This is a genomic window from Chitinophaga sp. LS1 (assembly GCF_034274695.1).
Taxonomy (GTDB): Bacteria; Bacteroidota; Bacteroidia; order Chitinophagales; family Chitinophagaceae; genus Chitinophaga.
The window spans coordinates 2018502-2479874 of sequence record NZ_CP128362.1; the positions used below are offsets into that span (position 1 = coordinate 2018502).

Consider the following 461373-nt stretch of genomic DNA (forward strand, 5'->3'; position numbering starts at 1 on the left):
GCAAAAAGAAGAAAGCCAAGATGGCGGCTACTCCTTCCGAAGAAGATTAGCCCCATACTTTGGTACCTTCGCTACAGTTTGCACAGATATCGATATTGGCCCGGCCCTTCATCAACTGGGTGCGGAAACCAACATACTTTTCATTGTGCCACAGTTCCTTCATGGACTGTTGTTTTAAATCGCCCAGTTTATGCTGGGCGTCCTTGTCAAAACAACAAGGTACTACCAGACCATCCCAGGTGATGACAGGTGCATGCCACAGGCGCCAGCAATGATTCCCCATTTTGTTCTTGATCTTATAGGTCCCATCTTCGTTGCGCTTGTAACGGCTAAATTTATCAATAGTAGGAATCAATCGGTTTCCTTCCTCATAATCATACACTTGCGCTGTCTTGAAGCGAACCTGGTCCACACCGATTTCCTTTGCCAGCAATTTGATATCCTCAATCTGGTGCTCGTTAGGCTTTACAACGAGGAACTGGAAGAAAACAAACGGCTTTTTGGAATTTAGTTCTTTTTTCCACTTCACGATATTTTTAGCCCCCTGAATTACCTTTTCCAGGTTACCGCCCACGCGGTATTGGGTATACACATCCTGTGTGGTACCATCTATAGATATAATCAGGCGGTCCAGACCACTTTCTACCGTTTTGCGGGCGTTTTCGTCCGTAAGGTAGTGAGCGTTCGTAGAGGTAGCTGTATACAAACCTTTGCTGGTGGCATATTTTACCATGTCCAGAAACCCTGTATTCAGGTATGGTTCTCCCTGAAAATAAAATATAAGGTAGAAGAGATCTTTAGAGATCTCATCAATAGTCTTTTTGAAAAAATCCTGATTCAGCATCCCCGTAGGGCGGGTAAAAGCACGTAAGCCACTGGGACATTCCGGGCAACGAAGGTTACAGGAAGTAGTTGGTTCGAAAGATACGGAGATTGGTAAGCCCCATTGTACTGGTTTCCGAGACCATTTACTCACAAAATAACTGCTCAGTACTTTTCCGGCATTCCAACCACGACGCAGGGTAAACTTAGAAAGCAGGTTCAACGAATCATTCCAATTAAAATCCGGCATAACACAAACACTTTGGATATTGTAAAAATAAGATAACTATATCGGTTATGGATAATAATATTATACTTGCTATAAATTTGACATAGTCAAAACGTAGCGGATACTCCAAAAGCAAAGGCTATGCTAAAAGCAGAATTATTATTATCGTGACAAAGTCCAGAGAAAAAAAAGGGTGGCGCCTGGTTGTCTTCATCTTTCAATTAATGGTGATTATCACCGCCGGTCTGGTATATTACCAGTTAAAAACAGGGAGACTCAACTTTGTAAGATATGAGGAGTTTGGTATTGATATGCCTGTAGACTATGAAATACATGGGATTGATGTCTCCAAGTTTCAAAAGAATATAAACTGGGAAGCAGTTCAGCAGATGCAGGTGGAAAAGATCCACATTTCATTTGCGTTTATCAAAGCTACGGAGGGTATTACCCGCCAGGATGGCAATTTCAGGCAGAACTGGTCCCGGGCCAGGCGGGCAGGGGTGGTGCGGGGTGCCTATCACTTTTTTTATGCTACCCGTGATCCGCTCAAGCAGGCCATCAATTTTCAGAATGTAGTACAGCTGGAGCCGGGCGACCTGCCACCCGTATTGGATATTGAAGTGAGCAACGGCCAGCCACCAGCGGTGATCAGAAGCACGGCCCGGGTATGGCTGGAAGAAATGAAAAAAGCATATGGCGTAAAACCCATCATTTATACTAACGTGCATTTTTACGAAACCTACCTGGGCGATGAATTTGATGACTATCCACTGTGGGTAGCCCATTATTACCAGAAAAAGAAACCGGCATCAGCAAGGAACTGGCTCTTCTGGCAACACAATGATGGGGGCAGGGTGAATGGTATATCAACTACGGTAGACTTCAATGTATTCAGAGGAGATAGCCTGGCATTCAGTAAGTTATTAATTCGCGCAAAAAAGCACTAATGGAAAATCAGGAAACTCCCCAACGGGAAGATGAGAAGGCGCCAATGGATATGCGGATCGTATATTATTTTGTACGCATCATCCGCACCGTCTTTTTGTTTTTATTCTGGGGCATTATCAATGTTTTTCTGGGATTATATCTTGGATTTGCTGTGCCTGAGGAATCTACCCCTGGCCGCATGATCTTCTTTTATAGCTTCGCTTTCATTACACTTGTGGCATACCTCTTCATTGTGTGGAAAACGTGGAGGAAACAAAACCACACTACAGACAATTATTAATAATAAAAATGGCGAACAACGTTTTCCGTCATTCGCCATTTATTGATGGTAAGATTAAGTGAATTAGAGGAGGGCTTGTTGCAGATACGCCTGCTGCATCCCTTTGATAATGCGTGCTACGTCTTCCTGAGGTTTGCCTATTTTACGCTCCAACCGTACATACAGCTCTTTCTCTTTGCCAGATTCAAATACCAGATCCTCATCTGACAACTCTGTGAAACGTTGTTTTAGCAATTTCTTCAGTACCGACCACTGGTAACTACGGATGTTCATAGTAAGCTTAATTTTATTAGTTATAAATATGTGACGTGTTTATCCATCGTTCCAGGGTAACAGGGGTCCCTCCACTGAGGTCTAAATCAAATAGTTATCTTCAGAACGTAATACTAGAATATTCAACTTTTGTGCCATTTGGTAGCATTCTGGGGTGAAAAAGTAAGCCGCATTGATCAATTCTATCCCTTTATAACAAATAGTTTGCGGGGTACCTATTACTGAATATAGGAATTAAAATTATGCTAAAATATTGAGATTATCATTTTAGCATATGAAATGCAATCTATTGCACCAGACTTTTCCTGGTTCGATTTGTGGAGACTTGGGAGACACCTGTGTTGTCGCATTACGCAATGTGTGGAGGCATTTACTCATCCAGGCATTACGAAATGCCCTATTGGCAAGTATTGCGGGATGGTACATACTTTGCAAAGGTATAATCGTATCGATTGATAATAGGAACTGTTCACAAGTAAAACGGAAATCCATGCTACATGATGATAAACAGCTTCCCAGTGAAGAGCATAAACAACCTTTACAGCACAAGGCTGAAATTTTAAAAACCGATAAAGCCGATACTAAGACCAATCCGCTTCATGGTGAGCTTTCCGGGAAACCGGAAGACGAAAACCTGGCGGCAAGGGATCAGGATCGTTCAAATAATAAAAGCTAATTCGTTTGCCATAGTTTATTGATTAACCTATTATGGACATCAAACGATTAGTAACATTCTTCTTTAATGTTGTGGTGTATAGCAGGCCGTCCCATTCATGGGATGGTTTTCTTTTTAATGCCATTCCTAACTACTATGATCGGCAATAATCTTCCACTGACCTTTGATTTTCTTTATCAATAGGGTATAAGCCCCTTGCATATCTCCCGCGCTTCTCTGTAAATGCCATTTTCCCACTACAAAGTATAGCTCCTTTGCCAATGGTCTGATTTCCAGGATCTTAAAATCCAGCTTGCCCATAGCGGCGGTATCCGGGTAAGATTTCTTGTATCTGTCCAGAGTTGCCTGCCAGCCATATGTGGGGCCATGGCTGCCGACGAACAATAATGAATCTGATTGCCAGTACGTTTGCATAAAGCCTTCTATATTCCCCTGGTTCCAGGTGCTGGTTTGTACCGCCAGTAGCTGCCGGATCTCACTGTCCGGATGTTGCGCCAGTGCTGCTATAGACGGGGGTGTCAACAGGATAAGATACAGGATAAAACGCATGGCAATTTTTAGTAAAAGATAAACAGTTTTTCCGAGCGCTGAGTACTTGATTATACTACCTTTGCAAAAAATCAACAACTTATGCCCGGATATGAATTTTTTGGACCGGAAGAACGCAAGGAAGTAAATGACGTGCTGGAAACCGGCATCTTTATGCGCTATGGGTTTGATGGCCCACGCAAAGGCATCTGGAAAGCAAAGGAGCTGGAACAAGCCATCTCTGAAAAACTGAATGTTGGGTACACACAGATCGTATCCAGCGGTACGGCAGCCCTCACCGTAGCAATGCAGGCGTTGGGCATAGGTGCAGGAGACGAAGTGATCATGCCGACCTTCACATTTGTGGCAAGTTTTGAGTGTATCTTCTCGGTAGGCGCCACCCCGGTGCTGGTAGACGTAGATGATACCCTGACCCTGGACCCTAAAGCGGTTGAGGCTGCAATCACTCCACGTACCAAGGCGGTTATGCCTGTACATATGTGTGGTTCGATGGCTGACCTGGATGCACTGAAGGCCATCTGCGACAAACACAATCTGATCTTACTTGAAGACGCCTGTCAATCATTTGGCGCAACTTATAAAGGTAAAGCTGTTGGTTCTATCGGCCATGCTGGCGCCTTCTCCTTCGACTTTGTAAAAACCATCACCTGTGCTGAAGGTGGTGCCATCGTTACCAACGACAAGGATATTTATGTAAAAGCGGACGGTTACTCTGACCATGGCCACGACCACCTGGGCGTAGACCGTGGGGCAGATCTGCACCCATTCATCGGGTACAACTTCCGCATTTCTGAACTGCATGCGGCTGTAGGTCTCGCGCAGGTTAGAAAACTGGATACTTTCCTGAGCATCCAGCGCAAAACCAAAAAGATATTTAAAGATGCTCTGTCTGCCATTCCTCAGGTCAGCTTTCGTCGCCTGCCGGATGCAGAAGGGGATAGTGCTACTTTCCTCGCCTTCTTCCTGCCAGAAGAATCTCAGGCCAGAGCTGCTGCCGCTGCTATGAAAGCTGCCGGTCTGCCTGCTTTCTACTGGTTTGATAACAACTGGCATTATATCCGTAACTGGGAACACTTCAAACAAAGCACGGTGCTGAGCCGTTTTGCACCAGGCCTGCAACAGGCAATGGAGCTGTACAAAGTGAAACAATTCCCAGCTTCTGATGCGATCATGAGCCGTTGCATCTGCACTCCTATCAACCTGGGCTGGAGCGATGCTGAGGTTGCTGAACGTGCTGAGAAACTGGTAAATGCAGTAAAAAGCGCCCTGTAATGAAAAAAGTAGCCTTAATACCTGCCCGCTATGGCGCTACCCGTTTCCCGGGCAAGCTGATGGCTAAACTGGGTGGTAAGTCAGTGATCCTGCGCACGTATGAAAGTACTGTGAAAACAGGCGTGTTCGACGAAGTTATGGTCGTAACTGACTCCGATGTTATCTACCAGGAGATCATTAGCAATGGTGGTAAAGCGGTCATGAGCCAAAAGGAACATGAGTGTGGTACCGATCGTATTGCCGAAGCGATCGCTGACAGGGAAGATGTAGAGATCATCGTAAATGTTCAGGGAGACGAACCTTTCACCCAGAAAGAGCCGCTGGAAAAACTACTTCAGGTGTTCGAAGGCGAAGCTGGTCAGAAAGTACAGGTAGCCTCCCTGATGCAGGAGCTGAAAGACTGGTCATCCATCGAAGATCCTAATTATGTAAAGGTGGCCGTGGATAAACAGTTCAACGCACTTTTCTTCTCCCGCTCCGTCATTCCTTATCCCCGCGATAAACAGGTGAAATCCGTTTATTATGAGCACATTGGTATCTATGCATTCCGCCGCAAAACCCTGCTGGATTTTACCCAAATGCCGGTAAGCCCACTGGAAGCCGCTGAGAAAATAGAATGCCTGCGCTACCTGGAAAATGGCATCTCCATGAAAATGGTGGTGACTGAGTACATGGGTGTGGAAATCGATACACCGGAAGACCTGGTGAAAGCAGAAAAATTATTATAATAATATTAATAGACCGAGATGAAATTCAGGAACTTTAAGATGGTTGACTACGTGGTATATGGCCGCGGATGTTTTGACCAACTGGATGAAATATTGGCTCCCCAACGTAAAGGAGATGCACCCATGATATTTTTCGTGGACCATTTCTTCCAGGGAAATGACGCTTTTGCTAAGCGTATTCCAGTGAGAGGCAAGGACAAGATTATATTTATTGATGTAACAGACGAACCTAAAACCAAATACGTTGACAAAGTCAGAGATGACCTGAAAACTGAATTTGGTGAGGTGAGCGGTATCATCGGTATCGGTGGCGGGTCTGTAATGGACATGGCCAAAGCAGTATCCCTGATGATGACCAACCCAGGTTCTTCTGCTGACTATCAGGGCTGGGACCTGGTAAAATATCCTGGCGTATACAAGGCGGGTATTCCTACCATCTCCGGTACCGGGGCCGAAGTAAGCCGTACCTGTGTACTGACAGGCCCTACCCGTAAGCTGGGTATGAACTCTGACTTTACACCGTTCGACCAGATCGTACTGGATCCTGAATTGATCAGAGGCGTACCTAAGAACCAGATGTTCTATACTGCGATGGATTGTTATATCCACTGTATCGAATCTCTGACGGGTACTTACCTGAACGCTTTCAGCCGTTCTTACGGTGAAGAATCATTACGCCTGTGCCAGGAGATCTTCCTGCATAAGCCTGAATGGGATGACGATGCTGATGAGAAACTGATGATGGCATCTTATGCCGGTGGTATGAGTATCGCCTATTCTCAGGTGGGTGTAGCACACGCTGTGAGCTACGGTCTGGCTTACCTGCTGGGCACCAAGCACGGTATTGGTAATTGTATCGTGTTCGACAAGCTGGAAGAATTCTATCCTGAAGGCGTAGCTGAATTCAAAGAAATGGTGAAGAAACACAACATCGATATTCCACAGGGCATCACCAAAGGACTGACTGATGAGCAATTCAACATCATGATCGATGTATCCCTGGGTATGGCCCCACTGTGGGAAAATGCACTGGGTAAGGATTGGAAAGAGCAAATGACAAGAGAAAGACTGAGAGCGCTGTACGAACGGCTGTAATCAGACCCGATATTAAAAAGACAAATCCCGGTCGCCTTGCAGCGCCGGGATTTTTTATTTTTCTAAGCATGAATTATCGTTGAAACCACTTGCCGGGTGAAAATACAAATTGTTTTACAGTTTGCATACGGCGATTTTGATAAATAAAGATCAAATAGACCGTAGCCGCAAGGGTCACTATAGCGGTAGAATAGAAGGTGAGGGGGAAGAACCTGGAATCGTTGTGATATACAAAGGCTGACAGGTAGGCGCCAATACCAATACCCGCTTCCTGTGCGATGTACATGGAAGCCAGTGCCCGCCCTTTGTGTTCTGGTCTGCCCAGATCAATGGTCCAGGCTGTCACGGCTGGAGAATTCAATCCTACTGATACACCATAGATCACAGCGGCAGTGAGCATCATGGCAGGAGAGTGGGCCACGCCTAAAGTAAATACCCCAACCGCCATAATCAATGTCGCAATCTTCAACACCGGCAATCTGCCATATCGGTCAGAGACCTTACCAGCTAACAACCGGATACTGATAGAGCTGGCGGTAAAGAATGTATAAAACAGGCCTTTGCTCGCTGGCGGCAGACCTACATAAGCGCTGAAATCAGGAATAATAGTGAACAGTACCCCATAGCTGTAATAAGTGATGAAAGTAACGATCACCGGCGCCAGTACCAATGGCTCAAAGATCTCTGATTTAGAGATCCTGAGTGTGGAGAGCCGGAAGCCTTGTTTATTCGGCAGCGTTTCTTTCATACCACCTACCAGTATCACTACTGATAATAAGGCGAACACTGCCGATAACTGGAACATCACGTGTATATCCCAGATAGAAGTAACATATCCTCCTATGGCTGGGCCCAGTGCCATACCAATGGTGCTGAAGAGTCCAACCATGCCCATCGCTTCTGCTCTGCGGGTATTGGGTACGATATCGGCCACATAAGCAGCAGTACCGGTAGGCTTAAAGCCTGTAGAAAAACCATGAAAGAAGCGGAGTAATAAGAAGGCGGCTACAGTGCTGACCAGGGGATAGAGCAGGCTACAGATCACACAGATCACGGAGCCGAAAATCATTACCGGAACGCGGCCAACGGTGTCTGTGAGTTTACCGCTAAAGGGCCGTGATAGCCCTGCCATGAGTGTAAACAAAGCAAGAATGTAGCCTTTGTATTGTTCGCCGCCCATGCTGCTGAGGTAAGCAGGCAAGTCTGGTAGCATCATGTTGTAGCTGGCGGAAAACAGTGCATTGCTAAGGCATAGCATGATAAAGTGGAAGGTATAGATCCTCCCGTGCGACTGATCCATGATGCAAAGTTAGTAAAGGGCAATAAAAAAAGCCGTCTTAATTATTTAAGACAGCTCTTTAATATCATGAAGAAGTTGATTATTAGCGTTTTACGTACTTAAACGCAGCAACCAGGAACATTGCAGTGAATAAACCGATTACTACGAATGTAGCATAATGTGCAAATGCATCTCCAGCTCTGAAAAAATCTGTGGTTTCTACGTTATTAACTACGGCAAGCAACATAAAAAAAGTGTTTAATGATCCGGGGTGCAAGTTAGCACATTCATTTTAGAAAAAAGAGGAAAATTTCCGAAGCTTAATATTGCAATAATGTTTGTACACATTCATGCAGGCGTGCCTTCGCAAGGAAATTTGCTTCCAGCTCTGCTGCAAAAGGGACAGGGGTATCCAGAGATGCACAGCGCATAACGGGGGCATCCAATTGCCGGAAGCAGTGCTCGCCAATCCAGGCCGCAATCTCGCCACCGATGCCTCCGGTTAAGGTCGCTTCGTGCAATATCAACACTTTTCCTGTGGTAAAAACGGCTTGTTGAATGGCTGTATAATCCAGTGGTTGCAGTGACCTCAGATCCAGGATATGGATTGATAGTTCAGCATGCAGCCGCACATATTCCAGCGCCCAATGTACGCCTGCTCCATAAGTAATGATACTAACATCATCTCCATCCTGTACCACCTTTGCTTTTCCTATTTCAATAGTATAAGGTGCATCCGGCACAGGGCCACTGATACTCCTGTACAAGGCTTTGTGCTCAAAGTACAATACCGGGTTAGGATCTGCCAGCGCTGCCAGCAATAACCCTTTCGCATCTTCAGGGGTTGCCGGGTACACCACTTTCAAGCCCGGTGTATGTGTAAACCAGGCCTCATTACTCTGTGAATGAAAGGGACCTGCCCCTACGCCCGCCCCTGCCGGGAGCCGTATAACCACATTGGCATTTTGCCCCCAGCGGTAATGAATCTTGGCGAGGTTGTTTACAATCTGGTTAAACCCACAGGAAACAAAGTCGGCAAACTGCATCTCTACCATACTTCTGTAGCCCATCACTGATAAGCCCAATCCTGCACCGAGTATGGCACTCTCGCACAAGGGCGTATTGCGTACCCGCTCTTTACCATACAGGCCTGCCAATCCTTCTGTGATCTTAAATGCACCACCATATTCGGCTATATCCTGACCCATCAAAATAAGGTCAGGGTGCAGTTCCATTGCCTGATGCAGGGCATCGGCTATTGCATTGATAAACCGTTTTTCAGAAACAGCGCCTGTGGGAGCTACTGGTACCGGAGCTGGCGCATAGATATCGTGCAGCTCCTCATCTAAATTGAAAACGTGCACCGTTTCGTGCAATGCCGCTTGTATATCGTGATCGATTTCCTGTTTCAGTGATTCCCGGATGGAATCATCTGCCAGGTTCAAAAACTGTAAGAACTTTTCGAAATGTAATATCGGGTCCTGCTTTGCCCATTCTTCCAGCAGGGCAGCGGGTACGTATTTTGTGCCACTGGCTTCTTCATGTCCCCGCATTCTAAAGGTCATGGCCTCTATCAATACCGGTTGTCGTTCCTCCAGGGCATGGCGTTTTGCCTCCTTCACTGCATGGTATACCTCTAAGATATTATTGCCATTGATGCGCATGCCCCGCATACCGTAGCCGGCTGCCCGATCTGCCAGCTGTTCACAGCGATATTGTTCTGCCACCGGGGTACTTAACCCATAGCCATTATTCTCTATCAGGAAGATCACTGGTAAACCCCATACAGCAGCTACATTCAGGGCTTCATGGAATTCCCCTTCGCTGGTACCGCCTTCGCCTGTAAAGGTCAGCGTTACTTTACCGGAGAATTCCAGCTGCTGCGCCAATGCGATACCATCTGCTACTGACAACTGTGGACCAAGATGAGAGATCATCCCAAATATATGATGGGCTGCGCTCCCAAAATGAAAAGATCGTTCTCTGCCTTTACTATATCCCAGCGGACTTCCCTGCCACTGATGAAACAACTGTTGCAAAGGCATCTGCCTTGTTGTAAATACACCGAGGTTACGATGCAGTGGCAATATCCATTCATCTTCATCCAGGGCTAAAGTGGCGCCTACGGCAATCGCTTCCTGCCCTATACCTGAAAACCATTTACTTACTTTTCCCTGCCTCAGTAGCAATAACATTTTCTCCTCTACCAGCCGGGGGTAAAGTAAGGCTTTGTAAAAGCCCAGCAACTGGTCGTCACTGATATGTGTGCGGTCGAAGTACATCAGTCATCGCGCCTGGTACCAGCCAGGCTATTCATAATGCCAGAAACCACTGTCAGCACAAGGCTGAACAGCAATGCCCATATAAATCCATCTACCTTGAATCCAGACACCAGCGAACTGGCCATCATAATAATGATAGCATTGATAACCAATAGGAATAGCCCTAATGTAATGATGGTAACAGGTAATGTCAGCAATATTAAAATAGGTTTTACCAGCAGGTTCAGTATCGCCAATACAAAAGCCAATACCAGGGCGGTAATGAAGCTGTTAATATATACACCGGGCAATACATAAGCAGTAACCATGGCTGCGATGGCGCTAATTAACAGGCGGATCAGGAAATTCATACAGATAAATTTGAATGAAAGGTAACGAAATTACAGAAATGCATCGCTTTCCCTATAAGCCTTTATCAGTGCTACCTCACCTTCTTTTCCGGGGTTGGCATTGCCGTGTTCCATACCGAGTACGCCCTTATATCCTTTTGTGTGTAAATGTTTGAAGATGTTCTTGTAATTGATCTCGCCGGTAGTGGGCTCTTTTCTACCTGGGTTGTCTCCGATCTGAATATAGGCGATTTCGTCCCAGCACAGGTCCATGGTAGGTATCAGGTTGCCGGTATTGCGCTGCATGTGGTAGATATCGTAGAGTATTTTACAACTGGGGCTATTTACTGCTTTGCACACCATATAGCTTTGTTCTGCTGTACGGAGAAAGAGGTCTGCATTGTCGCTCAGGGGCTCCAGCACCATCACGAGACCATGTGGTTCAAGAATGGCGGTACCTGGGCGCAGTGCTTCGATGACATTGCCTGTTTGTACGCCCATAGGAAGGTTGCGTTCAAAGTAGCCGGGTACAAAGGTGGCCCATTTGGCATTTACACGTTTGGCTGTTTCAAGTGCCTTGCGACATATTTTTACAAAGGTGTCCTTGAATTCCTGTTTGCCGGTGGTGAGGGAGGTTTTCCAGTTGTCTCCACCGTCTATCACAAAAACACCCATTTGCATACCCAGTTTCGCCAGCAGATTTCCGATCTTTTCCTGTTCGGCTACATCGCGGTTCATGAGACCATTGTCTTCAAAGGAACGGAAGCCCTGGTCGTACATAAATTGAATCTGGTCCAGTACATTGTTGCCCGCGCTGTTTTTAAACATGCCATCATGGGGCGCATAGTTCAGGTTAAAGGGTTTGCCTGCCTCCGGAGCCAGGGGCTCCGAGGAAATCGCAGCGGCGGTAGCAGCATTGAAAGCAAGGGTTGACAGACCTGCCAGGGTGCCCTGCTGCAAGAATTTTCTTCTTTCCATAACGTAATATTTATTGCATGAGATTACTAAATGTATAAAAAACATTGCTTTACCGCAATCGATTTAATAAATTCACTATTGATTCTTTAAACCGGTGTTATGAAAAACAAATTGCTTGTACTGTCGCTAGGCTGTATGATCACCCAAAGTGTATCCGGCCAGGACAATAGTCCTCCCAACCAGCCCTATACGGCTACCCTTCCTGGTACGACTGTTTCTTTCAGGATGGTGCCCATTCCTGCTGGTTCGTTCAATTGGGGGAGTCCTGTCTCGGAAAAAGGCAGGAAGGATGATGAAGGTCCCCGCCAGCAGGTACAGATCGGGGCATTCTGGATGAGCGCACATGAAGTGACCTTCGATGAATACGATGTGTACTCTGATGCAGAAAAGGACAAAACCCCCATTCCTGATGGTATGACCCGCCCCAGTCCGCCATATATTGACCTGACCTTGGGTATGGGTAAGCAGGGTGGCTTTCCGGCAAACAGTATGAGCCAATACGGCGCATTGAGCTACTGTCGCTGGTTGTATGCAAAAACCGGTATCTTCTACCGCCTGCCTACAGAAGCAGAATGGGAATATGCCTGTCGTGCAGGAGCTGCTACAACTTATCCTTTTGGTAAGGACAGCAGCAGCTTAAAACAGTACGCCTGGTATGCTGGCAACAGCGGTGGCAAGTACCACAAAGTAGGAGAGTTGCAACCCAATGCCTGGGGATTGTACGACATGCTGGGCAATGTAGCAGAATGGACGCTGGACCAGTATGATGTACATTACCTGGAACAGGCGCCAGACAAAGATCCATGGAAGCAACCTACTTCCAGAACACCCCGTAGCATCAAAGGGGGCAATTACCAGGATGATGCGGCTCAACTGCGCAGTGCGGCCCGCCTGAAATCTGATCCGGATTGGAACAGACGTGATCCTCAGATACCCAAAAGCAAGTGGTGGAATGCCGATGCGCCTTTTATCGGATTTCGCATTATCCGCCCTGTAAAGCAACCTACGAAAGAAGAAGCCGGGCAGTTCTTTGCTGACGTGCTGGATAAATATATTGGTTCCAGATAACATGCTAAAACACTCACTATCATGCAAAAAAAAGAATTCCACTCAGGTCGTCGTGACTTTGTCAAACAATCCTCGCTTTTGGCAGGAGGACTGTTAACCCTGCCTTTAATCAGTCAGGCCAATTTTTTCTCAGGCGCCAATGACGTCATTAAGATCGCTATGATCGGTTGCGGAGGCCGTGGCACAGGTGCCGCTGTGCAGGCACTGAGCACAAAACAGAATGTACAACTGGTGGCAATGGCCGATGCTTTTGCTGACCGGTTGAACGAAAGCTATGAAAATATAAAAGGAGAGGTAGGTGATAAACCTGGCCGATTGAATGTAAAAGAGGAACATAAGTTCGTCGGCTTCGATGCTTACCTGAAAGCGATTCCACTGGCCGATGTGGTGATACTCGCTACCCCTCCGGGTTTCAGACCTATTCACTTTGAAGAAGCAGTAAAGCAGGGCAAGCATATTTTCATGGAAAAGCCCGTAGCTACTGATCCCGCAGGTATCAGGAGAGTATTGGCCGCTGCTGAAATAGCGAAGGCAAAGAAACTGAATGTGGTAGTTGGGTTACAACGCCGCTATCAGAACTCTTACAGAGAGTTGTATAAACGTGCGCAGGACGGTATCATCGGGGATATTACTTCGATGAATGTATGGTGGAACCAGGGTGCGCTGTGGGTAAAACCCCGCAAACCGGAATATACAGAGATGGAGTACCAGATGCGTAACTGGTATTATTTCAATTGGCTCTGTGGCGATCATATTGTAGAGCAACATATTCACAATATTGATGTGGGCAACTGGTTTATGAATGATTACCCGGTTACCGCAGTAGGTATGGGTGGGCGCCAGGTACGCACAGGCAAAGAGTATGGTGAAATATACGATCACCATGCAGTAGAGTATCGCTTTGCAAATGGCGTGGCAATGAATAGTCAGTGCCGTCACTGGAAAGATAGCGCCAGTCGAGTAGATGAAGAGATCACAGGTACCAAAGGCCGCATCATCTGCGATAGGGCGGTGATACAGGATCACAAAGGAAAGGTGCTGTACCGGTTCGATAAGAAACAGGAGAACCAGCCATACCAGTCAGAGCATGATGAACTCTTTGATGCAGTAGCACGCGGTGTGTACAAATACCAGGATGCAGAGCGGGCTGCAAAGACAACGCTCACGGCTATCATTGGTAGACTGGCTACTTACTCCGGGCAGATCATTCCTTTTGATCAGGCATTGAAGCTGGACCTGAACTTACAACCAGCCGCCTACGCATTTGATGCAAAGCCGCAATTACTGCCGGATGCAGACGGGAATTATCCTGTAGCAAAACCAGGTGCTACCAGGTACGTTTAACTTTTTCGCATAGTCCGGGCCTTTAAAAAGCCCGGACTATTTATTATATTGAAGCATGAGGAATTGCAGAATCTTATTTGTTGTCATGTTGCTGTTCTATTTGCAACAACCCGTGTTTTCACAGTACACTAAAATTCAAACCTGGTCAGAAAAAGAATTGCTTGTCAGCAAGGCGTTGAGACAGGCGAATGTAGGCATCAGCATTTATGAACCGGCTACTAATAAATACTGGTACAACTACCAGGAAGATCACTACTTCACGCCGGCTTCCAACATGAAAATATTTTCCCTGTATACCGGTATGTTACTGCTGGGAGATTCTCTGCCTGCCATCAAATACCTGGATACTGATTCTGTGTTGTATGTACAGGGCACCGGGGATCCTGCCTTTTTGCATCCTGACTACACGTGGCAACCGGTCTTCCATTTGCTGCAGCAAACCAATAAGAAAATAAAAATTGTTCCGGCCATCAACGAGAATGCCCGCTATGGTTATGGCTGGTCATGGAATGATTATGCAGATTATTACCAGTCAGAACTGAATGAATGGCCCATGTATGGCAATGTAGCGAGACTGCGCCATCATGGCGACAGCTTATATATTATTCCAAAAATGTACGAGCTCACAACCAGCAAGGATAATAAACTCACTAAGCTGGAAGTAAAAAGAGATGAACGTAGTAACCGCTTCTCTATGGGTTATAACGGTAATGAATATCAACCGGAAGAAGAGGAAGTGCCTTTCATCACAGGTGGGTTGGAAGACCTGGCGGTCCGTTTGCAGGATACACTGCATAAGCAGGTTTACATTGCTCCCCAGGCGCCAGCAGGATTGCAGCTGCTGTATAGTATTCCGGCAGATTCTCTCTTCCTGCCTATGATGCACAGAAGCGACAATTTCTTTGCAGAGCAAACGCTCATGATGTGTGCGGGTAAACTCTTTGATACGATCAGTACCAGGCACATGATCCGCTATATGCTGGATCACTATTTAAAAGAATTGCCTGATACCCCTAACTGGGCGGATGGTAGTGGTTTATCCCGTTACAACCTGTTCTCTCCGAGAGACTTCGTGTATGTACTTTCCAACATGTACAAAACATATCCTACCGCACGTCTTTACAGCCTGTTTGCAACAGGAGGAAAAGGTACGTTGAAGAACTATTACAAAGAGCAGTTTGTACATGCAAAAACCGGTACACTGACAGGCGTTGTGGCACTGAGTGGATACCTCGTAACTAAGAAAAATAAGACACTGGTATTCAGTGTGCTTGTCAACAATCACAACAACAGCGCCACTGCCGTACGAAGGGAAGTCGAACATTTCCTGACGCGGGTATATGAGAGCTATTGATTTTTTAATGAATAGCTGATCAGGCGAATGGTATCTGTGGCGGCATCTTTTTCAATGAATCCTACACTATCTGCATAGAAGTAATTGCCGACGGTGCCGAGGCTATATGCTTTCCCTTCTATAATCAGGTAGCTGTCCTGCTTTATGCCTATAACTTTTGAGTAGGTATTACCCAGAACAGTTTTAGGTGTGGCTTTTGGGATGATGTGATAATCCAGTAGTCCGGTTTCCGGGTTCCCGGAAAAGGTTGTGGCTTTCACCGTATCAGACCAGTGACCGTTTAGCGGCAGATAGTCATACAATACCGGGCGAACGGCTGCCGGGTGATAGGAGGTGGGGGAAGTGTAAGCTGGTTCATAATAATAGAAAATACCCTGGCTATAACGCATATATTGTTTGTTATAACCATCACTCTGAATGAGATAGGTATTACCCTGGATAAGGGTATCGCCGATGACGGTCAGGGAATAATAAAATGTATCTGTCGCTTTATTGTACATGTAATTGTAAACAGCCCCTTTTGTATAGGGAGCATAATTGACCACTTCCGGCTCGCTTAAAGAATCTACAGGTACTTCAGGCATTCCCTCCAGGCTATATTCTTTTTTACACGCTACAGTTAGGCACAGCACGATAATAACGGGTATAAAAACCCGAATAAAAGATGGCATAGATTATCAATCTTTTTATAGTTGGCAATCGGTTGCAGAGGATAGCTCTCCTAACTAACGTAAATAAAAAGCAGGTAGATTTTTTAAGGAGTACAAATAACCAGATTTCCTGATATTATATCAGCACTGGTATATCCGCTATAGGGGCCAATTTCTTTCTGAAAAACGAGATTACCACAAGGGTCAGTGAGGGTGAGAATTAATGGTTGATTGGCGGCTACTCTGCCCAGGTAACGGCCATCGGAATTGGTATAACTATAAGTAGGATAGAAGTCAATTTTGGTTGAGATGGTCGTGAGCAGCTTACCGGCTGGTGCACCCACCTGTTTCAGGATATTAGCATCCAGCGTCACCAGAGAATAGGTTGTGGCAAAGAGCCAGCGGGTGCCTTTCCGGACATTGCCGGTATAGTCATTTCCTTGTTTATACCCCAGCGTTTCCTGTTGCCAGTATCCGCTGATGGTGTCCAGGTAGAAGAGGCCAATTTGTGCTGGAGCGCTTGCCCGGTAAGGACCAGGAATGGTCATGGTAATATTCACAAGGTGCTCACCATCCGGATGCAGCGCCACATTGTTGGAATCCAGCAGATCGACTGCCGCCTGACCAAAAGAAATCAAGCCAACTTCATTGCCGTTGTTATCAATGCCTCTCAGATCGCCAGCCATGCGGGTAGGCTGGTCCGGGTCCGATGGTGTGATATAATCTACCGCTACAGATACGGTCCCCTTATAGACCTGGTTATTGGAATTTTGGATCTGGTTGGGAGAGAACACGAGGTTCACACCAGTAAAACCAATATTCCCCACCGCACTACCGGAAAACGAAGTTGTGAGAACCTTTGGCATCATTGTCAACTTCAGGTATTGCTGGCCGTTGGCATGCGCCATCAGGGTACGAAATCCGTTGATATAGCCATGTTTTTTGACGGAGATAATAGCCGCATTCGTATCGACCATGACATTGTACAGCGAAAAGAGGCCACTGGAATCAGTTGTTGTGCTTTGATCACCACACAGTACCATTGCATTGGGAATGGGTTGCTGTGCATCATCAACTATCAGCCCCTGAAATGAGGAAGGGGCAGTAGGTGGCACTTCTTGTGGATGGGCTGCTTCGGAAGAAATGGTCTTTTTACATGCAGCTGCGACCAACAGTAACAAAAAGGGGGACAATCTTAGCCAGTACATATTATCAGTGGGAAAAGCGGGATTAGCTCTTCTTATAAAGTTATAGCAAATAATTGATTAACAATACATGAGGCTGACCATGACCCTATAAAACGAAAAAACCACTTTTGCCAAAGGCGAAAGTGGTTTTTTCGTGGAGCGGGTAAACAAAAATTCGTTTTTATACTCCCAGGCTCCATCCCTGACGATAAGTTCTTTTTACGAACTGATTTGCCTCGTCAAAGTTGGTCACCTTCATATTTTTATTATCCCAGAGCAGTTTTACATAGCGGCCGGGATAGGTAGTTTTACCATTTTCTTCCTTGCGGATGTCAAAGCTTCTGATTGCCAGGTTGGCCATCAGCAATGCTTCCGTGAGCGGCCCTGCAATAGAGAAAGGAGAGGAGATCGCCTTGTCCTTATCACTGTTATAACCAGCGATGGCAGCATTTACCCACTGTACATAGTGACCTTCCGGTACGCGTGCATATTTCTGTGGCACCTTCACCTGTTCTGTGCGGCTGGTTGGCAGCAATTTAGGATCGCGGCCATAAGTACCACACATCATTTTACCTTTCGAACCGATGAAGATAGCGCCGTTACCACCGTCGCCCATAATTTCATTAGGTCCCAGTTCTTCCGGCCTTTCAGGCTGGATACCACCGTCCATCCAGTGGAGGGTTACTTCCTTGCCTTTGTGATTTTCAAATTTCAGGATCACGTGAGATGATGGAGGGCAGCTTTCAGGGAAATAGCCTCTCTTGAATTCATCAACATATACGCTACCTACACTACACTCTACTGACTTGGGAGAACCCAGGCCCAGTATACGGAATGGAGGTTCGATGATGTGGCAACCCATATCGCCGAGGGCCCCGGTACCATAATCCCACCAGCCACGCCAGTTGAACGGAACGAGTTTATCAATGTAATCTTTGTAAGGAGCAGTACCTAACCACAGGTCCCAATCCAGTTCTGCCGGAACAGGTGCTTTCATATCTGACCAGGGAATACCTTGTGGCCATACTGGCCTGTCGGTATAGCAATATACGGTATGTACATCGCCAATAGTGCCGGCATCGTACCATTCACGCAGTTGGCGTACGCCATCGCCGCTGGAACCCTGATTTCCCATCTGGGTCACCACTTTGTACTTTTTAGCTGCTTCGGCAAGCATGCGTGCTTCGTAGATGTCGTGGGTGAGGGGCTTTTGCACGTAAACGTGTTTGCCCAGCTGCATGGCAGCCATAGCAGCAACAGCATGCTGGTGATCTGGTGTGGATACCGTCACTGCATCTATGTTCTTATGCTCCTTATCGAGCATCTCTCTGAAGTCTTTGTAAAACTTAGCCTTTGGAAAGCGCTTTACACTATTTGCTGCACGACGGGTGTCTACATCGCAGAGATAGGCAATGTCAGAAGGACCTTTTGCTATTTCCTCCAGATCGCTTTCTCCTTTTCCGCCAACACCAATACCGGCAACACGCAGACGGTCACTGGGTGCAATGAAGCCTTTCCCTCCTAATACATGCCGAGGCACGATCATAAATCCAGCAGCGGCAAGTGCGCCATCTTTCAGGAACGATCGCCGGGAGACCTGACTTCCCGGGGTGTTTTTTTCGTGGACCATATTAACAATGTTTATTTAGTTGAGACTGATTTTAATACCCATATCGTGGATCACTATTTGCGTCTTATACGGATTTAAATTATAAATTTATTTTTAAAGAAAGAAGGTAAAATATAGCAATGGCATACATCATCGGAGTAGATATAGGAACCAGCAGTGCCAAAGTGATTGCAGTAAAGGAAGATGGGAGCGTAATGGCACACTGCCAGCAGGAATACACTATCCTGCAATCCAAACCTGGATATAGTGAACAGGACCCTGCTTTTATTCTGGCTGCTGTGAAAAATGGGATCAGAAGCGTCGCCACTATAATGAGGGCGGCGCCGGCTGCTATATCTTTCAGTAGTGCCATGCACAGCGTGATGATCATGTCGGAACAGGGAGAAGCCCTGACCCCACTAATCATCTGGGCCGACAACAGGAGTGAGCAGGTGGCAGACAAGCTGAGAGGCACCGCGCAGGGAAAGAAAATTTATGAACAGACAGGTACGCCTATCCATGCCATGAGTCCACTCTGCAAGATCATGTGGTGGAAGGAAAATGAACCGGAATTATACAAACAGGCTGCCTGTTTTGTCGGCATCAAAGAGTACATCTTCTATCATTTCTTTGGCAGGTACATCACCGATCATTCCATTGCCTCTGCTACGGGGCTTTTTAATATTCACGAATTGCGCTGGAATACGGATTCGCTCACACTGGCCGGCATCACAGCACAGCAACTGCCGGAAGCGGTGAGCAGCGATACCATCATCACTGGCGTAGACCCAGTCATTGCAGCAGAGTTGAATATCCCAGTAGATACACAGTTCATAGCCGGCGCCAGTGATGGCTGTCTGGCACAGCTGGGCAGCAATGCCCTCGATGCAGGCCATGCCTCACTGACCATCGGCACCAGTGGCGCCGTGAGAATGACCATACCCAATGCCATGACGGATCAGCATAACCGGTTGTTTACTTACATTCTGACCCCGGGGCATTTTGTAATAGGAGGTGCTATTAATAATGGAGGTGTATTGCTTCAATGGTACCTGGATAAATTTCTGCAGACAGGTATACATATAGACGCCGGTTTACAACAGGCTTTTGCAACCCCTGCGGGTGCAGAAGGTGTGATCTGCCTGCCGTATCTGCATGGTGAACGGGCGCCTGTATGGGATGGACATGCAAAGGGAGCTTTTATTGGGATACAACCGCAGCATACCCAATGGCATTTTATGAGAGCGATGCTGGAAGGGATGGCTTATGGTTTACTAAGTATTACCAAAGCTTTGGAAGAAACGACGGGAGAGGTGAAGAAGATCTCTGTGAGCGGAGGGTTTACCGCCTCAAAGGAATGGGTACAACTACTGGCAGATATATTCCAGCAACCTATGTATATGACGAAGGAAAGTGATGCATCTGCGATGGGAGCTGTGATGCTGGCAGCGGGGGCAATAAATTTAAAGATCACCCATACAGCACAGGAGGAAATCGTCTTTGAGCCGGATACGAACAAAGCAGAGCTATATCAAAAAGCGTATGACGTCTATATAAAACTATACGAGGCATTAAAGCCGGTATTCCCTATAATGTAAAACGTCATGCCGGAAGGCATGACGTTTTTAGTTTTCTTCTCAACCGCCGAACATCTTAGCGAGGTCCGTTAGTTTAAATGATATATAAGTGTACTTCCCGCCGGGTGCTGCATTTGGCATTGCACAGGCAAAAAGCTCATCTATAATATTCTGCATTTCTTTTGTGGTCAATGATCTGCCGGAAGGGATCGCATTGTTTCTCGCCATCGATCTCACGAGTTGTTCCCGTTTGTTCACCTTCAGCTCACTGCTATAGTGTTTGAATTGTTCCAGCAGCCCTTCGATACTAGCCTGTTCGTTTCCGCTCTGGATATCGGCAGGGGTACCTCTTACTACAAAGGTATTGTTGCCAAATGGTTCCAGGTCGTAGCCCAGTACCTGCAGGTCAGGGAGCATTTCGCTGATCAGGGCAGCATCGGCAGGTGGCAGTTGCAAGGTCTGTGGGAACAGGCTTTGCTGGGCTGGCATCGGCGTTTCCTGCAATGCACGGAGGTAGCGTTCATAGAGAATGCGCTCATGTGCAGCCTGCTGATCGATCAGGATAAAGCCTGACTTGATCTGCGAGAGGATGAACTGCTGATGTACCTGTACGGGTACTTTCTGATCGATGGTATTGTCCTGCCAGCGTTCGTCAATCACAGAGGCGGTAGATGACCTGCTTTCGAAGCCCACAGCTGGTAAAGGCTGTGTCTGGGTGTCTTCATCACGCTCTTCTCTGCTATAAGAATCGGAGGATTTGCCAATATCGTAGAGGTCTTTCCAGTGCTTCAGGTTACTGCTGCTCTTATCGATCACATGTGCCTGATTGGCCTGGGTAAACGTCTTGTACAGGGAGGAAGTTGCGGACTGTTCCTGGCGCTCAGCGGTAAATGGCTGGCTCACGGCATCCAGTTGCTGTATTTCGGGATCCAGTTCGAAGTTGAGGGTGGGCATCACATTGAATTGTGCCAGTGCGTGCTTGACAGCTGACTGTACAAATGCATACATCACCTTCTCGTCGTCGAATTTGATTTCCTGTTTGGTTGGATGTACGTTGATATCCACATGCCCCGGATCGAGGTCTATAAATACAACGTACAATGGAAAGCTATCTGCCGGGATCATATCGGCAAAGGCCGTCATGATCGCATGGTTCAGATAAGGACTCTTGATAAAGCGGTTGTTGACAAAGAAGAACTGGTCGCCCCTGGTCTTCTTGGCTGCATCCGGTTTACCTACGAACCCGTGAACGTCCATGTAGTCGGTACTTTCCTTTACACTCACCAGCTTTGAATTGTAGTGCTGGCCGAGGATGGCAATGACACGCTGCTTCAGGGATCCTTTTTCAAGGTAGAAGAGCTGTTGTGTATTGTTCAGGAGTGTAAACTGGATTTGTGGAAAAGCCATGGCTACCCGGATGAACTCATCTACGATGTGTCTCATCTCGGCAGCATTGCTTTTCAGGAAGTTACGTCGGGCTGGTACGTTGAAGAACAGGTTCTTCATTGCAATAGAAGTCCCTTCCGCCGTTTGGCAGGCTTCCTGTTTCCTGACGGCACTATTGTCGATCTCGATATAAGTACCTATGTCTGTACCGCGCATACGGGTCTTTAGTTCGACCTGCGATACGGCAGCAATTGAAGCCAATGCTTCACCCCGGAATCCCATCGTCCTGATCTGGAACAAGTCTTCAATGGTCTGGATTTTAGAGGTGGCATGCCTCTCGAAACACATGCGGGCATCTGCTTCACTCATTCCTTTACCATTATCAATTACCTGTACCAGTTCCTTTCCGGCATCCCGGATGATTAGTTGAACTTCCGTTGCACCAGCGTCCACCGCATTTTCCAGCAGTTCTTTCACTGCTGAAGCTGGCCGTTGGATCACCTCACCTGCTGCGATTTGATTGGCTATGTTGTCTGGTAATAGATTGATAATGTTCGCCACGTATAATGTGCCTTTATGCTGTAAAGTTAGGAAAGTTTACTGTTGATTCCGGAGGCGGGGATAAGATGCTGGCAAAATGTGAACTAGCGTTTTGCCATTCCCCCAAGGTGCTGTATTGACGCGAGTTTCAGCGCTTTGTGGATAGTGTGGATATGTTATTAACATTTCCACCTTGTTAACAAGACGTTAATCGCCGTGATTTTCAGCCATCTACTGAGGGAATCTGATAATTTTGATCCTCGCAGTATAAAAACGTATTGATATAAGGGAAAAAACCTGCATATGGAAGACGAAAAAAAGAGTGATGTATATTCCCGGACGGATACCAACAAGGTGAGTCTGACTAACGAAGAATGGCAAAAACGCTTAACTTCCGAAGTGTACCACATCGCAAGAGAGAAAGGCACAGAATGGGCTTTTACAGGAAAATACTGGAATTCAAAAGATAATGGCACTTACTATTGTGCTGCCTGCGGCAACCCTCTGTTCATATCCGATGCCAAGTTTGAGAGCAGCTGCGGCTGGCCCAGCTTTTTTGAGCCGGTTACTAAAGGCAGCGTGATCTATGCACCGGACAACTCTCACGGTATGCACCGGACAGAAGTCATGTGTGGTCGCTGCAAAGCTCACCTCGGACACGTATTTGACGACGGTCCCCCACCAACAGGCTTACGCTATTGCATTAATTCTGTCATCCTCGACTTCGAAGACGACAAGCAGTAAATATTTACATACAGGGAAAGGACTGACTGAAGAAACTTTGGTCAGTCTTTTTTGTTGGCATATTTCAACTACGACAAATAAGGCTGCAACTCGTTGACATAGGATGTAGGCTCGAACTCGATGATTTCATACAGCGCCAGCTGGAATTTATCCAACGGATCTTCGCTCATGATTTCTTCCACTTCTTTGCGGCTCCCGGCTTTACATATGATCAGGCCACCGGATTTAGGTTTCCTGCGACCTGCCAAAATGAATTTACCACTCTTGTAGTATTTGTCTAGAAATGCTCTATGCTGCTCCATATAGTGTTCTATGGCAGCGACAGGTCTGATATATTGTAACAGGATGAGGTACATGATAGCGTGTCAATAATAGGATTTAGTGATCATGATTGGAAACCTTTGTGCAAAGGTATAAAACTATTGCAGCATTTAATTTTATAATACTCAATATAAATGAATGGATTGTGATATCCCTGAAAACAGCCACATATCTCGAAAAGCTGTAACTTAATATTATCTCCTCATAGCTTTACTAACGAAAAACGAAGTATTTTAGCGTCCAGTATATCTATATTATTAATTTCAGATCCCCTTTTTATGACAAAGATGTTTTCCAAAGTTTTGTTAACTGCTGTAACAGCGGCAGTTATGTTGTCTGCATGTTCGAAGGTTCCTGATCAAAGCAAATATATCCCCAAAACCGCAGGCGTAGTGCTGAGCATCAATAGCAAGCAGATCACGAATAAACTGGTGACCAATGGTCTTACTATGGAGAAAATGTTTTCCGCATTGCAGGACCAGGATACCAGCAACCCTGCTATGAAAGCATGGAAAGATGCAGAAAACTCGGGTGTAGACCTGCAGAATAATTTCTTCGTATCGGTTGTATTCAACAATAGCCAACAGTCTTACGTAACCCTCACCGGTGGACTGAAAGACGCTGGCAAGTTCGAAGCTTACCTGAAAAAGAACCTCCCGAACTTCACCATGAAAAAGAAAGATGACTTCCAGTACGTTTGGGAAGCTGATCAGGATGCTGTGATCGGCTGGACCAAAGAAACTGTGATCTATATCCGTGGTGTGGATGCCAACAAACTGAAGAATGGTGGTCTTCCGGGTGGTATGCCAGGTGGCATTCCAGGCGGTGGTTTCGATGAGGATGAGGACGACAGCAGTGCTGTAGACAGCGCTGTAGCGACCCAGGTTCGTTTCCAGACACCTGATGCCGAAGCTACCTGGGTAGCAGAAGCTGATCACCTCTTCCACCTGAAGAAAGATGAATCGGCTGCAGACATCTCTGCATTTCATGACCTGCTCAAGAACAATGCTGACCTGAGCGTATATGTAAATCCAGAACCCATGTATGCTTCACAGGGTGCAGCAATTCCTGCAAACCTGAAGAAACTGCTGGAAGGGAGCTACTATACCGGTGGCGTAAACTTCGAGAAAGGTAAAGTAGTGATGGAAGGTGTATCATATGCAGGCAAAGACCTGTCTGATATCTACAAGAAATATGGTAAAACAGAAGCAGACGTGAAGCTGCTGGAACAATATCCTTCTGACAATATCCTTGGCTTTATGGTATACGGTTTCGACTTCCGTATGCTGGGCGATATCGTAAAGGCAACTGGTCTGGATGGTATGGCGAATATTAGTCTCCGTATGTACTCCGGTAATCAGAACCTGACACTGGATGATATCCTGAACGCCTTCAACGGTCAGATGTTCTTTGCAGCTTCTGACCTGAATGTTAGAAAAGCACCAAGCACCATTGTAACAGGTGACTCTGTAACCAGAACTGATCTGAAATGGGTGTTTGCGATGAAAGTAGGCGATAAGGCTGCTTTTGACAAAGTAATAAGCACACCTGCCCTGCAGACATTCGTGACCAAAAAAGGTGATAAATATGTACTGGCAGACATGATGCAGCAACCAGGTATGCCTGCCCTGTCTATCGACGATAAACTGATTGCTGTAGCTAACGACCAGCCTACACTGGATGCTTACCTGGGTGGTAAAGGCAAAGCCGGTGGTCTGGACAATAGCTTTGTAAGCAAGATCAAAGGCAACCCAATGGGAGCTTATATCAACTTCGAAAAGATTGCAGCTGCGATTCCGGTAAACGATATTCCTGCAAATGGTCAGGCAATCGCCGGTCAGGTAAAAGATCTGCTGAAAGATGCAACTGCTGTTACCCATCCTTTCGATGGTAAGTCACAGCGTTCTGAAGTAGTACTGAACTTCAAAAAGGATGAGAATAGCCTGGTTCAACTGGTGAATCTTGGTACCAATGTAGCCAGGATCGTACATGATGAAAAGAAGGTAGATACATCTGTAGTATACTAAACGGCACAGAAATTTTAAACCAGAAGATCATCCTGTTCCGAAGAAGCAGGATGATCTTTTGGTTTAATAAATATTTAATCGCAACATGCAGTTACAATTAGAAAATCTGGTTCCCATTCCTCTCAGGGATAAAATCCTGCAGCGCAATTCGGACATCTGGAATCAGGCCGTTACATTCACGCCCGGTAGTTTTGTCAAAATCAAGGCACCATCGGGCACAGGCAAGACAACCCTGGTCCACTACCTGTACAACATCCGGAACGACTATACCGGCAGGGTGCTGGTAGATGGCCAATCCTGGGATGCCTACAACAAAGACCAGATAGCCCGTATGCGTCAGCAGCAGGTCAGCGTCGTCTTCCAGGACCTCCGCATCTTCGAACAACTCACCGCACAGGAAAATATAGAGCTCAAAAGAGTGATGCTACCCAATCCATACTGTACCGCCGAAAAGGTGGCAGAAATGGCAGCCCGCCTGAGCGTATCGCACATCCTGAGCCAAAGCGGCAAAACACTCTCTTACGGAGAACGTCAGCGTATCGCCATCATCCGTGCACTGGTACAACCATTCGAATGGCTCATGATGGATGAACCCTTCAGCCACCTGGACGATGAGAATGCACAAAAGGCTGCTGATCTGATCGCAGAAGAATGCCGCGCCCGCAACGCCGGATTTATTTTAACAGACCTGGACAATGACAACAGGTTTGCCTACGACATACATTTCAATCTATGAAGCAATCGTTTTTTGGCTTACTCAAAAAGATCATTCAGACGGGCATAGGCAAAGGCCGCCTGGTTATGGCTACTACCGGTCTGGGTATCGCCATGTTCCTGCTGCTGCTGGCCCTACAGATGCATAAAGACTTTGATCAGTTGCTCTACAACCAGCAAAATCAGAATGAAAGCGTAGACTTCCTCGTCATCAACAAAAAGATCACGAACGATATGATGGGGCAGTCGGAGAAAAGTGAATTCACCCCACAGGAAATAGCCGATATCAAAAAGCAGCCATTCACCACTGCCTTTGGCTTTATTACTTCTAATCAGTACAAGGTTTCCGCCGCTGCTCCCGGAGATCTGCACTTCTATACCGAAATGTTTTTCGAAGCCGTACCAGATACCTTCATCGATGTAAAGAGTGAAGACTGGAAATGGCAACCTGGTGATAATACCATTCCCATTATCCTGCCAAACGACTTCCTCAATCTATACAACTTCGGTTTTGCACTGAGCCAGGGATTACCACAAATTTCCCCTGAAACCATCAAAGCACTCCCGATGAAAATCACGATTTCAAAAGGGCTGCTTACGCAGGAATTTACAGGTAGGATCGTTGGCTTTTCAGATAGAATTTCTTCCTTCCTTGTACCCGGTAGTTTCATGGATTGGGCGAATGGAAAGTTTGGCAACGGACAGACGGCCGCTCCCAGCCGTGTGATCATTAAAACAAAAGATCCTTCCAATCCTGTACTGGTCAAATACCTGGAAGATAAAGGATATAGCACCAACCAGGATAAACTCAAATACAGCAAAACCAAAGTGATCCTGCAAACCATTGTATCTGTAATTGGGTTCTTTGGTTTGATATTACTGCTCTTTGCACTGTTAGTCTTCAGTATGTTTATACAGGTTGTGATCGCGAGCTGCAAGAGAGAGATACAACTGCTGGTGACTTTAGGTACTGCACCGCGACAACTACAGCGATACCTGATGCGACAATTCGTGCCTTTGTATATATTTACAGCGATCATCGCGCTCGTATTGATTACAGTATTGCAATGGAAAGCAGCTGGTATACTTGCGGGTATGAAGCTATTTGTATCTTCATGGATCAGCCCCGGCACCGCCGGTGCTGCAGTACTGGTGATCATACTTGTTTACATTGTGAACCTGTGGAGTGTGAAGCGATATATCAACGAGATCAGTTAATTCAATTTATTCTTCTAACACATAAAATGCAAGTTGAACATGTTTGTACACGTTGTAAATTTTTATCTGAAAGCAGATCTTTCGGCAGCTGATATCAAAACATTTGAAGAAGGTGTAAAATCCCTCAGTGCTGTGGAAACCCTCGTGACGTACAATGTAGGCAAACCTGCAGATACTGACAGACCAGTGATCGTTAAGGATTACAGTTATTGTCTGCTCACCGCGTTCAATGACGAGGCAGGGCACGACACCTATCAGGTACATCCTGTACACCTGGCATTCGTAGAAAACTGCAAACACCTGTGGGAAAAGGTAGTGATCTTCGATTCAGAATCTTTCTAAAAAACAGCGCCTGCTACATCATTAAAAAGGGTATTGATCTTTGTATCAGTACCCTTTTTCTTTGCTGATCACCGAACGGTGTGGCATAATAAAAGTTTCTTTCACCTGCTGTGATTGTAGCAGGTAAGGGGTGAACAATAAGCCTCTTACAAAAATGTATATAATGCCTCCCAGTTCCGCCGTTTCCCAGCTGGTTTTATATAGATAATGTGATAACCCTGTATCTATTACTCTGAAGAGGAGGGTACTCACCATAAAATACACCATCGCAGTCGGGAATGTATCCCTTCTATTGAGGAATAATGCAATCAGCAGTACGCTATATACAAAGAAGAATAATGCTGCTACCATCCGGAGTATAAACCAAAATTCCAGGAAGGAGGTGTTGCTGATGATATTGGTAGCCTTGCTAAGCTGCCCCCATGCTTTAAAACTAAAAAAGTCATTGTTGAAAATGGCCTGCAACATGGCCAGTGGTGTGAAGAATACAAAGAAGGCAATGATAAACAGGAACCCCCTTAGTTCAGCAGGTATCAGCACATCCTGCACCGGATAGATCGTATATTGGTTATACTTCCATGCCATCCGTGCAAAGAAGGCGATGAAGAAAATAGCGAGTGTCAGCGTCACCCAGTTCACCGTATTATCAGTGGGTGTTGTTGTCGATATTGGATCATCCGGAGACCAGAATAGGCTGAAAGAAATAACATCATCCATTTTATTCCTGTCGCTTTCATACTGCGCTAAGTATTCGACGGGAATATTGTCCTGAAAGGTGTTGAATGTATAATGCAATGTCACATGCCTGCCTTCTACTGTAGGTGTAAATGTAAAAGCATAATAAGCATTACTGATCCTGACTGGTTCATTGCTTAAATACCATTCTATCGGCATATCCATGTCAATGGTATAATCCAGTGAATAAGGATAACGCATAGACAATGGTGAATGCGATTTACTATTTTTCTTTTTGCTAAGCTTCGGCAATGCTTCCTGTAGAATGCCGGCCGTTACAGGAATTTCGAGTTGTCCCGGTTCTTCTGTATCATTCTTCCAGGGTTCTTCCAGTTGATACCGTTCTATTACACTAAATTGATTCCTGATAGGGTTATCGATCGTTTTCAGTGCAGAATCAGTGTGTAATTCTCCATAAATATTCTTGTAGTAATCGAGATAGGATTTTTCCTGATCTTTCATACTGTTGTTGGCAAATACATCGCGTTGCTGATCGGCAAATCGCAGGGTGTATACGCTGTGAACAGTGAGGGTGCCTTTTTTGCTTTTGGAATCAGGCAGTATGAAGTGCTCTTTGATCGTCTGCGTGCCTATGTTATACTGAGGTATATTGGTGAGTGTATCACTGCCATCAGTATTGATAATCAGGGCCTGCTGATAATCAGGTATTGAATGCTCACGCAAAGGTCCGCGCTGATAACTAATGGTAGGATCTATCCAATAACTGCTGTCTCCCAATTGTGCATGCACAATTACGTGGTTGAACATAAATGGAGAGGGCAGATAGTCTGATACATGCGCCTTCAGATAGGTATTGGTATAAGCCATGCTGGCGTTGATACCATCCGCCTGCAGAAGAGTGGTAAGCAGTAGGGATTTGTCTTTACAATCACCGAAGCGTTGATCTAAAATCTTGTCGGGGCTGTTGGGCCGATGTGAATATTCACCCATTTCAATACCCATGTATCGAATGTCGTCCTGCACAAAGCGCATGGCGTTTTGGAGATACAATGTTTTGTCGTTGCCGGATTGTTTTTTCAGTTCAGCAATCCTTGCTTGCAGGCGAGTGCCGGGAGCGGGAGGTGTGTTGATCTTTGCGCCCCAGTTGATGATTTCTGACCATGATTTGTATTCACTGGCTTGTACAAAAGGTATGGTAGTATACCATTCTGGTGCGTTGTCATCTTCATCAGCAGGCATCACATCCGCAATCTTCCATTCATACAATTGCATGCCGTTCCAGTTACTTTTTGCCGGCAGGCGTGCACCATTAAAAGCTTTGAAGTGGATGACCCTTGTCGGTGCTGCGATGAGCGCTTTGTAATAATTGACGATTGGATCGTAAGACGTGAAGTAAAATGTGTTGGCGTATTTGTGTTCGAAGATAGGATTCGCACCTTCGAGTGTGTAGGCGTATTCGATCTGATCGCCTTTGCGTACATCTTCAAGAATGTAGTAAGCGGTGAAGGTGCCGCTGTAAATAAACCGGGAGAGGTCCTCTTCCTTTTGGAGGAAGCGGAAGCGGGATGGATCCAGTTTGGTGATCACCTGACCATTCCGGCGGATGACCAGCTGGTGAAAGTGTAATTTTTCATAAGTAGGATCGTATTCCACAGATACCTCTGCACCATTCTGAATGCCTGCTTCCGATACAATCTGTCTGATAATATGCCTGTACACTGCGTTTTTCTCTGCATGGTGTTGTTCTTCCAGCAGGAGTAGAAAGTAGCCGTTACTCACTTCTCTTGCATCTGGTGCCTTGCCGAGGTCCGGCTTGTAAGGAGCCAGCCAGTCGGGCGTAGGTGAAACAGAGAAGTTTTTTTGGGCCAGAAGGCCAGCTGGCAGTGCGAACAGGGATATTATCAGCAGAATGAATCGCATAAAGGAATTAGTTATTCTCGACAGTCAAGGCATACACAGCAAAGGATGCCAGCCAGTGTTCACCGGCGTAATCGCCGCTGGCTACATGTGGAATAGCAGCTTCCAGGTGCTGGTTGGCCAGTGCCTGAATGGCGGCGCTATTCTTTCCTGCATGACGGGCAATACCGTAGAGGCACCATGCACGGCTCAGGTTCAGACCATCCAGGTGTACCAGTTTACCATCGGTACGATCTTTTACCTGTGCTATAGGAAACAGCGTGATATTTTTAGCAAACAGTCCTGGCAGGAATTCCTGTATCCAGGTCTGGTATTGTGCAGCTGGCAGTATTCTCCACATCAGGTCTGCTTCTTCCAGGCAGGGTGAGAGAAAGTCGTAGCCGCCCGGTTCATAGCTGACAGGTCCGTTTTTGTCCGCCAGATAGAAACGGGTAGCAGCTGCTTTAATCGCATCCTGCAATGGCTGATCTTTCGCAGTTTCCGCATAATCCCATGCCAGGCAAAGGCCAAAGGCCAGGTTGGTATGTTCTCCTACACGGATGGGGTACATCAGTTTCCCCAGGAAGTCGATGTAGGCTTTGGAAAACTGGGTAGCCAGTGGTTGTACATTGGCAGCCAGCTCCCGGCCTTCTGGTGAGTTCCAGGTAAGCAGTTCTCTTTGCAGTTGTAGCAGCCAGCTCCAGCCATAGATGCGTTCAAAACCTTTGTTCTCTTTGTTGGTAAACAGTTTTTGTTCCTGCAGAATGTGTTCAGCAGTGAGGTTTTGTTGCAGTTTGGTCAGGATCAGTTCGTGCTGAGGCAGGGCAGGGAAGGATTTGAGTAACCTTACCAGCATCCAGTGACCATGCACGCTGCTATGCCAGTCGTAGCAACCATAAAAGGCAGGATGGTAATTCCGCGGGTTGGTCACCAGTGAGGTATCGGTAAATACCACACCTGTTTTGTACGGAAACTCCAGCTGCATACATTTCAATGGCAGTTTGGATAGATGAGCAGCACCATCGATGGTGAGTGCCAGATGACCCGCACTGTTGTGCGTATAGAGCGGCTGTTGTGCAAAAGCAGTAGACATAAAAGTACTGATTAAGAGTGCACCCAATATGATGGACTTCTTCACGTGTTATCTGTTAAGCAGTAGTTTGAAATAAAAGGATGGTTTGGTGAGTCGCTTGCGCAGGTCTACCTCATAGAACATGCAGGAGAGGAGTTCCTGCAGTTGTTTGTTGCGGCTGCTCACTTTCATGAGCGTGTTGAACAACCATGGGTAGCGGATCAGCTTTTGCAGGCGGTGACTCAGTTTCAACTCAGGTCCCATCACACGGTATACTTCTGAATCGTATTTGGCCAGTTGGGCAGCGGAGAAATTATTCGCCTGCAGTGCTTCGTTTGCCTGTATGGCAGCTAAGCGGCCGGAGTAGAGCGCATTGCCGATACCTTCGCCAGTGAAGGGATCAATCAGGTAAGCAGCGTCGCCAACCAGCATATAGCGCTCACCATGCAGTACGCGTACTTTACTACCCAGCGGCAGACCATAACCTTCGATGCTGCTGATCAGTTCTGCGTCTTTAAAGCGCTCTTTGAATACCGGATCATTTGCGATAATATCCAGCATTTCCTTTTTCAGGTTGATCTTCTTTTTGCGTACCGCTTCGCTGAGAATACCTACGCCTACATTAACTTCGCCATTGGGCAGCGGAAAGACCCAGAAGTAGCCTGGGAGCAGGCTTTTCAGGAAGTGCAGTTCTATGAAGTTGTCAGGATTATTGCCGCTTACGTTTTTGTAATAGGCACGGATCCCTGCTACGTAGTGATTCGGCTCCATGGTGATACCAGCTACTTCTTTAGTAAAAGAAGAGTGGGCGCCATTGGCAATAATGAGCAGCTTAGCTTTTACCTGGAACCCGCCTTTGTTGCCGCTTACGAGGTAGCCATCTTCCAGCAGTTCGTATTTATCAACGTTTACATTTTCGTATAAACTGATTTCTTTGCGACGTTTGATTTCGTCTACGAGGAAGTTGTCAAAGTCCATGCGTTTGCACACATAGCCGATGGGAGTTTCCTTGTGACCATCGTTCTGGCTGTTGTAGTCGGGGCGATAGCCCACATCCAGGCTATGACGGCCGGGCGATACGAAGGTAACACCCCAGCTGTTTACTTTGAATTCAGCCTCTTTGAGGCGGGTTGCAATGGCAGGGTCGATACGGTTAAGCGCCGTGATTACTTTTCCACTCAATCCATCTCCACAAACCTTATCACGGGGAAAAACAGCTTTGTCTACTACTACACATTCAACGCCGAGTTGTGCAAGTTGCAGTGCTGCTGCGGCACCGCCAGGACCGGCACCAATAATACATACTTTGGATTCCAACATGCTGGTGATTTAGGGTGTTAAGATAAAGAAAAGTGAAATATCTTCGCGGGCTAAAAATCATCCTACTATGTTTGATATGTTTGGAAAGCTGCAGGAAGCGCAGCAAAAAATGAAAGAAAGTAAAGAACGCCTGGCCCTGATCACTGTAGATGGTGAAGCTGGTGACGGTGCGGTAAAAGTAACCGTGACTGGCAACCGGGAGGTGAAAAGTCTGGAAATCGCAGAGAGATTGCTGGGAAAAGATCATAAAGAAGAGCTGGAAGACCTGGTGATCACGGCGCTGAACCGTGCGCTGAAGGCAGCAGAGAATACCTGGGAGTCTGAGATGAAAAGTGTGGCAGGTGGTATGCTGGGCCCGCTCGGAGGGTTATTGGGGTAATAGTGAAGCTATAGTGCCATAAGGTCACCAATAGACCACCAAAAGATCACCAAAAGGGCACTTCAATATCCCTGGGATATTGAAGTGCCCTTTTGGTGCCCTTTAAGTACTATGATGATACCGAAGACGTGATATGTTTTGATTGTGGTTTACCCCTTTATTAACCCTCTCGTATTATAAAAATCTTACATTATCTTTAGCTTATAAAGAACTCTCGTATGCGTCAATTGTTATTGTTTGTAACAACAGCCACTTTATTTGCCTGTAACGGGCCCTCGGAAAGCAAAAAGGGATTGTCATCTGATGTTACATTGACAGATCGTAACCTATATTCAGCCGATACTGTAATGATGGTGGCCAATGCAAATGCAGGTAAGAACAAGGAAGCAGACAAACTGTTCCTGCAAGCCATCGATGTTTATCGCAACAAAAAAGACCCGTCTCAGGCGGTAGCTCTCTTCAAAAAATCCATCCAGGCACAGCCACAGGCAAAAGCCTACTATGAAATGGGGAATGCCCTTGGCGATATCGGTGAACTGAAGGAAGGATTACAGTCATATGATATTGCGGATATACTGGACTATAAACCGCTGAATAAACTGCTTTATAACAAAGCCTGTTATTATTCCAGACTGGGTGACCAGGAAAAGGCGAAAACCTATCTCATATCAGCCATCGAATTTGGTTATGGCAATATTAAAAACCTGCAAAAGGATCCGGACCTGAACAATCTCAGAAAGGAAAATGGATATGCATTCAACGACATGATCCTGACGGCCATGTCCGGGGCGACTGATCCGGATAAACTGCAATGGGCGGTATTCAGCCATGAATTTGCGCAGGTAAAATTCCCCTTGTTGCTGGATATGAAATATGCTTCTAATATGACGGAAGATAGAATCATTTCTTATGACAATGAACGTTATGTACCAGAAATGCGTGACTATGCATTTTCAAGGGAAGTAGGTGCTGAATATTACAGGGTAGGGCTGGTCAAAGCCAATGATAGTAATCGCACGCTGATCTATGGCGTAGTTGATGAAATGGGGGGTAATACACTACCTGTGTACTACATTGCGAGCTTTAACAACAAAGGCGTATTGATCGATAAATTGCAAATTGGTGGTCAGAAAATCCTGAAAGATCCTTTCAAAATAGCAACGATCAATGCAAACTATGATATCGAAGTTGCCAGCTTTCAGCTGACGTACGAAAAGGATCCGGATAAGGAAGGTTACGACGATAATAAGATCAGGGAACAAAAGGCATTGGGAAAAGATACTTATGCCATCAAAGAAGACGGTCATTTCGTGAAGAAGGATATGGTGCTAGGCATGCGTTAATTCCTTTTTGATCGGGTAAATTTTAGCCAGCTTTCTGATGATCAGTTCTGCAATGAGCAGGTTCAACGTCCAGCTTAACCAGGCAATGAGAATATAGGAAGCACGTGGGTGGATGTGAATATTGAACACATCTATCAGGTAGGCATACAGGCGTAAGCTGACTGCCGAAAGTGTGAGGGCATAGCTCCGGAGCATCATGGCGCCATGTGACATCCATTTATGTTGTCTGGCATAATACCAGCCCATTGCGGTGGTATACATCCACAGAAGCGCGAGGATGACGAAACTGATACGTGCCGGCATGCCGCCATTCGCATAGAACGCCATTACTAAACCACTGGGGCCACTGAAACACAGTACCACCCCTGCATATATTGTCCCGGACCTGCGATGCAGGCCGGGATATTTTTTTATCACATACCAGCTGAATTGCAGTAGCCCGGTGAGCATGACTACAAAGCTGATGAATACATGTACATAGAAGCTGATCCGCCATGGACGGATATGATATACCCGTTGCTTGGTCATCAGGAAATCGGTGTACCTGTTCATAGCAAGATAGGGGATACTCAGCCTGATGAGCAGCCAGGTCGCAAACAGGATGCCGGCGGCTAATAAGGTGATACCCCCTTTCTTCAATATGTGCCGTGTGTTTATCAAGGTCCGGTCCAATAGCGAATGCTGTCAGTACTTTCTACTCCGGTCAGGAAGCGCTCGTCGCCTTCCCCTTCGAATTGAATAGAATAAATAGTGGCTGGCAGCGTAATGTCATTTCTCTTTTCCCATGTTACCAATACAGAATCACCTTTTTGTTCCCAGTTACCTCTTACAGTGATCATTTGCTGGGCAAAAGTTGAGTCACTATGCATTTCATAGTAGTTCAACGTACAGCTACCATCTTTTGCAAAGAGGATATCCCGGTGATCTCCGGCTAATGGATAATCATATTCGAAGCTAATGCCGTTACCTCCTGTCAATGAAACTTTTGCCAGGTCAAATGTTTTAGCTTTCAGGCTGGAATTATTCAGCGGCGTCCATTTGCCATTTCCTTTGCGATCATTGACAGAAAAGTGGATGGTGAACTTACCATCGTATGGATGATCGCCTGGTTCACTAAGGGTTACATCGAAATCGTTATCTACAATTTTATAACTGCCGCTTACATTACGACGAAGGCCATTGAGCACATTATAACCGGCGAGGTGGTTATTTTTTGCATAGTTGATGGTGATATAAATCTTTTTACCGTCGAAATCACCTTTATATAGTCCGATTAAACTGTCAGCCTGGTTTGAAACGGCTACTACAGTGCTATCCGAGACGGGGGGCGAAGAGGTTGACGACTTACAGGCGCAGAATATTGCGGCGATAAGACAAACTTGGACTAAGTACTTCACAGGGTAATTTTTTGTAAAGTAAGGCAAAAAAATTTAGTGATGAAAGAAGAGGCAATTCGTATATTTAGTTGACGTGATAATCCAAACCCCTACATCCCCATTTTAAATTTATAACAACCAAAATTTCTGTACATGAAACGAATCTTCTGTTCTGTTAATGCAATCCCTTTGTTAATGGCCATCGCCTTTATTGTATCCAGTTGTAGTAAAGAAGGAAAGACTGGTCCCCAGGGAGAAACAGGTACTACCGGCGCTACTGGTGCCACAGGTCCAAAGGGTGATGCCGGTACCGCAAATGTTATTTATTCTGACTGGCTTACAGTCGCTTTTTTGCCAGATACCATTCATAATACCGATGGTACGATTGATACCCTGGGTTTTTATGCTGACCTGGATGTACCTAAGCTGGACGATGCCCTGATCAGTACCGGCGAAATGAAAGTGTACCTGAATTTCGGGTCAGCGGCCACGCCTATCGTGACACCATTGCCCTATCTGAACATCTATTCCAGTTGGAATATTACGGCTACCTTCTTTACGGGAGGCATTGAATTGTATTCGAATGGTGATGCAGGTACCTGGACGGATGGAAGCGGAAATGTCAGGTGGCAATACAGATACGTGCTGATTCCTGGTGGTACGGAAGCGAGGAAGGCAAAGACCGTGGATATGAGTGACTACAAGGCGGTAAAAGCCTGGCTGGGGTTAAAAGATTAAAAGAAAAAAGCGCTTCTGCCAGTGACAGAAGCGCTTTTTTTATTATACAGTTTTTGTATTCAATGCATTCCACAACATATCTTTCAGCTGTGGCAATCCCTGTTGTGTAACCGACGAAATGAACACATGCGGTACATCTTTAGGCAGTTCTGCTGCAATAGCCTCTTTCAGCTCATCGTCCAGCATATCGCTCTTACTGATAGCCAGCAGGAACTGTTTATCCAGCAATTCAGGATTATACATCTCCAGCTCATTCACCAGGATATCAAAATCCTTTCTGTGATCGGAGCTATCTGCCGGAATGAGGAACAACAACACGGGGTTTCTTTCGATATGTCTTAAGAAACGGTGTCCTAATCCTTTCCCTTCATGCGCACCTTCAATGATCCCTGGTAAATCTGCAATACAGAATGAACGATCATTTCTATATGCTACCATCCCCAATTGTGGGGTCAGGGTTGTAAATGCATAATCTGCGATCTTAGGTGTAGCTGCTGTGATAGTAGAGAGCAGTGTAGACTTTCCTGCATTTGGAAATCCTACCAGACCTACATCTGCCAGCATTTTCAATTCCAGCGCTTTCCAGCCTTCTGTGCTTGGCATACCGGGCTGTGAGTACTCTGGTGCCTGGTTAGTAGCTGATTTAAAGTAGGCGTTACCACGACCACCCTGGCCACCTGGTATCCAGATCACTTCTTCCCCGTCGTGGAGTATTTCTACTTCCAGTGCCCCGGTTTCCTCGTCAAAGGCCTGGGTACCTAATGGAACCTCGATGATCACATCTTCACCATTACGGCCGGTGCTGTTATTGTCCCGCCCGTTACCCCCATCTTCTGCGACTACGTTCTTGTACCAGCGCAGGTGTAGCAAGGTCCAAAGCTGGGAATTGCCTCTGAGTATGATATGGCCGCCACGACCACCGTCACCGCCATCAGGGCCGGCTTCAGGGTTGTATTTGGTACGCATAAAGTGGGCGCTACCGGCGCCGCCTTTACCCGATTTGACGGATATCCTGATATAGTCAACGAAATTGCCTCTTTCCAATGTGGAGCGATTTATTTATAAATTTAAAAACGCAAAGATCGTGAAGTTCATCCACTTTACATGGATGGTTACTTACGATCTTTGCGTCTAATATGATAAGATCAGCCTGCTGATTAAACTTTTTCTTCTACCAGCGGGTCGATTTCTTTGCTTAAGCGAGCGAAAATTTCATCAACAGTACCTTCACCATTCACTTTCTTAAACTTGCCGAAACGGGCATAGTGGTCAGCTACAGGAGCGGTCTTGTTGTGATATTCTACGAAACGCTCACGGATGGTTTTTTCATTATCATCCGGACGCTTTCTGGCCAGCAGACGCTGTACCAGGTTATCTTCATGTACCTCCAGAGAGAGTACGTTGGAGATAGCGGTCTTTTTCAGGTCCAGCAGTTTGTCCAGTGCTTCTGCCTGGGCAGTAGTACGTGGAAAGCCGTCAAAAATAAAACCTCTTGCTTCCGGATTGGCTTCGAGTTTCGAACTGATCATACCAATCACAACAGCATCCGGAACCAGTAGTCCCTGGTCCATCAGGCGCTTTGCTTCCATGCCCAGGGGAGTCTGAGCAGCAATCTCTCCACGCAGCAGGTCACCAGTAGACAGGTGAATCAGCCCGTATTTTTCAATCAGGTTCGCACTTTGTGTACCCTTACCGCTACCGGGAGGGCCAAATAGAATAATATTGACCATGTGTTTAAAAAAACTTTAGCAAGATTGCAAATATAGCAAACAATTGAATGTATAGGTAACAAAAATTACCCTTGCTTGAATAACATGAAATATTTAAGAAAATCTGTAGATATGTTTTAATGATTTGCTGGAAATAATGGATTATTTTTAAGCAGATTGTTCCATAACGAAGAAAAAAATGGTTGTTCGAGGGTCATAGTCGAAAGATATTTTATTATGTTTAAGGATTACAGGTCATTTGTTCCTACCTCTTCATGTAAATATAAGTATTTATACTGCCGCTTTACAGCCGTGAATCTGTAGGGTAGCATAATAATTGGGACTCAAAATTTAATTAGGGCGCACCTCCCTGGGTAGGGAGATAATTTCCCGTATGATAACTTTTTTATTGACAAGCAGAAAGACTATGAAGCAGTTACTGATCTTAGGACTCTCCGGATTATTTTTAGCAGGCTCGGCTCATAAACCAGCCACGCCACAAAATGGTCCGGTACCAAAACTATTACAGGCAGACGCTGCCGCTACGCATTGGGTGGACAGTGTATTCAAATCACTCAACAACGATGAGCGTATTGCTCAGCTTATCATGATCAGGGCACACTCTAACCTTGGCGCCGATCATGTCAGGAAAATCGCCAAAGACATCAAAGACAACAAAGTTGGTGGTCTGATTTTCTTTCAGGGTGGCCCGGTACGACAGGCCCTCCTCACCAATTACTACCAATCTATTTCCCAAACTCCACTCATGATCGCCATTGATGGCGAATGGGGCCTTGGTATGCGGCTCGACAGCGTGATCAGCCTGCCCCGCAACCTCATGATCGGTGCGGCACAAGACAGTACCCTCGCTTACAGGGCTGGTAAAGTACTTGGTCAGCAATGCCGCAGACTGGGCATACATGTAGATTATGCCCCGGATATGGATATCAATAATAATCCTAACAATCCTGTTATCAACGACCGTTCTTTCGGGCAAGATAAATATCAGGTAGCCCGCATGGGTGTGCAAATGATCAAAGGCATCCAGGATCAGGGTGTGATGGCGGTGGCCAAACACTTCCCCGGTCATGGTGATACTGATACAGACTCTCACCTGGATATGCCGGTGATCCGCAAATCCAGGGCACAACTGGATTCGCTCGAATTATATCCGTTCAGACAAGCCATAGATGCAGGCGTAGCCAGCATCATGATGGCGCACCTGTACATTCCTGCCATCGACAGTACGCCTAATACGCCGACCTCCATTTCGCACAAAGCGGTAACTGACCTGCTCAAAGGCGAATATGGCTACAAAGGCATCGTCATTACCGATGCACTTGAAATGAAAGGTATCGCCAAGTTTTACTCCGGTGGAGAAGAAGCTGCGAGGTCGCTGGTAGCTGGCAACGATATGCTTATGCTGCCTTCTACGGCGGAAGGAAGTGTAAATGCGATAAAAAGAGCGATTCGTCGTGGTGAAGTTACCTGGGATGATGTGAATGAAAGAGTGAAAAAAGTGCTGCTGGCCAAATATAACCTGGGTCTGAATAAGCCACAGGTGGTAGAAACGGCCAATATTGCTGCAGATCTGAATGCAGTAACCGATACCCTGATCAGGGATATTGGCCGCCAGTCGCTGACGTTGCTGAAAAATGATAATCAGTTGATCCCTTTCAAACCACATACACCTGGCAAAGTTGCTGTGATAGCCGTAGGCGCAGATGTGAACAACACCTTCCTGCAAACTATCAAGGCCACCCGTCCGGATGTAAATTCATTCATCTTCACCTCCCGTCAGTCAGAAGCACAGGTTGCACCGATCGTAGAAAGGCTGAAGAAAGAATTCCAGGCAGTGATCATTGGTGTACACAACTACAGCCGCAGACCTGCTTACAATTTCGGTATCAGTTCTGCAGAGCGCTTGCTGGTACAACGTCTGCAACTGGAAATGCCGTCTGCTACCGTTGTATTTGGTAATCCCTATGCAATCCAATATTTCTGCGATGCACCTACGATCGTAGCCGCTTACGAAGATGATGATTCTACACAGAAAGCGGCAGCACAACTGCTGTTTGGACAACTGATTCCAACAGGTCGTCTGCCTGTGACTGTATGTCCGAACTTTGCGTATGGTACTGGTATTGTACCAGCTACAACGCCACCGGCCATTGCGCTGGAACCACTGGAAGAAGTGGCGCCGGGCAAAGTAGGTATGAATGCTGCGACATTGTCAAAAATTGATAAACTGATTGCAGATATGATCTCCAAAGGTGCTGCGCCGGGCTGTGAAGTACTGGCGATGAGAGATGGCAAAATCGTATATAACAAAGCATTTGGTAACTACAACTATAGCAGCAATGAACCAGTTACACATTCCAGCATCTATGATCTGGCTTCTGTGACCAAGGTCTGTGCAACCACGGTCTCTGTTATGAAATTGTATGATGAGGGAAAACTGAGTCTGGATGCAACATTGGGTGATTATCTGCCAATGGTGAGAGGGAGTAATAAAGCGGGGTTGAAAATCAGGGATGTGCTGTTGCACCAGGCAGGTTTAGTATCATTCATACCATTCTACCAGAGTGTGCTCATGAGTGGTGGTGCACCTGATACAGCGTTGTTCCACAGCTATGCAGACTCTGTGTATTCAAAGCGGGTGGCGGAACACCTGTACATGAAAGATACTTACATAGATACCATGTTCCAGAAAATTCTGGACAGCCCGCTGAAACCACAGCAGGGATATGTGTACAGTGATAATGATTTTATCTTCCTGGGCAAAGTCGTAGAAGCCATCACTGGTCAGAAACTGAACCACTATGTGAGAGAAACTTTTTACGAACCACTGGGCATGACTACAACAGGATTTAAGCCGAGAGAGCGTTTCCCGCTTTCAGAAATTGCACCTACAGAGAATGAGCGTACATTCCGTATGCAATGGATCAGGGGAGATGTACATGATCCTGGTGCTGCAATGTTTGGTGGTGTAGCAGGCCATGCCGGTTTATTTTCCAATGCAGAAGACCTGGCTGTACTGATGCAGATGTTACTGAATGGCGGTAGCTATGGTGGTAAGCGTTTCATCAAAGAAGAAACGATCAGATTATTTACTGCTTACAACAGCAATATCAGCCGTCGTGGTTTAGGCTTCGATAAGCCTGAGAAAAACAACGGCAAACATGGGGAAGCATATCCTGCCAAAAGTGCTTCTGCACTTACCTTCGGCCACACCGGTTTTACAGGTACCTGTATCTGGGTAGATCCGGCATCTAAGCTGGTGTTTATCTTCCTGAGCAACAGGGTATGTCCTGCTGGCGGTGACAACAAAAAGCTGATCACCATGCATGTAAGGGAAAATATAATGGAAGTGCTGTACGAAGCAATGAATGAGAAGTAGTGCCTGGCGTAGAGCCCTCTGAATAGGAAGGCTCTACGTGCACATACATATATACATACGATAGGGATCTCTCATAAGTTAGGCAATAGAGACAACTGAGGTATGCACAATTGCGCCACTCAGGTGTCTCTATTTTTTATTGGACAGAAACAGTTCTGTTGATGCTGGTTTCGGTTCTGATACCGATTACTTTTTCTGCCAGGCGGGTTTTACCTCTTCTGATTTCGAAGGTATAAGAACCATCCTGCAGGTCTGCCAGGTTAAAACGGGCTTTATAAACCAGTGTTACCGGCAGTGATTCCTGATGCAAAGTAGTGTTGTTGGCATCCTTGATGCTCAGGATTATTTTGTCGCTGCCTGGATTTTCTACGGTTACGCGAAATACCAGTTCACTTCCTGTTACCTGTGCCACATCCAGTTTGAAATCACTGGAGGCGGTCGGCTGTTCGGTGTTGCCAGCAGTTGTTTTTACTTTGTTCAACGCAAAGTCCTGGGCTACAGCAATAGATTGGCTAAAAAGGATAGTAGCAATAACTGCTAAAAATTGTATGTGTTTCATACAAAAGTTTGTTTTTATGTTTTGATGTTTTCAGGGTCCCTTTTGTCGCCGCAAAGATCAGGAGGTTTTGTTAAGAGAATATTATGGAGATGTTAAGAAAGCATTACTAATGTCATATCTCAAAGTACTAACTTTGCCATCGATTTTTGATTTATGGAAAGACTGACAACACAACAGCAAAGGCCGGTAGCGATCTGGTTATATATAGGGGTGGGTATGCTTATTATTCAGGTATTACTGGGCGGGTTGACCCGTCTCACAGGTTCCGGCCTGTCTATTACCGAATGGCAACCCATATTGGGCGCATTTCCTCCTATGAATGAAGCGGCCTGGCAAAAAGCCTTTGATCATTATAAAGAAATCGGGCAGGCGAAGTATGTCAATAATCATTTTACATTATCAGATTTCAAAGGAATTTATTTCTGGGAGTGGTTGCATCGTGACTGGGCCCGCCTGATGGGATTAGTGTTCGCTGTAGGGTTTGTCTACTTTTTAATAAAGAAAAAGATAGATCGTTCTATGATACGCCCTATGGTGATCCTGTTTTTATTAGGAGGATTACAGGGGGCTATTGGCTGGATCATGGTGAAGAGTGGACTGAATGAAGAGAACCTATATGTAAACCATATACGATTGGCCATTCACTTTCTGGCAGCATTGTCTCTACTGGTATATGTGTTGTGGTTTGCCCTCAGGTTGAGTACGCCGGTGAAGGAAATACTGGTAGCACCCGGATTGAAAAAACTGAATGCATGGTTGCTGGGTTTATTGACTGTACAGCTGTTCTTTGGTGCATTGATGGCGGGATTGCATGCGGCGCTGGCTGCGAGCACCTGGCCGGATATCAATGGGGTGTGGGTACCGGGTACTATGTTTACACAGGGAAATTTTTTAGAAGATCTGACGCACAATACGCAGACTATTCATTTTGTACATAGAAACCTGGCTTACCTGATTACGATCCTGGTTGTGATCTGGTGGTGGAAGGCTGCATCTGAAACACCAGATCATAGTCTGCTGCAAAGAATTCGTTATCTGCCACTGCTGCTGGTATTGGTACAGGTATTACTGGGGGTGCTCACATTGCTGGGTAGCCAGATCCACATTCCTATTTTGCAGGCGATATTACATCAGTGTGTAGGCATGTTGTTGCTATTGGTATTGGTGTGGACGTATTTTCTGAGTTACGGAAAAAAATAATTTTTAAGATTAGCCGGCCACAGGCCTGTTTCCCATATGACACTCGTTTTTGCAGAAGGCAGAAGCGAGTGTTTTATTTTCTATCGGCACCTAATTTGTAACCATATTACAATTTTTCGTAAGTTTAGTTGTAATTGCGTTACGGATGAAAGTGAAATATCTGCCGGTCAAATTTTTCTATTCTTTCCCGATCCAACTATTGTTGCTCCACTTCCGGAAGTACCAGGTACTGCTCATATTCTGGGCAATCTTGTTCAGTACCATCAATGGTGGCTTCGCAAAGGTTTTTGGCGGCGATGCACTTTATCTCGCACCTGAATATCTGGGACAGGTGAACTTCTATAGCACCACGATACTGGGGCTGGCCACCGGTTTGTTTACAATGAGCTGGAACATCACTACTTTCATTCTGCACACAGGCCGTTTTAAATTTCTGGCTACTACTGCTCAGCCATTCTTTAAATATTGTCTCAACAATTTCGTCGTTCCCGTTGCATTTATCATCAATCTGCTGATACGCTCGTGGGAGTACCAGCGTTATCAACAACTCAGCAGCGTAGCCGATATCATGCTGTTGACAGAAGGCTTCATCTGTGGATATTTGTTCGTCATCTTTTTCTCTTTCTTCTACTTCTTCAACGCCGACAAAAACATTGGCCGCAGGCTGGAAAAGAAATTCGGAACACCCCGCAACTTCCTTAAACTGGTACTGAAACCCACCCAGGAAAAAGACGAAAACGCACTCCCCGTTACCAACTACTTTAATTCCCCCTGGCGAATTCGTCGTGCCAGGAATGTAGATCACTATAATAAGCATTACCTCGACAGCATTCTTAAGCAGCATCACTATGCCGCGATGATCACTGTGGTCTGCGCCCTCTTCTTTCTGGTAATGCTGGCGTACATGATGGAGTATCCATTCTTCCGGATACCCGCGGGTGCGAGTGTGATGATCTTTTTTGCATTCCTCATCGGCATCGCAGGTGCATATGCGTACCTGTTACAGAGTTGGGCAATTCCATTGGCACTGGTACTGATGGTTGGCATGAACTGGATGGTAGAACATGACCTGCTGGATAACCGCAATAAAGCATACGGATTGAACTACAAGCAACATGATCAGCGACCTGAATATAGTACCGTTGCGTTGCAGAAATTCTTTTCTGATCAGCGCATGGCAGATGACAAAAAACAAACCTTACAAATACTAAAAGCGTGGCGTGCACAGTTCCCCGCGAACCAGCGTCCCAAGCTGATCGTACTAAACTTCAGCGGTGGCGGATTGCGCGCTGCTACCTGGAGTATGAATGTATTGCAACGACTGGATTCCATCATGGGGGGGCAGCTCATGAACCAGACGGTATTGATGACAGGCGCTTCAGGCGGCATGATCGGTGCGACTTACTTCAGGGAATTATACCTGGAAAGAGAGAATGGCAGAAGTCTGAATCTATACGACAGCAGCTTTACTGAACGCACCAGTCGCGATCTGCTCAACTCTATATTCACGGCCATGTCCGTGAATGATTTTATTACTCCGTGGCGCAGTTTTAAGATCGGCGATAACCGCTATGCAAAGGATAGGGGATATGCATTTGAAATGCAGCTGAATGTGAATACTGATTATGTGCTTTCCAAAACAATCGGGGAATATAAACAGCCGGAACTGGAAGGGAAAATTCCGATGCTGATCTGGAACTCTACCATCAATGCAGATGGCAGAAGATTGATCATCTCACCACAACCGGTGAGTTACCTCTGTGCACCCGCATACCCAAAAGGAAAACAAGCCTGGCAGGATGTGGATGGGGTAGACTTTGCGCAGTATTTTGTAAAGCAGAACCCCATGCAGTTAAGAGTGACGAGCGCTATCAGGATGTGTGCTACTTTCCCTTATGTACTACCCAATGTATTTCTACCCAGCGACCCAATTGTAGATGTGATGGATGCCGGTATCAGGGATAATTTCGGGCAGGATGTATCGATGCGTTACCTGTATACATTCAGGGAGTGGATCAATGAAAATACCAGTGGGGTTATATTTGTTCAGATCAGAGATACGCGTAAGAACGATATTCGTCCGATCCGGAAAACGAAGGTATTGACGGACCTGATGTTTGATCCATTATTCACCATGCAGCAGCATTGGAGCTCGATGCAGGACTTTGGGCAGGATGATAAACTGAGTTACCTGGAAGGTTATTTCCCTGTAGGGTTTCACAGGATTATACTGCAATATGTACCCCAAAAAGAAGATAAGGCGGCAGCCCTGAGCTTCCACCTTACCTCCCGTGAAAAAATTGATATTGCCGGGGCATTGGATAATCCTACCAATCAGGCTTCATTTGATAGTATCATGAACCTGATAAAAAAGCCAGCACCGGTTGAATAAACTGTGGGAAAGCCTGGATGTGAGGCAGGTGGCCTACATCCGGGATCGTGACCAGTTTACAGTTCGGAATTCTTTTACTGATCTGCGGACCTAATACCGGGTAGTTGCCCAATGTTTTTCTCACTTCTTCAGAGGCATTGGCTTTGCCAAGCGCGGTACGGTCTTTCAAACCAATGATGAGCAGGGTAGGTACCTTGATATTTTCAAACTCATAATATACCGGTTGGGTAAATATCATGTCGTAGGTGAGGGCATTGTTCCACGCTACGCGTTTAGCATCGGGACCTTTGGTCCAGCCAGCCAGTACGATCGCCCATTTATCATAGGCCGGTTTCCACTGACCGCCGTAGTAGCCATCCAGCTGATATTTTTTGATTTTTTCATAGTCCTGGGCCAGTTCTCCCTGATACCATTTATCTATGGACTGGTAGGGTACCTTTATTTTCCAGTCTTCCAGCCCGATGGGGTCTTCGAGGATCAGTCTTTCCACCACATCAGGGTACATTAAAGTAAAGCGGGTCGCCAGCATACCGCCCATGGAGTGGCCGAGTACGGTAACTTTGGAGAGGTGTAGGCTATCCAGCAGGGCTTTGGTGTTCTGTGCCAGCAGCTGGAAGCTGTATTGCAGGTGTGCTGGTTTTGACGATTTACCAAACCCAACCTGGTCAGGCATAATGACCCGATAGCCATTTTCGCCCAGTTTGGCAGCAGTATTATCCCAGTATGCTGCCAGGAAGTTCTTGCCGTGCAGGAGTATTATGGTCTTGCCATTGGGTTTGGCTGGTTGTAGGTCCATATAGGCCATGTGTACCAGCTGGCCCTGAATTTGTAGTTGAATAGTATGTACCGGATAGGGGTACTGAAAAGTGGTGAGTTCCGCGTCCATGGCGGGTATTTCCTGTGCCAGGGCGGGCGCCTGAAAGGCGCCAAATAGAAAGGCCGTTAAAATTGATCTGATGAGCATGGTTTCGTCTATTAATATGAATAATAATAATAGGTTCGGCGCAAAAGTAATGCCGGTGCGGGTGCGGTCAAAGATCACAATTATTTAAAGGGATTTCCCCACATTTTCCACAATTTGTTATAACTTTGCGCCTTCTTTTGGCTGGAAACCAGCTAGCCGAAGTCAACTAATTTGATTTATGAATATCCGTAACATAGCAATTATTGCGCACGTAGACCACGGTAAAACGACCCTGGTTGATAAGATCCTCCATTCAACCAACGTTTTCAGGGCTAACCAGGAAACAGGTGAATTGATCATGGATAACAACGACCTGGAAAGGGAGCGTGGTATCACCATCTTAAGTAAAAACGTTTCCGTTGAGTACAAAGGGGTGAAGATCAACGTGATCGATACTCCAGGCCACGCCGACTTTGGTGGTGAGGTTGAGAGAGTACTGAGAATGGCTGATGGTGTGATCCTGTTGGTGGATGCCTTTGAAGGCCCAATGCCACAGACACGCTTCGTGCTGCAAAAAGCGCTGCAGCTTAACCTGAAGCCTATCGTTGTTATTAACAAGGTAGACAAGGCGAACTGCCGTCCTGATGAAGTACATGACTCTGTATTTGAGTTGTTCTTCAACCTGGATGCAACGGAAGAGCAGCTGAACTTCCCAACCTATTATGGTTCAGGTAAGAATGGCTGGTTCAACGATTCAATCACTCCTAGCGAAGATATCACGCCACTGATGGATGGTATCCTGACCTATGTGCCAGAACCTAACATCGCTGAGGGTACTTTGCAGTTGCAGATCACCTCTCTGGATTACTCTACCTTCCTGGGCCGTATCGCTGTAGGAAGAGTAGCGCGTGGTTCCATCAAAGAAAACCAGCCAATTTCCCTGGTTCAGACAGATGGTACTATCAAGAAGTCCCGTGTTCGCGAACTGTATATCTTCGAAGCACTGGGTAAAAAGAAAGTAACCGAAGTAGCGGCAGGTGATATCTGTGCGGTAGTAGGTCTGGAAGAATTCGGTATTGGTGATACGATCGCTGATTTCGAAAATCCGGAAGCATTGCCAGTTATCAGCGTGGATGAGCCGACTATGAACATGTTGTTCAGCATCAACAACTCTCCATTCTTCGGTAAAGATGGTAAGTTCGTAACTTCCCGTCACCTCCGTGACCGTCTGGTTAAAGAAACTGAAAAGAACCTCGCATTACGCGTAGTAGATACTGACAGTGCTGATAGCTTCCTGGTTTATGGCCGTGGTATCCTGCACTTAGGCGTACTGATCGAAACCATGCGTCGTGAAGGATTTGAGTTGACCGTAGGTCAGCCTCAGGTAATCCTGAAACAAGTAGATGGTAAGAAATGTGAGCCATATGAAAACCTGGTTGTAGACGTACCTCAGGACTTCGCCAGCAAGGTGATTGACCTGGTTACCCGTCGTAAGGGTGAAATGCTGGTCATGGAAACTAAAGGTGACATGCAGCACCTGGAATTCGAAATTCCTTCCCGTGGTCTGATCGGTCTGCGTACGCAAATGCTGACTGCTACTGCTGGTGAAGCTGTAATGGCACACCGTTTCATTGATTATAAACCATGGAAAGGTCCAATCCCTGGACGTAGCAACGGTGTTCTGATTGCTAAAGAAGCGGGTTCTACCACTGGTTATTCTCTTGATAAACTGCAGGACAGAGGTTTCTTCTTCGTAGATCCAGGAGAAGATGTGTACAGAGGTATGATCATTGGTGAAAACAACAAGCCTGGTGACCTGGTAGTGAATCCTAATGAAGGAAAGAAACTGACCAACATGCGTGCAAGTGGTACTGATGGTGCAACCAACATTGCTCCTAAGACGCTGATGACTCTGGAAGAATGTATGGAATACATCCAGCAGGATGAGTGTATCGAGGTAACGCCTAACCACATCCGTATGCGTAAGACCATCCTGGATGAGGAAGAAAGAAAGCGTTTCCAGAAAACCATGAAAGCTGATGGTGTAGCTTAATTTTAATATTAGTTCCAAGTATATTAGTGCCGTCCCGCCATTAGGTGGGACGGCTTTTTTTATGCAGTTACCATTTTTTGATGAGCCATCCGGACATGTGATTCCCTTGCAGGATGGGGAATTGCTGTATTATCCTCACTTTTTTGCCAGTGAGGTAGCGGATAATTATTTCCGGTTATTGATGGACCAGATTGACTGGAAACAGGAGGGAATCATACATTCAGGGTGATAAAATCGATGGTTTGATTTTTGATTTTCTATTAGAAAATTCAAAGTTATGATAAGCAAAATTACCCTGGGGCTGGTCGTTCTCATGGCTTGTACCTCACTCAAAAAGATACCGGATCTGGGTGGCCACCGTTGGGGCCTTGTACAAATGCAAAATGAAAAACCGGATTCATCGCCGGTCTATATACAGTTTGATACCACTGCACACCGTTTTAGTGGTAATGCAGGTTGCAATAAGATGTCGGGTAATTATTCCGCTACGGGCAAGGCATTGACGTTTGAGGAAGTCATCAGTACCCGTATGGCTTGTGTGGATACCAAAGCGAATGAAAGGGAAAGCCAGTTGCTCCGCTTACTGAACAACCACACATATGCATATGATATAAACGGAGCGACCTTGCAACTGAAAGACAGTGGCAAGGTCATTCTGACGTTTAAAAGCTTTTAGGGCAGGATAATATTGTCTTTTTCATCCAGCTCCCAGAAAGGATTATGTGCTACTTCAAAAAGGAACCCGTCCTGGTCCCTGAAATAACCGCTATATCCACCCCAGAATACTTCTTCAGCTGGCTTTACGATCTCTGCTCCGGCATTGGCAGCCTGTTCTAGTACGCTATCAACCTCCGCTCTGTCTTTTGCATTGAGTGCCAGTGAAAATGCAGGAAATCCACTGCCTTCTTCGGGTACATTGGCATCAACAGCCAGTTCTTTTCGGCCAAAGAGCGATAAGACCATTCCATTTAACTGGAAAAAGGCGACACCATCCTGGCTGGCGGAGGAGCGCTTCCAGCCAAGTCCGTCTTCAAAAAAAGAAATAGATTTTTGCAGGTCTCTTACACCCAGGGTTACCAGTGTTAGTTTTTGTCGCATGTATGTGAATATTAGAATATAAAGGTAATCGCTGAAGACCTGCCGCTATTTGTATAAAAACGACAAATATTCGCTGGGGGCTTCACCGGTAATATGCCTGAACTCCCTTGTTAAGTGGGCATGATCGTGATACCCGTAATTGAGTGCAAGTGACAGTAAATTAGGTGAAGATTGGTTTTTCAACGCGTTTATTGCACTTAAACAACGCACGATGCGTGAAAAGGTTTTGGCGGATGTACCAACCTGTTGCAGGAAAGTACGTTCAAAATTGCGGGGGCTCATATTGACCTGCGCTGCGAGTGTAACAGGAGAGATATTGCCATGACTGGATTGTATAGCACTGATGGCTGCCTGCATACGTGTGGGTTGATCAGGCAATGCTTTTAACAGACAATGGGAGATGGCCTGTAACCGATTGTGGCCTTGCATTACAGCTTCCTGCAATTGACGGACTAAAGGAAGCGACAGGTCATCGCCCTGAATATGCTGATCTGTTAGTAACTGCATGGGAAGGCCTGCAAAAGCAGCCATACCGGCTGGTTTGAAGCGAATACCTAACAGTCGCGCCGCTGATAATATATGGGCATCGTGATAAGTGGTCATGGTGCCGACAGCCTTGACACTACCATCATCCAGGTTAAAAATGAAATCAGCACAGAGATCGGGAAGTATGCGGGATACGGCCGGACCGTAAGTAGTGACGATCCAGTATGCGTCTACATAAGGCGCTAAAAGGGCGGGGGGAGAATATTGTGCATACACAGCGCAAATTTATTGAATTCAGGTCTGCCGAAGGCAATTGAACCTACAAAAAAAGCATCTGCCTGGTCTGACAGATGCTTTTTTATATCGTAAGATATTTTATTGCTTTACGAGCTTCAGCTCACTTACTATATTCGGTGCGCCGCCCAGTTTGTCTATACACCAGAGTACATAGCGGATATCAACACAGATCGTACGGTTGTAAACAGGATCAAACTGAATCTTGTGGCTCAGTGCTTCATAGTTACCATCAAATGCTAACCCGATCAGTTCACCATTGCCATTCAGCACAGGAGAACCGGAGTTACCGCCGGTGATGTCATTGGTAGTAATGAAACAGGTCACGATATCATTCTTGCGTGCATCTTTATATTGACCGAAATCTTTCTTGTTGTACAGGTCTACGTAATTAGCCGGCAGGTCAAACTCATAATCTCCTGGTTTGTATTTTTCCAGCACCCCCTTCATGGTACAAACATAATCGTAAGATACTGCATCGCGTGGTGTATATGGTTTTACCTGTCCGTAAGTAAGACGCATTGAGAAGTTTGCATCAGGATACCATTTCTTGTTTGGTTCCATCTGCATCAGGCCTTTCAGGTAAGCCCTGCCGAGGTCATTAATTTTGGTAACAAACTGGTTGTACAATGGCAGGTACTTGCTGCTCCAATTCTTGATGAACGCACTGGAATATGCAAATGCCGGGTCCTGTTGAAGGGTCACTGCATCCGGGTGCTCTATGAAAGCTTTCCAGCGGGTGTCGTTCATGATCATGCTGCTGGACATCAATGCTGCCGCCCAGAGACGGTAGGTATTGTCTTCGTCCAGGCTACCGAATTTCGCTTTTATAGCATCGAAGAACCCGATAGGATGTTGCGCCGCAGGAACGTCGGTATAGAACATGCGGCAGGTGGCTGCCAGTATTTTCTGATCGCTGGTTTTATCTTCATCTTCCAGGAAAGCAGTGCGTGCTTTGTCAGCCGCCTGAATACTTTTGTTAAGTACATCGGCGCTGGTGCCTGATTGTACCATTGCTTTTTCCAGGGCCTGCAGGCTGGCGGCAAAACCGGCCAAAGGAGAACCCATAATACCTTCATTGATGTAGATGCGGTGTTTTGCATATGGAGTCCATTCCTTGTAAGTCTGTGCATAATCGGCAAAGATTTGCTCAAACTCAGGTTTGCCCTGTGCCCATTTTACAAAAGCGCTTTCCTGTGTTTGTTTTTGTTCCTCTACTTTATATTTGAGTAGTTGTTTGGTTTCACCGTCGTAAAACTTCCAGTAGTTGGCCACGCCGGCATAATAAGATGCCAGTTTCAGTTTGATAGCCGGATCTTTTTTCATCTGGTCAAACATGTATTTCAGGCGTACTGCGCGAAGGTTTACGATGGAAGGATTTTCTACGTCGATTTTCAGTTTCACGCCTTCGGAGCTTTCATACCTGTTGGTACCACCAGGGTAACCAAAGATCATGGCATAATCGTTCTCCTTGATACCCTTAATGGATACAGGCAGGAAGTGTTTTGGTTTCAATGGTACGTTGTCAGCAGCGTAATCGGCTGGTTTACCATCTTTGTTTGCATATACACGGAATACGGAGAAGTCGCCTGTATGGCGTGGCCATTCCCAGTTGTCAGTGTCGCCACCAAATTTCCCGATGCTTTCAGGAGGGGCGCCTACGAGGCGGATATCTTTATAGCGTTCGTATACGAAGAGGAGGAATTGATTGCCTTTGAAGAGGGGGAGTACTTTAGCTTCGTAGCCGGTACCGTTGGTAGCTTCGGTCACGATTTCGCCGATGGCGGTCTGCTGTTTCTTCATTCTGTCCTGGCCAGTGAGTCCCTGGAGGGCGTCTTCCATTTTCTTAGTCACATCATCAACACGTACCAGGAATTGTACGGTCAGGCCGTTAGCAGGGATTTCCTGTGTTTTGGTCTGGGCGTAGAATCCATTTTTCAGGTAGTTATGTTCCACAGTGCTGGCTGTAGCAATTGCATCGTATCCGCAGTGGTGGTTGGTGAAAATGAGTCCCTGATTGCTCACGATTTCGCCGGTACAGCCGCCGCCGAAGATGATAATTGCATCTTTTACCGATGCCTTATTGATGCTGTATAACTGTTCTTTGGTAAGTTTCAGTCCTTTCTGGACCATATCATTGTACACTTGCTGCCCTAATAAGTAAGGAAGCCACATACCTTCGTCTGCTTTGGCGAATTTAACTGCCAATAACAGCAAAAGCAGCAGAACTTTTTTCTTCATTGATATCGTATTTTTTTGAAAACAGGGCCAAACCTAGCTAATTTTTAGGTATTGGCCGCTGATATTATGATGGGAGGGGGCTGATTGTCGGCCAGGCATAATTATGGAATGGCATTTGTTAAAGGGGAGATGATTATAGCAATCATGCACACAAACTATATTAAAAGCCTACTTATGAAGAAGCTATTGTATCTATTGGCTGCTGTTGCATTCTTCGCCTGTAACGAGACGCCAAAGCAGGAGGAAAAGAAGGACACGCTGAAAGCAGGTGTGGAAAAAATTGGACAAGATGTTAAGTCCGCTGCCGGCGCTGCTGGGGATTACCTGGATGAAGAGCGGCAGAAGCTGAGAGGAGACCTGGAAGAGCGAAAGAATGATATTGATAAAAAAATGGACCAGCTAAAGAGTGACGGATCCGCCAGAAGTAAGGAGGCCCGCCGTAAACTGGGTGTGCTGAGAGACCAGATCAATGGGAAACTGGATGAACTGAAAAATGGCACTGCTGCCGGTTGGGACAGTACCCGTACCGATATCGATACTGCCTTAAAGCGTTCCGACAGGGAATGGACGAACTTCAAACAGGATTTCAAAGAATTATTCCAGTAAGAATTTAGATGTTTGCCGGGTACCGGAACATGGCTAAAATCCCTAACTTTACCGGGCAACAATCAAAAGAAACGCCTTGTTACGTTCATACCATCAGAAAGAAATAGCATTTGAAGCCGGCTGTGACGAAGCTGGCAGAGGGTGTCTGGCAGGGCCGGTTTTTGCGGCGGCAGTCATACTGCCAGTGAAATTCCGCCACAAACTGCTCAACGATTCCAAACAGCTGAAAGTTGCCGACAGGGAATATCTGCGCGGGGTAATAGAGGAAAAGGCACTCTTCTATGCGGTAGCAAGTGTAGATAATGAGGAGATTGACAAAATCAACATATTACAGGCTTCATTCAGGGCCATGCACTTAGCACTGGAAAAGTTGCAGCAACAACCCGGGTACATCCTGGTAGATGGCAACCGTTTCAAACCCTATGGAAATGTCCCCCATGCCTGCATTATCAAAGGAGATGGTATTTATGCTTCAATAGCCGCAGCATCTATATTGGCCAAGACTTACAGGGATGAATATATGATGAAGCTGCACGAACAGTTTCCACATTTCGGCTGGCTTGAAAACAAAGGTTATCCTACAATTCAGCACCGGAATGCCATCAGAGTACATGGAGATACTCCCTTTCACAGAAAGTCTTTCCGGTTACTGCCGGATGAACAGCTTTCGCTGGACTTTGGAGGGTGAGTGACTATAGACCAGATTAGTAAACACTATTGTTATTATTTTTGCCCTTGGATAGGATCAGACTATGTTAAAGCAGACACAACAGCAGAAGCTATTACAGAAATTGTCGCCTCAGCAGATTCAGCTCATGAAACTGTTGCAGGTCCCTACTGCCGTACTTGAAGAAAGGATCAAGGAGGAGCTGGAGGAGAACCCTGCCCTTGAATATGGGGAAGAGGCACATGAGGAGGAATTTAAAGATCCGCAGGATGAGTTTTCAGGTAATGAAGAAGGAGAGGGTGACGACGAGTTTGAACCAGATGGAAGTGAGAATGAGTATGATAATATTGACATCTCCGAGTATGTAAGCGAAGGCGATGATGATATAGCAGACTATAAACTGCGCGATGATAACTACCCCGATCAGGATGAGAACAAAACCATTCCGGTGCGGGTAGAGACGTCTTTCCACGAGCACCTGCTTGAACAATTGGGCATGCTGGAGCTGGATGAAAGAAAAAACGCCATTGCTGAGCAGATCATTGGAAGTATTGACGACGATGGATACCTGCGCAGGGAAGTGAGTGCCATTGTGGACGACCTTTCCTTTTCACAGAACGTAAGTACAGATGAGGAAGAGATCAGGGATCTGATCAAAAAGATACAGGATTTCGATCCGCCCGGTATCTGTGCCACCGATCTGAAAGAGTGCCTGTTGCTGCAGTTGAAACGCAAGCCACAGGACGATGATGGAGTAGCAGGCGCCTACATGATCCTGGAAAACTACTTTGACGAGTTTACCAAGAAACACTACGAGAAGATCCAGAAGGGTCTTAATATGAGTGACGAAGGTCTGAAAGAAGCCATTGGCCAGATCATCCGTCTTACACCAAAGCCGGGTGGTAACTATGCTACGCTGAACAAGGCAGAAAGCTATGTGGTGCCAGACTTCTTTATCCTGAACAACAATGGTAAACTGGAGCTGACGCTGAATTCAAAGAATGCGCCTGATCTGCGTATTTCAGAAGGCTACCGTGACATGCTGAAAGAGTATGATCGTGGTGATAAAAAGGACAAGCGTCAGAAAGAGGCTGTACTTTTTATCAAGCAGAAGATTGATGCCGCCAAGTGGTTCATAGACGCTATCAAGCAAAGGCAACATACGCTGTTGTCTACCATGGAATCTATCATGGGATACCAGAGAGAGTTTTTCCTGACAGGGGATGAAACTACCATGCGCCCAATGATCCTGAAAGATATTGCGGACATCACCCAGCTGGATATTTCTACAGTGAGCCGTGTGGCCAACAGTAAGTATGTGCAGACGGAGTTTGGTACCTTCAAACTGAAATTTTTCTTTAGCGAATCATTATCGACAGATAGTGGGGAAGAGGTATCTACCCGTGAGGTAAAGAAGATACTGTCTGACCTGATAGAAGGAGAGAACAAGCGGAAACCACTGAGCGACGAAAACCTGACGAAGATGTTGCAGGACAAGGGATATAATATTGCCCGCCGTACAGTAGCAAAGTACCGTGAGCAGCTGAATATTCCGGTAGCAAGGCTAAGGAAGGAATTATAATAGGGCCGCTGTACAGCCCGAAATGTACACATGATTTAAATGGAACAAGCAACTATACACGCAACAGATAACCGGCCTGAACAAGCGTCGGATTTTAGTCCCGTGCTTCGCGGGATCTCAATGTTCATTTCTTATCTGCTGCATCCTCTTTTTATACCGCTGCTGGTGACCTGGCTGGTGGTGCATGCACTGCCTGAGTACTTTGTGACCTTCAAACAGATCAGTTTCCGGTTTGCTTACGATACCCTGTACTTCAGGGTCATCGCGATCAGTATCTTTTTTCCTGCACTGACGGTAGGGCTTTCCAGGGCGCTGAACTTTATAGATAGTTTGCACCTGCGTACCCAAAAGGATCGTATCATACCATATATTGCCTGCACGATTTACTACTTCTGGGCATTTTATGCCTTTAAAAAGCAGGGTGTAGCACCACCTTTCTTCAATGTCTTCTTTTTAGGGGTGTTTCTTGCGGTTAGCCTGGCCATGGTGCTCAATACGAGAATGAAAGTGAGCATGCATACGGTAGGCTGGGGCGGCGTGATCGGGTTTATCCTGATCGTGATGTTCAGTCTGCAGTTGAATGTAAGCGGCGTATTGATACTAGCCTTGTTCCTTTCAGCTATTGTTGCAACTGCACGCCTTATATTGAATGCCCATGAACCAGTGGAGATTTACGCTGGTTTCCTGGTGGGTATACTGGCACAACTGATCGCATATGTCATAGTCGGATAAGAGAAATTTTACCCTTTTTTTTCAGTTATTTTCTGGCTGCGCAAATTCAGTGCGCGAGGGCATCTCATCTTTGTAGTGTTATTTGATAATTGACATCTGCGTCTGTTGTGAGTTAACCCCCTCATTTTATTTTGCTAGCTAATTTAGCAAAGCTCGTAAAATGCTAAAAATTTTAGGAAAATAGAAAATTATATAATAATTTAGCACACCATTAATTTGTAAAAAATCTTACTAATATGTCTACAGCAAATACAGATAAACTGAAGGCCCTGCGCCTTACGATGGACAAGATCGAGAAGGATTTTGGAAAGGGATCCGTGATGATGATGGGAGAGAAGGGAGTTGTTCCTATGGAGGTTATCTCTACTGGTTCGCTGGGACTTGACATTGCGTTAGGTATTGGTGGTCTCCCCAAAGGAAGGATCATAGAAATTTACGGTCCTGAATCATCTGGTAAAACGACAGTAGCTATACATACGATTGCAGAAGCCCAGAAAAAGGGAGGTATCTGTGCAATTATCGATGCGGAACACGCATTTGACAGTTCTTATGCCCAGCGTCTGGGTGTGGATGTCGATTCACTGCTGATCTCTCAGCCAGACCATGGTGAGCAGGCATTGGAAATTGCTGACCGTCTGATCCTCTCCGGAGCGGTAGATGTGGTGGTGATTGACTCCGTAGCAGCCCTGGTACCAAAGGGTGAACTGGAAGGTGAGATGGGTGAAAGCAAGATGGGTTTACAGGCACGTTTGATGTCTCAGGCGCTGCGTAAACTGACTGCTACCATTTCAAAAACTAATTGCTGCTGCATATTTATTAACCAGCTGCGTGAAAAGATCGGGGTGATGTTTGGAAACCCGGAAACCACAACGGGTGGTAATGCGCTCAAGTTCTATGCCTCCGTACGTCTGGATATTCGCCGTATGACCCAGATTAAAGATGGAGATGAGGCTGTAGGTAACCGCGTGAAAGTAAAAGTGGTTAAAAACAAAGTTGCACCTCCCTTCCGCCAGGCTGAGTTCGATATTATCTTCGGAATGGGTATTTCCAAAGTAGGAGAGCTTATCGATATGGGTGTTGAATATGGCATTATCCAGAAAAGCGGCAGCTGGTTCAGTTATGAATCCAACAAGCTGGGCCAGGGCCGCGATGCCGTGAAGCAATTGCTGGCAGATAATCCTGAAGTAGCTGTTGAAATTGAGGGAAAGATCAAGGCGAAGTTAGCTGAGCAGGCCGCACAGGCTTAATTAAGAGTTGTTTTAGTTTTAGATATATTAAAGCTTAGAAATAGGCATTGGGTTAGTTAGTATTAACGTAATGTCCCTGCCTTTTTCAAGGCGGGGATTTTTTTGTGTCATAGCTTAAATATTTGTGTCATAGCGTAAATAAAAAACGCTTCCACCGTGAGGTAGAAGCGTTTTTATAAAAGAGCTGAATCAGATTAGAATTCAAATGGTCGTTTGTAGATCACTTCCAGGAGTGTTTGTCCTACTACCTGCAAGGTTCTCTTGTCAATCACCTGCATGTTATCATTGGTCGTATGCCAGTGTGGAGCGAAGTTACCGCTTGCCTGCATAGCAATGACATCAAATGTAGGGATCATGGCGATGGTATTGATGTACACATGGTCATCTGTGATAGTAGCGCCAGTGTTCTCATAGCGGAAGTAATCAGAATATCCAAGTCCGTTCGCCACATCCCAGAATGCCTTCATCGGGCCATAAGCGTATTGCTGTGACCCACCTTCCATATAGAACTGAGAACCTCGGCCACCCACCATATCCAGCAGGATACCGTAGTTTGCTTTATAACCTTTTACATGTGGGTTTCTGGCCCAATACTGTGTACCCAGGCAATAGCTGTTTTCATCTTCACTTACACCACTGTCTTCCACATCTTCCAGCAGAATATCGATACCCGCAGCTGGATGTTGTGCATGCAATTGACGCGCTACTTCCAGTAGCACACCTACACCACTTGCACCATCGTCTGCACCATCAAACTGTTTGGTTTTATCAAACGCATCCTGGTCAGCATGAGGTCTGGTATCCCAGTGTGTGAGCAACAGGATACGCTGTGCAGCATCGGGATTGAAGGTCGCAATCACATTGATACAGGGAACAGATTTACCACCGGGGATAGTCACGTTGGTCCGCTGAATGTACAGCGTATCGGCCAGTGGTTTGAACTGAGAGATGATCCAGTCCGCACAGGCTGTCTGTGCAGGTGTGGCGGGAATGCGCGGACCAAAGGTGACCTGTTTGGCAGTATAGGCGTATGCACTATCTGCATTGAAAACAGGAACATTCACATTGGACTGTTTTGTAGTGGTCGTCTCAGTAGTATCGGCTGGTTTAGTACCCGAATGACAGGCAGCAGCACAAATAGCTACTCCTGTTAAAATGCCAATCAATTTACGCATATGAAACAAGAACATTTTATGATCGTCTTACTGGATAGTATAGCTAACGCTACCATCCTTTTCATCTTTTAACTGAATACCGGCTGCCAGCAGCTGGTTACGGATCCTGTCTGAAGTAGCATAGTCTTTACGGGTCTTTGCTTCTTTACGCATCTCAATAATCAGTTGCATCACGCCATCCAGTGTATTATTGTCAGAAGCCAGGTTTTCCGGCTCAAGTGCGAGAATGTCTATCAGCCAGGTTTTCCAGGTCTTTTTGATTAGCTGGAAAGTATCTTCACTGATTTCATGCATTTTGATCTGTCCTCCCTTCAGGGAGTTGATCACAGGTGTTATCTCGAACAGGTTGGCCAGTACTTTGGCGGTGTTGATATCATCATTCATGAAGTCCTGGCATTCTTCGCACCAGGTACGTACCTGCTTATCCAGCTCTTCGTTCAGTTCACCACCGGTGTTGGCATACTCGAGTTTCTGCAGTACTTCATAGGCACTCCACAGGCGTTGTAAGCCTTTTTCGGCAGCCTGCAGTGCTTCGTTGGAAAAGTCGAGCGTGCTACGGTAGTGTGTTTGCAATATGAAGAAGCGAACGGTCATTGGGCTGTACGGTTTTTCCAGCTGATAGTTATCGCCGGTAAACAGTTCAGTGAGGCGGATAGTATTATTATACGCCTTACCCATTTTACGACCATCTATGGTGATCATGTTGTTGTGCATCCAGTAGCGGGCCATCATCTCACCGTGTGCAATTTCGCTTTGTGCGATTTCACACTCGTGGTGTGGGAACTGCAGGTCCATACCACCACCGTGGATGTCGAACTGCGTGCCCAGGTACTTGCTGCTCATGGCAGAACACTCAATATGCCAGCCTGGGAAACCTTCTCCCCATGGGCTAGGCCAGCGCATCAGGTGCTCGGGAGGTGCATTCTTCCATAGGGCAAAGTCTACTTTGTTACGCTTTTCATCCTGGTTTTCCAGCTCGCGGGTGGTTTCCAGCATGTCTTCCAGCACACGGCCACTGAGGATACCGTAGTCGTGGGAAGCAGCATATTTTTTTACATCAAAATATACGGAGCCATTCACCTCGTAGGCATAGCCTTTTTCGATGATGGTTTTGATCATTTCAATCTGTTCGATGATATGACCGGTAGCCGTAGGTTCGATACTTGGCTCCAGCGTGTTGAACTCACGGAATGCCCAGTGGAACAGGTTTGTATATTTCTGGACCAGCTCCATTGGCTCCAGCTTTTCCAGCTGCGCTTTTTTGCTGATCTTATCTTCGGCTTCACGGCCTTCTTCCTCAAAGTGACCGGCATCGGTAATATTCCTCACATAACGGACTTTGTAGCCGAGATGTTGCAGGTACCTGTATACCACGTCGAAGGTGATGTAAGGGCGGGCGTGTCCCAGGTGGGACTCCCCTGATACGGTCGGACCACACACATACATACCAACATGACCAGGATACAATGGGGTAAATACTTCCTTTTGTCGCTTCAGCGAGTTGTAAACTTTAAGCTCAGACATATCGTTTAATTCGGATTGCAAAGATAGTTATTGTTTCGTCAGGGAAATGACAGTCCCGGGCACCAGTCATCCAAATTATTTTGCATGGGTCAGGGAAAAGTTGGCAATAACGGGATAATGATCGGAGAGGTCAGAATTTATTTTACGATAAGAGTTGATTGTGAATGATTTATCGCAGAAAATATAGTCAATCCGCAAGGTAGGGGCCAGCCCGGCAAAGGTGCGGCCTATGCCACTGCCTTTTTGGAGGAAGGCGTCCTGTAAGGAGCCACGGATGGTAAAATAGGTATAAGAGGCAGGGGTATCGTTGAAGTCCCCGCATACAATAGTGCGGTAGGGACTGGTTTTGATAAAATCTGCAACGACCCGGGTCTGGCGGGCACGTCCTACATAGGCGTCCTTCATTTTTTCAACGATGTTGCGGGTGGCTACCAGCCCGCTGTCCTGTTGGTTTTTGATCTTCTGGATATTGTGGTAATCCCGCTGATCGAAACGATAGGAGGCCAGGTGCATATTGATAATGCGGATGGTATCGCCATCTCTCACAATATCTGCATAGATCAGGCTCTCGCTGCGTGGCCCTGTGGACATCTTGATCTTGTCCGACTTGATGATCGGGTACCGGGAGTAGATAATGGAGCCCCAGTGCTGCATGCCGGCACGATTAAAGTCGCTGGAAAAATAGCGGTAGGGCAGGTGCATTTCGTGAGAGATATCTTCCCGGTTATTGAAGTCATTTTTCTTTTCTGATGTATAGAAGTCCTGGAAGCATACCACATCCAGCTGCTGCTTTTTGATCAGGGCAAACATGGCCTGTCTGGTATACTTACTATCTTTTTCCCTGTATAATCCAAACTGGGCTACGTTGTAGCTCATCACACTGAGACCGTCTGGTGGGGCAGACAATTGTTTTTCTGCAGAAGGAAAGTTGAAGGCAATGAAAGCAGAGATGGACTTCCAGCCGATTACAATGGCCAGCAGAGAAAGCAGGCAGTATTTATAATCGAAGATTAACCAGCAGATGAAGAAGAGGATTAAAATCAGTAACAGTATTGGAAACAGCAGAGTAAAAAAGCTGATGGGCCACCACTGAACGGGAGATACAAAAGGAGCCAGGCATGCTACCAGAAAGAATAGCATGACAATGATATTGACCGTTAGAAAAAAACCTTTCGTAAATAACCGAAGAAATCTCAACTCCTATCGCTTTTGCGAATAAAGATAATTGAAACGATCTAACTTTGTTATAGTGATAAGCTTGCCATTATTGGAAAATGTTCAAAACCCTTGTGGGGAAAGGAGCTAAAGCCATTCACATGAAAAGGTGATTGTGTAAGTATATAGTCAATGCGCAGGGTAGGTGCGAGAAAAGAGAGCGTTCTGCCAATGCCCCAGCCCTGTTCCAGAAATGCGTCCTGCAGGTTTGGTGAAATCGTGTTGTAAGTATAAGAGACGGGTACATCGTTGAAATCGCCGCAAACGATGGCTGGATAAGGGCTTTCTTTAATTAGTGCTGCCAGTTGTTCTGCCTGTGTGGAACGCTTACCAAAGGTATTTTTCATCCTGGCTGCGAGGCCTTTGGCTTGTGATGTTTCACCTTGTAATGCAGCGTAATCTTTATGCCGGAACATATAGGATTGCAGTTGTGCAGTAAGGATGCGGATAGTATGTTCATTTATCTTTATATCAGCCTGCAGAATACTGCTACCGCTGCCTACATCGCTGTGGCCGCAGGGAATGTGACAGGCTGATACAATAGGGTATTTAGAAAATAATACGATACCGTATTGCCAGGTATTCCAGCGTGTTTTATCGCAGGTGAAGTAGTGATAAGGGTAGTGTAGTTTTTCTTTGATGGCACTCAGGTGATCTGTATGATCAGGGCCATTGTTGGTATAAAATTCCTGCATGCAGAGAATGTCTGGTGTTGCTGATGCAAGGGTGCTATAAATAGATTGTTTGATAGCGGAGTCTTCAGCATATTTTTTCAATCCCATGCTGCTGCTGTTGAAAGTCATGAGGGTGAAGCTGCCACCTTGTGGAGTTGCTGCATGGCCTGCGGGATGATGACCAAAGGTAACCAGCAGTGCTCTGCAGGAGAGGAGGATGCCGGCCAGCGAAAGTCCCCAATAGGGTTTCTTTCGTATCATCCAATAGACCAGGTAGACCACGTTAATGAGGAATACGATGGGAAAGAATAGTCCGGCGAAGCCGCTCAGCCACCATTTACCTGGGTTAAGGTAAGGGAGCCAGCTGGAAAGGATCAGGGATAATGCGACGATACCCGTGGCGATGAAAGCTTTTGACAATGTACAGGGGTTTCTATAAAAATAACAAAATACTCAATAAAGTGAAAACGCTTCTGTCATTGACAGAAGCGTTTTCACTTTATTTGTTTCTTTATTAATTTTCTTTCGGATGGAAGAGGTGTGTGGCTTTGTACACCAGCTTATTGAAGCCGGCTCCCCAGTCATTGCCTTTTTTCCACGCACTCATAAATAAGAAGCCCGTGATTGCTCCGCCGATGAGTGCGGGCAGGGTAGTAAGGTCATGATGTGAAAACAGGTGTTCTGATACTGCCATGAGGATGTACAATACAGTTACTACCCACATTGGGATACCGCCGCCGCCGTTCAGCTTTTGAAAGAAACGAACATCAGGCGCCAGTAAAAGTGTTGCTACGGCCAGTGACATCACGGAGGCAGAAGAGCCAAAATAAGAGGCAAAGAATTGAGTAGGATGCCAGGCAGGTATGAACTGCATGCCCAGCATATAGAGGAGATTGCCTGCCATGCCGCCAAAAAGATATAACGGAAGGATAATACCAGGCCCTGCTTTGCGCTGTAGCACAGAACCAAAAGCCCAGAGCCATACCATATTTCCAAATATCAGCCAAACGCTCTCATTTACAAAGAGGGAGGTGATAAATGTCCATGGTAAACGAGCCAGTCTGCTGAAGCTGGCAGGTAATATCACATTATTCATTACATCCAGGTTGAACCGGATGGTTGAATTACCTTCGATATTATAAACTATTTGTGTAAAAAATAGCAGGATAAATACTGTCAGGTTCACCAGTAATAACTGGGTGACCATATTCTTTCCTTCTCCCAGTGAGAGGATTGGCATTGGTTCTCCTTTTTCGGCTACGTCCATTGACCTAAAACTTTAGGGGCCAAAGGTACGATTCCATTTAGTAAAAATGGCGCCGGTTCTTCCTGTTCCAGTTTCGGAGCAGCAGGTAGCTGAACAGTACACCCCCCAGGTGGGCAAAATGCGCCACATTATCACCGGCGGTATTCCGGACACCGGATACGAGTTCCAGCAGGATCATGAAGGTAACGATGTACTTGGCCTTGATCGGGAAGAGGAAGTAGAGGTACACCAGGCTGTTGGGAAACAGGTATCCGAAGGCGAAGAGCAATCCGAAAACTGCGCCGGAAGCGCCCAGGGTAGCTGCATCGCGGTAGCCGATCTGGAATTCACGCAGGAATAATTTAGACATTTCTACCTTGGCAGGTGTATCCGGGAAGCTTAATTCCTGATTAATGGAATTGACCAGGTCGTAATGTGTGGTAAGGTTATGGAAGTTCGTAAAATTCGGATCAGCAAGGTAAGTATTGATCTCATGAGTGAGCCGCATATTTTCGTAAGTGATCACGCCCATGTGGCAGAGGGCTGCACCCAATCCACAGATGAGATAGAACATCAGGAAGCGCTTAGGCCCCCAGAGGTTTTCGAGTGTAGCGCCAAACATCCACAGGGTGAACATATTGGAGAACAGGTGCTCGATAGAACCATGCATAAAAAGGTGAGTCAGCACCTGGTGAGGCTTGAACAGGGGCGAGCCCCAATAGTGGAGGGCAAAGAGGTCCGTCAGGAAATGATTCGATGATGGATTCTGAATCTCTCCCATTGTATATTGTCCAAGAAATACCAAGCCATTGATGATCAATAGGTTTTTAATCACCAGCGGTAATATGTCGAAACTGCGGGGCCTGAACTCACTCATTATGATTTCCGATTCTGATTATTACTAATACCTTTTTTCTAACAATACCACGTTCTCAATATGATGTGTATGCGGGAACATGTCTACAGGCTGGATTTTCTTCACAGCATACAACTGATCCAGCAGCGCCAGGTCTCTGGCCTGGGTAGCCGGGTTACAGCTTACATACACGATACGGGGTGCTGCAATTTCAAGTAGTTTGTTCACTAGTTTTTCGTGCATACCAGCCCGAGGAGGGTCAGTGATGATCACATCTGGTTGCCCATGTTGGGCAAAGAATGCATCGTTACAAATGTCTACTACGTCGCCAGCGAAGAATGTTGCATTGTTTACGCCATTGCGGGCTGCATTTTCTTTTGCATCGTCTATCGCTTCTTTAATCAGTTCAATTCCCACTACTTTTCCAGCCTGTCTGGATACAAAAATACCAATACTGCCTGTTCCACAATATAAATCATAAACAATTTCTGTTCCTGTTAATCCGGCAAATTCTCTTGTTACCCGGTAAAGGGCTTCTCCCTGGTAAGTATTCGTCTGGAAAAAGGACTTAGGGCCAATTTTGAACGTAAAGTCTTCCAGTTTTTCTTCTGCATATCCTTTTCCGAAGTACACTTTAGGCTCCAGGTCAAAGATGCTGTCGTTCAACTTGGGGTTGATCGTATACAGCAGTGTGGTAATACCGGGTACGGTCGCCAGCAGGTGGTCCAGCAGGGCTTCGCGGTCTTTCTTGTTTTCGTGTTGGATAACAAGGTTGACCATGACTTCGCCTGTGGTTAAGATGCGCACCACCAGGTTGCGCAGCCAGCCTACCTGGGCGCGGATATCGTAGAAAGAGAGATCGTGTTCGAGTGCATAAGCCCTGATGGTATTGCGGATCGCGTTGACAGGTTCTGCTTCGAGGTAGCAGGTATTGATGTCAAGCACCTTGTCGAAGAGCTTGGGTACGTGGAATCCGAGGGCATTCATCCTGGGAATGGTACCGTCTTCGGCAATCGCTTCAGATGGCATCCAGGCTTTGTTGCTGAATGTGAATTCCAGTTTGTTGCGGTAATGTGTAACGTGTTTGGAGCCAAGGATGGGCTGCATTTCAGGAAGTTCCAGTTTTCCGATGCGGGTCAGGTTGTCGGTTACCTGCTGCTGCTTGTAGGAGAGCTGCTTGTCATACGGGAGCATTTGCCACTTACAGCCGCCACAGGTGCCGAAGTGCTCACAAAAAGGAGTCACGCGGTCAGCTGCGTAGCTATGAAAGCGGATGGCGCGGCCTTCGGCCCAGTCTTTCTTGCTTTTGCCCAGGCGAACATCTACAACGTCACCAGGGACTACGCCACCTTCAATGAAGATCACTTTGCCGTCAATGCGGGCCAGTGCTTTCCCTTCTGCTGCATATGCGGTCACGGGAACTTTTTCCAGAATTACGTTTTTTTTCCTCACGGGTGCAAAGGTAGGATTTTCAAAGAGTAATGTGGGCGTGCAAGGGAGTCGTATTTTTCAAATTCCTAATTCTTGGTTACATTTACATCAACCGATGTCCTATGCATAAACTTATGATAATACTGGCGTTTGTATGCTCTGCAATGCAGCTACAGGCCCAGAATGGCTACAAGATCACAGTACAGCTAAAACAGTACAAAGGTGGTATGATGTACCTGGCCCAGTATATGGGTAAAAAGACATATATGGCAGATTCCGCCATGCTGAATGACCAGGGTGTAGCAGTGCTACAGGGAAAAGAGGCCTTACCCGGCGGTATTTATCTTGTAGTGTTCCCCGGTAAAACACGGTATTTTGAAATGTTGCTGGACAGCAAACAGGAAAACTTCTCCGTTTCAGCAGATACTTCAGACCTGATCAATAAAACAATTTATAAGAACTCTCCGGAGAATGAACTCTTCGTGGATTACAATAAATTCCTGTCCAAAGATGTGGCCTCCCTGAACAAGGAAGCACAGGCCCTGCTGGCAAAACATACGGCAGCAGACACTGCCAGTGCCAGACAGGTACAGACAGAATTGGGCAAAAAGCTGCAGGCCTACAGGAACAATGTGATGACCAATCATCCCCAAAGCCTGTTGACCAGCATTTTCAAAATGATGAAAGATCCGGAAGTGCCACCTAAGCCAGCGGATGCCGATTCTACCTTTGGCTACCGCTACTATAGAAGCCACTACTGGGACAATACCAACCTCAGTGACGGACGTCTGGCCCGCACACCTGTACTGGAAGATAAAATGAACAGGTACTTTACCCAATTGGTACCAATGGATCCTGATTCCATCAATGTTGCGGCAGATGAACTGATTGAAAAGACACGCAAGGATAAAGAGAACTTCAAGTTTGTAGTGTGGTGGCTGACCTCTACATATGAGTCATCTCCTTACATGGGAATGGATGCCGTGTTCGTGCACCTGGTAGAAAAGTATTATGTAGCAGGTGATGCTTACTGGCTGAATGATGAACAACTGAATAAGATCATTTCCCGTGCATACTCCATAGCACCTAATCTGATTGGTCAACAGGCGCCGCCACTGGAAGTAAAGGATAGTGCTATGAAACCTCTTTCGCTGTATACCACCAAAGGTAAATTTACAGTGCTTGTATTCTGGGATCCTACCTGTGGACACTGTAAGATAGAAGTCCCCAGGCTGGATTCTGCCTATAATGCGAGCTGGAAAAACAAAGGTGTAACCATGATTGGTTTCAAGACAGAAGGTACCAAAGAGCAGTGGGAACAATTCATTCATGACAACCATCTGAAAGGATGGATCCATGCATGGGATCCTGATGCACAGTCTAACTATAGACGCCTATACGACGTATATAGTACACCGGTAGTGTACCTGCTGGACGAGAAGAAGAAGATTGTTGCAAAGAGACTGGGTGTGGAGCAGTTGAATGAATTTATCGAGCGATCAGATAATAAGGGCAAAACAGCGAAGAAATAATCCACGACTGTGTAATGGAGCGTACAGGTTGTATACACATCAACCACATGAGAAGTTATTATAGATAATTTATCCCGTGTATCACAAATACACGGGATTTTTTTTGAGGACACAAAAATGTAAGTAAATATTAAATGACTATATATTTAATGTTGTAACCCCTTTATTATCAGATGCATCCGTTTGCTGTATTTTGCTTTGGCATAGTCTTTGGCAATGGATAGTCGTAATAAAACTTTCTAGGTTATGACAAAGAAGATGATCCTATCGTTTGCAACCCTTGCAATTTTTTCAACGAGCGCGATGGCGCAGGTACGTGTGGGTGTAAAAGGTGGCTGGAACCTTTCAACCATTACAGTTGATAACAGTGGTAGTGTAGACAAAGACAAATCACTGTCTGGTTTTAATATCGGTGTAATCGCAGATATGCCATTAGTACCAAGAATCTTATCCTTCCAGCCGGGTGTGTTTTACACTACCAAGGGTTCCAAACTGAAATCCGGAGATGAAAATGATGCCGTGCATTACAAGTTTACAACCAACCCATCCTACATCGAAGTTCCGCTGAACTTCATTGGTAAATTACCTGTAGGTCCTGGCGCAAGTCTCTTTGCGGGTGTAGGTCCATACTTTGCATTTGGCGTAGCTGGTAAGAACAAAACTTACACAACTGTGGGCAGTACTACCACGATTACAGAATCAAACATCAAGTGGGATGATGATACCCCATTTAACAATGATGATCCAAACCAGGGTTATAACAAGTTGAAACGTTTTGACTGGGGTGGTAACGTACAGGTAGGTGCAGAGATCAGCAATTTCCTGATTTCAGCACAGTACGGAGTAGGTTTCGCCAAGATCAATTCCGGTGGAAATGACAGTAACAACGACAAAAACAAAAACCGTGTGTTTAGTGTTAGTGTGGGTTACCTGTTCTAATCAACAATCTTAAATAACGGGGCGTAAACAGGCAACGTCTGTAATTAAAACAACAGCTATGAACATGTATAGCATCCAACAACGCCTGTAGGGTGCTATACCGATAAATTTACCTATATGAAGAAAGTCCTTTTAGCGGCCGCCGGGCTTCTGATTGCATGTGTATCTTTTGGGCAGACAAAATGGGGGATCGTTGCAGGGCCTCTGTTCTCCAGTTATACGACCAAGGCTGATAATGTTAGCAAAAAAACCAGTGACCTGTTTACGAATGTCAGGGCTGGTATCACTGTAGATATTCCACTGGCAGAGGAATTTTATGTCGGAACCGGTCTGCTTTACTCTGGCAAGGGTGGTAAGGATGACGGTGTTAAAACCAACTTATCTTATTTACAAGTGCCAGTAAATTTCCTCTTTAAACCTGAAGTAGGTACAGGAAAGCTGAACCTTGGTGTCGGCCCTTACCTCGCATACGGTGTAGCAGGCAAGCATAAAACTACAGTAGGTAATGCTGATGTGTCCGTAAAAGCATTTGATGATGAAGCAGGAGTAGCCAGGCTGAAAAGGTTTGACGCAGGTATGGGTATTGTAGCTGGTTATGAACTGCCGGTAGGCTTGTACCTGGGTCTGAATGCAGACTTAGGTCTCATAAATGCTTATGACAATACAGACAATGGCCGGAGCTGGCATAATACCTCCTTCGGTGTTTCAGTAGGGTATAAATTTTAATGGCAAGCAATATTATATGCAGGGCTGATCTTCTTTTCAGGGGATCAGCCCTGTTACTTTGTTAACGAGCTATTAATACCCCAAATTCCCACTTATTTCCTACCTTAGTTTTCATAAACCCCTATATGTTTGAGCAATCCATTACGCGTACTTTTATATTCTTTTTATTGAGCATTTTTTTATCACCTTTCCAATTGAAGGCACAGGTTAGTTTTGGTCTGAATGTGGGAGTCAATCAATCCAGGATGCAGTTCATGGATCCCGCCGGTCATTCTGCGGAAGAAAATAAACCGCTCACAAGATTAAATGCTGATCTGTTGGTAACTGTACCCCTGATAAACGGGTTGTATGTAGAGCCAGCTATCCGGTATATTACAAAAGGTGCCAACCTGACCGCCGGTGGAGATGGGGAATACACCCGCAGGCTGGAAGTGCATTACCTGGAAATACCCGTCAATTTTACATATAAAGTGCCTGTATCATTTGGCCGGCTCACGATAGGGGCGGGGCCATATACTGCTTATGGTCTGAATGGGAATAACCGGATGCAGGTATATAATGCAGGAAATGTAGTAAGCACCACCGATTATAGTGTTGCATTCAGCGGCAGGGAGAACAAAGGTATTTATCCCGGCACGCGGCTGAATCGTTGGGATGTAGGGGCGCAGGTCTCGGCAGGTGTTGAATTTAATAACCTGCTGATATTCGGGGTTCACTATAGCAGGGGAATCCGTAACCTGGACTTGTCCGGCAACAGTACGATCCGCAATAATAGTGCAGGGGTGAGCCTGGGAATTTTACTGAGCAGGGAAGATTATTAACGGCCATAATAATACGTGCGAATCAATACAAAAGGTGTATCCGGATAGGGTGCACCTTTTTTTTATGGGAAGTAGGGGTATGTCCAGTGACCCGCGTCTTACTTGTAAACTATTTTGACATAGGATAAAACAAAAAGTGTGACAGTTATTCGGACATGCCAGTACGTTTCCACGTAATGGCATTTTTTTCTGAAAATAGTTTTCGTTCCCCGTTGGAGAATTCCCTCTTTCATGAATGTTTTATTTTAAAATAAAAAACCCGCTTTTACCTCAGGCAAAAGCGGGTTGATGATATAAGCGAAAGCCAGGTTATACTACGGCTTCTACTACTTTTCTGATCACTTCTGGTTTACCCAGGGTGTAATAGTGTAATACTGGTGCACCAAATTCCTTCAGTTCTTTAGACTGCTGGATCAGCCACTCTGTACCTACCAGTTCTACATCCTTGTCAGTCTTACATTTCAGGATTTCGTTGGCCAGATCATTCGGAATATCTACATGGAACGCCCTTGGCAGTACTGTTAACTGTTTGCGGGTGGTCATAGGTTTCAATCCTGGAATGATGGGAACAGTGATGCCCATTTCTCTGCATTTTTTGACAAAGTCAAAGTATTTCTGGTTGTCAAAAAACATCTGGGTAATGATATAATCGGCGCCATTTTCTACTTTCCGCTTCAGGTAGGTCATATCAGTAGCCAGGTTGGGTGCTTCGAAGTGTTTTTCCGGATAGCCGGCTACGCCGATACAGAATTTAGTTTTCACGCCTCCCTGCAGATCTTCTTCCAGATACATACCGTTGTTCATGTTCACAACCTGGTGCAGCAGTTCCTCTGCATAGCGGTGTCCATGTGGTTCTGGTTCGAAGGCCGGCTCGTTTTTTGGGGCATCACCACGGAGTACCAGCACATTGTCTACACCGAGGAAATTCAGGTCAATGAGGGCATTTTCCGTTTCTTCACGGCTAAAGCCACCACAAATCAGGTGAGGAACGGCATCTACATTATAATGGTTCATAACGGCAGCACAAATAGCTACTGTGCCGGGTCTTTTGCGGATTTCTACCTTTTCAAAGGAGCCATCCGACCGCTTTTTGAACATGTGTTCACTTCTATGATAGGTAACATTGATAAATGCAGGTTTGAATGCCATCAGGGGGTCCAGATGATCGTAGATAGACTCTATGCTCTTCCCTTTGAGTGGGGGAAGGATCTCGAAAGAGATCAATGTATCCTTTGCCTGTGCGATATGTTCAGTTACTTTCATAGCAAGTGGGCTTATTAAAAATATATAGCCGGACAAAAATAATGCATCTCTTAGAATTATCATCTAATAATTCTCGAATAGTCCGAATATTTATAAACCTTTGTGCTGGATTCGTAGATAAAAGCACAGGCAAGAAATGCCCGGCATTGAAAGCTGAAGTAAATGCTTATTTTTGCTAAGTTTCAACATATGGCATTAAAAATACATACAGATCAGCTGGTAAAGCGCTACGGTCAGAGAACTGTGGTCAACAACGTATCTGTTGAGGTAACTCAGGGAGAGATCGTTGGATTGCTGGGCCCGAATGGTGCCGGTAAGACAACCACGTTTTATATGGTAGTGGGCCTGATCAAGCCGGACGAGGGCCAGGTATTCCTGGACGAAGTCAACATCACCAAGCTGCCCATGTACAAAAGGGCCAAGATGGGGATAGGTTATCTTCCCCAGGAAGCATCCGTATTCCGTAAATTGAGTGTGGAAGACAATATCTCTGCGGTATTGGAAATGACTACCCTCAAGAAGGCAGAACAGAAGGAAAAACTCGAAAGTCTGCTGGAAGAATTTCGTCTCACACACGTGCGTAAAAGCCCCGGCGACGTATTGAGCGGTGGTGAGCGCAGACGTACAGAAATTGCACGTGCACTGGCGGTGGACCCTAAGTTTATCCTGCTGGATGAGCCTTTTGCTGGTATTGACCCCATTGCAGTAGAAGATATTCAATCTATCGTAGCCCGCCTTAAATATAAAAATATCGGTATTCTGATCACCGACCACAATGTACAGGAGACACTGTCCATCACTGACCGTGCCTATCTGCTATTTGAGGGTAAAATATTAAAAGCCGGATCGGCCGAAGAATTAGCTGCAGATGAACAGGTAAGGAAAGTGTATCTTGGACAGAATTTTATTTTACGTCGTAAAAATTACCTGGACGAAGCAGCTAAGCAAAAATAACTACAACTACTCCGTTCCTACCATCCTATTATGAGAATATTAAGTCCTGCAATATCACAACTGGCGCGTTTGCGCATGGGACGCATAGAGTATTTTATGCAGTATCCCCTGCAGGTGCAGCAGCAGGTATTTCAAAACCTACTCAGTGCCGCTCAGTATACTGAGTTTGGTAAGCAATATGGATTCTCGCAGATCTATAAGATTGAAGAGTTCAAGCAAAGGGTACCTATCCATAACTACGATACCCTGAAGCCATATATTCAGCGTTCTATGGAAGGTCAGCAAAACATTTTGTGGAATACACCCATAAAATGGTTTGCCAAATCCAGCGGTACAACTGCCGATAAGAGCAAGTTCATTCCTATTTCTGTAGAAAGCCTGGATGAATGTCACTATCGTGCAGGGAGAGATGTATTATCCCTTTATTATAATAATTATCCTGAGTCCAGGTTACTCACCGGCAAGTCACTGGTAATCGGTGGTAGTCACCAGGTGAACAAACTGGATCAGGAGAGCGATTCTTACTTTGGTGACCTGAGCGCAGTGATGCTCCAGAACATGCCCTTCTATGGCAATATGATCCGTACACCGGATCTGTCTATTGCCCTGATGGATGAATGGGAAGAGAAGATAGAGCGAATGGCCAATGCCGTGATCCATGAAAACGTCACCTCTATAGCAGGGGTACCTACCTGGACCATGGTATTGATCAAAAGGATCTTTGAAATCACCGGTAAGGATAACCTGGCAGACATTTGGCCTAACCTGGAACTTTACGTACACGGTGGAGTCAGTTTCACACCGTACCGTGAGCAGTTCAAAAAACTGATCCGCAAGCCGGATATGTTCTACCAGGAAACCTACAATGCCTCAGAAGGCTTCTTTGCCGCACAGGATGTGATTGGGCAGGAGGGACTGCTGTTATTCCTGAACCATGGTATCTTCTATGAGTTCATGCCGATGGAAGAAGTAGGGAAAGATCAACCACAGACACTGCAACTGAATGAAGTGGAAATGGGGAAAAACTATGCACTGGTGATCAGTACCAATGGTGGCTTATGGCGCTATATGGTGGGCGATACCGTGCAGTTTACCTCTTTGTCTCCATTCCGTGTGAAGGTGAGTGGTCGTACCAAATCATTTATCAATGCATTTGGTGAAGAATTGATTGTCGAGAATTCAGATAAGGCGATAGCCAAAGCATGTGAAGCAACGGGTGCCATTGTAAATGATTACACAGCGGCACCTATCTATTTTAGCGAAGGAGAAGCAGGGGCCCATGAATGGTTACTTGATTTTGAATTGATGCCAGATAGTGTAGATCACTTTATTGATGTACTGGATCAGACGCTGAAATCAATCAATTCTGACTACGAAGCCAAGCGTCACAAAGATATGGCGCTGCGCAGACCAGTGCTGCATGTATTGCCAAAAGGAACTTTCACCGAATGGCTGAAGAGCAAAGGCAAACTGGGTGGTCAGCACAAAGTGCCCCGGTTGAATAACGACCGGCAGCATGTCGAAGAAATTTTAAAATTCACTGGTATCACTGGTGTGATATAATTGGGTAACCATTAACTAATACGTATATATGAAATTACTGGAAAACAAAGTAGCTATCGTCACCGGGGCCAGCCGTGGTATTGGAGAAGCTATCGCAATCAAATTTGCAGAAGAGGGTGCAAATGTAGCTTTCACTTACCTGAGCTCTGATGAAAAAGCCAAAGCGCTTGAACAGAAGCTGCAAGGTATGGGCGTAAAGGCGAAAGCCTATAAATCCAATGCCGGTGTTTACGAGGAATGCGAAACGTTAATTGCCGATGTACTGAAAGAGTTCGGCGCTATCGATATTTGTGTGAACAATGCAGGTATTTCTAAAGATAATCTGCTGCTGCGCATGAGTCCTGATCAGTGGGATGATGTAATGGACATCAACCTGAAGAGCGTGTATAACATGACTAAACATGTGATCCGCCCGATGATGAAGGCTAAGTCTGGTTCCATTATTAACATGAGCTCTATTATCGGTATCAAGGGTAATGCTGGTCAGAGTAGCTATGCTGCTTCCAAGGCTGGTATTATTGGTTTTACCAAGTCTATAGCACAGGAGCTGGGTAGCCGTAACATTCGTGTGAATGCGGTGGCGCCAGGTTTCGTGGAAACTGATATGACGCACTACCTGAAGGAAGGTACCGGTGCGCAGGCTTATATTGAAAAAATTCCTTTAGGTCGCTTTGGTAGCCCTGAGGATATTGCAAATGTGACGCTGTTCCTGGCTTCTAACCTGAGTGCTTATGTAACAGGTCAGACAATCAGCACCTGCGGTGGTTTGAATATCTAATCCGGTTCTATATAATTAAAAAGCGGTTGTGTCTTTGGGCACAACCGCTTTTTGTTTTTAGTATTTTTTACCGGGAGTAGCTACGCGAAAAGTCTCTACACACTTGCGATCCTGCAGGGTTACGAAGACTGTTTTGCCATCCGGACCACCGAAGGTGAGGTTGCTGCATTGCTTGCCTTTCAGGGGGATTTCCCTGATGGTTTTGCCGGCAGGAGATAATACCCAGATCACTCCTTTACCCCAGCGGGCTACGTACAGGTTACCTGCTTTGTCGCACTTCATACCGTCGAAACCAAAGTCGGGTACTTCAGCAAAGAGTTGTTTGTTGCTGATATTGCCGGCTTTGTCTACATCGAATTTCCAGATCTTGCGTTGAACGCTTTCGTTGACATAGAGAGTCTTTTCATCGGGGCTGAGTTCTATACCATTGGTAGTGCCCATGTTGGCATCCAGCAGTACAGCTTTACCGCCTTTGTCGATGCGCCAGATCTGACCGGTGGATTGTTTCCAGTTTGGGTCTGAAGCGTAGATCTGGTCTTTCTTGTTTATGCAGAGATCATTGGGTTGATTGAACTTGTCATTGTGCACGTATACGCTCACTTTCCCCGTTTTGGGATCAACCTGGAGTACGTTGTGATTGATGAAGTCAGGCAGGAACATCAGTCCCTTGCTGTTGTAATGAATGCCATTGCCTACACTGCTATCAGGCAGGTTGACGAATACTTCGCCGCTACCATCTTTGGTATTGATCCTACCAATGGTTCCATCTTTCTGAAAGTTGACTACATAGAGATAGCCAGACTTATCGTAATGAGGGCCTTCGATGTTTACAGAGAACATTTGTTCTTTGGTGAGATCTTTTGTTTGGTATAAATCCTGGCTTTTTAGCTGTGCCGTGGCGGAGAGACCGAGTAATAGACAGATAAGTTGTTTCATGATAGAAAGATTGACGTTGAGAGATTAAGATAGTAAAATTTGTACCGGTGGGCAAGATTGATATAAAAATATAAGAATCAAAACATTATAAACATTATGCACATTTGTGACGTTATAAATCCTATTTATGTTTCGTCCTATGCTTATGGCAAGCGCCCTATGGCTTGCATTTACAATGACGTCCTGTCATTTTTCTTCATCCACTGCTGCTAGCCGGGATAGAACTGGACGGGCGCAAAGGATCTGCACATAGATGCGGATGGCAGGTTTGTGAAATAGGGGATGACCCTCATCCGGCAATGGGTTAATTTTCACTATTTTCGCCGGCATGATACATGTTTCTGAATTTAAAGACCTGGAGCTGCTATCGATCCACAAGGTGGGCAACGCCTCTCAGGAAGAGTCCCTGATCTGCTCCCAGGAGCCTTTGCAATTACAGGATGAGACCATCAGTCAGCTATTGCTGAGTTACTTTATCCAGCCATTTACAAATGCGGCAGAATACTTCCGCTTTTACCATGAGGCTGACCTTCAATTAAATGAGATTTTTCAATATTGCCGTCGTATATTTGAGAATCGGGACAATTTTCATGAGCAATCTGTAAATATAGCCAAACATCTATATAAGCATTCCACGCATCCTAAAATCAAGGGGGGAGAGTTGTATATCGCTTATTTTAGCAAGTGTCAGGTGGATGGAGAGGATGTGGAAGCCATTGGTATTTTTAAATCTGAGACCAGAGATACCTATTTGAAAGTATACTTGTCCAACGAAAGCTACCAGGTAAATTACGACGACGGTATTAATATCAACAAGCTCGATAAAGGATGCCTTGTATTCAATACAGAAGAAGAAGAGGGATATAAAGTCAGTATAATAGATAGTATCAGCAAGCAAAATGAGGCTGTATACTGGAAAGATTCTTTCCTGCAGGTACAAAGGAGGGAAGACAATTATCATCAGACAGAGTTGGCAGTGAATATGTGTAAGCAATTCATCAGTGAAAAACTACCCAGTGAGTATGAAATGAGCAGGATAGATCAGGTAGATCTGCTCAACAAATCAGCAGCATATTTTAAGGAAAAAGAGCAGTTCCAGATGGACGATTTCGCGAAGGAAGTACTAGGACATCAGGATGCCATCGAATCATTCAGAGAATACAGAGAGCAATATCAGCAGGATTACAAACAGGAGATACCTGATGAATTTGATATATCAGCACCAGCATTTAAGAAGCAGCAAAAAGTATTTAAGAGTATTCTGAAACTGGATAAAAACTTTCATATATACATACACGGGAACAGGGAATTGATTGAAAGGGGTTTTGATGAATCTACGAATATGTATTACTATAAACTTTCGTTTGAAAATGAAAGTTAAAATGCCGTAACAAACAGCGGCATCAGTCGTCTAACATTACACCGATCGGTTATAAATTTTTCATAAGCAAAAACCAATTATTAATAAAGGCTGCTCTTTTGGGCGGCCTTTTATTATTAACGGGTAAATCAGCATATTGTTTAAATAAAAAAACGCTTCTGTTTTGGGCAGAAGCGTTTTTTATTATTTCTGTTGTTTTTGCTTAGGTTTCGGCGGCCTGTTTTGAGGCTGCTGCTGGCCACCTCCGCCGCCTTGTTGTTGAGGCTTTGGCTGTGGTTTAGGTCCCTGTGGTTTACCTTGCTGCTGCGGCTGTTGTTGTTGTTTCGGCTGCTGCTGTTGAGGTTTAGGCCCCTGCGGCTTACCTGGTCCTTGTTGTTGCGGCTGTTTAGGTTTTGGCTGCTGTTGCTGCTGCTGCTGTTGCTGTGCCTGTTGTTTAGGCTTTTGCTGTTGAGCAGGTTGTTCCGCAGGTTTACCACCTTGTTGCTGCTGTTTGTGTTTTTGTTTTTCCTTGTCCTTGTGTTTGCGTTTCTGGGCTGTTTTTTCCAGTGAGCGGAGGCTGATCTGGCCTACCACGTCTGCAAATCCGAGGTCAGTTTCTTTAGGTTTACCTGCTACCACTTCTACTGGTTTCAGGTCTTCAGGTCTGATGTTTTGCTTATTCAGTTGACGTATTTCTTTTACGCGACTGATGGTAAGCGGGTATTGCTTGTTGCTGTCGCCATAAGCATACCACATCAGGTTTTTGAAGATATCCCTCTTCTGCAGGGTTGCAACGCCATTGATGGTTTCAATGCTATCTGCATCTTCAGGGAAATCTTTAAGTGCATCGAGGTAAGTATCGAGCTCGTAGTTCAGGCAGCATTTCAAACGTCCGCACTGGCCGGACAGTTTTGCCTGATTGATGGAAAGGTTCTGGTAGCGGGCAGCAGTGGTATTCACACTCTTAAAGTCAGAGAGCCAGGTAGAGCAGCACAATTCGCGGCCGCAGCTACCAATACCGCCTACTTTACCGGCTTCCTGGCGGGCACCGATCTGGCGCATTTCCACCTTGACACGGAATTCTCCGGCGTAGAGCTTAATTAATTCACGGAAGTCAACACGGTCATCGGCAGTGTAGAAGAAGGTAGCTTTACGTCCATCGGCCTGAATTTCTACCTCGGCGAGTTTCATTTCGAGGCCTATACTGCGGGCTATTGCTCTTGCTTTGACGAGGGCATCTTTTTCGCGGGTTTTGTTTTCACCCATTCTGTGCAGATCTTCATTGCTGGCGCGACGCAATACTTTTTTTACTTCAGGGGTATCTTCTATCCTTCTTTTCTTCATCTGGAGCTTTACCAGTTCGCCGGTGAGGCTTACCTGGCCTACATCAAAACCACTCACTCCTTCTACCGTTACCATTTCTCCTTTATCCAGGAACTGTTTGGTAACGTTTCGGAAGAAATCTTTCCTGCTTCCGTTGTTGAAACTTACCTCTATAATATCAAATGGTGCTAAGCTATCACTTAAGGGAATATTGGCCAGCCAGTCAAAAACATTTAGTCGGTTACATCCACCACTACTACAACCTCCATTACTTTTGCATCCTGACGGCTTTCCCTCTGCACCTGTACCACATCCGGCACAAGCCATATTTATATATTTAAAAGAGTTAATTGATATGCATCCGGTATTGTCCCGAACGCTTTAAAATACATATTTCCCTTTATATATACAAAAGGGCGGAAGTAACAAAGGTAACGGAAAAAGTAATGCCCCGTCCTGTCAATATAGGTTTAACAGGCCGGGATGGGCTTATGTTTAAAAATGTACTGTAATTTGATACTGAGGGCGTGAAACAGCAGTTTGGCGTTGGCATTGCGTTCAATGTAGTAGCTGGCGTTGTCCAGTTCCTGCATGATCAGCTCCATTTGCTGGAGGTTGGCCAGTTTTTGCAATTTGAAGGCAAAATCGGTTTCTTCTTCAGAGAATGCCAGCTGGCTTTTGTCTATGTATTTCAATCTGAGGGTATGTTCCAGCAGGTTGATGAAGTAGCGGAGGAACTGTTTCTGGTTTTCGCGACCCATCTTGGCGTTGGATACATTTTCAATCCATTCCTGGAGGGCCAGGCGATTGTTGGTGAAGATATAATTGAGCCAGTTGCGTAGTAGCTCATGGTAGTCATCTTCTGAGTTTTGCAGCAGGGCAAGGGCTTCCCGGTAGTTGCCGGAAGCAATTGTTGCCACCTGACGGGCTCTTGCAGCAGGGGCATTGGCCCTGGTTACGAGTGCATTGACCAGTACGTCTTTGGGGAGAGGGTTCACCTTGATGAGGTGAGTACGCGAAAGGATGGTTGCCAGTATTTGCTCCTGGTTTTCGGCGATCAGGATGAAGATGGTATCATCTGGTGGCTCTTCGATCAGTTTGAGCAGGCGGTTCCCTTCGTTCCCCAGGTATTCGGGCATCCACATGAGGAGGATCTTGTATTTACTCTCGAAGCTTTTCAGGCTCAGTTTGCGGATGATGTCCTGGCATTCGGTAGCGGTGATGTTGCCCTGTTTGTTTTCAGCTCCTATGAATTGCAGCCAGTCGTATGCATTACCGTATGGATGTTCGGCAATAAATTCCCGCCATTCGCTGGCGTAGTCGGCACTCACTGGTTTATCGCCTGTTTTTTTAGGGATGACAGGGTATGAGAAGTGAATGTCGGGGTGGATGTACTTTTGTGCTTTGATACAGGCAGAACATTTACCGCAGGGGCCTTCAGGCTGTTTGTCTTCGCATACCAGATGCTGGGCGAAGGCAAGGCCAAGGGGCAGACCGCCGGCACCTTCCGGGGCCAGGAGGATCATTGCATGGCTGATGCGGTGTTGGGTGACAGCATTGAGCAGTTGTTGCTTGATGTCGTCCTGACCTATGATATTTGAGAAAAGCATGGGTGCAAAGTAAAAGAAAAATCGCTTACACCTTTGGCATAAGCGATTTTTTCATGGGGAGAGAGGCCTGCGGCCGATTAGTATTTTTTCTCTATTGCAGCTATCACTTCTGCAGAATTAGGTTGTGTTTTTGGTGAAAACACAGCAACCAGGTTCCCTTTTTCATCCAGCAGGTACTTCTGGAAATTCCATTGTACTTCGGCTGGTTCAAAATGTTTTTCCTTGCTTTGGTCTAACAGCCATTTATAGATGGGATGTATGTCCGCACCTTTCACAGAAATCTTGGCAGCCATCGGGAATGTTACTGCATATTTTTTAGTACAGAATTCCTGGATCTGTTGGTTGCTGCCTGGTTCCTGAGAACCGAAATTGTTAGCAGGGAAACCAATGATCACCAGGTTCTTTTTGTACTTCTCATACAGTTTTTCCAGCTCTGCATATTGTGGAGTGTTTCCGCAAAGAGAAGCAGTATTCACGATCAGGATCTTTTTGCCTTTGTAATCGGCAAAATTGATTTTACCACCATCTACAGCATCAACTTTAAAATCATAAATGGCGCTGCTTTTCATAAATATCAACAACGAGATGAGCAATGTTTTTAACATACCTACAAAGTTTGAAATGAAATTAATGAATAACTCACACATAAGGAGTTAATGACGTGCATATGCCAGGGAACAAATGCTGAACGGAATATTTGCCTGTTGAAAGAGCTTTCCACAAGCTTCAGTGGTAGCGCCTGTGGTGATCACATCATCGATTAATAATACATGTTCATCTTTCAATAATTCAGGATTTTCCAGGTGGAAAGCGTGTTGTACATTTTGCCACCTGAGGATCCTGCTTTTCCTCGTTTGCGAAGCTGTAAATACTACTCTTTTCAGTGCATGTGATAACACGGGTTTGTTGATCACTGCTGCAATACCAGCAGATAATAAAGCAGACTGATTATAGCCACGAAATTTCTCCCTTTTTTTAGTAATAGGCACTGGCACAATACAGGTGATCTGGTTAATCCAGCTGGTCTGTGCGAGTATCATTCCCATCTGCTTTCCCATGTAGAAGGTTAGTTTCCTTTTGTGCCGGTACTTTATTTTATGCACCAGCTTACGCAACATGGATGCCTGTGAAAAATAGTAAGCAGCCAGTGCATGCTGTACCTGCAATCTGCCATAGAATAATTTTTCTACAGGGTTCTCAGTAAAGTGCTGAAAACCGGTGCGAGGTAACTGTACTGTACATTGATGACACAGGAATGCTTCAGTATGTGTGAGTGTGTTACCACAACTCTCGCATACATGGGGAAAACAAAGATGGAGTAATGCTGTAAACATATATGATCAGAACAATCTGCTGTATACTTCATCGACGCGGCCTACGGGAATTACTTCAATATTGAATTTACTGAAGTCGGAACCTTTCTTATTATACCTGCTGACGAAGATCTTTTCGAAACCCAGTTTTTCTGCTTCTGCTATGCGCTGTTCGATACGGTTCACTGCGCGGATTTCACCACTCAGGCCTACTTCACCTGCAAAGCAGATCTTGCCGGCGATGGCAATGTCTTCGTAAGAAGAAAGCAGTGCACATAGTACTGCCAGATCGATGGCAGGATCTTCTGCACGGATACCACCGGCGATATTGAGGAACACATCTTTGACACCGAAGTGGAAGCCGCCTCTTTTTTCCAATACGGCGAGTAGCAATTGCAGACGACGCAGATCGAAGCCGGTCACAGTACGTTGTGGGGTACCATATACTGATTGTGTAACGAGTGCCTGTACTTCGATGAGCATAGGACGCATACCTTCCATGGTAGAAGCGATAGCTACACCACTCAACAGATCTTCGCGCTGAGAGATGAGTATTTCTGAAGGGTTGGTAACCTGTCGTAATCCGGTGCCGGTCATTTCGTAAATGCCCAGTTCTGCGGTGGAACCAAAACGATTTTTGATAGTACGCAATATGCGGTAAGCATAGTGTTGATCACCTTCAAATTGTAATACGGTATCCACCATATGTTCCAGAATTTTTGGACCTGCGATAGCACCATCTTTGGTGATATGACCGATCAGAAATACGGGTACATGACTTTCTTTGGCGAAGCGTTGCATTTCGGCGGCGGTTTCCCTGATCTGGGATACGCTGCCGGGGGCAGATTCGATAAAAGGAGATTGCAACGTTTGTATAGAATCGATCACCACCAGTTGTGGGCGGAGTTTCTTTATCTCCTGAAAGATAGTCTGGGTATTGGTTTCCGTGAGCAGGTAGAACTGATCGTTGGTGGCCTGCAGGCGGTCTGCGCGCATCTTTATCTGAGAGGCACTTTCTTCACCGCTTACATATAATGTCGTGATATTTTTTAGTTGCAATGCATTTTGCAGGAAGAGTGTGCTCTTACCGATTCCTGGTTCACCACCTACGAGAACGAGTGATCCGGGAACAATACCGCCACCGAGTACACGGTTCAGTTCTACATCAGGAGTGAGTAGTCTTTCTTCTTCAACTGCGCTTACTTCGCTGAGGTTCACAATGTTATTACGACCATTCTCTTTTTCTGTTTGCCAGCTTTGATTACGTAGTGGAACATCTTTCTGAATTTTTTCTTCGACAAATGTATTCCATTGATTACAGGAAGGACATTTACCTGTCCACTTAGCTGATTCATATCCACAATTCTGACAGAAGAATGCTGATTTTATTTTCATGTAGCAAAGGTGATAAAAGCACTAAAAAAATGAGCAGTGCTATCGATAAAAAAAGTTAAAAAAGGGAAAAATTGGGGTGGGGAAAAAATGGCTCAAAAAGAAAAGAGCCAACAGAAGATTCTGCTGACTCTTTCTACTTACTAACCCATTAAATTCAGGTCTAAATTACTAAATGGCTTCAGAATAAAAAAGTTTATTTAATCGATGTGAATAACTTTTGAGGAGTTTTTGTAATGTGACAGAACGGCTCCCATAGCCTATTTCAGGGCTTCCCAGTATTTAATTATACTTTCATTGAATGGGCGTAAAAGGTTGATAAATAGGATTGATAACGCCCAAAAATATATATGAAAAACGGATCATAAGAGGCTTATTCTTATATGTCATATAGTCCGAATTTATGACTTAAAAATCACAATTAAGGACATAATGGCAGTGTTAAATTTGTGGTTGTCAGGTCGCGGAGGAGTTTGTCGGATAGTTTCTTAAGGAAATCATAAATCCTTTAAAAAGGGTTGTTTTGGAGGGGAATTTGATCTTAAAAAGTAAATAATTGTTCTATTTATGACACCTGGAATGTTGATAGTATCGCTGATTTTTGTTGGGATCAGCATGCTGGTGAGTTACCGGTTACAGGGGAAATTCAGGGAATACAGTGGGATACCTACCTCATCCGGGCTAACCGGGAAGCAGATAGCACAGAAGATGTTGAATGATAATGGGATATATGACGTGCAGGTGATATCTGTGGATGGTTTTCTGACTGATCATTATGACCCCACCAACAAAACAGTGAATTTAAGTCCGGAGGTATATTCCGGGGCGAATGTAGCGGCCGCGGCGGTGGCTGCCCATGAGTGCGGGCATGCGATTCAGCACAAAAATGCCTATGCCTGGCTGGGTTTAAGGTCCAGGTTGGTACCGATGGTACAGTTTAGCTCTCAGTGGTTGCAGTTTGTGCTGATGATCGGGGTTTTTGCCCTTTACTGGACGTCTGCGCCGTTGCTGATAGGCATAATATTATTTGGGCTGACCACTTTGTTTGCGTTGGTGACGCTGCCGGTCGAGTTCGATGCTTCGCGGAGGGCTTTGATCTGGCTGGACAATACTAATGTGATGAGGCGGCAGGAGCATGACAAGGCAAAGGATGCTCTTTGGTGGGCGGCTATGACCTATGTAGTGTCGGCGGTTGCTTCGGTGGTGATGCTGGTACAGTATATCTTTTTATTCCTGGGCGCAAGGGACAGGAATTAATAAACAAACACTTTATGTCATAATCGTGTGGGGCCGGAAGTAAGAGACTGCTTCCGGCTTTTCTATTTATATAATTTACGCTATATGTGTTCTAGGTTGAAAAACAGTATGAAAACAGCTCAGGGAATTATTCCACTTACTATGTTAATAATTCTAGGTCAAAATATTTATTGAAAATCAATACATTGTGAAGGTGCTTGTAAAAAATGTCTCAAAAAGTATGGTTATTCAAAGTATGTGATTTAACTTTGCGTTCCCAATTTGTGTGGGATCATATTTCAAGCGTAAATTTTATTTACTATAATGAATACTTTAAGCTTCAAGACTAAATCTGCCAACGACGCAACTGTAGTGCGTGACTGGCATATTGTAGACGCTACCAACCTGACACTGGGTAGGATGAGCGCGAAGATTGCGTCCATTTTAAGAGGTAAGAACAAGCCTTACTATACTCCTCACACTGATTGTGGAGATTTCGTAATCATCATCAATGCAGAAAAGATCCAGTTGACTGGTAATAAATGGAATGACAAGGAATATCTGACTTATTCAGGTTATCCAGGTGGTCAGAAATCAGAGACTGCAAAGGAACTGATCCGTCGTCGTCCAGAAGTAGTGATCGAAAGAGCTGTTAAGGGCATGCTGCCTAAGAATCGTCTGGGTCGTGCTATGTACAAAAAGCTGTTTGTATATGCCGGCGCTGAGCATCCACATGCTGCGCAGAAACCTAAATCCTTAACTTTCTAATTTTTCTCTGATACATGGAAAAGCAAAAAAATACTATTGGTCGTCGTAAGGAAGCCGTAGCTCGCGTGTATATCAGCAAGGGCACTGGTGCAATTACAATCAACGACAAAGACTATAAAGAATATTTCGCGCTGGTTTACCTGCAGAATCAGGTAGAATTGCCGTTGAAAACTATCGACGCTCTGGATAAATTTGATATAAAGGTAAATGCTGCTGGTGGTGGTATCAAGGGTCAGGCTGAGGCAGTGAAACTGGGTATTGCACGTGGTCTGTGTGAGGTGAACATCGAGTTCCGCCCTGCACTGAAAGCGGCTGGATTGCTGAAACGTGATCCTAGAGGCGTTGAACGTAAGAAACCAGGTAAAGCTAAAGCTAGAAGAAGCTTCCAGTTCTCTAAACGCTAATCGTGATGAATGCGTGGTGGTAGTATATACCCATCGCAGATTATTAACATTGACCTTTTATAACAGAGTATAATAACATGGAAAATAATACCTCATTGCAGCAGCAGTTACTGGAGGCTGGTGTACACTTCGGTCACCTGAAGAAGAAATGGAATCCAAAGATGCTGCCTTACATTTTCGCAGAAAAGAAAGGTATTCACATCATAGATCTGAATAAAACCGTTGAAGGTTTACAGGATGCAGCAGCAGCCCTGAAATCTATCGCTAAGAGCGGTAAAAAGATCATGTTCGTTGCAACAAAAAAGCAAGCTAAAGAAATCGTAGCAGAAGCGGCTAAGCGTGTAAACATGCCTTACGTGACTGAAAGATGGTTAGGTGGTATGCTTACCAACTTTTCCACTATCCGTAAGAGCGTGAAGAAAATGCAGAGCATTGAGAAAATGCTGACTGATGGTACTTTCGATAGCATTACTAAGAAAGAGCGTCTTACCTTAACACGTGATAAGGAGAAAATGGAGAAAGTTCTGGGTGGTATCGCTCAGCTGGCTCGTGTTCCTGCAGCGCTGTTCCTGGTTGACATCAGCCATGAGCACATTGCACTGGCAGAAGCTCGTCGTCTGGGTATCTCCACCTTCGGTATGGTAGATACTAACTCCGATCCTACCAAGGTAGACTTCGCAGTACCAGCGAACGATGATGCTACTAAATCTATCGCAATCATCACTAACTATATCGCTGCAGCAATTGCAGAAGGTCTGGCTGAAAGAGCGAATGAGAAAACTGACGACGTAGTAGAAGAGGAAGAAGAAGACAACAAGGCACTGAAGTTCGAACTCGAAGGTGGTGATGATCGTGGTGGTGAGAGAGGTCGTAAGCCAGGTGGTCGTGGTCCAGGTGGTCCAGGTGGCAACAACAACCGCCCAGGTGGTGGTGGTGGTGGCAACCGTCCAGGTGGCAATAACAATCGTCCAGGTGGTGGTGGTAACCGTCCAGGTGGCGGTGGTAACCGTCCAGGCGGCGGTGGCGGCGGACAACGTCGTCCTGCAGGTTCTGGTGGTAGCAGACCAGGTGGTGGCGGAAGATAATTCTGTTCATGACTAAATAGATCAATTGCGAACCGTGGACAGCTTACCTGATCTGTGGTTCGCAATTGGTCATATAAACCGGACAAGTAGCAAAATTCATATAAACTTAATACTCTTAAACTCATTATAAGTTATGGCAGCAACAATTACAGCAGCTGATGTTAACAAACTGCGTCAGCAGACAGGTGCAGGCATGATGGATTGCAGAAAGGCGCTGGTAGAAAGCGATGGTGATTTTGAAAAAGCAGTTGATTATCTGCGTAAGAAAGGCCAGAAAGTAGCCGCTTTACGTTCTGACCGTGAAACTAAAGAAGGTGTTATCATTGCTAAGACTGCTGCTGATGGCCAGACTGGTGTGGTAGTAGCCCTGGGTTGCGAAACTGACTTCGTAGCTAAGAATGAAGATTTCATCAAGTTTGCTCAGTCTCTGGTAGACCTGGCACTGACTTCCGGTGTTAACACCGTAGAAGAACTGGGTGCTGCTAGCCTGGATGGTGCAACTGTAAATGATAAAGTAAACGACCAGGTTGCTAAAATCGGTGAGAAAATCACCCTGGCACGTTTCGAAAAAATCACTGCTGCTTCTGTAACTGCTTATATCCACGGTAACTACCGCATGGGTGTACTGGTAGGTTTCAACGAAGCTGTAGCTGAAGAAGTAGGTAAAGATGTGGCAATGCAGATCGCTGCTATGAACCCAATCGCTGTTGATGCGGCTGGTGTTTCTGAAGATCTGATTGCACGTGAAAAAGCAATCGCTCTTGAGCAGATCGCTGCTGAAGGTAAAACCGGAGACATGGCTGAGAAAATTGCTATGGGTAAGGTGAACAAGTTCTTCAAAGACAACACCCTGTTACAGCAGGCGTTTGTAAAAGATAATAATAAGACTGTTGCTGATTATCTGAAGTCTGTAAGTGCAGGCCTGAAGGTAACAGGATTCAGCAGAATTGCATTGGGATAATATAATCCCGGTCAGAAAAGGAGAGAAGTTTTTCTCTCCTTTTTTTTGTGCCTAACAGAAATCATGTAGTGTCAACGAAGGGTAATCCTGCCCCGAAAATTCCGCGTTCCGCATTTTTTGTATCTTCGGGGCGCAGTAACCGATAACTATCTTCATCTTAATATATCATTTTCAATAGTCATGTTGCCAAAGTACAAGCGTATTTTACTTAAACTAAGCGGTGAGGCCCTGATGGGCGAAGGTAATTACGGGATCGATCACAAGGTGATCTCACAGTATGCATACGATATTAAAGCTGCTACTGATCTGGGCGTGCAGGTTGCGGTCGTGATCGGTGGTGGTAACATCTATCGTGGTATGAACGAAAAAGAGACAGGTATTGAGCGTGCTCAGGGCGACTACATGGGGATGCTGGCAACAGTTATCAATGGTATGGCCATGCAGAGTGGTCTGGAAAAGGTTGGTTTATATACCCGCCTGCAATCTGCTATCAAAATGGAGCAGATCGCAGAGCCTTATATCCGCCGCCGTGCCATTCGCCACCTGGAAAAAGGTCGTGTTGTGATCTTTGGTGCCGGTACCGGTAACCCGTACTTCACTACAGATACTGCTGCTTCCCTGCGTGCGATCGAGATCCAGGCTGATGTGATCCTGAAAGGAACCCGTGTAGATGGTATCTATACCGCTGATCCGGAAAAAGATCCAACCGCTACAAAATTTGAAACCATTACCTTCTCTGAGGTGTATCAGAAATCACTGAATGTGATGGATATGACCGCTTTCACACTGTGCCAGGAGAATAAACTCCCGATTATCGTGTTTGACATGAATCGTCCGGGCAATCTGCTGCAGGTGATTATGGGAAAGAATGTGGGGACACTTGTAAAAGCATAAACTTATTTGGAATTGGGGAATTGCTAAGCAATTCCCCGATTGCTCTTATTTCAGGTATGCTTTGAGCTCCGTAAAGGGTAAGTACAAAGTAATCTGCCCCATTGCATAAGGCCCGATCTCATACGGGGTATAGCAGAACCCAATTCCCTTGTCCGTGATGAAGAAGTTCTCATTCACGGGGATCTGATCGACCAGCAACTGGTCTTTCAATGTGTTTTCCTCACTTACCCAGAAAACTCTTCTGTACGCTTTTTCCAGCAATGCTGGTAATGCCTCTTTATAGCCCGGTTTAAAGAGGTCTTCTGTCGTTAATACTTTCTTCTTCTTCAGATCTAAAACCTTGTAAATAGAGCCGTAATTGCCATGTGCGCCACCTGTATACTCATAGGTAAATGATTCAACGCTCAGGTAAGGATAATGGTTATACACTACTCTCATATCAGCATCGGCTGACCAGCTGGCGGTGGCAGGAATTTCCTCTGTGGTATCGATATCTTTTTCAGTCGTTTTGTAAGTGACGAGGAAGGAGTCAATATCCCTTCGGAGGTAGCGAACCGGATTGTCCAGGGAAGGGTTGCCGGTGACCGTGTTGCGAATGAAAGCCTTTGTCTCCTCATCCAGGGTGGGCGCCGGCCAGATAACTGCGTTAGTAGCTACCGCTACCGGGGAGGCAGGATTGCCAGGCAGCAGCTTTGCAGAATCTTCTCCATAATGTACACTCAGGGGAGTGGTCTCTTTCATATCAGGTGTAAGGGTGTACTCATAGGTAGTCCCTTTTCCTCTCCATTTGCCCTTATATACACCTGCACTGTCCAGTATACCTGTGAAGAAGCGTTCTTCCTTTTCATCCGTACTCTCATACAATACCAGCATTTTGTTCTGGTCCAGGTTTCCCCAGATGGCGATCGGCTCCCCGGTTTCTTCGTAACTATAATATCCACGGTACATGGCCGGATTGGCTTTGGTCAGTTCCATCGTAATGTTCTTACCTGCCAGCGTACCTTTCAATTGTACATAAAAGTAGGGCGTGGTCTTGAAATTGGGGAGGCTTGCAGCAGCCTGTTTGGGATGCCTGTCGCCACAGGATATCAGTAAAATAGCTGAGATAGTAAAAAGGAGTATGGTTCTCATGCGTTAAAATTAATAATTATTCATATTCTTTTATCGCGTTGGATGCTGATGACAATCAAGCATTTTAGCATTTTCATGCAGGGGGCAACCTGTATCTTTGTATCCGTAAAATATTGGCCAATGCTAAATAAAAAAGTTGCTGACCTGCGTAAGGATTATACCCTTGCCGAGCTGGACGAAAAAGAAGTAGCCCAGGATCCCTTTCAACAATTTGAAAAGTGGTGGAATGATGCCATCACCGGAGAGATAGACGAAGCCAATGCGATGACGCTGGCCACCAGTAGCTCCGCAGGTATTCCTACTACCCGCATCGTATTGCTGAAGAGCTTTGATGCAGATGGTTTTGTGTTTTTTACCAATTATGATAGCCGTAAAGGTCATGAAATGGCGGCTAATCCGCATGTATCCCTGTTGTTTTTCTGGAAAGAACTGCAAAGGCAGGTGCGTATAGATGGAATTGTATCCAAAGTGGATGCGGGGATGAGTAATGAATATTACAACAGCCGTCCGCTGGGTAGTCGTATTGGTGCTATTGCTTCTCCACAGAGTAAGGTGATTCCTAACAGGAATTTCCTGGAAGAGCAGGTAAAAACAGTGACTGAAAAATATGAGAAGAATGCGCCTGAGAGACCGGAAAACTGGGGTGGGTATATTGTGAAACCGGTTGCAATTGAGTTTTGGCAGGGCCGCGGTAGCCGGCTTCATGACCGTATCCAGTACAGTCAGGAAGGGAGTAGCTGGAAGATAGAGCGCCTGGCGCCGTGATGATAAAAGAAATTATAAGAGGCTGATCATGATTAAGTGGTCAGCCTCTTTAATAATTTTAGGCTTGTTTTGCAGCAGCCTTTGCAGCTTTAACAGCAGCAGCTTTAGCTGGCTTAGCAGGTCTTGATTTTCCGAAAGAACCACTGAAAATCTTACCTTTTTTGGTTTTGATATCACCTCTACCCATTGTTAGACAGTTTGATTGTTTATTATTAATTGGTGCAAATTACGTAAAAAAGGAAGATACCACAAACTGAGGGATTCGTGGCCATTTTACTGACCTGTGGTCGAAGAAGCGTCGAAGAAGCATCGAAGAAGCATCGAAGAAGCATCGAAGAAGCATCGAAGACGAGGTGGACCTATATAAAATAAAAAAAGCAAGAAACAGTAATGTTCCTTGCTTGAATAAGGTAAGCTAACAGATTAAAGCTTGTCGGACAGAGCCTTACCAGCTTTGAATTTAGCAACTTTCTTAGCTTTGATCTTGATGATCTGGCCAGTCTGTGGGTTTCTACCGTTACGAGCAGCACGTTTAGAAACAGAGAAAGTACCGAAACCTACTAAGGTTACTTTACCACCTTTTTTCAGGGTATCAGCAACAGCCTTAGTGAAAGAATCCAGTGCTTCGTTAGCTTGGGTTTTAGTGATACCGGCATCTTTTGCCAGTTTGTCGATTAATTCGGCTTTGTTCATAGCTAGTAAGATTTAACTAGTGAATTAAAATGTTTGATGTGAGCAAATATAGCGCGTTTTATCAGATTACCAAATTTTTTGCATCTTTTTTAAGCAAAATTTTATCGGCTGAAAAGGGCTACAGGTAACGGTTACAGCTGATTCGCTCATGATATGGATGTATGAGCAAAACAGGAGTTAACGTCTGAAACCCGCTGCTAGTGGCAATTTGCTACTGGTTTTATAATTAACGTAAGAGTGTTCCAAGTATTGTACCAAACTCACAATCCCTGATAAACAGTGGATTTCCTGTGGATAAGTTTAAATGTTAAACTACCTGCATCACTGTTCTAAAGGCTACAAACTGGCTTCCAAACAGGTCATAAGCCCTTTTTTGGAGCACTGGCGCATACTCGTCTATGTAAGTTTGGTAGTTCTCGAGTGTATCTGCAAAGAATTGTACAGAGTAGGTGAGACCATCTTCCTCATCCTGTTCCAGCAGCCTGCACATGCGGTAATCATGGAATAAACCGGTATTCATGATAGCAGGGATCTGGTCTTCTTTCATCCATTGCATCCATCTGTCGTTGATAGGATGCGATACCATTGTGGTAACGTTAAATATGATCATAGTTGGAAATCCTTGTTAGTGGCTTAATTGCAGGTATATAGGGCAGTGATCAGAGTGCTTTACATCGGCATAAATCTTTGCCTCTTTCAGCTTTTCCTGCAGTGGAGTAGTGACACTGATATAATCGATACGCCATCCCTTATTATTATTGCGTGCATTGGCGCGGAAACTCCACCAGCTATATTGGTGCGGATCATTACAGAAATGACGGAAAGTATCTACGAAGCCGTTTTCATATAACTTGTCCAGCCATGCACGTTCTTCAGGCAGAAAGCCACTGCTGTTTTTGTTGCCTACGGGATCATGAATATCGATTGGTTTGTGCACGATATTGTAGTCGCCACACACAATTATATTAGGTCTTGTGGCTTTGAGTGTATGGAGGTAGCCAAAGAACTCATCCAGCCATTGGTATTTATAGGTTTGTCTTTCGTCTCCACTGGTGCCTGAAGGGATATATGTGTTAATGAGTGTAATATCCCCAAAATCGAGGCGTATTACCCTGCCTTCGGCATCACTCTGCATGTAGCCATTTCCATATTGTACATGGTCTGGTTTTATCTTAGTGAGTACAGCTACACCGCTGTATCCTTTTTTCTGGGCAGGATACCAGTAGTGTTCATAGCCAAGCTCGTCAAACTGTTGGAAGTCTACATTGTCTTTGTGTGCTTTGATTTCCTGTAAGCAGATGATATCGGCGGGATCAGTTTTGAGCCATTCAGTGAAGCCTTTTGTCATGGCGGAACGGAGCCCGTTTACATTGTACGATATAATTCTCATACTGTAAATATACGAATGCCGGTGATTGCAGCGCAACCACCGGCATTCAGCTAAAAATTATAACGAAGTTTTTACATGTCGTATTCGAGTACCGGTCTAAGCCATTTCTCTGCTTCTTCTACAGTCCAGCCTTTGCGCTCAGCATAATCTATTACCTGGTCTTTCTCGATCTTTCCTATACCAAAGTATTTGGCAGCAGGGTTGGCAAAATACCAGCCACTTACACTTGAAGCAGGATACATGGCCAGTGATTCTGTGAGTGTGATACCCGTGTTCTCAGTAGCATCGAGCATATCGAACATCTTGTATTTCTCTGTATGTTCAGGACAGGCAGGATAACCAGGTGCAGGACGAATACCTGCGTATTCTTCTTTAATCAGGTCATCTTTGCTCAGGTGTTCTTCTGAAGCATAGCCCCAGAATTCCTTTCTTACACGCTCGTGCATCAGCTCTGCAAAGGCTTCTACCAGTCTGTCTGCAAGGGCTTTCAGCATGATGCTGCTATAATCGTCATGGTCTGTTTTGAACTTTTCCAACCATTCTTCAATGCCACCACCTGTAGTAACGGCAAAGGCTCCCATGTAGTCCTGGATACCTGTATCGGAAGGGGCGATAAAGTCTGCCAGTGATATATTTGGCTGACCAGGCGCTTTCTTGATCTGCTGACGCAGACATTCCAGATTTACGGTACCCTGACCTGGTTTTGGCGACAATACGGTGATGGTATCATCCGCTGTTCTGCTGGCAGGGAAGAGTCCTATTACGGCATTGGCGGTTAACCATTTCTCTTCAATGATGCGTTTTAGCATCACTTTGGCATCTTCATACAGGCGACTTGCTTCCACACCGACTACTTCGTCCGTCAGGATCTGCGGGAATTTGCCGTGCAGTTCCCATGAGATGAAGAAAGGCTGCCAGTCTATATACTTAGCTATATCAGCCAGTTCATAGTTCTTAAATACCTGTACTCCAAGTTGTTTTGGAACTACCGGATTGAATCCTGTCCAGTCGCTGATCGCCTTGTTCTGGCGGGCTTCTGCTATAGGCAGGTATTGTTTTACTGGTTTCTTATTGCGGAAGTTATCATTGAGTTTGGTGTACTCAGTTGTTACATCCTTCAGGAAGTTTTTTCTCAGGGCTTTGTTCAGCAGGTTACCGGTTACGGTTACGCTGCGGGATGCATCCAGTACATGTACCACGCCGTGTTCATACTCAGGTGCAATTTTTACAGCGGTATGGGTACGGGAGGTAGTGGCACCGCCTATTAATAATGGTACTTCAAAGTGCTGGCGTTTCATTTCTCTGGCCACGTGCACCATTTCGTCCAGACTAGGGGTGATCAGGCCACTGAGGCCAATGATGTCCACATCTTCCTGGCGGGCGGTCTGCAGAATTTTTTCCGCCGGGACCATTACCCCCATATCGATGATTTCGTAGCCATTACAGCCCAATACCACACCGACGATGTTTTTACCGATGTCGTGTACGTCGCCTTTTACAGTGGCCAGCAGGATCTTTCCGGCTGATTTGATCACGCCACCATTCTCTGCGACCATCCTGGCTTTTTCTTCTTCAATAAAAGGTGTCAGTACGGCCACGGATTTCTTCATCACACGGGCGCTTTTCACTACCTGTGGCAAGAACATTTTACCACTGCCGAAGAGGTCGCCGACGATGTTCATACCGTCCATGAGCGGACCTTCGATCACATCCAGCGGACGGGGATATTTTTGTCTGGCTTCTTCGGTATCAGCTTCTATATAGTCAGTGATACCATTTACGAGTGCGTGGCTCAGTCTTTCTTCTACGGAGCCGTGGCGCCAGGTTTCGTCTTTTTCGATCACCTTGCCTTTTGCCTTTACGGTTTCAGCATAGGCGATAAGGCGTTCTGTAGCATCTTCACGGCGATTCAGGATGGCATCGTCACAGAGCTCGCGCAGCTTTGGTTCAATTTCATCATAGATCTGCAACATACCGGCATTCACAATACCCATGTTCATGCCCGCTTTGATCGCGTAGAACAGGAATACAGAGTGCATGGCTTCGCGCACCAGGTCATTTCCTCTGAAGGAGAAGGAGATGTTGCTCACACCACCGCTTATGCTGGTCAGCGGCATCAGTTCCTTGATACGGCGGGTGGCGTTGATGAAGTCCACTGCGTAGTTATTGTGTTCTTCGATACCTGTGGCAATCGCAAAGATGTTCGGGTCGAAGATGATATCCTGTGGATCAAACCCTACTACTTCTGTCAGGATCTTGTAGGAGCGATGACAGAACGTTACTTTTTTCTCTTCTGTATCTGCCTGTCCATACTCATCGAAAGCCATTACGACTACAGCTGCACCGAAGCTTTTGCAGATAGTAGCCTGTTCAATGAATTTCGCTTCGCCTTCCTTGAGAGAGATGGAGTTCACGATACATTTACCCTGCAGGCATTTCAGACCAGCTTCAATGATGCTGAACTTACTGGAGTCGATCATCACCGGGATCCTTGATATATCCGGTTCTGCGGCGAGCAGGTTCAGGAAGGTGGTCATTGCCAGTTCACCATCGAGGAGGGCATCATCCATGTTTACGTCCAGTACCTGCGCACCGTTTTCTACCTGCTGGCGGGCTACAGACAGTGCTTCTTCGTACAGTCCTTCCCTGATCAGACGGGCAAATTTTTTAGAACCGGTTACGTTAGTACGTTCACCAATATTGATGAAGTTGGTTTCTGGTCGTACTATCAGTGGCTCCAGGCCGCTCAGGCGCAGAAATGGTTTGATGACAGTTTGTTCCTGTCCGGTGGCAGTTTGCGCGGGATTGAGTGTATCGCTCATGGGTAGCTATAGTAATTAGCGGATAAATTAAAATTAAGCCAGTGTTGTTTCCTTTACTGGTAATGGTCTTGGCGCGATTGTCTTCACGTGCTGAGCAATGTGCCGGATATGATCCGGAGTGGTGCCGCAGCAACCGCCAACGATGTTTACAAAACCTTCTTTAGCAAAGTCTTCGATGATGCAGGCTGTATCGTGCGGCGTTTCATCGTATTCTCCGAATGCATTTGGCAGGCCGGCATTTGGATAGCAACTTACATAACAGCCAGCTATCTGTGCCAGTTCCGCCACGTGTGGACGCATCTGCTCACCGCCCAATGCACAGTTTAAGCCGACAGAGAATGGTTTGGCGTGCATTACGGAAATATAGAATGCTTCCAGGGTCTGACCACTCAGTGTACGTCCGGAGGCATCGGTGATGGTACCGGAGATCATGATAGGTAGTTCTGGTTGTTTGATATCCCTGAAGTATTTCTTGGCAGCGTAGATAGCGGCCTTACTATTGAGGGTATCAAAGATGGTTTCGATCAGCAATATATCTACGCCTCCTTCGTGCAGACCACGAATCTGCTCGTAATAAGCAGTCACCACTTCGTCAAAAGTAACGGAGCGGAAGCCTGGATTGTTCACATCGGGGGAGAGGGAGAGTGTTTTATTCAGCGGACCGATCGCACCAGCTACAAAGCGGGGCTTTTCGGGGTTCTTCGCTGTATAATCGTTTGCTGCTCTTTTTGCAATTTGTGCAGCAGCTATGTTCAGTTCAAAAGCGAGTGCCTGCATATCGTAGTCGGCCATGGCGATGGTAGTGCTACTAAATGTATTGGTTTCGATGATGTCGGCGCCAGCTTCGAGGTATTCCCTGTGAATGGCTTCGATGATCTGTGGCTGAGTCAGGTTGAGCAGGTCATTGTTGCCTTTTACATCCATATGGTAATCCTTGAATCGCTCGCCTCTATAATCTGCTTCTTCCAGCTTGTAGCGCTGGATCATGGTACCCATAGCACCATCTATGATCAGAATACGTTCTGCCGCACACTGGGATAATGATTTCATATCGATAATGTGTTTACTATTTTTTCTGGAAAGACATACAAAGATACTTATTAATTGCCTCATTATATGAAATATCACCAGCGGAAGATGTATTTGCAGAATTTTTTACTTTATTCAGGAAAATGAGAGAAAATTTTGTTTGAAACCAAAAGTCTACTATATTTGTAGGGTAATACAACAATGGATCAGTATACCACCATCTGATTACTACCAGGGAATCCACCACTTTGCCCGCATAGTTAACAACCTGCTTAAACAAAAAATTTAAGACAATGAGCATTGCGAAGCATGTACAGAGCTTACAAAAGCATTTAGCGCAATTTGGTTTATACCCGGTTCCTGAGGATGCTGAGAATGAGGCCTCCACTGTATTTAGAATCTGCTTTCTGAATAAGTATGAGATTGAGCGCTGGCGCGAGCTGCGCAATGAGGAAGAGGGCGGCGGAAAACTTAAAGACAAAGACCAATCATAGCTTTTTCATAACGTGGAATTACAGGTTAAACACACACGGGTGTTGTTGAGCACTCGTATCTTATTTAAAAAACGCTGAAAGGCAGCTGCAGAACGCTGACACCTTCAGCGTTTTTTATTTCTGTACATAACTTTCAAGTGGTAAACGATTAGAGATGGATCTGGCCAGCGTCATTTCATCCGCATATTCCAGTTCGCCGCCGAAGGCGATACCACGGGCGATGGTGGTGATCTTTACAGAGAAATCCTTCAGCTTTTTAGAGAGGTAATAAATGGTTGTGTCTCCTTCGATTGTCGGGCTCAGCGCCATGATGATCTCTTCCACATCTTGCTGCTGTACCCTTTCAACCAGAGAATAAATATTCAGTTGGTCCGGACCAATACCATCGATAGGGGAGATGATGCCTCCAAGTACATGGTATACCCCGTTGAACTGCTGGGTATTTTCAATTGCCATAACATCGCGGATGGTTTCCACGACACATACCAGTGCTTTATTGCGGGAAGGGCTGCTACAGATAGAACAGATTTCATCGTCAGAGACGTTGTGGCAGTATTTGCAGAATTTGATCTGGTCACGCATGCGGGTAACCACCTCGCCGAATAGCTTCACCTGGGCCGGGTCCTGTTTGAGGAGGTGTAATACCAGGCGAAGCGCTGTTTTCTTGCCTATACCGGGCAGCCGCGCAAATTCATTAACAGCATTTTCTATCAGAGCGGAAGAAAAGATCATGGTACAAAAATAATGATTTTTCGTGGGGGCAGTGCGCCCCCGGCCGGTTATAACTGCAATTTGATCGGGACTCCCCAATTGGCTTTGATGTTCTCCTTTTTAGGGAAGTTCACTACTCTTTCGGGTTGTTTTTTTGGTGTACCATAGTATACCCCACGATCCCATTTGCCATTATTGTTATCATCAATCAGGATCCTTACTTCATATTCTGCAGGGATAATGCGCTTTTGGATCCAGGCGCCATTTACAATTTTGCCCGAGTATTTTATGTCTTTTTCTTTCACCAGCAGTGCCACAAAGTGCATGGTATCTCCACCTGCAGCTTTCAGACTATCGCTGAGTGTGAGTGAGAGCATTGCACTGCCGTAATCTGATTCTTTTTTGGCAGTGAAGAGGATCGTATCGGCTTTGGACTTTTCCTGACCAAGGGTATCTAGTACGGCCTCTTTAGGAATGGTGAGGCGGTATAGGGTACCTTCTTTCCAGTTGTAAACCAGGTGCAGCACTTTGCGGGTAGAGTCGAAGAAAGTGGTGAAGGCCACTGGTTTGAATGTAGTATCTTCTGCCAGGAGTATGTGGGTGGTATCCAGTGTTTTTACAGGTGCACTGAAGTTCACGATCAGCGGTTGGCCAAGATCCTGGGAGTTTTTCTCGCCCAGGGTAGCTGCCAGGAAGATCTTTCTTTTCTTTTCTTTCTCTTTTTCTTCTTTGCTCTTGTGGTCTTCTTCTTCAGGAGGGGCATTGTTACCACCTGAAGGAGGGCCACCTGCTTCGCCACCAGGGCCGCCCATCTCGTCCGGACCACCTTTGAGGGTAGAATCTTTTTCCAGGAAGGTGAGCAATGGTACATCGTACAGGTTTGTTTCGCGCAGGTGTATCAGGCTATCATGGAAGGCGATCAGTTCTTTGGGGTCGTTGTATTGTAAGTCTTTGTTCTCTTCTTTGATGGCGAATAATTTATAATCGCCGGGAGCCAGGTTTTTGAACCAGAATGCACCATTGCCTTTGGAACGGGCATAGTATACCGGCTTTTCCTTGGAAACCACGGAGTCTTCCAGGTGGCGGTACATCATAACAGATACGTTACTATCCGGTTTACCAGTTTCGGCATTGATGATGAAGCCTTTTACCTGCAGAGAGTCGAGGTAGTCGCCGGTAGATATTACGTAGGCATAGTCCAGAATGGGGTTATGCTCGTTGATATCGCGGATGGCGTCTGCAAAGTTGAATGTATAAGTGGTGTTCTTATCCAACGTATCCTTGATGACCATGGTGATAGTTCTCAATTTGGCTGTCACGGTCGGGGTACGCTTCAGGGTCGGGGATACGATCAGCTTTTCGAAGATGTTGTCCAGCTCTATGTATTCATTGAAAGACAGGACAACCTTGTGGGAGTTGAAATGCAGACTGGAATCCACAGGACTGGCATTGAGTAATACAGGAGGTAAAGTATCCTTAGGTCCTCCACCGGGCGGAACAATATTCGCACAGCGGGGGAATAAAAGTACACTTGCTATGATTACAATAAGCAGGGAAACCCAGCCACGGAAGTTCTGATTCATTTTTATCATATTATGCCAAAAACCGGGTCCAAAGATCAAATTTGAATCAGTAATATCCAAATATTGCCGGAGCGCAGGAAATGTTAAAATTGTAATTCACTCTCTTCCTCGAGGTCATGCAGTGCGATGTGCAGCTTATGATCCTTCACAAAGTTGCACCATACGCAGTCTTCTTTACCACATCCGGTATAGAAGTCTTTGTTCTGGATTTTGGTCCAGGTGTCCACGATCTGCTGTGTTACAGCTGCGATATCGTCTGCTGTGATAAACACTTTTTCCTTGTGATAAACCTTTTGCTTATTTGGCTCGATGAAGTCAAATTCTGTACTGGATACCTGCCAGCTCTTGGAGCGGTAGTTGTCCAGCATGATCTTATAAAATACAGCCTGGCGCCAGTAGTCGCCGCCGTTTGGATTTTTCTCGTTTGGACGGTCAAACTTTTTGTAGTCTTTGATGGCTTTTTCGTAATCACCGGTTTTGTAGTCCACTACATTCACCTGATTGCCTTCAAATTCCAGTTTATCCACCTTTCCTTTTAGCGGTACGCCACTCACTACGATATTGCGCACATTCCTTTCCACACTTACAATTTTGTTCCAGGTGCCGATGTAGGTATCGTAGTAGTTGGCCAGAATATCCTTTCCATACTCCATCCTTCTTTCAAAAGATTCGCGGGTAAAGCATTCGCGATTACGGCGCATGCTCCATACGAAGTCTTTGATGAATTCTTCGCGGGTAGGGAAGGCGTTGTTGCCCGCTTCCTGCATTTTCTGGAAGAGTTTTTCCAGTGCATAGTGTACGGCAGAACCAAATTCGGTATTCTCTGAGCGTCCTGTGGGGATGCGTACGAGGTTTTTATAGAAGAAGCCCAGTGGGCAGTCCAGGTAATTGTTCAACGCAGTCACGTTCATGGTAAAGCTGGAGAGCAGGTTGTCGATGAACAACTGATCTGCACGGGCAATTTCCGGTGCCAGGTTTTTGCTGTAGTGGAGAGATTCGAAGGCGAAAAGCGCTTCGTCGGAAAGTTCCACTTTTTCGTTTGGCAACTGGTGTTGTTCCAGTATTTCGGTGATGAACATGCTGGGTTCCAGTGGCTTTCCGTCCAGTCTGAATTCCGGGTAACTGATGTACAGGTATTTTTCTGCACGGGTGATTGCCACATAAAAGAGGCGGCGCAGTTCCTGTTCATCTGAACTGATGGATTGTGTAGCAAATACCGTATCGGGGAAGGAGAAACCGCTGTTGTTTTTCTTCTTCTTTTCCCAGAGGTGGGAGTTGGTGCCTGCCAGGAAAATATATTCGAATTCCAGGCCTTTTGAACCGTGTGCTGTGATCAGGTTAATACCCTTTTCATTGCCGGACACCTGTACCAGTGGAATCGGAATTTTATTGGCTTCCATGAGGTCTACCATTTCTACAAATGGTACGAGGCTCAGGTCAGGATTACGGCGGGTTTCTTCTTTGATAAAATCGAAGAGTGCCTGCAATACTTTCATTAGCCACATCTTCTCAGGCGAATCCATAATATGGGAGAGGATACCTCCTTCGCTGATAATGCTGGCAAAGAGTTGTTGCAGGGTGAGATTATGTGCTTCTTTGATCCATCCTTCCAGCATTTTGCTCATCTCCATCATGGCCTGTTCAGGGGCTTCAGTAAAGAGTGTGAGGTTACGGGTGGCCTGCCACTCCTGCAGGTATTGACGCATGGAAGATTTCTCCGCATATCCTTTTTCGGCAACCCGTATACTTACTTTCGCTATTTCGACAGGTGGTATATCGTAGAAATCAAAGTGCATGATTTTAAAGAGCAGATCGTCTCCGCTGTAAGGCGTATCCAGTTCAGCTGCCAGGTAGCGAAGTATGGTGAGTACTTTTCGTGCAAACGGATTTTCAAAAATGTTCACATGCTTTTTGGAATAGAATGGAATGCCTTTGAGCCGGAAGTATTGCGCCAGCTCTTCGCCAAAGCGATTCTCACGGTAAATCACTGCTATCTTGCCGGCGGGAACGCCTTTTTCAAGCAGTGCTACCATGGTGTTTGTCAATCCGGCCATTTCATCGCGGGGCGTGTTATAGCGCTGGATGACGGGTGTGATATTGAGGTGCATCAGCTTCTCGTTGCTGGACGTTAGTTGTTTACTAAGGCCAGGCAGCTGATTTACCAGACGGGAATCGCCGTTATTGTCAATCAGGGTCATGGAGGCATCCAGGATATTCTGGACAGAACGGTAGTTCTGTGTAAGCACGATGGTGAGCAGGGTTTCTGCAAAGCCCCCGGCAAACTGTTCCATATTCTCAATATTTGCACCCTGAAAGCGATAGATGGATTGATCGTCATCGCCTACTACGAATACGTTTGGCAATTCCTCGCCATTGATGAGTTGCTGTATGAGTTTATTCTGGGTACCACTGGTATCCTGGTACTCATCGACGAGTATGTATTGAAAGCGTTCTTTGTAGTCAGCGAGTAGGTTGGGGTTTTGTTCAAAAGCCCTGATCACCCAGTTGATCATATCGTCAAAGTCATACCGGTTAGCGGCATGCATGAGGGAGGTGAACACGAGGAACTGCTCTACAGCAGCTTCCAGGCGGGCCATCTTTTCCGCTTCGGCTTCAATTTTATCAGTGCGGATATCGCCTTTTTTAAAATTTTTGGTCGCTCTTTTGCAGATAAATTCATCACGGTTTGGCAGGTCGTCAATATAAGTTTTAATGGCGCCTTTGATGTAATCAACAGTCCAGCCTTCCCGCTTCATGGTGGAGAAGAGGTTGGAAAGGTTGTTCATATCAAAGTATACATCGCCACGATAGCGTTTCAGAGGATTTTGCTTATCAAATCCGTCGATAAGTTTTTTGAGCAGCTGTATTTTTTCCAGCTCGGATATCGGATCAAGGCTATTCTTTTCAAAAAAGCCAAGGTTGTCCTGTATCACTTCGTTACAGAAGGAGTGGAAGGTATGAATATTGACACGGTAAGAATCGGGGCCGATGAAATCGGTGAGTCGTTTACGCATGGCGACGGTACCCGCATCGGTGTAAGTAAGGCAGAGAATATTTTGTGGTAAAAAGTCTGTATCGCGCAGAATTTTGCCGATACGCGATGCCAGGATCTGCGTTTTGCCGGTACCGGGACCGGCTATCACCATCACAGGGCCTTCGGTATTATCAACGGCTTCCCGCTGTCGTTCGTTCAACCGATTATATACTTCCTCGAAACGTTGTTGATATTGATCTCTGGACATGACTATATTTGAAAATGGATTAGCATCTGGCGACACTAAAATATATATGAAGTTATGGCAAAAATCTATCGGTTGCGGTATGAGCAGGTATTAAATACATCAATATCGGAGGCATGGATGTTTTTTTCCCGGGCAGATAACCTGGGAAAAATCACGCCCTCGTATATGCGATTTGACATTACTTCGCCTGTGACAGATCAACCTATTTACGCAGGGGAAATTATTACTTACACTATTCATCCTGTATTGGGTATACCACTTAGCTGGATGACGGAAATTACACATGTGAAGGACGGTGTGTACTTTGTGGATGAGCAGCGGAAGGGGCCCTATGGTCTGTGGCATCACCAGCATCATTTTGAGGAAGTGAAAGAGGGCGTAAAGATGACTGACATCGTACACTACTCACTGCCATTAGGTCTTTTGGGTAGGGTCGCACATGCTCTTTTTGTACGGCGTCAGCTAGAGGGAATCTTTGCCTACAGGCGAAAGAAGATTCAGGAGTTCTTTGTATGACATTTATATGTTATAACAAGAAAGTTGATGGTTATTGGTAGAATAGCTATCTTAGTTATAGTTAAACCGACAACATTTGGGACAGGCTGCTGTTCATATTGATGAGCATTTACTGATTGAACGCTTGATTGCTGATGACCCCGGGGCCAGGGAGTTATTGTATGACTACTATGGCCCAGCTCTTTTCAGTTTAATTTTACAAGTGGTTCCTGATAATAAAAAGGCTGAGGACATCCTTACTACTGTGTTTGTACGTATATATAGTGAGGTATATACCTACAAGCAGTCCGGCAACGCCACGCTCTTCGGATGGATGATGCGCCTGACAAGGGAAATAGCCCTTTCGGAGGGATGTCATACAGATGGGAAAATAGTGGGTGGAGTCACTATTCAGGGACAACATTCGCTACAGCGATTTACCAACACCCTGCCACAGGAAAAACAAAAAATCTTTTACCTGTGCTACTTCAAAGGCTTGCCTAAAGAAGCAATCGCTAGGATGATGGGGGTGGAAGCAGAAATGATAGCTGGACAGATGAAGGAAATTATGGTGGCTTTCAGAAATTTTTTAAGAAATTAATTGGAACTGGATCACTACATACAAAGCGGTATCATAGAGAGCTATGTACTTGGGCTTGCTACCAACGTAGAGGTAGAAGAGCTTCAATATATGCGCAGGCTCTACCCGGAACTCAACAGTGAAATAGCTGCTGTGGAGAAGCGTATGGAAAGACAGGCGTTTGCAGAGGCTGTATTGCCTCCTGAGCGTCTGAAGGACCGGATCTTCCAGCGGATCAACTGGCGGGAAGAAGATTATCATGACACCACTGATTATCGCAGATCCAATCAAAACCAACAGGCTAATTACAATAACACCTATATCAATATCCAGCCAAAGGATAATCAATACATCACCGTGCACAAGTGGTGGAAAGTGTTTTTCATTGCTGTATTTATTCTCTCAAAGGTTTGTCTGGCTTCTGCAATTTACTTCTACCTGAAGTACCAGATGCAGGACAAAAAGCTGGAACAAGTAGCTCCCCGTGCAGAATTACCTGCCAATTCCAGGTGATTTTTCCTATCAAAAGCACAAAAAAGTAATATAATTCAGATTTTAATTTGACATTTGCGAAGGCATGTGAAGTTGACCTTGGGGGGAACACATGGTTTCACCTTCTTATTTATCACCCTCTGGATTTACAAGATTACATAGATAGTGGCATTATTGAAAGCTATCTGCTGGGGCTTGCCTCAGTAGAGGAGGAAGCATTGCTGGAACGCATGCGTTACATCTACCCTGAGCTGGAAACAGAAATCGCCATGGCCGAGTACCGGCTGCAAAGAATCACCGAAGCGGGAAGTGTGACTCCTCCCGCAAAAGTCTGGAATAAGATTGCTGCTCAAATCAGCTGGGAAAAACCTCCCAGGGATAAAAGGCCGTCGCCTGAAAATCCGACCTATATTTTACAGCCCCGCAACTATACGATGACAGTAAGCATCTGGTGGCGTTGTGCAGTTATTGCGATGGGTATGATTATTATAGCTTTAACAGCTACCACCATTTATTTTTATAACCGTTTTCATCAGATGGAAGACCGATTTCTCCGCACGCTGTCCAACATAGAACAGCAACAGCAAACCCATAGGTAGGTTTGGTACACTTCTTGTCTTTTCTTATCTCTAGCTGGTAACTAATTGCGTTACTGCCTTTTTAACATTTAAATATTTCTTACATGAAGCATCTTACATTAGCAGCATTGTGCTTGCTGGCATCTCTTTTCACCATATCCTGCAAGACCCAGTCAGGGGCAGCTACCAATACGAATGTGAGCGCAAGCAAGGGTAATATAAAAGGAAACTGGGTTATCACTGATATCAGCTTTGAAGGGATTCCACAGCATTCAAAAGTTACTGTTTTTGACCAGGCTTCTTATAGTTGCTTTAAAGGTAGCCAGTGGATATTCCCAAATAATGAGACAAACGGTTCTTTTACACTGACGAATACCGACGATGGTTGTAGCACAGCTTCACAGCCTATTGTATGGTCTATTTACAAAGCAGGGGGTGTAGAAATGTTACAGTTCAAAAAGATTGGTGGTGGTGTAAAAGCGAAGAATGTGGCAGAAGGATACCGTCTCGAGATCAGCTCCCTGGATAAAACTACTATGGTATGGAGAGCTGCGGTGAACTACGAGGACAAAACAGGATATATCATTTACACGCTACAGCGTAGCTAAGGAATAAACAACTGAAACCGGCTGAAAGGGCCGGTTTTTTATTTTATAGTTGTTGTGGTTCGGCATGTTGTCTGGCAAAGCGCATAAACAGTTGCGCTAATTTATCCTGCTGTCCCTGCAGGTATATAAAATGGAACTTTCTCACCAGTTTAAAGTTCTTGACTGGCAGGATCTTGAATTCTCCTGCTTCCAGCTCCCGCTGTACTGCTTTGAGGGAGAGAAATGCAGCGCATGGTGCATGGTGCAGGTAAGATTTTATACTCTCTGTACTACCCATGTACATAGCTATCTGCAGGTCGGTCAGCTTTAGTTTTAATCTTTTCAGTTCATCCGTAATTACTTCCAGTGTACCTGAGCCGTGTTCACGCATGAGCAGGGGAATATTTTTAAGATTTGCTGCATTTAATGGAGTATTGTCACCGTAGTTGTAGTTGACATTTCCAATCAGGACTATTTCGTCTTTTGCAATTTCCACATACTTGAGGACCGGATTTTTTGAACGGCCTTCTATGAGACCCAGTTGAATATTTTTGTCAAAGAGGGCCTGTTCTATCTGTTCGGTATTGCCACTGATCAGGGAAGCTGTGATTTCAGGATAGCGTTGGTTAAACTGTGCCAGTAAGGGTGGTATGAAGTATTGTGCGATAGTGGTACTTGCACCTAAAGCCAGCAGGCCGCCCTGTTCATGTTTGAGCTGGTTGATCTCGTATTCGAGATTGCGGTAGCTGGTAAAGATATCGTCTGCATGTTTGAGCATCACCTGTCCTGCACGGGTAATCTTGATACGGTTGCCTATTCGTTCAAAGAGGGCCATACCCAGCTGTTGTTCCAGTTCGTGAATGTGTTTGGTCACGGCGGGCTGGGAAATAAATAACTCTTCGGCTGCTTTGGTAAAGCTGAGGCGCCGGGCTACTGTATAAAACACTTTTAACCTGAAGTCCAACATGCGATAAATGTACGAAAATAAAAAAGCTGGCCTGTAATAGCCAGCCTTTTACAATAATTAAGCTTTCTTTTTAGTGTTAGTTGCTTTAACGTCTTTGTTCTCCTTGAAACGTTTGTCAGGAGTACCATCTTTCTTTTTAGGTCCACTGGCAGTCTTAGTTTCTTTGTTCTCCTTATAACGTTTATCAGGCGTACCGTCTTTCTTCATCTTTTGAGCATCCTGTTTAGCTTCAGTTTTTGGCTTGTCTTGTTTTTGCTGTGCGGCAGGAGTCTGTGCAAACGCGATAGAAGCACCCATGAGCAGGGCGAATACGCCAGTCAGAAACTTTTTCATAGTGTTGTTCATTTTAAATTAAAAAGTATAGAAAATATTACTTCAATGCTGGTTTAAGCGACTGGTACTTAGAATTTTAAACCGTAGTTCTCACATATAAAATACGTATATATACGCTTGACTCAGGGCCTCTGTCAGGCGTACCTTTGTATCACCTGACAATAAGATAATTAACCCCAAAAACTTATTTGAATGTTAAAGAAAACGATGTATCGATTGTCTGACTATATATTATAACCCCAACTATTGATTTTAGTTCGTCCGTTAACCTCAAGAACACGCATAAAGATGCGAGGGCTGTTGGTTCACAACAGCCCTTATTTATTTTTAGTTATTTGTATCTACCCACATGCCGTTTTCCCTGATCAGGTTGATCAGTTCATCTACAGCTACGTCACTATTCAAACCACGTTTTACCACTTCTTTACCTTTATACAGGGTGATTTTACCAACGCCGCTACCTACATAACCAAAGTCAGCATCAGCCATTTCGCCGGGGCCATTTACGATACAACCCATGATAGCGATCTTAACTCCTTTGAGATGATTGGTTACAGCTCTGATACGTGCAGTTGTTTCCTGCAGATCGAATAGGGTACGACCACAAGAAGGGCAGGAGATATATTCAGTTTTAGAAATTCGGGTACGGGTAGCCTGCAGGATACCAAAGGCTACGTTATTCAGCAATGTACGATCTACTGTGTCATCGGCAGTATTTGTCTTCTCCAGCCATAAGCCATCGCCAAAGCCATCCAGCAGTAAGGCGCCGGTTTCTGTAGCGTAGTGAATCAGGTGTTCATCGTTTGTCTGTTCTGCAGCCAGGCAACGAAGTATTACCGGCAGCTGTACCTTTTGCTGTATCAGTGTCATGAATGCCCTTCGTATTTCAGGCATTGCATGCTGATTGGATGAATGCAGGCAAAGCACTACGGGTTTGCCATTGTTCAATTGCAGGAGCAGTTCTTCTGTCATTGCAACACCGGTATTGATGTCTACAAAGTTTAGAATTGCAGAAGTATTTTTTGCCTGTAAAAACTCTTCGGTAGAGAAGAGGGGCATGTATTTTTCCTTGTCATCAGCAGTTTCCCAGAGGGTGTTGGGAACGATCACTTTCAGTGTGCCAGGCAATGCAAAGGAAAGGACCTCATGGCAGAACAGGTAGTCTGCTGCTGCATCGGCAATATTCCATTTGTCAGTATCTGCATCGTAATTATAGCCGATACTCTTCAGGTCTTCGGGTGTGATGTTATTGACTTCGCTCAGGTCAGCTACTACTACCGGTACCTGTTTGCCACCTACATTGTTAAAGGCGATAGATTCACGGCGTTTGTAATTGAAAGGAGAGTAAGGCACCTGTTCAACCGGAGGGACAGGTGCGTGTTGCTGACGGTTGGTATAGCGCTTTATCAGGTCGCGGCATACAGGCAGTTCGAATTCCGGATCTTCTGTGAGAGAGACACGAATTGTATCGCCGATACCATCTTCCAGCAGGGTGCCGATACCAACGGCCGATTTGATACGACCATCTTCACCATCACCAGCTTCCGTTACACCGAGGTGCAGTGGATAGCAATGACCCAGTTCATCCTGCATGGTTTGAATGAGCAGGCGGTAAGCCTGTACCATTACCTGCGGATTGCTGGCCTTCATACTGAGAATGATGTTGCGGTAGCTCATGTCTTCTGCGATACGGAGAAACTCCATCGCGCTTTCCACCATCCCCATGGGAGTATCGCCGTAGCGGCTCATGATACGATCGCTGAGGGAACCATGGTTGGTACCGATACGCATAGCGGTACCATATTCTTTACAGATGTTCACCAGTGGGGTGAATTGCTTGCGAATACGGTCTGTTTCAGCCATGTATTCACTGTCTGTATAGTTGATGGTCTCAAATTTCTTTTTATCTACGAAGTTGCCGGGGTTGATACGCACTTTTTCCACGATGCGGGCTGCTACTTCAGCAGCATTGGGAGTGAAGTGGATATCGGCCACAAGGGGGGTATGATAGCCTCTTTTACGCAGTTCGTTTTTGATGGGCAGCAGGTTTTCTGCTTCTTTTTTGCTGGGCGCAGTAATACGCACCAGTTCGGAGCCCGCTTCGATACAACGAATGGCCTGCTCTACAGTAGCCAGGGTATTCATTGTATCTGTAGTCGTCATGGTCTGGATACGCACAGGGTTAAAATTCCCTATCAACAAATCTCCTACCTTAACTTCAAGCGTAGCCAACCTTTTATACTCCGTCAGTGAATTACAATATAACTGCATAGTTCGAAAAAATATCCAGGACAAAGGTAACAAAAAGCATCACGTGGGATGTTAAATCACCAATCCTTATCAACTGGCACAATCTGTCCTTTGGCCTTTTTCATTTTGTCCTGCAGTTTCTTCTCCTCCTGACCTAAAGCCTGCAGGTATCGTTCTGCTTCCTGCTTGTCCAGTTTGCTGGGTTGCGGTTGCGGCTTTTCATCCTGCTGATCTTTATTCTGGTCTTTGTTCTGATCTTTTTTGTCTTTATTCTGCTGGTCTTTGTTGTCCTTATTCTGTTGATCTTTGTTCTGGTCCTTATCCTTATTGTCTTTGTTCTGATCTTTCTTGTCCTGTTTCTTATCCTTGTTCTGCTGGTCTTTTTTATCCTTGTTATCCTTATTATCGCCGCCGCCACCCTGGTTTTGTTTTTTCAGCATGGCCTGGGCATAGGCAAGGTTGTAACGTGCCTGTTCATCGGAAGGGTTCATCTTCAGGGCTTCTTTGTAAGCCTTGATGCTTTCTTCCCATTTCTTACCTTCCATAAAGGTATTCCCGATATTGTAGCTGGCATCCGCTTTCTGTGCTTTGTTTGGCGCCATCTTGAAGCTGTTCAGGTATTGAGCGCGGGCATCGTCGTAGCGTTTTTGCTCGTACATGGAGTTACCAAGGTTATACCTGCCTTCTACAGATGCCTGGTTTACATCCAGGGCTTTCTTATAGTTGGCTTCAGCATCAGTATATTGCTTTTTTTCATACAGGTCATTGCCTTTACGGATGTACTTATTACCATTCTGAGCGAAGGAATAGCTACAAATGGAGAGGAACATGCCAGTCAGCAACAGGTGATATGTCAGGTTATTTTTTCTCATGGTTTTTCTGTAGCAGTGACAACATTGGCGCGGGTGCTGCGCTTAATTTCCGGAATAAAAAACTCAGCTACAAGCAGTATTAAGCTAATAACGAGAAAATATTGGAAATAGCTGTTGTAGTCTGTAAAAATATTCTCTCCGAACTCTTTCTGTTCCATGCTATCTATTCTATGGATCAGTGAATTCACTACTTCTTCAGTATTATTATCCAGGTGTTCATAAATGCCTTTACCTGCGGCAGCGATTCGTTTCAGCTCCTCTTCATTCAGTTTGGAGATAACGGTATTGCCATCTTTATCTTTTTTGTACGTTCCTGTTTCAGGATCGGGTAATGGAGATCCGGTTGCAGAGCCAATACCAATAGTATTGATTACCACACCTGCATCGAAGGCTGCATTTGCTTTAGAAATAGCGGCTTCGTCATGATCTTCCCCATCGGAGATAATGATGAGTGATTTGTGTTTACGTTCCTTCTTATTGAAGGCGTCATCACTTACCTGAATAGCCTGACCGATCGCGGTACCCTGTGTAGGGATCATGTCCGGACTTACGGTGCTCAGGTACATTTTGGCGGCTGAGTAATCGATGGTCAGGGGCATTTGAAGGTAAGCATTACCAGCAAATACAACCAGGCCGACGCGGTCGTTATCCAGTTTATCAACCAGTTTAGAAATTAATTGTTTGGCGCGGGTAAGGCGGTCGGGTTTTACATCGCCGGCCAGCATACTCTTACTAACGTCCAGCGCAATGACTACATCCACCCCTTTGCGGGTAATTTTTTCCATTCGGCTTCCTTTCTGGATGTTGGCTAATCCCAAAACGCCGAAGAAGAAGGCCAGGAAAATGAGCAGGAAGCGGAATGCAAAACGCCGGCGGGAGTAGCCGGTAAATAACTTCTCTACCAGTACAGGGTCACCCAGTTTGCGGATTGAGCTGCGCTTCCACCAGGAGATGCTGATGAATGCCAGTTGCAATACCAGCAGCAGTGCTAAGGCCCATAAATATTCGCTATGCTGAAAACGTAACATCATAGGGATCAAATATAATTTTTTTAGTACGTTTTACACTATTAGGAGGTAAGGATTTAGGAGATTTTTAACGTAGACGGGGGGAGAAGGGGGGATGGTTGACGAAGGCAAACAGTTGATTGACAGAGTCAAATGATTTTTTTAGGTATAAAAAAGGCCGTTTTTAGCGGCCTTTTTCTAAATTATTTATTTGTGTCCTTCCATATAACCGGCATCCTGGAGAATGCTTTTTGTGATATTCATTCTCACTTTTTCCATGTCAATGTTCGGATTATCTGTTTCGAGATTGAGTGTAAAGAAGGCAGGATGTCCGTTTTCTTCAATCCAGCCTACCATCCAGCCAATTTGTTTTTTGCCTTCCTGGCCCCAGCCGGTTTTGTAGCTCAGTTCGTACTTAGGCGTTTTTTCCATCAGCATCACAGCACGTGTCCATTGCATGGTCAGCTTATGGAAAGGCAGCTCGTCGAAGTACAGTTTCTTTACAAAGCCCAGTTCTTCATCGGGGGAGATGCGGAGGCTATTGTCCAGCCAGAAGGTATCGATACGGCTTATTTTCATATTGCCATATTTTACGGTATCCAGCCAGTGTTGCATCACTGGTTTGGTAATACGGCGGGCCACTTCCTGGAAGTAGGGAACAGCCGATAAGTGGAAAGCCTGTTGCAGGCTCAGGTCACGGTCCCATAAAGAATCAGCGCCTTCGTGGTGTACGCCATTCCAGGGAATGACAGTAGCAGTATCTTTGATAACACCGGTTTCCAGGCCTACGAGGGTATTGAAGATCTTGAAGGTAGAAGCCGGCAGGAAGTGTTCTTTAGCGCGGTCGATATTGTATACTTTAAAAGAGCCCTGTCCGTTGTCAAACAACATGAAGGTGCCTTCTACCTTATTTTCAGTAAAGTACTTTTCCCATTCTTTCTGAATATGTACGTTGTTCGGTGCGCAGGCATTCACCAGGATCGCCATCAGCAGTAGCAGCCAACCGGTTTGTTTCATCATAGCAAAATTTTGATCCTGCAAAAGTAATATATAAAAGGAAGAAGCCCACCTGAGGGGCGGGCTTCTGAATTATTTAATCACACCTAATTCCTTTCCTACCTTGGTGAAGGCGGCAATGGCCTTGTCCAGGTGGGCTTGTTCGTGCGCAGCACTGAGCTGAACGCGGATACGTGCCTGCCCTTTTGCTACCACCGGGAAGAAGAAACCGATGACATAGATCCCTTCTTTCAGAAGTTTTTCGGCAAATTGTTGGCTGAGTACGGCATCATACAACATCACAGGTACGATCGGGTGATCGCCTGGGCGGATGTCGAAACCGGCCTCTGTCATTTTGGTGCGGAAGTATTTTGTATTGTATTCCAGTTTATCGCGTAGTTCGGTTGTAGAGCTCAGCATATCCAGTACGGCGATGGAAGCGCCTACGATGCTGGGGGCAACGGAGTTGGAGAAGAGGTAAGGACGGCTACGCTGACGGAGCATGTCGACGATCTCTTTTTTACCACTGGTGAAACCTCCGGAGGCACCACCCAATGCTTTACCGAGGGTACCAGTGATGATATCGATACGGCCCATTACATTTCTGTATTCGTGGGTACCGCGGCCGGTTTTGCCCAGGAAGCCGGAAGAGTGGCTTTCGTCGATCATCACGATGGCATCATATTTATCTGCCAGGTCACAGATCTTATCGAGCTGGGCGATGGTGCCGTCCATGCTGAAAGAGCCATCTGTGACAATGATACGGCTTCGAAGGCCGGCCGTTTCCTGCAGTTTAGCTTCGAGGTCAGCCATGTTATTATGTTCATAGCGGTAGCGCTGAGCTTTACACAGGCGAACGCCATCTATAATAGAAGCGTGGTTGAGGGCGTCGGAGATGATAGCATCCTGCTCGTTGAACAGCGGCTCGAATACACCACCGTTAGCATCAAAAGCCGCAACGTAGAGGATCGTGTCTTCAGTACCAAGGAATTGCGCGAGTTTTTGCTCTAATTCTCGGTGAATATCCTGGGTGCCGCATATAAAGCGCACGCTGCTCATTCCATATCCATGTGTATCGATCGCATCTTTTGCAGCCTGCACCACCCTGGGGTTACTGGAAAGGCCGAGGTAGTTGTTGGCGCAAAAGTTGAGGACTGTATTGCCACCTACCTGGATTTCGGCACCTTGTTCGGAGGTGATGATCCTTTCGTTTTTAAAAAGGCCGGCAGTTTGGATCTCATTTAGTTCCTCCTGCAGGCGGGCAATGAATTTTTCGTTCATAGTAGCAGATTTTGTAACCGGGTTCAAAGTTATGGCAATAAATGTATTACGATTCAAGGACCTGGGGCGCGAATTCTGGAAGTTCTATAAAAAGTTTGACTGGGCTGTAACATTTGGTTGAAGCTCTGCGTCATAATAGTGTCTGCACCCTGATCCTGTTAACCCAGGAGTAATGATCCGGACTGTATATTTCCGCGCTGTATGTAGTAAAGATGGCTTAAGCGCCCGCGGGAATTGCTGCCATCCGGAGAAAGCGGGGAAATATAGCAGAAAATTATGGTACGTAGTTGGGCATGACAAGAGGAAGAGATCGCGTTAAAAGTAATTGTCGGACATTAGCACTAAAATCCTGCAACACCTGGATGACGGAAAAGGAGTACAACAAATGCGTGGATCTGTACGCGGATAATCTCTTCCGGTTTATAGTAAAGAATTTAGACCATACAGAGGATGCGAAGGACGTGGTACAGAATGCGTTTGAAATATTGTGGAAACATTGTATAGATGTGCCTTTTGAAAAGGCAAAGTCATATCTCTTTACAGTAGCTTACCACAATATGATCGACCATGTCCGTAAGATAAAGCGGATAACCCTGGTAGATGAGTTCAAGGAAGAGATGAGGATCAGCGAGCAAAAAGTGAACGACGCCAGGAAAGTATTGGAGAAAGCGCTGGATAAGCTGACGGATGTACAGCGGTCCCTCATCCTGTTAAAGGACTATGAGGGATACAGCTACGAAGAGATCGGAGAAATTATGCAGCTAAACCCATCTCAGGTAAAAGTATACCTGCATAGGGCGAGGTTACATCTGAAGCAGTATCTTGGGAAAATTGAAAATGTAATTTGATCTGATTATTAATTATTTATCAGAATTTGGCGATAAATATTGACATATCTAACTATGAGGAGTACCTGCTGAGTGCCGTGGACGGTGAACTAAGTGAGGAAGAGCAGGCTGCGCTGGAGGTTTTCCTTCAGCAGCACCCAAAATACAGGCAGGAATTGCTCCTGCTGCAATCGGCGCGTTTGGTACCGGATAGCGAAGTGCACTTTGATGGGAAAGAAATGTTGTACAGGCAGTCGGATGCCAACACACTTTCTGCCGGAAACTACGAAGGCTTCCTGCTGGAGTATATAGATAATGAACTAAATAAGGATGATCAACAAAAGGTTGAAGTGCTTGCTCAGCAACATCCACACATCAGCCGGGAGCTACGCCTGCTGGAGGCATCCAGGCTGAAACCGGATATGACCGTCAGATTCCCGGATAAGTCAAGGTTATACAGGAATACGACACATGTACGTGCTATCTGGTGGTGGGCTGCCGCAGCTGCGGTAGTGGCAGGAATAGCGTTGGTAACCATTCCTCCGCGTCACACGGATAAACAGGGAACAGAGCTGGCGGTGCAGCAACAGAAAAAGCAGCAGCAACAACTGCCAACTGTTTCAACACCAGTTCCTCAGCCATCAGTGACAGAGAAGCAGCCAGTCAATAATACGCCGCAGATCGCGAATGCCCAGCCTGTGGCAGCTCAGCATGCAACGCCTGTACCAACAGCTCTTCAACAAGCTCATGCCACACCTGTTGCTACAAATCTGGAAGACAGTCATCCGGCTTCTGTAGCTTTGAACAAGCTGCCTCAGCCTGAAAGCACGACCAGTGAGATTGTACAGCAGCTGAAAGAACAGAAGGAACAGCAACAAATTGCGAATGCCGGAATAACCAATGAAACTGATAAGGCGCCAGTTATTGCAAAAACGGAGAACAATAATAAAGAAGATGCTATGAATACCCGGGTTACTGAAGCGGCCAGGCCCGTTCAAGGAGAACTTGTTGTGTCAGTGACAATGAGAGGAGATAGTAAAGTATTAAATGGAGTTGCAAACGTAGCGCGATTCTTTTCCAAAAAGAAGAAATAAGCAGGCAATGCTGTTGTCAGGACGGCAATATCTTGATGTAAGAATTATTAATATGAAGTGTAAAGTATTACGCTGTTTAATTTTATTGCTTTTCATCTGCGCGGGAGTTCATGCCCAGACAGCGGATACCATCCAGGTGAAAGGATTGATTATTGTACAGGGAAAAGATGCCAAAGGCAAGCGCATCTTTAAAGTGTATAATGATACGGCATATGCACGTACTCAACTGAAACGCAATTTACAGACACGTTGGTTCGTTTTGGATCTGGGATATAATAACTATATAGACCGAAGTGATTATAACGGGGCTGCTGCGTATGCTTTATATGGTTCACCCAGCGATATATATTTTGATGAGCTGAATAAGTCATACACCTATTCTGCAGCCGGGTTAAACACCCTGGCACCCAGAACGGGGAGTTCACCACTCACACCATCAGAGTTTAAGTTGATTGCCGGTAAGTCGGTAAATGTCAATATCTGGTTATTCCAGCAGCGGCTGAACATATACAGGCATAAGCTGAACCTGATTTATTCGCTGGGGGTGGAGATGAACAATTACCGTTTTGCCCGTAATATTACTTATGTTCCTGGTTATCCTACTACTATTATGAGGGATACAGTGAGCTTTTCAAAGAATAAGCTGTTTGTAGAGTATTTGAGTGTACCTGTCATGTTGAACTATAACAGCAATCCAGCCCGCCCTTCACGTGCTTTCAAAATGAGCATGGGTATTATGGGAGGCTACCTTATCAAAGCCCGTACAAAGCAGATCAGCAAGGAACGGGGCAAAGTAAAGAAAGTTGACGATTTTAACCTTAATAAATGGAGACTCAGTATTACCGGAGATGTGGGATATGGTCCTGTTAAGCTGTATGGAAACTTTGCATTGACGCCATTACATGATTACGGTCTTGAGCAATACCCATTTTCAGTGGGGTTACGCTTCAATGGTTTTTAAGTACTGAGGATCAAATATGTGTTAGTATGCGCTCATTCATTACGTTTATGGTTTGTACCGGGTTTATAATCTGGGCCCACTCATGTGATAAGAGAATAGTAGGTGTGAAGATTTATGGTCATGGGCCAGATTCGAATCCAGGTCAGGATGGTTTTGCTCAGAAAGAATCACGTTCACCTTTACCAGTCTTTTTTGCAAATGCCGCTAACAGGCATTATGCTGACTCTATTCTGTTGCTAAAAAAGGATCTCTTCATATTGAGATAGGGGCAGGGAGGCCCCCCGTCCGTTGCTCACCTTTATACTCCTTTTAACAATTTTCCCCTTGTAGGAAGTTGAACATTACCGTTATATTTGGTTTTTATTCAAAAACCAACAAATGAACCTCGTTAAAAAAACAATTTTTTTAATGCTGCTAGCCAGTTGCATTATTCAACTGTCTATTGCCCAGCAGAAGTACGAATGGAAGGAGGCCAAATCTGGCGGGTATACCTATAAGTATATCACCAATGACCCCATGCAGGCCCGATTCTATACCTTGAAAAATGGTCTGACTGTAATTCTGAGCGTCAACAAAAAAGATCCTCGTATTCAGACCCTTATCGGCACAAGAGCAGGTAGTAACAATGACCCACATGATCACACTGGTCTTGCTCACTACCTGGAACACCTTCTTTTTAAAGGCACAGAGCAATATGGATCTCTGGACTGGGCTAAGGAAAAACCTTACCTGGACAAGATAGAAGGTCTGTATGATACCTACAATCATACAACCGATGCTATTGCCCGCAAAACTATCTACCATCAGATAGACAGCGTATCAGGTCTGGCCGCTAAATATGCCATTGCCAACGAGTACGATAAAATGATGACCGGTATGGGTGCACAGGGTACAAACGCGCATACCTGGGTTGAAGAGACCATTTATGAGGAAGACATTCCTTCCAATGCCATCGACAAATATCTTGCTGTACAATCAGAACGCTTTAAAGATCCTGTATTCCGTCTCTTCCACACAGAACTGGAAGCTGTATATGAAGAAAAGAACAGAGGTCTGGACAATGATAGCCGTAAGTCTTATGAGCTGATGCTGTCTTCTCTGTTCCCTACCCATAACTATGGTCAGCAGAGCACCATCGGTACGGTGGAGCACCTGAAAAATCCTTCTCTGAAAGCGATCCGTCAGTTCTACAACACTTACTACGTGCCGAACAATATGGCCATCGTAATGGCGGGGGACTTCAATCCTGATTATGTGATCAAGAAGATTGATGAAGACTTCGCTTACATGAAGTCTAAACCAGTTCCAGAATACAAAGCTCCTGTAGAAGCGCCTATAAAAGCGCCGATCGTGAAAGAAGTAGTAGGTCCTGATGCTGAAAATGTAATGATTGCATATCGTATGCCTGGTGCATTGGATACCAAATCCTCTGTACTGCTGGGTGTAATTTCTGAAATCATGAACAATGGTAAAGCGGGTCTGCTGGATCTGAATGTGAATAAGGCACAGAAAGTACTGAGCTCCAGTGCTGGTGTAATGGGCTGGAAGGATTATGCTGTGTTCCAACTGAGTGGTAAACCTAAGCAGGGTCAAACCCTTGATCAGGTAAAAGATCTGTTATTGGGTCAGCTGGAAATTCTGAAAAAAGGTCAGTTCGACGAAACCCTGGTAAAGGCGATTGTGAACAATGCCAAGCTGTCTGAATTACAGGGGCTGGAAAACAATAACAACCGTGCTAGTTCCCTGATGGATGGTTTTATCAAGCACAGGGGCCAGAACTGGCTGGCTGATGTAACCTATGTGGATAACATGGGTAAGGTAACCAAGCAGCAGATCGTTGATTTCGCCAATAAATATTTTAATGATAACTACGTACTGTTGTACAAGCGTAAAGGGGAAGACAAGAATATTGAAAAGGTAGAAAAGCCAACGATCACGCCTGTTGCAATTAACCGCAATGATCAATCTGCTTTCCTGAAAAAAGTAGATGCCATCCCGGCTACACCAGTACAACCACAGTGGCTGGATTTCGACAAGGATATTCAGAAAGGTAAAGCTGGTCAGGCAGACGTACTGTATGTACAGAACAAAGACAATGGTCTGTTCCGTCTGTACTATCGTTTTGACATGGGTAGCTGGAACAATAAACTGTTGTCACTGGCTACACAATACCTGCAATTCCTGAGTACTGATAAATATACTTCTGAGCAGATCAGCAGGGAGTTCTATAACATCGCATGTAGCTTCACCGTAACTTCAGGCAATGAAAACTCTGTGATTGCTATCTCTGGCTTACAGGAGAATTTCGATAAGGCTGTTGCCCTGTTTGAGCATCTGTTAACACATTGCCAGGTGAATGAAGATGCACTTGCTGCACTGAAAGGTCGTATTGGTAAATCACGTACGGATAGCAAACTGAATAAAGGCAATATCTTGAAAGGCCTGGCTAACTATGCAATGTATGGTGCCAAAAATCCTTTCAACAATGCGCTGAGTCAGGCTGACCTGGATGGTGTAACCGCCAGCCAGTTGACAGACATGTTGCACTCTATGGGTAACTTCAAGCACACAGTTATCTATTATGGTCCTCAGTCCATGAATGAAATGATTGCTGCTGTACAGAAAGAGCACGTGATTCCTGCTTCGTGGAAGGAAATACCTCCTCAACAGAAATTTGATAAAATAGATCAGACTAAAAACCAGGTGCTGTTTGTAAACTATGATATGGTACAGACAGAAGTAAACTGGGTAAGGAATGATGAAGTATATAGTCCTGACAAAACAGCGCTGGTAAGCATGTTCAATGGATACTTTGGTGGAGGTATGGGATCTATCGTATTCCAGACTATCCGTGAATCCAAGGCGCTGGCTTATTCTACTTATGCTTTCTATTCTACACCTGATAAGAAAGGCGCACGCTATTCTACCGTTGCTTACGTAGGTAGTCAGGCAGACAAGATGAATGATGCGATCAACGGCATGAATGAATTGCTGAATGATATTCCTCGTTCTGACAAGCTGTTTGAAACTGCAAGACAGAGCCTGAAACAGGATATTGAAACTGAAAGAATCACACAGGATGGTATCATCTTCACTTACCTGGCTGACCAGAAACTGGGTCTGCAGGAAGACAACCGTAAGAAGGTATACGAAAAGATCGATAAGATCACCTTTGATGATGTGAAAAAATTCCATGACGATGAGCTGGCAAATAAGCCATATACTTATTGCGTGGTAGCATCAGACAAACGTGTGAACCTGGACGATCTGAAGAAGTTTGGTGATGTGAAAGTATTGACGCTGGAAGAAGTATTCGGTTACTAATTCCTCCAAAAAATATCAGCCCTCCGGTGCCTTGTGTGGTGCCGGAGGGTTTTTTATTTACCTTTGCGACGTCAATTTTTTTAACCCGTTGCAATAAAGAGTTGACGCTCAACGTTAAGTAACCAGCTAAATACCCTGTGAAAATGAATCGCTATTGCCTGTTACTATTATTGATATTACTGTATGTGCCAGTATCAGGATTTAAAACCACAATTACTACTAACATTAATAATGACAGTTATCTTTATTCAGTGAAAGTGAATCCGGGGAATATAGACCCTGACAAGATCTTTCTGCTGATAGACAAAAGCGACTATAGGCTTTACTTATATGAGGATGTGACACTTCGAAAAATCTACAAGGTAGTATTTGGTAATAATGATCAGTCTGATAAGTGCAAAGAAGGTGACCGGTTGACGCCGGAAGGAACTTTCCATATTCAGAGCAAAAGGCCCGATAAGTTATGGAACCGGTTTATGCTGCTGGACTATCCGAATGAAGCGTCTCTGGAGCGTTTTCATCGTTTGCAAACTGAAGGATATCTGCCTTCGGTGGCAACACCGGGTGGTGGTATTGGCATTCATGGTGTAGAGTGGAATTCCGGCATTCGTGACAACTATGTAGAACAACGCATTAACTGGACGCTGGGTTGCATTAGTATGAAGAATAGTGATGTGAGTGAGTTGTACGAAGTGATCAAAGTAGGTACACCGGTAGTGATTAGAAAATAAGAGCTGCATGTTAGATTGCAGTAAGAGATATTAAATTTGTATTGCTGTACAGCATAATTATTAGAAGATCTTACAAGCTTTAGGTTAGCATCGTAGTGACATCAGCAACGTTCTGTGGCTGGTGGCATGAATTAACATAAAGACGGGTATTGGTCTTGTGAAGGCATGCTTCATTCGGGTGAAGCATGCTTTTTTATTTTGTGGTCAGGAAAGTAGTGATTGCATTTTTCCATTTAGGTCCTTCATGTCTGCAAAAAGATTGATGACCAGATCCGGTAAATACGACCAGTTGTTTTTGTGAACTGCCCAGGTGTTTGAAAACGGAATTCGTTTCCTGCCTGGTCACCCTGATATCATGCTCACCCCAGCAAAGTAATACGGGCATTTTCAACTTTTCTCCCTCTCTTGCAGGTTGATATCCCAGTCCCCAAAATCCCTGTTCTAAGCCGCCCCAAATTGCCAGCAATTGGGAGAGTGGTGTCTCTGGTAAATTCACTGCGCGCATACGACTCTTCACAGCATCAGTAAGGGTTGCGAAGGGGCATTCCAGGATCAGCTTTTGGGGTTGCAGGTGATAAGTGGGTACAGCTCTCATAATGGCTGCGGCTCCCATACTTGCTCCCCATAGGATGATCGGTTTGTCATTCTGTTTGCTGATATAATCATAAGCGGCTTTTACATCATATGCTTCTTTGTAACCTATAGAGCAGGTATTGCCTTCGCTATCACCATGACCTCTGAAGTCAGTGAGGAAAGTACTATATCCTAAATGGCGAAACCATGCTGCTTCTGAAAGGCAGGGGCCTTTGTTGCCACCGTAACCATGAAATAATAATACCGTGCCTTTGGAGTTGGGTACAGGTATATACCAGCAGGAGAGGTGCAGGCCATTGGATGTAGGCAGACTGACAGGAATGTAAGCTGTATCAGGGTGAGTGGTAGCAACGGTTTTAGACATGCGTACACCGAAGAAGATGATCTTTAGTTTTCCGAGAGCATTCATCTGCTCTGGCTTACGGTTGTCTGATGTACCAGGTGCATAGAAATGAGTGAATTTATAAGCATGAAAGGCAGCTACAATATTGAGCGTGATGAAGAGAATAATCAGGGTACGTTTAAGCAGCTTCATGGGGAACAAGGTATAGGAATTTTCTTTTTAAAACAATGCTTCTGCCACTGGCAGAAGCATTGTTGGGTTGTATTATTGCTTTCCTCTTTTGATCTCATCGACTACGTTCGGATCCAGCAGGGTAGAGGTATCGCCCAGGTTCTCCATTTCACCTTCAGCGATTTTGCGGAGAATACGACGCATGATTTTTCCTGATCTGGTTTTAGGCAATCCGCTTACAAACTGGATCTTATCTGGTTTGGCAATAGGGCCAATGATGCGGGATACAGTTTGCAGGATGTCTTTCTTTGTCAGTTCAGGATCATGCACCATTTTTTCTGCAATGACGAAGGCATAGATACCTTGTCCTTTGATATCGTGCGGATATCCTACCACTGCGCTTTCTACTACGCCTGCGTGCATGTTGATCGCATTTTCAACTTCGGCGGTACCTATACGGTGTCCGCTTACATTCAATACATCGTCCACACGGCCGGTGATGCGGTAGTAGCCATCTTCATCGCGGAGACAACCATCGCCGGTGAAGTAGAGGTTGTCGTAGGTAGCGAAGTAAGTGGTACGGCAGCGTTCATGATCACCGTAAGTAGTACGGAGCATGCCTGGCCATGGGAATTTTATACAGAGGTTACCATTCACATTGTTGCCGGTGATTTCCTGGCCTCGTTCATCAACGAGGATAGGTTGAACGCCTGGCAGTGGGAGTGTGGCGTAACCGGGTTTTTCTGCTGTGATGCCTGCGATTGGCGTGATCATAATACCACCGGTTTCAGTCTGCCACCAGGTATCTACTATTGGACAACGTCCTTTACCTATATTGTCTTTGAACCAATGCCATGCTTCTTCATTGATGGGTTCACCTACACTGCCCAGTTTTTTCAGGGAGCTCAGGTCTTTGTGGTTCACTGGTCCCAGGCCATAGCCCATGAGGCTGCGGATGGCAGTAGGCGCGGTGTAAAGGGTATTGACACGGAATTTGTCGGTGATAGACCACAGGCGGCCTGCATCAGGCCATGTAGGCACTCCTTCGAACATAACGGTGGTCGCGCCTGCGCTGAGCGGACCATAGATGATATAGCTATGGCCAGTGATCCAGCCTACGTCTGCAGTACAGAAGTATACTTCACCTGGCTGGTACTGGAATGTATTAACGAATGTGTAGTTGGCGTAAACCATATAGCCGGCGGTGGTATGCACGACACCTTTTGGCTTGCCGGTAGAGCCGGAAGTATAGAGAATGAAGAGCATGTCTTCTGCATCCATTTCTTCGGCAGGGCAGGGAGGGTTGCCCATGGTTTCTACCTGTTTGATTTCATCTTCCCACCAGAGGTCGCGGCCTTTGATCATACTTACAGGCGTACGGGTGCGGGTACATACGATTACTTTCCTGACGGAGGGGCAGGCGATGAGAGCATCGTCGATTACAGATTTCAGGGGAATATCTTTATTACCACGGAAGGCGCCATCGCATGTAATAACGAGGCTGGCCTGGGCATCCTGAATTCTATCGGCGATAGATTGTGCGCTGAATCCACCAAATACCACGGAGTGAATAGCACCGATACGGGCGCATGCCAATACGGCAATAGCCAGTTCCGGAATCATACCCATGTAGATGCAGACACGATCACCTTTCTTAACACCATTATTTTTCAGAACGTTTGCGAACTGGCAAACTTTGTTATACAGGTCTCTGTAAGTAATAACGCGGTGACGTTCTTCCGGATCATTCGGTTCCCAAATGATGGCGGGTTTGTTGCCTAATGTGCCAAGGTGGCGGTCGATGCAATTTTCAGTGATATTGAGTTTGCCACCGACGAACCATTTTACATCTGGCTCTTTGAAGTTCCATTCCAGGACTTTATCCCATTTGCGGCGCCAATAAAAATGATCAGCTACATTCGCCCAAAATCCCTCGGGGTCTATGATGCTCTGCTGATACTGCTGTTGATACTCTTCTAAGCTTCTAATCTGGTAAGGATAAGCCATGGCTGCAATCAGTTTTTGTGTTGGTCAATAAGTAATAACGTGCGCGTAATATGTGCAGCTTAAATTTAATGAAATTGGGGAATACGGTGGTAGTGATTAATCGTTTATAAGCAAATATTAACGTAAAAAAAGGGGAATAACTGATATGCCTTTCACTACGACCTTTTGGTGGAGGTAGTGAATACCCTCCGGACAGGAGGCTAAAACTACAGGTAAAAGAAGGAGCAATTAGTGCTTTCCATTCTTTTTGCGATACTTGTCGCAGTAATCCCAGAATTCCTTGTACACTTCGTCTGATACTGAAATGATCTTTTCCTTTTCTGCATTACTGAGTAAAGGGTTGACCTGTTCTTTCTCTCCATTGACCGTTTTGGTGGACGGGCGCATTTTGCGATAGAAGGTTGGAACGCTCCAGTTACATTCGATGCAAACGCGTTCGCGGAATGTAAGTGGCAAGTTGATCATTTTGGTGTGCAAGTCCTGCATGAGGTTGACTGCTTCAGTGCCTTTTGATTTTGACATTTTGTTTTGGTTTTATACCTTGGGACAATTGGTTGCAACTTGTTGATAGTGATGTTATTAGTATAAAAGCCATGCACGTGTTAACAAATGTATTTATAAAATTATAAATGACGTAAAATATGCACATAAATTTTATAAATTATTAAAAGACTTGTTATTATAAATTTATATAGCTTATAAATGTCAACATTTTACCTCGAATTTGATGGAAGACTGCTTGATTTAGAACGGAGTTTGTCACTTTATTCCCCTAATTATGACGTAACTATATTGTCTATATGAAAGACCAATTAGGAAAATGAAATGGAAATTATTATTATATTGTATGAATTGCACATAAAAGCGATAAACAGTTAGTAAAATCAAGCATACATGTCCAGGTTAATCCATATGGGCCAGCGCCTGAAGCAAATCTTAAAACAGAAAAAGGTTAAGATTGTTGACTTTGCTGATATGGCCGGTTTCACGAACCAAATAGCCCATTACCATTTACGAAAAAGCGATATGAAGCGAAGTACATTAGAGAAGTTCTGTGAGATCATCAGTATCTCGCCGGAAGAATTCTATGAATGGAACAGCGTTTCTGTCATTAACGGCGAAAAGCCTCCTGCTTCCTCAGTATTACATCATGGTCACAGATTGATGGAACTTATCAGCGAACGGGGATTGAATAAAACCAGGTTAGCCAAGCGGCTGGGAATGTCGAGGCGAACCATGTACAATCTCTTTGATAAAGAATTATTCGGAAGTGAAGAACTGGACAAGGTATCCAGGGCACTTGAAATTAGTTCTACCGGTTTCCTTCATCCGGGCTCATTGGATGATACACGGATTGCTGATAATGATGAGATGCTCGCTTTAAGAGAAAAATATTACAAGTTGCTGGAAGAGCACAATTTATTATTGAAAACCCATTCTTCAACCAAAGAAGCACTCGAACAGCTCAAGAAAGAAAATTTACAATTACGTAAACAAGCCCGGTCCAAAAAGGGCTAAAATGAACCAGTGTTTATCAACCTATCAGAAGACCTATTTTGAAAAGCCTATTCTGTATTAAATAGAGAACCATTTTCTTAATTCCATCATCGAGCGTATTTTATTGTACTATTATTTTGCGATAAATTACATTTTGCTAATCCCGATTTCAGGATTTTAAAATAAATGTCACTGATATGAATTATTTGCCTGGTGCATTCGATGTTCCTATGTGGTATATCGTTATGCACTTAAAGGGGGCATCTGGTATTCTCACGCAAAAGAGATATTGCGATGTGCTGGCCCGCAGACTTAACCGTGATCAGGAGAATAGTCTGATCAGGGTTGATGATTACCTGCTATTGCCTGACGCTTTATACCTGATGGTGCAGGAAGAGGCTTTGCAACTTGATGTATGGTGGCCAGCTTTCAGGGATCAGTTGCTGGAAGATCTGAAAGGATTATATATCTCTGAACTGGTAGCCGGAGGGGCGACTTCTCCTGCAGTGGATATGCTGTGGGAACCTCTGTCTCATGAGTTGATCACTGGTCCGGAAGCCTTTGAGCACAGGGTAAATGAAATGTTGTTTTTACCTGTGCGCAAAGGGTTGGCTCCAGATCCGAACTACTATCCTTATAACAGTGTAAATAATAAAGCAGGGATAGATCTATAATAATAACTGACCTACTTCTTCCCAGGTGTTTACACGTTTGTAGCCAGAAATATTGACATTGTGCGGTGCTGTAAACATCAACGGTTCGCCTTTGAAATATTGCAGATTTTTCACATGATCATCGATCATGTAATCGGCATGAACAATGGTCTTGGATCCACAGAAAACGATACGTTCCCACCCAATGAATGGAAAATGCTCCTGTAACCAATCCAGCTTTTCAACGAGTGATTGTGGAAACTCCATGGCTGCAGATACGATGAATACATCATGTTTGTCAAATAATGCTTTGACTACCTCCTGGCAGTCTTTGATGACTGGCTTGTTCCTGAAGAACCCTGGTTCGTAAAGGAATCCTCTGATCACGTCTTTACCGGCAGGGAAGCCTTCTGTTTCCGGTAAGCCCATGAGGGAGTTTTTGTCAATTGTTTCACCGTAGCGTGCTGCGTACCAGTCGATGTATTGCTGGCATGTATCTGCCATAACTCCATCCATGTCTATTGCTATTCTTGCCATATTTTGCAATTTATTGCAAAGTTATGCAAATAGTACAAAGTTCATAGCAAAATATTGCATGTTTTTACTTAATATTGCAGGAAATTGCAAGAACATGCTGAAAGAGGAACGTTTTGAGTACATCCTCAGAAAGTTACAGGCAGATCATAAGGTGTTACATACGGAGTTGAGTAATGACTTAAATGTGTCAGAAGATACCGTGCGTCGTGATCTGGAAGCCTTGGCGCAAAATGGTTTGTTAATCAAAGTAAGGGGAGGGGCCATTCCTCATTCTCCCAATCCGTTTAATTTTACAGAAAGAATCACCATTCACGAAGATGATAAAAGAGCGATAGCCGACAAGGCCCTCTCATTTTTACACAATGGTCAGACTATTATAATGGATGGTGGTACTACCACTTATGCACTCGTCAAGTTATTCCCACCTGCATTACAGCTAACCGTCGTTACTCCCAGTATTCCCATTGCTATGCAATTGATGGAACATCCGGGTGTAGACGTTATTCTTACCGGGGGGCGTATTTTCAAGAGTTCGCAGGTAACGGCGGGTATTGAAACGATTCGTATGCTCGAGAAGCTGCGTGCTGATATTTGTTTTATGGGTGTATGCAGTTTGCATACAGAAGTAGGCGTGACGGGGCCTCACCTGGATGAAGCCAGCGTAAAAAATGTGATGGTACAGTCATCAAGCAAAGTGATTGCCCTGGTGACGAGCGATAAGATGGGAACAGCGGAACCATACAAAGTATGTGATATAAGAGAGATGGATACGATTATAACCGACGAGGCAGGATTAGCCATGGCAGGACCTTACAGAGAGCTGGGTATTAACGTGATCTGATTTTAATTATCTATATGTTTCAGGTATTGACAGCAGGCCTTCCGCAGCGGCGGCAGGCGCGCATAGCAGTGAGCGCACTATTTTTTCTGACGGGATTTTGCTTTTTCAGTTGGGCTACCCGTATTCCGGACATTCAACAAAAGTTACATCTTTCTGAAGGGCAGTTAGGTGGATTATTATTGGCTTTGCCGATAGGTTCCCTTTTGTCTATGCCAGCAGCTGGTGCGCTGGTCGGTAAGTATGGCAGCAGGCAGATCCTGCTGGTGTTTGGATCTTTGTATGGTTTGATTTTGCCGACCCTTGGACTGGCAGGGGAGACCTGGATACTCTTTACATTGTTGGTAGTGTTTGGTTTTTGTGGCAACATTGCCAATATTGCGGTGAACACCCAGGCGGTATTTGTAGAGAAAATGTATGGCAGATCTGTGATGGCTTCCTTTCATGGTTTGTGGAGTTCTGGTGGGTTGGCAGGATCTCTGCTGGCGTGGGGAATGCAGAAGTGGCATGTATTGCCCTATCAGCATTTTCTGGTGAGTATGGTGATTGTATTTATCATCCTTGCGGTGAATATCAATCATGTGGTAAGGCATGATGACAAAGCCGGTGAGCGAGAGGAGAAGCAGCCGCTATTTGTATTGCCTGACAAGTTCCTGATGATCCTTGGCATTATTGCGTTTGCATCTATGATTTGCGAGGGAGCTATGTTTGACTGGAGCGGGGTATATTTCAGAAAAGTGATTCATGTTAATATTGCGGTAGTAGGTACTAACGCCTTTATGAGTACCATGGCGTCTTTTCGCTTCCTGGCAGATTATCTGAAGTTGCGTTTTGGCGTAAAGCGGGTATTACAATTGAGTGGCGGACTCATTGCCGGCGGGCTGTTGCTGGCAGTTGTATTTCCATATTTTACTACTGCTATTATAGGATTTCTGATGGTCGGCGCAGGGGTATCTTCAGTTGTTCCACTGGTATATAGTGCAGCAGGGCGGAGTAATACTATGACTCCGGGAATGGCGCTGGCGGCGGTTTCTACGATTGGTTATCTCGGATTTCTGTTTGGTCCGGTATTGATTGGGTTAGTTGCTCAGATCAGTAGTCTGAGGGCGTCTTTCTTTCTCATTGCTCTGATGGGGTTATCTATTGCAGTGATGAGTAACCGTGTCAAAAATTAAAAAGCATATCCAGGAATGGATATGCGTTAGCTCTTACAAAAAGAAAAAACATTATTATTATCGGGGAAGGCACTTGTCTAAAAGCAGGTGCCTTCCCTGTTTTATAGTTATTATTATTTGCCGGATTGTGAATTTCCTGCCCAAGCCATAGGCCACCTTCATGCAGATGGTTGGCATATCTGGATCTGACTTTGTTTGCTCAGTAAGAAAATAATTTGGGCGTTAAGAAATTATTACGTGTGCAAACATACAATGGACAATGGTGTTATTTTGTGTGTGGATGATAATTGGTTGATGCCCCAAACAGTAATCTGCTGGTATTTAACGGATTATTTAAAAACAATATATATATCCATTGGATAACTGGTATTGCGGCGCTGCAAATTTATATATGTTTAAATATTATTCATCAAGGGAATTGCAGACCATTATTGGGTTTCAGGCGATAGATTCCATCGCGTTTCAAAGTTTATTGCGACAATAAAATTTATAACCCTTAATTTTGCACGATTTTTTTGTCGGGTGAATGAGAAGAAAATCAGCCAGGTTTTAATTTTTTCAATGAAATACGCAAATGCCTAAAGACTCTTCTATCAAATCTGTTCTTATTATTGGTTCTGGTCCTATTATTATTGGTCAGGCATGTGAATTTGACTACTCCGGTTCTCAGGCAGCACGTTCTCTGCGTGAGGAAGGTATCAAAGTGATCCTGATAAATTCCAATCCGGCCACTATCATGACTGACCCTATGATGGCCGATAGGGTATACTTACTACCCCTGACGGTGGAGAGTATAGAACAGATACTGGAAGAGCAGCAGATAGACGCTGTGTTACCTACCATGGGTGGTCAGACCGCCCTGAACCTTTGTAAGGAGGTAGATGAACTGGGTATCTGGGAAAAATACAATGTTCGCCTGATTGGGGTGGATATCAAAGCTATCGACAAAGCAGAAGACCGTGAACAGTTCCGCCAGTGGATGATCCAGCTGGGTGTACCTGTAGCACCTGCAAAAACAGCTAACTCCTTCCTGGAAGGTAAAGAATTCGCACAGGAAATCGGTTTCCCGCTGGTAATCCGTCCTTCCTTCACCCTGGGTGGTACCGGTGGTGGTTTTGTGCACACCAAAGATGATCTGGACGAAGCTTTGCAGCGTGGTCTTCAGGCATCTCCGATCCATGAAGTACTGGTAGAGAAAGCCGTACTGGGTTGGAAGGAGTTCGAACTGGAACTGTTGCGTGATTCCAAAGACAACGTAGTGATCATCTGTACAGTGGAAAACCTGGATCCAATGGGTATCCATACAGGTGATTCCATCACTGTGGCACCTGCCATGACGCTGAGTGACACTGCTTATCAGCTGATGCGTAACAAGGCGATGGAGATGATGCGTGATCTTGGCAACTTTGCTGGTGGTTGTAACGTACAGTTCTCTCTGAATCCTGCTACTGAAGAGATCATCGCCATAGAAATCAATCCTCGTGTGAGCCGCTCTTCTGCACTGGCTTCCAAAGCAACTGGTTATCCAATTGCAAAGATTGCTGCTAAACTGGCAATCGGTTATACACTGGATGAACTGGAGAACCAGATCACCAGAACCACCTCAGCTTTCTTCGAACCAGCACTGGACTACGTAATCGTAAAGATGCCACGCTGGAACTTCGATAAATTTAAAGGTGCTGATCAGACACTGGGGCTGCAGATGAAGTCAGTAGGTGAGGTAATGGCAATTGGCCGTACTTTCCCTGAGGCTTTGCAGAAGGCTTGTCAGAGTCTGGAAAACGATGCACTGGGTCTGGGTTACTATGGTAAATCCCAGATGAAGAGCGAGCAGCTGCTGGAAAGAATGAAGACACCTACCTGGGACAGGATTTTCCGTATCAAGGATGCCCTGATGGAAGGTGTATCTGTAAAGCACCTGCACCAGCTTACTTATATTGACAAATGGTTCCTGCACCAGATCAATGATATCGTGACCCTGGAAAAACAACTGATGGAGCACGATCTGGATACAATACCTGTTGATATGCTGCGCGAAGCAAAACGTATGGGCTTCTCTGATGCACAGCTGGTACACCTGTTGGGTAACTGTGAAGAAGAAGAGGTATACGCAAAACGTAAGGAACTGGGCATCACCCGTACTTACAAAATGGTAGATACCTGCTCTGCGGAATTTGAAGCAAAAACTCCTTATTTCTACTCCACATTTGATTCTGTAAACGAAAGTCAGCCTTCTGAAAATAAGAAAGTAATCGTACTGGGTTCAGGTCCTAACCGTATCGGTCAGGGTATTGAATTCGACTACTGCTGTACGCATGGTCTGCAGGCGATACAGGAATGCGGTTACGATGCTATCATGGTAAACTGTAACCCTGAAACTGTATCTACTGATTTCGATATGGCGAACAAGCTGTACTTCGAACCAGTGTTCTGGGAACATCTGTGGGAGATTATCGAGCTGGAAAAACCTGAAGGGGTGATTGTACAGCTAGGTGGTCAGACTGCGCTGAAACTGGCTAAAAAACTGGAAGAAAAAGGAATCCGCATCATCGGTACATCCTTTGACAACATGGATATTGCCGAAGACCGTGGCCGTTTCTCCGACCTGCTGAAAGAACTGAACATTCCTTATCCTAAGTATGGCACTGCCTACAATACGGACGATGCGATTGAAGTAGCGAAAGAAGTTGGTTATCCGGTACTGGTTCGTCCTTCATATGTATTGGGCGGTCAGCGTATGCGTATCGTAATTAACGAAGAAGAACTGGAAAGCTCTGTACTGAGCCTGCTGAAACACTTACCAGGTAACAAGATCCTGATTGACCACTTCCTGGATCGTTGTCAGGAGGCGGAGATCGACGGTATCTTTGATGGCGAAAACTTCCATGTAATGGGCGTAATGGAGCACATCGAGCCTGCAGGTATTCACAGTGGCGACAGTAATGCGGTACTGCCAGCGTTCAACCTTTCTCCAATGGAAGTAACAACAATGGAGTACTACGCTGAGAAGATTGCAAGGGCACTTGATATCCGTGGATTGATCAACATTCAGTTTGCCATCAAGAATGGTCAGGTGTTTGTGATCGAAGCTAACCCACGTGCATCGCGTACTACACCATTCATCGCAAAAGCTTACCAGGTGCCATACCTGAACATAGCTACCAAAGTGATGCTGGGTAAGAATAAACTGACCGATTTCACCATCGAGAAGAAACTGGACGGTTTTGCAATTAAGGAGCCTGTGTTCTCTTTCAATAAGTTCCCAGGTGTGAACAAGGAATTAGGCCCTGAAATGAAATCAACAGGTGAAGCGATCCGCTTTATTAAAGACCTGCGTGATCCATATTTCAGAACCTTGTACAAGGAGAAGAGCATGTATCTGAGCAAATAACTTGTTACAGCATATTTTTGAAAAGGGGTGTATCTCAATAAGATGCATCCCTTTTTTTATGCTATTACTGCATGTTTAATGCATTGAATAAAGTGAAGTATTAATGCAGTGGGAGTATAAAAAAATCAGAGCCTGATGAAGATCAGGCTCTTTCTTTTCCCTCAAAATAACCATTAAAGACACGACTATTTACTTACATAAATAGCGTGACCGGTAATGCAGTTTACTATAAATATTAAATATTAAAAAGATGTTAACTAATCAATAACAGATGAAAATAGTGATAATTCTTATTTATATGATTAGTAATTATATAATAAATATTTATTAATTTATATGTGTAAAACATCTTTTAAAGGCATGAATATTTTCATCTTATTAACTTATCATGATGACTTTCCGGGTATCAAATTTTTACTCCTGAGATTGGTGAAGTAAATTGCCGTATTCCATTTTGTTAACCAATATAAGGTCATGTTTGTTTACATTCTGAAAACCGCTCCTTTTTTGCGGATTGTGATTCCATTTATGTTGGGAATCATCTGGCCATTACCATTGTTGTTTGTTATTCCGGGTGTGTTATTTCTTTTAATGCTTCATGTAGGAATTGGTTATCTGCCGCTATGGGTAAGGTTTAAACTGGATGTGTACAGGGGAATAATTCTACAATTATTACTTGTATGCATGGGATGTATGCTGGTAGATGCAAAAGAAAAATGTAAACATCATCTAATCAAAGCGGCACCTGATGAGGTGTTGGTGGGTACGATAGCAGCCCCGATACAAAGTAGTCAATATGGATATAGAACAGTAGTTGAACTACAAACGAAAGAACAGTTACTGATTTATTTTCCTCCGGATAGCGCTGTCATGGCTATTCAGGAAGGAGACCGGTTATTGTTCAACGGCGCCGTACAACTCATTTCTTTCAATGGTAATCCTGGTTCATTCAATTATCGTGAATACTGTGCAACACGATATATTTATCAGCAGGTACACCTGCAAACAGGCCACTGGCGGCATATTTCGCTACCTAAAAGTATCTTGCTGCGTTGTCGCAATAGTTGTCTGCAAATCATCAACCAATGTATAGGTGGCCGGGAAGCTGGTCTGGCAGCGGCTTTACTAATAGGGTACCGATATGGTTTAGACAGAGAAATGGTGAATGATTATATGCAAACGGGCATTGTACATATCATCGCTATTTCAGGTATGCATCTGGCATTGATATATGGTTGTCTGATCTGGAGCCTGCAATGGCTGCCGATACCTTCTCTGAAAGGAGTGCTGATCATCGTGGTGGTATGGGGGTTTACTTTGCTTACAGGTGCTTCTGCTTCGGTATTGAGAGCTGCCGTGATGCTGACTGTAGTGACTGTCGGGAAGTTCTTTTTAGACCGTGATTCTTCTACTTATAATCAGCTTGCGCTTTCTGCATTTCTGTTGCTATGTTATGATCCTGCGCTGATAAAAGATGTAGGTTTTCAATTGTCTTACCTGGCGGTGTTGGGCATCCTGTTACTGAATAAGCCCTTCGATAGTAAATCTTATTGGTGGCGGAAACTAAGGGAAGCCATCACAATCGCTATCGCTGCACAAGCTATTACTTTCCCTTTGTGCCTTTACCTCTTTGGACAGTTTCCACTTTATTTTCTGCCAGCGAATCTACTGGCGGTACCCTTGTCTACCTTAATCCTGTATGGTGAAATAATGTTATTGTGTGTGCAGACACACTGGCTGGGCGCATGTCTGCAATGGTTATTGATCATGATGAATACTATTGTTGAATGGATAGGACATTTGCCGGGCGCATTAATTACAGGGTTGCATATATCAGTGTATGGAGTCGTGGCATTGTATGTTTGTATTGTTGCATACTTAGCAGGCAAGAAAGGGATTGTTTACATGATGGGCGCTCTTTGTCTGTGGAGTCTGATTGTACTGCCAGAAAAGTTACAGCGGCAACAACAGCAGGTCATGATTGTGTACAATCAGCCACGGCATACGGGCATTGACTTTATCCAGGGGCATGTAGTTCAGTTCGCAGGTGATGATAGCATATCTGCTGATATGCTGCGGGCAGCAAGGGATTTTTACGACGCTGATACAGGAAGGTTAGCAGGGTTTGAACAGCTGGGGCATTTTATTTGTTGTGGAAACAAGCGCGTGGTAATAGTAGACAGCGCACTGCCTGCTGGCAGACCCACAAAAAAATTCAAGACAGATTATCTTTTACTGTCACATAATCCACGTGTGGCAATCAAAGATTTGCAAGGGTTTTACGATGTGGGCTGCTTTATTTTTGACGCATCCAGTTCCCGCAGCAGGATAGAGGAATGGAAAAGTGAATGTTACGCGCTAACTTTGCGCTTCCTTTCGGTTCCGGACCAGGGAGCCTATGTTGTAAATTTCTAATGTTTCCATACATGCAAAAGCAAATAAAATCAGCATTGATCTCCGTTTTCTATAAAGACAACCTGGAGAACATCGTTAAAAAATTGGGTGAACAGGGTGTAACCATCTATTCTACCGGTGGTACACAAAAGTTTATTGAAGACTTAGGTGTTTCCTGTGTGGCTGTAGAAAACCTGACAGCTTATCCTTCCATCCTGGGAGGCCGTGTAAAAACATTGCATCCTAAAGTATTTGGTGGTATTCTGGCTCGTCGTGATAATCCACAGGATCTGGAACAGCTTGCACAATACGAGATTCCTGAACTGGATCTGGTAATCGTGGATCTGTATCCGTTCGAAGAGACTGTAAAGAGCACGAAGGAAGAACAAACTATCATCGAGAAGATCGATATCGGTGGTGTATCTCTGATCAGAGCTGCCGGTAAGAACTACAAAGATGTTGTGATCGTTGCTTCCAAAGACCAGTATGCTGATCTGGAAAAAGTACTGACTGACAACAATGGCGCTACTTCACTGGAAGATCGTCGTGCTTTTGCTGCCAAGGCATTTGAAGTATGTGCTAACTATGATGTAGCAATTTCACAGTACTTCCTGAACAATGAGCCAAATGCTTATTTCCAGGTATCTGCACCTCAGGGTCAGATCATGCGTTATGGAGAAAATCCTCACCAGAAGGGTGTATTCTATGGTGACCTGTCTGAGATCTTCAACAAGCTGCATGGTAAAGAACTGTCTTACAATAACCTGGTAGACGTAGATGCGGCCTGCCAGCTGATTCAGGAATTTAAAGACATCACTTTCGCTGTCATCAAGCATACCAACGTATGCGGTATCGCTAGTCGCTCTACCCTGAAAGAAGCTTGGGATGCTGCGCTGGCTGGTGATAAGGAAAGTGCATTTGGTGGCGTACTGGTTTGTAATGCTATAGTAGATAAAGCGACTGCTGAGTCTATCAGCGAGATCTTCTTTGAAATCCTGATTGCTCCGGGTTTTGCGCCTGATGCACTGGAAGTGCTGCAGGCTAAAAAGAATCGCATCTTATTGGAGCAGAAAGCACCTGTCGTAGCTCCGTATGTATATAAGAATGTGCTGAACGGCGTACTGTTGCAGGGCAATGATAAGGGTAACTTCCAGGACTGGAACGATGTAGGTGCTAAACCTGCTACACCGGAAGAGAAAGCAGACCTTACCTTTGCTAACATCGTATGTAAACACCTGAAATCTAACGCTATCGCACTGGTGAAAAACCAGCAGCTGATTGGTAAAGGTTGTGGCCAGACTTCCCGTATCGATGCGCTGCGCCATGCTATTGAAAAAGCAAAGCAATTCAATTTCGATCTGAGAGGGGCAGCTATGGCGTCTGACGCATTCTTCCCATTCGATGATTGCGTACGTATCGCTCATGCTGAAGGTATCGTATCTATCATTCAGCCAGGTGGCTCTGTTCGTGACAACGACTCAATTACTTACTGTAAAGAAAATGATATGGTGATGGTTATGACCGGTATGCGTCATTTCAGACACTAAGTCTTTCTAAACAGAAAGAATAATATTTTGTAAGCACCGGTTATGCCGGTGCTTATTTTTTATATTTGTTACGGGCTATGGCATTTATACATCACAATAGTGACAACGGGGCGGACGATGCACAGATGATCCGGATATACAAACAATCCGGCAAGCTTGAAGATCTCGCTACCCTTTACCAGCGTTACATGAACCTGGTATATGGGGTCTGTTTGCGTTATTTTGATGAAGAGGCCAGTAAGGATGTTGTGATGCAGATCTTTGAAGAACTCATCGTGAAAGTGCAACAGTATGAGATACAGAACTTTAAAAGCTGGCTACATGTCCTGACCCGCAATCATTGTCTGATGAAACTGCGGGCGATGAAGAACAAAGAAAGCCGTGAGATCTCCCTTGATGTGCTCCCTGTTATGGAAAACGAGCAATTTACACATCATGATGGCGGTACGGCGCTGGAGACAAATCTCCAGGAGATGGAAAGGTGTATGGAGACCTTGCCGGAAGAACAGAAGCGTAGTGTCGATCTTTTTTACCTGAAGGAAAAGAGCTACAAAGAAGTAGCCGATCTGACAGGATATGAGATGAAAAAGGTGAAAAGTTATATTCAGAATGGGAAGCGCAATCTGAAAAATTGTATGGAAGAACATAATGCAGCAGCAAAGCAATCATATTAAACCTGTGGCAGATCCTGATCTGATACGCCGTTATCTGGCTGGAGAGCTGGATCACAAGGCTATGCACGCCCTGGAGCGGCAGGCTTTGGATGATCCGTTCCTGGCAGAAGCACTGGAGGGCTTTGAAAAGCATGCTCCGGATCAGCGTATGAACCTGGCTGACCTGAGCAAACGAGTGGAGCAAAGGGTACAGGCGCCTGCTAAAAGGAGGGTGATTCCAATGTATCTGCGTTGGGCAGTTGCAGCATCGGTCTGTTTTGTAGTTGGGTCCAGCATTATCTGGTTGTGGCCTGCAGGGAATAAAATTGAAATAGCGAAGGTGGACGTTAAGACGGATACCATTATTCCGGCTGAGGTACCAGCGATGGTACAGGTGCCGGAAAGTGCGACGATGTTTAAGAAGGAACAGAGTACCAATAAAAGTTTTCAGGCACCTGCTGTAACGGCTCCAATAGCAACTCCTCTCAATGAACCCAAGGCAGAACCACAGCCGCAGGCAGAGGTCACATTGGCACCAGCACCCGCTTTGACTCCTTCTATTAATGTAGCTAAAGATACTGTTGATGTATTGGCTAGTCAGAATTACCGTAAAGTTTATGATGAGTATAAATCATCCTCTAATACGGCGATGACAATGAACCAGATATCCAGGTTTTCTACTTATGATCAAAACCTCATTAAAGGAAGGGTCCTTAATTGGAAAGGAGACAGTGGTATTGCCGGTGTAACCGTTACTACCGGAATTTATGGAGCAACTACAGATCAGGAAGGATATTTCTCTCTCCCGGCCGCAAGAATGAGTAAGAAAATGGGAGGTAATCAACTGTTCACTGCCTATGCTCCCGGATATGAAAGTAAGAGCCTGAATTATTCAGGCAGCGAGCCATTTGTAAGAATGCAACTGAAACGAACTACAGATACGACAACCGTAATCGGTAATTCAGGCAATAATGATCCATCTCCTATGGGTGGATTTGAGAAGTACGAAATATACCTCACTAAAAATGTACAATATCCTGCAGGTCTTATCGTAAGTGGTAGAGTCAGGGTACAATTCTATGTACAGCCGGATGGTTCGTTGACTGATTTCAGGGTGCTGAAAAAGCTGCAGGCTGAATGTGATCAGGAAGCTATCCGCTTAATCAAAGTCGGGCCGGCATGGTTACCAGCAGCAAATGGAAAAGCTGTAAAAGTAAAAGTTGATGTGAATTTTACCCCGGAAGCGCATCAATAGCTGGCTTTGTGCTGCTTTATCGCCTTAATCAGTTTCCTGTTTCTTCTATCTGCGCGACTATCATTTAATGATACGACTGCCCAAATTGCAGCCGGAATCCACCCGAGTATTGTGCATTGGAGTATCAGGCATAATATGCCGGAAAGAAGCTTGCCTCTCAGCAAAAATGATAGCCAAGGTAACAATATTGCTATCAGCGTCATGTTGTGGTGTTTTATTGGAATTTACTACTTTTTGCGGTCTTTCCACATCTGGTTGAAGGATTTAGGGGCAAATACAGGCAATTCCCTGTCTTCTCCCCATGCTTGGGTAAAGAACCTTTTCATGAAGAAGTTCTTCATATTTCCACTGGCAAGGTTCATCATGCGCCGGCTTAGACTGGCTTGTTTCCAGCCAAACCAGGATATCTTTTCAGCACCGGAAGTATGGTTTTCTTCTACGGCTTTATGTCGGTTGTGGAGTAGTAATTCATGGAGGTTGATGCGTACCGGGCATACTTCTGTACAGTTTCCGCAAAGGGATGAAGCATAACTCAGGTGCATATAATTTTCAACACCCTTCAGGTGAGGGGTAATAACAGAGCCGATCGGACCGCTATAGGTTGTGCCATAAGTATGACCACCAATGTTTTTATAAACAGGGCAGGCATTCAGGCAGGAACCGCAGCGAATACAATACAGCGCTTCTCTGGCTTCAGTATCCGCAAGTAAATTAGTACGACCATTATCCATCAGGATCACATACATTTCTTCAGGACCATCTATTTCTCCTTCCTGACGTGGACCGCTAAAGATGGAGTTATATACAGTTACCTGCTGACCGGTACCATAGGTCGCCAGCAATGGCCAGAAGAGTGCCAGGTCATTGATAGATGGGATCATCTTTTCGATGCCCACCAGTACGATATGTGTTTTGGGAAAGGCGGTGCTCAGACGTGCGTTTCCTTCATTTTCAGTTACGGCGATACCACCGATATCTGCAATGATGAAGTTTGCCCCCGTAATGCCGATTTCGGCATCCAGGTATTTCTGACGGAGTTTTTCACGGGCTACCATGGTCAGCTCCTGGGGAGTGAGGTTGGGAGGCGTGCCCAGTTTTTCTTCGAACAGACGGGCTACATCTTCCTTGCTTTTGTGCATGGCGGGTGTTACGATGTGGTAAGGCGGCTCACCATCCAGCTGTTGGATGTATTCTCCCAGGTCTGTTTCTACACACTCAATATTATGATCGGCCAGGAAGCTGTTCAAATGAACTTCTTCTGTTGCCATTGATTTGCTCTTTACGATGCTTTTGCAATTCTTGGCTTTGCAAATGTTCAGTATTTCTTCCAGCACCTGCTCCGCATTTTCCGCCCAGATCACTTTGCCACCACGACGGGTCAGGTTGGATTCAAACTCTTCGAGGTGTTTGTCCAGCTGCTCAATAGCTCTCCATTTGATATTCTTGGCGCGTTCGCGAGCAGTCATCAGATCGGAGAACTGATTTTTTCCGGCTTTTACAGCTGTATTATACTTGCCTATATTATAATTGATTGTCTGGCGATGACCGAGGTCTGTCGCTTTCTTCTCGCTCTTGTCCAGGAATGTGGAGGCATTCTGATGCATACTTTGTTAGAATTGCTGATTGCGAATGACAAAAGCCATACCGGAAAACGGTATGGTGGTGTATTTAGACAACTATTTGGTAAAGATAGGGAATTACCAATGGATAATGCCACAGGCCGTCAGCCTTAATCTGCGCGGTATTTTTTGGTCGCTATTTTATCCAGCACGGCGTAAAATTCTTCCCCGTATTTGCGGATGATAGCTTCCTGGAGGAAGCGGTACACCGGTACTTTCAGGCTTTTGCCATTCTTGCATGCTGGTTTACATATGTCCCAACGGTCGTAGTTGACTGCCTCAAAAGATTCGTATTTAGTGACCCGGATGGGGTAGAGGTGACAGGAGATCGGTTTTTTATAATCTACGATGCCGTCTTTGTATGCTTTTTCTATACCGCAACCTACTACGCCATATTCGTCGATGCTGGCATAGGCACAGATACCACCATCCACGATAGGGGTTACATACCCATATTCATCATCAATAGTATTGGTCCCGGTTTTTTCTATTTCGGCGATCCCTTCCGGGCGCAGGTAAGACTTGATTTTTGGATAGACCTTCTTCAGGATCTTTACTTCGTCTTTGTCCAGTGGAGCTCCACAGTCCCCTGCTACGCAGCAGGCTCCTTTGCAGGCCCCCAGGTTGCACACGAACTTTTCTTCCACTATTTCGTCACTGATATATTTATCGTCTATGATGATCATTGGTAGGATAATGACCGCAAAATTACAACAATCTGGTTGCTTTTGCATGGTTCGGTTCGGAGTCTAACGCCATTTCAGTGTTTCCACCAGGTGCAGCATATCTTCCTGCAGGAATTTATGTACTGGTGCAAGGGAGTCTGCATTTGGTGCAGCGTCGAAATAAAGGGCGCCACGCAGGAAGTGTTTTACGGAATCTGTCATATAGAACTGTTTGGCAGAAGCCGCGTTACCTCCTACATCGTAGAAAAGACCATAAATGTGGTTGGCTGGGTTACCGATGTTTTTTTCTTCAATGTATTCTGCCTTATAAGTATGCTTATAAGTCATCTTAAAGGCATCATTAATGAGTTTCTGGAAGTCGTTTTCCCCTTTCCCGATTTCTTTATAGCTCATGTATATTTTCCCATTGAGGGTAGGAAACTCTACATTTATCCAATAGGGATTTTCAGTTTTTTGTCCAAAGAAGAGGCTGTCCTTGACGATATTGGCGTAAACGGGATATTCGAATGTATATGGATATCCGGGTTGGTCAAATACGCGATATTCTCTTTTAGGAAAATTGATCTGGAAGTATCCTCTTGGTTTAGGAGTATATGTTTGGTCACAGGCAGTATACAGCAACGGCAGTAATAACAGCATGAAACAGCCTTTCAGCCGGGCGGTAACAGTTGACAGGCTTCTTTTTCTCTTACAGTTCATTGCTTCTATGTTGTGATATTATTCTTCTTCCACGTTTTGCCTTACGCTTACCTGTACTTTCTGGATGCGCATCTTGCTCTTTTCCAGTACAGTAAAGTCATAATCTCCATAGGTGATCACGCTGTTTTCTTCCGGGAATTTACCAGCCAGTTCAAGGATCAGGCCTCCGATGGAGTCGCTTTCACCCTTTACAGTTTCGAAGGTATCCGGAGGAATGTTCATGATACGGCAAACGTCGTTGAGCATGGTTTTGCCCTCGAACACGTAGGTATAGTTGTCAACTTTGGAATAGTTGAATTCTTCTTCGTCAAATTCATCTTTGATATCTCCGATCACTTCTTCTACAATATCTTCCAGGGTTACGATACCGGAGGTACCACCAAATTCATCTACCACTACGGCAAAGTGCATTCTCCTGGTTTGGAATTCAGATAGCAGGTCTTCGATGAGCTTGTGGCCGTGAACGAAGAATGGCTGGCGCATTACGGTATGCCAGTCAAAAGTATTGCCTTTGTCAAGGTGTGGGAGCAGGTCTTTGGTATGTATAACGCCAACGATATTGTCCAGATTGCCTTTGTAAACAGGCAGGCGGGAATAGTGGAGGTCAGCTACATGTTTGACAACTACATCGAAAGGGGCGTCGTATTCCACACCGTGCACATCCAGACGGGTATGCATGATTTGTTTTACGGTGATATTGCCAAACTTCAGGATGCCTTTCAGGATGTTTTTTTCCTCCTGTGAGGCGGTCGGGTCCACACTCATTTCGATGGCTTCGTCTATTTCCTGGTAGTTGACAGCGCCGCTGCCACGATGGAAGAAGCGGGCTTCGATGCTTTCGCTCATGCTTACATAGAAGTCGCTGACTGGTTCGAGGGTAGCATGAATAATGCTTACAAACCAGGCGAAGTAGGTAGCAAAGCGAATGTTGTTTTGGGCGGCCCATACCCTGGGGAGTACCTGGCCAAAGAAGAGGAGTACAAAGATGATGATGGCTATGCGCACCACGAAGGAAACGACAGGCAGGGTCTGCAGGTCTTCCATTTGGGTGATGAGGTAGCTGGTCACCATGATGAATGCCAGGGAAAGGAGTATACCTGCTATCTGGAGGGATGCCAGCAGGGAGCGGGGCTTTTCCAGGAGTTTGGTAATGAGTTTTCCACTGGTGTTTTGCCTGGTTTTCAGAGCGTTCAGGTCCTTGTAATTCAGGGAGAAGAAGGCTACTTCTGCGCCGGAGACGATGAAAGCCAAGAGTAAGAGTATGAAGATTACAAGCAGGTAAATCACCACGTTTGGCGTGGCAATTGGTGCCGAGGCTTGTAACAGGGTGAGCTTACCAGAAATAATGCTTGCCGGATAGGTGTACAAATTGTTCAACTTTTCGTTAAGGAATTAAAAACCAGCATTACACTGCAAAGCAGGTTCCAAAAAAATGGGAAAGAAATTCAGGTATTAAATTGAATCGCTTTCCCTATATGCAAATATAAGTAATACCCCATTACGGGGTTATCAAGCAAAAAGAATTAATATTTTAATTGGATAGTTTAAAAGGGCAGATCGTCAGCTGCGTCACTAATTTGGGGGGGGATGTCCATATTGGGGAAATTGTCACCGGTAGTGCTGCCTGTATTACTATGATGGATGGCATGCTCTGAATTATTAAGATCCATGCGTTTATCCAGCATAACGAGGTTATCACCTACAACTTCGGTAGCAAATTTTTTATTTCCTTCCTTATCTTCCCAGCTACGTGTGCGCAGACGTCCTTCAATGTAAACCAGGCTGCCTTTGTGCAGGTATTTCTGCGCTAATTCTGCCAGTCCACGCCATAAAACTACCGTGTGCCATTCTGTTTGGGAGATCAGTTTACCGGCCCTGTCCTTAAATGTCTCCGTAGTAGCCAGAGAAAATTTAGCTACTGCGATATTGCCTTCTAAAAACTGTACATCCGGATCTCTACCCAAGTTGCCAATCAGGATTACTTTATTAACACCTCTCATTGTTGCAGGTTTTAATCTATTGATTTTAACGATGGAAATATACTGTTTCTTTAAATAAACAACCTTCTTAAAGTTAACATTTTTTTCAAATCGTTGTGAAAAAAATGCTGACTAGTTTTAGCTTCAAATACCTTGCCGCAGCAAGTTGGGCGCACTTTGTCCTCAGAGAGTTTTTGCATCAGAACAAGCTCAATTCGCCACGTTTCAGGAAGTCTGTAATGGTTTTTGGGAATGCATACCTATCCAGTTGATCCTGAGGAACTGCTGTATAGCCGGGCATCTCAGGCTTTTTAGTCACTGACAGCATAATGAACTGACTATAGATGGTTTGATGGGTCAACTGCTGTTTAGACGAGGCGGACACTGCATCTATGTTATAACGTATATCTCCTACTTTTTCTTTGAATGCGGGGAGTTTTTTTATTTCACTGATATCGGCAGGTGTGCTGGTTTCGATGAGTACGAACTCATGTAGGTTTTGCCAGATATCGTTTTCCGTACGCTTACGGATATAGAAATCGTCTTTATGTCTTACAATCAGGTAGTTGAAGTAGCGTTTTTTGATCACCAGTTTTTTTGCCTTTACTGGTAGCAGGCTAATAAGGCCCAGGTGAAGGGCTTTACACTTTTTAGCCAGGGGGCATGATTTGCAGGCGGGTTGCTGAGGTTTACATACAACAGCGCCAAAGTCCATGATACTCTGGTTATAAGTAGCTGATTCTCCATGGGGGAGAAGTTCGGCAGCCAGGGTAGCGAACTGTTTTTTGCCGGCGGTGCTATCTATAGGTGTATCGATGTCAAAGAAGCGGGAAAGTACACGGAATACGTTGCCATCCAGCACAGCATGTGGAAGGTTGAACGCAAAGGAAGCAATAGCAGCGGAGGTGTAAGGGCCAATACCTTTGAGGGACTGAATGGCCTCGTAGGTATTGGGGAAGTGCCCGTGATACTGGGAAACGATCTGGCGGGCGGCTGCCAGCATATTTTTACAACGGGCATAGTAACCCAATCCTTGCCAGAGGCGGAATACTTCTTCTTCCGGAGCAGCGGCTAACTGCTGTACGGTAGGGTAAGCCAGTATAAATTTCTCGTAATAAGCCCATCCTTGTTCCACGCGGGTTTGTTGAAGGATGATTTCAGACAGCCATATCCGATAGGGGTCCTTTTCGCCTTTCCATGGCATTGAGCGTGAATTATCATCACGATTCCATTCGAGGAGGGCGCTAGTGAAAAATTGTTTCATGAAATGCAAAGATAAGCGAGTCGGGAATGATAAAATGAGTAGATGAAAAGGGAGGTGCGGTGAAAATATATATAATCATCTATCACATATGAAAATAACCGTTCATCTGAATACTTTTTTAACAGAACTAGCTGATAAATAGACTAATGTGTAGATAAATGCGTTATATTTAGGTAGGATCCCGAATTTGATTTTGCTAAAATGAACATAACTTTTTCATTAAGAGCAGAAAAAAAAGACAAAATGAATATTATTTTTTGTATATTCGTTAAGTAGTGGTTTAGTGAAATATTCTGCTTCATACCTATCGATGTGAGCATATACTGATCACAGAATATGACCTTTGCTAAAGTTGTACCCAATGCTATAAAATTCGTTAAAGCTTAGTACACAAAGACTTGTAGAGTGATTATTAAAAAGATATAAGGTATAAGAAAAAAAGATAAAATTTATTTGCTTAAAATTCAGCAATTAAAAAAAATTAAATAATTTTGGGACAAGTAATCCTTCGCTTCAATTATGAGAAAAGCTGACTTAATTAACAATATTGCTGAAAAAACCGGCATACCTAAAGTAGATGTGTTAGTAACACTAGAAGCCATGTTTAAGGAGGTCAAGGAAGCGTTGGCTAATGGCGAGCATATCTATATTAGAGGTTTTGGTAGCTTTATTACAAAGAAGAGAGCGGCCAAGATTGGTCGTAACATCAAGAAGAATGTGGCGGTAGAAATTCCAGAGCACTTTATTCCTGCATTCAAACCTTCGAAAGAATTCGTTGCTGAGGTAAAGAAGCTTAAAAGTTCTTCGTAATTTTGCAGCCTAATATTTAAGGCGTGCAAAAATCACAAGTTCTATTGGTAGGTGCCGCGGTGGCATTACTAGTTGTATTGGTCGCCTTCGGCCGCACCATACCACATTCGGAGAAGAAAGCGATGCCAACTGCCGGCCCTATGATGGGCGGTCAGGAGCAGCAACCTATTGCCTTTAGCGAATTGCTGGCTACTGCCAAGCAAAAAGTCCCTGCTGATAAATTACTTTTGATCAATTCTTTGGAAAATAAAGTAGTGCGGGGTGATGTTAAAACTCAGCAAATAGCCGCTTATAAACAGCTTTATGCCTCCTGGGATAGCCTTAACCAACTACCCATAGCTGCGCATTATCTTGGCGAAGCCGCCAAGTTGGAAAATTCCGAAAAAAGCCTCACCTTTGCAGCCAATTTATTTTTGGAACACCTGGAACATGCTCAGGACCCGGCAATTAGTAAATGGGAAAGCCAACAGGCGCTCTCATTGCTGGATCAGGCTATTAAACTTAGCCCGAACAATGATTCCCTTAAGATTCAACAGGCGCTGTTGTATATGAATACAGGCGAACCTATGGTGGGTGTCCAGAAACTCAGGGAAGTGGTGGCTGCCAATCCCGACAATCTTGAAGCTCAGTTGACACTGGCCAATCTTGCTATCCAATCCGGACAGTATGACAAAGCCATCCAACGTATGGATACACTGTTGCAACGCCATCCGGACGAAGCGAAAGCTATTTTCGTCCAGGCCGAAGCTTACCGCTCTAAGGGTGATGTAAAAAAAGCAGTGGAACTGTTTGAGCAATGCAAAAAACTGCTCAAAGACCCAGCCCTAAAGGCTGAAATTGACAATTATATTAAGAGTATTCAATAATATTCTATTTTTTAAACATTTTAAACTTTTTAGCATGCCTTGCGGTAAGAAAAGAAAGAGACATAAAATTGCCACTCACAAACGTAAAAAAAGACTGAGAAAGAACCGGCATAAGAAAAATAAGAAATAGTTTTCTCCTGTTTCCCGCCATTTATACTAACCAGGTTTTATTTGCGGCGTGTTAATCGGATAAATTTTTTTATATACCCTGCATGATTTTAGCGATTATTCTTAAATTGCTGAAGTCATGCAGGTTTTTCCACAATTCCCGCTTAGCATCCCGGATATTACCTGCTAGATCGCTAAACCCTTAAGCAATCCATCATCATGTATGCTAACGTCATTGTTAGCTATAATCTGGTATGCAGTAAGCTGTTATTAAATAGTCGTGCATAACATAAAGGTGAAGTTATAATGGTTAAAATTTTGGACGCTTGAACAAGGAACTAATTATAAATGCGGCACCTACTGGTGTGGAAATAGCGTTGCTGGAAGATAAAAAATTGGTCGAATTGCATCATGAAAGTGGCAACCCCAATTTTGCTGTAGGAGATTTATACCTGGGGCGGGTTAAAAAACTAATTCCAGGCCTGAATGCGGCGTTTGTCGATGTTGGCTTTGAGAAAGATGCCTTTTTGCATTACACTGATCTTAGCCCTTACATACGCTCAATACTAAAATTTACCCAGCAGGCTATTTCTGATAAAACCCCCGAGGGGTTTGATTTTACAAAGTTTAAGAACGAGCCGGAAATTGTAAAAACCGGTAAAATCACAGACGTACTGGGCGGTAAACCCAATATTCTTGTGCAAATTCTGAAAGAGCCCATTTCTTCAAAAGGCCCCCGTCTGAGCTGCGAGATTTCTTTACCAGGAAGATTTATCGTGTTAACACCCTTTAATGACATTGTAGCTGTATCCAAAAAGATACACTCTTCCGAAGAAAGAAAACGCCTGCAAAAGATCGTCGAAGCTATCAAAACACCCAATTTCGGTGTGATAGTCCGCACAGCCGCTGAAGGAAAGAAAACTGCAGAACTGCACGAAGACCTTACCACCCTGGTCGAAACCTGGAAAAATATTCAGTCAAATCTGAAGGGCGCACAACCTCCACAGAAAATACTGAGCGAACAGGCCAAGACTACCAGTATTCTCCGTGACCTGCTGAACGAAAGTTTTAACAGGATCGTGATTAACGATAAGAACATGTACACTGATACCCGGGCGTATATCCAAAAGATAGCTCCCGAGAAGCAGGATATTGTTACTTATTATCATAATGGCGCACCCATTTTTGATCACTACGGCATTACCCGTCAGGTAAAAGCTTCCTTTGGCAAAACTGTCAACCTGGATAGTGGTGTATACCTTATTATTGAAGCAACTGAAGCCCTCCATGTCATCGACGTGAACAGCGGCTACAAGAGCTCCAGTAATAACCAGGAACAAAATGCCCTGGCATCCAACCTGGAAGCTGCTGCCGAAATTGCCCGACAACTACGTCTGCGCGACCTTGGAGGTATCATCATCATTGACTTCATCGATATGAAGCTGCCTGAAAACAAAAAGGTAGTGTATGAAGCAATGGAGAAATTTATGGCCCAGGATAGAGCTAAACACACCATCCTGCCTATCTCCAAGTTCGGACTCATGCAGATCACCCGCCAAAGGGTGAAACCGGAAGTCACAATTTCTGTAGCAGAAGATTGCCCTACCTGTCATGGTACCGGCAAAATCGGCGCTTCTGTACTGATCATTGATGACATCGAAAAGAACCTGCAATACCTGATTAACCATCAGCATAAGGGACTCTCCATCCATGTGCACCCCATATTTAAAGCTTTCCTTACACAAGGATTCCTTACCTCTCGTCAATGGAAATGGTATTTCCTGTATAAGAAATGGATCAAAATTAAAGCTGACTCTAACTACCACCTGACAGAGTATCGCTTTTTTGATGTCAATGATGAAGAAATAAAACTCTAGAACTGAATCAGCACAATATTGCAAAATGCTTAATGCCGTAACCGCATTAAGCATTTTGCTTTTAAATGGTTATCAACTTTTTCCTTTACTTTTATACAATACCACATTAAATCATGATCATGCGCAATGTTCCCCTATTTATGCTTGCATTGGCAACTGTCTTCGCATCCTGTAACCACGAAGGTAAACGTAAACGACAGCGCGCAAGAGATACCAGTCACTATACCCAGAAGGACTATATTGACCTGACGCTTGATAGTAATGCTGTAAATACTTTTTTACAGCACGATTCCAGCAATGCTTCTTATATCCGTAGCTTCTACAGACAACGTAACTATCACTTTGCATGGGTTGGCAATGATGGACAACTGGCCGAACAGGCAGGTAACTTTATCAACCTGATGAAATCTGATGCCGCCTTTGGTTTGAATGATACTAGTATCATCAGCCGTCCGCTGCGGGACGTGTACGATACCCTCATGATGGAAGGAGGTAAACTGAAACCAGGTGATAAATCTGTTTCCCAGATTGAACTGTCGCTCACTGCCCAGTTTTTTGTTTATGGCAATAAAGTATGGGGTGGTCTGACTTCTGATACTGCCAAAGACCTGGAATGGTTCATTCCTCGCAAACAGATCAATATGGAAGGCCTGCTGGACTCTATGATCACCCGTTCAGCAAATGCATTTGAAGAACCAGTAAACATACAGTATAAACTGTTGCGCAATAAACTCAAACAACTGGCTGCACTGGAAAAAGAGCCATGGGATTCCCTGCGTGCAGCAGAGAAATTATATAAACAAGGAGCCTCTGCACCAGTGGTTGCAAGTGTAAAACATCGCCTTTATCTGTTAGGCGATCTGGTGGCAGATGATACTACTGCTTTGTTTACACCAGCATTGGATTCAGCTATCCGCAACTTCCAGGATAGAACCGGTCTAAAAACGGATGGAACTATTCAGTTACCTTTACTGCGTGCACTGAATGTAACACCTAAACAACGTATTACACAAATCCTGATCAACATGGAGCGTCTGCGTTGGGTACCTGCTTCACCACCATCTACATATTTGTTGGTAAATATTCCTGCATTTAAACTGTATGTATACGATGGCAGTAAACTGGATTGGAGTTGCAATGTAGTAGTAGGAAAACCAGGTGCGAATACCGTTATCTTCAGCAATGAAGTAAAGTATGTAGTGTTTGCCCCATATTGGAATGTACCGCCTGGTATCCTGCAAAAAGAAGTGCTACCTGCTATGCGTCGCAACAGTGGCTATCTGGCCAGAAACCATATGGAAGTGGTGACAGGAAATGGCAAACCAGTAAGTGCAGGATCTATTAATTGGGCTAAAGCTTCTGCTTCTAATTTCCCATATATTATTCGTCAATTACCGGGTGGATCCAATTCTTTGGGTAAGGTGAAATTTCTCTTCCCGAATGAGTATAATATCTATCTGCACGATACGCCATCCAAAGGTTTATTTGGTGAGAACAAACGTACTTTCAGCCATGGCTGTATCAGGGTTTCCGAACCTCAGCACCTGGCAGAATGGTTGCTGCGCAAAGATTCCAGCTGGACGAAGTCAAAGATTGTAGATGCGATGAATGCGAGTAAGGAAAAGTTTGTAATGCTGAAACAACGGGTGCCGGTGTTTATCGGATATTTCACTGCGTTTGTGGACAGTGAGGGCAGATTGAATTTCAGAGATGATGTATATGGCCATGATGCGAAACTGGCTACCACCTTATTTGGAACAAAGGCTGACTTATAAAGTCAGCCTTTGGCTTTCATATTATTTGCTGGCGATCACAGAGATCTCCACGTGTACGTTCTTGGGCAAAGCCGCTACCTGCACCGTTTCGCGGGCAGGGAAATAACCGCTGAAGTAACTACCGTAAGCTTCATTGATCTTGCCGAAATCGTTCATGTCGGTGATGAAGATGGTGCTCTTCAGTACATCGCTGAAATCCATACCTGCAGCATTCAGAATCGCTTTTACATTCTGCATTACCTGGTGTGTTTCTGCAACGATATCTTCAGTTACCAGCTGATTGGTGGCTGGATTGATAGCAATCTGTCCGGAAGCAAAAAGCATATTACCTGTCAGGATTGCCTGGTTATATGGGCCAATTGGAGCAGGCGCATTCGGAGTATTGATGATCTGTTTTTCCATAGTGTAAAAATAATTAGTTATTAATTAATAGGTTTGCGAAAATTTAGCCCATGAATATCCTTATTATCGGAGATGAGCAAAATTTTATATCGTTACAGCGCAAAGGTGGTCTGGTTGCACATACAGTGGAGCGGACTGATAGCCTGAAAGGAGCGGAAGCACTGCAAAACAGGGACCTCGTCATTGACTTACAGTTTGATGCGCATCCGGAAAATGCCGCTGTTTACGCGCAATATCCGGCTATTCCGGTGCTGGCAGGTGTGGTGAAAACCTCTCTGCAGACTGTTAAGAAAACATATGGTTGTACGCTGATCGGTTGCAACTGGTTACCGGGGTTTATTGATATGCCGGTGACAGAAATCTCCCTGCTGGAAGCAATTCAACAACCTGTTTTAGCAGCTATTATGCAGCAACTGGGTTGGGAGTATGAACTGGTGCAGGATGCGGTAGGTATGGTCACTCCCCGGGTGGTATGTATGATCATCAATGAGGCCTACATGGCGGCTGAAACAAACACAGCATCCAGGGAAGACATTGATGTCGCTATGAAACTGGGCACCAATTATCCCATGGGGCCTTTTGAATGGAGTAAAAAAATCGGGATCAAAGAAGTATACGAAGTACTTGCTGCTGTATACACAGCTACTGGCAATGAACGATATGCTATCAGTGAATTATTGGAAAAGGAAGCTAGAAAAAATTAAATAATGGCATTAATACTCAATATCGATACGGCTACGAATATAGGTTCAGTATGTCTTTCTAAAGATGGACAGGTAATACAAACCCTGGTCAATGATCAGCAGCAGGATCATGCTGCGATTATGACTTTGTTTATTCAGCAGTTAATGCAGGAACACCATGTGAAGCCTGTACAACTGGATGCCATCGCTGTGAGTGCCGGACCTGGTTCCTATACCGGATTGAGGGTAGGAGTGGCTACTGCCAAAGGATTATGTTATGCCTGGGAAAAACCGTTGATAGCGATTTCTACGCTACAACAGATGACACAGGGGATCCTAAGTGTCGTTAATGATGAAAATGCCTTGTACGCGCCAATGCTGGATGCACGTCGTATGGAAGTATATACCGCCATATACACTGCACAGCTGGATGAAATCCTTGCTCCACAGGCATTGATTCTAACTCCTGAGGCTTACGCTGCTCAACTGGCTGACAAGAAAGTTTTCTTCTTCGGAAATGGTAGTGACAAGTGGCAGCAATTAATTGGACAGCACGCCCATGCTACATTTTTACCATATACATTGAATGCTGCACATATGGTACAATTAGCAGAAAAAGCTTTTGAAAAGGGTACATTTGAAGATGTGGCATATTTCAGTCCATTCTACCTCAAACCTTTTCACTCAACTATGAAGAAATAAGTCCCATACTGCCACAAATACACCTTTTGCCCCCAAATACTTCTTATTCGCTCTCAAAAAGAAGCGTAATCTTAACATTTATGAAAAATACTGTCATAGAACTGTCAAATTACGTTTAATTGGCAAGTAAACCCCGTCTATATATTAAAAAATAAGGTATAGAAGTTTTTTTTATTACGACTAATATTATATTTTTGTATAAATCGATACCCGGTTATTGTTTTCTAACAAGTTATGGGTTTACTGTCCGTTGATCCCTTTCATTTCATCATTTTTAAAACTATTATGCGATGGAAAAAACATTATTAACGACCTCTTCTAATACTCTTATTATTTCTAGAGGTACCAATGAAAAAGACCAAATTAAATTGGATTACATTGCCGTTAAGAAGGCAGCTATGGTATTGCGTGCAATAAATCATAAGCTGCGCCAGCAAATGATTAAGCTGCTGGAAGATCACAAAAAAATGACAGTGACTGAAATCTACGTTAAGCTGCGTCTTGAGCAGTCAGTAGCTTCACAGCACCTGGCTATTCTTCGTCGTGCCGGCATTGTGATTACCGAAAGAGATGGTAAATTCATTCACTATACGATTAACAAACAACGTATAGCAGAAGTTGCCAAATTCGTAGAAGAGCTGGTAGGCTAATATGGTTTTGGTTATTGCTCAGCTGAGTACAAAAAATATTGGGGCCTAACTAAGAGTGCAATAAGCTGAGAACTTTTAGTTAGGTTCAAATTTTTGCGGGGGAAGCATTTGCTAGTAGTAATAACTCAGTAGCATTGTAAAATCTTTTAACATCATTCCGGTTATGAACAACATAACGGGTTGATGTTTTTTTGCTATACATATCTGTTTAGCATTCTTAATATATTCTCTCCTCATACCCATGGTAGCTTCCTGCTTTAATTATCCGTAAATTTGCAGGAAATCAAAGATCAATGTTTGTAAAGCAACTGTATACTAATTGCTTATCGGAGGCTGCCTACTTTATAGAGTCGGAAGGTGAAGCTGTTGTGATAGATCCCCTGCGGGATATCGATGCATACCTTGACCTCGCTAAAGAGCGCAATGCCACTATAAAGTATATTTTCGAAACACATTTTCATGCTGATTTCGTATCAGGTCACCTGGATCTGGCTGCCGCTACGCAGGCGCCTATCGTATATGGTCCTGAAGCCGTAACCAGCTTTCCTATCTATAAAGCAAAAGACGAAGAAATATTCAATATCGGAAAACTGCGTTTGCAGGTGATCCATACTCCCGGTCATACGCTGGAATCTACCTGTTACCTGCTGCTGAACGAACAGGGTCAACCTGCCAGCCTGTTTACAGGTGATACCCTCTTTGTAGGTGATGTAGGCCGTCCGGACCTCTTCAGTGGTAACCTGACTAAAGAAGAACTGGCGGGTCTGCTGTTCGACTCCCTGAATAATAAGATCAAAACTTTGCCAGATAACGTAATCGTTTATCCTGCTCATGGTCCAGGTTCTTCCTGTGGTAAGAATCTGGGTCCGAATACTTTCAGTACGCTGGGTGAGGAAAAGGCGACTAACTATGCACTGCTGGCTAACGATAAAGCATCTTTCATTGCTGAAGTAACCGATGGTCTGACTACACCTCCATCCTACTTCCCAATCAATGCAAGAATTAACAAGGAAGGTTATGATACGCTGCAGGCGGTAATGGAAAAGAGTAACCAGCCCCTGAGCGTTGAGGAATTCAAAGCCAAATTGAAAGAAGGCATCCTGATCCTGGATACACGTCCTGCTACTGAATTTGCAGAAGGTTTTGTACCTGGATCCCTCAGCATCGGATTGGAAGGCCGTTTTGCAGAGTGGGCGGGCAGTCTCCTGAACTTTGAGCAGGAAATCGTACTGGTTACTACCCCCGGTCAGGAAGCAGAAACGATCGTTCGTCTGGCACGTGTAGGTTTCGACCATGTAGTAGGTTACCTGAAAGGTGGCTATGAAGCATGGGTTGCTGCTGGTCAAAAACTTGATATGATCATTAACGTAGAGCCTGATGAACTGGCAATGGACATTCCTCATGACCCTAACCTGGTGATTGTGGATGTACGCAAACCAGCTGAGTACGCAGACGGTCACATCAAGGATGCCATTAACCTGACCCTGAGTGATATGACAGATCCGGGCACCCTGGGTGATTTCGATGAATTACATAACCTGTATGTTCATTGCCAGGGTGGTTACAGAAGTATCATTGCCTGCTCCATTCTGAAGAGAGAAGGTATTCACAACCTGCGCAATGTGGAAGGTGGTTTCAACAACATGAAAGGCATGCAAGGGCTGGAAGTGGTGAAAGAAAATAACGTATTGAATTAATACACTTATTACCAAATAGTTAAAAAAGGATCGTGCCAGGTGCACGGTCCTTTTTGATTTTGCGGGAGGTATGCTTTTTGACAAACAATGTGGAAAATAGTATTTTCTATGGGCAAACAATTACGAGGACAGATTGCACTGGTCACCGGTAGTAGTACGGGTATCGGAGCCGCTATAGCACTGGCAATGGCCGAAGCAGGCGCTGCCGTGATCATTAACTTTCACAGTGACAAGAGCAGGCCAGATGCGGAGAAAATCCTGGACGATATTAAATCTGCCGGTGGGGATGGTTTCGTACATCAATGTGACATCAGTCAGGAAGCGGAGGTGCTGACCATGTATTCAGCCATCTTATCCCGTTATGGTACGCTTGATATAGCAGTGACCAATGCAGGCATTCAGCAGGATGCGCCATTCCTTGAAATGACCCTGGACCAGTGGAATGCGGTAATTGGGACCAATCTTACAGGACAATTTCTATGTGCCCGTGAAGCCGCAAAGGAATTCAAAAGAAGGGGGGTACAGCCCTCCCGCTCCAAAGCCGCCGGGAAAATAATTTGTATGAGTAGTGTGCACGAAGTAATACCCTGGGCCGGCCATGTGAATTATGCAGCCAGCAAGGGTGGGGTGAAATTACTCATGCAATCTATGGCACAGGAATTGGCTCCATATAAGATAAGAGTAAACAGTCTGGGGCCTGGTGCAATCAAAACACGCATTAACAAAGATGCATGGGATACGCCAGCGGATGAGCAGAAATTATTGGAACTGATACCATATGGCAGGGTCGGGGTTCCTGAAGATATCGCGAAAGCTGCCGTGTGGCTGGCGAGTGATGAGAGTGATTATGTCACAGGTACTACTTTGTTTATTGATGGAGGAATGACCCTTTATCCCGGCTTTGCCGACAATGGATAGAGCATTATAGGATTTTAAAATTTTAACCATGGATTGCAAATCTTTATTGATGGCCGCCAGCACACTGGTGGTTACCAGCCTGTACTCGTGCCAGCCCGGAGATGATACTCTAAAGTTGGCCGTAATTGATAAATTGAATAATTCCCCCGGCATCACTGCCGAGGTGAAAGATGGAATAGTAGACCTAAATGGGGAGGTCCCTAATGACAGTGCGAAAGTAGCAGCAGAAGATGCAGTAAAGAATATAAATGGAGTGAAAGCTGTCAACAATAATATCATGGTGGAACCAGTAATTCCACCGCTACCGCCAATGCCGGAAGATACTGTCAATCAGCAATAAAAAAAGAGGACCATTGGTCCTCTTTTCTTTGAAAATAGTTCGTCCAGGCCATAATTTGATATGACTCTATAGGATTAAAATTTTCTTTTCGTGCTTATAGCAACAATCGTTTGTACTTAGAGTCTTAAATCAGTTTTTTCTACAGGCTGAAAAAGCACCAATAAAAGGTCGATTTTTGTAACTTAGTAATCTTATTGAGATGGGGGTAATGCCTCAAGCTCGCGCAGGCGTCTGAGATAATTATTTATCTGCGCCTGCTTTCTTTTTTTAGCCACTCCTGATTATCAGGTTCCATATATGGCACTCTATTTTTGAGTATAAAATAAGCGGCAATTAGGATTTTGTGTGAAATTGCAATAAGTGCTCGTTTTTTGCCTCTTCGTATACTCAAAGTATAATATTTTCTTTTCAGATAAGTATCTTTCGTATGTGCTGCAGCCCATGCTGCTTCCACGAGTGCGGTTTTAAGGGATCTGTTGCCATGATTGATTCTTTCACTTTTCTTTTTCCGGCACTTTCATTATTACCAGGACATAAACCACACCAACTAGCCAAATGATGCTGATTAGGGAACGCATGCATATCTGTACCTATTTCGGCTAAGATGGCGGTAGCTGTTTGTTTTTGTACTCCGGGAATAGTCTGAAGTAATTTTACTTCTTCCTCCCATTTTTTTAAGTACTGATCTATACGGTTATCCACCTGACCAAGTAGGTCATTTAGCTGTAAAATAACAGTTTTAGACAGGCTGAGCATAAAACGGTGATGCTCATTAAGATGGCCTTCTAATGCAAGAATAAGCTCTTGTTTTTTGATTTTGAGCCTACCTTTTGCCAAATTGGCCAATATCATAGGATCCTGTTCTCCTTCAATAATGGCAGTGATCATTGACCAGCCACTTACACCGAATACATCACTGACTACAGTGCTCAATTTGATATTGGCTGTCTCTAAAATGTTCTGTAACCGGTTATATTCACTGGACCGCTGTCCTATTACTTTACGTTTGTATCGGTACAATTCCCGTAATTCGCGAGTGTATTGCGGTGGAATAAAACTTCCCTTTAGTAGCCCGCTTAGCAATAATTTTGCAATCCAGGCACTGTCATTGCGATCGGTCTTATGCCCCGGCACATATTTAATATGCCGGGCATTGACCAGAATAAGTTCAAAGTGAGGTTCCAGTATATTAAAAACAGGCTTCCAGTAAACCCCGTGCTCTCCATTGCGACATGTGTAATGCCGGATTCTTCAAGCCAAGCTACCAGGTCCCTAAGTGAACTTGTGAAAGTGCTAAAAGTGCGGGTTTGTTCTTCCAACCCATTTCCTCTGATGGTGGCTACTACATTCTCCTGGTGAACATCGAGGCCACAGCCGCGACTCACAACCTGTTCAAAACTGATATGTGATTGTTCCATGGTAGTACTTTTGTCGAAGGTACCACCATTTTCATAGTCGTTTGTGAACCCGGTTCATGAGGGTTTTTTCTGAAAACAGGGTTCATTCCCGTTGGTAAATTTCCTCTTTTCATGAATGGTTTTATTGCTGATTATAGCGATGTTTCCACCTTCTGTGGCTCCATACCCACACATCTGGCTGTTCCAATATATTGTTCTCAAGATATCGTACAAAAGTTTCTGTGACCTTGCCTTCCGGTTCCTGCCGGGGATGTTCAAATGCCAGCTTTAGCTTAGCATCGTAGTAGCCTCTCTTTACTTTTCGTATGTCTACAAATACTACAGGTGTATCATTCCTTCTGGCGCTCATTTCCGGTCCTTTATAGAAAGCAGTCATTCTGTTCAGGAAAGGGAACCAGTAGCTACGCCGTGGATTGCCAGGATTCTGATCTGCCACCAGTGCAATGAGGTGTTGTTTATGCTGCCAGGGTGCCATCGCCTCCCTGATATCATTCGCAGGGATCAGTACTGTGCCTGATTTCTCACGAAAGTGACGGAAGAAGCGATCAGCAGATTTGTTGGTGAGCGGCATGTATACTACCAGGAAAGGGAAGCCGACTCTCTGCATGCAAAATACATTGGCCCATTCCCAGTTGAAATTATGGCCTAAATGCAACTGACAACTTTTGCCCTGTGCATAGAGTTCATGTAATACTGTTAAATCACATTTAAAACGTTTTTCCAACGACTTTTTGCTCATGGTCAGCAGTTTGGCTGTCTCCACGATCATATCCGTCAGATTGCGGTAATAACTCCTTGCCAGCCTGGTGATTTCAGCAGGAGATTTTTCCGGAAATGACTTGCGGAGATTGTCAAATACAATCTTTTTCCGGTAGCCTACCAGGTAGTAAATAATGAGGTATAACCCATCGCTGATGAGGTATAACAGCCACAATGGCAATATTGAAATGGCGTATGTAAAAGCCAGAATTAAATAGTACATCTCTACTTAGCAACAAATTCTATAACACAATGTTTTGTACCAGTTCGCTCTTGTTTGGATAATCGGTATTGAAATGAAGACCTCTGCTTTCCTTGCGGAAGGAAGCGCTTTTTACGATCAAATAACCTACGGTGATCAGGTTGCGCAGCTCACACAATTGCGGAGAGACTTCTGTCTTCTCATAGAGGTTTTCTGTTTCTTCGTGCAGAATGTCCAGTCTGCGTATTGCTCTCTGGATACGTTCATTGGTACGCACGATACCAAGATAATCACTCATAATCTGCTTCAGTTCCTTCAGGCTCTGGGTAATGAGGATCATTTCCTTGGGAGCCGTGGTTCCTGCTGCATTCCAGTCAGGTACGTTTCCTTTGAATGGAATTGCATCGATCCTGTTTACAGCCGTCTGGTAACAACGGTGTGCAAACACCATGGCTTCCAGCAGTGAATTGGACGCAAGGCGGTTGGCGCCGTGTAATCCTGTGCTGGAGCACTCGCCGCATGCATACAGGTTCTGAATGCTGGTACAACCATGTTCATTTACTTTGATACCTCCGCAGCTATAGTGAGCAGCCGGAGCTACCGGAATCATGTCCTTCTTCACATCGATACCAGATGTCAGGCATTTCTCATAGATGTTGGGGAAGTGGTGAATGAACTTCTCCATATCCATATGCCGGCAATCGAGGTATACATGTTCTGTACCGGTGATCTTCATCTCACTGTCTATTGCTCTGGCCACGATATCTCGGGGAGCGAGGGAGAGACGGGGATCGTATTTATGCATGAAGTCTTCGCCGTGTATATTGCGCAGAATACCACCATCGCCACGTACAGCTTCTGTAATCAGGAAGGCGTTGTTCACACCCGGCTGATAGAGCGCGGTAGGGTGAAACTGGATGAATTCCATATTTTCAATTCTACCTTTGGCGCGGTACACCATAGCCACACCATCGCCAGAGGCGATAGAAGGGTTAGTGGTGCTACGATACACCTGCCCATTGCCACCAGTGGCGATGAGGGTGATGCGGCTCAGTATCTTTTCTATCTTGTTTGTGAGAAGGTTCAATACGTATACACCATAACATTCAATGTCAGGCGTGGATTTGGTTACCAGGTAACCCAGGTGGTGCTGGGTGATGAGGTCTACCACAAAGCAGTGAGTGACCAGTTCGATATTTGGATGCTGGCGAACGGCTGCCAGCAAGGCTCTTTCTATTTCATAACCCGTGATGTCTTTGTAGTGGATCACCCTGAATTCCGAATGTCCGCCTTCTCTTCCAAGGGCAAAGTCTCCGTCAGGATTCTTATCAAAGTTGGCGCCCCATTCAATGATCTCATTTACCCGCTCGGGGCCTTCCTTTACCACGATCTCTACTATTTTCTCATTGCATAGGCCATCGCCGGCAATCAGGGTGTCTTCAATGTGCTTGGCAAAGCTGTCGTTCTCAAGATCATTCACTACGGCTACACCACCCTGTGCATACTTCGTATTCGTTTCGTCTTCCTGGGTCTTAGTGATGATGGTGATCTTTTTATCTGGACAGGCACCTGCTACTTTGAGCGCATAGGTTAATCCTGCGATGCCGGAACCAATCACTAAAAAATCTGTCTGTTGCATAATAACTCATCTAGCGAATCAAATGTACGGTATATTACCGGATTGCGTAGGGGATACCCTGCTTTTGCCATATATAACGGGTAGCACCGTAGACGAGGCCGTAATTGGCTAATGCGTAGCAGATCAAGCTGATAGTTGGTGGAAGTGCGCCACCGGCAATGAGGAGGGAGATGCCTGCCAGGCAATACCAGCCAGCTGGCTGATCACTGAGGCGAAAGGCATGCATAACGGATTGGAGGGCTATAGAAGCAGTGAAAAGACAAAGGACCACAGGCCAGACCGTTTCCAGTGTAGGCAGGAAATAGAAGAAGATCGCCAGACCCAGCGCTTCTGTCAGAAAGATAAATGCCCACTTACAGGTAGGTAGTGGATAATTCGTATACCGGATCTTTAAAAAGAAAGCAATATAGACGATGTGAACCAGCGGTATAGAAGCACCGGCGAGAAGGTGGACTAAAGGTGGACTTGTAATAGCTAAGCCTATGATTAACAGCACTCTGATAAGTGTTGGTGTGTAGCGGGTGCCGGATATGAAAAATACGGCCGCATAAACAATTAAAAGAACCATTGACAGCTCCTTCAGCCATGCGGAATTCACAAAACAGCCCCAAAGCAGTATAGGCATTGTGCCCCAATAAAGACTGTTAAAGACAACCGGTTTCATGTTACTAAAATAAGGATTTACACCGTAGCAAGGATCACTTTAAATGTAGTACCATTACTACTGGTACTATCTACTTTCAATTGCCCGCCATGCAGCTGGATGATTTGCTGAGAGAGGCTAAGACCGATACCGCTGCCTTTGCGCTTAGTGGTATAGAAAGGGATAAAGATCTTATTGATTGCATCCGCATCTATACCCGGACCATTGTCGGCAATGGAGATGCAAACCTGGTTAGGCGTGGTTATCGTTGCGGTGAGTTTGATTTCCGGGTGAGCGGTGTGTTCCAGTGCATCCATGGCATTTTTGACCAGGTTGATCAGCACCATCTGCAACTGGGCACTGTCTGCATGAATTTCTGCACCGGCAGAATCTACTTCAAACTGGTAATAGATGCCTGCCTGTTTAAGATCCGATTGCAACAGGTTACTCACTACTGTGATCAGTTCCTTGATATTAACATCCGTGAATTGTGGCTTGGGAAGAGCGGTATAATCCCTGTAGGCGTTGACGAAGTTCATGATGCCTTTACTCCGGCTTTTGATCGTTTCCAGCGCTTCTATCAGGTCGGTAATCGCCTCGGGCTGGTGGCTATCCGGTGCAATGTCCTGCTCTATAATATCCTGCATGGTGCTTATGAGGGATACGATCGGGGTGACAGAGTTCATGATTTCATGACGAAGGATCTTGGTCAGGTTCTGCCAGGCTTCCAGCTCTTTTTGTTGCAGCTCTGCATGAATGTTTTGCAGGGAGATCAATTTGACCAGGCGGCCCTGTAAACGTACAGTTGCTGCCTGAATCGAGAGTTGTTGTTCAGTACGGGTACGATACAGGATCTTATTGCCGGAGTGCACCTGTAGCAATAATTCAGGCAGATCGGGGTGAGCTGATTTTAACTCTGCTATGTTGCGTAGGCGATAGATGCCCAGTAACTTGAAAGCTGCAGGGTTGATGAGTTCTATTCTACCCTCCGCATCAAAAGACAGTACGCCGATGCTGATATGCTGTACGATCGTATCGATGTATTTCAGGTTCGCTTCCTTTTCGGCCCTGGTTTGCCGGAAGGCTTCCAGTACTTCGTTGAACTGGTAATTGAGTGCTTGAAAGCTTTTCCCCATTTTATTATCGGCGCTGAACCGGATGGAAAAGTCTTCGTAACGGATGGACTCCAAAAAAAGTGTGAGCTTTCTGTTAATCCTGTTCATGTAGTAATACATTCCATAGATCTGCAGGCAGATCAGGGCGGCGATAGCTAACCCGGGAATCGGCCCCAGTATCCTCCATACTTCTACGCCGGCAATGGTACTGGCGGTGAGCAGGAGTATGCGCAGGAATATATTGACGCTGAACCGGTTCATTTAGATATTATATTTTTCCAGTCTTCTATAGAGTGCTGCTCTGCTGAGGCCCAGTTCCCTGGCGGCTTCAGTGATGTTGCCATTACATTTCTTCATGGCCTGGGTGATGATGTTGCGCTCCATTTCTTCCAGGTTATAGCCGGTATTCAGCTGGGTTTCCTGTACAGGGTTTTTCACAAATACATCTTTAGCCTGCAATACCTTGCCCTGGGAGAGAATGACCGCTCTCTCCATAGCGTGTTGCAGTTCACGGATATTCCCTGGCCAGTCATATTGTAGCAACTGCTGTACGAGTGATTCGTGCAGACTATTCACCGGGCGTTTATATTTACTGCTATACAATTGGAGGAAATGTTCTGCCAGGGCTATGATGTCTTCCTGTCTTTCTCTGAGAGGAGGAAGGTGTATTTCAATTGTATTGATCCGGTAGAGTAAATCCTGGCGAAACAGGTATTGTGCCGCCATCTGCTGAATGTTGCGGTTAGTGGCGCAGATAAGACGTACATCTACAGGATGGGCTTTGTTACTACCTACTTTGGTCACCGACCTGTTTTGCAATACGGTGAGCAGTTTTGCCTGTAACGGAAGGGAAATGTTTCCCAGTTCATCGAGGAAGATGGTGCCTTTGTTGGCTTCTTCAAACCGACCGATCCTGTCTTCGCGGGCATCTGTAAAGGCGCCTTTCACATGGCCAAACAGTTCACTTTCAAACAGACTTTCACTGATGGCCCCAAGGTCTACGCTCACAAAAGGGTGGGAGGTACGATGGGAGAGCTGGTGAATATGTCTGGCCAGCATATCCTTGCCAGTGCCATTTTCACCTAGAATGAGTACGTTGGCATCTGTGCCGGCTACCCTTTCAGCTGTATCCAATACTGCCATCATGGACGGACTATTGCCAATGATTGAACTATTATTGTTAGTCGCTGGGGTAGGTGGGGCTACCTTGTCCTTGTGTTGGTGTTTTTTGTTGTAAGCTCCCTGCATAGTGGCCAGGAGCTTTTCATTTTCCCAGGGTTTCAGCACAAAATCAGCTGCTCCTGCTTTGATGGCCCTTACTGCCATTTCCACGTCGCCATAGGCCGTGAACATAACTACTGCTGCAGTGGGTTGAATGTCCAGTATCCTGTCCAGCCATTCAAATCCTTCCTTACCACTGCTCAGGTCACGGGTAAAGTTCATGTCCAGCAGGATCACGTCGTATTCAAAATTAGATACCAGGTAAGGGATCTTCTGGGGATTGCGCTCAAAGTCTACCTGGCCAAAATGGCGTTTCAACAGGAGGCGTGCTGCGCGCAATACGTCCATATCATCATCTACTATCAGTATTTTACCAGGCAGTGTAATCGTAGTCATAACCAATTCAAATAAATATATTGTTGATAGAGCACCGCAAACAATGTTCCCGACAATGATTGACCTGGGCAAACGAATGCGGATGTGGCCACTGGCAATATTATAAAAAGATTTCGGTTTTTGGCAGTACTGGCAACGGATTGGGGGAAAGTGTCCGGAATTGGACGTACAGTGTGCGGTACAGGACGTTTTGAAAGGATGCTGTGCTTTGAAATGCTTTACTGGTAAAGGATTCCCGGCTTTGGCATGCCGGTTGTCTTATCCGGTATGCAAGTTTAGCACATTCACCTATGGATAGAAAAATAGAAAAGAAATACTGGTCAAAGAAAAGGATCACCCTGGTAAGTGGAGGCGCAGTCGTAGCACTGTTGCTGATCTATAACCTGATCTTTGCCGATCACCGCTCGAAATTAAATGTAGAGAAGGACAAGATTACTATTTCTAAAGTTACCCGGGGTACTTTCGATACATATATTGCTGTTACAGCAGTCGTATTACCTTTGAAGACCATACGCCTCGATGCAATCGTAGGTGGGTACGTGAGTCAGAAATACCTGGAAGGAGGTAGTATGGTGAAAAGGGGAGATAGTATTCTCCGCCTGCAAAACCAGAATATGGAAATGGAGTTTGTGAACCATGAAACTGAAATATATCGCCTGATCAATGAGCTGCAGAATACCCGGCAGACCCTGAAACAGAACCGGTTTACTATGCAGCAGACACTCAATGAACTGGACTTCCAGATAGATCAGGCCAAGGATCTGTATGACAGAAATAAGCAGCTGGTAGATGAAAAAATCGTGGCCCGCCAGGATTATATTAAGTATAAACTTGATTACGAAAGGCTGGTGAAACAAAAGCAGATTGAAATTGAAAGCCAGAAATTTCAGGAAGAGAATGCCAAAATCCAGATTGAAAGATTGGAATCTACAATCTCCCGCACCCAGCGTAATCTTCAGCTGATGAAAGATAATATGAACAACCTGGTATTGAAAGCACCGATTGACGGACAGTTATCCTCAGTAGATGCTGAAGTAGGGGGTAGCATACAAGCTGGCCAGAACATCGGGCAGATTGACGATCTGAATGGTTTCAAAATGAGAGCCGAGGTCGATGAACACTATATTTCAAGGGTATTCCCTGGTCTGAAAGCCAGCTTTGAATTTAATAGCAAGAACTATGAACTTGTTATCATCAAAGTATATCCTGAGGTAAAAAACGGCCGATTCAATGTAGACATGAAATTTGACAAAGAAACTCCCGATGGCATCCGCAGGGGACAATCCTCTCCTATCCGCCTCGAATTAGGTAAATCTTCTGCAGCCCTGTTGCTGCCTGTAGGTGGTTTCTTCTCTGACACTGGTGGTAACTGGGTGTACGTTGTGGATAAAAGCGGTAAACGTGCTGTAAAGCGCAATATCTCCCTGGGTCAGAAAAATCCGCAGTTCTTTGAAATTCTCGAAGGATTGGAGGAAGGCGAACAGGTGATCACTTCATCCTATGAGAATTTTGGAGACAAAGAAGTATTAGTATTTTAATATAATCAAAATAACATCAATGATACGTACCGTTAATCTGCAAAAAATATTTACCACTGAAGAGATCGAAACTTCTGCGCTCAATGGAATCAACATGGAAGTAAAAGACGGTGAGTTTGTAGCTATTATGGGTCCATCAGGTTGTGGTAAATCTACATTATTGAATATCCTGGGGCTGCTGGATAATCCATCCGGTGGAGAGTACCACTTCTGGGATCATGAAGTAGCAAGAATGAGTGAAAGACAACGTGCCCAGTTGAGAAAAGGGTCTATTGGATTCGTATTTCAGAGCTTTAACCTCATCGACGAGCTGACTGTTTTTGAAAATGTGGAATTGCCACTCCTATACCTGAAAGTACCTGCCAGCGATCGTAAAAAGAAAGTGGAAGAAGTACTGGAACGTATGAACATCATGCACCGCCGTAACCACTTTCCGCAGCAGTTATCAGGTGGTCAGCAACAGCGTGTGGCGATAGCGCGTGCCGTAGTGGCAAAGCCCAAAATGATATTGGCGGATGAGCCTACCGGTAACCTCGATTCTACAAATGGTGAAGAGGTCATGAAACTATTGCAGGAATTGAATGATGGGGGTACTACCATGATCATGGTAACGCACAGCCCTTATGATGCCGGATTTGCACATCGCGTGGTTAACCTGTTTGATGGTAAGGTAGTGACTGAAAACATCAAGGAGCAGTTTCACGTATAATAAACCATAATTGCCATGCTTAAACATTATTTCAGAATAGCACTCCGCCATCTCAGGCGGCAACAGATCATCACTGTGATTAACATACTGGGATTGGCGATTGGGATGGCATGTTGTATGTTGATTGTATTGTTTGTCAGGAACGAATACGGGTTTGATAATTTTCATCCTGATGGGAAGAATATTTATCGGGTGACCAACAGCTTTACAAAAGCAGGGGAAACCGACTATGGGGGTAATACCCAGTGGCCTGTTGGACCATATCTGAAAAATGAAGTAAGCGATATAAAAGAGTCAGTACGTATGATGAACGCTGGCACTGCATTGTATACTTTTCAGGATAAGCAATATGTAGATCCTTTAGCATATGCAGATGCCGGTTTTTTCACTTTGTTTAACTTCCCACTGGTAAAAGGTAATGCCAAAACAGCATTACAGGAGCCATATACTATGGTCGTTACTGAAAAAATTGCAAAGAAGTATTTCGGTAATGATGATCCTATAGGTAAAATACTGAAGGTAGATAACCAGTTTGATTGTAGAATAACTGCTGTGTCAAAAGATCTGCCTCTCAATACAGACATTGGAGGAGATATCATTTTATCTTATAGCACGTTTGAACAGCTGGTGAAAAAGGATGGTGGTTCAATGGAGCAATGGTATAATTTTAATGATAACACCACGTTCGTACAATTGCCTGAAGGCGTAAGCCTGATTAAGATGGAATCTCAACTACTGGCATTTACAGACAGGCATGTCAAAGCGATTGCCAGTTCACTTGGAGAAGTATTTGGATTGCACCTGCAACCATTGGCCAATATACATTTGCATCCACAGGGGGATAAAAACAAGCAGGATAACACCCATTTACTCTATATCTATATTGCTATTGCCATCTTTATCATAATGATCGCCTGCTTCAATTTTATGAACCTTATTACTGCCCGGGCCGATGAAAGAGCGGTTGAAGTAGGTGTAAGAAAAGTAATGGGTAGCGAGCGCCGTCAGCTGATTGTACAATTTATGTCAGAAGCGGTGTTGTTAACCACGATCTCATTTGTACTGGCTATCTTCCTTGCTCTGCTTTTCATGCCATGGTTTAATAAAATCACGGGTAAGGAATTCCAGCTCTTTACATTGAGCAATCTTCCCTTCCTCGGATACCTTTTTACTATGTCAGTAGTAGTAGGATTGTTGTCTGGCAGTTATCCTGCGCTGTACCTTTCCGGTTTTCTGCCGGTGGCTGTACTGAAAGGAGGATTCAATACATCCGGTTCCCGGGTATGGATCAGAAAGGCATTGGTGATCGCACAGTTTTCAATCGCTATTATTTTGATTGTAGCTACGATTGTTGTATACAGTCAGTTGCGCTTCTGGCAGAACAAATACCTGGGGTTTGATAAGGATAGATTAGTGAATATAAATATTGCTTCGGAAAGTGCGAGAAAGAATATCAAAGTGATAAAAGAAGATTTACTAAGACTGCCAGGTGTTCAAAATGTAACTGTTTCCAATACAGCCATGGGCCGGTATGTTGGTGCTGTGAACCCGGTAGTAAAGGATGGAGATAGTGAAGATAAATCAATCGTGACCAGTGTAATTATCGGCGACTTTGATCTGCTGAAAACATTGGATATAAAATTGACAAAGGGACGTGACTTTTCTACAGGTTTTGCAACAGATAGTAATAATGCTTTTATTGTCAATGAATCAATGGTAAAGGCGATGAACCTGCATGACCCCATTGGCCAGCGTATCAAATGGCTTCCCGGGTTTACCGAACGAAAAGGAGAAATTATCGGTGTAGCAAAGGATTTTAATTACTCTAACCTTACGATTCCGGTATCGCCGGCTATTTATATCGTTAGGAAAGAGGGATTTAGTGTGATGAGTATCCGGTTGGCAAAAGGGGGAGATCTCACAAAGCAGGTAGCTGCTGTAGAAAAAGTGTGGAAGAAATATGTGCCTGACTACCCTTTAACTTATTCATTTGTAGCTGATGATCTGGCGCATCAGTATATCAATCAGGACCGCCTGGCATCGCTCTTTGGTACATTCTCTATGCTCGCAATTATTATCGCTTGTATGGGCTTGTTTGGACTTAGCATTTTGATCGCGAGACAGCGTACCAAGGAAATTGGTATCCGAAAAGTACTGGGGGCTTCTACTGCAAATATTACCAGATTGCTCTCACAGGATTTTATGCAGCTTGTACTGATATCCCTACTGGTCGCCGTCCCTATATCCTGGTTCCTGATGAACACATGGTTGCAGGACTTTGCCTATCGCATTCATGTAGAGTGGTGGATGTTTGTATTCGCAGGCGTCATGGCCATGATCATTTCATTGTTCACCATTAGTTTCCAGTCAGTAAGAGCGGCACTGACTAACCCCGTAAAATCATTGAGAACTGAGTAAAGATATTTAAGTTGTTACGTTTTAAAATGACAAGTTCAAAATGAAACCTGGGCCGGTATTGACCAGCCCTTCCTTTTTACAAATTTTAAACCGTTTGTTATGATTAGGAGTTACATCAGGATCGCGTTGCGCAACCTATGGCGTAATAAGTTATTCTCTGCGATCAACATTGGTGGGTTGGCAATTGGTATGGCGATTAGCTTTATGCTGATGCTTTATGTGCTCTTCCAGTTTAGTTTCGACCAATTTCATAAGAATGTAAATAATATATACCAGGTAGTGACTGAGGATGCAGGTGTATGGACTACACCAGTTCCGCTGGCGTCTACGCTGGAGAAAACAATACCCGGAATCAAAACAACCTCCCGTGCAAGTTATTTCTACGCTCACCTACTACAGGCAGGTGAAAACAGTATTAAGTTGACTGGCGGTTATGTTGATCCTCAATACCTGAATATTTTTAGTTTTCCTGTCATCAATGGAAATGTAAAACCATTGAATGATAAGAATGAAATTGTAGTTACCACGAGTACCGCACATAAGTTATTCGGAGACACGAATCCCATTGGCCAGTTAGTAAAGCTGGATGCGCAGGATCCTCTGGTAGTGAGTGCAGTAGTGAATGATCCCCCTGCAAATTCTTCTATTCAGTTTGACTATTTGTGTAGCTGGTCGTTGTATGCTGCAAAAGAACAATGGATTAAAGATAACACCTGGGGCAACTTTGGTATTATGACTTTTGTATTGCTGCAACCAAATGCATCGATCGCGACTGTTCAGGGCAAAGTAAAGCATGTGCTGCAAGATGCAGGTAACAATAATATTAATACGACCCTTATGCTGCATGCGGCAAAGGATTGGAAATTATATAATACGATCAAAGATGGGAAAATCATTGGTGGTAACATTGAAACAGTACGTCTGTTCTTATTGCTCGCACTGGGTATTTTGCTGATTGCCTGTGTGAATTTTATGAACCTGAGTACCGCACAGGCAGAGCGTAGGGCTCGCGAAGTAGGGGTGCGGAAAGCGATTGGTGCTAACAGGAGATTACTGATCTTTCAGTTTTTCGGGGAGTCTTTAATATTGGTGACACTGTCTACTGTATTGGCGTTATTGCTGTTGTGGATACTGCTGCCGGCATTCAATACTTTTGCAAATAGTGCGCTGAAATTAAGTAAAGCACCCCTGGTCTTTTGGAGCTCACTGCCTTGTTTACTGCTGGTAACGGGATTACTGGCTGGTAGCTATCCGGCATTGTATCTTTCTTCCTTCAAACCGATCAAAGTATTGAAAGGTGGTGTTACCAAAATGAAAGGTAATTTCTTATCCAGACAGGCTTTAGTCGTATTCCAGTTTGGATTGGCAGTGGTACTCATTATTACGACAATTGTCATTTATCGTCAGCTCTATTTTATCCAGCACAAACCTATTGGTTACGATCCCAAAGGGCTTGTGGATATAGAACTGGAAGGTAGATTATATGACGGGTATGATGCTTTTAGAAATGCAGTGATTGCTTCAGGTGGTGCTGTAGAGGGCACTATTGTGAGTAACCAGATCACTAATGCAGGCAGTACAACCTGGGGCCTTAAATGGCCGGGACAGGAGGCAGGAGAAGATCAGCAATCATTTGGTGTGATTGCTACTGCTGCAAATTTTGCCAGTACATTTAGTATCCCTGTCTTACAGGGCAGAGACTTTTTATCCACTGCAGATTCTATGTCTATCATGGTGAATGAAACTGCATTGAAAGCAATGCATCTGAAGGACCCAATGGGACAGGTGATCACTTACAATGGACAGCGCCGTACGATTACGGGTGTAGTCAAAGATTTTGTATGGGAGACGTCTTATAAGCCTGCAACACCCATGATCTTCACATATAATCCTGACTGGCGTGGTGTGATGACCTTTAAATTGAATCCAGCGCTTTCCGTAAAGGCATCTATGGACAGACTGGAAAAAGTGTATCATGAGATGAATCCTGACTACCCTTTCAATTATACTTTTGTAGATGACAGTTACCAGAAGAAATATGATAATGAAAGATTCCTGAGCAGGGCGATCAACATCTTTGCTTCGCTGGCTGTCATCATCAGTTGTCTTGGGTTGTTAGGCTTGTCAGTATTTGCGGCGGAACAGCGTAAGAAAGAAATTGGTATTCGCAAGGTAATGGGAGCAGGCGTGCAGCAAGTGATGTTGCTGTTGTCAAAAGAGTTCCTGAAACCTGTATTAATCGCCATTCTCATCGCATCACCAATCTCAGCTTATATCATGAATAACTGGCTACAGCATTACACTTACCGTGTTGACATTGAGTGGTGGATGTTTGGCATAGCTGGATTGCTCGCTGTATTGATTGCATTGGCGACAGTAAGTATACAATCCTTCAGAGCTGCTAATATGAACCCTGTTAAAGCATTGAGAACAGAATGAGTACTTATTTCAAAATAGCATTCCGTAACCTGGTTCGTCATAAAACCTATGCAGGTATCAATATCGCTGGTCTGGCATTAGCTATGGCCGCATGTCTGCTTATTTACAGGATAGTGCATTTTGAAATGAGTTTTGACAAGTTTCATGCTGGTCAGGAGAGAATAAACAGAGTCGTATCTGTGACGCAGCAATCAAATGGAACGGAATATTTCATGGGTGTGCCTTTCCCTGTGCCGGGTGCATTGCGAAAAGATTTTCCGCAGTTGGAAAATATAGGCGCCATCCGTCAGACCGATGGGGTGATCATCGTAAATGATAAGAAATTCAGAGAGCGGGATCGGGTGTATTATACCGAACCGTCTGTATTTGAAATATTAGGTTTCAAATGGCTGTATGGCAACCCTCGCGAGTCATTGTCAGCACCGGGTGCAGGTGTAATAACCAAAAGTATTGCGGTGAAATATTTTGGTAGCTGGGAAGCCGCAATTGGTAAAACCTTCAATCATAATAACGAGAGAATAATAAGAGTAACTGGCATTCTGGATGATATGCCTGCAAATACAGATTTCCCATTTAGTGTGGCGATATCTTATGCCACTTTGCTGCCACAACTGAAACAGGATGATTGGCTGACGGTAAATGAAGCACATAGCGTGTTGGTAAAACTGCCTGCCGGTATGGATATGGCACATGGTAACACCATGTTGTCCGATATGATCAATAGATATAAGCCGAAAGAAAACCGCAATGAACAATTGCAGTTACAGCCATTGTCGACTGTACATACAGACACACGCTTTCGCAATTATAATGCTGTTTTTAGCCTGCGCATGATCAGTGGATTGATGTTGGTGGGTCTGTTTTTATTGATTATAGGTAGTGTCAACTTTATAAATATTGCTACTGCACAGGCAGTGACCCGTTCGAGGGAAGTGGGTGTGCGCAAAGCATTGGGGGGTGGCAGAAAACAATTAATAGGACAATTTCTGGCAGAGACATTTGTCATTACTTTTTTTGCATTGTTGTTAGGATTGTTAATTGGTAAATTATGTCTGCCTGAAGTATGCAGCATTATGCGGTTGCCAATGCTGGAATTATTTGATACAGATTTGTTCTTCTTTATTGTTGGGTTATTAATAGCAGTAACGCTATTAGCAGGTGGTTATCCTGCATTCATCATGTCAGGATTTAATCCTGTCACCGCACTAAAAGGTATTAAAATATCTGGTAGTCTTTCTCTCAGAAGAGTATTAGTGGTGTTGCAGTTTGCAGTAGCACAGATACTGCTCATCTGTATGATGGTCGTGATGAGTCAGATGAGAAAGGTATTGCATGCGCCATTGGGGTTTGATCAGAAAGCAGTGGTAACGGTATCTATACCAAAGGATAGTGCTTCTGTACAGCAATTTGGGTTTATCCGCAATCAACTGTTGCAATCACAGGGAATTAAAAATGTAAGCTTCAGTTTTACACCTGCATCCAGTTATGGTGGTTGGTTTGGCAGATTACGATTCGAGGGGCGTACGATGAATGATTTAAGTGTGGATTTAAAATTTGCTGACCAGTCATACGTCAATACTTATGGTATGCAACTGATAGCAGGTAATAATTATACACCCGCAGATACGGCCAATGGTTTTGTCGTGAACGAAACACTTGCTAAAACATTGGGATATCGTGAGCCTGCTGATATTGTTGGTAAGCGAATGGCATTCTTTGACGACCAGGTATCCGGGCTAATTATAGGAGTAGTAAAGGACTTCAGGGCAAATAGTCTGAAAGAACCAGTCTCCCCGTTAGTATTGATGAATAATACTTCCTGGTATCGAACACTGAGTGTAAAGATCGATCCGGATCAGATGCCGGAAGCGCTGGCAGCAATAGAAAAAACGTGTAAGACGGCATGGCCAACTTACCTGTATGAATATGAATTCATGGATGATCTGTTGAAAGACTTTTACCAGGAAGAGATACAGTTGTCTGCTTTGTATAAATTGTTTGCTTTTGTAGCGATGTTCATTTCATGTTTGGGTTTGTATGGACTGGTATCTTTGATGGTGGTACAGCGTAGAAAGGAAGTAGGCATTCGCAAAGTATTAGGAGCTTCTGTAATGGATGTACTGGTATTATTATCTAAGGAATTCACGCTACTGGTGATCATTGGTTTTATCATTGCTGCACCGCTGGCCGCTTATTTCATGCAGGGGTGGTTAGCTACTTTCAATGTAAGGATCGCTTTACAGGCGAATCTGTTTTTACTCACTATAGGAGGGGCTTTAGTCATTGCATGGATGACTGTGGGGATTCGCACTATCAAAGCAGCACTGGCCAATCCGGCAAAAGCTATCAGAACTGAATAAAATATTGGTATGTTCTATAACTATATAAAAATAGGATGGCGCAACCTGATGCGTCAGAAGGTTTTTTCCGTGATCAATATCACGGGAATGACGGTGGCGTTTTGTGTTGCTTTCCTCCTGGGTATTGCGGCTTATTTTGAATGGTCTTACGATCAGTTTCATACAAATAAAAACAGCGTTTTACAGATCTATACTGCTGAACGGATGGCGGATGGGAGTATACAGAACAACAGTAGCCAGGCCGCTCCATTTGGCCCTGCCATTGAGAAAGAATGTTCTGCTGTACAATCGGCTACCCGTTTTGGATGGGACTATGAAGCAGTTTCTTATAAAGAAAGATCCCTGGACCTGCATGTTACTTTTGTAGATCCTTCTTTCCTGTCTATGTTTAGTTTTCCCCAGCTGGAAGGAGACAAAAATGCATTGCAGAAACCCAGTCAGATCCTTATTACGAAAAAGGCGGCAGACAAGTTGTTCCAGGGTGAATCACCCATCGGTAAGCTGGTGCAGATCAACATGAATAATCATCTGAAGCCATTTACCATTGCCGGTGTGATGGCAGATGTACCACGAAACAGCAGCGTCGGTTTTGAAGTGCTTTGCAGTTTTCAGAATGTAATTGCAGGGCTGGATGATCCTGATACCTGGGACAATCAATCCTACCAGGTATTTGCGCAACTGCGTCCTCATGCTACACCTGCTATGCTGGAACAGCAAATGAAAGCAGTGATACATAAGTACAGGAACAATAAGCTGAGTAGCATGAAAGAGAATGGTGTAACACCTGGTCCTGATGGGGAAATGTTGACGATGCATACCTTTCTATTATCAGATATGCATTTCAGAGAAGAGGGTAATACGGGAGGAGACATTAACCCATTTTATCCCTGGATGTTACTGATCATGGCGCTGTTGATTGTAGCAACTGCCAGCATCAATTTTATCAACCTGAGTATGGGCAGATCCTTTACGAGGGCAGGGGAGATTGGTTTGAGAAAAGCATTGGGCGCTGTACGTACACAACTCATCATGCAGTTTTGGTGTGAAGCTCTGATCGTTTGCTTCATTGCTTTTATGGCCAGTCTTGCATTGGGCTTATTAGTTCTGCCATCTTTCAATCGTCTATTCAGCTATCATCTTGACTTCTCTATTTTACTAAATGTAAGATTGATTAGCTGGACCATTATTACTTTCTTCTTTGTAACTATACTGGCAGGTGGTTATCCTGCCTGGTTAATAGCCCGCACCAACCTGATTGAAGTGCTGAAAGGCAAGATGAGTTTAGGTAAAAGTGGTTTTCTGAGAAATACACTCATCGTGGTTCAATTTGTAGTAGCGGTATTGCTCATTAGTTCTACCGCAGTGCTCTGGCAACAGCTGCATTACCTCCGTACCCGGCCTATGGGTTTTGATACAGAGCAGGTGATCAGTATCCCTATGACGGGCAATGTAGATGCTACGAAGGTGCTTGCGCGCATGCAACAGCAATTAAATGGAGATCCACATGTTATTTCCAGCACGGCATCCTACATGAATCTGGGGGCCGGGTTGGCAGGTGGTGAATCTACATGGAAAGTTGGTTTTAATTTCAAGGGGCATGATGCAAAGACGGTATGGGTACCCGTGGAGTATGATTATTTGCAAACGTTAGGCTTGCAACTGGTATCCGGAAGGGATTTCTCCAGGTCGTTTGGTGCTGACTCCAATACGGTTATTGTAAATGAAAAACTGGCGGCAGCATTGGGAGGAGGGAAAGATGTAGTTGGAGAGCACTTCGAATTTGACGGGCAACAAATACAGATCATCGGAATCATAAAAGATTTTAACTTTAAATCTCTGCGTCAGGGAATAGGACCATTGGCATTGAAACTAACGCCATCATTACAGGCAGCTGCTATATTTGTGAAGGTGAAACCCACAGACCTGCCTGGCGCTATGGCTGCCGTGGAAATGGGCTGGAAGGAGGTTGTGCCGCAAGGGGACTTTAAAGGCTCCTTCCTGAATGACAATGTAAACCGTATGTACGAGGCAGAAGCCAGGTTGGCTACTATCATTGTTTGTAGCGCCATATTGGCTATTCTCATCTCATGTATGGGCCTGTTTGCAGTAGCGGTACTGGTAATAGGGCAGCGGAACAAGGAGATTGGTATCCGCAAAGTAATGGGGGCTTCCGTAGGCAGCATCGTTGCCCTGCTGTCAGGAGGATTTTTAAAACTGGTGGCTATAGCCATCATGATCGCCACACCCATGGCGTGGTATATAATGAGTACCTGGTTACAGCATTTTGCTTACCGCATTCAGATTCAATGGTGGTTATTTGCCCTCGTTGGAATGGCGGCACTCATTATTGCATTTTTTACTATCAGTATACAAACGATCAGAACAGCATTCATGAATCCCGTAAAATCGATCAAAACAGTTTAAAATAATGATACAGCTAAAGCACATTTCAAAATATTATTCCGTAGGATTTGGCAAAAATGAAATATTGAAAGATATTGACCTCACAATATTTGAAGGAGAGTTTGTATCCATTATGGGGCCTTCTGGTTCAGGGAAGTCTACATTACTGCATATCCTGGGACTGTTGGAAGAGCCTTCACAGGGAGAATACCTATTCGAAGGAGAACCGGTACATAAGATGAATGAAAAGAAGCGTACCCAATTGCACCGGGGATCCATCGGGTTTGTGTTCCAGGCATATCACCTGATAGACGAATTGACCGTTTATGAAAACATAGAAACACCACTTTTATATAAAAATATTCCATCGGCAGAAAGGAAGAGCCGTGTAGCAGACGTACTTGACAGGTTTAATATTGTAGCGAAGAAGGATCTTTTCCCAAACCAGTTATCTGGAGGACAGCAACAACTGGTAGGTATTGCCCGCGCCATTGTAGCTGAACCCAGGGTAATACTGGCGGACGAACCAACCGGTAATTTGCATTCTGATCAGGCCAAAGAAATCATGGAACTCTTCAAACAATTAAACCAAAGAGACAAGATCACCATTATACAGGTTACACACTCCGAGTTAAACGCAACCTACGGTCAGCGAATTATACAAATCCGCGACGGGAAAATCGCATAATTGGGAGTTAATAATTTAATAATCCGGTGTTTAAAGTCTCTTTGATTCAGCAGAATAGCCGTTTTGCCAGCTGCAGACTTTGAACGCCGGTTTTTTGTACCGTAACGGGATCGTTTTTCAGGCTTTTATAAAGAAAATGTTTATGTTATCATTACAATTAGTATATTTTTGGAATGTCATGAAATTATCCAAGTACCCGGGATGTATCCTGGCAATTTGTTTATTCTTTGCTAACACTGTAGCAACTAAAGCACAGGATACCTGGAGCCTTCAGCGTTCCGTAGATTATGCCCTGGCTAATAACATAGATATCAGGCAGCAGGTCGTGCAGAAAAGACTGGCAGAACTGACGCTTCATCAAAGCAAGATGGCACAGATTCCTACGCTGAATGGATCGTTGAATGGCAGCTATGCCAACGGTCGTAATATTGACCCAAATACCAACACATTCATCACTTCAGCTGTTACTTCTTATAGCGGAGTTTTATCTGCAGGGGCTAACCTCTTTAATTTCTTCTACCAGCAGAATACAATTGCCGCTAATAAATATCAATATCAGGCACAGGATAAGTTGCTGGAGAAAGCAAGGAACGATGTCGCCTTTAATATTGCCACCTCATTTTTACAGATCCTGCTGAATACAGAGCAGGTACATATAAGTGAAGTACAGGTAAAACTCACCGTAGATCAGTTGGAGAATACCAAGAAACTGGTAATAGCGGGGTCCGTACCTGAAAGTAATCAGGCAGACCTTGAATCGCAGCTGGCTTCGGATAGTGTGACCTTGGTGAATGCCCAGAACCAGGTGATTCAATCTACCTTACAGATGAAGGCCCTGTTGAATCTGAGTTTTGATCAGTCATACGTACCACAGATACCGGATAATATTACTGAAATTCCGCTACCAAGACTGGATGAAGTAGATCCGGAGATGGTGTATAGTGCCGCCACTTCCAATAACCCACAGATAAAGGCCGATCAGCTGCTGGTTAAATCTTATGAAAGATCCTATGCTGCTTACAGAGCACAGATGTATCCGACGTTATCTGCTTCAGGACAAGCTTATAGCAGCTATGCTAACAGTGCAAAGGATGGAGAAATTGTCTCAATTAAATCTGTTGAAGATGTGAATGTCGGTACGGTAGCGGTAAATGGAACAACTTATGACGTAACGACTAAGTCATACACCTATAATACGAAATACACTACAATCCCATTGGGTACCCAGGTTAGCAATAACTTTAAGCAAACGATTGGCTTGTCTCTCAACATTCCTATTTTAAATGGATGGACCTACCGCACTAATGCGCAGAAGGCAAGACTCAATATTGAAACGCAGAAACTGACCATGGAAAAGGATAACCAGAAACTTCGTCAGGATATCTACACTGCTCATGCAAATGCTGTTACCTCTTTGCAGAAGTTCTATGCAGCATCCAGAGGAGTAGACGCATCCCAGAAGGCATTTGATTTTGCCACTAAACGATTTGATCTGGGTTTAATGAATACGATTGATTATATTACTACACAAAGCAAATTGTTCAATGCGCAGATCAACAAGGTATCCGCGCAGTATGACTATATATTTAAAATGAAGCTTCTGGAGTTTTACAGGGACCAAAAAATAACGCTGTAGCAAGTCCAACTCCTTTTGAAATACACCGGCATATGAAGAAAAAAAGAAAGACACTTTACAGAGTGATCATACCTCTTATTGTACTTGTCATTATTATTTGGGTCCTGCTGGCAAGCAGAAGATCTGAAGGTATCAAAGTTGCAACAGAACAAGCTGGTTATAAAGACATTATAGAAGTAGTGTCGGCCAGTGGCAAGATTTATCCAGAAACTGAAGTAAAGGTAAGCTCCGATGTATCCGGTGAAATTGTTGACCTGCCGGTCATAGAAGGAGACTCCGTTAGAAAAGGCCAGGTGCTGGTGAAGATCTATGCAGATGTATACGGCTCTATGAGGGACAAAGCGAATGCTGCCCTGAGTCAGGCGCAGGCGCAACAAGCCAATAGTGCTGCATCACTGGCTGCATACAAAGCCAAACTGGATCAGAACAAACTGGCTTATGATCGTAATAAAGAACTGTTGACACAGAAAGTAGTATCCCGCAGCGAGTTTGAAACTGCCGAAGGTACTTATCGCTCCGCCCTCGCAGATTACAATGCTGCTGTGGAGGCTGTAAATAGTAACCGCTTTGCGGTAGCCAGTGCCCGCGCTAGTTTGACAGAAGCAAATACCAACCTGAACAGAACTACGATCGTTGCTCCCATGAATGGTATCGTATCCCTGCTGCCAATGAAGAAAGGCGAGCGTGTGGTAGGTACCGCGCAGATGACGGGTACTGAAATCATGCGTATTGCAGATCTGAATACCATGGAAGTACAGGTAGATGTGGGAGAGAACGATATTCCCCGTGTAAAATATAATGATACAGCTATCATAGAAGTTGATGCCTATAATAACCGTAAGTTCAAAGGTATCGTAACCCAGATTGCCAGTTCCAGCAAAAATGCTGCGACCAGTACTGCTACCACCACATCCTCTGCTGACCAGGTGACGAATTATGTAGTACATATTCGCATCCTGCAGGAAAGTTACCAGGATCTGATTTCTGGTAAAAAGCCTTATCCTTTCCGCCCGGGTATGAGTGCTTCTGTAGATATTCAGACCCAGCGTAAAAATCATGTATTGTCTGTACCTATCAATGCTGTGACGACAAGAGAAAAGGATAGTACCAGCAGGAATGATAATAGCGAAATTGTCTTCATGCTGAAACCTGATAAGACAGTAAAGCAGGTATCTGTAACAACCGGTGTACAGGATGATAGTTATATTGAAGTGCTGACAGGTATTAAACTGGGAGATACGGTTGTGACTGCCCCTTATTCAGCTATTTCGAAAGATTTGGCAAACGATAAGAAAGTGAAGGTGGTACAGAAGAAAGACCTGTTTGAAACGACAAATAAATAACTACCGATAACTCTTTTTACGTAAAACGCTTCTGCCCTTTGAGCAGAAGCGTTTTTGTTTTATTAACAAATACTGGTCAGATCTTTGCATATTTGTTATAACATATAAATTATCTGAGCTTATCAGCGGAACTGTCAATATCATTGATGGTGGCTCATAGGTTATCTAATTATATTTTAGACGGAAACTACAACATTGGGCATATTCACTTGTTGGATATGCCCATTTACATTGAAGTTGTTTAGTCTTTATTGAATTGTCTTTATACAAACACGAAACCCAGGAATAGTTGATCTTTGTTTTGCGAACCAAAAGATACTACCCTGGGAATCATAAGCGAAGGTATAATAAGAAAATGGATATTGCCGCATTTAAGTATAGGAAAGCGAGGATATAAGTCAAAAGTGGATTTGGTGAAAGTAGTAAGCTTGATATTAAAACGGTTAAAAACGGGCTGTCAGTGGCGAGAATTAAGTATTAAAGAATATTTCCCCAATGGTGAAATTACGTGGCAAGGCGTGTATTACTACTTTAATAAATGGAGCAGCGATGGATCGTGGAAACTTATCTGGATAAATCTTTTAAAGGAAAATCGCCAAATCCTTGATTTGTCTTCGATTCAATTAGATGGAAGTCATACACCATCGAAGCGAGGAGGCTATGCAGTAGGCTATCAGGGTCGAAAATCATGCAAAACGAGTAATAGTTTGTTTTTGAGTGACAATCAAGGCCAGATACTTAGTGTAAGCGAGCCACAATCCGGCAATCACAATGATCTTTATAATATTGTTTCAACTTTTGAAGAAATGCTAACCACCCTCGAAGAGGCTACAATAAATACGAAAGGATTGTTCTTAAATGCAGATGCAGGATTTGATGGAGGAGAATTCAGAGAATACTGTATGGAAAAGGAATTGGAAGCTAATATCGCTACCAATTCCCGTAATAGCAAGCAAACCAGTGAGTCATATCAATACTTTGATGATCAATTATATAAAAGACGCTACAAGATCGAACAAGCAAATGCCTGGATGGATAGCTTCAAAGCATTAATAATTAGATTTGAAACAAAAGCGGCTAACTGGAGAGCATTACAATGGATCGCAATCTTAGTCCTCTTTTGTAAAAAATTAAAAGACTAAACAACTTCATTATTAAGTGATGATATCATGAAAAACTTAACATTGCCCAATGTTAATTTAATATTAATTTTATGTTATCACATTAAGCAAATATTTAAGAGGTTATGTCAAGTACCAAAACACCCAAAGCTGGTAAATCTACCAGCAAAGATGCCCGTCATGATATTGAGAAGAAGTTAGATCTACTGCTCATTGATTTAAAAAAAGACCTGGGAGACACAAAGTTCAAAAGTAGAATCAAGAAGGCTGCAAAGTTGTTGAGTAAAGGTGTTGAGAAAGCAAAGAAAAAGGCTATCACCGCTAAAAAGAAAACCAAGCCAGCAAAAGCTGTTAAGGCCAAAAAAGCGACAGCTGCCCCTGCAACAGCTGAATAAGTAACATTCATTTGTTACGACGCCCACTTATACAGTACGGACTGGTATATGTGGGCGTTCTAGTATATATTTAGGCCTTTTAAGTATGAAAAGGCTTGTCATATATTTCTTAAGCCTCCTGCCGTTGGCGGCAGCAGGTCAGCAAAGCAGTCAGGTGAATGTATTCCTTGGCTCATCCGGAGACCACGGGCAAATGTCCCCCGCAGCATCCTATCCTTTTAGTATGCTTAGCATAGGTCCGGAAACCTATCCATCTACCCACACCGGGTATGAGTATCTCGCAAAAGAATTTCTGGGGTTTACCCACAACCGTATGGAGGGCGTAGGCTGTCAGGGTTGTGGTGGTAACCTGCTGGTGCGCCCTTTCCTGGGTGATGCTCCTGCAAAAGCAGACCTGATTAAGGCTGCGGAAAAAGCATCGCCTGGGTATTATGCTGTGGCATTCAAAAATGGTATCGGTGCCTCATTTACCGTTTATAAAAATGCCGGCTTGCATCAGTACCAGTTTCCGACAGGTAAAAAAGGGTTGTTCATTGATCTCGGTTTTGCCCACGTAGGCCGCTTTGTGGCTGAGCAGCATACCATCAATGGCAATGCTGTAAGTGGATGGATTGAATCCCGTACTACCTGTAGCGCAGGCGTCTATCGCATTTACTACTACCTGGAAACAGAACAGCGAGTAACCTGGGACTCTACCGGCAATCACCAGTTGATCGCACGCGTGGGTAACGACACAAAGTTGCTCAATGTACGTGTGGCGCTTTCGGCCGTAGGCGAATCTTATGCAAAGGCATCGATCAACAATGGAGACTTTGAAACCCTGAAAGCAGCCAGTGACAAAGACTGGAATGCCATGCTGGGACATATCAAAGTGAAAGGTGATGCTGCCCGTGAGAAACTCTTCTATTCTTTATTCTATCGTTCTATTCAATCTCCTTATATAGTATCAGAACCAGATGGCAGTTATGCAGCTACTGATGGTACTTTGCAGAAGACAACCAGCAAGATTTACAATGGCTGGGCAATCTGGGATAACTATCGTGCACAATTACCTTTGTTGTCTATCGCATTTCCAGGTGAGTACCAGGATATGATGACTTCTATTGCAGGCTTGTATGCACATGGTAAAAAAGATATGGCGACCCTGCATGAACCAAGCATCACGGTTCGTACCGAACATGCAGAAGTGGTGCTGCTGGATGCATATCGCAAAGGCTATAAAGTAGACTTTAAAACCATCGCTGATTCACTGGAAAAAGAAGCGGCGAATTTGGATTTTGCACATCCGGATAAAGCGCTGGAATCTTCTTATGATCTCTGGGCGATGTCAGGCATCTTCAATGTGTTGAAGAACTCCCTGAAAGCAACTTCCTATCGTGAGCAGGCTGCTAATTACAAACAATACTGGACGAAAGATTTTCAGGACCTGACCCGTCGCGATGTAGATCAGATGCAGGCGAGAGGTTTGTACCAGGGCACTATCTGGCAGTATCGCTGGTTTGTACCTTTTGATATCAAGGGATTGATTGAGTTATGTGGTGGCGAAGCAAATTACATTGCACAGCTGGATGAATTCTTTGGTCATGATTATTACAACCATACCAATCAGCCGGATCTGCAGGCCCCTTTCCAGTACAATATGACTACACAGCCATGGAAGTCACAGGCACTTGTACATAAGATTGCCGTGGATACTATGATCCAGCATTACTTCAATGATAATAGCAGAGGCATCGGATCTGAAATCGATGTGATTTACAAGAACCAGCCTGCGGCTTATGCAAGAACGATGGACGATGATGCAGGAACAATGTCCAGCTGGTTTGTACTGGTATCTGCAGGTATTTTCCCGGCTTGTATTGGTGAACCAGTGTATTACCTGAATGTGCCTTTGTTCGAATCAGTAGAGTGGGAATGGAATGGTGGAAAGAAATTCCATGTACAGGTAAAGAATTTTGGAGAGAAGAACGTGTACATCCAACAGGTGTTGCTAAATGGAAAGCAGATAGATCGAAACTGGATTACGCAGGAGGAGATCACAAAAGGAGGGGAGCTCACCATTGTAGCCGGTGATAAACCCAATGAGAAACAGGGAATCGCCAATATTTACCTCACGAAATAATGAATAAAAAACGCTTTTGCCACCTGCAAAAGCGTTTTTTTATTGAAGTTCCTTTACTTTGCAGGATATTGGAGTACAGACCAAAAAGATACAGGGATGAAAGCAGGAATTATTGGTAGCGGCAGCTGGGCTACAGCCATGGCCAAAATATTAACGGACAATGGCAGACAGATCAACTGGTGGATCAGAAGTGAAGAGACGATCCGTTACATGCAGCAACGCCACCACAATAAACATTATCTCACATCTGTATACTTTGATACCAATCTGATACAGTTGAGCAATGACCTTGAAGCCGTAGTGGCGGCCAGCGATGTACTTGTACTGGCAGTACCTTCCGCCTTCCTGGAAGAAGTGCTTTTGCAATTACCGACGGATGCCCTGCAAGGGAAAAAGGTGATCAACGCTATCAAAGGTCTGGTGCCTGGCGCTAACCAACTCATCAACGAATACCTGGAAGATATCTTCAATCTTCCTTTAGATCAATACTTTACTATCACGGGTCCCTGCCATGCAGAAGAGGTTGCCAATGAAAAGCTTTCTTATCTTACCTTCTCTGGTCTGGAAGAAGATGCTGCTCAGCAAATGGCGGATCTTTTTACAAATAGTTATTTACAGACCATTGTCAACAAAGACGTGATTGGGGTACAATTGGCGGCTGTATTAAAGAATATCTATGCATTGGGTGCCGGTATTGCCCATGGCCTGGACTATGGAGACAACTTCCTCAGTGTATATATCACCAACTGCTTCAGAGAGATGCAGCAGTTCCTGGAAACTTATAGTCAGGACCATACAGAACCTGTAACAGAGCATAACTACAATGCCAGCGCCTACCTGGGCGATCTGTTGGTGACCTGCTATAGCCTCCATAGCCGTAATCGTACCTTTGGCAATATGATTGGTAAAGGATATAGCGTGAAGTCTGCACAGCTGGAGCTGAACATGATTGCCGAAGGGTACTATGCCAGTAAGTGTCTGAAAGAAATGAATGAGCAGGTGGGGGCCTATATGCCTGTGGCACAGGCGGTATTTTCCATATTATGGCAGCACCAGAATGCTGCGGAAGCATTTCTGGCGCTGGAAAAAGGTTTTATTTAGCGATAGCTATTTTCACTTTCTTATTCTTGATCTTTTGATTTTGTATGAGGTTCAGTACATGACTGGCCTTGCTCTTTCGTACTGCTACAAAAGAATAGTAATCTTTCACTTCAATTAAGCCGATATCTTCTTTCTTCAGTTCACCCCTGTTGCTCAGGAAGCCTACGATATCTATCTTATTCACCTTGTCCTTCTTGCCGGCGCCTATAAAAAAGGTCGTCCATTTTGGCTTTTCAGGAATTTCATAATCACCTTCTACAGAGATCAGTGTCACCTCTTCGGAGATATAATCCGGCAGGTGCTCATCAGGGCCGATGATCAGGATGGCGGTGCCACTGGCATCCATTCTGGCTGTACGACCGTTTCTGTGGGTAAAGATCGCTTCTGTGGTAGGCAGGTGATAATGAATGATGTAACGGATGTTAGGAATATCCAATCCTCTTGCTGCCAGGTCGGTAGTGACGAGGAGGTTGGAGGAGCCATTTCTGAATTTGGCGAGCGCCGCTTCTCTTTCGTGCTGCTCCATGGCGCCATGGTAGAATACGCTTACCAGACCTTTATCCTTGAGCAGGGAGTTGGTACGTTCTACAGCATCACGGTGGTTACAGAAGATGATGGTAGAGCGGTTACCCAGTTTGCAGACAAGCTCGAACAGGGTGTCGAGTTTATCTTTTTCAGGGCTCTCCAGGTACTGAATAGCCAGGGCAGGAGCGGGTTCTCCACTCAGGAAATCCAGCGTTACCGGATTTTCCATGTTTACAAATTCAGGTATTTCTACAGTGTCGGTAGCAGAGGTGAGCAGGCGCTTTTTCAGTCCGGTGAGTCCGGTGAGGATGAATTCCAGTTCATCTACAAAACCCAGTTCCAGCGACTTGTCAAACTCGTCCAGTACCAGCATTTTGATAGTCTCAGGTTTGATATTCTCCCTACGGATGTGGTCTCCCAGTCTGCCAGGGGTACCAACTATGAGGGCAGGTGCTTCCTGGAGGTTATTTTCTTCCGTCTCTCTCTTATGGCCACCATAGCAGCAGGTGATTTTTACACCTGTACGCATATTTTTCCACACATTTTCGATCTGAAGGGCCAGTTCTCTGGAAGGCACGACGATCAGGGCCTGGGTACCGGATACTGTTTTGTCCAGTGATTCCAGTATAGGTATTAAGAAGCCCAGGGTCTTACCAGAGCCGGTGTCTGAGAGCAGGATGACATTGTCTGCTTCCTGATTTGCCTTGATAGATGCCTCTTGCATCTCATTTAGCGCATCGATCTGGAGCGCAGAGAGGATATTTTCGTATACATTTTGCATTGCGGGGCAAAAGTACGGTAAGTTATTCAAACGCTATTGAGCGGAAGGCTCGGGGCCGAAATAGTTCCGGATCATCCATTCAATATGTTCAGAAAGACCGGCCTCAGTAATAGCCGGACCCGCCGACTGAGAAAGTATATTGTCTTTGTCAAAGGTGTATTCCAGCACTTCTCCTTTCATAACTACAAGATATTTTTTCTCTTTGGCTTTTTTACGCAGGGATATTTTCCTGCTGACCCCGTTGACTGTAATACTACAAGCAAGCGTGCGCATGTGAAGATTGAGGTTTTAGATGAATAAAGAATAGCGGTTTTCACAGAATAACTGATAGCGCTAGCCTGGCTATTATTTTAGCCAGGCAGTCGCCTCAAGAACCTGTTAATAAAATGTATAATTAAATGATGATGAGCCTGCTCACAGGCAGCGTCTGAATTAGCTTTTCGTCGTCTGAGTCAAATGTAGCGTCTTGATCTCAGAATATTGTGAACGCCATGTTAATGAAAAAAAATAGTCGATCGCCTAAAAAGCCTGGTTGACTATAACCAAGCTATATCATAAACAGGTCATTATAAGGACACCAAAAGGGCACCTCATTATCGCCGGGATAATGAGGTGCCCTTTTGGTGCCCTGTTAGTACCCTTATCGTACTAATGATATGCTATAGGAATAGGCATAAAAAAGATTGTCCCGGGTTCGCACCCAGGACAATAAACTAAAACAACAGCTATGAATGAAAAAAATGTTATGCTTCATAGATAACGGTTTCAATTACCATACCACGGGGTCCAACCCTTGATTCCACACTTCTGCCCCGGGAATTGGGGTAACAGGGATCATGAATTGTGGAAATAATTCCACACATTTGTATAGAATATCTTGCAGAAGCTGCCACAGGCATAATGGATTGATATTTGGAACTACTATACTGAAAAAGGAGCGGGAAATAGGTGAAGTGCGAGTTGAAGCCAAAGGATCCTCCTATTTTTTTGATAATCAATTTATTAATGGAACAAGTGTAAGCATGGTACAGCATATTAAACCGGATGTGGGACCCACATCCGACACAGTATATACGCACGAGGGGATGAACAAGTCATTTATTCTGATTATTGACGATGAACCGGATATCTGTAAACTATTACAGTTGAGTCTTGTTAAACATGGATATAATGTAAAATATGTGCATTCACTCACAGAGGGAACGCAGTATTTGCAGCAGCAACAACCGGATTTGCTCTTCCTGGATATCCATCTGCCAGATGGGTCGGGATTGGAAGCATTACCTGGTATTAAGAAAAAATGTCCAGCCCTGCCAGTCGTTACCATTAGCGCTTATGATAATGGTATGGAAAAACAGAAAGCACTCAAGGCCGGCGCCAGTTACTTCCTCGCCAAGCCATTCAATGTAAAAAGCCTGGATGAGCTGATGCTTAACGTGTTAAGCAGATAATGCGTAGCAATGAAAGGTATTAATTAGTAAATTTAAAAAAGCTGTTGTTCTAACACCACATATAACTTTTATGAGAAATATTCTGATTATAGACGATGAGATCAATATTTGTACACTGCTTAGTAAGTTTCTGGGCAAACACGGTTTCAAAGTAGATACTACTATGAGCGGTGCCACTGCGCTGAAAATGATGAAGGAGAAAGCATTTGATCTGGTGTTGTGTGACTATCGTTTAAAGGATACAGATGGTGCTCAGTTATTACAGGACATATTGCAAATCAATCCCCGTACAATCGTGATCATCATCACCGGTTATACCGATGTAAGGGTCGCAGTAGATATGGTGAAGAATGGTGCTTATGATTACTTATCAAAACCATTGTATCCGGACGAAATCCTCAACCTTGTACATAAAGCCTTCGCGCACATGGATTCCGAACGCGAAAGGGAAAATTCTATGCCTGCCAGAACTTACAATGGCAGTGTAGGAGAAAGACCTGCCGCTGCTGCGCTTGCAGATGTACAAAATGGCGAGATGCTCGATAAGAGTAATAAATATGTATATGGAGAAAGTGCTGGTGCACGCGAACTAATCCGTCAGATTAAGCTCGTAGCACCTACCGATTATAGTACTATCATATTTGGTGAAACAGGTACGGGTAAAGAATCTGTTGCCCACCTCATTCACCACCATAGTAAACGTCATTCCCAACCTTTTGTAGCACTGGACTGCGGAAGCCTTTCGAAAGAACTGGCTGCAAGTGAATTGTTCGGCCACGAAAAAGGAGCTTTCACCGGTGCGATCAATACCAAGATCGGCGCCTTTGAACAGGCACATGGCGGTACGCTCTTCCTTGATGAAGTGGCAAATCTTTCTTACGATATACAGGTAGCCCTGCTGCGTGTGATCCAGGAAAAAGTGATCCGTCGTGTAGGTAACCTGAAGGAAATTCCGATTGATGTGCGCATCATCGTAGCGAGCAACGAGAAGCTGTCTGAATCTGTACAGAAAGGCCGTTTCCGTGAAGACCTTTTCCATCGCTTCAATGAGTTCACCATTTATATTCCGCCATTGCGTGAGAGAGTAGAAGATCTGTCTTTATTTGTAGATGCTTTCATGCGTCAGGTAGAAAGAGAACTGCAAAAGAACTGTGGTAAGATTACTCATGAAGTATGGGATTGCTTCAACCGTTACAACTGGCCAGGTAATATCCGCGAACTGAAAAACGTGATTCGCCGCGCCTGCCTGTTAACACCGGAACATGAAGATATCACGCTGTCTACATTGCCGCTGGAAATGAAAGAATCATTCTCCCAACAACCATCTTATGAAGAAGATCATCAGGTGAATATGTCAGGTGAACTGATTTCTATTACCAACGAAAATGATCTGAAAACAGTCGCATTGCAGGCTGAATACAATAAGATCATCAATGTACTCAAAGAGGTAAAATACAATAAAACGAAGGCCGCGCAGCTGTTGAATATTGACAGGAAAACCCTGTACAACAAGCTCCGGTTACTGAATATAAATTATTGATCAATATAGTGTTTGTTTATAGTTTATTGTGGGGCGCTTTATAGCGCCCCTTTTTTGTTTTTTCAACAGGTATATTATTTGCCTTACTAAAGTACAAATACAACATCATGAAAGCGCAACAAGGGAATGGAGATTTTTTTGAGAAATTTTCAAGCAAAGTCAGTCATATCACAGGTTCGCCGGGAGCGTTCTTCCTGGCCCTGTTAGCAATAGTTATCTGGGGAATTACGGGACCGGTATTTCATTATTCCGATACATGGCAGCTGGTCATCAATACGGGTACTACTATCATCACATTTCTAATGGTGTTCGTAATACAAAAGTCACAGAATAAAGATTCCAAATCATTACAGTTAAAACTGAATGAATTAATTGCAGCCAATAAAATGGCGAGTAATCGCCTTATTGTGGTCGAAGATTTATCAGAAGAAGAACTGGATACCCTGCATAAATATTATTGTAAGCTGGCGGAGGAAACGAAGAAGAAGATGTCGATGAAAGAGTCACACTCTGTAGAAGAGGCAATCGAAAATGCAGATGAAAAGATAGACGTGGAAGAAAAAAAATAAGGCCGGATCACTATAAAGTCTCCGGCCTTTTTATGTGATTAGTTAGCGGGCAAAACGACCGTAAATACACTGCCTTTATCAATCTCACTTTCTACATGTACGGTTCCTTTATGGTTCATTATAATATTTTGTGTACTTGTTAACCCCAGGCCGGTACCTTTCGGTTTGTTAGTAAAGAAGGGGTCAAACAGCCTCATTTTCGTCTCTTCAGGTATGCCTGGACCATTATCACTGATCATGATAATCGCCTTGTCTTTCAGGCGCTCTGTATTAATTGTGAGTACGCCCTTACCTGGTGTCATCGCCTCAATAGCATTAATGATGATGTTGAGTAATGCAATGATTACTTTTTCTTCATCAGCAGGAACCATGATGTCGGGGTAAATGTATTCCTTATTGACTTTTATTTCATTCAGTTGCAACCTGTCTTTCGCCAGCAGCAATGCTTTTTCTGTTAGTTCATTTGCACCATGTGCATGGATGTTCAGCTCTATCATACGGGTAGAACTGAGCAGTTCGGTAATAAGCTGATTGATGCGGGTACAGTTGCGCTCAATGATATCTACATATACCTGGCTTTCTTCCACACTCACCGGTTCACCTTTGAACTGGCTTACGGCAAGCAGGATATTGGTGAGCGGATTTCTTACCTCATGAGCAATCACGCGGGCAATACGGCCGGTGACGATGAACTTCTGTTGCTGCTGCTTTTCAAGTTCTTCTCTTTTTCGCTCGGTGATATCCTGTGCAATACAGAGGAAGATCTGTTCTGCTTCGTCCAGCATCACTGCGCTGACCATTACATCCAGTTTTTTACCTTCCTTGGTCACGAAGTTATACTCTGTTTGCAGACTACTGTCTTCTCCACAGATTTGGTCGAAGAAGTGGCGGCTTTGTTCTTCCTGGAAAAATAGTTTTTTCAAATTCATCTGCAGGAATTCTTCCTTGCTATACAGCAGGGTCCTGATGGCTGCGGGGTTTGCATCGATGACGTTCTTGTCACAATCTGCGAGTATGATGAGGTCGTGTGCTTTTTCAAACACACTAAAGTATTTTTTTTCTTTTTCCTCGATGGTGCGCAGGTGGCGGGCCTCATCCAGGGCATAGCGGATGGAGCGTTCCAGGAGGTCAGCACTGATTTCTCCTTTTACGAGGTAGTCAGAGGCACCTGCCTGCATCGCCTCCTTATCTATACTGTAATCCCCTTTACCCGTGAGCATAATCACAGGTGCCTTGTATTGCAGCTGTTGGAAGTGATGGAGGATGTCGATACCTGTATATGGTCCCAGGCGATAATCTACGAGGTAGATATCATGCTTTTTCCGCTCTACTTCCTCTACTGCTTTTGAGTAAGTAGGTGCCCAGGCCAGATCGTACTGACCCGGAGAGATGTCCTGCAATAACTGGCTTACCAGATAAAAGTCATCTTCGTCATCATCGATCATCAATATGTGAACAGGTTGATCAGTCATTCTTAAATGTTTGGCAGTTCTGCAATTTCGAACCAATATTTACTTAATATACTGGTAAATTCTACGAGACCTGAAAAAGTTACCGGTTTGATGATATAACTATTTACACCCAGCTCGTAGCTCTTAGCAATATCCTTTTCTTCCATGGAGGTAGTAAGAATGATAACAGGTATACATTTTAATAAGGGATCAGCCTTTACCTCTTTTAATGCCTCACGACCATCCTTCTTGGGCATATTGAGGTCCAGCAGTATGATGTGTGGAAGTGGGTGTAGCGTTTCATCCGCATACCGCCCACTCCGCTTCAGGTAGAGCAACAGCTCTTCCCCGTTTTCCACGAAGCTAATCTGATGATCTGTACTGTTTTCTTCAAAAGCGGCCTTGATCAGTTCCCGGTCGTCTGCATCATCATCAGCAATAAGGATGCTAATTTTTCCGGCAGGCTTAATACTGCTCATCCTGATGGGTTTGGGTAAGTGGTAATATAACTATAAACCTGGCGCCCTTGCCTGCTTCTCCATAAGCTTTGATGTAACCATGATGACTGTCTGTGATTTTTTTACAGATAGCCAGGCCAATACCAGTCCCTGAGTATTCGCTCATGCCATGTAACCGCTGAAAAAGCAAAAAGATGCGCTCGGCATAGGCCGGTTCAAATCCTATACCATTATCTTCAAATGAAAGGCGGCAGAAGGTATCTTCCAGTTGATTTTCTCTTATGGGGACGTCCAGTGCAGCACCTTTTAGGAGCTGATAACGGATATTGATTGCCAGTTGCCGCTCTGGGCTGGCGAACTTAATTGCATTTGTCAGAATGTTCTGAATAAGCTGTTGCAAAGAGGTGGGGTTGCCTTCTATTGCAGGCAGCACTTCTGAATGAATAGTCCCTTTCTTTTCCTGGAGGCTTTCTTCCAGGTCACTGCTTACCTGTTGAAGCAGGGTATTCAGGTCTGTTTTTACAATATTCTCAGGGGTAATGCGGCCTGCTCTTGAAAAAAGCAGCAGGTCATTGATCAATACCCGCATCCGGGCCACAGCGCCTCCCATTCGTTCCAATAGCTCATTGGCTTCAGTGGGGAGTTGAGAGCCGTATTTCATTTGCAACCGGTCGCTGAAGGTAGAGATCTTGCGCAAAGGTTCCTGCAGGTCATGACTGGCTACATAGGCGAATTGTTCCAGTTCTTCGTTGGATTTATTTAACAGACTGATGTTTTGTTGCAGGTCCCGCTGGTAAGATTTTAATCTTGATTCAATGTGTAATTGCAAGCGATATTCCCGTGTAAGGGTCAAATAGGAATAGATACCTATGAAGATGGCAATGAGTGAAGAAATAAATATAGCAGGCACCCATATCATAGAATAGAATCGCTGCATCTCTGATTTTTCGGGCAGGTGTTGTTCTTCGATCTTCATCATATCCTGTACTTTCCGGTCTATCTTATCCATTGATTTTTCACCTTCCTGTACAGAGGAAGTGTCTTTCCGGAAAGAACGCCATTTGGTTTCGCCGGCGGCGAGTTGTTTGTATTTATTATCCAGGAGTTGTTTCAGGGTATCAAGGTGTAGCTGTTGTTGCGGCGAACCTTTTGTCACCTGGCGCAGATGCAGGTATTCTTCTTCAATCTTGATGCTACGTTCCTGCATACTGGGACGCAGGAAGGCAGTGTCCCTGGTGATGCTAAAACCGCGGATTGCAGCTTCCGCATCTTTTACCTGCTTGGTGATTACTTCCAGCCTTTTGGATACTTCAATGGTGTGGTTCATCCATCTAGCATTATCAAGCAGGTTCTTAGTAACAATATAAGAGCAAACAGAAGCAATGATCATTACAGTAGCAGCTATAAAAAATCCTGCTCGTAGCTTTTTCTGAACCGGGATATGCATAGTAGTTTATTCGACAGCATTCGAATGTACTAAAAAGTTCCGGGTTACGAAGCGGAAACAAATTCTACAATATGAAATCACTTGTCTACACCATGTGCAGCCGTGGCTGCTGTATGAAAAAATATAGCTGTGAACGTTGGTGATATGCCTATGAAACTATTTGTGGTGAAGGATTATGGGTAAATCAGTATTGAGTTTTATGCATCAAAATCTGGCACCGGGAATGAACTTTGTTTTTATTTCTGTAAAAACTGATCATCATGATACACGATACAATATTCGCAGGTGATCTGCCTCCTGGAGGCGTACCTGAAAAACAACCCATACAAACACCTCCAACGAACCCAAACCCCGCTCCTGGTCCGGAGATCACACCTCCGCCATCACCCCAGGGGCCAGAAAGAAATCCGGTTCCGAACGAGGTGCCTGATCATGACACACATCGTACTCCACCTAATCCTAAAGCATAAAACTCTAAAAAGTTATGGCAACGACTACCAAAAAAAAGGCAGCATCAAAAAGCGCCATGCCTGAATCAAAATTCCATAAGCTCTTCATGGATGAGCTGAAAGATATTTATTGGGCTGAAAAAAATCTTGTAAAGGCACTGGGCAAAATGGCTAAAGCAGCCACTTCCCAGGAACTGATCAATGCTATTATTGATCACCAGGAGCAAACTAAAGGACATGTCGAAAGACTGGAACAGGTATTCGAAATGCTCGGACAAGCACCAAGAGCCAAGAAATGCGAAGCCATGGAAGGCCTGATCGCAGAAGGTCAGGAAGTAGTAGAAGATACAGAAGAAGATACAGCAGTAAGAGATGCAGGTATCATCATCTGTTCCCAGAAAATTGAACACTACGAAATCTCAGCTTATGGTAGCCTGCGTACACTCGCACATATCATGGGACATGATGATGTAGCATCTGTGCTGGAGCAGACACTGGGCGAAGAAAAAGAAGCAGACAGTCTGCTCACACAAATAGCAGAATCTTCTATCAATGAAGAAGCTGCAGCAGAATAGTTTTTCTTACTAATCATTGAAAACCCTCAGGCTCCTGCATTGTAAAATGTATGGAGCCTTTTTAAAAGGTTAAATTATGGATGTAGTAGCAGAAGCAATGGCTACCGCAAAAGCAGTGAAATTGAGATATGTAAGATCTGGTACCGCCGGTTATTCCCGTGTAAAAACAAGAAGTGGTTTTTACTACCAGGATCAGTATGGTGCGAAAATTACTGATGATGATATATTGCATCGCATCAGGGGATTAGTAATTCCACCCGCCTGGCAGGAAGTATGGATCTCTCCTTATCCGAATGGTCACTTGCAGGCTACTGGCATCGATGCCATGGGCAGAAGACAATACCGCTATCATTCTACCTGGGCTAAGGTGCGCAACGAAACCAAGTACGACCGCCTGCTACATTTTGGGGAGAAACTACCGCAATTGCGCCACCATATGGATGAGGCACTGAAAAAGAAAACACTCGACAAGGGAAAAGTGATCGCCATTGCCCTCAGTGTTATGCAGGAAACACTGATCCGTGTAGGCAATGTAGCTTATGAAAAATTGTATGGCTCCTATGGCCTGACCACATTGCGTGATCAACATGTGAAAATAAGTGGCGGAACGGCTTTCTTCAAGTTTAAAGGCAAAAAAGGTGTAATGCATCAGATCACACTTAAGCATCGCCAACTTGCCAGATTGCTGCAGAAAGTAAGAGATATTCCCGGCCAGGAATTGTTTCAATACTATGAAGCAGGAGAACATAAATCCCTCGACTCCGGCGATATTAACGAATACCTGAAGCTCTGGACAGGAGAAGACTTTACCTGCAAGGATTTTCGTACCTGGTCAGGTACCCTGCATGCATTAAACCTCCTGGCAGATCTGACGCCTTTTGAGTCGCAACATGAGTGCAAACAAAACCTGGTGAGTATTATCGATAGTGTAGCGGGAAAACTGGGGAATACCAGGGCCGTGTGTAAGAAATATTACATCCATCCACGTCTTGCAGAAGCTTATGAACAATGTAAGCTTCGTCCGTATCTGGATGCCTTGAAAGCCGGCCGGGAAAAGGTTCCTAAAGATGGGTTACACAATGATGAGAGAGTGCTGTTGAAATTTATGAAAGACGGACGATCGTAAATAACAATCGTCCGCCAGTCAATAAGTTTTAGTAGTTATTAATTTAAGCAAAGATCATTTGATCTTCTCTGTCCTCTACCGGTATTTTCTGGATAAATTCATCAAACCCTGATTCTTCGTGCGTACTATAAGCCCCATAAGCATCCAGAACATACCCAATTTCTCCTTCCTTGTCTTCTATGAGATACAATACCGACATATCACCGGGATCTGACTCCCCTTCAAATCGGTAGGTTTTTATGATCTTCAACTCATCAGGGTTGTAGATCTTTTGTTTTTCTTTATTCTGCAAGCGGCCATGGTCACTCATTACCAACTCATGATCCAGACCCTTAGTGTGCAATTTTTCTAACACTCTGGTAAGTGTTGTCATTTCACCTGGCTTTTCCATAAACAAAGGTTTTTATAGATTAAAAATCCAAAAGCCGTGCCATGGCATATCCTTTGGATGCCAATACAAGTATAAATCAATTATTATGAGAGCAATATGGTCAGGAACTATCGGCTTCGGGCTGGTCAATATTCCGGTGAAACTGTACAGCGCAGTCAAAGACAGCAGGCTCGACCTTGATATGCTTGACAAGCGTGATCAGGCACACATAAAATTTCACCGGGTAAATGAAGACACAGGTAAAGAAGTACCATGGGACAAAATAGTAAAAGGATACCTGTACAATGATGAATACATTATACTGGAAGATGAAGATTTCGAGGCGGCAAGTCCTGAAAAAACAAAGATGATCACCATTGAATCTTTTGTAGAGGAAACTGAGATTGATGATATTTATTTCGAGACACCCTACTTTATAGAACCGGAAAAATCAGGTACGAAAGCATATGCATTATTGCTGAAAACGCTGGAACAAACAGGAAAAGCCGGTATCGGCAGATTTGTGTTGCGCACCAGTGAGCATATTGTAGTGATCCGCCCACGGGATAATTATTTACTATTGCATCAACTCCGTTTCCAGGAAGAAATTCGCACACCTGAGGAGCTGACATTACCTGCTACCAGGATTCAGAAGAAAGAGCTGGATATGGCTGTAAAGCTGGTTGAAAGTTATACGACAGAATTTGACATCAGTCAGTTCAAAGACGAATACCATGCAGAGCTGCTGAAAATTATCAAACAAAAAGCGAGTGGTAAGAAGCGTGCGGTGAAGAAAATGAAAGTGGTGCATACAAAGAGTACAGACCTGTTTAGTCAGCTGAAAGCCAGTCTGGGTAGTGGAGGTAAGCGGGCATCATGATGATTGATTACAGTAACCAACCCAGTACCAGACAGGCAAGTACGATAAATGGAGAGGGGAGACGTGAGAATGCCAATATTGCCAGTGTGCTCAGGGCGATCGCAATATTGTACCATGTGTGCGGTATGGCCATAAATAACATGAAGGTCGCAGCCCACATGATACCTACCACAGCGGCATTGATACCTTCCAATGCACGATAGATGACTACATATTTCTTCAGATTGGTCCAGATTGGAAAGAAGAATAAAACCAGCAGCAAGCTGGGTAAAAAGATAGCGATTGGCGCCAGCATACATCCCAGCAACTGATACCCCGGTCCCAGGTTGCGCATTACCATTCCCCCCACATAAGCAGTGATAGAGAATGTAGGTCCTGGCAAGGCCCGCATAATACCTGCACCTGTCAGTAACTCCTCAGCACTCATAAATGCCGATTTTGCACGGGTTACATATTGTTCCAGCATCATTGCAATCAATATATCGCCACCACCAAATACAAGGCTGCCGAAACGATAAAAGTTTTCAAACAGGTTGAACGGACGACGGGTAATCCAGTTGTGCGTACGGGCCACTTCAGAGAATAGACCTGCGAGTATAAAGAGAGTGGCAAACAACCAGATATTGGTCCATTGGATTTTTTTAGGCTGGTCAGGAATATCAGGAATACGCTTGTTACTGAAGTTAGAGACAATACCACCAAGGATGATCAGTGCGGGGAATGTCCATGGAGACTTCAGGTAGATGGCCGTGAGTAAGGCTACCACCATGATGATGAAAGTAGCCAGGTTACGGATACTGATACTGAAAGCCCGGAAACTGCCATAAATGAGGAAGCCTACCGCCATGGGTTGTACATACTTAAAAATGTCTGTATGCAGGGCTTTCTGATCAAAGTATTGTAAGAGGAAACTAAGAGATCCCATCAGGAAACAGGCTGGTGCAATCCATATGAGCAGGGTGACGACTGCCAGTGGTACCCCTCCACGTTTGTAGCCGATGAGGGTGAGGGTCTGGGAAGAAGAAGCTCCGGGGAGCAGCTGACAGAACGCATTATATTCCATCAACTCCTGCTCTGTCACATCTTTTCTTTGCTGCACGAATGTCTTCAACATCATAGCCAGGTGACCTTGCGGGCCACCATAGGCTGTTAAACTGTGTAAAAAAACAGCCCGCAGGAACGGAATATGACGAAGAAACACTATGCGGGAAATTACGGCTGCCCGAATTTCATTAAAATATTGAAGATATCAAACATTTATGCGACAAAAGGTTGATTTTGTGGGTTAACTATGATAATTATCATAAATAAAGCCGGCCAGAGGTGGTCGGCTTATTTAAAAAGGGAATTATTTCTTCAATCCTATTTCTCTCAATCGTTCATCCAGGTACTCACCGGCGGTAATTGGTTCATACTCCCTGGGATGCGCTGCATCTATTGTGCTTTCAAGACAATTCAGCGGCATCTCTGACTTAGGATGCAGGAAGAATGGAATAGAGAACCTGCTGGTACCCCACAATTCACGAGGTGGATTTACTACGCGGTGTGTAGTAGACTTTAATTTATTGTTCGTCAATCTTTGCAGCATATCGCCCACATTTACTACGATTTGCTCAGGCAGTGAAGTCACCGGCACCCAGTTATTCTGTTTATCCAGGATCTGCAGACCATCCGCAGAAGCTCCTACCAGCAGGGTGATCAGGTTGATATCCTCATGCTGTTCTGCGCGGATGGCAGACTTAGGTTCATCTTTAATAGGAGGGTAATGGATCGCTCTCAGGATAGAATTACCATTATGAACAAACTGATCGAAGTAATGCTCATCCAGACCCAGGTACAGTGCAATAGCCTGTAATAGAGATATACCTGAAGTTTCAAAAGCTTTATAAGCAGCTGTGCAGGTAGGGGTGAAAGCAGGCAATTCCTTAACTGCTACGTTATCCGGATATTCTTTGCCAATCGGATCACCATCTGTTACAGTTTGTCCAAACTGGAAAAACTCTTTCAGATCAGGCGCGTCAAATCCTTTTGCATGTTCTTTACCAAATGAAGTATAACCACGCTGGCCTGCCAGTTCGGGAATTTCGTAACTGCGCTTTACATCAGCTGGTAGTGCGAAGAACTGTTGTACATACTTATACAGGTCTTCAATCAGCTTGTCGGGAATACCGTGATTTTTTACTGCTACAAATCCTACTTCCTCATAAGCTTTACCCAGCTGCTGCACAAAGGCTGCTTTGCTGGTGTCGTCGCCCTTTGTAAAGGCGGCGAGGTCTACAACAGGGATGGAATGTGTCGTTGCCATAGTTAATGCGATTTACATCACTAAGGTATAGAAAATGACTATTTCAGTAATGCTTTTTCTTCGTCCGTAATGTCTACCATGGCATAACGGTCTACGCGGTTGATGAGCATTTCGTCCATGATATCTACTACATTTTTATAGTTGGCGTCGTTGTTGGCTTTGATCAGTACCATCAGTTTATTGTCCCCGGTTCTCTTCATGATCTCTTCTTTCTTTTTGATGATTGCATCCCTGATATCCGCATAGGTAATGGTTTTTACGTCTTCGGGATGATACATGCCTTCATAATATTTTACAGTATTGTTGGCGCCAAGCAATACGGTCATAGCATTACTTTCGGCCAGTGGCTGTGGTTTACCGTCGTCACGGGGCATGATCAGGTCCATGGTTTTTGGTTGCAGGAGGGTAGTGGTCAACATAAAAAAAGTGATCAACAGGAATCCCAGGTCTACCATAGGGGTCATATCTACCCGGGTACTCAGTTTCTTAGCGCGCTGGCCACCTCTTTGTTTGCCAGGGTGGGATTGGGTGTTCATTTCAGCCATAACAAAAGATTTATAATATAGACGCGGGCGTAACAATATTCCATAAAAAAATGGCTCCGGATTTTCACCCGGAGCCATTTTAAATATTGTGTATATTAAAAATTAAAACTCTGCACTCTTTGGTGTTCTTGGGAAAGGAATCACGTCCCTGATATTTCCCATACCTGTTACAAACAGTACCAGTCTTTCAAAACCTAAGCCGAAACCTGCATGCGGAGCACTACCATAGCGTCTTGTATCCAGGTACCAGCTCATTTCTTCTACTGGCAGTTTCATTTCTTCCATACGTCTTACCAGCTTGTCGTAGTTTTCTTCACGCTGAGAGCCACCTACGATTTCGCCGATACCCGGGAAGAGAATATCCATTGCTCTAACGGTTTTGCCGTCATCGTTCTGCTTCATGTAGAAAGCCTTGATAGCCGCAGGATAATCTGTGAGTATCACAGGTTTCTTAAAGTGTTTTTCTACCAGGTAACGTTCGTGCTCACTCTGCAGATCTGCACCCCATTCTTCGATCAGGTAGTTGAACTTCTTTGATTTATTTGGCTTACTGTTTTTCAGAATGTCAATTGCTTCTGTGTAAGTGAGACGCTGGAATTCATTGTTCAGTACAAACTCCAGTTTTTCGATCAGTCCCATTTCACTTCTTTCCTGCTGTGGTTTCTGTTTTTCTTCCTCAGCAAGGCGTGCAGCCAGGAATTCCAGGTCTTCCCTGTTATTTTCCAGCACATAGCCAATTACGGATTTGATGAAAGCCTCTGCCAGGTTCATGTTGTCTTCCAGGTCATAGAAAGCCATTTCTGGTTCGATCATCCAGAACTCAGCAAGGTGGCGGGCTGTATTGGAATTCTCTGCACGGAAGGTAGGGCCAAAGGTGTAGATATCACCGAATGCCATTGCTCCCAGTTCGCCTTCCAGCTGACCAGATACGGTCAGATTGGTCGCTCTGCCAAAGAAGTCTTCTTTATAATCAATGTTACCATCTTCAGTCAGTGGTGGATTTTTAGGATCCAGGGTACTTACGTGAAACATTTCGCCGGCACCTTCAGCGTCAGATGCAGTGATGATAGGCGTGTGCAGGTATACAAAGCCTTTTTCGTTAAAGAATTTGTGGACAGCAAAAGCCAATGCATGACGCAGGCGGAATACAGACCCGAAAGTGTTGGTGCGGAAACGCAGGTGTGCAATTTCACGCAGGTATTCCAGGCTCGGGCGGTTTTTCAGCTGCAGGGGATATTTCTCACCATCACAGTCACCCAGAATTTCCAGTTCTACAGCTTTGATCTCTACGCGCTGGCCTTTACCCAGAGATGGAATTACAGTACCTGATACGCTGATGGCAGCACCTGTGGTCAGGCGCTTGATTAGTTCAGCAGAAACAGAATTCTGATCCAATACAATCTGGATATTATTATTGGTAGAGCCATCGTTCAAAGCTATAAACTGATTGTTACGGAAAGACCGTATCCAGCCTTTTACCACTACGTTGTAGTCTGTTTTGTCGTCAAGCAGGATTTGCTTAACCTTCGTTCTTTGGCTCATATTAATGTAAATTTTAGGATTGCAAATTTAAGTGATAAGGGTGATTCTGCGCCCTTTTCCAAATAAAATGTTAAATGTGGAAAAATACTGTTATCCCCGATTTGGCAGGAAAGTTGCGGGCAATAAGTGGGACCATATCCGAAGACAGGCTGTGGGCCGGTGTTTTCCTCCCTGAAACTGCTCTCCAAGGGGCCTCAGGGCCGGATTACAGGCATTTTGGAACCTGCTTTTTTTTTGGATAATAGCGAAAGTTGTTTTAATCTTGCGTTACAATCTGTCTGATTAAGTTCAAATTCACATCTTCATCAGCAGTCCTAAACTCAACATTCCCTATCAGATTTAATAACCAGATTAAATTTATTGGACTCAAAAAACAATTATTTTGTAATTGGTGTATGTTGGTATGTAGTGGTACCCACCTTGCAACACTTCTAAAATTTGACAACACACGATGATGTACGACATCTTACAACTGAACGACATGCTCGTTCCTGAGCTGCTTGACATTGCAGAGAAACTGGATGTGCCAAACGCCAAAAAACTGAGCAAACAGGATCTTATCTACAAAATTCTCGACAAGCAGGCAGTAATGGCCTCAGAAAGTAACCCGGCCAATGGAGAAGAAAAGAAGACACGTAAACGGAAATCAACAAAAAAGGAAGACGAACACGAAGAACCAGTAGCAGAAGCCGCATCAGATGAAAAACCAAAACGCGGTAGAAAACCTGGAGCACTCAATAAAGCTAAAGAAGTTGAAGAACCTAAGGCATCCGAAACCAAACCCAAAAAGAAAGACTTCGATATAGACCTGGATAGTATTCCTTCCCTTACATTTGACGACGACGACGATGAAATCATCCCTCAGTTTACTGAAGACGAAGAGGATGAAGAGGAAGAAGTAATTACTAATACCAAGGCGCCTGTTGCTGCTCCTGCAAAAAAGGTAGTAGTAGAAGAGGATGAAGAAGACGACGAGGAAGAAGAGGATGACGACGACGACTTCGTAATGCCGGAAGAGCCTATCGTGCCGCAGAAACAACGTTTCAACAACAAGCAGAAAGAACCTGTTTTCAATATAGAATTTGATGGTATTATCCTCAGCGAAGGTGTACTGGAAATGATGCCTGATGGCTATGGTTTCCTCCGCTCCTCTGATTATAACTATCTCAGCTCTCCTGATGATATTTACGTGTCTCCTTCCCAGATCAAATTATTCGGTCTCAAAACAGGCGATACCGTTAAAGGTTCCGTTAGACCTCCGAAAGAAGGTGAGAAATACTTCGCTCTCCTGAAAGTAGAAACAATCAATGGTAAATCACCTGAAGAAGTACGTGACCGCGTACCATTCGATTACCTGACACCTCTGTTTCCTTTCGAGAAATTAAGATTGACTACTACTTCTAATAACTACTCTACCCGCATCATGGACATGTTTACCCCTATAGGTAAAGGTCAGCGTGGTCTGATCGTAGCACAGCCTAAGGTGGGTAAAACCATGTTGCTGAAAGAAGTAGCAAATGCTATCGCAACTAATCACCCTGAAGTTTACCTGATGGTAGTGCTCATCGATGAGCGTCCGGAAGAGGTAACCGATATGGAACGTAGCGTAAAAGCAGAAGTCATCGCTTCTACTTTCGATGAACCAGCTGAAAAGCACGTGAAAGTTTCTGCCATCGCACTGCAAAAAGCAAAACGCCTGGTAGAATGCGGACATGATGTAGTGATCCTGCTGGATTCCATCACCCGTCTCGCCCGTGCGCACAACACCGTAGCTCCTGCTTCAGGTAAAGTACTGAGTGGTGGTGTGGAAGCAAACGCTATGCAGAAACCAAAACAATTTTTCGGTGCAGCCCGTAAGATCGAAAATGGTGGTTCATTGACCATCCTCGCAACTGCACTGATCGATACTGGTTCTAAAATGGACGAAGTGATCTTCGAAGAATTCAAAGGTACCGGTAACATGGAATTACAACTGGATCGTAAACTGGCGAACAGACGTATCTTCCCTGCTATCGATGTATCAGCTTCCTCTACCCGCCGTGATGATCTGCTCCTTGATAAGGATCATCTGAAACGCCTTCACATTCTCCGCAATCATCTCGCGGATATGAATACAGAAGAATCCATGCACTTCATGTTACAGCACATGAGGGGGACTAAAAATAATGATGAGTTCCTGATCTCTATGAACGGATAAGTAACTCCCAACCATAAATAAAAAAGCATCCCAACCGGGATGCTTTTTTATTTATACTGTTTTAAGTGTAAGAGTAGATCTTTTTTTCGTCGTTCTGCTACTTCCAGTGTCACACCATTTCTCATCATTACATTTCCACCTTCTGTACTTACATGGCTGATCTGACTCATCTGCGCTATCTGTAGATTATTGACCTGGTAAAATCGTAAGGTGCTGAATAGATCTGCATAGTATCGGAATGGCCTGTTGGCCTGCACCTGGTGATGATCATCCAGGTAAAACAATGTCTTATCGCCTAGTGCTTCCAGGTAAGTAATGGCAGATAAAGCGATGGTGGTATCATCTCCTTCCGACTGTGGCAATACCAGTTCCAGACTTGTATTCCGGCCCTTGTTAAAATTAGCCAGCAGTACTTTGTATCTGTCTTTACTTTTGCCAGCTGCCAGTCGTGCACCGATAATAGCGATGGCTGTAGTGAGACTTTCCCGATCTATTGGTTTTAAAATAATTTCCACTTCGCTGAAACGGATCGTATGCAGGAATTTTTTTTCAAATGCAGTGACAAACACCGCTTCAAACAGTGGTACGTTCTGTGTGCCCAGTAATACATCAAACCCGGTTCCATCAGGCATTTCAAGGTCGAGAAAAACCAGCTCGGGCTGGAATTCCCGGATGGTAGCTATACCATCAGCACAGTCAGAAGCAGTAGCAACAATTTCTACCTGAGGACAATACTTTTCCAGCATCAGGGAAATGATGTCCCGGCTATTGCGCTCGTCATCTATAATTACGGCCTTTATCATAAAGTCTAAAGCGTAGTAGTTGGCCTACAATTGGGGAATAAGTATCCGCACAATAGTACCACTTTCCAAAGAATTTTTATCCGATTTATCAATGATGTCTATGTGAATTCCCGTGTTGTACATCTTGTTGAGCAACTCTGCACGGTTAGAGCTGATCTCCATGCCGGAGGACTGATGATGCTTCGGCAATGTACGCATGGACTTAGACCTGTTTATACCAATACCGTTGTCATCAATCAGGCATTCCAGCATGTCCGGCGCTACCTGATTAAACTGTATCAATAAGTGTCCGATATGGTCACGGGAATTTGTCATCCCATATTTTACCGCATTTTCTACATACGGCTGTAGCAGCATAGCCGGTATTTCCAGTTCTGCTGTGGCGATGAGCGGATCTACCTGCAGCTCATATTCCATCTTATTTTCAAACCGCATCTTTTCAAGACCCAGGTAGGTATTCAGATACGCAATTTCATCTGCTAATGATATGAAATTGCGTCTTGAAAAATCTAATGTTTTCCTGATCAGGTAAGAAAAATCAGACAAATACTTCTGTGCATATTCATAATCCCGCTGCATGACAAACAGCTGTATGGAATTGAGACAATTGAAAATAAAGTGTGGATTGATCTGCGCGCGGATGGCCTTCAGTTCTATCTCCGTCAGTTTTTTATCGTACTCAGTTTCCAGGTGTATTTTCCGTTGTTCTTCCAGCTCCTGTTTCTTACGGAGAATTTCTGTCGTCTGTTCTTTTACCAGTTCTTCCAGTTGCTCATTCAGCTTATGCTGAAGTTCTTTGTTTTTATTCAGCTGTTTGATCAGCAGCTCCTGTGTACGGGTTCTTTCATGGTGCACCAGTTTATTGCGATAACTGAGGCCTGCCAGGAAGAACATAGATTGCAGCAATACCCCTACAATGATGAGCAGCGAAGGGGCAGACAGTTCCCCCAGTGCACTGAGCAGTCCCAGAGGACGTATCAGCATGAGGAAGGAGCCAAAGCTGGCCATATAAAAACAGAGGGATCCAAAGAGGAAAAACCGTACCAATGGATGATGGCGGGAGCGCTTGGCCAGTGCTGCGAATACCGCCAGCAAGGGGAGGAGAGTGGCTAGATATATATAGCTGTAGATCATGCCAGGCACCTGGTACAATCTCCTGGCGATACAGTAAAAACAAATGATAATAATACCTCCAATACAGGAGGCAAATATATTGAACAACCTTTCCATAAAGGGATACCGCTCCTGCAGGTTGAGGAAGGATTTTCCAAAGGCCAGGTACATGAGATAAAAACAGAATAATAGCGCCGGCACATCCCAGTAATATTTCAACATGGGCCAGCTGTAAAATACGGATAGCTGATAGGGTTTACTATCCAGCCGCAGGGCAAAAAATAAAATTAACCCCAGCATGTATGCAGCAAAATACAGATACGAGCGATCCGGTAATTGAATATAATTGATGATCGCAATGGTAAGACATACCAGCAACATGCCCAGCAGCATAAAGATCATGGCTGCTTCTTTATGGAAGTGTGCCACAGTAGCGTTCCGGAAGTTATTGTATTGCATAGCGTCGTACAATACAGGCATGAGTGGGTTCTCGTTAAAGAACTGGTTGTTGATATGTAAATAGAAAGTACGTGTTTGCCCGGGGGGCACATTCACAGGAAAAGCATAATGTTCCCAGCGGCGAATGTTGTCTTTGTCCAGCATCATACCGGTCTGAACCAGCAATTTTAGTTGCTGGCCTTCCTGTACGTACCAGTACATATGATCATGCCACCCTGCAAAGAGGGCCAATACAGAATCTTCACTACCGGTATTTTTTACGGATAGCCGAAGCCAGCAATCGTGACCTTTTCCATTGTTCTTTTTTGAGTCGTGGAAAAGAGAAACGTTGTGGTTGAAATGCAAATTAGGTATCTGTTGTGGTGTTACCTGCTCCCCCACATCTTCCATGCTCAGCAACCAGGGCCGCAGATCCAGAGCTGGCGGAAGATTATCAAAATCTGCTGCCAGTGTGTCTTTTGCTGTTAAACTGCCCAGGGCTTTATTGGAGTAACAAAACAACAGTAATAAGAAAAAGATCCGAATCACTGTTTAAGTATAAAATTTATAGGCAACCATCAATAGCTTTTGCCAGCGCATGGTCTTTGTCGGTGACGGTGTCTCCGGCATCATGCGTGCTCAGATAAATCTCCACCTTATTATAGACATTGTTCCAATTGGGGTGATGATCCATTTTTTCAGCTATCAGTGCCACTTTTGTCATAAATGAGAATGCTTCTGTAAAGTCTTTGAATGTAAAGGCACGATATAATTGATTGTTTTTCTCTTGCCACATAACAAAAAGATTTTAATCATGAAACAATTAAAGTGTTCATGCAATAGTGTGATTCGGTGAGGAAACCCGGTAATTTCCGGTTAAAAGATGAGGTTCATCTTATTTTCGAGCTTTCTAATATCCAATAAAGATACTAATTGTACTGGCTCTACATGACGTAATTGTCCGATTAATTTTTTGACATCCTGCAGCTGGTAGTAATCTCCTTTAATCAACCAGAGATAATCTACATTTTTTAGCTCAGGGAGCAGGAATTCAGCCTGGCAGTGATTATTATAAAAATAATGTGCCGCCGATTTGGTCGGTTCTTCAAATTCAAACACACTGAAGTAAAACGACCGCTGATTTTTAGTCAGGTTGATCTCCAGAGAATTGTTAACTCTGAAGTCGTAGTGCAGATCCCGATTTACCTGCCAGCACACCTGATAATCCCGCGCAGAAGACACGATGCCAATCAGATGGGTCGACTCGAAGAAATCTTCCACTAATTGGTCCTGATCCAGTTTTAATTTGAGTACTGACATGCTAGTAGGTTGACTAGTAGAAGGTTGATGTTCAACAGCGTCTCTCATTGTTATAAACCATTTTTCCCGGCGGACGCCAATGTACACCTTTTAAGGTTACGGATTTGTCACACTTATCGGGCACTTTCCGTGCCAATAAAAGAAAAAGACTGTCGAGGTCAGCCTTTTTCTTCATTATTTAACTTCCGGGCAGCGAGCAGATCATTTCTGCGGGGTTCCGGTACTTTTTCGTAATCGTATGGGCAGTGTCTGCATCCATTGCCGCAGCAATATCCTCTTTTTAGGAGGAAAGCGGCTGTAAGTACTACATACCCATCTTCATTATAGTAAAAATCAATTCCCTCCTTCAGCTGGGGTTGCATCAGATGGTAATTTTATAGACTTCCAGTCCATCGGTTGTTCCGGTAGTCTGAATTTGAGATAGCGGATGGTTCTGCCGTTCTCCAGGTGCATTTTTTCGTAATACGTCTGAATTTGTAAAAGGGCAGGTACTTCACCTAAAGAATAAATATCGGGAATGTCTTCTATTAAAGTACAGCCACTATGTTCGATCACTTCCTGGGTAAAGGCGTACAGCTCCGGGGAGTCTGTTTTCAGATTGATGGTGCCACCTGGCGCCAGGAGTGGTTGATATAATTGTAAAAACTTAGGATGGGTCAGTCTTTTCTTTGATTTGGACTGACGAAGAAATGGATCAGGGAAGGTGATCCAGATTTCACTGATTTCTCCCGGCACGAAATAATTGTTGAGCTTATCGATCTGGGTACGGAGGAAGGCGGTGTTATTGATATTCTCATCAATAGCAGTCTTGGCACCTCTCCATATGCGGTTACCTTTCAGGTCTACCCCCAGGAAGTTTCTTTCCGGGAAGCGTCTGGCGAGCCCAATAGTATAATCTCCCTTGCCACAGGCAAGTTCCAGTGTCAGGGGATTGGTATTCTTATAGAATGACTGCCACTGGCCCGGCATGCCTTCCGGATAGATCAGTACATTCGGGAATGTCTCAATTTCGGCGAAACGTTGTAATTTTTTTTGTCCCATTTGGGTGCAAAAATAATAGATTAACTGTATCTGCCTTCGGCAGAAGATATAAAAAGGAGTAGAAAGGCCAGCGGCTGGCTCTAAAGGGCCTAAAAACAAAAAAGCTGTCCCGCGTGAACGGAACAGCTTTAAACCAAGGCTGTAGGGGGAGGGCTCGAACCTCCACTGGGCAGTTAGCCGCAGCACAAATAAGATTAGTGGTCAACCCATTATGCTGTGTTTATCCTGGACTCCCAACCCCCGAGACAAGAGGGCATGTCTGCCAAATTTCATCACCCCACAATATTTAAGAACTTCTCACTCTCTTTTTTTCAATTCCGGCCCCGTTTATTTGACGTCGGCGTTGTTTTGAATGATTATTATGATGCAAATCTAAAGACATAACGGTTTTCTTGCAAATTTTTTAAGAAAAATTTTTGAAAATTCGATATTTTTCAAATATTTGCATGTAATTTTAATGCATTCAAAAACAAATTGTAAAAATGAGCCACAATTTGAATATTGACAAACTCGATTTGCAGATCATCAGTGAAATGATGCATAATGCAGAAATCTCCTACGCTGACCTCGGAAAGAAGCTTTTCGTTTCCGGTGGCACGATCCACGTTAGAATGAAGAAGCTACAAGAACTGGGTATCGTTAAAGGTACAAAATTACACGTAGATTTAAAAATGATCGGCTACGACGTAATTGCTTTTATCGGTATTTACCTTGAAAAAAGCTCCATGTACGACACTGTGGCCAAGGAATTGCGTAAGATACCTGAAATGGTACGCTTGAACTATACAACTGGTAGCTATAGCATGTTTGCAGAGATAATCTGTAAAGACATTACACAACTTCGCCGCATACTCCATGATGAATTACAGAAGATCAAAGGCATTGAACGCACCGAGACATTAATTTCTCTGGAAGAAAGCTTTTATAGAACGATCAACGTTGTGGAATAGGCAGCCCCATGATATTTTCCCCTTCCCGTCAGCTGTAAAAGGCAGGGGAGGGGACTTCTAAATTCATATACATATTTATGGTTACAACAGAAATTACTGACAAGATCAAGCGTCTTGAAGAGAAGTATGCTGCTATGGGCCAGGACCTGTCTTCCTATCTGGATGGGCTGCTCTATGCAGATTACCTCACCTATTGGGATTATATCCAGCTCGACGTTCTACTTAACCTTCAGCATCCCCGTACCCCCATCCCGGATGAGAACATCTTTATCATTTATCACCAGATCACTGAACTGTATTTTAAACTCGCGCTCCAGGCTATTGAGCAAATCAGCTTTGCACCAACGCTGACTGTAGCAGGCTTTCAAACACAACTCAAAAGGATCAACAATTACTTCCGTAACCTGATCAACTCTTTTGAGATCATGGTAGATGGTATGGACAAAGATCAGTTCCTGCAGTTCCGAATGGCCCTGTTACCGGCTTCCGGCTTCCAGAGTGGCCAATTCAGGAAAATTGAGATCTGCTCCACAAACCTGGTCAACCTGGTCTATCAACCACAGCGCGCGGACCTAAAAGAAACTGAGTTGGATCAGGTACTGGAAAAGATCTACTGGCGAAGTGGGGCTACTGAATTGTCTACAGGTAAGAAAACCCTTACCCTCAGGCAGTTTGAGTTGAAATACATGAACGAGTTCCTGCAACTGGCCACTCGTTACAAGGATAATAACATACAGGCACAGTATCGCCGGTTGTCTCCGGAAGACCAGCAGGAGCTCATACCGCTGTTGAAGGAGTATGATACGAATATCAATGTTCGCTGGCCACTCATGCACTATAAATCAGCTGTGCGCTACCTGAACCGCAAGCCGGAAGATATAGCTGCTACTGGTGGAACTAACTGGCAGAAATACCTGCCTCCCCGCAATAAACGTATTGTTTTCTTCCCGGAATTATGGACAGAAGAAGAAATGGACAACTGGGGAAAGGAATTATAAAAAAAGGCCGCAACTTATAATTGCGGCCTTTTTTTATCGTGCGAGATAACCGCCATCCACCGGATAATAAGATCCGGTCACGAATGAAGCGGCCGGGCTGCTCAGGAACAGCACCAGTTCCGCAACTTCTTCAGGTTGACCTAACCGGCCTACAGGGTGTAAAGCTGCCAGCTGATCGATTGCTTCCTGTGTCATGTTTTTGCCTAAAAGCGGCGTATGAATGAAAGCTGGGCCTACAGCATTGACACGAATGTTTTGCTGTGCATACTCGATCGCTGCATTCTGTGTCAGACCTACTACTCCATGTTTAGCGGCTACATAAGCAGACGACTGGGCAAAGCCTACAGCGCCCAGAATAGAAGCTATGTTCACGATTACGCCACCACCATTTTCCAGCATTGCCTGAATTTGCGATCGCATACCATAAAATACCCCATTCAGGTTCACACCAATCACTTTTTCCCATTCTGCAATGTCATACTCGCCTACCGGAGCGGGTTTGCCACCAATTCCGGCATTGTTGCAGGCAATGTCCAGCTTGCCATAATGAGATTTGATCTGTTTAATCAGATCGTTCCACTGTTCCGCATTTCCTGCGTCTGCTTTAATAAAGATGGCATCTCCGCCATTTTTTTTGATGGTATCCACTACTTCATTTCCACCCTTTTCATTTAAATCCGAAACGACGACCTTAGCTCCTTCCCTGGCATAAACGATCGCGATTGCTTCGCCAATGCCTGATCCTGCGCCTGTTACAAGCGCAACTTTGTTGTTCAGTGCTCCCATAAAATATAATTTTTGAAGAATACGTGTTGTAACAACAAATTTAAGGCCCGGATGTTGAAGTAATATTGAAGTTGGGAAAGATTTAACATCGGGATTGGCAGGGCCCGGTGTTTCTATACAAAACGTTAAACTAATTCTCAACGAAACTCTCAGCTATCGTACAATTAAACTATTTTTCATAAGTTTGCATAGAACGGTTTGCTTTCACATGAAAAAAGCCATCCCGGCTTTAGCCAGAGCCCAGGGTACAAAAATTAAAAATGTTCTCCTTTAGCACTTTTGCATTTGTGAATGCGCAAAGCACAAACTTACCTTTCAAGCAAGACTACATTAGTATTTTTTAAATTGTGATATGGAATACAATACCACCCGTAACCATTTGATTATGAAGGAGTATGGACGTAACATCCAAAAGATGATAGAGTACGTTCTGAACATACAAGACCCAGATCACCGCCAGGCCAATGCAATGGCGCTTATCGAGCTTATGGGCACGCTCAACCCCCACCTCCGCAATGTTGAAGACTTCCGGCATAAGTTATGGGATCACCTGTTTCTTATCTCCGATTTCAGATTAGAAGTAGAATCACCTTACCCCATTCCTACGCGCGAAACCCTGAAAGCAAGACCAGAAAGACTGCCTTACCCTAAAAAGTATCCCCGCAATCGTCACTTTGGTAAAAATCTGGAGATGGTCATTGATAAGGCCATCGCCGAAGACAATCAGGAAAAGAAGGATGGGTTTACACAATGTATTGGTAACTACATGAAACTGGCCTATAGCAACTGGCATAAGGAAAGTGTCCATGACGATGCTATCAAAGCGGAGCTCACTGGTATCACTAACGGTCAGCTGGAGTTTCACCCAGGTTTCAATACTGCGGCACATGCGAGTGCAGTCATCGCTGCAACGAGTCCGAACTTTAATACTAATGCTGAATTTGTTCGTACTTCCAGCAATAATGCAGGCAGTAGTAACAAGAAACGCAATTTCTCGCAGCAGAATAACTTCAAAGGCGGAAAAACTAAAAACAACAACAATAAGAACCAAAAATATAAAAACAGGAACAAGTGAGTAGTGCTTTTGAAGTAAGAGGTGGCAACCGACTGAAGGGGGAAATTGTGCCCCAGGGTGCCAAAAACGAAGCTTTACAGATTGTCAGTGCTGTTTTACTAACTCCCGAAAAGGTGACTATCAGCAATATCCCGGACATCCTGGATGTAAACCTTCTGATCGAGTTGTTGGGTGATATGGGGGTGAAAATTAACAGGATTAGCCGTGACACCTGCGAATTTCAGGCTGATCAGATCAACCTTCCTTATCTGGAAAGTGCGGAATTCAAAAAGAAATCAGGACGACTGAGAGGTTCTGTCATGATAGCTGGTCCATTACTGGCCCGCTTTGGCAAAGCCTATATCCCTAAACCCGGAGGTGATAAAATAGGTCGCCGCCGTCTCGATACCCATATTATTGGGTTCGAAAAACTGGGTGCTCAGTTCGTATATGATAATGATGATAATTACTTCAGACTTGAAGCTGGCGATAGTGGCCTGAAAGGTACATACATGCTCCTGGACGAGCCTTCAGTAACAGGTACAGCCAATATCGTAATGGCAGCTGTGATGGCAAATGGTACAACCACCATCTATAATGCTGCCTGCGAACCTTACCTGCAACAGCTATCAAAAATGCTGAACAGCATGGGTGCTAAGATCAGTGGAGTAGGATCTAACCTCCTTACCATCGAAGGGGTCACTTCTCTCAAAGGCTGCAGCCATCGTATGCTGCCTGATATGATTGAGATCGGTTCCTTCATTGGTCTGGCAGCAATGACCCAAAGCGAAATCACGATCAAAGGTGCCGGTGTGCAGCACCTGGGTATTATTCCTGAAAAGTTCCGTCAACTGGGTATTCAGCTGGAGATCCAGGGTGATGATATCTATATTCCTGCACAGGACAAATATGAAATCCAGACTTTCCTGGATGGATCTATCCTCACTATCTCTGACCACCCATGGCCAGGCTTTACGCCAGACCTGCTGAGTATCGTACTCGTGGTTGCCACACAGGCATCAGGGAGTGTGATGATCCATCAGAAGATGTTTGAAAGCCGTTTGTTCTTTGTGGACAAGCTGATCGATATGGGTGCACAGATCGTACTTTGTGATCCTCACCGTGCAGTGGTGATAGGCCTGGGCCGTCAGCATAAACTGAGAGGTATTACCATGTCATCACCTGATATCAGGGCGGGTGTATCTCTGCTTATAGCTGCACTAAGTGCAGAAGGTAAGAGTACTATCCAGAATATTGAGCAGATCGATCGCGGATATCAGTACATCGATGAGCGCCTGCGTAAGCTGGGGGCAGATATCAAGAGAGTATAAGTACAATTAGCTGTACGCAGAATATTTATAAGCCATAAGCTTCAAGAGACCAACTCCTGCTGCTTATGGCTTAATTTTAATCAGGAAACTATATTATGGCTAATAAGATCATTATTATCACCGCCCCTTCCGGAGCAGGAAAAACCACCATCGTTAAGCAACTGTTATCAGAGATGCCGCAGCTGGCATTTTCCATTTCTGCAACTACACGTATAGCGAGAGAGCAGGAAGTGAATGGAAAAGATTATTATTTCCTGACACAGGAAGATTTTCATGATAAGATAGAGGCACATGCATTTGCCGAGTATGAAATGGTGTATGCCGGTAAGTATTACGGCACATTGAAGTCAGAGCTGGAACGCATCTGGCACAATGGGCAGACTCCAATGGTAGACATTGATGTAAAGGGAGCCCTGAGTATCAAGGAACATTACCAGGAAGCAGCGTTGACTATCTTTATTCAACCCCCTACACTCGATGCCCTCCGGGTTCGCCTGAGTGAGCGTGGTACAGAAACCCAGGCTTCGCTGGAGGAAAGATTAGGTAAAGCCCGTTATGAGCTTTCTTTCTCGCATCAGTTTGATGAAATTGTGATCAATGATAAATTGCCGATCGCTTATGCAGAAGTAAAAGCGCTGGTAGAGGCCTTTTTAAAATAATTGTATTGTTGGGGGCCGCAAGGCCCCTTTCCCAAATTATCTGCATACTATTTGCAGTCAGGAATTCTTTATTTTTGTTACATATGGATACTTATACACTCCCGATACTGGCATTCCTGGTATTGCTGGCAGGTTTCTTCGCAGGGCTGGAAACAGCCTTCGCCAATGTGAATAAACTTAGCATTGAGCTCAAGAAGAAACAAGGCCGCGCTACCGGAAAGATCCTTGCCAGTTTTAATGATAACCCCTCCCGTTTCCTGGCTACCAGCCTGCTGGGCCTTACGATTACGATCGTTATCTATGGCATTCTGTTCGCCGGATTCTTTCAGCCCCTTTGGAACAAAGTGCTCTCCCCACAGGAAAGTACCAGCTATCAGCCCTTGTTACTATTAATGGAAGTGCTCCTGGCGACCCTGATATTACTTACATTCGGTTTCTTCCTGCCTCGTGCTATATTCCGCTCCCGGCCGGAAGGACTGCTCAGTTTCTTTGCCCTGCCTATATCAGTGATTTCAAAACCACTGTTTGTAGTAGGTAGTCTGCTCGTATCAGTATCTGAATGGATACTGAAATATCTTTTTAACGTCAGAATTATAGAAACCGCTACCTCTTTCCCTCGTGTAGATGTGGAACATTTTATACGCCAGTCGCAACAACATGTGACCGAAAACCAGGAGCTGAATACCGAGTTGTTCGAAAATGCCCTGTCTCTCGCACATGTCAAGATCCGTGGTTGTCTCATTCCCCGCAAGGAAATAGAGGCCCTGGAAATAAATAGTCCTATTGCACAGGCACAGCGCAAGTTTATGGACACCAAGCTGTCTAAGGTCATCATTTACGAAAACACCATCGATAATATACTCGGTTATATTCACCAGTTGGATATGTTCAAAGGCCCTGCTGATATACAGGCCATCCTGCACCCGATCCTGGCTGTACCTGAGACGATGAGTGCCATCGACCTGTTGGGCAAGTTCAATAAAGAGCGCAAAAGCATTGCCTGGGTAGTAGATGAATTTGGAGGTACCGCTGGTATTGTGACCATCGAAGATGTACTCGAGGAAATATTCGGGGAAATCAAGGATGAACACGATGAGGAAGAGTTTGTAGACAAACAGATTGCAGAAAAAGAATACATTTTCTCCGGTCGTCTGGAACTCGACTATCTCAACGAAAAATATGGATTTGATTTTCCTGAAGATGAAAGTGAGACCCTGTCAGGTTATATCATTAATCATCACGAGACAATTCCGCGTCAAAAAGAACGCATTATTATCAACGATTATGAGTTCGAAATAATTAATGTAACTGAGACACGCATCGAAATGATTAAGATGAAGGTACTCGGTTAAGTATAGAGGATCATATACTTATCCACATTTGGATAAAATGACGGCTTTTTTTGAAAAGAACTTCATTTTTAGTTGCTTATTTGTCAGGTATTTAGGAGAACTTACTAGTTTTTTATAAAAGAAAAGAAATCAGGTATTGATATTGTGATATTTTTTTTAATATATTTGCATAGTCATTAAGCATCTGACCTGCTAAAACGATTTAAAAAAAGTAGTAGGGAATTAACACGAATTTTATACATTTGCTACAGATGATGTAACACAATGATTTGATTTTTGTTAAAAGGATGTAAAAAAAATTGTTACAACATTGATAATAACATAATTCTTTACTATTTTTGTAATAGAAATTTAAAAGTGACCAGAAACACGGACTATTTTGAAAGCTTGCCATCAATCGAATAGGAAGTGACACTGGAAACTAAAGACATTCTCGAATTCAACTTTTTTGGGGTTAACAAACAATGGATGAAAGGCCGGCTCTTGATTCTTCTCGGGCTGGCTCTCTTTTTTTAAGTACTTTTTCCTCTTGTACTGCTAAATCGTTAACCTAATATCAACTTCCCTGCCAGACTATACCTTATTAATTATCACTTATCCACTCCTGCATTTAAATCACATTAAAACCATCTGTATTACTCTGTTTTCTTCCAGGCAACAGCTATATTTGTGCTCCTTAGGAAATAATGTTTAACTCAGCCTGATAACAGATATGTTCAAGAAACTTTTTGCAAATAACAATGAGAAAGCGGAGATGACTTTCTTTGACCACCTGGATGAACTAAGAGGGCATCTGTTCCGCGCTGCTGTAGCAATTGTGGTGTGTGGTATCATCGGTTGGGTATATACAAATGAAATACTGGATAGAATTGTTTTTGGGCCTACCAATAAAGATTTTCCTTCCTATATCGCACTGTGTAAAATTAGCCACGCAACCGGGCTGGGAGATAAGCTCTGTATTACCCCGGTGGATATAGTATTTCAGAACCATATCCTGACGGGGCAGATCATGCTCCAGTTCAAGCTGGCGTTTATTGTCGGCCTGGTATTAGGCTTCCCTTATATCTTCTGGGAATTCTGGCGCTTTGTAAAACCGGCGCTTAAAGAAAGAGAAGTGAAAGGAGCAAAAGGTATTATCTTCTGGGTATCCTTCCAGTTCTTCTTAGGGATCTGCTTCAGTTATTTCCTGATGGCGCCTTTTACGATTAACTTCCTGGCTGGCTATACCGTAACGACCAAAGCTGTCAATCAGTTTTTCATAGATGACTACTTCGATTTGATGACCCAGATCGTAATTGGTATGGGTGTATTATTTGAATTGCCTGTACTCATCTTCTTCCTTACCAAGATCGGGTTGATTACACCTACTTTCCTGCGCACCTACCGTCGTCACGCTATCGTGGTAATACTGGTACTGGCAGCGGTGATCACTCCTCCTGACGTAATTGACCAGCTGATCGTATTTACACCTTTATATTTGCTGTATGAAATCAGTATCTATATATCTGTTAGAGCACTGAAAGGTATGGACGATAAAGAAAAAGAACCGGAAATAGAAGAGTGGTCCTGATAAAGCGTAACGGTTTCACTGTTTAAAAGTTTTTTTATGTCACAACAAACAACATTCAATTTGTCATTGCCAATAGCCATCGGCTCTGATCACGCTGGCTTCGACTACAAGGAAGAAATTATTTCATACCTGGAAGCAAAAGGTTTACAGGTAAAGGATGTCGGTGCATTCTCGAGTGAATCAGCCGATTATCCCGACTTCGCTCATCCCGTAGCGACACTGGTAGAAAGAGAGCAGGCAGCGTTTGGTATACTTGTGTGTGGTAGTGGTAATGGCGTAGCAATTACAGCTAATAAGCACCAGGGTATTCGTGCAGCGATCTGTTGGGGCGAAGAACTGTCCCGCCTGTCCCGCTGTCATAACAATGCAAATGTGTTGTGCGTACCTGCCCGCTTTGTAGATGATGCAGTGGCAAAACAAATGGTAGACGTATTCATTAACACCCCATTTGAAGGTGGCAGACATGAAACCAGAGTTAGAAAAATCGCCTGCTTATAACAGGTGCTTGATGAATAAAAGAAAGGCGCTGTTGCATATGCAACAGCGCCTTTCTTTTATTGCAATCGAAGGCAGAAAGTAATACCCCAAAAACGTAAATAACAACCTCATTCTGAGCATATAATTATTTTGGCAATAATAAATTGTTTTGTTAAATTGTGTTAAGAGTCAGTCACTTGAGTGTCATTTTATATTAGAATCCAATCTGTACATAGCGTGCTTTAGTAAATACCTACGACTACTCCATACTATCGAGAACAAGCATTGTCACGTCCGGTATTTAACATCGCACAAGGAATTATTTTTAGACAAGAGTATTGCAAACCAAAACCCCCATAATTAGTCACCAGTAAAATTTTACCACCATGGAAACACCTGCTACTATTATTGTACGCCGGCGCCTAACCACTATTATTCGTCGTAATAGCGCAACGACATCATTTGTGAATTGCGGGGATACATGATCTGAATAAAATGTGATGCAACCCCATCCGGATTTAGAGTAAGCAGCGATATTCACTTTATCCCATACTGGTAATATGTGTTTTCCTTCAATCCGGTTTATCAGCTGAAACAACATTTTTTTCAGATGCTTAAACTTCACAAATATGTCTTCGACAGAATTTAACGCACTTTTACTCGGAAATGCCGATTTCCTGAGACCGTATGCTGTTACCCTCACTAAGGATTCCGAATCAGCAAAAGACCTTTACCAGGAAACACTTTTCCGCGCACTCGCCAATCGCGATAAATACCTTGCAGGTACCAATATCCGCGCCTGGCTCTACACTATCATGCGCAATATCTTTATCAACAATTATCGTCGTGGCAATAGACAGTTTCGTCTGCTTGACAATTCCGCAGGTGAGTTCCTCATGCATCAGCAGATTCCTACCATTGGTAATGCTGCCGAAACAAACCTGCGTATCAAGGATGTTCACTCAGCAGTGTACAATCTGCCTGTAATATTCAAACAACCATTCATGCTTTACTTCGAAGGTTATAAGTATTATGAAATTGCAGCCATGCTCAATGAACCATTGGGTACCGTGAAAAGCCGCATCCACTTTGCCAGAAAAATGCTGAAGTCAAGGATCGTACGCTTCTAATCTTTTTATTACATGAAATTGGGACAATTCGTTATCGCAGATTTTGCCATCTGCGTGGGCATTATTTCTCTTTACCTTAACAAATTAAAAATACCCTAAAACCTGCATCCCGCACCGCTTTCCACATTCAGCGATGGGTACATGAATTTAATTCGTATTTTTACGGCTTCCCTTTAAATTTTTACCCATCAGTTCCTGATGGTAATGTGGATTTTTAATATACATAATGAAGGCTAATTACTTAGACGAACTGAATGAGCGGCAGCGCGAAGCAGTTGAGCATATCAAAGGCCCGCTGATGATCGTAGCGGGTGCTGGTTCCGGTAAGACGAAAGTACTTACCACCCGTATCGCCCACCTGCTCCACAATGGTGTAGATGCTTTTAATATTCTCTCACTGACCTTTACCAACAAGGCAGCTAAAGAGATGAAGGAACGTGTGGAAAAAATTCTCGGCGGTACCGAAGCCAGGAACCTCTACATCGGTACCTTCCACTCCGTATTTGCCCGTTTGTTAAGGGCCGAAGCACATCGCCTCGGTTACCCCAACGACTTTACTATTTATGATGCTGACGATGCGAAAAGCGTACTGAAAACAATCATAAACGAGCAAAATCTGGACGATAAACATTATAAACCTAATATGGTCTATAACCGCATATCCTCCGCCAAAAATAACCTCGTAGGCCCTGAAGAATACCAGCACGATTACGCCATCCAGCAGGAAGATATGAGGGCCAACCGCCCCATGACCGGCAAGCTGTATGAAATGTATGCCAAACGCTGCTTCAAAAACGGCGCAATGGACTTCGATGACCTGCTCTTCAAAATGTACCAACTCCTGAAGAACTTCCCCGAAGTACTGCACAAATACCAGCACAAATTCAAATATATCATGATCGATGAGTACCAGGATACCAACCCTGCTCAGTACGAAATCATCAAACTGCTGGGCGCTGCACATGAAAATATCTGTGTGGTGGGAGACGATGCACAAAGTATCTACTCCTTCCGTGGTGCTACCATCCAGAACATCCTCCAGTTCGAGAAGGATTACAACGATGCCAGGGTGGTAAAACTGGAACAGAACTATCGTAGTACCAAATCCATTCTCCAGGTTGCCAACGATGTGATCGCTAACAACAAAGGACAGATCGAAAAGAACCTGTGGACAGACAATCCAAATGGTGAAAAGATAAAACTGGTGCGCACCATGACCGACAATGAAGAAGGCAAATTCGTAGCCGAAACCATTGCCGAACAAAAACTGCGCAACCACTACGCAAACAGGGATTTTGCTATCCTGTACCGTACCAATGCACAAAGCCGTGCATTTGAAGAAAACCTGCGCCGCAAAGCTGTACCGTACCGTATCTATGGTGGTATCTCATTCTATCAGCGTAAGGAAATCAAAGACTTCGTGGCTTACCTGCGCATCGTGATGAACCCATCCGATGAAGAAAGCCTGAAACGCATCATCAACTACCCGATCCGCGGAATTGGTAAAACCACTGTCGAAAAAGTAGTGATCTTCGCCAACGACCACAATATCACCTTCTGGAACGTGCTGGAAAGAGCGCAGGAATTCGGATTTAAAGGAGGTACACTGGAAGCTATTGAGAACTTCGTGACTATGATCCGTAGTTTCCAGGCTATGCAGGGTAAACACAATGCTTACGACATCGCCGTACAGGTGGGTAAGTCTACTAACATCGTCAAAGAACTCTTCAACGATAAAACGACCGAAGGTCTCGCCCGCTACGAGAACATCCAGGAGCTCCTGAACTCTGTGAAGGAGTTTACCGAAACACCTACTGAAGATGGTGAGCTGCTGGAAAAATCACTGGGTACCTATCTACAGCAAATCACCCTGCTCACCGATGCTGACAAAGGCAACGACGAAGACAGTGATGTGGTGAAACTCATGACGATCCATGCTGCAAAAGGCCTGGAATTCCCGGTAGTATTCAGCGTAGGTCTGGAAGAAAACCTTTTCCCAAGTTCCCTCTCTATCAATTCAAGAGAAGAGCTGGAAGAAGAACGCCGTCTTTTCTATGTGGTGATCACCCGTGCGAAGGCAAGATTGTTTCTCACTTATGCAAACAGCCGTTACCGCTTCGGTCAGCTGGTCAATAATGAATCCAGCCGTTTCCTCGAGGAAATGCCTGAGCAATACATTGACCGCAGCTATGCAGGTGGTGGTGCTGTAGGTACCAGAAGCCCGATCAACAGTGGTGGTGGCCTATGGGGCAATGGCGGTGGTAGCAACATGTTCGACCGTATGCAGAAGAAAACACCAGGTAGCCAGTCTTCCCAGCCTGTTGCCGGTCCACGCCCTGCACCTAAACCCGTTGCCAACGGTGCTGCCAGCACCCATGTGCCTACTGCCGGTTTTACGCCGGACGATCCGGCTACTATGGAAGCTGGTATGGATGTGGAACACCAGAAATTCGGTTTTGGTACCATCCTCAATATGGAGGGAGCACCTAACAATCGTATTGCAACCGTTGTATTCCCTAAGGGCGGCGGGGAGAAAAAGATTATGCTGAACTATGCACGATTGATGATCGTAAAGAAATAATGCAGACTGCTATTCTCTTAAAATTACGTCATTACTGTGCCTATCAGGAACGCAGCCACAGCGAGGTGAAAACAAAATGCCTTGAGCTGGGGCTGCATGGTGATGAGATAGAGGAAGCTATTGCAGCGCTGATTGCTGACAACTTCCTGAACGAAGAGCGATTTGCCCGTGCCTATGCCGGTGGTAAATTCCGCTCACAGAAGTGGGGACGCAAAAAGATCCTGGCAGGCCTCAGGCAACACCAGGTATCTGCTTACTGCATCAAAAAAGGCATGGAAGAGATTGATGATGAGGATTATATGGATGTGCTGCAATCGCTGGTGGAGAAGAAATATGCGTCTCTGGAAGGAGAACAATACCTGAAAAGACAGTACAAGACGACCCAATACCTGTTACAAAAAGGGTTCGAACCCGAGCTGGTAAGTGAAACCCTTAGACAAATTGCAAAAGATGGGCTATAATTTTAAAAGTTTTTAGCCGAAGTCATCGTAATTTTATGCAATTAGAAACCGATAATTTATGTCAGATCTGAAAGTAACACTTATACAGACCAAATTGCATTGGGAAGACATTGATGCTAACCTGAACATGTTCAATGAAAAAATTGATAGCATCAAGGAAAGAACCGAAGTAGTAATCCTTCCTGAAATGTTCAGCACAGGCTTCAGCATGCAGTCTGAAAAGCTGGCAGAAAAGATGGATGGCAAGGCAGTGCAGTGGATGGCTAAAAAAGCAGCAGAGAAAAACATCATTATCGGCGGAAGCCTGATCATCGAAGAAGATGGAGAATATTACAACCGCTTCATCTGGATGCAGCCAAACGGCGTAGCCGGTGTTTACGACAAACGTCACCGCTTTGCATATGCCGGTGAAGATAAACACTACTCAGCTGGCGATACCCGCCTGATCGCTTCCGTAAAAGGGTGGAAAATATGCCTTAACATCTGTTACGACCTGCGTTTCCCCGTATGGCAGCGTAACCAGATCAATAGTGACACCAATGCGCCTGCATACGACCTCCTCATCAACGTAGCTAACTGGCCTGAGCGCCGTAGCACCGCCTGGAAAACACTGATTCAGGCACGTGCCATCGAAAACCAGGTATATGCAATTGGTGTGAACAGGGTAGGAGACGATGGTAATGGCATCTACCACAGTGGTGACACCAGCCTCATTGACCCACTGGGTGAAATATTATACAGAAAGAGTCACGACGAAGATATTTTTAGTACTACACTTGAGCGTGCCAAACTGGACGACATAAGGGAGAAAATTCCTTTCCTCAGGGATGCTGATAAATTTCAGTTGTTTTAATGTTACAAGCTATTCATCATATTGCAGTGATCTGCTCAGACTATGAGCGGAGTAAGCAATTCTATACGGAAATACTCGGATTGGAAATAATCCGTGAAGTATACCGGCTGGAACGAAAATCGTACAAGCTGGATCTTGCATTGAATGGGCAGTATGTGATCGAACTATTTTCATTTCCTGATCCCCCGCCCCGGCCATCCCAGCCGGAGGCGAACGGTCTGCGTCACCTGGCATTTGCAGTGTCTGATATCGACAAGGCCGTGGCTCACCTGAAGACCCACGATGTAATCACAGAGCCTGTTCGTATTGACCCCCATACCGAAAAGAGGTTTACATTCTTTACCGATCCGGATGGGTTACCACTGGAGCTATATGAACAGTGAGCCCGGCGGATCATAAAACATAACCCATGCTGAATGCGTATAGCAATTGCAGGATATTCACTGGCGACAACTGGCTCGAAGACCATGTAGTACTTTCGGAAAACGGTAGGATCACTGATATTGTATCCCAAAAAGCAATTCCCGCCCACGCTACAATCCATGACCTGAACGGTGCTGACCTGGTACCCGCATTCATTGACTTACAGATTTACGGTGGCAATGGTCGTTATTTCCCTGTCTTACCGGATGTGGAATCTATCAAAGCGACGTATGAATATTGCAAAGCTGGTGGTGCAGCTTACTTTATGATCACCATTCCTACACAATCACCTGAAATTATTCTACAATCTATCGCTGCTGTAAAGGAATATTGGGAACAGGGAGGAGAAGGATGCTTAGGCCTACACCTGGAAGGTCCTTATATCAGCCCCGAGAAGAATGGAGCACACCTACCGAAATACATCAAAGCACCTACTTCAGAAGATATAGACTGGATATTAACACATGGCGCCGGTATCGTAAAAATGATGACAGTGGCGCCTGAGCGTTGGGACCCTGCACTCATCAACCGCCTGCAGGAAGCAGGAGTGCTGGTATCTGCAGGTCATAGCAATGGTACCTACCAACAGCTTTACCAGTCATTTGACAATGGTATTACTACCTGTACACATCTCTTCAATGCCATGTCTCAACTGCAAAGCAGGGCACCCGGTATGGTGGGGGCTATCTATGATCATCCGCATGTACATGCGAGTGTGGTAGCCGATGGTATACATGTAGACTTCAATACTATCCGCATCAGCAAGAAGATCATGGGCAACCGTCTGTTCCTGATCACCGACGCTGTAGCAGGTAGTCATGGAGAGGACTATGGATTTCATTGGAATACCGAAAGTGGTCGTTATGAAGATGCGAATGGCACCTTATCCGGTTCTGCACTCACCATGCTGGAAGCTGTACAGAACTGTATTGCACAGGTAGGTATTGCACCTCAGGAAGCTTTGCGAATGGCGGCAGCTTATCCTGCGGTAGTAGCAGGACTCTCTATGGAGCTGGGCCGCATCGCCCCTGGATTCCGCACAGCCATGCTGGTACTGGATGAAAGGTGGGCCTTACAGCAACTTATCTTATCTTAGCGGCTTTAACCAGTTAATTCATGGGCATTCTACGCTACTTTACCAAGAATCAATATAAGAACCTTTTCCTGTTGGTCTGGTTCCTGCTTTGCTTGATACAGGCAGGTTATACAGAACTGATGGATGATGAAGCTTATTATTGGGTGTATGCCCATCACCTGAGCTGGGGGTACTTCGACCACCCGCCGATGGTCGCAGTGTTGATCAAACTGGGTTATGGCCTTTTTCACAATGAATTTGGTGTACGAATCGGCATGGTGATCCTGAACCTGGGGACCATTATCGTTACTGATAAACTTATTCCCCGCAAGGATAACCGCCTCTTTTACCTTTTGTTGCTGGTAATGGGCGCTATGCAGCTGGGTGGTATGCTGGCTGTGCCTGATGTGCCGTTGATCTTCTTTGCAGCATTATACTTTTACATCTACAGAGCGTTCCTCGAACAGCAAAGCTGGAGAAATACTTTCCTGCTGGCATTGAGTATGGCGCTGATGTTTTATAGCAAATACCATGGGGTATTGCTGGTAGGATTTACTGTGCTCTCTAACCTGAATCTCCTGCGGGTATTCAAGTTTTATATAGCTGTAGCCATCACTACGATCTTATTCTTTCCGCATTTATACTGGCAATACACACATAATTTTCCTTCCCTGCAGTATCACCTGATAGAAAGGAATGCCTCCGTTTATCAGCTGAATTTTACGATAGAATACATCCTTGGGCAGATCCTGTTATTTGGTCCGCTGGCAGGTTGGTTAGTGTTGTATTATGCTTTTGTATGTCCCATCCAGAGTGCTTTTGAAAGAGCGTTGAAGTTCTGTACAATCGGGGTGCTGGTGTTCTTCCTGTTCAGTACATTCAAGGGCAGGGTAGAGGCTAACTGGACAGTAATGTTGTTTACACCAGTGATGGTGTTGGCGCATCAGTCAGTAAGAAGAAAGAGATCTATTCGTCGTTCACTGAAAGTGATTCAATACCTGGCGCCTGTTACATTGGTACTTGTATTCGTTGCCCGTGTATACCTGATATGGGACTTCATGCCTGGTGTAAATATCCGTCCTGAAATACATCATAACAGGGAGTGGGCAAAGGCCTTGCAGGAACATGCCGGTGGCCGTCCGATCGTATTTTTGAATAGTTACCAGCAGCCTTCCAAATACATGTTTTATAGTGACAATGGTTTGGGGTATAGTATCAATAGCCGGTACAACCGCCGTAGTCAGTATAACTATTGGGAAACGGAAAAGCAGCTGTGGGGTAAACAGGTAGAAATTACCTACTCAACGGAGCTTATTCCGGTGACGGATAGTTTCAATACCTCAAAAGGATTGGTGAAATTCCATTTACAGGATCCTTATTATTCCTATTCGCTGATCCAGTTTAAAGCAGCTATGCAACAGGTGAAAGTAAAGCCAGGTGCAACTATGGGATTCCTGTTGCAGGTGGATAATGGGTATCATGAAGCTGTACCTGTAGATACAGCGAATGAAGCGGTAGTAGGGTATGCTTTTACGCAAAAAGATTTAGAAATACCTGCGGTAAAAACAGTGCTGACAATCAGTAAAGCAATAGAACGAAGAATAGTGAGAATAGAGGTACAAATGCCTGATAAACCAGGTACGTACCAGTTGAAATTCTGTGTATTTGCGGGCGTATTACCGCCCACACATAATAGCCAGGCAGTCAAAGTTATCGTCCAATAAAACCCAATGCACTGTCATTAAAATGGCAGTCACCAAAAGGGCGGTCAGCTTCGCTGACCGCCCTTTTGGCTTTCTGAGGCTGACCAAAAAGCAAAATGAAGGTCCTGACAATTGCTTAAACGATGACAGGGCTCCATCAGGTACCCGAATAAAATGAGGCTGACCATTACTTTTTGGTCAGCCTCAGAGTGATTTTAAAAATGATATCACCTGTCCCCGTTCCCCCGCCGTCAACTCAGTAAACTTCCCCTTCACCTTCGCCGCCTCCCCATCATGCCACAACACAGCCTCTTCCAACGTCCTCGCCCTTCCATCATGCAAATAAAACGGCGTCCCATTCGTCTTCTCAAATAACCCCACACCCCACAGCGCCGGCGTTTTCCACTCACTACCACCCGCTCTGAAATCCGGTCTGCCATCCGCCAGTCCATCACCCATATCATGCAATAACAGATCTGTATAAGGATGTATACGCTGATTACTTAAATACGGATACCGCACATCCACCCCAGTTTGAATCGTTGGAATATGACAATTGGAACACCCCACCTGTGCAAACAACTTTTCACCCGCCATGATATCTGTATTGGTTGTATTCCTCCTGGCCGGCACCGCCAGAGACAACAAATAAAACTCCACTGAATTCAGCAACGAATCCGCCAGCTCCGGATCATCATTCAGGTTATCCATCTGTGGTTGTCCAAACGTACTTTCCTGTGGAAAGATCCTGTTCGTAATCCCCATATCCTGCTGATACGCTGCCGCTGCTTGTGTAAGGATCGTAGCGGTATTCGCCTTCATCCCAAACCGACCTAACATCATTTTTTGTTGCGAAGAATCATATACATAATTAGGTCTTCCACTTATACCATCTCCATTTGCATCATTTTCATCTGCAAAAGATAGGATCGTCGATTCAGGAATGTTGACCAGCAATCCCAACCCAAAGAAAGGCGGCGCCATACGTGGCGACACCATCAGGTCCACAGGTAGTGAAGTATAAGGATTGACGAAAGTATAAGTGGGTTTACGTAGCGTAGTAACTGTACCATCGGGATATGTAAACACCTGCTCAGTATAGGTGATCTTCACAGAAGCTTCTGCTGTCTTCCCGAACACTGCCAGATCCTGCAATTGTAAACCAAATCCCGGCACCGCCAGCGGCCCTCCATGTGCATCCGTACCAGGAATACTCAACCGCATCAGCATCGAGGATGTCACTGTACCTGTGGTAGGACTTCCCTTTCCATCGTTATGGTGACAGCTACGACAACTCACATTGTTGAAGATAGGCCCTAAACCACTATTGATAGTAGCCGGTGCTGTTACGAATGTCTGGTCTACGCTGTTATCGCCCAGGTCGTGTACATGCTGGTCATAGCTGCTCAGGCCAGGTATGACGTTGCCAAAAGCTTTGCTGGTCGCATCAAATACGGTAGCAGCGCCTCCGCTCAATCGCGGGTCATATTCCTCATCGCTGAAGGGAGCCGGTTTGGTACACATCATCAGCAATGAAGGGCTGGCTAATAAAGCTGCTGCTAAATAGATCTTCCTTATCCGCATTGAAAAGTATATTAAAAAAGTAGCCGGCCTTCGCAAGAAGTGCCGGCTGGTTCAAATCAATCTTTGATATTAGTGAGGATGAAATTCTCAAGATCGTCTTCAATGGAGCCTTTCAGCGTTACCAGGTTACTCATGGTGGTTGTGCATAAGCCTCTTTGGCTAATGATCGCTTTTTCATAAGGCATGGTGATAGCATCAAAAGAACCGATGGCTGCCTGGAACTGTTGCTGTATCTTATTGTCCAGGCTCAGGTTTTTAGCTGCTACCAGCGCATGGAGACTTTTACCATTGCTACCCAGAAAGGTTCCCATATATACGTCATAAGCACCCACAATATTGTTCTTGAAGTCAGTCGTTGAGTTACCGCTGAATGGTGATTCTACAATATTCGGATCCTGTGCATCATAAGGCTCCTTCATTTTAGACTCACCTACTTCTCCGCAGATGTCTGCCAAAGCCGCTGCCATAGCGGTAAAAAGGCTTTGCTTGGTTGGGAATGGCTGCGCACCTATACCTGCATCCATTACTTTTGCAGAGTAATTACCACCCGAAGTGATCCAGCTGTCACGCAGTTTAGTACAGGTATTTTTCAGGTCTATAGTCAAACTGGTAATGTATTTCTTTTCACGGGCAGTCAGGTCAGTGGCAGCGCGATTACCATCGGTACCCCACAGAATATATTCAATCGGGTGGTAACCTCTCAGAGAGAGTGTAGCCAGCCCTTCGATGTCAGCTATTTCCAGTGCATTGGAGCTATTGAGCAGAGAGTCCATTTGTACATAGTCAACCGGCCATGTATCCATATTTGGATCATAGTTATCATCTTCAACAGGGCCGAACAGGTAGCCTTCGCATTGTTCCCAGGTCTTACGCATATCTTTCCAGGCTGTCTTTGCAGCAGTCAGATTCGCTTCGGTAGGTGAGGAGTTGAGGGCAGTTACTACATTGTTGAAAGTAGTAGCTTTAGCCAGGAGGTCTTCATAGCCTGGAATAGCCGTTTTGTTTACAAAGTTTACAATCACCGAATCTTCCAGGGCAGCAAAATCACTGGTAGAAGTATCGTTGTCGCTGTTTTTGCTACAGGACAGGATAGTAAAGACTCCTACAGTGAATAGTAATACAAGTTTTTTCATGATGTTTGGTTATATATATATGATCAAATTGGTAGCCGTGGTTTCCGTTTGCAGCGTAGGAAGTGGTTTTTCAGCAGGGCCTTTTTTGACCTTACCGGTTTTATCATACTGGCTGCCATGGAGGCTGCACAGGTAGCCGTTGCCGGTAGGTACGAGCGGATTGTGCTGATGTGTACAGCGTAGTAGTAAAGCCTGATATGTATTGTCAGGGCTCTTTTGTACGGCTATTTCGTATTCGTAGTTTTTGGGGCTGATGATTTGTGCATTGCCTGCATCAAAGAGAGTCAGGGGCACAGTGACCTTACGGTCGTCAACAGTAGTTTTAAACCCTTTCTGTGTGGTGCCGCAGGCAGCCAGAAAGTCAGCTATAGAAAAAGATACAGCGCCCAGTACACAGATCTTGCAGGTATCTTTCAGAAAAGTTCTTCTGCCATTGTTTTCCATAAATCACGATTGTCAGAATGAGTAACCGATACCAATATTCAGGAGAGAGTTATTGACCTTGTAAGGAACCCGTGCAGGGCTTGGATTGATGACCAGTGCTGGGTTTTCAGCGCCGGTATGCAACAATCTCACATCTGCCTTGATCGCTATGTTGGGTATGGGCAGGTAGCTGAAACCGGCAATAATATGTTGCTGTTTCAGTTTACCATCGTAGATACCGTTCGACGGGATGGACGAATTGAGGTCAAGCATTTCATACCTGCCAAATACGTTCAGCTGTTGCTCCTTGTACTTCACAGATTTTTCCAGCAGGTTATAGGCCAGTTCGCCATAAGCACCGTACATCACCTTGGCCACGTTGTTGGCGTATGCCCTGTTTACATCAGCTGCATTGGGGAAGGAAATGATTGTACCAATTGCTTTGGCAGAGAATCCATTGCTGCTGTACATAATATCTGCTTCGCCCAGGTAGATGGGGAGGCTGAAGGTACCATGACTAAGTTTCAGACTATCCGACTTACGGGCATTGAGGCCATTGGTACCACCGGCATAACCGGATACCTGGAAGCGGAAGTTCTGCCAGTAGTATTGCAGGCTGGCGGTGACAGCGAGGTTATTGGCATAAGCGCCACTCCCTTCTGCCTTGCCATCTACCACACCCGAACCGTGAGAGAAGGTGGCGTCGTTCAGTCCATTGACCACTGCCAGTGTATAGTTGAGCGGTATACGGCGTGCCCTCCCGTAAAAGCCGATACCCAGTTCCCGCCAGGTAGCGGGGATCACGAGTTGCTCAACCATCGGTCTTTCTACACCATTGAAATTGACAGGGAGGTGGTTTTCGTTCAGGATACCGATGCGCGGCACGAACAAGCCAGCTACGATGTACTGGCGTGGATTGAGGCTAAATTTAAGGTAGGCCTGTTCCATCGAAATTTCACCGGCAAAGCCGTTGTCTACGGCATTGGGTTGAACTTTCGCATTTTCCAGTTCCATTTCGCTAAAGAAGGCGATTCTGGAATTAAACTGGTGTCCTACAAATAATACGACCCTTTCAAGCGTGGCGCGGGCCATTTGTTCATTCATATCACGCTGGTAGAACGCTGAGCCATAGCCGGAAATGACAGTTCTGCTGGAAGATGTACCTGCAGTCAGAGAATCTTCTCCGGTATTAAGGACTAATTTCTGCGCCGGCGTGATTTGTTGAGAGAAAATTGGTTGAAAGGAGATTACGATGCTGCCTAGTGTTAGGATCAGCGCATGCTTCAGTATCATGGAGTTGTTTTACAGAGAGACAAATGTCTACTGAAAAACAACGGGTTACATTACGCAAGACGGAAAATTAATGATCCAAAACGGAAATATTTGTTATCAAAAAAGCGCTTCGGAGAGAAGCGCTTTTTAAAATCAATGCTTTAGTGTTTTATTGCTTGAACGCATTCCATCCCTGCGCTACCAACTTAAACTTATTTCCACCTTTCGTAAGGATGTGTGCTCCTTCGCTGATATCTGCCATATACCCGATCACACTGATTTCTTCGGACAATACGATCTTATCATAGTCTTCCTGCTTCATGGTAAACAGCAGCTCATAGTCTTCGCCACCACTCAATGCACATGCGGTTGGATCCATCCCAAACTTCAGCGCCATTTCCTTACTCTCCTGTGCAATCGGGATCTTCTCTTCGTACAGCACCACGCCCAGGTTAGACTGCTTACAGATATGCAGGATTTCAGAGCTCAGCCCATCACTTACATCCATCATAGCTGTAGGCTTGATGTCGTTCTTCTCCAGCCACTCGACGATATTCTTTCTTGCTTCTGGTTTCAGCTGACGGCCTATGATATAGGTCTGGTCTTCCAGGTCGGGCTGCAACTGCGGACTTTCCAGGTAGATCTTCTTCTCTCTTTCCAGCAGGGTGAGACCCAGGAATGCAGCACCCAGATCGCCGGATACGCATAGCAGGTCGCCTTTTTGGGCAGTGGAGCGCCTCACAAACTGGTCAGGTGCTACCTCACCAATAGCTGTTACGCTGATGATAAACCCTTTCTGAGAGTTGGAAGTATCACCTCCAATCAGGTCCACACCATATTTCTCACAGGCGGCATATACACCTTCGTAAAACTCATTCAGTGCCTCCACCGAAAAACGATTATTGAAGGCAATGCTCACCGTAATATGGGTAGGCGTTGCATTCATGGCATATATGTCGGAGAGGTTCACCGTTACAGACTTGTATCCCAGGTGCTTGAGCGGGGTATACATCAGGTCAAAGTGAATACCTTCCACCAGCATGTCGGTAGATACCACTGTCTGACGGCCAAAGTGATCTATCACGGCAGCATCGTCACCCACACCCAGTACAGTACTGGCCTGCTGGATTTCAATATTTTTAGTCAGGAGATCGATCAGGCCAAATTCGCCTAACGAGTTTATCTCGGTTCTTTCTTCACTCATTGTTTTGTTCAGAATTTTCCATTAACGACATCTACCAGTTGCTGATGAATATTGCCATTGGTGGCAATCAGCGTGCGCTGGTAAGGTGAGTATCTATTGCCTTTAAAATCGGTTACTTTACCACCTGCTTCTTCCACGATAAGGAAGCCGGCAGCAGCATCCCAGGCATTCAGTGTATGCTCATAATAGCCGTCAAAGCGACCGTCAGCTACCCAGCACAGGTCAATCGCGGCAGAGCCGAGGCGGCGCACTGCCTGTCCTCTCTTTACGAAGTAAGCAAAAATATCTACCGGATCATTTTCACCACCTTCCCACTGGTAAGGGAAACCCGTTGCCATGCAGGCACTACCCAGATCTGTCTTCGCAGATACGTGAATAGGCTTGTCGTTCCGCGTAGCCCCTTTCCCTTTTTCTGCAAAGTAGAATTCATTCAGGAAGGGATTGTACACAGCTCCCAGTACCATTTCTCCATCTACCTCCACCCCAATGCTTACGCAGCAGATAGGAATACCATGAGCAAAGTTCACTGTACCATCCAGTGGATCAATAATCCATTTGGTGTTAGAGGTGGTTACCAGTTCACCCGACTCCTCACTGAGGATAAAATGGTCAGGGTAAGTATCCTGGATGACCTTGAAGATGGCAGTTTCTGCCCCTTTATCCGCTTCCGTTACCAGGTCATTGATGGTACTTTTGCTGCTGATCTGAAAAGCCCCGTTGAAATAATGCTGTAAAACTTGTCCGCCAGCCTGTGTTGCCTTGAGAAGGGTTTCTTTTAACATAGGGCAAAGGTACGTTTCAATTTTTTTACTGCCCATATCGTTTTTAGTAATATGTTTGTATAGGATTGCCAAGAGGGGACAAAAATTGGTAGTTGAATGTTCAGGCTGCTAACGGCCGGTCTGATAAAATTGAGTCTCCACCCAATCCGAAATTCGCCGTATTTTTGCAGTTTATAAAGAAGAAGGTAATTAATGGCCATTTTAGGTAATCTTATATCCAGGTCACTGCGCATCAGGAAGAAGTTCACATTCAAGTTAGGTACGCCACGCCAGTATCAGTTACAGGTATTGTACCGGCTACTTACGAAAGCTAAGGATACGCAGTTCGGTCAGCATTACAACTTCCAGGACATACTCAATAGCCCGAATATCATCGCTAATTATCGTTCCACTGTACCCGTACACAACTATAACAAGATGCATGCGGATTGGTGGTATAAGTGTCTGGAAGGAGAGGCTAATGTAAGCTGGCCTGAGAAGATCAAATATTTCGCCCTCAGTTCGGGAACTTCCGAATCTGCGAGCAAGCACATACCTGTTACCCGCGATATGCTGCGTAACGTGAAGAAGGTGGGTGTTAAGCAGCTGTATTCTATGGCTAACTTCGACATTCCTCCTAAATCGTTCTCCAAAGGGATCCTCATGCTGGGTGGTACGACTGCCCTATACGAAAAAGGGGATTACTATGAAGGAGATATGAGTGGTATTCAGGCAAAGAATATCCCCCGTTGGTTCAGACGTTTCTACAAACCAGGCGGGAACATTTCCAAAAAGCCAAACTGGGAACAGCGTATCAAGCTTATTGTGCGCAAGGCGCCACAGTGGGATGTAGGTACGGTATGTGGGGTGCCTGCCTGGGTACAGATTGTACTGGCAGAGATCATCAAGTACCACGGGGTAAAGAACATCCATGAGATCTGGCCAAACCTGGCTGTGTACATCCATGGAGGCGTTAGCTTCGAGCCTTACCGTGACAGTTTCCAGAAACTGCTGGGTAAACCGATCAATTTCATTGAAACATATATGGCTTCGGAAGGCTCCTTCGGCTTCCAGGCCCGTCCGAATGTAAGGGGCATTAAACTGGTCCTGAATGCGGGCATCTTCTACGAATTCATTCCATTTACAGAAGAGAACTTTACCAGCGATGGCGAAGTAAAACCAAATCCTAAGTCTTACATGATCCATGAGGTGGTGGAAGATGTGGAGTATGCGGTGATGCTGTCGACCTGTGCCGGTGCATGGCGCTACCTGATTGGTGACGTTGTGAAGTTTACTTCCGTAAAAGAACATGAAATCATCATTGTAGGTCGTACCAAGCAGTTCCTGAGCCTCTGTGGCGAACACATGAGTATCGATAACATGAACAATGCGATCGATGCCGTGCAGAAGAAGCTGGGTATAACTGTCAATGAATTTACCGTAGCAGGTTTCCCACATGAGAACCTGTTTGCTCACCGCTGGTTTATCGGTACGGACGATGTGAATGTAGACAGTAACCGTGTCCGTGAGATCATTGACCAGACCCTGAGCGAGGTAAATGACGATTATGCAGTAGAACGTACCTCTGCACTGAAGGAGATCTTTGTTGAAATCCTGCCAAAAGATGTGTTCATCGACTACCTGCGCGTAAAGGGTAAGGAAGGTGCAATGAACAAGTTCCCACGTGTGATGAAAGGTGATAAATTGAAAGATTGGGAGAACTTTCTGGCATCCAGGCTGAAGTCAGTGTAAGATAATTAACGAATTATAAAGTTAAAAGAGGGGTAACTTCATCAACAAAGGGAAGAGTTACCCCTTATTTTTAGATAGGAATTTTGTAGCGCATGACATCTGCTTTCTTATCAGCGGTCTTCTCCGGAGTGGCACTTGGACTGGTTTTATCCGTATCTGTCGGCCCCGTCATCTTCGCGATAATAAAATATAGTGTAAATAACGGCTTCAAGGCTGGGATCAGTTTTGCGCTGGGTGTATCATTCAGTGATATATTTTATGTGCTGCTGGGGAATCTGGCCACAGCGTTTTTTCTGGATCTGAAGGAATATAATAAACCTATTGGTATTGTTGGTGGGAGTTTACTGATTTGTATGGGGCTATATGGCCTTCTGTTCAAAAAGGTGAAGATCAGTACCGGCGATGAAAAGCCGGAGATGTTCCGGACCCATGATTATTTAAAGATCTGGCTGGCAGGATTCCTGATGAATTCCCTGAATCCCGGTGTAATACTATTCTGGTTGGGTATCTGTGTTTCGAATAGTCCGCACACGACGGGGCATAAGATTATTACTTACGGAGTATGCCTGGTATGGGTGTTATCTACAGATATATTGAAGGTATTTGTGGCGGATAAGATCAGGCATAAGCTGACCCTGACGAATGTAAAGTGGTTGAATAAGATATCCGGGGCGAGTATGATTGTGTTTGGAGTGCTGTTGTTGTATCAAATGGTATTTAATGTAAGTGCCCTGGGCCATTAATAATCGAATTTAGAGCCTTGCCACAGGCGCTCTGCGAAAAACGCGCTTTTACCGAAGGTAAAAGCACGTTTTTCATTATAAAACAAAAAGCATCCCCTTGCGGAAGATGCTTTTTTTATTTATTGGTGGATTAAAAGCGCTTATTTAATTGTCCATGTTTCCTTACCAGCCAGCAACTTATCCAAATCCCCAGGACCTCTCTTGCTAAATGCATCCTCTACCTGGAAATTTAATTGCTCCTCATAAGTAGGACGGAACCCTTGATAAAACACGCCGAATGGACGTGGGAAATGTCCTTCAATACGCGGATCGTCGAACATACGGGTCAATATCTGTGCCTTATAGAAATCATGCTCATCATGGATCCACAGGTCATCTGCACTATACTCAGCACCCAGCTCAACTACCACAGGTTTCAATCCATCCAGACGGATACCCTTGTTCTTCTGTGCACCAAATACCAACGGCTGTCCCTGCTCTACAAAGATGGCCTGCTCAGCCTTGCTTGACTTCTCCGTAAACACTTCAAAAGCGCCATCATTAAAGATGTTACAGTTCTGATAGATCTCGAGGAAAGAAGCACCTTTATGCGCATGGCTGCGTTTCAGCATTTCCTGCAGGTGTTTAGGATCGCGGTCCATACTTCTGGCAATGAAAGACGCATCAGCACCCAGCGCCAGCGCCATTGGGTTGAACGGATGGTCAATACTGCCATAAGGTGTAGACTTCGTCACCTTGCTGGTTTCAGAAGTAGGGGAGTACTGTCCTTTGGTCAGACCATAGATCTGGTTGTTGAACAGCATTACATTGACATCAAAGTTACGGCGCAGCAGGTGAATCGTGTGGTTACCACCGATGGACAAACCATCACCATCACCAGTCACAATCCACACACTCAGCTCAGGACGCACGGCTTTAAGACCAGATGCGATCGCAGTAGCACGGCCATGGATGGAGTGCATGCCGTAGGTATTCATATAGTATGGAAAACGGGATGAACAGCCAATACCGGAAACGATCACGATGTTCTCTTTCGGTATGCCCAATCCAGGCATAATGGTCTGCACCTGTTTCAATATAGAATAATCTCCGCAACCCGGGCACCAGCGTACTTCCTGGTCCGTTGCAAAATCCTTCGCCGTTAACGCCTGCGGAGCTATAGTTGCTGTTGACATTGTTGTATTGTTAATAGAAAAAGTTATAATTGGTTGGCAAAGTTACGAATTGTATCCCGATAGGGATTGCGCAATCCGGAATACTTATATAGGGAACTGACCACAATCAGCTTTCCTGTGCCAACAAAGCTTCCCAATATTCAGCCGCTCTTCTTGTATGTGGTATTACGATGGTACCCCCAACTATATTAGCTACTGCAAAAATTTCGTACATCTCTTCAGTGGTGATTCCCTGCTCGTGGCATTTGCCCAAATGGTATTTGATGCAGTCGTCGCAACGTAATACCATAGACGAAACCAACCCCAGCATTTCTTTCACTTTTGTACTAAGGGCACCTTCCATATAAGTGTTGGTGTCCAGGTTGAATAACCGGTTGATCACTTTGTTTTGTTTACCCAGAATGACCTCATTCATCTTTTCCCGGTAATCGTTAAATGCTTTTATCTCGTCTGCCATTTTGTTGTATTTGTCACAATAAAGCTATGAAACGATTCCCAAATATAAATCAATCTACTTAACGGGTAGACTATAGGTTTGGGAGTGCAAAAGCATGATTTATTAAGTTGTTGATAATTAGCTAATTGTAAGCTTTGCCATAACTGCGGGTTATAGGTCATAACTATTAGTAATCATTTAGCCCTCAAAGCCTGCCGCAGGCGCCCCGCAAAAACACTTCCGTCGAAGTCGAAACCAATTTTTTCGCCTCCTTAACAGTGGCGTAACATTAGAATATTTCCTTTGCACCACTATTCAACCACATGTTTTGAACTAAATGCTCACCTGCAGGTCTGGGGAACCTGCTTCTATTCAACTATGCGAAAAACCCCCACACATTAATTCAACCTTTATGCGGAAGTTAATTTTCACAATGCTCTTCTCGTGGCTCAGCGTCATTTGTCTGGGTCAGACTACCGGCTTGTTAACCGGTAGTATCGTCGACAAAAATCAGGCTTTGTCCCTCCCGGGAGCCACCCTGAAACTGAAACCAGGTAATCATTACACAGTGTCCAACCAGCAGGGTAAATTCGAATTTCTCGGCGTTCCGGTTGGTACCTACACACTCGAAGTTACTTACATTGGCTACCAATCTTACACACAGGAAGTATCCGTGGCTGCAGGCAAAACCACTGAGTTGAAACTGCAACTCGAAGCCGGTGGAATAGCCGGAAAAGAGGTATTGGTTGTGGGTGACCGTCTGCGCGGTCAGGCAAAAGCCCTGAACCAGCAGAAAAACAATCCAAACGTCACCAATATCGTGTCTGCTGACCAGATTGGCCGTTTCCCGGATGCGAACATCGGCGATGCGATGAAGCGTATTCCAGGTATAACCATGCAGAACGACCAGGGGGAAGCCCGTAACATCATTATCCGGGGTCTGGCTCCTGAGCTGAACTCAGTAACTATGAACGGCGACAGGATCCCTTCTGCCGAAGGTGATAACCGCCGTGTACAGATGGACCTCATTCCTTCTGACATGGTGCAAACTATCGAAGTAAACAAAACCCTCACCCCTGATATGGATGCAGATGCAATCGGTGGTTCTGTGAACCTCGTGACCCGCGCAGCACCCAATGGCTTGCGTGTATCTGCCACCCTCTCCGGTGGTGTGAATCCTATCCGTAACAAACCATTGTACACCGGTGGTCTGGTATTGGGTAACCGCTTCTTCAACAACAAACTGGGTGCAGTTGTAAGTGCTTCTTACAATAACAACGACTACGGCTCCGACGATGTGGAAGCTACCTGGAAAAAAGATGACGCAGGACATGTATACACCGAAGAAATGGAGGTGCGTACTTACAATGTACAGCGCATCCGTCGTAGCTTATCCGCTGCACTTGACTATAAGATCAATCCTAAAAATACCATCTACCTCAATGCGATGTACAACTGGCGCGATGACCGTGAAAACCGTTACCGCCTGAGGTATAGCGATATCGAACCTGAGTATGCCGATGATGGCAGCATCAGTAGTTATACCGGTCAGGTACGTCGTGAAACCAAAGGTGGTATCAACAATGATAGAAATAAAGGTAGAAGACTGGAAGACCAGCGTGTTCAGAACTACTCTGTGCGTGGTGAACACCTGCTGGGTAGTAAGGTCGACCTGGACTGGGCAGTGAGCTATTCATCTGCCAGCGAAGATCGTCCGAACGAACGTTATATGGAGTTCCGTGTGAAAGATGCACCAGTATCTCTGGATCTTTCTAACACCCGTTTTCCATTGGTAACAACGACCGTAACTGATGAAGATCTGAACTTCAATTCCCTGTCGGAGAATCATGATTATACCCGCGAGAATGAGTTGGGCCTGAAATTGAATCTGCGTTTTCCATTCAGCATTCTGCCTGATCAGAAAGGTCGTTTGCGTGTAGGTGGAAGAATGCGCATCAAGGATAAGAAACGTGAGAATAACTACTTCGATTATGAGCCAGTAACAGAGTATGGTTCACTGGCAACTATGCCGCTGGTAAGCTATACAGGTGCAGGTTATCAGCCGGGTTCCAAATATAGCCGTGGTTCATTTGTATCTAAAGAATATTTAGGTAGTCTGAACCTGAATGATGCAAGTAAGTTCACAGGTGAAGATAATCCTGCGGAGTATCTGTCAGCGAACTACAAAGCAAATGAAACCATCACTGCTGGTTATGTTCGCTGGGATCAGGACTTTACATCCAAACTCTCAATGATTGCGGGTGTACGTCTGGAAAATACCGCTATCGACTATGAAGGTAACGTAGTAGAAGATGAAGAAGATCTGACTGGTCAGCGTAATGTAAAGAACAGTTATCTGAATGTATTGCCGGGTGTAACTTTCCGGTATAATGTAAATAATGATTTAGTACTGCGTGCAGCAGCGACTACTTCAATCGCGCGTCCTAACTACTATGATATCGCACCTTATGTCAGCAGTGTGGCAGATGATGCTGCGATCAGTGCGGGCAATCCCGATCTGAAAGCTGCGTATGCATGGAACTTTGATATCATGGCAGAGCAGTATTTTAAATCAGTAGGTATCCTGTCTGGTGGCGTGTTCTATAAGAGTATCAATGACTTCATTTATACATTCAAAGATGCGTCTTATTCTGCTGCAGATTTCACGGCTGATTATGGTAGCACTGCTACAAACCCGATTCCTGATGGTGAGAACTGGACGTACAAACAAGCGCGTAATGGTGATAATGTAAAGGTGTATGGATTTGAAGTAGCGTTACAGCGCCAGCTGGATTTTCTGCCCGGATTTGCAAAAGGTTTTGGTGTGTATGTGAACTATACTTACACAAAATCTACAGCGAGTGGTGTGTATAATTCTGATGGTGAAAAGCGTACTGGTGTTACCTTACCGGGTACAGCACCACATATGTTTAATGCTTCCATTTCATTCGAAAATAAGCGCTTTACCGCAAGAGTTTCTGGTAACTATACAGAGGCTTACCTGGATGCATTGGGTGGTAGTGATTTTGATGATAGCTATTATGACAAGCAGTTCTTTTTAGATGCAAATGCGTCTTACAAATTTGCAAAGAACTGGCGCTTTTTTGCGGAGGCGAATAACCTGACTAATCAGCCATTAAGGTATTATCAGGGAATTTCTTCAAGAACAATGCAGGCGGAGTATTATAGGCCGAGATATAACTTCGGTGTGAAGTTTGACTTATAAAAGAGCAAACGCTCATTTAAATAAAAAGGGGTTATCGTATTACGATAACCCCTTTTTACAATTATGCAAGTGTTATGTTAAAACTTGAATGCAACTGTACCAGTGAAGCTTCTGGACTTCTGAGGATTCATGGAAGAATAACCAATCCAGTAGTGTTTGTCAGTCAGGTTATCCACTTTCGCGCCGAACCTGAATTTAGGTGTATCGTAAGAAAGTGCAGCATTCAGTACTGTATATGCTGGAAGTACAAAAACCCCCGTAGTTCTGCTGTTTACAATCTTCACATCGCTGGCGTAGTTACCACCTGCACCCAAGCTCAGACCTTTCAGTTTACCATTTGAAATACGGTAGTTCAACCACAGGTTAGCAGAGGTTGGAGAAGACGCTGTACCTGGACGAAGACCATTTACATCATCGCTTGTATTAATGTAATAAGAATCGTTATAGCTATAACCCGCTACTACGCTGAAGCCCTGGAATGGATTAGCAATAATGCTTACTTCTACACCTTTGCTCTTCTGGCTACCATTCTGAAGATAGAAATTAGGATGTTCAGCATCAGAACGTAAAACGTCTTTTACTTTGATATCATAGTAGCTAATAGTACCGGTCAGTTTACCATCAAACATATCCATCTTCACACCACCTTCCCATTGATTAGCCTGTTCTGGCTTGGAAATAGTGGTCTCAGTTTCACTTACGTAGATCAGTGAATTCGTGTTGGTGAAGCCATTCTGGTAGTTGCCAAATAAGGACAGACGATCCTTAACAACCTGGTAAACGATACCAAATTTAGGAGACAATGCAGTCTGATTATATCCACCGGATGTAGTACCAGTAGCAGGACTATAATTTCCTTTAAAATCATAGTAATCGATACGTAAACCTGCTTGTACCATCAGTTGATCTGTAATGTTGAACACATCAGATGCATATGCACTGTAAACGTATTTTTTGTAGATGTATGGATATTCTACAGAACTACCCAATGACTTGTAAACATCGTTCATGTTTGTAGCATTGAAATCACGGTAGTTTGATACAGTTCCATAAGTAGGCACCTGATCATATTCAGCACTCTTGAACATCTGGTTGGAGTTCAGGTAGAAGAAGTCGATCCCACCTACAAAGCGGTTTCTGAATTTACCAATTTTGAAATCACCGATGAAGTTGTGTTGAATTTCAGTGATGCTTTGTTTACTGTTTTCAGTAGACTGATCCTGACGGGAGATAGAATCACCTGGCAGCAGGTAGAAGTAAGGACCAAAACCGTCAGAATAACTGTTGGTCATAGATACAACTGTCTGTGTGTTCCACTGGTCAGATACCTTATAATTCATGCTACCAAAAAAGTTTGCATTGCGGCTGGTAGCAGTCAGATCTTCGTTGATGAATGCACGGTTGTAATCTATTTTCAGTTTATCAGCTCTCTGTGCCGTCAGATCAGCGGTAGTTAACCACCATGGCATAAAGAAGAATGTATTACCGTTACCTTCTCCACTCATGAATTCTGCTTCGAGTGATATATTTAATCTGTCGTTGATTTTGTAAGAAAGGCTTGGTGCAAATGCAAATGTTTTGCTATGACCCACATCCATCCAGCTGTCCTGTGTAGTATAAGCGGTATTGATACGTAGCAGTATATTCTTCGCAGAATCCAGTGGCGTATTTACATCCGCCATGATGCGGTTGTAATTATAGCTACCACCTGCTACTGCTACCTCACCACCAAAATGGTCATAAGGTCTTTTAGTAACACGGTTGATCAAACCACCGTAAGAAGTCAGCTGAGCACCGAACAGTGTGGCGTTAGGGCCTTTGATTACCTCGATGCTTTCAATATTGCTCGCGTCGATTACAGAAGAAACGTTACCTGCCACACCATTGCGCAATTGGCTCTGGATGGTAAAACCACGTGAGTTGTAGTACGCTCCACCATCACCACTACGGTTGGTAGCCTCCCACATCTTAGTAATACCAGGTGCATTTCTCATCGCATCATCCACAGTATATACCTGTTGCTGTGCCAGCAGATCCTTGGTGATCACTGAATATACTGTAGGATTCTCAACATTCGCTAATGGTAATTTAGACACATAATTACTTGAACGTCTTACCAATTTAGCCTGATTACCCGTAATTACTATTTCAGAAAGTTGTTTACTGGATACTTCCAGCTGGAACTTCACGGATGCAGTTTTACCAGCTTCTACAGTCACATCTTCTGTCTTATTCGCAAAACCTGTAAAAGAAATCGCCACCTGATAGTTACCAGCAGGCACATTTTTAAACACAAACGTACCTGCACCATCAGAAACCGTCATAAAACTGGTACCCTGTAAGATTACAGACACATCCGCAGCTGGCTTACCATCAGATGTTACGATCTTACCTTTAATTCCTCCATTATTGTCTTCTAAAGTAGTAGCAGTAGCGGTATAGAAGAAGGAAACAATCATGCTCAGAACAAGCATGAAGGACTTAATAGTCATCCTTACCATAAACTTTTTGTTATTTTTTGCGCAGCAAAATTGCAATATAATAACCTGGTTATTGTGTCGATTCGGGAAAATCGTTTACGCAAAAGGGAAAATTTATGACGGAACCATTCTTTTTACCGAAAAAGCATCGCAATTGTACGGAGGAACTTCTTCTTTTGTGCTTGTTTTTACTGATCAGAGCCTGTTTTATTGATCGGAGCCCGGACTTTCTTCATTCGTACCAGACACTGCTGCCTGCTCAGTCACCTTTCTGGTCACCTGATCCTGCTCAGCTTCCCGCAGGAAATCTTTGATCCCCGCTATGATCCTATCCACCATCTTCTGTCTGAAACTCTCGTCCAGCACATTCATTTCATCTTCAGGGTTGCTTAAGAACAAGGTCTCGATCAGGGCATCCGGAAACTCAGTCGGGTTATTAAGAATAAAATTGAAGTCACCATTATTGCCAAAGTCAGACAAGCCTAAACCTAGCAACTGGGCGTGGATCGACCTGTTAAAAGGTTCGCAGAAGGGGTATTTATAATAATTAGCCGTACCATGTACATCCACCGGGTTCACAGATGAGTTCAGGTGAATACTAATGAGTAGATCGGGATTCATTTGCCTGTAATACGATAGTCTGTCTTCATTAGGAACGAACTGGTCTGTAGTACGGGTCATAAGTACTTTTGCTCCTTCCTTTTCCAGTGCTGTTTTCAGCAACATAGATATCATTAGGGTCAGCTGCTTTTCATAATACCCGGCGGCACCCAGTGCTCCTACGTTTGTACCACCATGACCCGGATCCAAACCAAATGTCAGGTTTTTCAGCTGGAAACCGGCCGGTGGGTGCTTTACAGCTATTACGAGGCGGGTACTGTCATAATAGACCTTATAGCCCCATGGTTGTTTATGTTTCAGCGATATATTCACTCTGAGTACATCCGAGCCGATCTGTTCCCATTTGATACCTTTTACTTCCTGCATAGAATCAGATCCCGGCGTAAAGTCTGGTTCCAGGTTCGCCCCATGAATATCCAGTGTTATTTTCCCCGGATCTACCTGCTGGGTGCTGAGGTAGGGGAGTCGTTCAGATAATCCTACAGCGATGTAGTCGTATTTAGCATCACTCCATGTACGGGTTGCCTCCACGATATTGAGCGGTGTTGGCTCACTCAAACTAACAGTATCCAATAATAACTCAGGAATGAACGCGGTTTGCTGATTGCTGAGTTTTACTTTATAATAGTTGCCTTGCTTACCGGTGATGCGGAGCAATACATCCGAATCCAGGTAGCCAATTTTGAGGGGCCCAAGGCGATCTCCTTCCGGTGCAATTGTGAGGTAGGTATTTCTATCAATCGTTCTGCCAGCAAGCAGTTGATCACGTTGGTAAGTGAGTTTGTTACTACTTTGTAAGACAGTGGTATTGCCATCTTTATTCTTCAGGAATACGGCAATCTTGTTATCTAACAGAGAGTCTGCTTCCTGTATCACATAAAAACCTTCGTAGAAGCCTTCAGCTCCGTACCTGGAAGAAGGTAATTCACGCAAGGGTGTTTCATGCATCCAGTAAGCTTTACAACCCGGATAGCCTTTGATCCTTACACGGATGGTATCACCGGGAGAGAGTGTGCTATTCCCTTTTGGAAATACTTTGATATCATCTATTCTGAATACGCTGGTCGCTTTGACCGGCGGTAATGTTGTATAGTAGTAGTTGTAAGTGCGGGATACCTTTTTACCGGTAGTATCCGTAGTGGTTAGTGTAAATGAAGTCCTGCCGGGCTTGATGATCCGCTTTAAAGCAAATACACCGGTGGGATATACGTGTATGGTATCATCATTCAGTGTTACTTTACAACTTACACAGGTGCGACCTGACATATATTGCTTAGAACTACTGGTATTGATTTCAGTCTTTACAGGCTGCACCATTTTAAGGAAGGCTTGTTCCTGCGCTTTTACTCCAGTAAAGGCTATCTGTATCAGTATGATGAATGCTAGTACTCTCATGATTGTCCGGCGCAAATAAACAAAAAAAATGCCATCCGCCTCTTCGCGGGATGGCATTTACTTAATTAAATTCCAAAGGAGCTACCGATAGGCAGCTCCTTTGGGAAGGTTATTTTTACAAGCTATATTTATTCTCCGCCAGCAGTTTATCTGCAATTCTCCTCCTCGCATCTTTCGTATTCACCGGCGCAGCTTTTGTAAACCGCTTAATACCTAACAACATCATACGCTGTTCATCGCCTTCAGCAAAAGAATTAATCGCATCTTTCCCATACTTATTAATACGATCAGCAGTATCATACAGGTATGTCTTCACGATATCAGCCTGCAATGCATTTGCAGCTTCTCCCTCTATCTCAATTCGCTTGAGCAGGCGTAGCAAAGCACTTTCCGCAAGGAACGTTTCTATTGCCATATCTGCAATATTCATGAGTATTTCCTGTTCGCTTTCCAGCTTTGTCATCAGCTTTTGTGCAGCCGCACCAGCTACCAGCAGGATCGCTTTTTTCAGGTTCACGATCTGCTTTTTCTCAGCACTATATGGTGTTTCATCATCACTGCCAAAATCAGGAATACTCATCAGCTCCTTCATCACATTCATCGCGGGGTTCATCAGGTCCAGCCTTCCTTTCATAGCACGCTTCAGTGTCATATCCAGTGTAAGCAGACGATTGATTTCGTTCGTGCCTTCAAAGATGCGGTTGATACGACTATCGCGATATGCTTTGGATATCACATATTCATCACTGAAACCATTCCCACCATGGATCTGTACCCCTTCGTCCACTACATAGTCGAGTGCTTCTGAACCACCTACTTTCAGGATGGCGCATTCCACTGCATATTCTTCCGCGGCACCCAGCAGGGCTTCATTGAATGGCTTACCGGCTGCTATCAGTTCTTTTTCTTTCTCGTCTATGAGCTGTGCAGTCCGATACAGGGCTGATTCATTCACCCATATACGGATTGCCATTTCTGCTAACTTATGTTTGATGGCTCCGAAGTTACCAATGGATTGTTTAAACTGCTCGCGTGTGTTTGCGTATTCAATGGAAATGGAGGCTGTTTTCTTGGCGGCTCCCAATGCTGCTGCACACAGTTTGAGACGGCCGATATTCAGGATATTGAAGGCAATGAGATGTCCTTTGCCAATCTCGCCCAGTACATTTTCCACAGGAACCTGTGCATCCTGGAAGTAGATCTGGCGGGTAGAAGAACCTTTGATACCCATCTTGTGCTCTTCAGCACCCAGCGTGAATCCGGGAGTATCTTTATCCACAATAAAGGCGGTGAATTTATCGCCATCTATTTTAGCAAATACAGTGAATACATCTGCAAAACCGGAGTTGGTGATCCAGCACTTCTGGCCATTCAGTAAATAGAATTTACCATCGGCAGAGAGTTTGGCGGTAGTCTTCGCACTGAGTGCATCGGAACCGGAATTGGGTTCTGTCAGTGCATATGCACCTTTCATCTGGCCGGAGCCAAGAAAAGGAATGTATTTTTGTTTCTGGGCTTCTGTACCGAAGTACAGAATGGGGAGGGAGCCTATACCCGTATGGGCCGCCATGGCTACAGAAAAGGAGTGACCCGCACCCAGGGCTTCATTGATGAGCGTCGCTGTGATGAAGTCTTTGCCTAACCCTCCGTATTCCTCAGGGAAGGCAGCGCCCAGCAATCCCTGCTCGCCTGCTTTTTCCAGTAAGGAAGGCATAAGCCCTTCTTCCAGTTTATCGATCCGGTCCAGCACAGGTGTGACTTCCTTTGCCACAAACTGTTCGGCCATCTCTTTAATCATTTTTTGTTCTTCGTTGAAATCTTCGGGAGTAAACACTTCATGTACAGGGCTTTCTTTGATCAGGAACTCAGCGCCCTTCAACGTGGACTTATCAACAGTTGCTTCCATTGTGATAAAGTTTTGTCAGTTAATTTGAGTTACCATTCAATTTACTTTTTTTACCTCACATAGCAATTTTAAATCGTGAAAATTGAAGGGCAATGGCCTGTAGGCGGCCTGAATAGGAAACGTTAAAATTGAAACTGGTACATTTGCGAAATGCAGTCATTCTACCTTCCATATGAAAACAGTCGCATCCATGGAGTCATCGCCGGCAAAGGCGACGATCTTCTTGTGTGCCTGCACGGTTTCGGCGAAAGTACACTGCCTTTTTCCCGGCTGGTTCCCGCTCTTGGCGATGCCTTCACTATCGTGGCACTCGACCTGCCCCTTCATGGCAAAACCGTGTGGCAGGAAAACCGCCCTTTTGAAAAAGAAGACCTTCATGCGATCATCGACCTGCTCCTGAAAATGCAAAAGAAAACCGTCTTCTCCCTGTTGGGATACAGCATGGGTGGCCGTCTCGCCCTTTGCATCACAGAAAAGATGGCCCCACAGATCAGGGAACTGATCCTGCTGGCAGCCGATGGTCTCAGGGATAATCCCTGGCACCACTTTGTGACGCAAACCCGCATCGGTCACCGGCTCTTTAAACACATCACCTATCACCCGGGATTTTATTTCTGGCTACTCAATACCGGCAACAAGCTGAGACTCATCAACAACAGCCTGCATCGCTTTGCAAACAACAGTATGAATACCCTCGAAAAGCGGGAACTGGTCTTCAATGTATGGACCATCATGGCCCATATGATGCCCAACCGGAAACTTATCAAACAACTGCTGGCCCAATATCGCATCCATACCCTGCTTATATTTGGCAAGTACGACAGGGTGATTCCATCGGTATTGGGTATACGGTTTATGGACGGTACTTTCCCCTGCGAAACACTGGTACTTGACAAAGGTCATCAGCTACTCACAGAAGACCTGGGTGAAATAATATTGGATAAGATTTAAATTCGCGTATGTATTTTTTTCTAACTGTCTTATTCCTGCTGGGAGGATTGTATGGCATATTGATGATACGATATGGACTTGGCTGGAAGGCATTACCACCCTATACACCCACCGCCCCCATCAGCGGTGGTACCAAAGTGACCGTTATTATTCCTGCCCGCGATGAAGAGGATAACCTGCCACCCTTACTGGCAGCACTTCATGCCCAGGATTACCCGGCACACCTGTTTGAAGTCATTGTCATCGACGACTTTTCTACAGACCGTACTCCCAATGTCGTAAAAGAATTTCCCGCAGCCAATATCAAACTGCTGCAACTAAGCCAGTACCTCAGCGCTACGGAAAGACTGAATTCCTATAAAAAGAAGGCTATCGAACTGGCGATAGAACAAGCTACCGGTGACCTGATCATGACCACAGACGCTGATTGCGTGATGGGGCCACTATGGGTTAGTACGATGGTCAGATTCTATGAACAATACCAGCCTAAATTCATCGCCGCCCCGGTGAGCTTCTATAAAGAAACTAACTTCTTCAAGATCCTGCAGTCGCTGGACTTCATGACCATGCAGGGGATTACGGGGGCATTAGCCCGATTGAAAGACGGTACCATGTGTAATGGGGCCAACCTTGCTTATGAAAGAAAGGTATTCTATGAAGTCGATGCTTTCAAAGGGATCGATAACATTGCCTCAGGAGATGATATGTTGCTGATGTTCAAGGTATTTAAGGCTTATCCAGATGGCGTGAAATACCTGAAAAGCCAGGATGCAATCGTGGAGACGTTACCAGTCGATACCTTCCGGGCTTTTATGAATCAGCGTATCCGCTGGTCATCCAAAGCAGATAAGTATGACGATAAGCGGCTCACCTGGGTGCTGGCGCTGGTCTACTTCTGGAATGTGGTATTGTTGTTTGGTGGGTTGTTCTGCATTTTTGCCCCCGGTGCTTTGCCATATTTCCTGATAGCGATGGTGTACAAGGTGGTGCTGGAGTTCTTCTTTCTGATCCCTGTATCTCAATTCTTCCGGAAAAAAGGCTTGCTTGGCTGGTTTATACCCGGACAGTTATTTCATATTCCATATATTGTAGTGGCGGGGTGGCTTGGTAAGTTTGGTTCTTACCAGTGGAAAGGCCGAAAAGTAAAATAAATTATGGCGGAACTCAATATACGATCATCTTTCCGGCAGCAGGCCTGGGCCAGGCTGCGACGGAATAAGGGGGCAGTAGCAGGTATGTTGCTGATCGCCATCGCTGTCATAGTCAGCGTCATTGCCTATTGGGTAGCACCGGATGGCACGCCGATGGCAAACAGGATGATCGTAGAGATAGGAGGGCAGCATCCCGGTTTCAGGATTGACTTACTGGCATTGCCCAAACAGCAACCAGTAGAAAAAGTAGGTTTCCTGGAAAGGTTGATGGATGGACAGGCAGAAGATGTAACCTGGGTGCCTGTGACCAGCTACCGTTCTGCAGGAGATAGCGTCATTGTGCAGCGCTATATAGATGAAGATACGTCTATGAGGGAAAGCTACCCGGCGAAAAGGACTTACATCAGACACTACAAAGCCTGGCTGGGCACGGACAAGTTTGGAAGGGATATCCTGAGCCGCCTGCTGGTAGGTACGAGGGTAAGCCTGAGTGTAGGGTTTATAGCGGTGATAATTTCGCTTACTATTGGAATTCTCTTAGGGGCAGTAGCCGGATATTTCCGTGGAGTAACGGATGAGGTTGTGATGTGGCTGGTGAATGTGATCTGGTCAGTACCTACATTATTACTCGTATTTGCCATTACCCTGGCCCTGGGCAAAGGTTTCTGGCAGGTATTTATTGCGGTAGGCCTCACAATGTGGGTAAATGTAGCCCGCATTATCAGGGGGCAGGTGATGTCGCTGAGAGAACTGACCTTTATCGAGGCTACCCGTGCACTGGGCTTTGGGCATACCCGTACAATTGTAAAGCATATTTTACCTAATATATTAGGACCTGTGATGGTGGTTGCTGCCGGTAATTTTGCCACGGCAATCGTGGTAGAGGCGGGGCTGAGTTTCCTGGGGGTAGGCGTACAGCCGCCACAACCCTCTTGGGGCCTGATGATCAAAGAAAACTACAATTTCATCATTACCCACAATCCTTTGCTGGCCCTGGCACCGGGAGTGGCAATTATGCTGATGGTACTGGCATTTAACCTGTTAGGAAACGGTTTGAGGGATGCGATGGATGTACGGCAGTAATTCCCTTGTTTCGTATTATAAAAACTACTAATTTTACTTTATCCATTATCCGTACTTTTATGCCTTTGAAATCATATCTTTTACCTATTCTGGCCCTGTTTGCACTGACCTTTTCTTCCTGTAAAAAGAAAGACGGCACCACTACGGTGAAGCCTGCTGAAGAAGGACTGAAGGTGACTCTCGCAAATGTAACAGAGGCTTCTTATACCGCAGCAGCCGGTACAACCTATACTTTTCAGGCACAGGTTACTTCCAAATTGCCAGCCAGTGGGGTGACCATTACAGTCACAGCCGTAACTGACCCGGGTGGTATCAACATTCCGCAGAATGCAGTAGCACCGAGTTCCAGTGGCGCCATTGAGATCACACTGATCGGATTAGAGCCATTACGCACCGTACTGGTGACGGTGGTGATTACTTCAGTCGATAATCCCGACAATACAATTTCCAAGACCTTCTGGATTACTAATAAGTCTGAATAGTTTGGCGAAAGCATAGCCATAGTCATAATGTAGCTATACTATAGCTATGGTACAACTTCGTTTCCAATAGATCACTATAAGGTCACCAATAGATCACCAAAAGGGCACCTCATTATCCCTGGGATATTGAAGTGCCCTTTTGGTGCCCTTATAGTGACGTATTTGTAACGGCGTTATGACGGATCTCTACCCTACTTCTACCCTGCTTATTACAAAAGCTGTAGCTTTGCACCCATCAGAACAAGCAGCTTAACTATGCGTATAGGAGTGAATGCCGCCGGCCTGGCTGGAGATAGGCCGGCAGATACAGGAAATATCAGCACAGCACTTTTAAAGGAATTATGCCGTTTGCACCCGGAGCACCAGTTTATCTTCTTCGTAGACGGTCCGGGTTTATCTCTGAGCGAATTCACTGATAATGTGCAACTTGTGGAAGTGCCTCTCAAAGGCCGCAAGGCATTTCAACTGTACTGGTGGAGAGAATGGCAGCTTCCGGCAGCTATCAAAAAGCAGCAGCTGGACCTTTACCTGGGTATAGATGGTCAATTGCCCCTGCGCAGCAAGATACCTGCCCGCTTATTAGTTACAGATACGGGTTTTCTGCATGGTGTAACAGGTATGTCTAAGGATCTGCAGCGATATCTGCGCAGAAATACCGTGAAATATATACAGGCGGCACAGAAAGTACTTGTAGTTTCTCCCGTAGTACAGGAAGATTTATTAACTTATGCCCCTTCTGTAGCAGAAAAGCTGGTTTTACTGCCTCCGGGTATGGATAGCAGCTATCGCCCTGTGGAATGGGAGGAAAGAGAGCAGATTAAAAAGGCATTTTCAGATGGGGTGGAGTATTTTGTAGCAGTAGGCAGTATGCATCCCCGGAATAATATCCTTCCTTTGCTGAAGGCATTTTCCGCGCTGAAACGCCGTTTACGTTCCAATATGAAACTGATCCTCGCCGGCGCTCCCACCAATGCCGGTGCAGAAATCATCGAAAATATGGCCACCTACAAGTTCAGAAACGACGTCATCTGGCTCAAAGATGCCGATCAGGAGACCTTGTCCCGCATAGTAGCCGGCGCTTATACCCTGGTATATACCAGTCGGTTCGAGGGCCTGGCGTTACCTATTTATGCAGCCCTCAGGAGCGAAGTACCTGTGGTGGCCATAGAAGGAGCTGCGGCCAGGGTGGCAGGAGCCGAAGGTGTGCTGTATACAGACCCTGATAGCCTGGACGATCTGGCAGAAAAAATGTCTGTATTATACAAAGACGAGGTGTTGCGCAGCAGGATGCTGGAACGCGGCAAGCAGGTGCCCCTGCCCGGAAGCTGGATAGAAGCGGCTTCCCTGATATTAAAATAATAAAATAAGTATCATAAATCTGGACATCAGCACATTCGCAGGTTATTAGTAAATTTGCGTTTTTAAAATATCGGAACTATTTTTTTATGGCAAAGACATCTACCATACAAATCCAGGTTGAACTGGACAATGACAGGATACCTGAGAAGATTGAATGGAGGGCGACAGATAGCACTCAGGCAGACCGTTTCCAGCAGGCGAAGGCGATGATGATTGCTTTCTGGGATGGGGCTGACAAGACCGCGCTGCGTATAGACTTGTGGACAAAGCAGATGATGGTGGATGAAATGGCTGATTTCTTCTTTCAGACGATGATGACCATGGCAGATACTTATCAGCGTGCTACTCCTTACAAGGATCAGGCAGACGAACTGAGAACTTTTGCCCGTGAATTCTACAAGAAGTTCGAAGAAAAGCAAAAGGCAGAACAGTAATAATCCAAGTTTTCAAAACAACCATATATGTCTCTGGAACTAAACATTAACGCAGCTATCAAGACAGCTATGCTTGCGAAAGCAGAAGCAGATTTGCGTGCGCTGCGTGCTATTAAGGCCGCTATCCTGCATGCCAAGACTGCAGAGGGCTTTAGCGGAGAGCTGAGCGAAACAGACGAAACAAAGCTGTTACAGAAGTTAGCCAAACAAAGAAAAGATTCGCTGGATATATTCCGTCAGCAAAACAGGGAAGACCTCGCCGCAAAGGAAGAGGAAGAACTGGTTGTGATCGAGAAGTACCTGCCAAAGCAGATGGACGAAGCTGAACTGAAAGCAACTATTCAGGCTATTATCACCGAGACAGGGGCGAGTTCTCCTGCTGATATGGGTAAGGTAATGGGCGTGGCTACCAAGCAGTTAGCTGGTAAAGCTGATGGCAAAGCCATTTCCGCATTAGTAAAAGAGTTATTGGCAAAATAACTGGGGACTTTTAATTCTTTTTCCCCGATCTCCTATCTTCCTATAGAAATATATGGGTATAGACATTGTATTCGCCATCATCCTTGTAATTGCTATTTATAAGGGATATAGCCGTGGTCTGATCATAGCGGTATTCTCATTTATAGCAGTCACATTGGGGCTTGCAGCAGCATTGAAGTTGACCACCGTGGCCGTATTGTACGCCCAATCACATTGGGATATGCATACACGTTGGTTACCAGTCATTTGCTTCATCGCCCTGTTCCTGGGAGTGATATTTTTAGTCCGTCTTGGGGCCACTCTGCTGCAAAAGCTGGTAGAAGTGGCTATGATGGGCTGGCTAAACAAATTAGGCGGGATTTTACTATATAGTGCTATCTTTATCATGGTCTACAGTGTCCTTTTATGGATAGCCAATCAGTTATATTGGTTAAGCCCGGAAATCAAAATACAATCTGTTGTATATCCGTACATTGAGCATCTCGGGCCGGCGGTCATGAATGGCGTTGGCAAACTAATACCCATCTTTAAGGATATGTTTGCCAGTCTGCAATCATTTTTTGACAATGCAGCCAGGGAGATACAGAGCAAACAATAGAGGGTCATGGACATAGGTTAAATGATCTATATCCCTCGCTTCAAAGATTATTTGAATTAATAAAAAGAATTATTTTAGCGCAAAATTGACTTTCAAGCTTTGGCAATGGATTACGAAATCAAAACACAGGGAAAGTTTAAGTTTGTTGAAGAAGGGGAGGGTGAACCGCTGGTATTATTGCACGGGCTATTTGGTGCACTGAGTAATTTTGGTGGGCTGATCGAATACTTCCGCCACTACAACAAAGTAGTGGTACCGCTTTTGCCTTTGTTTGATCTGAATATTCTGGATACATCTGTAGCTGGCCTGGCCAAGTACGTTCATAAGTTTATTGAAACGATGGAGTATTCCAATGTACACCTGCTGGGTAACTCCCTGGGTGGACACGTTGGGTTGGTATACCTGCTGAAACATCCTGAAGCTCCGATCAAATCCCTCACACTGACTGGTAGTTCCGGTCTGTTTGAAAACGGGATGGGCGAAACTTATCCTAAAAGAGGAGACTACGAATATATCCGCAAGAAAACAGAACTTACCTTCTACGATCCTGCAATGGCTACCAAAGAGCTGGTGGACGAAGTATTTGACATTACGACCAACCGTCTTAAGGTGATCAAGATCATCACGCTGGCTAAGTCGGCTATACGCCATAACCTGGGTGAAGAACTTCGTGAAATCAAGCTCCCAACCTTGCTGGTATGGGGATTGAACGATACCGTGACTCCGCCAATGGTAGGTGAGGAGTTCCACAAACTCATTCCTAACTCAGAACTGCACTTCGTTGATAAATGCGGTCATGCCCCTATGATGGAGCAGCCGGATGAATTCAATCAGATCCTGCATCCTTTTCTGCAAAAACTGGGAAGTAAATAAAACCTACTACTCACATCATTATATTGAAGCTGATTCAACAGGATCAGCTTCATTTTTTTTATCACTCATCCACTACCATCCCATCGCGCTGTATGTAACAAACCACGCGCATTTAGCGTTACGTATATAAGCATAGCTGCATGCTTTATTCATAAATCCCCTCGTCCGGTACGAGGACGTTAGCGATTCTTTTCCTATTATTGTATCACAATAGCGCAATTAATAATGCTGGCACGTGATCTCATATCGACAGTTATACCAATCCTCCATCCTCTTGACCCAGGGTCCAGAGCGTTGCGTCTGATGAATGAATACCATCTTTCCCAACTGCCCCTGGTATTGGAAAATAAGTACCTGGCGCTGGTGGAAGAAGATGATATCCTTGATCTGGAAGATACTGAGGTATCACTCGAGAATATGGAATATAATGGTCCGAAGCCCGGCGTATTGGAGAGTGCCCACTTTTATGAGGCGCTAAAGGTCTTTTATGACCTGAAATTGTCTGTACTACCTGTCATCAGCCGGGAAAATGAGTACCTTGGCGTACTTACGAAAGATAATCTACTGGCGGTACTGGCACAGTACAACGGTGTAAAGGAACCGGGAGGTATCATTGCACTGGATATTGACCCCCGCGATTACAGCCTTAGTGAGATCGCGAGAATAGCAGAATCGAATGATATCACATTGCTCAGTGTGAATACCATTACCAGTCCGGCTACTGGCAGACTGGAAGTACTGCTAAAGACCAACCGTCAGGAGCTACAGGGGCTGGTGGCTACGTTTGAGCGGTTCAACTACACTATTAAATACACAATCACCGAAGAGCAGGAGGAAGATATGCTCCGAAAAAATTACGATTTGCTGATGAATTATATCAGCATGTAATCGTCCTCCAGATTAGTTATGCAGATTGCAATATATAGCCGTGGATTTGTAAGAGAAGACCTGCCTATCATCCAGTTGTTGCTGAATGAGCTGGCAAGAGAGGAGATTGATGTGATCATTTACGAAGCTTTCTTTAAGGGCTTACAGCCACATATCACTTATACAAAAGAGCCAGCGACTTTTGCCTGTGCAGCAGATCTGCATGGCAGGGCGGATATTCTTGTGAGCCTCGGTGGGGATGGTACCCTGCTGGATACGGTTTGTTATGTACGGGATAAGAATATTCCGGTGCTGGGAATCAATTTTGGAAGGTTAGGTTTTTTGGCGAGTATAGGGAAGGATGCGATTTATGCAGCAGTTCAGGCGTTAAAGCAACGTACATATGTGGTGGATAAGAGAACGCTGATACATCTGGATAGTAATGTACCTTCTCTGTTTGGAGAGGTGCCTTATGGCCTGAATGACTTTACTATACATAAGAAAGATACGTCTGCAATGGTGAAAATCCATACTTACCTGAACGGTGAGTTTTTGAATACTTATTGGGCAGATGGGTTGATAGTAGCTACGCCTACAGGATCTACAGGGTATTCACTTAGTTGTGGTGGGCCAGTAGTGTTTCCGGAGGCAGGGAGTTTTGTGATTACGCCGGTGGCGCCGCATAACCTGAATGTGAGGCCGATTATAGTACCGGATGATAATGTGATCAGTTTTGAAGTGGAGGGGAGGAGTGATCAGTTCCTTTGTACCCTTGATTCGAGAATGGAGACGATTGATAATACGGTACAGCTGGCTATAAAGAAAGAGTCGTTTAAGTTGAGCCTGCTGAGGCTGGATGATAGTAATTTCTTACATACGTTAAGACATAAGTTACTTTGGGGCATTGATGCAAGAAATACCTTAAAATAGTTGAAGGGAATGGGGAGGTTGCTAAAGGTAACCTTCCCATTCCCTTCGGAAAGTCGATTTTTTTGATTTTGCATACGGTAAAATCAAAAAAATCGGGAGCAACAACTGCTTACTGTAGTAATCCGGCTACATATTTGCAAACTACCACATTAGGATTTTTTATTACATTTGTTCACTTGTTATAATACCAAAAGCAGGATAATCGCGTTTAAAGGAATTATCGCGTTTAAGCAAACCGATTTATGGGCAAACCTTTTTTTTACAAACGTATCATCACGTCCACCCTTATAGCAGTAGGATCCCTATTCCTGACGCCTGCTTTTGCGCAGAACGAGCTGTCTTATACCGGTGAACTGGGCTTTTCCATAGGAGCTGCCCATTATTTTGGGGATCTCAATACCAATGGACGTCTCAACGCCCCCAAACCTGCTATCGGTATCTTTTACCGCAAGTACATGAATGACTACGTAGGCGTACGCTTCCACGGTCGTTATATGATGCTGGGTTATTCGGATACTTATAACAACAACGATTTTCAAAAACGCCGTAACCTCAGTTTCAATACCAATGTATTCGAACTGGGTGTGCAGGGCGATTTTAACTTCTTCCGTTTTGAACCTGGGTCCAGCTATTACCGCTTTACGCCATACTTCACGGGAGGAGCCTCTTTATTCTACTTCAATCCATACGCTTTCCTGAATAACAGGAAGTACTACCTCCAGCCACTCCGTACAGAAGGGCAGGGGAGCGCCATGTACCCTGACAGGAAACCATATAGCCTCGTATCTAGCGCCTGGTTGCTGGGAGGTGGTTTTAAATACAACCTGTCGAAAAAGGTGAACCTTGGGTTGGAAGTATTATACCGCTTTACCAACACCGACTACCTGGATGATGTGAGCACCACCTACGCAGGTACCGCTTTATTCCCTGCAGATGCCAACGGTAATTCCACCCCGGCGTACCTCCTTCAGGACCGTAGTTACGCCACCGGAGACAGAATTGGGATAGCTGGCAGGCAGCGTGGTAACAGCCGTGACAAAGATCAGTTCGTTACCGCTGAACTGACTATTAGCATCCTGTTTACGTCTTATAGATGTAAATTCTGATTTCGCAGGCAAAGTTTGTCTATCTGTAGTCCTTTCTGGCCATTTGGCCTATTACTTCTACTTTCAATAAGCGTTTTTTCGAGTCAAACAGCCAACAGCAAAGGATTTCGCTGTTAAAAATCCGTTAAAACCCCACCCCCCCCTTTGCCGGGAAAGGCATATATCTATTTTTGTATCTTTGCACACCTTAATAAAATCTGTATCGATATATATAATACGCCGGAGATACTCATGAGTTTGAAGGACAAATTAGACTTACAACGGTTGCCACGACATATTGCTGTCATTATGGACGGTAATGGCCGTTGGGCTAAGGAGCGCGGTCAGGACAGGTTGTTTGGCCATTATGAGGGAGTGGAAAGTGTGCGTAATATTGCCGAAGCCTGCGCCGAACTGGGAATTGGTTACCTTACCCTTTATGCCTTTTCTACCGAGAATTGGGACCGACCCGTTTATGAAGTAAACGGGATCATGGAGCTATTGGTCAATACGATCCGTAGTGAAGTGAGCACGCTCATCAAAAATAACATCCGGTTACATGTAATCGGAGACATGAACATGTTGCCCGGAAACTGTAAAATGGAGATGGAGGAGGCCATAAGCCTTACCAGTCAATGTACAGGACTCAACCTGATAATGGCCCTCAGTTATAGTGCCCGTTGGGAAATCCTAAATGCTGCCAAAAAAATTGCGCAGGATGTAAAAGATGGAAAACTCGAACCCGAGGCCATCACTCCTGACAAGTGGCAGCAGTACCTCTGTACTGCCGACCTGCCCGATCCGGAACTAATGATCCGGACCAGCGGAGAATGCAGAATCAGTAACTTCCTGCTTTATCAGCTGGCCTACGCGGAACTGTATTTTACAGACACCCGTTGGCCTGACTTCCGCAAAGAACATCTTTACGAAGCTATCTTAAACTTTCAGAACAGAGAACGACGCTTTGGCAAAACAAGCGATCAAATACAGCAGAATGAACAAATTATTTCCTAAGAGCCTACTGGCCATAGTATTATGTTGCAGTGCCGGCATTCGTGTATCCGCCCAGGAGAGAGATACCATCCCTGCAGCAGAACAACCAGTGGGATTGAACTTACCATTGGGAAATTCACAACCTCAGCAATACGAGATAGCTGACATCGTGGTGTCAGGAACCCAGTATCTTGATAAGTCCCTGCTGATCTCCCTCTCCGGATTGAACGTAGGTGACAAAGTCGTTTACCCCGGCGGCGACCAGTTTGCGAAAGCAATCCAGGCCCTGTGGGGACAAAGACTGTTTGCCAACGTCGCTATTTATGTAAACAAAATTCAAGATGGTCAGATCTGGCTGGAAATTGAACTGCAGGAACGACCACGTCTGAACAAGTTTCTCTTCAAAGGAGTTAAAAAATCCGAACAGGAAGAAATCATCAAGAAAACCGGCATGCGTAAAGGCCAGGTGGTAACCGAAAGCATGGAACAAAATGCTGTAGGCATCATCAGGAAATACTATAGTGAAAAAGGTTTCCGCAACGCCGAAGTATCTGTCAATGAACAAACCGATAGCTCACAATCCAATGCTACCAACGTACAGTTTATCGTAGCAAAAGGTAATAAAGCCAAGGTCGACAACATATACATCGTTGGGAACCAGAACATTTCAGATTCGAAACTGAAAAAGAAAATGAAGGGTACCAAAGAAAGGAGCCGCCTCACCATCTATCCGGATTATGAGCCAGTATGGCCTGATTCGGCTGATAACCGTGGCGACTACTGGTCTACCTTCGGATACCTCCAGCCTTCCCGTACACTGGAAGAACTGGATCCTTATTTCCGCTTCAAGCTGTTCTCCTCTGCTAAGTTCAACGAAAACAAGTACACTGAAGATAAAGAGAAAGTGATCTCTTTCTATAACACCCAGGGTTACCGCGATGCGGTGCTGCTGAGGGATACAACTTACAAATCCCTGAACGGTGGTGTGAATGTGAGCATGGAAGTGATGGAAGGTAAGAAGTACTACTTCGGTAAAATCACCTGGAAAGGGAATACCCGCTATACTGACTCTCTGCTGGCAAAAGTATTGGGTATCAAAGAAGGTGACACGTACAACCAGGAAATGCTGCAGAAACGCCTGCTGTCTTCCGAAGGTGGTGACGTAGGTGGTCTGTACATGGACTACGGTTACCTGTTCTTCCACGCTGATCCGGTAGAAGTAGGTATTCATGGTGATACCATCGACTACGAAATCAGGATCTCCGAAGGTCCTCAGGCTACGATCAAGGAAGTACGTATTGCAGGTAATGAAAAAACCAACGAACATGTGATCCGTCGTGAGCTGCGTACACTGCCTGGTGAGAAATTCAGCCGTACCGACCTGATTCGTTCTAACCGTGAAATTGCGAATCTTGGTTTCTTCAACCCTGAAAAGATTGGTATGAACCCGGTGCCTAACATTCAGGACGGAACTGTGGACATTGATTATACAGTAGAAGAAAAAGCAAACGATCAGCTGGAACTGTCAGCAGGTTGGGGTGGTTATATTGGTCTGACCGGTACATTGGGTGTGACCTTCAATAACTTCTCCCTGCGCAATATCTTCAACAAACAAACATGGGATCCATTACCAAGCGGAGACGGTCAGAAATTATCTGTTCGTGTCTCCTCAAACGGTAAAGCATATCGTTCTTACAACTTCTCTTTCACTGAGCCATGGCTGGGCGGTAAAAAGAGAAACCAGTTCTCAGTAAGCTTCTATAATAGCTACCAGAACCCGAACGCATATTCTTCTTATATATATGGTTCTACCCTGTCAAACAATGCTTACTTCAAGGTAATGGGTGCTTCTATCTCCCTCGGTAAGCAGCTGAAATGGCCTGATGACTATTTCACCCTTATCTACGCGGTGAACTATCAGCGCTATAGCCTGAAGAACTATAACTACTTTAATATCGCAGGGTACTCCAACGGTATCTCTAACAATATCAACCTGAAACTGACTTTGGCCCGTTCATCAGTTGACCAGCAGATCTTCCCAAGATCCGGTTCCAACTTTATGTTTAGCGGTCAGTTTACACCTCCTTACTCCATGTTCAGCCCGGATAAGGATTTTAAACTGCAGTCCATCAAAGATCAGTTCAGCTTTATCGAATATCAGAAATACCGATTCAATGCTGAGTGGTACGTTCCATTGAGCAAGCCAATGGGTAGCGACAACAAGATGTTCGTAATGAAGATTGCTGCTAAATTTGGTTATATCAGCCGTTATAACAACAGAACGACCCTGTCTCCATTCGGTCGCTTCGAGTTGGGAGGTGATGGTCTGAGTAACTTTGCGATCTATGACCGTGATATCGTATCCCAGAGAGGTTATCCCGTATACTATTCATCAGATCCAAGAAGCAATTCCGAAAGCAGCCAGCCTTCTGGCTACGAAGGGTTCACGATCTTCAACAAGTATATCATGGAGTTGCGTTATCCTTTCAGCCTGAACCCAAGTTCTACGATCTTTGGTCTGGCATTCCTGGAAGCAGCCAACGGTTACAGGGATGTACAGGAATACAATCCATTCAAACTCCGCCGTTCAGCAGGTCTTGGCATGCGTTTCTACCTGCCTATGTTTGGTCTGCTTGGATTTGACTACGGTGTCGGCTTTGACCGTATCACATCCGGCAATGGTCTGAAAGATGCGACCAAGTTCACCTTCATGCTGGGCTTCGAACCAGAATAATGGGGGAACTGGCAGAATGGAGCTCTCCTGACGGAGGGCTTTCATACTATCAGGGTTAGGTGTGACGTTTGAATAAATTTTAAATTATATATTGCAAATCCGAAATCCCGGGGGTGCCTATAGTTTAAATCAATAAACACTATGAAGAAACTAAGCCTCATGATCGCCCTGGTGCTGGGAACTGCCCTGATGGCAAGTGCACAGCGCTATTGCGTGATCGATACCAAATATATTCTGGACAATATCCCTGAATATAAAGAAGCTCAGAGTAAGCTGGATGCTGTGGCTGAGCAATGGCAAAAGGAGATCGACGCTAAATTCCTGGAAGTAGATAAGATGTACAAATCTTATCAGGCAGAGCAGGTGATGCTTACAGACGAACTAAAGCACAAGCGTGAGGAAGAGATTGTAGCGAGAGAAAAAGAGGCAAAGGATTTGCAGAAGAAACGTTTTGGTTACGAAGGGGACCTATTCAAAAAGAGAGAGGAACTGGTAAAACCTATACAGGACAGAATTTATAATGCCGTACAAAAACTAGCCGCCCAGCGCATGTACGACTTTGTGCTGGATAAGGCCGGAGGTGTAACCGTGATTTTCTCTGATCCTAAGTTGGATAAAAGTGATGACATTCTAAATACCCTTGGTGTAAAGAAGCAGTAACAAGACATCCAACAGAAAGGTGATTTAGGAATTATTAACCTTTTGTACCAATTTTTAACCTTAGTTTAGTATTCAAAATTTTTTTAAACACAGACAACATCATGAAGAAGTATGTAATTATTGCTTTCGTGGCAGTATCCGGATTGTTCAGCGTGAAGACAATGGCACAGTCCAAAGTGGCTCACATTAATGCACAGGCCCTGATTGAGGCAATGCCGGAAGCCCAGACGGCAATGAAATCACTGCAAGCTTATGCAGAAGAACTGGATAAGGATGGTAAAGGACTGATTGATGATTATCAGAAGAAGATGAAAGAGTTTAATGACGGTGTAGATAAAATGAGCGACAACGTTAAAGAAATCAAAGGTAAAGAACTCCAGACTGCTCAGAAAAACATCCAGGACTACCAGGATGCAGCTCAGAACAAAATCGAAGCTAAACGTCAGGAACTGCTGAAACCAATCTATGACAAGGCTCGTAAAGCAATTGAAGACACAGCGAAAGAAAAAGGTTACGGTTATGTAATCGACAACTCTCAGAGCATTCTGCTGGTAGCTCCAGCTGGTGATGACCTGTCTGCAGCTGTAAAAACTAAGCTGGGTATCAAATAATCTGACACTTAGAACTAATTATAATAGCCCCGGGACCAGTTCCCGGGGTATTTTTTTAAAAATCCTTTATTATCTCATAAAATTCTTTACCTTTGCCTTCCGTTTTAAAAACACGGGTTCCGCAAAACGGGAAAGTGTTTAGTATAGTACAGGTAAAAACAAAATATTAAAATGAAACGTACTTTTCAACCGCATAACAGACGCAGAAAGAGCGTTCATGGTTTTAGAAAGAGAATGGAAACTGCTAACGGCCGTAAAGTATTAGCTTCCCGCAGAGCTAAAGGACGTAAGAAATTAACTGTTTCTGACGAGCGTAAGCTGAAATAATATCAGCTTTAACTGCATAAGCCTTTGGGCATAACTGCAGCTTTTAAGGCTGGTTCCTGATCGAACAGAATGTTATTGCTTTTGATAGATAAATCGGACTTGCCATAAAAACTTATTCTTTTACAAAAGAAGAAAGGTTAAAAAGCAGAAAAATCATTGAAACGCTTTTTCGGGAAGGAAAAGCGTTTTCTGTTTTTCCATACCGCGTAGTATATATGCCGGTAGATACTCCCATTGCCCCATACCCCGTTCAGGCCGGTTTTACCGTCTCTACAAAACGTTTTCCGCATGCTGTGGACCGTAACAGAGTAAAACGCCTGACCCGGGAAGCCTATCGCCTGCAAAAAGGTGAACTGTATGAACAGCTACGGGCACAACAGCCCAACGGTCAGCTGGCCGTATTCTTCATCTATACAGATAAGAAAATAGCTCCCTTTACTACCCTCCAACACAAAATTTCCCTAATTTTAAAGAAACTGGCGAAGGAAGCGCTGGCTGTATCATGAAGATCTTCAGCTTGTTGACTTATCCGTTTATTTGGGTAATCAGGATTTACCAATGGGGCATTTCACCGCTGCTGGGCAATAAGTGCAGGTATACACCCACCTGCTCACAATATGGCGTAGAAGCTCTGAAAAAACACGGCCTTATAAAAGGCGGTTACCTTACCGTAAAAAGGATCTTGTCCTGCCATCCATGGGGTGGACACGGCCATGATCCGGTACCCTGAACGGCAGGTGTGGCAGCACCGTTTATAAACCTGAGCATTGTATGCAGGTCATAACAGGAAAATGTCCCCTGCGTATAATCCATATAGCCGCCGGGCAATCGTCTGGCTATCACGTATTTTAACTTTTCAAATACGTAAAGAACTTGTAGCTTACAATTGCTTATAAATTAGCTCACATTAACTTTTACCTATGCGTGCATTTTTTCAAAGAAAGAGGAGGATTGTAGTGATATTGGTATTGCTTATCATAGGTGCTACCGGTATCAAAGCTTACAGTGATAAAGACAAATACTTTGAGATCGCTAAGAATCTGGACATCTTCGCAGCTTTCTACCGGGAGCTGAATACCTATTATGTAGACGACCTGCCCCCGGAAAAACTGATGCATAAAGGTATAGACGCCATCCTGGAAGAAACCGATCCATATACAGACTTCATTCCTGAAGAAAACCTGGATGAACTTAAATTCATGGCCACCGGTAAATACGGTGGTGTAGGTATCTCAGTCATCACCGACAGCATTCGCACCGTAGTGACTGATATCTACGAAGGCAGTCCGATGGACAAAGCCGGTGTGAAAACCGGTGACCTGATCCTGTCCCTGGATGGAAAATCTACCCAGGATATGGACCAGGACGACATCAGCCATATGCTGAAAGGCGTACCCGGCACTACCCTGAAAATGGTGATTAAAAACCCTTCCACAGGCGTAGAAACGGCCAAGATCATCACCCGCGAAGAGATCAATGTAAAGCCTGTAAGCTATTCAGGTATAGTAGGTAATGATATAGGGTATATCCGCATGACACAGTTTACTGAAAATAGCGGCGATGCCGTATCCGACGCCTTTACCCTGCTGAAAAAGGACCATCCGACACTGAAAGGCGTGATCCTGGACCTGCGTGGTAACCCCGGTGGCTTGCTGGACGAAGCTGTACTCGTGGCGAACATCTTTGTAGATAAGAACAAGGTGATTGTAAGCACAAAAGGAAAGGTAAAGAACTGGGACCGCGACTATAAAACAGAAGGCAACGCAATCGACGCCAGGATCCCACTGGCTGTTTTGACAAACCGCTCCTCTGCTTCCGCTTCAGAAATCGTAGCAGGTGCTATGCAGGATCTGGATCGTGGAGTGATCATCGGTCAGCGCTCTTTTGGTAAAGGGTTGGTACAAACTACCCGCCCGCTGCCCTACAATGCAAAACTGAAAGTTACAACTGCCAAATATTATACACCCAGTGGCCGCTGTATTCAGGCGATTGACTACTCCCACCGTAATGATGATGGAGAAGTTGAATCTGTGCCGGACAGCCTGCGTAAATCATTCAATACCGCTGATGGCCGTAAGGTACGTGATGGTGGAGGAATAGAGCCTGATGATGCAGTAGATCCAACGCTGCTCAGCCAGGTAACAGTGACCCTGCTGCGCAGACAGTACATCTTTGACTATGCTACACAGTATTACTATTCACATCCTAAGATTGCAGCAGCAGGTACCTTCACCCTGAATGAAGATGACTTTACCGACTTTATGCATTACCTGGATGGCAGGAATTATAGTTATAAAACCCGTTCGGAAGAAGCACTGGAAAACTTCCAGGCTACTGCCCGTAAAGAGAAATATTACGATGCCGTGTCTAAGGAATTCGACGCCCTGCAGGCTAAGATGAAGCACGACAAAAAGCAGGATCTGCTGAAGAATAAAACAGAGATCAAACACCTGCTGGAAGAAGAGATCTCTAACCGCTATTATATGCAGAAGGGTAGGATCGCACAGTCACTGGTAACGGATAATGAAGTGACTGAGGCGGTGAAAGTGCTGCATGATTCCCAGCGGTATCAGCAATTGCTGCATTGATAATTTAATCGCTTTTGTCTTTAGCAAAAGCGATTTTTCTTTATGCCATATAGCTTTCATTTTATGAAGAAACTCATCCTACCTTTCATTATCATCATTCTGCTGGCATGTAATAATACCAATAGCAGCAGCAAACATGATTCAGTAACTGTGATCAGAAAAGATACCACGACTGAATATTTTGATACAACGGCAATGAATATACTGAGTGAAACAGAACGGGTAGAAGGATGGCAGTTAATGTTCAATGGAAAAGATCTGAGTGGCTGGCATCTTTACCAGCACAAGACAGGAGGTGCATGGTCCGCAGATAGCGGTATGTTGCATTGCAGGGGAGATAAGGATTTCAAAGCGAACCGTGCAGATCTGACTTCTGACAGTACATATGAAAACTTTGAATTGTTTTTGGAATGGAAGATTGCACCGCAGGGTAATAGTGGTATCATCTATTTAGCATCAGAAGAATATCCGGCTCCTTTTATGAGCGGACCAGAATATCAGCTGATCGATGCGAACAACTTTCCTGAGAAGTTGGAAGACTGGCAACTAACGGGGTGTAATTATGCGATGAGTGCGCCATTGGTGAATGCAACGCGGCCGGCAGGTGTGTGGAACCATGCCCGGATTGTGGTGTATCATGGTCATGTGGAGCATTGGCTGAATGGGCAGAAGACAGCAGATTATGTAATCGGGTCAAAGGAGTGGAAAGCAGAAAAGGAGAAAGGAAAGTGGAAGGACGCTAAAGGGTATGGTGCTACGAAAAATGGATTTATCGATTTGCAGGATCACGGAAGTGAGATCTGGTTTAAGAATATTAAAATAAAACGGCTATTATAGAAGGCTGCTTCGCTGCCTTCTATAATAGCCGTTTATCGTTATCGTAGGTTGCGAAGCCGCCTACGATAACGATAGAATCTCAAAAAAGAATGGCCATTGCTTCGCAGTGGCCATTCTTTTTTGACTATTTCAAAATTTCAAAATATTAAAATTTCAAAATTAAAGCGCAGCTTCGTAACGTTTGCTAACTGCATCCCAGTTTACAACATTCCAGAACGCCTTCAGATAATCAGGACGACGGTTCTGATATTTCAGGTAGTAAGCATGTTCCCATACATCCACACCTAAGATTGGTGTACCTTTTACTTCAGCTACATCCATCAGGGGATTATCCTGGTTAGGTGTAGAAGAAATCTCCAGTTTGCCACCATTTATCAGCAACCAGGCCCAACCAGAACCAAAGCGGGTAGTACCGGCAGCATTGAATTTTTCTTTGAATTCTTCGAAAGAACCGAAAGTGCTCTTGATCGCATCAGCCAGTTTGCCAGTAGGCTCACCACCTGCATTAGGACCAAGAATAGTCCAGAAGAAGCTGTGGTTCCAGTGACCACCGCCATTGTTTCTGATCGCTGGGCTCAGTGTACCAGCGATAGCAACCAGTTCTTCCAGGGATTTATTTTCATTTTCAGTACCGGCAATTGCTTTGTTCAGGTTATCAACATATGCCTGATGGTGCTTACCATGGTGAATTTCCATTGTCTGCTTATCAATATTTGGTTCCAGGGCGTCGGTAGCGTACGGTAAGCTCGGAAGTGTAAATGCCATAACTTATGTTTTTTTATTGCGTTAAAAAATAAGAGTGTATCAATTGGTACCAAATTTACTGCCTAATATGGTAAATATCAAAAGGCACAGGCGAATTGGGCACCCTGATGGAAGCGGTCGTTAACTCCTTCCGCTGTAGTTATCAACAAAACATAGGTATTACTGCCCAATTCACGTACCAAAAGGGTTGGATATATGCTTTTTTATTTTATATTTACGTTAAGTGTTATAACAACTTTAGTACGGCATTCCGGTTACGTTTACACGTAGAGGTTACTGTTGTTCGTATAAAACTAAAAGTATGTTGACAGACTCGGACATGGGCCAAAATTACTCCCTCAACGCCTTACAAAAGGAAAATGAACTATTGAAGACACGGATCAAGTGGCTCGAAACCTTATTGGACCATGTACCCGCTATGTTATACACTCATCAGAATGATATTAAGACTGTCAACTGGTGTAACCGCTATATGGAAGATGTGACGGGTTATACACTGGAAGAGATGAGTGGGATGGGGCTTGATTTTTTCAAAGCGATCATGCACCCGGAGGACTTTGATCTGGCGGTTATTGCCCAGCAATCATTTCAGGAAAACAAAAGTGTATTTGGCGGAGTGTTACGATTTCGTAAACGGGATACGGAGCACTGGTGCTGGCTGGTAGGATTGGCGATGCCATTTACAAGGGATGAAAATGGCAAGGTAAAAGATGTGATTTGCGCCTTTCTGGATCTGACACTGGCAATGGATACAAACGATCAGCTGGCCGAAGCGATGAGAGAGGTGCTACGCAGGCATAACGACGATCTGCTGGCCAAACTCACAGCAAGAGAAAAGGAAATCCTCAAACTGGCCGTCGGGGGCCTGAACAATAAAGAAATAGCCGACACCCTCAACCTGAGCCGACATACGGTTGAAACCCACCGGAAAAATATCCGGTTAAAACTTAAAGTTAGGAATACTACTGAATTAGTAGCCCTGGCAAGAAAGGTTGGGTATCAGTAATTTAAGTAAATTTCCTGCAATTTGCCTGCGCTTGTTTTGCAAAAAATACCCAACCTTGGGTATTTGCATAACAATCAAACTCCATTAATTTAGTAACCTATTAACCAAAGGAGAGTTTGATACGTTAGGAAAGACATTTTTTAAAAAAGGAAAAAGATAGTTAGTAATACCCCTATTGCTATGATCACCGAGGAAAGCGCATTAAAAGTTTTGCAGCTGGACGGTTCTGCAACTGCAGAAGAGATAGTTGCCCGCTATGAGTCATTGAAAGATCAATATAAAAAGATCAAAAATGAAACTGACGATCTAAAGACATTGCTGGCGTACCAGCTTAAGCAGATAGAACTAGACGACGTCTATATTTATTTCAGAAAGAAACAAAGGATTTAACCTGAAGCTATTACCCTTTCATTCGTTGTAATTTAGCTCGGCTTTCATCCATTGTTTGTCGCTGTTTTTGATGTGACACACAATCAAGATAACCCACAGCATGCCTTTCTAATCTTTCAGCTCGTATTATTTCCCAAATTAATAGCATCGCGCACACTGATGCCTCTGGCATCGGTATGCGCGTATTTGTATGTCGGCAATGAGCATATTGTCGACTTTTATTATATATTTACTGCTAAATCTCCTATATATGGGTACAATCGCTATTATTTTAATTGTTTTAGCCCTGTTGGTGGTATTCTCAAGTTTTGTGACCATACAGCAAGGTACTATTGGGGTGACCACGATCTTTGGAAAGTATAACCGTATTTTGTTCCCCGGACTTAATTTCAAAGTGCCCCTTGTTGAAAAAGTATTCAAACGTGTTTCCATTCAGAATCGCTCGGTAGAGCTGGAATTCCAGGCCATTACTGTTGACCAGGCAAATGTTTACTTCAAAGCTATGTTGCTGTATTCCGTATGGAATCAGGAGGAAAATACCATCAAAAATGTGGCTTTTAAGTTCCTGGACGAGCGTAGTTTTATGCAGGCGCTGGTACGTACCATTGAGGGTTCTATCCGCGGATTTGTGGCTACTAAAAGGCAATCAGAGGTATTGGGATTGCGTCGTGATATCACAGAACATGTGAAAGAACAGATTGACCTGACACTGGAAGGATGGGGATATCACCTGCAGGATCTGCAGATGAATGATATCACTTTTGATGATGCGATTATGAAATCTATGGCGCAGGTAGTGGCGTCTAATAACCTGAAAGCTGCGGCTGAAAATGAGGGGCAGGCATTGCTGATCACCAAGACGAAAGCTGCGGAAGCTGAGGGTAATGCGATCAAGATTGCAGCGGAAGCTGAACGTCAGGCAGCACAGCTGCGTGGTATGGGTGTGGCGCTGTTCCGTGAAGAGGTGGCAAAAGGTATGTCTATGGCGGCGAAGGAAATGCAGCAGGCGAATTTGGATACGTCTGTGATCTTGTTCTCTATGTGGACGGAGGCGATCAAGCACTTCTCTGAGAATTCGAAGGGTAATGTGATCTTCCTGGATGGGTCTTCTGAAGGGATGGAGCAGACAATGAAGCAGTTGATGGCGTTGAATAAACTCCAGGTAAAATAACCAATAGTCTGGAATGAAGTCTCGCATAGCGAGACTCCATTCCAGAAGCGAAAAGCAAAGGGCGCTCATACATGGGCGCCCTTCGCTTTTCGCCTTTTAATTTTTATCTTCTTTGTGCAAAGAATGTCTTTACTAATTGCAGGCTTTCTGCCTCGCCGGGCCCTTGTTCAACCTTTGTCTTGGGATGAAAAGGATTCGCCTCTCCGGTAGATTTTCTGTAACTGTTCTTTTCATCTTTTGCTGCATATACAATGCGGCCGATCTTACTCCAATACAGCGCCCCCGCGCACATCAGACAGGGTTCCAGCGTTACATAAAGTGTAGCTTCCATCAGGTATTTGCTACCTAAAAAATTGAAAGCCGCAGTCAGCGCCAGCATTTCTGCATGTGCAGTACAGTCATTCAGTTTCTCTACCTGGTTGCTGCCACGCCCAATGATCTTATCATTGAGAACGACAATAGCCCCCACAGGTACTTCTCCTTCATCAAAGGCTTTGCGGGCCTCACGCATAGCCTGCTGCATATAAAACTCATCCGTCATCCCTGCTGCTGATTTATCAGGTTTAAAAATTCATCCTCACTCAGGATGTGTATTGTATTGATCTTTTTCGCTTTTTCCAGTTTACTGCCTGCATCGTCACCTACCACAAGGTAATTCAGCTTGCTGGATACCCCACTCAGGATCTTACCACCCTGCTGTTCTACCATGGCTTCTGCATCACTACGTTTCAGCTTATTGAGCGTACCGGTAAAGAGGAATGTTTGTCCGTCGAATGTACCACCCACCGGATGATCTGAACGGGTGCTTTTCAGGTTCAGCCCTAATTCTTCCAGGTGTTTCAGCATATCCAGGTTTTCCGGCGTAGCGAAGAACTGTTTGATACTGCCAGCTACTTTTGGTCCTATATCTTCCAGCGCAAGCAATTGTTCTTCTGTCCAGTCTTTGAAATCCGGCAGGTAACTGATGGCATTTGCCAGTGTCTTGGCGGTGGTTTCGCCCACATAGCGGATACCCAAACCAAAGATCAGGCGGTGCAAAGGCTGGGTCTTGGAGGCTTCGATCGCTGTTTGCAGGTTAGTGAGTGATTTCTTTCCAAATCCTTCCAGTTGTTCCAGTTTGCTAAAGTCGATGGTATAGATACCCGGAATATCGCGCATCAGCTCCAGCCCGTAAAACTTACGGACATTGCTTTCCCCAAAACTCTTGATGTCCATCGCATCTTTGCTTACGAAGTGGATCATTCTTTCTACCACCTGCGCTTCGCAGTTAATATTGATACAACGCCATACGCTTTCACCTTCCGGTTTGAAAAGTGGCTCTTTACATACCGGGCATTCTTTAGGGAATACAATTTCCTTTTCAGAACCATCCCGCAGGTCAGCGACTGACTTTACGATATAAGGGATCACATCGCCGGCTCTTTCCACCAGGACGGTATCACCAAGTTTCAAATCCTTTTCACGGATTACATCTTCATTAAATAATGAAATGGAACCAACTGTAACACCACCAATGGGTACAGGATCGATCTTGGCCACAGGGGTAATAGAACCGGTACGACCTACCTGGAATTCCACATCCCTCAGTTTGCTGGTGGCCTGGCGGGCTTTGAACTTGTACGCCATGGCCCAGCGGGGGTGGTGGGTAGTCATACCCAGTTTATCCTGCAGTTCGTAATCATTTACTTTTATTACCATTCCATCTATTTCATATGGAAGGTTATCCCTTTCATTTTCGAAAGCCAGCACATAATCGATCACTGCCTGAATGCCTTTTACGACCTTTTTCTCCTTAGCGGGAGAGCGAAAGCCCAGTTGGGTCAGCATATCCAGGGTATTGCTATGGGTTTGGATCTCCTTTGGTTCAGTCTGCCCGTCTTCCATAGTATGATAGCTCATGTGGTAAAGGAAGGCTTCCAGGCCCCGTTTCGCCACTTCCTTCGGGTCTACCATGCGGAGGGAACCTGAGGCGGCATTACGGGGATTGGCCAGTGGCGGCAGGTTTTCGGCAACACGCTGGTCATTAAAGGCTTTGAAAGTGCTCTTATTAATTAATACCTCGCCACGGATTTCGATGGTATGGATACCAAATTTCGAAAAGTTGGCCGTGAGGGGGATAGAGCGGATCTGGCGGATATTGGTGGTAATATCATCGCCTGCCACACCGTCGCCCCGGGTAGCGCCCCGGGTCAGGCGATCGTTTTCATATATTAATGATATACTGGCACCATCGAATTTGGGCTCTATGCAATATTCTATATCGGTGAGGCCGCTGATTTCCCGGGCTTTGCGGTCCCAGTCCAGCAGGTCATCGGCATTGTAAGAGTTTTCCAGGCTCAGCATGGGTACCAGGTGCTGTACCGTCGGAAAGGCTTTGTTAAGCCCCAGGGCTACGCGCTGGGTAGGGGAGTCCGGGCTTATAAGGTCCGGATGAGCCGTTTCCAGCTGTTTCAACCATGCAAAGAGCTGATCATATTCAAAATCGCTCAGCACAGGATCGCTCTGTACATAATAGCGCCAGTCATTGTAGAGTATGACACGACGGAGGTTTTCCAAAGTTTCATCAATGGAGGAGGGGCTTTCTTTTTTTTGCAATTGAGCTAACAGTTGCTTCGCTAATTGCGCTAAAGTGATTTCTATTTCTTTCGTATACATATATTTTTACTATCGGCGTGTAAATTTAAAATACTTTCTGAACTATTTCTAAAATGGCAAATTTCCTTTACTGTATTAGGTTTTAGTGTATTTTGGCACTATCTGCACCTATTAATTTTAAGAAAAAGATGAGCAAAAAGTTTTTTATTAACAAAAAATTAATTAAGATTGTGTAACGAAACGAAAGCAACTGAAAGACGGATACAAAAATTGTAGATTGATAAGGAACAAGTGAAAGGTTGAATGTTTACCAGGCCTATGCGCTCCTTAAAGAAATCTATCAACGAAGTGAAAAACGACCAAAATTAGTTTAAAGCCATTTATAAATTTCACGTAAGCCTTTATAAATTCCAAGAGTTTGTCTTTGTAAATTCCACAAGGCCTTTATAAATTCCAGCCTTTATGAATTCCACGAAAGCTATTAAAGCTATTATGTAGATTCCACGTACAATATTTAATAATTCCACGTCAATGAAATCTGGCAAGTGTGTATTGCTGATTTTGTGTGATACTTCCCCTGCATAAAAGGATTTATGCAGGGGAATTTTTTTAGTGGAAAGGGGCAAAAGGAAAGAGAAATAAAAAAGGAATTTTAAATTGCATATAAAGACGCATCTTTCCTCCTTAAAAAACAACCCCTTGCATCTTTTGCCGAAGGCAAATACAAATAATTACATATTTCTTCTATACTGCCCACCCACTTCATACAAAGCATGCGTGATCTGTCCCAGTGAGCAATACTTCACCGTCTCCATCAACTCAGAAAAAATATTCCCATTCTCAATAACCACCTCTTGTAATTTTTTCAATGCTTCAACACTTTCCGATGCATGCCGCTGATGAAAAGCCTCCAACGTATGTATCTGAAAATCCTTCTCCTCTTTCGTACTCCTGATCACCTCCGAAGGAATGATCGTAGGCGATCCCTTTGCATTCAAAAATGTATTGACCCCAATAATCGGATATGCGCCACTATGCTTCAACGATTCATAATGCAAACTCTCTTCCTGTATCTTATTCCGCTGGTACATCCGCTCCATCGCTCCCAATACCCCGCCTCTCTCTGTAATCCTGTTGAACTCCGCCATCACTGCCTCTTCCACCAGGTCTGTCAACTCTTCAATGAAGAAAGACCCCTGTATGGGATTCTCATTTTTGGCAGTCCCTAATTCTCTGTTGATGATCAGTTGTATCGCCATTGCTCTTCGCACACTCTCTTCAGTAGGCGTAGTAATTGCTTCATCGTATGCATTTGTATGCAGTGAATTACAATTATCATAAATCGCGTATAACGCCTGCAGGGTAGTGCGGATATCATTGAAATCTATTTCCTGCGCATGCAGGCTCCGTCCAGACGTTTGTATATGATACTTCAGTTTTTGTGAACGATCATTTCCCTTATACTTGTATTTAATGGCCTTGGCCCAGATGCGCCTTGCCACACGCCCGATCACCGCATACTCCGGATCCATTCCATTACTAAAGAAGAACGAAAGGTTCGGTGCAAAATCGTTGATCTTCATACCCCTGCTCAGGTAATACTCCACATATGTAAACCCATTCGCGAGCGTAAACGCCAGCTGTGTGATGGGATTCGCACCAGCCTCCGCGATATGATAACCAGATATACTCACAGCATAAAAATTCCTCACCTTTTCCTCTATGAAATACTGCTGTACATCGCCCATCAACTTCAATGCAAACTCAGTAGAGAAGATACAGGTATTCTGTGCCTGGTCTTCTTTGAGTATATCTGCCTGCACGGTGCCTCTCACAGCACTCAGCGCCTTTGCTTTTATATTGGCATATACATCGGCAGGCAATACCTTGTCGCCGGAAATACCCAGTAGTTTTAATCCCAATCCATTATTCCCTTCCGGCAGTTCGCCGGCATACTTTGGTCCGTTCTTCACATCTTCCTGAATGCCTTGTTTCGCCATATACTTTTCACACTCCTGATCAATCGCCGCATTCATAAAAAACGCCAGCAGGATGGGAGCGGGGCCATTTATAGTCATAGATACAGACGTCATGGGGTCGCACAGGTCAAAGCCGCTATAAAGTTTCTTCGCATCATCCACTGTTGCTATGCTCACACCTGAATTTCCCACCTTGCCATAAATATCCGGTCTGAAACCCGGATCTTCCCCATACAATGTGACACTGTCAAATGCGGTACTCAGGCGCCTTGCCGGCTGACCTGCAGATACATAATGGAACCTTTTATTCGTACGTTCCGGTCCTCCTTCTCCTGCAAACATGCGGGTAGGATCTTCACCTTCTCTCTTCATCGGAAATACACCTGCAGCATAAGGGAATGCCCCCGGTATATTTTCAGTGAGTAACCAGCGCAGCTGATCGCCCCAATCCTTGTAAGTAGGCAGACTGATTCTGGGAATGCGTAAACCGGCAAGACTTTCTGTAAAGAGTGGGAGGTTGATTGTCTTCTCTCTTACCGTGAATGAATAGTGATCTCCCTTATATTGTTGTTGTAAAGCAGGCCATTCTTCCAATAACTGACTACAATCAGGATGTAGTTCTTTTTTCAACTGATCTGCGATGTTTTGCAATTGTTGTTGTAAGTGCGGTTGTTTCAGCAAACTGATACTACCATTCAGCTGGTACAGTTTAGTGGCAATCGTACATTGTTCTTTTACCCAGTTGTCATATTCTTCCAACGAAGTCACAATTTCTGCAAGGTAGCGTGCCCGTGAAGGAGGGATGATCTGTGTGCGTGTTGTCGGAGAATGACCGTCATCTTTAGTAGCAGGTAATTTCAATGCCGTCAACAGTTTTTGAAACAACTGGTTGATACCTGCATCATTGAACTGTGACGCGATCGTACCCACGATAGGCAAATCACTATCCGCTGCATTCCACAGCTGGTGTGCTCTTTTGTATTGCCGCTTTACATCCTGCAAAGCATCGAGTGCACCGGCTTTATCGAATTTATTGATCGCAATCACATCCGCATAATCCAGCATGTTAATCTTTTCAAGCTGGCTGGCGGCACCGTATTCAGGTGTCATTACATAGAGCGATACATCGCAGTGATCGATAATAGCCGTATCACTCTGTCCGATACCAGAAGTTTCAAGAATAATGAGGTCAAAACGGGCCAGACGGCAGATGTCTATTGCTTCCTGTATATGCGCACTGATGGCCTTATCGCTATCGCGGGTGGCCAGGGAGCGCATATAGGCCCTGGGGTGATGTATGGCATTCATGCGGATACGATCTCCCAGCAAGGCGCCACCCGTCTTCTTTTTAGAAGGATCTACTGATATAACAGCAATGGTTTTGTCTGTAAATGCGTGTAGAAAACGACGTACCAGTTCGTCGGTCACACTACTTTTGCCTGCACCGCCAGTACCTGTTATACCCAGTACCATACTGCCTTTTACAGGTTTTGGCAGTGACAACTGATCACTTTCGGCAGCAGTGATCGCTGCAGCAATAAGGTGATTGTTTTGCTCCGGTAGTTGAGCTAGTTCGCCATTTAGCTGTTGTAAAGTCGCGAAGTTGCATTGCCTGATTACATCGGCGATCATGCCTTCCAGCCCCATTTGCCGGCCATCGTCGGGAGAGTAGAGGCGTGTGATGCCATAGGCATGCAATTCCTCTATTTCGGAGGGAAGAATGGTACCACCGCCGCCTCCGAATATTTTAATATGTCCGCAGTCTTTTTCGTGCAGCAGGTCATATATGTATTTAAAGAATTCGACATGCCCGCCCTGGTAAGAGGTGATGGCTATGCCCTGGGCATCTTCCTGTATGGCACAGTCCACAATTTCGGCAGCGGAGCGGTTGTGGCCCAGGTGAATTACTTCGGCCCCCTGTGATTGCATGATCCTGCGCATGATATTGATCGCTGCATCATGGCCGTCAAAGAGTGCTGCTGCTGTAACTATTCGAATTTTATGCGCTGGAATATCAGTCATTTTGCTTTGGTGTTTAACAATAGTGTGGTATCGTGGAATTTTGCTATGTAATTTACAAATTACAGATTACTTAATATTCCCGTATTTTTTTATTTTACACCCATTATTCACGTTTATTGACTTGCATTTCCACAAAAAGCGCAAATCGTAATTGAAAACTTATAACAGAAATGGTGGCAAGAAGAGACTTTATCAGGAACAGCGGTTTGCTGGCAGGCGCTATAGCGCTGGGATTTCCTAAGGCTGTATTCGCCCATGCAGGATACGTTTCCAAACGTCCTCCACTGGCAGAACGTAAGTTCACTAGTCAGGCAGTAGAACAAATGATCGCAAGCATCAAGAAAGAAGTTGCCGATCCGAAGCTGGGCTGGCTGTTCGAGAACTGTTTTCCAAATACCCTGGACACCACCGTGGTTCACAAGGTAGAAAACGGTCGTCCCGATACCTTTGTATTGACAGGAGATATCCACGCGATGTGGTTACGTGACTCGACCGCCCAGGTATGGCCTTACCTGGAGCTGGTAAATGAAGATGAAAAGCTGAAACAGCTGATCGCGGGTGTGGTGAACAGGCAGACGAAATGCGTGATCATCGATCCTTATGCAAATGCGTTCAACGAGGGGCCTACCGGTTCGGAGTGGGATAGTGACCTGACTGAAATGAAGCCTGAACTGCATGAAAGAAAATGGGAAATTGACTCTCTGTGCTATACTGTAAGACTGGCATACAACTATTGGAAGAAAACCAATGATGCCAGTGTACTGGACGATACCCACAAAAAAGCGGCTAAACTGATCGTGAAAACTTTCAAGGAGCAGCAGCGTAAAGATGGTCCTGGTCCTTACCATTTCCAGCGTAATACACCGAAGCAGTCTGATACTGTAGCCAACAGTGGTTATGGTAGTCCGATCCTGCCAGTAGGTTTGATTGCATCTATGTTCCGTCCATCTGATGATGCGACTGTGTTCCCTTTCCTGATTCCTTCCAACATGTTTGCAGTAGTATCTCTGCACCAGTTGTCTGAAATCAGTGAAGTGGTGTACAAAGATGCAGCCTTTGCTAAGGAATGTAAAGATCTGGCAGAAGAGGTAGATAGGGCTATCAAGGCGTATGCGATCGTAGAGCATCCTTCTCTGGGCAAGATGTATGGTTTTGAAGTAGATGGTTTTGGTAACCGTTTGTTCCTGGACGATACAAACGTACCAAGTCTGTTGTCTATTCCTTACCTGGGTTATACTACTGCTGATGATCCGTTGTATCAGACAGCGCGCCACTTTGTATGGAGTCCTTTCCATTGCTGGTTCTACAGGGGTAAATACGGTGAGGGTGTAGGTAGCCCGCACACCGGAGTAGACAAGATCTGGCCAATGAGTATTATCATGAAGGCGTTGACCAGCAGCGATAAGGAAGAAATTGCCGGCTGTCTGAAAACCCTGCGTAATACCGATGGTGAAACCGGGTTTATACATGAATCTTATCATAAGGACAATCCTTCAGACTATACCCGTCCATGGTTTGCATGGGTGAATACACTGTTCGGTGAGCTGATTGTGAAAATTCACAATGAGTATCCTGAACTGCTGAAGCGCAATTATGCGTGATAGCCTGTGTTTCCTTAAGTATTTGCAAAAAATCGCTTTTGCCATTGGCGGAAGCGATTTTTTGCTTTTATTACAGCCGTTAAATGATAAAACATGGCCCCTATTGCTATTTATGAAGAACAGATGGATCACTACAAGACGGAACTGGCGAAGTTCAGGCGTCAGTTGAGTCTTCTGGGATATTTGCGTTTACTCAGTTTTCTGATCATGTTGTTCTTTGGCTACCTGTATTTCCGGGATGCTTTTGCACCCATCTGGTTAGTGCCTATTGTGCTCATGCTGGTTGTATTTGCAGGTGCGCTGGTATTCTATACGCGGATACAGGACAGGCAAACGCTGGCAAAGACCTTGCTGCATTTGAATGAGAAGGAGTATCACCTGGTCACTACAGGGGATTCAACGTTTTATGACGGGGCCTTTTTTGTGGATGAAACGCATCCTTATACAGGAGATCTCGATGTGTTCGGACATTCTTCATTATACAGTCATATGAATCGTGCGGGTACATTGACAGGTGCTGCCGTGCTGGCGCAATTTTTAAAAGAGCCATGGCTGGGTGTAGAGAAGACGAAGGAAAGACAGGAGGTTGTGAAGGAACTGGTGCCCAGACTACAATTCAGGCAGTTGCTCACAGCGCAGGGGCAGCTGGCAGGGGAGAAGAGTGATGACCAGCAGGAGCTGAGACTGTGGCTGGATATGCCGATCCGGTTTATCAATAACCAGTTTGTACAGATCATGAGATGGGTAAGCCCTATACTCAGTCTGGCGGCCATCGTGTATTGTAGCATTACTTTAAATATCTACCCATTGCTGGGTGTATTGGCGATTAATGGGTTGATATTAAGACAGTATCTGGTGCACATAAACCGTCAGCATACTCTGATTACCAGCAAGGAGCGCGTGTTTGCTAAATTTGGGCTGCTGGTGCAGATGATCAACGCTGAGAATTTTGGGCAGGCGGCAATGTTGAAAAGAGATCAGAAGAAAACGCAGGAGGCAGGTGTCGCCCTAAAACGACTGGCGAGAATTGTGAATACATGGGACCAGCGTCTGAATATGCTGGTGGGTTTATTGCTGAACGGATTGGCATTGTATGATCTGCATTGTGCGGTAATATTGGAAAAATGGAAGCTGGAATACAAGGACAAGGTAGCTGGTTGGATGGATGTGATTTACCCCCCCCCCCCCCCCCCCCCCCCCCCCCCCCCCCCCCCCCCCCCCCCCCCCCCCCCCCCCCCCCCCCCCCCCCCCCCCCCCCCCCCCCCCCCCCCCCCCCCCCCGGATTTGAGATCTATAACAGTATGGCTACGTTTGCGTATAATCATCCGGAATTCATTTATCCGGAGGTGAATGATACGCAGTCGAAGCTGACAGGAAAAGGGATTGGTCATCCGTTAATTCCTGCGGAAGAAAGCGTGAAGAACGATATTATGATTGGTACGCCGCAGCAGTTTTTAATTATTACAGGTTCGAATATGAGTGGTAAGAGTACATTCCTGCGGAGTGTGGGTAGTAACCTGTTGCTGGCTATGTGCGGGTTGCCGGTGTGTGCGGAGGAGTTTTCCTGTAGCCCTATGAAGATCATGACGAGTATGCGGATCAAGGATTCCATCGCGAAGCATACCTCTTATTTCCAGGCGGAGCTGCTGCGGTTGCAGGAGATTGTGAAGGTGTTAAAATCAGGGGAGAAGGTGTTTATCCTGCTGGATGAGATCCTGAAAGGAACGAACTCAGAAGATAAGTTGTCCGGGTCCCGTAGTCTGATCGCGCATTTCCTGCAATACAATTGCCTGGGCATGATTGCTACGCACGACCTGGAGCTGGGGCATATGGAAGAGGAGTATCCGGGTAGAGTTAGGAACTATTGTTTTGAGAGTACGATCAGGGATGAGCAGTTGTTCTTTGATTACCGGATCAGGGAAGGGGTCGCCAGGAATAAAAATGCAACATTCCTGATGAAGAAGATGGAGATAATTTAATTTGCGCATGCTAATATAATTAGTATTTTAGCTAAAAATATTAGCTATGACCTTGCCTTTTCAAGAGAGCGTACCGGAGAATCTCTATTATAAAGGACGTGGTGCCCAATTAAATCCTAAGAACAAATATCTAAAGAACGAATACGCACAGGAGCATGCTGAGGGCATTGACGAATGGTGGCAGGCAGACGTGCCTACCCAGATCCTGGAAGAACACGCTAAAACACTGGTGAATAAAGTGGATAGTCCTGATGTAGGCATGTGGTATAGCATGAATCCCTACCAGGGCTGCGAACATGGATGTATCTACTGCTATGCCCGCAATGCCCACCAATTCTGGGGCATGAGCGCCGGTCTTGATTTTGAAAGAAAGATCGTAGTCAAAAAGAACGCACCCGAACTACTGCGAAAGTTCCTCGACAATAAAAGTTGGGTACCCAAGCCCATTTCCATGTCAGGCAATACAGATTGTTACCAGCCGCTGGAACGGAAAATGTTCCTGACCCGTTCCTTACTACAGATTGCATGGGAGTACAAACAGCCCATTGGCATCATTACAAAAAACTCCCTTGTATTACGAGACAAGTATATACTGCAGCAGATGGCGCAGCATAACCTGGTATGCGTGTATGTATCCATAACAACGGCAGATGAGGATCTGCGTCAGAAAATGGAGCCCCGTACTACCACGGCAGCGCAGCGATTCAAGATAGTAAAAGAGCTGAGTGAACTGGGGATACCAGTAGGTGTGATGACTGCACCAATGATTCCTGGGTTAAATGATCATGAAATGCCGCAGCTGTTAGAAATGGCCGCAGCGAATGGCGCTAAATTTGCAGGATATACAGTTGTTCGTTTGAACGATGCCGTGAAGGTGATTTTTAATGACTGGTTATACAAAAATTTCCCGGACAGGGCCGACAAAGTGTGGCATCATATCGAAGGGCTGCATGGCGGCCAGGTAAATGACAGCAACTTTGGAAGAAGGATGAGAGGAGAAGGAAATATGGCAGATCTGATTCGTCAGCAATTCAAAGTACATACGAAGAAGAATGGGTTGAACCAGGAGAAGTTTGAATTCAATACAGAATTGTTTCAGCGTCCGCAAGTGCAGCTACGTTTGTTTTAGCACATATCATTGCTACTGATTATATTAGATTGCTCTATAAAAAATTAGAAAAAATTTATTAAAGAATATTGCAGAAATAAAAAAATAAAAAATATCTTTGTGGAGCAATAAAAAAAGATAAATGAAACGCAGTCCAAAACATATTAATTCAGCGATGTCCTGTAAGCAAAAGCAGGCCAGCTGTGGGTTGCGGGATTGTTGCACCAATTGATAACAAAGAAATAACTTATCAAATGATAAAACAAAAGTCCCGCAGATGATGCGGGACTTTTTGCTTTTTAAGCACTGAAATGAAGACGACTGAGTTAGATAAGGAATCGATACAGACAACTGTTATGTGTATATACTATCCAGGAAAGCTGGCAGTATCTGCGCGATGGATCGCATTGGCTTCTACGGGGCCGAATGGGCTAGGTATGTACTGACATAAGTAGACTTATGTATATACACCCGGCCCGGATGCAAGGAGCCGGGTTTTTTATTTTATAAACAATCCGGTGAAACGAAAAAACAAACTATGGACATTAATATTTTTTAATACTGTTATGTACTAACCGTGTACAGAAAGTGGATCGGGATAGGGTGCATAACCCCAAACAGCTAGAAGATGAGAAACGTAATTCAAGTAGTAAGAGAGGCATTGCTCACCAATTTCAGGGAGTTAGACAAGTGGTTTGATAAAGAAGCTGACCTGTTACACTATAAACCTGACGCGGGGCATTGGAATGCCAGAGAAGTGCTGGAACATATCAGCCTTACAAATTATTTCCTGTTACTGATTATTAACAAGAGTACACGTCGTGCCCTGGATCGCAGACATGCGGCCGGAGCGATTACATTGCCTGCAGATTACCATGAAAAGTTTGACCAGATCGATGTAATAGGTAGCCGTTCTTTTGGATGGATCAGACCCGAACACCTGGAGCCTAGCGGCCTGCAGGACATGCACGAAATCAGAACCTTGCTCAAACAACAGTTTGCGCAATGTATGTATAATCTTAGTCTGCTGAAAAATGGAGAAGGCATGTTGGTACTTACCAATATGTCTGTGAATCACCTGGGCAAACTGGATATTTACCAGTACATCTACTTTTTAACTAAGCACATCGAGCGCCACATTCGCCAGATGGAAAGGTTAAAAAGAGAATACAATGGAGAAAAAGAACCGGCTACACGTATTGTGACAGCCATCGTAGATGCGCCAGACGAAGCAGCAGCAGATATGGCAGTGCTATAATGGTCAACTATATTGTTCATCCTTTGTTTTTTAATTCCGCTGTTCTAATACCATTCAATGTACCGGTAACAATCTTGTTGCCGGTATTTTTTGTGAAGCGAACAGCAACCCTAAAATTTGTTAATATGCCCAAATGAAATTGTAAGAAACATCGTACATATACCGCGGGGTAATCCTGCCCTGCCAGTTTTCTTATATAAGAATGTACCTTTGCAATCATTTTTAAAAATCGCATGGAAAATATTTTACAGCAGCGGGTGATCAGTGGGGATACTATTTTTGGCAATGGCCTGCTTGAGAGCAGACCCTTTTACCTGTATTATTTCAATAGAATACCTAATATAAGTATGGTTTACGGCATTAACGGTGAGCGGTCGCTTGCCGCTTTTAAAAATGCCTACAAGGATAAAATATCAGAAGTATACAGAAGGGAAGAGATCGACAAGAAAGATAAAACTTATCAGCATGACCTCTCCATTGTCTTGCTCAACAATGAGTTAATGGTGGAGTTTGGCGATGGTTACTGCGAAATTCTGCACAATGGCCATTCAGACCCCTTTGTCAAAGAAATAACTACCCTGGTAAGAAGATACCGTACCCGCGAAAAGAAAAAGAAATTTGAACTGAACCTGATCACCGTGGAAAATGGCACTCTGACGCTAAAACCCATGGAGTTCAAGCGGACTAAACTGGACCTGCATCTCTATTATGAGGATGACTTCCTGTCCATCGATCAGCTGATATACAAACGTCTGAATACAGACGAAGATAAAGGGATTGTATTACTGCATGGATTGCCTGGTACCGGTAAGACCACTTACCTGCGGTATCTGATCGGCCGATTGAAGAAGAGAGTGTTATTCCTTTCTCCGGCAGTGGCCCGCAATATTATGCAGCCTGAGTTTATCGATCTGCTGATTGATAACCCGAATACCATTCTGGTGATTGAAGATGCGGAGAATATCATCATGGATAGAAAGACTACAGGGAATTCTTCCGTGTCTAACCTCCTGAACCTGTCCGATGGTCTGCTGGCAGACTGTCTGAATGTGCAGGTGATCTGTACTTTCAATAGTGATATTTCACAGATTGACAGCGCATTGCTGAGGAAAGGGCGTTTGATCGCTAAGTATGAGTTTGGTAAGTTGTCAGTAGATAAGGCGCGTCAGCTGTCAGGGAAACAGGGTTTCCAGACGTTGATTGATAAGCCGATGACGATAGCCGAGGTGATGAACCAGCATGAGCCCAGCTTTGAAAAGCAGGAGGTGACTATTGGTTTCAGGGCCGGGTTTAAGATGTAGTATTTCTGTCTTTCAGAATAAAAGGAGGGTCATCAATCTGATGAACCCTCTTTTCCTTTTTATATAGCCGGCCTCTTCTTTACTAGTAGTTATTCAGGAATTTATATATTTTTAAGTGTTATTTATATGATAAATTATTAAAGGGGACGATTTTATTCACTAGTCATAGAGGAGCATTCCATTATTTCTATAACCTAACAGCTTATGCAACACCACAGCCTTTTTCCAATTAGGCCAGCCGTTCTATTAATTATCCTGATGGCCTTTTTTTCCTGTAAGAAAGAAACGATTATCAATCAGTCATTGATTGCCGAAACAGCATCCACGTACAATTTCATAAAGTTTTGGTTTGATACTGCGCAAAACCCACTTTATCTGAATAGTACGATTTCAATGACTATCGATGGCAACTCCATTACAGGTAGAGTTCCTTATTATACGAATATTACTTCGCTGATTCCTTCTTTTGAAATGAACGGTGTTTCAGTGACAGTCAATGATTCAGCGCAAACCAGTGGAGTCAATGCGCAAAACTTCAAGAAAGTCGTTTATTACAATGTAGTCGGTGAGGATGGAACAAAAAGCACTTATACTATAAACCTGACTAATTTTACGGGTTTACCTGTCATAAATATCAAGACGGCTGATGGTATTGCTATTTCCTCCAAAGATGATTATGTAACAGGTACTATTTCTATAGATGGTGCAGGCATATATGATGACCTGAGTGAAACTTCGATGAAAATAAAAGGGCGTGGTAATTCAACCTGGGGACAACCTAAAAACCCTTACAAGATGAAGTTTGATAGCAAGACGGCTATATTAGGAGAGGCGAAGGCGAAGACCTGGGTGCTATTGGCCAATTATTTTGATAATACTATGCTACGTAATGGGACAGCATGGTTTATGGGACAATTAAGTAATCTGGATTGGACTCCTAGTAGTCACTTTGCGGAAGTTTTTCTCAATAATGTATTTATAGGTTGTTACCAGATTACAGATCAGGTAGAAGAAGGTAGCAACAGGGTGAATGTTGGTGATGATGGGTACCTGGTGGAAGTAGACCAGCTATCCAGGCTGGATGCTGATGACATCTATTTTCAGACATCCCGTATTCTCTGTAGTATAAAGGCCCCCGATGTAACGGAGGGGGATGAGCAATATACATACATCAAAGATTATGTAACAGCAGCTGAAAATGCTTTGTATGCAGACAACTTTACAGATCCGGAAGAAGGCTATGCAAAATACCTGGATGTAACCAGCTTTGTAGACTGGTACCTGATCAATGAGATTGCCCGCAATACAGATGCGGCCTTTGTATCCAGCTGTTATATGAACCTTATACCAGGGGGAAAACTGAAAATGGGCCCGATATGGGACTTTGATATTGCATTCGGAAATGTGAATTACAATACGAACTACAGCCCCGAGGGATGGTATATAAATGGTGGTTTATGGCTGGAACGTTTGTGGAAAGATCCTGCCTTTATTGCGAAACTGAAAACCCGCCTGGCTTATTTTAAATCAGAGGAAAACACGATACTTGGTTATATTAATAATACAGCTACAAGTCTGAATTATTCTGTAATTGAAAATAACAATAAATACCAGACGCTTTATACCTATACCTGGCCTAATTACGCCATTTTAGGATCGTATGACAATGAGGTACTGTACCTCAAAACCTGGTTACATTCCCGTCTGGCCTGGATGGAAACTGCGTTGGATACCCTTTGAGCAAGGGATTGCAGGATGTAAAGAAATAGAATAGCTTTTGCCATCTGGTAGAAGCTATTTTTGTCTATTAGATTTGTAGACTATTGGAATTTATTTGTAATATTGTACTGATCAAGCTCCATTGGCCACCAAACAGTGGGCTATTTTTTCCTGTTAGAAAATAATAGTTGTGCATTTAAATCACATGGCCTGGGCGATCCCCCTATTTTTGGGATTAATGGTAATTGAGTACCTGGTAGCTAAGAAAACCGGGAAGAACTATTTTGGATTTGCTGAAAGTGTCAGCAATATTAACGTTGGTATTGCTGAACGTCTGTTTGACACCTTTACTGTTGGTCTTTTTTATTTTGTGTATGATTTCCTTCACAGGCATTTCGGTATTTTCCACATTTCTTCCGGCCCTTTATTATGGTTCAGTCTTTTGTTACTGACAGATTTCATCTGGTATTGGTACCATAGGCTGGCGCATGAAGTGAACATACTCTGGGCGGTACATGTCGTTCATCATCAGAGTGAGGATTTTAATTATACCGTATCAGCGAGGATCACCGTATTACAGGCGGTTGCACGTATGTGTTTCTGGAGCATATTACCTGTGATTGGTTTTCCACCGGCTATGATCGTCAGTGTACAGCTGGTACATGGTATCTATCCATTTTTTATCCATACCCGTACTATTCCTAAACTGGGTATTCTGGAATATATACTGGTTACGCCATCTCATCACCGGGTACATCATGCGGCAAATGAGCAATACCTGGACAGGAACTATGGGGATGTATTCATATTCTGGGACAAGCTGTTTGGCACCTTTACAGAAGAAAATGAGGAACCGGTTTATGGGTTGACCAAACCACTGAATAGTTACAGCTTTTTATGGCAGCATTTTCACTTTATATTAGAAATTATTTACACTGTCCGGCAAACGAAAGGCTGGTTGCCTAAACTGAAAGTGATTTTTGGTAAGCCGGACTATATAGATCCTGCTCTCAGGACCCGGCTGGAAGAAAAGTTCCTTGTTCAGGACAGAAATGGTGTACCTAACCATCGGTTACAATCTTATATCATTGCACAGGTTGGTTGCCTGATGCTGATCTTATTCAGTTTTCTGTTGCTGGAAAATGTGATTCCTGCTATTATACAGGTCGGTATTTCCCTGTTTATCTTATTGACGCTCATTAATATAGGAGCTATTCTGGAACAAAGACGCTGGGTAGTTTACCTTGAATATGCCAGATTACTTACCCTGTCGGCCATTATCTTATACCAATGGTATCACCCGGTATTGCTATTGACCTTTATAGTTTTACAGTTACCTCTGATCTTTTTCAGAAATCCTTTGGAGAAAGGCTATCTCATGGTCTTATATGGTAGGCAGTAGTATAATTGTTAAATTAATTATAAAAAGGCAGGTAGTCCTCCAGGAGGATTACCTGCCTTTTTCTGTTATAAAATTATGAATAACAACTGATTAGGTGTATTTTGGGTAGGAGTATATGGCTTTGGTCCGGATATATTCCGGGGTGATGATATAGCTGTCTGAAGAATAATGTTTCTTATTACCAGTGGTTTAAACTGAGTGAATTATACTAATATTATTTTAATTCTTACTACATCTTTAATCTTCGGGTATAATTTTCAATCTAATAGGAATTAGTTCACTGGTTTCCATTGGGGTAATATTTATATGTTATTTTTAATAGCTTTGCACCTGACTTTTTCCAGATGGCAAAAAATCATTGGGAACTAGTGTATTGAAATTGTTTTAATAATCCGTGAAGATTTTATCTGATATTTCATGTTGAAGAAATTACTTTTGCTACAGCTGTTTATAATGTTAATTGGTAATTGTGCCTTTGCGCAGAATAACACCAATTCCTCATCATCGTCTTCTTCAAGCCAATTAAGTCAGGTAAAAGTTGATAACCTCACAGATGACCAGATCCGTCAGCTGGTTGCAGAAATGAAGAAAAACAATGTTTCCTACTCACAAATAGATGATTATGCAGCTCAGAGAGGGATGTCTGATACAGAAGTGCAGAAATTGAAAGCGCGTATCAAGCAATTAAACCTGGATTCTGAGTTAACATCAAACGGAAAGAATAACAATTCCTTCCGCGATAGTACCAGCAGGCAATATAATAACGATGAACAACAGGAAGATGACAGTATTGCCTACTTCCAGGAACGGTATAAAAAGATCAAGGACAGGCAGGATTTTGAAAAGGAACTGAGAAGGCAAAAGATATTTGGTACTGAGTTGTTTAGTAATAAGAACCTGACCTTTGAGCCCAACCTTCGCATGGCGACCCCTCCCAATTACAAACTGGCAGCCAATGATGAGCTGATCATTGAGGTTTATGGCTATTCAGAAGTACAGCACAAACTCAAAGTGAGTCCTGAAGGCTATGTACGGATTCCATACTTAGGGCCTGTGTATGTAAACGGCCTTACAATGGAAGAGGCAAGGAACCGGATCACAAAGCAATTATCCACTATTTACGGTGGCATCAATAATGGTAATACTTCTGTGCAGGTATCCCTGGGCAATATCCGCAGTATCCGCGTGTTACTAATTGGAGAGATTATGCGTCCGGGAACATATACCCTGCCTTCTCTGGCTACTGTGGCCAACGCGTTGTATGTATCCGGTGGTCCTAACGAAAATGGTTCTTTCCGTTACATTGAAGTGATCAGAAACGGGCAAACAATCTCCACTTTTGACTTGTACGACTTCCTGATTCACGGTGATCTTACTAACAATGTCGTATTGCAGGACCAGGATATTGTAAAGGTAAATGCTTATAAAACCCGTATAGAACTGACTGGTGAAATCAAGCGTCCTGCTATTTTTGAAGCAAAGGAATCCGAGACATTGAAAGATATGATCACTTTTGCCGGAGGGTATACTGACAATGCTTACAAAGACATCATCAGGGCATTCAGGGTAAATAACAAGGCCAAAGAAGTAGTGAATGTGCCAGCTGATAAAGTAAGTAGCTTTCACTTACATACCGGCGACAAATTCTACATTGATTCCGTCCTTGCCCGGTATATAAACAGGATCACTATTTCCGGTGCGGTTTTCCACCCGGGTGATTATGCACTGGATTCGGGTATGACTGTTCAGGACCTGATTCAGAAAGCAGATGGGCTATTGGAAGACGCGGTGTTGACAAGAGGAGTGATCCGCAGGTTGCAGGATGACTATACACCCGCCTTCATCAGTTTCAATATAAATGATGTAATGGCCGGAAAACAGCCATTGTTACTGAAGAGAGAGGATAGTGTGATTGTTTTCTCCAAGATGAAGGTAAGGGAAGAATATAAAGTGAAGATAGAAGGAGAGGTGAACAAACCTGGCTATTATAACTATGGTGACAGTATGCGCCTGGAAGATCTGATCCTGCTGGCAGGTGGTCTGAAAGACGCGGCGAGCTTGAAACATATTGAAATTTCCCGTCGTATTCGCTCCAATGGCGCTTATGATTCTTCTGATCTTCGCAAGGCCATTACTCAACAGTTTGATATTAATAAAGACCTTTCAGATGCGCCTGAAGCACCTGGTTTTAGTTTGCAGCCTTTTGATGAAGTCATCATTCATAAATCTCCTTCTTATACAGAACAGGCCAATGTACTGCTGGAAGGAGAAGTGGTATATCCAGGTTTCTACACCATTTCCGCCCAGAAAGAACGTATCTCCAGCCTGATTAAGCGTGCTGGTGGTTTGCGTCCTGAGTCTTTCACAGAAGGTTCCTTCCTGCTGCGCAGAACTTACAATAGCAAGGGAGACAGCACATTGCTGCTGGATAAACTGGAAGTATTCTACAATAAGCTGAAAGACAGCTCCGATATTGAAAAAGTGCGTAAGGCAGTAGAAAGAAAAGAACAGCTGGTAGGACTTGAAATGGATAAGATCCTTGCCAATCCAGGTTCTAAATATGACATGTACCTGGAAAACGGGGACGTCATTGTAGTACCTAAAAAGACCCAGACTGTACAATTATATGGTGAGGTATATTTCCCTAAAAAGGTAAGATTCGACAAGAACTATAGTTTCAGGGATTATGTACGTGGTGCAGGCGGCTTTACCAACAATGCGCTGAAACGGAGAAGTTATGTTGTCTTTTCCAATGGCTCAGTAAAGAGTACCCGAAAAGCTATTTTCTTCAACAGATATCCCAGAATGGAACCCGGAGCTGAAATATATATTCCGGCCAAAAGAGGTAACCGTGGGTTAAGTAGCGGAGAGGCGGTAGGTTTGGCTAGTGCACTGGCTTCTCTCGCCCTGGTAATTGTAACAATTATTAATGCAACTAAGTAATACCTGTAACTAATCTGCCAAAATTTCGTTAAAGAAAGAGACTATGGAATATACGAAACAGGTAACTGATAATGGAGGTAAGCAGGAAATGACTTTGAAGCAGCTAATCCTGAAATTAAAGGAATGGTTCGGGTATTTGAGGAGCAAATGGCTTGTCATTGGAGGATTAGCACTATTAGGTGCTGTTATTGGCATATTCCTTTCTCTAAAAGGTAAACCAAAGTATGTAGGTGAACTCACCTTCGTCATGGAAGATAATAAGTCAGGGGGTGCAATGGGGTCTTATGCCAGCATTGCCAGCCAGATGGGTGTAGACCTTGGTAGCGGTGGTTCCGGTTTAGGTGTATTTTCCGGAGATAATATTATGGCATTCCTGACCTCCCGCCTCATGGTGGAAAAGGCGCTCCTGTCTGATGTAACTGTGAATGGGAAAACAACCAGCCTGGCTGACCTTTACATTGAAACCTATCAGATGAGAAGAGAATGGAAGGATGAAAAGTTACAGCATCTGAGTTTTTCTTCCCGCATAGATCGTAAAAACTGGACTTTACAGCAGGACAGCGTCATGAATGGTATTTATATGATGCTGACCAAGATGAACCTGAAAGTAGATAAACCTGATAAAAAACTCAGTTTTATCTCTGTAAGATGTACGTCTGAAAATGAATGGTTTTCCAAGTTATTTACAGAAAAGTTAGTGAAAGAAGCCACTGAATTTTATGTAGAAACCAAAACTCAACGTTCCAGGGCAAATGTAGATGTGTTGCAGTCAAAAGCAGATTCACTGGAACGTTTACTGAATAAAATGACTTATTCTGCCGCAATGACCCGTGACCTGAATCAGAACCCGGTTAGGCAGATCGCCACCGTAGGCTCAGAGATGGTCACAAGGGATAAGGTAATGTTGCAAACTGTATATGCTCAGGTGATACAAAACCTTGAAATGAGCAAGATGTCAATGGCCCAGGAAACACCTATCATTCAGATCGTGGATGTACCCATGCTGCCATTAAAAAAAGAACGTCTGGGCAAATTGAAAGGGATTGTAATAGGAGGTTTTTTAGGAGGCTTTCTTTCAATTTTATATTTAATGCTGGTAAGAATCTACAGGGAGATAATGGCATAATCTCCCCTGCAGTTCCAATAATCTAATGATTGAATGAAGCTTTCCATATTCCAACAATATAAGGATAATGTGATCTTAAACCGATTTGCGAAGGTTTTTAGTGTTGACATATTGGTCAAGGCTTCGGGTTTCATATTACTTCCTGTCTATCTGAAATTGATGACACAGCAGGAGTATGGATTGTATAGTTACCTGATCTCTATCATCTCCACATTTTCCGTTTTTCTCAATTTCGGATTATACATTGCGCAAAGCAAGTTATACCAGGATCTGGAACATAAGGAGAAAGGCAAGTTGTTGTTTACTATACATATTACTCTTTCCCTTGCGTTATTACCTTTATTGCTCATCATTTATGGGTTTAAGCTGGATTATGTGCTGCTGAATTTCCTCTTCAAAAATCCTATTAACTATTCTTTATATCGTTTCCCCATACTCATAGCAGTTGTTACTTCTGTGTATTCTTTCATGCTATCAAATTACTTTCTTACAAGTGAAAGGATACGGTATATTCAACGCTTTAATTTTTTGAGGCTGTTACTGGTGAATGGTCTGGTACTCCTGATCCTTTTCTTTTTTAAAGGAGATGCAGTGGGCATAAGGTTGAAGTATAGCTACATGGTAGAATTGAGTATCACCGGGGTGTTTTTTTATTTCTACATAAAGGCGATGTCACCCAGCTTTGACAGGCAGCTGGCATTCAAATCCCTGAAACTGGGATTGCCTATTATGGCATCTGCATTATGTGATATCGTCATCAATTTTGGAGATAAATTTTTCCTGGAAAAGTACGTTGGATTTAAAGAATTGTCGATTTACTACCTGGCTTTCTCAGGGGCAAGTGTTATCCCTTTCTTCTTCAGTACCCTACAAAATGTTTGGTTACCTATATTTCTGAAAGAAAAAAATCTATCCGAAAACCTACGGAAAACTAAAAAAATGATAAAACGGGTGGGCATCCTGTTACTGCTACTTTGCATAGGCATACTGGTATTTGTGAAATTGGTATTGTGGATTAACCTGATTGACAACCAGAAGTATAGTGCTGTATTGCGTTTGTTGCCTATTATGTTGTTATCACAGGCGATCTCTGCACTTACTCATCTGCTCATTAATTACGTTGTGTATTTTGAACAAACATATTTTACTTCTCTTGTTTCAGTTTGCTTTGGATGCATCTCTTTAGTATGTAATCTCCTGTTCATACGCACCTATGGTATGTATGGAGCGGCATTTTCCCTGCTGGGAATTAATGTGCTGCAGTTCGGAGTTTACTACCTTTTACTAAAGTGGAATGTACGTAAGCGGTTGGTAGTATAAGCAGGAGTTTATAAATAATTTTTTATGAAACTATATCTTGGTACCGCATTCTTTTATCTGAGGAGTATATTGAATACCTTAAAGCAGGTAGGCATTATTATTAGTGAACAACCCCGGTTTTTCAGGGATGCAAACAGGATCAGAAAGGGCATGAAGGCCACTGGCGATTTTCCTCACTTTGCTGTGTATCCCTGTTTGCTGGATAGAACGGCAGAAGGTGGTACTACTAAAGGCCATTATTTTCACCAGGACCTCTGGGTATCTCAGCAGATCTTTAAGGAAAACCCGGTAAAGCATGTCGATATCGGCTCAAGGGTAGATGGGTTTGTGGCACATGTGGCTGCATATCGCTTTATAGAGGTGATTGACGTACGGCCTATAAACAGTGAGATTGATAATATGCAGTTTGTGCAGGCGGATATGATGATGGAGAACCCTCACCTGGAAAATTATTGTGATTCCATGTCCTGTCTCCATGCACTGGAGCATTTCGGCCTGGGCAGATATGGTGATCCACTGGATATAAATGGCCATCTGAAAGGATTTGCCAGTATGTCGAAGATGTTGAAGGTGGGTGGTAAAATGTACTTTTCTGTCCCCATAGGCCCGCAGCGTATTGAATTTAATGCACATCGTGTGTTTAGCATCAATTACCTGTTGAAGATGTTCGCCGCCAATAACTACAAGGTAGATACATTTTGTTTTGTAGATGATAAGGGTGACCTGCACAAAAATGTGTCATTGGCAAATGAGCAGGACGTGGCAGGAAACTTTGGTTGCCAGTGGGGGTGTGGGATATTTAAACTGGAAAAGATTTGATCACATTTAGTCATTTAGGAGATCCTACCTGGGGGCGTCTGGGAAATCAGTTATTCCAGATCGCAGCTACGATAGGTATTGCGGAAAAAAACGGGCAGGATTATGTTTTCCCTGAGTGGAAATATGCCGGTTGCTTCCAGCATCAATTACCTTATCTCACATTGCCTGGCGCATCGTCTTATTACCAGCAGAGAAGCCATTATTACCAGGTACTGCTGCCAGAGGGCAACTGGGACTTGTTTGGTTTTTTCCAGAGTGAAAAGTTCTTTTTAAATGTGGAGGCGCAGGTGCGCCGTTACTTTGAACCTTCTGCGGAAATAGAAGCTTATATACAGGAGCGTTATGGAGCAGTGCTGGCAGGCAATACCTGCAGTATACATGTGAGAAGAGGCGACTACCTGAAATTGCGTTATTCATTCCCGCCACAATCCCTGAGGTATTATCAAAAGGCCATGTCTTTATTTGATAAGCAGACAAAGTTCCTGGTGTTCTCTGACGATATTGAATGGTGTAAAACGAACTTTAAAGGAACACAATTTTACTTTGTGGAGGGAGAACGTGATATCACAGACCTGTTCCTCATGAGCCGTTGCCAGCACCATATACTGTCAAACAGTAGCTTTAGCTGGTGGGGCGCCTGGCTGAATAAATCAGCGCAAAAGCGGGTCATTTGTCCTGAGCACTGGTTCGGTCCGGAGACCAGTATCAACCCTGATAAGGTATCCAAAGATATTTATGCCAGCAATTTTGAGCGCCTGAGAATGAGTGAAAGTCCATTGGCTGGTGTGAATTACAGAATATATGCATTTACTATTTTCGTATACAGGGCGGTATATAACTGGACGATGAAATGCCTCCGTGCTGTATGGAAGCCAATTAAGAAGATTATATACCGACCAGACCATTGACTATGTATAAAGTTAAATCACCCATATTATTTCTGGTTTTTAATCGGTTGGATACTACTAGCCGTGTGTTGGATGCTATTGCTGCAGCACAGCCGGCACGCCTCTATGTGGCCTGTGATGGGCCCAGAAGCAACCGGAATGAAGACGAAAAGGTAGCTGCCGTGAGAAACTGGATCACACAGCATGTGAACTGGCCGTGTGAGGTGTTTACCTTATTCAGGGAGCAGAACCTGGGATGTAAGCAGGCAGTAAGTTCCGCTATTACCTGGTTCTTTGAGCAGGAAGAAGAGGGCATCGTATTGGAAGATGATTGTCTGCCCAATGAAAGCTTTTTCCGTTATTGTGACCACAACCTGGAAAAATACCGCGATGATGAAAGAATGATGCATATAGGGGGAACTAACTTCCAGCATGGCCTACAGAGAGGAGATGGATCTTACTATTTCTCCAAAGTATGTCATGTATGGGGATGGGCTTCCTGGCGCAGGGCATGGAAGCATTACGACATTACCATGTCTGCCCTGGATCAGGTACTGGAAAGAAAACTACTGGAAGGTATTGTGCCTAAAAAGCAGCATAGACTTCGCTGGCAGGATGCATTTGTAAGTGTAAAAGAAAACAGGATCAATACCTGGGATTATCAATGGGTTTTTGCTGTTTGGAATGCAAATGGAGTAAGCATTACACCAAATGTGAACATGATCAGTAATATTGGTTTTGATGAACAGGCTACACATACTTTTGATAAAGACAGCATTTTTGCCAACTGCCCCACAGCAGATATTGGCAATATCAAAGATCCGACAAGCATCATGGTAGACAACATCGCAGATGCATTTGTAATGCATGGCATGTTCCCAAAACAAAATAAGGTAAAGGAATTTGCATATAAGATTTATTCAGGGTTAAAAAGGAAACTGAAATAACGAAATAAAAAACGGAACCAAGATGAAAGTACTATATGACTACCAGACATTCACCATGCAGGAATACGGAGGGATATCGAGGTATTTCTACGAGCTGATTGCAAGAGGGGCAAAAGATCGGGATATGAATGTGGATGTATCACTTAGACTTTCGAATAATGCCTACCTGAATGGTTCCTCTTATCCGGGTCTGTACCGGTTTTTCCCGGGCACACAGTTCAAAGGCAAATCACGCATAATGCATGCTGTGAACAGGGGAAAAAGTGAACGCATGATCAGTAAAGGTAACTATGATGTACTGCACCCTACCTATTACGATACTTACTTCCTGAAAAACCTCCCTGCCGGCAAACCTTTTACCGTAACATTTCTGGATATGATTCACGAAAAGTTTGCGGATAAATACGAGGAGCTGCGTGGTGATATAGGCATCTATGAAAATAAAAAAGAACTGCTGCAACATGCATCAAAAGTGATTGCTATTTCAGAATGTACGAAGCGGGATATTATTGATATTTTCGGTGTAGATGGAGATAAAATCGAGGTCATTTACCTGGGTAGTTCATTTAACAGTGGCAGCGCTTCCAGCAATCGCCTGGTGGCAGCACCCTATCTTTTGTTTGTAGGCAACAGGTCCATCTATAAGAACTTCTCTCTCTTTGTGGAATCAGTAAAGCCGATATTAGATGCGAACAAAGAGCTGAAGATCGTATGTGCAGGTGGAGGTAATTTCAGTGTCGCAGAAAAAGAACAGTTCCAGCGTCTGCAGATCACTGACCGCGTGCTCTTTCATCGTATTGATGATAGTACGCTCGCCAGCCTGTACAAATATGCAGAAGTTTTTGTATTCCCCAGTCTTTATGAAGGATTTGGTATTCCGGTGCTGGAGGCTTTTGCCTGTGGATGCCCATGTCTGCTGAGTTCGGGTGGATCACTGCCTGAAGTAGGTGGAGATGCTGCACTCTATTTTGACCCGCTGGATGTAAACGAAATCAGTACCGCAGTAAATAGTATCTTACATGATACAGAAAAACGGGCAGAATTAATTAGCAAAGGACTGAAGAGACTGGAACAATTCTCCTGGAATAACACATATCAAAATACCCTGGCGTTTTATAAATCATTAGCATGAAGACAGCTATCATAACAGGTATAACAGGACAGGATGGCGCATATCTGGCAGAATTACTATTAAAGAAGAACTATAAGGTAATCGGCATCACCAGAAATAACCATGTCTCAAATCTGGAGAAACTGGCTTATCTGGGCATTGGCGACAAAGTGAAAATGGTGGAGTGTGACATGATGGATATGTCCAGCGTGATCAATATCATCAATACCTTCAGACCTGATGAAGTGTACAACCTGGCGGCACAAAGCTCTGTAGGATTGTCATTCAATCAGCCGATCGGGACCATACAATACAATATTATTTCAGTGCTGAACCTGTTGGAAGCACTTCGTCTTATAAAAAATGATACCCGATTTTATCAGGCATCCAGCAGTGAAATGTATGGAACGGTAAAGAGTCTGCCGGTAACGACTGATACACCTATGCATCCGCTCAGCCCTTACGCAATCTCTAAAGCAAGTGCTTACTGGACTGTAGTTAATTACAGGGAATCCTACGGACTTTATGCCTGCAATGGGGTATTATTTAACCATGAATCATTCCTGCGGTCAGAGAGTTTCTTTGTGAAAAAAGTAGTGGGAGAAGCTGTGAAAAACAGGAATAACCCTGACTGGATACTGAAGGTTGGAAATATAGATGTGAAAAGAGACTTTGGATATTCACCAAAGTATGTGGAAGCTATGTGGCTAATGTTGCAGCAAGATCATCCAAAAGATTTCATGATCTGCTCTGGGAAAAGCTATCTGCTCAGAGACCTGATTGACCATGTATTTAAGCAGTTAAATATACCGGCTGAGAAACTGATTGTGAGCCAGGAGCTTTACCGCCCTACCGATATATTGGATATTTACGGCGACAACAGCAGCGCTATTTCAGCGCTTGGATGGAATTATGATTATAACTTTTATGATGTACTGGACATACTTATTTCGGAAGAACTAAAAGCTAATGAAAAAATAAATAAAGGTTAGTGTATGGTTCCTAAATTACTTGAACTGAATGTTGGGTTGTACCTGTTGGTTTTTATCGGAACCTTCCTGCCATTATTATTTATTTTCAGGAAACAATATTGGAATTTATTTGATCCATTAATCCTATTGTTATTTAGTCTTGCTTTTAATGTGAGCATTGCTGCTTATACCTATCTGACCGGTGATATGCAGGGGCGGTTCATGGTCTACATATTAATATGTATGGTGGCTTTTGTAGCCGGATTTTTTAGTTATGTCCGGTACAAAGAGCCAGCTGTTCCCCCGCTACAGAATGACGTGGTATTTACGGGACCAGATCGGTTTATGACTACTGCACTGATTGTTACAAATATTCTGTTTATTACTATCAACAATCTGTTTCTCTTATATAGTGTAGGATTAGGTATCCTGACTGGTGATGTAAACCCTGATCTGGCTAAGGTAACCCTCAGCCAGGGAGGTGCAGGCATCTTCCAGAAGGTAGCATGGATCAGTAAGTTCATTATTGTTCCTCTATGTGCACATGCATTCTATATGTTTAGAATGAAGAAGCTGGTGTTGTTTACCCTGGCATACTTTGTTTTTTCATCCATGGTATTTTCATTCAGTAAGTCTGGACTATTGTTCATGTTATTCGACTTTAGCATAGTGGCATACTATTACAACCGTTACCTGGGTATGAAGCTGATCAATTTTGGAAAAATGTTTGTGTTTGCAGGTATTGGTGGGGGGGCTGCCCTGATCGTGCTGCTGAACGTAACTTCCAAATATGGAGTATCCATTTCAGAGTTATTGGCTGAGCGCTTTATCGCTACCGGTTCCGGTACTTACCAGTTTTTCTCAATGGATGGATACCGGGCATTTGCCAACTTTGATTTTGTGACACGGATACAGAATTACCTGGATGTAATATTGTCTACTTTTAAGCTAAAAGCCTGGGAGCCGCTTGGCTATATGGCTTATATGACAGAGTACCTGACAGGCTTGAATGCACCCGGGTTTGGTGCCAATCCATATTTATTTGTGGATGGGTATTTCCTGTTTGGCTGGGGAGGTATCTTATATTGTTTTGTATTGGGCCTCTTATTGCGTACTGTGCGAAGTATGAAAACAGGTTACCTGCGCTTTTTCATTTTTAATACGATAGTGCCACAACTATTTGCTGACCCGGGAATTGTACAACATAGCATCATTGCATTGCTGCTTTTTGTACCGGTGTATTTGCTTATTAAGGTAGTGGCAGATATTTATCATAAACAAACGACTATTACATTAGCACGGATATGAAGCCTTTGAAAATAGCATATATACGATATCATTTACGAGAGCCAGCGACTGGCATTGGAAATGTATGCAAGAACTTTGAACTGGAGTTATCGAAATACAATGACGTGCAGTTGATAGGACTGACACCACCTCCTATCAGCAATAAGAAAGGGATATTGAAGATAATCAATAAAGCCTGGTTTGTAGGCTGGCTCAAGTTTGCAGTACCATTCCTGAGCATCATAAAAGGAGCGGATGTGTATGTGGAAATGAATATGCTGTATCCATTGTTCAGGTTTGCAAAGTTTTACTTTTTCATCTATGACCTGGCGTTTGTGAAAATGCCGGAAGTCGTGCTGAATACGAATTACAACAAGCGCGTTAGTTTCCTGAAAAGAATAAACGGCCAGAAAGATAAGAACATTGCCATTTCTGAGTCTACCCGTCGTGACTTCCTGGAGTATACAGGAGTACCTCCATCTACAGTAGATGTAGTATACCTGGATAGCTCAATGGCTGTTGATCCTGTTACAGACGGACGGGCTGTACCAACTACTCCTTATTTCCTGTTTGTAGGTACGCTGGAGCCACGTAAAAATGTCACTAACCTGGTACGTGCTTTTTATAGTTTTTCGGAGCAGGTAAGTGAAGAGTATCACCTGTACCTGATTGGTAAAAAGGGATGGTTGTATGAGGAAATCTTCAAAACGATAGACGAAAAACCTCATTTGAAAGATCGTATCAAATGGATAGGATATGCCTCAGATCAGGAATTGTCGTTTTACTATATGAACGCATTTGCTTTGTTATATCCCAGCCTTTATGAAGGTTTTGGACTGCCTATACTGGAAGCAATGCGTCATGGGTTGCCAGTCATCAGTACTAACAATTCTTCGTTGGGAGAAGTTGGAGGAGATGCTGTATTGTATTGTGACAGTATTGAAGCTCCGGGCATATTACGTCCCATGTTACAGCTGCATCGTGAACCAGGATTGAGAGATAAACTTATACGGAAAGGATATGAAAGGGCTGGATTATTTTCCTGGAAACAGTTCGGAGATACTTTACATACAACATTTATTCAAAACAGGTAAAGGTGAAATTCGTTTTTATAAATACAGGAACTATCAGCCAGAATGCAGGCATCGTAAGGTGTTTGGGATTAGGAACGGCACTGGTGCAACTGGGGCATGATGTCAGCATTATGATCAATGACGACGCGCAGAATGTGCAGGCTTATGGTGAAGTATTGAATGGGATTAGATTTATCTATACTAAATCCGGCAGCGGTCGGGAGCAGATCAGCAAGACGCTGCACCTGGCCAAGCTCTCAGAGGTCGATTATGTGCATTGTATGGGAGCCGGGTCGTCTATTTTTTTACCTGCGCTGATAGCAAAAAAGCTGCTGGGAAAAAAATTTAAGCTGGTAGTGGATTTTGAAGACAGACAAAGTCTGTTGGTACCACCAGTGCTGGAAAAAAGAATACTCTATTATGAAAAGCTGGCAGTGAAATATGCAGATAAGGTTATTTGCGCAAGTAATGAGCTAGCTTTATTATATAAAGAATTATATGGAATCAGGGCGGGTTACCTGCCTTTTGCAATAGATGCACGCAGGCAGATCGGCAGGAATGTAGCTACAGCCGACCGCTTTACGATAGGCTATTTAGGAAACCTGATCCAGCCCTATCGTGAGCAGGTAGATTTTTTGCTGGCCACATTACCTGACATGAATGATTTGCAACTAATAATAGCAGGGAAAGGAGAAATGCTGCCAGTATTTCAGCAGGAAGTGAAACGGATGGGGCTGGAAGACAAGGTACAGTTTGCCGGGTTTGTACCTGATGAAAAACTAAACCAGCTCTTCGGAGAGCTGGATGCCTGTGTGTTTTATCTGCCAGATATACCCGTAAATAGGTACCGCTGCCCTAACAAAGCATTCATGTATGCATCTACAGGACTACCAGTGGTAGCTAGTAAGGTAGGAGAGGTGGTAAGGGTACTACAGGATTATCCTAATGCTGCGTTTTTTGATAATGACAATCCTGCTGATTTTATAAACGCAGTAGCAAAAGCAAAGACACAGCATGCAGAAGTACCGGATGCATTTTATGAGAAAAACAGCTGGGTGGCAAGGGCTAAGGTATATGTGGATTTTATCACAGGAAAACAGGCTTAAACATTGAGAATATTTGTAGATGACGGACTTTCTACTGTAAAAAAGAAGATCACAGGTATTGGCTGGTACACAGTAGAACAGATAGAGATCATTCAGGCGCTGGGGCATGAAGTGTCAAAACCTGTCTATCCTGCATTTTTTATGAAGGTACCGGATGCGGTGAAACGGCTTTTGTACATCAAATATTTTGCAGGTAGATATACTGATAGTAGTCGTTACGATGTTATCCATTATACGAATTTCTTTATGCCCGCGAAAAAGCACCGTGCAAAGACGATGGTGACGATCCATGATCTGTCGCCTTATTACCTGCCGGAAACATTCCCGCCGGTATATCGGGTTTATGCTACTCGTACGATCAGTAATTCTATGTTGTATGCTGATCGTGTATGTGTGCCTTCGTTGGCTGTGAAGAATGAACTGATTACACAGTTTCCGGAACAGCAGCACAAAATCGTTGTGATGCCAACCATTATCAGGGACAGTGTTACATCATTCCTCAATAGTAATAAACTTACAGAAGAAGGTCCCTTCTTTTTATATGTTGGTGTACTGGAGAAGCGGAAAAACCTTGAAATGTTATGCCGTGCTTTCAGGGAGTTCAGTGCGCAGCATCGCGATGTGAAACTGGTACTTGTCGGAAAACCCGGATATGGATTTGAAGATATTGAAAAGGAAATAAATAGTTGCAGCGCCATTGAGTATAGGAATTATGTGGAAGAAAGTGAAATGATGCAATTGTACGCCGACGCACTGGCATTTGTATTCCCCTCTCTTTATGAAGGATTTGGGAAACCTGTTGTGGAAGCCATGTATTTCAATATACCGATCATTGCCTCAGATATTCCTACGAACGTGGAACTGCACCAGAAACATGGTGAAAAATTACAGTTGTTCGGTAAGCGGGACGCCGCAGACCTAAAACAAGCAATGGAAAATATATATAGCCATCCTCATAAGATTGAATATCCTTCACTGGATATTTACCGCAAAGAGTTTGTGATGGACCAGATAGAAGCAATATACCGTTTTTAAGAAACAGAGTTATTAAACAATGACAGCTGACAAAAAACCAGGATGCCTGCTGCTGATATCCAAACTACCGTATCCTCCGGTAGGAGGTGATAGAGTAAAAAACTATAATCTCATCAGGATATTGAGCAGATATTACGCCTTAGATCTGGTAGTGATTACCGAAGAGAAGCCTGATGAAGCATCAGTGGAATTTATGCAACGTTATACGAATAGTTGCAAGGTATTTCTTTACCCTAAATGGCGGTTTTACATCAATGCACTGGTAGGCCTGCTGGGTAAGGAACCTATCCAGGTGTCTTACTATTACTTCCGTGAAGTGCAAAAGTACGTCGATGGGTTGCAGGAACAGGCTGCTATTGTGATAGCAAATTTGATCAGAACAGCAAAATATGTAAATACCAGTAAGGCTAAGGTATTGGATATAAATGATTCACTTGCAATAAATTATAAACGGTCTATCGGCAATGTCTCATCCTTGTTCTGGAAAACTATTTACAGGCTGGAAGTAAACCGGCTCTTTGCCTTCGAACAGAAGTGCATAGAGCAATTTGGGTCAACCTTGTTTGTAAATGAATCAGAATATGATTACTGGAAAGATAAGGGCAACGTGCATTACGTACCATTTGGTGTAGACGATAAGTTGTTTTCCTACAACCAGTATGATATGCGATATTCAAATGCCATAACTTTCTTTGGCAAGATGGATTACCAGCCAAATGTTGACACGGTTGTCTGGTTTGCAAAGAATGTATTGGAGAAGCTGGATCCGGGTATAAAATTCATAATCGTAGGGGCAAGACCATCAAATGAAGTATTGAACCTATCTTTGAACTATAAAAACCTGGAGGTGACAGGATTTGTGGAAGACCCCTATCTGATCATCGCTTCATCGTTTTTGTCAGTAGCGCCCATGCAAACGGGGGCCGGATTACAGAACAAGGTGCTGGAGGCAATGGCGCTGGGCCAGGTGGTATTGACTAATCAGCTGGCTGCAAAGCCCATTATGCATGCAGAAGATAACAAACATCTACTACTGGCAGAGACTCCGGATGAAATAGCTGACAGAATCAACGAAATATTCAGGGATCGGAATAAATACGCCCATATCGGACAAAATGCCCGGGAGCTCATGAGCCGGTATTACACCCTGCAATGTTATGAGCAGAAGGTCATGAATGTATTGAATACGGTGGCACATTAAATTGTAATTTTGAAAATCAAGTATATAAAAACCTAATAATGAAAAAAGCACTTATTACAGGTATTACTGGTCAAGATGGTGCATATCTGACTGAATTACTATTGAAGAAAGGGTATGAAGTGCACGGTATCAAGCGCCGTAGTTCACTTTTTAATACTGATCGTATAGACCATCTTTACCAGGATCCACATGAAAATAAAGTTAGCTTGCAGCTTCATTATGGGGATCTGACAGATTCTACCAACCTGATTCGTATTGTTCAGCAGGTCCAACCTGACGAAATCTTTAACCTCGGTGCCATGAGCCATGTACAGGTGAGTTTTGAAACCCCTGAATATACTGCCAATGCCGACGGTATTGGTACACTGAGGATACTGGAAGCAGTTCGTTTGTTAGGACTGACTCAGAAAACAAAAATATACCAGGCGTCTACTTCCGAGTTGTATGGTCTGGTACAGGAGGTGCCTCAGTCTGAAAGAACCCCCTTCTATCCCCGTTCTCCCTATGCAGTAGCCAAGATGTATGCTTACTGGATCACAGTGAACTACAGAGAAGCTTACAATATGTATGCTTGTAATGGTATCCTGTTTAACCATGAAAGCCCACTGAGAGGTGAGACCTTTGTAACCCGCAAGATTACAAGAGGAGTCGCTAAGATCGCGTTGGGTATGCAGGATGAACTGTTTATGGGTAATCTGGATGCAAAACGTGACTGGGGTCATGCAAAAGATTATGTAGAAGCCATGTGGCTGATCCTCCAGCAGGATAAACCTGAGGATTATGTAATAGCAACGGGTATTACTACCCCAGTTAGAGAGTTTATTAGAATGGCTTTTGCAGAAGCAGGTATAGAACTTGAATTCAAAGGTACTGGTGTCGATGAAAAAGCATTTGTGAAAAGCAAGGCGGCAGATGTGGCAGGGGTAGAGATAGGTCAGGAAGTAGTTGCGATCGATCCCCGTTATTTCCGTCCTACAGAAGTAGACCTGCTGATAGGTGATCCTACCAAATCACAACAGCAATTGGGCTGGAAGCCGAAATACGATCTGGCTGCACTGGTAAAGGAAATGGTGGCAGCTGATCTCGAGCTGTTCAGACGTGAAAAGTTGTTGAAAGATGCAGGATACAAAGTTCTAAATCAATTTGAATAGACCTCATGCAAAAGACTGATAAAATATATGTGGCAGGCCACCGTGGAATGGTTGGCTCTGCCATAGTGAGAAGACTTGAGAATAGTGGGTTCCACAATATCATTGTCAGAACCTCCAAAGAGCTGGATTTGCGTGATCAACAGGCTACAGCCAGATTTTTTGCTGAAGAAAAGCCTGATGTGGTATTCCTGGCTGCAGCTAAAGTGGGAGGTATTATTGCAAATAATACTTACAGAGGCGAATTTATTTATGAAAATCTGATGATCCAGAACAACATTATTCATAATGCTTATCTCGTAGGTGTTAAGAAACTGATGTTCCTGGGATCTTCATGCATATACCCAAGGTTGGCCCCACAGCCGTTGAAGGAGGATTACCTGCTTACCGGCCTGCTGGAACCTACTAATGAACCATATGCTATTGCCAAGATAGCAGGTATCAAAATGTGTGATGCCTACAGGGCGCAATACGGTTGTAACTTTATTTCTGTAATGCCAACTAACCTGTATGGACCAAACGATAACTATGATCTGAATACCTCGCATGTACTGCCAGCGTTGCTGCGCAAGTTCCATGAGGCCAGAATCAACAATACACCGGAAGTAGTGATATGGGGTACGGGAACACCACTGCGTGAGTTCCTGCATGCAGATGATATGGCTGATGCATGTTTTTATTTAATTCAGCATTATAATGAGGAAGGACTGGTGAATATCGGAACCGGTGTAGATATTAGTATTGGTGATCTGGCGTTGATGATTAAGAAAATTGTAGGCTATGAAGGCAAGCTGACATTTGATTCCAGCAAGCCGGATGGTACTCCTCGTAAACTGATGGATGTAAGTAAACTGACTGGATTGGGATGGAAGGCCAGCATACAATTGGAAGAGGGGATCCGTTCAGTATACGAACAGGTAAAAAATACTCATTGGAAAAATTAGTTATGAAAAACCACAATCACGTTTTTATTATGGCAGGTGGCGTTGGAAGTCGCTTCTGGCCTAAAAGTAGGAATAACTATCCCAAACAGTTCATTGATATCCTTGGCATAGGCAAATCATTGTTACAATTGACTTATGAGCGGTTTAATAAAATTATACCTGCTGAGAATATCTATGTAGTAACCAATACTGCCTATAAAGGACTCATCCAGGAACAGTTGCCCGAAGTGTTAGCTGACAATATCCTTTGCGAACCTTCCCGGAATAACACTGCACCAGGTATTGCATATGCTGCATTTAAAATATTGGCAAAAGATGCGAATGCCTCTATGGTTATTGCTCCTTCTGATCATTTTATTCTCAGGGAAGAAACTTTCCTTGGAAAAATTCAGCAGGCATTAAATATCGTAGCTGAAAAGGATATATTATTAACCCTTGGTATTACACCTACCAGACCTGATACTGGTTACGGTTATATCAAGTTTGCAGAGAAGGGAGTAGAGGATATTCATAAGGTGATAAAGTTCACTGAAAAACCAGTTTTGTCCAAGGCGCTTGAATTTTTAAACAGCGGCGACTATGTATGGAATGCAGGCATTTTCATCTGGAAGGCACAATCTATACTCAATGCAGTAAAGCAGCTGACCCCTGAATTATATGACCTTTTCAGTAAAGGTGAGGGGCTCTATAATACCGCTCAGGAACAGGTATTCATAGATCAGCATTATCCACAGTCACCCAATATTTCCATAGATTATGCAGTAATGGAAAAGGCGGAAAATGTATATACTATGCCTGTTGAGTTTGGCTGGAGTGATCTTGGTACCTGGGCATCCCTGTTCATGGTAGCTGAAAAGCAGGATGACAGTAACAACGTTTTTTCTGGTGGCGATGGGAAGCTGGAAGATACCTCTGATTGTATCATTCATATACCCAAAGATAAACTGGCAGTGATTCGTGGACTGAAAGATTTCATTGTTGTAGATGATGGAAATGTATTGCTGATCTATCCTAAAACAGCAGAACAGGAAATTAAACGAGTGACGGAACAGCTTCGGATACAGAATAAGATCAGCCATTTATAATGGTCTTTTAATTCACGTTAGTCCGATATTCCTGTAAAAGGAAATATATTTGTGGCTGGCAAGCTAATTCTTTTCTATGTTCAAATCATGTTTTACCTCATCAATACTCCTGCTAGGCTGTAGCATAGTGGCATCAGTGTCTGTGAATGCACAAAGTATAGGCCGACAATATTCACTTGGCTTTTATCAAAACTCAACGGATAGTCTGGGTTACCATTCTTCCCAGCGGGACTACAGCCTGGAACCATCGTTTGATCTTCCAAAAGGAGATACAACCCGTAAGCAGAGCTGGTTGTATCGTAAATTGTTTAGAGAACATCTGTTGGAGGTAAAAGATGATGATTTTACTTTTTATGCAAGTATACTTCCGGATTTTCAGATTGGGCATAGCAATGTAAATGGTAGAACATGGCTGAATACCCGGGGCGTAATAGCTGGTGGTACTATTGGACATAATCTCACATTTAGAACAGAGTTCTACGAGAATCAGGGAAAATTTGCATCCTATATCGATGAATATAGCCGGAAAAATGACATTGTGCCCGGACAGGGACAATGGAAGGCATTTAATACAAATGCATTTGACTTCGCATATTCATCAGCACTCATAAATTATAAAGCGGGACGTCATTTTGATTTTCAGCTGGGTTATGACAAGAACTTTATAGGCGATGGCTATCGCTCTATGTTGTTGTCGGATGCTTCGTTCAACTATCCTTTCCTGAAAATTATAGCTAATCTGGGGCGTGTACAGTATACCACTATGTGGGCGCAGTTCGTAGATATGCAATATCCTAAATCTTCTTATGATAATGGTTATCGAAAGAAATGGGGCGTATTTAATTACCTGGACTGGAATGTCAGCAAGAAGTTTTCCATCGGATTGTTTGAAGCTGTAATATGGCAGGACTCTGATTCTACAGGCAAAAGAGGATTTGATGTGAGTTATCTGAACCCCATCGTTTTCCTTCGTCCGGTCGAATTCTCAGTAGGTTCTCCTGATAATGCACTATTGGGGCTTAACCTAAAGTATGCTCCTTCAGTGAACAGTACTATTTATGGTCAGTTTATTCTGGATGAATTCGTGCTGAAGGAAATGACCAGTGGTAGCGGTTGGTGGGCCAATAAATTTGGCGGTCAGTTGGGTTTCCGTTCCAACAGCCTTTTTAAGGTGCCTAACCTGAATGCATTGACAGAAGTGAATGCTGCCCGTCCATATACTTACTCTCAGCGTACTACGCTCAATAACTATGGTCACTACAATCAGCCATTGGCACATCCGCTGGGAGCAAACTTTGTGGAGTGGGTCAATATTGCAGATTACCGGTACAAACGCTTTTTCCTCCGTGGACAGATTACCTATGCAAAGTATGGTTTGGATTCTGCCGGAATCAATTATGGGAGTAACATTTTCGAGTCTTATAATACACGTGCAGAAGACTTTGGTAACCACATCGGACAAGGTCTGAAAACCACCCTGACGAATATTCAGGGGTCAGTTGCTTATCTGCTGAATCCAAAGTATAACCTGCGATTGGAAGCATCTGTGACCGCACGTCAGGAAAAGAATGACCAATGGAAGAAAAATGAGCTGATATTTAATCTGGGACTAAGAGCCAGCTTCAGACAACTTTACTATGATTTTTAAGTTATAACAGTAATATCTTTTATGAACCCCGGGCCGCTCGCCCGGGGTTTTTTTATAACTTCGCCTCATGCATTATGTTACAGTAGAAGGGCTTACAAAGTCCTACGGCGCAGGCCCCTTGTTTAAAGATATTTCTTTCCATATCGAAGAAGGTGACAAAATCGCCCTGGTGGCGCTGAATGGTACCGGTAAGTCCACCCTGCTCCGCATTCTTTGCGGTCAGGAAACCCCCGATGCCGGCACGGTATGGATACACAAAGATGTAACAGTAGTAATGCTGGAACAGCAAAATGCTTTCAATCCCGGAGAAACCATCTCCCGCCATATATTCTCACAGGGGCACCCTGTACTGTCCGCTATCAGAGATTATGAAATGCTGACAGAAGAAGGCGAGGAGCCGGATCTGGATAAGCTCACCAAAGCCATCGAACGTATGGATGAGCTGAACGCATGGCACTTTGATTCCAAGGTAAAACAGATCCTGGGCAAACTGAATATTCACCACATGGAACAGCTGATGGGCAGTCTGTCCGGTGGTCAGGTAAAAAGAGTGGCGCTGGCCAAGGTGCTGATCGATATCGGCTTTGAACACAGACATACCCTGCTCATCATGGATGAACCGACCAACCACCTGGACGTAAGCATGATCGAGTGGCTGGAAAACTACCTGGATCAGGAAAGAGTGACCCTGCTGCTCGTAACGCATGACCGTTACTTCCTCGATAGCGTGTGTAATGAGATTATGGAAATCGATCAGCAACAGCTGTATATCTATAAAGGTGATTACGAGAACTATCTCGAAAAGAAAGCGACCCGTGAAGAAATGAATAAATCCAGTGTGGAAAAGGCCCGCAACGTATTCCGTAAAGAGCTGGAATGGATGCGCAAACAGCCCAAGGCACGTACCACAAAGTCTAAATCACGAATAGATGCATTTACCGATGTAAAGGAAAAAGCCAGTGTAAGACTGGAAAAACAGCAGCTGGAGCTGAATGTGAAGATGACCCGACTGGGAGGCAAGATCATCGAAATGAAAAAAGTATACAAGGCGTACGGCGATTTACAGATTCTGAAAGGCTTTGACTATACATTTAAGAGAGGAGAACGCGTAGGCGTGGTGGGTAAGAACGGTGTGGGGAAATCCACATTCCTCAACATGTTGCTGGGATTGGAACAGCCTGATTCCGGAAAGATCAATACAGGGGAAACCATTGTATTCGGTAACTACGATCAGCGTGGCCTGATTATAAAGGAAGATATGCGGGTGATCGAATTCGTAAAGAATATCGCCGAAAACTTCCCGCTGGCAGATGGTACCAAAGTGAGTGCCGCCCAGTTCTTACAGTTATTCCTGTTCCCGCCTGAGAAGCAGTATACCTACATCTCCAAACTGAGTGGTGGTGAAAAGAGAAGATTACACTTATTGAGCATACTCTTCCGTAACCCGAACTTCCTGGTACTGGATGAGCCTACGAACGACCTGGATCTGCCTACCCTGAGTATTCTGGAAGACTTCCTGCTGGATTTCCAGGGATGTCTGATCATCGTGAGCCACGATCGTTATTTCATGGATAAACTGGTAGATCACCTGTTTGTATTTGAAGGACAGGGAGAGGTACGAGACTTTCCGGGCAACTATACCCAGTACCGTGATTGGGAAAAGGATAAACCTGAAAGAGAAAAAGAAGCTGCTGAGCAGAAAGCTGCACCAACACCAGTGGCAGAACCTGTAGCTGCTGCGGTAGCAGCACCGGCTGCACCCGCCCGTAAAATGTCTTTCAAAGAAAAGCGTGAATTGGAACTGCTGGAAAAGGAAATTGCGGACCTGGAAAAAGAGAAAGCAACCCTGGATGCAAAAATGGCGGCAGGCGATATACCCTATGCAGAATTGGAACCGATGGCGCGACGTGTGGGAGAAGTGATCGGCCTGCTGGATGAAAAAGGACTGCGGTGGCTGGAATTGAGTGAACTAGGCTGATAAATAATTGAGTGAATTAAGTTAAAATAAAAAGGGCTGACCATCAAAGGTCAGCCTTTTTGTATATGTACGAATTAATCTTTCTTGTCCCTGATTTGAGATGGCTTCAGGTATACTTTTTTACCCTTTTCATCTACATAGTATTTCTTGTCTTTTTTATTAATATACACAGTTTGGCCGCCTGGACCTTCTTTGCCTTTATATGTTTTGTCAGTTACCTTGCTGGCGCCTTTTACAGCGATGGAAGCAGTTTTATTCCCCACTTTTTTTGCAGTACTGTCTATACCCTGGGCCATCGTTACATGGCTACCAAGCAATGCTGCGGCAGTGATGGTCATAGCCACTACACCTGCACGTATTGTTTTCAGTTTCATAATATCAGATTTTTATACAGCTTATAATCCAATTTTGGTGCCAGTACATGAACGGATGAGTTGGGCTATAATGGATTAGGTTGGTAGTGACGGAAGCCTTTTCGTTGAATGATATATTTACAATACATTTGTTTTACAACATCAAAAATAAAATCACTATGGCTAAGTTACCCAAGTTTATGATCGCTGATGATCCAGTGACGGATCCTGATAACGAATATATCTTTCATACTGAGCAGCCTCGTTTCTTCGCTAAACGTGTGGAAGAAGATGAAGAAAGTGCATATATTGATATCGTTCATGAAATAGACAATGTAGAAGACTTCTTCAAGAACGATCCGGCTAAAAAAGAAGAATTACTGGATGAACTGGAAAGCTGGTATTATGCATACCTGGAATGGCTGGATGAAGATGAATTGGGTGATGAAGATGAAGACGACGAAGAATAGTCTGCAATAATTATTCAGGATAAAAGAGCGTGTATCAAAAGTAAGATACACGCTCTTTTCATTCTGATACCTAATGGTGCAGGATTTCCATTTATGAGATGCTTAGGAATTTCATTTCTTTATGATACTATTTAACTAGATAGTAAACAGGTTTTTCTATGCAAGGGAGTTACTTTTATATACAGATAAAAGTTTTGAAACTATGGAATACAGACAATTAGGAGGATCAGGATTAAGAGTACCCGTATTGAGTTTTGGGACAGCGACCTTCGGTGGTGGCAACGAGTTTTTTAAAGCATGGGGTAGCACGCAGGTAGAAGAAGCGCGTCGCCTGATAGATATCTGTTTAGAAGCTGGTGTCAATTTTTTTGACACTGCCAATGTATATTCAGCAGGAACTTCTGAAGAGATCCTGGGCAAGGCCCTGAAAGGCCTGCGCGATCAGGTCCTGATTTCTACAAAATCCACTTTCCCGTTGGGTGAAGGGGTGAATGATTATGGTTCTTCCCGTTTTAATCTTATCAAGAGCGCTGAAGCGAGTTTGAAGAGACTGGGTACAGATTATATCGATGTGTATCACCTGCATGGCTTTGATGCCAATACGCCTGTAGAGGAAACGCTGAATGCCCTGAATACGCTGGTACAGAGTGGTAAAGTGCGTTACATAGCCTGCTCTAACTTCTCCGGCTGGCACCTGATGAAGTCACTGTCAATATCTGAAAGATATGGCTGGTCTAAGTACATCGCACACCAGGCCTACTATTCACTGGTAAACAGGGATTTTGAGTGGGAGTTGATGCCACTGGGTATCGATCAGAACGTGGGTACCATCGTATGGAGCCCGCTGGCAGCAGGCAGATTAAGTGGTAAATACCGCCGTAACCAGCCTGCACCTGCTGATTCAAGGGTAGCGCAGGGTGGTAGCCCCATTCCGGCATCTGCCATCACTGACGAGGTGTTTTACAACATCATCGACGAACTGGAAGCTATTGCCAAAGAAGTAGAGAGAACAGTGGCGCAGGTAGCCATCAACTGGTTGCTGCAAAGACCGACTGTTTCCAATATCATCATTGGAGCCAGGAATGAAGAACAGCTGAAACAGAATTTTGGAGCAGTAGGCTGGAACCTGACCGTAGATCAGGTAAAGCGACTGGATAAGGTAAGCGAGGTACCACCGGTGTATCCTTACTGGCACCAGCGTGAGTTCCCAATGCTGAATGCAGCGCCGAAATTGTACTAAGGCCGTTTTCTTATAACAGAAGATTGCAAAGCCCTTAGAAAAATGCTTCAACATTTTTCTAAGGGCTTTGCTCGTTTTATAATAATGACGAATGGTATTTCTTTGATGCTAACCGGATTTTTGTATTTTTATTCGGTTACTAACATTATTTAATCGCATGGGTGGGGCAGATACCAGTTTCAACCAAGATATGACGAGGACACATTTGGATACTGTCTTCTTCCAGCGCATCGCAGCAGGTGATCAGACTGCATTTGCAGTTTTGGTATCCCAATACTCTAAAGTTGTGTATAGCGTCGCATACAGGCTCACAAGGTCTGTTCCCCTTTCGGAAGAGATTGTGCAGGATGTATTTCTGAAGATCTGGCTGAAAAGGGCAATGCTTGTTGATATCGTGAACTTTCCAGCTTTTCTGCATACTGTTTCAACAAATATCATCTATAGTACACTCCGGCAACAACAGAGGGATGTTTTGAGTATCAATGCGACAGACATAGAAGCGCATCAACCTGCGGTGAATGCAACAGAAGACATAGTTCAGGACCGGGAATATGCCGGCTTATTGGAGAAGGCGATCCGCCGGTTACCAGAGCGCCAGCAACAAACCTATATACTTATTAAAAAAGAAGGGATGAAAAGAGATGCAGCCGCTGCGGCTATGAACATCTCTCCGGAAACAGTGAAATCTAATCTGGAACAGGCAATGAAGAACATCCGGGCATTTTGCCTGGCTAATCTGGACATACTGATGATTATTATCTGGTTGATCCTGTAATTTTTTTTTATAAGTCATACCCCCAAACCTATTTTTTAAGCGTCATTATTAATAATGGATTCATTTAACCGTCTGGAAGAATTATTTCAAAGATGCATGAGTGAGCAAGCTACTAAAGAAGAAGTAGCGGAACTGACCGACCTGTTGCGACTACCTGAAAATGAGGAGAAAGCCAGGCAGTTAATAGAACATGCTCACCTGACAGTGCCAGAAATGGAGTTGCCAATGAGTACTATTGCATCCATTACAACCGCCATATTCCAGGCTGAAGAAAAGCAACAGCTGGTAGTGGTAAAGAAAAGTAATTTGCGCTGGGTACGGCATGCGGCTGCAATTATTCTGCTACTGGCAGTAGGTGGAGGGTATGTATGGCGGTCATACCACAAGTCTAAACCGGAGGTCCTGACGCAACAGGTATATGATATCATGCCCGGCGGAGATAAAGCAATCCTGACACTGGCAGATGGCTCTACTATCGCCTTGGATAGTATGGGAAATCAGCAGATTGCAAAACAAGGCGGGACTTCTATTTTAAAATTAGCAGGCGGCACATTAGCCTATAATCCTGAGGGCAATAGCAATGAAGTTTTATACAATAAAATCAGCACACCACGCGGAGGCCAGTTCCAGATAACATTGCCGGATGGGTCACAGGTATGGCTCAATGCCCTATCGTCACTCCGCTTTCCGACAGCGTTTACCGAGAGTAACAGAACAGTGGAACTAACCGGTGAAGCCTATTTTGATGTACAGCAAAATGCAGCTAAACCATTCATAGTAAAGGTTGCAGGCATGAAAATAGAAGTACTGGGCACAAGTTTCAATGTTATGGCCTATCCAGATGAAAAGAGCGTTCAGACAACTTTAATGACAGGCGCAGTTAAAGTCTCAGCCACAGGACAAACCAGGCTGTTACTGCCTGGACAACAAACACAATTACAAAAAGATGGCAAGCTTGATGTGATATCCACCACAGACACAGAGAGCGTAATTGCATGGAAAAACGGTTATTTTAAATTCAACCAGGCAGATTTGCCAGATGTTATGAGACAATTGGCCCGTTGGTATGATATCGACGTCAATTTTGAAGGTCCTATACCTGATTTTCGATTCGTAGGTGAACTTAAGAAGGGAGCTAGTTTATCGACCAATTTAAAAATCCTGAGTTATAGTCAGGTAAATTTTAAGATTGAAGGAAATACGCTAACAATTACTCCGTAGCGGTCTATATCTATTAAATATCAAACCAAAAACTAACATCATTATGAGCAGTAATCAAATGAAAAATTAACTTATTATCTAAACTGTTGTAAGCTTACTACTTAGTAAGCCGGGATTGCTACAACAACCCCGGCTGGTAGTCCTGGTTTGGCTATATGCATATAGCCTTAATGTATCGTCATTTTTCTTAACCAAAACCGACTCAAGGTATGAATTTATCCATGCACGGCAAAGCCTGGCCTGGCAGCCGTTTTATGTCTTCCGAAATCTTAAAAATTATGCGCCTTGCTATTTATCTGATATTGGCCAGCTGCCTGCAGATTCATGCAAAAGGGTTTTCTCAGAAGGTCACTTTCTCCGGCAGGAATGTATCATTAACACATGTGTTGAACACTATTAAAGAGCAAACAGGGTACCTCTTCTGGTACGATGCCCGTTTAATTGAAAACGCACATCTTGTGAATGTCTCCTTGAAGGATGCCTCAATTGATGAGGCAATGTATGTCTGTTTGAAAGATCAGCCGATTACTTACAAAATTGAGGACAATACAATTGTATTAAGTCCTAAAAAAATAATTGATCCCGTGATACTATTCCGGCAGGTCATCACAGGTATCGTAAAGGATGAAAAAGGTACGCCGTTACCAGGCGTATCTGTGCGTGTAAAAGGTGCACAAAAAGGAACTTCAACCAAACCTGATGGTAGCTTTGAGCTGGATGCCCCGGCTGGAGCTACCCTCGTATTTTCTTTTGTTGGTATGGAGCAGAAGGAGGTGGTTGCAAATTCAGGCGAACCGCTCAAGATAGTGCTGGTGTCCAAAACAGGTGCCCTGAATGAAGTAGTTGTAACCGGGTTTGGTGACCGTAACAAAGGAGAACTGGGTTATAGTGCGGTAACCGTATCTGGTTTGGATGTGCAGAAAGCAACTCCAATCAACCCGATCGCAGCACTGCAGGGTATGGTGCCCGGGTTGCAGGTACAATCAGGTACCGGGGGACCTCAGGGTACCACACGTTTCCTGATCAGAGGGAGCGCTTCTCTTGACCCTTATGGCAACCAGCCACTGGTAGTAGTGGATGACATCATCATGGACCAGGATGTAATTATGCCTAACAAAGGCAGTGATCAGGATATGGGTAACATGCTGAAAGACATCAACCCGGATGATATTGAATCTATCACTGTATTGAAAGGTGGCGCTGTAACCGCACTGTATGGTAGCCGTGCTTCCAATGGCGTGATTCTCATCAAAACAAAAAAAGGATTTAAGCAAAAAGGTCTGGGTGTGAATGTGAGTGCTGATATCTATGCGAGCACGCCTTATAAAACAGTGGATTTCCAGGATCAATTCGGGTCAGGTTATGGTCTGAGTGACTTTGTGACTGACGCTGATGGCAACCTGAATGTGAATCCTAATACTTATGGTTACAATTTTGGTCCTGAAATGACAGGCCAGACTGTAATTGATATCACCGGTAAAACAATTAAAAATAATCCACGTCCTCATAATATCCTGGATGCATTTCGCACCGGTATTACCAGAAACTTTAACGTAGGATTATCCAATGGTAGTGACCTCGGTACCTATAGAGTGTCTTATTCTAATCTGTATTCAGAAGGTGTGACACCCAACAATGATTTGAAAAGAAATAACCTCACCTTCCGGGGTACTACTAAGATTGCCAATGTACTGACAGTAGATGCAAACATGACTTATGTACAGAGCACTGCCCTGAACCCTGCTAATACTGGTAGCACCTATGGTACTATGAAGAACTTTGTGTATGGTGGTACACGTAACTACGATACCAAATACTGGATGAATAACTACATTGATAAAACAAACGGTGGTGTAAATAACAATGACGTAAGTGGATTGACATGGTATGTATGGTATCCTATCTATCAGAACAGAATGACGCAGGTAGAAAATAACTTCAGGGGAAGCCTGAATCTGAAAGCAGATTTAGCCAGCCATCTCAGATGGGAGGCCCTTGCAAATGTGAACTACATTGGTACTGAATATGATAATAAAGTAAGAGGTAAAGATGAAGGCTTCGGCAATCCAGGATATTCTACCAGCAGTACTAACAAGAGAGTAGAGCGTTATATGTCTAATCTGACTTATACCAATGACCTGACATCCTCCCTGAGTCTGGTCGCACAGGCTGGTGGTGAAATAGATAGAGGTACTCAGAAATATATGTATGCTGAAATGAATGGTTATATCCTGCCTGATATCTATCGTCTTTCCAACTCTTCAGGCACACCAACTGTAACGGAAGGTGCACCTAACCAATATCAGACCAGCTCCGCATTTGCACAGGCTACACTCGGCTATAAACAATATCTTTACTTAAACCTCTACGGCAGGAATGACTGGAATTCGACACTGGTTTACAATGATGGCCATGGTAACTATTCCTACTTCTATCCAGGTGCTGATGTCTCCTGGATCTTCACAGATATGTTCAAACTGCCTGCCGCATTCGATTATGGAAAGTTTCGTGTGTCTTATGCAAGCGTAGGTGGAGGTACATCTAACTATAAAGCGAATACCGGTGCTTATTCTGCTAATACACCCTATGTAAATGCAGTAGGTGATAACGTGGCTAACTATAGTTATTCTTCCAATACATTGCCTAACCAGACATTATTACCTACCCGCTCTAACAAGTTTGAAACAGGCCTTGAACTGAAACTTTTCAAAAACAGACTGGGCGCAGATATTACTTTTTACAATCAGGACAGCAAAGCACAGATCATCAGTTTCTCTGCCCCTGTTGAATCAGGTGTAAACGCTACCCTGATCAATGGTGGAAAGGTACGTAACCGTGGATGGGAAATACGAATTAATGCTACACCTGTTAAGACAAAGAACTTCTCATGGGATACCTACTTTAACTATACCCGCAACAGAAATAAAGTATTGACCTTGCCATATGGATTAGACTATGTAACACTGGGTAGCGGAGATGGATTCTCTGTGATTGCTAAAAAAGGTGGAGACTATGGTACTATCATCGCTAACTATGGATATGCACTATACAACAGCCCTGATGGAAAACATAGTGAAAACAATGGAAAACATGTAATTACTACTTCCGGTGCGAAGAGTTCTTCTTATTATGTAAGAGCACAAAACTATGCTGATGGCACCTCCAAAAGCCCGGCAGTAGGTAATATCACCCCTGATTTCCTGGGTAACTGGCGCAATAACTTTAACTACAAAAACTGGCAGTTAGGTTTTGTACTTGACAGCAAGTTCGGTGGTAAGGTGTATTCCTTTACACATGATCTGGGTAGCTGGCTCGGTAGTATGAAGAGCACTATTCCCAACAGAAACGCTAAACTGGGTGGTTTAAAATATACCAACTCGTCAGGTGTGGATCAGGAGAATGGTATGATCATCGATGGTGTGTACAAAGATGGTACTGTGATCACCGGTCTGGATGGTAACTCACATGACATCTCCGGAATGACGATGAAGGATGTATATGCCAATGGATGGATCAATCCAACAAGTGCTTTCGCCTATTATCAGAACACTCATAGCTGGGGAAATGGTATCCGTGAATCTTCAATGTTTACTTCTTCCTGGGTATCTCTGCAGCAGGTAAGTCTTACTTACGATATGCCGGCTAAGGTAGCCAGTAAGTTTAAAATGAATGGAATGCGTCTTTCCATTATTGGCAACAACCTGATGTACCTGTATAACAGTGCCAAAGACCATATCAATCCGGACAACCTGAACAGCAGCGGATCTGATGCATTCCAGGAGGTATCTGCTATGCCTTATATCCGCAATATAGGTTTTCAGATCTGGGGTAGCTTCTAATTTTAAAAGTAAACTTGTTAAAGATGAACATTACGAATAAATTAAAATATATAATCTTGTTGCTGTTTGTACCGGCTTTGTTTATCGGATGCAGCCGCGAAAAGTTTGCAGAAATGAATACTGATCCGGATGATCTGTTAAGTATAAATCCAGAGACAGAATTTACTTCTGCTTTATTAGCCATTAATAGTAGTAGTTTCGAGTATTATTACGATCATAACAGAGCAATGTACTACTGGACACAGTCCTTTGTAACATTAAATGGTGCCTCTTCCACAGTGTATGATGGTTCTGGTAACCTGAATCAGCGGTATAGCAATTTTTATAATAATGTAGGAAATCAGCTGGTGGATGTACAAAAACTGATCGAAAAAATGACAGGTGAGCAGCGTGAGAAGTATACTTATCTGTATGCTATATCATACATTCCGCTGGCTTATTATGCGGCTTATGTATCTGATGTACAGGGTAGCATTGCATACTCTCAGGCATTCCAGGCAAGGTATACCGGGTTGCTCACACCTGCTTATGATACACAGGAGGAATTGTTTTCCAACCTGCAGGTGAAACTGGATAGTGTTGTGCAGGTATTAAAATCCACTCCATCTGTTGAGCAGGTAAATCTGAGTACAGCTGATGTAGTATATGGTGGCGATGAAAAGAAATGGATCAGAGCGGCAAACAGTTTGCGCTTAAGATTAGCAATGCGTCTTATAAACAGGGATGCTGATGAAATGAAGACCCTGGTAGCCGATATACTGTCAGATGATGGTGGATTAATCAGCTCTAATGAAGAGAACTGGCAGTTTGTAGGCGGTGTGAACTTCGCATCTGGTGGCAACTATAATCCTCAAAGTAATGGAGATGTATCTGGTTCTAAAAACCTGATTGATTATATGTCTGCTACATCAGATCCTCGTACCAGAATTTTCTTTCAGAAATCTGATTTTACAAAAGATAAATTTGATTCTGCAAAGGCCCAGGGTAAACTGCCTGCTACATTGACATGGGATGGACAGTTGTATAGAGGGCAGTTTGCGAATCCAGCTGCGTCTTCAGTATCTTCTAACAGCTATTATTTTTCAGACATTTCTTATAGTTATAAAGGCGTAACCACCGCAGATAGATGGGTGTCTAATATCCAGGATAGATTATTTTACAATCCTGAAACCAAGGCGCATATTACATTCCCTGTTATTACTTATGCTGATGTTTGCTTTATGCGCGCAGAGCTGGCGGTAAGAGGGATCACCAGTGAAGATGCTTCAGGTCTGTATACTGCCGGTATAGAAGCTTCTATCAAGGCGTATGATGAAATGGGTAGTAATGCGTCCCTGAGTGACTATACTGCCCTGGGTGCTACTGAGATTGCAACGTACCTTTCTCAAACTGGCGTGGCATATGATGCTGCCAATGCATTGGAACAAATCTGCATTCAGGAGTATCTAAACTGTTTCAAAAATCAGAACGAAGCATGGGCAACCATCAAACGTACGGGTTATCCTTCTATGACAAGCAGTATACTTAAGAGAGAGACTGTAGTAGTAGATGGTGATACGAAGACAATGCCAAGACGCTTTATCGTTAGTTATCCTTCAATTTCTGATCTGAACTATACCAACAGATTAAATGCGATCGAAGAGATGACGAAAGATGCTGGTTTCAGTACACCAGATGACATTACCGGTCGGGTATGGTGGGATACTGCTAATTAATAATTCTACCGGTGGCTACATTCATAGCCACCGGTTTTTTTTAAATTAAGTGATGTATGAGGGTGTCAGTTTTACTTTTATTGATCTGTAATTTTGCAGTAGCGCAAAATGTACAGCAATTTCTAAAGCAGGTACATACACCTATGGTGGCCATTGTATGGCTATCGCCAGAATGCCCGTTGTGCAGGAATTATACTAAACCATTGAATGAACTGAGCCGGAAATATGCCAACACAGTTACTGTGGTCGGCGTCTTTCCAGGGCATTGGTATACCCAAAAGGATTACACTGCATTTCAAAAGAAATATAAGGTCTTTTTCCCATTGTTAACTGATAGAAAGAACAAATTGGGTAAGCAGCTGCATGCATCTGTAACACCGGAAGTATGTCTCCTGAATAAAAAGGGGAAAGTGTTGTATCAGGGAGCAATTGACAACTGGGCAACTGGTTTGGGACAAACAAAAACCGGCACTGCAACAGAACATTACCTTGAAGATGCAATTACAAATACTATTGCCGGGAAAACTATATATCCAACGGTTACCAAACCAGTGGGATGTTTTATTAATGATTAATGATGAGAGCACTAATTTTATTGATGGTGATATTATTGCCTGCACGCCTGTTGCTTGCACAGACATATACAGATGTACAACCTGTTTTTGCAACAAGGTGTGTGGGTTGTCACCATACAGGTGGATCAGCACCATTTTCATTAGCCACTTATGATGAGGTAAAAAGAAGAATTTCGTTTATCAAAGAAGTGATCAATACCGGTTACATGCCCCCATTCAAAGCAGATGTGCACTATCGGGATTATGCCAATAACCGTATCCTGACCCCCGACGAAAAGAATGCTATTCTGAACTGGATAAGTAAAAATGCGCCAAAAGGGAAAACGGTGGCGCCGGCAAATGTTGTAGATGTGAATACCACAGCTCCTGATCTCATTCTGAAAGCAGATAAACCCTATATCGTAAAAGGCGATAACCAGGAGCGGTTTGTTATATTCAAAGTGCCTTTTGAACTGAAAGATGCTGCTAATATTGAGCGACTCGAATTATACACAGATAACAAGAAAGTCATTCACCATATCAATTATGGGTTTTATGCCGTGGCAGATGCCGGCAAAGACATCTCCATTGCTCCTTCCTTTGTAGAAGCAGATATTGATACCGCTGGCCTGGAAGTAAAAAGGTTCGGACCATTAAAGCAAAATATGGTGTACTATTCCGGATGGATACCCGGCACGACCGAAGAATTTTACCCTAAGCAGTTCGGATGGGTACTGCCTAAGCGCGGTGTCGTATTATTAACTGTACATTATGCCGCAGTAGCAGCAGACGAAGTATCTACAGTAGGGGTAAAGTTATTTTATAAGAAAGGACCTATACAGCGAAAGGTGCAGATCATCAGCCTTGGATCCGGAGGTATAGCCGAAAGAGATATTCAACCCAGGTTTGTAATCTTTCCGAACCAGGTTAGCACTTATACACTGAAGGTAAAAACACAGGAGACGCAGTCTGTTATGTATGTATGGCCGCATATGCATTTGTTGGGTAAGGAGTTTGTGGCTTACGCCGTGACGCCGGATCGTGATACCATCCCATTGGTACATATCCCTGCCTGGGATTTCCGCTGGCAGGAATTGTATCGTATGCAGCACCTGGTGAAAATACCTGCAGGTTCTGTCATTCATATGATTGGAATTTATGATAATACGACGGGCAACCCAGTGAACCCAAATAATCCGCCAAAGCTGGTGATGTCAAGTGGAGATATGCGGGCCAATGAGGAAATGTTTACCCTTATGATGATCTATGTGCCATATGAGTTGGGGGATGAAAAGATTACATTGTGATCAGTGATCAATCCCCTGACTGACCAGAAAAGATTCCTTTTCCAGCCAGTCAACAGGGGTTGGGATGGGGCTAATAGCGTTATCTAATTCATCACGCTTTGATAGAAATTTAAAAGAGGGCTTATCCCGAAGTATTGTTGGGGCTACAAATATGAATGCGCTTACGAACAATTCTTTCTTCGCAGTGAAGAAAGGGGATTAATTTCACTACAGGACTAATAGGCCGTTATGCTGATATGCTATTGCGAAGTAAAGAAAGGATAAAACACTCAAATCTGTATAAAATGAGCGTCTACAAAGTGTATACAAGGTATTGATTTGTAGTTGTGTAGTATGTTTTATTCGTTGGTTTTCAATTTTTTATTCAATCTTGCCTTTGCCTGCCGCACACTCGCTGCCTCAATATTAAGGAGGGCAGCAATCTCTTTTGTTGACAAATTGATGTGGAAATAAGCATATAATCTCAATTCATTATTGGTGAGATTTGGATGTTTGGACTTCAGTTTTTCGAAAAAACCAGGATGTACCTGTTCAAAATGTAACCTGAATTTATCCCATTCGGCATCCAGAAATTTATGTTCTCTCAATGAAGATTTGATTGATTTTATGCCCGGGTATAATTCGTCAATGTCGTGGATCTGTTTCTTCAGGTCATCCAGCAGTTTATTTTTCTGATAGATGTAGAGACTATTACTCACCAGCTCCCGGTTGTTGGTATCCAGCTTTTGCTGCAATAGATCGTTTCTGTCTTTTTCTGCCTGCATGGCCAGGGAGATCTGCTCATTTTCCTTTTCTATGAGCCATTGATGGTGTTTACTTTGGGCAATGTCCATTTCCAGTTTCGCTATTTCATATCCTTTTGCATCCAGTTCCTCATGGATGCTCTTGATCCGGCTCACCAGTACCATGGTGAAGGTAATGATCTGGGAAATGATGGCGATCTCCGGCAGCAGAGTGCTATTGTTACTATAATCAGGAGTAGAATTAATAATGAAAAACACGGCCAGTCCGGTGGCAAATATAATCGGCAGCATATTCGCCAGCATGAACACACTGGCCCCCCGTATGTGTTTCTTGTGAGCTACTACGCTGGTAATCAATAGACTTAAAGAAAGTACACAGATGAAGATGTCATCATATACCAGAGTATAATTGTCCATGTAAAACCAGCCTGAAATCGTGATGATACACGGAACTACCTCAAAAATTATATACCCGATCAGCAGATAACGAAGCATCCTGTCGTATGATGGCAACAACTCTTTGGTTCGCAGGTAGGAGCGGGTTAACTGAATGAGCCCTGTAAAGATGATGGTACAACCAACATGTAAAAAGAACGAGTTCAGATCGTACATATACACCGTACCATCCGGCATGGCCCTGAGCTGATAGTAGGAGAGGGGAAGTAACTGGGTGGTGAAATGCTTAAAGGAGGTAACAAATATCATGGCCCCCAGCTGTACCAGCAGGTACCAGATATTAACACGGTCGTGCAGTTGGAACCAGATATATAAATTATAAGCTGCAAAACAGGCCAACAGGGAAATGGTGACGATCCAGGAATTATGCATTAGGTGATCCCGGCTGGCGGCGGCGATCTCTTTTTCAAGCCGGATCATGGGATGGCCCTTATATCCATAGCGCTGTATTTCGGCTAAATCTGGTTGTAGGTACAGGGTAGTGGTCGCATTGCCATTGAAAGTAAGATGTATTTCCCCTCTTTCCCGCTGGCGCGAGGGAATGGCCGGGCCTGCTTTGTACACCTTCCCGTCTATATATAATGTATAGTTTAGGGGCTCGGAAAGCGAGAACCGGTATTTTTCTTTGTTGGGATAGGGGTTCCCCACTATAACCTGAGCAGAATCAGTGCTGATTTCCAGTACCGGTTCATTGTTCAGATAGTGTATTTTAGATTGTGCGCGTACCCCCAACGTAGCGAACAGTAATAGTATAGGAATGAAATGATTGGCGACTCCCGATGGCATAATTATCGAATAGCGGGGAAGGTAGATGATAATCAGCGAAAAAGCAAAATGATAGAAGTTGTATATTGTGGGTATAAAATGGTTCGTATTTCTCTTTATACCTGTATCTTTCTCGTGCCATCAGTATCCTAAACAGCCAAAACAACCAACGACACAACAAGAACGATAACAGATACAACAAAAGAAGAGGAAGAAGAGATAAGTAATGCAGAAATTGGGCAATACGAAATAGATTCTCTGTTTGCACTAAAGAAAGATTGAGTTTAAGAATGGGGATTGTTGTGAAATTAGAATACAAGGCAAACAACCTTTTAAAGTGCCTAATAATACTGCCTATAAGTATGTACCGGAATTGTATCAGGATGCTGTAAAATACAAACTGGAAATGTAACCAACACTTAACACACATCTCATAATAAGTAGCTTGTAATTCATATAATTTAACAACCAAAATCAAAATCAGGCACATCATGTCGATCCGAAATTGTCTATTAACACTCGTGTTAATACTTTGTTTACCTATGTTCCTCCTGGCGCAGGAAACAACCTCAGAAATTCACGGTATCATTACCGACGGCCAGACTGGTGTACCAGGCGCCGTTATCACAGCTGTACACTCCCCAACCGGCACCCGCTATGTAACCACCAGCCGTGCGGATGGTCGCTACAATTTTGCCAACGTACGTGTAGGCGGTCCTTACACCATTTCCGTGACCTATATCGGGTATGGCGATCAGCACCTGGACAACATCAATCTGTCGCTGGGACAGGAATTTACCGGCAACTTCACCCTCGCCCCGAGTACCAAACAACTGGGCGAAGTAGTGGTGAAAGGCAAGCAGGATAAAACCTTTAACAACAGCCGCACCGGTTCCCAGGAGATCATCAGCAGAGATCAGTTGGAAAAACTGCCAACCATCAGCCGTTCTGCACAGGATTTTACCCGTCTTGAGCCTACCAGCAGTACTGTAGCCGCTGGCCAGAGCTTTGGTGGCAGAAGCCCCCAGTACAACAACTTTACGGTAGATGGTGCAAACTTCAACAACTCCTTCGGTCTGTCTGGTACCCTGGGTGGTCAAACCAGTGCACAACCTATCAGCCTGGATGCGATTGAGCAGGTACAGGTGAGCGTATCGCCTTACGATATACGTCAGGGTGGTTTCTCCGGTGCCGGTGTAAATGCCGTAACCAGGAGTGGTACCAATACCCTGAAAGCATCTGTATACACCTACATCAAAGGTGCAGGTACACAAGGGTATAAAGTAGGCAACAGCCAGGTGAACAAAACACCGCTGTCCTTCAATATCCGTGGCCTCTCTATCGGTGGGCCGATCATTAAGAACAAAGTGTTCTTCTTCCTGAGCTTAGAGTCTTCCCGCCAGACCGCGCCTGCTACCAGCTGGGTACCTTCTGATGCTAATCATCCTGCTAATGCCAGCGCTGGTGTATCACAAGCCAATGCCGATACGCTGACTGCACTCGCAGCTTTCCTGAAGTCTAACTTCGGCTATGACCCAGGTGCTTTCACCGGTTATTCTTTCAGAACAAACAGTGATAAGGCTACGCTTAAATTCGACTGGAACATCAATGAAAAACATTCATTGACAGTGAAGTACAACTACCTGAAATCATTCACTGATCAGTTCGCGAGCAACAGCCGCCCTGCCGGCGTTACTACCGGTCAGCCGGGCACGAACGCCATGCCTTTCTTTGGTAGCGGTTATGTGATCAATAACAACTTCAACATCTTTATCGCTGAGTTGAATTCCCGCTTCAGCAATAAAGTGTCCAATAAGTTCCAGGTGGGCTATACCGCACTGCGCGACTATCGTACACCTAACTCTACTTCAAATACCTTCCCACTGGTGGATATCCTGAACAACGGTAATATTTATACCACCTTCGGATACGAACCATATACTTACAACAACGTACTGAATACAGACGTATTCCAGATCTCAGACATCTTCACGTACTATGCCAGTGCACACGAGATTACCGTGGGTACACAGGACTATTACAGGAAGTACCAGAACGCATTTGCTCCCGGCTACCAGGGCGCTTATCAGTTCAATAGTCTGACAGATTTCTACAACAGTGTAACCAATGGCACTGCCAATGCAAAAAGTTATTACCTGCAATACTCTGCACTGAAAGATGGTTCCTTCCCATGGGCATATGCAGGTTCTACAGAACTGGGTGTATTTGCACAGGATAAATGGAGAGTCTCCGATCGTTTCACTTTCACCTATGGTGTAAGGTTTGACATGACGATCTACAAGCAATCCTTTACTGACAACCCTAATTTCGACAAACTGATTTTCAAAGATGGTCAGTCTTACAACATCGGTAAAGCGCCGGGCAATGCAGTGCTGATCTCTCCACGCATCGGTTTCAACTATGATGTAATGGGCGACAGAACCCTGCAATTAAGAGGTGGTTTCGGTATCTTCTCAGGTCCTCCTCCGTTTGTATGGTTGAGCAACCAGGCTAGTAACAACGGTATTCAGTGGGGGTCCTTCACGAATACTTCCGGTGTGGCCTTTAGCGCAGATCCAAATGCATACCGTCCTGCGGGTGCATCAGCTAACACTTCGTACAGTGTAGCACTGACTGACAAGAATTTCAAATACCCTTCCGTATTGAAATCAAGTCTGGCTGTTGATAAAAAGATCAATGACTGGGTATTCACAGTAGAAGGTACGTATACCAAAGATATCAATGCAGTCTACTTCTCTAACATCAACCTGAATGAGACGAATGGTTATGCATTGAATAATGGCGGTGATAACCGTATGCGATATAATACATCGCTGACTACTTCTCTGAATACAAGCAATAAGTATTATTCAGGTACCACACTGGAAAACCCTAATATCGGCAATGCTATTCTGATGAAGAATACCAACAAAGGGTATACATACAATATCACAGCAAGAGTAGAGCGTACTTTTGGTAACCTGTACACCAGCGTAGCTTATGCACATGGCGACGCAAGAAATACTTCTGAAACAGGTAGTACCGCATCTTCTATGTGGAGTGCACGCGCAGTAAGTGGTGATCCAAATGGCGCTAATCTTGCATATGCTTCTTACAGACTGCCTAACCGTGTCATTGCGATGGCATCTTACAAAGTGTCTTATGCAAAGTATTTCTCTACTTCATTCGGTGCTATATTCGAAGCGGCACCTGCTGGTACCGTTTCTTATATTTACAATGGTGACCTGAATGGCGATGGCTTTAACAATGACCTGATCTATATTCCAAAGAGTGCTACCGATATCAACCTGATCAATGTGGGTTCTTACAATGCTACCACACATACAGGGTCTACTACAGGTACTACTGCTGATCCAAGAACTGCTTCACAGATCTATACACAGCTGGACAACTTCATTGGTCAGAACAAATACCTCAATTTCCACCGTGGTGAAACAGCAAAAGCAAATGCGGCTGTATTACCTTACTACAAAAAGCTGGATGTAAATATCACAGAAGATATCTCAGTAAAAACAGGAAAAGACAGACATACATTGAGACTGTCTCTCGATATTATCAATGTAGGTAACTTCCTGAACAGGAACTGGGGTATCGTGCAAGCCGCTACAGTCAATAACTTCCTGAAGTTTGAAGGGTTGGCTGCTGATGGTAAGACGCCTTTATTCTCATTCCCTTATGCTGATGCAAAAAATCAGGTATCTTATGTGAATAGCTATGCAAATAACACAGCTCTTACTTCAAGATGGCAGATGCAGTTTGGTGTCAGATATTTATTTAACTAAGAAAAACACTATCATAAAGAGCGTGTATCAAAAATAAATAAACCTCCTCAGAAGTGCTTAAAGGACTACCTATCTCCATTAGGTATCCGGATAAAACGAGGCTGTATCTTACTTAAGATACGGCCTCGTTCTTTGAAAATAGTTTTCATTCCCCGTTGGAAAATTCTCCTCTTTCGTGACTGTTTTATTCAGATACCTAATGGATCCAGGTTTTTATTTATTCGATTCTCAGGTTTTTTATTTATTTTATAATACAACCTCTTTTCTGAAAATGGTTTCATTCCCCGTTGGTGAATTCCCTTTTTCATGAATGTTTTATTTCGTTAATGCCAATGCAGACCCTTTTATCTTCGAATTCCAGTAAGTAATATAGAAAGTCCCTATAATCGAAGGCATTATCCACGTAACCAGCGTTTGTATATGTAAACCCGCCACCATAAAGGCTGTAATAGAAGCGATCAGCGCCGCCACCATCCTGCCTATATGACTACTCAACCATGCATTTTTCTTCTCTTTAAAAACCCTGAAAGTGTAAAAATCCTTCAATGTCATATACAACCCAAATCCACCAAAGAAAGCAAACAATACGGCATTTCCACCTTTGTGTGTAGTGATCTGGTAAATGCCGATCAGCAACATGATGACAGAAGCACCCAGCATAGTACCCGATATCGTTTTATCAATCGTATCAGCACTGCTTTTAGTATCATATCTGAATGTAAGCGCGCGATTGCCTGCCAGTACCAGATAAATGGTAAATACCCCGATCAGGAATAAGAACAGGTTCTCATGGCCAGGCATTCGCGCGATCACCAACGATAACAGTGAACTGATGACCATTGAATAAGAAAAAGTTTTGCCACTGTTTTTATGCAGCTTGCTGCCCTTTTTTACACCTATGCTGGCAATGCCGCTGACAAGGCCCAGGCCACCACATAAGGCATGTATATAAATAAGAACTTTTACGAGCGTTTCCATGGTAATAACAATTGATGGTTAATTACATTTGGCCAGGTATCTTTCTGTCTCTGCCAGTCCCCAGTGTGGATATAACTCTGCTGGTTTCTCTGCTTTAAAGAGTTGTTCTGCTTTTACAAACAGTGGTTTTGCTTTCTCTTTTCCTCCACCTATGTATTCAGGTTTACCAAAGGTAGAAGCACCATCCAGGAAGTACAGGCGAGGGTTGTTCGGATCCAGTTTGTATCCTTCCTGCAGGTAAGTATACGCTTTGATGCCAAAGGTTTTAAAGCGTTCCATGGGATTCACCAGCATCTGTATAGTCGCTGCCATATTGCGGATGGTGCAGAACTCTGCATTTTTCTGAATTGCTTCTCCTTTTGCTGCCAGGTCATTGGCTTTCTGACCGATGGCGTCTTTATCTGCTTTAGGATCGCCAAACCCAATGCGGGTCTGTGCCAGCGCTGCATAGTAGTAAGGCAGCCACTGTGTTTTTTCAGCATCACCAATACGTTCAAATGCCTGTGATACGGTAGCGAGTTGTTCGATGGTTTTGGCAGAATCAAGCAATTCGAGGTTATGCTGCATAGCTGCCACATACTTTGTGCTCTGTGCATGGGCACCAATGGTGACCAGTAAAGTAAGGGCGAAGATGATTTTTTTCATGGTTATATTTTAAAGGTTATCAATAGTGCTTTGTCTTCTATCTATGCCCCAGTTCAGTATCAGACCTACAAAGAAGGTGCGTTGTGCCGGGGGGAGAATGGGTTGTTTTACCAGGGCATTATAAGAGTAGTTGTATCCTGAGATGTTCGTACGCCCAAGCAGATTGGTAGCAGAAGCATATAGAATAGCCGATGCTTTGCCGATCGTGGTCAGGTGATAAACGCTCATGTCCAGTGTTTGATAGCCGTTTGTTTTGCCCTGATCTTTGATGTAGTAAGCTTTGCCTGTACTATCAGGGATGATGGCATAATAAGGCCTTCCTGTAGCAAAGGTGTACGTCAGACTGGCACCGGTTCCTATTTGAGTAAAGAAGCGTTTTACAGAAGCGGTAGCGGTGTGATTGGCTGCAATATTAGGCATGAGTGCCCTTGGATAATTCAGGTAATCACGTTTGGTATCCAGGTAGGAATAGCTGATGCTGTAATCCAGGTGTTTGAACGATGTCTTGTCACGGAAGTACAGTTCAATTCCTTTGGCATAGCCACTGCCGCTGTTGTTGTACGTAGGCACTGTTTTAATCAGGTCTTCGTATTGCTTGTAGAATGCTTCCACTCTCAGGAAGGTACCGCGTACCTGTCGCTGATAGTTGATGATATAGTGAGTGGCTTTGGTATAACCGAGCGATGAGGTCACTTGCAGATAGGTGTTTTCTGGTTTTTGCCAGAACTGTCCGTATGCTGCAGAGATGGTAGATCCATTGCCCATCCTATAGGCCAATGAGGCACGGGGTGCCACTTTGGCCTTTTGTAGGATGGAAGAATATTCTGCCCTGATGCCGAAAGTAGCCACGAGCGAATTCGTAAAGTATAGTTCTGTTTCAGCAAAGCCGGCGGTCAGTTGATCCGGAAGCTCCTTACTGATTTTATTATAATGGAAATTATAGGAAGAGTACCAGTATTCACTACCAAAGCGAATGGTATTCAGGTTGCTGAATTTTTTCTCTATCACAGCTTTGCCTTGTATCAGGCTTTCTTTTCTGTCTAATCTAAAATTCACCGTATCCAGCCAGTATTTTTCAGAGATGTATTTAGGTACGTTGTTCGCATCCTGCAGCTGACTGCTGATGCTGTCGTGGGTAATGCTATAGCTGGCGGAGAGGGTCATTTTCCAGCCGTCTCCCAGGTTTTCTTTCCAGTTGAGGGCATTGAACCAGTTATAATTACTAAGGGTGATCGCGGTTTTCATATCAACCGTGTCGATATTGGGATTGCGTACACCCAGTTTATTATAACTAAAGGTGGTGTAGTATTTTATCATTCCGTTCTTAGTCCTGATGCGGAAGTTAGCATCCGCATTATGAAACCGTGGACGGATATAGTAATCAGGTGTTTGTTTCACCAGTGCATAATACAGGCTGGTGTTGGTATATTGATAGTTAAAGCCAAAAGAAGATCTTTGGTTCTTCGCAAGCTTTTGTACACCCAGGCTATTCTGGATAGGAGAGATGAAGGCATTGGCTTCTGATTGCTGTGGCAGATCGATGGTCTCCATGATCAATACAGAGCTGAGGGCCTGTCCATACAGTGCGGAATAGCCACCGGTACTAAAGGCAAAGCCTTTGAACAGGGTAGCCGGGTATCTGCCACGGCTGGGGATATTAGAGGCACTCAGGTAGTAAGGTCTGCTCACGAGCGATCCGTCTATGAACTGTTTGGCCTCATAGCTATCACCCCCTCTTACAAAGAGGCCTTCCTGGTTGCTGATCTGTTGTGCACCGGGTAGGGTATTGACAGCCCGGGAAATGTCTGCGTTGGCGCCGGCCGTGGTTTGTACGTCCAGCGAACTTAATACGGTAAGGCCTTTTTTGCCCAAACCTCCTCCAAATGCGCCTGCGGTGATCGTGACGGCATTGAGTTCACTTATCTTTTCCTTGAGGGCAAAGTCTATTTGTATAGGTTCACTACCCAGGGTGATGGTTTGTACTTTGGTCTCATACCCTGTGGCGGAGGCGATCAGTGTGAAAGTACCTTTTTCTGTGGTACTGATACGGAAGCGCCCGGTAGAGTCAGTGGTGGCACCATCGTAGGTGTCTTTTAAAGCGACAGATACACCAGGTATTGCCTGCTTTTTGTTGTCAGTAACCGAACCGGTTATTTGTGCCTGCCCAAGGGCCACGGTGGTTACAAGCAGGAACAATATGATGGTAAGTATCTTTTTAGGCATACAATGAAGGGTTAATTTAATTTGGATGCGTGCAGGTCCTTTATTCTCCCTATTTCTTTTTTAAAGAGCAGGAAACTCACGGGTTTGTTTAAATATCCTACGTTGGCTAATTGTCTGGGCAATATATCCAGCACATAGTCATATGGATATTTGGTGACGAAAACATAGACAATGTCCTTCTGGAATATGTCGTCAAACACCAGGTTTTCAATACCTGAAATACTGACGTCTATAAAAACTATATCCGGAGCGGACTTACTGATGGTGGTCAATATATCGGAGGCTTTGGTCGATTTGGCAATGAGCCTTATTCCATCCGTCTGACTGATATAGTATTCCAGCATATCAACACTGAGCGGGTCTTCGTCTATTATAATACAAGTCAAATACATTGCTGGTAGATAATTAATGAAAAAAGGGATTAAGCGGTTACAGTCGCTAAGCTGGATACACCGGTAGGCAGGGTGTTGATAGAAGAATAGTTGTTGCCCTGGCCATTCGCACCTTTGCCGCAACCGCAGGCGTTGAGCTTGCTGATAATTTCTTTGTTCAGGCTCAGATTTGATTGTTTGCCGGTAGTGTTTTTTACTTGTTTCATAGTGGTAGTTTTTTGTTGTTGATTACGATACAAACTTTCATCTTTTCCCGCCGGGCAAAAATTCTTTTAGACCAAAGTGATGTCTTACCCAACGAAATGATCACACCGTAGGCATCAAGGATTTTGAAAAACAGGAAAAATGGGGGAAGAAGGGGTGTTTTTGGGAGATTACTCACCAAAATTTGAGCTGGAAAACCCCCTTAGATAAGGAAATACGCCAAAAAAAACATATCTTCATTAAGTATTGTAGAAAATGACCCAAAGAGAAGGCACTGATTTATAATTGTTTAGAGGCGGACATGAAAAAACCCTTTGATTTTACCCGACTACTTATCCCGGAGAATGTAAAGTATGTGCACATCGTATTCTGGTGTATTATGTTGATCCTGTATACCCTGAATATTATGTTCCTTTACTCGACGAACGGACTTATTTCCCTCATGTTTGGTTTAAGGAACTTACTGGGGGCCATGTTTTTCTTTTATTTCATCTTTTATGTACTGGTACCGGTTTTCCTGAACAGGAAGGAACGGATACTGTTCTTTGCAGGCCTCCTGGTTCCCTTCTGGATCTGGGCAGTGATCAACTATTCCTTTATGTCACTGCTTATTAACTATTTTACGATAGCAGACAGGGATCTACTGGCCTCGGTAAAGGTGATTGCTGACAAATCTATCTGGCAGATCATGGCGCCACACACCATTTTGCAGACCTCCATCGGGGTGCTCATGATCGTAACGCCGCCTATTACCATAAAACTCGTCGAGGAAATCTCCCGATCAGTCAACAGGGCCCTCCGGTTGGAAAGAGATAACCTGAACCTGGAAGTGAGTTTTCTACGATCCCAGCTAAATCCACACTTTTTATTCAACACGCTCAATAATATCTATTCGCTGTCTGTCAGAAATAATCCCAGGGCACCTGAATTAATTATGCAGCTCTCCGATATGCTGCGTTATACCCTGTACGAATCAAACCGCGAAGAAGTAGAATTGTCAAAAGAAGCCGATTTTTTATATAACTATGTTCAACTGGAAAAAGCCAGGTATGGAAAGGATGTAGATATTCAGTTTGTATACGATGCTGAATCCCTGGAGGGATATAAGATCGTACCGTTGCTGACATTCCCGTTTATCGAGAATTCATTTAAACACGGGCTGGATACATCAACCCAAAATCCATGGCTGAAGATTTCATTTGAGGTGGCGGACAATACCCTCTTTTTTGAAATCGCAAATAGTAAAGGGGACGAATCATTATTTAAACATCATAAAGAATCCGGAACGGGGGGGATAGGGATTGCAAATACGAAAAAACGCCTATCCTTGTTATATCAGAATAAGTACTCATTATCCATCAACAATAGTCCGGATTCCCATAGCATCAACCTTAATATAACTCTTATCTAGCCATGAAGAAAATCAAATGTATCATCGTAGATGATGAGCCGTTATCCCGGGAATTGTTAGAAAGTCATATCGAGCGCATACCCTTCTTAGAACTTGTCAAATCCTGCGCAGATGCTTTCGATGCGATAGACATATTGCAGACAGATACCATTGAGCTCCTGATCACAGATATCCAGATGCCGAGAATCAATGGTCTGGAACTGATCAAATCATTGTCTAATCCGCCCTTCCTGATTTTTGCCACTGCCTATTCCAACTATGCGATCGAGGGGTACGACCTGAATGCGGTAGACTTTTTACTAAAGCCTATTTCGTTCGAAAGATTTTTAAAAGCGATCAATAAAGCAAAGAAAGATATTGATCAGAAAGCAGGAGAAGCAGCAGCAGTCGCTCCTGCACCAGTGAGCGCCACACAGCTGCCACAGCACCTGTTTGTAAAAGACGGACACAAGTTGTCAAAGATCCTGTTCGAAGATATTCTGTACATCGAAGGCATGAAAGATTACATTAAAATAGTCACGAAACAAAAGAATGTAGTGACTTACATGCGTATGAAGAGTATTGAAGAAGTACTGCCTGAAACACAATTTGTACGTATACATAAGTCTTATATTATTCACCTGCCTGCTATTAAATCAGTAGTAGGGAATTCAATTGAATTGATAAATAATGAATCAATCATCATTTCAAAACAACATAAACAAATGTTGATCGATCGATTGAATGTAGCTGGTAAAGTATAGCTAAACCCCCGCCAGTATTGCGGAAAGCCCGCTTCAACATAGTGTTGGAGCGGGCTTTCCGCATTTAAGCGCATTTTACACGATATCTAAACCAAGGTCTATTTGGTGTGGTAAACTCTCAATTTCGTCTAAAAGAGTTTTTGTGCGAAGCGTTTTGTTAGACATTTGAATCATCGAAGCAAACATGATCAAAACGAAAACGAAAATGTTCGCCACCAGATACAAGATTTGAAGAGAATGAACTTTGGTTGTGTAGAAACATCATCTTGTCTAAAAAAATTTTCTAAGTGTACGTTTCGAAGCAATTTTAAACCATCAATCAAAACTGAAAATAAAAACATGGAACTTAAAAATTACAGCACAGTATCGAATGCCTTCTACAAGGTGGTGCAGGCTGGAGCAAAAATAGATGAACTGATCACAGCCATCAAAACCACCAGCCTGCCTGCATCTGAGAAGTATGCGTACCAGGCGTTCTGTTATGCGATGATGGCGAGAGAAGCTTCCGGAATGTTGCAGAAAGGAAAATATATTCAGCAGTACGGTGAGTTCATTGGCAAATCGATCGTGATCAACAATGATTGTTTCGAAGCAAGACTGATGCGCTTCATTGTAGAAAAGAAATTGTCTGACGTCGGTTTTGTAAGTCACAAAGAAACAGACATTGCATTCCTCTCGACCAATGTCGAATCCATACAGGACGATTGTTTAAAGCATGTAACCTTAAAAGCCCTTTCAAATGTATAAGGACTCATTTTTCATCCCTTTCAAAGAACATCACGACTCGATCATAATAGATGCTACACAGTCGAAGAGTTATACCTATGAAGAAGTGTATAGCCAGATTGAAGGTATAGCTGCGGGCATCGAAGCGTTGCAACTGGCAAAACATTCTATCGTAGTGATCTATGGCTACAAGAATGCATTCAAATCATTGCTGTTGTTTTTCTCCTGTCTGAAATGCGATCTGATCCCATTCCTGGTAGAAACAGGCGGATTGAGTAAAATCACAGATCTCAAGTTCAACGCACTCATTGCAGAAGCAGCTGTAACAGATAGTATCGTAGAAAACGCCACTGCACAAAAAGTAAATGATGCATACGTTTATTACAACCTGCACGATGATATTTATATAGGCGATGAAAATGATCTGCTGGTAGTATCCAGTTCCGGCACTACCGCAGGCACTCCTAAGAAGATACTGCTGGGCAAACAGCAAACCATTGCAAACATTGCCTCCAACAGAGAAGCGATGGCTATCACAAAGGATGATGTGACGCTTGTATTACTACCTGTATCATACTCCTACGGCCTCATCGCACAGTTCCTTACACACTTCTTTACAGGTGCAAAGATCGTACTGGGCGAAAGATTGCTGGGCATCTTACAACTACCACAGCTCTTTCAGAAACACCAGATCACGAATGTGTTTATGACGCCCCTGTTGGCAAGACTCATCTTATACTACTATCAGAAGATACCTAAGATCAAAAATAATCTGCGGTTCATGACCATGGGAGGAGATAAGCCACACCTGCCTACATTCCAGAATGTATTCAGACTGTTCAGCTGCTCTATCTATAGCACCTATGGCCTGGCTGAAGCGGGACCCAGAGTCGCAACCTGCAAATATACAGACGTACCCGAACAGGATAGTGAAGCCTGCATTGGCCTTGTCAATCCAGGTATCACCCTCCGGGTTGCACACACAGAAAAATACCAGGACAAGTACAACGATACGCCCATTGGCTATCTGCAAATAGAAAGTCCTTCCATCTACCTCGGTTATATCAGGGGCAATGTGCTGGACAAACCAGCTTCCAATGCGGTACTCACGACAAAAGATATTGTGGTGAAGAAAGATAACCGCTACTTTATACTGGGTAGGGAAGGAGATTTCATCGAGTACAAAGACAGGATCATCTGGTTCAATAGTCTCTCCGATGAACTCTATCATGCGCCCGAAGTACTGAAAGTAAGTATCCGGAAAGATAGTGAAGACAGAATGGAAATAGGCGTCTTTCACAGAAATAAGATCAACGTGCCCGAAGTGGAACAGGCGCTGAAAGATAAGTACGACCTGCACGCAGGGGATCACTATGACCTGAAATTAATAGAATTTAATAATACCTATTACAAATGACCCGGCTATTCATTGCTGAAATAAAACCAGCTGCTGATGACAGCTGTATGGATACGATCAGACATCATTTCAGCGATGAATTAGTAAACAGACTAACGAAATCTCCGGGTACGGGACACTGGTTAAAAAGGGTGACTTCCAGGTTAATGCTTGTAAGGATCTTCAAGGAACTGGGGCTGGACACAACGCTGCTCAGGGAACTGCATTACAACCCGCATGGAAAGTTAGTGATGGATAAGGGGATCCTCAATATATCTATCTCCTATAGCAACAGTATCGTAGCATGTGTAGTGAGTGAAAACAAAATAGGGGTGGACATAGAAGACGTAAGTGCGCCTCCCACCAGCAAAACAATGACCCTGCTGGAAAAGTGGACAGGCAGAAAGGTAAAGGATCAGATGGATTTCTTTATGCTATGGACCCAAATAGAATCGATCGCCAAGCTATACGACGACAAGGGACTTGCTGATATATTCTACGGCAATCTGCTATCAGAAAAACATTATACCAGACAATATCTTTTAAATCACAATTACCTCGTATCCATGTCTGCATTGACATGCCTGGATACTGTTGACCAAATAAAAACATTGACTATATGACAACGGCAGAATTTGATACCCTGAAGCCTTCCGCGCTACTACCCCACAGAGAGCCAATGTTGCTGGTGGACAAGGTACTGCACACAGATTTTAAAAATACCATTACCACCGAAACCGAAATAGGGGAAGACATGATATTCCTGAAAGGACACTTTCCCGGTTATCCCTTACTACCAGGTGTAATCATTATCGAAGCCATGTTCCAGGCATCTGGTGTACTCAACAGAGTCGCTACGCTGGATAGAGATGGTGAAGCACAACAGAAGAAGAAATTGGGCAAGGCAGTGAAAGTTAAATCTGCCGTGTTCTACAAAGAAGTGTTACCCGGAGATAAACTCGTGATCACATCTGAACGCATCAAGAATATATTAAACTTCAGCGAATACAAGGCGACAGCCACAGTGAACGGTGAAGTAGTATGTAAAGCAGAAATCACTTTATCTATTAGCATATGAAAAATAATAACAAAATTCTGATCACTGGCCTTGGCAGCATTTCCCCACTGGGATATGGATCTGCCGCCGCATGGGAGAAAATACTCGCAGGTGAGAATGGCATCAAAATAAAAACCAACTGGGCCAATGCAAGTATTCAACCCCAGTATTACGGTGAAGCACCTGTTGTAGAATTTGCAGGCGAAGTAAAATGGGATGATCGGTTCCCTCCCCAGCAATACTCCAAACTCGGTCTGCTGGCCTGTAAGAAGGCCCTCGACGATGCAGGCATTGTACTCGAAGCCTCTGACAACGAAATCGGCCTGGTCATAGAAACCAGCCTCGGTGCTACGGCTAGTGTAGAAGATTACCTGTATGATCTGTACCGGTTCGGGTTACAAAAAATAAGCCCGGTGAAGTTTACGAAGACTGTTGCCAATACCGTATTGGGTGACATATCAAGAGTCTTCAAACTGAATGGTCCCAGCTCTTTGATCTATAATTCCAACAGTATCACCTACGGGTTTGACCTGATTAAAAAAGGTCTTGCAGATATAGTGATCTGTGGTGGAGTGGATCACTACACAGAGTTCAGGGTGCTTAGTGAACAGGAAAGCAATCACCTGGTCAATGTAAATGAAGAGACGGATGCATACAGTGCTGCTACAAAAGAGCCGGATGACCGCCGCAATATACTGGGAGATGGCGCCGCCTTCCTGGTGCTGGAAAGTGAAGACAGCGCAGCACGCAGAGGAGCCAAACGATATGCAGAACTGGTAGAATACCACAGCTGCTTCGACTACCAGAATGTGGAAGATACCACCCGTCGCTCACCAGCAGTCGTAAAGTCTGCGATCGATGCACTCAAACCCATCGTAACCGCCAGCGGTAAGTTAGTCTACCTGAGTGCTTACACCACTGCCGAACAACTGGAACACAGCGAACGGCACCTGTTAGAAGACCTGAATAAACAACACGAAACTTACAGCCTGCGGCACAAAGCCTACACTGGTGATATGAAATCGGCCAGCAGCATTATGGGGGCAAGCATTGCCAGCCAGATCCTGTACAGTGACCGGTTCCCTGAACCAGATGCAGCGGGAGAATATCCTTCCGGATTCGGTTATGCCCTGGTCAATACAAGCCACGAAGGTGGCGGTAGTTCTCATCTCTTACTTAGAAAAACACATTAATCATGAAGAATATTTTCATCACAGGCGGTTCCAAAGGAATCGGCAAAGAACTGGTAAAAACCTTCGCCAGACTGGGTCATCAGGTTGTATTCACCTACCAGTATTCAGCAGAAAGCGCACAGAAAATAGTGGAAGAACTCCACGCAGAAGGTTTCCCAAATGTATACACCTTCAAGTGCGACATGGGCAATGAAGCAGAAGTAAAAGCCCTGTTCAAATCCAACAAAGAGATCCTGAGAGATGTGGATGTACTGATCAACAACGCAGGTATCCGCGACAGCAAGCTCAATGCAAACCCCAAGCCTTTCCTCATGACGTCGGGTGCAGAGTGGTGGGAAGTGATGCACAACAACGTGAATGGTGTAATGAATACCAGTCGTGCAGTACTGCCATCTATGATCAAAAGAAAGAACGGCAGGATCATCAATGTGACTTCGCTGGCAGGTATCAAAGGCAACCCCGGACAATCGGCTTATGCCGCTTCCAAAGCCGCCATCAATTGCTTCTCCAAGTCCTTGAGCAAGGAAGTAAAGGGCATGGGTATCATCATCAACTGTGTGGCGCCTGGCTTTATCGAAACAGATATGGTAGACAATCTTCCTGATCAATATGTAAGCAACAGGGTGGGTAATAGTCTGCTAAAGCGGATGGGTACCACCGATGAAATTTCGAACTTCATCTCTTACCTGGCACTGGAATGTCCCGAATTTTTAATCAACCAGGAAATCGTGATCGATGGTGGTATGAACTAAAAAAACTATGTAACATGAAAAAGAGAGTCGTTGTTACCGGTATCGGTGCCATATCAGCACTAGGCAATAATATAGCTGAAATGACAGAAAGCCTCGAAAATGGCAGCATCAAATACAATGCAATTCCATCAGACAGGTTTAGCACCGCCCACAAACTATTTGCCAACAACAGGGGATTTATGATGGATTATGAACTCTATCAGAGCTCCTGGGACAAAGATGTATCCATCATGAGCGAAGTAGCCGTAAAGTGTATACAGGAGGCGATAGATAGCGCAAACCTGTCAGAAGAAATACTGCACGAGCACAATGCAGGTCTCATCATCGGTACATCAGTAGGGGCCAGTTTTCCCATCCTGCAGCGAATCAAGAAATCAGTGCAGGAAAATGAGGATGACTATGAGCTGGCGCTGTATTCGACCCCCAAGATCTTAGGCAAGATCGCCCGCGCTTTCAAACTACAGGGATACGTTTCTGCCATCTCCACAGCCTGTGCTTCCGGCACAAACTCGATAGGCAGGGCCTTTGACCTGATCGAAAACGGAAAGGCCGATATCATGATCAGTGGTGGAATGGACATCTTTACGGAGCTCACTTATACAGGGTTCAATAGCCTGATGGCTATCTCCAAAACCAAGTGTAAACCCTTTACCAAATCAAGAGATGGTATGTCGCTGGGTGATGGGTGTGCCATCCTGATCCTTGAAAGCCTGGAATCGGCTGTCGAAAGGGGAGCGCCCATCTATGCAGAGATCAAAGGGTATCACATATTAAACGAAGCCTATCACGCTACAGCACCTCATCCGGATGGCATCTATGCACTGAAGTGTATGAAGAGTGCCCTTGCATATGGTGGTATGAGTACAGATGATGTGGATTACATCAATGCACACGGTACGGGTACCGGCAAGAATGATAGTGCGGAACTAAAAGGGTGTGAAGCCTTGCTACAGGAAAAGACCAGTAAAACATATGTAGGGTCTACCAAGTGCCTCACCGGTCATACCCTGGGTGCAGCAGGCAGCATAGAAGCGATCATCAGCATCCTGAGTATGCAGCACAATGCCCTCTATGCAAACTACGAGGCGGACGACCTGCCTGAATCTGAAAAGATCGAATTCGTCACACAAAACAAAAATAACATTCCGCTGGATACAGTATTGTCCAACTCCTTTGGATTCGGCGGAAACATGGCCAGCATTTTATTAACAAAATATAAAAACTAAAAATTTAAAAACCTTTAAAAACTTATAATTATGGAACACAAAGTAATCGAACAAAAAACTAAAGAAGTTCTCATCAGCGTACTGAACCTGAACAAATCAGTTGATGAATTATCTAACGATCAGGCCTTGTTTGGCAATGACGAAAACCCCGGATTGTTTGACGACAGCCTGGCAGTACTGGAAGTGACTTCTGTACTGATGGCAGAATTCGAACTGGAAGCATCTGACTTCGGCGAAGAAAGCTTCAAGACAGTGGGTACCCTTGCGCAGCGCATCTATGATGTATTGCACCTGGCAGTTGTATAACCGTAATTCAAGCCCCATGCAAAAAGAACTAGTCAAAAACGGTCTTTCTAACATTGTGTCACCGGAGGGTGTGCGTAGCATCAGAAGGCCTTTCAGGCAGGTTTGCATCAATAAGTAAGCTACCCCCGGTTTAACCCACTCATCAACCAAAATTTATATCAACATGTCCATGCTCGAACTCAACGTAGTAGAACTGGAAACCCGTCTTGAACTGGCTGGTGCTACTGTGATCGATTCAATCGAAGTAAACTGTTAATCATTTTCATAAACAATTTAAAACTTACACACATGCAGGAAACAACTATCGTAGAACTGGAAAGCCGCATAGAGCAGGCAGCAGCAGCAATCGACATCACAATCAATTGCGACTAATTAACATTCATAAACAATTTAAAACCTACACACATGCAGGAAACAACTATCGTAGAACTGGAAAGCCGCATAGAGCAGGCAGCAGCAGCAATCGATATCACAATCAATTGCGACTAATTAACATTCTTAACCCTTTTAAAACTTAACAAAATGCAGGAATTAAACATCGTAGAACTGGAAAACCGCGTAGAACTGGCGGCAGCCGCAGCAGCAATCGACATCACAATCAATTGCTAATTGCTCAGAAGCTATTCATGCAATAGCTCATTGAACATCTTTTTTCAAACCTTTTAAGACTTAACAAAATGCAGGAATTAAACATCGTAGAACTGGAAAGCCGCGTAGAACTGGCGGCAGCTGCAGCAGCAATCGACATCACAATCAATTGCTAATTGCACAGAAGCTATTCATGCAATAGCTCATTGAACATCTTTTTCAACCCTTTTAAAACTTAACAAAATGCAGGAATTAAACATCGTAGAACTGGAAAACCGCGTAGAACTGGCGGCAGCCGCAGCAGCAATCGACATCACAATCAATTGCTAATTGCACAGAAGCTATTCATGCAATAGCTCATTGAACATCTTTTTCAACCCTTTTAAAACTTAACAAAATGCAGGAATTAAACATCGTAGAACTGGAAAACCGCGTAGAACTGGCGGCAGCCGCAGCAGCAATCGACATCACAATCAATTGCTAATTGCACAGAAGCTATTCATACAATAGCTCATTGAACAACCTTTTTTCAACCCTTTTAAAACTTAACAAAATGCAGGAATTAAACATCGTAGAACTGGAAAACCGCGTAGAACTGGCGGCAGCCGCAGCAGCAATCGACATCACAATCAATTGCTAATTGCACAGAAGCTATTCATGCAATAGCTCATTGAACATCTTTTTCAAACCTTTTAAAACTTAACAAAATGCAGGAATTAAACATCGTAGAACTGGAAAACCGCGTAGAACTGGCGGCAGCCGCAGCAGCAATCGACATCACAATCAATTGCTAATTGCACAGAAGCTATTCATATAATAGCTCATTGAACAACCTTTTTCAAACCTTTTAAAACTTAACAAAATGCAGGAATTAAATATCGTAGAACTGGAATCTCGCGTTGAACTGGCAGCAGCTTCTGTGATCGATTCTATCACAATCAATTGCTAATCACAGCAGCCTGTAACCACCGGCAGGAGAATGCGAACCCCCAATTTATAACAGTCTAAAATCGATTCCCATGAAAAGAATAGATCCTTGTTATAAGTCATTACCCAAAGTTGGTGTTGGTGTATGTTACCCGGCAATATATGATCACTAATGATGGGCATTTGATAAAAATGCCCATCATTTAAAAACCCTTCAAATCATTTTATATGAATCCTCTACAAACAGAAAATTCCTTGTTAAACTATGATTACTCAATCACCAGTGCTTCTAACAATGAATTTGTACTTTCCTACGAGGGCAAGTACTTCAAGATAGGCGAGTTCATGTATCAGATCTTAAGGGAAGGCCAGCAAGCCAAATACCTGGAAGACTTACAAGCCCGACTTGATAACGTCAGCCTGGCCGGCCTGAAAGAAATAATAGACACAAAGATTTTGCCCATCTTCAAAACCACAGAAAGCAAAGCCAGTGAAGCGTCCGACGATGGATTCTGGTATAAGAAGCAAGTTCTTTCCAGCAGGCAATCCACCACACTGGCCAAACCATTGTCCTTTCTGTTTGGCAAATCATTCTACTTCCTGTTCCTGTTACTAACAGGTGTAAACTTTGCGCTCTATTCCCGTACACACAGTATCGTAGCCAACGATGACCTGCCACTGGGAACAGAGATACTGACCTGGGTCGCCTCTTACTTTTCCCTCTTCTTCATCATGTTTGTGCATGAACTGGGTCACACAGCCGCTGCCTATAAATCAGGTATCAATGCCAGGAGTATAGGCCTTGGATTCTACACCATCATGCCAGCCATGTATACCGACCTGACGGATGTATGGACAGTGTCCAAAAGCAACAGAATAAAAATCAACCTGGCAGGAATTTATATTCAATTGATCATCAACCTGGGCCTTGTAGCAGCATTGCATACCACTAGCAACGATTTTGCACAAAGCTTTGTCTGGAAGATCTATGTGTTCAACAGTGTGCTCATGGTGGCGAACCTTGTACCACTCTTAAAGCTCGACGGCTATTGGGTATTATCAGACTTCCTCGGTGTACCGAACCTGATAAAGACATCCAATGAACTACTCCTGAATGCGGTCACTAAGAAAGACCCGTTCGCAGAAGAGCAACCCCGCGACTATAGCTTTAAAAAGATCTTACTGGTTGTATATACCATCATTCGCGTATCGTTTATCATATTCGTCACCTTTATGGCATTTGCCTTTATATATGCCTCCATATTGAAGACAATTGCACTGATCAGGTATATACCTTACCTGAGTTTTAATTTCGAGACGGCCATTGAAGTGCTCAAGCGCATAGTGACCATAGTGATCATATCACTGTTTACCCGGAAGTACAGGAAGCTATTTTCAAACGTCATTTTAAAACGTGTAAAATGGTACAGAGCATAAATAAAAATGCGGATGAATGCCTGATATTCTTTAACCCCATGAGTTCAGACAGCCGCTTCTGGACAACCAATATTCCCAAGGATCTATTGGAGCGCTTTGAGGTCATCTTTTACGAATATCCAGGCTACAACAGGCCATTTATCAAGCTGGAAAATTTTAAGGAACTGGCCCAATATATCGACAAAGAAGTACTGGATCATATACATAAACCCATACACCTGGTCGGTTATAGTTACGGAGGTCTCCTGGTACAGCACTTATTGAATCTGAACCGTCACAATATCAAGTCTGCCGTACTGATAGCATGTGCCAACAGAATTCTGGCAAGAGATAAAGAGCTGCTGTCTGTACTGAAAAAAGTGAGTGATGTAGATATGTACCTTTTCTGTAGGGTACTGAGTCTCTTCTCTCATGGTTACGAAGACTTCAACAAGAATCCATTGATCGGGTTACAGAAGTTTTCAAATCTGAAACTTTCTATACCTGATAAGGTTCCTATTATCCAGCAGATGAATCACATTATCCGTACCTCGCGGATCGAGATTCGGCCACAGTCTACGAGGGCGATGCTGCTGTATGGATCGGAAGACAAGATGATCGACATGGATACGTTGGATAGTCTACATGAATATTTAGAAAATCTGAGTTTTAAAAAATTGATTGGTGAAGCACACATCATTGATCCAACGAAAATGTTTCATCACATTCATCAATTCCTAAAAACAGAGGAATATGCAATCTAAAAATTTAAGGCTCGAAATATTCGAGGAAAGCAAGCAGGAACTGAAAGTATCATTTGAAAAGAAGTGGGAAAGCCACAGTCTGCAGACGTTTCAGTTCCTGTCTGCCAACCTTTCGAGGTGTCTGCCAGCAATGCCGGAATCCCAGCATAAAAGCGCCTATTTCGATATCCTGTCTTACAAGGTGCTACAAGGGATCGATACACAGTTCAGTTCAAAGTTCAGTGGTATAGACGACTTTAATGAATTTAATTATGATGAAATTAAAAAGCATTTGCCAGCGCTGTTTGTTTCTTATCATACAGGTTCATACAGATCAGCCATTGCTTTTTTGGTGAAGTACAATATTAATGTAGTGCTGATAGCAGATCCGCTTGCTTACAAGTTTAACCTGGAGAAAATGATGTACCAGTTCCAGCTGGTGAAAGATGCATTCAATTCTACTTCAGAATTCATCGTATTTCCTGCTGATAGAGCAGACCTCGCTTTGCAGATTATGGGTAAAATGAAACAGGGCTATTCAGTACTGGCTTATTTAGATGGCAATTCCGGATCCAATGGTTATCTGAACCGGGATAACAGCCAGCAGATCCCATTCTTCGGTCAGGAAATGTTTGTGAGAACAGGTTTGCCTACATTGTCATTCTATCTGAAAGTGCCTATCATACCGATGTTGTCATATTATGATGAGCGCTTACAGCCCAGGTGGAATGTGTATGATCCTATTGCACCGCCTAAGGGAGAACGGAATCCTGCAGCTTATGTAGATCAGAGCATTCGCTATTTGTATAGCATATTGGAAAATGCATTGCAGACATATACTATGCAGTGGGAGGGGTGGATGTTTATACACCGGTATCTGACTATAGTAGCTCCTGATGCGGGTATACCATCCAGTCTTACAAATATAGCGATCAATGATAAAGCTGGGTTGTTCATGCTCGATGGCAGGTACTATATATTGAATAGAGAGAATTACAAATTGATGGAACTTGATAAAGATGTCTTCCATTTGTTTAACAATAAAAACCGGGACGCAATTATAGACCGTCCATTGGCAGATGTTCACCTACTTTATAAAAATAGATTCTTAATTCATAACTAACTATCATGAAAATATTATTTACATCCTTGTTGCTGTTGTCAGCGTTCGCGGGCTTTGCACAGAGAAATTGTTCTATAAAGGTCAATGTTAGAAATATACTGATCAATAAAGGGGATTTCTATTTCGCGCTTTACAACAAAGAAGGTGACTTTATGAAAGTACCTTTTTCAAAAATCAAAGTGCCTGCCAGCCGTGTGAAAAACGGAGTGCTGTTTACCAAACTGCCGGCAGGGGAGTATGCGGTTACTATATTTCAGGATCTGAATAGTAACAAGACGCTGGATAAGGTGATGTCAGTGCCTGTAGAGCCGTATGGGCTTTCTAATAATGTACCGGCTTATCCGACGTATGCGAGTACAAAGTTTACGGTGACGGACCAGTCATCGATAACGGTAAGTTTAAGGAATTAGGCGAGAGCTAGCGGTATCGCTAACTCTCGCTTTTTTAATAAGCGTATTTGTAATTCCTTTTGATGGCATATTTTTTTTGTGACACCAACCGTACATATATGACAATAGGCCGGTGTGGCAGATGTGCAATCTGCCAGATCTGAAATAAAAGGATATTAATTGGAGGTGAAAGAGTCGTTATTATCCGCCTATCGATAGCTCTTTTACCGTTTCATTGCCCGGCAAATCGACCGCGACTATTATCACCTTACCACCTGGGGGTAAACTGGTAGCCTTATAATGCCAATCCACGCCGTTTCTGCTTAATACTGCATTTCCTCTTTCCTGTATGTTACCTACTTTATTTACCACCCGTATTTCCACTGCAGCTACTCTGAATTCGTCTTTCGCGGTTACGATTACAGTCTCCTCTTCAAAACGAATGTTCTGCACTTCTGGTGACTTGTAAGCATCCTTTACTGCCATATTATAGGCATTCTGGCCGGGTCCTGCGAGGGATTTATAATAAGCTTTCAGCTCAGGATCTTCCAGGATCGCCAGTGCATAAGCTGCTGCTATTTTCATCTTATACCTTGCTTCCAGCTGTTTTATTGTGGGCTTATTCTTAGATGGGCCGCGTTTCTTGGCGATAATAATTTGTCCGTTCCTTTCGTAAATCGTGAGTTGATCGCCCAGGGAGCCGCGGATGCATTGTAGGAGGATATTGTCTTTGACAAGGGCCATAAAAATTTATTTTGGGGTTATAAAGTCAATATTAAGGATTAGTTCGGTTACATAGTGCGACTATATTGCTAATTGAGTATTAATACGTCATTAAAAGGGCACTTCAATATCGAATGGATATTGAAGTGCCCTTTTAATGACCTTGTGGTGACCTTGTGGTGACCTTATGGAAGTATGGTCGTGTAATAGCTGGGAAAGCTATTTTTTCGGATTTCATAACCTGCTGTAAGCTTTTGTGGTTATTCGCGGTCAATTTGTACAATCAAACCGCTATCTCTCATCTTTCTCAAGTCATGGGCCAGGAAAATATATTCAACATTGTCTGCAAAAGCCGCTTCTTCCAGCCGAAATCTGATTGAGTCATTTTTGATGGCGGTGATCTTCATATTGAAGTAGACAATTCGCCCATTTCCCGGGTTTTTCATTTCATACAGATCTCCTACCTGTGGTTTGGCAAAGTATTCTCTTGTATGTTGTGCATTCTGCTCACAGATATATGCAATCAAACCTATAAACAATGGAATCAGCAGCATCCATGTGTACAAATAAAAAGGCGTCCGGGTCGATGCCTCATATTTCTTCATGATAAAATCATTCCATTTGGGAGAATTACATTTGGCACATTTGATCTCTGCATCCTTAGAACCAACAGGGAAAAATGGAATCCAAAATATGTGAATGTAAGTCTGATATACTTTAACACGCATATCATTAGATTTACAATATTCACATGTGTGTTCATAACTGCTGATAGCTGTTTTAATGCGGGCACGCCTCTTGCCGTAGAAGAATATAAACATAGGGTAGGGATTATTCTCGAAATAAAAAAAGCCAGCATCGCTGCTGACTTCATTTTGTAGCCCGGACAAGAATCGAACTTGTATCTAAAGTTTAGGAAACTTCTATTCTATCCATTGAACTACCGGGCCGTCACTTTAGGAAAAATCCTCCTTTAGCGGAGTGCAAAAGTAAAGGATTTTTCCAAAATTCCTCACACATTTAATTAATTATAGATTTTCTCAATCTGTTCAGCATATTTCTGGGCAATCACTTTCCGCTTTACTTTCAGCGTCCCCGACAGCTCCCCATTCGCGATCGTCCACTCATTTGGCAGCAACTCAAACTTCTTCACCTGCTCTATATGGCTGAAGTACGCATTGTACTTCTCCACGATCTGCTGAAACAGGATCTGTATCTCTGGTAGCCGGCACAATGCCGCATGATCGCTGACCTGTATCCCTTTTTTATGCGCCCAGCGTTCCAGCTGAGGGAAAGACGGTACAATCAACGCCCCGGTGAATTTGCGGTCTTCGCCCACCACCATCATCTGCTCTATAAATATGGATTCCTTAAACTTGTTTTCGATAGGCTGAGGGGCCACAAACTTACCCCCCGAGGTCTTGAACAGTTCCTTCTTCCGATCCGTGATCTTTAGGAATTTATTGTTCACCAGCACCCCGATATCCCCGGTATGAAACCATCCATCTTTGATGGCTTCTGCCGTGAGATCGGGACGTTTATAATAGCCGATAGTGATGTTGGGCCCTTTTACAAGGATCTCTCCATCTTCTGCAATCTTCACTTCCACATTATTGATCAGGGGCCCTACAGTACCAAACATGCGATCTTTTTCTTCCGTACGGTTTACGCTGATCACAGGCGAGGTTTCTGTCAATCCATAGCCTTCCAGGATGGGTATTTTTGCCGCTGTAAAGATCTTCAGCAATCTTACCTGGCAGGCGGCGGAGCCTGTTACAATCACATCGATGTTGCCACCCAGTGCTTCCCGCCATTTGCTGAACACGAGTTTATTGGCAATGGCCAGTTGTAATTTGTACCACCAGCCCTGGTCCTGATTGATATCGAACTTTTTGCCCAGGTCTACTGCCCAGAAGAAAAGCCCTTTTTTGATGCCTTTTAGTTCCAGTCCTTTACCCATGATCCGCTCATACACTTTTTCCAGCAACCGTGGTACGGTCGTGAAGATGGAGGGTTTTACCTCCCGCAGGTTATCGGCAATCGTATCCAGGCTTTCCGCGTAGTAAATAGGTACGCCGGCAGTGAGATAGATATACGATACGGTGCGTTCGAAAATATGATTCAGTGGGAGGAAACTAAGTGCTTTGGCAGTAGGATTCACTGGCAGGCAGGGGATACAGGCGTGTACATTGCTCATGATATTCTGGTGGGTGAGCATCACACCTTTGGGTGTACCCGTTGTTCCTGAGGTATAAATGATGGTGGCTAATTGTTCCGGATCAATGCTGTCTTTGATGGCGGCAATCTTTGGAAAGTCCCCTTCATCGGCCATGGCTGGAACTTCCAGCCAGTGTTTGGCACCGGGGACCTTGTTAAAGGTAAACACTTCCCGGAGGTGTGGCAGCTTGCTCCGGAAGGCCGAGACCTTGTCGTACAGGTCTTTGTCGCTTACAAAGAGAATACTGGCCGCAGCATCATTCAGAATGTATTCCAGGTCGTGCTCGCTCAGTGTAGGGTAAATGGGGGCAAGTACGGCGCCCGCCTGCTGGCAGGCCAGATCCGTAATGAGCCACTCCGGGCGGTTGGGCGATAAGATCGCAATCTTATCTACTCCTTCTGGTGTGCGGTCCCCGTTGCCAATACCTAATTTAAGCAAGCCTGCACTGAAGCGTATTGTCAGATCGGCTACATCCTGTGTGCTATATTGTTTCCAGACGTTGTTTTCTTTTCCTACCAGCATGTCAGCTTTTGGAAAATGGGCCAGCTGGTATGCGATAATGTCGAATAATCTCCGTGGCTGATCAGTCATGTTGCTTTTGGTTTATTACAGGCCTCTTTGTTCCTTCTCGGCTTGTAACCGCTCATATTCTCTTAGTGTATCCCCAAATGGGTCGCGATGGAAAGCGTTGAAGTACTGGAATGCGATGGCTAATCCCCATCCCAAACCCGGCCATACCGGCCATGGTGTGCCTCCATAATAACGACCAGTGGTGATATACCAGATCGCCCAGAAGAAGAGGTTCATAACGAGGTAAACAATCAGGGAATTCTTAAAAGCTGCTCTTGATTTTGCAATCTTCCACAGCCTTTCATCCCGTTGTTGTATAGTTTCCATATGTTTAGTGGTTTAAATAGATAGGCGCGTATCTAAATATAGATAATTTTCCTGAATTATCCGGAGGGGAGACTAACTGCAATATAATTTCAGCAGAACAGATTAATTTTGATTTAAGAACCTAACAGACAGACTACGAACAATATTTAACTACCAGATCAGCGCATTACGACATTCCACGGCATTCACCCAAACTTATTGACGATTCATCACACGCAACGATATTCAAAGATTGTGTCTTAATGGTTATTTAATTGATGAAACCCAGAGCGTTTTGTTTAATAATGCACTCACCAGTCCCTGGTGATAAATTTATCTTTTATCAACAAGGACCGGTGAGCTGGTTTTTACACAAACTACTTTCGGGATTTCTCAACATCCGGCAATAGTCCTGTTAATAAACCTATCAATGGCAGATAGGCGCATAACTGGAACACATAGTCTATACCCTTACTATCCGCAATATTGCCCAATACTGCGGAACCTATACCACCCATACCAAATGCCAGTCCAAAGAAAAGGCCGGCTATTAAACCTACCTTGCCCGGTACTAACTCCTGTGCATATACTAATATTGCTGAGAAGGCTGAAGAGAGTATAACACCAATGAATATACTCAGTATGCATGTCCACATCAGGTTTGCATGTGGCAGTAACAATGAGAAAGGGGCCACACCAAGAATAGAAATCCAGATCACATACTTACGGCCTATGCGGTCGCCCAGTGGGCCGCCAAAGAAGGTACCTGCTGCAACAGCAAAGAGAAATACAAACAGGTAGATCTGCGAAGCCTGTACACTTACATTGAACTTGTGCATGAGGTAGAACGTATAGTAACTGGTCATGCCTGCCATGTAAAAATACTTAGAAAATACCAGTACCAACAGGATGCTCAGTGCAAAAATCACTTTTCCCTTAGACAGACGATTGTCTGTATGCACCTGTACCTTTTTAGGTTTCAGGCGATGGGTATTTTGCTTATACCAGGAGCCGATATTGATCATCACCACGATGGCCAGAATAGCCAGTACGGAGAACCAGCTCAAACTGGATTGTCCATGAGGTACAATGATCATTGCTGCCAGCAAAGGGCCCAGTGAACTACCTGCATTGCCACCCAATTGGAAGAGTGACTGTGCCAATCCATGTTGTCCGCCGGAAGCCATGTGAGCCAGCCGGCTGGATTCCGGGTGGAATACGGAGGAACCTACACCTACCAGACCTACAGAGACAAGAACGAAGTAAAAGTGATGTGCCTGTGATAAACATACGAGTCCGAGCAATGTAAAGCCCATGCCTATAATCAGGGAATAAGGCTGTGGCTTTTTGTCCGTATACAAACCTACCAGGGGTTGTAACAGGGAGGCGGTGAGCTGATAGGTCAATGTAATGTAGCCTACCTGGCTGAAATTGAGATTCAATGAATCCTTTACAATCGGATAAATGGCGGGGATCAGTGACTGGATAGCATCATTGATCAGATGAGAGAAGCTGAGGGCCAATAATACAGAGAATACGGTCCTCTCAGCGGCCTGTTGTACAGGCGCTTTGGCAGTGGCGATCTTTTCCATAAAATGTATCAGTGAAAAAATAGGCAATACAATCCCTGTAGCGCTTCCCTTCAGTGGAGGCGGTTTCAGCAGAAATTGGTATTACTGGTTGAAAATTAAAAATGTGGTCGATGATTTGGGAGACATGTTGCTATGGCTTTTGATCATCCTTTGCCACTTACTGGTTGAAAATTTAAAGGTCCTTGCTATCGTTGTGGTCGATGATCAGCTGCACACATTTCCATGCTTTCTGATCATCCTGCGCCACAATACTATTCAAAAGATTTTTGTGCAGGTGCTGCGTATTTGTAAAAGTATCAGTTGTTTTAAACCGTTCTATAAACTTCGCTTTCAGGTGCATGGCTACAGTTCTGTACAGATCTGTAAGAATGCTGTTGCCCGAAGCCTGTGCAATGGCCAGGTGAAAATCGATATCCGCCTGTATACAGGCTGTTACGTCATTGGCCACCCCATATTCTTTTCGCTTATTCAGCGCCTCTGCCATCCGCTCTATATCCTGTTCCGTTCTATTGAGGGCCGCTTTTTGTGCTATTTTCAATTCCAACAGTTGTCTTACCTCGTCCAGATCTTCGAACTGTGCGCGTTTCAGCCGTTGGGGGAAGGGTTCTACGATACCTGTCTGCTCTTCTACAAAAGTGCCAAGGCCCTGTTGTACCCTGAGTACCCCACTGTTCGCCAGTATGCGTACGGCTTCTCTGATAGTAGACCGACCTACCCCGAATGACCCCATTAAGGCCGGTTCGGTAGGTAATTTTTCCCCGGTTTTGTAGGTTCCCAGGGAGATCTGCTCCTGTAGCCGCTGCGCAACCTCGTCTGCAAGGCTGTTTCGCTTAATTGGTAAGGTCTGTTTATTCATCATATCATCTGATGATTCAAAGGTAGTAATTCCTTTTAAATCGTCACATCTTTTTTTATTTATCTTTGCGCCTCTTGTAATAGATTTGACAGATGAAAGCATTAAACTTATTTATTCGTTATAGGTTACCACTGGGTATCATTCTTTTGTTAGGCGGGATCGCGCTGGGTGCTTCAGTGGGTTGGTGGGAAGCTACCATCTTACTGGTACTGGCTATCATCTGCCTGGTTACCCATTTCATGTTTGGCCCTATGCGCCTGGTACAGGAAGCTGTTGAAGCTGGTGATATTGAGACTGCTATGGCGATGATGAATACTATTAAATTCCCTAAGTTGTTATATAAACCTATTCAGTCTGTTTATTATTTCATGCAGAGTAATCTGGCCATGTATAATAAGGACCTGGATAAGGCAGAGGCTTCTATCCGCCAGAGTATCAAGTCTGGTAGTCCGATGAAGGAGTATGAGGGAATGCAGTACTTCCAGCTGGGTACCATTGCTTATCAGAAGAATGACCTGAAGGAAGCGGATAGCAACCTGAAAAAGGCGGTAAGAATGGGATTGCCTGATAAAGAGAATACAGCTGCTGCGCTGCTGACGCTGGCTTCGATTGCGATGAGCCGCCGCGATTTCAAAACTGCAAAAGACTTTTTCCGCAGGGCGAAGGCACAAAAGCCGACTACTGCTCAGATCGTAGGTCAGATCAAGGAAATGGATAAATATATTTCCCGTATGCCAGGTTGATGCTGGCTACAAGCTTCAAAAAAGGGTGCTCCTGATCGGAGCACCCTTTCCCTTTTTATGAAATTAAATGCAGGTTTTTCCCCTTCCCGCCGGCCGCAGGCTATTTGAAAATCATGCTTTTGCCAAAGGCAAAAGCATGATTTTCGGCTTGTTCTCTCCTTTATTAAGGATGTATTACGGAACCAATTAAATATTACATTTGCAGGAAATACGAACCCTGCATGTTTCATTTTGACCAGATCTTAGCCATAACCTTTACACTCTTTGCTGTAATTGATATTGTTGGTTCAATACCCGTTCTCATTTCCATGAAAGAAAAACTCGGTCACATCGATTCGGGCAAGGCGACCCTTGCTTCTGGTGTACTGATGATCCTTTTCTTACTGGTAGGTGAACCTTTCCTGAAATTATTGAGCGTCGACGTACACTCATTTGCCGTAGCTGGTTCGATCGTGATCTTTGTAATTGGTCTTGAAATGATCCTTGGGGTAGAGTTCTTCAAGAGCGAGAAGGATACGAAAACAGGCAGCCTCATTCCCATCGCATTTCCGTTGATTGCGGGTTCCGGTACCCTGACCACCATTATGTCACTGAAGGCAAACTTCGACCAGTGGAACATCTTAGCAGGTATCCTCATCAACCTGATTATCATCTATGTGGTGCTTCGTTCCCTTAGTTTTATTGAAAGAATACTGGGTAAAGCAGGGTTGATGGTGGTGCGTAAGTTCTTCGGTGTCATCCTCCTTGCGATAGCTGTGAAGATATTTAAGAGCAATCTTAACCTGTAGTTTTTGTAATTGAGATCAAAAAGATTAGTTTTGCCTTCCTTGCTCGAAACAGAGAAGGTGTTTTGGCCTCGTAGTACAATGGATAGTATAAGAGTTTCCGAAGCTCCAGATACAGGTTCGATTCCTGTCGAGGCTACATATTAAATAAAAAGGGGTAGTATCATTGATACTACCCCTTTTTATTTTACCCGAAGGCCAATTACTTGAAACCTGCTATATAACTCTTTATAGAGTCGTCAAGCATTTTTGAAAACCGGTCAGCTGCACCTTCATTTAAGTGGGTAATATCCGTATAATCCTTTGTTGTAAAGCTACTATCTTCACTAAAATTCCAGTAAACAGCCGTTTTATGATCAATGGATCTATTGATAAAAGCATTGAACTCGTTTATCTCATCCTTTGTATAGGATTTTAATTCATTCTGCCGAACAGGTGGCATCACCAGAAAAACCTTTATCCCGTTTTCCCGGCAAAGTGAAATTATCTTATGAAAGTACTCCTCCTGAATTTTCAACCTCTTTATATCCCTGTGGATGGTATCGCTTTCCTGTGCTGTTCCATACCTGATATACTGGCCATTTTCCCGCTGAAAGGGAAGTTTTACGCTGGACTTCTTCAACAGACTTAGCTGCTTTGGATTCAGATTTTCCAATAAATGCTTCAGCTTCAGCTCCCAAACCTTATCCTTGTAATCTCTTTCATAATCTTTTCCTAAATAATCTGCATAAGCATAATTCCGTGAATTTGACAATACATTAAACTCAAAATAATCAACACCCAATACCAGACATGCTATCTTCTTTCTTTTATTGAGTAAGTATTGCAACTTATAATACTGCTGATTGTAAGAATCATTATCATGAGAGAAATTATATGCCTTGACTGATAATATAGCAGGATTTATACCCCTGTAACACCTGCTGTTTCCCAGTATCAGCAGCTCATAATCTTCCTTTACTACATCCTCAAAAGAACGATCAATCTGTTGTTGTGTATTAGGGCCATTACTGATAACAAGCCGGTGTGGCAATATAAATACCCCAAAAACACAATACAGCAAAGCGGGGATCAGGAATATAAATAGTGTTTGTAGAAATTGCTTCATCATTTAAAATTGGAAATAAATAAACGCCTGCTCTTGTGGGGCAAATACTAAAATGACAATTATTAATGTATAATAAAATGCGTATCGTACCGGCTTTTTCCACCTCAGTCCCAGGCTTTCAATTGCATATTTATTCTCTCGCCCTAACCATTCAATCATCATGAAAATAAAGACCAGACCAATGATCTTCCATGGCAATATCTCAGGCATGGAAAATAATGAAGGAGAAAGTATGCCTGACAAATAGGACATTGCGTGCCCAATATCCGCAGATCGGAAAAAGACCCATGCCAGCACCGTTAATGCGAAGGTCAATGCAATATTGAATATATCTTTCAATGAAGGCAATAATTTGCCCTGCGCTACTATGCCCAGGTTATTCCTGTTTTTACTTGTCACAAGCAATGGCAGAAAATATAATCCATTTAAGGCTCCCCAAACGAGGAACGTCCAATTTGCTCCATGCCAGAACCCGCTCACGATAAAAATGATCATGGTATTACGAATCCTCATCCAGGTTCCCCCTTTACTACCACCTAATGGGATATATAAATAATCCCTGAACCAGGTGGATAAGGAGATATGCCACCTCCTCCAGAACTCAGCAATGTCCCTTGAGAAATAAGGGAAGGCAAAATTCTGTAAAAGCTCAAATCCAAAGAGTCTGGCAGTACCCAATGCTATGTCTGAGTACCCGGAAAAGTCTCCATAAATCTGGAAAGCAAACATGATTGCTCCCAGTACCAGCGTACTTCCCGATTGATGTGCCGAATTATTAAATATATCGTTCGCATAAATAGCACAATTATCAGCAATCACCATTTTCTTAAATAGCCCCCAAAGTATCTGCCTTAAGCCATCTGCAGCCTTTTTATAATCAAAAGTCCGCTCCTGTTTAACCTGCGGTAACAGATGGGTCGCTCTTTCAATAGGACCGGCCACCAAAAGTGGGAAAAAGCTTACAAAAAGAGAGTAATCCACCCAGTTCCTCTCCGCTTTAATTCTTCCTTTATAAATATCTATCACATAAGACAGCCCGTGGAATGTGTAAAAAGAGATCCCTACAGGAAGAAGAATATTCAATGTTCCGGGATTGACCCGTACTCCCAGGTGTGAAAGCGCATCAGCAAAAGAAGCTGCGAAAAAATTATAGTATTTGAATACGCCCAAAAAGCCGAGATTGATAATTATGCTTAGCCAGAACCATCCCTTTTTAGCATTTTGGTTATCCTGATCCTGCATCTTTAATCCAGTGAAATAATCTAAAAATGTAGAAAACATGAGCAGGAACATAAAACGCCAATCCCAACAGGCATAGAAGAAATAACTGGAGATTAACAGTAAAATGTTTTGGGATTTTAGATTTTTGTTCGTTACAAACCAATATAAAATAAACACTATTGGTAAGAATATAGCAAATTCGATGGAATTAAATAACATTAGCTTTTACTAATTTATGCAAACAAAATTTACCTCGAAGCATTCGGGACATTTATTGATGACAATTTGAATATGATCATCCATTAACTTCATGAGCATGTCCCACCTTATGTATTCGCTGTATTTCCGGAATGGGGTTTACCTTTAGCCTCATAAGATACAACTTTATAGGGGGAAAAAAAACAAGCGGCAGGCCCCTAAAAATATCACTCCTGACTATTTTCCCCCTACATTTGTACCGTATGTTGAAGCGACTTATTTGTACTGCCATCTTCATATTATCAGTACAATTACTTTGGGGCCAGAACTATCAATACCATACATTCAGGAATATTGCTATCGGGCCTGAAGCTACCACTATTAACGCTTTCGCCCAGGATAGTCTCGGCCTCATGTGGCTGGGTACCAACAATGGCCTCTATAGCTATGACGGCTTTTCTGTACAATCTCACCTTGGTAAGGATACCTCCCATAAAACATTCGTCTACGACATCATCGTCGTCAATAAGGAATTGATGTGCCTGGCCATGGAAAATGGCATCTTCTTTTATAACTACCAAAAAGATGAATATGAACCAGTGCCCGTACAATTCCCAACCGATGTACGCACCCTGCTGCTTGAAAATGATAATCTGTGGATCGGCTCTTTCAAAGGACTGTTTAAATACAACTTCACCCATAAAAAACTGGAAAGCGTCGGCTATAAAGGGTTATCCAACCACACCATTTATTCACTGACCCGTACCAGTGACGGAGACATTTTGATCGGCACTTATAATGGCCTGTATTGCCTTTCGGCAGATAAATCACAGGTCCGCCAGATCCCCTTAGCCGACCTTCATAAACGCAGCAACCTTTTTGTCAACGCTTTATTTGAAGACACGGTGCGTAACCTGATCTGGGTAGGTACAGAAGGGGGCATCTATTATTACGATCTGATTAAAAACCTCGCCGTCAAACTACCCATCCTCCAGGACCATTCTGTAAAGTCATTGATGACTGACAACAGGAATAACCTGCTGATAGGTACCGACGCCGGGTTTTACATATACGACCCCGCCTCTGAGCAATTGGAGCATATTGTACATGACGCCCGCAACAAAGGCTCTATCGTCAATAATATTATCTGGAGCCTGTTTGCCGACAAAGAAGCCAACATTTGGCTGGGTACCGACTACGGCATCTCCCTGTTACAAAACCACAACAGCCTGCAGGTTATCCCCATCTTTGATATCACTCATGAAAAGGATGGGAACCGGTTTTATAATATCTATAAAGATCACTACGGCGATTACTGGCTGGGGGGTACAAATGGTATTATCCGTAGCACCTCTCCGGGAGGCCATGAGATATCATCTGCATGGTATAAGATGGGAGATAAGTCCCTGCCTATTTCGCACAACCGCATCAGGGATATCTTTGAAGATACAAACAACAACGTGTGGGTAGCTACAGATGGTGGTATCAATCGATACGATCGGCACACAAAAGCATTCGTCAATTATAATATTATCGATAGCTCCCAGTCACGTAATGCTAACTGGGCCTATAATATTCAGGAAGACGACCAGCAAAGGTTATGGATCGCTACCTACCTGGGAGGGATTTTTGTGGTGGATAGGTCCCGGCTCACTGCAGCTCCTGATGTATCACGGCAAACGACTACTACCAATTTTGTAGCGAACAAATCACGGCAAACTGCGGCTCCTGATTTTGTTGTAGACAGATCCAGACTCACTACAGCTCCTATTATAGCCGTGCACAACTTCGCTGCTCACAATGGACTGGCCGGCAACTCCGTGAACCAGCTTACAAAAGATCCGCAGGGAAATATCTGGGCATTAATTTATAACAGGGCCGTGCATAAGATCAACCCACACAACTATCAGGTAGAAACCCTGATGGATGGATCAAAGCATCCCTCTTATATGTTCGCAGATGATGCGGGTGTAATCTGGATCGGTTGCCCCGGCAATATCGTCAGAATAAAAGATGGCCAGCAAAAGATTATCCCATTTAAAGCTGACCAGATATTAAGCATGGAACAGGTAGATGCCAATATCTGGATCTCCACCAGTGAAGGTATCTGGATGATGGACAGAAATACCACCACGGTACAGCGATTCAACAGTGGACAATCTGCCTTTACCTCCATGTATTATGATAAGGACCAGCATGCCGTCTACCTGGGAGGAGCTGATGAATTAGGGATCGCGGCATCGGTTATACAACCTGCCACTGGTGCCGGCAATCAGCTGTATCTCACCGCCATGTATATCAATGGTAAACTATCCGGATCTATAAGATATAAGAACAATATCCGCCTGAGTCATGAGCAGAACAACCTTGCTTTCGCCGTTTCTGACCTCAGTTATTCAGATCCTGAAGGCACCCGGTATGTATACAGGATCACGCAAATAGATGATGACTGGAATACATTGCCACTCAATAATAACCTGATTACCTACACAAATCTCAGTTACGGGCATTATACCCTGTTGGTGAGTAAACTCGATGCATATGGAAAACCATTTGCCAATCCATTAAAGCTATCGATCACCATTATTCCACCATGGTATTATACCAATCTGGCGAAAGCGATTTATTTTTTGATCGTGGTCGGACTCGTGCTCTGGGCAATCAACTTCTTCAGGGTAAGGCATAATCTCAAGATCGAGCGTATAGAAAAACAAAAGACGGTAGAGCTGACCAATCTGAAACTCAACTTTTTCACCGATATCTCGCATGAGCTAAAAACGCCCCTCAGTCTGATCCTTGCACCTGTAAGCCAGATGCTGGCAGAAAGCAGAAGTCCGCTGAAAAAGAAGCAACTCGAAGGGATACAGCAAAATGCGCTGAAACTGAATGCTTTAATTCACAGAGTACTGAACTTCAACAGGGCTGATAGCAGTGCGCTTTCCGCCTTGGTATTGTCAAAGCTGGAACTAGTGACTTTCGCCCGAAAGCTGTATGACTCTTTTAGCAACCAGCAGATATCTTTTACTTTCACCTGCAACAGGGAAGAGATTTATATGGATACTGATGTGATCAGAACAGAAGCGATCATCACTAACCTGCTATCTAATGCCTGCCGGTATACGCCTGAAGGAGGGGCTATCCATCTGGATATCACCCAGCAAAACAATATAGTGGCAATAAAAGTAACCGATACTGGTATCGGTATTCCTGTTGCTGATGTGCCATATGTATTTGAGCGATTTTTCAAATCTTCCATTACGGCGAGGAACAAGGAAGGTTCTGGTATAGGGCTTTACCTGGTGAGGAACTATGCGGAACAACTAGGCGGGTATGTCACGATAGCCTCTGTAGAAGGAGAGGGGACTACGGTGACTGTCAGTTTGCCTATTCCTGAAAGAGTGGCCGTTCCCATTATGGGGGAACATAAGAACCAGCACACCCCTTCAGGAGAACAGGGCAACCATTCAGGGGAATATAACATTCATTCAAAAAACCAGAACACCCTTTCAGAAGAACAGAGCGATCTTTCAGGAGAACATACCATCCATTCAAAAAACCAGCACACCCCTTCAGGAGAACAGAGCGATCTTTCAGGGGAATATACCATCCATTCAAAAAACCAGCACACCCCTTCAGGAGAACAGAGCGATCTTTCAGGGGAACATACCATCCATTCAAAAAACCAGAATGCCCTGCCTGAACAACCCGGAAAGCATCCCTCCCCCAAAAAAAAGATCCTCATCGTAGACGACAACCATGAAATAACAGATTTCCTACACCATGCCCTCGCCCCCCAATACCAAATCAAAATCGCCCACGACGGCAAAAAAGGAGAATCCCTCAGCCTCGAATGGCAGCCAGACCTCATCATCGTAGATGTCATGATGCCTGTAATGGACGGCCTTGAAATGAGCAGACGACTCAAAAAACAAGTCATGACCGCCACCATACCTATTATATTATTAACTGCAAAAGACGACCGGCAAACCGAACTAAACAGCATCGACCTTGGCGCCGATGCCTTTATGTCCAAACCTTTTGATATATCTATCCTGCTCTCAAGAATCGAACAACTACTCAAACGCCGGGAAGATATGGAGCACCAACTCCGTATTTCCTCCCTCACTGACCCAAAAGAAAACAAGACCCTATCCAAAGATGAGCAGTTCCTCTCCGATATCACCCAGATCATAGAGGAAAAAATGGACGATCCCCAGTTCAATGTTCAGGTACTCAGTGAACTGAGCTTTACCAGTTCTAAACAACTGTACCGCAAAATAAAGCAACTTACCAGCCTCACCCCGGTTGAATACATCCGCTCCATCAGGATGAAAAAAGCCGCCGTTCTCTTACAACAGAACAAATTTACCGTGGCAGAGGTCATGTATATGGTCGGATTCTCTGAAGCCTCCTATTTCTCCAAATGTTTCCAGTCAGAATTCGGAGTTACACCTTCTCAGTATATTAAAAATAACACATAATCAATATATGTGTCCGTTGTCTAAATTTTATCCTATTATGTCCGATATCAGCCGCACTTAAAAACGAATCTTGAATAGTTTCGAACCGTACGAAAAACTGATACGGTTATTTATGTCCCTAAAGGCAATTCCACTCCTTTGCATGTGCTTGTATTTTACGGCCACGTTCGCTCAACAGACTATCTACGTTGATAAATCTGGTGTGATGCGCTGGTCGGATAGTAAAAAAGAGGCCTCCTTTTATGGAGTGAACTATACCCTCCCTTTTGCACATGCCTATCGCCAGGTCAAAGATCACAAAGCAGCTATTGACAAAGACGTATACCATTTTTCCCGCCTTGGATTCAATGCTTACAGAATACATATATGGGATGTAGAAATTACCGATTCCATCGGGAGGTTACAACAAAATGAACACCTTGATCTCCTCGATTACCTGATTTCCAGCGTACAAAAACGGGGAATCAGGGTGTTAATCACCTGTATGACCAATTTTGGGAATGGCTACCCGGAGAGGAATGAGCCAACAGGTGGTTTTTCCTATTTATATGACAAATGTGATGTGCATAAGAATCCCAAAGCTATTGCTGCCCAGGAAACCTATATCAAACAATTGCTCACACACGTCAATCCTTATACAGGAAAGGCTTACAAAGAGGATCCTGCCATCGTAGGCTTTGAGATCAATAATGAGCCTTGCCATGCTGGAGACCCTTTAGATACTAAAAAGTACATCGGCACCATGGTCGCCGCCATCAGATCGACAGGGAATAAGAAACCAATATTCTATAATGTAAGCCATAACCGGGAGCATGTACCTGCTTACTATAATTCTGATATTCAAGGCACTACCTACCAGTGGTATCCTATTGGCCTGGTAGCCGGACATACGCGAAAGGGGAATTTTCTGCCTTATGTAGATCAGTACAACATCCCTTTCTCCAACGAAAAAGGATTTGCCACAAAGGCTAAAGCTATCTATGAATTCGATCCGGCAGATATCACCTATAGTTATATGTACCCGGCTATGACACGGACATTCCGTTCACAGGGTTTTCAGTGGATCACCCAGTTTGCATATGATCCCATCGATATCGCTGCTTATAATACAGAATACCAGACACATTATTTAAACCTGGCCTATACACCCCGGAAAGCGCTGAGTATGAAAATAGCGGCAGCAGTGGCGAAAGAGGTAAACCGGGGAGAACAATTTCCTGCCTATCCGGCAGATACTGTTTTCGGTAATTTCCGGGTCAGTTATCAGGAAGACCTTAGTCTGCTCAATAATCCACAACAATATTTTTATTCTAACAATACCGCCGTTCAACCAATAGCTCCTTCACAACTCACCACCATTGCAGGTTATGGCAACTCACCTGTAGTAAAGTATGAAGGCACGGGAGCTTATTTCCTGGATAAACTGGAAAACGGAGTATGGAGATTAGAATTGATGCCTGATGCGATACAGGTGGCAGATCCCTTTGCACGCCCTGCTCCCAATAAGGAGGTCGTAACCATTGCATGGAACAAATGGCCTATGCAATTGCAATTGCCTGATCTGGGTACCCATTTTATTGTCAGGAACCTCCAATCAGAAAGAGATACAATCGCCGAAAAAGGTGCTTTTTACATCACTCCTGGTGTTTATTTGCTGATGAAGGAAGATACCCGGCGATGGTCTGCTGCCACTGAATGGGAGCATATTAAATTGGGTGAATTTGTAGCGCCGCCAGCGCAGTTAAAACAGTTCGAAGTTGTCCATATACCTTTGGCTGCGGCGGATAGTGGGCAAAATATATCTATAACAGCAGATATAGCTGGACCTTCATTTCCCGACTCTGTGATATTGCAAACAGATCATGTTTCTTTCTGGTCTGATCACAATCCTTATATCCGTTTAGAAAGAAGACATGGATATACCTATCAGGGAACTATTCCTGCCACCATGGTAAGAAGTAAAAATTTAAAATACACCATCACTGTATATAGTAACGGTAATAGCTATACATTTCCTCAAAAAGAAGCGGGTGCTCCGCTTGACTGGGATTTCACTGTGACGCGGTATTTTGAAACAGCCATTACAGATGCGAACATCCTTGATGGAGAAATGGAAATTTATTCCCTGTCTGAAAGATCCTTCATACAGTCTGCACCTTACAAAGAACAACCGTACGCGGCTACTGTACAGCGATATACTATGCATGTGAAAGACGACAATGCGCGCTTCTTTTGGAGAAAGAATATTAATAGCAACCAACAATTACAAGCTACAAAATTCTTGTGTTTATACATTCCTGCAACTACATTAACAGCATTAAATATTGGCTTTATTACTACAGACGGGTACACCTATTCACAACAAATTTCATTAAACAATGACCAGCATATTTATAAGATACCTATTGCAGCTTTAGCACAGGATAGTACAGCTTTATTGCCTCGTCCATACCCGGCATTCATGAATCAGTATTTCATACCAAAAACCAACATTGACTTTAACATTTATAAAATTGAAACACTAAACATTTCCACATCAGACAAGGTGCCAGACAACGCTTCCATAGACATTGGAGCCATCTGGCTTGAATAAACAGATCGTATAAAATTTTTAATTCCACAATATGAAGAAATCAATTTTCCGCAAATTTCTATTCTGCCTATGCATGGCGGTTAGCTTTCTGGGAGTGCATGCCCAGGGGCAAAGTCGTATCGTAAAAGGTACTGTGACCGATGAAGGCGGGAAAGCACTTGAAAGAGTGTCCGTACTTGTAAGCGGTACAACCACCAGCACCCTGACCGATGCTTCCGGAGCGTTTACCGTGCAACTGCCTTCAGGAAAAGATGTACTGGAATTTACCTACGTAGGCGCGGCTAAAAAAGTCGTAAAAGTGGCAGGTGACACCCTGCAGGTTGTAATGTCTTTCGAAGACAAAAAACTGGAAGAAATAGTCGTGATCGGCTATGGTACCAAAACTAAAAAAGATATGACAGGTTCCGCTGTCAGCATCAGTACCAAAGACTTTAACCCGGGATTAGTCGGTTCTTCTGAACAGCTGATCAGTGGTAAAGCTTCAGGTGTGCAGATCATGACAAATAGTGGTTCTCCCACCGCTGGTAGTACCATCCGCATACGTGGTGGCGCCTCTTTAAGTGCCAGCAATGCACCGCTGATCGTATTGGATGGTGTGCCACTGGAAACAGGTGGTATCAGCGGGAATTCTGACAACTTTTTAAGTATGATCAACCCCAATGATATTGAAAGCATTACCGTACTAAAAGATGCTGCATCTACAGCCATCTACGGTTCCAGGGCTTCAAACGGGGTATTGATGATCACTACTAAAAAAGGCAAAGGCGATCAGCTGAAGCTCAACTTCTCTTCTGTAGTTACCCTACAGCAAAGAAAGAATGTAGCTGATATGATGTCGCCATCACAGTTCAGAGATGTGATCAATACACAAGGTACCGATGCTCAAAAAGCCCTCTTAGGCAGTAGTAATACCGACTGGCAGAAAGAGGTGTTTAAGAATGCAATGGGTACGGACAATAACCTGGGTGTAACCGGAAAGATAGCGAAAACAGTGCCTTTCCGTGCTTCTGTTGGCTACTACAACCAGAACGGTAACCTGCAGACGGATAATACACAACGTTTCACAGGTTCACTGGTCATCACACCCAGCCTCTTCGACAAACATTTAAACCTGACCTTCAACCTGAAAGGTGCTGCGAACAATAACAGGTTTGCCAATACAGATGCCATCTGGTCTTCTGTCGCATTCAATCCTACACAACCTGTATATTCCGGTAATTCTACTTTTGGTGGTTTTTATGAAAGCCTTGATAACAGCGGCGTACCTGCTACCGGTGCCAACAGGAACCCTGTAGGATTATTGGAACAGGAAAAACGCAAAAGTGATGTGTACAGAAGTATCGGCAACTTTGATGCGGATTATAGATTCCATTTCCTGCCTGATCTGAAAGCGCACGTCACCTTAGGTTACGACTATAGTAAGGGTGAAGGTTCTGTATATATACCAGCTGCTTCTGCAGATGGCTATAGCGTGGGGGGATCTAATAACACGTATTCCCAGACAATGAAGAACAAATTGTTCACAGGGTATCTGAACTACGCGAAGAACATTAATAACACGCACCGCTTTGATGCAACTGCCGGTTATGATTACCAGCATTGGAGCGCCAAAAGCCCTGCTATCACTTATTATAATGAAAAAGGTGAATTGCAGTCTACCGCCAAAGCATCCGATGAGCGACATGTACTGCTGTCTTATTATGGAAGAGTGAACTACACGTTATTATCCAAATATATGATCACAGGAACCGTCAGAAGAGATGGTACCTCCCGCTTCAGCCCTGAAAACAGATGGGGTACTTTCCCTTCTGTAGCAGTGGCCTGGAATGTAACAGACGAGAATTTTCTGAAATACAATAAGGTACTTAATAACTTAAAATTAAGGGCCAGTTATGGTGTAACAGGACAACAGGATGGCATCGGCAACTATAGCTACCTATCCGTGTATCAAAAGGGGAACAGTTACGCAAACTATCGCTTTGGGGATGAATATTTGTATGTATACAGACCATCTGTCTATGTATACGATCTGAAATGGGAAACAACAAAGGCATTCAACTATGGCCTGGACTTTGGTTTTTTAAATAACAGGATCTCCGGTTCAATTGAATATTATAACCGCAAAACCTACGATCTGTTGGCCGATGTATCTGTGGCAGCTGGTACCAACTTTGACCAGACAGCTACTACCAACGTGGGTAATATTGAAAGCCATGGTTTTGAATTTCAGCTGAATACTACGCCGATCAGTAAGCGTGATTTCAAACTGGATGTGAATTTCAATGCCACCAACCAGTACACAAAAGTGACCAATATTTCCCTGGTAAAGGGTTCAAATACAGTGGGCACTTATACTGGTACTTCTGTGGGGGGAAGAGGGATTCAGATACTTACAGCCGGTTACCAACCCAATATGTTCTATGTATACAAACAGGTATACGATGCATCAGGCAAACCGCTGGAAGGTGTATATGCTGATCTGAACAAAGATGGTGTGATCAACGAAAGTGACCTGTACCGCTATCATTCTCCTGCAGCCACCTGGTTGCTCGGCTTCAACACACAAGCTACTTATAAGAAATGGTCCGGTGGCTTTACCCTGCGCGCAAACATCGGCAACTATGTATACAACAATACGAAGATGAGTCTGAGCGCCTGGGAAACCGTACAGTATGTAGATGCGGCGCTGAACAACCTGCATAAAGATTATCTGAAAACAGGTTTCAAGACCCGCCAATATTACTCAGACTATTATGTAGAGAATGCCTCTTTCCTGAGAATGGATAATCTATCTGTCGCTTATAACTTTGGAAAAGTAGCAAAGCACGTGAATATGCGTATCGGCGCTATTGCGCAGAATGTATTCACCATCACCAAATACACCGGACAGGATCCTGAGGTGACCAATGGATTTGAAAGCGCATTCTATCCCCGTCCACGTACTTATTCCATCAACATTAACCTTGAGTTCTAAGTTTATGAAAAAGATATTATCCTGCATATTAATGATCACCATGCTGGCCGCCTGTACAAAGGATTTGAACCAGGTACCCAGTGTGGAAGAGACATCTGAATCCGTATACACTTCTCTTGCTAATTATAAATCCGTACTGGCCAAACTTTACTCCGCCTTTGCTGTAGCGGGTATTGAAAAAGGGGATGGCAATGCGGATATGGCAAGTAGCACTGCATCATGGGGATACCTGAGGGTATATTTCAACCTGCAGGAAGTACCCACTGACGAAGTGGTGTATACCTGGGCCGGTGGCGATAACCTCACGAATATACAATACATGACATGGGGCGCTTCTGACACCTGGGTGAGTGCGATGTATTATCGCATCTATTATACCGTTGCCCTCTGCAATGAGTTCCTGAGAAATGCGACAGATGCAAAGATCGCTTCCTTCTCAGAATCCGATCAGACCACGCTGAAAGTGTTCAGGGCCGAAGCCCGTTTTCTGCGTGCACTGGCCTATACTCATGCCATGGACCTGTACGGCAATGTGCCCTTTGTAACTGAAAATGATGAAGTAGGCGCCTTCACCCCGCCACGTATCAAAAGAGCAGACCTGTTTGATTATATCCAGTCTGAGTTGAAAGATATAGAAGAAGTATTGCCTGCTCCTTTGCAAAATGAATATGGCAGAGTAAGCAGAGCTGCTGCATGGACATTGCTGGCAAAGAACTACCTGAATGCCGCTGTATACACAGGTACAGCTGATTATACCAACTGTGTGACTTATTGTAACAAGGTGATCACCGGTGGTTATTCTTTGGAGTCAACCTATAAAAAACTGTTCAATGGCGATAATGACAAACGTACAGCGAATGAGATCATCTTCCCTATAGAAGCAGATGCAACCAATACTACTACCTGGGGTTCCACTACCTACCTGGTGAATGGTCCTATCGTAGGCACCATGAAAGCCGCTGACTATGGCGTAGTGTCAGGATGGGCCAGCATTCGCACGCTCAGGGAGTTTGTAAACTCTTTCCCTGATACAACAGGCCAGACAGATATCCGGGGTGATTTCTGGACAGATGGACAAACCCTGAATGTAGATGATCCATCTTCTTCCAGCCAGGGACTCTCTATCGTTAAATTCACGAACCTGAATGATGATGGTAGTTATACCACCGATGGCGGATTGGTAAATACTGATTTCCCTATGTTCCGTTTGGCAGATGTATACCTGATGTATGCAGAAGCTGTACTGAGGGGAGGCACCGGTGGCTCTGTTGGCGAAGCAGTGAATTATGTGAACCAGATCCGCGAACGTGCTTACCTGAATACGTCAGGTGATATTAACTCGTCTACCTTAACGCTCGATTTCATTCTGGCAGAACGTGGCCGTGAACTTTTCTGGGAATGTAGCCGTCGTACAGACCTGATCCGCTATGGTAAGTTTACAGGTGGCGATTATTTATGGCAATGGAAAGGTGGTTCTGTGAACGGACAATCCGTAGATACAAAATATAACCTGTATCCGATTCCATCAACTGATCTGGCTTCAAATCCTAATCTGATCCAAAATTCAGGTTACTAATCTCAAATACACGTTCCATGAAAAAAATAATTTGCTATATACTAAGCATATTCCTTTTTGCCAGTTGTAAAAAGGAAGGAGCAGAGGCTGTATTAACGGGTTTTGAAGATGCGACCCTGACTGCTACGGCTACACAATTAACATTGTCACAGTCTGCAAAAGATAGTGTCGTGTTACAGCTGATGTGGGATGCCGGCACCTTAAGCGTCTCTAATGGCTATGCAGTAGAAGAATCATTGATCACAACGACTGTGCAGTATGCACTGGATGCCAATTTTAGCAGCATCAAAAAAGAGGTAGCAGTGACCAGCTCTTCTCTCTCTTACACTACAGCTACTTTGAATACTTTAGTACTTGGATTTGGCCTGACGGCTGGTGAAAGTGGTACAGTATACGTGCGTGTAAAATCTACCCTCACTGCAAATACATCCTCCAATTACAGCAATGTATTAACGCTCAGCATTACGCCTTACGAATCAGGGAACGATGCCGCTTATTTATACATGGCGAGCACCGATCTCACCTCTTTCCCCTGGAAACTCTGTGCCCGGAATAAAGACGGAAAATATGACGGCTTTGTAAAAGTAGACCAGTGGTACAATTTCCTGCTCACGAATGAAGAAAGCAATAGTGCTTCCGTAATATACGGTGGTTATCCTGCAAATGATAACCAGTATGTATTATATGCCGGCAGCGATCGTTGGAACTGCTGGACGGCAAATGGCGGATACCTTTATATCACAGCCAATACAAATGCACTTACGTGGAGTGAAACAGTGATCAACTCTCTCAGTGTAGTAGGCGACTTTAATAGTTGGAGTACCACTGCTACACCCATGACGTACGATGCTACCAACAAGATATGGTCAGCCAGCATCACCACCACTGCTGCAGAACAATGGGGTATCAAAGTGCTGATCAATCAAAGCTGGAGCTGGTTCTTTGGTACCAGTGAGGAAGCAGGTGTATGTACATTATATACCGCAGATGCAAATGGATTTCCGTATACAAAAGTAGGTACCTACACATTGAAACTGGATCTGAGCGATCCAAAAAACTTTAAATATTCTGTAGAATGAGGAACTTCAAGATACTGGTAGCAATGTTGTTATTGTTCGCATGTGGTAAGGACAATGGTGCTACAACAACGACCACAGATACTTCGGGATTTGCCAAAGGCGCAGATATAAGCTGGCTTACAGAAATGGAAGCATCCGGCAAGAAATTCTACAATGCCGGGGGGACAGAAATGGATGGTATCAGATTATTGCAAACGCTGGGTGTAAATGCAGTACGGCTACGGGTGTGGGTCAATCCTACAGATGGCTGGTGTAATAAGAATGATCTGCTGGTAAAAGCATATCGTGCACATAGCCTGGGTCTGCGTATCCTGATCGATTTTCACTATAGTGACAGCTGGGCGGACCCCAGTCAGCAAACCAAACCTGCAGCATGGTCCGGCATGAGTGTTGATGAACTGAAAACAGCCGTGGCTGATCATACTACAGAAGTGCTGACCCTGTTAAAAGAAAAAGGGATCACACCTGAATGGGTACAGGTCGGCAATGAAACAGGCAATGGCATGCTGTGGGAAGAGGGAAAAGCATCCACGAATATGGCCAATTATGCTGCCTTGACCAATGCCGGATATGATGCTGTCAAAGCAGTGTTTCCTGCTGCCAAAGTAATTGTACATCTGCAAAATGGCAATGATAATTCTTTGTTCAGATGGCTGTTTGACGGATTGAAATCGAACGGTGCAAAATGGGATGTGATTGGTATGTCATTGTATCCCACCAAAGATAATTGGGAGGCATTGAACACCGCTTGTTATGCGAACATGCAGGATATGATATCCCGGTATGGTTCTGATGTAATGATTTGCGAAGTGGGCATGGATCAGGAACAGGCAGCCACCGCCAAAAGTTTCCTGACTGATCTGATTGCAAAATCAAAGTCTATTTCCAATAACAAAGTTTTGGGTGTATTTTACTGGGAACCCGAGGCGTATGGCGCCTGGAAGAACTATACAATGGGCGCATTCGACGACTCAGGGAAACCCACTGAAGCACTGGATGCATTTAAATAAACAAACGATATGATGATGATAAGATGGTGCCTGCTATTTGTGCTGATCTCAAATTGCTTACAGGCACAGAACCGGCAGGAATATTTGCTGCAAAAGAACTGGCAGTTTATCCAAAGCGATCCATCGGGCGCAATGGAACCAAACTTCAATGATAAAGACTGGAAAACTGTTTTCGTACCACATGACTGGGCAATATATGGTCCTTTTGATCGCAATAATGACCTGCAGAAGGTAGCGGTGAAACAGAATGGAGAAACCGTTGCCAGCACGAAAACTGGTAGAACAGGGGGCCTGCCTTATACAGGTATTGGTTGGTATCGTAACCATTTTGATGTACCTGCAGGAACGACCGTATCGCTGTTATTTGATGGTGCGATGAGCGAAGCAAAAGTATACGTGAACGGTAAAGAAGCTTGTTTCTGGCCCAATGGATACAACTCATTTTCAGTAGATGTGACCCCTTATTTAACGGCTGATGGTCAGCATAACCTGTTAGCCGTTCGTTTAGAAAATAAGCCACAATCTTCCAGATGGTATCCTGGTGCAGGGTTGTATAGGAATGTACATGTGATAGTTACGCAAAAAGCACATGTACCTGTATGGGGTACGTATGTGACTACACCTTATGTATCCGATGCATATGCTGCTGTGAATCTGAAAACAACCATCGATAATACAGGAGATGCAGATATCAAAGTTATCACAGAAATACTGAATGCAAAAGGAGAGAAGGTTGCAGTAAAAGAGAACATACAAAAGGTAACGCATGGCAAACCGTTTGAACAGAATTTCATCGTGAATCAGCCGGCATTATGGTCTCCCGAAGCCCCTAATTTGTATACGGCAAAGTCTGTGATCTATATGAACGGCGTGCAGATAGATACTTACACCACCCGCTTTGGTATACGTGATATCCGCTTTGTAGCAGATAAAGGATTCTATTTAAACGGCAAGCTGCGCAAGTTTCAGGGAGTATGTAATCACCATGATCTTGGGCCGCTGGGTGCTGCAATCAATGTAGCTGCATTGCGGTATCAACTAACGCTTTTAAAAGAGATGGGTTGTGATGCTATCCGGACTTCGCACAATATGCCTGCACCTGAACTGGTTGACTTGTGTAATGAAATGGGTTTTATGATGATGATAGAACCATTTGACGAATGGGATATTGCTAAATGTGAAAACGGGTATCATCGCTTCTTTGCAGAATGGGCAGAGAAAGACATGGTGAATATGTTACGCCATTATCGCAATGATCCTTGTGTGGTCATGTGGAGTATCGGTAACGAAGTACCTACACAATGTAGCCCTGATGGATACAAAGTAGCTTCTTTCCTGCAGGACATCTGTCATCGTGAAGACCCTACCAGACCGGTTACCTGTGGTATGGATCAGGTAAGCTGTGTGTTAAGCAATGGTTTTGCATCTATGATCGATATTCCGGGATTCAATTACAGGGTGAACAGGTATAAAGAAGCTTATGGTAAGCTGCCACAAAATCTGGTGTTAGGTACAGAGACTTCTTCTACGGTAAGTTCGAGAGGAGTATACCAGTTCCCTGTAGTAAGAAAGGGCGATGCGGTGTATAAAGATCACCAGTCATCATCTTACGACTTTGAGTATTGCTCCTGGTCCAATCTGCCAGATGAGGATCTGGCGATGGCGGAAGATAATGAGTGGTCTATTGGCCAGTTTGTATGGACGGGTTTTGACTATTTAGGGGAGCCTTCACCTTACGATGTGGATGGCTGGCCAAATCATAGTTCCATGTTCGGCATCATCGATCTGGCAAGTATTCCCAAAGATCGTTATTACCTGTACAGGAGTGTCTGGAATAAAAAAGCGGCTACATTACATGTACTTCCGCATTGGACCTGGCCGGGTCGGGAAGGGCAGGTAACGCCTGTATTTGCTTATACTAATTACCCTTCAGCCGAGTTATTCATCAATGGTACCAGCTATGGCAAACGGTTCAAAAATGATTCTACTACACAAAACCGTTACCGCTTAATGTGGATGAATGCAGTGTATGAAAAGGGTGAAATAAAGGTAGTGGCCTATGATGAAAATGGAAAAGCTGCGGAAGAAAAGATCGTCCGTACTGCGGGTAAGCCACATCATATAGTACTGGAAGCCAATAGAGATACAATAGCTGCCGATGGGAACGACCTGGCTTATATACGTGTAAAAATAGTAGATAAGGATGGAAACCTTTGTCCGGCAGATCAGCGGTTGATCACCTTCACCGTTTCTGGTGCAGGTAGTTATAAAGCGGCTGCTAATGGAGATCCTACTTCGCTTGACTTATTTCATCTTCCTCAGATGCATGCATTTAACGGAGAGTTGACCACCATTGTCCAGTCAAAAGAACAGGCAGGAGAGATCATTGTGGAAGCAAAAGCTAAAGGGCTAAGTCCAGGAAAGATATTGCTCAAAAGTGGTTTTTGATCATTAAAAAACGCAGGCGCCGGTCAAACCGGCGCCTTTCTGTATTTATTTTAATATGTAAATCGTTTGTTTTAATCCCATTTATCCCCCGTTTGCTCCTTGTATAAAAACTTCATCAAATATTTAACCTCCAAATTGACGGAACCCGGAAAATCTCGTTATTTTTAAAATATTGACCGAGGGACAAAAGCTTTATAGACCCAAAACCAGGCATTGATTGAATAGTAATCAACTTATGGAACTTTAAAAGTTTGTTAAACGAATGACATTCACCTATTCATTACATAAAATACACCATCCGGACAGCTTCGGTTTTTCACCGGATGCCTATAGCCGCTTTAAATTTGGAGATGATGTAGTAGCAAGGGATTTTGGTATAGCCCTCGCCGAAGGGTATATCAGGAATCATCTGCATTATGTGCCGCCGGAAAAACAACTGGTTGTTATTTCCAGTCCATATGCATTCATTCCTACGGCTACATTTGCGATGAAGAACCACTTCGTATTCCGCCTGAACCGGTGGCTGGCCGAAGAAGGTTATCCCGTAGTGCAGGAGGCCAAGGTGCACCGCACCATCACCTACAAGGAAGATTACGGAGAGCTGAATGCCTCAGAAAGGCTTAAACTGATTGGCAACGATTCTTTTCATGTCGATAAGGCGTTCCTGGAAGGAAAAACCGTAATTTTCCTGGATGATATCCGTATTACAGGCAGTCATGAAAGGATGATCCTGCGTATGGTGGACGAATATGAATTGAAGAACGATATTTGCATGCTATACTTTGCAGAGCTGGCCAATCATTCAATTCATCCGAATATCGAAAATTATTTAAATTATCACTGTGTGAAGTCTATCTTCGATCTTGAAAAGATTATACAAGGGGATAGTTTCCAGATCAATACGAGGATTGTAAAGTATATCCTGAATTACGATTACGATTCATTTTGTATCTTTTTACAGAATCAAACGGAAAACTTTGTCAATTTGCTATATAACATGGCCCTGGGCAACGGGTATCACACCATCGACGCTTACGCCCGTAACCTCGGCTTCATCAATACATACATATATCCGACAAATAATATAAAAGCTTAGAAAAATGGCAATTAACCTTCAAAAAGGACAGAGAGAGGCAATCAATGCGCCTAAGTTCACAATCGGACTTGGTTGGGACACCAATAGCTCTTCCACGGGCTCCGGTTTCGACCTGGATGCATCAGTTTTCATTCTCGGAGATAATAAAAAAATCTTATCAGATGCGCATTTTGTATTCTATAACAACAAAAAATCACCAGATAGTGCTGTAGAACATTCCGGCGATAACCTGACGGGTGAAGGTGCTGGCGATGATGAGCAGATCCATGTAGACCTGTCTAAAATCGATCCGAATGTATCCGAACTTTGTGTGGTAGTGACCATTCATGAAGCAGAGCAAAGGCGCCAGAACTTTGGCCAGGTAAGAAACAGCTATGTTCGCATCGTTGATTCTTCCTCCAATCAGGTACTGCTCAAGTACGAGCTGGAAGAAGACTTCTCTATCGAAACTGCCGTTGAGTTTGGCCGTATCTACAAGAGAAACAACGAATGGAAATTTGAAGCTGTAGGTGCCGGTATGAAAGGCGGTTTACAGGATTATCTGAATAAATACAACTAATCGACATGGCTATCAATTTACAGAAGGGACAACGCATCTCCCTCGAAAAGAGCAATGGCACCAAACTGGAAAGAGTATGTGTGGGTATCAACTGGGGCGCTATTGAAAAGAAAGGATTATTCGGACTCGGCAAAACCAAAGAGGCCGTGGATCTGGATGGTAGCTGCGTATTATATAACGAAAACAAGCAAGCCCTGGAAGTTGTCTATTTTGGTAACTTGCAATCCAAGGATAGGGCGGTAAGACATAGCGGTGATGACCTCACCGGGGATGTAAATGGTGACGACGGACTGGATAACGAAGTGATCACACTGGATTTCTCCATCCTCAGTCCTAACGTCACCTATGTAGCTTTTGTACTCAACAGCTTCAGAGGGCAGGATTTCGGTAGCATTCCATTTGCATCTATCCGCATTTACGAAGGTACTCCAAGCAGAGTCACTGAAGTATTTGCCAGGTACGACATCGCACACGATGCCGCCTTTGCCGGACACGTATCCATGGTCATGGGAGTATTCTACAAGAAGAATGGTGAATGGAAATTCAATGCCATCGGAGAAGCTACCAAAGACAGAAAACTGCAGGAAACTGTTGATACAGTAACCCGCCAATACTTATAAGACTAAAAAATTTGCTAATGGATATCAACGCAAATACAACAACTGATGTAGTCATTGCCAGCCCTCACATTGACAGGGAAGGCAATGTAGACCTCACCGTCGTTTCTTCAGACGAAAGTAAGAAGTACGATGAAGTCAGCAAATCCCTTGTACCCGGTGATGTAAACGCCATCCTGAACTATGGTGCCGAAGTGGAGAAATCCATGGACAAGTATAGCAACGACTTCCTGACCTCCGTACGTACTTTCAACTCCGGAGAAGTAGGTGGTCACATCAACGACCTGCTGACAGAACTGAACTATATAGATGTAGATGAACTGGAACAGGGCGGATTCAAATCATTCATGTCCAAAATACCTTTCTTCAAGAAGCTGGTAGTGGATGTGAAAGCAATGTTCCAGAAGTACGATACCGTGATCGCGAATGTAGACAAGATCACCAACAAGATCAAAGCGGGTCGTATCAACTCTCTGAAGGACAATACTGCCCTGCAGACGATGTTCGACAACAATGTGAACTACATCAAGCAGATGGAAGAACTGATCATCTCCGGTCAGTACAAATACAATCAGCTGAGCATAAAGCTGGCAGAAATGGAAGGCAACCCGACTGCATACCAGGATTACGAGATCTCTGATATGCGCGAGTTCCTGCACCGTCTGGACAAGCGCCTGGCCGATATGAAGATCGTACGCTTCATCATGATGCAGTCCCTGGCACAGATCAGAGTGGTGCAGAACAACAATACTGCTATCGCCGAAAAAGCGCAATCCATCGTATCTACCACCATTCCGGTGTGGAAGAACCAGCTGACCATCGCCGTTGCCCTGCAAAGACAAAAGGCGAATGTGGAAATGCAGAAGAAAGTAGCAGATACGACCAATACCATCCTGCAGAAGAATGCTGACATGCTGAAACAAAACAGTATTGAAGTAGCGAAGCAGAATGAAAGTACAGTCGTATCTATCGAAACACTGAAACGTACTACTTCTTCCCTGATCGAAACACTTGCCGAAGTGAAACGTATTCATGATCAGGGTACTGAAAACAGGAAACAACTGAATACAGAATTGCAGTCACTTGAAACAGAGCTGAGAAAGAATGTAACCAACGTATAAGGAACGCTAGAAAATGGAGGAGAACCGGGCTATCATATTAAGTGAGTCACAAAGAACGATCAGCAAACTACAACTGCTGTCAGTCTTTTTTGAAGATGAAATAATCTATAAGATCTACCTACGTACACAGGTGATCCATAAATTATTTGAGAACAATACAGACCTGGATGTGAATAAACTGGAACTCTTTCATGTTCAATATTCGTTGACCATTATCGAACTGCTCAGGAAAATCAAAATTGCCAACGAGCGGAATGTACTCATTCTCCATGATGAGATACAGCTGAACACAGACCTTATTGACAAGCTGAATAGCAACGTATACACAGAACAAAGTTATAACCTGGAAAAGCAGCGGCAGGCACTGAAAGTAAACCAGTCCCTGCGTCGGCTTTTCCAGTTATTATCAGAAGAGAAAGATGAGTCGCCTTTCTCGAAAAATATCAATGCCTTTAGCGCCCGCTTCGCGGCAGATTTCTTCTTCGATGTTCCATTCAGTCTCGTAGAAAAACTCACCGACTATAATCCTGCAGAAGTATACCGGAATGCTTACGCCACTGTACACAGAAGGCTCCTGGGCATTCTGAACAAGGTCGAATTCAGGAGTGAATTCTATTGTGGATTGACAGCAGGTAGCCTGATACTGGAAGTATATAGTATTACAGGTCTGGACAGGTATTTTGTGTTTGTGCCCTCCCGCAATTTATTTCTCTTCCTTGATATGGCAGAGCTGTCAGGCATAGACCTGCATAACAATATCTCCAAAAAAGCGAAGATCGTACAGGAAATAGCAGATAAGAACGATCAGTTGCAAAGCACTGCCAGCGTGGTAAAGACGCAGATACCACCTGATATAAAAAGGTTAATATCGGATTATCATAATAAGATAGATGATGTGAATTTCCTGCAGAACCTCAGTGATGTGGATATAGAAGCCAATATTCTGAAAGCCATGTTGAATACAGATAGTCTTTAATCATGCAGTTATCCCAAGCCATCCAGTTTATACAATGTGATGTATTGCAGCATGCTCCCGTTAGCAAATGGGCAGATCTGGGTTGCGGTAGTGGTTTGTTTTCTATGGCACTGGCGCATTAATTTATTAGTATCTTTAGGGTCTATGACCATAGACGAAAAACTACGCCTCGCCAGCACTTCTCTATTCGGTCTCTCAATCGGAGACGCCTTTGGAGAAACCTTCTTTGGCAATGAGGATCTCATCACCCAAAGACTAATTTACAAGGAATTAAAACCAGGCGACTGGAATGTCACTGACGATACCGTCATGGCAATAGGTATTCACAACATCCTCGCACAGGAGGGAAAGATTGACCAGCAAAAGCTCGCCACTGAATTTGCCAGAAACTACAAATTAGACGATTACCGTGGTTACGGTGGCACTGCTCACGCTATTCTGCGTGCAATAGGTGAGGGCGAAGACTGGAAAACAGTGAGTAGCTGTGTGTTTGATGGCATGGGCTCAATGGGCAATGGCGCCGCTATGCGTGCCGCCCCGCTCGGAGCTTACTTTCATGATGATGTGGAAACACTTGTGGCACAGGCCCGCCTTTCAGCCGAAGTGACCCACTATAACGAAGAAGCCATTGCCGGCGCTATCGCTGTAGCCCTGGCCGCCAGTATCGTGATCCGGCAACCAGCTCTTACTGCTAAGGAATTCTTTGATTTTATCATACAGCATACACCTGACAGCGATACCCGATCCAAAATTCAAAAAGCAGCCACATTACCAGCCCATTACGACATCCGCACCATCGTTTCGATACTTGGTAGCGGGGTGAAAATGCTGGCGCAGGATACGGTGCCTTTTGCCCTCTGGTGTGCAGCCCACCATCTGGATAGTTTTGAGGATGCTATCTGGACTACCGTAAATGGCCTTGGCGACCGGGACACCACCTGTGCCATAGTAGGGAGCATCGTTGTCTTATCTGCTGGTACTGAACATATTCCACAGGAATGGATCGACCAGACAGAGGATTACAGGTCCACTCTTTTTTTCAACATCTAATGGGGGAAACTCCTTCTTTGTTCGAACCTTTTTTTTCTACAATTTGCACCCTCTATGAACAAAGACGATTTATTCTGGCTCATTTCCTCTTCACCTGCTATCCAGATGCTGCGCCTGCGCAACACTCATTGGATACTTCCATTCCTGTACAGCGTGTTCAAGGAAGAGAACCGTTTCTCTATTCCTGAGTCACAGCTGGTACAAATGCTGGCCGAAGCGCTCAGCCTACAGGAAGACGGCGTGGAAGACCTGGAAGAAGCAAGGATCAACTTTGGTGAAGACGAAGAAACACGTAGCAGAAAATATATACTTAACTGGGTACAAAAACGCATTCTGCAGGATCTGCCGGATGCCGAAGGCAATACCCGCTATCAGCTCAGCGCCTATACTGAAAAGGTATTCCAGTGGATGCAGACCCTGCAGTTGCGGCAACACGTAGGTACAGAAAGCCGCTTCAAACTCCTCTTCAACTCCCTCCGCGATATCGTAGAGAACACAGAAGATGACAGAGGTAAGAAACTGGAAATTCTCAGGAATAAGCGCGCCGAAATAGATAAAGAGATCAAAGCACTGGAACTGGGTATCACCCCAGACAGGTATAACAATGCCCAGGTAGAGGAACGACTGGAACTCTTTACCCGTCTCTGCTACGAACTGATCAGCGATTTCCGTGAGGTAGAAGATAATTTCAAACAGATACACCGTACGATCGTGGAACAGCATACCCGCGCTGAACAAAGCAAAGGCGCCATCATCGGTTTTGCATTCGAAGCCTACGACTCCCTGCGCAACAGTAACCAGGGTAAGAGCTTCTATGCTTTCTGGGACTTCCTTATCTCCCGTGCCGGTCAGGAAGAATGGCGGGAACTCACCGAACAGCTCATGCACCTGGTAGACGAAAGAGGGATACAGGCAGATGAGTTTTTCCTTACAAACATCAAATCCCTGCTGCTGGAGCAGGGGAAAAACGTATACGATGCCAACGATAAGATGGCGGAAAAACTAAGCCGTATTATCTCCGAAAAAGAGATTGCACGTCACCGCCGCCTGCGCAAGCAGATCAACAGCATCAAAGAACTGGTATTCGGTTTCAAGGAAGAAGAAGACGATGTGGAAGCCGGTATCAGCATTGACGACAGTGCTGAAATCAGGATGATCCTGGAACGTAAGCTTACCCTGGAACAGAAAAAAACTATCACAGAGGTAAAACAACCGGGTACTGCCACTGAAAAAATAGAGGATATGACACGCTTCAGCCGCCTGCTCAATACCTCTCACATCAACAAAAAATACCTGTGGACAAAAGTAGAAGGAGTGCTGAAAGACAAGCAGACCGCTACGCTCAAAGAAGTATTGGAAGCTTCGCCGCTGGAATATGGCCTTGCTGAAATTATCAGCTATTACGACTTCGTAAGGGAAAAAGGTGGCAAAGCATACACTGTACAGAATACCACAGAACTGATACCTCTCAATGCGGAGCAAACCCGCTTTTTGGAAGTACCTTATCTTTTATTCGGAAAATAAACAAGTATGAGTACACCTGTCAAAATATTACCCTACGCATCCTTAGTGGTCAAGTTGCTCAAAGGACCCGTAGAATATGTAGAAAAAAGTGCCTGGGAGAAACTGTTGCAATACAAGGTGGAACTGATCATCTTTCTTCAGCAACTGGGCCTCACACTGGTACTGGATGAACAGGATGGCTATGCATTTGTAAAGCATGCCATGTCAGAAGACGAAGAAGCCTATGTAAGCTGGGTACAACGCCGCTCTTTCTCTTACGAGGAAAGTATCATGCTGGTGTTGCTGCGCGAGATGATGGCAGAATTCGAAATCAGTGATTCTTCTTCCCGTGAGCTGATCAAGAAGAGAAGAGAGATCAAGGAATATGCAGAACTGTTCTTCAAGGAAGGCGCCAGCCGTATCCGCTTCCTGAAAGATATAGACAGGCTGATCGACAAAGTGGAAGAAAACGGCTTCCTGCAAAAAACAGAAAACAACGACCTGATCGATGAACAGAAGTTCCGCATCAGGAAGATCATCAAAGCTAAAGTAGACGGCGAAGCGCTGGAACAATTCCAGCAACAACTGCTCGCTCACCAGGAAACCCCTGTGGAGGCAGAGTAAGCAAAACCAACTCATCCAATGCAATTAAACGTATTCAGTACAGATAGTCAAAAGACCGGCTTCCGCCTGCAATATATGGAAGTGTTCAACTGGGGAACCTTTGATGAACACATTCATGCAATTAAGCCAGAAGGGGAGACCAGTCTGCTCACCGGCGCTAATGGCAGTGGCAAGACCACCTTTATCGATGCCCTGCTCACCCTGATGGTGCCGGAAAAGAAATATCGCTTTTATAACCAGAGTAGTGGTAGTGAAAAGAAAGGTGACCGTACCGAAGATTCCTATGTAATGGGAGGTTATGGTATGGTGAACAACGATGCCACCGGTGTGACCAAAACCCTGTACCTGCGCGAGAACAAAGAAGAAGCCTACAGCATTCTGCTGGCCAGCTTTGCCAACGAAGCAGAACAGTTTGTGACCATCTTCCAGGTGCGTTACTTCGTAAATGGCGACATGCGCAAGATCTTCGGTGTCGCACACAGAGCCATGCACATTGCTGACGATTTCCGTCCGTTCGATCTGGGTGGTCAGTGGAAAAAACGTATCGATCAGCTCTTTAACAAAGGTGCGCGTAAACAGGTAGAATGGTTTGACGCCGCCAGCAAATATGCACAGCGACTGGTAGATGCCCTGGGCATGCAGAGTATACAGGCATTACAGCTCTTTAACCAGACCGTAGGTATCAAGGTGTTGGGTAACCTGGATGATTTTATCCGTACCAACATGTTGGAACCCCGCAATATGGAAGAGCAGTTTCAGGAATTGAAAAAACACCTGACCACTTTGCTGGATGCGCAACGCAATATCGAAAAGGCAGAAGAACAGATCCGCATGCTGGAACCTATCAGGGAGCACCATGCAAACTTTGCCAACCTTTCTGCAAAGATCTCCGGTTACAAGCAGGACCTGAATACGGCTACCATCTGGAATAGCTTTACCCGTAGCCAGTTGCTGGGACAGGCTTTGCTGGAGAAACGTCTGGAAGTGACAACCCTGCTTCGCAAGATAGAAGAGTCTAAAACGCAGATGAATGAACTGCTGGAACAGGAGCGTACTACCCGCAATATGCTGGAACAGAACAAAGCTGGTCAGCGCCTGCAGCAGCTGGAAAAGACCATCGAGGAACTGCGCCAGAAGAAAGTAGCGGCCGAAGCTAACCTGCAGGAGTTTATGAACTGGTGCGAAGCACTGCATGTAAAGGATAACGAAATCAACGACGAAGCTACCTATACACGTCTCCTGAAAGAAGCCGGCCGTGCCACGCTGAAACTCGAAACAGAACAGCGCCTCAATGAAGAAGATGAGTACAGCGCCAAGCGTGTAAAGGAAAAAGCAGATGGTGAAAAAGATAGCCTGGAAAAGGAAATCGAACTCCTGCACCAGTCAAAGAACAACATCCCTTCTCACCTGATCCAGTTGCGCAAAGACATGTGCAATTACCTGAAAATAGATGAAGGCGAGATCCTCTTTGCAGGTGAGCTGATACAGGTGAAACCAGAAGAACTGCACTGGCAGCCTGCTATCGAAAAACTGCTGCATTCCTTTGCACTGCGCCTGCTGGTGCCGGATAAGCACTACAAAAAGGTGACCAGTTATGTGAACAACAATAACATGCGTACCCGTCTGGTTTACTACCAGATCAAGGAATCTGCACTCACCCTGTATCCGGATGAAAACACCGTCTATGAAAAACTGGATTTCCATCCTGATCACAAACTCACAGAGTGGGTAGAGCAACAGATCATCCAGAACTTCAACTACACCTGTGTAGAAAACGAAAAGTCCCTGCATCGTTATGATATGGCCATTACCATCGAAGGGCTGATCAAGAACAGGGATCGTCATGAAAAGGATGACCGCTCCGGCAGGAATGACGAAGCCCGTTATGTAATGGGGTGGAACAACGACAGGAAAAAAGAAGCATTGATTGCTAAACGTAATAAGCTGAATGAAGCCATTATGTCCAGCACCGAAATATTACAAACCTGCAAAACCCGTTCTGCCCGGTTGCAAAAGCAATTCTATGCTGCCGGCCGCTTAAAGGAACACAAGGGGTTTGAAGAGCTGAACATCCCTAAGCTCCAAAAGAACATTCACAAAGCAGAAGAGCAGATCGCTTCCATGCGTGATGAAAATATGGAGCTGGATGCACTGACAGAACAGTTGCAGGATGTAGAAAAACAAAAGCAGCACGTACAGGAATCACAGGCGACCCTCATCAGGAACGAAGCGCTGGCACAACGTACCATCTCTGATATGGAAACAGAGCAGGAAAACCTGCAGGCCCTGTTACAGCACATTACAGATACAGACAAAGACCAGCTGTTGCAATTCCAACAGCAGCATAGCCAGGAACTGAGTGAGGTGACGCTGGATAATATCGGTAGCGTGTACAAATCGCTGCGTGATAGTAAAGAACAAAACCTGAAGCAGGCAGAAGATGCCAGCCATAAGGAAGAAGTATTGCTGAACCGCAGTATCAATCGTCTTAAAAACCCTTCTCCTGAGTTATTAGCGCGTTTCCCCGATTGGAGTGCAGATGTACATGCCATGTCAGAAGAGGCGAAAAATGCGGGCGAATACATCGAATGGCTGGATAAACTGAGCAATGATAACCTGCCCCGTTTCAAAAAGGATTTCGAAAGCTATATCAACGTCACCATCACTTACAAGATCGGTGGGCTGAATGAGGAGATGGAAAAGTGGGAGCGTGATATCACCAACACGATCCACAAGCTGAATCAATCCCTGAGTGGCATCAACTTCAACCGTTTGCCGGATACTTATATCCAGCTGGTGAAGCGACCAGTGCCTACCGGTACAGAAGTAAGGGAATTCAAAAGCCGCTTACTCGATGCCCTGCCACAGGCGGCTAACTGGCAACAGAGCAGCTTCGAAGAAAAGGCCACGCACTTCCGTGAAAGGGTGATGCCATTGATCACCGCACTGGATGAAAGTGAAACTTACCGTAACAGGGTGATGGATGCCCGTAACTGGTTTGAATTCTGGGCAGATGAAAGGTATCGCAATACCAATGAATCCAAGAAGATCTACCGCCAGATGGGGCAATTGTCCGGTGGTGAAAAAGCACAGTTGACCTACACCATTCTTTGTAGTGCCATTGCGTACCAGTTTGGTATTACGAGAGAAGGCAAAAATACCCGCAGCCTCCGCTTCATTGCGGTGGATGAGAGCTTCAGTAACCAGGATGAGGAAAAGGCGACTTACCTCATGGAACTCTGTAAGCAGCTGCACTTACAATTGCTGGTGGTAACGCCAAGTGATAAGATTGCCGTGGTACAACAGTTCATTGCCCATGTGCACCTGGTACAAAGGGTGAATAACAGGCACAGTGTGCTCTACAATATGACGGTAAAAGAATTGCAGGATAAGATATCCGATGTAGAAGTTGCCTGATCAATACAAAAATTAGACCTTTTCAGAATTACTTAAAAGGTTACCTATCTCCATCAGGTACCCGAATAAAATATTCATGAAAGAGGGGAATTCTCTAACGGGGAATGAAAACCATTTTCAGAAAAAGAGGCCGTAATCTTAAACTCATGATACGGCCTCTTTTTTTATATATTGCAGAAAAATCGAAGAATAGTGATCATATCCGTCGGCATCTGCACCTACAACAGTGAAAAATACCTTCCGGAACAACTGGAAACCATCATTCACCAAACGCTTCGTGTGAATGAGATCGTAGTGATCGACGACGCTTCTACAGATCAGACTACCCGGATATTACATGATTATGCCAGCCGCTATCCGGATCTTTTCCGCATTATCCGCAATGAAAAGAACAAAGGTGCGCGTAAGAATTTCGAACGTGCATTGGCAGAGAGCAAGGGAGACATCATCTTTCTGAGTGATCATGATGATTGCTGGTTGCCTGAGAAGGTGGCAAAGGTAGTTGCGCATTTTGCTGCGCATCCGCAGGACAAAGTAGTGTTTACCAATGGAGTGTTCATGGATGAAAACAGTGCCGCATTACCTTCTACCTTGTGGGATGTAGTGGGCTTTACTGCCGAAGTAAGAGCATATGCACAAACAAAAGATGACCTGCTCCGCTACCTGTTGAAACACGGTCGTATTGTAACCGGGGCTACGCTGGCGCTCAAAAAGGAGAGCCTGTCACAGATCCTGCCTTTTCGCCTGATGCACAAGATCTGGCATGATGCGTGGATCGCGCTGGTGGCAGCAAATGCAAAGATGCTTGGATATATAGAAGAGCCATTGATCCGTTACCGTGTGCATAGTAAACAACAGGTAGGGTATGGGTATATGGAAAAAATAAAAAACAATCATCCTGTACCAGTGTTGCAAGTGAAAGAGTTAAAAGGAGAGATTGGTGATGAAGAACTGATACAGCTTATACATGTAAGGAGAAAAAGAGTTAGATTAGTCAGGCGTCTTTCGCGCTATATAAAAGTAGATCATGTGATCAGTACAGAAATACTACAGGAACGTAAGGCATCGGAACAGGCTTTCTCCCGTGCAAAGTCACTGCCGGTGAGATTGCTGGAATCATTCAGGAAAATGTTTAAATAGTTATGATCAGGGCGTACAAGTTATACACAGGCAATGACGGCCATTCTTATGTACAGGTAGGTACAATATCGAATTTGCAGGTAAATCCTGCAACATCAATTATGTTCAACGAAACACCGGCGCATAGTTTTTATGACTGGCATCCGGCACCCACTACACAGTATGTGATCACGCTTTCAGGGACCTTGTTGTTTGAAACCGGTCCGGGCGAAACCTTCACCCTTCAACCCGGCGATATACTGATAGCTATGGATACGACTGGCAGTGGCCACAAGTGGCAACTGATAGATGATCAGCCATGGAAAAGAGTGTATGTTGCATTTAAAGACGAGGCTGAGATCAACTTCGTGCCGGACGTAGTATAAAAAGAAAAGCAACCCATTACAGGTTGCCTTCTTCTCCACGTACATCTATATAGGATTTAATAACTATCGGCTCATATTATTGGGTCTGGTATATACCAGCTGCATTACATTGATATTCCGCATAGCAAATGCTGCCTCGCAATAGCACAGGTAATAATTCCACTTGCGGATAAATGCAGCGCTCATATCAGGCAGCAGGTTTTCATTGAAGGCATCAAACCATGCCTTCAATGTTCTTGCATAGTCAGGACCTAAATCTTTTAGGTCTACCATTGTCATATCTCCGGTTCTGTTCACTGCATTGTTGATAGCTGCTACTGATGGTAACAATGACCCCGGGAAGATATGTTTCTGAATCCAATCCACACCTTTTCTTAAACTATCATACCTTGAATCAGGAGCAGTGATCACCTGTATGGCCAGTATGCCATCTTTCTTCAACAGCTCATGGCATTTTGTAAAGTACATCGGCAGATAATCATGCCCTACAGCTTCCAGCATTTCGATAGATACAATCTTATCAAAGCTGCCTTCCATCATCCTGTAATCTTTTAGCTGGATATTCACCTTGTCTTGCAGGCCTGCAGCAGAAACTCGCTCTACAGCCAGTTTATACTGCTCCTGGGAAATAGTCAGTGACGTTACTTTACAACCATACGTCTTTGCCATATAAATGGCATTTCCACCCCAGCCACTGCCTATTTCCAGCACATGATCATCCGTTTTTAAATGTAGTTGCTGACACAACCGCTCATACTTTGCCAGCTGTGCTTCTGCCAGCGTCAGATCTTCTTTATAATAATAAGCACTTGAATATGTCATAGTCGGATCCAGGAAGCTGGCAAAGAAATCATTGTCCAGATCATAATGGGCAGAGATATTCTTCCGTGACCCTTTCAGGGTATTCGCTCTCCTGTTATGGTACAATCTATTGAACCAGCTAAACAGGTTAAAAGCAAATTGTTTTGTTTTACTACCTGATAATCCCGGTGTGTTCTCTACATTATGTAACGCCCACTTTATCACGTTCGTGATATTGTCTGTATCCCACAGTCCATCTACATATGCTTCTCCAAATCCTACATCTCCATACAACAGTATCCTGCTGTAAAACGCTGCATCATTGATACGGATATTCGCCCTGATATTACCTTCTCCATTTCCGATAGTGAGCTGTTCACCATCCTGCAAAGTCAGGTGTAGCAATCCCCGGTTCATACCAGCCATCACTTTCAGTACAATATCCTGATAGATACTTTTACTCTTTTTCGCATATGGAAGGGTGGATGTTTGCATGTCAAGTATATATATGGGAATGCCGTTACCATTAACTGACGTTAATAGTTTCCCCTGTGAGAAAATATAATTATGATTTGTATGGTCTATAAAGATCACGCTGCAGGTGCTTGTTTGCTGCTTTTGCGTGAAAGGGCAACTTCTTCAACCATAAGCGAAGTGCCTGCCAGTGAATCATCCAGATCACTTTGAACGTAATCAACGGAAAGCTGAAAAAGTAATAGAGCAGCATTCCATCCGTCAGAGGTTTTCTTTCCCCTTTTAGTGTACTGATTAAAAATCGTTCGCCACTCTTATGACAATCATCGATGCGTATATCCAATCGTGCTCCCGGTATACTCAGATCAAAATCAAATTGTGTATCCATGTCGGAGAAAGGAGACACATAAAAGTATTTACCTGTATACAGCCTGAATCCTTTCTGTTTGCGTGTTGTATCGTTCAGTAAATAAGGTTTCAATTCCCCGAATGTATTGCATACTTCTACTACAGAACAAACAGGATGCCCCTGCATATCATAACAGTAATAGAATGAAACAGGATTGAACTGATACCCTAACGTACATAAATTAGTCAGTAGCATGACGCGCCCGATAGGCGTTGTAATGCCCTGCTGTTGAAGGTAAGCAAGGATCTGTTCACGGGTGTTTTGACTATCTGTTATCTGCAAATGATCTTTATCGCGAAAATTAAACAGGTTAAAACGATTCCTGCTCATAAAGCGCAGGTGCCTTGACAGATAATCAACTTCATCCAGATCTATGTAAAACATAAACACCTGGTAATTGAACTGGTGCCGCTTTGGCGACAGCCTGTGGTGCATTACCTGTGCCCTGTATAAACATGAATGAATAGAGGTTCCGCGCATGAAAATATCTACGGAATAAATCGTTATATGGATTAAATAACGTGTCTCTTTAACAAATGAGAACAGAGATTCACCGCGCTGGCAAATGCATCTTCGTGGAATCCATATTTAAAGTAACTACCACAATAGTAGACAGGACCATCGGCATTCAATTGTGGTAAAGCAGACTGGGCTTCAATAGCAGCCAGATCAAATAGCGGATGCTCGTAGTCTATCTCTTTGATGATCTTACTGGCATCCAGCTGCGCATGGGGATTGATAGATACAAAATAGTTTTTCTTGTCGGATACACCTTGTAACTTATTCATCCAGTAAATGGTACTGGGTTGCTCGTTGTCTATACGATAGTTCCAGCTGCTCCACGCCAGCTTTTTAACTGGCATGGTCTTCTCATCTGTATGTAATACAGCTTTGTTATATTGATATTTGAAAGCAGAAAGTAGTTGCTGTTCTTTATTAGTTGGAGTGTCCAGCAATGCCAGTGCCTGGTCGCCATGGCAGGCTAGTATCACTCTGTCGTACTCCTGTGCTGTGCCATCTGCTGCATGCACGGTAGCTTTTCCGTCAGGCATGCGTGTTACTTTCACTGCTTTTCTGTTGGTGTGAATACGGTTTCTGAAAGGTGCAATTAAGATCTCTCTGTATGACTGACTCCCTTTGTCCAGTGTATACCACTGGTGTTGTGTATGCAGGCCGAGAAAACCATGGTTGTAAAAGAAACGGATGAGTGTCACCGCAGGGAAGTCCAGCATCTGCTGCATAGGAGTAGACCACACAGCGGAGCTCATGGGTACGAGGTATTTCCACAACATGTCTTCACCATAACCACCTTCGCGTATAAATTGGCCGATAGTATGATTCGCATATTTAGGATCATCCAGAATACGTACGCTCTCTTTATTGAAGCGGCCAATCTGCATGAGCATCCTGATGTAAGAAGGATTGAAAATATTTTTACGCTGTGCAAAAAGATGATTGATACTGGATCCGCTATATTCAAGGCCAGAGGGAACGTGTTGCACACTGAAAGACATGTCAGTCTTTTTCACAGGCGCTTTAATCTGTTCAAACAGTTTACAAAGGTTGGGATACGTCTGGTAATTAAAAACCATAAACCCGGTATCAATGTACACCGGTTTTCCATCTTCATCTACAGTCACAGTGTTTGTATGACCACCTACATAATCGAGTTGTTCATAAAACGTGATGTCGTCAGTAGGGTGTAGAAAATGTCCGCATCCCATACCGGCTATGCCGGTGCCTATGATTGCTGTTCGTAACATATATTTTGTAAAAATCTTAATACCGAGTAGGTGGATAATTGTCCGCCCGGGCCTTTCAGGTTGTAATCAAACCCATGTGTGGCCCATGGCAGTGAGAGAAAGAAATGTTTAATACCGTTGTCCTGTAGTTTCTTTTCCAGTCTGATGCTATGTTCATATGCTACGAGTACATCATGTTCACCATGAATGATTAACGTAGGCACTGTTTTTTTGTTCACGAATTCAACGGGGGAACTGGCTGCATAATTATTCGGAACAGCGCTGTAAGTGCCACCCAGGTAGTTTTCCATGACCTTTCTGGAATCCATCACCAACGGACTTGCGGGTAGTGAATACCCCCATACCATATCAGCAGGACCATAGAAATCTACTACACCTTTTAAACCCTGCACATGCTGTTTGTAGGCTGCCAGTAGTGCAATCTGTGCACCTGCAGAACGTCCCACCAGTACGAAATTGTTTGTATCAATTCCTAATTCTTCCGCATGTGCGCGCAGGTAATCCATGGCCTGATACACATCTTCTACCGGTGCAGGGCAGATGTTTTGCGGTGCCAGTCTGTAATTGATAGCAGCTACATGATAGCCATGATTTGCCAGATATGTATTCAGTTCAGGCAGATCCTGACTATTCCCACTGCTCCATGATCCGCCATGCACCATTATTACACAAGGATGATTGCCCGGATGTATAGCAGGGTAGAAGTCCAGATGCAGATTGCCACAATAAGGCAGACTTTTATAAGCAACAGGCGCTTCTCTGTAACCGGAGAATATGACAGACAGGTTCAAAGGCGTGGCATCCGATTGATCGCGGAGGGCCTTGTCCATTGCTTTTGGCAGGTGACTGGCTACATCATATGCTCTAAAGAGCGGCGATAGAAAAAGTACGATGGCAATCAAGCCTAATACTGTTCCAGTCGTAGTGTAGCGTTGCGCCAGGAAACCACTCAATAAAACCACTATCGTAATAGCAATAAAAACCCACGCGAATTCAGCTGCGGCAATAGCGAGCTTCCACAGGTTGTAAGTTGGTGCTTTGATAACTGTGAGTAAAGATGTCAGCAGTAAAAGGATAATTAAAATAAGACGGATCATACAGCGTTTTTTCGAAACAGGTAATGACTGACTATCCATTCATTCCCGTTGTTATAATTCCATAGTTCAGCGCAGGCCATATAGAACAGGCGCCAGTATACCCACCATTTCAGTGCCTGATCTTTTCCGTAGGTAGTTTCGAACAGTGGCATTATTTCCGCTTTATGATCATCCATATTGCGCAGCCATGCTTCTGCTGTCTTGCCGTAATGTGTACCTGTTACATGCCAGTGTTTACTGACAGATAGATGTTCGTTAAAGTAGAACATGAGGTCATCGCCCGGCATTACTCCCCCCGTAAAGAAATATTGGCTCATCCAATCGCTTTCATCTTTCACTTCAAACAGGTAAGTATACTCTTTGTGTGTAAAGATATGAATGAACAGCTTTCCGTCTGCTTTTAAAAATGAAGCTACCTTTTTCAGCAGTTTCTCATAGTTGCGCATATGTTCAAACATCTCTACAGATACGACTCTGTCGAACTGCTGATCTGTATGAAATATATTCATGTCTGCTGTAATCACCGTGAGGTTGTTGATGCCGCGCGCCGCGGCTTGTGCATCGATGTATTCTTTTTGTGTACGTGAGTTAGATGCCACCGTAAACCGGCTCCCGGGAAATTTTGAGGACATAAAGAGAGACAGTGATCCCCATCCGCATCCAAGTTCCAGTACGTTCATATCATTGGTCAGTTCCGCTCTCTGACAGGTTAGTTCCAGCATATCTCTTTCTGCTATATCCAGCTCCTGCACACCTGGCTGCCAGTATCCGCAGGAATACTTCAGGTGTTTACCTAAGCAATATTGATAAAATGGAGTGGGTACTTCATAGTGTTGTGTATTGGCTTCAGCAGTATTCACAGCAATAGGAGACGCTTTTAGCTGATCTATCAGCGACATGAGGTGTGCCTGTTGTGCTTCTGCATCACCTTTGTTCTCATCGTCCAGTCTTTGCTTCAGCAGTTTTCTGATGCCTTTGCGCAACAATATATCAGGAACAGAATTTTTTTCAATGAGGGTATCGTACCACATGTTGAATATGATTGAAAATGATAAACACAATATGTAAGAACGGAATTTTATTGTCTGGCAGGGAACCAGGGAATGAAGGCGCTGGTGCTGCGCTGATAGGCTTTATAGGCTTCTCCTTTGGAACGCAATGATTGCTCTTCTGTAGCTGGAATGCCTGTCACTTTCAGTAGCAGGTACAGTATGATCAGGGGACTGATCACGCCGAGATATCCATAAGGAGAACCGAGTGCAAAGATGCTGTAAGATACCCACATCATCCATTCGAAAAAGTAATTAGGATGTCTTGAATATCGCCATAGTCCTGTATTGCATACTAATCCTTTATTTTTAATTTTGAATGTATGTAATTGCCTGTCTGCAATAGCCTCGCCTGTTACGCTCATGAACCAGAGTAGGATACCCGCATATTCTGCAACGCCTAATGCGCTTTCTTTATTCAGGGCACAGATGATAAATGGTATGGACAACAGTACATTTGACAATCCCTGAAACTGGAAGAACCAGAAGAATTTCCTGTCGGCATGTGGCGCCCATTCCTTTCGCAGTTGTTGATAGCGGCCATCTTCGATAGCTAAATGATGAGAGATCCTGATCAGTAAATGTGTGCCGAGTCTGATGCCGGCAATGATCACCATGCCGCAGACCATATACTTACGCAGGGTATAACCATCTGCCAGTAATAGCAATAATATGCCGATGACCGGAAAGTTGTAAGACCAGAATATATCTACTACGCTGGCATTATTGATAGCACGCGCCCATCCCCATACCATGGCCATGATCATTGCACATACCATGATAAGCAGTAAGACGATTGTAAGGTTATCCATGTTGTTTCCCGAATAATTCTTTAAGGCCTTCTCCAGGCGAGAGACGGAAAAGCTGCACCAGCATATATATACAACTGGCAATGCTACCCAGTGTAACTAATAATACAAGCCAGATTCCTTTGCTGAAGATCGTTTTTTCCTTGTAACAGATCCATACAAAAATGACCAGCACATTGGTATAAAAATCCCAGAGCGTGGCGCGCATCCAGGGTATACCGCCTAAGAAATCCCATTCTTTGAACAGGTTGCTTGCTATACTGGTCGTGATCACCACATAACACATCCAGATCAATAATGCGCTGAATAGTAGTTTTAAAAAAGTGATCATGTGCTGCCGACAGATTTGCTAATGACGGTATGATAACATACGTAAGAATAAATACCTTTGGTTTCACACTACAGGGAATAGTCTGGTTCAGGCTGCTGCCACTCATCAATTAACGATAATTTAGTTTGCCTAATTTCCATAATAGCAGTATCTTTTCTATACCTGTCACTTTTTACAAGGACGAACCCGATCGTAAACTTTGAATTTTAGAGCACTATGGCAGAAAGAAAGACTAATTCGTCTAATTATCAGAATCAATCGTTCCTGGAGAGCAAGTGTCCGTTGAATGAGTTGTTGTTTTCTATGAGCCGTCGCTGGACGACAGATATCTTATTCTGTATAGAAGCAGGCAATAATAGATTTTCAGGAATCAGGGAAGAGCTGACCTACATTACAGATCATATCCTGTCAGACCGGCTAAAAACGCTGGAAAAGACAGGGCTGATCACCCGTCAGCAGTTTCCCGGCATGCCGCCTAAAGTTGTTTACTCACTCACGGAAAATGGAGTAGAACTTTGTGGCTTACTGGAAAAATTGTGTGAGTTTTCCAGTATCATCTACGACGAGAAAGCTGTCGCAGTATAGTATTGCCTTGAGCATTTCACGTTGTGAAAAACTCTATATTTTGAGTATCTTACCTGGATACTACCCACACCATGAAGAAACTGACCCAATGGTTTTGCATGTCTGCACTGGTTTTCTCTCAGGCACATGCCCAAACCCCTACAAAAGAAGATCCCCGGTTTGCCGGATTAGACAAAGAATTTAATAGTATCCTTCATACCTGGCATGTAGCCGGTTTCGCTGTAGCCGTAGTAGAGAAGGATAAAATTGTGTATGCCAAAGGCTTTGGTTACCGGGATTATGAGCACAAGTTGCCCGTAACCCAGAATACGCTGTTTGCCATAGGCTCCAACACGAAAGCCTTTACAGCAGGATTGTTGGGCATACTCAGGGGAGAAGGGAAAGTGGACTTTGAACAGCCGGTTCGCCGTTTCCTGCCCGAGCTGGAGTTTGCCACACCTGAACTGAATGAGCAGGTGACTCTCAGAGATATGATGACGCATCGTACCGGGGTGCAACGCTACGACTATTCCTGGTTCGTCTTTCCACCCACAAGCAGGGACTCTCTCTTGTGGCGTATACGTTATTTTCAACCACACACACCTTTGCGTTCCCGGTGGGAGTACAATAACTTTATGTACCTGGCACAGGGCAAAGTGGCAGAGAAGCTGACCGGTAAAAGTTGGGAAGACAATATCCGGCACTACTATTTTGAGCCACTGGAAATGTCGCATTCCGATTGCTCCGTCACAGAAATGGTGAAGCAGGAGGACGTAGCCTTGCCATATAGCGTAGCCCAGGATAGCATTATCAAAAAACTGAATTACCACAATATCGATGTAATCGCCCCGGCAGGCAGTATCAACAGCAGTGTGCTGGATATGGCGCACTGGGCAAGTATGTGGATCAATGGTGGAAAATACAAAGGGAAAGCCGTGCTGCCGGAACCCTATGTGCGCGAAGCTACAGGTTTGCAGATGGCTATCTGGTACGATCAGCCAGACAAATTGCATCCTGACCTGCACTTCAACGGCTATGGGCTGGGGTGGTTTTTACGCTCTTACAGAGGTCACTATCAGGCGGAGCATGGGGGGAATATAGATGGCTTTTCTGCCCTTACCTGTATATTCCCTACAGATAGTATAAGTATCATTGTATTGAGCAATCAGTCGGGTTCTAAAGTACCTGATATCGTGCATAATATCCTTGCAGACAGGGCGCTGAAACTAAGTAAAATAGACTGGAACGGAGAGGCTGATAAGGCAATACATACAAAGAAACCTGTAGCCGATAAAAAGGAGGATACCGTTATTATAAAAGGTACTACCATTATCCGTCCACTCGCGGAGTTGACTGGCACCTATGGCAATAACCTGTATGGTAATTTTGAAGTATTTCAGCAAAATGATTCACTGTTTGCGCGGTTCCCTGTGGAAACGGTGTATTTAAAACATCGTGGGTATGATATATTCGATGCAAACAGTACGACTGATCCCACAGCAGGTAGTATGACTACAATCCATTTCCTCATGGATGATAATGGAGACATCAATAGTCTGAACATGAGACTGGATGATGATACGCCGGCGGTGTTTGTAAAACGTAAATAAATTAAAATAGGATGAATTAAAAATAAATGAAACTTCTTAGAGCTGCATAAATGGAAACCTGGATCCATCAGGTATCCAAATTAAAGGAGCGTGTATCTTTTGTTGATACACGCTCTTTTCTATTGTTTCGCGACGAGTTTAAACTGGATATTCACCTGCGAATTAATCAACTTATCCTGCATGGACTTATCTGCTCTATATGTCATGCCCCACAGTGTTCTGTCAATATTAAAATTCGCTTCCGCCCTGATCACACCTTTTTCTCTTGTAATAAAAGCGGGAAATGAAATGTTCTTTGTTGAATCCTTGATTGTCAGATTTCCCTGCACAGTATAGTTCGCATCTTTCATCAATACCTCATTCCCTACAGAAGGTTTAAAATTGCTCACACCTGTAATCTCAAAAGTTGCCACCGGGTATTTCTCAATATCAAAGAACATAGGTCCTTTCAGCTCTGCTTCCAGCTTATGTTGCAGCATGGAATCAGTAGGTGCCAGATCTTTATCTTCCAGTGTACTCATATTGATTTTAATACTACCACCGGTAACCAGTGTATCCTGTACGTACAATTTGCTTTCCAGCAGTCTGAAAATGCCGGTATGCTTACCCGTAGGCTTTGTACCGATAAATTGCACCACACTTACTGTAGTATCTACATGATATGACCTCCCTTCTCCTTCCTTGACGGACTGGGCATCTTGTATCGTTGCTTTGTCGGCCTTTGGCGCCTGCTCACAGGCTGCCATGAACGTCAGCAAAATAATTGGAACTATATATTTCATAAACTACATTATTCTCATCTCAGCTGCCAGCTATTTCCCGGTTGCCCACCCAGACAAAACGTCTGAGAATAAATTCCGGGTTTGTAAAGCTTGCATTTCCGGCAGGGTTGCCTCCGGTCACATGAAAATCAGAGAAAGCTGCGTGTTGGTTCACCCAGATAAAGCCGGTTAAATTGAAAGAAACCGGGGTGAATACGCTGTTCATCGCTTCCGTGATCTTTTCCTTTGTGTCCGGGTTTATAGCATATGCTGCACAGGTAATTGCCCCATGTTGTTCTGCCATCTGACGGGCCAGTTGAATAGACTCGTCCGTATCTTTTGTTTTTACCAATAACAAAACCGGGCCAAATAATTCCTGTTCAAAAATGTGTTTGTCGGTGCTTGCCACCTGCAGGATGGCTGGCGTAAAGCCTCTGGCGTGTGCAAACTCCTCATTTACCAGTGGCTGGCCTTCCAGTACCACCTTCGCACCCAGTTTACCGGCGTTGTGTGCCCGCTGCAGGGTCGTATCGTTCTGGAGTGCACCCAGTGTACCGGCACCCATTTTAGGATTGCTGACAAGGGCGGTCACCGCATTTTTGAATTTCTCTACTACTTCGTCAAAAGAAAGTGTGCCGTTAGGGGTTTGTACGCCTCCCGCAGGTATAAAGAAGTTCTGTGGCGCGGTACACATCTGTCCGGAGTACAGGGATACGGAGAAAGCCAGATTCTGCATCACCGCATCTATATCAGCTACGCTATCCAGGATCACAGAGTTGACGCCCGCTTTTTCAGTAAAAACAGTTTTACCAGACAGGGATTCTACATAATTTCCAAACTGGCTGCCCCCTGTATAATCAATCAATTTAATACCGGGATGTTCGCACAAAGTTTTGGTGATCGGCGCTGCGGTGGTATCGGTGGCCAGCTGGCACAGGTTAGGGCTAAAGCCTTTCTCCTGCAATACCTGTTGGATAGCACTTACCGCAATCGCGATAGGCAGAATGGCCCTGGGGTGAGGTTTCACGATCACAGGGTTGCCTGTTACCAGGTCTGCATATATTCCAGGCAGCGAATTCCATACCGGGAATGTAGAGCAACCGATTACAAGCCCCGGCCCTTTGGGCATAGCCCTGAAATTCTTTTTGAGTTGGAGGGCGAATTTACCCATAGGTTTTTCCCACAACTGTTCGGCAGGGTAGCGGTTCAGTTCATGGTAGCCCATGGCAATTGCTTCCAGTGCGCGGTCATTTGCATGTGGTCCGGATGCCTGAAAGCTCATCATAAAGCTCTGCCCGGTGGTATGCTGGGTAGCGTAGGCGATGTCAAAAAAATACGTCTGTATACGCTCCAGGGTTTCTACCAGGATATCAGCCCGGATGTCCACAGTTGTATTGCGCCATTGGGGAGCCGCGGCAACAGCTTTTTCTACAAGATCGTCCGCAGTGAAGAGGGGATAGGTAATGCCAAGTGGTTCCATGGTGTATGGAGATACTTCCTCACCGGCCCACCCGGATTCACCGGTTTGTAAAAGTTGTGAAAAAGGGGTGTTGAGTTGTGCTTTGTACCTATTGTGGCCTTCTTCGGGGGCTTGCTCGCCATAAGCTTTGGGGTGCTCAGGGTATTGCGAGTAGAATGCGCGCTCGTGATTAGCCTTCACGGCTTTGTCAATCGTGTTTTGGTGTTTGATGGTAAGCATATGTGGAATTTGAATAATTAGCTTTTCATGCCGGGGCTTGCGTCGGCACAAGCCCCGGTTGATCTCTTTACCATCCTTCAGTCATTATCTTGCCAATGAGAAACGGTTATCGTTATAGTACTCATCAGCTCTCACCTTCAGGGGATGGCTGCGCTGGTATTGTAAAAACGCGTCGTATTCAGCTTTATGCATATTTGTCCAGGCTTTGAAAGCAGATTGGTTGCTTACTGGGCCAAAGATCCACTGGGTGTAAGCGTCGAATAAACCTTCTTTCAGCAGGCTGCGCTGGTAGTCAAATAATGCGTAGGGGAACTTTACACCTGAGAAGTTGAACCAGTCCAGCAGGAAACGGGTCCTTACCATCACCAGGCTCTCAGGGTCAATACCTGTCATTACTACTGATGTCTGTTTGCCCATGGAGGCTTTATAGCTGTCAGCAAATTCGGAGGCTGAGCGCTTTTTGCTCTTCCGCTCATTTTCCATATCCTCGAGGGCCTGGGTCATGAGCGTTGGATCGTTGTATAATTTTTTATACGCATCTATCAGCATGGTACGTACCTCTGCGGTACGGTCTGTATAGCTCTCCAGGTTGACGAAGATCTCACCGTAAATGATGATCCAGGAAGGATCTTTTACGTAAGAATACGCCCTGCAGGCATTGTAGTAGTTGCCAGGGAAAGTAGGATCTTTCTCAATCCCTTTCAGCCAGTTGGCCATCCCACCTTCATACACTTTCAGGAACATCAGCAGTTGTCCGTTGTCATTATACAGCTCGCCGCTTTCAGGGAAGCGCTTCAGGCCTTTTTCGTACAATTTCTGGGCTGTTTTCCATTCCTGGTTTGCCTGGTAAATATTACCGGCTATCTGGTAGAGTTGTGGATCAGCGTCCTTTTTACTCAGTAGTGGTTCGATAGTGCTTTTGGCTTTGCTCATATTGCCCTGAAGGAAATAGGCAAATCCCAGCTGCTTCTTATATTGGGTATTGTCAGGATCCATGGTAATGGCCTGGTTCAGTACCAATATGGCATTGGAATAATCTCCGCTGCGGAGAAAGCCGGTGGCGGTGTTAAATAATTCGTTGGCATCCTGTGCGAAAACCGGTACGGTCGCGCAAAAGAAGCCAATACATATAGCTATTTTCAATAAAGAAGCCCTCATGTACATCCTTGATCTTTCGTTTGATGTAAAAATAGGTAAAAAATATGCCAAACCTGCTTATAGCACATGGGATACGAGTCCGTCTCTTAATTTGGGTTCGAACCAGGTACTTTTAGGAGGCATCACATTACCACTATCTGCAATGTCAAATAATTGTTGAATGGTGACCGGGTACAATGCAAAAGCGACTTTGTATTCTCCGCTATCTACGCGTTTCACCAGTTCCTGTAATCCCCGGATACCGCCTACGAAGTCGATACGTTTGTCAGTGCGTTGGTCTTTGATACCGAGCAGTTTATCCAGCACGTTGTTGGAGAGGATGGTGACATCCAATATTCCAATGGGATCATAGCTAAAGGTGCCATCCTGTGCCACCAGGCGATACCAGCTGCCATCCAGGTACATACTGAATTCATGGAGCATAGAAGGGGCTTGTGGCAGGTGACCGATGGGTTCTACTACAAAGTCGTATTCCAGTTTGGAGAGCAGATCTTCTTTGCTCAGGTCATTCAGGTCTTTGACCACTCTGTTGTAATCAAGGATCACCAGCTGGCTGGCGGGGAAGATGGTGGTCAGGAAATAATTGGCCGGATCATCGAGGCCAATGCGTTGTTGTTCTTCCAATTCCTTTTGTACCAGGGAGGCGGATGCGGCACGATGATGCCCATCTGCGATATATGTATATGGTACTTTGGTTTCGAAGAGCGCAGTGATCTCGTCGTTGGTGGCTTTGTCATCCACCACCCAGATGGTGTGCTGAATGCCGTCGGCAGCTGTGAAGTCGTACGCAGGAGCATGATGCGCTGTCCATTGATCAATGAGAGAATTGATGGCAGGAACATCATTGTAGGCAAGGAATACATTGCCTGTTTGTGCGTTGGTAGTTTTGATATTGTTGATCCTGTCCTTCTCTTTGTCAGGACGGGTGAATTCGTGCTTTTTGATAATCCCGCTATTGTAATCGGAGATGGACGAAATACAAACAAGACCTGTCTGGCTGCGGCCATTCATGATCAGGCGGTAGATGTAATAGGCGGGGGCGTCGTCCTGGAAGAGGGTCCCATCTTTGATAAATCGTTGCAAATTTTCTGCGGCTTTATCGTATACAGACTGGCTATACACGTCGGTACCATCTGGCAGGTCGATTTCTGATTTTGAAACGTGGTAAAAAGAGTAGGGGTTGCCGGCTGCTTCTAATTTAGCTTCTGGAGCGCTTAAAACATCGTATGGTCTGGCTGCAACTTTCTCAGCCAGTGCCGGTGTGGGTCTTAATCCTTTGAACGGTCTGATGATTGCCATATTGAAAGGTAATTGTTAGTCAGGTAAATGTAACTGCAAATAGGCAGATGAGCAAATACAAGGCCACAATGGTGTTTGCATTAAAAATGACTGCCGCAGGGGTTGGCCCAAAAGCAAAAAGCTCCCACCGCAGGTGGGAGCTTTTTGCTTTTATAGTAAGTAAGATTATGCTTTCTTCAGGCTAAAATATTTCATTGCCTCTACCAGTACTTCCACACTTTCATATGGCAATGCATTGTAAAGAGAAGCACGGAAACCACCTACACTGCGATGCCCCTTGATACCTACAATGTCTTCCTTCTTTGTAAATTTCAGGAACTCATCTTCCAGTTCAGGTTTATCCATGATAAAGCAAACGTTCATGCGGCTACGGTCTTCCTTCGCCACAGTACCACGGAATAACGGGTTGTGATCGATTTCATCATACAGGAACGCTGCTTTCTTCTCATTTAATTTTTCAATTCCTGCAGCACCGCCCTGGTCTCTCAACCAGCGTAGCGTGAGCATGGAAATGTAAATTGAAAATACGGGAGGGGTATTCAGCATTGATCCATTCTCAATGTGATTACGATAATCCAATATTGTTGGAATCTTGCGGGTTACCTTGCCAAGAATACTTTTGCGTACAGCTACCATAGTAACGCCAGCAGCGCCCATGTTTTTCTGTACACCGGCATAGATGAGCGAGAACTTGTTGAAGTCCATTTGTCTGCTCAGGATATCACTGCTCATGTCACCAATCAGGGGTACATCTACGGTTGGAATGTTCTGCCATTGTGTACCATAGATGGTATTGTTGGTTGTGATATGCAGGTAAGTTGATTTGGCGGAAACATTAAATTGTTTGGGGATGTAATTGTAGTTACTTTCTTTTGAACTACCAGCTACGTCTACGAAACCAAACTGCTTTGCTTCTTTAATCGCCTTATTGCTCCATACACCGGTATCTATGTAAGATGCCGTTCCATCATTTTCAAGTAAGTTCATCGGAACCTGCAGGAATTGCTGCGTAGCACCACCATGAAGGTAGAGTACTTCGAAATCATCTTCCAGTTGCATCAGTTCGCGTACGAGATTACGTGCCTCATCAATTACAGCCTGAAACAGTGGAGTCCTGTGCCCTATTTCCAATATGGACATTCCTGACCCCTCAAAGTCAATCAAAGCCTTACTAGCCTTATACAGAACCTCATTTGGTAATACGGAAGGTCCCGCGTTAAAATTGTGCACCTTCATAGGTCGATCTAAATTAAATAAATTGTTAGCTTGTTCCACTTTGCTTCTTGGTTTTGTCAGAGGAATGGATTAAAAAATAGATAATGGCATTTCAAATCAGATGCTGATGTTGTGTAGGATAAGGCTAAAAAGATAGTAGTAACAAAGATAATTTATATTTTTTTAAAATCGAAATTAATTGAAAAGCCCTTGCGTACTCAGTTTTCTCTTTTGCACAAAGCTTGTGCCAGCTATTCCTCCACACGACCGATCATTTTGCCTGTGTCTGGCAGGGGCGTATTCTCTTTCAGTTTTTTGTTAATATTATTAAGTGGTGGCTGGCCAGCATCGACCCAGGCAGTATACCAGCAACTGGCTACTGCATGAATGGCAGCCCGCATACGCCGTTCTACCATATCGCCCAGCAATTGCTGATACGCTTTCGTATAGGAAGTAGCGTAAGTACGTACCAGTTTTCCTTTCCTGTTTTCATAAGCATATTTTGTGTCTGGCGGCGTACGTTGACTCAGGGCTTTCTCCTGTTTTAATACGGTGTCTGCTGCGCTGGCACTACTACTCACTACCTGCCATATAAAAGTTGGAACATCCCTGATATAAACGGCCTTTCCACACCAGTAGTTGAAACTGCCATCCGCCAGCAGTTCGGGAATGCGGGATTCCCATAAACCATGAATACCTTCCTGCCCGGTGAACTGTCCGTTGTGATTAGAACAGGCATGCAGGGGCACATGTGCATCTGCCACATAATGGCCCAGGTCAGCGCTGAACCGGAGTATTTTGTCAGGATCTTTTTCCTGGAAGGCTTTGGATAGGCGCGCCATCATGAGCGGAATGTACCAGGGTACAATTCCATATTGTAGCAGGCTATCTTCCCCAAACTGTAGCAGGGCTGCCGGCCAGCTACGGGGTATCCAATCGTAAGGTGGTGAGCCATAGTGATCGATGTCTATGTAATGACGGGGGCCTTCGGCAGCTACGATATATCTTCTTTTATCAGCATCTGTAGCATGCGCTTTCAGGTAGGCCTGCTGCGGCTTGTAGAGTGCGAGCATAGCGGGTGGTAGAGAGAATACCGCCAGCTCATTGATCCGCTGATGGGCAAAAAATCCCCAGCCCACAGTTTTGAATGGGAGGAGGATGCAAACAACAATGGAAAACAATCTTTTAAAAAACATGATTATTTATGGTGGTGTTCCAGGGAGGTCACCCCACCACTCACGGCAAACTTCATCGCTTCCCCTGCAGAAATATTCGTAAGGGGTTTTACCTTTTCAGCAGGCACCATGAATACTTTACCCGTGATGGCGTAAGCATGTGGCACGTATACCGCCATGTAGCCTTCCAGGCCCAGGATGGTTACGTCCGGCTGGGTGATGAAGCCCATTTCCCATACGTCCACACCATAGATCTGGACAAGTACAGGGTGATCGAACTTCTTCTTTTCCCCTACAAAGGCGTCGAAAACGTCTTTGACAGATGAGTAAATATATTTGATGAAAGGTGTCTTTTCCAGGATGCCGTCAAATAGGGCAAAGATCCTTCCCAGAATAAAAGAAGAACTCAGGTAACCTACTGTCACAACCAGGAGTAATACCAGCGCAAAGCCCACCCCCTTGAACCGGAGGTAGCTAAAAGGAGCCTCCTGAGAGATAAGGTCCTTCGGGAAGATGTTGTCGATGGTTACAAACAGGTAATACAAAGTAAAGGCGGTCACACCGATAGGTGCCAGGATCAGCAGACCCTGGAAGAAATACCTTAATATCCTCGAAGCCAAAACTTTAAGACGGGTTTTTGGAGACATAATTTGTTATAATAACTGGGCAAAGGTACTATATAATGAGGCAATGTGTTTTTTAACTTCAACTTATCTACATTAAATAAAATCATTCTGGAAACTTTCAAAGTCTAAAAAGTTTCCATAGTTTTAGGATAACCTAATTCTGGCTCCAAATACACTATCCAATGGAAATACAATCACGTATTCTGGATACTGCCTTCAATCTGTTCAGCCAATGTGGCACCAGATCCATTACCATGGACGACATTGCCCATAAAATGGGTGTCTCCAAAAAGACCCTCTATGCCCATTTCGCCGACAAAGACGAATTGGTCACCCATGCGATTATGCGCTACCTCCACGCGGTAGACGCCGACTGCAAAGCAAACCAAACCCAGGCCGTCAATGCCATCGATGAGCTCTTCCTCGTCATGGAAATGCTGGACAAACAGTTCAGAAACATGAAGCCACTTGTGCTCCTCGACCTGCAAAGATATCACTCCACCGCCTACCAGGCCTTCCTCTCTTACAGAGATACCAGCCTGCAAAGCACCATCCGCGAAAACCTGCAGAGAGGCATCCGGGAAGGACTCTATCGCTCCGACCTGGATGTGGATGTACTCACCCAATATCGCCTGGCTACAGCCATGCTCTGTTTTCAACCAGATGTATTCGCACCCGGGTTGTATGAAATGAGTAAAGTACAACGCATTTTATTGGAACATTTTCTCTATGGACTTGTTTCCAGTGAGGGATTTGAAAGGATTGAAGCCTACAAACAACAACTATCGTAAAACCAAATGACCTTTATGCAAGCGAACAAAAAGCGGACAGGATGGATAGGAACCTTGCTGCTACTGATCTTTCACACGGGAATGGCCCAGTCTCCCACCAATACGCCGTTAGCGCCGATGTCGCTCACTGCGAAAGAAGCGGTTGACTATGCCCTGGCTAACCAGGCCACCGTGCGAAACGCTAAACTGGATGAACTGATCCAGCTGGCAAAAAACAAAGAAGTCAGCGGAATGGCCCTGCCACAATTGAGCGGCGCAGGTTCCTTCCAGCACAATCCAATCGTCCAGAAACAACTGATCGATGCTTCCAACTTCTCTGACACTGTGCCCAAAGGTACCCTCGTACCCTTCGCCTTTGGCCTTAAATTCAATGTGCTCGGCGAAGTGAAATTCAGCCAGGTACTCTTCGATCCTAGTGTACTCGTCGCCCTACAGGCCCGCAAAACACTGGAAGAACTCTCCCACAGAGGCGTACAGAAAGCAGAGATCGATGTCAAAGTGAATGTTTACAAATCTTATTACAACGTGCTTTCCGCACGTAAAGCCCTGACCATACTCAGGGGCAACCTCACCACACTTGAAAAACTGCTTGGAGAAACAAGAGAAACCTACAAGAACGGTCTCGTAGAAAAACTGGATGTAGACAGGCTCGTCGTACAGTTAACTAACCTCCGCACGGAAGAAATCAAATTACAGAACCTCTCCGAAGTAGGATTGGCAGCCCTCAAATACTCTATGGGCATGCCCATGAAGCAGGAGCTGACACTCACCGACACGCTCTCTCTGGCAGAAATAAAATCAGCAGTAGCCGTAGAAAAGTTCGACTACTCCCAGCGTATAGAATACCAGTTACTGGAATCACAAAAGAAAGCATACGAATACGATCTCAAGCGCTATAAATACAATGCCCTGCCAATACTCTCTCTCTTTGGTACAGGTGGTGTGAGCCGCGCGAGCGATGTGTTCAACTACTTTGATAATCAAACGTGGTACGGCTATGTAGGCTATGGGGTGAACCTGAGCTTCAATATCTTCACCGGATTCCAGCGCAAACGAAAGGTAGACCAGGCTTTCCTGCAGGTAAAGAAAACAGAAGTGAGCATAGAGGATGCAAAACTAGGTATCGATCTGGAACAAACACAATCTACTTCCAACCTGCGCAACAACATCGTGGCGCTCGAAGCCCAGGAAAGCAATATGCAACTGGCACAGGAAGTATACAATACTACACAGATCAAATACAAGGAAGGAGTTGGTTCCAGCGTGGAAATGAGTAATGCAGAGAATGACCTGCTCACTGCCCAGAACAATTATTTCACAGCACTATACAACGCCAGTGTGTCCAGGATCGACTACCTGAAAGCGTATGGCAAGTTGTAGTGGCTGCATTATTTCTCATTCTAATTCATTCTATATGTCTTACAAACATCACTCCGCATTACTGTTCCTGCTCGTCTTCATGGCATGCGGTCAACCTACAGCTGAAGAAAAACTCAAAAAGCTGAAACAACAGGAAGCGGACCTGAAAAAGGAGATTGCAAAGCTGGAAAAACAAGTGAATAAAACGGATACTGCCGACAAAAAGATGAAGTCAGTGATCGTCACTGCTGTAAAAGATTCCGTATTCGAACACTATATAGATATACAGGGCGCTGTAGATGCACGTGAAAATGTGAACGTCAGTTCCAAAGTACCGGGTGTGATCACCGCCATTTATGTAAAAGAAGGACAGAACGTATCCAAAGGTCAGACACTGGCACAGGTCGACGATCAGATCCTGAGAGCCAATGTGGCGGAACTCCGCACCCAGCTGGAACTGGCCACTACACTCTACGAAAAACAACAGAACCTCTGGAAACAGCAGATTGGCTCTGAAGTACAATATCTCAATGCCAAAAACCAGAAAGAATCACTGGAACGGAAAATGGCTACCCTGAATGATCAACTCTCTCAGGCTAAGATCATATCTCCTATCAATGGTTCTATCGATGCAGTGGTTTCTAAACTGGGCGACAATGCAGCACCGGGTTCCACTTCATTCAGAGTGGTGAACAATGTGAACTTACGTGTGCTGGCCAATGTTGCAGAAGCCTACGCCGGCGTGGTAAAAACAGGTGATCAGGTAGTAGTAAGATTCCCGGATATAGACAAACAGATCCGTACTAAAATCGGATTTGCAGCCAGAACTATCGATCCTGTAAGCCGTACTATCAAAGTAGAAGTACCGCTAACCAGCGATCCTGCATTGAGACCAAACATGATTGCACAGATCAAGATCATAGACTATGCTACACCTCATGCACTGGTGATACCTGTTAATATCATCCAGTATGCATTGGGTAGATCCTATGTAATCGTCGCTGAGAAATCCAAAGATGGATTGATTGCAAAAAGAAGGGAAGTGGAAGTAGGGCGCACCTACAATGACAAAGCTGAAATCAAAGGCGGATTACAGGCAGGAGATAATGTAGTAACAACAGGTTATCAGGGATTGAATGACAATGACCTGATCCAGTTATGATCTTAAAAATACTGTTGTATGCAAGATAATCTGAACAAAGAATTTAAGCCTACCAGCTGGGCCATTGATAATAAAGTGAGCGTGTATGTCGCTACTATTATCATAGCCATAGCAGGTATACTATCCTATCAAAACCTGCCGAAGGAGCAATATCCGGAGGTTGTGTTTCCGCAGTTCTATATCAGTACTATCAATAGTGGTACATCTCCTGAAGATATGGAAACACTGGTGACCAAGCCCATTGAAAAGCAGCTGGGTGGTTTGTCTGGTGTCAAATCTATCAAGAGTACAAGTATGCAGGATTATTCTGCTATCACCATTGAGTTCGAAGCTGGTGAGAACATGGAATCGGCACGTCAGGAAGTGAGAGAAAAAGTAGACGATGCGAAGAAAGACCTGCCGAATAATCTTACACAGGAACCGCAGATCATCAAGATCGATGTATCGCAGATCCCTATTATGAACATCAACCTGTCTGGTGATTTCGATCTGCAATCACTGAAGAAGTATGCAGATGAAATGCAGGATAGGATCGAAGCGCTGAACGAGATCACCCGTGTAGATATCGTCGGTGCACTTGATCGTGAAATCCAGATCAATGTAGATAAATACAAGATGGATGCAGCGCAGGTGAGCTTCGATGATATTGCTAATGCGGTGGCTGCTGAAAACAGAACCATCTCTGGTGGTCAGGTGTCCATGGATGGACAAAAGCGTACACTGAGTGTAAAGGGTGAATATAAAGATCCCACTAAATTGCGCAATATCGTAATCCGCAGTGCATCTGGCTCAACCGTATACCTGCGTGATATTGCCGATGTAGTAGATGGATTTGAGGAGCAGGAAAGCTATGCGCGTCTGGGCGGTAAGAATGTGATCACGCTGAACGTGATCAAGCAGAGCGGCAAGAACCTGATCGATGCTTCTGACAAGATCAGGGTGATCATCGGGGACATGAAAAAAGATTATCTCCCTAAAGGATTGAATGTAGTGGTCACGGGCGATCAGTCAAACGCTACGCGTGTTACACTACATGACCTGATCAATACCATCATCATCGGCTTCCTGCTGGTGACGCTGATTCTCATGTTCTTCATGGGAGCGGTGAATGCGATCTTCGTGGCCATGTCTGTACCGATTTCAATGTTCATCGCCTTCCTGATACTGCCAGCCTATCATTTTACATTAAATATGATGGTGCTGTTCTCGTTCCTGCTGGCATTGGGGATTGTGGTAGACGATGCGATCGTGGTGATAGAAAACGTGCATCGTATTTTCTATGAACGCAAGGACCTCGGCATTGTGAAGGCAGCTAAGATAGCGGCAGGGGAGGTGTTTCTACCGGTGTTTTCGGGTACACTGACGGTGTTGGCGCCATTCGTGCCCTTGCTGTTCTGGCCGGGTATCATCGGTAAGTTTATGTTCTTTCTGCCATTGACGTTGATTACGACACTCGGTGCATCGCTGGTAGTAGCTTATATTATCAATCCTGTGTTTGCCGTGGATTTTATGGACAGGCATGAAGGAGAAAACCATCCAAAGCCGGCATGGAATAGAAAGTTCACTTACATGGCGATCGTGTTTGGTGTAATAGCGCTGATAGGATATGCAAATGGTAGTGTGGGACTGGGCAACTTTGTCATCTTTTTATTCCTGCTGATACTGCTGGAAAAATTTTATTTAGGAGGTGTGGCACGCCGCTTCCAGAGCAACTTCTGGCCAAAGGTACAGGAGCGTTACAAGCGTATATTACAATGGTGCCTTGTTGGATGGAGACCTATATGGATATTGATCGGCACATTTGGTTTGCTAATATTCAGCATTATGCTCACGGCCATCAGGAATCCGAAAGTAGTATTCTTCCCGCAGGCAGATCCTAACTTCATCTATGCATATATAGAGTTGCCAATGGGTACAGATCAGAAGTACACTGATAGTATCACACACATTGTAGAGGAAAGGATCACAAAAGTAGTGGGTGCGAATAATCCGATAGTAGAATCTATTATCTCCAACGTAGCAGTGGGGGCGGGTGATCCATCGCAGACGGATATGAGTACGCAGCCTCATAAAGGTAAAGTGACCGTTGCATTTGTGGAGTTTGGAAAACGTGATGGTCATGATACCAAACAATATCTTGATAAGATCAGGCAGGCGGTAAAAGGTATACCGGGTACAGATATAACAGTAGAGCAGGAGCAGGGCGGACCGCCAACAGGTAAGCCCATCAATATTGAAATAACGGGTGATGAATTTGAAGAACTGACATCTACAGCCACTAAACTGAAACGTTATCTTGATTCACTGGAGATCGGTGGTGTAGAGGAATTGCGTTCAGACTTTCAGAGCAACAAACCTGAAATTGTGGTGGATATAGATCGTGAGCGTGCAAACAGGGAAGGTATTTCTACCACAACTATTGGTATGGCATTGCGCACTGCTTTGTATGGATATGAAGCCTCTAAGTTCAGAGATCCGGAAGACGATTATCCGATCATGGTCCGGTTCCAGGAAACCCAGCGTAACAATATCAACACACTCATGAACCTGAACTTAGTATACAGAGATATGAATATGGGAGGTATGATCAGACAGGTGCCGCTGAGTGCAGTGGCAAATGTTCATTACTCCAATACTTATGCAAGTATCAGGCGTATAGATCAGAAGCGCGTGGTGACATTGTATTCAAATGTACTCAACGGTTATAATGCGAACGAAGTAGTACAGCAAATACAAACAGCCGTGAGTGATTTTGCAAAGCCTGCTGGTATCCAGGTAAAGATGACGGGTGAGCAGGAAGATCAGGCAGAGACAATGAACTTCCTGATGGTTGCGATGGTTGGTGCATTTGGATTGATCCTGATGATCATGGTAACGCAGTTTAATTCCGTTGGTCGTCCGCTGATCATCTTTATGGAAATTCTTTTTAGTATCATAGGGGTATTCCTTGGTTTCTCCGTTTTTGGAATGGATATCTCGATCGTAATGACGGGGGTAGGTATCATGGCGCTGGCGGGTATCGTAGTGCGTAATGGTATCGTACTGGTAGAGTTTACAGATCTGTTGGTGCAACAAAATATGCCAGTGTATGAAGCGGTGGTTGAAGCGGGCAGAACCCGTATGACGCCGGTATTACTTACGGCAATAGCTGCGATCCTTGGTTTGATTCCGCTGGCAGTGGGATTCAATATCGACTTCGAAACCTTGTTCTCTCATTTCCAGCCACATATCTTCTTTGGTGGAGACAATGTGGCGTTCTGGGGGCCATTGGCGTGGACCATGGTGTATGGGTTAGTCTTTGCTACATTCCTGACCCTGGTCCTTGTACCGGTGATGTATGCGATGAATAAGCGGTCGATAGACGTGCTGGATTATAAAGGATGGCCGAGGGGATTGAAGTATATTCCATTCTTCGTAGTGATTGTGAAGCTGTTTATGAAGAAGGAGACGGTGCGAAAACTGCATGCGCCGGATTATGTATCAGACAAGCCGTATAAGTTTTTCAATGGTAAAGAGGAAGAGGAGGCACCACATGGAAATGGGGTAGCAGTGAAGGAAGTGAAGAGCTTGTAATAGATAATTTTAAGTAAGTGTACACAATTACAGTGTAACAGTTGTAGGTTTAACAGCATACCGTCCCGTTTCGTCCGGGACGGTTTTTTTGTATTAAACTCAGCCATATTCCCACTTTTTTATGTATCTTAACAAACTTTAACAAATAACTACAGTAGCAAATCATTATTTTTGGACCTTAAGCGCCATTTTTGTTAATCCGGGTAACAACAACGCTATGCGACGCAACCATGAAATAGATTACCGTATCTATGGTGAAGAAATACAGATTGTCGAAATAGAACTCGATCCACAGGAGACTGCCGTGGCCGAGAGTGGTAGTTTCATGATGATGGACCAGGAGATACAGATGCAAACCATGTTTGGTGATGGTTCACAGTCTAATCAAGGTATTTTAGGAAAATTGATGTCTGCCGGTAAGCGTATGCTGACCGGGGAGAGTCTTTTTATGACTGCATTTACGAATATGGGGAATGGAAAGAAACGTGTAAGTTTTGCGGCACCTTACCCGGGTAAGATAATCCCCATGGATTTGTCCCTGATGGGTGGCAAGGTGATTTGTCAGAAGGATGCATTCCTATGTGCGGCGAAGGGGGTAAGTATCGGAATAGAGTGGCAGCGTAAGCTGGGAACTGGGATCTTTGGAGGTGAGGGTTTCATCATGGAAAAGCTGGAAGGTGATGGTATGGCTTTTGTGCACGCAGGGGGGTTGGTATTAGAGAAAGAATTACTGCCCGGACAGGTATTAAAAATAGATACAGGATGTCTGGTTGCATATACTTCAGGAGTAGATTTTGACGTTGAATTTGTACGTGGAATAAAGAATATGGTATTTGGTGGCGAGGGTTTATTTTTCGCTACATTAAGAGGACCCGGAAAGGTATGGGTACAGTCGTTGCCTATTAGCCGATTAGCAAGCAGGATCGTATCATATGGAACAGTTCGCCGAAAAGAAGAAGGTAGTATACTGGGCGGATTGGGAAATATACTGGATGGAGATTGATAAATAATTAAACTGAAACAGAAATAAACTGTTATAACTGGAAATAATCAGACGTATTAAAAACTGGTATCGTTAACAACCGCCTTATTGAATAACCGTTATTAGCAGGTATTTTTATAGAATTGACATCATTAAACAGACAAAGAGTCAAATAACTGTTGTAACTGGCAGAGGAAAAATTGATAAACCGGTCATTACTGATTGACAGTGAAACAACGTGGTACCTTCCTAAGGAAGAAGGCCTATGATCATGAGATTTATTTATTGAAAACAAGATTATCAAACGGAATACTATATAGAAAGAAAGGAATATTGACTAACCAGTAATTTTTAAACAAACTGATATTATTAATAAGCAGCATTAGCAATTAACAGAAGGAAAATTTAGCAAACTATACATACTAGAATAACTGGCGCTATTGCATGGCGGTATTGAGTCCTGCATGATAGTGACGGGCATTATGGACCATAAAAATAATTGTACACGTTAAGGATTCTGTAATACACCAAAAGGGCCATTGAATACTCAATTTTTTTAAGTAGAGTCTTCGTTAAAAGCAGAATCTGCCCGGAAACAATGGAAATTGAATTATGTTTGATCTATCATGGGCATTTGCCGAAGAGCAGGACCGGAAAGACACATTGAAAAACTATAGGAATCAGTTTTATTTCCCACAGCGGAATGGAAAGGATGCGATATATTTTTGTGGTAATTCGTTAGGTCTGCAACCGAAGAATGTACAACCAGCAGTAATGCAGGAGTTAGAGGACTGGCAGCAATGTGCGGTAGAAGGATATTGGGGAGCCAGGAATCCGTGGTTGTATTATCAGCAATATTGCAGCCGGCCGATGGTGGAAATAGTAGGTGCCAGCCAGGAGGAACTGACAGTAATGAATACACTGACTGTCAATCTTCACTTGATGATGATGACATTTTACAAACCGACAAAGGAAAAATTCAAGATATTAATGGAAGCAGGTGCGTTTCCCAGCGATCAATACGCTGTGGAGACCCAGGTGAAACTGCATGGCCTGGATCCGGCGACGGCAATAATAGAAGTAGCGCCCCGTGAAGGAGAATTTTTAATAAGCGAGGAAGATATTTTTCAGATAATTGATCAGGAAAGTAGTAGCTTAGCGCTTATATTGTTGGGGGGAATAAACTATTATACCGGCCAATTGTTTAATATGCAGTCCATTACGAAAGCAGCTCACAAAGTAGGGGCTGTAGTCGGGTTCGACCTGGCACACGTAGTAGGAAACGTACCTGTGAAGTTACACGACTGGGAAGTAGATTTTGCCGTGTGGTGCTCATATAAGTATCTAAATGGAGGCCCCGGCGCAGTTGGAGGAGCATTTATACATGAAAGACATGCCCGAGACAGGAACCAGCCAAGGTTAGGCGGCTGGTGGGGCAACGAAGAAACCATCCGTTTTAAAATGGAAAAAGGCTTTGAGCCTAAAAACCGTGCAGAAGGCTGGCAAATAAGCACAGCACAGGTATTTAACATGGTAGCATTGAAAGCCTCGCTGGAGCTGTTTGAATCAGCTGGTATGGCAGCTTTGAGAGATAAAAGTATACAACTTACCAATTATCTTGAATTCCTGTTAAAACATATAGAAAACATAAAATTTGAAATAATTACGCCTAAAAATTGTAATGAACGCGGCGCCCAATTATCTTTGCTTTTCCATGACAGAGGTAAAGAAATCCAACAAAAGATGACGGAAGCCGGTATCATTGTGGACTGGCGAGAGCCCGGAGTCATTCGGATTTCACCGGCGCCCTTATATAACTCTTATGGAGACGTATTTCATTTTTATGAAATCATAGCAAATATTGCTTAAAACGCTTAATTAAGTACGATGAATTTTGAGAGAAACGAACGCCCCCGCAGGCCCTACTCTCCTCCTGGTGCAGACAAAGACCAAGATCCCAATAAGGAGAGACCAGGCGGTTACTTCAAACCCGATTTTAACAATGAAAGGGAGGGCAAACCTGGTGGTTACAACCAGGACAATGACAGACCTAATTTTAACCGTGACCGCGGCGAAAGCGGCGGTGGCTATAATCGCGGTGATCGCGATGGTGGCAGCGGTGGATATCGTCCACGCGACAACGGTGGCTATGGCGGCGGCGGCGGCTACGATCGCGGCGGCAGTGGTGGCTACGGTGGCGGCGGAGACCGTGACTTCAACCGTGAAGGCGGTGGTGGTGGCTATAACCGCGAAGGCGGTGGTGGCGGCTACAATCGGGGCGGCGGCGGTGGTTATGATCGCGGCGGCAGCGGTGGCGGTGGTTACGATCGCGGCGGTGGCGGCGGTGGTTACAATCGCGGCGGTGGCGGCGGTGGTGGTTACGATCGCGGCGGTAGTGGCGGTGGTGGTTACGATCGCGGCGGTAGCGGCGGTGGTGGCTACAATCGCGGCGGTGGCGGCGGTGGTTACGATCGCGGCGGTGGCGGCGGTGGTTACAATCGCGGCGGCGGTGGCGGTGGTTACGATCGCGGCGGCGGCGGCGGTGGTTACAATCGCGGCGGTGGCGGCGGTGGTTACGATCGTGGCGGCGGTGGCGGTGGCTACAACCGTGGCGGTGGTGGCGGCTTCGGCGGCGGTGGATTCCGTCCAAGACCAGGTGGCGGCGGCGCAAGACGTCCGTTCACTCCTAAACCAGATAACAAGATCTACTTTATCGCCCTGCTGCCTACAGCTGAGGTAGGTAAAGAGATCATCAAAATAAAGCAGGATTTCGCTGAGAACTTCGGTCCTATGTATGCGCTGAAAGTATTGCCGCATATCACACTCCAGGTTCCTTTCACAGCTGATCCTGCACTGGAAAAAGCTTTCTGCGATGAACTGGCTGAATTTGCTAAAACACAGGCGCCTTTCGAAGTGTCCCTGAATGGCTTTGGTACATTCCCGAACAAGCAGAACCGCGTACTGTTCATCAATGTTGAGAAGAGCGAAACTATGAGCGCCCTGCACAGACAACTGATCAACTTCCTGCGTAAGGAGTTTGGCTTCAGTACCATGCTGGCTCGTACAGGTTTTACCCCTCACGTAACCGTGGCCTTCAAAGACCTCGAAGATGCACAGTTCGAAAAGGCTTGGCCTGAATACGAAAACAAGGAATACACTGCTTCATTCAAAGTGAACAACCTGTATTTCCTCCGTCATAACGGTAAATCCTGGGAAGTACTGCAGAAGTGCAAACTGGGTGGTGCGTGATCGGAATGAGATTAACACTAATGAAAAAGAGGAAGGCGATCGCCTTCCTCTTTTTTTATTTTCCGTAGATCTTATTTTTTGTAGATTCTTTACTTCCTGTATATCCTGTAAGTATCTCCGTCTTTTAACCAGCCTGAGTTTGTCATGTCTGTAATTGAATCCAATACCTGTGGTAATGGTGGGATCCGGACAAACATTCTATTTAGATGGAAGGTGTCTATAGCTCTTTCTGCTACAATCTTCACCCCATAATAATCCTCCAGCGTTTTGAGTATATCATGAATCTCTGTACCGTCAAACACAAATTTATTCTCCTTCCACGCTATAAAATTCGCATCATTATTCGCATTCTCTTCAGGCTGCTTGCCTGCTGCAAAAGTCACTTTACGACCCGGTGTCACCACTAGTTTATGTGTGTCATGCGACACCGCTACCTTTCCAGTTACCACCGTAACTTCCACAGGTGTGGCAGCATATGCCCTAACGTCAAAAGAAGTCCCCAATACCTGCGTCTGTGTTTCATTCGCATACACCACAAATGGTCTTCCCGGTTGGTTCGCTACCTCAAAAAATGCTTCCCCTTCCAGGTGAATCGCTCTTTCTGCACCAGCCAGTTGTTTGTCATAACGTAAACGACTGTTTTGATTCATATAAACCTTACTACCATCCGGCAGGGTAATAGTCGTCTTTTCATTAGCGGCCGTAAGCGTGGTGATTTCATTTGGTCCACGCAAGGTGAAGTAGAGTAGGGTAGCTACCGCAATACCAGTAATACTGGCTGCGATACGCAGGTACATTTTCCTGTTGCTCACCACCTGCAATGTAGGTGTCTGTGTTGTATACACACGCTCCCTAAAGCGCTGCCAGTTGGCTGCTGTATCAGGGATAAATGTGGTGTCGTTGTCACCGGTGATCGTCCACGTACGCCTGATCTCATCGAAGTAACGACGATGCGTGGCATCTTCATCCAGCCATGTTTGCAACATGGTTCGCTCAGTAGGGGAGAGTGAATTCTCCAGCGAGCGTACGATCAGCGTATCAATATTTTCAATTTGCTCAGACATATATGTCAACATTGTAAAAGTAAAGGATAAAGCGCCGCTCCTGCTATGAACAGGATAGTTACCTGCAGATAATCCTGCAGGGAGATACGTAATTTTTTCAAGGCCGTCACCATCTGGTTCTCCACTGTTTTTACAGAGATATTCAGCGTAGCGGCAATCTCCTTGTATGATAGTTCTTCGTATCGGCTAAGTATAAAGATCTCTCTGCACTTTTCAGGCAGCCGGTCTACAGCTTGCTGAATATGTTGGGTAGTTTGTCGCAGGTTCATACCAGCGCCTGGATTTTCCGCCTGTACTGGTTCATGCTGTTCACCTAGTTCCATATGTACGCCTCTGCGCTTTTGTTTATCAACATAATCCAATGCCATATTGATCGCGGCTTTGTGCAGGTAAGCTTTAAAGTAAACATCCTGTAGTTCAGCCCGACGGTTCCATATCTTAATAAATACGTCCTGTGCAAGGTCTTCCGCAGTAGCAGTGTCCTGTACAATGCGGTAGATTGTCTTACAGACAAACGGAAACCAGCTCCTGAACAGTGTTTCCATGAACAACTGCTCATTCTCCTGTAATAATTTTTGCAATGCAGCATTTTCCGGCATGGTACAAAAATAACCTTTGTCCGTATTCCCGCTAGCATAGGTAGGGGCAGTACTGGAAAATGTCCTGAGTACAGCTTGCATATGTGACAATTAATTTGCTGTGATATAATAGATAACGGTTGTCACAGCTGATACCCCTATGTGATGGAAAAATAAAAAAGTCGGAAGAAAATTTCTTCCGACCATGACCGGGGCAGGTGCCCCTTAAAAAAAATGGAGCCGGCCATACTGAAGTATGGAACCGGCTTTTTGATTAACCCCTATGAAAACCAACTATTGCTATCTTCAATTATTTTTCTGACAGTTTAATTTCTCCGAGATCTGTTGCTTTTCCATCTTCCACTCTCACATTTGCAATCGTCACATCCTGGTATGGACTTTTGGCAGAAACTATCACTGTATATGTGCCGGCTTTGGCCTGTTGTAAGGAAAATGTTCCATCATTAACAGTCGCCTTCAAAGTATCTGTTCCCATAATCGCCCATGCATTGTTTGCTCCATCTGCAGGAGTTACTTTTCCTGAGATGCTTCCTTCATCACTTGTCCTGAATGCATACGCACCGAATACGGCAATAGCAAGGACTAACATTAATTTTTTCATGGTCGTTTCAATTGATATGGTTATGTAGAACTAAAATCAATTAACATGCCAACGGGCCAAAAATCAAATCAAGTAAGAAGAGGTTTAACATTCCTTTATACTAAACTGCAAGAGTCTGCTATAAACGTAGAAAGAGGTTTTTATTAAACGTAGCAGTAGGTTTTTATAAACGTCGAAGGAGGTTTGCCATCAGGCAAACCTCCTTCGACTCCCCTGAAAAGAAAACGCTTTTACCTTCGGCAAAAGCGTTTTCTTTTCAGTTATTTTAGTTCAAACTATCTTCTATTCAACTTAGACAGCAGTCGCAGTATCTCCAGATACAACCAAACCAGCACCACCAGCAAACCAAACGCTGCATACCACTCAAACCACTTAGGCATGCCCTGTGCAGCTCCCTGCTCAATCATATCAAAATTCAAAATCAGATTCAACGCAGCAATCGCTACCACCACCAATGAAAAGATAATACCAATCATACTACCCTCATGCAGGAAAGGAATATCTACAGAGAACAGACGCAGTACCAACGCAATCAGATAAAACACTGCAATACCTGCAGTCGCTGTATACACAATCGCACGGAACTTCTCAGTCGCACGCAGCACACCCAATCTATAAAGCACCAGCATTGCGACAGCAGTACCAAAAGTCAGACCTACAGCCTGCAGTACAATACCGTCATACAATGAGGAATACATTGCGGAAATAACACCGAGGAACAAACCTTCTGCCAGTGCATAAGCAGGTGACAAATAAGGCGCCCATTCTTTCTTAAAGCTAATAACAATTGCCAGTACAAAACCACCGATACCACCTATCATCAGGAAAGGAATATAGTTACCCTCTCTTGCGAGGATACCCCATGAGTAAACAGCAGCACAGATCACCAGTGCTAAGAGGAAAGCAGTCTTGTTGGCAGTACCCTTTACTGTCATTGAATTGTCCGTGGACTTCAGAGCAGCCTGCTGAAATGTCTTTTCATTCAGGACGGGATTATTGGGTTGGAATAATGCCATGATGTTATAATAATTATTTGTTAGCTAAATTACGATTTTCACTCATAAATATCGTAAACCAATTGCGAATTCCCTGTTAAACTCCGTTACTATTACTAAAAGTTATGAGCCATAACTATTAGCTATGCTGGCGGAAAGACAAAGTCTACTGACTTTGTGTACTTTTGTTAAAATTCAGCCTTCCGGAAAGTATATGATTTAAAACATGTAAATACTACCCTCCGAATCGTTAAATTTACAGCCTGAAAAAATATCAGTCGTTAAATAAGATCTTAAATGTCAAATACTTCGGTTCAACAGATAGAAGATGTGGTGATCAAGTTCGCTGGGGATAGTGGTGACGGTATGCAGTTGACGGGAACCCAGTTCTCCAATAATACCGCCCTGGTAGGTAATGACCTCAGCACTTTTCCTGACTTCCCGGCCGAAATCCGTGCCCCTCAGGGTACCCTGGCCGGTGTGAGCGGCTTCCAGCTCCACTTCTCCTCCAACCGTATATTTACCCCTGGTGATGCCTGTGATGTACTGGTGGTTATGAACGCAGCAGCGTTGAAAGCCAACCTCAAATCCCTGAAAAAAGGCGGTATCATCATCGCAAATACTGACGGTTTTGATGCAAAAAACCTGCGCCTCGCCAATTACCCAGATGGCGTAAACCCTCTCGAAGACGGTTCCCTGGTGAACTTTCAGCTCCATACCATGGACGTAACCAAGATGACGCGTGAAGCGCTCAAGGAAAGCACCCTCGGTATGAAAGAGAAGGACAGGGCCAAAAATATGTTCGTGCTTGGATTCCTCTACTGGTTGTATGACCGTAACCTGGAAAGCACTGAAAACTTCCTCAACGATAAATTCGGAAAGAAACCTGAAATCTTAGATAGTAACCTGAAAGTGCTGAGAGCAGGTTACAACCTGGGCGATACCGTAGAAGCCTTTACCACCCGCTACCGTGTGGAAAAAGCAAGAATGGAACCCGGTACCTACCGCAGCATTACAGGTAACACCGCCCTGTCTTACGGCCTCATCGCCGCCAGTCAGAAGGCAAACCTGCCCCTGTTCCTGGGTACTTACCCTATTACACCAGCATCTGATATCCTGCATGAGCTGAGCCGTTACAAAAACTTCGGCATCCGCACATTCCAGGCAGAAGATGAAATCGCAGGTATCGCTTCCGCAATCGGTGCGTCCTACGGTGGCCACATGGGTGTAACTACCACCTCCGGCCCGGGTATGGCTCTGAAAGGTGAAGCCATCGGTCTGGCAGTAATGCTGGAAATCCCACTGCTGATCATAAACATTCAGCGTGGTGGTCCTTCTACAGGGTTACCTACCAAAACTGAACAATCTGACCTTTTACAGGCATATTATGGCCGTAACGGGGAGTGTCCGCTGCCGGTGATCTCCGCATCCACACCATCAGACTGTTTTGATGTGGCTTACGAGGCTTTCCGTCTCTCCATCGCACATATGACACCCGTGATCCTGCTGAGTGATGGGTATATAGCAAATGGTGCTGAGCCATGGCGTTTCCCTAAGTCAGACGACCTGAAACCAATTCAGGTTAAGTTCAAAACAGCACTGGAAGAAGGTGAAGACAGTTATCTCCCTTATCATCGTGATGAAAACCTGGTGCGCCCCTGGGCAGTACCTGGTACACCTGGTCTGGAACACCGTATCGGTGGTCTGGAAAAACAGAACATCACTGGTAACGTGAGCTACGATCCTGAAAATCACCAGGTAATGGTGCGCATCCGCCAGGAAAAAGTTGATAAGATCGCAGATCATATTCCTCCTCAGACAATAGAACTGGGTCCTGAAAAAGGTAAAGTACTGGTACTGGGCTGGGGTTCTACCTATGGTTCAATCAAGAGTGCCGTACTGGAACTGCTGGCTGAAGGCCACGAAGTAGCGCATGCTCATATCCGCTACCTGCGCCCGTTCCCTAAAAACCTGGGTGAGATCCTGCATAACTATGATAAAGTATTGATTCCTGAAATCAACAACGGTCAGCTCATCAAAATCATTCGTGAGCAATTCCTGATCGATGCACAGGGTTATAACAAGATCATGGGTGTGCCTATCACAAAAGGCGAATTGGTGATTAAGATCAAGGAGCTGTTGCAGGCATGATAATCAGCTAACTAATATATTGGCAAAAGATCCTGTCCCCCGGGGCAGGATTTTTTTTGTATATTCATTTATCGCCAAATGTTTATTATGAAAAGCCTCGTACTGTCTTTATTACTTTCATTCCTGATGCTGGAAATAACCGCACAAACGCATAGCTATGAAATTCGCTATGGTAGTCATGTGATTGGCAACATTACCGCTGTGCAGAAAGTAGCAGGAACTGTCAGAAAGATTGCCATCCAGAGCAACGTTGATATGAAACCCCTTGCTAAGTTTAACCTCAATATCGACTGTGATTACGATAACAATATCTTGTTGATTGCCAATGCAAAACGCACTACCGGAAAGGAGGGAGACGATAAGTACAGCATTACTAAAAGAGATGGAAAGAATTACAGCATCAATCACAATGGGGAACGGTCAGTGTTGAACAATACAGATATCGTACATACGGTAGCGGAGTTATACTTCTTCGAACCTCATCATATCACCAGTATATTTTCGGAGCTGCAAGGCGCCTTCCTGCCACTCAGATCATTGGGGAATGGATTATATGAGCTGACCCTGCCAGAGGGCAAAAAAAACGTGTATAAATACGAAAAAGGCACATTGGTACAAGTAGAAATACCACAGGCATTTGGAAAAGCGCTGGTGGTTAAAATAACTTAGAATGGGTTTAAATAAGCTGAGGATAGCGTGCGCTACCCTCAGTGATTGTTTTAGTCTATAATTCAGTGAATGATTCAGTCTATAACGAGGACAAAGACAGCCTATAACCCAGTCAGGGTTTGCGTCTATATCCAGATAAATTTTTAGTCTATCACCTTTTCTATGATCTGCCCACTCACCTTATCCTTCAGGATCACTTTCTTCGTACCATAATGCGTCATTTCTTCCTTGACAAGATAATACTGTGAATCGTATTCCTGCTGAGTAACGTCTTTACCTACATTTTCACGACCTCTCCATATCTCCAGTTTTACCGGCTCCCACAATTTAGAAGCGGCACTGCGATAAGCGGCATCCAGAATAGCATTCACCACATACCCATCGTAAAACGTTTCCTGTGGTGCACGTTGCTGCTCCATGGCTGCGAACATATCGGTGAACATGTGATTGTAGCCCAGGTCATTCAGTTCATCGCCTACAGGGAATAACCATCCGCTGTTGCTTTCCGCTTTTTCAGCTACATAGTCTGCCCCCTTACCGGTGGTGAACATATCAAAACCTGTACGCAGGAAATTGTTGATCCAGATAGTACCTTCTGTACCCATCACTTCATCACGCAGGTCCAAACCACCTCTGAAAGTCCAGCTGACCTCAAATTGCCCGATAGCGCCATTTTCATACTTCACTAACCCGATGGCATGGTCTTCGGCATCGATAGGTTTTACCTGTGTATCGGCCCAGCACATCACCTCTACAGGTTTGATGTCTTTGCCGATAAATGACCGGGCTATTTCCACGCAGTGACAACCCAGGTCCAGCATACAACCACCGCCGGCTTGTTCCTTATCCCAGAACCATTCGCTGTGCGGGCCGGGATGTGTTTCTCTGGATTTGGCCCAGAGTATTCTGCCCAGTGCTCCGTTCTTCACACTATCCAGTGCTTTCAGGAACTTGGGTGTATATACAAGATCTTCGAGATAACCATTGAAGATGCCTGCCTTTTCTACTGCTTCCAGCATACGTTTGGCTTCTGCTGCATTACGGCCCAGGGGCTTGGTACAGATCACGCCTTTTTTATGTTTACAACACAGCAACACCGCTGCCTCATGGAGATTGTTTGGCAATGCAATACATACTACATCCACGTCAGGATGGGCAATAGATGCCTCCATATCGGTCGTCCAGTGTGCTACCTGGTAGTCTGTTGCAAACTTTTGTGCACTCTCTTCCCTGCGGGAATAAATACTCACAATCTTATCACGGCTACGCTGCCCCTGTAACGAGTCAGCATAAAATCGGCCTATGAAGCCTGAGCCTAACATAGAAATACGTTGCATACTTACAGAGCGGTTTTGGTTTGTTTTTCCTTGAATAATACGAGGAAGAGGAAGCATACCACCAGTGCAATACCAGCAGGAATGATCCACACCTTACGCCAGAATTCAGCTAAAGGCAGATCCTTGTAATGATCAGAAATGAGACCAGCTACCCAGAAACCGATCAGCATACCTACACCATAGGTAGCAAGCGTGATCAGACCCTGTGCGGCACTCTTATATTTTTCACCTGCCTGTGCATCAGTATAGATCTGACCAGACACGAAGAAGAAGTCATAACAGATACCATGCAGTGCAATACCGATGATCAGCATAAACAACAGATCATTTGCATCACCATATGCGAACAATACATAACGGATGGCCCATGCCAGCATACCAGCCATGATCGTCTTTTTGAAACCATATTTCTTGAAGAAGACCGGGATCAGCAGGATCAGGAATGTTTCTGACAACTGACCAATGGTCATCATCACCGTTACATGTGGCATTTTCATTTCTTCGAAGAAACGGTGTGCATTCTGGTAATAAAACGCCAGCGGAATACAAATGAGGATAGAAGAAATAAAGAAAATGAGGAAGTTGCCATTCTTCAATAAGCGGATGGCGTCGAGACCTAAAATTTCACCAATACTTTCTTTCTGGTTTTTGTCTTTTATCGGTGGCGTCTTTGGCAGACTAAAGCTGTAGAAACCCAGGATCACAGACGCGATACCAGCCATAGCAAAGGTGTTTTTCATGAATCCTGCAGCTACACCAGCTTCACTATCCCATGCAAAAGCAGAAACCAGCACACCTGCTATAATCCAGCCGATGGTACCGAACATGCGGATCACGGAGAATTCTTTTTCAGGATTTTTCATCTGGCGGAAAGAAACGGAATTCACCAGTGCGAGTGTGGGCATAAAGAGTACCATGTAAGCAAACACATACGGATAGAATACGCTTACATCTTCGGCACGAAACATCTGGAACATCAGCACAGCGCCTGCAAGGTGCAGTACGCCAAGGATGCGCTCAGCATTAAAGAACTTATCGGCAATCATACCGATGATAAAAGGAGCGATAATAGCGCCGTATGACTGTGTGGAGAATACATTGGCAGTGGCGATACCATCTGCATGAAGGTTCGCACTCAAATATGTTCCTAATGTAACAAACCATGCCCCCCAGATAAAAAACTCAAGGAACATCATAACGGATAGCCGGATACTGGTACTTGCTTTCATAACGATTTTATACTTAACAATGACGATAACTTTGCCCGTATAAGATAAGTAAAATAAAACCGAAATTCCAATAGGGTATGAAAAACGGGCTTTTTAGATAAACACCCGGTCATCTTTAATTATAAAATCCTTTTCGGTAGCACCGTAATTTCCGACCCCTCCGCCAGCAAAGCCGATATCGGCTGCTGACTCAGCATAGGCACAAACTCATCTCCATACAATGCAACTGTATCCACCTGATAACTATAATCAATCATACTATGCGTTCTCCACTGTGGATGCGTCACCTGGTATTCCCCGGTCTTATCAGCGCCCATATGGGTATATCCCCAGTAATGATCTGTAATAAATGCTGCTTCGCTACCCGGAGTAATAGGCAATGGCGCCGCATCTGCTTTTGCTGTGAGATGATTCCAGTGGGCACCCACCTTCCATTCATAACTCACTTCCAGCTCCTCCTCAGTATGTTTCCATCTATGCCGCATGGCATGTGTGGCATATTTCTCTTTATAAATAGTATTAGCTACAAATGTAATCGCATGCTTAGGCACCAGTTCCTTAATAAAAACCACGCCTCTCTTCCATGCCTGCCCATCCTTATACCTCACGTAAAACCGCAGATTCACCTCTTCAAAATGCCTGTGAAATGGAATTGACAAGCCAAGTACTTTCGTATTTTGAAACATAAACCCCACAAGACTTACATAATGTATGTCATTCCACGTATCCAGTTCGGTGCGATAAGGTACATAGCGCTGCAATACAGCCGGATCTGCCTGAAAATTGATCATGAGCAGATTGCGCCATTCTGCTGATAGAAAAGGACTTTGCATAGATTATTGTGCTTTTACCAGCGTCTTGTAGTACTTACAGACAGGCCTGATGCCACATTCCCCACACCTGGGGCTTCTGGCCACGCAGATGTACCGGCCATGCAGAATGAGCCAGTGATGAGCGATATGAACTTTCTCTTCAGGAATATATTTCAGCAATTGCAACTCTGTCTGCAAAGGTGTTTTGGCGTTCGTCGTCAACCCGATGCGTGCCGATACCCGGAACACATGGGTATCAACAGCCATATTAGGCTGATGATGTATAACAGAAGTAATGACATTGGCTGTCTTTCGTCCCACCCCTGGTAGCTTGACCAGTTCTGATACTGAATCAGGTATCTCCCCATTGAAGTCTTCCATGAGCATCTGTGCCATCCCGATCAGATGTTTCGTCTTGTTATTGGGATAGCTGATACTGCGGATCAGCGGAAATAGCTCATCAAATGTGGCGTGGCTCAAACTTTCCGCATCCGGGTACTTTTTAAAGATTGCCGGTGTGGTCATATTCACCCTTTTATCTGTGCATTGCGCAGACAGGATGACGGCCACCAGTAATTGATAAGGATTATCATAGAGCAGTTCCGTCTCCGCATTAGGAGCATGTTGCTCAAAATAATTTAATACAAAGGCAAAGCGTTCTTTCTTTGTCATACCTGTAAAGGTAGGGCAAAAAAGTTCTCAAAAATGTGAGTGCTGAAAGGGCTCCTTACTTAGTCGGCTGGGTCTTCTTCGCGTATTCTGCAATCGCTCTGATAGTCTCAGGTCTTGGTGAATAAATAATAGTGTCCAGCGCTTTGCGGGTTTGGTTCAGGCAGTTTTGTTCTTCGCGGGAAAGTTCAGGATCTTGATTATCCATTTTGTGCAATTTATTTGCGCTATCAGTTACAGAAAGAAAAGTAGAAAATAGATGTGTAGAATTCCCCATGCAAATAAGTTTTAATACAAATGATTAATTCATAACAGTATAACGGAGATTATGCAAAATGTATTGTCAAAATAAACGAAATATTTCGAAAGATATGATAAGGAAAGGATGGGCGGTAGAGGAGAAATGCTTGATAAACGAGGATTTGAACAGAAGGGGCTGTTATTCTTCCTCAGTGAAGATGAAAAGGTCCTCATCGTCCTTTTTCATGAGGTATTTTTCACGGGCAAACTTTTCCAGTTTGTCAGGGCTGGACAATAATTCTTCCTGTTCTTTGCGGGTTTTAACAATTTCTTCGCTGAAGAAAGCTTTCTGTTCTTCCAGTTTATTCACTTCGGAGGTGAGTTCGTACTGGGAGATGAAGTTTTTGCTATCAATAAATGCCAGCCATATTACGAATGCCGCTGCTGATACGAAATATTTATTTCGCATATATGCAGGGATCTTTATGGACTTTAATTTAGATAACATATCGGGTGGAAAGGTACAGAATTCATGCCATACCCAAAAAAAATCCGGGTTTTGACGTAAATCAAAACCCGGAATATTGACCACTAATGAAAACTCGGCAGTTAAAATAAATTATTCACTTGCACGAACTCCAATTTGTGAATGATTACTTCTTACCAAATTTAATGGATTTTCCCGGAAAATAAGCCGTAGTATCCAATTCTTCTTCGATACGCAGTAACTGGTTGTATTTCGCCATACGATCAGTACGGGAAGCAGAACCGGTTTTGATCTGACCGCAGTTCAGGGCAACAGCCAGGTCAGCGATGGTAACGTCTTCAGTTTCGCCGGAACGGTGGCTCATGATAGAAGTGAAACCAGCTTTGTGTGCCATGTTTACTGCATCGATAGTTTCAGTAACAGTACCGATCTGGTTTACCTTGATCAGGATGCTGTTAGCGATAGACTCGTCGATACCTGTTTTCAGACGTTTTACGTTAGTTACGAACAGATCGTCACCAACCAGCTGTACATTAGCACCTACAGCTTCAGTCAGTTTTTTCCAACCTTCCCAATCATCTTCAGCCATACCGTCTTCGATAGAAACGATTGGATATTTTTTGCACCACTCAGCCCAGTAAGCAACCATTTCATCGCTGGTGATCACTTTGCCTGAGCTCTTGTAGAATTTGTAAGTTTTATCAGCGTCGTTAAACATTTCGCTGCTTGCAGCATCCAGTGCGATACCGATCTGCTCACCTGGTTTGTAACCAGCAGCTTCGATAGCCAGCAGTACAGTTTCGATAGCTTCTTCGTTGCTCTGGATATCCGGAGCGAAACCACCTTCATCACCTACGTTAGTACTGTAACCTTTCTTTTTCAGTACAGACTTCAGGTGGTGGAAGATTTCAGTACCCCAACGCAGTGCTTCAGAGAAAGAAGGTGCGCCGAAAGGAACGATCATAAACTCCTGAAAATCAATCTTATTGTCAGCATGTACACCACCGTTGATGATGTTCATCAGAGGAACTGGCAGGGTAACAGCATTTACACCACCCAGGTAACGGTACAAAGGCAGTTCAGCCTGTTCAGCAGCAGCTTTCGCAACAGCCATAGATACAGCCAGGGTAGCGTTTGCACCCAGTTTACCTTTATTTTCAGTACCATCCAGTTCGATCAGATATTTATCGATACCGGCCTGGTCAGATACTTCCCATCCTATCAGTTCTTCAGCGATAATGTCGTTGATGTTGGCTACAGCCTGCAGAACGCCCTTACCCATATAAACCGATTTATCATTGTCACGCAGCTCTACCGCTTCGTGCTTACCAGTGGAAGCACCTGAAGGTACAGCGGCACGGCCAAAGTTACCGTCTTCTGTTGTTACATCTACCTCTACTGTCGGATTACCACGGCTATCAAGAATTTGCCTGGCATGGATTGCTGAAATGGTACTCATTGTTATAAATTGTTTTAAATTTTATTCGTCAATTCCCTGAAGATAGTTTCCAGACTTTGAGAATTGCTCTGCAAAGAAAGTATGTTCCTGTTATTTATCAAAGCAAATTGTAGTAGGTTTTTTCGCACAATTTCCAGATCATTGGTATACAACTGCCAGCTTTGGGCATCTGTCTGCCTGACGTGAGTCACACCGCCTATTGACAATAACTCTGGCTCATCCGGCCCCTGGCCACCAAAGCTCACTTGTATATAACCATTATCGTCACCTCCTTGTTGCAAATTGGCCAATGAATCGTCAGCCACTATTTTTCCCTTATTGATAATGATGACCCTGTTACACATCGCCTCTACTTCCTGCATGATGTGGGTACTGAGTACGATGGTCTTTTCTTTTCCCAGGTTCCTTACCACATCCCGGATCACATCCAGCTGGTTGGGGTCAAAACCGTTAGTGGGTTCGTCCAGGATCAGCACCTCCGGATCATGGATCAGTGCCTGGGCCAGACCCACACGCTGCTTGTATCCTTTGGAAAGTGACTGTATTTTTTTACTTACTTCCGGTGTCAATCCCGTCAGTTCAATGATTTCTTCAATCCTGCGCTTGCTATTGCTGCCCAGATTGTGTACCTGCGCCATAAAGCCCAGGAACTCCCGGATATACATATCCAGGTATACAGGATTGGATTCAGGCAGGTAACCTACCCGTTTACGAACTTCCAGCGGATGCGTCGCCACATTGAACCCACATACAGTAGCTTCACCACTGGTGATGGGTACATAACCCGTGAGCATCTTCATGGTCGTACTTTTGCCCGCACCATTGGGTCCCAGAAAACCAACTACCTCTCCCTTACCCAGCGTAAAGGAAATATCGCTGACTGCTTGTTGCTCTCCGTAGACTTTGCTGAGTTGTTTGACTGTGATTGACATTAGGTTTTTCCGGTTTGGCGGGGCTAAAGTACGGAATTTAATAATTTGTATCACCCCATTTTAACCTAACATAAACATAAAATACCTGCGAATGCTTTATATTCACGGGCACATTGTATAATCTAACAACCCGGGATTTAAAATGGCAATAAATTTAGTAAAGGGACAAACCATTGACCTGCGCAAGAATGACAAAGGTGAAAGCTTCGATCTGTCTGCTGTCACAATAGGATTGGGATGGGATATCCGCAAATCCGGCAGTGGCGGCTTTCTGGGGAAATTATTAGGTGGTAATAAAGAAGCTGAATATGATCTGGATGCAATCGCATTTCTGCTCGATAAGAACGGAAAAGTAGCAGATCTTGGCAGGACAATGAGAACAAATGATGGTCGCAACATCAGCCTCCACCAGGGCGATGTGATCTTCTTCAACAGCCAGCAGCACCCTTCAGGACATATCTGGCTCACTGGCGATAACCGTACCGGCGCCGGAGATGGAGACGATGAACAGATCATCGTAAAACTTGACAGCCTGGATCAGAAGTATGACAGGATCCTTTTCCTCGTTACCATCTACCAGGGCCGTCAGCGCAATCAACACTTCGGTATGGTAGATAACGCATTCATCCGGGCGGTAGACAAAAACGGTAAAGAGATTGCCCGCTTCAGCCTTTCCGGCGATGCAGCGTATAATAATATGCAGGGAATGATCTTCGCCGAAGTATATCGTAAAGACGGTACCTGGAAGTTCAGGGCACTGGGTGAACCAAAGCCGAATGATAGCTTTGTGGAAATCCTGAAAAATTATGTGTATTGATCGCGATAGAAAATATCAGGCACATCTCGCTGGATGTATGGATGACCCTCATCCGTTCTAATCCTGCCTACAAGGAATTGCGGGCTGCCGGATTCCGTAAATACTTCCGGCTGGACGAGCATTCCCCGGCTACCGTGGAAACAGCGATGCGGGAAGTAGATGTGCTGGTGAATAATATGAATGAAGTGACGGGCAGGAATGTGCACACCTTTGAAATATACCTGTTATGCCTGCATAAACTGGGCAGAGAAGTAAAAGGAATCACAGAAAAACAATTATTAGGTTGCTATACAGCGCTGGAAGAATTGTTCTTTCATTATCCGCCCGTACCGTTATACAATAATCTGCATACACTGTTCGACGGTATCAGGGCCACTGGCCGAACCATCAGCTTACTGAGCAATACCGGTTTTATACAGGGCCCGGCATTGCGCAGGGTAATGCAGCAGTTTGGATGGGAGCAATATTTCTCCTTCCAGTTGTATTCAGATGAAATTGGGCATTCCAAACCAGCGCCACATTTCTTTGCACAACTCCTGGAAAAAACCCGCTACCTGCATGGTGCAGGGTTATCGCCTGCCCAGATATGGCACCTGGGCGATAATCCACTGGCAGATGTAGAAGGGGCTACAACCGCTGGAATGACGGCCTCATTGACAACAATTGATAAGCAACCGCTGGATCAGCTATTACAACTGGCGGCCTTTGATCATGCAAAATAAAATGCACTATGGCAATCAATCTGCAAAAAGGTGAAAGAGCAGACCTGGCATTACCGAAATTCACCATCGGACTGGGCTGGGATGTAAATGAATCGCACTCCGGGGCTGAGTTTGACCTGGATGCTTCTGTATTCATGCTGGGAGATAACAGGAAGATACCTGCTGATGAATATTTTGTATTTTACAATAACCTGGAATCGCCGGATAAGTCGGTAAAGCACTCCGGAGACAATCGGACTGGTGCTGGCGATGGAGATGATGAAACCCTAACGGTAGATCTGTCCATCATCAACCCTGCTATCAGGGAACTGTGTGTTGTGGTAACTATCCACGATGCTGCCGGCCGCAAGCAAAACTTCGGACAGGTACGCAACAGCTTTATCAGGATATTTGATGCAAACACCAACCAGGAGATCCTGCGCTATGAGCTGGGAGAAGATTTCTCTATAGAAACAGCAGTAGAGTTCGGCCGTATTTATAAACGTGAAAATAAATGGCGTTTCGAAGCTGTCGGCGCTGGTCAGCGCGGCGGCCTGCAGGAATACGTAGACCGTTATGCCGGATAATAACCGGATCATATAATATTCAGAATAATCGCTGATGCCGCGCTGGTATCAGCGATTTTTTTGGAACACTTGTACGGATGGCAGAAACCTGTTAGTTTTACAAACCTAAAGAGAAATTTTAAACCGACTTGCAACATGACTGAATTTATCCAGGAGATCATTAATAATCCCATCCCTTCCTTATTAGTTATCGGGAACCTGATCATTATCGAAAGCCTGCTATCTGTGGATAACGCCGCAGTACTGGCGACAATGGTAATGGACCTCCCTAAAGACGATCGTAACAGAGCATTAAAATATGGTATCATCGGGGCTTACGTATTCCGTGGTATCTGCCTGGCATTTGCCGCTTTCCTCATTCAGTTCTGGTGGCTGAAACCAATTGGTGGTTTGTACCTGTTGTACCTGACTATTAATTACTTTAAAGAAAAGGCTGCTAAGAAAAGACAGGCCGAATCAAATGAAGAACCTGAATCTGTAGATAAAACACAAAACTGGTTTTACAAACATACTATCGGCTGGATGGGCCCATTCTGGGCAACTGTAGCTGTAGTAGAAGTAATGGACCTGGCTTTTTCTCTGGACAACGTATTTGCCGCTGTGGCATTCAGCAAAAATATCGTTCTGGTATGGACTGGTGTATTTATCGGTATCCTGGCTATGCGGTTTGTAGCACAGGGTTTTGTAAGACTGATGGAGAAATATCCTTTCCTGGAAACTGCCGCTTTCCTCGTGATCGGCGTACTGGGTATCAAACTGCTGCTGGCGGTGTATGAGCACTTCTTCGAAGGCAATGCATTTGCAACTTTCCTGGGTAGCCATGAAGCTGACTGGGCCACTTCTATCATCACAGTAAGCATCTTCTTAGTACCAATTCTGACAAGTATTTTATTTAAATATCCTAAGCCACATACATTAGGAGAAACTAAGTAATCTGTATATAGAAAAAATTGAAAAGGCGTGTCGGAAGATGCGCCTTTTTCTATTTAAACCATGTGTGAAAGTTCGCTTCGTAACTGCTGCCAATGGGGATTTCCTGGGTGCCGATCAATATCGTTTTATTCCTGACCTGGTCAATTTTTGATAAGGATACAATGTACGATCGGTGTACCCTTACAAAGGCATGTGCAGGTAGTTTTTCCAGCATTACTTTCATCGTCATGCGGATCACGAGTGCTGGCTGATTGAGGAGATGGATTTTCAGATAGTCATCCAAACCTTCAATAAACAATATATCCTTCAGGTCAATTCTTGTTAACCCATAATCCACACGTAATACCAGTTGTTGCTGATCATTTTTCTGTAAACTTTGCTGGTATTTTAGCTGGGCCTGTGCTTTTTGTACGGCCTGTTGAAAACGCTCGAAGGTAAAGGGTTTCAACAGGTAATCCACTGCATTCAGGTTAAATCCCTCTACAGCATATTCACTATGTGCAGTGGTGAAGATCACCATCGGTTGCTGGGTAATAGATTTATATAGATCAGTGCCTGGAATGGAAGGCATGTTGATATCAAGAAATAGCAGATCTACAGGAGATTGAGAGATGTATTGCAGGGCTTCTTCCGGTTTGTTGAACGTGTGTTGCAGCCGCACGAAATCGATGCGCTCACAGAAGTTTGAGATCAGGGTCAGTGCCGGCAATTCATCATCTATGGCAATAGCTTGTATGATCATAAGAGTTGCAATGAAAGTGAAACGGAAAAGTGATCGGCAGCATCTGTAATATCCAGTGTATGCCTGCCGGGATACAGGAGTTCCAGGCGTTTCCTGGTATTCTCTATCCCCAGTCCGCTGCTGGCAGCAGGGATGTCATTGAAAGCAACTTTTTTGTTGAATACATGAAATTTTAATAGTTGCTTCCCGATGGCAATGTCGATTTTGATATCCGCATTTTCAGAGGCATTGATGCCATATTTGAAGGCATTTTCCAAAAATGAAATCAGTATCAGCGGCGCAATCAGCTGGCCGGAAGGTGCACCATTCACGGTAAATGCAAGTGGGAGGGAAGTGCCGAAACGGATACGCTGTAACTCGATGTAGTCGCATATATAATCAATCTCTCTTGAAAGAGGTACCATGTGATGACCGGCATCGTTAAGCACATACCGCATCATGCCGGATAGTTTGACCACGGCAGTCGGTGTTTCATCAGATTTTACCACAGCCAGTGAGTAGATGCTATTGAGCACATTGAAAAGGAAATGAGGATTGATCTGTGCTTTCAGGTAAGACAGTTCCGCATTGAGTTTCTCCTGTTCTGCCTGTTTCCATCGGTTACGGATTTTCAGGATCAGAGAGAAAAATAAGACGGCCAGAAAAAGGAAGATCTGGTGCCCCATGTCTATCAATAAGGAATGTTTATGCGGCTCAGGACGGTTGCTAAAATGGCTGAATTCAGGCGGGAGAGGAGGCATTCCCTGTGGCCGTTGATGAAACACATTATCACCCACTATCAGTGCATTGGGTAGTAATACAATCAACCCAAAGCAAATAATAGCCAGTGCAAAAAAGCTAACATACTTCCTGCGGAAGTAAAAAGTAGGTATGAGCCAGAAGAAATTGAAGTAAAAGAATAGCAGTAGCAGGACATATACGATAAAGTCCTTCATAGCTGGCGGAAACCGCAGCAGGTCGTATAGATTGTTGGCATCAGGAGAAAAAACAATCGGCAGCGCCAGGAAGGTAACGCAGCCGGCTATGTGGATCAATAGCTGTCTAATTTTATCGCCTGTTAGTACTGAAGTCATGTATTACAAATATAAACTTTTACTTTTTTCATTTGGATAGGCCAGCTAAAGGCCATTCTTTTCGCAGACTCCGTATTTTTGTAACATGATCAAACGAATCCTTGGACTTTGTTTCCTCCTGCCGCAGCTGTTACATGCGCAATTACCAGAGAAGAACTATCCTCGTGGGTACTTCCGCAATCCACTGGATATACCTATCCAACTGGCAGGTAATTTTGGCGAGCTCCGCCCTAACCACTTCCACGCGGGGCTTGACATCAAAACCCAGCAAAGGGAAAACCTGCTGGTACATGCCGCTGCAGATGGTTATGTAAGCCGCATAGGCGTATCCCACACCGGGTATGGCAATGTAGTCTATATCACCCACCCCAATGGGTATACTACCGTATATGGTCACCTGAACCGTTTCTTCCCCGCTCTGGAAGAATACGTAAAGCAGCAGCAATATTCCGCAGAAAGCTGGGTACAGGATCTGAAGATCCCCGCTGGCAGGTTTCCTGTAAAGAAAGGGGATTTGATTGCATGGAGTGGTAATACCGGTGGTTCAGCAGGTCCACATGTGCATTTCGAGATCAGAAGCACCCAGACAGAACACGGACTGAATCCGTTATTATTCGGTTTCGACATAGCAGATGCCACCGCGCCTGTCGTATCCCGCATTGCGATTTACGATATGGAACGGAGTATCTATGATCAATCCCCCATTATACTGCCTGTAAAGAAAGTAGGCGGTGAATATGTGACTACCGCCCCGGTGGTAAAAGTAAAAGCCGCCAGCATAGGATTGGGTTTGACTGCGGTAGATAAAATGAGTCCTACAGCGCCAAATACCTATGGTATTTACCAGGTGGTATTATTCGACGAAGATGTACCCAATACCAGCTTCACCATCGATAATATCGGTTTTGACGAGTCACTGTACATCAATGCACATATAGACTACAAAACGAAGAAAAGCGGTGGCCCATGGGTACAGCTGTTATTCACCCTGCCAGGCAATAAACTGAGCATTTACAAGGATATGCAGGGAGATGGTGTACTGGACCTGTCCGATGGCAAGCCACACCCTGTAAAGCTGCAGGTAAAGGATGCCTATGGCAATACCAGTGTAGTAAAAGTAACGCTCCAGCAGAATGGTGAGTCAGATAAGGAATCTTCCTGTGCAAATACCATGTATGCAGAGTCAAGGAATATCTTTGAAAACAACCAGGTGGAATTCTATCTGGATGAAACAGCGCTGTACGACAAGATCTGCTTCAACTATGCAGAACTGGATGGTAAGAGTGGCTTCTCTTCTTACCGCCTGCACACGCCACTGGTGCCTGTACACACACCTTTCAACCTCCGTCTGAAACCAGAAAAACCACTGCCCGCCAACCTGGCGAACAAAGTGGTAATGGTAAGAGAAGGTTTGGGTGAAACCATCACCGGTACGACCATAGATAATGGCTGGTATGTAGGTAAGTTCAGGGAGTTCGGTACCTTCCGTCTGGCAGTAGATACAATTGCACCTAAGATTACGATCATCGGTGGGTTAAAGAGTGGAGCAAAACTGTCCGCAGCAACTAAACTATCTTTTGCTATGAGCGATGCAAATGGTATTAAGAGTTACCGTGCTGAACTGGATGGCAAGTGGCTGATGTTCTCCCGTCGTAGCAATGTGCTGACATATAACTTCGATAATCACTGCCCTGCAGGCAACCATATGCTGACATTAACTGTTACAGATTTGGCCGGTAATGCATCGGTGTATACATTTAAATTTACAAGATGACACATTTGAAAGAAGGAGATAAAGCCCCCATATTTAAAGGGGTAGACCAGTCAGGGAATATGGTTTCCCTGTCTGACCTGAAAGGAAAGAAAGTAATACTGTATTTCTATCCAAAAGATATGACGCCTGGATGTACGGCACAGGCCTGCAACCTTCGTGATAATTACACAGCTTTATTGCAGAAAGGATATGCAGTGGTCGGTGTAAGTACAGATGGTGAAAAGAGCCATCAGAAATTTGCAGAGAAGTATGAACTGCCGTTTCCTTTATTAGCTGATGAGGATAAGAAGATCGTGGAGCAGTATGGTGTATGGGGGGAAAAGAAGTTTATGGGGAAGGTATATGATGGAACGCATAGGACGACTTTCCTTATTAATGAAAACGGTGTGATTGATAAGATCATTTCCAAACCAGATACAAAGAATCACACAGAAGAAATTCTCGAAATCTGGAAATAAGTAATTTGCATTCAGGGCCTCCGCAGGAGCCGCATGCCAAAAACAAACCCTGATCGCTAAGCGATCAGGGTTTGTTTTTGCGCGTAAATAAAAGAGGCGCGGTCATTCGACCGCGCCTCTTTTATTTATTTATAAGTTGAAACTATCTCTTCTGACGTTGTTTCTTAAACAGGTTACCTGTCTTAAACTTATTACCCTCAGGGCTACCTACACGGTCCATTGCACAACGGAAACCTACTGTATTAGTCGCCATATCTTCCTGCATGTAACGACGTGTACCAGGAGACAACCAATAAGCTCTGTCATTCCAGCTACCACCTTTTACCACGTGAGATTTATCATTGATCAGGGAAGTTACACCATAACCATACTCAACCTGTGACAGGGTATCACCATCCAGATAGTTGATCACATCACCTTTCTGGTAGTTCAGACGGTTAGCACTTTCCTCATCCGTTACATCACGCATTTTCAGGTGACCCAGGCTATCCTTTTCAGGCTCATTCTCACCATTCATATAAGTAGTCTGGAACTTGTTACCACGGAAGTAGTTGAAGTCATCACCGTCGATTGGGTTCAGCGGACGATAAACGTCCAATACCCACTCGCTCACGTTACCAGACATATTATAGATACCGAAAGTATTCGGGAAGTAAGCAGTGATCGGACCAGGAATAGACGCACGGTCATTCAGACCACCGGCCATACCCATGTTATCACCAGAACCACGCTTGAAGTTCGCCAGGAACTGACCTTGCCATGCACCACGGCGGATATCTCTCAAACCACTGTTGTTGGTACCCCAGGAATACACCTGTTTGTTCATGATCAACTCCTCACCACGTTTACCTTCTTTCTTGGAAGGACCAGGGTTCTGGCCAATGTAACCCAGTGCCGCATATTCCCACTCAGCTTCTGTTGGGAGACGGTAGTTAGGTAACATTACACCATCCTCGAACTGAGCAGTACGCGGAGAACCATCCGAGTTTCTGAACTGTTCTTTGGTTTGTTTAGTCATCTTGCCGGGAATACCTTCGTACAGACCAGCCGTGTAAGACTTGGTATCGAATGTATTGTCATCGGCCTGATTGTTCATATCTGTTTTAGACAGCAGTCCTTTTTCGATCAGCAGCTTTTCATTCACACGGTTAGAACGCCATTTACAGTAGTCAACAGCTTGTTTCCAGTTCACACCTACTACCGGATAATCGTTGTAGGCCGGGTGACGGAAGTAATACTCTACCAGCGGCTCGTTGTAAGCCAGCTCGCTACGCCATACCAGGGTATCTGGCAGTGCCTGACGATAAACAGCAGGGAAAGACTCGTTGTACATGCGACGTAACCAATGCAGATACTCACGATAGTGTATGTTGGCTACCTCTGATTCATCAATATAAAAAGATGATACAGTGATACGACGTGGAATGTTATTCCAGTCAGCCATTACGTCCTGTTCGGTCGCACCCATGGCAAAGGTACCACCTTGTACGAATACAAGACCAGGGCCAGTTTGCTGATCTTTATTTTTTGCCACACTGAAACCACCCATTTTTGGGTCATTATAGTTCCAGCCGGTAGCGGTGGATTTATCCTTCTTTTTACTGAAGGCCCCGCCGCCATTCTTATTACAGGCAGTCATTGACAGCATGACACTGGCGCCTAAGAGGAATGAGACAGAGGTTAATCTATGCATGCGATTCAACTTTATTATTTGATATTTATGGTAAACGCAAATTTAGCACATTTTATTTTATAGTAAAAATAATTAATCTGTAAGCCTTTGCGTTCTAATTAGACGTATCATGTTTTAAATCAATGCTTTGTATTTTAAAAGGCAGCATGGCATACGTATTAATTTAATATTATCTGCGTCCCATGATTTGCTTTTGTTCACAAGGTTTTCCCCTTTTGGTATACTAATATACGGTTTTCAGGATTGCTGTGATATGGTAAGCAATTTTTCCTTGTTCCAGCGTCTACTGGTTGGTCGATTCTGGGAATAAATATAGAGTAATTTTATTATGTTTGCGCAAATTCCCTGCATGAAATTTTATGGACTGTATTACATACTGTTAGGTATGGTGACCTGGCTGTTGCCGGGGCATTCTTCAGCCCGTACATTACCCCATGCAGACCATTCTGTACTTGCCTCCGGCACCTGGTACAAACTGGCCATCCCTGGGGAAGGGATCTATAAGATCGATAAAACCCTGCTGAACAGCATGGGTATCAACACTTCTGCAGAAATTCGCCTGTATGGCACCGGTGGTCGTATGTTACCAGAGGCTGTCGGCAGTACCCGATATGATGACCTCCCCGAGGTAGCCCTGATGCAGACAGATAATTATCTGCTGTTTTATGCCCCCGGCCCTCATAGCTGGAGTTACCAGGGTAGCACTTACACCCATACATTCAATCTTTATAGCGATACCGCTTATTATTATTTACAGGTAGGTACCGGTGGAAAACGTATTGCCACAGATGCTGCCACACCGACGGCGACAAGTACCATTCTGAGCTTTGACTATCATGATTATTATGAAAATGATAGTCTGAACCTGTTGCAGAGTGGCAAACAATGGTGGGGACCTGCTTTCAGCACTACCCAAACTACCAGAACCATCCCTTTTACACTGCCTTTTACTCCTACCTCCTTCAGTATCAATACAAGAGTAGGAGCACGTAGCGGAGGCACCAGCAAATTCGATATCGCTATCAATGGCAATACTGCCGGCTCATTATCACTCAGCGCCATCACCGGCAATATCTTCGAAGCATTTGCCACCACAACTTCCGGCACATTTACCGCAACCCCGGCGGGTACCAGTGCGGCAATAAATTTTACCTTTACCCCGGGTGCCAGTGGTGCTACTGGTTGGTTAGATAATATCAACCTGAATGCACGAATACCCTTGCAATTAACTACGACTACTCCGCTTTTCTTCAGAGATGCCAGCTCAATAGGTCAAACCGCAAAGTTCTTACTACAAAGCGCCAGTGCACAAACAAAGATCTGGGATATTACCGATCCCATTACCCCTATACAACTAACTACCAGCCTGAGTGGCAGCACATTATCATTCACACGTGCAGCCACTTCTCTACATGAATATGTTGCCTTTGAAAATCAGGGGTTACTCACACCCGCGTACATAGGTACTGTCGCCAACCAGGACTTACACGGCATCAGTGGTGTGAATATGCTGATTATCACAACCAATACCTTGTCTGCTCAGGCACAGCGATTGGCTACCTGGCATACATCGCATGATGGGCTGTCTGTACAGGTGGTAGATGTGTCTCAGATCTATACAGAGTTCGCCTCCGGCAATCCTGATCCTACTGCTATCCGTGATTTTATTAAAATGTGTTATGACAGGGGAGGACTGCAATACGTATTATTATTTGGTGATGCTTCATATGATTATAAATATCGTATTAACGGCAATACTAATCTGGTCCCTACCTGGCAAACCACCATTTCTATAGATCCTATTTATGCGTATCCATCCGACGATTTCTTTGGTTTCCTTTCAGATGCCGATGATATCAATGATGCTGGTATGGCGAATCAGATGGTAGTAGGAGTGGGGCGCTTACCGGTTAAGAACACTACCGAAGCCAATGTCGTAGTCAATAAAATAATTAATTACCACAACGCTTCCCGGTTCGGCCGCTGGCAACAACATATCACTTTTGTGGCAGACGATGGGGATGATAACCTGCATTTACAGGATGCTGAAAGCATGAGCGACATCACCACACAACAATGGCCTGCAGGCAGAATCAACAAGATTTACCTGGATGCCTATACAAAAGTATCCGATGCTGGTGGTAGCCGTTATCCATCTGTGAATACAGCCATTGCGGAAGATATGTATGATGGTACACTAATCTGGAATTACACGGGTCACGGCAATTATTCCCGTCTGGCAGAAGAAGTGATCATGGATGCTTCCTCCCTTGCCTCGTGGAAGAACAATACGAAATTACCATTATTCATTACCGCTACCTGCGACTTTGCACCTTTCGACAATCCTGCCTACAATTCGCTGGGTGAGCAGGTCTTACTACAGGAGAACGGTGGTGGCATCGCACTGATGACAACCACCAGGGCTGTATTTGCTGCTTCAAACAAAGTATTGAATGCCAACTACCTGACTAAACTGCTTGCACCCGGTATCGATGGCAGAATGCCTACCCTGGGCACCGCAGCCATGGAGGCTAAGAACCTGACCTACAGCACTTACAGTGATATTCCCAATAACAGGAAGTTTCAGCTCCTTGGCGATCCCGCACTCACACTTGCCTTTCCTCAATATCATGTTGTAACAGACTCCTTGCTGGATGCAAATGGCAATGTGGCTGATACGATGAAGGCTATGGGAAAATACATATTCAAAGCACATGTGGAAGACGCCCAGGGCAATGCCGTAAGCGATTACAACGGTAAAATGTATACTACCGTATACGACAAACCTGCAGCGCAATATACCCTTGCTAATGATGCCGGAAGTACGAAAACCAGTTATTATCTGCAACAACATGTTTTATTTAGCGGACAGCAAACGATAAAAAATGGCCAGATTTCCGGTACCTTTATAGTCCCACTGGATATTGACTATACCACGGGAGCAGGTAGCATCAGCTACTTTGGTACAGATAGCGTGACCACAGCAGGAGGCCTGTATGCCGCATTCCAGGTTACAGGCAGTGCTACGGAAACAGATACTGATACCCAGGGCCCCACAATAAGTGGTTATCTCAATGGAAGTGGATTTGTCAACGGAGATATTACCAGTGAAAACCCGGTATTATACCTACAGCTTTACGACCTTCATGGCATAAATACCACGGGAACTGGAATTGGCCATGATATAGTAGCCACCCTTGATGAAGACAACAACCAGTATTATATACTGAACAACTTTTTTGAGGCTTCGTCGGATAGCTATCAGTCGGGTTCAGTCACCTACCCGCTGTATGGGTTAACCGCCGGGTCGCATACTCTGACAATTAAAGTATGGGATACCTACAACAATTCCAATACTTACACGTTGCGGTTCAAAGTGGTCCAGTCATCGCAGGTACTTTTCCAGAGTGCCGGGTGCTATCCAAACCCCTTTCATGACCAGACATCATTTACGCTTGAGCATAATCAGCAGGGCGAAGACCTTGATGTAACAATCAGGATTTTTACCCTGGCAGGGCAGCAAATAAAAACTATCCGCCATACAATAAATACAGCGGGTAGCCGTTATCTAGGGGCGAATTGGGACGGCAGGAACGATGCCGGAGCCAAAATGTCGCCTGGGATCTATTTCTATAATATCATGGTAAATGCTAATGGCAAGAAGAAGATTTTAGGTGGAAAAGTGATCATATATTGACCTATGCATCAGAAGAATAGACTAGATTCGCAAATCCCTAGCCAGGCCCCTGTTAATGATTATTCTAAATTTGGAATTATTTTTACATTTCGTTCTAAACACTATTGCATGTATAATTGCATGAACAAGACGGTAACAGTAAAAAATCTGATTTTCATCTGTTGCCTGTTTTTTAGCTTATCAACCGCAGCACAAATTACCACCGGCCAGTTGGATGGTCGTACCAACACCATCAACACAGCGGTGCCGTTCCTGCGTATCTCTCCTGATGCCAGGGCTGGTGCTATGGGTGATGTCGGTGTTGCCACGTCTCCTGATGCTAACTCAATCTACTGGAACCAGGCTAAACTGCCTTTTGCGACTACAAGATCTGCCATCTCTGTTACCTACACTCCCTGGTTAAAAGAACTGGTGAACGATGTATTTCTTGCCACGTTAGCAGGTTATTACCAATTGGATGAGTTCCAGACCGTGTCTGGTTCACTGCGGTACTTCTCCCTCGGTACCATCAATTTTACGGACATCAACGGTACACCAACCTCCGATTTCCGTCCTCGTGAGTATGCCCTCGATGCAGGCTACTCCCGCAAGTTGTCTGACCACTTCTCTGTGGCCATCGCTGCGCGTTACATCTATTCGAACCTGGCCAGCGGCGACGTAAACGGTCAGGTGATCAAACCAGGTACAGCCTTCTCTACGGATCTGTCCCTGTTCTATACCAAAGATTTTGAAAAGGATGACGGGGTGAAAAATACCTTGAATTTAGGGGCGGCCTTTACCAATATCGGTACCAAGATCTCCTACACATCCTCAGCTACCAATAAGGACTTTATTCCTACCAACATGGGCCTGGGTACTTCGTACACCTTCGGTCTGGATCAGATGAACAAGATCATGCTGGCCCTGGATATCAACAAACTGCTGGTGCCTACACCAGACAGCAATGGCGATTACAGGAACAAGAGCGTTATCTCCGGTATCTTCTCCTCCTTTGGCGATGCACCCGGCGGTATGTCAGAAGAATTGCAGGAAGTAAGTGTGTCTGCCGGTGGTGAATACTCCTACAACGATCAGTTCTTTGTACGTACCGGTTACTTCTACGAAAACAAAAACAAGGGTAACCGTAAGTATGTAACTGCCGGTATAGGTGTTAAATACAATATGTTCGGTCTGAACTTTTCTTACCTGGTTCCTTCCGGAAATGGTATCCAGCGTAATCCGTTATCCAATACACTCCGCTTCTCGCTTGTGTTTGACCTTGGCTTCAAGGCAGACAGGAACGAGGCTACATGGTAAGATAGCTGATCCTGAAATAGTTAATATTTTTTTAAAATATATAAATCCCTCGGATATTTCCGGGGGATTTTTAATTTGCACCCAGAACCACTTATTATAAAGACAACTATGAGCAAACTGAGAATTGGATTAGGTGTTGATTTTCACCAATTGACGGAAGGAAGAGATTTCTGGCTCGGAGGCGTACTTGTGCCTCACCACCAGGGAGCCCTGGGCCATAGCGATGCCGATGTGCTGCTGCACGCCATCTGCGATGCGATGCTGGGAGCTGCCAGCCTGGGTGATATTGGTGTTCATTTTCCGGATACAGACAATACTTACAAAGATATTGACAGCAAGATCCTGTTACAGCGTACCCAGCAGCTCATTGCTGAGAAAGGCTACCAGGTGGTAAATATTGACAGCACACTTTGCCTGCAGGCGCCTAAGATCAAACCTTATGTACCGCAAATGCAGGAAGTAATTGCCAATATCCTGAAACTGACTACTGAAGAGGTATCTATCAAAGCTACTACCACTGAAAAGCTGGGATTCGTAGGCCGTGAAGAAGGCGTAGTCGCTTATGCGACCGTATTGTTGGAGAAGGAGGAGGGGCCTTATACTCGTTAAACCAGATAATTAATAATATCTTTGTTCAATGGCAGCTATTACAGTCAAAATAATTAACAAATCTGCGAATCCACTCCCTTCATATGCCACAGCTGATGCGGCTGGTATGGACCTGAGAGCAAATCTTGAAACAGCCATCACGCTGCAACCCCTCGAAAGGGTACTGGTGCCTACCGGCCTGTTTATGGAATTGCCTGCTGGTTATGAAGCACAGATCAGACCCCGCAGTGGCCTGGCCTTCAAACAGGGCCTGACTATTCTGAATACACCTGGTACAATAGATGCCGATTATAGAGGAGAAATAAAGATCATCCTGATCAATTTGTCCAACGAGCCTCAGGTGGTTGCACCCGGAGAAAGGATCGCACAAATGATCATTGCGCCTTACATCCAGGTTGCACTGGAAGCCGTAGAGCTGCTCAACGAAACCGACCGCGGAGCCGGTGGTTTTGGACACACCGGAAAATCATAATAATGCACAGGTCTTTTAAAAAGAATGAAACTGCCACCCATCGCGCAATCCACTTGCTAAACAAGAGTCGTTTTGCAGGTGCGTTGTTATTTTTACTGTTGGCAGCTGGCTTTTTAAGTGCCTGCAAAAGTAGCAAGTCCACTACAGCAAAGAGTAGTGGAACTGTATATATCAAAGATCCTACGATCCTGCAGCAGCGTGCAGACAGCTTGTTTTTTGCAGCCGAACGCTCCAAGATCTTAGGTGATTACCGTACTGCTATTACCCAGTTCTCCGATTACCTGCGCCTTATCAAAACCAATCCCACCGCTTATTACGAGCTGTCAAGACTGTTCATCGAAGTCCGTAATCCTGGGTATGCGCTGGGTTTTGCCAGGCGTGCTGCCAGTATGGATACCACCAACAAGTGGTTCCAGATCACCCTGGCCGATGCATTTGGTATAGCCGGTCAGTTTGATAGTGCAGCTGCCGTATATGGTAAGCTGTCTGTTCAATATCCTGACAATGATGAATATCTTTACAACAAAGGGATGTTTCTCACCAAAGCGGAACAACCTGAAGCTGCCCTTGCAGTCTTTGACCAACTGGAAAAGAAAGTCGGTCTTGTAGAAGAACTGGCTATCCAGAAAGAGCGGTTGTTGCTTAAATTAGATAGGGTAGATGATGCTGCGGAAGAGATTCACAAACTAGTCAACCAATACCCCAGCGAAGTAAGGTACTACCTGCTGCTGGCAGATATTTATAACGCCAATGACAGGCAGGAGGAGGCCGTTGCCCTGTATAAAAGCAGTCTGCAGCTGGACTCTGCTAACCCCAGAGCACTGATCGCACTGGCCAACACTGCCAAAAAGAGCGGGGACCACATGCAGTATTGGAGCTATCTCACCAGGGCGTTTGCCAATCCGGATTACAGCATTGACGAAAAGGTTTCATACGTATACCCATACCTGCAAATGCAGGGGACAGATACTACCAAGCTTAGGGAAGGATTACAACTGGCGCAGCTGGTTATAGAAGCACACCCTGAAGAGGCTAAAGCCTATGCACTGCAGGCCGATATGTACTCCCAGGCCAATATGCTGGATAGCGCACTATATGATTACAGGAAAGCAGTGTCACTCGATTCCACACGTTATAGCGTATGGTACCAGCTGATGTGGATTTATAGCCGAAAAGATGATGCGGCTAACTTGCTGAAAGTGAGTAATGTAGTCGCTCAGCGTTTCCCTAAGGAATTTATGGGGCACTATTTTCAAGGGGTGGCTAACTTTTTGCTACAGAATTATCCGGCATCCATCGAAGCACTCAACGAGGCTTTGATAAACGGAAATGTGGACAAGAGTATGAAGGCCGATGTATATTCCCTGTTGGGAGATGCATATCATGCCACGGGGCAGCACGAAGATTCAGACAGCAGTTACGATCGCTCTCTGTTGCTGAAACCGAATGATGCCACCGTCTTGAACAACTACAGCTATTACCTGTCATTGAGAGGTGAGCAATTGCAAAAAGCAGAATCGATGTCCCGCCATTCGCTGGAACTGGAACCGACAAGTATCAATTACATGGATACATATGCCTGGGTGATGTTCAGAATGGGCAGATACGAACTGGCAAAGCAATGGATGGAAAAGGCCCTGCAATCGCAGCAGGCAAAAGATAATCCGGGTATGCTGGAACATTATGGCGATATACTGTTCAACCTCCACGATGTGGACAAAGCCCTGGAATACTGGCGCCTGGCAAAGGAAAAAGGCGCTAACTCTACTGGCCTTGCCCGCAAAATAGCAGAGAAGCGGTACATACTGGCAACAGAACGTGAATAAGGGATAACAAAAGATCATGATGAAGCAAACATTAGCACTGATAACATTAGGTATTGTAAGCACGGGACTGTTTTCATGCAGGCATACCCGACAGATAGCGAGTACGTCTTTTCCTGTAACAGATACTTCAAAACATACTACTGTAGCTGATAGCGCAAGCAACGCAGAAGCCACAGCTTTTAATAAAGATTTGCTGAATAAGCTCCACAGCAATGTAATTGCCTATAATACCTTTTCAGCCAAACTGAAAGTGGATTATGAATCCGATACCAAATCACCTCCTGAAGTAACTGCTAATATCCGCATGACCAGGGATAGCGTGATCTGGATCTCAGTATCCGCACCAATCATTGGTGAAGTAGCACGCGCTATCATCACACCGGATAGCCTCAGGGCAGTGAACAAACTGGATAAAAAGGTGTACCTGCGCGATATAAAAAACGCACAGGATCTTCTCAATATTCCATTCGATTTCAAAACTTTGCAGGACATGATTGTCGGTAATCCGATCTTCCTGACAGATTCTATCTTCCAGGTAGTCAAGACCCCGGCAGTGATCTCGTTCAGTTGTGAAAGCGAAGTATTTATAAGTCTGTTCAACGTATTTGCAGATGACTATGTGTTGCAACAGAGCAAGGTAATGGATAAAGACAATGGGAAAGGACGTTCCTGCGAACTGACCTATGGTGAATACAAAACAATGGGTGGACATAAGTTTGCAACCCGGCGCCGCGTTTTTGTAGAAGCCAAAGGCGTGACAAAGATCAATATGGAATTTAACAAGGTTGATTTTGACGTACCTGTTAGCTATCCATTCACAATCCCTGCTTCTTATTCAAAGGAATAGTCAGTAATGTGCTGTATTGTACATGAAATTTGTAAATTGCCATTTTGCAGCTATCTTTAAAACCATCATGCTGAATCTGAAGAAGTTTCTCCCATTAGTATTAGCAATAGGATTACTACCGGCCTTGCTCTACGCACAGGCGCCCACTCAATCGCGGGAAGAACTTGAGCATAAAAAAAGAGAGCTGCAGAAAGAGATCGATGAGGCGAACCAGGCCCTGAAAGAAACTAAAAAGTCTACCAGGGAAAGCGTAAGCCAGCTGAGAGCACTGAAAGAAAAGATTACCCTGCGCTCACGCCTCATCAATAGTATCAATGAAGAGATCAACTTCATTAACGGAGATATCAATACAGCTTATCGTGACATCAAGACCCTGGAAAAAGACCTGGATACCCTGAAGTCACAATACTCAAAGCTGGTCGTATATGCCTACAAAAACCGTAGTACGTACGACATGCTGAACTTTATTTTTTCTGCTCAGACTTTCAACGACGCGATCAAGCGCTATCAATACCTGAAACAATACCGTGATTATCGTCGCCGTCAGGCAGACAATATCCTGTCTACCCAGGTATTGCTGAACAAGAAGATTGAAAGTCTCCGTGTACAGAAAGAAAAACGCTCTGGTTCCCTGAAGACAGAACAGGAGCAGCGCACCATTCTCGAGGCCGATAAAAAGGAAAAGGATGAGGTGCTCACCGGCCTGAAAGGAAGGGAAAAGGAACTGGTAGCGGATATCAATAAGAATAAAAAGGATGCCCAGAAAGTACAGGCTGCTATCCAGGCGGTGATCCGTCGTGAAATAGAACTGGAACGTAAAAAGGCAGAAGAGGAAGCCCTGGCAAAACGTAAAGCAGTCGAAGAGAAGAAACGTCGTGAAGAAGCTGCCCGTAAAGCCGCCGCTGCGGCCGCCGCAGCAGCTGCAGCCAACAAGGCCGCCGATAATACAGCTAAAAATACGCCTGAACCAAAGCCTGCGGCACCAGAGCCTAAGCCAGAAGTGGTGAAGACCCCGCCGCCAGCACCGGCAGATGACGATAAACCAGTACGTACTGAAAACGTCCTCGAAGCCACACCAGAAGCCCTGGCATTGTCAGAAAGCTTTGAAAGTAACCGTGGTAAATTACCATGGCCAGTAACCTCCGGAAACGTAATTGGTCACTTTGGCCGCCAGCAACACGCTGTAATGGAAAGGATCACCGTAGAGAATGATGGTGTGATCATCGGTACCGCCAAAGGCGCTCCCGTCAAAGCAATCTTTACCGGCGAAGTCAGAAAGGTGGCAGTCATTCCTGGTGGTGGATCGCTCGTCATCATCCGGCATGGTCAGTATTTTACCAACTATGCACGTCTGCAATCCGTAAACGTAAAATCAGGTGATAAAGTAACCACAGGACAGGTGATAGGTACCGCCGGTATAAATGAACTTGAAAACTTAGGTGAAGTAGAATTACAGATCTATAAAGGGGTAGTAAGACAAAACCCTGAATCCTGGATCAGAAGAAAATAAAGAACTAAAGAGGGCCGGTCATAAGACCGACCCTCTTTAGTTAAACCAAAATGAATAGGGCGGGCTGTTTCAGCCCGCCCTATTCATTTAACCCAAAGAGGAAGGAGGCAGTCGTCAGACCGCCTCCTTCCTCTTTTTGCCACCCAAAACTGGTCAAAAGCGAAGCTTTTGACCACAATTCCTGGCTATTATTTTGCTTCTACCAGCGACCTGTTTATCACCTCCTCATACAACGCCTCATACTGCGGTATCACATTACTAATATGAAACCGCTGCGCCTGCTCCAACGCCCCCCGCCTCAATCTCGCCAACTCCTTCTCATCCTTCAGCAACTCAATCGCATGCTTCGCCATACTATCCACATCCCCCACAGCACTCAAATACCCCGTCTCCCCATGTATATTCACCTCCGGCAGCCCTCCCGCATTAGAAGAAATCACCGGCACCTCTGCCGCCATCGCCTCCAGCGCCGCCAGCCCAAAACTCTCATAATCCGAAGGCAGCAAAAACAGATCTGAAATCGACATCACATCCTCCAATTGCTCCTGTTTACCCACAAACCTCACATCATTACACAACCCCATCTCCCTACACATACACTCAATCGCCGGCCTGTCAGGACCATCACCTACCAACAACAATTTAGCCGGCACCTGCTCCCTCACCTGTGCAAACACCTTGATCACATCCGGCACCCGCTTCACCTTCCTGAAGTTCGACACATGCAGCAACACTCTCTCGCCATTCGGCGCAATCGCATCCCTGAAGTGCTTCAACTCCGCTTCCCGACGCTTAAACCGCTCAGTATCAACAAAGTTGTAAATCACCTCAATATCTTTCTCTATCTGAAAATATTTATACGTCTCCTCCCTCAGGTTATGAGACACCGCCGTAATCGCGTCAGACTCATTAATAGAAAACGTCACCACCGGTGCATAAGTCTTATCCTTGCCCACAAGGGTAATATCCGTACCATGAAGTGTAGTGATAAACGGTACCACACGACCCGTTTTACTCACAATCTGCTTAGCGAGGTAAGCAGTAGACGCATGTGGAATAGCATAATGCACATGCAGCAGATCCAGCTGCTGATTGAGAATTACATCCACCATGGTACTACTCAACGCCGATTCGTAGGGAGGGAAGTCAAAAAGAGGGTAGGTAGGTACCTGCACCTCGTGATAATATATATTGGCATGGAAGGCATTCAGCCTTACAGGTTGCTGATACGTGATAAAATGTACCATATGCCCTTTGTCCGCCAGGGCCTTTCCAAGTTCTGTTGCCAGTACGCCACTACCCCCATAAGTAGGGTAACATACTATTCCTATACGCATGTTTATTTTTTTAGAATGGATAACACCGATTGCAGGACGCTTCTTGCAGAACACGGCTTACATCATTACAGGTACCACAAAATTATAACATTTTAAGATGACATATCGGGAATTTGGGATTAACGGCTTCAGCCGGCAGCTGAAATAGGGTATTCCTACCATGGAAACAGCCGCCCATCTATGTTAATTTTGAATTAACAGGTACTAATGATTAGTTTTAGCCCTTAAATTGACCGTGTATATATGTTTATGAGAAGATACATCCTGCCGGTTTTGCTTACATGCACACTGCCGGCTTTAGCACAACAAAAAGAGGACGATTCCCTGGCCTTCCGTCGTATTGCCAACGAAATCCTGACCAACAGTAAGGCTTATGCTAACCTGAAAGTACTGACTACCGAAGTAGGTGGTCGTCTGGCAGGCTCACCTGGCATGGTCAAGGCCGAAAAATGGGGTGTAAAGACCCTGAAAGAAGCCGGTGCTGATACTGTATACTTACAGGAGTGTATGGTGCCTCACTGGGTAAGAGGTGCAAAAGAAGAAGCCCGCATTATCAGCCGTCGCCGTGACTATATACCACCACTGGCTGTACTGGCCCTTGGTAACTCTGTAGGCAGTGGTCCTGCTGGTGTAACAGCTCCTGTAATAGAAATCAGCTCTTTCGAAGACCTGGAAGCAAAGAAAGACCTGGTAAAAGGAAAGATCGTATTTTATAACTACCATTTCAATCCGACCTTCGTACATACCTTCGAATCTTATGGCGATGCGGTGAAGTACAGAGGGCATGGCGCCAGCGCTGCGGCTAAATATGGTGCAACGGCGGTGATCGTTCGCTCTATGTCTCACGGTGCGAACAACTTTCCGCACACCGGTGCCATGAGTTATGACGAGGCATATCCAAAGATCCCGGCAGTAGCCATCGGCCTGGAAGATGCAGACCTGCTGAGCAACCGTCTGAAAGATGAAAAGGACCTGAAAGTATATCTCCGTACCAATGCGAAGATGCTGCCTGACACCATTGGTCACAATGTGATTGCTGAACTGAGAGGTAGTGAGCACCCGGAACAGATCATCACCGTAGGTGGTCACCTGGATTCATGGGATGTAAATGAAGGTGCGCATGATGATGGTACCGGTTGTGTACAGTCCATCGAAATACTGAGAACTTTCAAGGCGCTGGGCATTCGTCCAAAGCATACCATCAGGATCGTACTGTTTGCAAATGAAGAAAATGGTACACGTGGTGGTAAAAAGTATGCAGAAGTAGCCAAAGCAAAAAATGAACAGCATATCTTCGCATTAGAGAGCGATGCAGGTGGGTTTACTCCCCGTGGATTTGCATTTACCATGCCTGCGGAAAAGAGAGCAAAGATCCTGTCATGGGCGCCATTATTCCGCCCTTACGAAGTGACTGATTTTACAGAAGAAGGTGGTGGTGTAGATGTAGGCCAGATTGCAGAAGCAATGGGTATTCCAATGGGAGAACTGTTGCCGGATTCACAAAGATATTTCGACCTGCATCATGCAGCGAACGATGTATTTTCACAGGTAAACAAGCGTGAGCTGGAACTGGGAGCATTTAGCATGGCCGGTTTACTGTACCTGATAGACCAATACGGACTTTAATAAAAACACATACTATGGGCAGGTTCCTTTTTACTATAATTGCAGTGGTGGTGTTGCTGATAGCGGGGGTAGTAGGTTACAGGTATTATTTCGTGTTTGGCCGTGGCGTAAAAGCCGGTGAGCTGAACTACTTTGTAGAGAAAGGTTATGTCTTCAAGACGTACGAAGGCAGGCTAATACAGAGTGGCTATCGTTCCAGGCAGCCAGGTGCGCTACAATCCAACGAGTTCCGGTTTTCAGTGACCAACGATAGAGTAGCGGAGCAGTTGATGCGTAGCAGTGGTAAGTTTGTAGAATTGCATTACAGGGAATATCTCGGTGCGCTGCCCTGGAGAGGGTTTAGCAATTTTATCGTAGATAGTGTGCTGTCAATAAAAGATCCGGTGTATTAATAAATTTAAAAAGCGCTTTTACCGAAGGTAAAAGCGCTTTTTAAATTTATTGTGCTAACAGCAGAAATATCGCCGGTTTTTTATGCAGTTCCGGCAGTTGCTTTTTCCACTCTTTAACCGTTTTCGTTTTAATATACTCCTCCGGCCCTGTAATATCCGCAGCTACACATACCAGGGTCGTTTCTTTACAGGTGGTGACAATATCTTTCAACAAGTGATTATTACGGTAAGGTGTCTCTATAAACAACTGTGTTTGTTGTTTCTTTATCGATTCCAGTTCCAGCTCTTTAATCGCTTTCACGCGCTCAGGTGGCCTCACCGGCAGGTATCCTACAAACTGAAAGTTCTGTCCGTTCATACCCGATGCGATCAATGCCAGCAGCATTGAATTCGGCCCTACCATAGGTATAACCGGTGCATCCACAGTATGTGCCGCCATCACGACCAGGTGCCCGGGATCTGCAATGGCAGGACATCCGGCCTCACTCATGATACCAATGTCTTTTCCTTCCAGCAGCAGCTTCTTAGCCAGTGCGGTATCCGGTGGATGATTTCCATGCATGAGCAATAGCTGTAAGCTATCGATATTAATACTACGGTCCAGCGCTTTTAAGTACCTTCTGGCTGTCCGTTCATTCTCCACAAAGAATACGCTGATTTTTTGTACGGCCGCTGTAATATAAGGCGGAATGGTGTGCAGTGCCTCAGGGCTCAGCACAGTAGGAATCATGTATACTTTACCAGGTTGCTCCATGTAACAGGCGTTTATCAGATAAATGAATAGTTGCAGCAATCACCGCATAGGAAGGAGCCATGATCCATCCTAAAACAGGAATGAACATCATTAAATAAAACACCATACCATTGCCGAGGGCAATACCTCTGTGTGCGCGTATAAATTGAATACTTTGCTTCGTGCTCAGTTTATGTCTTTCACAGCTATAATCTACCATAGAAAAACCATAGAAATAGGCCTCAATAAAAAAGGCAAACAGGGGCGTGATCCATCCTACTATGGGTATAAACGACAGTACGATCAGTGCAATTACACACAGTGTCTGGTTCAGACTATTGCGTAGTGACATCCTGATCCCTCTCATCATATCCTTAAAGAACTGTTGCCAGCTGAAAGGATATTCCTTCCTGTCCATGAGTGCTTCTGTCTTTTCCGACAGGTACGAAAACAGGGGAGAGCCCAATACCAGGAACAGATATTTATAGTAAGAAAAATAAAGTAACAGGATCATGATACGGATGGAGATTCCCAGCAGGATAAAAAAGAAACTGATCCAGCTGCTTTCGAGATCCTGGATCCATACTTTTACCGGGAGCAGGTTAAAAAGATATTCAACAAAGTCCCCGGAATATCCCCATACAAAATAAATCCCCGTCATGAACAGTATGCAGTACACAATGCCTGGTATCAGTATCCACTTCCATAACTTGTGCTGCATTATAAACTGATGTGCTTTCCCATAGGCCTGTACGGCCGCCAGTACTTCTCTGAATGAAAACAAAATTCTCGTGTTTTTGAATTAGTTATAGCATTATTCGCATTGATCGGATTGTAAGTAACTAAAAATCACTGTAAAAACCCTAAAAAAATAAGCTGAGCGGGAATTGCGGGGGCCTTTTGTGATAAAATCCCTGAAAATAGGTACGGTTGTAAAATAAGAGACCTGCCTGTTTGTAGCAGGCAGGTCTCTTTATATTCGTTTATGTCAGACTAGAATCTTGGACAGTTTGTTTTATACTTGTTGTTGTCATTCCTTCTGTGAATGTAGATCACAGACAGCTCCATACCACCACGGTAGTTAGAAGCCGGTTTCAGTGTAGATACGTTCATATCGTAAGTAAGACCTACGGTGAAACCACCGATTTCCAGACCTACATAAGGATTGATCGCATCTTTCAGACGGTACCAGCTACCCAGGTAGAATACAGTAGGATTTTCTTCCATACCGCCGCTCAGGTCAAAGCCATAAGCACCACCAAAAGTAAACTCGCTGGCAGTGCTCTGTTTCATGTACAATGCACTGGCGTGGATACGGTTTGTACCATTTACAGGGAATGAACCACCTCCATGTACAGTTACGCGGGATGTGAGCCTGTTATTGTTCTGTTGCATGAACGTTTCAGTAGGCTGAGTGATATGGTATAAGGAAACACCTGCGTAAATGTTGGAAGATTCACCGACCAGACCGTTATACAGGATACCGATGTTTGGATCCAGATAAGAGATGCTCGGATTTGAAATGGTTTCGCCGCTAGGGATAGCAGGGTTATAACCATTATTGTCTATCTGGTTTTCGAATACCAGTTTGCTTTGATCAAGTCGTTTGGAAACGTATGTAGCCTGTACACCTACAGCGAGGGTATGGTTTCCTTCCGGATCCAGACCTTTGTGGTAAGCAGTACTAAAGCTCAGGTAGGTAGAGGTGAGTGCACCACCGCCAGTCCTGTCATACATCGCCATCAGACCTACGCCCCAGATATCGGTATAAGAAATGACATTTTTGAGGATGCCGAAGTCGATAGCTGCAGTACCGGTAGTGAAAGGGGTAGAGATGCTTCTCCATTGTTCACGGTAATTACCGGATACTCTGTAGTCACCTGAGAACAGTCCCGTCATAGCAGGATTCAACGTCATTGGAGACGCGAAAAACTGCGAAAAGTGGGGATCCTGCGCCCTGGCGGGGTTCATCAGATAAAGGGTGATTGTTAAAAACAGCAACACTTTTTTCATAGAGCAATACTTATGTATAGGGTTTCTCGTGCCTACGTGTGAAGGTACACAAAGCTTGTTATATCTCAAATTAAAATTATATAACTTTAACACTGAGAAACCTCTAAGTCATTCAGAATTATTGGTTTATTAACTATATTTTCCCTTACAGAACTACCGATTAACGGGGTAGTTTACTTATTTTGGCTGTATTGTTGCACGTCCTGGCATTATGGCCTGGAATCCTTTCCTGGAGCCGTTTGAATCAATGCGAACCAGACCTGATTAGCACAGGTCCGGTCAGTCTCTTTATACTCGTTTTAGTAAGTTCTTAATTTTGCAATTTATTTCCAAAGGCAAGGTCACCTGCATCACCCAAACCAGGTACAATGTAACCTTTTGCGGTGAGCTCATCATCAATATCTCCAGCCCAAATGGTCATATTGTTGTTAGCATGTCGTTGTACATATTCGATACCTACTGTACAGGCAATGGCTACCACCAGGTGAATGTGTTTCGGTTTGCCAATGTCCTGCAGGTGTTCGATGGTTTTAACCAGTGATGCACCTGTAGCCAGCATAGGATCTGATATGATTACTACCTGATCTTCGATAGTTGGGCTGGATACATATTCCAGGTTGATATCGAACGTTCCGTCATGATTGTGTTTACGGTAGGCCGATATAAAAGCGTGGTCCGCCTTGTCAAAATAATGAACCAAACCCTGGTGCAGCGCGAGGCCTGCTCTCAGGATGGTAGCCAGTACAGGCTGCTGTTTCAATACCCGGCAATTGGCAATACCCAAAGGGGTTTGCACTTCCTTTTCCTCGTACTCCAATGTTTTGCTGATCTCGTAGGCTGCAATTTCTCCCACTCGCTCCATATTCCTTCTGAAACGCATTCTATCCTGCTGAATTTCCATGCTTCTGATTTCACTCAGCCATTCGCCTACGAGTGAATTGGTACTACTCAGATTTACTATCATGGCTGCAAATTACCAATTTTTTCAATCCAAAAAAGAAGGGGCCGATGGAAAAACACCGGCCCCGATAGGTATAAGGCGCACTTTCGAGCTTAAAATATTTCCCCCTTACAGTAATACTTTGGTTAACAACGGATGAAAGGCCAGCTACTGATTGTCGTCATCTGCCATCACATTGGAATAAGCAGGGGTTCCGTTGTTCAATAATTGCGCTTTTTTAACCAGCTGAATAAATTCTGCCCGATAGCCTTCCTTATCTGCTCCTTTGGCGCTTTCAGCAAGGGTTAGCACCTGGGCATAAGTGGCTTTCCCCTTAAATTCAGACTTCCTGAGCAGCATACCAAATGCTGCAACAGCAGTAGCCATTTTGAAGTCGTCTGGTATCCGGGTCACTTTTTGCGAATTCCAGCGCATGGTTTGTGTGAAAACCTTGCTACTGTTGGATTTTGGCTTTTTATAACGCACATTCACTGTCAGCGCTTCTTCGTTGTAGTAAGCATTGGATAGATTCATCTGGTAATACTTCAGCGGATAGGTAGCATCGTCGCCTTTGGAAGGCACCACTTCGTATAGCGCAGTTACAGTGTGACCTGCACCCATTTCGCCCGCATCCTTTTTATCATCCTTAAAATCTTCTGCTGCCAGCATCCTGTTTTCATAGCCGATCAGGCGATATGATTCAATAAAATGAGGGTTAAATTCTACCTGCAGTTTCACATCTTTCGCTACGGTAAACAGCGTGCCACCAAACTCTGTCACCAGCGTGCGGCGGGCTTCTTCGTAAGTATCGATGTAGGCATAGTTCCCATTTCCCTTGTCAGCCAGGATTTCCAGTTTATTGTCTTTAAGGTTACCCATTCCAAAGCCAAGAACAGAGAGGAAAATCCCCTTTTCTTTTTGGGTTGAAATGAGTTTTTCCAGGTCGCCTTCGCTGGAAACACCTACATTAAAATCACCGTCAGTTGCGATAATCACACGGTTGTTGCCATCTTCAAGATAGTTGGCCGCGGCAGTGTTATAGGCCAGTTGAATGCCTGCGCCACCAGCTGTGGAACCACCAGCTTCCAGTTTATCCAGCGCATCCATGATGGCCATCTTTTCACTACCCGGCGTGGAGGGCAATACCACACCTGCAGCACCTGCATACACAACGATGGCTACATGGTCGATAGGACGTAATTGTTGCGTGAGTACTTTCAGTGATTTGATCACCAGTGGCAGCTTGTTTTCTGCACGCATAGATCCTGATACGTCGATGAGGAAAACGAGGTTAGCCGGTGGTAATTTTTCATTAGATACTTCCATCGCTTTCAGACCGATTCTCACCAGCTGGTGAGTAGGCTCCCAGGGGCATTCGGTCATATCGGTATAGATAGCTACCGGGTCATTGCCGGTAGGAGGTTTGTATTGATAGTCAAAATAATTGATCATTTCTTCCACCCGTACCGCATCGGCAGGAGGCAGTTCTCCATCATTCAGGAAACGACGTACATTGGAGTAGGAGGCCCTGTCTACATCGGCAGCGAAAGTGCTGAGTGGGTGCAGGTTCACCGCCTGGAAACGGTTGTCGTGAATAGGAGCGTAGGCTTCCTGCTCCTCACTATTGACGGTAGCGTAGCTGCAACCCATAGACCTCATATCTTTTATGATACCATAACCAGTTATCACTATCTCACTCAACTGTTTATTTTCAGGCGCCAGAGAAGCAGAAATCTTTGATTGTTTGTCAGTAACGAGGACTTCCTTTGTTTTATAACCTATAAAACTGATCACTAAAGTAAGATTCCCTGCCGGTGCCTGGAGGTGGAATTCACCATTTGCATTGGTAATGGTGCCCATACTGGTACCTTTTATAAGTACGGAAACGCTGGGTAATGGCTGGTGGTTGTCTGTATCGGTGATAATACCAGTCAGTGTTCGCTGGGCTTGTGTAGTAAGGGTAATCAGCCCTGCCAGCAACAGGAATAGGTACTTTAGCATAGTCATTTAGTTTATTCTGTCTATATGATGCTGGTCAGGGTATTGATTCCATAATCCAATGAAAAAAAAATATCAAATACATTTGCACAAATTTTAGGGCATGGTATACAATGTAATAGGAGTCACTTCAGGTAGCTCACTGGATGGGCTGGACCTGGTGTTTGTAGCTTTGACAGAGGTAAGGGGCAAGTGGACATACGAGATCAGGGCTGCTGAGCGTAAAGCATATACAGAAGACTGGAAAGAAAAACTGTCAGGTGCAGCGAACCTGCCTGCAAGAGATTATTTTTTGCTACATAGTGAATATGGACATTATATCGGGCTTGCGGTAAAGGATTTTATTGCTACCCATGGTTTTGATCACCATGTACATTTTATTACGACCCATGGGCATACAGTGTTCCATATGCCATCACAAAAGATGACGGCACAGTTGGGGGATGGGGCGGCGATTACTGCGGTAACAGGGTTGCCTGTGATCAGTGACCTGCGGGCCATGGATATTGCCCTAGGTGGTAAGGGCGCGCCTTTATTGCCGGTGGCGGAGCAGTTGTTGTTCCCGAATGCAGCTTATAGGGTGAATCTGGGTGAGAATGCGACTGTTTCTGCACAGAAAGAGGGAGAATTGGTAGCGTTTGATGTGTGTCCCTGCAATTATGTGTTGGATAGTCTGGCAGAGTCATTGGGTCGTGCTTATGATGAAAATGGTCAATTGGCTGCTGGTGGGGTGACAGATCCGAAATTGCTGGATGCGCTGAATGGGTTGGCTTATTATGCACTGCCTTATCCAAAAACGCTGACGAATAAATTCGGTACCGGTACGGTGTTGCCCATGATGCAGGGGCATCAGCTGTCTACACAGGGAAAGCTGAATACATATACAAAACATATTGCTACACAGATCGCGAATGCCGTGAAGTTGATTGGTGGGGAAGAAGGCGTAGTGGGAGAAGTATTGCTCACCGGCGGTGGTGCGCATAACAGTTTTCTCGTAGAATCAATAAAAGAATTAGGTCTTACAGTTACACAACCAGATGCACAAACCCTGACATTCCGTACCGCTTTAATGATTGCATTGTTAGGTGCATTGCGTTGGAGACAGGAAACAAACGCATTCGCTTCAGTAACTGGTGCGGACCACGACAGCGTAGGTGGCGCACTTTGGAGTAACTAAAAACACTTTTCAAACCTGCGTTTGTTTCGGGTTGTGCCGGAAGGCGCAACCCGAAACAAACGCAGCAGCAATTCAAATGCCTTTTGCCGAAGGCAAAAGGCATTTGAATTGCGTTTATTTATTTTCTATTAACGAAGTAAAACTAAAACTATCCCCATCAAACAACCCCTTATCACTCAATTTCAAATGCGGTATCACCAACAATGCCATAAATGACAGCGTCATAAACGGTGCCCCCAACTCACTCCCCAATCCCTTCGCCGCCTTATCCAACTGGCTATACTGCTCCGCCACTTCATACCCATCCAGATTACTCATCAACCCCGCCACCGGCAGCGATAACACACGTGCCTCGCCATCATCCACCACACTCACTCCACCCTGTGATGCAATCACCGCATTTATCGCCTGTACAATACTCTTATCATCCACACCCACCGCAATAATATTGTGACTATCATGCGCCACAGAAGACGCTATCGCTCCCCGCTTAAATCCAAACCGCTTAATAAACGCCAACGCAACCGGTGCGGCATGATATCTGTTCACCACCACTAACTTCAACACATCGCTCTCCACATTGCTATACAATGCACCATCCACCACTGGCAACTCTTCTATCAACATATTCGTGATCAACTGACCATCCAGTGCCTCAATCACCTTCACAGTAGCAGTACTACCATCTGCAACTATACGTAAATCATCAACCGAAACCGGCTTACAATCAAAGTTATTAATCACCGGTGCCACCGGCGCTGTAATCAGCGTCTTTCCACCCTCCGCTACTTTCTCTCCATTCACATAAGTGGTTTGTATATTGAACTCCGTAATTTCATTCGTTACAATAAAATCTGCTGCATCACCCAATCTCAGTAATCCCGCAGGAATCTTGTAATGCTCCACCGGGTTGATACACGCCGCCCGCAATACTTTAAAGAGATCTACACCATGGGCCAATGCTCTCCGCACCAACACATTGATATGTCCTTCCACTAAATTATCCGGATGTTTATCATCACTACAAAACATCATGTTATCTGAATGCTCATGCAGCAATCCTACCAGTGCTTCAAAATTCCTCGCCGCACTTCCTTCTCTGATAAGGATCTTCATCCCATACTTCAATTTATCCAACGCTTCTTCCGCCGTAAAACACTCATGATCCGTACTAATCCCCGCATCAATATACTGCTTAGCGGCATCGCCTCTCAGCCCTGGTGCATGGCCATCTACAGGCTTATTCACTTTCTTCGCCGCAGCAATCTTTGCCATCACATCCGGATCATTGTGCAACACACCCGGAAAGTTCATCATCTCAGTGAGATATAACACTTCAGGCAATGCAAGCAGTGCTTCTACATCGCACACCGTTACCGTAGCACCCGCAGTTTCAAATATCGTAGCCGGCACACAGGACGGCGCACCAAAACAGAATTTGAAAGGGACTGTTTTCCCATTGTCCAGCATATATTTCACCCCTTCAACACCACAAACATTCGCGATCTCATGCGGATCAGATACCGTTGCAATCGTACCATGCACCACCGCCAGTCTCGCAAATTCCGAAGGCGTGAGCATAGAGCTTTCCACATGCATATGTGCATCTACAAACCCCGGTAAAATATACTGCTGATATGTACCCTGATCCTCACTGATACCAGTGATCTTTCCATCCGTTACAGTGATCGTACCCGGATAAATACGTTGTGCAGGAATGTCTATAATATTGCCAGATATCTGGAAGTTTTGTGCCATGGTGCTGATTTTAATAACGTTCTAACATTGCTTTTGCTTCTGCTGCTATTTGTTCCGCCAATGGTGCAGGCTGTAGCACCTTTACATTTGCGCCGTAACTCATCAGCAGCATTGTCAGCTCCTTATTGATCACTACATTGATAGAGATAAGACATTCTTCTGCCGTATCAGATTCTATCTGTTGTGAAGGATGGATAGGTTGTGTCTTGATATATTTACCCTGGTGAGGTGTAAAAGAAAGGATCACTTTCTCAGGTTCACCCTGTGGTACCGTCACACCAATAGCATGCTGGAAATAACTGGCATCATCAAAGTTCTTTGCATCAAATTTCTTATCAGTCGGCCATAGATCCATGATACGATCCAGTGCAAAGGTAAGCAGCGTACCTCCCTTTGCTTTCTGGCTCTTACCCACGAGGTAAAAGCGTGATTGATATTCACGCACGTGATAGGGCTCCACCCAGTGCTCTTTTGGCTCATTGCGGTCAAAGCTCTGGTACGATATCCTGATCACATCCAGGTTCTTAATAGCATCTACAATCGAAGGAATATGCGATGCTCCTTTGTATTGTGTAGCGCGTGAAAAGCGGATCATGCCTTTGTGCTCCAGCACCTCGCGGTTTTGTTTCAGACTGGCGGCTATTTTCAGGATCGCATCTTCAAACTGTTCAATCACAGGCAGACTACGAAACTGCTCCAATATGCCAATAGCGATTTCCAGGCCTTCCAGGTCCGCTTCCTCGATGGGAATATTGTTGATAGAGTAAGTCTCATCTTCATACGAATATGTACCACTCGACCTATCATATACAATAGGGGCGTTGTAATTCAGTTCCGGATCATGGCGCATATCCTGTATATCCTTTTGGATAGTACGTACAGAAATGCTTTTGTCCATTTTTCGGGAGACAAACTCAATAAGGTCATCAAGGGTGGGTTTTTTCAGACGTTTATTTCGCAACCGCTCATCAATCCAGCGATAACGGGAAACAGCATCCTTATTCTTCGGCATGCAATATTATTTAGGTGCTAAAATTAATGAAATTGATTTTATCGGTACGCAAATCCTCTGCGCGTAGTGCATCTACTTTTGTATAGTCAATAACACGAGATGTATATGAAACAGTTTAAAACAACGCCTTCAGTAAATACATGCCCCGCCATATCAGTAGGACAGATCATCCTGGATGACTCTAACTATATCACAATATGGGGCAATCTGCAGCAGGGTGACGACTGGACCCGTTGCGATTTTGTGACTACTTACGAAGTGCTGAATACCATGCTACGCTACGTTCAGGACAGGAATGACGCTGTACAGATGACCATCGTAAAGAAGCTGGAAAATATGCAGCAAATACCGGAAATCATAGATCTGGAGGCGGAACTGGGTAGTGCAGTTGTGTTTGACAATATGAACTTTTTGTTAACCCGTCCCGGCTTTCGTGAGCAGGGAGAGTGGATAGAATATACTGACGGTGAATGCTACTATATTGAGCAGGTAACCCCGGCCATCCCCGTTAAGAATCACCAGTATGAAAAGAAGATAGGACAGTGCATGGACATGCTCTATATGAACTATGAACTGTATCTGGGCTATCTGGAACTGGATTTCGACGAGGATGGCGCCCGTCAGAAAGCTGATCTGTGCGATGATCTCAAATACACCCTTGCCTACTACGCATGGAAAGAAAGAACGATGTAAGCTATTCTCCAAACTACCCTCTAAAAACCCGATCCTGACCCCTATGATTGTTGCAATCGTTCAAGCGTGTTATCCCTAATACCTTTGTTCTCAGTTGTTTGTTTTGACCTCAGCCCTGCCTGTTTCTCAGGCAGGGATTTTTTTGTGGAGCCATTCTGGTAAATTTATCCCTCAGTTTGTAATTATCCCTCAATATCCCGGTATCACCCAATATATCTCCATATCCCTCACTATCTCCCGGTAGGTGTCAATATCTCCCTCAATCTCCCGGTATCACCCAATATATCTCCATATCTCTCACTATCTCCCGGTAGGTCTCAATATCTCCCTCAATCTCCCGGTATCACCCAATATATCTCCATATCTCTCACTATCTCCCGGTAGGTCTCAATATCTCTTCATATCCCCAGATATCTCCCAATATCTCCCGCTATATCTCCAATTATCTCCATATCCCTCCATATCTCCCGATATCTCTCCATATCCCCCAATTATCCCCCGGTATTTCCCACGACGCGGCCGATAATCGCCACAGGCAGCAATCGACGCCTGCCGTTTATCCCCCTAAAAAGTACCGCACCTCTTTATTTTCAAAAATTTAACAGCAAAGTCTATAATATTTGTAGGAAATAACTATTTTTGGTAGCGTAACCGTAAAAAGAATAAAATATGAGCTTAAGACTCGGAGATATAGCACCAAATTTTCAGGCTAAAACATCGATAGGCGAAATTGATTTTTACGAATACCTGGGCGATAGCTGGGGAGTATTGTTCTCTCATCCAGCTGATTACACCCCGGTATGTACTACCGAATTAGGTAGAACAGCGGCGTTGAAAGATGAATTCGCTAAACGTAACGTTAAAGTGCTTGCACTCAGTGTTGACCCCGTGGATAAACACCTCGGCTGGATCAATGATATAAACGAAACCCAGAACACCAAAGTGGAGTTCCCTATCATCGCAGACGAAGACAGAAAAGTGTCTGACCTGTACGATATGATCCACCCAAATGCTTCTGAAACTTTCACCGTTAGGTCACTGTTTATCATTGGCCCGGACAAGAAAGTAAAACTCATCATCACTTACCCGGCTTCTACAGGAAGAAACTTCCACGAAGTACTCCGTGTAATTGACTCCCTGCAGCTGACAGCTAACTATCAGGTAGCTACACCGGCAAACTGGCAGGATGGTGAAGATGTGATCGTAACAGCCGCAGTGAAAACGGAAGACATTCCTGCCCGTTTCCCTAAAGGCCACAAGATCATCAAGCCTTATCTGAGAACAACACCTCAGCCAAACAAATAAGGCAGGAACATACATAAGAAACTTTTAAAACCTGCCCACGATGTGGGACAGGTTTTTATTGATAAGAATTTTTAATGGTTGGTTTTTGATTTTTACGAAACGGGGATTTCTCCCCGTTTTTTTATACCCATATATGAACCCATATATACCCATAAACACCTTCATGAAAGAAGGGATTCACCAATGAGGATGAACCCTATTTTCAGAAAAACCTTCATGAAAAAGGGAATTTACCAACGAGGATGACCCCCATTTCAGAAAACACCTTCATGAAAGAGGGGATTCATCAATAGGCGTGAAACCAATTTTCATAAAAAAGGCTGCCCCTGGTCGGAGCAGCCTCAATATCAAAAGATCTGAAGATCAAAACATCAATACACTTACAACACCAGCTTAGGCACATACCCGCTGCTGTTCTTGCGCAGCTGTGTCACCACCGCCTGGATATCCTTGGCCAATGGCGCCTCTGCTACCTGTTTTTCTCCCTGCTGATCAGTAAAGTGCAGCTGGAAAGAATGCAGGGCTAATCTGCTCAGCAATGGGCGTTCTTCCACATCATGCTTACCCAGCTTATAGGTCTTTTTGATAGCAGACAGCAGGATAGGGGTATTGGTACCATACATCTCATCTACTGCTATCGGGTGGCCTATATGCTTCATGTGTACCCTGATCTGGTGGGTACGGCCGGTATGAATCTGAAGTTTCACCAGGCTATACAGGCCAAATGCTTCCAGCACTTCATAATCCGTGTGGGCGTTTTTACCCTTTTTAGCGGTCACCATTTTACCCTTTGTGATCGGGTGTTCAGCAATGGCTTCCTCGATGGTGCCGGTAGCTGGCGTCAGCTGACCGTTCACCAGCCCCAGGTAGAACTTCTGAACGTTTCTGCCTTCGAATGCCTGGGAGTAATACTTGTGGGCCACTTCGTTTTTCGCAAAGAGGATCACTCCACTTGTATCCTTATCCAGTCTGTGTACGGTAAAGATATTACCATAGTGTTTTTTCAGCAGTCCCTGAATAGAAGACAGCTGGTTGTCGTGCCTGTCCGGAATGGTCAGCACGCCTGCCGGTTTGTTGATGATCACATAGTCCGGCGTTTCTTTTATAATCAGGTCGTTAATGCGCATAATTTATTTAAAATGCAATGCTTGAGCCGAATGAATTCCTTTTAAGTCAGGTATCGCAGCGGTTCCTTATTTGAAATGCTTAAGCAGGATGATTTCTTTTTCAGTCAGGTAGCGCCAGTGGCCCCTGTTGATGTTCTTCTTTGTTAATCCCGCGTAGGTCACACGATCCAGTTTCTCCACTTCATATTCCAGGTGTTCGAAAATACGGCGAACGATACGGTTCTTGCCGCTATGAATTTCGATACCTATCTGTGTTTTATCAGCGTTGTCTACATATCCCAGTACATCTACATTCGCCACACCATCTTCCAGGGTCACACCTGCCAGGATGGCTTCAAAGTGTGCTTTGGTCAGTGGTTTGTTCAGACCTACGTGATAGATCTTACGGATGTTGTGTTTAGGGTGAGAGAGTTTCTGTGCCAGTTCACCATCGTTGGTGAGCAGGAGCAGACCAGAGGTGTTACGGTCCAGGCGACCTACAGGGTACACTCTTTCTTCTTCGGTAGCATCCTGGATCAGTTCCATCACTGTCTTACGGCCTTCTGGATCGTCAGTCGTGGTGATGTAGCCTTTCGGTTTGTTCAGGAGGATGTACACCAGGTTTTTCTGGATGTGCATTTTCTTACCAAGGATGGTTACTTCGTCTTTCTTAGTGACTTTGAAAGCAGGTTCGGTGATGACGGTACCATTTACAGTGATCTTACCTTCTTTTACATAGTCTACAGCTTTACGACGAGAGCAAAGGCCGCAATGAGCGATGTATTTGTTCAGTGGCATTTCGCCTTCGATTGCTACACCAGATTCATCTCTGTCGCTTTTTTTGCCGAAAGAACCAGTGGAAGATCCTTTACGGTCACGTCTTGAAGCAGTTTTACGTTCCTGTCTGGCAGCAAAACGCTCATTGGTATTGTCGAAATATTTCTTGCGGTTGAAACCACTTGGGGTTTCACGCTCGTCTTTACCTTTTCTGTCGCCACGGTCAGTACCATGGAAGGCGCTGTCATCACGTTTCGCACCTGGTTTAGGTTTGAAAGGTGTTCTGCCATTGGCAGTTTTTAGGGCTGGTTTTATTCTGTTACGGCGGGAAGCATCCTCGCCATCAGTTTGTTCTTTCTTTTTGAATGCAGGAAGTGGTTCACCATTTTCGTCTTTTCCAGCGGGGCGGCGTGCAGGACGCTCGTCGCTCTTACGGCCACGGAAACCTTCTCCATCGTTCTTACGCGGGCGGAAGCCTTCACCATCATCGCTCTTACGACCACGGAAACCTTCTCCATCGTTCTTACGCGGGCGGAAGCCTTCACCATCATCACTCTTACGGCCACGGAAACCTTCTCCATCGTTCTTACGCGGGCGGAAGCCTTCACCATCATCACTCTTACGGCCACGGAAACCTTCTCCATCGTTCTTACGCGGGCGGAAACCCTCTCCATCATCACTCTTACGACCATGGAAACCTTCTCCATCATTCTTACGAGGACGGAAACCCTCTCCATCATCACTCTTACGACCACGGAAACCTTCTCCATCGTTCTTACGCGGGCGGAAACCCTCTCCATCATCACTCTTACGGCCACGGAAACCTTCTCCATCATTCTTACGAGGACGGAATCCTTCTCCATCGTTCTTACGTGCCTGGAAACCTTCTCCATCATTCTTACGCGGGCGGAAACCTTCTCCATCGTTCTTACGACCACGGAAACCTTCTCCATCATTCTTGCGCGGACGAAATTCTCCATCATTCTCTTTGCGTGGCGGACGTCCGCCAGTAGCACTACGTTTCGCCGGGCGGGAATCATTTCCCTTTGCCCTGGATTTATTTTCCTTGAAAGGAGAGAATCCTTTTTTAGCAGGTGTATTTTTCTTCATCTGTTAGTATTAAAATTTAAAAAAGGGGAGATCAGCCTTTATTTGCCAGCTGACCACAAGCCGCGTCAATATCTTTACCACGGCTGCGGCGGAGACGGGCATTGACCCGGTTTTTACCCAGGTATTCCATAAAAGCATCTGCCACTTCTTCTTCCGGTTTCTGGAAGCGCGCATTGGAGATGGGATTGTATTCTATAATATTTACCAGATCGGCCGGCACCTGTCTGTAGATGCGGATCAGCTCATCGGCATCCTGTAAGGAGTCGTTGAAGTCTTTGAACAATATATATTCGAAAGAGATCTGGCTTTGTGTTTGTTTGTAGAAGTAGTTGAGCGCCTCTATCAGTACTTTGAGGTTATTTGTCTCGTTGATAGGCATGATCTGGCTGCGCTTCTGATCATTGGCGGCGTGCAGGGACAGGGCGAGGTTGAATTTCACCTTGTCGTCTCCCAACTGACGGATCATCTTGGATACGCCGGCAGTGGATACAGTGATCCTCTTTGGAGACATACCCAATCCATCCGGACTGGTAATGCGCTCGATGCTCGCCAGTACATTTTTGTAGTTGAGCAGGGGTTCTCCCATACCCATAAATACGATATTGCTCAGTTTCTTGCCGTAGGCACTCATGGCCTGGTCGTTCAGAAGGGCTATCTCATCGAAGATTTCATCGAATTCAAGGTTACGTTTACGATCCATATACCCTGTGGCACAGAATTTACAGCTCAGGCTGCAACCTACCTGTGAGGATACGCAGGCGGTTTGTCTGGTATCAGTAGGTATCAGTACGCCTTCTACGAGGTGACCGTCATGTAATTTGAATCGACTTTTGATAGTGCCGTCTTCGCTATGTTGGGTGGTATCGACCTGTACGGCAGGTAAAGTGAAGTGTTCTTCCAGCTTGGCGCGTAGCTCTCTGGAAAGGTTGGTCATTCCGTCAAAACTGGTTGCATGCTTGAGCCACAGCCACTCATACACCTGTTTGGCCCGGAAGGGCTTTTCCCCAATAGACCCGAAGTATTCCTGTATCTCTGACAGACTCAGCTGCCGGATATTCGTTTTGCCCAATTTCATTCCTGACCTTTATGTGATATAATGTCTGCCTTACGGCAGTCGGTATTAATCTGCGAAGATACGTAAATTTTTATCGTCCAAAAATCCCCTACATTTACAACCTTTTATTAACCAAAGCAATCCTCCAAGCAATGCAAGCTGCTTATATAGTAGACGCAGTGCGTACCCCAATTGGCCGCTATGGCGGGGTGTTAAGCACTATTAGGCCCGACGATATGCTGGCCCTCCTTATCCGATCGATGATGGAACGAAATCCCACCCTGGACCCCAACAGCATTGAAGATGTGATAGCCGGGGCTACCAACCAGGCAGGGGAAGATAACAGGGATGTGGCCAGAATGTCTGCACTACTGGCAGGATTGCCAGTATCGGTAGCGGGCAATACCGTGAACAGGCTTTGTGCCTCCGGTATGCAGGCGGTGATGGATGCTGCCAGGGCGATTATGTGTGGAGAAGGAGATGTGTACCTGGCTGGTGGGGTCGAAAGCATGACCCGTGCTCCCCTGGTGATGCCAAAACCCGATGCCGCCTACAGCCGTAAAACAGAAATAGTAGATTCTACCATAGGCTGGCGTTTTACTAACAGGAAGCTGGCGGATATGTATTATCCCTATTCCATGGGCGAAACTGCTGAAAATATTGCTACCCGCTGGAAGATCTCCCGCGAAGCCCAGGATGAATTTGCCCTTGCGAGCCAGATAAAGTACAAAGCCGCACTGGATGCAGGTATCTGGCCAAGAGAAATCATTCCCGTACCTATTACTCCCAATAAGCAGGAACAGGTGGTGATCAGCAATGACGAACATCCCAGGGAGACTTCATTAGAAAAATTAGCCGGGTTACGTCCTGCCTTTGCTAAAGAAGGTAGTGTCACAGCGGGTAACAGTGCCGGTATCAACGATGGCGCTGCCCTTGTATTGATAGTATCCGAACAGGCTTTGAAGCAATATAACCTCAAGCCCCTCATGCAGGTGAAATCCATGGCAGTAGCGGGTGTGGACCCGGCTATCATGGGCATAGGACCGGTGCCGGCTACAGAAAAAGCACTGAAGCGCGCAGGCATTACTGCCAGTCAGCTGGATCTGATAGAACTGAATGAAGCCTTTGCTGTACAGGCCCTGGCTTGTATACAGGACTTAGGACTGGATCCGTCAAAAATTAATGTAAATGGTGGATCCATTGCTATGGGACATCCGCTGGGATGTACGGGAGCAAGGATAGTAGGGACCCTGGGGCACGAAATGAAGCGCCTGCAGGGAGTGAAATACGGTTTGACCACCATGTGTGTGGGGGTAGGACAGGGAGCCGCTATGATCTTCGAAAATCTGTAAATGCAAAAATAACGGGCGGTCGATCATAATAATCGGTCGCCCGTTTTATGGCAAGCAAGAACGGATTACAAACAAATTTGTTTCTCCGTCATCATCTTCCGGAGGTTTATCAGGCCATAACGCATACGACCTAATGCTGTATTGATACTCACCTGCGTGAGATCAGCAATCTCTTTAAAGCTAAGATCAGCATAGTGACGCAGGATGATTACTTCCCGTTGTTCCTCAGGCAACATGTCGAGCATACGACGCACACGGTCGTGGCTCTGACGGGTGATCATCTTTTCTTCTGCACTGCTTTCGCTAAAGCTCAGGACATTGAAAATGTCTTTGTCGTCGCTGGTTTTGATGATCGGTGTACGCTTGATCTTACGGAAGTAATCTACACACAGGTTGTGTGCGATACGCATTGCCCAGGGAAGGAATTTACCTTTCTCTGTATAGCGTTCAGCCCGGATAGTATCGATGATCTTAATAAATGTGTCTTGAAAAATGTCTTCAGCCAGGAATGAGTCCTTGACTAATAAAAAGATAGAGGTATAGAGCTTGTCTTTATGTCTTTGCACCAGTTCTTCCAATGCATTGGCATGCCCTTTCTTAAATAGGGTAATTAATTGCTCGTCGCTGAGTTTGTACATTATTTGCATAAACGTCTACAATAGCGGGTTTATAATAAAGAAACCGACTTAATTCAAGTCTGCTGTAGGTGAAAATAGTGTAGAGTTTATGCTATAATAGGAAGTTTTTATGTGTGATAGTTATTTCAGCCGATGCTCACGATTCAGGTAGTAATGCAAATATAATGTTAAAGTTGAATTAAACAACCCCCTGACATCAGTGATTTGTCATTATTGAAAGATTTAATATTGAGTATCAAGGCAGAAATAAAGTGGTTGCTTTAAAAAAAGAAAAAATCCCTTGTTTCATGCCGCCGCAGGCCGTTTCAAATTACCATAACAAGCTGAAGATTTTCATTTGTTTCAAATCCCTTACCTTCGTAATGCTAAAATTTTTGGCAAAATAACAACTCGCTGGAATATGGCTACAAAATCAAAGAAACCGGAAATCATTGCCGACGATGCCCCCATCAATACGCAAGATCAGATATATATAAAAGGAGCCAGGGTGCACAACCTAAAAAACGTAAGTGTAGGCATTCCCCGCAATAAACTCGTAGTCGTAACCGGCGTATCCGGCTCAGGCAAATCTTCCCTGACCATGGATACCCTCTACGCCGAAGGCCAGCGCCGCTACGCGGAAAGCCTTTCCGCATACGCCCGCCAGTTCCTGATGCGTATGAACAAACCAGATGTAGACTATATTAAAGGTATCTGTCCTGCCATCGCCATAGAACAAAAGGTCATTACCCGTACCCCCCGTTCTACCGTAGGCTCCATGACAGAACTCTACGATTACCTCCGTCTCCTGTTCGCCCGTATCGGTAAAACCTATTCACCGATCTCCGGCGAATTGGTAAAGAAACACGAAGTAAGCGACGTCACTGACTATATTAATAAATTGCCTGATGGCACTAAGATCCAGATCCTGGTCGTCTTCCGCCGTCATGAGAAAAGAGACGTAAAAGAAGAGCTGCAGATCCTGATGCAGAAAGGCTTCTCCCGTCTGTACGCCAAAGACAGGCAAGGTGGAAAACTCCTCCGCATCGAAGAACTGCTGGAAGAGAAAAAGCCAACCTTGCCTAAAGAAACTTACCTGCTCATAGACCGCCTCGTAGCCAAAGACTTCGAAGAAGACGACCTGCACCGCATCGCGGATTCTGTGCAGACGGCCTTTTACGAAAGCGAAGGCGACTGCCTCGTAGAGACAGACGGTGGCGATATACAGCACTTCTCCAACCGTTTTGAACTGGATGGGCTGCAATTCGAAGAGCCGGTACCGAACCTCTTCTCCTTCAATAACCCATACGGGGCCTGCCCTGTATGCGAAGGCTTTGGCCAGACACTGGGTATCGATGCTGACCTCGTCATACCAGACAAGCGCCTCAGTGTATTCGAAGGTGCCATCGCTCCATGGAGAGGCGAAAAGATGGGTGAATACAAAGAAGCCCTCATCAAGGCATCCCGCAAGTTCAACTTCCCCATCCACAAACCGATCACCGACCTCACTGAAGATCAGTATAACCTGCTCTGGACAGGCAATGAGCACTTCTACGGGCTCAATGAGTTCTTCAAAATGGTGGAGCAAAACCTCTATAAAGTTCAATACCGTGTACTGCAATCCCGCTACCGTGGCCGTACTACCTGCCCTGAATGTGGGGGTGGCCGCCTCCGTAAAGAAGCGCTGTACATCAAGATAAACGGTGCCAACATCGCCAACCTGGTAGAGCTGCCGGTGGAAAACCTGTACGCCTGGTTCAACCAGTTACAACTCAACGAATTCGACCAACAGGTGGGTAAACGTATCCTGCTGGAAATTCACCACCGTATCAAAACCCTGCTTGACGTAGGGCTGGGTTACCTCACCCTGAACCGTGTAGCCAATACCCTCAGTGGTGGCGAAAGCCAGCGTATACAGCTGACACGCTCCCTGGGTAGTAACCTTACCAACTCCATGTACATACTGGATGAACCCAGCATAGGCCTGCATGCCCGCGATACCCACCGCCTGATCGGTGTACTCAAGGAACTGCGTGATCTGGGCAACACCGTAGTGGTGGTAGAACACGACGAACAGATGATGGAAGAAGCAGACTATATCATCGATATGGGACCGCTGGCCAGTCACCTGGGTGGAGAAGTGATCTTTGCCGGTGACTATCCATCTATTCTAAAAGATGCGAACAGCCTGACCGGCAAGTACCTGAGTGGTCAGCTTTCTATAGAACCACCTGCCCGTATCCGCAAGTGGAAGAAATCTATCACCCTCGAAGGTTGTAAA

402 protein-coding genes, 2 tRNA genes and 1 pseudogene (2 of these 405 running past the window's edge) are annotated in these 461373 nt (G+C 44.5%); 241 read left to right on the plus strand and 164 right to left on the minus strand.

From position 1 onward, the window contains the following. On the plus strand, window positions 1-50 hold the 3' end of the coding sequence (locus QQL36_RS08340; protein WP_321569505.1) for a hypothetical protein. Its footprint begins 322 nt before the window's first position; 50 of the gene's 372 nt are visible here — the last part of the coding sequence; the start codon falls outside the window, past its left edge; it ends in the stop codon at window positions 48-50. On the opposite strand, the gene QQL36_RS08345 is transcribed toward QQL36_RS08340, so the two are convergent. Further along, window positions 47-1072: an SPASM domain-containing protein gene (locus tag QQL36_RS08345; RefSeq protein WP_083725071.1), complete on the minus strand. Its 1026-nt coding sequence runs from the start codon at window positions 1070-1072 to the stop codon at window positions 47-49. The genes QQL36_RS08340 and QQL36_RS08345 overlap by 4 nt on opposite strands. Before the next feature lie 146 nt (window positions 1073-1218). Between QQL36_RS08345 and QQL36_RS08350 the strand changes: the two genes are divergently transcribed. Further along, window positions 1219-1998, plus strand: a complete 780-nt coding sequence (locus QQL36_RS08350; RefSeq protein WP_083725073.1) for a glycoside hydrolase family 25 protein — start codon at window positions 1219-1221, stop codon at window positions 1996-1998. Continuing rightward, window positions 1998-2279: a hypothetical protein gene (locus QQL36_RS08355; RefSeq protein WP_083725075.1), complete on the plus strand. Its 282-nt coding sequence runs from the start codon at window positions 1998-2000 to the stop codon at window positions 2277-2279. The genes QQL36_RS08350 and QQL36_RS08355 overlap by 1 nt, the downstream gene beginning before the upstream one ends. 63 nt (window positions 2280-2342) lie before the next feature. Here the strand turns inward: QQL36_RS08355 and QQL36_RS08360 are convergent, their stop codons facing one another. Next, a complete protein-coding gene (locus QQL36_RS08360) occupies window positions 2343-2552 on the minus strand; it encodes a hypothetical protein (RefSeq protein WP_083725077.1) in 210 nt (69 codons plus the stop codon). A 490-nt stretch (window positions 2553-3042) separates the two neighbouring features. On the opposite strand from QQL36_RS08360, the gene QQL36_RS08365 reads away from it, so the two are divergent. Then, window positions 3043-3228 carry a hypothetical protein gene (locus QQL36_RS08365; RefSeq protein WP_143708919.1) on the plus strand — a complete coding sequence of 62 codons (186 nt, stop codon included), beginning with the start codon at window positions 3043-3045 and terminating at the stop codon, window positions 3226-3228. A gap of 126 nt (window positions 3229-3354) precedes the next feature. Here QQL36_RS08365 and QQL36_RS08370 read toward each other — a convergent pair whose 3' ends face one another. Further along, a complete protein-coding gene (locus tag QQL36_RS08370; protein ID WP_321569506.1) occupies window positions 3355-3777 on the minus strand; it encodes a YybH family protein in 423 nt (140 codons plus the stop codon). Window positions 3778-3858: 81 nt separating this feature from the next. On the opposite strand from QQL36_RS08370, the gene QQL36_RS08375 reads away from it, so the two are divergent. The 3 genes from QQL36_RS08375 to QQL36_RS08385 are packed head-to-tail and all read left to right on the plus strand — an operon-like array spanning window position 3859 to window position 6872. After that, on the plus strand, window positions 3859-5049 hold the full coding sequence (locus tag QQL36_RS08375) for a DegT/DnrJ/EryC1/StrS family aminotransferase (RefSeq protein WP_083725083.1): 1191 nt from the start codon (window positions 3859-3861) through the stop codon (window positions 5047-5049). Continuing rightward, window positions 5049-5777 carry a 3-deoxy-manno-octulosonate cytidylyltransferase gene (kdsB, locus tag QQL36_RS08380; protein WP_083725085.1) on the plus strand — a complete coding sequence of 243 codons (729 nt, stop codon included), beginning with the start codon at window positions 5049-5051 and terminating at the stop codon, window positions 5775-5777. The genes QQL36_RS08375 and kdsB overlap by 1 nt, the downstream gene beginning before the upstream one ends. A gap of 18 nt (window positions 5778-5795) precedes the next feature. Beyond that, on the plus strand, window positions 5796-6872 hold the full coding sequence (locus tag QQL36_RS08385; RefSeq protein ID WP_083725087.1) for an iron-containing alcohol dehydrogenase family protein: 1077 nt from the start codon (window positions 5796-5798) through the stop codon (window positions 6870-6872). Window positions 6873-6945: 73 nt separating this feature from the next. On the opposite strand, the gene QQL36_RS08390 is transcribed toward QQL36_RS08385, so the two are convergent. From QQL36_RS08390 to QQL36_RS08410, 5 genes are all read right to left on the minus strand, one after another. After that, window positions 6946-8172 carry an MFS transporter gene (locus tag QQL36_RS08390; RefSeq protein WP_321569507.1) on the minus strand — a complete coding sequence of 409 codons (1227 nt, stop codon included), beginning with the start codon at window positions 8170-8172 and terminating at the stop codon, window positions 6946-6948. An 82-nt stretch (window positions 8173-8254) separates the two neighbouring features. Then, window positions 8255-8398: a hypothetical protein gene (locus tag QQL36_RS08395; RefSeq protein WP_179091193.1), complete on the minus strand. Its 144-nt coding sequence runs from the start codon at window positions 8396-8398 to the stop codon at window positions 8255-8257. 73 nt (window positions 8399-8471) lie between these two features. Beyond that, complete coding sequence (locus QQL36_RS08400) at window positions 8472-10433, minus strand: thiamine pyrophosphate-dependent enzyme (RefSeq protein WP_321569508.1); 1962 nt, start codon at window positions 10431-10433, stop codon at window positions 8472-8474. Then, on the minus strand, window positions 10433-10783 hold the full coding sequence (locus tag QQL36_RS08405) for a phage holin family protein (RefSeq protein ID WP_083725092.1): 351 nt from the start codon (window positions 10781-10783) through the stop codon (window positions 10433-10435). Before QQL36_RS08405 ends, QQL36_RS08400 begins: the two co-directional genes overlap by 1 nt. A 30-nt stretch (window positions 10784-10813) precedes the next feature. Beyond that, window positions 10814-11740 (minus strand): hydroxypyruvate isomerase family protein, encoded by a 927-nt coding sequence (locus QQL36_RS08410; protein ID WP_083725094.1) that lies wholly within the window; start codon window positions 11738-11740, stop codon window positions 10814-10816. A 99-nt stretch (window positions 11741-11839) separates the two neighbouring features. Here QQL36_RS08410 and QQL36_RS08415 point away from each other — a divergent pair, with 99 nt between their 5' ends. The 3 genes from QQL36_RS08415 (at window position 11840) to QQL36_RS08425 (ending at window position 15506) form a co-directional block, all read left to right on the plus strand. Then, window positions 11840-12808 (plus strand): formylglycine-generating enzyme family protein, encoded by a 969-nt coding sequence (locus tag QQL36_RS08415; protein ID WP_321569509.1) that lies wholly within the window; start codon window positions 11840-11842, stop codon window positions 12806-12808. 21 nt (window positions 12809-12829) lie between these two features. Then, on the plus strand, window positions 12830-14152 hold the full coding sequence (locus QQL36_RS08420; RefSeq protein ID WP_321569510.1) for a Gfo/Idh/MocA family oxidoreductase: 1323 nt from the start codon (window positions 12830-12832) through the stop codon (window positions 14150-14152). 85 nt (window positions 14153-14237) lie between these two features. Further along, window positions 14238-15506, plus strand: coding sequence for a D-alanyl-D-alanine carboxypeptidase/D-alanyl-D-alanine-endopeptidase (locus QQL36_RS08425; RefSeq protein WP_321569511.1), 1269 nt, complete (start codon window positions 14238-14240; stop codon window positions 15504-15506). On the opposite strand, the gene QQL36_RS08430 is transcribed toward QQL36_RS08425, so the two are convergent. The 3 genes from QQL36_RS08430 to QQL36_RS08440 form a co-directional block, all read right to left on the minus strand. Beyond that, complete coding sequence (locus QQL36_RS08430) at window positions 15500-16177, minus strand: hypothetical protein (protein ID WP_321569512.1); 678 nt, start codon at window positions 16175-16177, stop codon at window positions 15500-15502. The two genes, QQL36_RS08425 and QQL36_RS08430, sit on opposite strands and share 7 nt — an antisense overlap. Before the next feature lie 83 nt (window positions 16178-16260). Beyond that, window positions 16261-17364 (minus strand): hypothetical protein, encoded by a 1104-nt coding sequence (locus QQL36_RS08435; RefSeq protein ID WP_321569513.1) that lies wholly within the window; start codon window positions 17362-17364, stop codon window positions 16261-16263. Window positions 17365-17524: 160 nt separating this feature from the next. Then, complete coding sequence (locus QQL36_RS08440; protein ID WP_321569514.1) at window positions 17525-18973, minus strand: Gfo/Idh/MocA family oxidoreductase; 1449 nt, start codon at window positions 18971-18973, stop codon at window positions 17525-17527. A gap of 119 nt (window positions 18974-19092) precedes the next feature. On the opposite strand from QQL36_RS08440, the gene QQL36_RS08445 reads away from it, so the two are divergent. Next, window positions 19093-20550 (plus strand): gluconokinase, encoded by a 1458-nt coding sequence (locus QQL36_RS08445; protein WP_321569515.1) that lies wholly within the window; start codon window positions 19093-19095, stop codon window positions 20548-20550. A gap of 39 nt (window positions 20551-20589) precedes the next feature. Here QQL36_RS08445 and mutL read toward each other — a convergent pair whose 3' ends face one another. Further along, on the minus strand, window positions 20590-22476 hold the full coding sequence (gene mutL, locus QQL36_RS08450) for a DNA mismatch repair endonuclease MutL (protein WP_083725110.1): 1887 nt from the start codon (window positions 22474-22476) through the stop codon (window positions 20590-20592). A 282-nt stretch (window positions 22477-22758) separates the two neighbouring features. Between mutL and msrB the strand changes: the two genes are divergently transcribed. Further along, complete coding sequence (msrB, locus tag QQL36_RS08455; protein ID WP_083725112.1) at window positions 22759-23199, plus strand: peptide-methionine (R)-S-oxide reductase MsrB; 441 nt, start codon at window positions 22759-22761, stop codon at window positions 23197-23199. A gap of 68 nt (window positions 23200-23267) precedes the next feature. On the opposite strand, the gene QQL36_RS08460 is transcribed toward msrB, so the two are convergent. Next, complete coding sequence (locus QQL36_RS08460; RefSeq protein ID WP_083725114.1) at window positions 23268-23555, minus strand: YciI family protein; 288 nt, start codon at window positions 23553-23555, stop codon at window positions 23268-23270. Between the two features lie 243 nt (window positions 23556-23798). On the opposite strand from QQL36_RS08460, the gene QQL36_RS08465 reads away from it, so the two are divergent. The 4 genes from QQL36_RS08465 to QQL36_RS08480 all read left to right on the plus strand — a co-directional run bounded on the left by QQL36_RS08465 (window position 23799) and on the right by QQL36_RS08480 (window position 27821). Further along, on the plus strand, window positions 23799-25547 hold the full coding sequence (locus QQL36_RS08465) for a DUF4836 family protein (RefSeq protein ID WP_321569516.1): 1749 nt from the start codon (window positions 23799-23801) through the stop codon (window positions 25545-25547). Between the two features lie 85 nt (window positions 25548-25632). Next, window positions 25633-26283: an ATP-binding cassette domain-containing protein gene (locus QQL36_RS08470; RefSeq protein ID WP_321569517.1), complete on the plus strand. Its 651-nt coding sequence runs from the start codon at window positions 25633-25635 to the stop codon at window positions 26281-26283. Continuing rightward, window positions 26280-27479 carry an FtsX-like permease family protein gene (locus QQL36_RS08475; RefSeq protein WP_321569518.1) on the plus strand — a complete coding sequence of 400 codons (1200 nt, stop codon included), beginning with the start codon at window positions 26280-26282 and terminating at the stop codon, window positions 27477-27479. Before QQL36_RS08470 ends, QQL36_RS08475 begins: the two co-directional genes overlap by 4 nt. A 39-nt stretch (window positions 27480-27518) precedes the next feature. Further along, window positions 27519-27821, plus strand: a complete 303-nt coding sequence (locus QQL36_RS08480) for a Dabb family protein (protein WP_083725122.1) — start codon at window positions 27519-27521, stop codon at window positions 27819-27821. Between the two features lie 45 nt (window positions 27822-27866). On the opposite strand, the gene QQL36_RS08485 is transcribed toward QQL36_RS08480, so the two are convergent. The 3 genes from QQL36_RS08485 to QQL36_RS08495 are packed head-to-tail and all read right to left on the minus strand — an operon-like array spanning window position 27867 to window position 32805. Further along, window positions 27867-30437: a DUF3857 domain-containing protein gene (locus tag QQL36_RS08485; RefSeq protein WP_321569519.1), complete on the minus strand. Its 2571-nt coding sequence runs from the start codon at window positions 30435-30437 to the stop codon at window positions 27867-27869. A 7-nt stretch (window positions 30438-30444) separates the two neighbouring features. Further along, a complete protein-coding gene (locus tag QQL36_RS08490; protein WP_321569520.1) occupies window positions 30445-31551 on the minus strand; it encodes a DUF2891 domain-containing protein in 1107 nt (368 codons plus the stop codon). 3 nt (window positions 31552-31554) lie between these two features. After that, window positions 31555-32805: an NAD(P)/FAD-dependent oxidoreductase gene (locus QQL36_RS08495; RefSeq protein WP_083725126.1), complete on the minus strand. Its 1251-nt coding sequence runs from the start codon at window positions 32803-32805 to the stop codon at window positions 31555-31557. A gap of 67 nt (window positions 32806-32872) precedes the next feature. Here QQL36_RS08495 and QQL36_RS08500 point away from each other — a divergent pair, with 67 nt between their 5' ends. Both QQL36_RS08500 and QQL36_RS08505 read left to right on the plus strand, forming a co-directional pair. Continuing rightward, window positions 32873-33184, plus strand: coding sequence for a YbaB/EbfC family nucleoid-associated protein (locus QQL36_RS08500; protein WP_321569521.1), 312 nt, complete (start codon window positions 32873-32875; stop codon window positions 33182-33184). A gap of 218 nt (window positions 33185-33402) precedes the next feature. Then, complete coding sequence (locus tag QQL36_RS08505; protein WP_321569522.1) at window positions 33403-34527, plus strand: tetratricopeptide repeat protein; 1125 nt, start codon at window positions 33403-33405, stop codon at window positions 34525-34527. Here QQL36_RS08505 and QQL36_RS08510 read toward each other — a convergent pair. Beyond that, on the minus strand, window positions 34513-35166 hold the full coding sequence (locus QQL36_RS08510; RefSeq protein WP_235643898.1) for a DUF2306 domain-containing protein: 654 nt from the start codon (window positions 35164-35166) through the stop codon (window positions 34513-34515). The genes QQL36_RS08505 and QQL36_RS08510 overlap by 15 nt on opposite strands. A 17-nt stretch (window positions 35167-35183) precedes the next feature. Then, window positions 35184-35924, minus strand: coding sequence for a hypothetical protein (locus QQL36_RS08515; protein WP_321569523.1), 741 nt, complete (start codon window positions 35922-35924; stop codon window positions 35184-35186). A gap of 132 nt (window positions 35925-36056) precedes the next feature. Here QQL36_RS08515 and QQL36_RS08520 point away from each other — a divergent pair, with 132 nt between their 5' ends. Beyond that, window positions 36057-36641, plus strand: a complete 585-nt coding sequence (locus QQL36_RS08520; RefSeq protein WP_143708921.1) for a hypothetical protein — start codon at window positions 36057-36059, stop codon at window positions 36639-36641. A gap of 42 nt (window positions 36642-36683) precedes the next feature. On the opposite strand, the gene obgE is transcribed toward QQL36_RS08520, so the two are convergent. Together obgE and QQL36_RS08530 are read right to left on the minus strand one after the other, a co-directional pair. Beyond that, on the minus strand, window positions 36684-37685 hold the full coding sequence (gene obgE, locus QQL36_RS08525; RefSeq protein WP_083725136.1) for a GTPase ObgE: 1002 nt from the start codon (window positions 37683-37685) through the stop codon (window positions 36684-36686). A 113-nt stretch (window positions 37686-37798) separates the two neighbouring features. Beyond that, window positions 37799-38371, minus strand: coding sequence for an adenylate kinase (locus QQL36_RS08530; RefSeq protein ID WP_072365842.1), 573 nt, complete (start codon window positions 38369-38371; stop codon window positions 37799-37801). A 406-nt stretch (window positions 38372-38777) separates the two neighbouring features. Here QQL36_RS08530 and QQL36_RS08535 point away from each other — a divergent pair, with 406 nt between their 5' ends. Further along, window positions 38778-41750: a glycoside hydrolase family 3 N-terminal domain-containing protein gene (locus QQL36_RS08535; protein WP_321569524.1), complete on the plus strand. Its 2973-nt coding sequence runs from the start codon at window positions 38778-38780 to the stop codon at window positions 41748-41750. A gap of 136 nt (window positions 41751-41886) precedes the next feature. On the opposite strand, the gene QQL36_RS08540 is transcribed toward QQL36_RS08535, so the two are convergent. Continuing rightward, window positions 41887-42309 carry a hypothetical protein gene (locus tag QQL36_RS08540; RefSeq protein WP_083725140.1) on the minus strand — a complete coding sequence of 141 codons (423 nt, stop codon included), beginning with the start codon at window positions 42307-42309 and terminating at the stop codon, window positions 41887-41889. A gap of 153 nt (window positions 42310-42462) precedes the next feature. Between QQL36_RS08540 and QQL36_RS08545 the strand changes: the two genes are divergently transcribed. Continuing rightward, window positions 42463-43509 (plus strand): COX15/CtaA family protein, encoded by a 1047-nt coding sequence (locus QQL36_RS08545; protein WP_083725142.1) that lies wholly within the window; start codon window positions 42463-42465, stop codon window positions 43507-43509. Window positions 43510-43654: 145 nt separating this feature from the next. After that, window positions 43655-45901: a patatin-like phospholipase family protein gene (locus tag QQL36_RS08550; protein WP_083725144.1), complete on the plus strand. Its 2247-nt coding sequence runs from the start codon at window positions 43655-43657 to the stop codon at window positions 45899-45901. Here QQL36_RS08550 and QQL36_RS08555 read toward each other — a convergent pair. After that, window positions 45864-46943 (minus strand): alpha/beta fold hydrolase, encoded by a 1080-nt coding sequence (locus tag QQL36_RS08555; protein WP_235643906.1) that lies wholly within the window; start codon window positions 46941-46943, stop codon window positions 45864-45866. The genes QQL36_RS08550 and QQL36_RS08555 overlap by 38 nt on opposite strands. A gap of 100 nt (window positions 46944-47043) precedes the next feature. On the opposite strand from QQL36_RS08555, the gene typA reads away from it, so the two are divergent. The 3 genes from typA (at window position 47044) to QQL36_RS08570 (ending at window position 49534) form a co-directional block, all read left to right on the plus strand. Continuing rightward, entirely contained in the window at window positions 47044-48858 is a 1815-nt protein-coding gene (typA, locus tag QQL36_RS08560; RefSeq protein ID WP_083725146.1) for a translational GTPase TypA, read from the plus strand. 61 nt (window positions 48859-48919) lie between these two features. Continuing rightward, on the plus strand, window positions 48920-49087 hold the full coding sequence (locus QQL36_RS08565; protein ID WP_179091195.1) for a hypothetical protein: 168 nt from the start codon (window positions 48920-48922) through the stop codon (window positions 49085-49087). A 48-nt stretch (window positions 49088-49135) separates the two neighbouring features. After that, entirely contained in the window at window positions 49136-49534 is a 399-nt protein-coding gene (locus QQL36_RS08570) for an META domain-containing protein (RefSeq protein WP_083725148.1), read from the plus strand. Here the strand turns inward: QQL36_RS08570 and QQL36_RS08575 are convergent. From QQL36_RS08575 to QQL36_RS08585, 3 genes are all read right to left on the minus strand, one after another. Next, window positions 49531-49956 (minus strand): VOC family protein, encoded by a 426-nt coding sequence (locus QQL36_RS08575; protein WP_321569525.1) that lies wholly within the window; start codon window positions 49954-49956, stop codon window positions 49531-49533. The two genes, QQL36_RS08570 and QQL36_RS08575, sit on opposite strands and share 4 nt — an antisense overlap. Window positions 49957-50001: 45 nt before the next feature. Then, window positions 50002-50718: a helix-turn-helix domain-containing protein gene (locus QQL36_RS08580; RefSeq protein ID WP_083725152.1), complete on the minus strand. Its 717-nt coding sequence runs from the start codon at window positions 50716-50718 to the stop codon at window positions 50002-50004. Window positions 50719-50817: 99 nt separating this feature from the next. Further along, window positions 50818-52977, minus strand: a complete 2160-nt coding sequence (locus QQL36_RS08585) for a S46 family peptidase (RefSeq protein ID WP_321569526.1) — start codon at window positions 52975-52977, stop codon at window positions 50818-50820. A 174-nt stretch (window positions 52978-53151) separates the two neighbouring features. On the opposite strand from QQL36_RS08585, the gene QQL36_RS08590 reads away from it, so the two are divergent. The 5 genes from QQL36_RS08590 (at window position 53152) to recA (ending at window position 57811) form a co-directional block, all read left to right on the plus strand. After that, complete coding sequence (locus QQL36_RS08590) at window positions 53152-53583, plus strand: hypothetical protein (RefSeq protein ID WP_143708922.1); 432 nt, start codon at window positions 53152-53154, stop codon at window positions 53581-53583. Between the two features lie 76 nt (window positions 53584-53659). Beyond that, window positions 53660-54271 (plus strand): ribonuclease HII, encoded by a 612-nt coding sequence (locus QQL36_RS08595; protein ID WP_083725158.1) that lies wholly within the window; start codon window positions 53660-53662, stop codon window positions 54269-54271. A 64-nt stretch (window positions 54272-54335) separates the two neighbouring features. Next, window positions 54336-55832 carry an RNA polymerase factor sigma-54 gene (gene rpoN, locus QQL36_RS08600; protein WP_083725160.1) on the plus strand — a complete coding sequence of 499 codons (1497 nt, stop codon included), beginning with the start codon at window positions 54336-54338 and terminating at the stop codon, window positions 55830-55832. A gap of 39 nt (window positions 55833-55871) precedes the next feature. Continuing rightward, window positions 55872-56564, plus strand: coding sequence for a hypothetical protein (locus tag QQL36_RS08605; protein WP_143708923.1), 693 nt, complete (start codon window positions 55872-55874; stop codon window positions 56562-56564). A gap of 236 nt (window positions 56565-56800) precedes the next feature. Further along, entirely contained in the window at window positions 56801-57811 is a 1011-nt protein-coding gene (gene recA / locus QQL36_RS08610; protein WP_083725164.1) for a recombinase RecA, read from the plus strand. Window positions 57812-58005: 194 nt separating this feature from the next. On the opposite strand, the gene QQL36_RS08615 is transcribed toward recA, so the two are convergent. From QQL36_RS08615 to rlmD, 7 genes are all read right to left on the minus strand, one after another. Then, window positions 58006-58986, minus strand: coding sequence for a M28 family peptidase (locus QQL36_RS08615; RefSeq protein WP_321569527.1), 981 nt, complete (start codon window positions 58984-58986; stop codon window positions 58006-58008). Window positions 58987-59013: 27 nt separating this feature from the next. Further along, complete coding sequence (gene cysS, locus QQL36_RS08620; RefSeq protein WP_083725168.1) at window positions 59014-60510, minus strand: cysteine--tRNA ligase; 1497 nt, start codon at window positions 60508-60510, stop codon at window positions 59014-59016. Between the two features lie 75 nt (window positions 60511-60585). Continuing rightward, window positions 60586-61650: an endonuclease/exonuclease/phosphatase family protein gene (locus QQL36_RS08625; RefSeq protein ID WP_321569528.1), complete on the minus strand. Its 1065-nt coding sequence runs from the start codon at window positions 61648-61650 to the stop codon at window positions 60586-60588. A gap of 104 nt (window positions 61651-61754) precedes the next feature. Then, window positions 61755-62819 (minus strand): endonuclease/exonuclease/phosphatase family protein, encoded by a 1065-nt coding sequence (locus QQL36_RS08630; protein ID WP_321569529.1) that lies wholly within the window; start codon window positions 62817-62819, stop codon window positions 61755-61757. Between the two features lie 94 nt (window positions 62820-62913). After that, window positions 62914-63666: a rhomboid family intramembrane serine protease gene (locus tag QQL36_RS08635; protein WP_321569530.1), complete on the minus strand. Its 753-nt coding sequence runs from the start codon at window positions 63664-63666 to the stop codon at window positions 62914-62916. Between the two features lie 37 nt (window positions 63667-63703). Continuing rightward, complete coding sequence (locus QQL36_RS08640; RefSeq protein WP_083725175.1) at window positions 63704-64522, minus strand: rhomboid family intramembrane serine protease; 819 nt, start codon at window positions 64520-64522, stop codon at window positions 63704-63706. A gap of 24 nt (window positions 64523-64546) precedes the next feature. Continuing rightward, entirely contained in the window at window positions 64547-65953 is a 1407-nt protein-coding gene (gene rlmD / locus QQL36_RS08645; protein ID WP_321569531.1) for a 23S rRNA (uracil(1939)-C(5))-methyltransferase RlmD, read from the minus strand. A gap of 101 nt (window positions 65954-66054) precedes the next feature. Here rlmD and QQL36_RS08650 point away from each other — a divergent pair, with 101 nt between their 5' ends. The 4 genes from QQL36_RS08650 (at window position 66055) to QQL36_RS08665 (ending at window position 69950) form a co-directional block, all read left to right on the plus strand. Next, on the plus strand, window positions 66055-67464 hold the full coding sequence (locus tag QQL36_RS08650; protein WP_179091197.1) for a TlpA family protein disulfide reductase: 1410 nt from the start codon (window positions 66055-66057) through the stop codon (window positions 67462-67464). 246 nt (window positions 67465-67710) lie between these two features. Next, entirely contained in the window at window positions 67711-68403 is a 693-nt protein-coding gene (locus tag QQL36_RS08655) for a porin family protein (protein WP_083723354.1), read from the plus strand. A gap of 117 nt (window positions 68404-68520) precedes the next feature. Next, window positions 68521-69129, plus strand: a complete 609-nt coding sequence (locus tag QQL36_RS08660; protein ID WP_321569532.1) for a porin family protein — start codon at window positions 68521-68523, stop codon at window positions 69127-69129. 125 nt (window positions 69130-69254) lie between these two features. Further along, a complete protein-coding gene (locus tag QQL36_RS08665; RefSeq protein ID WP_321569533.1) occupies window positions 69255-69950 on the plus strand; it encodes a porin family protein in 696 nt (231 codons plus the stop codon). Window positions 69951-70259: 309 nt separating this feature from the next. Here the strand turns inward: QQL36_RS08665 and metF are convergent, their stop codons facing one another. Then, entirely contained in the window at window positions 70260-71213 is a 954-nt protein-coding gene (gene metF, locus QQL36_RS08670) for a methylenetetrahydrofolate reductase [NAD(P)H] (RefSeq protein ID WP_083723351.1), read from the minus strand. A gap of 189 nt (window positions 71214-71402) precedes the next feature. Here metF and lptB point away from each other — a divergent pair, with 189 nt between their 5' ends. From lptB to fabG, 3 genes are read left to right on the plus strand one after another with little or no spacing between them, the layout of a single operon-like run. Further along, complete coding sequence (gene lptB / locus QQL36_RS08675) at window positions 71403-72167, plus strand: LPS export ABC transporter ATP-binding protein (protein ID WP_083723350.1); 765 nt, start codon at window positions 71403-71405, stop codon at window positions 72165-72167. Between the two features lie 30 nt (window positions 72168-72197). Then, entirely contained in the window at window positions 72198-73730 is a 1533-nt protein-coding gene (locus QQL36_RS08680) for a GH3 auxin-responsive promoter family protein (protein ID WP_083723349.1), read from the plus strand. A 28-nt stretch (window positions 73731-73758) separates the two neighbouring features. Beyond that, window positions 73759-74508 carry a 3-oxoacyl-[acyl-carrier-protein] reductase gene (gene fabG, locus QQL36_RS08685; RefSeq protein ID WP_083723348.1) on the plus strand — a complete coding sequence of 250 codons (750 nt, stop codon included), beginning with the start codon at window positions 73759-73761 and terminating at the stop codon, window positions 74506-74508. A gap of 57 nt (window positions 74509-74565) precedes the next feature. Here fabG and QQL36_RS08690 read toward each other — a convergent pair whose 3' ends face one another. Next, complete coding sequence (locus tag QQL36_RS08690; protein ID WP_321569534.1) at window positions 74566-75444, minus strand: SMP-30/gluconolactonase/LRE family protein; 879 nt, start codon at window positions 75442-75444, stop codon at window positions 74566-74568. Window positions 75445-75772: 328 nt separating this feature from the next. On the opposite strand from QQL36_RS08690, the gene QQL36_RS08695 reads away from it, so the two are divergent. Continuing rightward, entirely contained in the window at window positions 75773-76825 is a 1053-nt protein-coding gene (locus tag QQL36_RS08695) for a nucleoid-associated protein (RefSeq protein WP_083723346.1), read from the plus strand. Window positions 76826-77008: 183 nt separating this feature from the next. Here QQL36_RS08695 and QQL36_RS08700 read toward each other — a convergent pair whose 3' ends face one another. The 5 genes from QQL36_RS08700 to radA form a co-directional block, all read right to left on the minus strand. Continuing rightward, window positions 77009-78454, minus strand: a complete 1446-nt coding sequence (locus QQL36_RS08700) for a regulatory iron-sulfur-containing complex subunit RicT (protein WP_321569535.1) — start codon at window positions 78452-78454, stop codon at window positions 77009-77011. A gap of 143 nt (window positions 78455-78597) precedes the next feature. Next, window positions 78598-79737, minus strand: coding sequence for an ATP-binding protein (locus QQL36_RS08705; RefSeq protein ID WP_083723344.1), 1140 nt, complete (start codon window positions 79735-79737; stop codon window positions 78598-78600). A 77-nt stretch (window positions 79738-79814) separates the two neighbouring features. After that, complete coding sequence (locus QQL36_RS08710) at window positions 79815-80342, minus strand: glutathione peroxidase (RefSeq protein WP_083723362.1); 528 nt, start codon at window positions 80340-80342, stop codon at window positions 79815-79817. Window positions 80343-80390: 48 nt separating this feature from the next. Beyond that, window positions 80391-81071, minus strand: coding sequence for a ComF family protein (locus tag QQL36_RS08715; RefSeq protein ID WP_083723343.1), 681 nt, complete (start codon window positions 81069-81071; stop codon window positions 80391-80393). Window positions 81072-81077: 6 nt separating this feature from the next. Beyond that, window positions 81078-82445: a DNA repair protein RadA gene (gene radA, locus QQL36_RS08720; protein WP_083723342.1), complete on the minus strand. Its 1368-nt coding sequence runs from the start codon at window positions 82443-82445 to the stop codon at window positions 81078-81080. 564 nt (window positions 82446-83009) lie between these two features. Here radA and QQL36_RS08725 point away from each other — a divergent pair. The 6 genes from QQL36_RS08725 to pyrH all read left to right on the plus strand — a co-directional run bounded on the left by QQL36_RS08725 (window position 83010) and on the right by pyrH (window position 87790). Next, a complete protein-coding gene (locus tag QQL36_RS08725; protein WP_321569536.1) occupies window positions 83010-83699 on the plus strand; it encodes a zinc metallopeptidase in 690 nt (229 codons plus the stop codon). Window positions 83700-84002: 303 nt separating this feature from the next. Further along, entirely contained in the window at window positions 84003-84446 is a 444-nt protein-coding gene (gene rplM, locus QQL36_RS08730) for a 50S ribosomal protein L13 (protein ID WP_083723340.1), read from the plus strand. A gap of 14 nt (window positions 84447-84460) precedes the next feature. Next, a complete protein-coding gene (rpsI, locus tag QQL36_RS08735; protein WP_083723339.1) occupies window positions 84461-84850 on the plus strand; it encodes a 30S ribosomal protein S9 in 390 nt (129 codons plus the stop codon). Between the two features lie 77 nt (window positions 84851-84927). Continuing rightward, complete coding sequence (gene rpsB, locus QQL36_RS08740) at window positions 84928-85935, plus strand: 30S ribosomal protein S2 (protein ID WP_321569537.1); 1008 nt, start codon at window positions 84928-84930, stop codon at window positions 85933-85935. Between the two features lie 133 nt (window positions 85936-86068). Next, window positions 86069-86896 (plus strand): translation elongation factor Ts, encoded by an 828-nt coding sequence (gene tsf / locus QQL36_RS08745; protein WP_083723337.1) that lies wholly within the window; start codon window positions 86069-86071, stop codon window positions 86894-86896. A 180-nt stretch (window positions 86897-87076) separates the two neighbouring features. Continuing rightward, window positions 87077-87790 (plus strand): UMP kinase, encoded by a 714-nt coding sequence (gene pyrH, locus QQL36_RS08750; RefSeq protein ID WP_179091139.1) that lies wholly within the window; start codon window positions 87077-87079, stop codon window positions 87788-87790. A 45-nt stretch (window positions 87791-87835) separates the two neighbouring features. Here pyrH and QQL36_RS08755 read toward each other — a convergent pair whose 3' ends face one another. Beyond that, the gene (locus QQL36_RS08755; protein WP_321569538.1) at window positions 87836-88921 is read right to left on the minus strand and encodes a DUF3298 and DUF4163 domain-containing protein; all 1086 of its coding nucleotides are present in this window, start codon (window positions 88919-88921) and stop codon (window positions 87836-87838) included. A 120-nt stretch (window positions 88922-89041) separates the two neighbouring features. Here QQL36_RS08755 and pdxH point away from each other — a divergent pair, with 120 nt between their 5' ends. Beyond that, complete coding sequence (pdxH, locus tag QQL36_RS08760; protein WP_321569539.1) at window positions 89042-89686, plus strand: pyridoxamine 5'-phosphate oxidase; 645 nt, start codon at window positions 89042-89044, stop codon at window positions 89684-89686. 58 nt (window positions 89687-89744) lie between these two features. On the opposite strand, the gene QQL36_RS08765 is transcribed toward pdxH, so the two are convergent. The 6 genes from QQL36_RS08765 to QQL36_RS08790 form a co-directional block, all read right to left on the minus strand. Further along, on the minus strand, window positions 89745-89873 hold the full coding sequence (locus tag QQL36_RS08765; RefSeq protein ID WP_072362758.1) for a 30S ribosomal protein THX: 129 nt from the start codon (window positions 89871-89873) through the stop codon (window positions 89745-89747). Window positions 89874-90109: 236 nt separating this feature from the next. Beyond that, window positions 90110-90379: an HU family DNA-binding protein gene (locus QQL36_RS08770; RefSeq protein ID WP_012788562.1), complete on the minus strand. Its 270-nt coding sequence runs from the start codon at window positions 90377-90379 to the stop codon at window positions 90110-90112. A gap of 307 nt (window positions 90380-90686) precedes the next feature. Continuing rightward, the gene (locus QQL36_RS08775; RefSeq protein WP_083723334.1) at window positions 90687-90989 is read right to left on the minus strand and encodes a DUF4286 family protein; all 303 of its coding nucleotides are present in this window, start codon (window positions 90987-90989) and stop codon (window positions 90687-90689) included. A 15-nt stretch (window positions 90990-91004) separates the two neighbouring features. Continuing rightward, complete coding sequence (locus QQL36_RS08780) at window positions 91005-91769, minus strand: exodeoxyribonuclease III (RefSeq protein ID WP_083723333.1); 765 nt, start codon at window positions 91767-91769, stop codon at window positions 91005-91007. Between the two features lie 71 nt (window positions 91770-91840). Continuing rightward, entirely contained in the window at window positions 91841-94591 is a 2751-nt protein-coding gene (gene metH, locus QQL36_RS08785; protein ID WP_321569540.1) for a methionine synthase, read from the minus strand. A gap of 33 nt (window positions 94592-94624) precedes the next feature. Beyond that, entirely contained in the window at window positions 94625-95641 is a 1017-nt protein-coding gene (locus QQL36_RS08790) for a homocysteine S-methyltransferase family protein (protein WP_083723331.1), read from the minus strand. Between the two features lie 272 nt (window positions 95642-95913). Between QQL36_RS08790 and QQL36_RS08795 the strand changes: the two genes are divergently transcribed. Beyond that, on the plus strand, window positions 95914-96114 hold the full coding sequence (locus tag QQL36_RS08795; protein ID WP_083723329.1) for a hypothetical protein: 201 nt from the start codon (window positions 95914-95916) through the stop codon (window positions 96112-96114). 114 nt (window positions 96115-96228) lie between these two features. Here the strand turns inward: QQL36_RS08795 and recR are convergent, their stop codons facing one another. The 3 genes from recR to QQL36_RS08810 all read right to left on the minus strand — a co-directional run bounded on the left by recR (window position 96229) and on the right by QQL36_RS08810 (window position 101650). Further along, window positions 96229-96846, minus strand: a complete 618-nt coding sequence (gene recR / locus QQL36_RS08800; RefSeq protein ID WP_321569541.1) for a recombination mediator RecR — start codon at window positions 96844-96846, stop codon at window positions 96229-96231. A 47-nt stretch (window positions 96847-96893) separates the two neighbouring features. After that, complete coding sequence (locus QQL36_RS08805; RefSeq protein ID WP_321569542.1) at window positions 96894-98408, minus strand: Ig-like domain-containing protein; 1515 nt, start codon at window positions 98406-98408, stop codon at window positions 96894-96896. Between the two features lie 83 nt (window positions 98409-98491). After that, entirely contained in the window at window positions 98492-101650 is a 3159-nt protein-coding gene (locus QQL36_RS08810) for an ATP-dependent DNA helicase (protein ID WP_321569543.1), read from the minus strand. Window positions 101651-101704: 54 nt separating this feature from the next. Between QQL36_RS08810 and QQL36_RS08815 the strand changes: the two genes are divergently transcribed. The 5 genes from QQL36_RS08815 (at window position 101705) to QQL36_RS08835 (ending at window position 104403) form a co-directional block, all read left to right on the plus strand. Further along, window positions 101705-102166, plus strand: a complete 462-nt coding sequence (locus tag QQL36_RS08815; RefSeq protein WP_321569544.1) for an SRPBCC family protein — start codon at window positions 101705-101707, stop codon at window positions 102164-102166. Window positions 102167-102242: 76 nt separating this feature from the next. Further along, window positions 102243-102746, plus strand: a complete 504-nt coding sequence (locus tag QQL36_RS08820) for a sigma-70 family RNA polymerase sigma factor (RefSeq protein ID WP_321569545.1) — start codon at window positions 102243-102245, stop codon at window positions 102744-102746. After that, window positions 102747-103238 (plus strand): hypothetical protein, encoded by a 492-nt coding sequence (locus QQL36_RS08825; RefSeq protein WP_321569546.1) that lies wholly within the window; start codon window positions 102747-102749, stop codon window positions 103236-103238. It abuts the gene before it with no gap. Window positions 103239-103285: 47 nt separating this feature from the next. Continuing rightward, a complete protein-coding gene (locus QQL36_RS08830) occupies window positions 103286-103816 on the plus strand; it encodes a hypothetical protein (RefSeq protein WP_321569547.1) in 531 nt (176 codons plus the stop codon). An 83-nt stretch (window positions 103817-103899) separates the two neighbouring features. Beyond that, on the plus strand, window positions 103900-104403 hold the full coding sequence (locus tag QQL36_RS08835; protein ID WP_083723321.1) for a lipocalin family protein: 504 nt from the start codon (window positions 103900-103902) through the stop codon (window positions 104401-104403). Window positions 104404-104446: 43 nt separating this feature from the next. Here QQL36_RS08835 and QQL36_RS08840 read toward each other — a convergent pair whose 3' ends face one another. The 7 genes from QQL36_RS08840 to kbl form a co-directional block, all read right to left on the minus strand. Then, window positions 104447-105349 (minus strand): LysR substrate-binding domain-containing protein, encoded by a 903-nt coding sequence (locus QQL36_RS08840; protein WP_083723320.1) that lies wholly within the window; start codon window positions 105347-105349, stop codon window positions 104447-104449. 57 nt (window positions 105350-105406) lie between these two features. Further along, window positions 105407-105682 (minus strand): hypothetical protein, encoded by a 276-nt coding sequence (locus QQL36_RS08845; RefSeq protein WP_083723360.1) that lies wholly within the window; start codon window positions 105680-105682, stop codon window positions 105407-105409. 327 nt (window positions 105683-106009) lie between these two features. Continuing rightward, window positions 106010-107953: a (E)-4-hydroxy-3-methylbut-2-enyl-diphosphate synthase gene (gene ispG / locus QQL36_RS08850; protein ID WP_321569548.1), complete on the minus strand. Its 1944-nt coding sequence runs from the start codon at window positions 107951-107953 to the stop codon at window positions 106010-106012. Window positions 107954-108009: 56 nt separating this feature from the next. Next, window positions 108010-108804, minus strand: coding sequence for a tetratricopeptide repeat protein (locus tag QQL36_RS08855; protein WP_083723318.1), 795 nt, complete (start codon window positions 108802-108804; stop codon window positions 108010-108012). Continuing rightward, on the minus strand, window positions 108801-109835 hold the full coding sequence (locus QQL36_RS08860; RefSeq protein WP_083723317.1) for a VWA domain-containing protein: 1035 nt from the start codon (window positions 109833-109835) through the stop codon (window positions 108801-108803). Before QQL36_RS08860 ends, QQL36_RS08855 begins: the two co-directional genes overlap by 4 nt. A 183-nt stretch (window positions 109836-110018) precedes the next feature. Then, window positions 110019-110831 (minus strand): penicillin-binding transpeptidase domain-containing protein, encoded by an 813-nt coding sequence (locus QQL36_RS08865; RefSeq protein ID WP_321569549.1) that lies wholly within the window; start codon window positions 110829-110831, stop codon window positions 110019-110021. 69 nt (window positions 110832-110900) lie between these two features. Next, window positions 110901-112088 (minus strand): glycine C-acetyltransferase, encoded by a 1188-nt coding sequence (gene kbl, locus QQL36_RS08870; protein ID WP_083723315.1) that lies wholly within the window; start codon window positions 112086-112088, stop codon window positions 110901-110903. 362 nt (window positions 112089-112450) lie between these two features. Here kbl and QQL36_RS08875 point away from each other — a divergent pair, with 362 nt between their 5' ends. From QQL36_RS08875 to QQL36_RS08895, 5 genes are all read left to right on the plus strand, one after another. Then, entirely contained in the window at window positions 112451-112936 is a 486-nt protein-coding gene (locus QQL36_RS08875; RefSeq protein WP_083723314.1) for an RNA polymerase sigma factor, read from the plus strand. A 26-nt stretch (window positions 112937-112962) separates the two neighbouring features. Then, a complete protein-coding gene (locus tag QQL36_RS08880; RefSeq protein WP_083723313.1) occupies window positions 112963-114009 on the plus strand; it encodes a hypothetical protein in 1047 nt (348 codons plus the stop codon). 52 nt (window positions 114010-114061) lie between these two features. Next, complete coding sequence (locus QQL36_RS08885) at window positions 114062-114970, plus strand: outer membrane beta-barrel protein (RefSeq protein WP_179091137.1); 909 nt, start codon at window positions 114062-114064, stop codon at window positions 114968-114970. A 408-nt stretch (window positions 114971-115378) separates the two neighbouring features. Beyond that, window positions 115379-118294, plus strand: coding sequence for a M16 family metallopeptidase (locus tag QQL36_RS08890; protein ID WP_321569550.1), 2916 nt, complete (start codon window positions 115379-115381; stop codon window positions 118292-118294). Between the two features lie 143 nt (window positions 118295-118437). After that, complete coding sequence (locus tag QQL36_RS08895; protein WP_083723309.1) at window positions 118438-119025, plus strand: L,D-transpeptidase family protein; 588 nt, start codon at window positions 118438-118440, stop codon at window positions 119023-119025. A 193-nt stretch (window positions 119026-119218) separates the two neighbouring features. On the opposite strand, the gene QQL36_RS08900 is transcribed toward QQL36_RS08895, so the two are convergent. The 3 genes from QQL36_RS08900 to QQL36_RS08910 all read right to left on the minus strand — a co-directional run bounded on the left by QQL36_RS08900 (window position 119219) and on the right by QQL36_RS08910 (window position 122662). Next, window positions 119219-120154 carry an alpha/beta hydrolase gene (locus tag QQL36_RS08900; protein WP_083723308.1) on the minus strand — a complete coding sequence of 312 codons (936 nt, stop codon included), beginning with the start codon at window positions 120152-120154 and terminating at the stop codon, window positions 119219-119221. A 72-nt stretch (window positions 120155-120226) separates the two neighbouring features. Then, entirely contained in the window at window positions 120227-122140 is a 1914-nt protein-coding gene (acs, locus tag QQL36_RS08905) for an acetate--CoA ligase (RefSeq protein WP_083723307.1), read from the minus strand. Window positions 122141-122368: 228 nt separating this feature from the next. Next, the gene (locus tag QQL36_RS08910; RefSeq protein WP_083723306.1) at window positions 122369-122662 is read right to left on the minus strand and encodes a hypothetical protein; all 294 of its coding nucleotides are present in this window, start codon (window positions 122660-122662) and stop codon (window positions 122369-122371) included. 372 nt (window positions 122663-123034) lie between these two features. Between QQL36_RS08910 and QQL36_RS08915 the strand changes: the two genes are divergently transcribed. Next, window positions 123035-123658, plus strand: coding sequence for a helix-turn-helix transcriptional regulator (locus tag QQL36_RS08915; RefSeq protein WP_083723305.1), 624 nt, complete (start codon window positions 123035-123037; stop codon window positions 123656-123658). Between the two features lie 176 nt (window positions 123659-123834). After that, window positions 123835-124311, plus strand: coding sequence for a hypothetical protein (locus QQL36_RS08920; RefSeq protein WP_083723304.1), 477 nt, complete (start codon window positions 123835-123837; stop codon window positions 124309-124311). Here the strand turns inward: QQL36_RS08920 and QQL36_RS08925 are convergent. Beyond that, a complete protein-coding gene (locus QQL36_RS08925) occupies window positions 124306-124827 on the minus strand; it encodes a 5' nucleotidase, NT5C type (RefSeq protein WP_083723359.1) in 522 nt (173 codons plus the stop codon). The two genes, QQL36_RS08920 and QQL36_RS08925, sit on opposite strands and share 6 nt — an antisense overlap. 94 nt (window positions 124828-124921) lie before the next feature. Here QQL36_RS08925 and QQL36_RS08930 point away from each other — a divergent pair, with 94 nt between their 5' ends. From QQL36_RS08930 to QQL36_RS08960, 7 genes are all read left to right on the plus strand, one after another. After that, on the plus strand, window positions 124922-125668 hold the full coding sequence (locus QQL36_RS08930; protein ID WP_083723303.1) for a DeoR/GlpR family DNA-binding transcription regulator: 747 nt from the start codon (window positions 124922-124924) through the stop codon (window positions 125666-125668). A 14-nt stretch (window positions 125669-125682) separates the two neighbouring features. After that, the gene (locus tag QQL36_RS08935; protein ID WP_083723302.1) at window positions 125683-126840 is read left to right on the plus strand and encodes an MFS transporter; all 1158 of its coding nucleotides are present in this window, start codon (window positions 125683-125685) and stop codon (window positions 126838-126840) included. 574 nt (window positions 126841-127414) lie between these two features. Then, window positions 127415-130231 carry a carbamoyl-phosphate synthase large subunit gene (carB, locus tag QQL36_RS08940; protein ID WP_083723301.1) on the plus strand — a complete coding sequence of 939 codons (2817 nt, stop codon included), beginning with the start codon at window positions 127415-127417 and terminating at the stop codon, window positions 130229-130231. A gap of 474 nt (window positions 130232-130705) precedes the next feature. Beyond that, on the plus strand, window positions 130706-132646 hold the full coding sequence (locus tag QQL36_RS08945) for a ComEC/Rec2 family competence protein (protein ID WP_321569551.1): 1941 nt from the start codon (window positions 130706-130708) through the stop codon (window positions 132644-132646). Between the two features lie 11 nt (window positions 132647-132657). Beyond that, a complete protein-coding gene (gene purH, locus QQL36_RS08950; RefSeq protein ID WP_321569552.1) occupies window positions 132658-134172 on the plus strand; it encodes a bifunctional phosphoribosylaminoimidazolecarboxamide formyltransferase/IMP cyclohydrolase in 1515 nt (504 codons plus the stop codon). 77 nt (window positions 134173-134249) lie between these two features. Next, complete coding sequence (locus QQL36_RS08955) at window positions 134250-134846, plus strand: sigma-70 family RNA polymerase sigma factor (protein ID WP_321569553.1); 597 nt, start codon at window positions 134250-134252, stop codon at window positions 134844-134846. Next, window positions 134821-136080: a TonB family protein gene (locus tag QQL36_RS08960; RefSeq protein WP_321569554.1), complete on the plus strand. Its 1260-nt coding sequence runs from the start codon at window positions 134821-134823 to the stop codon at window positions 136078-136080. Before QQL36_RS08955 ends, QQL36_RS08960 begins: the two co-directional genes overlap by 26 nt. On the opposite strand, the gene QQL36_RS08965 is transcribed toward QQL36_RS08960, so the two are convergent. Further along, on the minus strand, window positions 136074-136283 hold the full coding sequence (locus QQL36_RS08965) for a YqaE/Pmp3 family membrane protein (protein WP_083723297.1): 210 nt from the start codon (window positions 136281-136283) through the stop codon (window positions 136074-136076). The genes QQL36_RS08960 and QQL36_RS08965 overlap by 7 nt on opposite strands. A 24-nt stretch (window positions 136284-136307) precedes the next feature. Next, window positions 136308-137684, minus strand: coding sequence for a LutB/LldF family L-lactate oxidation iron-sulfur protein (locus QQL36_RS08970; protein WP_083723296.1), 1377 nt, complete (start codon window positions 137682-137684; stop codon window positions 136308-136310). Here QQL36_RS08970 and QQL36_RS08975 point away from each other — a divergent pair. After that, a complete protein-coding gene (locus tag QQL36_RS08975) occupies window positions 137679-137813 on the plus strand; it encodes a hypothetical protein (RefSeq protein WP_321569555.1) in 135 nt (44 codons plus the stop codon). The two genes, QQL36_RS08970 and QQL36_RS08975, sit on opposite strands and share 6 nt — an antisense overlap. Here the strand turns inward: QQL36_RS08975 and QQL36_RS08980 are convergent. The 5 genes from QQL36_RS08980 to mutY all read right to left on the minus strand — a co-directional run bounded on the left by QQL36_RS08980 (window position 137810) and on the right by mutY (window position 142327). Then, the gene (locus tag QQL36_RS08980; RefSeq protein WP_083723295.1) at window positions 137810-138385 is read right to left on the minus strand and encodes a DUF3109 family protein; all 576 of its coding nucleotides are present in this window, start codon (window positions 138383-138385) and stop codon (window positions 137810-137812) included. The genes QQL36_RS08975 and QQL36_RS08980 overlap by 4 nt on opposite strands. 63 nt (window positions 138386-138448) lie before the next feature. Further along, window positions 138449-139084, minus strand: coding sequence for a gliding motility lipoprotein GldD (gldD, locus tag QQL36_RS08985; protein WP_083723294.1), 636 nt, complete (start codon window positions 139082-139084; stop codon window positions 138449-138451). An 18-nt stretch (window positions 139085-139102) separates the two neighbouring features. Continuing rightward, on the minus strand, window positions 139103-140461 hold the full coding sequence (gldE, locus tag QQL36_RS08990; RefSeq protein ID WP_083723293.1) for a gliding motility-associated protein GldE: 1359 nt from the start codon (window positions 140459-140461) through the stop codon (window positions 139103-139105). Between the two features lie 167 nt (window positions 140462-140628). Further along, window positions 140629-141084 (minus strand): single-stranded DNA-binding protein, encoded by a 456-nt coding sequence (locus QQL36_RS08995; RefSeq protein WP_083723292.1) that lies wholly within the window; start codon window positions 141082-141084, stop codon window positions 140629-140631. Window positions 141085-141262: 178 nt separating this feature from the next. Beyond that, window positions 141263-142327: an A/G-specific adenine glycosylase gene (mutY, locus tag QQL36_RS09000; RefSeq protein WP_321569556.1), complete on the minus strand. Its 1065-nt coding sequence runs from the start codon at window positions 142325-142327 to the stop codon at window positions 141263-141265. A gap of 519 nt (window positions 142328-142846) precedes the next feature. Here mutY and QQL36_RS09005 point away from each other — a divergent pair. The 4 genes from QQL36_RS09005 to QQL36_RS09020 all read left to right on the plus strand — a co-directional run bounded on the left by QQL36_RS09005 (window position 142847) and on the right by QQL36_RS09020 (window position 147763). Next, window positions 142847-143137, plus strand: coding sequence for an HU family DNA-binding protein (locus QQL36_RS09005; RefSeq protein ID WP_072362799.1), 291 nt, complete (start codon window positions 142847-142849; stop codon window positions 143135-143137). Window positions 143138-143160: 23 nt separating this feature from the next. Beyond that, window positions 143161-144003 (plus strand): tetratricopeptide repeat protein, encoded by an 843-nt coding sequence (locus QQL36_RS09010; protein ID WP_143708856.1) that lies wholly within the window; start codon window positions 143161-143163, stop codon window positions 144001-144003. 434 nt (window positions 144004-144437) lie between these two features. Continuing rightward, entirely contained in the window at window positions 144438-145988 is a 1551-nt protein-coding gene (locus tag QQL36_RS09015; protein WP_083723289.1) for an Rne/Rng family ribonuclease, read from the plus strand. Between the two features lie 119 nt (window positions 145989-146107). Beyond that, window positions 146108-147763, plus strand: coding sequence for a L,D-transpeptidase family protein (locus tag QQL36_RS09020; protein ID WP_321569557.1), 1656 nt, complete (start codon window positions 146108-146110; stop codon window positions 147761-147763). A 21-nt stretch (window positions 147764-147784) separates the two neighbouring features. Here the strand turns inward: QQL36_RS09020 and QQL36_RS09025 are convergent, their stop codons facing one another. Then, the gene (locus QQL36_RS09025) at window positions 147785-148165 is read right to left on the minus strand and encodes a RidA family protein (RefSeq protein ID WP_083723287.1); all 381 of its coding nucleotides are present in this window, start codon (window positions 148163-148165) and stop codon (window positions 147785-147787) included. Between the two features lie 50 nt (window positions 148166-148215). Between QQL36_RS09025 and QQL36_RS09030 the strand changes: the two genes are divergently transcribed. The 6 genes from QQL36_RS09030 to QQL36_RS09055 all read left to right on the plus strand — a co-directional run bounded on the left by QQL36_RS09030 (window position 148216) and on the right by QQL36_RS09055 (window position 153155). Further along, entirely contained in the window at window positions 148216-148869 is a 654-nt protein-coding gene (locus QQL36_RS09030) for a 3-hydroxyacyl-CoA dehydrogenase family protein (protein ID WP_321569558.1), read from the plus strand. A 3-nt stretch (window positions 148870-148872) separates the two neighbouring features. Then, window positions 148873-149550, plus strand: coding sequence for a tRNA (adenosine(37)-N6)-threonylcarbamoyltransferase complex dimerization subunit type 1 TsaB (gene tsaB / locus QQL36_RS09035; protein WP_321569559.1), 678 nt, complete (start codon window positions 148873-148875; stop codon window positions 149548-149550). A 290-nt stretch (window positions 149551-149840) separates the two neighbouring features. Next, a complete protein-coding gene (locus tag QQL36_RS09040) occupies window positions 149841-150200 on the plus strand; it encodes an ArsR/SmtB family transcription factor (RefSeq protein WP_012788619.1) in 360 nt (119 codons plus the stop codon). Window positions 150201-150493: 293 nt separating this feature from the next. Then, on the plus strand, window positions 150494-151897 hold the full coding sequence (locus tag QQL36_RS09045) for an MBL fold metallo-hydrolase (protein WP_321569560.1): 1404 nt from the start codon (window positions 150494-150496) through the stop codon (window positions 151895-151897). A gap of 108 nt (window positions 151898-152005) precedes the next feature. After that, entirely contained in the window at window positions 152006-152815 is an 810-nt protein-coding gene (locus tag QQL36_RS09050; protein ID WP_321569561.1) for an SDR family oxidoreductase, read from the plus strand. Window positions 152816-152843: 28 nt separating this feature from the next. After that, window positions 152844-153155: a BON domain-containing protein gene (locus QQL36_RS09055; RefSeq protein WP_321569562.1), complete on the plus strand. Its 312-nt coding sequence runs from the start codon at window positions 152844-152846 to the stop codon at window positions 153153-153155. A gap of 244 nt (window positions 153156-153399) precedes the next feature. Here the strand turns inward: QQL36_RS09055 and QQL36_RS09060 are convergent. The 7 genes and pseudogenes from QQL36_RS09060 to QQL36_RS09090 all read right to left on the minus strand — a co-directional run bounded on the left by QQL36_RS09060 (window position 153400) and on the right by QQL36_RS09090 (window position 160548). After that, window positions 153400-154343, minus strand: a pseudogene (locus QQL36_RS09060) (IS110 family transposase). Continuing rightward, the gene (locus tag QQL36_RS09065; RefSeq protein ID WP_321566369.1) at window positions 154232-154573 is read right to left on the minus strand and encodes a hypothetical protein; all 342 of its coding nucleotides are present in this window, start codon (window positions 154571-154573) and stop codon (window positions 154232-154234) included. Before QQL36_RS09065 ends, QQL36_RS09060 begins: the two are co-directional and overlap by 112 nt. A gap of 121 nt (window positions 154574-154694) precedes the next feature. Beyond that, window positions 154695-155555 (minus strand): lysophospholipid acyltransferase family protein, encoded by an 861-nt coding sequence (locus tag QQL36_RS09070; protein ID WP_321569563.1) that lies wholly within the window; start codon window positions 155553-155555, stop codon window positions 154695-154697. Window positions 155556-155574: 19 nt separating this feature from the next. Beyond that, window positions 155575-157173 (minus strand): L-aspartate oxidase, encoded by a 1599-nt coding sequence (gene nadB / locus QQL36_RS09075; RefSeq protein WP_321569564.1) that lies wholly within the window; start codon window positions 157171-157173, stop codon window positions 155575-155577. 34 nt (window positions 157174-157207) lie between these two features. After that, window positions 157208-157798, minus strand: a complete 591-nt coding sequence (locus QQL36_RS09080; RefSeq protein ID WP_321569565.1) for a hypothetical protein — start codon at window positions 157796-157798, stop codon at window positions 157208-157210. Window positions 157799-157854: 56 nt separating this feature from the next. Further along, window positions 157855-159192: a sensor histidine kinase gene (locus tag QQL36_RS09085; RefSeq protein WP_321569566.1), complete on the minus strand. Its 1338-nt coding sequence runs from the start codon at window positions 159190-159192 to the stop codon at window positions 157855-157857. After that, a complete protein-coding gene (locus QQL36_RS09090; protein ID WP_321569567.1) occupies window positions 159193-160548 on the minus strand; it encodes a sigma-54 dependent transcriptional regulator in 1356 nt (451 codons plus the stop codon). It abuts the gene before it with no gap. Window positions 160549-160838: 290 nt separating this feature from the next. On the opposite strand from QQL36_RS09090, the gene QQL36_RS09095 reads away from it, so the two are divergent. The 13 genes from QQL36_RS09095 (at window position 160839) to QQL36_RS09155 (ending at window position 180821) form a co-directional block, all read left to right on the plus strand. Next, window positions 160839-162086 (plus strand): efflux RND transporter periplasmic adaptor subunit, encoded by a 1248-nt coding sequence (locus tag QQL36_RS09095; RefSeq protein WP_083723277.1) that lies wholly within the window; start codon window positions 160839-160841, stop codon window positions 162084-162086. 19 nt (window positions 162087-162105) lie between these two features. Then, the gene (locus tag QQL36_RS09100; RefSeq protein ID WP_083723276.1) at window positions 162106-162795 is read left to right on the plus strand and encodes an ABC transporter ATP-binding protein; all 690 of its coding nucleotides are present in this window, start codon (window positions 162106-162108) and stop codon (window positions 162793-162795) included. 15 nt (window positions 162796-162810) lie between these two features. Continuing rightward, window positions 162811-165213 carry an ABC transporter permease gene (locus QQL36_RS09105; protein ID WP_321569568.1) on the plus strand — a complete coding sequence of 801 codons (2403 nt, stop codon included), beginning with the start codon at window positions 162811-162813 and terminating at the stop codon, window positions 165211-165213. A gap of 99 nt (window positions 165214-165312) precedes the next feature. Further along, on the plus strand, window positions 165313-167652 hold the full coding sequence (locus QQL36_RS09110; protein ID WP_321569569.1) for an ABC transporter permease: 2340 nt from the start codon (window positions 165313-165315) through the stop codon (window positions 167650-167652). Next, window positions 167649-170012 carry an ABC transporter permease gene (locus QQL36_RS09115; protein WP_321569570.1) on the plus strand — a complete coding sequence of 788 codons (2364 nt, stop codon included), beginning with the start codon at window positions 167649-167651 and terminating at the stop codon, window positions 170010-170012. Before QQL36_RS09110 ends, QQL36_RS09115 begins: the two co-directional genes overlap by 4 nt. Window positions 170013-170021: 9 nt before the next feature. Next, entirely contained in the window at window positions 170022-172436 is a 2415-nt protein-coding gene (locus tag QQL36_RS09120) for an ABC transporter permease (RefSeq protein ID WP_321569571.1), read from the plus strand. A 4-nt stretch (window positions 172437-172440) separates the two neighbouring features. Further along, window positions 172441-173103: an ABC transporter ATP-binding protein gene (locus QQL36_RS09125; protein ID WP_083723271.1), complete on the plus strand. Its 663-nt coding sequence runs from the start codon at window positions 172441-172443 to the stop codon at window positions 173101-173103. A 178-nt stretch (window positions 173104-173281) separates the two neighbouring features. After that, window positions 173282-174739, plus strand: coding sequence for a TolC family protein (locus QQL36_RS09130; RefSeq protein WP_321569572.1), 1458 nt, complete (start codon window positions 173282-173284; stop codon window positions 174737-174739). A 32-nt stretch (window positions 174740-174771) separates the two neighbouring features. Continuing rightward, complete coding sequence (locus QQL36_RS09135) at window positions 174772-176082, plus strand: efflux RND transporter periplasmic adaptor subunit (protein ID WP_083723269.1); 1311 nt, start codon at window positions 174772-174774, stop codon at window positions 176080-176082. 296 nt (window positions 176083-176378) lie between these two features. After that, a complete protein-coding gene (locus QQL36_RS09140) occupies window positions 176379-177224 on the plus strand; it encodes a transposase (RefSeq protein WP_220388919.1) in 846 nt (281 codons plus the stop codon). A gap of 104 nt (window positions 177225-177328) precedes the next feature. Then, window positions 177329-177598, plus strand: a complete 270-nt coding sequence (locus tag QQL36_RS09145) for a hypothetical protein (protein WP_083723268.1) — start codon at window positions 177329-177331, stop codon at window positions 177596-177598. An 85-nt stretch (window positions 177599-177683) separates the two neighbouring features. Continuing rightward, window positions 177684-179720: a glycoside hydrolase domain-containing protein gene (locus QQL36_RS09150; RefSeq protein WP_321569573.1), complete on the plus strand. Its 2037-nt coding sequence runs from the start codon at window positions 177684-177686 to the stop codon at window positions 179718-179720. A 96-nt stretch (window positions 179721-179816) separates the two neighbouring features. Then, complete coding sequence (locus QQL36_RS09155) at window positions 179817-180821, plus strand: NAD(P)H-dependent glycerol-3-phosphate dehydrogenase (RefSeq protein WP_321569574.1); 1005 nt, start codon at window positions 179817-179819, stop codon at window positions 180819-180821. On the opposite strand, the gene QQL36_RS09160 is transcribed toward QQL36_RS09155, so the two are convergent. Further along, the gene (locus QQL36_RS09160; RefSeq protein ID WP_083723266.1) at window positions 180814-182127 is read right to left on the minus strand and encodes a DEAD/DEAH box helicase; all 1314 of its coding nucleotides are present in this window, start codon (window positions 182125-182127) and stop codon (window positions 180814-180816) included. The genes QQL36_RS09155 and QQL36_RS09160 overlap by 8 nt on opposite strands. 33 nt (window positions 182128-182160) lie before the next feature. Further along, window positions 182161-182400, minus strand: coding sequence for a hypothetical protein (locus QQL36_RS09165; RefSeq protein ID WP_083723265.1), 240 nt, complete (start codon window positions 182398-182400; stop codon window positions 182161-182163). Between the two features lie 749 nt (window positions 182401-183149). Here QQL36_RS09165 and QQL36_RS09170 point away from each other — a divergent pair. The 3 genes from QQL36_RS09170 (at window position 183150) to QQL36_RS09180 (ending at window position 185687) form a co-directional block, all read left to right on the plus strand. After that, window positions 183150-183578 (plus strand): response regulator, encoded by a 429-nt coding sequence (locus tag QQL36_RS09170; protein ID WP_083723264.1) that lies wholly within the window; start codon window positions 183150-183152, stop codon window positions 183576-183578. Window positions 183579-183648: 70 nt separating this feature from the next. Continuing rightward, window positions 183649-185118 carry a sigma-54-dependent transcriptional regulator gene (locus tag QQL36_RS09175; protein ID WP_083723263.1) on the plus strand — a complete coding sequence of 490 codons (1470 nt, stop codon included), beginning with the start codon at window positions 183649-183651 and terminating at the stop codon, window positions 185116-185118. A gap of 107 nt (window positions 185119-185225) precedes the next feature. Then, window positions 185226-185687: a low affinity iron permease family protein gene (locus QQL36_RS09180; protein ID WP_083723262.1), complete on the plus strand. Its 462-nt coding sequence runs from the start codon at window positions 185226-185228 to the stop codon at window positions 185685-185687. A gap of 38 nt (window positions 185688-185725) precedes the next feature. On the opposite strand, the gene QQL36_RS09185 is transcribed toward QQL36_RS09180, so the two are convergent. Genes QQL36_RS09185 through QQL36_RS09195 form a run of 3 tightly spaced genes read right to left on the minus strand, consistent with a single transcriptional unit; the run spans window position 185726 to window position 188923 of the window. Continuing rightward, window positions 185726-187159 carry a hybrid sensor histidine kinase/response regulator gene (locus QQL36_RS09185; protein WP_083723261.1) on the minus strand — a complete coding sequence of 478 codons (1434 nt, stop codon included), beginning with the start codon at window positions 187157-187159 and terminating at the stop codon, window positions 185726-185728. A gap of 2 nt (window positions 187160-187161) precedes the next feature. After that, complete coding sequence (locus QQL36_RS09190) at window positions 187162-187617, minus strand: response regulator (RefSeq protein WP_083723260.1); 456 nt, start codon at window positions 187615-187617, stop codon at window positions 187162-187164. Beyond that, entirely contained in the window at window positions 187604-188923 is a 1320-nt protein-coding gene (locus QQL36_RS09195) for an ATP-binding protein (protein ID WP_321569575.1), read from the minus strand. Before QQL36_RS09195 ends, QQL36_RS09190 begins: the two co-directional genes overlap by 14 nt. Window positions 188924-189303: 380 nt before the next feature. On the opposite strand from QQL36_RS09195, the gene QQL36_RS09200 reads away from it, so the two are divergent. From QQL36_RS09200 to QQL36_RS09210, 3 genes are all read left to right on the plus strand, one after another. After that, window positions 189304-189513 (plus strand): hypothetical protein, encoded by a 210-nt coding sequence (locus QQL36_RS09200; protein ID WP_321569576.1) that lies wholly within the window; start codon window positions 189304-189306, stop codon window positions 189511-189513. Window positions 189514-189527: 14 nt separating this feature from the next. Continuing rightward, window positions 189528-190067, plus strand: coding sequence for a ferritin-like domain-containing protein (locus tag QQL36_RS09205; protein WP_083723257.1), 540 nt, complete (start codon window positions 189528-189530; stop codon window positions 190065-190067). Window positions 190068-190143: 76 nt separating this feature from the next. After that, window positions 190144-191193: a DNA topoisomerase IB gene (locus QQL36_RS09210; protein WP_321569577.1), complete on the plus strand. Its 1050-nt coding sequence runs from the start codon at window positions 190144-190146 to the stop codon at window positions 191191-191193. A 43-nt stretch (window positions 191194-191236) separates the two neighbouring features. On the opposite strand, the gene QQL36_RS09215 is transcribed toward QQL36_RS09210, so the two are convergent. Further along, a complete protein-coding gene (locus QQL36_RS09215) occupies window positions 191237-191584 on the minus strand; it encodes a hypothetical protein (protein WP_083723255.1) in 348 nt (115 codons plus the stop codon). Window positions 191585-191669: 85 nt separating this feature from the next. On the opposite strand from QQL36_RS09215, the gene QQL36_RS09220 reads away from it, so the two are divergent. Continuing rightward, a complete protein-coding gene (locus QQL36_RS09220) occupies window positions 191670-192443 on the plus strand; it encodes a Ku protein (RefSeq protein ID WP_083723254.1) in 774 nt (257 codons plus the stop codon). A 7-nt stretch (window positions 192444-192450) separates the two neighbouring features. Here QQL36_RS09220 and chrA read toward each other — a convergent pair whose 3' ends face one another. The 4 genes from chrA to asnS all read right to left on the minus strand — a co-directional run bounded on the left by chrA (window position 192451) and on the right by asnS (window position 196835). Next, window positions 192451-193644 (minus strand): chromate efflux transporter, encoded by a 1194-nt coding sequence (gene chrA / locus QQL36_RS09225; protein WP_321569578.1) that lies wholly within the window; start codon window positions 193642-193644, stop codon window positions 192451-192453. A 147-nt stretch (window positions 193645-193791) separates the two neighbouring features. Then, on the minus strand, window positions 193792-194748 hold the full coding sequence (locus QQL36_RS09230; RefSeq protein ID WP_083723252.1) for an isopenicillin N synthase family dioxygenase: 957 nt from the start codon (window positions 194746-194748) through the stop codon (window positions 193792-193794). Between the two features lie 38 nt (window positions 194749-194786). Beyond that, window positions 194787-195293, minus strand: a complete 507-nt coding sequence (locus QQL36_RS09235) for an ExbD/TolR family protein (protein WP_083723355.1) — start codon at window positions 195291-195293, stop codon at window positions 194787-194789. A gap of 102 nt (window positions 195294-195395) precedes the next feature. Continuing rightward, on the minus strand, window positions 195396-196835 hold the full coding sequence (gene asnS, locus QQL36_RS09240; protein ID WP_321569579.1) for an asparagine--tRNA ligase: 1440 nt from the start codon (window positions 196833-196835) through the stop codon (window positions 195396-195398). A 481-nt stretch (window positions 196836-197316) separates the two neighbouring features. Here asnS and rho point away from each other — a divergent pair, with 481 nt between their 5' ends. Further along, complete coding sequence (gene rho / locus QQL36_RS09245) at window positions 197317-199032, plus strand: transcription termination factor Rho (protein WP_235643711.1); 1716 nt, start codon at window positions 197317-197319, stop codon at window positions 199030-199032. Between the two features lie 47 nt (window positions 199033-199079). Here rho and QQL36_RS09250 read toward each other — a convergent pair whose 3' ends face one another. The 6 genes from QQL36_RS09250 to trmB form a co-directional block, all read right to left on the minus strand. After that, entirely contained in the window at window positions 199080-199835 is a 756-nt protein-coding gene (locus QQL36_RS09250) for a LytR/AlgR family response regulator transcription factor (protein ID WP_321569580.1), read from the minus strand. A 24-nt stretch (window positions 199836-199859) separates the two neighbouring features. Continuing rightward, entirely contained in the window at window positions 199860-201935 is a 2076-nt protein-coding gene (locus QQL36_RS09255; protein WP_143708854.1) for a histidine kinase, read from the minus strand. A gap of 16 nt (window positions 201936-201951) precedes the next feature. Continuing rightward, window positions 201952-202182: a 4a-hydroxytetrahydrobiopterin dehydratase gene (locus tag QQL36_RS09260; RefSeq protein WP_083723247.1), complete on the minus strand. Its 231-nt coding sequence runs from the start codon at window positions 202180-202182 to the stop codon at window positions 201952-201954. A gap of 80 nt (window positions 202183-202262) precedes the next feature. Next, window positions 202263-202706, minus strand: coding sequence for an IPExxxVDY family protein (locus tag QQL36_RS09265; protein WP_083723246.1), 444 nt, complete (start codon window positions 202704-202706; stop codon window positions 202263-202265). 158 nt (window positions 202707-202864) lie between these two features. Further along, window positions 202865-203068: a DUF5522 domain-containing protein gene (locus tag QQL36_RS09270; protein WP_083723245.1), complete on the minus strand. Its 204-nt coding sequence runs from the start codon at window positions 203066-203068 to the stop codon at window positions 202865-202867. Continuing rightward, window positions 203040-203747, minus strand: coding sequence for a tRNA (guanosine(46)-N7)-methyltransferase TrmB (gene trmB / locus QQL36_RS09275; RefSeq protein WP_083723244.1), 708 nt, complete (start codon window positions 203745-203747; stop codon window positions 203040-203042). The genes QQL36_RS09270 and trmB overlap by 29 nt, the downstream gene beginning before the upstream one ends. Window positions 203748-204229: 482 nt before the next feature. Here trmB and QQL36_RS09280 point away from each other — a divergent pair, with 482 nt between their 5' ends. Next, window positions 204230-204697 carry an Lrp/AsnC ligand binding domain-containing protein gene (locus QQL36_RS09280; protein ID WP_012788686.1) on the plus strand — a complete coding sequence of 156 codons (468 nt, stop codon included), beginning with the start codon at window positions 204230-204232 and terminating at the stop codon, window positions 204695-204697. A 77-nt stretch (window positions 204698-204774) separates the two neighbouring features. Further along, window positions 204775-205695 (plus strand): tryptophan 2,3-dioxygenase family protein, encoded by a 921-nt coding sequence (locus tag QQL36_RS09285; RefSeq protein ID WP_321569581.1) that lies wholly within the window; start codon window positions 204775-204777, stop codon window positions 205693-205695. A 33-nt stretch (window positions 205696-205728) separates the two neighbouring features. Here the strand turns inward: QQL36_RS09285 and QQL36_RS09290 are convergent, their stop codons facing one another. Further along, window positions 205729-206481, minus strand: a complete 753-nt coding sequence (locus tag QQL36_RS09290; protein ID WP_083724365.1) for an SDR family NAD(P)-dependent oxidoreductase — start codon at window positions 206479-206481, stop codon at window positions 205729-205731. 352 nt (window positions 206482-206833) lie between these two features. On the opposite strand from QQL36_RS09290, the gene QQL36_RS09295 reads away from it, so the two are divergent. From QQL36_RS09295 to QQL36_RS09355, 13 genes are all read left to right on the plus strand, one after another. After that, window positions 206834-207556: a DUF4290 domain-containing protein gene (locus tag QQL36_RS09295; RefSeq protein WP_083724367.1), complete on the plus strand. Its 723-nt coding sequence runs from the start codon at window positions 206834-206836 to the stop codon at window positions 207554-207556. Then, window positions 207553-208866: a UDP-N-acetylglucosamine 1-carboxyvinyltransferase gene (murA, locus tag QQL36_RS09300; protein WP_083724369.1), complete on the plus strand. Its 1314-nt coding sequence runs from the start codon at window positions 207553-207555 to the stop codon at window positions 208864-208866. Before QQL36_RS09295 ends, murA begins: the two co-directional genes overlap by 4 nt. Window positions 208867-208961: 95 nt before the next feature. After that, window positions 208962-209525 carry a guanylate kinase gene (gmk, locus tag QQL36_RS09305; RefSeq protein WP_083724371.1) on the plus strand — a complete coding sequence of 188 codons (564 nt, stop codon included), beginning with the start codon at window positions 208962-208964 and terminating at the stop codon, window positions 209523-209525. An 83-nt stretch (window positions 209526-209608) separates the two neighbouring features. Then, entirely contained in the window at window positions 209609-210877 is a 1269-nt protein-coding gene (locus tag QQL36_RS09310) for a hemolysin family protein (protein WP_083724373.1), read from the plus strand. Between the two features lie 712 nt (window positions 210878-211589). Then, complete coding sequence (gene tatC / locus QQL36_RS09315; RefSeq protein WP_321569582.1) at window positions 211590-212447, plus strand: twin-arginine translocase subunit TatC; 858 nt, start codon at window positions 211590-211592, stop codon at window positions 212445-212447. Between the two features lie 36 nt (window positions 212448-212483). Beyond that, complete coding sequence (rpiB, locus tag QQL36_RS09320; protein ID WP_083724377.1) at window positions 212484-212945, plus strand: ribose 5-phosphate isomerase B; 462 nt, start codon at window positions 212484-212486, stop codon at window positions 212943-212945. Between the two features lie 608 nt (window positions 212946-213553). Continuing rightward, window positions 213554-214054 carry an RNA polymerase sigma factor gene (locus tag QQL36_RS09325; RefSeq protein WP_083724379.1) on the plus strand — a complete coding sequence of 167 codons (501 nt, stop codon included), beginning with the start codon at window positions 213554-213556 and terminating at the stop codon, window positions 214052-214054. A 226-nt stretch (window positions 214055-214280) separates the two neighbouring features. Continuing rightward, window positions 214281-216635, plus strand: a complete 2355-nt coding sequence (locus QQL36_RS09330) for an ATP-dependent helicase (protein ID WP_083724381.1) — start codon at window positions 214281-214283, stop codon at window positions 216633-216635. Continuing rightward, window positions 216635-217096: a regulatory protein RecX gene (locus QQL36_RS09335; RefSeq protein ID WP_321569583.1), complete on the plus strand. Its 462-nt coding sequence runs from the start codon at window positions 216635-216637 to the stop codon at window positions 217094-217096. Before QQL36_RS09330 ends, QQL36_RS09335 begins: the two co-directional genes overlap by 1 nt. Window positions 217097-217154: 58 nt before the next feature. Next, the gene (locus QQL36_RS09340) at window positions 217155-217949 is read left to right on the plus strand and encodes an amidohydrolase (RefSeq protein WP_083724385.1); all 795 of its coding nucleotides are present in this window, start codon (window positions 217155-217157) and stop codon (window positions 217947-217949) included. Next, window positions 217949-218332, plus strand: coding sequence for a VOC family protein (locus QQL36_RS09345; protein WP_321569584.1), 384 nt, complete (start codon window positions 217949-217951; stop codon window positions 218330-218332). The genes QQL36_RS09340 and QQL36_RS09345 overlap by 1 nt, the downstream gene beginning before the upstream one ends. Before the next feature lie 26 nt (window positions 218333-218358). Beyond that, window positions 218359-219468 (plus strand): N-acetylglucosamine-6-phosphate deacetylase, encoded by a 1110-nt coding sequence (gene nagA, locus QQL36_RS09350; protein WP_321569585.1) that lies wholly within the window; start codon window positions 218359-218361, stop codon window positions 219466-219468. A gap of 20 nt (window positions 219469-219488) precedes the next feature. After that, a complete protein-coding gene (locus QQL36_RS09355; protein ID WP_083724391.1) occupies window positions 219489-221171 on the plus strand; it encodes an ArnT family glycosyltransferase in 1683 nt (560 codons plus the stop codon). A gap of 183 nt (window positions 221172-221354) precedes the next feature. Here the strand turns inward: QQL36_RS09355 and QQL36_RS09360 are convergent, their stop codons facing one another. From QQL36_RS09360 to QQL36_RS09385, 6 genes are all read right to left on the minus strand, one after another. Then, the gene (locus QQL36_RS09360; protein ID WP_083724393.1) at window positions 221355-222734 is read right to left on the minus strand and encodes a di-heme oxidoredictase family protein; all 1380 of its coding nucleotides are present in this window, start codon (window positions 222732-222734) and stop codon (window positions 221355-221357) included. A gap of 56 nt (window positions 222735-222790) precedes the next feature. Then, window positions 222791-223867: an imelysin family protein gene (locus QQL36_RS09365; RefSeq protein WP_321569586.1), complete on the minus strand. Its 1077-nt coding sequence runs from the start codon at window positions 223865-223867 to the stop codon at window positions 222791-222793. 9 nt (window positions 223868-223876) lie between these two features. Next, window positions 223877-224311 (minus strand): ubiquinol-cytochrome c reductase iron-sulfur subunit, encoded by a 435-nt coding sequence (locus QQL36_RS09370; protein ID WP_083724397.1) that lies wholly within the window; start codon window positions 224309-224311, stop codon window positions 223877-223879. Window positions 224312-224323: 12 nt separating this feature from the next. Further along, window positions 224324-225583: a hypothetical protein gene (locus tag QQL36_RS09375; protein ID WP_321569587.1), complete on the minus strand. Its 1260-nt coding sequence runs from the start codon at window positions 225581-225583 to the stop codon at window positions 224324-224326. 148 nt (window positions 225584-225731) lie between these two features. After that, complete coding sequence (gene thiL / locus QQL36_RS09380; RefSeq protein WP_083724401.1) at window positions 225732-226766, minus strand: thiamine-phosphate kinase; 1035 nt, start codon at window positions 226764-226766, stop codon at window positions 225732-225734. Between the two features lie 8 nt (window positions 226767-226774). Further along, a complete protein-coding gene (locus QQL36_RS09385) occupies window positions 226775-227548 on the minus strand; it encodes an inositol monophosphatase family protein (protein WP_179091170.1) in 774 nt (257 codons plus the stop codon). 192 nt (window positions 227549-227740) lie between these two features. Between QQL36_RS09385 and QQL36_RS09390 the strand changes: the two genes are divergently transcribed. Both QQL36_RS09390 and QQL36_RS09395 read left to right on the plus strand, forming a co-directional pair. After that, window positions 227741-229279, plus strand: a complete 1539-nt coding sequence (locus QQL36_RS09390; RefSeq protein WP_083724403.1) for a GH3 family domain-containing protein — start codon at window positions 227741-227743, stop codon at window positions 229277-229279. A gap of 92 nt (window positions 229280-229371) precedes the next feature. Continuing rightward, window positions 229372-230022: a LysE family translocator gene (locus tag QQL36_RS09395; protein WP_083724405.1), complete on the plus strand. Its 651-nt coding sequence runs from the start codon at window positions 229372-229374 to the stop codon at window positions 230020-230022. A gap of 140 nt (window positions 230023-230162) precedes the next feature. On the opposite strand, the gene QQL36_RS09400 is transcribed toward QQL36_RS09395, so the two are convergent. Further along, window positions 230163-231197 carry a 2-oxoacid:ferredoxin oxidoreductase subunit beta gene (locus QQL36_RS09400; RefSeq protein WP_083724407.1) on the minus strand — a complete coding sequence of 345 codons (1035 nt, stop codon included), beginning with the start codon at window positions 231195-231197 and terminating at the stop codon, window positions 230163-230165. 106 nt (window positions 231198-231303) lie between these two features. Next, window positions 231304-231654, minus strand: coding sequence for a carboxymuconolactone decarboxylase family protein (locus tag QQL36_RS09405; RefSeq protein WP_083724409.1), 351 nt, complete (start codon window positions 231652-231654; stop codon window positions 231304-231306). A 391-nt stretch (window positions 231655-232045) separates the two neighbouring features. Here QQL36_RS09405 and QQL36_RS09410 point away from each other — a divergent pair, with 391 nt between their 5' ends. Then, window positions 232046-234859 (plus strand): TonB-dependent receptor, encoded by a 2814-nt coding sequence (locus QQL36_RS09410; protein ID WP_321569588.1) that lies wholly within the window; start codon window positions 232046-232048, stop codon window positions 234857-234859. A 77-nt stretch (window positions 234860-234936) separates the two neighbouring features. On the opposite strand, the gene QQL36_RS09415 is transcribed toward QQL36_RS09410, so the two are convergent. From QQL36_RS09415 to QQL36_RS09425, 3 genes are all read right to left on the minus strand, one after another. Next, window positions 234937-237360 carry a TonB-dependent receptor gene (locus tag QQL36_RS09415; RefSeq protein WP_321569589.1) on the minus strand — a complete coding sequence of 808 codons (2424 nt, stop codon included), beginning with the start codon at window positions 237358-237360 and terminating at the stop codon, window positions 234937-234939. 186 nt (window positions 237361-237546) lie between these two features. Next, window positions 237547-239355 (minus strand): N-acetylmuramoyl-L-alanine amidase, encoded by a 1809-nt coding sequence (locus QQL36_RS09420; RefSeq protein WP_321569590.1) that lies wholly within the window; start codon window positions 239353-239355, stop codon window positions 237547-237549. Window positions 239356-239470: 115 nt separating this feature from the next. Then, entirely contained in the window at window positions 239471-241261 is a 1791-nt protein-coding gene (locus QQL36_RS09425; protein ID WP_083724415.1) for an acyl-CoA dehydrogenase family protein, read from the minus strand. Between the two features lie 150 nt (window positions 241262-241411). On the opposite strand from QQL36_RS09425, the gene QQL36_RS09430 reads away from it, so the two are divergent. The 21 genes from QQL36_RS09430 to QQL36_RS09530 all read left to right on the plus strand — a co-directional run bounded on the left by QQL36_RS09430 (window position 241412) and on the right by QQL36_RS09530 (window position 260304). Then, complete coding sequence (locus QQL36_RS09430) at window positions 241412-242212, plus strand: alpha/beta hydrolase (RefSeq protein WP_083724416.1); 801 nt, start codon at window positions 241412-241414, stop codon at window positions 242210-242212. Between the two features lie 8 nt (window positions 242213-242220). Then, complete coding sequence (locus QQL36_RS09435) at window positions 242221-243363, plus strand: glycosyltransferase (protein ID WP_083724418.1); 1143 nt, start codon at window positions 242221-242223, stop codon at window positions 243361-243363. 3 nt (window positions 243364-243366) lie between these two features. Then, a complete protein-coding gene (locus QQL36_RS09440) occupies window positions 243367-244446 on the plus strand; it encodes an ABC transporter permease (protein WP_083724420.1) in 1080 nt (359 codons plus the stop codon). Between the two features lie 59 nt (window positions 244447-244505). Then, the gene (locus tag QQL36_RS09445; RefSeq protein WP_083724422.1) at window positions 244506-244928 is read left to right on the plus strand and encodes a hypothetical protein; all 423 of its coding nucleotides are present in this window, start codon (window positions 244506-244508) and stop codon (window positions 244926-244928) included. Window positions 244929-245183: 255 nt separating this feature from the next. Continuing rightward, complete coding sequence (locus tag QQL36_RS09450; protein ID WP_321569591.1) at window positions 245184-246287, plus strand: glycosyltransferase; 1104 nt, start codon at window positions 245184-245186, stop codon at window positions 246285-246287. Between the two features lie 86 nt (window positions 246288-246373). Beyond that, window positions 246374-246721, plus strand: a complete 348-nt coding sequence (gene gldC, locus QQL36_RS09455; protein WP_083724426.1) for a gliding motility protein GldC — start codon at window positions 246374-246376, stop codon at window positions 246719-246721. Window positions 246722-246748: 27 nt separating this feature from the next. Beyond that, window positions 246749-247201 (plus strand): GatB/YqeY domain-containing protein, encoded by a 453-nt coding sequence (locus tag QQL36_RS09460; protein ID WP_083724428.1) that lies wholly within the window; start codon window positions 246749-246751, stop codon window positions 247199-247201. 52 nt (window positions 247202-247253) lie between these two features. Then, a complete protein-coding gene (locus QQL36_RS09465) occupies window positions 247254-247799 on the plus strand; it encodes a CvpA family protein (RefSeq protein WP_083724430.1) in 546 nt (181 codons plus the stop codon). Window positions 247800-247904: 105 nt separating this feature from the next. Next, window positions 247905-248672, plus strand: coding sequence for an alpha/beta fold hydrolase (locus tag QQL36_RS09470; protein ID WP_083724432.1), 768 nt, complete (start codon window positions 247905-247907; stop codon window positions 248670-248672). Window positions 248673-248897: 225 nt separating this feature from the next. Continuing rightward, window positions 248898-249560 (plus strand): CBS domain-containing protein, encoded by a 663-nt coding sequence (locus QQL36_RS09475; protein WP_143708893.1) that lies wholly within the window; start codon window positions 248898-248900, stop codon window positions 249558-249560. An 18-nt stretch (window positions 249561-249578) separates the two neighbouring features. Then, window positions 249579-250469: an NAD kinase gene (locus QQL36_RS09480; protein ID WP_083724436.1), complete on the plus strand. Its 891-nt coding sequence runs from the start codon at window positions 249579-249581 to the stop codon at window positions 250467-250469. 242 nt (window positions 250470-250711) lie between these two features. Continuing rightward, the gene (locus QQL36_RS09485) at window positions 250712-251575 is read left to right on the plus strand and encodes a DUF6089 family protein (protein ID WP_083724438.1); all 864 of its coding nucleotides are present in this window, start codon (window positions 250712-250714) and stop codon (window positions 251573-251575) included. Between the two features lie 231 nt (window positions 251576-251806). Then, window positions 251807-252568 (plus strand): isoprenyl transferase, encoded by a 762-nt coding sequence (locus QQL36_RS09490; protein ID WP_179091172.1) that lies wholly within the window; start codon window positions 251807-251809, stop codon window positions 252566-252568. Next, window positions 252549-255281: an outer membrane protein assembly factor gene (locus tag QQL36_RS09495; RefSeq protein WP_083724440.1), complete on the plus strand. Its 2733-nt coding sequence runs from the start codon at window positions 252549-252551 to the stop codon at window positions 255279-255281. The genes QQL36_RS09490 and QQL36_RS09495 overlap by 20 nt, the downstream gene beginning before the upstream one ends. A 141-nt stretch (window positions 255282-255422) precedes the next feature. Then, window positions 255423-255941 carry an OmpH family outer membrane protein gene (locus QQL36_RS09500; RefSeq protein ID WP_083724442.1) on the plus strand — a complete coding sequence of 173 codons (519 nt, stop codon included), beginning with the start codon at window positions 255423-255425 and terminating at the stop codon, window positions 255939-255941. Between the two features lie 101 nt (window positions 255942-256042). Beyond that, window positions 256043-256552, plus strand: a complete 510-nt coding sequence (locus QQL36_RS09505) for an OmpH family outer membrane protein (RefSeq protein ID WP_083724444.1) — start codon at window positions 256043-256045, stop codon at window positions 256550-256552. Window positions 256553-256723: 171 nt separating this feature from the next. Continuing rightward, window positions 256724-256879: a 50S ribosomal protein L34 gene (gene rpmH / locus QQL36_RS09510; RefSeq protein WP_012788729.1), complete on the plus strand. Its 156-nt coding sequence runs from the start codon at window positions 256724-256726 to the stop codon at window positions 256877-256879. Between the two features lie 104 nt (window positions 256880-256983). Further along, entirely contained in the window at window positions 256984-257385 is a 402-nt protein-coding gene (locus QQL36_RS09515) for a ribonuclease P protein component (protein ID WP_083724446.1), read from the plus strand. Then, complete coding sequence (gene yidD / locus QQL36_RS09520) at window positions 257382-257609, plus strand: membrane protein insertion efficiency factor YidD (protein ID WP_083724448.1); 228 nt, start codon at window positions 257382-257384, stop codon at window positions 257607-257609. Before QQL36_RS09515 ends, yidD begins: the two co-directional genes overlap by 4 nt. Before the next feature lie 190 nt (window positions 257610-257799). Continuing rightward, window positions 257800-259467, plus strand: coding sequence for a S41 family peptidase (locus QQL36_RS09525; RefSeq protein WP_321569592.1), 1668 nt, complete (start codon window positions 257800-257802; stop codon window positions 259465-259467). Window positions 259468-259530: 63 nt separating this feature from the next. Next, complete coding sequence (locus QQL36_RS09530) at window positions 259531-260304, plus strand: DUF1080 domain-containing protein (protein WP_321569593.1); 774 nt, start codon at window positions 259531-259533, stop codon at window positions 260302-260304. A 159-nt stretch (window positions 260305-260463) separates the two neighbouring features. On the opposite strand, the gene QQL36_RS09535 is transcribed toward QQL36_RS09530, so the two are convergent. Beyond that, window positions 260464-261069: a superoxide dismutase gene (locus tag QQL36_RS09535; RefSeq protein WP_321569594.1), complete on the minus strand. Its 606-nt coding sequence runs from the start codon at window positions 261067-261069 to the stop codon at window positions 260464-260466. Window positions 261070-261370: 301 nt separating this feature from the next. Between QQL36_RS09535 and QQL36_RS09540 the strand changes: the two genes are divergently transcribed. From QQL36_RS09540 to QQL36_RS09550, 3 genes are all read left to right on the plus strand, one after another. Beyond that, a complete protein-coding gene (locus tag QQL36_RS09540) occupies window positions 261371-262075 on the plus strand; it encodes a LuxR C-terminal-related transcriptional regulator (protein ID WP_083724456.1) in 705 nt (234 codons plus the stop codon). A 180-nt stretch (window positions 262076-262255) separates the two neighbouring features. Continuing rightward, window positions 262256-262465 carry a hypothetical protein gene (locus tag QQL36_RS09545; protein WP_083724458.1) on the plus strand — a complete coding sequence of 70 codons (210 nt, stop codon included), beginning with the start codon at window positions 262256-262258 and terminating at the stop codon, window positions 262463-262465. Window positions 262466-262715: 250 nt separating this feature from the next. Next, entirely contained in the window at window positions 262716-263636 is a 921-nt protein-coding gene (locus QQL36_RS09550) for an SPFH domain-containing protein (protein ID WP_083724460.1), read from the plus strand. A gap of 103 nt (window positions 263637-263739) precedes the next feature. Here QQL36_RS09550 and QQL36_RS09555 read toward each other — a convergent pair whose 3' ends face one another. From QQL36_RS09555 to QQL36_RS09565, 3 genes are all read right to left on the minus strand, one after another. Continuing rightward, window positions 263740-264177, minus strand: coding sequence for a nucleoside deaminase (locus QQL36_RS09555; protein ID WP_083724462.1), 438 nt, complete (start codon window positions 264175-264177; stop codon window positions 263740-263742). Further along, complete coding sequence (ligA, locus tag QQL36_RS09560; RefSeq protein ID WP_083724464.1) at window positions 264174-266291, minus strand: NAD-dependent DNA ligase LigA; 2118 nt, start codon at window positions 266289-266291, stop codon at window positions 264174-264176. Before ligA ends, QQL36_RS09555 begins: the two co-directional genes overlap by 4 nt. Before the next feature lie 671 nt (window positions 266292-266962). Next, complete coding sequence (locus QQL36_RS09565) at window positions 266963-270232, minus strand: methylmalonyl-CoA mutase family protein (RefSeq protein WP_321569595.1); 3270 nt, start codon at window positions 270230-270232, stop codon at window positions 266963-266965. 170 nt (window positions 270233-270402) lie between these two features. On the opposite strand from QQL36_RS09565, the gene QQL36_RS09570 reads away from it, so the two are divergent. The 26 genes from QQL36_RS09570 (at window position 270403) to QQL36_RS09695 (ending at window position 303229) form a co-directional block, all read left to right on the plus strand. Beyond that, the gene (locus QQL36_RS09570; RefSeq protein WP_321569596.1) at window positions 270403-271833 is read left to right on the plus strand and encodes a glycoside hydrolase family 125 protein; all 1431 of its coding nucleotides are present in this window, start codon (window positions 270403-270405) and stop codon (window positions 271831-271833) included. Window positions 271834-271926: 93 nt separating this feature from the next. After that, the gene (locus QQL36_RS09575) at window positions 271927-273183 is read left to right on the plus strand and encodes a hypothetical protein (protein WP_321569597.1); all 1257 of its coding nucleotides are present in this window, start codon (window positions 271927-271929) and stop codon (window positions 273181-273183) included. After that, a complete protein-coding gene (locus tag QQL36_RS09580; RefSeq protein WP_321569598.1) occupies window positions 273135-273812 on the plus strand; it encodes a MutS-related protein in 678 nt (225 codons plus the stop codon). The genes QQL36_RS09575 and QQL36_RS09580 overlap by 49 nt, the downstream gene beginning before the upstream one ends. 46 nt (window positions 273813-273858) lie before the next feature. Next, window positions 273859-274941: a PA0069 family radical SAM protein gene (locus QQL36_RS09585; RefSeq protein ID WP_083724474.1), complete on the plus strand. Its 1083-nt coding sequence runs from the start codon at window positions 273859-273861 to the stop codon at window positions 274939-274941. A gap of 607 nt (window positions 274942-275548) precedes the next feature. Continuing rightward, window positions 275549-276178: a DinB family protein gene (locus QQL36_RS09590; RefSeq protein ID WP_321569599.1), complete on the plus strand. Its 630-nt coding sequence runs from the start codon at window positions 275549-275551 to the stop codon at window positions 276176-276178. Window positions 276179-276411: 233 nt separating this feature from the next. Next, on the plus strand, window positions 276412-277479 hold the full coding sequence (locus tag QQL36_RS09595; protein ID WP_321569600.1) for an AAA family ATPase: 1068 nt from the start codon (window positions 276412-276414) through the stop codon (window positions 277477-277479). A 258-nt stretch (window positions 277480-277737) separates the two neighbouring features. Further along, window positions 277738-279219, plus strand: a complete 1482-nt coding sequence (locus QQL36_RS09600; protein WP_321569601.1) for a CotH kinase family protein — start codon at window positions 277738-277740, stop codon at window positions 279217-279219. Between the two features lie 169 nt (window positions 279220-279388). Next, window positions 279389-280600 (plus strand): sterol desaturase family protein, encoded by a 1212-nt coding sequence (locus QQL36_RS09605; RefSeq protein ID WP_083724484.1) that lies wholly within the window; start codon window positions 279389-279391, stop codon window positions 280598-280600. A gap of 417 nt (window positions 280601-281017) precedes the next feature. Continuing rightward, window positions 281018-283543, plus strand: a complete 2526-nt coding sequence (locus QQL36_RS09610; RefSeq protein WP_083724486.1) for an SLBB domain-containing protein — start codon at window positions 281018-281020, stop codon at window positions 283541-283543. Between the two features lie 43 nt (window positions 283544-283586). Beyond that, complete coding sequence (locus tag QQL36_RS09615) at window positions 283587-284669, plus strand: hypothetical protein (RefSeq protein ID WP_083724488.1); 1083 nt, start codon at window positions 283587-283589, stop codon at window positions 284667-284669. 33 nt (window positions 284670-284702) lie between these two features. Continuing rightward, entirely contained in the window at window positions 284703-285989 is a 1287-nt protein-coding gene (locus QQL36_RS09620) for a lipopolysaccharide biosynthesis protein (protein ID WP_083724490.1), read from the plus strand. Between the two features lie 24 nt (window positions 285990-286013). Next, window positions 286014-286808 carry a DUF268 domain-containing protein gene (locus QQL36_RS09625; protein ID WP_220388787.1) on the plus strand — a complete coding sequence of 265 codons (795 nt, stop codon included), beginning with the start codon at window positions 286014-286016 and terminating at the stop codon, window positions 286806-286808. Continuing rightward, window positions 286805-287716: an alpha-1,2-fucosyltransferase gene (locus QQL36_RS09630; protein ID WP_083724491.1), complete on the plus strand. Its 912-nt coding sequence runs from the start codon at window positions 286805-286807 to the stop codon at window positions 287714-287716. Before QQL36_RS09625 ends, QQL36_RS09630 begins: the two co-directional genes overlap by 4 nt. Before the next feature lie 2 nt (window positions 287717-287718). Continuing rightward, window positions 287719-288642: a hypothetical protein gene (locus QQL36_RS09635; RefSeq protein WP_083724493.1), complete on the plus strand. Its 924-nt coding sequence runs from the start codon at window positions 287719-287721 to the stop codon at window positions 288640-288642. Window positions 288643-288664: 22 nt separating this feature from the next. Continuing rightward, window positions 288665-289774 carry a glycosyltransferase family 1 protein gene (locus QQL36_RS09640; RefSeq protein ID WP_321569602.1) on the plus strand — a complete coding sequence of 370 codons (1110 nt, stop codon included), beginning with the start codon at window positions 288665-288667 and terminating at the stop codon, window positions 289772-289774. After that, entirely contained in the window at window positions 289771-290745 is a 975-nt protein-coding gene (locus tag QQL36_RS09645; protein ID WP_321569603.1) for a GDP-mannose 4,6-dehydratase, read from the plus strand. Before QQL36_RS09640 ends, QQL36_RS09645 begins: the two co-directional genes overlap by 4 nt. A 3-nt stretch (window positions 290746-290748) precedes the next feature. Continuing rightward, the gene (locus QQL36_RS09650) at window positions 290749-292032 is read left to right on the plus strand and encodes a hypothetical protein (RefSeq protein ID WP_083724499.1); all 1284 of its coding nucleotides are present in this window, start codon (window positions 290749-290751) and stop codon (window positions 292030-292032) included. After that, entirely contained in the window at window positions 292029-293105 is a 1077-nt protein-coding gene (locus QQL36_RS09655; RefSeq protein WP_321569604.1) for a glycosyltransferase family 1 protein, read from the plus strand. Before QQL36_RS09650 ends, QQL36_RS09655 begins: the two co-directional genes overlap by 4 nt. Before the next feature lie 2 nt (window positions 293106-293107). Next, entirely contained in the window at window positions 293108-294190 is a 1083-nt protein-coding gene (locus QQL36_RS09660; protein ID WP_321569605.1) for a glycosyltransferase family 4 protein, read from the plus strand. A gap of 3 nt (window positions 294191-294193) precedes the next feature. Beyond that, the gene (locus QQL36_RS09665) at window positions 294194-295225 is read left to right on the plus strand and encodes a glycosyltransferase family 1 protein (protein WP_321569606.1); all 1032 of its coding nucleotides are present in this window, start codon (window positions 294194-294196) and stop codon (window positions 295223-295225) included. 19 nt (window positions 295226-295244) lie between these two features. After that, window positions 295245-296426, plus strand: coding sequence for a glycosyltransferase (locus tag QQL36_RS09670; RefSeq protein WP_083724507.1), 1182 nt, complete (start codon window positions 295245-295247; stop codon window positions 296424-296426). A gap of 38 nt (window positions 296427-296464) precedes the next feature. Next, window positions 296465-297577, plus strand: coding sequence for a GDP-mannose 4,6-dehydratase (gmd, locus tag QQL36_RS09675; protein WP_321569607.1), 1113 nt, complete (start codon window positions 296465-296467; stop codon window positions 297575-297577). Window positions 297578-297582: 5 nt separating this feature from the next. Then, window positions 297583-298518 (plus strand): GDP-L-fucose synthase, encoded by a 936-nt coding sequence (fcl, locus tag QQL36_RS09680; protein WP_083724511.1) that lies wholly within the window; start codon window positions 297583-297585, stop codon window positions 298516-298518. Between the two features lie 2 nt (window positions 298519-298520). Continuing rightward, on the plus strand, window positions 298521-299603 hold the full coding sequence (locus tag QQL36_RS09685; RefSeq protein WP_083724513.1) for a mannose-1-phosphate guanylyltransferase: 1083 nt from the start codon (window positions 298521-298523) through the stop codon (window positions 299601-299603). Window positions 299604-299679: 76 nt separating this feature from the next. Next, a complete protein-coding gene (locus QQL36_RS09690) occupies window positions 299680-301251 on the plus strand; it encodes a hypothetical protein (RefSeq protein ID WP_321569608.1) in 1572 nt (523 codons plus the stop codon). Window positions 301252-301318: 67 nt separating this feature from the next. Beyond that, window positions 301319-303229, plus strand: a complete 1911-nt coding sequence (locus QQL36_RS09695) for an ABC-F family ATP-binding cassette domain-containing protein (RefSeq protein WP_083724517.1) — start codon at window positions 301319-301321, stop codon at window positions 303227-303229. A 74-nt stretch (window positions 303230-303303) separates the two neighbouring features. Here the strand turns inward: QQL36_RS09695 and QQL36_RS09700 are convergent, their stop codons facing one another. Next, a complete protein-coding gene (locus QQL36_RS09700; RefSeq protein ID WP_083724519.1) occupies window positions 303304-303603 on the minus strand; it encodes a hypothetical protein in 300 nt (99 codons plus the stop codon). A 158-nt stretch (window positions 303604-303761) separates the two neighbouring features. Here QQL36_RS09700 and QQL36_RS09705 point away from each other — a divergent pair, with 158 nt between their 5' ends. The 8 genes from QQL36_RS09705 to QQL36_RS09740 all read left to right on the plus strand — a co-directional run bounded on the left by QQL36_RS09705 (window position 303762) and on the right by QQL36_RS09740 (window position 314703). Continuing rightward, complete coding sequence (locus QQL36_RS09705) at window positions 303762-304052, plus strand: hypothetical protein (RefSeq protein ID WP_143708894.1); 291 nt, start codon at window positions 303762-303764, stop codon at window positions 304050-304052. A 202-nt stretch (window positions 304053-304254) separates the two neighbouring features. Next, a complete protein-coding gene (locus QQL36_RS09710; RefSeq protein ID WP_083723541.1) occupies window positions 304255-305292 on the plus strand; it encodes an aldo/keto reductase in 1038 nt (345 codons plus the stop codon). 190 nt (window positions 305293-305482) lie between these two features. After that, window positions 305483-306067 (plus strand): RNA polymerase sigma factor, encoded by a 585-nt coding sequence (locus QQL36_RS09715; protein ID WP_179091149.1) that lies wholly within the window; start codon window positions 305483-305485, stop codon window positions 306065-306067. A 96-nt stretch (window positions 306068-306163) separates the two neighbouring features. After that, the gene (locus QQL36_RS09720) at window positions 306164-307288 is read left to right on the plus strand and encodes a FecR family protein (RefSeq protein WP_179091148.1); all 1125 of its coding nucleotides are present in this window, start codon (window positions 306164-306166) and stop codon (window positions 307286-307288) included. A 209-nt stretch (window positions 307289-307497) separates the two neighbouring features. Continuing rightward, window positions 307498-311127 (plus strand): SusC/RagA family TonB-linked outer membrane protein, encoded by a 3630-nt coding sequence (locus QQL36_RS09725; RefSeq protein ID WP_321569609.1) that lies wholly within the window; start codon window positions 307498-307500, stop codon window positions 311125-311127. Between the two features lie 23 nt (window positions 311128-311150). Further along, window positions 311151-312842, plus strand: a complete 1692-nt coding sequence (locus tag QQL36_RS09730) for a SusD/RagB family nutrient-binding outer membrane lipoprotein (RefSeq protein WP_083723535.1) — start codon at window positions 311151-311153, stop codon at window positions 312840-312842. A gap of 56 nt (window positions 312843-312898) precedes the next feature. Further along, window positions 312899-313417, plus strand: coding sequence for a redoxin family protein (locus QQL36_RS09735; protein WP_083723533.1), 519 nt, complete (start codon window positions 312899-312901; stop codon window positions 313415-313417). Then, window positions 313417-314703 carry a c-type cytochrome gene (locus QQL36_RS09740; protein ID WP_143708858.1) on the plus strand — a complete coding sequence of 429 codons (1287 nt, stop codon included), beginning with the start codon at window positions 313417-313419 and terminating at the stop codon, window positions 314701-314703. The genes QQL36_RS09735 and QQL36_RS09740 overlap by 1 nt, the downstream gene beginning before the upstream one ends. A gap of 338 nt (window positions 314704-315041) precedes the next feature. Here QQL36_RS09740 and QQL36_RS09745 read toward each other — a convergent pair whose 3' ends face one another. After that, window positions 315042-316688, minus strand: coding sequence for a 7TM diverse intracellular signaling domain-containing protein (locus tag QQL36_RS09745; protein WP_321569610.1), 1647 nt, complete (start codon window positions 316686-316688; stop codon window positions 315042-315044). 470 nt (window positions 316689-317158) lie between these two features. On the opposite strand from QQL36_RS09745, the gene QQL36_RS09750 reads away from it, so the two are divergent. Beyond that, window positions 317159-320470, plus strand: a complete 3312-nt coding sequence (locus QQL36_RS09750; protein ID WP_321569611.1) for a TonB-dependent receptor — start codon at window positions 317159-317161, stop codon at window positions 320468-320470. Window positions 320471-320785: 315 nt separating this feature from the next. On the opposite strand, the gene QQL36_RS09755 is transcribed toward QQL36_RS09750, so the two are convergent. From QQL36_RS09755 to QQL36_RS09775, 5 genes are read right to left on the minus strand one after another with little or no spacing between them, the layout of a single operon-like run. Continuing rightward, entirely contained in the window at window positions 320786-321448 is a 663-nt protein-coding gene (locus QQL36_RS09755; RefSeq protein ID WP_083723525.1) for a hypothetical protein, read from the minus strand. A gap of 18 nt (window positions 321449-321466) precedes the next feature. Next, window positions 321467-322093 (minus strand): hypothetical protein, encoded by a 627-nt coding sequence (locus QQL36_RS09760; RefSeq protein ID WP_083723523.1) that lies wholly within the window; start codon window positions 322091-322093, stop codon window positions 321467-321469. Window positions 322094-322102: 9 nt separating this feature from the next. Next, window positions 322103-324316, minus strand: a complete 2214-nt coding sequence (locus QQL36_RS09765; protein WP_321569612.1) for a TonB-dependent receptor — start codon at window positions 324314-324316, stop codon at window positions 322103-322105. An 11-nt stretch (window positions 324317-324327) separates the two neighbouring features. After that, window positions 324328-324708 (minus strand): LytR/AlgR family response regulator transcription factor, encoded by a 381-nt coding sequence (locus QQL36_RS09770; RefSeq protein WP_083723519.1) that lies wholly within the window; start codon window positions 324706-324708, stop codon window positions 324328-324330. Window positions 324709-324737: 29 nt separating this feature from the next. Beyond that, on the minus strand, window positions 324738-324914 hold the full coding sequence (locus tag QQL36_RS09775; protein WP_179091147.1) for a hypothetical protein: 177 nt from the start codon (window positions 324912-324914) through the stop codon (window positions 324738-324740). A 299-nt stretch (window positions 324915-325213) separates the two neighbouring features. On the opposite strand from QQL36_RS09775, the gene QQL36_RS09780 reads away from it, so the two are divergent. The 14 genes from QQL36_RS09780 (at window position 325214) to QQL36_RS09845 (ending at window position 338929) form a co-directional block, all read left to right on the plus strand. Then, a complete protein-coding gene (locus QQL36_RS09780; protein WP_083723517.1) occupies window positions 325214-326323 on the plus strand; it encodes a sensor histidine kinase in 1110 nt (369 codons plus the stop codon). A 2-nt stretch (window positions 326324-326325) separates the two neighbouring features. Further along, window positions 326326-327066, plus strand: a complete 741-nt coding sequence (locus QQL36_RS09785; RefSeq protein WP_083723515.1) for a LytR/AlgR family response regulator transcription factor — start codon at window positions 326326-326328, stop codon at window positions 327064-327066. Between the two features lie 339 nt (window positions 327067-327405). Further along, window positions 327406-327813: a hypothetical protein gene (locus QQL36_RS09790; protein WP_083723513.1), complete on the plus strand. Its 408-nt coding sequence runs from the start codon at window positions 327406-327408 to the stop codon at window positions 327811-327813. Then, complete coding sequence (locus QQL36_RS09795; RefSeq protein ID WP_321569613.1) at window positions 327806-329209, plus strand: class I adenylate-forming enzyme family protein; 1404 nt, start codon at window positions 327806-327808, stop codon at window positions 329207-329209. The genes QQL36_RS09790 and QQL36_RS09795 overlap by 8 nt, the downstream gene beginning before the upstream one ends. Then, window positions 329206-329811, plus strand: coding sequence for a hypothetical protein (locus tag QQL36_RS09800; protein ID WP_321569614.1), 606 nt, complete (start codon window positions 329206-329208; stop codon window positions 329809-329811). The genes QQL36_RS09795 and QQL36_RS09800 overlap by 4 nt, the downstream gene beginning before the upstream one ends. Then, window positions 329808-330266, plus strand: coding sequence for a 3-hydroxyacyl-ACP dehydratase FabZ (fabZ, locus tag QQL36_RS09805; RefSeq protein WP_083723507.1), 459 nt, complete (start codon window positions 329808-329810; stop codon window positions 330264-330266). Before QQL36_RS09800 ends, fabZ begins: the two co-directional genes overlap by 4 nt. Then, entirely contained in the window at window positions 330263-331438 is a 1176-nt protein-coding gene (locus QQL36_RS09810) for a beta-ketoacyl synthase N-terminal-like domain-containing protein (protein WP_083723505.1), read from the plus strand. Before fabZ ends, QQL36_RS09810 begins: the two co-directional genes overlap by 4 nt. A 2-nt stretch (window positions 331439-331440) precedes the next feature. After that, a complete protein-coding gene (locus QQL36_RS09815) occupies window positions 331441-332190 on the plus strand; it encodes an SDR family NAD(P)-dependent oxidoreductase (protein WP_083723503.1) in 750 nt (249 codons plus the stop codon). Between the two features lie 14 nt (window positions 332191-332204). Beyond that, complete coding sequence (locus QQL36_RS09820) at window positions 332205-333416, plus strand: beta-ketoacyl-[acyl-carrier-protein] synthase family protein (RefSeq protein ID WP_083723501.1); 1212 nt, start codon at window positions 332205-332207, stop codon at window positions 333414-333416. A 30-nt stretch (window positions 333417-333446) separates the two neighbouring features. After that, window positions 333447-333722 carry a hypothetical protein gene (locus tag QQL36_RS09825; RefSeq protein ID WP_083723499.1) on the plus strand — a complete coding sequence of 92 codons (276 nt, stop codon included), beginning with the start codon at window positions 333447-333449 and terminating at the stop codon, window positions 333720-333722. Between the two features lie 1743 nt (window positions 333723-335465). Beyond that, a complete protein-coding gene (locus QQL36_RS09830) occupies window positions 335466-336674 on the plus strand; it encodes a M50 family metallopeptidase (protein ID WP_083723497.1) in 1209 nt (402 codons plus the stop codon). Then, window positions 336659-337417 (plus strand): alpha/beta fold hydrolase, encoded by a 759-nt coding sequence (locus QQL36_RS09835; RefSeq protein ID WP_083723495.1) that lies wholly within the window; start codon window positions 336659-336661, stop codon window positions 337415-337417. Before QQL36_RS09830 ends, QQL36_RS09835 begins: the two co-directional genes overlap by 16 nt. Then, entirely contained in the window at window positions 337407-338519 is a 1113-nt protein-coding gene (locus QQL36_RS09840; RefSeq protein WP_083723493.1) for a hypothetical protein, read from the plus strand. Before QQL36_RS09835 ends, QQL36_RS09840 begins: the two co-directional genes overlap by 11 nt. 5 nt (window positions 338520-338524) lie before the next feature. Beyond that, window positions 338525-338929, plus strand: a complete 405-nt coding sequence (locus QQL36_RS09845) for a DUF2141 domain-containing protein (protein WP_321569615.1) — start codon at window positions 338525-338527, stop codon at window positions 338927-338929. Between the two features lie 180 nt (window positions 338930-339109). Here the strand turns inward: QQL36_RS09845 and QQL36_RS09850 are convergent, their stop codons facing one another. From QQL36_RS09850 to QQL36_RS09880, 7 genes are all read right to left on the minus strand, one after another. Next, window positions 339110-339652, minus strand: a complete 543-nt coding sequence (locus QQL36_RS09850) for a hypothetical protein (protein WP_321569616.1) — start codon at window positions 339650-339652, stop codon at window positions 339110-339112. A 239-nt stretch (window positions 339653-339891) separates the two neighbouring features. Then, entirely contained in the window at window positions 339892-340452 is a 561-nt protein-coding gene (locus tag QQL36_RS09855) for a zinc-ribbon domain-containing protein (protein WP_321569617.1), read from the minus strand. A gap of 57 nt (window positions 340453-340509) precedes the next feature. Next, window positions 340510-340581: transfer RNA gene (locus QQL36_RS09860), tRNA-Arg, on the minus strand. A 74-nt stretch (window positions 340582-340655) separates the two neighbouring features. Next, complete coding sequence (locus QQL36_RS09865) at window positions 340656-342440, minus strand: long-chain fatty acid--CoA ligase (RefSeq protein ID WP_321569618.1); 1785 nt, start codon at window positions 342438-342440, stop codon at window positions 340656-340658. Window positions 342441-342455: 15 nt separating this feature from the next. Next, window positions 342456-342746: a 2TM domain-containing protein gene (locus QQL36_RS09870; RefSeq protein ID WP_083723485.1), complete on the minus strand. Its 291-nt coding sequence runs from the start codon at window positions 342744-342746 to the stop codon at window positions 342456-342458. Between the two features lie 356 nt (window positions 342747-343102). Further along, window positions 343103-344317: an MFS transporter gene (locus QQL36_RS09875; RefSeq protein ID WP_321569619.1), complete on the minus strand. Its 1215-nt coding sequence runs from the start codon at window positions 344315-344317 to the stop codon at window positions 343103-343105. Window positions 344318-344489: 172 nt separating this feature from the next. Then, window positions 344490-345176: a FadR/GntR family transcriptional regulator gene (locus QQL36_RS09880; RefSeq protein WP_321569620.1), complete on the minus strand. Its 687-nt coding sequence runs from the start codon at window positions 345174-345176 to the stop codon at window positions 344490-344492. 89 nt (window positions 345177-345265) lie between these two features. Between QQL36_RS09880 and QQL36_RS09885 the strand changes: the two genes are divergently transcribed. From QQL36_RS09885 to QQL36_RS09895, 3 genes are all read left to right on the plus strand, one after another. After that, window positions 345266-345916: a tetratricopeptide repeat protein gene (locus QQL36_RS09885; RefSeq protein ID WP_083723477.1), complete on the plus strand. Its 651-nt coding sequence runs from the start codon at window positions 345266-345268 to the stop codon at window positions 345914-345916. Window positions 345917-346137: 221 nt separating this feature from the next. Then, window positions 346138-346704, plus strand: coding sequence for a MarC family protein (locus tag QQL36_RS09890; protein WP_083723475.1), 567 nt, complete (start codon window positions 346138-346140; stop codon window positions 346702-346704). A 64-nt stretch (window positions 346705-346768) separates the two neighbouring features. Further along, window positions 346769-346840, plus strand: a tRNA-Arg gene (locus QQL36_RS09895). Window positions 346841-346903: 63 nt separating this feature from the next. Here the strand turns inward: QQL36_RS09895 and QQL36_RS09900 are convergent. Both QQL36_RS09900 and QQL36_RS09905 read right to left on the minus strand, forming a co-directional pair. Beyond that, window positions 346904-347812 (minus strand): DUF1574 family protein, encoded by a 909-nt coding sequence (locus tag QQL36_RS09900; protein ID WP_321569621.1) that lies wholly within the window; start codon window positions 347810-347812, stop codon window positions 346904-346906. Continuing rightward, a complete protein-coding gene (locus QQL36_RS09905) occupies window positions 347813-349090 on the minus strand; it encodes an MBOAT family O-acyltransferase (protein ID WP_321569622.1) in 1278 nt (425 codons plus the stop codon). 401 nt (window positions 349091-349491) lie between these two features. Between QQL36_RS09905 and QQL36_RS09910 the strand changes: the two genes are divergently transcribed. The 18 genes from QQL36_RS09910 (at window position 349492) to QQL36_RS09995 (ending at window position 377857) form a co-directional block, all read left to right on the plus strand. Next, window positions 349492-353709, plus strand: a complete 4218-nt coding sequence (locus tag QQL36_RS09910) for a two-component regulator propeller domain-containing protein (protein WP_321569623.1) — start codon at window positions 349492-349494, stop codon at window positions 353707-353709. Window positions 353710-353851: 142 nt separating this feature from the next. Beyond that, complete coding sequence (locus QQL36_RS09915) at window positions 353852-356302, plus strand: cellulase family glycosylhydrolase (RefSeq protein WP_321569624.1); 2451 nt, start codon at window positions 353852-353854, stop codon at window positions 356300-356302. Between the two features lie 31 nt (window positions 356303-356333). After that, entirely contained in the window at window positions 356334-359276 is a 2943-nt protein-coding gene (locus QQL36_RS09920; RefSeq protein ID WP_321569625.1) for a SusC/RagA family TonB-linked outer membrane protein, read from the plus strand. Between the two features lie 4 nt (window positions 359277-359280). Beyond that, on the plus strand, window positions 359281-360852 hold the full coding sequence (locus QQL36_RS09925; protein ID WP_321569626.1) for a RagB/SusD family nutrient uptake outer membrane protein: 1572 nt from the start codon (window positions 359281-359283) through the stop codon (window positions 360850-360852). 17 nt (window positions 360853-360869) lie between these two features. After that, on the plus strand, window positions 360870-361931 hold the full coding sequence (locus QQL36_RS09930; RefSeq protein WP_321569627.1) for a SusE domain-containing protein: 1062 nt from the start codon (window positions 360870-360872) through the stop codon (window positions 361929-361931). Then, window positions 361928-362941 carry an arabinogalactan endo-beta-1,4-galactanase gene (locus tag QQL36_RS09935; RefSeq protein ID WP_083723459.1) on the plus strand — a complete coding sequence of 338 codons (1014 nt, stop codon included), beginning with the start codon at window positions 361928-361930 and terminating at the stop codon, window positions 362939-362941. The genes QQL36_RS09930 and QQL36_RS09935 overlap by 4 nt, the downstream gene beginning before the upstream one ends. A gap of 9 nt (window positions 362942-362950) precedes the next feature. Continuing rightward, window positions 362951-365389, plus strand: coding sequence for a DUF4982 domain-containing protein (locus QQL36_RS09940; RefSeq protein WP_321569628.1), 2439 nt, complete (start codon window positions 362951-362953; stop codon window positions 365387-365389). 262 nt (window positions 365390-365651) lie between these two features. Next, window positions 365652-366485, plus strand: coding sequence for a phosphoribosyltransferase family protein (locus tag QQL36_RS09945; RefSeq protein ID WP_083723457.1), 834 nt, complete (start codon window positions 365652-365654; stop codon window positions 366483-366485). 4 nt (window positions 366486-366489) lie between these two features. Further along, entirely contained in the window at window positions 366490-367044 is a 555-nt protein-coding gene (locus QQL36_RS09950) for a TerD family protein (protein ID WP_321569629.1), read from the plus strand. Between the two features lie 5 nt (window positions 367045-367049). Beyond that, a complete protein-coding gene (locus QQL36_RS09955) occupies window positions 367050-367664 on the plus strand; it encodes a TerD family protein (RefSeq protein ID WP_321569630.1) in 615 nt (204 codons plus the stop codon). Between the two features lie 17 nt (window positions 367665-367681). Beyond that, window positions 367682-368782, plus strand: coding sequence for a toxic anion resistance protein (locus QQL36_RS09960; RefSeq protein WP_083723451.1), 1101 nt, complete (start codon window positions 367682-367684; stop codon window positions 368780-368782). A 13-nt stretch (window positions 368783-368795) separates the two neighbouring features. Further along, on the plus strand, window positions 368796-369758 hold the full coding sequence (locus QQL36_RS09965) for a hypothetical protein (protein WP_321569631.1): 963 nt from the start codon (window positions 368796-368798) through the stop codon (window positions 369756-369758). Between the two features lie 144 nt (window positions 369759-369902). Beyond that, window positions 369903-370808 (plus strand): ADP-ribosylglycohydrolase family protein, encoded by a 906-nt coding sequence (locus QQL36_RS09970; protein ID WP_321569632.1) that lies wholly within the window; start codon window positions 369903-369905, stop codon window positions 370806-370808. Between the two features lie 54 nt (window positions 370809-370862). Continuing rightward, window positions 370863-372332: a DUF3375 domain-containing protein gene (locus tag QQL36_RS09975; protein WP_321569633.1), complete on the plus strand. Its 1470-nt coding sequence runs from the start codon at window positions 370863-370865 to the stop codon at window positions 372330-372332. A 6-nt stretch (window positions 372333-372338) separates the two neighbouring features. Further along, entirely contained in the window at window positions 372339-372935 is a 597-nt protein-coding gene (locus QQL36_RS09980; protein WP_083723438.1) for a DUF4194 domain-containing protein, read from the plus strand. 18 nt (window positions 372936-372953) lie between these two features. Further along, window positions 372954-376352 (plus strand): ATP-binding protein, encoded by a 3399-nt coding sequence (locus QQL36_RS09985; RefSeq protein WP_321569634.1) that lies wholly within the window; start codon window positions 372954-372956, stop codon window positions 376350-376352. Window positions 376353-376544: 192 nt separating this feature from the next. Next, window positions 376545-377492, plus strand: coding sequence for a glycosyltransferase (locus QQL36_RS09990; RefSeq protein ID WP_321569635.1), 948 nt, complete (start codon window positions 376545-376547; stop codon window positions 377490-377492). Between the two features lie 2 nt (window positions 377493-377494). Next, window positions 377495-377857, plus strand: a complete 363-nt coding sequence (locus QQL36_RS09995; RefSeq protein WP_321569636.1) for a hypothetical protein — start codon at window positions 377495-377497, stop codon at window positions 377855-377857. A 63-nt stretch (window positions 377858-377920) separates the two neighbouring features. Here QQL36_RS09995 and QQL36_RS10000 read toward each other — a convergent pair whose 3' ends face one another. The 7 genes from QQL36_RS10000 to QQL36_RS10030 form a co-directional block, all read right to left on the minus strand. After that, entirely contained in the window at window positions 377921-379153 is a 1233-nt protein-coding gene (locus tag QQL36_RS10000; protein WP_321569637.1) for a cyclopropane-fatty-acyl-phospholipid synthase family protein, read from the minus strand. A gap of 70 nt (window positions 379154-379223) precedes the next feature. Next, window positions 379224-380021, minus strand: coding sequence for a DUF1365 domain-containing protein (locus QQL36_RS10005; RefSeq protein WP_321569638.1), 798 nt, complete (start codon window positions 380019-380021; stop codon window positions 379224-379226). A gap of 32 nt (window positions 380022-380053) precedes the next feature. Further along, the gene (locus QQL36_RS10010; protein ID WP_321569639.1) at window positions 380054-381304 is read right to left on the minus strand and encodes an NAD(P)/FAD-dependent oxidoreductase; all 1251 of its coding nucleotides are present in this window, start codon (window positions 381302-381304) and stop codon (window positions 380054-380056) included. Continuing rightward, the gene (locus QQL36_RS10015) at window positions 381283-382401 is read right to left on the minus strand and encodes an alpha/beta hydrolase (RefSeq protein WP_321569640.1); all 1119 of its coding nucleotides are present in this window, start codon (window positions 382399-382401) and stop codon (window positions 381283-381285) included. Before QQL36_RS10015 ends, QQL36_RS10010 begins: the two co-directional genes overlap by 22 nt. Beyond that, entirely contained in the window at window positions 382398-383432 is a 1035-nt protein-coding gene (locus QQL36_RS10020) for an SAM-dependent methyltransferase (RefSeq protein ID WP_321569641.1), read from the minus strand. Before QQL36_RS10020 ends, QQL36_RS10015 begins: the two co-directional genes overlap by 4 nt. A 47-nt stretch (window positions 383433-383479) precedes the next feature. Continuing rightward, window positions 383480-384262 carry a DUF1295 domain-containing protein gene (locus QQL36_RS10025; RefSeq protein WP_321569642.1) on the minus strand — a complete coding sequence of 261 codons (783 nt, stop codon included), beginning with the start codon at window positions 384260-384262 and terminating at the stop codon, window positions 383480-383482. Then, on the minus strand, window positions 384255-384590 hold the full coding sequence (locus QQL36_RS10030; RefSeq protein WP_321569643.1) for a DUF1475 family protein: 336 nt from the start codon (window positions 384588-384590) through the stop codon (window positions 384255-384257). Before QQL36_RS10030 ends, QQL36_RS10025 begins: the two co-directional genes overlap by 8 nt. A 216-nt stretch (window positions 384591-384806) precedes the next feature. Here QQL36_RS10030 and QQL36_RS10035 point away from each other — a divergent pair, with 216 nt between their 5' ends. Next, the gene (locus tag QQL36_RS10035; protein WP_083723420.1) at window positions 384807-385175 is read left to right on the plus strand and encodes a winged helix-turn-helix transcriptional regulator; all 369 of its coding nucleotides are present in this window, start codon (window positions 384807-384809) and stop codon (window positions 385173-385175) included. 71 nt (window positions 385176-385246) lie between these two features. Beyond that, window positions 385247-386764 carry a serine hydrolase gene (locus tag QQL36_RS10040; protein ID WP_321569644.1) on the plus strand — a complete coding sequence of 506 codons (1518 nt, stop codon included), beginning with the start codon at window positions 385247-385249 and terminating at the stop codon, window positions 386762-386764. A 119-nt stretch (window positions 386765-386883) separates the two neighbouring features. Here the strand turns inward: QQL36_RS10040 and QQL36_RS10045 are convergent, their stop codons facing one another. The 7 genes from QQL36_RS10045 to QQL36_RS10075 all read right to left on the minus strand — a co-directional run bounded on the left by QQL36_RS10045 (window position 386884) and on the right by QQL36_RS10075 (window position 394718). Further along, window positions 386884-387546 carry a YceI family protein gene (locus tag QQL36_RS10045; RefSeq protein WP_083723416.1) on the minus strand — a complete coding sequence of 221 codons (663 nt, stop codon included), beginning with the start codon at window positions 387544-387546 and terminating at the stop codon, window positions 386884-386886. Between the two features lie 19 nt (window positions 387547-387565). After that, a complete protein-coding gene (gene paaN / locus QQL36_RS10050; RefSeq protein WP_321569645.1) occupies window positions 387566-389224 on the minus strand; it encodes a phenylacetic acid degradation protein PaaN in 1659 nt (552 codons plus the stop codon). Window positions 389225-389308: 84 nt separating this feature from the next. After that, complete coding sequence (locus tag QQL36_RS10055) at window positions 389309-390382, minus strand: tetratricopeptide repeat protein (RefSeq protein WP_179091145.1); 1074 nt, start codon at window positions 390380-390382, stop codon at window positions 389309-389311. Window positions 390383-390439: 57 nt separating this feature from the next. Beyond that, window positions 390440-391681 carry a DUF1015 domain-containing protein gene (locus tag QQL36_RS10060; RefSeq protein ID WP_321569646.1) on the minus strand — a complete coding sequence of 414 codons (1242 nt, stop codon included), beginning with the start codon at window positions 391679-391681 and terminating at the stop codon, window positions 390440-390442. A gap of 165 nt (window positions 391682-391846) precedes the next feature. After that, on the minus strand, window positions 391847-392917 hold the full coding sequence (gene serC, locus QQL36_RS10065) for a 3-phosphoserine/phosphohydroxythreonine transaminase (protein WP_083723408.1): 1071 nt from the start codon (window positions 392915-392917) through the stop codon (window positions 391847-391849). Between the two features lie 230 nt (window positions 392918-393147). Beyond that, complete coding sequence (locus tag QQL36_RS10070; RefSeq protein ID WP_321569647.1) at window positions 393148-394092, minus strand: zinc dependent phospholipase C family protein; 945 nt, start codon at window positions 394090-394092, stop codon at window positions 393148-393150. Between the two features lie 2 nt (window positions 394093-394094). Continuing rightward, window positions 394095-394718, minus strand: a complete 624-nt coding sequence (locus QQL36_RS10075) for a DUF502 domain-containing protein (protein ID WP_321569648.1) — start codon at window positions 394716-394718, stop codon at window positions 394095-394097. Between the two features lie 161 nt (window positions 394719-394879). Here QQL36_RS10075 and QQL36_RS10080 point away from each other — a divergent pair, with 161 nt between their 5' ends. From QQL36_RS10080 to QQL36_RS10115, 8 genes are all read left to right on the plus strand, one after another. Further along, window positions 394880-395488 carry a TetR/AcrR family transcriptional regulator gene (locus QQL36_RS10080; protein ID WP_083723402.1) on the plus strand — a complete coding sequence of 203 codons (609 nt, stop codon included), beginning with the start codon at window positions 394880-394882 and terminating at the stop codon, window positions 395486-395488. A 15-nt stretch (window positions 395489-395503) separates the two neighbouring features. Then, on the plus strand, window positions 395504-396868 hold the full coding sequence (locus tag QQL36_RS10085) for a TolC family protein (protein WP_179091144.1): 1365 nt from the start codon (window positions 395504-395506) through the stop codon (window positions 396866-396868). 34 nt (window positions 396869-396902) lie between these two features. Beyond that, on the plus strand, window positions 396903-398009 hold the full coding sequence (locus tag QQL36_RS10090) for an efflux RND transporter periplasmic adaptor subunit (RefSeq protein WP_321569649.1): 1107 nt from the start codon (window positions 396903-396905) through the stop codon (window positions 398007-398009). Between the two features lie 18 nt (window positions 398010-398027). Next, the gene (locus QQL36_RS10095; RefSeq protein WP_083723396.1) at window positions 398028-401582 is read left to right on the plus strand and encodes an efflux RND transporter permease subunit; all 3555 of its coding nucleotides are present in this window, start codon (window positions 398028-398030) and stop codon (window positions 401580-401582) included. 217 nt (window positions 401583-401799) lie between these two features. Beyond that, window positions 401800-402585: a TIGR00266 family protein gene (locus QQL36_RS10100; RefSeq protein WP_083723394.1), complete on the plus strand. Its 786-nt coding sequence runs from the start codon at window positions 401800-401802 to the stop codon at window positions 402583-402585. 591 nt (window positions 402586-403176) lie between these two features. Continuing rightward, window positions 403177-404433, plus strand: coding sequence for a kynureninase (gene kynU, locus QQL36_RS10105; RefSeq protein ID WP_321569650.1), 1257 nt, complete (start codon window positions 403177-403179; stop codon window positions 404431-404433). A gap of 25 nt (window positions 404434-404458) precedes the next feature. Beyond that, window positions 404459-405304: a hypothetical protein gene (locus QQL36_RS10110; RefSeq protein ID WP_321570577.1), complete on the plus strand. Its 846-nt coding sequence runs from the start codon at window positions 404459-404461 to the stop codon at window positions 405302-405304. 17 nt (window positions 405305-405321) lie between these two features. Next, on the plus strand, window positions 405322-405813 hold the full coding sequence (locus tag QQL36_RS10115; RefSeq protein WP_235643728.1) for a 2'-5' RNA ligase family protein: 492 nt from the start codon (window positions 405322-405324) through the stop codon (window positions 405811-405813). An 89-nt stretch (window positions 405814-405902) separates the two neighbouring features. Here the strand turns inward: QQL36_RS10115 and QQL36_RS10120 are convergent, their stop codons facing one another. From QQL36_RS10120 to QQL36_RS10135, 4 genes are all read right to left on the minus strand, one after another. Next, on the minus strand, window positions 405903-406877 hold the full coding sequence (locus tag QQL36_RS10120) for a FecR family protein (RefSeq protein WP_179091142.1): 975 nt from the start codon (window positions 406875-406877) through the stop codon (window positions 405903-405905). Between the two features lie 5 nt (window positions 406878-406882). Next, a complete protein-coding gene (locus tag QQL36_RS10125; RefSeq protein WP_083723389.1) occupies window positions 406883-407557 on the minus strand; it encodes an RNA polymerase sigma factor in 675 nt (224 codons plus the stop codon). Window positions 407558-407765: 208 nt separating this feature from the next. Continuing rightward, entirely contained in the window at window positions 407766-408077 is a 312-nt protein-coding gene (locus QQL36_RS10130) for a carboxypeptidase-like regulatory domain-containing protein (RefSeq protein ID WP_179091141.1), read from the minus strand. 275 nt (window positions 408078-408352) lie between these two features. Next, a complete protein-coding gene (locus QQL36_RS10135; protein ID WP_083723386.1) occupies window positions 408353-409093 on the minus strand; it encodes a Bax inhibitor-1/YccA family membrane protein in 741 nt (246 codons plus the stop codon). 276 nt (window positions 409094-409369) lie between these two features. Here QQL36_RS10135 and QQL36_RS10140 point away from each other — a divergent pair, with 276 nt between their 5' ends. Together QQL36_RS10140 and QQL36_RS10145 are read left to right on the plus strand one after the other, a co-directional pair. Then, window positions 409370-411223: a 2-oxoacid:acceptor oxidoreductase subunit alpha gene (locus tag QQL36_RS10140; protein ID WP_321569651.1), complete on the plus strand. Its 1854-nt coding sequence runs from the start codon at window positions 409370-409372 to the stop codon at window positions 411221-411223. 87 nt (window positions 411224-411310) lie between these two features. Further along, window positions 411311-411892, plus strand: a complete 582-nt coding sequence (locus QQL36_RS10145) for a DUF6134 family protein (protein ID WP_321569652.1) — start codon at window positions 411311-411313, stop codon at window positions 411890-411892. A gap of 143 nt (window positions 411893-412035) precedes the next feature. Here the strand turns inward: QQL36_RS10145 and QQL36_RS10150 are convergent, their stop codons facing one another. From QQL36_RS10150 to QQL36_RS10185, 8 genes are all read right to left on the minus strand, one after another. Then, entirely contained in the window at window positions 412036-413229 is a 1194-nt protein-coding gene (locus QQL36_RS10150) for a Gfo/Idh/MocA family oxidoreductase (protein WP_321569653.1), read from the minus strand. Between the two features lie 2 nt (window positions 413230-413231). Next, a complete protein-coding gene (locus tag QQL36_RS10155; protein ID WP_321569654.1) occupies window positions 413232-414458 on the minus strand; it encodes an MFS transporter in 1227 nt (408 codons plus the stop codon). 119 nt (window positions 414459-414577) lie between these two features. Beyond that, window positions 414578-415291 (minus strand): YqjF family protein, encoded by a 714-nt coding sequence (locus tag QQL36_RS10160; RefSeq protein WP_083723381.1) that lies wholly within the window; start codon window positions 415289-415291, stop codon window positions 414578-414580. 3 nt (window positions 415292-415294) lie between these two features. Then, a complete protein-coding gene (gene nth, locus QQL36_RS10165) occupies window positions 415295-415942 on the minus strand; it encodes an endonuclease III (RefSeq protein WP_083723380.1) in 648 nt (215 codons plus the stop codon). 55 nt (window positions 415943-415997) lie between these two features. Next, window positions 415998-416216 carry a hypothetical protein gene (locus QQL36_RS10170; RefSeq protein WP_083723379.1) on the minus strand — a complete coding sequence of 73 codons (219 nt, stop codon included), beginning with the start codon at window positions 416214-416216 and terminating at the stop codon, window positions 415998-416000. Window positions 416217-416378: 162 nt separating this feature from the next. Beyond that, complete coding sequence (locus QQL36_RS10175) at window positions 416379-416648, minus strand: FtsB family cell division protein (RefSeq protein WP_235643716.1); 270 nt, start codon at window positions 416646-416648, stop codon at window positions 416379-416381. A 184-nt stretch (window positions 416649-416832) separates the two neighbouring features. After that, complete coding sequence (gene eno, locus QQL36_RS10180; protein ID WP_083723378.1) at window positions 416833-418125, minus strand: phosphopyruvate hydratase; 1293 nt, start codon at window positions 418123-418125, stop codon at window positions 416833-416835. 14 nt (window positions 418126-418139) lie between these two features. Then, window positions 418140-419057 (minus strand): ATP-binding cassette domain-containing protein, encoded by a 918-nt coding sequence (locus tag QQL36_RS10185; RefSeq protein WP_083723377.1) that lies wholly within the window; start codon window positions 419055-419057, stop codon window positions 418140-418142. A gap of 142 nt (window positions 419058-419199) precedes the next feature. On the opposite strand from QQL36_RS10185, the gene QQL36_RS10190 reads away from it, so the two are divergent. From QQL36_RS10190 to QQL36_RS10205, 4 genes are all read left to right on the plus strand, one after another. After that, complete coding sequence (locus tag QQL36_RS10190; RefSeq protein WP_321569655.1) at window positions 419200-419874, plus strand: TerD family protein; 675 nt, start codon at window positions 419200-419202, stop codon at window positions 419872-419874. Beyond that, window positions 419871-420596, plus strand: a complete 726-nt coding sequence (locus QQL36_RS10195) for an HAD family hydrolase (protein WP_321569656.1) — start codon at window positions 419871-419873, stop codon at window positions 420594-420596. Before QQL36_RS10190 ends, QQL36_RS10195 begins: the two co-directional genes overlap by 4 nt. 8 nt (window positions 420597-420604) lie before the next feature. Further along, on the plus strand, window positions 420605-421162 hold the full coding sequence (locus tag QQL36_RS10200; RefSeq protein WP_083723374.1) for a TerD family protein: 558 nt from the start codon (window positions 420605-420607) through the stop codon (window positions 421160-421162). 135 nt (window positions 421163-421297) lie between these two features. Beyond that, window positions 421298-422095: a TerC family protein gene (locus tag QQL36_RS10205; protein ID WP_321569657.1), complete on the plus strand. Its 798-nt coding sequence runs from the start codon at window positions 421298-421300 to the stop codon at window positions 422093-422095. 49 nt (window positions 422096-422144) lie between these two features. On the opposite strand, the gene QQL36_RS10210 is transcribed toward QQL36_RS10205, so the two are convergent. Beyond that, entirely contained in the window at window positions 422145-422837 is a 693-nt protein-coding gene (locus tag QQL36_RS10210) for a LytR/AlgR family response regulator transcription factor (RefSeq protein WP_083723372.1), read from the minus strand. Beyond that, complete coding sequence (locus QQL36_RS10215; protein ID WP_321569658.1) at window positions 422834-423910, minus strand: histidine kinase; 1077 nt, start codon at window positions 423908-423910, stop codon at window positions 422834-422836. Before QQL36_RS10215 ends, QQL36_RS10210 begins: the two co-directional genes overlap by 4 nt. Window positions 423911-423995: 85 nt before the next feature. Between QQL36_RS10215 and QQL36_RS10220 the strand changes: the two genes are divergently transcribed. Together QQL36_RS10220 and bcp are read left to right on the plus strand one after the other, a co-directional pair. Beyond that, complete coding sequence (locus tag QQL36_RS10220; protein ID WP_083723370.1) at window positions 423996-425684, plus strand: M23 family metallopeptidase; 1689 nt, start codon at window positions 423996-423998, stop codon at window positions 425682-425684. Further along, the gene (gene bcp / locus QQL36_RS10225) at window positions 425681-426142 is read left to right on the plus strand and encodes a thioredoxin-dependent thiol peroxidase (RefSeq protein ID WP_083723369.1); all 462 of its coding nucleotides are present in this window, start codon (window positions 425681-425683) and stop codon (window positions 426140-426142) included. Before QQL36_RS10220 ends, bcp begins: the two co-directional genes overlap by 4 nt. A 142-nt stretch (window positions 426143-426284) precedes the next feature. Here the strand turns inward: bcp and QQL36_RS10230 are convergent, their stop codons facing one another. Continuing rightward, on the minus strand, window positions 426285-427835 hold the full coding sequence (locus QQL36_RS10230) for an SUMF1/EgtB/PvdO family nonheme iron enzyme (protein ID WP_083723545.1): 1551 nt from the start codon (window positions 427833-427835) through the stop codon (window positions 426285-426287). Between the two features lie 349 nt (window positions 427836-428184). Between QQL36_RS10230 and porU the strand changes: the two genes are divergently transcribed. The 7 genes from porU to QQL36_RS10265 all read left to right on the plus strand — a co-directional run bounded on the left by porU (window position 428185) and on the right by QQL36_RS10265 (window position 438092). Beyond that, window positions 428185-431532 carry a type IX secretion system sortase PorU gene (gene porU, locus QQL36_RS10235; RefSeq protein WP_321569659.1) on the plus strand — a complete coding sequence of 1116 codons (3348 nt, stop codon included), beginning with the start codon at window positions 428185-428187 and terminating at the stop codon, window positions 431530-431532. A 108-nt stretch (window positions 431533-431640) separates the two neighbouring features. Further along, window positions 431641-432828 (plus strand): type IX secretion system outer membrane channel protein PorV, encoded by a 1188-nt coding sequence (gene porV, locus QQL36_RS10240; protein ID WP_083723367.1) that lies wholly within the window; start codon window positions 431641-431643, stop codon window positions 432826-432828. A gap of 108 nt (window positions 432829-432936) precedes the next feature. Further along, window positions 432937-433437, plus strand: coding sequence for a 2-C-methyl-D-erythritol 2,4-cyclodiphosphate synthase (gene ispF, locus QQL36_RS10245; protein ID WP_083723366.1), 501 nt, complete (start codon window positions 432937-432939; stop codon window positions 433435-433437). Window positions 433438-433465: 28 nt separating this feature from the next. Beyond that, complete coding sequence (gene dut, locus QQL36_RS10250) at window positions 433466-433909, plus strand: dUTP diphosphatase (protein WP_220388762.1); 444 nt, start codon at window positions 433466-433468, stop codon at window positions 433907-433909. Window positions 433910-433911: 2 nt separating this feature from the next. Further along, complete coding sequence (locus tag QQL36_RS10255; protein WP_083723365.1) at window positions 433912-435735, plus strand: tetratricopeptide repeat protein; 1824 nt, start codon at window positions 433912-433914, stop codon at window positions 435733-435735. Window positions 435736-435751: 16 nt separating this feature from the next. After that, complete coding sequence (locus tag QQL36_RS10260; protein ID WP_321569660.1) at window positions 435752-436582, plus strand: DUF4292 domain-containing protein; 831 nt, start codon at window positions 435752-435754, stop codon at window positions 436580-436582. Between the two features lie 22 nt (window positions 436583-436604). Further along, complete coding sequence (locus tag QQL36_RS10265) at window positions 436605-438092, plus strand: murein hydrolase activator EnvC family protein (RefSeq protein ID WP_321569661.1); 1488 nt, start codon at window positions 436605-436607, stop codon at window positions 438090-438092. 188 nt (window positions 438093-438280) lie between these two features. On the opposite strand, the gene bshA is transcribed toward QQL36_RS10265, so the two are convergent. Beyond that, complete coding sequence (gene bshA, locus QQL36_RS10270; protein WP_083730275.1) at window positions 438281-439429, minus strand: N-acetyl-alpha-D-glucosaminyl L-malate synthase BshA; 1149 nt, start codon at window positions 439427-439429, stop codon at window positions 438281-438283. A 249-nt stretch (window positions 439430-439678) separates the two neighbouring features. Here bshA and QQL36_RS10275 point away from each other — a divergent pair, with 249 nt between their 5' ends. Both QQL36_RS10275 and QQL36_RS10280 read left to right on the plus strand, forming a co-directional pair. Beyond that, window positions 439679-441055: a M20/M25/M40 family metallo-hydrolase gene (locus tag QQL36_RS10275; protein WP_321569662.1), complete on the plus strand. Its 1377-nt coding sequence runs from the start codon at window positions 439679-439681 to the stop codon at window positions 441053-441055. A 14-nt stretch (window positions 441056-441069) separates the two neighbouring features. After that, window positions 441070-441447 (plus strand): hypothetical protein, encoded by a 378-nt coding sequence (locus QQL36_RS10280; protein WP_083730264.1) that lies wholly within the window; start codon window positions 441070-441072, stop codon window positions 441445-441447. Between the two features lie 46 nt (window positions 441448-441493). On the opposite strand, the gene QQL36_RS10285 is transcribed toward QQL36_RS10280, so the two are convergent. From QQL36_RS10285 to QQL36_RS10305, 5 genes are all read right to left on the minus strand, one after another. Continuing rightward, window positions 441494-442201: an SAM-dependent methyltransferase gene (locus QQL36_RS10285; RefSeq protein ID WP_321569663.1), complete on the minus strand. Its 708-nt coding sequence runs from the start codon at window positions 442199-442201 to the stop codon at window positions 441494-441496. After that, on the minus strand, window positions 442185-442964 hold the full coding sequence (locus QQL36_RS10290) for an EI24 domain-containing protein (protein ID WP_083730266.1): 780 nt from the start codon (window positions 442962-442964) through the stop codon (window positions 442185-442187). The genes QQL36_RS10285 and QQL36_RS10290 overlap by 17 nt, the downstream gene beginning before the upstream one ends. 209 nt (window positions 442965-443173) lie before the next feature. Beyond that, window positions 443174-444193 (minus strand): PorP/SprF family type IX secretion system membrane protein, encoded by a 1020-nt coding sequence (locus tag QQL36_RS10295; protein WP_321569664.1) that lies wholly within the window; start codon window positions 444191-444193, stop codon window positions 443174-443176. Between the two features lie 310 nt (window positions 444194-444503). Next, window positions 444504-445157 (minus strand): uracil phosphoribosyltransferase, encoded by a 654-nt coding sequence (gene upp / locus QQL36_RS10300; RefSeq protein WP_321569665.1) that lies wholly within the window; start codon window positions 445155-445157, stop codon window positions 444504-444506. Window positions 445158-445301: 144 nt separating this feature from the next. Next, entirely contained in the window at window positions 445302-447134 is a 1833-nt protein-coding gene (locus tag QQL36_RS10305; RefSeq protein ID WP_321569666.1) for a vWA domain-containing protein, read from the minus strand. Window positions 447135-447234: 100 nt separating this feature from the next. On the opposite strand from QQL36_RS10305, the gene QQL36_RS10310 reads away from it, so the two are divergent. Next, window positions 447235-448308 (plus strand): anhydro-N-acetylmuramic acid kinase, encoded by a 1074-nt coding sequence (locus QQL36_RS10310; protein ID WP_321569667.1) that lies wholly within the window; start codon window positions 447235-447237, stop codon window positions 448306-448308. 114 nt (window positions 448309-448422) lie between these two features. On the opposite strand, the gene ade is transcribed toward QQL36_RS10310, so the two are convergent. Both ade and QQL36_RS10320 read right to left on the minus strand, forming a co-directional pair. After that, window positions 448423-450066: an adenine deaminase gene (ade, locus tag QQL36_RS10315; protein ID WP_321569668.1), complete on the minus strand. Its 1644-nt coding sequence runs from the start codon at window positions 450064-450066 to the stop codon at window positions 448423-448425. A gap of 10 nt (window positions 450067-450076) precedes the next feature. After that, window positions 450077-451078, minus strand: a complete 1002-nt coding sequence (locus QQL36_RS10320; RefSeq protein ID WP_321569669.1) for a WYL domain-containing protein — start codon at window positions 451076-451078, stop codon at window positions 450077-450079. 105 nt (window positions 451079-451183) lie between these two features. Here QQL36_RS10320 and QQL36_RS10325 point away from each other — a divergent pair, with 105 nt between their 5' ends. After that, window positions 451184-451771: a hypothetical protein gene (locus tag QQL36_RS10325; protein ID WP_143709169.1), complete on the plus strand. Its 588-nt coding sequence runs from the start codon at window positions 451184-451186 to the stop codon at window positions 451769-451771. Window positions 451772-452440: 669 nt separating this feature from the next. Next, the gene (locus tag QQL36_RS10330; protein WP_083730274.1) at window positions 452441-453076 is read left to right on the plus strand and encodes a peroxiredoxin; all 636 of its coding nucleotides are present in this window, start codon (window positions 452441-452443) and stop codon (window positions 453074-453076) included. Between the two features lie 380 nt (window positions 453077-453456). On the opposite strand, the gene QQL36_RS10335 is transcribed toward QQL36_RS10330, so the two are convergent. The 3 genes from QQL36_RS10335 to rlmN all read right to left on the minus strand — a co-directional run bounded on the left by QQL36_RS10335 (window position 453457) and on the right by rlmN (window position 457144). Then, the gene (locus QQL36_RS10335) at window positions 453457-454203 is read right to left on the minus strand and encodes an RluA family pseudouridine synthase (protein ID WP_320580288.1); all 747 of its coding nucleotides are present in this window, start codon (window positions 454201-454203) and stop codon (window positions 453457-453459) included. A 66-nt stretch (window positions 454204-454269) separates the two neighbouring features. Further along, entirely contained in the window at window positions 454270-456069 is a 1800-nt protein-coding gene (locus tag QQL36_RS10340) for a pseudouridine synthase (protein WP_321569670.1), read from the minus strand. Between the two features lie 31 nt (window positions 456070-456100). Continuing rightward, a complete protein-coding gene (gene rlmN / locus QQL36_RS10345; RefSeq protein WP_321569671.1) occupies window positions 456101-457144 on the minus strand; it encodes a 23S rRNA (adenine(2503)-C(2))-methyltransferase RlmN in 1044 nt (347 codons plus the stop codon). 131 nt (window positions 457145-457275) lie between these two features. Between rlmN and QQL36_RS10350 the strand changes: the two genes are divergently transcribed. Continuing rightward, the gene (locus QQL36_RS10350; protein WP_083729886.1) at window positions 457276-458475 is read left to right on the plus strand and encodes a thiolase family protein; all 1200 of its coding nucleotides are present in this window, start codon (window positions 457276-457278) and stop codon (window positions 458473-458475) included. Between the two features lie 65 nt (window positions 458476-458540). On the opposite strand, the gene QQL36_RS10355 is transcribed toward QQL36_RS10350, so the two are convergent. Then, window positions 458541-459113, minus strand: a complete 573-nt coding sequence (locus QQL36_RS10355; protein ID WP_083729887.1) for a sigma-70 family RNA polymerase sigma factor — start codon at window positions 459111-459113, stop codon at window positions 458541-458543. 400 nt (window positions 459114-459513) lie between these two features. Here QQL36_RS10355 and uvrA point away from each other — a divergent pair, with 400 nt between their 5' ends. Then, a protein-coding gene (gene uvrA, locus QQL36_RS10360; RefSeq protein ID WP_321569672.1) for an excinuclease ABC subunit UvrA crosses the window boundary here: on the plus strand, window positions 459514-461373 show its 5' portion. Its footprint extends 957 nt past the window's final position; the window shows 1860 of its 2817 coding nt (coding positions 1-1860); it begins with the start codon at window positions 459514-459516; its stop codon lies beyond the right edge, outside the window.

Excerpts from the sequence above, each read along its gene's own strand:
- QQL36_RS08915 (WP_083723305.1), top strand. The coding sequence starts at position 123,035 with ATGTCCAGGTTAATCCATATGGGCCAGCGCCTGAAGCAAATCTTAAAA.
- metH (WP_321569540.1), bottom strand. The coding sequence starts at position 94,591 with ATGAGCGATACACTCAATCCCGCGCAAACTGCCACCGGACAGGAACAA.
- QQL36_RS09945 (WP_083723457.1), top strand. The coding sequence starts at position 365,652 with ATGACATTCACCTATTCATTACATAAAATACACCATCCGGACAGCTTC.
- QQL36_RS09215 (WP_083723255.1), bottom strand. The coding sequence starts at position 191,584 with ATGGAAAAGCCAGGTGAAATGACAACACTTACCAGAGTGTTAGAAAAA.
- pyrH (WP_179091139.1), top strand. The coding sequence starts at position 87,077 with ATGTTGCCAAAGTACAAGCGTATTTTACTTAAACTAAGCGGTGAGGCC.
- QQL36_RS09815 (WP_083723503.1), top strand. The coding sequence starts at position 331,441 with ATGAAGAATATTTTCATCACAGGCGGTTCCAAAGGAATCGGCAAAGAA.
- QQL36_RS09780 (WP_083723517.1), top strand. The coding sequence starts at position 325,214 with ATGAAAAAACCCTTTGATTTTACCCGACTACTTATCCCGGAGAATGTA.
- QQL36_RS09530 (WP_321569593.1), top strand. The coding sequence starts at position 259,531 with ATGAAGAAACTCATCCTACCTTTCATTATCATCATTCTGCTGGCATGT.
- QQL36_RS10075 (WP_321569648.1), bottom strand. The coding sequence starts at position 394,718 with ATGTCTCCAAAAACCCGTCTTAAAGTTTTGGCTTCGAGGATATTAAGG.
- QQL36_RS08690 (WP_321569534.1), bottom strand. The coding sequence starts at position 75,444 with ATGAAACAACTTATCTGTCTATTACTCGGTCTCTCCGCCACGGCACAG.
- QQL36_RS10215 (WP_321569658.1), bottom strand. The coding sequence starts at position 423,910 with ATGACTTCAGTACTAACAGGCGATAAAATTAGACAGCTATTGATCCAC.
- QQL36_RS10150 (WP_321569653.1), bottom strand. The coding sequence starts at position 413,229 with ATGCAACGTATTTCTATGTTAGGCTCAGGCTTCATAGGCCGATTTTAT.
- rlmN (WP_321569671.1), bottom strand. The coding sequence starts at position 457,144 with ATGAAATTGGGCAAAACGAATATCCGGCAGCTGAGTCTGTCAGAGATA.
- QQL36_RS10090 (WP_321569649.1), top strand. The coding sequence starts at position 396,903 with ATGTCTTACAAACATCACTCCGCATTACTGTTCCTGCTCGTCTTCATG.
- QQL36_RS09105 (WP_321569568.1), top strand. The coding sequence starts at position 162,811 with ATGCTTAAACATTATTTCAGAATAGCACTCCGCCATCTCAGGCGGCAA.
- QQL36_RS09475 (WP_143708893.1), top strand. The coding sequence starts at position 248,898 with ATGCTGGCACGTGATCTCATATCGACAGTTATACCAATCCTCCATCCT.
- QQL36_RS09415 (WP_321569589.1), bottom strand. The coding sequence starts at position 237,360 with ATGGTAAGGATGACTATTAAGTCCTTCATGCTTGTTCTGAGCATGATT.
- QQL36_RS09800 (WP_321569614.1), top strand. The coding sequence starts at position 329,206 with ATGACCCGGCTATTCATTGCTGAAATAAAACCAGCTGCTGATGACAGC.
- QQL36_RS08790 (WP_083723331.1), bottom strand. The coding sequence starts at position 95,641 with ATGAAATCATTATCCCAGTGTGCGGCAGAACGTATTCTGATCATAGAT.
- QQL36_RS10310 (WP_321569667.1), top strand. The coding sequence starts at position 447,235 with ATGGTATACAATGTAATAGGAGTCACTTCAGGTAGCTCACTGGATGGG.
- QQL36_RS09685 (WP_083724513.1), top strand. The coding sequence starts at position 298,521 with ATGAAAAACCACAATCACGTTTTTATTATGGCAGGTGGCGTTGGAAGT.
- QQL36_RS09720 (WP_179091148.1), top strand. The coding sequence starts at position 306,164 with ATGAGTGAGCAAGCTACTAAAGAAGAAGTAGCGGAACTGACCGACCTG.
- QQL36_RS09085 (WP_321569566.1), bottom strand. The coding sequence starts at position 159,192 with ATGAACCGGTTCAGCGTCAATATATTCCTGCGCATACTCCTGCTCACC.
- QQL36_RS09670 (WP_083724507.1), top strand. The coding sequence starts at position 295,245 with ATGACAGCTGACAAAAAACCAGGATGCCTGCTGCTGATATCCAAACTA.
- QQL36_RS08385 (WP_083725087.1), top strand. The coding sequence starts at position 5,796 with ATGAAATTCAGGAACTTTAAGATGGTTGACTACGTGGTATATGGCCGC.
- QQL36_RS09095 (WP_083723277.1), top strand. The coding sequence starts at position 160,839 with ATGGATAGAAAAATAGAAAAGAAATACTGGTCAAAGAAAAGGATCACC.
- QQL36_RS09065 (WP_321566369.1), bottom strand. The coding sequence starts at position 154,573 with ATGGAACAATCACATATCAGTTTTGAACAGGTTGTGAGTCGCGGCTGT.
- tsaB (WP_321569559.1), top strand. The coding sequence starts at position 148,873 with ATGGCATTAATACTCAATATCGATACGGCTACGAATATAGGTTCAGTA.
- QQL36_RS10020 (WP_321569641.1), bottom strand. The coding sequence starts at position 383,432 with ATGTGGTACGATACCCTCATTGAAAAAAATTCTGTTCCTGATATATTG.
- QQL36_RS08650 (WP_179091197.1), top strand. The coding sequence starts at position 66,055 with ATGCATAAACTTATGATAATACTGGCGTTTGTATGCTCTGCAATGCAG.
- QQL36_RS09130 (WP_321569572.1), top strand. The coding sequence starts at position 173,282 with ATGAAATTATCCAAGTACCCGGGATGTATCCTGGCAATTTGTTTATTC.
- QQL36_RS10285 (WP_321569663.1), bottom strand. The coding sequence starts at position 442,201 with ATGGAGCAACCTGGTAAAGTATACATGATTCCTACTGTGCTGAGCCCT.
- QQL36_RS09590 (WP_321569599.1), top strand. The coding sequence starts at position 275,549 with ATGAGAAACGTAATTCAAGTAGTAAGAGAGGCATTGCTCACCAATTTC.
- QQL36_RS10305 (WP_321569666.1), bottom strand. The coding sequence starts at position 447,134 with ATGCTAAAGTACCTATTCCTGTTGCTGGCAGGGCTGATTACCCTTACT.
- QQL36_RS09490 (WP_179091172.1), top strand. The coding sequence starts at position 251,807 with ATGAGTTTGAAGGACAAATTAGACTTACAACGGTTGCCACGACATATT.
- QQL36_RS09715 (WP_179091149.1), top strand. The coding sequence starts at position 305,483 with ATGACGAGGACACATTTGGATACTGTCTTCTTCCAGCGCATCGCAGCA.
- QQL36_RS10275 (WP_321569662.1), top strand. The coding sequence starts at position 439,679 with ATGAGAAGATACATCCTGCCGGTTTTGCTTACATGCACACTGCCGGCT.
- rpoN (WP_083725160.1), top strand. The coding sequence starts at position 54,336 with ATGTTAAAGCAGACACAACAGCAGAAGCTATTACAGAAATTGTCGCCT.
- QQL36_RS08910 (WP_083723306.1), bottom strand. The coding sequence starts at position 122,662 with ATGTCAAAATCAAAAGGCACTGAAGCAGTCAACCTCATGCAGGACTTG.
- QQL36_RS10205 (WP_321569657.1), top strand. The coding sequence starts at position 421,298 with ATGACTGAATTTATCCAGGAGATCATTAATAATCCCATCCCTTCCTTA.
- QQL36_RS09855 (WP_321569617.1), bottom strand. The coding sequence starts at position 340,452 with ATGTTTATATTCTTCTACGGCAAGAGGCGTGCCCGCATTAAAACAGCT.
- QQL36_RS09500 (WP_083724442.1), top strand. The coding sequence starts at position 255,423 with ATGAAGAAACTAAGCCTCATGATCGCCCTGGTGCTGGGAACTGCCCTG.
- QQL36_RS08410 (WP_083725094.1), bottom strand. The coding sequence starts at position 11,740 with ATGGAAAGAAGAAAATTCTTGCAGCAGGGCACCCTGGCAGGTCTGTCA.
- QQL36_RS08885 (WP_179091137.1), top strand. The coding sequence starts at position 114,062 with ATGAAGTGTAAAGTATTACGCTGTTTAATTTTATTGCTTTTCATCTGC.
- QQL36_RS09385 (WP_179091170.1), bottom strand. The coding sequence starts at position 227,548 with ATGTTAAAAGAAACCCTTCTCAAGGCAACACAGGCTGGCGGACAAGTT.
- QQL36_RS09635 (WP_083724493.1), top strand. The coding sequence starts at position 287,719 with ATGTATAAAGTTAAATCACCCATATTATTTCTGGTTTTTAATCGGTTG.
- QQL36_RS10140 (WP_321569651.1), top strand. The coding sequence starts at position 409,370 with ATGTCAAATACTTCGGTTCAACAGATAGAAGATGTGGTGATCAAGTTC.
- recR (WP_321569541.1), bottom strand. The coding sequence starts at position 96,846 with ATGATCTTTTCTTCCGCTCTGATAGAAAATGCTGTTAATGAATTTGCG.
- QQL36_RS09290 (WP_083724365.1), bottom strand. The coding sequence starts at position 206,481 with ATGGGAGCACTGAACAACAAAGTTGCGCTTGTAACAGGCGCAGGATCA.
- tsf (WP_083723337.1), top strand. The coding sequence starts at position 86,069 with ATGGCAGCAACAATTACAGCAGCTGATGTTAACAAACTGCGTCAGCAG.
- gmk (WP_083724371.1), top strand. The coding sequence starts at position 208,962 with ATGGCTAATAAGATCATTATTATCACCGCCCCTTCCGGAGCAGGAAAA.
- metF (WP_083723351.1), bottom strand. The coding sequence starts at position 71,213 with ATGAAAGTAACTGAACATATCGCACAGGCAAAGGATACATTGATCTCT.
- QQL36_RS09640 (WP_321569602.1), top strand. The coding sequence starts at position 288,665 with ATGAAAGTACTATATGACTACCAGACATTCACCATGCAGGAATACGGA.
- QQL36_RS10100 (WP_083723394.1), top strand. The coding sequence starts at position 401,800 with ATGCGACGCAACCATGAAATAGATTACCGTATCTATGGTGAAGAAATA.
- QQL36_RS08865 (WP_321569549.1), bottom strand. The coding sequence starts at position 110,831 with ATGATGAAACAAACCGGTTGGCTGCTACTGCTGATGGCGATCCTGGTG.
- QQL36_RS09535 (WP_321569594.1), bottom strand. The coding sequence starts at position 261,069 with ATGGCATTTACACTTCCGAGCTTACCGTACGCTACCGACGCCCTGGAA.
- QQL36_RS08585 (WP_321569526.1), bottom strand. The coding sequence starts at position 52,977 with ATGAAGAAAAAAGTTCTGCTGCTTTTGCTGTTATTGGCAGTTAAATTC.
- QQL36_RS08775 (WP_083723334.1), bottom strand. The coding sequence starts at position 90,989 with ATGATCATATTTAACGTTACCACAATGGTATCGCATCCTATCAACGAC.
- QQL36_RS08845 (WP_083723360.1), bottom strand. The coding sequence starts at position 105,682 with ATGAAAAAGTTTCTGACTGGCGTATTCGCCCTGCTCATGGGTGCTTCT.
- QQL36_RS08370 (WP_321569506.1), bottom strand. The coding sequence starts at position 3,777 with ATGCGTTTTATCCTGTATCTTATCCTGTTGACACCCCCGTCTATAGCA.
- QQL36_RS09160 (WP_083723266.1), bottom strand. The coding sequence starts at position 182,127 with ATGCAAAATGTATACGAAAATATCCTCTCTGCGCTCCAGATCGATGCG.
- QQL36_RS08545 (WP_083725142.1), top strand. The coding sequence starts at position 42,463 with ATGGAAAGACTGACAACACAACAGCAAAGGCCGGTAGCGATCTGGTTA.
- QQL36_RS08550 (WP_083725144.1), top strand. The coding sequence starts at position 43,655 with ATGAAAGTGAAATATCTGCCGGTCAAATTTTTCTATTCTTTCCCGATC.
- QQL36_RS09480 (WP_083724436.1), top strand. The coding sequence starts at position 249,579 with ATGCAGATTGCAATATATAGCCGTGGATTTGTAAGAGAAGACCTGCCT.
- QQL36_RS09755 (WP_083723525.1), bottom strand. The coding sequence starts at position 321,448 with ATGGAAACGCTCGTAAAAGTTCTTATTTATATACATGCCTTATGTGGT.
- QQL36_RS08795 (WP_083723329.1), top strand. The coding sequence starts at position 95,914 with ATGAGCATTGCGAAGCATGTACAGAGCTTACAAAAGCATTTAGCGCAA.
- QQL36_RS08360 (WP_083725077.1), bottom strand. The coding sequence starts at position 2,552 with ATGAACATCCGTAGTTACCAGTGGTCGGTACTGAAGAAATTGCTAAAA.
- QQL36_RS10170 (WP_083723379.1), bottom strand. The coding sequence starts at position 416,216 with ATGGGGAATTCTACACATCTATTTTCTACTTTTCTTTCTGTAACTGAT.
- QQL36_RS09370 (WP_083724397.1), bottom strand. The coding sequence starts at position 224,311 with ATGGAAAACAATGGCAGAAGAACTTTTCTGAAAGATACCTGCAAGATC.
- QQL36_RS09190 (WP_083723260.1), bottom strand. The coding sequence starts at position 187,617 with ATGAGCAGTATTAAGCCTGCCGGAAAAATTAGCATCCTTATTGCTGAT.
- QQL36_RS09170 (WP_083723264.1), top strand. The coding sequence starts at position 183,150 with ATGGTACAGCATATTAAACCGGATGTGGGACCCACATCCGACACAGTA.
- QQL36_RS08425 (WP_321569511.1), top strand. The coding sequence starts at position 14,238 with ATGTTGCTGTTCTATTTGCAACAACCCGTGTTTTCACAGTACACTAAA.
- QQL36_RS09695 (WP_083724517.1), top strand. The coding sequence starts at position 301,319 with ATGCATTATGTTACAGTAGAAGGGCTTACAAAGTCCTACGGCGCAGGC.
- QQL36_RS09045 (WP_321569560.1), top strand. The coding sequence starts at position 150,494 with ATGTTTGTAAAGCAACTGTATACTAATTGCTTATCGGAGGCTGCCTAC.
- QQL36_RS08925 (WP_083723359.1), bottom strand. The coding sequence starts at position 124,827 with ATGGCAAGAATAGCAATAGACATGGATGGAGTTATGGCAGATACATGC.
- QQL36_RS09330 (WP_083724381.1), top strand. The coding sequence starts at position 214,281 with ATGAAGGCTAATTACTTAGACGAACTGAATGAGCGGCAGCGCGAAGCA.
- QQL36_RS08345 (WP_083725071.1), bottom strand. The coding sequence starts at position 1,072 with ATGCCGGATTTTAATTGGAATGATTCGTTGAACCTGCTTTCTAAGTTT.
- kdsB (WP_083725085.1), top strand. The coding sequence starts at position 5,049 with ATGAAAAAAGTAGCCTTAATACCTGCCCGCTATGGCGCTACCCGTTTC.
- QQL36_RS09925 (WP_321569626.1), top strand. The coding sequence starts at position 359,281 with ATGAAAAAGATATTATCCTGCATATTAATGATCACCATGCTGGCCGCC.
- QQL36_RS09450 (WP_321569591.1), top strand. The coding sequence starts at position 245,184 with ATGCGTATAGGAGTGAATGCCGCCGGCCTGGCTGGAGATAGGCCGGCA.
- QQL36_RS09730 (WP_083723535.1), top strand. The coding sequence starts at position 311,151 with ATGAACATTACGAATAAATTAAAATATATAATCTTGTTGCTGTTTGTA.
- QQL36_RS09050 (WP_321569561.1), top strand. The coding sequence starts at position 152,006 with ATGGGCAAACAATTACGAGGACAGATTGCACTGGTCACCGGTAGTAGT.
- kynU (WP_321569650.1), top strand. The coding sequence starts at position 403,177 with ATGTTTGATCTATCATGGGCATTTGCCGAAGAGCAGGACCGGAAAGAC.
- QQL36_RS09650 (WP_083724499.1), top strand. The coding sequence starts at position 290,749 with ATGGTTCCTAAATTACTTGAACTGAATGTTGGGTTGTACCTGTTGGTT.
- nth (WP_083723380.1), bottom strand. The coding sequence starts at position 415,942 with ATGACAAAGAAAGAACGCTTTGCCTTTGTATTAAATTATTTTGAGCAA.
- QQL36_RS08635 (WP_321569530.1), bottom strand. The coding sequence starts at position 63,666 with ATGGACGTAGCCGAAAAAGGAGAACCAATGCCAATCCTCTCACTGGGA.
- QQL36_RS09705 (WP_143708894.1), top strand. The coding sequence starts at position 303,762 with ATGGCTAAGTTACCCAAGTTTATGATCGCTGATGATCCAGTGACGGAT.
- QQL36_RS10015 (WP_321569640.1), bottom strand. The coding sequence starts at position 382,401 with ATGATCCGTCTTATTTTAATTATCCTTTTACTGCTGACATCTTTACTC.
- QQL36_RS09365 (WP_321569586.1), bottom strand. The coding sequence starts at position 223,867 with ATGAAAAAACTTGTATTACTATTCACTGTAGGAGTCTTTACTATCCTG.
- typA (WP_083725146.1), top strand. The coding sequence starts at position 47,044 with ATGAATATCCGTAACATAGCAATTATTGCGCACGTAGACCACGGTAAA.
- QQL36_RS10005 (WP_321569638.1), bottom strand. The coding sequence starts at position 380,021 with ATGCGCGGAACCTCTATTCATTCATGTTTATACAGGGCACAGGTAATG.
- QQL36_RS08390 (WP_321569507.1), bottom strand. The coding sequence starts at position 8,172 with ATGGATCAGTCGCACGGGAGGATCTATACCTTCCACTTTATCATGCTA.
- QQL36_RS08520 (WP_143708921.1), top strand. The coding sequence starts at position 36,057 with ATGAAACGAATCTTCTGTTCTGTTAATGCAATCCCTTTGTTAATGGCC.
- dut (WP_220388762.1), top strand. The coding sequence starts at position 433,466 with ATGGCAGCTATTACAGTCAAAATAATTAACAAATCTGCGAATCCACTC.
- QQL36_RS09470 (WP_083724432.1), top strand. The coding sequence starts at position 247,905 with ATGGATTACGAAATCAAAACACAGGGAAAGTTTAAGTTTGTTGAAGAA.
- QQL36_RS09615 (WP_083724488.1), top strand. The coding sequence starts at position 283,587 with ATGGAATATACGAAACAGGTAACTGATAATGGAGGTAAGCAGGAAATG.
- QQL36_RS08805 (WP_321569542.1), bottom strand. The coding sequence starts at position 98,408 with ATGAATCAGAACTTCCGTGGCTGGGTTTCCCTGCTTATTGTAATCATA.
- QQL36_RS09955 (WP_321569630.1), top strand. The coding sequence starts at position 367,050 with ATGGCTATCAATTTACAGAAGGGACAACGCATCTCCCTCGAAAAGAGC.
- QQL36_RS10080 (WP_083723402.1), top strand. The coding sequence starts at position 394,880 with ATGGAAATACAATCACGTATTCTGGATACTGCCTTCAATCTGTTCAGC.
- QQL36_RS08725 (WP_321569536.1), top strand. The coding sequence starts at position 83,010 with ATGACACCTGGAATGTTGATAGTATCGCTGATTTTTGTTGGGATCAGC.
- QQL36_RS08875 (WP_083723314.1), top strand. The coding sequence starts at position 112,451 with ATGACGGAAAAGGAGTACAACAAATGCGTGGATCTGTACGCGGATAAT.
- QQL36_RS08590 (WP_143708922.1), top strand. The coding sequence starts at position 53,152 with ATGAAGAAGCTATTGTATCTATTGGCTGCTGTTGCATTCTTCGCCTGT.
- QQL36_RS10025 (WP_321569642.1), bottom strand. The coding sequence starts at position 384,262 with ATGGATAACCTTACAATCGTCTTACTGCTTATCATGGTATGTGCAATG.
- QQL36_RS09950 (WP_321569629.1), top strand. The coding sequence starts at position 366,490 with ATGGCAATTAACCTTCAAAAAGGACAGAGAGAGGCAATCAATGCGCCT.
- QQL36_RS09360 (WP_083724393.1), bottom strand. The coding sequence starts at position 222,734 with ATGCGGATAAGGAAGATCTATTTAGCAGCAGCTTTATTAGCCAGCCCT.
- gldD (WP_083723294.1), bottom strand. The coding sequence starts at position 139,084 with ATGAACTGTAAGAGAAAAAGAAGCCTGTCAACTGTTACCGCCCGGCTG.
- QQL36_RS10000 (WP_321569637.1), bottom strand. The coding sequence starts at position 379,153 with ATGCAAACATCCACCCTTCCATATGCGAAAAAGAGTAAAAGTATCTAT.
- QQL36_RS10295 (WP_321569664.1), bottom strand. The coding sequence starts at position 444,193 with ATGAAAAAAGTGTTGCTGTTTTTAACAATCACCCTTTATCTGATGAAC.
- QQL36_RS10280 (WP_083730264.1), top strand. The coding sequence starts at position 441,070 with ATGGGCAGGTTCCTTTTTACTATAATTGCAGTGGTGGTGTTGCTGATA.
- carB (WP_083723301.1), top strand. The coding sequence starts at position 127,415 with ATGCCTAAAGACTCTTCTATCAAATCTGTTCTTATTATTGGTTCTGGT.
- QQL36_RS09555 (WP_083724462.1), bottom strand. The coding sequence starts at position 264,177 with ATGACGGATGAGTTTTATATGCAGCAGGCTATGCGTGAGGCCCGCAAA.
- QQL36_RS09505 (WP_083724444.1), top strand. The coding sequence starts at position 256,043 with ATGAAGAAGTATGTAATTATTGCTTTCGTGGCAGTATCCGGATTGTTC.
- lptB (WP_083723350.1), top strand. The coding sequence starts at position 71,403 with ATGGCATTAAAAATACATACAGATCAGCTGGTAAAGCGCTACGGTCAG.
- QQL36_RS08415 (WP_321569509.1), top strand. The coding sequence starts at position 11,840 with ATGAAAAACAAATTGCTTGTACTGTCGCTAGGCTGTATGATCACCCAA.
- QQL36_RS08640 (WP_083725175.1), bottom strand. The coding sequence starts at position 64,522 with ATGAGTGAGTTCAGGCCCCGCAGTTTCGACATATTACCGCTGGTGATT.
- QQL36_RS09150 (WP_321569573.1), top strand. The coding sequence starts at position 177,684 with ATGAAAAGGCTTGTCATATATTTCTTAAGCCTCCTGCCGTTGGCGGCA.
- QQL36_RS09810 (WP_083723505.1), top strand. The coding sequence starts at position 330,263 with ATGAAAAATAATAACAAAATTCTGATCACTGGCCTTGGCAGCATTTCC.
- QQL36_RS10185 (WP_083723377.1), bottom strand. The coding sequence starts at position 419,057 with ATGTCAATCACAGTCAAACAACTCAGCAAAGTCTACGGAGAGCAACAA.
- QQL36_RS08995 (WP_083723292.1), bottom strand. The coding sequence starts at position 141,084 with ATGAGAGGTGTTAATAAAGTAATCCTGATTGGCAACTTGGGTAGAGAT.
- QQL36_RS09960 (WP_083723451.1), top strand. The coding sequence starts at position 367,682 with ATGGATATCAACGCAAATACAACAACTGATGTAGTCATTGCCAGCCCT.
- QQL36_RS08895 (WP_083723309.1), top strand. The coding sequence starts at position 118,438 with ATGAATCGCTATTGCCTGTTACTATTATTGATATTACTGTATGTGCCA.
- QQL36_RS08500 (WP_321569521.1), top strand. The coding sequence starts at position 32,873 with ATGTTTGATATGTTTGGAAAGCTGCAGGAAGCGCAGCAAAAAATGAAA.
- QQL36_RS09005 (WP_072362799.1), top strand. The coding sequence starts at position 142,847 with ATGAGAAAAGCTGACTTAATTAACAATATTGCTGAAAAAACCGGCATA.
- QQL36_RS08505 (WP_321569522.1), top strand. The coding sequence starts at position 33,403 with ATGCGTCAATTGTTATTGTTTGTAACAACAGCCACTTTATTTGCCTGT.
- QQL36_RS10340 (WP_321569670.1), bottom strand. The coding sequence starts at position 456,069 with ATGAAGAAAAATACACCTGCTAAAAAAGGATTCTCTCCTTTCAAGGAA.
- QQL36_RS09235 (WP_083723355.1), bottom strand. The coding sequence starts at position 195,293 with ATGGCTGAAATGAACACCCAATCCCACCCTGGCAAACAAAGAGGTGGC.
- QQL36_RS10010 (WP_321569639.1), bottom strand. The coding sequence starts at position 381,304 with ATGTTACGAACAGCAATCATAGGCACCGGCATAGCCGGTATGGGATGC.
- QQL36_RS09870 (WP_083723485.1), bottom strand. The coding sequence starts at position 342,746 with ATGGAAACTATACAACAACGGGATGAAAGGCTGTGGAAGATTGCAAAA.
- QQL36_RS09135 (WP_083723269.1), top strand. The coding sequence starts at position 174,772 with ATGAAGAAAAAAAGAAAGACACTTTACAGAGTGATCATACCTCTTATT.
- QQL36_RS09040 (WP_012788619.1), top strand. The coding sequence starts at position 149,841 with ATGGAAAAAACATTATTAACGACCTCTTCTAATACTCTTATTATTTCT.
- QQL36_RS09435 (WP_083724418.1), top strand. The coding sequence starts at position 242,221 with ATGTATTTTTTTCTAACTGTCTTATTCCTGCTGGGAGGATTGTATGGC.
- QQL36_RS10210 (WP_083723372.1), bottom strand. The coding sequence starts at position 422,837 with ATGATCATACAAGCTATTGCCATAGATGATGAATTGCCGGCACTGACC.
- QQL36_RS09285 (WP_321569581.1), top strand. The coding sequence starts at position 204,775 with ATGGTTACAACAGAAATTACTGACAAGATCAAGCGTCTTGAAGAGAAG.
- QQL36_RS09850 (WP_321569616.1), bottom strand. The coding sequence starts at position 339,652 with ATGGCCCTTGTCAAAGACAATATCCTCCTACAATGCATCCGCGGCTCC.
- QQL36_RS09745 (WP_321569610.1), bottom strand. The coding sequence starts at position 316,688 with ATGCCATCGGGAGTCGCCAATCATTTCATTCCTATACTATTACTGTTC.
- QQL36_RS08395 (WP_179091193.1), bottom strand. The coding sequence starts at position 8,398 with ATGTTGCTTGCCGTAGTTAATAACGTAGAAACCACAGATTTTTTCAGA.
- QQL36_RS08945 (WP_321569551.1), top strand. The coding sequence starts at position 130,706 with ATGTTTGTTTACATTCTGAAAACCGCTCCTTTTTTGCGGATTGTGATT.
- QQL36_RS09430 (WP_083724416.1), top strand. The coding sequence starts at position 241,412 with ATGCAGTCATTCTACCTTCCATATGAAAACAGTCGCATCCATGGAGTC.
- QQL36_RS08430 (WP_321569512.1), bottom strand. The coding sequence starts at position 16,177 with ATGCCATCTTTTATTCGGGTTTTTATACCCGTTATTATCGTGCTGTGC.
- QQL36_RS08480 (WP_083725122.1), top strand. The coding sequence starts at position 27,519 with ATGTTTGTACACGTTGTAAATTTTTATCTGAAAGCAGATCTTTCGGCA.
- QQL36_RS09775 (WP_179091147.1), bottom strand. The coding sequence starts at position 324,914 with ATGAAACAAGTAAAAAACACTACCGGCAAACAATCAAATCTGAGCCTG.
- QQL36_RS09525 (WP_321569592.1), top strand. The coding sequence starts at position 257,800 with ATGCGTGCATTTTTTCAAAGAAAGAGGAGGATTGTAGTGATATTGGTA.
- QQL36_RS10320 (WP_321569669.1), bottom strand. The coding sequence starts at position 451,078 with ATGCCGAAGAATAAGGATGCTGTTTCCCGTTATCGCTGGATTGATGAG.
- QQL36_RS09250 (WP_321569580.1), bottom strand. The coding sequence starts at position 199,835 with ATGATAAAGGCCGTAATTATAGATGACGAGCGCAATAGCCGGGACATC.
- cysS (WP_083725168.1), bottom strand. The coding sequence starts at position 60,510 with ATGTCTGAGCTTAAAGTTTACAACTCGCTGAAGCGACAAAAGGAAGTA.
- QQL36_RS10230 (WP_083723545.1), bottom strand. The coding sequence starts at position 427,835 with ATGCATAGATTAACCTCTGTCTCATTCCTCTTAGGCGCCAGTGTCATG.
- QQL36_RS10120 (WP_179091142.1), bottom strand. The coding sequence starts at position 406,877 with ATGTCTGAGCAAATTGAAAATATTGATACGCTGATCGTACGCTCGCTG.
- QQL36_RS08535 (WP_321569524.1), top strand. The coding sequence starts at position 38,778 with ATGAAGCAGTTACTGATCTTAGGACTCTCCGGATTATTTTTAGCAGGC.
- QQL36_RS09655 (WP_321569604.1), top strand. The coding sequence starts at position 292,029 with ATGAAGCCTTTGAAAATAGCATATATACGATATCATTTACGAGAGCCA.
- QQL36_RS09795 (WP_321569613.1), top strand. The coding sequence starts at position 327,806 with ATGTATAAGGACTCATTTTTCATCCCTTTCAAAGAACATCACGACTCG.
- QQL36_RS08755 (WP_321569538.1), bottom strand. The coding sequence starts at position 88,921 with ATGAGAACCATACTCCTTTTTACTATCTCAGCTATTTTACTGATATCC.
- QQL36_RS08860 (WP_083723317.1), bottom strand. The coding sequence starts at position 109,835 with ATGATGTTACGTTTTCAGCATAGCGAATATTTATGGGCCTTAGCACTG.
- QQL36_RS09920 (WP_321569625.1), top strand. The coding sequence starts at position 356,334 with ATGAAGAAATCAATTTTCCGCAAATTTCTATTCTGCCTATGCATGGCG.
- QQL36_RS09830 (WP_083723497.1), top strand. The coding sequence starts at position 335,466 with ATGAATCCTCTACAAACAGAAAATTCCTTGTTAAACTATGATTACTCA.
- QQL36_RS09460 (WP_083724428.1), top strand. The coding sequence starts at position 246,749 with ATGTCTCTGGAACTAAACATTAACGCAGCTATCAAGACAGCTATGCTT.
- QQL36_RS09840 (WP_083723493.1), top strand. The coding sequence starts at position 337,407 with ATGCAATCTAAAAATTTAAGGCTCGAAATATTCGAGGAAAGCAAGCAG.
- QQL36_RS08615 (WP_321569527.1), bottom strand. The coding sequence starts at position 58,986 with ATGCGTAAATTGATTGGCATTTTAACAGGAGTAGCTATTTGTGCTGCT.
- QQL36_RS08460 (WP_083725114.1), bottom strand. The coding sequence starts at position 23,555 with ATGTACCTCATCCTGTTACAATATATCAGACCTGTCGCTGCCATAGAA.
- QQL36_RS09230 (WP_083723252.1), bottom strand. The coding sequence starts at position 194,748 with ATGGCAACGACACATTCCATCCCTGTTGTAGACCTCGCCGCCTTTACA.
- QQL36_RS08835 (WP_083723321.1), top strand. The coding sequence starts at position 103,900 with ATGAAGCATCTTACATTAGCAGCATTGTGCTTGCTGGCATCTCTTTTC.
- QQL36_RS09125 (WP_083723271.1), top strand. The coding sequence starts at position 172,441 with ATGATACAGCTAAAGCACATTTCAAAATATTATTCCGTAGGATTTGGC.
- QQL36_RS08495 (WP_083725126.1), bottom strand. The coding sequence starts at position 32,805 with ATGTTGGAATCCAAAGTATGTATTATTGGTGCCGGTCCTGGCGGTGCC.
- QQL36_RS08530 (WP_072365842.1), bottom strand. The coding sequence starts at position 38,371 with ATGGTCAATATTATTCTATTTGGCCCTCCCGGTAGCGGTAAGGGTACA.
- QQL36_RS09885 (WP_083723477.1), top strand. The coding sequence starts at position 345,266 with ATGAAAGCATTAAACTTATTTATTCGTTATAGGTTACCACTGGGTATC.
- QQL36_RS09915 (WP_321569624.1), top strand. The coding sequence starts at position 353,852 with ATGTGCTTGTATTTTACGGCCACGTTCGCTCAACAGACTATCTACGTT.
- QQL36_RS08625 (WP_321569528.1), bottom strand. The coding sequence starts at position 61,650 with ATGCTATTCTTTCTGGTAGCATGCCTGGCTCCTTTTGTATCTCCCGTT.
- QQL36_RS09485 (WP_083724438.1), top strand. The coding sequence starts at position 250,712 with ATGGGCAAACCTTTTTTTTACAAACGTATCATCACGTCCACCCTTATA.
- rplM (WP_083723340.1), top strand. The coding sequence starts at position 84,003 with ATGAATACTTTAAGCTTCAAGACTAAATCTGCCAACGACGCAACTGTA.
- QQL36_RS08705 (WP_083723344.1), bottom strand. The coding sequence starts at position 79,737 with ATGCTTTTCTCAAATATCATAGGTCAGGACGACATCAAGCAACAACTG.
- QQL36_RS09710 (WP_083723541.1), top strand. The coding sequence starts at position 304,255 with ATGGAATACAGACAATTAGGAGGATCAGGATTAAGAGTACCCGTATTG.
- QQL36_RS09145 (WP_083723268.1), top strand. The coding sequence starts at position 177,329 with ATGTCAAGTACCAAAACACCCAAAGCTGGTAAATCTACCAGCAAAGAT.
- QQL36_RS09600 (WP_321569601.1), top strand. The coding sequence starts at position 277,738 with ATGGCCTTTTTTTCCTGTAAGAAAGAAACGATTATCAATCAGTCATTG.
- QQL36_RS08815 (WP_321569544.1), top strand. The coding sequence starts at position 101,705 with ATGGCAAAAATCTATCGGTTGCGGTATGAGCAGGTATTAAATACATCA.
- QQL36_RS09270 (WP_083723245.1), bottom strand. The coding sequence starts at position 203,068 with ATGCAACCCCAGCTGAAGGAGGGAATTGATTTTTACTATAATGAAGAT.
- QQL36_RS09465 (WP_083724430.1), top strand. The coding sequence starts at position 247,254 with ATGGGTATAGACATTGTATTCGCCATCATCCTTGTAATTGCTATTTAT.
- QQL36_RS09200 (WP_321569576.1), top strand. The coding sequence starts at position 189,304 with ATGATACACGATACAATATTCGCAGGTGATCTGCCTCCTGGAGGCGTA.
- QQL36_RS09335 (WP_321569583.1), top strand. The coding sequence starts at position 216,635 with ATGCAGACTGCTATTCTCTTAAAATTACGTCATTACTGTGCCTATCAG.
- QQL36_RS09865 (WP_321569618.1), bottom strand. The coding sequence starts at position 342,440 with ATGACTGATCAGCCACGGAGATTATTCGACATTATCGCATACCAGCTG.
- QQL36_RS10335 (WP_320580288.1), bottom strand. The coding sequence starts at position 454,203 with ATGCGCATTAACGACCTGATTATAAAAGAAACGCCGGACTATGTGATC.
- QQL36_RS10200 (WP_083723374.1), top strand. The coding sequence starts at position 420,605 with ATGGCAATCAATCTGCAAAAAGGTGAAAGAGCAGACCTGGCATTACCG.
- QQL36_RS08565 (WP_179091195.1), top strand. The coding sequence starts at position 48,920 with ATGCAGTTACCATTTTTTGATGAGCCATCCGGACATGTGATTCCCTTG.
- QQL36_RS09025 (WP_083723287.1), bottom strand. The coding sequence starts at position 148,165 with ATGGAAAAACAGATCATCAATACTCCGAATGCGCCTGCTCCAATTGGC.
- QQL36_RS08955 (WP_321569553.1), top strand. The coding sequence starts at position 134,250 with ATGGCATTTATACATCACAATAGTGACAACGGGGCGGACGATGCACAG.
- QQL36_RS10330 (WP_083730274.1), top strand. The coding sequence starts at position 452,441 with ATGAGCTTAAGACTCGGAGATATAGCACCAAATTTTCAGGCTAAAACA.
- QQL36_RS10255 (WP_083723365.1), top strand. The coding sequence starts at position 433,912 with ATGCACAGGTCTTTTAAAAAGAATGAAACTGCCACCCATCGCGCAATC.
- bcp (WP_083723369.1), top strand. The coding sequence starts at position 425,681 with ATGACACATTTGAAAGAAGGAGATAAAGCCCCCATATTTAAAGGGGTA.
- QQL36_RS09400 (WP_083724407.1), bottom strand. The coding sequence starts at position 231,197 with ATGTCAACAGCAACTATAGCTCCGCAGGCGTTAACGGCGAAGGATTTT.
- QQL36_RS09980 (WP_083723438.1), top strand. The coding sequence starts at position 372,339 with ATGAGTACACCTGTCAAAATATTACCCTACGCATCCTTAGTGGTCAAG.
- QQL36_RS08420 (WP_321569510.1), top strand. The coding sequence starts at position 12,830 with ATGCAAAAAAAAGAATTCCACTCAGGTCGTCGTGACTTTGTCAAACAA.
- rpsI (WP_083723339.1), top strand. The coding sequence starts at position 84,461 with ATGGAAAAGCAAAAAAATACTATTGGTCGTCGTAAGGAAGCCGTAGCT.
- gmd (WP_321569607.1), top strand. The coding sequence starts at position 296,465 with ATGAAAAAAGCACTTATTACAGGTATTACTGGTCAAGATGGTGCATAT.
- serC (WP_083723408.1), bottom strand. The coding sequence starts at position 392,917 with ATGAAGGTGCACAATTTTAACGCGGGACCTTCCGTATTACCAAATGAG.
- QQL36_RS08485 (WP_321569519.1), bottom strand. The coding sequence starts at position 30,437 with ATGCGATTCATTCTGCTGATAATATCCCTGTTCGCACTGCCAGCTGGC.
- QQL36_RS08695 (WP_083723346.1), top strand. The coding sequence starts at position 75,773 with ATGATACATGTTTCTGAATTTAAAGACCTGGAGCTGCTATCGATCCAC.
- QQL36_RS09440 (WP_083724420.1), top strand. The coding sequence starts at position 243,367 with ATGGCGGAACTCAATATACGATCATCTTTCCGGCAGCAGGCCTGGGCC.
- ade (WP_321569668.1), bottom strand. The coding sequence starts at position 450,066 with ATGGCACAAAACTTCCAGATATCTGGCAATATTATAGACATTCCTGCA.
- QQL36_RS10060 (WP_321569646.1), bottom strand. The coding sequence starts at position 391,681 with ATGGCAATCATCAGACCGTTCAAAGGATTAAGACCCACACCGGCACTG.
- QQL36_RS08710 (WP_083723362.1), bottom strand. The coding sequence starts at position 80,342 with ATGTTAAAAACATTGCTCATCTCGTTGTTGATATTTATGAAAAGCAGC.
- QQL36_RS09390 (WP_083724403.1), top strand. The coding sequence starts at position 227,741 with ATGGCCATTTTAGGTAATCTTATATCCAGGTCACTGCGCATCAGGAAG.
- msrB (WP_083725112.1), top strand. The coding sequence starts at position 22,759 with ATGGAAGACGAAAAAAAGAGTGATGTATATTCCCGGACGGATACCAAC.
- ispF (WP_083723366.1), top strand. The coding sequence starts at position 432,937 with ATGAGCAAACTGAGAATTGGATTAGGTGTTGATTTTCACCAATTGACG.
- nadB (WP_321569564.1), bottom strand. The coding sequence starts at position 157,173 with ATGCAACAGACAGATTTTTTAGTGATTGGTTCCGGCATCGCAGGATTA.
- QQL36_RS09280 (WP_012788686.1), top strand. The coding sequence starts at position 204,230 with ATGAGCCACAATTTGAATATTGACAAACTCGATTTGCAGATCATCAGT.
- QQL36_RS10130 (WP_179091141.1), bottom strand. The coding sequence starts at position 408,077 with ATGAAAAAATTAATGTTAGTCCTTGCTATTGCCGTATTCGGTGCGTAT.
- QQL36_RS09725 (WP_321569609.1), top strand. The coding sequence starts at position 307,498 with ATGAATTTATCCATGCACGGCAAAGCCTGGCCTGGCAGCCGTTTTATG.
- QQL36_RS09345 (WP_321569584.1), top strand. The coding sequence starts at position 217,949 with ATGTTACAAGCTATTCATCATATTGCAGTGATCTGCTCAGACTATGAG.
- QQL36_RS09185 (WP_083723261.1), bottom strand. The coding sequence starts at position 187,159 with ATGACTGATCAACCTGTTCACATATTGATGATCGATGATGACGAAGAT.
- QQL36_RS09115 (WP_321569570.1), top strand. The coding sequence starts at position 167,649 with ATGAGTACTTATTTCAAAATAGCATTCCGTAACCTGGTTCGTCATAAA.
- QQL36_RS09845 (WP_321569615.1), top strand. The coding sequence starts at position 338,525 with ATGAAAATATTATTTACATCCTTGTTGCTGTTGTCAGCGTTCGCGGGC.
- QQL36_RS08890 (WP_321569550.1), top strand. The coding sequence starts at position 115,379 with ATGCTGCTAGCCAGTTGCATTATTCAACTGTCTATTGCCCAGCAGAAG.
- QQL36_RS08920 (WP_083723304.1), top strand. The coding sequence starts at position 123,835 with ATGAATTATTTGCCTGGTGCATTCGATGTTCCTATGTGGTATATCGTT.
- QQL36_RS08400 (WP_321569508.1), bottom strand. The coding sequence starts at position 10,433 with ATGTACTTCGACCGCACACATATCAGTGACGACCAGTTGCTGGGCTTT.
- QQL36_RS09120 (WP_321569571.1), top strand. The coding sequence starts at position 170,022 with ATGTTCTATAACTATATAAAAATAGGATGGCGCAACCTGATGCGTCAG.
- QQL36_RS09180 (WP_083723262.1), top strand. The coding sequence starts at position 185,226 with ATGAAAGCGCAACAAGGGAATGGAGATTTTTTTGAGAAATTTTCAAGC.
- pdxH (WP_321569539.1), top strand. The coding sequence starts at position 89,042 with ATGCTAAATAAAAAAGTTGCTGACCTGCGTAAGGATTATACCCTTGCC.
- QQL36_RS09205 (WP_083723257.1), top strand. The coding sequence starts at position 189,528 with ATGGCAACGACTACCAAAAAAAAGGCAGCATCAAAAAGCGCCATGCCT.
- QQL36_RS09445 (WP_083724422.1), top strand. The coding sequence starts at position 244,506 with ATGCCTTTGAAATCATATCTTTTACCTATTCTGGCCCTGTTTGCACTG.
- QQL36_RS09565 (WP_321569595.1), bottom strand. The coding sequence starts at position 270,232 with ATGACTGATATTCCAGCGCATAAAATTCGAATAGTTACAGCAGCAGCA.
- QQL36_RS08780 (WP_083723333.1), bottom strand. The coding sequence starts at position 91,769 with ATGAGAATTATATCGTACAATGTAAACGGGCTCCGTTCCGCCATGACA.
- QQL36_RS10125 (WP_083723389.1), bottom strand. The coding sequence starts at position 407,557 with ATGCAAGCTGTACTCAGGACATTTTCCAGTACTGCCCCTACCTATGCT.
- QQL36_RS10260 (WP_321569660.1), top strand. The coding sequence starts at position 435,752 with ATGATGAAGCAAACATTAGCACTGATAACATTAGGTATTGTAAGCACG.
- QQL36_RS09900 (WP_321569621.1), bottom strand. The coding sequence starts at position 347,812 with ATGATGAAGCAATTTCTACAAACACTATTTATATTCCTGATCCCCGCT.
- QQL36_RS09265 (WP_083723246.1), bottom strand. The coding sequence starts at position 202,706 with ATGTCAGTACTCAAATTAAAACTGGATCAGGACCAATTAGTGGAAGAT.
- QQL36_RS10325 (WP_143709169.1), top strand. The coding sequence starts at position 451,184 with ATGAAACAGTTTAAAACAACGCCTTCAGTAAATACATGCCCCGCCATA.
- QQL36_RS09825 (WP_083723499.1), top strand. The coding sequence starts at position 333,447 with ATGGAACACAAAGTAATCGAACAAAAAACTAAAGAAGTTCTCATCAGC.
- acs (WP_083723307.1), bottom strand. The coding sequence starts at position 122,140 with ATGGCTTATCCTTACCAGATTAGAAGCTTAGAAGAGTATCAACAGCAG.
- QQL36_RS08965 (WP_083723297.1), bottom strand. The coding sequence starts at position 136,283 with ATGACGCTGATAGCAATATTGTTACCTTGGCTATCATTTTTGCTGAGA.
- QQL36_RS09425 (WP_083724415.1), bottom strand. The coding sequence starts at position 241,261 with ATGGAAGCAACTGTTGATAAGTCCACGTTGAAGGGCGCTGAGTTCCTG.
- QQL36_RS08765 (WP_072362758.1), bottom strand. The coding sequence starts at position 89,873 with ATGGGTAGAGGTGATATCAAAACCAAAAAAGGTAAGATTTTCAGTGGT.
- eno (WP_083723378.1), bottom strand. The coding sequence starts at position 418,125 with ATGAGTACCATTTCAGCAATCCATGCCAGGCAAATTCTTGATAGCCGT.
- QQL36_RS09540 (WP_083724456.1), top strand. The coding sequence starts at position 261,371 with ATGTTGACAGACTCGGACATGGGCCAAAATTACTCCCTCAACGCCTTA.
- QQL36_RS09965 (WP_321569631.1), top strand. The coding sequence starts at position 368,796 with ATGGAGGAGAACCGGGCTATCATATTAAGTGAGTCACAAAGAACGATC.
- QQL36_RS09395 (WP_083724405.1), top strand. The coding sequence starts at position 229,372 with ATGACATCTGCTTTCTTATCAGCGGTCTTCTCCGGAGTGGCACTTGGA.
- QQL36_RS08435 (WP_321569513.1), bottom strand. The coding sequence starts at position 17,364 with ATGTACTGGCTAAGATTGTCCCCCTTTTTGTTACTGTTGGTCGCAGCT.
- QQL36_RS09405 (WP_083724409.1), bottom strand. The coding sequence starts at position 231,654 with ATGGCAGACGAGATAAAAGCATTTAACGATTACCGGGAAAAGATGAAT.
- QQL36_RS09940 (WP_321569628.1), top strand. The coding sequence starts at position 362,951 with ATGATGATGATAAGATGGTGCCTGCTATTTGTGCTGATCTCAAATTGC.
- QQL36_RS09220 (WP_083723254.1), top strand. The coding sequence starts at position 191,670 with ATGAGAGCAATATGGTCAGGAACTATCGGCTTCGGGCTGGTCAATATT.
- QQL36_RS08365 (WP_143708919.1), top strand. The coding sequence starts at position 3,043 with ATGCTACATGATGATAAACAGCTTCCCAGTGAAGAGCATAAACAACCT.
- ligA (WP_083724464.1), bottom strand. The coding sequence starts at position 266,291 with ATGTATACGAAAGAAATAGAAATCACTTTAGCGCAATTAGCGAAGCAA.
- QQL36_RS09770 (WP_083723519.1), bottom strand. The coding sequence starts at position 324,708 with ATGTATTTGACTTGTATTATAATAGACGAAGACCCGCTCAGTGTTGAT.
- QQL36_RS08375 (WP_083725083.1), top strand. The coding sequence starts at position 3,859 with ATGCCCGGATATGAATTTTTTGGACCGGAAGAACGCAAGGAAGTAAAT.
- QQL36_RS08540 (WP_083725140.1), bottom strand. The coding sequence starts at position 42,309 with ATGAAACACATACAATTTTTAGCAGTTATTGCTACTATCCTTTTTAGC.
- QQL36_RS09575 (WP_321569597.1), top strand. The coding sequence starts at position 271,927 with ATGGCCCCTATTGCTATTTATGAAGAACAGATGGATCACTACAAGACG.
- radA (WP_083723342.1), bottom strand. The coding sequence starts at position 82,445 with ATGAAAATAAAATCAGCATTCTTCTGTCAGAATTGTGGATATGAATCA.
- QQL36_RS09310 (WP_083724373.1), top strand. The coding sequence starts at position 209,609 with ATGGATACTTATACACTCCCGATACTGGCATTCCTGGTATTGCTGGCA.
- QQL36_RS09620 (WP_083724490.1), top strand. The coding sequence starts at position 284,703 with ATGAAGCTTTCCATATTCCAACAATATAAGGATAATGTGATCTTAAAC.
- QQL36_RS09700 (WP_083724519.1), bottom strand. The coding sequence starts at position 303,603 with ATGAAACTGAAAACAATACGTGCAGGTGTAGTGGCTATGACCATCACT.
- QQL36_RS10145 (WP_321569652.1), top strand. The coding sequence starts at position 411,311 with ATGAAAAGCCTCGTACTGTCTTTATTACTTTCATTCCTGATGCTGGAA.
- porV (WP_083723367.1), top strand. The coding sequence starts at position 431,641 with ATGTATAATTGCATGAACAAGACGGTAACAGTAAAAAATCTGATTTTC.
- QQL36_RS09995 (WP_321569636.1), top strand. The coding sequence starts at position 377,495 with ATGATCAGGGCGTACAAGTTATACACAGGCAATGACGGCCATTCTTAT.
- bshA (WP_083730275.1), bottom strand. The coding sequence starts at position 439,429 with ATGCGTATAGGAATAGTATGTTACCCTACTTATGGGGGTAGTGGCGTA.
- kbl (WP_083723315.1), bottom strand. The coding sequence starts at position 112,088 with ATGAACGAAAAATTCATTGCCCGCCTGCAGGAGGAACTAAATGAGATC.
- QQL36_RS08980 (WP_083723295.1), bottom strand. The coding sequence starts at position 138,385 with ATGATCATCATAGACGATAAATATATCAGTGACGAAATAGTGGAAGAA.
- mutY (WP_321569556.1), bottom strand. The coding sequence starts at position 142,327 with ATGAAACAATTTTTCACTAGCGCCCTCCTCGAATGGAATCGTGATGAT.
- QQL36_RS09375 (WP_321569587.1), bottom strand. The coding sequence starts at position 225,583 with ATGATACTGAAGCATGCGCTGATCCTAACACTAGGCAGCATCGTAATC.
- QQL36_RS09750 (WP_321569611.1), top strand. The coding sequence starts at position 317,159 with ATGTCGATCCGAAATTGTCTATTAACACTCGTGTTAATACTTTGTTTA.
- thiL (WP_083724401.1), bottom strand. The coding sequence starts at position 226,766 with ATGAGTGAAGAAAGAACCGAGATAAACTCGTTAGGCGAATTTGGCCTG.
- QQL36_RS09545 (WP_083724458.1), top strand. The coding sequence starts at position 262,256 with ATGATCACCGAGGAAAGCGCATTAAAAGTTTTGCAGCTGGACGGTTCT.
- QQL36_RS09935 (WP_083723459.1), top strand. The coding sequence starts at position 361,928 with ATGAGGAACTTCAAGATACTGGTAGCAATGTTGTTATTGTTCGCATGT.
- QQL36_RS10030 (WP_321569643.1), bottom strand. The coding sequence starts at position 384,590 with ATGATCACTTTTTTAAAACTACTATTCAGCGCATTATTGATCTGGATG.
- trmB (WP_083723244.1), bottom strand. The coding sequence starts at position 203,747 with ATGGGACAAAAAAAATTACAACGTTTCGCCGAAATTGAGACATTCCCG.
- QQL36_RS08810 (WP_321569543.1), bottom strand. The coding sequence starts at position 101,650 with ATGTCCAGAGATCAATATCAACAACGTTTCGAGGAAGTATATAATCGG.
- QQL36_RS10175 (WP_235643716.1), bottom strand. The coding sequence starts at position 416,648 with ATGCGAAATAAATATTTCGTATCAGCAGCGGCATTCGTAATATGGCTG.
- QQL36_RS08930 (WP_083723303.1), top strand. The coding sequence starts at position 124,922 with ATGCTGAAAGAGGAACGTTTTGAGTACATCCTCAGAAAGTTACAGGCA.
- upp (WP_321569665.1), bottom strand. The coding sequence starts at position 445,157 with ATGATAGTAAATCTGAGTAGTACCAATTCACTCGTAGGCGAATGGCTG.
- rpmH (WP_012788729.1), top strand. The coding sequence starts at position 256,724 with ATGAAACGTACTTTTCAACCGCATAACAGACGCAGAAAGAGCGTTCAT.
- QQL36_RS08405 (WP_083725092.1), bottom strand. The coding sequence starts at position 10,783 with ATGAATTTCCTGATCCGCCTGTTAATTAGCGCCATCGCAGCCATGGTT.
- QQL36_RS09970 (WP_321569632.1), top strand. The coding sequence starts at position 369,903 with ATGACCATAGACGAAAAACTACGCCTCGCCAGCACTTCTCTATTCGGT.
- QQL36_RS09975 (WP_321569633.1), top strand. The coding sequence starts at position 370,863 with ATGAACAAAGACGATTTATTCTGGCTCATTTCCTCTTCACCTGCTATC.
- QQL36_RS08840 (WP_083723320.1), bottom strand. The coding sequence starts at position 105,349 with ATGTTGGACTTCAGGTTAAAAGTGTTTTATACAGTAGCCCGGCGCCTC.
- porU (WP_321569659.1), top strand. The coding sequence starts at position 428,185 with ATGAAATTTTATGGACTGTATTACATACTGTTAGGTATGGTGACCTGG.
- QQL36_RS09610 (WP_083724486.1), top strand. The coding sequence starts at position 281,018 with ATGTTGAAGAAATTACTTTTGCTACAGCTGTTTATAATGTTAATTGGT.
- rpiB (WP_083724377.1), top strand. The coding sequence starts at position 212,484 with ATGTCACAACAAACAACATTCAATTTGTCATTGCCAATAGCCATCGGC.
- nagA (WP_321569585.1), top strand. The coding sequence starts at position 218,359 with ATGCTGAATGCGTATAGCAATTGCAGGATATTCACTGGCGACAACTGG.
- QQL36_RS08715 (WP_083723343.1), bottom strand. The coding sequence starts at position 81,071 with ATGTTTACAGCATTACTCCATCTTTGTTTTCCCCATGTATGCGAGAGT.
- ispG (WP_321569548.1), bottom strand. The coding sequence starts at position 107,953 with ATGCAGTTATATTGTAATTCACTGACGGAGTATAAAAGGTTGGCTACG.
- QQL36_RS09765 (WP_321569612.1), bottom strand. The coding sequence starts at position 324,316 with ATGCCTAAAAAGATACTTACCATCATATTGTTCCTGCTTGTAACCACC.
- QQL36_RS09210 (WP_321569577.1), top strand. The coding sequence starts at position 190,144 with ATGGATGTAGTAGCAGAAGCAATGGCTACCGCAAAAGCAGTGAAATTG.
- QQL36_RS08900 (WP_083723308.1), bottom strand. The coding sequence starts at position 120,154 with ATGAAGCTGCTTAAACGTACCCTGATTATTCTCTTCATCACGCTCAAT.
- QQL36_RS09055 (WP_321569562.1), top strand. The coding sequence starts at position 152,844 with ATGGATTGCAAATCTTTATTGATGGCCGCCAGCACACTGGTGGTTACC.
- QQL36_RS09740 (WP_143708858.1), top strand. The coding sequence starts at position 313,417 with ATGATGAGAGCACTAATTTTATTGATGGTGATATTATTGCCTGCACGC.
- QQL36_RS09340 (WP_083724385.1), top strand. The coding sequence starts at position 217,155 with ATGTCAGATCTGAAAGTAACACTTATACAGACCAAATTGCATTGGGAA.
- QQL36_RS09100 (WP_083723276.1), top strand. The coding sequence starts at position 162,106 with ATGATACGTACCGTTAATCTGCAAAAAATATTTACCACTGAAGAGATC.
- purH (WP_321569552.1), top strand. The coding sequence starts at position 132,658 with ATGCAAAAGCAAATAAAATCAGCATTGATCTCCGTTTTCTATAAAGAC.
- fcl (WP_083724511.1), top strand. The coding sequence starts at position 297,583 with ATGCAAAAGACTGATAAAATATATGTGGCAGGCCACCGTGGAATGGTT.
- gldC (WP_083724426.1), top strand. The coding sequence starts at position 246,374 with ATGGCAAAGACATCTACCATACAAATCCAGGTTGAACTGGACAATGAC.
- QQL36_RS08440 (WP_321569514.1), bottom strand. The coding sequence starts at position 18,973 with ATGGTCCACGAAAAAAACACCCCGGGAAGTCAGGTCTCCCGGCGATCG.
- QQL36_RS09410 (WP_321569588.1), top strand. The coding sequence starts at position 232,046 with ATGCGGAAGTTAATTTTCACAATGCTCTTCTCGTGGCTCAGCGTCATT.
- QQL36_RS08470 (WP_321569517.1), top strand. The coding sequence starts at position 25,633 with ATGCAGTTACAATTAGAAAATCTGGTTCCCATTCCTCTCAGGGATAAA.
- QQL36_RS10155 (WP_321569654.1), bottom strand. The coding sequence starts at position 414,458 with ATGAAAGCAAGTACCAGTATCCGGCTATCCGTTATGATGTTCCTTGAG.
- QQL36_RS09910 (WP_321569623.1), top strand. The coding sequence starts at position 349,492 with ATGTTGAAGCGACTTATTTGTACTGCCATCTTCATATTATCAGTACAA.
- QQL36_RS09550 (WP_083724460.1), top strand. The coding sequence starts at position 262,716 with ATGGGTACAATCGCTATTATTTTAATTGTTTTAGCCCTGTTGGTGGTA.
- QQL36_RS09880 (WP_321569620.1), bottom strand. The coding sequence starts at position 345,176 with ATGATGAATAAACAGACCTTACCAATTAAGCGAAACAGCCTTGCAGAC.
- QQL36_RS08575 (WP_321569525.1), bottom strand. The coding sequence starts at position 49,956 with ATGCGACAAAAACTAACACTGGTAACCCTGGGTGTAAGAGACCTGCAA.
- QQL36_RS10220 (WP_083723370.1), top strand. The coding sequence starts at position 423,996 with ATGATCAAACGAATCCTTGGACTTTGTTTCCTCCTGCCGCAGCTGTTA.
- QQL36_RS09110 (WP_321569569.1), top strand. The coding sequence starts at position 165,313 with ATGATTAGGAGTTACATCAGGATCGCGTTGCGCAACCTATGGCGTAAT.
- QQL36_RS10055 (WP_179091145.1), bottom strand. The coding sequence starts at position 390,382 with ATGAGGGCTTCTTTATTGAAAATAGCTATATGTATTGGCTTCTTTTGC.
- QQL36_RS09295 (WP_083724367.1), top strand. The coding sequence starts at position 206,834 with ATGGAATACAATACCACCCGTAACCATTTGATTATGAAGGAGTATGGA.
- QQL36_RS08935 (WP_083723302.1), top strand. The coding sequence starts at position 125,683 with ATGTTTCAGGTATTGACAGCAGGCCTTCCGCAGCGGCGGCAGGCGCGC.
- QQL36_RS09905 (WP_321569622.1), bottom strand. The coding sequence starts at position 349,090 with ATGTTTTCTACATTTTTAGATTATTTCACTGGATTAAAGATGCAGGAT.
- QQL36_RS08975 (WP_321569555.1), top strand. The coding sequence starts at position 137,679 with ATGCATACTTTGTTAGAATTGCTGATTGCGAATGACAAAAGCCATACC.
- QQL36_RS10355 (WP_083729887.1), bottom strand. The coding sequence starts at position 459,113 with ATGTACAAACTCAGCGACGAGCAATTAATTACCCTATTTAAGAAAGGG.
- QQL36_RS08680 (WP_083723349.1), top strand. The coding sequence starts at position 72,198 with ATGAGAATATTAAGTCCTGCAATATCACAACTGGCGCGTTTGCGCATG.
- QQL36_RS09585 (WP_083724474.1), top strand. The coding sequence starts at position 273,859 with ATGACCTTGCCTTTTCAAGAGAGCGTACCGGAGAATCTCTATTATAAA.
- QQL36_RS09495 (WP_083724440.1), top strand. The coding sequence starts at position 252,549 with ATGAACAAATTATTTCCTAAGAGCCTACTGGCCATAGTATTATGTTGC.
- QQL36_RS08660 (WP_321569532.1), top strand. The coding sequence starts at position 68,521 with ATGAAGAAAGTCCTTTTAGCGGCCGCCGGGCTTCTGATTGCATGTGTA.
- QQL36_RS09090 (WP_321569567.1), bottom strand. The coding sequence starts at position 160,548 with ATGACTACGATTACACTGCCTGGTAAAATACTGATAGTAGATGATGAT.
- QQL36_RS09355 (WP_083724391.1), top strand. The coding sequence starts at position 219,489 with ATGGGCATTCTACGCTACTTTACCAAGAATCAATATAAGAACCTTTTC.
- QQL36_RS09645 (WP_321569603.1), top strand. The coding sequence starts at position 289,771 with ATGAAGACAGCTATCATAACAGGTATAACAGGACAGGATGGCGCATAT.
- QQL36_RS09690 (WP_321569608.1), top strand. The coding sequence starts at position 299,680 with ATGTTCAAATCATGTTTTACCTCATCAATACTCCTGCTAGGCTGTAGC.
- QQL36_RS09930 (WP_321569627.1), top strand. The coding sequence starts at position 360,870 with ATGAAAAAAATAATTTGCTATATACTAAGCATATTCCTTTTTGCCAGT.
- QQL36_RS08855 (WP_083723318.1), bottom strand. The coding sequence starts at position 108,804 with ATGAGAAAAAATAACCTGACATATCACCTGTTGCTGACTGGCATGTTC.
- QQL36_RS09080 (WP_321569565.1), bottom strand. The coding sequence starts at position 157,798 with ATGCCTATACTGCTTTGGGGCTGTTTTGTGAATTCCGCATGGCTGAAG.
- QQL36_RS08770 (WP_012788562.1), bottom strand. The coding sequence starts at position 90,379 with ATGAACAAAGCCGAATTAATCGACAAACTGGCAAAAGATGCCGGTATC.
- QQL36_RS09785 (WP_083723515.1), top strand. The coding sequence starts at position 326,326 with ATGAAGAAAATCAAATGTATCATCGTAGATGATGAGCCGTTATCCCGG.
- QQL36_RS10190 (WP_321569655.1), top strand. The coding sequence starts at position 419,200 with ATGGCAATAAATTTAGTAAAGGGACAAACCATTGACCTGCGCAAGAAT.
- QQL36_RS09890 (WP_083723475.1), top strand. The coding sequence starts at position 346,138 with ATGTTTCATTTTGACCAGATCTTAGCCATAACCTTTACACTCTTTGCT.
- QQL36_RS10035 (WP_083723420.1), top strand. The coding sequence starts at position 384,807 with ATGGCAGAAAGAAAGACTAATTCGTCTAATTATCAGAATCAATCGTTC.
- QQL36_RS09875 (WP_321569619.1), bottom strand. The coding sequence starts at position 344,317 with ATGGAAAAGATCGCCACTGCCAAAGCGCCTGTACAACAGGCCGCTGAG.
- QQL36_RS09030 (WP_321569558.1), top strand. The coding sequence starts at position 148,216 with ATGAATATCCTTATTATCGGAGATGAGCAAAATTTTATATCGTTACAG.
- QQL36_RS09020 (WP_321569557.1), top strand. The coding sequence starts at position 146,108 with ATGCGCAATGTTCCCCTATTTATGCTTGCATTGGCAACTGTCTTCGCA.
- rho (WP_235643711.1), top strand. The coding sequence starts at position 197,317 with ATGCTCGTTCCTGAGCTGCTTGACATTGCAGAGAAACTGGATGTGCCA.
- QQL36_RS10070 (WP_321569647.1), bottom strand. The coding sequence starts at position 394,092 with ATGTTTTTTAAAAGATTGTTTTCCATTGTTGTTTGCATCCTCCTCCCA.
- QQL36_RS09820 (WP_083723501.1), top strand. The coding sequence starts at position 332,205 with ATGAAAAAGAGAGTCGTTGTTACCGGTATCGGTGCCATATCAGCACTA.
- QQL36_RS09570 (WP_321569596.1), top strand. The coding sequence starts at position 270,403 with ATGGTGGCAAGAAGAGACTTTATCAGGAACAGCGGTTTGCTGGCAGGC.
- fabG (WP_083723348.1), top strand. The coding sequence starts at position 73,759 with ATGAAATTACTGGAAAACAAAGTAGCTATCGTCACCGGGGCCAGCCGT.
- QQL36_RS08445 (WP_321569515.1), top strand. The coding sequence starts at position 19,093 with ATGGCATACATCATCGGAGTAGATATAGGAACCAGCAGTGCCAAAGTG.
- QQL36_RS10160 (WP_083723381.1), bottom strand. The coding sequence starts at position 415,291 with ATGCAAAGTCCTTTTCTATCAGCAGAATGGCGCAATCTGCTCATGATC.
- QQL36_RS09625 (WP_220388787.1), top strand. The coding sequence starts at position 286,014 with ATGAAACTATATCTTGGTACCGCATTCTTTTATCTGAGGAGTATATTG.
- QQL36_RS08475 (WP_321569518.1), top strand. The coding sequence starts at position 26,280 with ATGAAGCAATCGTTTTTTGGCTTACTCAAAAAGATCATTCAGACGGGC.
- QQL36_RS08355 (WP_083725075.1), top strand. The coding sequence starts at position 1,998 with ATGGAAAATCAGGAAACTCCCCAACGGGAAGATGAGAAGGCGCCAATG.
- QQL36_RS09260 (WP_083723247.1), bottom strand. The coding sequence starts at position 202,182 with ATGTGGCAAGAGAAAAACAATCAATTATATCGTGCCTTTACATTCAAA.
- fabZ (WP_083723507.1), top strand. The coding sequence starts at position 329,808 with ATGACAACGGCAGAATTTGATACCCTGAAGCCTTCCGCGCTACTACCC.
- QQL36_RS10095 (WP_083723396.1), top strand. The coding sequence starts at position 398,028 with ATGCAAGATAATCTGAACAAAGAATTTAAGCCTACCAGCTGGGCCATT.
- QQL36_RS10045 (WP_083723416.1), bottom strand. The coding sequence starts at position 387,546 with ATGAAATATATAGTTCCAATTATTTTGCTGACGTTCATGGCAGCCTGT.
- QQL36_RS10265 (WP_321569661.1), top strand. The coding sequence starts at position 436,605 with ATGAAATTTGTAAATTGCCATTTTGCAGCTATCTTTAAAACCATCATG.
- QQL36_RS08570 (WP_083725148.1), top strand. The coding sequence starts at position 49,136 with ATGATAAGCAAAATTACCCTGGGGCTGGTCGTTCTCATGGCTTGTACC.
- asnS (WP_321569579.1), bottom strand. The coding sequence starts at position 196,835 with ATGAGCCAAAGAACGAAGGTTAAGCAAATCCTGCTTGACGACAAAACA.
- QQL36_RS08605 (WP_143708923.1), top strand. The coding sequence starts at position 55,872 with ATGGAACAAGCAACTATACACGCAACAGATAACCGGCCTGAACAAGCG.
- QQL36_RS10350 (WP_083729886.1), top strand. The coding sequence starts at position 457,276 with ATGCAAGCTGCTTATATAGTAGACGCAGTGCGTACCCCAATTGGCCGC.
- QQL36_RS08970 (WP_083723296.1), bottom strand. The coding sequence starts at position 137,684 with ATGCATCAGAATGCCTCCACATTCCTGGACAAGAGCGAGAAGAAAGCG.
- QQL36_RS09760 (WP_083723523.1), bottom strand. The coding sequence starts at position 322,093 with ATGAAAAAAATCATCTTCGCCCTTACTTTACTGGTCACCATTGGTGCC.
- QQL36_RS09195 (WP_321569575.1), bottom strand. The coding sequence starts at position 188,923 with ATGAACCACACCATTGAAGTATCCAAAAGGCTGGAAGTAATCACCAAG.
- paaN (WP_321569645.1), bottom strand. The coding sequence starts at position 389,224 with ATGCTTACCATCAAACACCAAAACACGATTGACAAAGCCGTGAAGGCT.
- QQL36_RS09735 (WP_083723533.1), top strand. The coding sequence starts at position 312,899 with ATGAGGGTGTCAGTTTTACTTTTATTGATCTGTAATTTTGCAGTAGCG.
- QQL36_RS09420 (WP_321569590.1), bottom strand. The coding sequence starts at position 239,355 with ATGAGAGTACTAGCATTCATCATACTGATACAGATAGCCTTTACTGGA.
- QQL36_RS10085 (WP_179091144.1), top strand. The coding sequence starts at position 395,504 with ATGCAAGCGAACAAAAAGCGGACAGGATGGATAGGAACCTTGCTGCTA.
- QQL36_RS09325 (WP_083724379.1), top strand. The coding sequence starts at position 213,554 with ATGTCTTCGACAGAATTTAACGCACTTTTACTCGGAAATGCCGATTTC.
- QQL36_RS09580 (WP_321569598.1), top strand. The coding sequence starts at position 273,135 with ATGGCTACGTTTGCGTATAATCATCCGGAATTCATTTATCCGGAGGTG.
- QQL36_RS08700 (WP_321569535.1), bottom strand. The coding sequence starts at position 78,454 with ATGGCTTGTGCCGGATGTGGTACAGGTGCAGAGGGAAAGCCGTCAGGA.
- yidD (WP_083724448.1), top strand. The coding sequence starts at position 257,382 with ATGAAGATCTTCAGCTTGTTGACTTATCCGTTTATTTGGGTAATCAGG.
- QQL36_RS10040 (WP_321569644.1), top strand. The coding sequence starts at position 385,247 with ATGAAGAAACTGACCCAATGGTTTTGCATGTCTGCACTGGTTTTCTCT.
- recA (WP_083725164.1), top strand. The coding sequence starts at position 56,801 with ATGTCTACAGCAAATACAGATAAACTGAAGGCCCTGCGCCTTACGATG.
- QQL36_RS09155 (WP_321569574.1), top strand. The coding sequence starts at position 179,817 with ATGAAAGCAGGAATTATTGGTAGCGGCAGCTGGGCTACAGCCATGGCC.
- QQL36_RS08665 (WP_321569533.1), top strand. The coding sequence starts at position 69,255 with ATGTTTGAGCAATCCATTACGCGTACTTTTATATTCTTTTTATTGAGC.
- QQL36_RS08960 (WP_321569554.1), top strand. The coding sequence starts at position 134,821 with ATGCAGCAGCAAAGCAATCATATTAAACCTGTGGCAGATCCTGATCTG.
- QQL36_RS09835 (WP_083723495.1), top strand. The coding sequence starts at position 336,659 with ATGGTACAGAGCATAAATAAAAATGCGGATGAATGCCTGATATTCTTT.
- rpsB (WP_321569537.1), top strand. The coding sequence starts at position 84,928 with ATGGAAAATAATACCTCATTGCAGCAGCAGTTACTGGAGGCTGGTGTA.
- QQL36_RS09175 (WP_083723263.1), top strand. The coding sequence starts at position 183,649 with ATGAGAAATATTCTGATTATAGACGATGAGATCAATATTTGTACACTG.
- QQL36_RS09070 (WP_321569563.1), bottom strand. The coding sequence starts at position 155,555 with ATGTACTATTTAATTCTGGCTTTTACATACGCCATTTCAATATTGCCA.
- QQL36_RS09165 (WP_083723265.1), bottom strand. The coding sequence starts at position 182,400 with ATGCGCACGCTTGCTTGTAGTATTACAGTCAACGGGGTCAGCAGGAAA.
- tatC (WP_321569582.1), top strand. The coding sequence starts at position 211,590 with ATGTTCAAGAAACTTTTTGCAAATAACAATGAGAAAGCGGAGATGACT.
- QQL36_RS09985 (WP_321569634.1), top strand. The coding sequence starts at position 372,954 with ATGCAATTAAACGTATTCAGTACAGATAGTCAAAAGACCGGCTTCCGC.
- QQL36_RS08465 (WP_321569516.1), top strand. The coding sequence starts at position 23,799 with ATGACAAAGATGTTTTCCAAAGTTTTGTTAACTGCTGTAACAGCGGCA.
- QQL36_RS09595 (WP_321569600.1), top strand. The coding sequence starts at position 276,412 with ATGGAAAATATTTTACAGCAGCGGGTGATCAGTGGGGATACTATTTTT.
- QQL36_RS10135 (WP_083723386.1), bottom strand. The coding sequence starts at position 409,093 with ATGGCATTATTCCAACCCAATAATCCCGTCCTGAATGAAAAGACATTT.
- QQL36_RS09790 (WP_083723513.1), top strand. The coding sequence starts at position 327,406 with ATGGAACTTAAAAATTACAGCACAGTATCGAATGCCTTCTACAAGGTG.
- QQL36_RS08655 (WP_083723354.1), top strand. The coding sequence starts at position 67,711 with ATGACAAAGAAGATGATCCTATCGTTTGCAACCCTTGCAATTTTTTCA.